This window comes from Planctellipticum variicoloris, from assembly GCF_030622045.1.
GTDB lineage: Bacteria > Planctomycetota > Planctomycetia > Planctomycetales > Planctomycetaceae > Planctellipticum > Planctellipticum variicoloris.
In genome coordinates this window covers 634385-1095757 of record NZ_CP130886.1, presented here as the reverse complement: position 1 = coordinate 1095757, position 461373 = coordinate 634385, and the positions used below count along the sequence as shown (strand labels likewise).

Annotated in this window: 363 protein-coding genes, 3 tRNA genes and 1 pseudogene (2 of these 367 only partly in view); 163 read left to right on the top strand and 204 right to left on the bottom strand. The window is 63.5% G+C overall.

What is annotated here, in order from left to right:
* The 3 genes in view from SH412_RS04285 to SH412_RS04275 are tightly spaced (at most 28 nt apart) and all read left to right on the top strand, a layout consistent with a single transcriptional unit that may run on beyond the window.
* Nucleotides 1-661, top strand: partial view of a serine/threonine protein kinase gene (locus SH412_RS04285; protein ID WP_336522279.1) — the final stretch only. Its footprint begins 1169 nt before the window's first position; only the last 661 of its 1830 coding nucleotides appear in the window; its start codon lies beyond the left edge, outside the window; its stop codon occupies nucleotides 659-661.
* The gene (locus tag SH412_RS04280) at nucleotides 662-2101 is read left to right on the top strand and encodes a hypothetical protein (protein WP_336522278.1); all 1440 of its coding nucleotides are present in this window, start codon (nucleotides 662-664) and stop codon (nucleotides 2099-2101) included.
* 28 nt (nucleotides 2102-2129) lie between these two features.
* Nucleotides 2130-2762, top strand: coding sequence for an RNA polymerase sigma factor (locus SH412_RS04275; RefSeq protein ID WP_336522277.1), 633 nt, complete (start codon nucleotides 2130-2132; stop codon nucleotides 2760-2762).
* A 113-nt stretch (nucleotides 2763-2875) separates the two neighbouring features.
* Here SH412_RS04275 and SH412_RS04270 read toward each other — a convergent pair whose 3' ends face one another.
* The 10 genes from SH412_RS04270 to SH412_RS04225 form a co-directional block, all read right to left on the bottom strand.
* Nucleotides 2876-3832 (bottom strand): ornithine cyclodeaminase family protein, encoded by a 957-nt coding sequence (locus SH412_RS04270; protein WP_336522276.1) that lies wholly within the window; start codon nucleotides 3830-3832, stop codon nucleotides 2876-2878.
* Between the two features lie 116 nt (nucleotides 3833-3948).
* Complete coding sequence (eno, locus tag SH412_RS04265) at nucleotides 3949-5334, bottom strand: phosphopyruvate hydratase (protein ID WP_336522275.1); 1386 nt, start codon at nucleotides 5332-5334, stop codon at nucleotides 3949-3951.
* A 310-nt stretch (nucleotides 5335-5644) separates the two neighbouring features.
* Nucleotides 5645-7384 (bottom strand): ATP-binding protein, encoded by a 1740-nt coding sequence (locus SH412_RS04260; protein WP_336522274.1) that lies wholly within the window; start codon nucleotides 7382-7384, stop codon nucleotides 5645-5647.
* A 192-nt stretch (nucleotides 7385-7576) separates the two neighbouring features.
* Entirely contained in the window at nucleotides 7577-8449 is an 873-nt protein-coding gene (locus tag SH412_RS04255) for a hypothetical protein (RefSeq protein WP_336522273.1), read from the bottom strand.
* 223 nt (nucleotides 8450-8672) lie between these two features.
* Complete coding sequence (locus SH412_RS04250; protein ID WP_336522272.1) at nucleotides 8673-9248, bottom strand: PEP-CTERM sorting domain-containing protein; 576 nt, start codon at nucleotides 9246-9248, stop codon at nucleotides 8673-8675.
* A 541-nt stretch (nucleotides 9249-9789) separates the two neighbouring features.
* A complete protein-coding gene (locus SH412_RS04245) occupies nucleotides 9790-10212 on the bottom strand; it encodes a secondary thiamine-phosphate synthase enzyme YjbQ (RefSeq protein WP_336522271.1) in 423 nt (140 codons plus the stop codon).
* Between the two features lie 271 nt (nucleotides 10213-10483).
* A complete protein-coding gene (locus SH412_RS04240; RefSeq protein WP_336522270.1) occupies nucleotides 10484-10936 on the bottom strand; it encodes a hypothetical protein in 453 nt (150 codons plus the stop codon).
* A 182-nt stretch (nucleotides 10937-11118) separates the two neighbouring features.
* On the bottom strand, nucleotides 11119-12039 hold the full coding sequence (locus SH412_RS04235; protein ID WP_336522269.1) for a DUF1559 domain-containing protein: 921 nt from the start codon (nucleotides 12037-12039) through the stop codon (nucleotides 11119-11121).
* A gap of 154 nt (nucleotides 12040-12193) precedes the next feature.
* A complete protein-coding gene (locus SH412_RS04230; protein WP_336522268.1) occupies nucleotides 12194-12820 on the bottom strand; it encodes a GntR family transcriptional regulator in 627 nt (208 codons plus the stop codon).
* 573 nt (nucleotides 12821-13393) lie between these two features.
* Nucleotides 13394-13906 carry an FHA domain-containing protein gene (locus SH412_RS04225; RefSeq protein ID WP_336522267.1) on the bottom strand — a complete coding sequence of 171 codons (513 nt, stop codon included), beginning with the start codon at nucleotides 13904-13906 and terminating at the stop codon, nucleotides 13394-13396.
* A gap of 259 nt (nucleotides 13907-14165) precedes the next feature.
* Here SH412_RS04225 and SH412_RS04220 point away from each other — a divergent pair, with 259 nt between their 5' ends.
* Nucleotides 14166-14804: a gamma carbonic anhydrase family protein gene (locus tag SH412_RS04220; protein ID WP_336522266.1), complete on the top strand. Its 639-nt coding sequence runs from the start codon at nucleotides 14166-14168 to the stop codon at nucleotides 14802-14804.
* A 101-nt stretch (nucleotides 14805-14905) separates the two neighbouring features.
* Here the strand turns inward: SH412_RS04220 and SH412_RS04215 are convergent, their stop codons facing one another.
* From SH412_RS04215 to SH412_RS04200, 4 genes are all read right to left on the bottom strand, one after another.
* Nucleotides 14906-19315: an inverse autotransporter beta domain-containing protein gene (locus SH412_RS04215; RefSeq protein WP_336522265.1), complete on the bottom strand. Its 4410-nt coding sequence runs from the start codon at nucleotides 19313-19315 to the stop codon at nucleotides 14906-14908.
* Between the two features lie 401 nt (nucleotides 19316-19716).
* Nucleotides 19717-23196 carry a PVC-type heme-binding CxxCH protein gene (locus tag SH412_RS04210; protein WP_336522264.1) on the bottom strand — a complete coding sequence of 1160 codons (3480 nt, stop codon included), beginning with the start codon at nucleotides 23194-23196 and terminating at the stop codon, nucleotides 19717-19719.
* A 340-nt stretch (nucleotides 23197-23536) separates the two neighbouring features.
* On the bottom strand, nucleotides 23537-25006 hold the full coding sequence (locus tag SH412_RS04205) for a purple acid phosphatase family protein (RefSeq protein WP_336522263.1): 1470 nt from the start codon (nucleotides 25004-25006) through the stop codon (nucleotides 23537-23539).
* Between the two features lie 20 nt (nucleotides 25007-25026).
* A complete protein-coding gene (locus SH412_RS04200; RefSeq protein ID WP_336522262.1) occupies nucleotides 25027-25974 on the bottom strand; it encodes a MerR family transcriptional regulator in 948 nt (315 codons plus the stop codon).
* A 240-nt stretch (nucleotides 25975-26214) separates the two neighbouring features.
* Between SH412_RS04200 and SH412_RS04195 the strand changes: the two genes are divergently transcribed.
* The 3 genes from SH412_RS04195 (at nucleotide 26215) to SH412_RS04185 (ending at nucleotide 29122) form a co-directional block, all read left to right on the top strand.
* Nucleotides 26215-27228 carry a sigma-70 family RNA polymerase sigma factor gene (locus tag SH412_RS04195; RefSeq protein WP_336522261.1) on the top strand — a complete coding sequence of 338 codons (1014 nt, stop codon included), beginning with the start codon at nucleotides 26215-26217 and terminating at the stop codon, nucleotides 27226-27228.
* Between the two features lie 64 nt (nucleotides 27229-27292).
* Nucleotides 27293-27619 carry a VOC family protein gene (locus SH412_RS04190; RefSeq protein ID WP_336522260.1) on the top strand — a complete coding sequence of 109 codons (327 nt, stop codon included), beginning with the start codon at nucleotides 27293-27295 and terminating at the stop codon, nucleotides 27617-27619.
* A 30-nt stretch (nucleotides 27620-27649) separates the two neighbouring features.
* Nucleotides 27650-29122, top strand: coding sequence for a cryptochrome/DNA photolyase family protein (locus SH412_RS04185; RefSeq protein ID WP_336522259.1), 1473 nt, complete (start codon nucleotides 27650-27652; stop codon nucleotides 29120-29122).
* Nucleotides 29123-29194: 72 nt separating this feature from the next.
* On the opposite strand, the gene SH412_RS04180 is transcribed toward SH412_RS04185, so the two are convergent.
* The 4 genes from SH412_RS04180 to SH412_RS04165 form a co-directional block, all read right to left on the bottom strand.
* Nucleotides 29195-29389, bottom strand: a complete 195-nt coding sequence (locus tag SH412_RS04180) for a hypothetical protein (RefSeq protein WP_336522258.1) — start codon at nucleotides 29387-29389, stop codon at nucleotides 29195-29197.
* Between the two features lie 198 nt (nucleotides 29390-29587).
* A complete protein-coding gene (locus SH412_RS04175) occupies nucleotides 29588-29998 on the bottom strand; it encodes a fluoride efflux transporter FluC (protein ID WP_336522257.1) in 411 nt (136 codons plus the stop codon).
* Nucleotides 29999-30034: 36 nt separating this feature from the next.
* Nucleotides 30035-31243 carry a PQQ-like beta-propeller repeat protein gene (locus SH412_RS04170; RefSeq protein WP_336522256.1) on the bottom strand — a complete coding sequence of 403 codons (1209 nt, stop codon included), beginning with the start codon at nucleotides 31241-31243 and terminating at the stop codon, nucleotides 30035-30037.
* An 86-nt stretch (nucleotides 31244-31329) separates the two neighbouring features.
* Nucleotides 31330-32478 carry a hypothetical protein gene (locus SH412_RS04165; RefSeq protein WP_336522255.1) on the bottom strand — a complete coding sequence of 383 codons (1149 nt, stop codon included), beginning with the start codon at nucleotides 32476-32478 and terminating at the stop codon, nucleotides 31330-31332.
* 382 nt (nucleotides 32479-32860) lie between these two features.
* Between SH412_RS04165 and SH412_RS04160 the strand changes: the two genes are divergently transcribed.
* Nucleotides 32861-33199 (top strand): HesB/IscA family protein, encoded by a 339-nt coding sequence (locus tag SH412_RS04160; protein ID WP_336522254.1) that lies wholly within the window; start codon nucleotides 32861-32863, stop codon nucleotides 33197-33199.
* A gap of 261 nt (nucleotides 33200-33460) precedes the next feature.
* On the top strand, nucleotides 33461-34243 hold the full coding sequence (locus SH412_RS04155) for an SDR family NAD(P)-dependent oxidoreductase (protein ID WP_336522253.1): 783 nt from the start codon (nucleotides 33461-33463) through the stop codon (nucleotides 34241-34243).
* 100 nt (nucleotides 34244-34343) lie between these two features.
* Here SH412_RS04155 and SH412_RS04150 read toward each other — a convergent pair whose 3' ends face one another.
* The 7 genes from SH412_RS04150 to serC form a co-directional block, all read right to left on the bottom strand.
* Nucleotides 34344-34841, bottom strand: coding sequence for a hypothetical protein (locus SH412_RS04150; RefSeq protein WP_336522252.1), 498 nt, complete (start codon nucleotides 34839-34841; stop codon nucleotides 34344-34346).
* A gap of 300 nt (nucleotides 34842-35141) precedes the next feature.
* Nucleotides 35142-36134 (bottom strand): DUF1559 domain-containing protein, encoded by a 993-nt coding sequence (locus SH412_RS04145; RefSeq protein ID WP_336522251.1) that lies wholly within the window; start codon nucleotides 36132-36134, stop codon nucleotides 35142-35144.
* Nucleotides 36135-36692: 558 nt separating this feature from the next.
* Nucleotides 36693-37559, bottom strand: coding sequence for a hypothetical protein (locus SH412_RS04140; protein WP_336522250.1), 867 nt, complete (start codon nucleotides 37557-37559; stop codon nucleotides 36693-36695).
* Between the two features lie 219 nt (nucleotides 37560-37778).
* Complete coding sequence (locus SH412_RS04135; protein WP_336522249.1) at nucleotides 37779-39011, bottom strand: multiheme c-type cytochrome; 1233 nt, start codon at nucleotides 39009-39011, stop codon at nucleotides 37779-37781.
* A gap of 451 nt (nucleotides 39012-39462) precedes the next feature.
* Complete coding sequence (locus tag SH412_RS04130) at nucleotides 39463-40410, bottom strand: DMT family transporter (protein WP_336522248.1); 948 nt, start codon at nucleotides 40408-40410, stop codon at nucleotides 39463-39465.
* 341 nt (nucleotides 40411-40751) lie between these two features.
* Nucleotides 40752-41510, bottom strand: coding sequence for a phosphorylase family protein (locus SH412_RS04125; RefSeq protein WP_336522247.1), 759 nt, complete (start codon nucleotides 41508-41510; stop codon nucleotides 40752-40754).
* 129 nt (nucleotides 41511-41639) lie between these two features.
* Nucleotides 41640-42722: a 3-phosphoserine/phosphohydroxythreonine transaminase gene (gene serC / locus SH412_RS04120; protein ID WP_336522246.1), complete on the bottom strand. Its 1083-nt coding sequence runs from the start codon at nucleotides 42720-42722 to the stop codon at nucleotides 41640-41642.
* A gap of 370 nt (nucleotides 42723-43092) precedes the next feature.
* Here serC and SH412_RS04115 point away from each other — a divergent pair, with 370 nt between their 5' ends.
* Entirely contained in the window at nucleotides 43093-43779 is a 687-nt protein-coding gene (locus tag SH412_RS04115) for a TIGR04282 family arsenosugar biosynthesis glycosyltransferase (RefSeq protein ID WP_336522245.1), read from the top strand.
* A gap of 38 nt (nucleotides 43780-43817) precedes the next feature.
* Here the strand turns inward: SH412_RS04115 and SH412_RS04110 are convergent, their stop codons facing one another.
* On the bottom strand, nucleotides 43818-44063 hold the full coding sequence (locus SH412_RS04110) for a DNA gyrase inhibitor YacG (protein ID WP_336522244.1): 246 nt from the start codon (nucleotides 44061-44063) through the stop codon (nucleotides 43818-43820).
* A 208-nt stretch (nucleotides 44064-44271) separates the two neighbouring features.
* Here SH412_RS04110 and SH412_RS04105 point away from each other — a divergent pair, with 208 nt between their 5' ends.
* Nucleotides 44272-45567 (top strand): hypothetical protein, encoded by a 1296-nt coding sequence (locus SH412_RS04105; protein ID WP_336522243.1) that lies wholly within the window; start codon nucleotides 44272-44274, stop codon nucleotides 45565-45567.
* Nucleotides 45568-46228: 661 nt separating this feature from the next.
* Nucleotides 46229-46816: an SAM-dependent methyltransferase gene (locus SH412_RS04100; RefSeq protein WP_336522242.1), complete on the top strand. Its 588-nt coding sequence runs from the start codon at nucleotides 46229-46231 to the stop codon at nucleotides 46814-46816.
* A gap of 229 nt (nucleotides 46817-47045) precedes the next feature.
* On the opposite strand, the gene SH412_RS04095 is transcribed toward SH412_RS04100, so the two are convergent.
* From SH412_RS04095 to SH412_RS04070, 7 genes and pseudogenes are all read right to left on the bottom strand, one after another.
* Nucleotides 47046-47678 (bottom strand): DUF4268 domain-containing protein, encoded by a 633-nt coding sequence (locus SH412_RS04095; RefSeq protein WP_336522241.1) that lies wholly within the window; start codon nucleotides 47676-47678, stop codon nucleotides 47046-47048.
* Nucleotides 47679-47742: 64 nt separating this feature from the next.
* Complete coding sequence (locus SH412_RS04090; RefSeq protein ID WP_419555840.1) at nucleotides 47743-48645, bottom strand: protein NO VEIN domain-containing protein; 903 nt, start codon at nucleotides 48643-48645, stop codon at nucleotides 47743-47745.
* Between the two features lie 9 nt (nucleotides 48646-48654).
* Nucleotides 48655-48921 (bottom strand): annotated as a pseudogene (locus tag SH412_RS28525) (4Fe-4S dicluster domain-containing protein); the annotation flags it as partial.
* 120 nt (nucleotides 48922-49041) lie between these two features.
* On the bottom strand, nucleotides 49042-51381 hold the full coding sequence (locus SH412_RS04085; RefSeq protein WP_336522239.1) for an ABC transporter permease subunit/CPBP intramembrane protease: 2340 nt from the start codon (nucleotides 51379-51381) through the stop codon (nucleotides 49042-49044).
* 58 nt (nucleotides 51382-51439) lie between these two features.
* The gene (locus SH412_RS04080; RefSeq protein WP_336522238.1) at nucleotides 51440-52204 is read right to left on the bottom strand and encodes an ABC transporter ATP-binding protein; all 765 of its coding nucleotides are present in this window, start codon (nucleotides 52202-52204) and stop codon (nucleotides 51440-51442) included.
* 162 nt (nucleotides 52205-52366) lie between these two features.
* Nucleotides 52367-53533, bottom strand: coding sequence for a cyclic dehypoxanthinyl futalosine synthase (gene mqnC, locus SH412_RS04075; protein WP_336522237.1), 1167 nt, complete (start codon nucleotides 53531-53533; stop codon nucleotides 52367-52369).
* Nucleotides 53502-54332 carry a menaquinone biosynthetic enzyme MqnA/MqnD family protein gene (locus tag SH412_RS04070; RefSeq protein WP_336522236.1) on the bottom strand — a complete coding sequence of 277 codons (831 nt, stop codon included), beginning with the start codon at nucleotides 54330-54332 and terminating at the stop codon, nucleotides 53502-53504. The genes mqnC and SH412_RS04070 overlap by 32 nt, the downstream gene beginning before the upstream one ends.
* A 194-nt stretch (nucleotides 54333-54526) precedes the next feature.
* Between SH412_RS04070 and SH412_RS04065 the strand changes: the two genes are divergently transcribed.
* Nucleotides 54527-55840, top strand: coding sequence for a homoserine dehydrogenase (locus SH412_RS04065; protein WP_336522235.1), 1314 nt, complete (start codon nucleotides 54527-54529; stop codon nucleotides 55838-55840).
* Nucleotides 55841-56235: 395 nt separating this feature from the next.
* On the opposite strand, the gene SH412_RS04060 is transcribed toward SH412_RS04065, so the two are convergent.
* A complete protein-coding gene (locus SH412_RS04060) occupies nucleotides 56236-56667 on the bottom strand; it encodes a hypothetical protein (RefSeq protein WP_336522234.1) in 432 nt (143 codons plus the stop codon).
* 63 nt (nucleotides 56668-56730) lie between these two features.
* Nucleotides 56731-57660 (bottom strand): glycosyltransferase family 2 protein, encoded by a 930-nt coding sequence (locus SH412_RS04055; protein WP_336522233.1) that lies wholly within the window; start codon nucleotides 57658-57660, stop codon nucleotides 56731-56733.
* Nucleotides 57661-58243: 583 nt separating this feature from the next.
* On the opposite strand from SH412_RS04055, the gene SH412_RS04050 reads away from it, so the two are divergent.
* Together SH412_RS04050 and SH412_RS04045 are read left to right on the top strand one after the other, a co-directional pair.
* Complete coding sequence (locus SH412_RS04050; RefSeq protein ID WP_336522232.1) at nucleotides 58244-58804, top strand: LptE family protein; 561 nt, start codon at nucleotides 58244-58246, stop codon at nucleotides 58802-58804.
* Between the two features lie 247 nt (nucleotides 58805-59051).
* Complete coding sequence (locus SH412_RS04045) at nucleotides 59052-60650, top strand: tetratricopeptide repeat protein (protein ID WP_336522231.1); 1599 nt, start codon at nucleotides 59052-59054, stop codon at nucleotides 60648-60650.
* A 37-nt stretch (nucleotides 60651-60687) separates the two neighbouring features.
* On the opposite strand, the gene SH412_RS04040 is transcribed toward SH412_RS04045, so the two are convergent.
* The 3 genes from SH412_RS04040 to SH412_RS04030 form a co-directional block, all read right to left on the bottom strand.
* Nucleotides 60688-61332 carry an HD domain-containing protein gene (locus SH412_RS04040; RefSeq protein ID WP_336522230.1) on the bottom strand — a complete coding sequence of 215 codons (645 nt, stop codon included), beginning with the start codon at nucleotides 61330-61332 and terminating at the stop codon, nucleotides 60688-60690.
* Nucleotides 61333-61364: 32 nt separating this feature from the next.
* Nucleotides 61365-63782 carry a redoxin domain-containing protein gene (locus tag SH412_RS04035; protein ID WP_336522229.1) on the bottom strand — a complete coding sequence of 806 codons (2418 nt, stop codon included), beginning with the start codon at nucleotides 63780-63782 and terminating at the stop codon, nucleotides 61365-61367.
* Nucleotides 63783-63898: 116 nt separating this feature from the next.
* The gene (locus SH412_RS04030) at nucleotides 63899-65164 is read right to left on the bottom strand and encodes a TlpA family protein disulfide reductase (RefSeq protein WP_336522228.1); all 1266 of its coding nucleotides are present in this window, start codon (nucleotides 65162-65164) and stop codon (nucleotides 63899-63901) included.
* Nucleotides 65165-66004: 840 nt separating this feature from the next.
* Between SH412_RS04030 and SH412_RS04025 the strand changes: the two genes are divergently transcribed.
* The 3 genes from SH412_RS04025 to SH412_RS04015 all read left to right on the top strand — a co-directional run bounded on the left by SH412_RS04025 (nucleotide 66005) and on the right by SH412_RS04015 (nucleotide 68411).
* Nucleotides 66005-67324, top strand: a complete 1320-nt coding sequence (locus tag SH412_RS04025; protein ID WP_336522227.1) for a GspE/PulE family protein — start codon at nucleotides 66005-66007, stop codon at nucleotides 67322-67324.
* A 515-nt stretch (nucleotides 67325-67839) separates the two neighbouring features.
* Nucleotides 67840-68064, top strand: a complete 225-nt coding sequence (locus SH412_RS04020; protein ID WP_336522226.1) for a Sec-independent protein translocase subunit TatA/TatB — start codon at nucleotides 67840-67842, stop codon at nucleotides 68062-68064.
* Between the two features lie 71 nt (nucleotides 68065-68135).
* Nucleotides 68136-68411 (top strand): Sec-independent protein translocase subunit TatA/TatB, encoded by a 276-nt coding sequence (locus SH412_RS04015; protein WP_336522225.1) that lies wholly within the window; start codon nucleotides 68136-68138, stop codon nucleotides 68409-68411.
* Between the two features lie 210 nt (nucleotides 68412-68621).
* Here SH412_RS04015 and SH412_RS04010 read toward each other — a convergent pair whose 3' ends face one another.
* The 6 genes from SH412_RS04010 to efp form a co-directional block, all read right to left on the bottom strand.
* Nucleotides 68622-70232: a hypothetical protein gene (locus tag SH412_RS04010; RefSeq protein WP_336522224.1), complete on the bottom strand. Its 1611-nt coding sequence runs from the start codon at nucleotides 70230-70232 to the stop codon at nucleotides 68622-68624.
* Between the two features lie 323 nt (nucleotides 70233-70555).
* Entirely contained in the window at nucleotides 70556-71209 is a 654-nt protein-coding gene (locus SH412_RS04005) for a bifunctional 4-hydroxy-2-oxoglutarate aldolase/2-dehydro-3-deoxy-phosphogluconate aldolase (RefSeq protein WP_336522223.1), read from the bottom strand.
* Nucleotides 71210-71265: 56 nt separating this feature from the next.
* On the bottom strand, nucleotides 71266-71538 hold the full coding sequence (locus SH412_RS04000) for a hypothetical protein (protein WP_336522222.1): 273 nt from the start codon (nucleotides 71536-71538) through the stop codon (nucleotides 71266-71268).
* A 455-nt stretch (nucleotides 71539-71993) separates the two neighbouring features.
* Nucleotides 71994-73526 (bottom strand): tRNA (N6-isopentenyl adenosine(37)-C2)-methylthiotransferase MiaB, encoded by a 1533-nt coding sequence (miaB, locus tag SH412_RS03995; RefSeq protein WP_336522221.1) that lies wholly within the window; start codon nucleotides 73524-73526, stop codon nucleotides 71994-71996.
* A 115-nt stretch (nucleotides 73527-73641) separates the two neighbouring features.
* The gene (locus SH412_RS03990; protein ID WP_336522220.1) at nucleotides 73642-73857 is read right to left on the bottom strand and encodes a hypothetical protein; all 216 of its coding nucleotides are present in this window, start codon (nucleotides 73855-73857) and stop codon (nucleotides 73642-73644) included.
* A 51-nt stretch (nucleotides 73858-73908) separates the two neighbouring features.
* The gene (efp, locus tag SH412_RS03985; RefSeq protein WP_336522219.1) at nucleotides 73909-74478 is read right to left on the bottom strand and encodes an elongation factor P; all 570 of its coding nucleotides are present in this window, start codon (nucleotides 74476-74478) and stop codon (nucleotides 73909-73911) included.
* A gap of 288 nt (nucleotides 74479-74766) precedes the next feature.
* Here efp and epmB point away from each other — a divergent pair, with 288 nt between their 5' ends.
* Nucleotides 74767-75780, top strand: a complete 1014-nt coding sequence (gene epmB / locus SH412_RS03980) for an EF-P beta-lysylation protein EpmB (protein ID WP_336522218.1) — start codon at nucleotides 74767-74769, stop codon at nucleotides 75778-75780.
* A 114-nt stretch (nucleotides 75781-75894) separates the two neighbouring features.
* Here epmB and SH412_RS03975 read toward each other — a convergent pair whose 3' ends face one another.
* From SH412_RS03975 to groL (SH412_RS03925), 11 genes are all read right to left on the bottom strand, one after another.
* A complete protein-coding gene (locus SH412_RS03975) occupies nucleotides 75895-76971 on the bottom strand; it encodes a tRNA dihydrouridine synthase (RefSeq protein WP_336522217.1) in 1077 nt (358 codons plus the stop codon).
* A gap of 72 nt (nucleotides 76972-77043) precedes the next feature.
* The gene (locus SH412_RS03970) at nucleotides 77044-77394 is read right to left on the bottom strand and encodes a response regulator transcription factor (protein WP_336522216.1); all 351 of its coding nucleotides are present in this window, start codon (nucleotides 77392-77394) and stop codon (nucleotides 77044-77046) included.
* Nucleotides 77395-77806: 412 nt separating this feature from the next.
* The gene (locus SH412_RS03965; RefSeq protein ID WP_336522215.1) at nucleotides 77807-78748 is read right to left on the bottom strand and encodes a hypothetical protein; all 942 of its coding nucleotides are present in this window, start codon (nucleotides 78746-78748) and stop codon (nucleotides 77807-77809) included.
* A gap of 240 nt (nucleotides 78749-78988) precedes the next feature.
* Nucleotides 78989-79159, bottom strand: a complete 171-nt coding sequence (locus SH412_RS03960) for a hypothetical protein (RefSeq protein ID WP_336522214.1) — start codon at nucleotides 79157-79159, stop codon at nucleotides 78989-78991.
* Between the two features lie 430 nt (nucleotides 79160-79589).
* Nucleotides 79590-80462, bottom strand: coding sequence for a hypothetical protein (locus tag SH412_RS03955; protein WP_336522213.1), 873 nt, complete (start codon nucleotides 80460-80462; stop codon nucleotides 79590-79592).
* Between the two features lie 298 nt (nucleotides 80463-80760).
* Nucleotides 80761-81069, bottom strand: coding sequence for an FmdB family zinc ribbon protein (locus SH412_RS03950; protein WP_336522212.1), 309 nt, complete (start codon nucleotides 81067-81069; stop codon nucleotides 80761-80763).
* Nucleotides 81070-81245: 176 nt separating this feature from the next.
* Nucleotides 81246-81761, bottom strand: a complete 516-nt coding sequence (gene grpE, locus SH412_RS03945) for a nucleotide exchange factor GrpE (RefSeq protein WP_336522211.1) — start codon at nucleotides 81759-81761, stop codon at nucleotides 81246-81248.
* Between the two features lie 42 nt (nucleotides 81762-81803).
* Nucleotides 81804-82961 carry a molecular chaperone DnaJ gene (gene dnaJ, locus SH412_RS03940; RefSeq protein ID WP_336522210.1) on the bottom strand — a complete coding sequence of 386 codons (1158 nt, stop codon included), beginning with the start codon at nucleotides 82959-82961 and terminating at the stop codon, nucleotides 81804-81806.
* Nucleotides 82962-83260: 299 nt separating this feature from the next.
* Nucleotides 83261-84877, bottom strand: a complete 1617-nt coding sequence (groL, locus tag SH412_RS03935) for a chaperonin GroEL (RefSeq protein ID WP_336522209.1) — start codon at nucleotides 84875-84877, stop codon at nucleotides 83261-83263.
* A 144-nt stretch (nucleotides 84878-85021) separates the two neighbouring features.
* Nucleotides 85022-85321 carry a co-chaperone GroES gene (gene groES, locus SH412_RS03930; RefSeq protein WP_419555768.1) on the bottom strand — a complete coding sequence of 100 codons (300 nt, stop codon included), beginning with the start codon at nucleotides 85319-85321 and terminating at the stop codon, nucleotides 85022-85024.
* A gap of 127 nt (nucleotides 85322-85448) precedes the next feature.
* Complete coding sequence (groL, locus tag SH412_RS03925; protein ID WP_336522207.1) at nucleotides 85449-87146, bottom strand: chaperonin GroEL; 1698 nt, start codon at nucleotides 87144-87146, stop codon at nucleotides 85449-85451.
* 631 nt (nucleotides 87147-87777) lie between these two features.
* Here groL (SH412_RS03925) and SH412_RS03920 point away from each other — a divergent pair.
* Entirely contained in the window at nucleotides 87778-88374 is a 597-nt protein-coding gene (locus SH412_RS03920) for a putative metallopeptidase (RefSeq protein ID WP_336522206.1), read from the top strand.
* Between the two features lie 319 nt (nucleotides 88375-88693).
* Here SH412_RS03920 and SH412_RS03915 read toward each other — a convergent pair whose 3' ends face one another.
* The 7 genes from SH412_RS03915 to SH412_RS03885 form a co-directional block, all read right to left on the bottom strand.
* Nucleotides 88694-89851, bottom strand: coding sequence for an aminotransferase class V-fold PLP-dependent enzyme (locus tag SH412_RS03915; RefSeq protein WP_336522205.1), 1158 nt, complete (start codon nucleotides 89849-89851; stop codon nucleotides 88694-88696).
* Between the two features lie 175 nt (nucleotides 89852-90026).
* Nucleotides 90027-91022: a GTP 3',8-cyclase MoaA gene (gene moaA, locus SH412_RS03910; RefSeq protein WP_336522204.1), complete on the bottom strand. Its 996-nt coding sequence runs from the start codon at nucleotides 91020-91022 to the stop codon at nucleotides 90027-90029.
* The gene (locus tag SH412_RS03905) at nucleotides 91019-91462 is read right to left on the bottom strand and encodes a molybdenum cofactor biosynthesis protein MoaE (RefSeq protein ID WP_336522203.1); all 444 of its coding nucleotides are present in this window, start codon (nucleotides 91460-91462) and stop codon (nucleotides 91019-91021) included. Before SH412_RS03905 ends, moaA begins: the two co-directional genes overlap by 4 nt.
* A 239-nt stretch (nucleotides 91463-91701) precedes the next feature.
* Nucleotides 91702-91941 (bottom strand): MoaD/ThiS family protein, encoded by a 240-nt coding sequence (locus tag SH412_RS03900; RefSeq protein ID WP_336522202.1) that lies wholly within the window; start codon nucleotides 91939-91941, stop codon nucleotides 91702-91704.
* Between the two features lie 2 nt (nucleotides 91942-91943).
* A complete protein-coding gene (locus tag SH412_RS03895) occupies nucleotides 91944-94898 on the bottom strand; it encodes an FAD-binding oxidoreductase (RefSeq protein ID WP_336522201.1) in 2955 nt (984 codons plus the stop codon).
* A 370-nt stretch (nucleotides 94899-95268) separates the two neighbouring features.
* On the bottom strand, nucleotides 95269-96837 hold the full coding sequence (locus SH412_RS03890) for a COG1361 family protein (protein ID WP_336522200.1): 1569 nt from the start codon (nucleotides 96835-96837) through the stop codon (nucleotides 95269-95271).
* A 253-nt stretch (nucleotides 96838-97090) separates the two neighbouring features.
* Nucleotides 97091-98290 carry a NupC/NupG family nucleoside CNT transporter gene (locus SH412_RS03885; protein WP_336522199.1) on the bottom strand — a complete coding sequence of 400 codons (1200 nt, stop codon included), beginning with the start codon at nucleotides 98288-98290 and terminating at the stop codon, nucleotides 97091-97093.
* Between the two features lie 387 nt (nucleotides 98291-98677).
* Here SH412_RS03885 and SH412_RS03880 point away from each other — a divergent pair, with 387 nt between their 5' ends.
* Complete coding sequence (locus SH412_RS03880; RefSeq protein WP_336522198.1) at nucleotides 98678-99745, top strand: PA0069 family radical SAM protein; 1068 nt, start codon at nucleotides 98678-98680, stop codon at nucleotides 99743-99745.
* Between the two features lie 98 nt (nucleotides 99746-99843).
* Here SH412_RS03880 and SH412_RS03875 read toward each other — a convergent pair whose 3' ends face one another.
* From SH412_RS03875 to metG, 3 genes are all read right to left on the bottom strand, one after another.
* Nucleotides 99844-100425 carry a DJ-1/PfpI family protein gene (locus tag SH412_RS03875; RefSeq protein WP_336522197.1) on the bottom strand — a complete coding sequence of 194 codons (582 nt, stop codon included), beginning with the start codon at nucleotides 100423-100425 and terminating at the stop codon, nucleotides 99844-99846.
* Nucleotides 100426-100607: 182 nt separating this feature from the next.
* Nucleotides 100608-101420 (bottom strand): hypothetical protein, encoded by an 813-nt coding sequence (locus tag SH412_RS03870; RefSeq protein WP_336522196.1) that lies wholly within the window; start codon nucleotides 101418-101420, stop codon nucleotides 100608-100610.
* Nucleotides 101421-102021: 601 nt separating this feature from the next.
* A complete protein-coding gene (gene metG, locus SH412_RS03865) occupies nucleotides 102022-104076 on the bottom strand; it encodes a methionine--tRNA ligase (RefSeq protein ID WP_336522195.1) in 2055 nt (684 codons plus the stop codon).
* Between the two features lie 456 nt (nucleotides 104077-104532).
* On the opposite strand from metG, the gene serA reads away from it, so the two are divergent.
* The 5 genes from serA (at nucleotide 104533) to SH412_RS03840 (ending at nucleotide 110817) form a co-directional block, all read left to right on the top strand.
* Nucleotides 104533-106164: a phosphoglycerate dehydrogenase gene (gene serA / locus SH412_RS03860; RefSeq protein ID WP_336522194.1), complete on the top strand. Its 1632-nt coding sequence runs from the start codon at nucleotides 104533-104535 to the stop codon at nucleotides 106162-106164.
* Nucleotides 106165-106437: 273 nt separating this feature from the next.
* Nucleotides 106438-107586, top strand: a complete 1149-nt coding sequence (gene hemW, locus SH412_RS03855) for a radical SAM family heme chaperone HemW (RefSeq protein ID WP_336522193.1) — start codon at nucleotides 106438-106440, stop codon at nucleotides 107584-107586.
* A 514-nt stretch (nucleotides 107587-108100) separates the two neighbouring features.
* Nucleotides 108101-108370: a hypothetical protein gene (locus SH412_RS03850; protein WP_336522192.1), complete on the top strand. Its 270-nt coding sequence runs from the start codon at nucleotides 108101-108103 to the stop codon at nucleotides 108368-108370.
* Between the two features lie 45 nt (nucleotides 108371-108415).
* Complete coding sequence (locus SH412_RS03845; RefSeq protein WP_336519468.1) at nucleotides 108416-109849, top strand: IS1380 family transposase; 1434 nt, start codon at nucleotides 108416-108418, stop codon at nucleotides 109847-109849.
* A 251-nt stretch (nucleotides 109850-110100) separates the two neighbouring features.
* The gene (locus SH412_RS03840) at nucleotides 110101-110817 is read left to right on the top strand and encodes a DUF1559 domain-containing protein (protein ID WP_336522191.1); all 717 of its coding nucleotides are present in this window, start codon (nucleotides 110101-110103) and stop codon (nucleotides 110815-110817) included.
* 279 nt (nucleotides 110818-111096) lie between these two features.
* Here SH412_RS03840 and SH412_RS03835 read toward each other — a convergent pair whose 3' ends face one another.
* A complete protein-coding gene (locus SH412_RS03835; protein WP_336522190.1) occupies nucleotides 111097-113364 on the bottom strand; it encodes a transglutaminase family protein in 2268 nt (755 codons plus the stop codon).
* Between the two features lie 563 nt (nucleotides 113365-113927).
* On the opposite strand from SH412_RS03835, the gene SH412_RS03830 reads away from it, so the two are divergent.
* The 4 genes from SH412_RS03830 (at nucleotide 113928) to SH412_RS03815 (ending at nucleotide 119311) form a co-directional block, all read left to right on the top strand.
* A complete protein-coding gene (locus tag SH412_RS03830) occupies nucleotides 113928-114770 on the top strand; it encodes a leucine-rich repeat domain-containing protein (RefSeq protein ID WP_336522189.1) in 843 nt (280 codons plus the stop codon).
* Nucleotides 114771-115060: 290 nt separating this feature from the next.
* Entirely contained in the window at nucleotides 115061-116059 is a 999-nt protein-coding gene (locus SH412_RS03825; RefSeq protein WP_336522188.1) for a hypothetical protein, read from the top strand.
* A 24-nt stretch (nucleotides 116060-116083) separates the two neighbouring features.
* Nucleotides 116084-116839: a hypothetical protein gene (locus SH412_RS03820; RefSeq protein ID WP_336522187.1), complete on the top strand. Its 756-nt coding sequence runs from the start codon at nucleotides 116084-116086 to the stop codon at nucleotides 116837-116839.
* Nucleotides 116840-116842: 3 nt separating this feature from the next.
* Nucleotides 116843-119311, top strand: coding sequence for a CehA/McbA family metallohydrolase (locus tag SH412_RS03815; protein ID WP_336522186.1), 2469 nt, complete (start codon nucleotides 116843-116845; stop codon nucleotides 119309-119311).
* 113 nt (nucleotides 119312-119424) lie between these two features.
* Here SH412_RS03815 and SH412_RS03810 read toward each other — a convergent pair whose 3' ends face one another.
* The 3 genes from SH412_RS03810 to bshB1 form a co-directional block, all read right to left on the bottom strand.
* Nucleotides 119425-120693, bottom strand: a complete 1269-nt coding sequence (locus SH412_RS03810; protein ID WP_336522185.1) for a transposase — start codon at nucleotides 120691-120693, stop codon at nucleotides 119425-119427.
* Nucleotides 120694-121077: 384 nt separating this feature from the next.
* Complete coding sequence (locus SH412_RS03805; protein WP_336522184.1) at nucleotides 121078-122754, bottom strand: formylmethanofuran dehydrogenase subunit A; 1677 nt, start codon at nucleotides 122752-122754, stop codon at nucleotides 121078-121080.
* A complete protein-coding gene (gene bshB1, locus SH412_RS03800) occupies nucleotides 122751-123458 on the bottom strand; it encodes a bacillithiol biosynthesis deacetylase BshB1 (RefSeq protein WP_336522183.1) in 708 nt (235 codons plus the stop codon). The genes SH412_RS03805 and bshB1 overlap by 4 nt, the downstream gene beginning before the upstream one ends.
* A gap of 198 nt (nucleotides 123459-123656) precedes the next feature.
* On the opposite strand from bshB1, the gene SH412_RS03795 reads away from it, so the two are divergent.
* The gene (locus SH412_RS03795; RefSeq protein ID WP_336522182.1) at nucleotides 123657-124313 is read left to right on the top strand and encodes a 3-keto-disaccharide hydrolase; all 657 of its coding nucleotides are present in this window, start codon (nucleotides 123657-123659) and stop codon (nucleotides 124311-124313) included.
* Nucleotides 124314-124327: 14 nt separating this feature from the next.
* Here SH412_RS03795 and cobA read toward each other — a convergent pair whose 3' ends face one another.
* The 3 genes from cobA to SH412_RS03780 form a co-directional block, all read right to left on the bottom strand.
* The gene (cobA, locus tag SH412_RS03790) at nucleotides 124328-125929 is read right to left on the bottom strand and encodes a uroporphyrinogen-III C-methyltransferase (RefSeq protein ID WP_336522181.1); all 1602 of its coding nucleotides are present in this window, start codon (nucleotides 125927-125929) and stop codon (nucleotides 124328-124330) included.
* A gap of 114 nt (nucleotides 125930-126043) precedes the next feature.
* On the bottom strand, nucleotides 126044-127060 hold the full coding sequence (locus SH412_RS03785) for a zinc-dependent alcohol dehydrogenase family protein (protein WP_336522180.1): 1017 nt from the start codon (nucleotides 127058-127060) through the stop codon (nucleotides 126044-126046).
* Between the two features lie 104 nt (nucleotides 127061-127164).
* Nucleotides 127165-128103, bottom strand: coding sequence for a hypothetical protein (locus SH412_RS03780; protein WP_336522179.1), 939 nt, complete (start codon nucleotides 128101-128103; stop codon nucleotides 127165-127167).
* Nucleotides 128104-128528: 425 nt separating this feature from the next.
* Here SH412_RS03780 and SH412_RS03775 point away from each other — a divergent pair, with 425 nt between their 5' ends.
* A complete protein-coding gene (locus SH412_RS03775; protein ID WP_336522178.1) occupies nucleotides 128529-129578 on the top strand; it encodes a phosphotransferase family protein in 1050 nt (349 codons plus the stop codon).
* A 31-nt stretch (nucleotides 129579-129609) separates the two neighbouring features.
* Entirely contained in the window at nucleotides 129610-130068 is a 459-nt protein-coding gene (locus tag SH412_RS03770; RefSeq protein WP_336522177.1) for a NanQ anomerase/TabA/YiaL family protein, read from the top strand.
* Nucleotides 130069-130150: 82 nt separating this feature from the next.
* On the opposite strand, the gene SH412_RS03765 is transcribed toward SH412_RS03770, so the two are convergent.
* The 5 genes from SH412_RS03765 to SH412_RS03745 form a co-directional block, all read right to left on the bottom strand.
* Nucleotides 130151-131611, bottom strand: a complete 1461-nt coding sequence (locus SH412_RS03765) for a Gfo/Idh/MocA family protein (protein WP_336522176.1) — start codon at nucleotides 131609-131611, stop codon at nucleotides 130151-130153.
* 425 nt (nucleotides 131612-132036) lie between these two features.
* The gene (locus SH412_RS03760) at nucleotides 132037-132264 is read right to left on the bottom strand and encodes a hypothetical protein (RefSeq protein WP_336522175.1); all 228 of its coding nucleotides are present in this window, start codon (nucleotides 132262-132264) and stop codon (nucleotides 132037-132039) included.
* A gap of 316 nt (nucleotides 132265-132580) precedes the next feature.
* A complete protein-coding gene (locus SH412_RS03755) occupies nucleotides 132581-133789 on the bottom strand; it encodes an EF-hand domain-containing protein (RefSeq protein WP_336522174.1) in 1209 nt (402 codons plus the stop codon).
* A 204-nt stretch (nucleotides 133790-133993) separates the two neighbouring features.
* Nucleotides 133994-135706 (bottom strand): DUF3352 domain-containing protein, encoded by a 1713-nt coding sequence (locus SH412_RS03750; RefSeq protein WP_336522173.1) that lies wholly within the window; start codon nucleotides 135704-135706, stop codon nucleotides 133994-133996.
* 225 nt (nucleotides 135707-135931) lie between these two features.
* The gene (locus SH412_RS03745; RefSeq protein ID WP_336522172.1) at nucleotides 135932-137731 is read right to left on the bottom strand and encodes a hypothetical protein; all 1800 of its coding nucleotides are present in this window, start codon (nucleotides 137729-137731) and stop codon (nucleotides 135932-135934) included.
* A 253-nt stretch (nucleotides 137732-137984) separates the two neighbouring features.
* Between SH412_RS03745 and SH412_RS03740 the strand changes: the two genes are divergently transcribed.
* A complete protein-coding gene (locus SH412_RS03740; protein WP_336522171.1) occupies nucleotides 137985-140204 on the top strand; it encodes a DUF1549 and DUF1553 domain-containing protein in 2220 nt (739 codons plus the stop codon).
* Between the two features lie 233 nt (nucleotides 140205-140437).
* Entirely contained in the window at nucleotides 140438-141811 is a 1374-nt protein-coding gene (locus tag SH412_RS03735; RefSeq protein ID WP_336522170.1) for a DUF1501 domain-containing protein, read from the top strand.
* Between the two features lie 217 nt (nucleotides 141812-142028).
* Here SH412_RS03735 and pyrH read toward each other — a convergent pair whose 3' ends face one another.
* The 3 genes from pyrH to rpsB form a co-directional block, all read right to left on the bottom strand.
* Complete coding sequence (pyrH, locus tag SH412_RS03730) at nucleotides 142029-142769, bottom strand: UMP kinase (RefSeq protein WP_336522169.1); 741 nt, start codon at nucleotides 142767-142769, stop codon at nucleotides 142029-142031.
* Between the two features lie 141 nt (nucleotides 142770-142910).
* A complete protein-coding gene (tsf, locus tag SH412_RS03725) occupies nucleotides 142911-143741 on the bottom strand; it encodes a translation elongation factor Ts (protein WP_336522168.1) in 831 nt (276 codons plus the stop codon).
* Between the two features lie 130 nt (nucleotides 143742-143871).
* Entirely contained in the window at nucleotides 143872-144618 is a 747-nt protein-coding gene (gene rpsB, locus SH412_RS03720) for a 30S ribosomal protein S2 (RefSeq protein ID WP_336522167.1), read from the bottom strand.
* Nucleotides 144619-145120: 502 nt separating this feature from the next.
* Here rpsB and SH412_RS03715 point away from each other — a divergent pair.
* Nucleotides 145121-146497, top strand: a complete 1377-nt coding sequence (locus SH412_RS03715) for a helix-turn-helix domain-containing protein (protein ID WP_336522166.1) — start codon at nucleotides 145121-145123, stop codon at nucleotides 146495-146497.
* Here the strand turns inward: SH412_RS03715 and SH412_RS03710 are convergent.
* From SH412_RS03710 to SH412_RS03700, 3 genes are all read right to left on the bottom strand, one after another.
* Complete coding sequence (locus tag SH412_RS03710) at nucleotides 146494-147663, bottom strand: formylglycine-generating enzyme family protein (protein WP_336522165.1); 1170 nt, start codon at nucleotides 147661-147663, stop codon at nucleotides 146494-146496. The genes SH412_RS03715 and SH412_RS03710 overlap by 4 nt on opposite strands.
* 102 nt (nucleotides 147664-147765) lie before the next feature.
* Nucleotides 147766-150987, bottom strand: a complete 3222-nt coding sequence (locus SH412_RS03705) for an efflux RND transporter permease subunit (protein WP_336522164.1) — start codon at nucleotides 150985-150987, stop codon at nucleotides 147766-147768.
* A 51-nt stretch (nucleotides 150988-151038) separates the two neighbouring features.
* Nucleotides 151039-152241 (bottom strand): efflux RND transporter periplasmic adaptor subunit, encoded by a 1203-nt coding sequence (locus SH412_RS03700; RefSeq protein WP_336522163.1) that lies wholly within the window; start codon nucleotides 152239-152241, stop codon nucleotides 151039-151041.
* A 349-nt stretch (nucleotides 152242-152590) separates the two neighbouring features.
* Here SH412_RS03700 and SH412_RS03695 point away from each other — a divergent pair, with 349 nt between their 5' ends.
* On the top strand, nucleotides 152591-153196 hold the full coding sequence (locus SH412_RS03695) for a hypothetical protein (protein ID WP_336522162.1): 606 nt from the start codon (nucleotides 152591-152593) through the stop codon (nucleotides 153194-153196).
* A 46-nt stretch (nucleotides 153197-153242) separates the two neighbouring features.
* Here the strand turns inward: SH412_RS03695 and SH412_RS03690 are convergent, their stop codons facing one another.
* A complete protein-coding gene (locus tag SH412_RS03690) occupies nucleotides 153243-154232 on the bottom strand; it encodes a glycosyltransferase family 2 protein (RefSeq protein ID WP_336522161.1) in 990 nt (329 codons plus the stop codon).
* 1215 nt (nucleotides 154233-155447) lie between these two features.
* Between SH412_RS03690 and SH412_RS03685 the strand changes: the two genes are divergently transcribed.
* The 8 genes from SH412_RS03685 to SH412_RS03650 all read left to right on the top strand — a co-directional run bounded on the left by SH412_RS03685 (nucleotide 155448) and on the right by SH412_RS03650 (nucleotide 166457).
* Nucleotides 155448-155840 carry a hypothetical protein gene (locus SH412_RS03685; RefSeq protein WP_336522160.1) on the top strand — a complete coding sequence of 131 codons (393 nt, stop codon included), beginning with the start codon at nucleotides 155448-155450 and terminating at the stop codon, nucleotides 155838-155840.
* 86 nt (nucleotides 155841-155926) lie between these two features.
* Entirely contained in the window at nucleotides 155927-156760 is an 834-nt protein-coding gene (locus SH412_RS03680; RefSeq protein WP_336522159.1) for a DUF1559 family PulG-like putative transporter, read from the top strand.
* 30 nt (nucleotides 156761-156790) lie between these two features.
* A complete protein-coding gene (locus tag SH412_RS03675; RefSeq protein WP_336522158.1) occupies nucleotides 156791-157321 on the top strand; it encodes a hypothetical protein in 531 nt (176 codons plus the stop codon).
* A gap of 229 nt (nucleotides 157322-157550) precedes the next feature.
* The gene (locus SH412_RS03670) at nucleotides 157551-161777 is read left to right on the top strand and encodes a PAS domain S-box protein (protein WP_336522157.1); all 4227 of its coding nucleotides are present in this window, start codon (nucleotides 157551-157553) and stop codon (nucleotides 161775-161777) included.
* A gap of 331 nt (nucleotides 161778-162108) precedes the next feature.
* On the top strand, nucleotides 162109-162522 hold the full coding sequence (locus SH412_RS03665; RefSeq protein WP_336522156.1) for a response regulator: 414 nt from the start codon (nucleotides 162109-162111) through the stop codon (nucleotides 162520-162522).
* Between the two features lie 114 nt (nucleotides 162523-162636).
* A complete protein-coding gene (locus SH412_RS03660; protein ID WP_336522155.1) occupies nucleotides 162637-163557 on the top strand; it encodes a 1-phosphofructokinase family hexose kinase in 921 nt (306 codons plus the stop codon).
* A gap of 100 nt (nucleotides 163558-163657) precedes the next feature.
* Entirely contained in the window at nucleotides 163658-165496 is a 1839-nt protein-coding gene (locus SH412_RS03655) for a cytochrome c peroxidase (RefSeq protein ID WP_336522154.1), read from the top strand.
* A 31-nt stretch (nucleotides 165497-165527) separates the two neighbouring features.
* Nucleotides 165528-166457 (top strand): cysteine hydrolase family protein, encoded by a 930-nt coding sequence (locus tag SH412_RS03650; protein WP_336522153.1) that lies wholly within the window; start codon nucleotides 165528-165530, stop codon nucleotides 166455-166457.
* Here the strand turns inward: SH412_RS03650 and SH412_RS03645 are convergent.
* Complete coding sequence (locus SH412_RS03645) at nucleotides 166442-167389, bottom strand: ribose-phosphate diphosphokinase (protein ID WP_419555839.1); 948 nt, start codon at nucleotides 167387-167389, stop codon at nucleotides 166442-166444. The genes SH412_RS03650 and SH412_RS03645 overlap by 16 nt on opposite strands.
* A gap of 368 nt (nucleotides 167390-167757) precedes the next feature.
* Here SH412_RS03645 and SH412_RS03640 point away from each other — a divergent pair, with 368 nt between their 5' ends.
* Nucleotides 167758-168825, top strand: coding sequence for a mannose-1-phosphate guanylyltransferase (locus SH412_RS03640; protein WP_336522151.1), 1068 nt, complete (start codon nucleotides 167758-167760; stop codon nucleotides 168823-168825).
* 41 nt (nucleotides 168826-168866) lie between these two features.
* Nucleotides 168867-169892 carry a type I phosphomannose isomerase catalytic subunit gene (locus SH412_RS03635; protein ID WP_336522150.1) on the top strand — a complete coding sequence of 342 codons (1026 nt, stop codon included), beginning with the start codon at nucleotides 168867-168869 and terminating at the stop codon, nucleotides 169890-169892.
* 34 nt (nucleotides 169893-169926) lie between these two features.
* Here SH412_RS03635 and folE read toward each other — a convergent pair whose 3' ends face one another.
* Both folE and SH412_RS03625 read right to left on the bottom strand, forming a co-directional pair.
* On the bottom strand, nucleotides 169927-170571 hold the full coding sequence (folE, locus tag SH412_RS03630) for a GTP cyclohydrolase I FolE (RefSeq protein WP_336522149.1): 645 nt from the start codon (nucleotides 170569-170571) through the stop codon (nucleotides 169927-169929).
* 148 nt (nucleotides 170572-170719) lie between these two features.
* Entirely contained in the window at nucleotides 170720-172114 is a 1395-nt protein-coding gene (locus SH412_RS03625; protein WP_336522148.1) for an MBL fold metallo-hydrolase, read from the bottom strand.
* 200 nt (nucleotides 172115-172314) lie between these two features.
* On the opposite strand from SH412_RS03625, the gene uvrB reads away from it, so the two are divergent.
* The gene (gene uvrB / locus SH412_RS03620) at nucleotides 172315-174381 is read left to right on the top strand and encodes an excinuclease ABC subunit UvrB (protein WP_336522147.1); all 2067 of its coding nucleotides are present in this window, start codon (nucleotides 172315-172317) and stop codon (nucleotides 174379-174381) included.
* A gap of 52 nt (nucleotides 174382-174433) precedes the next feature.
* On the opposite strand, the gene SH412_RS03615 is transcribed toward uvrB, so the two are convergent.
* A complete protein-coding gene (locus SH412_RS03615) occupies nucleotides 174434-174718 on the bottom strand; it encodes a hypothetical protein (RefSeq protein WP_336522146.1) in 285 nt (94 codons plus the stop codon).
* A 404-nt stretch (nucleotides 174719-175122) separates the two neighbouring features.
* On the opposite strand from SH412_RS03615, the gene SH412_RS03610 reads away from it, so the two are divergent.
* The 4 genes from SH412_RS03610 (at nucleotide 175123) to SH412_RS03595 (ending at nucleotide 178540) form a co-directional block, all read left to right on the top strand.
* Nucleotides 175123-175527, top strand: coding sequence for a BlaI/MecI/CopY family transcriptional regulator (locus SH412_RS03610; protein ID WP_336522145.1), 405 nt, complete (start codon nucleotides 175123-175125; stop codon nucleotides 175525-175527).
* Between the two features lie 89 nt (nucleotides 175528-175616).
* Complete coding sequence (locus SH412_RS03605) at nucleotides 175617-176537, top strand: hypothetical protein (RefSeq protein ID WP_336522144.1); 921 nt, start codon at nucleotides 175617-175619, stop codon at nucleotides 176535-176537.
* Nucleotides 176538-176713: 176 nt separating this feature from the next.
* Entirely contained in the window at nucleotides 176714-177946 is a 1233-nt protein-coding gene (locus tag SH412_RS03600; protein WP_336522143.1) for an acyltransferase family protein, read from the top strand.
* Nucleotides 177947-177991: 45 nt separating this feature from the next.
* A complete protein-coding gene (locus SH412_RS03595) occupies nucleotides 177992-178540 on the top strand; it encodes a GNAT family N-acetyltransferase (protein WP_336522142.1) in 549 nt (182 codons plus the stop codon).
* Between the two features lie 12 nt (nucleotides 178541-178552).
* Here SH412_RS03595 and SH412_RS03590 read toward each other — a convergent pair whose 3' ends face one another.
* Complete coding sequence (locus SH412_RS03590; RefSeq protein ID WP_336522141.1) at nucleotides 178553-179050, bottom strand: DUF420 domain-containing protein; 498 nt, start codon at nucleotides 179048-179050, stop codon at nucleotides 178553-178555.
* A gap of 183 nt (nucleotides 179051-179233) precedes the next feature.
* Here SH412_RS03590 and SH412_RS03585 point away from each other — a divergent pair, with 183 nt between their 5' ends.
* The gene (locus tag SH412_RS03585; RefSeq protein ID WP_336522140.1) at nucleotides 179234-180004 is read left to right on the top strand and encodes a tetratricopeptide repeat protein; all 771 of its coding nucleotides are present in this window, start codon (nucleotides 179234-179236) and stop codon (nucleotides 180002-180004) included.
* A 95-nt stretch (nucleotides 180005-180099) separates the two neighbouring features.
* Nucleotides 180100-180651 (top strand): SRPBCC family protein, encoded by a 552-nt coding sequence (locus tag SH412_RS03580; protein WP_336522139.1) that lies wholly within the window; start codon nucleotides 180100-180102, stop codon nucleotides 180649-180651.
* On the opposite strand, the gene SH412_RS03575 is transcribed toward SH412_RS03580, so the two are convergent.
* From SH412_RS03575 to SH412_RS03565, 3 genes are all read right to left on the bottom strand, one after another.
* Nucleotides 180638-180922 carry a YbeD family protein gene (locus SH412_RS03575; protein WP_336522138.1) on the bottom strand — a complete coding sequence of 95 codons (285 nt, stop codon included), beginning with the start codon at nucleotides 180920-180922 and terminating at the stop codon, nucleotides 180638-180640. The genes SH412_RS03580 and SH412_RS03575 overlap by 14 nt on opposite strands.
* Nucleotides 180923-180967: 45 nt before the next feature.
* On the bottom strand, nucleotides 180968-181699 hold the full coding sequence (locus SH412_RS03570) for a glycosyltransferase family 2 protein (protein WP_336522137.1): 732 nt from the start codon (nucleotides 181697-181699) through the stop codon (nucleotides 180968-180970).
* Nucleotides 181700-181901: 202 nt separating this feature from the next.
* A complete protein-coding gene (locus tag SH412_RS03565) occupies nucleotides 181902-183641 on the bottom strand; it encodes a GGDEF domain-containing protein (RefSeq protein ID WP_336522136.1) in 1740 nt (579 codons plus the stop codon).
* A 319-nt stretch (nucleotides 183642-183960) separates the two neighbouring features.
* On the opposite strand from SH412_RS03565, the gene SH412_RS03560 reads away from it, so the two are divergent.
* The 3 genes from SH412_RS03560 (at nucleotide 183961) to SH412_RS03550 (ending at nucleotide 185935) form a co-directional block, all read left to right on the top strand.
* Nucleotides 183961-184650 carry a 3-keto-disaccharide hydrolase gene (locus tag SH412_RS03560; RefSeq protein ID WP_336522135.1) on the top strand — a complete coding sequence of 230 codons (690 nt, stop codon included), beginning with the start codon at nucleotides 183961-183963 and terminating at the stop codon, nucleotides 184648-184650.
* Nucleotides 184651-185021: 371 nt separating this feature from the next.
* A complete protein-coding gene (locus SH412_RS03555) occupies nucleotides 185022-185723 on the top strand; it encodes a hypothetical protein (RefSeq protein WP_336522134.1) in 702 nt (233 codons plus the stop codon).
* A 138-nt stretch (nucleotides 185724-185861) separates the two neighbouring features.
* Nucleotides 185862-185935: transfer RNA gene (locus SH412_RS03550), tRNA-His, on the top strand.
* 97 nt (nucleotides 185936-186032) lie between these two features.
* Here SH412_RS03550 and SH412_RS03545 read toward each other — a convergent pair.
* Entirely contained in the window at nucleotides 186033-186902 is an 870-nt protein-coding gene (locus tag SH412_RS03545) for a hypothetical protein (protein WP_336522133.1), read from the bottom strand.
* A gap of 232 nt (nucleotides 186903-187134) precedes the next feature.
* On the opposite strand from SH412_RS03545, the gene SH412_RS03540 reads away from it, so the two are divergent.
* Entirely contained in the window at nucleotides 187135-189174 is a 2040-nt protein-coding gene (locus tag SH412_RS03540) for an ABC transporter ATP-binding protein (RefSeq protein ID WP_336522132.1), read from the top strand.
* 75 nt (nucleotides 189175-189249) lie between these two features.
* Nucleotides 189250-190629 (top strand): outer membrane protein assembly factor BamB family protein, encoded by a 1380-nt coding sequence (locus SH412_RS03535; protein ID WP_336522131.1) that lies wholly within the window; start codon nucleotides 189250-189252, stop codon nucleotides 190627-190629.
* 50 nt (nucleotides 190630-190679) lie between these two features.
* Here the strand turns inward: SH412_RS03535 and SH412_RS03530 are convergent, their stop codons facing one another.
* The 4 genes from SH412_RS03530 to SH412_RS03515 all read right to left on the bottom strand — a co-directional run bounded on the left by SH412_RS03530 (nucleotide 190680) and on the right by SH412_RS03515 (nucleotide 195749).
* Nucleotides 190680-191117, bottom strand: a complete 438-nt coding sequence (locus SH412_RS03530) for a GNAT family acetyltransferase (protein WP_336524189.1) — start codon at nucleotides 191115-191117, stop codon at nucleotides 190680-190682.
* A 92-nt stretch (nucleotides 191118-191209) separates the two neighbouring features.
* Complete coding sequence (locus SH412_RS03525; protein ID WP_336522130.1) at nucleotides 191210-192739, bottom strand: hypothetical protein; 1530 nt, start codon at nucleotides 192737-192739, stop codon at nucleotides 191210-191212.
* Nucleotides 192740-193318: 579 nt separating this feature from the next.
* Nucleotides 193319-194194 (bottom strand): bifunctional methylenetetrahydrofolate dehydrogenase/methenyltetrahydrofolate cyclohydrolase FolD, encoded by an 876-nt coding sequence (gene folD, locus SH412_RS03520; RefSeq protein ID WP_336522129.1) that lies wholly within the window; start codon nucleotides 194192-194194, stop codon nucleotides 193319-193321.
* Between the two features lie 286 nt (nucleotides 194195-194480).
* Entirely contained in the window at nucleotides 194481-195749 is a 1269-nt protein-coding gene (locus tag SH412_RS03515; protein ID WP_336522128.1) for a sulfatase family protein, read from the bottom strand.
* Nucleotides 195750-196351: 602 nt separating this feature from the next.
* Here SH412_RS03515 and SH412_RS03510 point away from each other — a divergent pair.
* The 3 genes from SH412_RS03510 (at nucleotide 196352) to SH412_RS03500 (ending at nucleotide 198469) form a co-directional block, all read left to right on the top strand.
* The gene (locus SH412_RS03510) at nucleotides 196352-196714 is read left to right on the top strand and encodes a hypothetical protein (RefSeq protein WP_336522127.1); all 363 of its coding nucleotides are present in this window, start codon (nucleotides 196352-196354) and stop codon (nucleotides 196712-196714) included.
* 90 nt (nucleotides 196715-196804) lie between these two features.
* A complete protein-coding gene (locus SH412_RS03505; protein ID WP_336522126.1) occupies nucleotides 196805-197299 on the top strand; it encodes an EVE domain-containing protein in 495 nt (164 codons plus the stop codon).
* A gap of 96 nt (nucleotides 197300-197395) precedes the next feature.
* Nucleotides 197396-198469, top strand: a complete 1074-nt coding sequence (locus tag SH412_RS03500; protein ID WP_336522125.1) for a lysylphosphatidylglycerol synthase transmembrane domain-containing protein — start codon at nucleotides 197396-197398, stop codon at nucleotides 198467-198469.
* Here SH412_RS03500 and SH412_RS03495 read toward each other — a convergent pair.
* The 5 genes from SH412_RS03495 to SH412_RS03475 all read right to left on the bottom strand — a co-directional run bounded on the left by SH412_RS03495 (nucleotide 198430) and on the right by SH412_RS03475 (nucleotide 205663).
* The gene (locus SH412_RS03495; RefSeq protein ID WP_336522124.1) at nucleotides 198430-199446 is read right to left on the bottom strand and encodes an endonuclease V; all 1017 of its coding nucleotides are present in this window, start codon (nucleotides 199444-199446) and stop codon (nucleotides 198430-198432) included. The two genes, SH412_RS03500 and SH412_RS03495, sit on opposite strands and share 40 nt — an antisense overlap.
* 75 nt (nucleotides 199447-199521) lie before the next feature.
* A complete protein-coding gene (gene mgtE, locus SH412_RS03490; RefSeq protein ID WP_336522123.1) occupies nucleotides 199522-200883 on the bottom strand; it encodes a magnesium transporter in 1362 nt (453 codons plus the stop codon).
* 172 nt (nucleotides 200884-201055) lie between these two features.
* Entirely contained in the window at nucleotides 201056-201601 is a 546-nt protein-coding gene (gene rpsI, locus SH412_RS03485) for a 30S ribosomal protein S9 (protein ID WP_419555767.1), read from the bottom strand.
* Between the two features lie 68 nt (nucleotides 201602-201669).
* Nucleotides 201670-202167, bottom strand: coding sequence for a 50S ribosomal protein L13 (rplM, locus tag SH412_RS03480; protein WP_336522122.1), 498 nt, complete (start codon nucleotides 202165-202167; stop codon nucleotides 201670-201672).
* Between the two features lie 970 nt (nucleotides 202168-203137).
* The gene (locus SH412_RS03475; RefSeq protein ID WP_336522121.1) at nucleotides 203138-205663 is read right to left on the bottom strand and encodes an ATP-dependent Clp protease ATP-binding subunit; all 2526 of its coding nucleotides are present in this window, start codon (nucleotides 205661-205663) and stop codon (nucleotides 203138-203140) included.
* A gap of 752 nt (nucleotides 205664-206415) precedes the next feature.
* Between SH412_RS03475 and SH412_RS03470 the strand changes: the two genes are divergently transcribed.
* The 4 genes from SH412_RS03470 to SH412_RS03455 all read left to right on the top strand — a co-directional run bounded on the left by SH412_RS03470 (nucleotide 206416) and on the right by SH412_RS03455 (nucleotide 210088).
* Nucleotides 206416-207222, top strand: a complete 807-nt coding sequence (locus SH412_RS03470; protein ID WP_336522120.1) for an alpha/beta fold hydrolase — start codon at nucleotides 206416-206418, stop codon at nucleotides 207220-207222.
* 52 nt (nucleotides 207223-207274) lie between these two features.
* A complete protein-coding gene (locus SH412_RS03465) occupies nucleotides 207275-208657 on the top strand; it encodes an alkaline phosphatase family protein (protein ID WP_336522119.1) in 1383 nt (460 codons plus the stop codon).
* A 269-nt stretch (nucleotides 208658-208926) separates the two neighbouring features.
* Nucleotides 208927-209460 carry a hypothetical protein gene (locus SH412_RS03460; RefSeq protein WP_336522118.1) on the top strand — a complete coding sequence of 178 codons (534 nt, stop codon included), beginning with the start codon at nucleotides 208927-208929 and terminating at the stop codon, nucleotides 209458-209460.
* Nucleotides 209461-209875: 415 nt separating this feature from the next.
* On the top strand, nucleotides 209876-210088 hold the full coding sequence (locus SH412_RS03455; RefSeq protein ID WP_336522117.1) for a carbon storage regulator: 213 nt from the start codon (nucleotides 209876-209878) through the stop codon (nucleotides 210086-210088).
* Between the two features lie 74 nt (nucleotides 210089-210162).
* Here the strand turns inward: SH412_RS03455 and SH412_RS03450 are convergent, their stop codons facing one another.
* Nucleotides 210163-211587 carry a DUF1501 domain-containing protein gene (locus tag SH412_RS03450; RefSeq protein WP_336522116.1) on the bottom strand — a complete coding sequence of 475 codons (1425 nt, stop codon included), beginning with the start codon at nucleotides 211585-211587 and terminating at the stop codon, nucleotides 210163-210165.
* 317 nt (nucleotides 211588-211904) lie between these two features.
* Between SH412_RS03450 and SH412_RS03445 the strand changes: the two genes are divergently transcribed.
* The gene (locus SH412_RS03445; protein ID WP_336522115.1) at nucleotides 211905-213428 is read left to right on the top strand and encodes a Do family serine endopeptidase; all 1524 of its coding nucleotides are present in this window, start codon (nucleotides 211905-211907) and stop codon (nucleotides 213426-213428) included.
* Between the two features lie 77 nt (nucleotides 213429-213505).
* Here the strand turns inward: SH412_RS03445 and SH412_RS28520 are convergent, their stop codons facing one another.
* The 4 genes from SH412_RS28520 to SH412_RS03430 all read right to left on the bottom strand — a co-directional run bounded on the left by SH412_RS28520 (nucleotide 213506) and on the right by SH412_RS03430 (nucleotide 215974).
* The gene (locus tag SH412_RS28520) at nucleotides 213506-213808 is read right to left on the bottom strand and encodes a DUF6968 family protein (protein ID WP_419555766.1); all 303 of its coding nucleotides are present in this window, start codon (nucleotides 213806-213808) and stop codon (nucleotides 213506-213508) included.
* A gap of 577 nt (nucleotides 213809-214385) precedes the next feature.
* The gene (locus SH412_RS03440) at nucleotides 214386-214730 is read right to left on the bottom strand and encodes a VanZ family protein (RefSeq protein ID WP_336522114.1); all 345 of its coding nucleotides are present in this window, start codon (nucleotides 214728-214730) and stop codon (nucleotides 214386-214388) included.
* 242 nt (nucleotides 214731-214972) lie between these two features.
* Nucleotides 214973-215464 (bottom strand): DUF4240 domain-containing protein, encoded by a 492-nt coding sequence (locus tag SH412_RS03435; RefSeq protein WP_336522113.1) that lies wholly within the window; start codon nucleotides 215462-215464, stop codon nucleotides 214973-214975.
* A 153-nt stretch (nucleotides 215465-215617) separates the two neighbouring features.
* On the bottom strand, nucleotides 215618-215974 hold the full coding sequence (locus SH412_RS03430) for a hypothetical protein (RefSeq protein ID WP_336522112.1): 357 nt from the start codon (nucleotides 215972-215974) through the stop codon (nucleotides 215618-215620).
* Nucleotides 215975-216262: 288 nt separating this feature from the next.
* Here SH412_RS03430 and speA point away from each other — a divergent pair, with 288 nt between their 5' ends.
* Nucleotides 216263-218176, top strand: a complete 1914-nt coding sequence (speA, locus tag SH412_RS03425) for a biosynthetic arginine decarboxylase (protein WP_336522111.1) — start codon at nucleotides 216263-216265, stop codon at nucleotides 218174-218176.
* A 15-nt stretch (nucleotides 218177-218191) separates the two neighbouring features.
* On the opposite strand, the gene SH412_RS03420 is transcribed toward speA, so the two are convergent.
* Nucleotides 218192-221281, bottom strand: coding sequence for an efflux RND transporter permease subunit (locus SH412_RS03420; protein WP_336522110.1), 3090 nt, complete (start codon nucleotides 221279-221281; stop codon nucleotides 218192-218194).
* A gap of 138 nt (nucleotides 221282-221419) precedes the next feature.
* On the bottom strand, nucleotides 221420-222817 hold the full coding sequence (locus tag SH412_RS03415; protein WP_336522109.1) for an efflux RND transporter periplasmic adaptor subunit: 1398 nt from the start codon (nucleotides 222815-222817) through the stop codon (nucleotides 221420-221422).
* A 320-nt stretch (nucleotides 222818-223137) separates the two neighbouring features.
* Between SH412_RS03415 and SH412_RS03410 the strand changes: the two genes are divergently transcribed.
* The 7 genes from SH412_RS03410 (at nucleotide 223138) to SH412_RS03380 (ending at nucleotide 229598) form a co-directional block, all read left to right on the top strand.
* Nucleotides 223138-223476: a tRNA-binding protein gene (locus tag SH412_RS03410; RefSeq protein ID WP_336522108.1), complete on the top strand. Its 339-nt coding sequence runs from the start codon at nucleotides 223138-223140 to the stop codon at nucleotides 223474-223476.
* 329 nt (nucleotides 223477-223805) lie between these two features.
* Nucleotides 223806-224063: a hypothetical protein gene (locus SH412_RS03405; protein ID WP_336522107.1), complete on the top strand. Its 258-nt coding sequence runs from the start codon at nucleotides 223806-223808 to the stop codon at nucleotides 224061-224063.
* Nucleotides 224064-224119: 56 nt separating this feature from the next.
* A complete protein-coding gene (locus tag SH412_RS03400) occupies nucleotides 224120-225046 on the top strand; it encodes a DUF1559 domain-containing protein (protein WP_336522106.1) in 927 nt (308 codons plus the stop codon).
* A gap of 40 nt (nucleotides 225047-225086) precedes the next feature.
* On the top strand, nucleotides 225087-225542 hold the full coding sequence (locus SH412_RS03395; RefSeq protein WP_336522105.1) for a carboxypeptidase regulatory-like domain-containing protein: 456 nt from the start codon (nucleotides 225087-225089) through the stop codon (nucleotides 225540-225542).
* 89 nt (nucleotides 225543-225631) lie between these two features.
* On the top strand, nucleotides 225632-226756 hold the full coding sequence (locus SH412_RS03390) for an ABC transporter substrate-binding protein (RefSeq protein ID WP_336522104.1): 1125 nt from the start codon (nucleotides 225632-225634) through the stop codon (nucleotides 226754-226756).
* Nucleotides 226753-228771, top strand: a complete 2019-nt coding sequence (locus SH412_RS03385; RefSeq protein ID WP_336522103.1) for an iron ABC transporter permease — start codon at nucleotides 226753-226755, stop codon at nucleotides 228769-228771. Before SH412_RS03390 ends, SH412_RS03385 begins: the two co-directional genes overlap by 4 nt.
* A gap of 14 nt (nucleotides 228772-228785) precedes the next feature.
* Nucleotides 228786-229598: an ABC transporter ATP-binding protein gene (locus SH412_RS03380; protein WP_336522102.1), complete on the top strand. Its 813-nt coding sequence runs from the start codon at nucleotides 228786-228788 to the stop codon at nucleotides 229596-229598.
* On the opposite strand, the gene SH412_RS03375 is transcribed toward SH412_RS03380, so the two are convergent.
* From SH412_RS03375 to SH412_RS03360, 4 genes are all read right to left on the bottom strand, one after another.
* The gene (locus SH412_RS03375; protein WP_336522101.1) at nucleotides 229588-230313 is read right to left on the bottom strand and encodes a phosphatase PAP2 family protein; all 726 of its coding nucleotides are present in this window, start codon (nucleotides 230311-230313) and stop codon (nucleotides 229588-229590) included. The genes SH412_RS03380 and SH412_RS03375 overlap by 11 nt on opposite strands.
* Before the next feature lie 16 nt (nucleotides 230314-230329).
* Nucleotides 230330-233608 carry a spermine/spermidine synthase domain-containing protein gene (locus SH412_RS03370; protein WP_336522100.1) on the bottom strand — a complete coding sequence of 1093 codons (3279 nt, stop codon included), beginning with the start codon at nucleotides 233606-233608 and terminating at the stop codon, nucleotides 230330-230332.
* 204 nt (nucleotides 233609-233812) lie between these two features.
* On the bottom strand, nucleotides 233813-234661 hold the full coding sequence (locus SH412_RS03365) for a hypothetical protein (RefSeq protein ID WP_336522099.1): 849 nt from the start codon (nucleotides 234659-234661) through the stop codon (nucleotides 233813-233815).
* Between the two features lie 135 nt (nucleotides 234662-234796).
* Nucleotides 234797-236239 (bottom strand): hypothetical protein, encoded by a 1443-nt coding sequence (locus SH412_RS03360; RefSeq protein ID WP_336522098.1) that lies wholly within the window; start codon nucleotides 236237-236239, stop codon nucleotides 234797-234799.
* A gap of 291 nt (nucleotides 236240-236530) precedes the next feature.
* Here SH412_RS03360 and SH412_RS03355 point away from each other — a divergent pair, with 291 nt between their 5' ends.
* From SH412_RS03355 to SH412_RS03320, 8 genes are all read left to right on the top strand, one after another.
* The gene (locus tag SH412_RS03355) at nucleotides 236531-237526 is read left to right on the top strand and encodes a WD40 repeat domain-containing protein (RefSeq protein WP_336522097.1); all 996 of its coding nucleotides are present in this window, start codon (nucleotides 236531-236533) and stop codon (nucleotides 237524-237526) included.
* Between the two features lie 207 nt (nucleotides 237527-237733).
* Nucleotides 237734-238276, top strand: a complete 543-nt coding sequence (locus SH412_RS03350) for a peroxiredoxin (protein ID WP_336522096.1) — start codon at nucleotides 237734-237736, stop codon at nucleotides 238274-238276.
* Nucleotides 238277-238602: 326 nt separating this feature from the next.
* On the top strand, nucleotides 238603-240837 hold the full coding sequence (locus SH412_RS03345; RefSeq protein ID WP_336522095.1) for an NfeD family protein: 2235 nt from the start codon (nucleotides 238603-238605) through the stop codon (nucleotides 240835-240837).
* 616 nt (nucleotides 240838-241453) lie between these two features.
* Nucleotides 241454-242521: a BON domain-containing protein gene (locus tag SH412_RS03340; protein ID WP_336522094.1), complete on the top strand. Its 1068-nt coding sequence runs from the start codon at nucleotides 241454-241456 to the stop codon at nucleotides 242519-242521.
* A 453-nt stretch (nucleotides 242522-242974) separates the two neighbouring features.
* On the top strand, nucleotides 242975-243568 hold the full coding sequence (locus SH412_RS03335; protein ID WP_336522093.1) for a hypothetical protein: 594 nt from the start codon (nucleotides 242975-242977) through the stop codon (nucleotides 243566-243568).
* A 282-nt stretch (nucleotides 243569-243850) separates the two neighbouring features.
* A complete protein-coding gene (locus SH412_RS03330) occupies nucleotides 243851-244246 on the top strand; it encodes a CoA-binding protein (RefSeq protein WP_336522092.1) in 396 nt (131 codons plus the stop codon).
* 46 nt (nucleotides 244247-244292) lie between these two features.
* Nucleotides 244293-245579: a 3-phosphoshikimate 1-carboxyvinyltransferase gene (aroA, locus tag SH412_RS03325; protein WP_336522091.1), complete on the top strand. Its 1287-nt coding sequence runs from the start codon at nucleotides 244293-244295 to the stop codon at nucleotides 245577-245579.
* A 98-nt stretch (nucleotides 245580-245677) separates the two neighbouring features.
* Nucleotides 245678-247069, top strand: a complete 1392-nt coding sequence (locus SH412_RS03320) for a transcription antitermination factor NusB (protein WP_336522090.1) — start codon at nucleotides 245678-245680, stop codon at nucleotides 247067-247069.
* A gap of 12 nt (nucleotides 247070-247081) precedes the next feature.
* Here the strand turns inward: SH412_RS03320 and SH412_RS03315 are convergent, their stop codons facing one another.
* From SH412_RS03315 to SH412_RS03300, 4 genes are all read right to left on the bottom strand, one after another.
* On the bottom strand, nucleotides 247082-247975 hold the full coding sequence (locus SH412_RS03315; RefSeq protein ID WP_336522089.1) for a hypothetical protein: 894 nt from the start codon (nucleotides 247973-247975) through the stop codon (nucleotides 247082-247084).
* Nucleotides 247976-248318: 343 nt separating this feature from the next.
* Nucleotides 248319-248450 carry a hypothetical protein gene (locus tag SH412_RS03310; protein WP_336522088.1) on the bottom strand — a complete coding sequence of 44 codons (132 nt, stop codon included), beginning with the start codon at nucleotides 248448-248450 and terminating at the stop codon, nucleotides 248319-248321.
* A gap of 223 nt (nucleotides 248451-248673) precedes the next feature.
* Nucleotides 248674-252060 carry a WD40 repeat domain-containing serine/threonine protein kinase gene (locus tag SH412_RS03305; RefSeq protein WP_336522087.1) on the bottom strand — a complete coding sequence of 1129 codons (3387 nt, stop codon included), beginning with the start codon at nucleotides 252058-252060 and terminating at the stop codon, nucleotides 248674-248676.
* A 171-nt stretch (nucleotides 252061-252231) separates the two neighbouring features.
* Nucleotides 252232-253071: an RNA polymerase sigma factor gene (locus SH412_RS03300; RefSeq protein ID WP_336522086.1), complete on the bottom strand. Its 840-nt coding sequence runs from the start codon at nucleotides 253069-253071 to the stop codon at nucleotides 252232-252234.
* Between the two features lie 145 nt (nucleotides 253072-253216).
* Here SH412_RS03300 and SH412_RS03295 point away from each other — a divergent pair, with 145 nt between their 5' ends.
* A complete protein-coding gene (locus SH412_RS03295) occupies nucleotides 253217-253852 on the top strand; it encodes a response regulator transcription factor (protein WP_336522085.1) in 636 nt (211 codons plus the stop codon).
* Nucleotides 253853-253867: 15 nt separating this feature from the next.
* Here the strand turns inward: SH412_RS03295 and SH412_RS03290 are convergent, their stop codons facing one another.
* Complete coding sequence (locus tag SH412_RS03290; protein WP_336522084.1) at nucleotides 253868-254848, bottom strand: DUF1207 domain-containing protein; 981 nt, start codon at nucleotides 254846-254848, stop codon at nucleotides 253868-253870.
* A gap of 225 nt (nucleotides 254849-255073) precedes the next feature.
* On the opposite strand from SH412_RS03290, the gene SH412_RS03285 reads away from it, so the two are divergent.
* Both SH412_RS03285 and SH412_RS03280 read left to right on the top strand, forming a co-directional pair.
* Nucleotides 255074-255562: a hypothetical protein gene (locus SH412_RS03285; protein WP_336522083.1), complete on the top strand. Its 489-nt coding sequence runs from the start codon at nucleotides 255074-255076 to the stop codon at nucleotides 255560-255562.
* 110 nt (nucleotides 255563-255672) lie between these two features.
* On the top strand, nucleotides 255673-256482 hold the full coding sequence (locus SH412_RS03280; protein WP_336522082.1) for a hypothetical protein: 810 nt from the start codon (nucleotides 255673-255675) through the stop codon (nucleotides 256480-256482).
* A 25-nt stretch (nucleotides 256483-256507) separates the two neighbouring features.
* On the opposite strand, the gene SH412_RS03275 is transcribed toward SH412_RS03280, so the two are convergent.
* Together SH412_RS03275 and frr are read right to left on the bottom strand one after the other, a co-directional pair.
* The gene (locus tag SH412_RS03275) at nucleotides 256508-257392 is read right to left on the bottom strand and encodes a MotA/TolQ/ExbB proton channel family protein (RefSeq protein ID WP_336522081.1); all 885 of its coding nucleotides are present in this window, start codon (nucleotides 257390-257392) and stop codon (nucleotides 256508-256510) included.
* A 258-nt stretch (nucleotides 257393-257650) separates the two neighbouring features.
* Nucleotides 257651-258211 (bottom strand): ribosome recycling factor, encoded by a 561-nt coding sequence (gene frr, locus SH412_RS03270; RefSeq protein ID WP_336522080.1) that lies wholly within the window; start codon nucleotides 258209-258211, stop codon nucleotides 257651-257653.
* Nucleotides 258212-258470: 259 nt separating this feature from the next.
* On the opposite strand from frr, the gene SH412_RS03265 reads away from it, so the two are divergent.
* The 3 genes from SH412_RS03265 to SH412_RS03255 all read left to right on the top strand — a co-directional run bounded on the left by SH412_RS03265 (nucleotide 258471) and on the right by SH412_RS03255 (nucleotide 262404).
* Nucleotides 258471-259838, top strand: a complete 1368-nt coding sequence (locus SH412_RS03265; protein WP_336522079.1) for a DNA-directed RNA polymerase subunit alpha C-terminal domain-containing protein — start codon at nucleotides 258471-258473, stop codon at nucleotides 259836-259838.
* Nucleotides 259839-260087: 249 nt separating this feature from the next.
* Nucleotides 260088-260927 (top strand): MBL fold metallo-hydrolase, encoded by an 840-nt coding sequence (locus tag SH412_RS03260; RefSeq protein ID WP_336522078.1) that lies wholly within the window; start codon nucleotides 260088-260090, stop codon nucleotides 260925-260927.
* A gap of 91 nt (nucleotides 260928-261018) precedes the next feature.
* Complete coding sequence (locus tag SH412_RS03255; RefSeq protein ID WP_336522077.1) at nucleotides 261019-262404, top strand: RtcB family protein; 1386 nt, start codon at nucleotides 261019-261021, stop codon at nucleotides 262402-262404.
* A 77-nt stretch (nucleotides 262405-262481) separates the two neighbouring features.
* Here the strand turns inward: SH412_RS03255 and rpsD are convergent, their stop codons facing one another.
* From rpsD to map, 11 genes are all read right to left on the bottom strand, one after another.
* Nucleotides 262482-263096 carry a 30S ribosomal protein S4 gene (rpsD, locus tag SH412_RS03250; protein WP_336522076.1) on the bottom strand — a complete coding sequence of 205 codons (615 nt, stop codon included), beginning with the start codon at nucleotides 263094-263096 and terminating at the stop codon, nucleotides 262482-262484.
* A gap of 265 nt (nucleotides 263097-263361) precedes the next feature.
* On the bottom strand, nucleotides 263362-264258 hold the full coding sequence (locus SH412_RS03245) for a lipopolysaccharide kinase InaA family protein (protein ID WP_336522075.1): 897 nt from the start codon (nucleotides 264256-264258) through the stop codon (nucleotides 263362-263364).
* A gap of 37 nt (nucleotides 264259-264295) precedes the next feature.
* On the bottom strand, nucleotides 264296-266347 hold the full coding sequence (locus tag SH412_RS03240) for a coiled-coil domain-containing protein (RefSeq protein WP_336522074.1): 2052 nt from the start codon (nucleotides 266345-266347) through the stop codon (nucleotides 264296-264298).
* Between the two features lie 108 nt (nucleotides 266348-266455).
* Entirely contained in the window at nucleotides 266456-266782 is a 327-nt protein-coding gene (gene trxA / locus SH412_RS03235; protein ID WP_336522073.1) for a thioredoxin, read from the bottom strand.
* 229 nt (nucleotides 266783-267011) lie between these two features.
* Nucleotides 267012-267761 (bottom strand): 7-carboxy-7-deazaguanine synthase QueE, encoded by a 750-nt coding sequence (locus tag SH412_RS03230; protein WP_336522072.1) that lies wholly within the window; start codon nucleotides 267759-267761, stop codon nucleotides 267012-267014.
* 1 nt (nucleotide 267762) lies between these two features.
* Complete coding sequence (gene queC, locus SH412_RS03225; RefSeq protein WP_336522071.1) at nucleotides 267763-268464, bottom strand: 7-cyano-7-deazaguanine synthase QueC; 702 nt, start codon at nucleotides 268462-268464, stop codon at nucleotides 267763-267765.
* Nucleotides 268465-268536: 72 nt separating this feature from the next.
* The gene (locus SH412_RS03220) at nucleotides 268537-269115 is read right to left on the bottom strand and encodes a hypothetical protein (protein ID WP_336522070.1); all 579 of its coding nucleotides are present in this window, start codon (nucleotides 269113-269115) and stop codon (nucleotides 268537-268539) included.
* Between the two features lie 221 nt (nucleotides 269116-269336).
* Nucleotides 269337-269513 (bottom strand): hypothetical protein, encoded by a 177-nt coding sequence (locus tag SH412_RS03215; protein WP_336522069.1) that lies wholly within the window; start codon nucleotides 269511-269513, stop codon nucleotides 269337-269339.
* Nucleotides 269514-269743: 230 nt separating this feature from the next.
* Nucleotides 269744-270487: a hypothetical protein gene (locus SH412_RS03210; RefSeq protein ID WP_336522068.1), complete on the bottom strand. Its 744-nt coding sequence runs from the start codon at nucleotides 270485-270487 to the stop codon at nucleotides 269744-269746.
* A gap of 175 nt (nucleotides 270488-270662) precedes the next feature.
* A complete protein-coding gene (locus tag SH412_RS03205; protein ID WP_336522067.1) occupies nucleotides 270663-271679 on the bottom strand; it encodes a DUF3891 family protein in 1017 nt (338 codons plus the stop codon).
* Nucleotides 271680-271782: 103 nt separating this feature from the next.
* A complete protein-coding gene (gene map, locus SH412_RS03200; protein ID WP_419555838.1) occupies nucleotides 271783-272601 on the bottom strand; it encodes a type I methionyl aminopeptidase in 819 nt (272 codons plus the stop codon).
* A 236-nt stretch (nucleotides 272602-272837) separates the two neighbouring features.
* On the opposite strand from map, the gene SH412_RS03195 reads away from it, so the two are divergent.
* Nucleotides 272838-273275 carry a response regulator transcription factor gene (locus SH412_RS03195; protein ID WP_336522065.1) on the top strand — a complete coding sequence of 146 codons (438 nt, stop codon included), beginning with the start codon at nucleotides 272838-272840 and terminating at the stop codon, nucleotides 273273-273275.
* 10 nt (nucleotides 273276-273285) lie between these two features.
* Here the strand turns inward: SH412_RS03195 and SH412_RS03190 are convergent, their stop codons facing one another.
* Nucleotides 273286-273546 (bottom strand): hypothetical protein, encoded by a 261-nt coding sequence (locus tag SH412_RS03190; RefSeq protein ID WP_336522064.1) that lies wholly within the window; start codon nucleotides 273544-273546, stop codon nucleotides 273286-273288.
* A 186-nt stretch (nucleotides 273547-273732) separates the two neighbouring features.
* Complete coding sequence (locus SH412_RS03185) at nucleotides 273733-274665, bottom strand: phosphatase domain-containing putative toxin (RefSeq protein WP_336522063.1); 933 nt, start codon at nucleotides 274663-274665, stop codon at nucleotides 273733-273735.
* Nucleotides 274666-274858: 193 nt separating this feature from the next.
* Between SH412_RS03185 and SH412_RS03180 the strand changes: the two genes are divergently transcribed.
* A complete protein-coding gene (locus SH412_RS03180) occupies nucleotides 274859-276154 on the top strand; it encodes a rhomboid family intramembrane serine protease (protein WP_336522062.1) in 1296 nt (431 codons plus the stop codon).
* Nucleotide 276155: 1 nt separating this feature from the next.
* Here the strand turns inward: SH412_RS03180 and mutS are convergent, their stop codons facing one another.
* The 6 genes from mutS to SH412_RS03150 all read right to left on the bottom strand — a co-directional run bounded on the left by mutS (nucleotide 276156) and on the right by SH412_RS03150 (nucleotide 286740).
* Nucleotides 276156-278768, bottom strand: coding sequence for a DNA mismatch repair protein MutS (gene mutS, locus SH412_RS03175; RefSeq protein WP_336522061.1), 2613 nt, complete (start codon nucleotides 278766-278768; stop codon nucleotides 276156-276158).
* 118 nt (nucleotides 278769-278886) lie between these two features.
* Nucleotides 278887-279903: a ribose-phosphate diphosphokinase gene (locus SH412_RS03170; protein WP_336522060.1), complete on the bottom strand. Its 1017-nt coding sequence runs from the start codon at nucleotides 279901-279903 to the stop codon at nucleotides 278887-278889.
* Nucleotides 279904-280097: 194 nt separating this feature from the next.
* Nucleotides 280098-281681 carry an aldehyde dehydrogenase (NADP(+)) gene (locus SH412_RS03165; RefSeq protein ID WP_336522059.1) on the bottom strand — a complete coding sequence of 528 codons (1584 nt, stop codon included), beginning with the start codon at nucleotides 281679-281681 and terminating at the stop codon, nucleotides 280098-280100.
* A gap of 294 nt (nucleotides 281682-281975) precedes the next feature.
* Entirely contained in the window at nucleotides 281976-284033 is a 2058-nt protein-coding gene (ligA, locus tag SH412_RS03160) for an NAD-dependent DNA ligase LigA (RefSeq protein WP_336522058.1), read from the bottom strand.
* A gap of 180 nt (nucleotides 284034-284213) precedes the next feature.
* Nucleotides 284214-286286, bottom strand: a complete 2073-nt coding sequence (locus tag SH412_RS03155; RefSeq protein ID WP_336522057.1) for a TolC family protein — start codon at nucleotides 286284-286286, stop codon at nucleotides 284214-284216.
* Between the two features lie 151 nt (nucleotides 286287-286437).
* Complete coding sequence (locus tag SH412_RS03150) at nucleotides 286438-286740, bottom strand: DUF962 domain-containing protein (RefSeq protein ID WP_336522056.1); 303 nt, start codon at nucleotides 286738-286740, stop codon at nucleotides 286438-286440.
* A gap of 401 nt (nucleotides 286741-287141) precedes the next feature.
* Here SH412_RS03150 and SH412_RS03145 point away from each other — a divergent pair, with 401 nt between their 5' ends.
* The 5 genes from SH412_RS03145 to SH412_RS03125 all read left to right on the top strand — a co-directional run bounded on the left by SH412_RS03145 (nucleotide 287142) and on the right by SH412_RS03125 (nucleotide 293151).
* Complete coding sequence (locus SH412_RS03145; RefSeq protein ID WP_336522055.1) at nucleotides 287142-288680, top strand: MraY family glycosyltransferase; 1539 nt, start codon at nucleotides 287142-287144, stop codon at nucleotides 288678-288680.
* 196 nt (nucleotides 288681-288876) lie between these two features.
* On the top strand, nucleotides 288877-289260 hold the full coding sequence (locus SH412_RS03140) for a response regulator (RefSeq protein WP_336522054.1): 384 nt from the start codon (nucleotides 288877-288879) through the stop codon (nucleotides 289258-289260).
* Nucleotides 289251-289877 carry a hypothetical protein gene (locus tag SH412_RS03135; RefSeq protein ID WP_336522053.1) on the top strand — a complete coding sequence of 209 codons (627 nt, stop codon included), beginning with the start codon at nucleotides 289251-289253 and terminating at the stop codon, nucleotides 289875-289877. Before SH412_RS03140 ends, SH412_RS03135 begins: the two co-directional genes overlap by 10 nt.
* 75 nt (nucleotides 289878-289952) lie before the next feature.
* Nucleotides 289953-291911: an ATP-binding protein gene (locus tag SH412_RS03130; RefSeq protein ID WP_336522052.1), complete on the top strand. Its 1959-nt coding sequence runs from the start codon at nucleotides 289953-289955 to the stop codon at nucleotides 291909-291911.
* Between the two features lie 112 nt (nucleotides 291912-292023).
* On the top strand, nucleotides 292024-293151 hold the full coding sequence (locus SH412_RS03125) for an FtsW/RodA/SpoVE family cell cycle protein (RefSeq protein WP_336522051.1): 1128 nt from the start codon (nucleotides 292024-292026) through the stop codon (nucleotides 293149-293151).
* A gap of 139 nt (nucleotides 293152-293290) precedes the next feature.
* Here the strand turns inward: SH412_RS03125 and SH412_RS03120 are convergent, their stop codons facing one another.
* The gene (locus SH412_RS03120; RefSeq protein ID WP_336522050.1) at nucleotides 293291-294193 is read right to left on the bottom strand and encodes a hypothetical protein; all 903 of its coding nucleotides are present in this window, start codon (nucleotides 294191-294193) and stop codon (nucleotides 293291-293293) included.
* Nucleotides 294190-295419: a lipopolysaccharide kinase InaA family protein gene (locus SH412_RS03115; protein WP_336522049.1), complete on the bottom strand. Its 1230-nt coding sequence runs from the start codon at nucleotides 295417-295419 to the stop codon at nucleotides 294190-294192. Before SH412_RS03115 ends, SH412_RS03120 begins: the two co-directional genes overlap by 4 nt.
* 616 nt (nucleotides 295420-296035) lie before the next feature.
* Between SH412_RS03115 and SH412_RS03110 the strand changes: the two genes are divergently transcribed.
* From SH412_RS03110 to SH412_RS03060, 11 genes are all read left to right on the top strand, one after another.
* Nucleotides 296036-297730, top strand: coding sequence for a GspE/PulE family protein (locus tag SH412_RS03110; protein ID WP_336522048.1), 1695 nt, complete (start codon nucleotides 296036-296038; stop codon nucleotides 297728-297730).
* 511 nt (nucleotides 297731-298241) lie between these two features.
* Nucleotides 298242-299363, top strand: coding sequence for a type IV pilus twitching motility protein PilT (locus SH412_RS03105; protein ID WP_336522047.1), 1122 nt, complete (start codon nucleotides 298242-298244; stop codon nucleotides 299361-299363).
* A 104-nt stretch (nucleotides 299364-299467) separates the two neighbouring features.
* On the top strand, nucleotides 299468-301177 hold the full coding sequence (locus tag SH412_RS03100; RefSeq protein WP_336522046.1) for a GspE/PulE family protein: 1710 nt from the start codon (nucleotides 299468-299470) through the stop codon (nucleotides 301175-301177).
* A 102-nt stretch (nucleotides 301178-301279) separates the two neighbouring features.
* Nucleotides 301280-302557: a type II secretion system F family protein gene (locus SH412_RS03095; protein WP_336522045.1), complete on the top strand. Its 1278-nt coding sequence runs from the start codon at nucleotides 301280-301282 to the stop codon at nucleotides 302555-302557.
* 95 nt (nucleotides 302558-302652) lie between these two features.
* Entirely contained in the window at nucleotides 302653-303693 is a 1041-nt protein-coding gene (locus SH412_RS03090) for a prepilin-type N-terminal cleavage/methylation domain-containing protein (protein ID WP_336522044.1), read from the top strand.
* A 26-nt stretch (nucleotides 303694-303719) separates the two neighbouring features.
* Complete coding sequence (locus SH412_RS03085) at nucleotides 303720-304781, top strand: type II secretion system protein (protein WP_336522043.1); 1062 nt, start codon at nucleotides 303720-303722, stop codon at nucleotides 304779-304781.
* Between the two features lie 10 nt (nucleotides 304782-304791).
* Nucleotides 304792-305898 (top strand): hypothetical protein, encoded by a 1107-nt coding sequence (locus tag SH412_RS03080; RefSeq protein ID WP_336522042.1) that lies wholly within the window; start codon nucleotides 304792-304794, stop codon nucleotides 305896-305898.
* Entirely contained in the window at nucleotides 305895-307493 is a 1599-nt protein-coding gene (locus tag SH412_RS03075; RefSeq protein ID WP_336522041.1) for a type IV pilus modification PilV family protein, read from the top strand. Before SH412_RS03080 ends, SH412_RS03075 begins: the two co-directional genes overlap by 4 nt.
* A 1-nt stretch (nucleotide 307494) precedes the next feature.
* Nucleotides 307495-309243 carry a type II secretion system protein gene (locus SH412_RS03070; protein WP_336522040.1) on the top strand — a complete coding sequence of 583 codons (1749 nt, stop codon included), beginning with the start codon at nucleotides 307495-307497 and terminating at the stop codon, nucleotides 309241-309243.
* Between the two features lie 97 nt (nucleotides 309244-309340).
* Entirely contained in the window at nucleotides 309341-314101 is a 4761-nt protein-coding gene (locus SH412_RS03065) for a hypothetical protein (RefSeq protein WP_336522039.1), read from the top strand.
* Between the two features lie 504 nt (nucleotides 314102-314605).
* Nucleotides 314606-315769 (top strand): DUF1559 family PulG-like putative transporter, encoded by a 1164-nt coding sequence (locus SH412_RS03060; protein ID WP_336522038.1) that lies wholly within the window; start codon nucleotides 314606-314608, stop codon nucleotides 315767-315769.
* A gap of 311 nt (nucleotides 315770-316080) precedes the next feature.
* Here the strand turns inward: SH412_RS03060 and SH412_RS03055 are convergent, their stop codons facing one another.
* The 5 genes from SH412_RS03055 to SH412_RS03035 form a co-directional block, all read right to left on the bottom strand.
* Entirely contained in the window at nucleotides 316081-320277 is a 4197-nt protein-coding gene (locus SH412_RS03055) for an outer membrane protein assembly factor BamB family protein (RefSeq protein WP_336522037.1), read from the bottom strand.
* On the bottom strand, nucleotides 320271-320828 hold the full coding sequence (locus tag SH412_RS03050) for an RNA polymerase sigma factor (RefSeq protein WP_336522036.1): 558 nt from the start codon (nucleotides 320826-320828) through the stop codon (nucleotides 320271-320273). Before SH412_RS03050 ends, SH412_RS03055 begins: the two co-directional genes overlap by 7 nt.
* A 64-nt stretch (nucleotides 320829-320892) precedes the next feature.
* Entirely contained in the window at nucleotides 320893-321606 is a 714-nt protein-coding gene (locus tag SH412_RS03045; RefSeq protein WP_336522035.1) for a potassium channel family protein, read from the bottom strand.
* 53 nt (nucleotides 321607-321659) lie between these two features.
* Nucleotides 321660-323288, bottom strand: coding sequence for an outer membrane protein assembly factor BamB family protein (locus SH412_RS03040; RefSeq protein WP_336522034.1), 1629 nt, complete (start codon nucleotides 323286-323288; stop codon nucleotides 321660-321662).
* An 84-nt stretch (nucleotides 323289-323372) separates the two neighbouring features.
* Nucleotides 323373-324680 (bottom strand): metal-dependent hydrolase family protein, encoded by a 1308-nt coding sequence (locus tag SH412_RS03035; RefSeq protein WP_336522033.1) that lies wholly within the window; start codon nucleotides 324678-324680, stop codon nucleotides 323373-323375.
* 208 nt (nucleotides 324681-324888) lie between these two features.
* Between SH412_RS03035 and SH412_RS03030 the strand changes: the two genes are divergently transcribed.
* A complete protein-coding gene (locus tag SH412_RS03030; protein WP_336522032.1) occupies nucleotides 324889-325491 on the top strand; it encodes a hypothetical protein in 603 nt (200 codons plus the stop codon).
* Nucleotides 325492-325629: 138 nt separating this feature from the next.
* Nucleotides 325630-327183 carry a hypothetical protein gene (locus SH412_RS03025; RefSeq protein WP_336522031.1) on the top strand — a complete coding sequence of 518 codons (1554 nt, stop codon included), beginning with the start codon at nucleotides 325630-325632 and terminating at the stop codon, nucleotides 327181-327183.
* Nucleotides 327184-327216: 33 nt separating this feature from the next.
* Here SH412_RS03025 and SH412_RS03020 read toward each other — a convergent pair whose 3' ends face one another.
* Nucleotides 327217-327798, bottom strand: a complete 582-nt coding sequence (locus SH412_RS03020; protein WP_336522030.1) for a DUF1802 family protein — start codon at nucleotides 327796-327798, stop codon at nucleotides 327217-327219.
* A gap of 195 nt (nucleotides 327799-327993) precedes the next feature.
* Between SH412_RS03020 and SH412_RS03015 the strand changes: the two genes are divergently transcribed.
* The 5 genes from SH412_RS03015 (at nucleotide 327994) to SH412_RS02995 (ending at nucleotide 331837) form a co-directional block, all read left to right on the top strand.
* Complete coding sequence (locus tag SH412_RS03015; protein ID WP_336522029.1) at nucleotides 327994-328992, top strand: GDP-mannose 4,6-dehydratase; 999 nt, start codon at nucleotides 327994-327996, stop codon at nucleotides 328990-328992.
* Between the two features lie 92 nt (nucleotides 328993-329084).
* The gene (locus tag SH412_RS03010) at nucleotides 329085-329684 is read left to right on the top strand and encodes an anthranilate synthase component II (protein ID WP_336522028.1); all 600 of its coding nucleotides are present in this window, start codon (nucleotides 329085-329087) and stop codon (nucleotides 329682-329684) included.
* 37 nt (nucleotides 329685-329721) lie between these two features.
* The gene (locus SH412_RS03005) at nucleotides 329722-330000 is read left to right on the top strand and encodes a hypothetical protein (protein ID WP_336522027.1); all 279 of its coding nucleotides are present in this window, start codon (nucleotides 329722-329724) and stop codon (nucleotides 329998-330000) included.
* Between the two features lie 447 nt (nucleotides 330001-330447).
* The gene (locus SH412_RS03000) at nucleotides 330448-331395 is read left to right on the top strand and encodes a DUF1559 domain-containing protein (RefSeq protein ID WP_336522026.1); all 948 of its coding nucleotides are present in this window, start codon (nucleotides 330448-330450) and stop codon (nucleotides 331393-331395) included.
* Between the two features lie 4 nt (nucleotides 331396-331399).
* Nucleotides 331400-331837 (top strand): hypothetical protein, encoded by a 438-nt coding sequence (locus SH412_RS02995; RefSeq protein WP_336522025.1) that lies wholly within the window; start codon nucleotides 331400-331402, stop codon nucleotides 331835-331837.
* A gap of 40 nt (nucleotides 331838-331877) precedes the next feature.
* Here the strand turns inward: SH412_RS02995 and eutC are convergent, their stop codons facing one another.
* Genes eutC through eat form a run of 3 tightly spaced genes read right to left on the bottom strand, consistent with a single transcriptional unit; the run spans nucleotide 331878 to nucleotide 335490 of the window.
* On the bottom strand, nucleotides 331878-332672 hold the full coding sequence (gene eutC / locus SH412_RS02990; protein ID WP_336522024.1) for an ethanolamine ammonia-lyase subunit EutC: 795 nt from the start codon (nucleotides 332670-332672) through the stop codon (nucleotides 331878-331880).
* A gap of 2 nt (nucleotides 332673-332674) precedes the next feature.
* Nucleotides 332675-334057, bottom strand: a complete 1383-nt coding sequence (locus tag SH412_RS02985; RefSeq protein WP_336522023.1) for an ethanolamine ammonia-lyase subunit EutB — start codon at nucleotides 334055-334057, stop codon at nucleotides 332675-332677.
* A gap of 2 nt (nucleotides 334058-334059) precedes the next feature.
* Nucleotides 334060-335490, bottom strand: a complete 1431-nt coding sequence (gene eat, locus SH412_RS02980; RefSeq protein ID WP_336522022.1) for an ethanolamine permease — start codon at nucleotides 335488-335490, stop codon at nucleotides 334060-334062.
* Nucleotides 335491-335800: 310 nt separating this feature from the next.
* Between eat and SH412_RS02975 the strand changes: the two genes are divergently transcribed.
* The 14 genes from SH412_RS02975 to SH412_RS02910 all read left to right on the top strand — a co-directional run bounded on the left by SH412_RS02975 (nucleotide 335801) and on the right by SH412_RS02910 (nucleotide 351355).
* Nucleotides 335801-336991 carry a M20 family metallopeptidase gene (locus tag SH412_RS02975; RefSeq protein WP_336522021.1) on the top strand — a complete coding sequence of 397 codons (1191 nt, stop codon included), beginning with the start codon at nucleotides 335801-335803 and terminating at the stop codon, nucleotides 336989-336991.
* Between the two features lie 134 nt (nucleotides 336992-337125).
* Nucleotides 337126-338118 carry a DNA polymerase III subunit delta gene (gene holA / locus SH412_RS02970; RefSeq protein WP_336522020.1) on the top strand — a complete coding sequence of 331 codons (993 nt, stop codon included), beginning with the start codon at nucleotides 337126-337128 and terminating at the stop codon, nucleotides 338116-338118.
* A gap of 74 nt (nucleotides 338119-338192) precedes the next feature.
* Nucleotides 338193-338792 (top strand): nicotinate-nucleotide adenylyltransferase, encoded by a 600-nt coding sequence (gene nadD / locus SH412_RS02965; RefSeq protein WP_336522019.1) that lies wholly within the window; start codon nucleotides 338193-338195, stop codon nucleotides 338790-338792.
* A gap of 62 nt (nucleotides 338793-338854) precedes the next feature.
* A complete protein-coding gene (locus tag SH412_RS02960; RefSeq protein ID WP_336522018.1) occupies nucleotides 338855-340120 on the top strand; it encodes a YkgJ family cysteine cluster protein in 1266 nt (421 codons plus the stop codon).
* Between the two features lie 269 nt (nucleotides 340121-340389).
* On the top strand, nucleotides 340390-340947 hold the full coding sequence (locus SH412_RS02955; RefSeq protein ID WP_336522017.1) for a QcrA and Rieske domain-containing protein: 558 nt from the start codon (nucleotides 340390-340392) through the stop codon (nucleotides 340945-340947).
* Complete coding sequence (locus SH412_RS02950; RefSeq protein WP_336522016.1) at nucleotides 340944-342845, top strand: cytochrome b N-terminal domain-containing protein; 1902 nt, start codon at nucleotides 340944-340946, stop codon at nucleotides 342843-342845. The genes SH412_RS02955 and SH412_RS02950 overlap by 4 nt, the downstream gene beginning before the upstream one ends.
* 194 nt (nucleotides 342846-343039) lie before the next feature.
* A complete protein-coding gene (locus SH412_RS02945; protein ID WP_336522015.1) occupies nucleotides 343040-344911 on the top strand; it encodes an ABC transporter ATP-binding protein in 1872 nt (623 codons plus the stop codon).
* A 650-nt stretch (nucleotides 344912-345561) separates the two neighbouring features.
* Nucleotides 345562-345894 (top strand): Flp family type IVb pilin, encoded by a 333-nt coding sequence (locus SH412_RS02940; RefSeq protein ID WP_336522014.1) that lies wholly within the window; start codon nucleotides 345562-345564, stop codon nucleotides 345892-345894.
* 167 nt (nucleotides 345895-346061) lie between these two features.
* Nucleotides 346062-346412, top strand: coding sequence for a hypothetical protein (locus SH412_RS02935; protein ID WP_336522013.1), 351 nt, complete (start codon nucleotides 346062-346064; stop codon nucleotides 346410-346412).
* Between the two features lie 44 nt (nucleotides 346413-346456).
* Complete coding sequence (locus SH412_RS02930; protein WP_336522012.1) at nucleotides 346457-346744, top strand: hypothetical protein; 288 nt, start codon at nucleotides 346457-346459, stop codon at nucleotides 346742-346744.
* A gap of 68 nt (nucleotides 346745-346812) precedes the next feature.
* On the top strand, nucleotides 346813-347802 hold the full coding sequence (gene cpaB, locus SH412_RS02925) for a Flp pilus assembly protein CpaB (protein ID WP_336522011.1): 990 nt from the start codon (nucleotides 346813-346815) through the stop codon (nucleotides 347800-347802).
* A 163-nt stretch (nucleotides 347803-347965) separates the two neighbouring features.
* Entirely contained in the window at nucleotides 347966-349312 is a 1347-nt protein-coding gene (locus SH412_RS02920; RefSeq protein WP_336522010.1) for a CpaF family protein, read from the top strand.
* A 56-nt stretch (nucleotides 349313-349368) separates the two neighbouring features.
* The gene (locus tag SH412_RS02915; protein WP_336522009.1) at nucleotides 349369-350310 is read left to right on the top strand and encodes a type II secretion system F family protein; all 942 of its coding nucleotides are present in this window, start codon (nucleotides 349369-349371) and stop codon (nucleotides 350308-350310) included.
* Between the two features lie 61 nt (nucleotides 350311-350371).
* On the top strand, nucleotides 350372-351355 hold the full coding sequence (locus SH412_RS02910) for a type II secretion system F family protein (protein WP_336522008.1): 984 nt from the start codon (nucleotides 350372-350374) through the stop codon (nucleotides 351353-351355).
* Between the two features lie 48 nt (nucleotides 351356-351403).
* On the opposite strand, the gene SH412_RS02905 is transcribed toward SH412_RS02910, so the two are convergent.
* Both SH412_RS02905 and SH412_RS02900 read right to left on the bottom strand, forming a co-directional pair.
* Nucleotides 351404-352813, bottom strand: coding sequence for a sigma-54-dependent transcriptional regulator (locus tag SH412_RS02905; protein WP_336522007.1), 1410 nt, complete (start codon nucleotides 352811-352813; stop codon nucleotides 351404-351406).
* Nucleotides 352814-353139: 326 nt separating this feature from the next.
* A complete protein-coding gene (locus tag SH412_RS02900) occupies nucleotides 353140-354915 on the bottom strand; it encodes an ArnT family glycosyltransferase (protein ID WP_336522006.1) in 1776 nt (591 codons plus the stop codon).
* A gap of 218 nt (nucleotides 354916-355133) precedes the next feature.
* On the opposite strand from SH412_RS02900, the gene plsY reads away from it, so the two are divergent.
* Nucleotides 355134-355808, top strand: a complete 675-nt coding sequence (gene plsY / locus SH412_RS02895; protein ID WP_336522005.1) for a glycerol-3-phosphate 1-O-acyltransferase PlsY — start codon at nucleotides 355134-355136, stop codon at nucleotides 355806-355808.
* Between the two features lie 14 nt (nucleotides 355809-355822).
* Here the strand turns inward: plsY and SH412_RS02890 are convergent, their stop codons facing one another.
* The 5 genes from SH412_RS02890 to SH412_RS02870 all read right to left on the bottom strand — a co-directional run bounded on the left by SH412_RS02890 (nucleotide 355823) and on the right by SH412_RS02870 (nucleotide 364152).
* Complete coding sequence (locus tag SH412_RS02890; protein WP_336522004.1) at nucleotides 355823-357124, bottom strand: phenylacetate--CoA ligase family protein; 1302 nt, start codon at nucleotides 357122-357124, stop codon at nucleotides 355823-355825.
* Nucleotides 357125-357205: 81 nt separating this feature from the next.
* A complete protein-coding gene (locus SH412_RS02885) occupies nucleotides 357206-358555 on the bottom strand; it encodes an ABC transporter permease (RefSeq protein ID WP_336522003.1) in 1350 nt (449 codons plus the stop codon).
* Between the two features lie 33 nt (nucleotides 358556-358588).
* Nucleotides 358589-359302, bottom strand: coding sequence for an ABC transporter ATP-binding protein (locus SH412_RS02880; RefSeq protein WP_336524187.1), 714 nt, complete (start codon nucleotides 359300-359302; stop codon nucleotides 358589-358591).
* A 76-nt stretch (nucleotides 359303-359378) separates the two neighbouring features.
* Nucleotides 359379-361349: an efflux RND transporter periplasmic adaptor subunit gene (locus SH412_RS02875; RefSeq protein WP_336522002.1), complete on the bottom strand. Its 1971-nt coding sequence runs from the start codon at nucleotides 361347-361349 to the stop codon at nucleotides 359379-359381.
* Entirely contained in the window at nucleotides 361231-364152 is a 2922-nt protein-coding gene (locus tag SH412_RS02870; RefSeq protein WP_336522001.1) for a TolC family protein, read from the bottom strand. The genes SH412_RS02875 and SH412_RS02870 overlap by 119 nt, the downstream gene beginning before the upstream one ends.
* 752 nt (nucleotides 364153-364904) lie before the next feature.
* Here SH412_RS02870 and SH412_RS02865 point away from each other — a divergent pair.
* The 3 genes from SH412_RS02865 to SH412_RS02855 all read left to right on the top strand — a co-directional run bounded on the left by SH412_RS02865 (nucleotide 364905) and on the right by SH412_RS02855 (nucleotide 366387).
* Nucleotides 364905-365114, top strand: a complete 210-nt coding sequence (locus SH412_RS02865) for a hypothetical protein (RefSeq protein ID WP_336522000.1) — start codon at nucleotides 364905-364907, stop codon at nucleotides 365112-365114.
* A 143-nt stretch (nucleotides 365115-365257) separates the two neighbouring features.
* Nucleotides 365258-365845, top strand: a complete 588-nt coding sequence (hisB, locus tag SH412_RS02860; RefSeq protein ID WP_336521999.1) for an imidazoleglycerol-phosphate dehydratase HisB — start codon at nucleotides 365258-365260, stop codon at nucleotides 365843-365845.
* Between the two features lie 254 nt (nucleotides 365846-366099).
* Complete coding sequence (locus SH412_RS02855) at nucleotides 366100-366387, top strand: hypothetical protein (RefSeq protein ID WP_336521998.1); 288 nt, start codon at nucleotides 366100-366102, stop codon at nucleotides 366385-366387.
* Nucleotides 366388-366954: 567 nt separating this feature from the next.
* On the opposite strand, the gene SH412_RS02850 is transcribed toward SH412_RS02855, so the two are convergent.
* On the bottom strand, nucleotides 366955-368517 hold the full coding sequence (locus tag SH412_RS02850; RefSeq protein WP_336521997.1) for a lipase/acyltransferase domain-containing protein: 1563 nt from the start codon (nucleotides 368515-368517) through the stop codon (nucleotides 366955-366957).
* A gap of 433 nt (nucleotides 368518-368950) precedes the next feature.
* On the opposite strand from SH412_RS02850, the gene SH412_RS02845 reads away from it, so the two are divergent.
* The gene (locus SH412_RS02845; RefSeq protein ID WP_336521996.1) at nucleotides 368951-369778 is read left to right on the top strand and encodes a formylmethanofuran dehydrogenase subunit C; all 828 of its coding nucleotides are present in this window, start codon (nucleotides 368951-368953) and stop codon (nucleotides 369776-369778) included.
* Nucleotides 369779-369986: 208 nt separating this feature from the next.
* Here the strand turns inward: SH412_RS02845 and SH412_RS02840 are convergent, their stop codons facing one another.
* The 3 genes from SH412_RS02840 to SH412_RS02830 form a co-directional block, all read right to left on the bottom strand.
* Nucleotides 369987-371090 (bottom strand): ABC transporter permease, encoded by a 1104-nt coding sequence (locus SH412_RS02840; protein WP_336521995.1) that lies wholly within the window; start codon nucleotides 371088-371090, stop codon nucleotides 369987-369989.
* Nucleotides 371091-372581, bottom strand: a complete 1491-nt coding sequence (locus SH412_RS02835) for a sugar ABC transporter ATP-binding protein (protein ID WP_336521994.1) — start codon at nucleotides 372579-372581, stop codon at nucleotides 371091-371093.
* A 141-nt stretch (nucleotides 372582-372722) separates the two neighbouring features.
* Complete coding sequence (locus SH412_RS02830; RefSeq protein WP_336521993.1) at nucleotides 372723-373715, bottom strand: ABC transporter substrate-binding protein; 993 nt, start codon at nucleotides 373713-373715, stop codon at nucleotides 372723-372725.
* A 314-nt stretch (nucleotides 373716-374029) separates the two neighbouring features.
* Between SH412_RS02830 and SH412_RS02825 the strand changes: the two genes are divergently transcribed.
* Nucleotides 374030-376228: a M28 family peptidase gene (locus SH412_RS02825; RefSeq protein ID WP_336521992.1), complete on the top strand. Its 2199-nt coding sequence runs from the start codon at nucleotides 374030-374032 to the stop codon at nucleotides 376226-376228.
* Nucleotides 376229-376415: 187 nt separating this feature from the next.
* On the opposite strand, the gene SH412_RS02820 is transcribed toward SH412_RS02825, so the two are convergent.
* The 3 genes from SH412_RS02820 to SH412_RS02810 are packed head-to-tail and all read right to left on the bottom strand — an operon-like array spanning nucleotide 376416 to nucleotide 380531.
* Entirely contained in the window at nucleotides 376416-378263 is a 1848-nt protein-coding gene (locus SH412_RS02820) for a DUF4129 domain-containing protein (protein WP_336521991.1), read from the bottom strand.
* Nucleotides 378264-378267: 4 nt separating this feature from the next.
* Nucleotides 378268-379575, bottom strand: a complete 1308-nt coding sequence (locus SH412_RS02815) for a DUF58 domain-containing protein (RefSeq protein WP_336521990.1) — start codon at nucleotides 379573-379575, stop codon at nucleotides 378268-378270.
* Nucleotides 379572-380531 (bottom strand): AAA family ATPase, encoded by a 960-nt coding sequence (locus SH412_RS02810; RefSeq protein WP_336521989.1) that lies wholly within the window; start codon nucleotides 380529-380531, stop codon nucleotides 379572-379574. The genes SH412_RS02815 and SH412_RS02810 overlap by 4 nt, the downstream gene beginning before the upstream one ends.
* Nucleotides 380532-380906: 375 nt before the next feature.
* Here SH412_RS02810 and SH412_RS02805 point away from each other — a divergent pair, with 375 nt between their 5' ends.
* Entirely contained in the window at nucleotides 380907-381833 is a 927-nt protein-coding gene (locus SH412_RS02805; protein ID WP_336521988.1) for an alpha/beta hydrolase, read from the top strand.
* Nucleotides 381834-381953: 120 nt separating this feature from the next.
* Complete coding sequence (locus SH412_RS02800; protein WP_336521987.1) at nucleotides 381954-384128, top strand: serine/threonine protein kinase; 2175 nt, start codon at nucleotides 381954-381956, stop codon at nucleotides 384126-384128.
* Nucleotides 384129-384134: 6 nt separating this feature from the next.
* Here the strand turns inward: SH412_RS02800 and SH412_RS02795 are convergent, their stop codons facing one another.
* Nucleotides 384135-385289 (bottom strand): right-handed parallel beta-helix repeat-containing protein, encoded by a 1155-nt coding sequence (locus SH412_RS02795; protein WP_336521986.1) that lies wholly within the window; start codon nucleotides 385287-385289, stop codon nucleotides 384135-384137.
* Nucleotides 385290-385482: 193 nt separating this feature from the next.
* Nucleotides 385483-386820 (bottom strand): tetratricopeptide repeat protein, encoded by a 1338-nt coding sequence (locus tag SH412_RS02790; protein WP_336521985.1) that lies wholly within the window; start codon nucleotides 386818-386820, stop codon nucleotides 385483-385485.
* 351 nt (nucleotides 386821-387171) lie between these two features.
* Between SH412_RS02790 and SH412_RS02785 the strand changes: the two genes are divergently transcribed.
* The 4 genes from SH412_RS02785 to SH412_RS02770 all read left to right on the top strand — a co-directional run bounded on the left by SH412_RS02785 (nucleotide 387172) and on the right by SH412_RS02770 (nucleotide 393794).
* A complete protein-coding gene (locus SH412_RS02785) occupies nucleotides 387172-389904 on the top strand; it encodes a PSD1 and planctomycete cytochrome C domain-containing protein (RefSeq protein WP_336521984.1) in 2733 nt (910 codons plus the stop codon).
* Between the two features lie 178 nt (nucleotides 389905-390082).
* Complete coding sequence (locus tag SH412_RS02780) at nucleotides 390083-391570, top strand: DUF1501 domain-containing protein (RefSeq protein WP_336521983.1); 1488 nt, start codon at nucleotides 390083-390085, stop codon at nucleotides 391568-391570.
* A gap of 305 nt (nucleotides 391571-391875) precedes the next feature.
* Nucleotides 391876-393588 (top strand): Nramp family divalent metal transporter, encoded by a 1713-nt coding sequence (locus SH412_RS02775; protein ID WP_336521982.1) that lies wholly within the window; start codon nucleotides 391876-391878, stop codon nucleotides 393586-393588.
* Between the two features lie 133 nt (nucleotides 393589-393721).
* A tRNA-Ala gene (locus SH412_RS02770) sits at nucleotides 393722-393794 on the top strand.
* A 178-nt stretch (nucleotides 393795-393972) separates the two neighbouring features.
* On the opposite strand, the gene SH412_RS02765 is transcribed toward SH412_RS02770, so the two are convergent.
* Genes SH412_RS02765 through SH412_RS02755 form a run of 3 tightly spaced genes read right to left on the bottom strand, consistent with a single transcriptional unit; the run spans nucleotide 393973 to nucleotide 396458 of the window.
* Nucleotides 393973-394281 (bottom strand): hypothetical protein, encoded by a 309-nt coding sequence (locus SH412_RS02765; protein WP_336521981.1) that lies wholly within the window; start codon nucleotides 394279-394281, stop codon nucleotides 393973-393975.
* 19 nt (nucleotides 394282-394300) lie between these two features.
* Entirely contained in the window at nucleotides 394301-395512 is a 1212-nt protein-coding gene (locus SH412_RS02760) for an aminotransferase class V-fold PLP-dependent enzyme (RefSeq protein ID WP_336521980.1), read from the bottom strand.
* The gene (locus SH412_RS02755; protein ID WP_336521979.1) at nucleotides 395502-396458 is read right to left on the bottom strand and encodes a phosphotriesterase family protein; all 957 of its coding nucleotides are present in this window, start codon (nucleotides 396456-396458) and stop codon (nucleotides 395502-395504) included. Before SH412_RS02755 ends, SH412_RS02760 begins: the two co-directional genes overlap by 11 nt.
* A 352-nt stretch (nucleotides 396459-396810) precedes the next feature.
* On the opposite strand from SH412_RS02755, the gene SH412_RS02750 reads away from it, so the two are divergent.
* Nucleotides 396811-398208, top strand: a complete 1398-nt coding sequence (locus SH412_RS02750; protein ID WP_336521978.1) for a DUF1501 domain-containing protein — start codon at nucleotides 396811-396813, stop codon at nucleotides 398206-398208.
* 151 nt (nucleotides 398209-398359) lie between these two features.
* On the opposite strand, the gene SH412_RS02745 is transcribed toward SH412_RS02750, so the two are convergent.
* The 5 genes from SH412_RS02745 to SH412_RS02725 form a co-directional block, all read right to left on the bottom strand.
* Nucleotides 398360-398659, bottom strand: coding sequence for a hypothetical protein (locus SH412_RS02745; protein WP_336521977.1), 300 nt, complete (start codon nucleotides 398657-398659; stop codon nucleotides 398360-398362).
* Complete coding sequence (locus SH412_RS02740; protein WP_336521976.1) at nucleotides 398656-398835, bottom strand: hypothetical protein; 180 nt, start codon at nucleotides 398833-398835, stop codon at nucleotides 398656-398658. Before SH412_RS02740 ends, SH412_RS02745 begins: the two co-directional genes overlap by 4 nt.
* Before the next feature lie 188 nt (nucleotides 398836-399023).
* Complete coding sequence (locus SH412_RS02735; RefSeq protein ID WP_336521975.1) at nucleotides 399024-399683, bottom strand: hypothetical protein; 660 nt, start codon at nucleotides 399681-399683, stop codon at nucleotides 399024-399026.
* 194 nt (nucleotides 399684-399877) lie between these two features.
* Nucleotides 399878-400177 (bottom strand): hypothetical protein, encoded by a 300-nt coding sequence (locus tag SH412_RS02730; protein WP_336521974.1) that lies wholly within the window; start codon nucleotides 400175-400177, stop codon nucleotides 399878-399880.
* 16 nt (nucleotides 400178-400193) lie between these two features.
* Nucleotides 400194-400652, bottom strand: a complete 459-nt coding sequence (locus SH412_RS02725; protein ID WP_336521973.1) for a hypothetical protein — start codon at nucleotides 400650-400652, stop codon at nucleotides 400194-400196.
* A 267-nt stretch (nucleotides 400653-400919) separates the two neighbouring features.
* On the opposite strand from SH412_RS02725, the gene SH412_RS02720 reads away from it, so the two are divergent.
* From SH412_RS02720 to SH412_RS02700, 5 genes are all read left to right on the top strand, one after another.
* Nucleotides 400920-402206 (top strand): LPXTG cell wall anchor domain-containing protein, encoded by a 1287-nt coding sequence (locus tag SH412_RS02720; protein WP_336521972.1) that lies wholly within the window; start codon nucleotides 400920-400922, stop codon nucleotides 402204-402206.
* Between the two features lie 204 nt (nucleotides 402207-402410).
* Nucleotides 402411-402737, top strand: a complete 327-nt coding sequence (locus SH412_RS02715; protein ID WP_336521971.1) for a PilZ domain-containing protein — start codon at nucleotides 402411-402413, stop codon at nucleotides 402735-402737.
* Nucleotides 402738-403192: 455 nt separating this feature from the next.
* Entirely contained in the window at nucleotides 403193-404662 is a 1470-nt protein-coding gene (locus tag SH412_RS02710) for an SDR family oxidoreductase (RefSeq protein ID WP_336521970.1), read from the top strand.
* A gap of 188 nt (nucleotides 404663-404850) precedes the next feature.
* A complete protein-coding gene (locus tag SH412_RS02705; protein WP_336521969.1) occupies nucleotides 404851-405687 on the top strand; it encodes a class I SAM-dependent methyltransferase in 837 nt (278 codons plus the stop codon).
* A 154-nt stretch (nucleotides 405688-405841) separates the two neighbouring features.
* Complete coding sequence (locus SH412_RS02700; protein WP_336521968.1) at nucleotides 405842-406264, top strand: secondary thiamine-phosphate synthase enzyme YjbQ; 423 nt, start codon at nucleotides 405842-405844, stop codon at nucleotides 406262-406264.
* Nucleotides 406265-406392: 128 nt separating this feature from the next.
* Here SH412_RS02700 and SH412_RS02695 read toward each other — a convergent pair whose 3' ends face one another.
* The 8 genes from SH412_RS02695 to SH412_RS02660 form a co-directional block, all read right to left on the bottom strand.
* On the bottom strand, nucleotides 406393-407703 hold the full coding sequence (locus tag SH412_RS02695; protein WP_336521967.1) for a glycoside hydrolase family 15 protein: 1311 nt from the start codon (nucleotides 407701-407703) through the stop codon (nucleotides 406393-406395).
* 331 nt (nucleotides 407704-408034) lie between these two features.
* Nucleotides 408035-408751 carry a 3-keto-disaccharide hydrolase gene (locus SH412_RS02690; protein ID WP_336521966.1) on the bottom strand — a complete coding sequence of 239 codons (717 nt, stop codon included), beginning with the start codon at nucleotides 408749-408751 and terminating at the stop codon, nucleotides 408035-408037.
* A 1374-nt stretch (nucleotides 408752-410125) separates the two neighbouring features.
* Nucleotides 410126-411376, bottom strand: a complete 1251-nt coding sequence (locus SH412_RS02685) for a hypothetical protein (RefSeq protein WP_336518718.1) — start codon at nucleotides 411374-411376, stop codon at nucleotides 410126-410128.
* 88 nt (nucleotides 411377-411464) lie between these two features.
* Nucleotides 411465-411719: a hypothetical protein gene (locus tag SH412_RS02680; protein ID WP_336518717.1), complete on the bottom strand. Its 255-nt coding sequence runs from the start codon at nucleotides 411717-411719 to the stop codon at nucleotides 411465-411467.
* Between the two features lie 153 nt (nucleotides 411720-411872).
* A complete protein-coding gene (locus SH412_RS02675) occupies nucleotides 411873-413219 on the bottom strand; it encodes a hemolysin family protein (RefSeq protein ID WP_336521965.1) in 1347 nt (448 codons plus the stop codon).
* A gap of 183 nt (nucleotides 413220-413402) precedes the next feature.
* Entirely contained in the window at nucleotides 413403-416666 is a 3264-nt protein-coding gene (locus SH412_RS02670; protein WP_336521964.1) for a flagellin N-terminal helical domain-containing protein, read from the bottom strand.
* A gap of 520 nt (nucleotides 416667-417186) precedes the next feature.
* Complete coding sequence (gene csrA, locus SH412_RS02665) at nucleotides 417187-417402, bottom strand: carbon storage regulator CsrA (protein ID WP_336521963.1); 216 nt, start codon at nucleotides 417400-417402, stop codon at nucleotides 417187-417189.
* 583 nt (nucleotides 417403-417985) lie between these two features.
* Complete coding sequence (locus SH412_RS02660; RefSeq protein WP_336521962.1) at nucleotides 417986-418918, bottom strand: sugar nucleotide-binding protein; 933 nt, start codon at nucleotides 418916-418918, stop codon at nucleotides 417986-417988.
* Between the two features lie 214 nt (nucleotides 418919-419132).
* On the opposite strand from SH412_RS02660, the gene SH412_RS02655 reads away from it, so the two are divergent.
* Nucleotides 419133-420512, top strand: a complete 1380-nt coding sequence (locus SH412_RS02655) for a phenylacetate--CoA ligase family protein (protein WP_336521961.1) — start codon at nucleotides 419133-419135, stop codon at nucleotides 420510-420512.
* Between the two features lie 326 nt (nucleotides 420513-420838).
* Here the strand turns inward: SH412_RS02655 and SH412_RS02650 are convergent, their stop codons facing one another.
* The 3 genes from SH412_RS02650 to SH412_RS02640 are packed head-to-tail and all read right to left on the bottom strand — an operon-like array spanning nucleotide 420839 to nucleotide 424356.
* Entirely contained in the window at nucleotides 420839-421780 is a 942-nt protein-coding gene (locus SH412_RS02650) for a glycosyltransferase family 2 protein (protein ID WP_336521960.1), read from the bottom strand.
* Between the two features lie 39 nt (nucleotides 421781-421819).
* Nucleotides 421820-423097, bottom strand: a complete 1278-nt coding sequence (locus SH412_RS02645; protein WP_336521959.1) for a hypothetical protein — start codon at nucleotides 423095-423097, stop codon at nucleotides 421820-421822.
* Entirely contained in the window at nucleotides 423094-424356 is a 1263-nt protein-coding gene (locus SH412_RS02640; RefSeq protein WP_336521958.1) for an O-antigen ligase family protein, read from the bottom strand. Before SH412_RS02640 ends, SH412_RS02645 begins: the two co-directional genes overlap by 4 nt.
* A 377-nt stretch (nucleotides 424357-424733) precedes the next feature.
* On the opposite strand from SH412_RS02640, the gene SH412_RS02635 reads away from it, so the two are divergent.
* Complete coding sequence (locus SH412_RS02635; RefSeq protein WP_336521957.1) at nucleotides 424734-425534, top strand: FkbM family methyltransferase; 801 nt, start codon at nucleotides 424734-424736, stop codon at nucleotides 425532-425534.
* 89 nt (nucleotides 425535-425623) lie between these two features.
* Here SH412_RS02635 and SH412_RS02630 read toward each other — a convergent pair whose 3' ends face one another.
* The 10 genes from SH412_RS02630 to SH412_RS02585 form a co-directional block, all read right to left on the bottom strand.
* Nucleotides 425624-427090 carry a proton-conducting transporter transmembrane domain-containing protein gene (locus tag SH412_RS02630; protein WP_336521956.1) on the bottom strand — a complete coding sequence of 489 codons (1467 nt, stop codon included), beginning with the start codon at nucleotides 427088-427090 and terminating at the stop codon, nucleotides 425624-425626.
* The gene (locus SH412_RS02625; protein WP_336521955.1) at nucleotides 427087-428487 is read right to left on the bottom strand and encodes a proton-conducting transporter transmembrane domain-containing protein; all 1401 of its coding nucleotides are present in this window, start codon (nucleotides 428485-428487) and stop codon (nucleotides 427087-427089) included. Before SH412_RS02625 ends, SH412_RS02630 begins: the two co-directional genes overlap by 4 nt.
* A 53-nt stretch (nucleotides 428488-428540) precedes the next feature.
* Complete coding sequence (locus tag SH412_RS02620; protein WP_336521954.1) at nucleotides 428541-431657, bottom strand: DUF2309 domain-containing protein; 3117 nt, start codon at nucleotides 431655-431657, stop codon at nucleotides 428541-428543.
* Nucleotides 431658-432187: 530 nt separating this feature from the next.
* Nucleotides 432188-432260 (bottom strand) — tRNA-Val (locus SH412_RS02615).
* 199 nt (nucleotides 432261-432459) lie between these two features.
* Nucleotides 432460-432948: a ComEA family DNA-binding protein gene (locus tag SH412_RS02610; protein WP_336521953.1), complete on the bottom strand. Its 489-nt coding sequence runs from the start codon at nucleotides 432946-432948 to the stop codon at nucleotides 432460-432462.
* A gap of 103 nt (nucleotides 432949-433051) precedes the next feature.
* Nucleotides 433052-434032 carry a hypothetical protein gene (locus tag SH412_RS02605; protein WP_336521952.1) on the bottom strand — a complete coding sequence of 327 codons (981 nt, stop codon included), beginning with the start codon at nucleotides 434030-434032 and terminating at the stop codon, nucleotides 433052-433054.
* A gap of 274 nt (nucleotides 434033-434306) precedes the next feature.
* Nucleotides 434307-435122, bottom strand: a complete 816-nt coding sequence (locus tag SH412_RS02600) for a hypothetical protein (protein WP_336521951.1) — start codon at nucleotides 435120-435122, stop codon at nucleotides 434307-434309.
* A 105-nt stretch (nucleotides 435123-435227) separates the two neighbouring features.
* Complete coding sequence (locus SH412_RS02595; protein ID WP_336521950.1) at nucleotides 435228-436091, bottom strand: FkbM family methyltransferase; 864 nt, start codon at nucleotides 436089-436091, stop codon at nucleotides 435228-435230.
* Nucleotides 436092-436354: 263 nt separating this feature from the next.
* The gene (locus tag SH412_RS02590) at nucleotides 436355-437308 is read right to left on the bottom strand and encodes a S1C family serine protease (RefSeq protein WP_336521949.1); all 954 of its coding nucleotides are present in this window, start codon (nucleotides 437306-437308) and stop codon (nucleotides 436355-436357) included.
* Between the two features lie 55 nt (nucleotides 437309-437363).
* Entirely contained in the window at nucleotides 437364-438452 is a 1089-nt protein-coding gene (locus SH412_RS02585) for a hypothetical protein (protein ID WP_336521948.1), read from the bottom strand.
* A 660-nt stretch (nucleotides 438453-439112) separates the two neighbouring features.
* Here SH412_RS02585 and SH412_RS02580 point away from each other — a divergent pair.
* Together SH412_RS02580 and scpB are read left to right on the top strand one after the other, a co-directional pair.
* Nucleotides 439113-439664: a hypothetical protein gene (locus tag SH412_RS02580; protein ID WP_336521947.1), complete on the top strand. Its 552-nt coding sequence runs from the start codon at nucleotides 439113-439115 to the stop codon at nucleotides 439662-439664.
* 173 nt (nucleotides 439665-439837) lie between these two features.
* A complete protein-coding gene (scpB, locus tag SH412_RS02575; RefSeq protein WP_336521946.1) occupies nucleotides 439838-440674 on the top strand; it encodes an SMC-Scp complex subunit ScpB in 837 nt (278 codons plus the stop codon).
* 335 nt (nucleotides 440675-441009) lie between these two features.
* Here the strand turns inward: scpB and SH412_RS02570 are convergent, their stop codons facing one another.
* The gene (locus SH412_RS02570) at nucleotides 441010-441645 is read right to left on the bottom strand and encodes a hypothetical protein (protein WP_336521945.1); all 636 of its coding nucleotides are present in this window, start codon (nucleotides 441643-441645) and stop codon (nucleotides 441010-441012) included.
* A gap of 361 nt (nucleotides 441646-442006) precedes the next feature.
* On the opposite strand from SH412_RS02570, the gene SH412_RS02565 reads away from it, so the two are divergent.
* A complete protein-coding gene (locus tag SH412_RS02565; RefSeq protein WP_336521944.1) occupies nucleotides 442007-442735 on the top strand; it encodes an alpha/beta hydrolase in 729 nt (242 codons plus the stop codon).
* A 24-nt stretch (nucleotides 442736-442759) separates the two neighbouring features.
* On the opposite strand, the gene SH412_RS02560 is transcribed toward SH412_RS02565, so the two are convergent.
* The 3 genes from SH412_RS02560 to eboE form a co-directional block, all read right to left on the bottom strand.
* On the bottom strand, nucleotides 442760-442897 hold the full coding sequence (locus tag SH412_RS02560) for a hypothetical protein (protein WP_336521943.1): 138 nt from the start codon (nucleotides 442895-442897) through the stop codon (nucleotides 442760-442762).
* Between the two features lie 205 nt (nucleotides 442898-443102).
* Complete coding sequence (locus SH412_RS02555; protein WP_336521942.1) at nucleotides 443103-443540, bottom strand: hypothetical protein; 438 nt, start codon at nucleotides 443538-443540, stop codon at nucleotides 443103-443105.
* A gap of 107 nt (nucleotides 443541-443647) precedes the next feature.
* Complete coding sequence (eboE, locus tag SH412_RS02550) at nucleotides 443648-444823, bottom strand: metabolite traffic protein EboE (RefSeq protein WP_336521941.1); 1176 nt, start codon at nucleotides 444821-444823, stop codon at nucleotides 443648-443650.
* Nucleotides 444824-445158: 335 nt separating this feature from the next.
* On the opposite strand from eboE, the gene SH412_RS02545 reads away from it, so the two are divergent.
* The 4 genes from SH412_RS02545 (at nucleotide 445159) to SH412_RS02530 (ending at nucleotide 448182) form a co-directional block, all read left to right on the top strand.
* The gene (locus SH412_RS02545) at nucleotides 445159-445803 is read left to right on the top strand and encodes an RNA polymerase sigma factor (RefSeq protein ID WP_336521940.1); all 645 of its coding nucleotides are present in this window, start codon (nucleotides 445159-445161) and stop codon (nucleotides 445801-445803) included.
* Nucleotides 445804-445892: 89 nt separating this feature from the next.
* Nucleotides 445893-446405: an anti-sigma factor family protein gene (locus SH412_RS02540; protein WP_336521939.1), complete on the top strand. Its 513-nt coding sequence runs from the start codon at nucleotides 445893-445895 to the stop codon at nucleotides 446403-446405.
* A complete protein-coding gene (locus tag SH412_RS02535) occupies nucleotides 446402-447502 on the top strand; it encodes a hypothetical protein (RefSeq protein WP_336521938.1) in 1101 nt (366 codons plus the stop codon). Before SH412_RS02540 ends, SH412_RS02535 begins: the two co-directional genes overlap by 4 nt.
* Complete coding sequence (locus SH412_RS02530) at nucleotides 447499-448182, top strand: NAD(P)H-hydrate epimerase (protein ID WP_336521937.1); 684 nt, start codon at nucleotides 447499-447501, stop codon at nucleotides 448180-448182. The genes SH412_RS02535 and SH412_RS02530 overlap by 4 nt, the downstream gene beginning before the upstream one ends.
* Nucleotides 448183-448194: 12 nt before the next feature.
* Here the strand turns inward: SH412_RS02530 and SH412_RS02525 are convergent, their stop codons facing one another.
* Nucleotides 448195-449019 carry an SPFH domain-containing protein gene (locus SH412_RS02525; RefSeq protein WP_336521936.1) on the bottom strand — a complete coding sequence of 275 codons (825 nt, stop codon included), beginning with the start codon at nucleotides 449017-449019 and terminating at the stop codon, nucleotides 448195-448197.
* Between the two features lie 252 nt (nucleotides 449020-449271).
* Between SH412_RS02525 and SH412_RS02520 the strand changes: the two genes are divergently transcribed.
* From SH412_RS02520 to SH412_RS02505, 4 genes are all read left to right on the top strand, one after another.
* Nucleotides 449272-450639, top strand: coding sequence for a neutral/alkaline non-lysosomal ceramidase N-terminal domain-containing protein (locus SH412_RS02520; protein WP_336521935.1), 1368 nt, complete (start codon nucleotides 449272-449274; stop codon nucleotides 450637-450639).
* Nucleotides 450640-450896: 257 nt separating this feature from the next.
* Nucleotides 450897-451451, top strand: a complete 555-nt coding sequence (locus tag SH412_RS02515; protein WP_336521934.1) for a hypothetical protein — start codon at nucleotides 450897-450899, stop codon at nucleotides 451449-451451.
* Between the two features lie 135 nt (nucleotides 451452-451586).
* Nucleotides 451587-451970 (top strand): diacylglycerol kinase family protein, encoded by a 384-nt coding sequence (locus SH412_RS02510; RefSeq protein ID WP_336521933.1) that lies wholly within the window; start codon nucleotides 451587-451589, stop codon nucleotides 451968-451970.
* A gap of 71 nt (nucleotides 451971-452041) precedes the next feature.
* Complete coding sequence (locus SH412_RS02505) at nucleotides 452042-452947, top strand: cation diffusion facilitator family transporter (RefSeq protein WP_336521932.1); 906 nt, start codon at nucleotides 452042-452044, stop codon at nucleotides 452945-452947.
* A gap of 105 nt (nucleotides 452948-453052) precedes the next feature.
* On the opposite strand, the gene wrbA is transcribed toward SH412_RS02505, so the two are convergent.
* The 4 genes from wrbA to SH412_RS02485 all read right to left on the bottom strand — a co-directional run bounded on the left by wrbA (nucleotide 453053) and on the right by SH412_RS02485 (nucleotide 456302).
* Nucleotides 453053-453673 (bottom strand): NAD(P)H:quinone oxidoreductase, encoded by a 621-nt coding sequence (wrbA, locus tag SH412_RS02500; RefSeq protein WP_336521931.1) that lies wholly within the window; start codon nucleotides 453671-453673, stop codon nucleotides 453053-453055.
* A gap of 202 nt (nucleotides 453674-453875) precedes the next feature.
* Nucleotides 453876-455228, bottom strand: coding sequence for a hypothetical protein (locus tag SH412_RS02495; protein ID WP_336521930.1), 1353 nt, complete (start codon nucleotides 455226-455228; stop codon nucleotides 453876-453878).
* Nucleotides 455229-455590: 362 nt separating this feature from the next.
* A complete protein-coding gene (locus SH412_RS02490; RefSeq protein WP_336521929.1) occupies nucleotides 455591-455974 on the bottom strand; it encodes a DUF2784 domain-containing protein in 384 nt (127 codons plus the stop codon).
* A 121-nt stretch (nucleotides 455975-456095) separates the two neighbouring features.
* Nucleotides 456096-456302 (bottom strand): carbon storage regulator, encoded by a 207-nt coding sequence (locus SH412_RS02485; RefSeq protein ID WP_336521928.1) that lies wholly within the window; start codon nucleotides 456300-456302, stop codon nucleotides 456096-456098.
* Nucleotides 456303-456944: 642 nt separating this feature from the next.
* Between SH412_RS02485 and SH412_RS02480 the strand changes: the two genes are divergently transcribed.
* The 4 genes from SH412_RS02480 to SH412_RS02465 all read left to right on the top strand — a co-directional run.
* Entirely contained in the window at nucleotides 456945-458021 is a 1077-nt protein-coding gene (locus tag SH412_RS02480) for a Gfo/Idh/MocA family protein (protein WP_336521927.1), read from the top strand.
* Nucleotides 458022-458235: 214 nt separating this feature from the next.
* Nucleotides 458236-459945 (top strand): S26 family signal peptidase, encoded by a 1710-nt coding sequence (locus tag SH412_RS02475; protein WP_336521926.1) that lies wholly within the window; start codon nucleotides 458236-458238, stop codon nucleotides 459943-459945.
* Between the two features lie 461 nt (nucleotides 459946-460406).
* The gene (locus tag SH412_RS02470) at nucleotides 460407-460790 is read left to right on the top strand and encodes a hypothetical protein (RefSeq protein ID WP_336521925.1); all 384 of its coding nucleotides are present in this window, start codon (nucleotides 460407-460409) and stop codon (nucleotides 460788-460790) included.
* Between the two features lie 123 nt (nucleotides 460791-460913).
* Nucleotides 460914-461373: the 5' portion of a hypothetical protein gene (locus SH412_RS02465; RefSeq protein WP_336521924.1), read on the top strand. Its footprint extends 29 nt past the window's final position; 460 of the gene's 489 nt are visible here — the first part of the coding sequence; it begins with the start codon at nucleotides 460914-460916; its stop codon lies off the right edge, out of view.

Here is a 461373-nt window from a genome sequence, read left to right as displayed (position 1 = left end):
AACGGCCCCGGTCCCAATGGCTCCCGGCCAGTCGGCTTATACCTGGCTGATCGCCGCCGTCGGCGGCCTGGCCGTCTGCAGCGCCGCGAACTGGGGCATTCACCTGCTGCATGGCACTCCGCTGACGCCGACGCCCGAAGGGCTCGGCTTGTTCGTCGGCGTGACGATCCTGGGCGCGTGGCTGCTGACGACAACGGCTCAGTTCGCCCGTTCACGGGGCTGGAAGATCGCCGAACGCCGGTGGTTATTCCTGGCGGCCGGCGCCCTGCTGGGCGGAATCGCCTGGCAGCTCGACCAGATGCTGCTGTTTGACTTCACCGACAATCAGGTCAACCGACACGGGATCTCATACATCGGTTCAATTCCACTTCGTCAGATGCTCGGCGGACAGCCGACGGCGGCGTCTTACACGGCCTGTTTCATGCTCCTGGCATGGTGGGGAGGCTGGCTGACGCTGACCGATCCCAGCCGTACCTCCGGCTTCCGCGTCGGGCCGCTGATCTGGACCGGCATTCTGGCATTTGTGATCGGGCAGGTCCTCTCCTTCCCGCCGGAGTTTCTGGCCGCCTGGGGTGTGACGCTGTCGGCGACCGTGCAACTGGCTTCGTTGCAGTTCTGGGGGCCATCGCAGTCCCGGACCACCCAGACGCTGGAGGGATAAATGATCATCGCCGTTTGGGGTCTGCTGTTCCTGGGTCTGCTGCTGGTCGGCCTCCTGCTGGCGGGCGGCCTGATTCTCACCGCTCTCCTGCGGCCATCATCGCACTCCGGCGGCCATAACTTCGGCGGCTGGCGGGCGGGAATGGGGCTCGGCGCAGGCACGGCCGTCGGGTTGGTGCTGCTGTTCTTTCTGCTGTTTGCCGCTCGATGGGAGGGGCTGCCCAGGGCCGAAGTCGCGACGCCCGCAACCGAAGCGCGCAGCCTGCCGCCGATGGCTGTCCCGGCGCCTGAAGCCCCCGTCCTCCCGATCGCCTGGCAGCCGGCGCCGCCGCTGCCGGTGCACATCACCATGCATTCGGGCGTGGCGTTGATGCCCGTCGTCCTGATCGCAGGAATGGGTCTGGTCCTGATCCTCGGGTTCGTTGTTGCCATCGCGGCGCGAACGCGATCCGCCGGTCCGCATCGAAGCCATTGGGGACCATTGCTCGGCGCAGGATTCTTGCTGCTAATCGCCGCCGCGGCCGCGATGTGGTTCGTCGCAATTCCTGTCCGGGTTGCAAACAGTTCGCCCACGGGCGCCCCGACCTGGGCCAGGCTCGTGTTGTTGGCCGGCATCGTGATCGTGCCGCTGGTCGTGGCCGGAGCGGGAGCAATCCTGTTCCGCGCACTTCGCCCCGCGAACAGACGAAACGAGACCGCCAGTTCGTTCGCCCCATCGACGAGCACCGTCTCCGCCTGGCGGCTCGGCCTCAACGGACTGGCGCTGGCCATCGTGCCGGCGGCCGCGGTCTGGGGCGGCAGTCTCGTCGCCCTGCAGGCGACGCCCCACGAAGCCGTCGAAGCCCTTGGGACCACGGTGCTGGGCATTCCCTCCGCCGCCGAGCAGGCGCGGCAGGCGTCCCTGGTCGGCAAAGAACGTCTCCCCACGCCGACCGACGCTCGCTCGGCGACCGCCGACACGCTGCCGGAATGGATTCAGGCTCCCGAGGTTCATTCCGGCTCCCGCCAACGGCGGATCCTCGCCAGCCGGCTCTATACGTCGGTGGCCGAGGCCGAACGGGAACTGCTCGCAGAAACGTCGAATCTCGTCCGCGACGACCTGCGGCAGCACGTGCCGCTGGCGCGTCAGGCGACTTTGACCGACGTCTCCGGCGACACGCTGCGAACGCTGGTGGTCACCAACCAGCACACTCAGACCGAGGAAAAGGACTTCGGGACCTTCGCGGCCCCCATGCAGCGGGTCTGGTGGGAAGTGCAGTTCGACGACCAGACCCGCGACAACTTCCTGCCGTCCGTCCGGCACGAAATCGCCCGCGGCCGTCTGCTTGTCGGCGTCTGGACTCTGGCGCTCGCCACACTGATCGTCGGCTGTTATCTGGCGCTCATCCAGTCGCGACAATTGACTTCTCCGGACCTCCCTGCGAGCCTGATGACCGCCTGAGAAATGCTGTTTGCGCGGTCGAGGTCGCATGGCTCCCGTCGATGACGAAACGCTGCTGCAGGAGGTCCGCGCCCGTCGACCCGACGCCTGGGAACGGCTCATCGCCGCCTACCAGGGCCGCCTGCTCGCCTTCGCCGAGCAGCGACTGGGGGACCGGGCCGCCGCGGAAGACGTCGTCCAGGAGACGTTCCTCGGCTTTCTGCTGGCCTTGCCGAACTACCGAGATGCGACGCCCCTCGAATCGTTTCTGTTCTCGATCGCCGCCCACAAGCTGACCGATCAGCTCCGGCGGCGCGGGCGACGCCCCTGGCTGACGCTGGCCTCCTCCGATTCCAACAGCGGCATCGACCCGGCCGGTCCGCAGCGTCGTGCGTCGAGCCTGGTCCGCAGCGCCGAACGCAAGACCGTCGAGGAACGCGTTCTCGGAGACTGCCTGAAGCAGCTCGTCCAGAGCTGGATCAGTCGGGGAGAGTTCGAACGCCTGATGTGCGCCGAACTCCTGTTCGTCCGCGGCCAGTCCAATCAGGAAGTCGCCCGATCTCTGTCGATCAGCGAACAGGCCGTCGCCAATCACAAGTCGTTCGTCGTCCAGAAACTCAAAGCCGCCGCCACTGCCGCCCGCCTGCGCGACGTCGACTGGCAGCAGCTCAACGCCGAGTAGGGCCCCCCCGCCTGCCAAAAGGTGCCGTCGACAACATCGAGAAACAGGGCATGACAGGGGGCGCAGCCACCGCCTTCTCTGCGAAGCCCGAAGCCCGATACCCGAAGCCCGCCTCAAAACGGCAACGCCTGCCCAACCTTCTCGTCCCGCGCCCGCTGCAGCAGCCGGACCGCCAGCGCCACATCTTCCAGCGCAATCCCGACCGACTTGAACAGCGTGATATCCGGCGGATGCGCCCGCCCGGTCTCGCGACCGGCCAGAACGTCGTGCAGCTCATGCACCCGGCTCCACTCCAGCACCCCCGCCTCCAGCGCCGGCACGAAATCGCCCGCTTCGAGCTGACACGCTTCCACGCTGTCGCAGGCAATATGGTCGGCCCGGCGAATCACCGTCGTATCGATCTCCGCCTTCCCCAGCCAGTTGCTCCCGACGGCGTTGATATGCGTCCCTTCATCGATGGCCCGACCGTCAAACACCGGCGTCTTGCTCGTCGTCGCGCAGACAATAATGTCCTTCTCCGCCGCACATTCTTCGGGGCTGTGAACGGCGACCGTCGGGACGCCGCAGAACTCCGTCATCTCTTCCGCAAAAGCCTTCCGGCGATCGCCGTCGCGGCCATAGACCTCGATCCGCTCGATCCGTCGAACGCAGCACATCGCCTTGAGCTGCGTCTTCGCCTGGAAACCGGTTCCGAAGCACCCGACCACCCGAGCGTCGGGCCGGGCCATACAGCGCGTGGCCACGCCGCTCGCCGCCCCAGTCCGGATCTGCCCGAGCTGATTGGCTTCAAACAGCGCCGCCGGCTCGCCGCTCTCCGCATCATAGAGCATCACGTGAAAGCGGGCGGACGTGCGGGTCGTCGTATAGGCCTTGAAGCCGACGTAACCGAGATACTCGGCCGCGGCGGACATGGAATGCAGCATGGTCCCCGCCGCGGAAACGCGCCGACGCGGCTGATGCGTCGCCCGACCGTCGCCCAGGGCCAGAAACGCCTGGCCGACGCACTCGATCGCCGACTCCATATCGGCCAGCCAGGCGACATCGTCTTCCGTCAGGTAAATTGCAGTCATCGCGATCTCCGGAGGGGATGGCCCCACAGCTTAGCCCGCCAGCCAGCGCGGCGGAAGACCGGCGATCGAGTGAAGCGCGTCGCACGGAACGCCGCAGTGAGCCTCGCCGTGTCGGCTCAGTCTGCACACTGCGGCGAACGACCGTCGGACTGCCAGCGGGCCAGAGCCGTCCGCTGCACAAACGCCGCCGGCCCGGCAAATCGTCCCCGACCGCCCAGCATCCGCTCCAGCCGCAGAAGCTGGTTATATTTCGCCAGCCGCTCGCTGCGGGCCACCGAACCGATCTTGATCTGGCCGGCCCCGGTCGCCGTGGCCAGGTCGGCAATGAACGGGTCTTCCGTCTCGCCGCTCCGGGCGGAAATCACCGGCGTATAACCGTTCTGCCACGCCAGAATCAGCGTGTCAAACGTCTCCGACAGCGTGCCGATCTGGTTCACCTTGATCAGAATGCTGTTGGCGGCGGCACGATCGATCCCTTCCCGCAGCCGCGCGCAGTTGGTCGTAAAGAGGTCGTCCCCAAGGATCTGCACCTGCGAGCCCAGCGCCGCCGTCAGCGCCGACCAGCCGTCCCAGTCGTCTTCGGCCAGGCCGTCTTCAATGCTGAGAATCGGATACTGCCGGACCCAGCTCGCCAGCAGGTCGATCATCGCGTCGGAGCTGCGCGGCGATTGCGGATCGTCCCGCAGATGGTACTTCCCGTCGCGATAGAACTGGGTCGACGCCACATCGAGCCCCAGCATGAAATCCCGCCCCGGTCGGAGCCCGGCGCGCTCGGCCGCCATCGTCACCAGCTCGATCGCTTCTTCGTTGGAGCGGAGCCGGGGACCGTAGCCTCCCTCATCGCCGACCAGCACCCCTTCGTAGTCCCGCGCCTGCAGCAGGCTTCCCAGTTCGAAATAGGTCTCCACAATCTGGTCGAGAGCCTGCGAATAACTCGTCGCCCCCACGGGAATCAGCAGAAAATCCTGCAGATCCAGGTTGCCGCCGGCATGGGCGCCTCCGGAAATCATGTTGACCATCGGCAGCGGCAGCACATCGGGTTCGAACAGACCGCCGGCCGCATGCGGGACCGTCGTCGGAGCCGATTTCAGCCAGAGATCGGCCAGTCGCTGAACCACCGACTGCTTGAGGGCCGCAGCGGCCGCGCGGACCGTCGCCAGCGAAACCGCCAGGATGGCATTCGCTCCCAGTCGGGACTTGTCCGGCGTCCCGTCGAGCTGGCGCAGCCGCCAGTCGAGCCCCTGCTGGTCAAGCGCATCGCCCCCATTGAGAGCCGCATTGATCTCCGTCCGAATCTGCCCCACTGCCGTACGGACGCCAAGTCCGCGCAACCGACGGCCGCCGTCGCGCAGCTCGTGGGCTTCGCTCCGCCCGGTGCTGGCCCCGCTCGGAACGCTGGCCCGTCCTTCGAAATCCCCCTCGCAAACCACGCTGGCTTCAACCGTCGGACGCCCGCGGCTGTCGAGCACTTCGAGAGCATCGATCCGAGTAATCTTCAACATCGTCCGCCGTGATCCATCCTGCGTTCCGTGAACATGCTCGCCGCCTCTTGAGCCGTACGACGGACGTCCTCGTCCGTCGTATTCAGACTCGCCGCAGGCTGCCGAAGATGAGGTCGACGGACGTGGACGTCCGTCGTACAGAAGTTCTTGCCTGACCACTCGACCCTTAATCTCCTCGTCATTCGTGGTCGTTTCTTCTCAGGTTCTGACTCCGCGTCCTCCGTGCCTCCGCGGTGAGTTCTTCTCTACTGATCTTCTGACGACCGGCGGGCTGCCGAGCATCGCCTGTTTCGGATTTCGTGCTTACCCGTCATGCCATCGTCCGCCCGCTCAGCGGGCTGTGATCGTCGTCGTTGCGCGGCCAGGTCAGCGTGAAAGTCGTCCCTTCCTCGAGCCGGCTCTCGACCGTGATCTCACCGCCGTGCTCCCGCAGAATCTTCTGGCTCACCGGCAGCCCCAGTCCCGTCCCCCGAGCCCCCTTCGTCGATTCGAAGATGTTGAAGATCCGCAGCCGCTGTTCCTCGGGAATCCCCGGCCCATTGTCGGTCACCCGCACCCACAGGAAATCCGAGTTCGGGTCATAGCCCGTCGCGATCCGGACCATCGCGTGGTCGGCCCCTTCCGCCGCGTCGATCGCGTTGATCACGATGTTCAGGACCGCCCGGTGGATCCCCTCGGGATCGAACGTGCTGTCGGGGAGGTCGCCCGCGGGCTCCCAGTGAAGTTCCACGTGCGATTCGCCGGCCCGGACCTGCAGCAGCTCGACGATCTCCCGCACCGTATCGTTCAATTGCACCCGCTGGAGCGCCGGCTTCCGGTCCTTGCTGAACGTCAGCATGTCCATCACCAGATGATAGATCTTGTTCTGGTTCTTCTCGACGATCGTCCAGCCCTTGCGGACCAGATCCTCGTTGTGGTCCTTCAATCCCAGATCGATCAGGTAGCTCCCGCCCCGAACCCCCTGCAGGATGTTCTTGATGTGGTGGCTCAGCGTGGCGATCGTCTGCCCCATCGCCGCCAGCCGCTCGGCTTTCACAATCGCGTTCTGGTAGCGGTTGTTCTCCACCGCCAGAGCCGCCTGCCGCCCGATCGCCACCAGCAGCCGGAGCTGATCCTCGCTGAACCGCTCCTGCCGGCCTTCGATCAGCACCCGATCGGCGGGAGTCGTGATATCCACATAAATCACCCCCATCAGTTCCGACCGCCCCTGCAGCGGCACGCACATCGCCTCGCGAATCCCCGACTGCACGATGCTGTTGCCGGCGTCGAACCGCGTATCGTGCTGCGCATCCGTGCTGCGGACGCCCTGCCGGCTCCGCACCACGTAATCGACGATCGTCCGCGAAACCGGCATGCGGGAACCATGCTCCCCCGCCTGCCGATAACTCACCGCCTGCGGGCGGATTTCGCCGTTGAACGCATCCGTCAGCAGCACGCAGCCCCGGTCGGCCCCCACCGCCTCAATCGTCAGGTCCAGCACCCGCTGCAGAAGCTGCTCCAGCGAAACCGACGGCCGGACCGACTCCTCCGCAATCTGATACAGCGCCCGCAGATTGACCACCGACTGCGCCGCCGCCGTCACCGACCCGAAACCGCCCGGCCGGCTGGAGTCGTCCGACACCTTGCTGACGATGTTCGAACGGTCGGCCGGATCGTGCTGATTCAGCAGTTTCACCCGGTCCAGATTCGGCGGCGCCGCCGCGGCCCCTTCCTGGCTGAACAGGAGCACGGTCCGGCCAATCTGAATCTGATCGCCATTGGCCAGCGGTCGCGAGCGAATCGCCGACCCGTTCACAAAACTCCCGTTGGAGCTGTTCCGGTCGGTCAGAACGTACCCGTCGCCGACGCGGTGAATCGAGGCGTGAATCCGGGAGACTTCGGTGTCGAGCACCCGGATTTCGTTCTGCAGCCCCCGCCCCAGCGCGTACGGCCGGTCCCCCAGCTCATAGCGGGCTCCCTGTTCGACGCCTTGAATGACAAGCAGCGTGGCCTTGGGCACAGCAACCCCCGGCGAAAACGCCCGGTCCCCGACGCCGACGAAGCCGCGCAACCCGCGCAGACCGCTCCCGACGCCCCGGCGGGCATCATACCAAGTGCGGGAGAGGGAGGAGAGCGAGTCGCATTTCGCCAATTCCTCAGGCCAACCGGGTCACACAACGCAGGATCCGCTCCGCGGACCGTTTTGGCGGACTTCAGCCCCGGACGGAGCGAAAGAAATGTCGGCGCTGCAATTTGCAGCCAATCAATCCCGTCGCCACTCGCCCCGCTCTGGAAACCCCTCCCAGCGATGGGCGGCATCCGGCTGTGGCCAAGTGCCGGTTTCAATGCAGCCAATGACGTCCGCGGCCTCGGCCGACAGGGGCCACCAGTAGCCGGGGGCCAGCATGTGGTCGGTCGCGGCGATTCCCCGCAGCCGCGGCAGTGCGCAGTGAAAATCTGTATGCACCGTTGGCGGATTCCAGTCCCCGCGCGACGTCAACGCACCAATCACGTACATGCTCCCGAAGCGGACGTCGAGATCCTCCTCGTCCAGACCACGCAGCGCCGCCGCCCGGCACCGCCGATACAGCGTCGTCCGCCTGTCTGCGATGCCCGTCTGGCTCATCAGCCGGTCAGCCGCATTGCCGCGCAGCCAGCCCGGCAAATCCGTCCGTTCGTAAGTCTTCAGCAAAATCTCGGCAATTCGACGATCGTCGCACGCCAGGCAGGCGATGGTGATGGCGTCAAGCCACGTGACATCCGGTGCAGACGCCGCCAGCTCTCGCTGCCCCGCTTCTACCAGCGCTTCGGTGATCGGCCGCGACTCATGGAAATATGACAGAACCTGGGCCACGACCAGTCGGAGTCGAGGCCGGTCCATCAGATCGATCAGCACCGGGATCGCCCGACGAATCTTCAGGAGCCCCACGAATTCAATCGCCGACCTCTGCAGACCACGCGGCAAACGAGGCAACTCCGCAATGAGATCGGCGACCGTGACGACGCCGCATTTCTCCAGCCGGCGAAGCGCCTGTTCCTGCTCTCGCTGGACGGAGGCGTAAGGCTTCCAGTTCCTGGCGGCCTCTTGTTTGAGGGATCGCGCGTAGAGGACGGCGAGCGAGGCGGAGGGGTTCATTCGGTTGCCGTTTTCAGTCATCACACGACAGGTGACATGCTCGCAGTCCCGGGCAAACATGTTTTTGGCCGTTCCCCCTTCGTTCCCCGGCCAACGTTACAGCACATGCCCGGCAGATTCCGAATGAAAATGCCGTGATCGACGGTAGCCAGCCCCCCCCCAATGAAAGCGGGCGACCATGAGGCCGCCCGCTCGCAAAACCAGAAGACTGTCCGAAGGCTTGTCATGCCACCTGCGGCTTCTCAAGGCGACGACGACGCCACGCCCCGACTGCCATACCGATTCCGGCAAAGCCGGCCAAAGCCAGTGACGTCGGTTCCGGAACGACTGGAGATGCAGTTCGCAATTCGGCATTGTCAAAGGCGAGTGCGGTGAACTCGTTGTAGTCGAACCACCCGTAGCGGTTACCGCCGACGTCCCCGATCGAATCAGCGGTATTCAACGTCCACGTTTTCACCAGCGCATGTGAAGAGTCGTAGATGCTCATATCGACAGATAGGACGCCGCCGTTATCGTAGAAATGTTCTTCGAACGTGTACCAGCCCGTCGTGGTGATGGCAATCGGGTCTCTGGCGGGGTTCTTCGCGTACGCGCTACCCGGCTGGCTGTTGGTACTGGCGCTGATGACAAACCGATTTGTGCCGGCCCCGGGCCCGGTCGCGTCGTTATAGAATCCCGCATTGAAAATGAAGTCGCGAAGGAATGTTCCCATGCTGTTGTTGATGGCAGAATCAAAGTCGAACCGTGTGTCATTGACCCACCCGCCGCCGACATCCAGGTAAATGTCGATTGCAGTCAAATACTCCTGAAATGCAGTCGGGACTGCGTCTCCGGCACCGAAATTGTAACCACCCCACCTGGTAAACGTATCACTCGTCGTCCCCGTCGTCGCATGAAAGCCCCCCGACGCCGACGTCACGCCGCCCGTTCCACTCGCGACTCGCGTCGCACTTGCCCACCCCGTAGTGTCCACCTCAAACCCATTCGAATACAGGAACGCAGCCTGTCCTGACGACACAGCAGACATCACTGTGAACAATGCCACACACATTCTTAGAATTCGCACTGTCGCTTCCCTCTCAATAAACCTCAAGCCAATTCTCGGCAAACCGGCTTTCTGGTCGCACGATGCCGCAAACAGCCGACATCCCCAGATTGAGCAGCATTGCGTTCAGGCCAGACCGACGACAAGTTTCAGGCAAGAGATTCTGTTGAAAATGTAAGCAACTCTCATTACAAAGGCGCCGAGCGCTTCCAAATGGAAACGCCCGGCGGTTTAGTGTCGTCTTTTACAGAGACGCCGAGAACTCAAAACGCAGTCCGGCCAGACAACCATCCCCTCACTCCCCGATCACCTTCACCAGCACCCGCTTCGACCGCCGACCGTCGAACTCCCCGTAGAAAATCTGCTCCCACGGCCCGAAATCGAGCTTCCCCTCCGTGATCGCCACGACCACTTCCCGCCCCATGATCTGCCGCTTCATGTGAGCGTCGGCATTGTCCTCCCCCGTCCGGTTGTGCTGATACCGGGCCGGCGAAGCATCGAACGGGGCCAGTTCCTCCAGCCAGCGTTTGTAATCCGCATGCAGCCCCGGCTCGTCGTCGTTGATAAACACCGACGCCGTAATGTGCATCGCATTCACCAGCACTAGCCCCTCCTGCACCCCGCTCTCCTGCACAAGCCGGCGGACTTCCTCCGTAATGTTGAGGAAGCCCATCCGCTCGGGAAGCTGGAACGTCAGGTGGCGGGTCAGGCTTTTCATGAGGGCGGCCGTCGAGGGTTGAGCGTCGATACGACGCCAACAGCCTGACACGGGTCGGCCTCAAACTCAACGCCCGGACTTCTCGGCCGCTGCGCACGGGCCGCGTTCCGCGGTTCGTGCCGGACGTCGACCGGGACCCGGTCGACTCGCAGGCAATGGGAACAAGCGAGCCCGCCCCGCAACCGCTCTGGAAGCCGCTGCGGGATCTCCCGTTGAGAGACGCCGGGCCGATGCAACTCCCATCGTTGCGGCCGGCCCGCAGTTCGTCGAACTACTTGCTGGAATGCAGATCGAACGACAGCGAGTTCTCGCCCGCCTTGATCGTCTCTTTCAGCTCCGAATTCACGTTGTACTGCGGCGGGATATACATCACCACCTTGGCCTCGCTGCTCGCGGCCGATGGGCCTTCGCTCACGCCGGCGATGCCGTTCGCCACCGGCTTGCCGTTCTGGCGCGTGGCCCGGATCTCGACCCGGTTCTGACCGACCACCGCCCCGCTCTCTTTCGGCAGCAGAAACTCGCCATCGCGGATCTCGCCGCCGCTCGACGGGCCTTCCGTCCCATCCACCGGCAGAAACGCAATCGTTCCCGACTCCACCGGAGCCCCGTCAAACGCGACGGTCCCTTTCACAATCGCTCGCTCGGGTCCCGACGGTCCGCCGCAACCTGCGGCCAGCAGGATCACCAGTGAAGAAGCCAACCAGGCCGACGGGCAGCGAACCATGACGGAAAATCCTTGCGACACGAAAGTAAAAAGGGAAACGCAGTGACGACGTAGTTCGCCGTCACCCCGGAACGATCGCGGAAAGACCGCATCGCGAAAGCAAACGCAGCTCACGGTCACCGGAGCGCTGCGCGGAAGTCCCGCAGCGCCCCGCACAAAACTCGGACGGCGCGATAATCGTTTTAGAACTCGCCGAGCGTCAGGCCGTCGTCCGGAATCGCCAGATTCTGCCAGGTCGTCAGGTTCAGATTCTCGCTGATGAAACGGACCGAACCGTCCGCCAGCAGCGAATGCACGCCGCCCGTGTGCAGGCTGCGCGCCGTATACAACATCTGCTTGTCGTTGAACGCGGAATACGTGCCGACGCAGGGCGGATCCGAGTTCGCGGCGCAGAACGCCGTCCGCAACTGGTCCGCAATCTTCGCGTTGGGCGAATAATTGTGGTGCGTGAACGGCCCCTCCGGATAAAACATCACGCCACGAAAATCGTTCGCCCCCTTCGCATACGTCCGCAATTCCGTAATCGCCACCGTGTTGCTCGTTCCATCGCGGATATCGGCGAAGCGAACTTTCGAATTGCCGTTGAACAGCCCCAGCGCCCCGCGCGGCGTCTGCGGATAGCCGGCCGGCGGAATCAGCGGGCCGATGCCGTTGTTGGCGCCATAGTTTCCCCGACCATAAACGCTGAGCGCCGGATCAGCCTCGGAATCGCTCGGACAGCGCATCGCGGGTATCGGATCGGAATACGCCCTGGCATTCGGCGAAGCAGGACTGATGCATCCGCCGCAGGCGTTGAAGTCGAACAGATTGTAACGGGGACCCTGATCGATTCCCGGCAGCAGAAACGCGATCCAGGTCGCTTCGTTCCGATGCAGCGCAGGCGTCTGCACGAAGCCCGGCGGCAGGACGCTGTGCGTGTCGTGATAATTGTGCAGCGCCAGCCCCAGTTGCTTGAGATTGTTCCGGCATTGCGTCCGCCGGGCCGCTTCACGCGCCTGCTGCACCGCAGGCAGCAGCAGCGCAATCAGAATGGCGATGATCGCAATCACCACCAGCAGCTCAATGAGCGTAAATCCATGCCTTCGAGGACGGAAAGAAATCATCTCTACCTCACTGTATCGAGAGCGCATAAGAACACGAACTCGCAAAATCGCGCCTCCGAGCCCCCGGAATGGCGGACCCGAACCGCGAAATCGCACACAATCCGCAAAAGAACTCACGAGAACCCGACGGCGCCGGGAGGCGCCGCGACAAAGGCTATTCGATCTTGGCTTTCAGCAGCCGCAGCGACTCGGCCAGCTTCCCGCTGCGGAAGCTGTCGAGTAAGGCTTTGTGTTCTTCATAGATGGACAGCAGATCGTCAGTCCGCCGCTGCATTCGTCGAAAGTGCGTCCGAATCTGCCCGACGATCGTGTCCCAGATCACCAGCAGCTCGGGCTGAGCCGCCCGCTCCAGCAGCGCCCGGTGAAAGGCCAGATCCAGTTCCGCCAGCGTGTGCAGATCGGCGGCCTCGCACGCACGTCGCATCTGCTCGACGATCGACTCCCACCGGCCGAAATCGCTCTCGGTCAGTTCGTCGAACACCTGCCGCAACGCATACGCTTCAATCGTCCGGCGGATCGGAATGATCAATTGCCGAATCTGACGGGGCGCCTCCGGAGCCACCGCCGCCCCCCGATTGGGACGCAGAACCAGCAGCCCCTGTACAGAAAGCTGCTTCACAGCTTCGCGCACCGGCCCGCGACCGACGCCGAATCGCGCCGCCAGCCCGGCCTCGGTTAACCGCAGCCCGGCGGCCATCCGCCCCGACAAAATATCATCGCGCAGCCGCAACGTGATCTGTCGCGAATGCCGGCCCGCCGGATTGGATTCGCTCCCAGGCACGCCTCAGGCCCCCTGTTGTCGCTGACAAGTACGATTCGCGGTTCGGAGTGGAACGGCGTTTTTGATGCGACCGCATCTCGGAAGTTGTACAAATGAGAGTGCGAGTCTAAGCCGCTGCCGACAGAGTGTCAACAAGTTATCGCATTCGGATGCATTGATTTGTCAACAACGCCGCCGGAGTTGTTGACATCCGCCCCAGCGGCCGGACCTCGTCAGAAATCAGAACTCTTCGGGAAGCTCATCCGCGCGCGGAGCCAAAACGTCCGGCGACGGACCAGGCGCTTCATGGAGCGGAGCCGTTGACGGTCGAGCCATGAGCGTCAAAAGTGACGCTCGAAGCCTGTCGCGAAACCGCCTCGAACCCAACCTTTCAGAGTCGGCTTCAGAAACGCAGTCCAGGCGGACCAAGCTACTCTGCAGCAGTCTCCCGGCCTCGCCTCACTTCGGCGTCGCGGAGCAACCTCCATTGCGAAGCCCGTCGCCTGGCGATTCGATGGCGGAAATCACCCACTCAACGCAGCCAGTTCTTCTCTGGTGACCCGCTATTCCCTGCCCGCTGCTCGCTATCCCGCCTCAGAACACGCTGTCACTGCTCAGTGGCACGATGTCGCTCGAATCGAGCTCCACATACGGCACGATCGGACCCGAATCCGCAATCGGCACGGCGTCGTCCGACTCGGGAATCGCCACCGGAATTTCCAGGCTGGGAGGGGCGGCGGGCTTCGGTCTGGGTCGCTTGTTCCCCGTCGGTCCCTTGACCGCTCCGCCCGCGGGCGATTTGCCCCCGCTCGGGACCGGCTGAGACTCGATCCGGAACCGGACGTCGCCAATGGTGACTTCGTCCCCCAGCCGCAGCCGCGTCTCGGCGGCGATCCGGCTGCCGTTCACGAACACGCCGTTCGTACTCCCCAGGTCGCGAATCAAAAACTGGGAATTCACCTGGGCGATGCAGCAATGGCGGCGCGAGACCTTCTTACTGCGCGTCAGCGTGACGTCGCAGTCCGACTGTCGTCCGATCAGGAGAATGGTCTTTTCCAGCGGAACCGCGGAGTGACCCGGGTCGAGTGGAACCAGAAACGCGGCCATCGGGAGTTTCCCTCAGCAGATCGCTGCCCGCATACTGTAAGTCACCGAAGCGTTTCAGCCAATGACCCTTTTCAGACTCCCCCCATCTTCCACAGAATCGAGGGCGAGCGTAAGTCGATTACGCCGACGAATCCACGAGAATCACCTCCCCGCAGCAATCCGCAGACCGCTCCCCGAGGTGCTTCCGCCACCGTCTTCATCGACGAAACCCCTGACCCGCCTTGATGTTTCGCAGAATCCACGACCCGCAGGACGAAAAATGCCCGATCAACCCCCGGAAATCCCCTTCCCCGACGCCGGAGTCGACTGGCAGGCGATCTGCGACACCCCCGTCATCGATTCTACGGCCTGGATCGCCCCCGGGGCAGTCCTGTACGGCCGGGTCCGCGTCGGTTCCCGCAGCTCCATCTGGTTCGGGTGCATCGTTCGCGGCGATCACGAGCGGATCGAAATCGGCGCCGACACCAATCTCCAGGACGGAGCCATCCTGCACGTCGATCCCGGCTATCCCTGCATCCTGGGAGACCGGGTCACGGTCGGGCACCGGGCCATTGTGCATGGCTCCGTCGTGGAAGACGGCGCCCTGATCGGCATCGCGGCGACGGTCCTCAGCCGCTGCGTCGTCGGTGCGGGGGCTCTAGTCGCGGCCGGAGCGGTGGTCCTCGAAGGCACGGTCATTCCCCCCGGCACGCTCTGGGCCGGCTGCCCCGCCCGGCAGATGCGGGAGCTGTCCCCCGACCAGCAGCTCCGGCTCGAGCGAAACTGGCAGCACTACGTCAACAACGCCATCGCCCACCGCGCCGCCCAAATCCACCAACCACCAACCACCAACCACCAACCACCAACCACCAACCACCAACCACCAACCACCAACCACCAACCACCAACCACCAACTGACAACTGACAACTGACAACTGACAACCCAACAAAACCCCCGCCGTCCGGAACTGTTCCGGACGGCGGGGCAGGAATTCGATCAGGCATTCAGACCGGCCGGTTTACGGCAGGAACGGGTTACCCGGGCTGGTGTTGAAGTTCCGTGGGAAGTTGTTGTTCGGGAAGGTGAGCGACGTCCCCGTCCGGATGTGGAAGTCGCCGTTGGCGAATTCGGTCGTCACAGAAGGCGTATTCGTGAAGGAGTTGCTCGCGTTGACGCTCGGCCCGCCGTCGAGTTGGAACAGTTGCACCGGCCTCAGGAAGTTTCCGCCCATCAGGAATTCGTTCGGATAGATGGCGCCGCGGGGGAAGACGTTCGGCACGGCGTTGATGTTGTCGCCCGTGTTATTAAAGAACCGCAAGTCCATCTGGGCCGTGTCATCCAGGTAAATGTCGTCCGGCGTCGGACTGCCGTTCGCCACCGACGGCGTCTTCGGGACGACGTTGCCAGTGGCCGCGTCGATCGCCAGGAACGATTCCGTCCGGAAATCCGATAGCAGGTTGCCGGTAAAGGTGTTGCCGTTGCCGGAACCGTTCGCCCCGCCGACGTCGACACCGAGGTAACTGTCGGTGCTGACCCGCAGGCGGACGCCGTCGCCGGTCGCATTGCTCTGGCCGTTAAACTGAATGGTGTTGTTGGTAATCGTCATCTGCGTATTCTGGTCGGTCGTCAGATTCATGAAGTCGCTGGTGAAAACGTCGGGAATCGCAGTCCCCGTGTTGCCGATCGATGCGGCGAAAGCGGACTGCAGGAACATCTGAGTTCCGTCGAACGGCGTCGCCACGGGCGAGGTCGGCTGCGGCAACAGGACCCGGACTTTGATGAAGTCGTTCAGCGTTCCGTCGCTGCCGAACCGCCGCTGCAGGCCGGCGTTGCCGTTGTAGAAGATTCCGTCCAGGCCGTTCTGAGCGATCAGGTTGCCGTCGAACACGAACACGTTCGGATCGAAGGCGTTCGCAAGACCAGCGGCGCCGGCCCGTCCCTCCAGATCGATGCTTACGCCGTTGAGCGTGTTGCGGACAATCGACGAGTTGACGATGTTCGCGTTGATCGTCAACCAGCCGCCGCCGTCGTAATTGTTGCCGTCGGCGCCAAAGTTCAGCCCGTTTCCGCCGTTGTCGGCGATCAGCGTGCCGGCGGACGAATTGATGTGCCCCTCGGCGTTGTCCCGCACGAACAGCTCCACGCCGTCGCCGACGTTGTGCTGAATCGTCGCCCCGATCAGGTTGACCGTACCGATGCCCGAATCGATGGCGCTGGTCCGAGTCGAGACCTCCATATGGATACCGTCGCCGCCGTTGCCATCGGCCGCCGTCGGACCGCCGATCGTGGCGTTCTGCACGGTGATCGTCCCCTGATCGGTGCCGAAGTCGAACTGATTATCGTCCTGAACGATCGAGTTGATGCCGTTGCCGGCGTTGGCGGTGATCGTCGTATTGACGCCGAGGACGTTGAGAACGCCGTTGGCTGCACCACTCTGGAATCCGCCGCCCACGATGGTGCCGACGTCGAACTGAATGCCGTCACCGCCGTTGTCGGCGATCAGCGTCTCGCCCAGGGTGCTCTGGATCGTCACGCGTTGTGTCGATCCGACGCCGACGTTATCAAACACATTGAAGTGCATGCCGTCCTGGCCGTTATCTGTCGCGAGTATGCCGTCGAAGACCGAGAATTCCGGAATCAGCGAGCTGCCAAAACTGGACCCGGCGAACGTCGTCGCGAGGACGCCGTTCTGCGTGTTGTTGGTGAATTCCGACAGGCTGACATTGGCAACCAGGGTGGCGTCGCCGGTTCCCTGGAAGTTCATGCCGTTCTGGCCGTTGGAGTCGAAGATCGACCGGGCGACAGTCAGCCGATTGGGAGAATTCAGCGGCAGCGGCTGGCTCGGATCGTTGATATTGCTGCCCGAGAAGCTGAACTCCAGACCGTCGCTGGTGTTCCCGGTGAATTCCGAATCCGCCACGACCGCGATCAGATTCGAAGCATCGATCCGATTGAAGTTCAGGCCGTCTCCCGCGTTGTTCCGGAATACGGTGTCTGAGACATCGAAGTTCAGCAGCGACCGCAGCCTGCTGGTCACCTGCACGCCGTTCTGGGCGTTCGATTCGAACACCGATGTACCGACGAAATTCGGATCCAGCGGGTCGGTCGCAATCGTGACGTTGAGTGTCGAATCGCCATCCGACAGGAAAGCAGCTCCGTTTGTATTCTGCTGACCAGTCGCGTTGGTGAACGAGACATTCACAACGGAGTCGTCGTCCGAAGTGACGGACAGGCCGTTCCCGCCATTGCCGCGGAAGATGTCCCGCGTGCTGGTGAAGTCGACCACGGCGTCATCAAACCCGTTGATCTGCAATCCGTCGCCGACATTGTTCTCGTACAGCGTGTCCTGAGTGCTGATCGTGACGGTTGGCGCCGCGGCGCCGCCGATGTCGACGGCGACACCAGCCGCAGTGTTGCTGCCGGTTGTATTGCCACGCAGATCCACATTCAGGGCCGCAGAATCGGTCCGGGTGATGTGGATTCCATTCTGGTTTCCGGTTGCCGTATTATCGGTGATCAAAAGATCAGAACTTGCAGTGCCGGAGACGTCGACTCTCAGTCCGTCGCCAGTGTTGTTCTGCAGCGTGTTGTTGCTGATCTGCCGGGGGCTGTCAGGATCGAGCGGGTCATTGAAGTTCAACGTGCCGCTGTCGGAAATCAGGTGAATGCCGGCTACGGTGTTGCCGCTGGCAGTGTTGCCGTCAATTAGCCCCGACAGGACAGATCCGTTGTCCGCGACCAGCCGGATTCCGTCCCGTCCGTTGTTGGAAGCGACGTTGTCGACGACGACGACATCCAGGTCCGCCGCGCCGTCGTTGATCACGGCGAGGCCGTCGACGTCGTTGCCGCTGAAGATGTTGTCGTTGAATGTGCTTTCCATCCCGGCGGCAAACGTGCCGGACAGGTTGGTCAGCAGGACGCCGTTGTCGCCTCCCTGAATCGTATTGCGATTGATCATCACGAAGCTGTTGTTCGTGCCGGAAATCCCGTTGAAGCCGGTGCTTCCGGTGATCGTGAACCCGGACACTTCGAGGCAGTTCGCTCCGTCGGCGAACACGACGACGTCGCCGGTGGGATTGGTCAGCACCGGGAGGTCGCCTGGAACATACCCGGCGAGCTGCATCGTTCCTTCGGGCGTCATGAAGGTGTGCTGCACGCTGGTGCTGAGCAGTCGCTGCCCCGTCAGCAGCGTGATGCCGGTATCGAGATTGGCCGAACTGCCGTCGAGCCTCGGATGGACGTAGATGATGTCAACGCTGGGTTTGTCGGCTTCGTTGGCGGTGTAACTCGCGATCGAGCTGTACGGGTTATCGACGGTGCCGTTTCCGTCGACGAGTTTGTTCGGATCGATGTGATCGACGAAGTACGGCAGCCCGTCCTTCGGATTGATCGCAATGATCTGATCGGTGTCGTAGATCGTATTGACAATTGCGCGGTAGTTTCTCTGCACGGGCTGGAACAGCCGGTCGTAGACTCGCAGCGGCCGGAGCCAGCGATTGGGAGTGCCATCCGGCAGCGTTGCCACGACCTGAATCTGGGTGTTGGTGCCGAAGGTGTGGTCGTCCGTAACCGTTACGCCAAGCGACAGATCCTCGTTCAACTGGGCCTGAATACGGCCGCTGACGCCGGTGAAGTCGGAGCTGTTGGCTCCCGTGAAGTAGTAGAAGCCGACGTAGCCGTTGAGGCCGTATCGCCCCAGCACCGGGAATGGGCCGCCGACTTCGGTATCGAAGCCGTGATAGGACTGTTCCCAGGTGGTGATCTGATTCAGCCAGATATTGTGTTCGATGAAGAAGCTGCTCGGGTAGGCGACGCCAAGGCTGTGCTTGTCCTGGCCGACCGGGATGTAGCCGTTGACGCGCCAGTCCCAGAAGCGTCCGAGCGATTCGAGGCTGATCCCGATCTGGTTGTACGACTCCACGTGACCGTTGTCGTAGTCGTACCAGACGGACGCACCGAAGACGCGGTCCAGGCCTTCTTCGTAGTGACGGAGGCCCACGCCGACATTGGCGCCCCCCTTCCCCTGATTCGTCACCAGAGCCCGGACGTCGGCGAAAATGAGGGAGTTCTCATCCGCGAGCGCCAGGGGAGCGAAGATACCCGCGTTGGTATATCCCTCGTTGTAGCCGTAGAGGTGTCCGCCGCGGACGTCGACCCGCCCGCGCATCCGGAAGACCCGGTCAACCTCGGTCATCCCGAAGTTCGGCGGCGGTCCGTACTGGGACGATGCGGCCCCGTAGGGAGACGCGTAGGGCGTCGCGTAGCCTTCCATGGCCGGATCGGCCTGTGGGGCTGAAGCCGCTGCCGAGGACGCATCGCTGCCGAGTCGGACTACCCCTTCCGCCGACTCGCTTTGCGCCCTGACTGTGCCTGCCAGCGCCGTGCTCATGACGAAGCTGAACAGACACCGCTTGATCGAGAGTTTCATCGGATGCTCCAGCGATCTGCCGAATGACCCCGTGTCGTTTGCTTGGAAGTCGCGCCGGTTTCTACGAACCGAGACTGCCGACTTTTCTGCTTATGCCGGTTGTCCTGTTTGTTCGGAAGATTCGGACTCCGAAGTTGAACGTTTCCTTCGCTACAACCTGCAGTTCAGGAAAAATCGCTACAGGTTCACAGGTTCGGCAAGACCTGCGATTCGCGACCGCCGACCGCCGACGCCAAGACCCGCGTGAATCTGGGAAAACTGGATTGAATGCGAGGACGCAGCGGCGCCCCATTCGGCGCAGTTCGCCCCATATCAAAAGGGAATGGGACGCGACAGAGCAAACTCCGTCGCGTCCCATTCCAGATTTCAACACACTGTTTCACGGTCGTGAAACGGAGGCGTCACTTTCCTGCCGCAAACTGAACCTGCGCGGACGAACCGGCGACATCCTGCAGTTCCACGCGCAGCGGCTTTGATCTCAGCCCCCGTTCCACGCAGAAGGTGAGCACGGATTCGCCAGCGGGCAGGTCGACGGTCAACGTCGCATTCGGAGTCAGCGGTTTGCCGTTCAACCAGATCTGCAGACCCTCGGCGCCGTTCAGCACCAGCCGCGTCTTCCCCGCCGTGGAGGTCAGCAGCCGGCAGCGGGCGAACGAAATCGATCGCGCCCCCTCGGCCAGCCGCTGCTGCATGTCGAACGCAGGCTGTTCCCCGATCGGCAGACCGCCGGAAACGGTCGTGCAGGCCGCGTTCCACGCGAGCCCCGTGTCGTCCGAGACCAATTGCGTATCACTGGTCCGGTAGAGCCGGGTGAAGGCTTCCGGGGTCGGCTGCAGCACTTCCCAGCGGCGGGCGACGCGGGCGTTTCCAACGGCGTACGGACCGACCTTGCCCAGTTCCGACAGGAACCGCACCAAGTCCACCAGTTCGGCCCTGGTCAGGCGATCGATCAGACCGGCCGGCATCAGGGACGTCCCGTTGGCCTGTTCGTCGATCGAGTTGAGCGGCACCGAGACTTCTTTATCTTCCGCGTCGCGCAGAATCAGGTCGGTGTCCGACTGCCGCACCTTCACGCCCGAGAAGACTTTGCCTTCGTCGGTCGTGACGACGATCGTGTTGTAGCCCTCTTTGACCTGCTTGTTCGGCTGCAGCATCGAATCGACGAGGTAGTCGTCCTGGGCGCTCGCTCCGATGCTGACCAGGTCCGGGCCGACCTTGCCCCCCGCTCCGCCGATGGCGTGGCACTTGAGGCAAGCGAGCTCGGTTCGACGGAACAGGGCCTCCCCCCGCGCCGGATCGCCCTTTTCTTTGACCTCGGCGACTAGAGCAGCCATTTCTTCTGCGGAGAGCACCTTCGGGCTGCCGGTCAGGCCAGCGGCCTTGTTCAGGGCTTCGACCAGTTCCGGCTGCGGTTTGCCACCGCCGGTGACCGTTCGCAGAGCGATCTTGGCGGCGTCTTCCGGCAGTTTCTGCCCGTTGAGTTTGCTGACGAGCTGTTCGACAGCCCCCTTCTGCTGCAGGAACGCCGTGACGACCCGCGCCTGCTCTTCGGCGCTGCGCGAGCGTGCGAGCCATTGAATCGCCAGTTCGGCGGCCTGGGCCGGAGCTTGCCCGGCCAGACTCATCACGGCCTCGGCCTGGACGCCCTCGGGCTGGTCGGGGTTGACCAGATCGACGAGCGCCGCGACGACAGCAGCATCGTTCAAGCCGGCAAGTCCGCGAATTGCCGCGCGGCGGACTGGTTCACCGGCGGTTGCGTCTCGCGCCAATTCTTTGAGGGGGGCGAGGAGACTTTTCAGCCCCCAGACACCGATGGTGGTTGCCGCAGCGGACTGTAGATCAGCGTTCTTGGTCTTGAGGAGCGCGGCGAGTCCGGAGAGGTCGCCGGCGGGCTGGACATTGCGTCGCCGGCGGGCTTCGGCGAGCGTCCGCAGGAGCGAGGCCGCTCGATCGGGGGCCGTTTCGGATTTCAAAGCGAGGTCAAACACGGTTCGCAGTTCCGCGGGTCCGCCGAGCGAAGCGGCGATGTCCAGTACCTCCGGCTCTTGAACGGAGGCCGTTTTACCAGCCTGCCACATCTGCAACAGGACAGGGACCGCCTCGGAGGCTTCGGCGGCTCGGATGGCGTACAGGATCCGGGCGGGATTGCCCCCATCCTGGAATTGTCCACCGAGAAGCCGCGGCAGCCACACCGACTTCTGTTCACGGACCGTCTGCCACAAGGCATATTCCAGAAACTGGTCCATCGGATGGTCGACGACGCGCAGCGCGACTTCGGCGGTGTCCGGTTCCGATCGTGTCGCCAGCGCCCGCACCGCTTCCATCCGGACCCTCTGATGCACATCGGCCACACCGCGTTCCAGCCACGGGCGGACGTTCGGCAGTCGGTTCTGCCAGTGGGGAACGACGCGCATGGCGGCCGCCCGCGCCCGGTGATCGGGCGACTCCAGCACTGCCGCCAGCAGTTCGGGCTGCACGACGTCGATGGACTGGTACATCCAGAGAGCTTCGAGGCGCAGATGCTCGAATTCAGGATCGTTGGGGTCGAGCGCCGCGGCCCACTTCGTCAGAGCCGGCAGGACTTCGTCGCGACCGCGTTCCTTCAGAACTCGCTTGGCATGCTGGCGCGTGTAAGTCTCCGGCGATTTCAACGATTCCAGCAACTGCCCTGTCGTCGCCTTGACGAGCTCCGGGCGTTTGACGAGCGGACGCCCCTTGGCCGTCACACGCCAGATTCGGCCATGAACGTGGTCGCGGCGCGGATCGCGGAAGTCGACTTCGCCGTGCTGGATGATCGGGTTGTACCAGTCGGCGATGTAGATGGCTCCGTCCGGCCCCTGCTTGACGTCGATCGGCCGGAACGCGACGTGCTTGGTCTGGATGAGATCGGGCTGCTGCCGGGCGGCGAATCCGGCCCCGTCTTCCTGCAGGACAAACCGGCAGACGCGGTGTCCGCGGAAGTCGTGCGTGATCAGGTTTCCCTGCCAGTCGTCCGGCAGGTGCCTCCCGTCGACCATTTCGAGGCCGCAGTACTTCGGGCTGCCTGGATTGAGTCCGTGCAGAACTCGGGCGACGCCGAATGCCGTCGGGTAAGCGGCTCCCGGCACCAGGTAGTTGATGCCTTCGCCGCCGGCGCCGTCGGTGACGAAGGACTGGCCCCAGCGATCGAAAGCGTGGCCCCAGGTATTGACCCATCCGCGTGCGAGAACGTCGAGCTGCAGCGTTTCCGGACGGAACTGCCAGATGCCCCCGGCATTCAGACGTCGGACTCCGTAGGGCGTCTCGACGTGGCTGTGGATGTAGATCGACTGGTTGAAGTAGAACAGTCCCTCTGGACCCCAGCGGAACGTGTGAATGATGTGGTGCGTGTCTTCAGTGCCGAAGCCCGAGAGGACGATGCGCGACTTGTCGGCTTTGCCGTCGCCGTCGGTATCGGTGAGATGCAGCAGCTCGGTGCTGTTGGCAACGTAGGCGCCGCCGTCGCCGGGCTCGACTCCAGTGGGGATCAGCAGTCCATCGGCGAAGACCGTCGTTTTGTCAGCCACGCCGTCGCCGTCGGCGTCTTCGAGGACCACGATCTTGTCGTTGGCTTTCTGCCCCGGGGCGATCTGGGGATAGACCTCCGAGGCGGCGATCCAGAGTCGTCCCTGGGGATCGAAATTGATCTGGATCGGCTTGTGGAGCAGCGGGTCGGCGGCAAACAGGTTGACTTCAAACCCCTCGGCCACCTCGAACGTGCGAAGTTCCTCGACCGGATCGGGGACGGGAATGTCTTTCAGTTCCCGCTGGGCGAAGGCGGCAGACGGCAGCACGAGAAATAGCGATGAGGCGATCAGGCGGGCGAACTGCCGTTGCGCGAAACGGCCGGGGAGCTGCATCATTGAGGAACTTTCGCTGTCGGACTCGGAGCTGTGATCGTCGGGGCGCAACGGCCCGGAAATGACGATCATGTTCCGCGAACACAAGCGGATCAAGTTCGCCGGGGCGAATCCAGATTCGAAAGATTTCGCGCAGAGATGCAGAGGCCGCAGAGAAGGCGGAAGACCGAAGATTTCACGCAAAGGCACAAAACGGAACGCAAAGACGCCAGGAAGAGAAGCGCTGAAGGAAGTCGAGAGACGAGAGTCCAGAGTCGAGAGCCAGAGAAGACCGGGAGGGCTGGATTCTCCGGCCTGGCGATCAGCGACAAGCGATACACGATCAGCCCCCTTTCCCGTCTGGCTACTCGCCATTCCCCGCTCGGGGGCGGAGACGCGCTGGAGTTGCGGGGATCTGCTCGATCAGCCGGTTCGGTCCATGGGACTGCTTTTCCAGAACGAAGCCGTCGTAGGGGAGTCCCGTGGCGGTGCGGGCTTCGTAGATCAACCGGCCGCCATCAATGGTGATGATCTGAAAGAGCTGAGTGTTCTCGGCGACACGTTCGAACTCCGTGCTGGCGGAATCCGGCAGTTCGTACATCTTCGGCCCGCTCACGGAGACGACGTAGACCGTTCCGGACGTCGGGCTCCGGGCAGTGACTCCTTCGGGAATGTTTTTCTCCGTCACCGGCTGTTCTCCGCCTGACACCAGGCCGGAGCGGGCATACGTGTGATCGTGCCCCTGGAGGACGAGATCGACCCGATGTCGGTCGAAGACCGGCTGCCACAAGTTGCGCAGCAGCGCGTTGCGTTCCAGCTCCGATTCGGTTCGGATGCCGGAAGCCGAGTAAATGGGGTGGTGAAACGTAATGATCGTCCAGCGCTGCGGACGTGTGGCGAGGACGTGCTCCAGCCAGGGGACCTGCTCCTGCTGGCGTTCGTTCGAGTTCAGCGAGATGAACCGGACCCCCTGATAGTCGAACGTGTAGACGGTCTCGGCCAGCTCCGCTGGACCGTTTTCCGGCAACGTGAACTGCGGGCGCCAGTGGGGCGTCAGTTCGAGTGTTTTGAACAGGCCGACTTTGTGGTACTCGTGGTTGCCGGGAGTCATCACGTTGGGGGTCATGGCATTCAGCCAGCCTCCCGCCTGGAACCATTCTCCCCACTGGGCATCTCCGTTGGGATCGTTGACGAGGTCGCCGGCGTGGAGCAGAAACCGGGCTTTGGGTGCGTTCGTGAAGGCTTCGCGGACGACTCGCGACCAGAGGGGCTTCAATTCAGTCTGCGCATCGCCGAAGTACAAAAACGTGAAGGGCTCGACGTTCGTCGAAGCGGTGCTGAAGTGAAACCATTCGGTCCAGTTCTGTCCGTCGCCCACGCGATAGGCGTAGCGGGTTCCGGGGGACAAGTCCTCAAAGACGACGGAGTGGAAGTGGGCCTCGTTGATCCGGCTTGTGAAGGGCTCCGTGCGCGCCGCGATCTGTCGAGCGGCGTCCTGGAACTCCCGGTTGTCGCCCGCCACGGCAATCTGGGCGACTCCCCGCGAAACAGAGAGGTCGGTTCGCCAGTTGACTGCTGCCGTCCGGGCGGGATCGCCTGCAAATGTCAGAATCACCCGGTCCGGAAGACGCGTTGGTCGATGCAGATCTTCGTCGGCGACTCTGGCAGGCTCGGAATCGGCCATCGCCGTTTCGGCGGAGGGGTGGGCCTGGGTGCTGGACCGATAGAGGCTGATTCCCGCGACAAGGACCAGCAGGCCAATTGCCAGCAGTCCAGCGATGAGTCGCGTTCGAAATGGCGAACGGCGGGGCGAGTCGTCCGGAGACCGATTCATGGGGACATCCTTGTCTTCCGTCACGACAATCCGTCCGGCAGTGCGATGGGTCGGGCACCTGCCGGTGCGCTGTGCTCCATAGACATTTTCGCGAGCCCGAGCGTTTCTCGCAATGCCCGGGACGTTGCGTCGAGGTGCCCCAGCGTATCGCAGAATGCGGTGAATCGCAGGCGGCTGCGAATTTCCTCGGAAAGCGCCTGACCGCCGACGACGAATGGGATCTTGAGTGCCGCCGCGGCGTTCGACAGGCGCGTGAAGCCCTCGAGGAAACGGTCCGCCGGCCCCAGGTGAGTCACGCTCAGCCAGAAGAGCTGCGGTCGAACATGCTCGATCGCCTGCACGAGCGTGTCGAAGGGCAGCCCGCTGCCCAGCGAATTGGCCCGCCATCCGCCGGCCCGGAGTATCAGTTCGACCATTGTCGTCGGGACGGAGTAAAAGTCGTCCGGTCCGGTTCCGCCGATGGCCGTCGGGGCGCCGGGGAGAGGCTCGGTCAGCAACAGGCGAAGCTCATGCAGAACGCGGATGACCGCCTCGCAGGCGCGGCGTTCCTGATAGACCGCGAGCGAGCCGCAATCCCATCGTGCGCCAATTTCGTGGAGCACTGGAGTGAGAAGGGCGTCGCAGAGTTCCAGAATGCTGCGTCCCGCAAGATAAAGGTCAAACAGAATCTGGCGCGATCGCAGGTCATCGCCCTCAATCAGTGCGGCGAGCAGGCGTTCGCGCGCCCGGTCGGCGGTGCGTTCTCCCTGGCCGCAGGCGGCGGGCAGCCCCAGGACGGTGGGATCGACGACGGCGAATTGCCTCGCCCGGAGGAAATCCAGCACCTGCGGAAGCTGCAGACGCCGATGGCCGCCGGCGGTCCGTCCCGTTTCCAGCAGTCCCTGATCGCACCAGCGCTTCACCGAAGATTCGCTGACCCCGATGGCGCGGGCAAGCTGCTTCGGAGACACGAATTCGGGGAGAGACACGGGAAGCCTCGTCGCAGGCTGCGATTTAAAGTGATTCATAACTCTCTGCGGAGTAAGACGTTAAGAAGTTCAGCCGCGGCTTTCAATGCCGCGGTTCCAGGGCCGGCCACCGGATTGGATGGCGAAATGAATGATTTGGACGAATTTCACTTGTGCTTTTGGTGGGCACTGCCGTATAACGCTCGTGCACGATTTGAACGAATCAATGGCCGCAGAGTCTCACTTTTCGGAGCTGTGCCGATGGTCGCTACCACTTCTCACTTTCGACGTCAGGCAGTGGTTTCGTTACCGAATGCCGCACGCGAGAGTCTGCCCGACGCGATGGCGGTTGAAGTCGAGCCGACAACCCGGAACCTGCGCGAACGGGCCGAACGACTGCTGGATCGCGAGATTCAGTTCATTCCCAGCGCGGAGTTCGGCCAGCTTGATGCGGAGGCCGTTCAGACGATCGATCTGGAGGAATCGCTCGACAGCGGCCGAAAGTCGACGACGGTTCCAGAGGGAATTCCCGCCTATCTGGCGTCTCTCTATCGGACGCCGCTGCTGACTCCGGTCCGCGAGCGGCAGCTCTTCCGGAAGTACAACTTTCTCAAATGGCTGGCGCGCCGGGAGCAGGCCTCGCTCAAAGCGAGCCGTCCGTCTCGAGCGAAGATTGAACGCATCGAGCAATTGCTGGCCGATGCGGCGCTGGTCCGGAATCAGATCGTGCAGGCGAATCTGCGGCTGGTCGTCGCCAACGCGCGAAAATACGCCGACGCGGAGCATGGCTTCGACGATCTGGTGAGCGACGGGAATCTGACGCTGGTACAGGCGGTGGAAAAGTTCGACTACAGTCGGGGGTTCCGGTTCAGCACCTACGCGACGCACGCGATCCGCCGGACGTTCTTCCGCCGGATGGATCGGCGGCAGAAGGAGCGGGCTCGGCTGACATTCGCCGCCCCCGAACTGATCCAGACCGCGCCGCAGCCGGAGCCGGACGCCGATCAGGCGGGGCCGGCGGATCTGGTGCTGTTCGAGGCGCTGGTTGAGCGGATGCGAGATCGCCTGAGCGAACGGGAGATAACAATTCTGAAGGCCCGCTACAGTCTGGAGACGGGCGAAGTCGCGCCGACGCTGCAGGTGCTGGCCCGGGAACTGGGGATCTGCAAAGAGCGGGTCCGGCAACTGCAGATCCGGGCGATCGGCAAGCTGCGGGAACTGGCGGGCGAGCTGCAGTCCTCAATGAATCTCGAACCGAGTATGCTGGAAGTGTAAGCGGCGCCGGGCGACTTGCCGCTGCGGTCGCCGGGGCCTTCGGCACCCTCGCAGGAGATCGATCATGGACTCGTCATCGTCGCTGGATTCGCTGCATCACATTGCGATCTCCGTGCAGAACATTGCCGAGGCGGCGGAGTGGTATCGCGAGACGTTCCGTTGCGAGATCACTTACCAGGACGCGACCTGGGCGATGCTGAAGTTTGGAAATGTCAGCCTGGCGCTGGTCCTGCCGGAGCAGCATCCGCCGCACATCGGATTCGTGACCCCTGCGGCGCACAAGTACGGCACATTGAAGCGGCACCGGGACGGCACGGAGTCGATCTACATCAGCGATCCGTCAGGCAACGTGGTTGAGCTGATGTCGCCCGAGTCGTGCGGTCAGGCCTGAACGGTCGGAGTCCGAGAGCGAGGTCTGTCGTTGAAATCGTCCGTTCCGGAGCTGCGACTCCGCCAGGCCAATCTGCGACAGACGCGATCGGACGGCGAATACGTCCTTTACTGGATGACGACGGCCCGACGGACGCACGGGAACTATGCGCTGCAGCGGGCGGTCGACTGGTGCGAGGCTCTGCAGAAGCCGCTGCTGGTGTTCGAGCCGATCGGCTGCCGCGGGCGCTGGAACTCCGACCGGTTTCATGCGTTTGTGCTGCAGGGAATGCGGGATCAGCAGGCGCGGCTCAAGGAGGTCGGTGCGGGGTATCTGCCGTCTGTTGAACGAATGCCCGGGGCGGCGCGAGTCATCTTCGATGAGCTGACGCGGCGAGCGTGCGTCGTCGTGGCGGACGACTTTCCCTGTTACTTTCTGCCGCAGATGCTGGAGGCCGGGGCGGCCCGTTGTCCGGTCCGCATGGAAGCGGTCGACGGGAATGGTCTGTTTCCGATGCGCGGGACGGACCAGGTGTTTCCGACGGCCTACGCGTTCCGTCGGTTCTTGCAGAAGAATCTGCCCGCGCACCTCGGCCAGTTCCCAAAGTTCGATCCATTCCGGGGGCGGGACCTGCCCCGATTCGCCGAATCCCTCTTGCCTCAGTCGATTCGAGAACTGTCGACCGTTGATGACTTGCTGCTGAGGGGCGATCCCGCCGCCTTGGCCGGCATTCCGATCGATCACTCGGTCGGTCCTGCGGCCTTTCCAGGAGGTGAAGCGGCCGGGCGAAAAGTCCTGCGGACGTTTCTGGAGTCACGACTGAATCGGTACGCGGAGCATCGAAACGATCCCGATCAGGAGGCGGCGAGCGGGTTGTCGCCCTATCTGCACTTCGGGCACATCGGCGCTCACGAGATTTTCGTGGCGATCACGCAGCGCGAGAACTGGACTCCCGAGCGTCTGGCAGCCAAAGCGTCGGGGAGCCGCGAGGGCTGGTGGATGATGAGTCCCGAGGCCGAATCGTTCCTGGACGAACTGATCACCTGGCGCGAGCTGGGTTTCAACATGTGCTCCCACCGCAGCGATTTCGACCAGTATGGATCGCTGCCCGAATGGGCGCGGCGGACATTGCAGGAGCACGCGGGCGATCCACGACCGTGGCGTTATTCGGCGGACGAACTGGAAGGAGCGGAAACTCACGACGAGTTGTGGAACGCCGCCCAGCGACAGCTCGTGCGAGAAGGTCGAATGCACAACTACCTGCGGATGCTGTGGGGGAAAAAGGTGCTCGAATGGTCGGCCTCGCCGGAAGAGGCGGTCGAGACGCTGATTCACCTCAACAACAAGTACGCCGTCGACGGTCGGAATCCGAACTCATACTCCGGGATCTTCTGGGTCTTCGGGCGCTACGATCGGGCCTGGGGGCCGGAACGTCCGATTTTCGGCAAAATCCGCTACATGAGTTCGGAGAACACCGCCCGGAAGCTCCCTGTAAAGGGCTACCTGGATCGCTACGGACCTTGAGCGAAGAGATGACGCGTCGTGCGGATTCCGGGGATGTTCGGCGGGAGGCAGTCAGCCAGGCATCGCGAAGCGTTATTCGCCAGACTTCGCAAGCTCGCGGGCCTCCGCCGAGCCAAGTTGGCTCCAGCAGCGAAAATTGGGAGTCTCGACGACCCGCCAGCCCTGCTGGTGCCGTTCAGTCAGAATCGGAGCGGTCACCTCGGCGGCAAGCGCCGGGGGAAGCCAGGCAGCCAGCACAACCCAGCAACAGACTTCGCCGACGCGCATTCCGTGTCCCCTCTCCAGTGCGAGAAGCCACGGAGAGGAAATCCTGTGCCGGCGACTGCGGCGGCGCCTTCGGCGATGCCGCAACCGATTGGCAAGAAGCACATTACGGCGAGACTGAAGGCCGGAATCGCGGACCTGATGCCAGCCGCGCGGGCGGCCTTGCTTCCAAATCGGGCAGGCCGATTCGGCGTCGAGTTCTCACGCCACAGAGCCGCGGATCGCGCGGGCGATCAGCTCGCCTGCAACCACGGCCGCCAATCCGAGCACCAGGTTCGCGGCCAGGTGGGCCACCCCCAGCCAGCGTTCCGAATGGGTCTGCGACATCGAAACCGTTTCCCAGGCCAGCGACGAAAACGTCGTCAGCCCTCCGAGGATTCCGGTCACCAGAAACATCCGGACCCTGTCGCTCAGCCAGGCCGGCGGCAGCCCTCCCAGCACGAGGCCGATCAGCAGGCTGCCGACGACATTGACCAGCAGCGTCGCCGCGCCGGGGTAGACCAGCAGCACCCGGTGGAGGGCGGCGCTGGTCAGAAACCGCAGGCTGGCGCCAATGGCTCCACCAGCAGCCACCGCTCCGACATTCAGCAGAAATCCGAGCGGAGGCTGCACAATCGCCGTCTCACATGGCAGGGATCGGGGACGGAATCACGGGGCGGCGATCTTCCAGAGGTGATTGTCGCTGCGTGTATAGATCGCTCCGTTGGCGACCGCGGGGGTGCAGAGAATCGTCTCGCCCAGATCGCCCTTGCCGACGACTTCCCCTTTCTCGCCCGCAATGCTGACCACCTGACCGAGCCCGCGTTCATTGAACAGGTAGAGATTGTCGCCCGCCGCGACGGGGGTCGCGCTGAAGGGGCCTTCGACCCGGGTCTGCCACGCGACTTCGCCATTCTCGAGGCTGGCGCAGATCAGCACGCCGGCGGAATTGATGACAAAGATTTTATCGCGATAAACCGTAGGGCTGCCGGTGCCGGGGCGAAGTTTTTCACCCCGCCAGAGCTGTTCGACGCTGGCGCTGTCGACGGGCGGGCGGATGGCCGTAATCCCGTTCGAAGGGATGTAGACCAACCCGTGATGGACCACGGATGAAGGAATCGTGCTCGCGCCGTCGGTGTACTGCCAGACGACCTCGCCGGTCAGCGGTTTGACAGCGGCCAGCCCGGCGGAGGACTGGAGCAGCGCCAGGTCATCAGCTCGCGTCTTGCCGGGCAGCACCACCGGGGACGTCCAGTTGGCTTTTTTGGGACGGGGCGACGTCCAGCGCGATTCGCCGGTCTCGACATTCAGCCCGGTCGCCAGCGAATCGCTGTCGTTTTCGAACTGCACGACCAGCGTGTCGCCGACGACGATCGGCGATGACGACATGCCGAGGCTGTTGCTGGCGTTCGGATGATCCCAGGTCAGCGCCCGAAACCATTGCAGGTTCCCGTCGAGGTCGAGGCAGATCACGTCGTTGCTGGAGTAGAATGCGAAAACGCGTTGGCCGTCGCTGGCCGGCGTCGGCGTGGCGTTGCTCATCTTCGGGTGGCCGGTCGACCGACCGAGCGCCCAGAACTGCCGCTCCCAGAGCAGATCGCCCGACTTGTCGTCGAAGCACAGCACGTGGAGCCGGTCCTGCAGGTAGCCGGTGCAGGCGGTGACGAAGACCTTGTCGCCGACGACAATTGGCGTCGACAGTCCGCGCCCCGGCAGCTCCCGCTTCCAGGCGATGTTTTCCCCGTTTTCCCACGACGTCGGCGGAGCCTTGCCGTCGGCAACGCCCGTCGTATCGCTGCCGCGGAACTGACGCCAGTCAGCGGCATTGGCGGCCGAGACCGCCAGAGTGAGACTCAAACCGAAGGCGAGAAATCGCATATCCGGGGCTCCTGCGCGAGCGGAGAGAAATCCGAAATTCGAAGCACGAAATCCGTAACAAATCCGAAATCTCAAACTCGAAACACTCACCTTTCGAGGAACGAAACTTTGTCGCCGGCAGGCAGAATCGCGGCTCCCGAGCTGTCGCTGACGCGAATCTGGAACTTCCAGTCCTGAGCCCAGTCCTCGGTCTGCTCGTTCTGGCAGACCTTCAACAGGATGACATTCCGGCCCGGCTTCAGGTGCACCTGCACCTTGTACTGGTCGAGCCGGGTCCCGCGGTGATATTCGTCGCGGGCAAACGCCAGTTCCCCGTTGACCCAGAGTTTCCAGGCGTTCGGCGTGCCGAGCCGCAGCTCGACCGTTTCCGCCTGGGGCGCGTTGAACTCGGTGGCGGCGTAGGAAACGGCTCCCTTGAACGGGGAGAGAGCTTTCGCGAGGTCGACCACGCCGTACTCGTCGGTCGTGGCGTGATCGGTCCAGGCGACATCTTTGTCTTCCTTGCCGACGTACTTCGCGTCGAACTTCAGTTCTTTCTCGGGGGGATAGACCGTATCAAATCCGACAAGCCCGACGTTGTTGAACGGAGCGATCAGCTTCCAGCGGGTCAGAAAGCCAAAGTGCTGCTGCAGATCGACATCGACCCCCAGTTCCTTCAGCGGCTTGACGATCGCCTTCACCTGATCGTCATCGGTAGCCCCCTGCAGAGCCTCCTGAAAACCCGCCTTCGCGGCCTCCTTTTCGTCGGCGGCCAGCTTGGCCTCGGCGGCTGTAATCAGTCGCTGGACGGCGTCGCGGCGGAACGCCGAGCCGGGATCCTTGAGCATGCCGGGGATCAGCCGGTCTTCCACCGCCGGATCGACTTTCCGCAGCCACTCGTAGGCCAGACGGCGGGCCGCAGCATCCTGTTTCGTATCACGGACGAACTGTTCCAGAGCATCCGCCGGGAGCTTGCCCCCCTGTTTCAACTCGCGATCGGCGATGGCCTCAAAGGCCCCGGCGAGCCAGTTCGCAGCCAGAGGATTGGCGCCGGTCATCGCCGTGAGAATGACCGGAAGTTCGGCGGGAGGGGCCTTGGACAATTCCTGGACCGCAGCGACCGCAGCTTTGTGGCCTTTGCCGGCATGGTCGACGGCCTTGATGGATGCAATCGCCCCAGCAACGTCGGCTCGGACTCCTGTCGCGGCGCAGGCCAGCACAAGGACGGCAGCCAGTCCCTCTCGGAAACGCATCATCGACAATTCCTTCCGGAAGTGCTCGAAATTCCCCACGGGAAGGCTGCGACCTCGGCGCGGCGGTCCTCCCGTTCACGGGGCAGCGTACGCCAGTCCCGGCGGACCTGCAAGCGCCTGTCCCGGTGAAGAGTTGATGAGGCCTGCTGGTGAGGCGTGCGGAAGCCGGTGAGCCGGCACTTCGAAAGATTGCCGGCGGGTGATTATTCGTAAGTATATATTCTTCAGATGTTTGCGCGCGACTGCGACGAACCTGGCAAATCATTTCTCTCAGGATCTGCTCCCCCTGTTGCAGAATCCCGGAGTTGCGTATAATTTCGACAGCCGAATCTGTGAATTGCGATCCGTGTCGGGTCCGCACGGCCTGTTGAGGAGATAGGAAGCAATGTCTGTCACACTGACCGAAAAAGCCGCCGGCGAGATCAAGCGCGTCATCGCCGAGCAGAATCTCACCGACGATATGGTGCTGCGGATCGGCGTTGCCAGCGGCGGATGCAGCGGGTTTTCCTACTCGCTGGGCTTTGACAGCAGCACCGGGATCGACGCCGCCAAGGATCACGTCGCCGAGCAGCACGGGATCAAGGTTGCGGTCGACAAGAAGAGCGCTCTGTACCTCGACGGGACGACCGTCGATTTCTACGACGGCCTCGAACGTCGCGGGTTTACTTTCAATAACCCGAATGCGGTCAAGTCCTGCGGTTGCGGCAGCAGCTTCTCCGCCTGATTCTGCCTCACGCAGAACCTGACGAAGTTCCCGAGCCCGACGGACGTAGTCCGTCGGGCTCGTTTCGTTGCTAGGCTGTCGAGGGTCGAGAGACAAGAGCCAGAAAACGAGACGCAACCGCCATCTTCGGTCTTGCCACTGACGACGGACCACTGACCACTGACCACTCTCTGCGTTGGCCGAATCGGTACGATTTGCGGTAGAGTACGGCGGCCGTAACAGACTCGCGTCGTTCACAAGAATTTCAGACAGGTGCAAAGCATGAAGTTTGCTGGCCGCAGCGCTCTGGTGACCGGTTCCTCCCGCGGGATCGGCAAGGCCGTCGCCCTGGAACTCGCCCGTGGCGGGGCCGATGTCGCCATCAACTATCACTCGCAGAAAGGCGAAGCCGAAGCGGTCGCTGCGGAAGTCGAAAGCCTCGGACGCAAGGCGCTCCTGCTGCAGGGGGACGTCTCCAGTCAGGAGCGGGTCGACGCGATGGTCGCCGAGACGGTCGCCGCCTTCGGCAAGCTCGACATGTTCGTCTCGAACGCGGTCTACAGCGATCGCGAACTGATGATCAAAGCGGATATGAAAGGCTTTCGGCGGACGATCGACGTGACGATGTGGGGGGCGTTCTACGGCGTGCGGGCGTCGTCGATCCAGATGGTCAAGCAGGGTCACGGCGGCAGCATCGTGGTGGTCAGCTCCCCGCATGCGACGATCCCCATCCCCACCGCGATGGCCTACAACATGTCGAAGGCGGCGATCGACCACATGGCGCGCACCGCGGCGATCGAACTGGCGCCGCACCGCATTCGCGTGAATGTCGTGCACCCCGGCTGGATCGACACGCCGGGCGAGCGGAAGTTCTTCAGCGAAGATCAGATCCAGCAGGGAGGCGCGGCCCTGCCGTGGGGGCGGCTGGGAACGCCGGAGGAAATCGGCAAGGCGGTCACGTACGTCCTGAGCGACGACGCAGATTATATGACCGGCAGCACGCTGCTGATCGACGGCGGCGTGAGCCTGCCCTGGTGGTCGAATCGGGGCGAAGGAAAGATGTAGGATTGGACGGAGATTGCATCGATAATTCACAGACGCCCCCCCGCAGTCGAGAAAGACTGCGAGGAGGCGTTGAAGTTTTCCAGAAGTCTGACAGCGTCGTTCAGCGAGTTTTTTTCGCTTTCAGGTCAAAGTCGAAGGAATTCGATTCGTTGTCGCGAACAGTGACGACGTTCCTTGCCCGGTCAGACGGCGGATTTGTCAGTTCGAGCGGCAGCGTTTCGGTCGCGCCGACATCCGTGGCATTCTTTCCCTCGGGGATCGGCGAACCATCTGGCATTGCGAATTTCGAGAACAGTACGGTGTACGCTCCCGGCTCGACGCCGCTGGCGTTCGACCGATGCATCAACTCGAACGTGCCATCGGCGAGCGTTGCACCGAAGCCGCCCGTTCCCGTCGTCTGATCGCGCGGCACGAAACTCACCGAGGCTCCGGCCAGCGGCTCGCCATTGAGCAGCACCTTGCCTTTGACGGGCACCAGCTTCGGAATGGGCTCTCCCGATCGACCGCAGCCGCCGACTGCAGTGGCAACCGCCAGCGTCCCCACAGTTCCAAGCAGACGTGCAAAGAGTGCACGCCGACTCGCTCCATAACTCACCATAGAGCCACCTTTTCCTCGAGAATTGCGGCCAGAACTTGACGGGCCCTGCGCCGCTGGAATTCCAAACCGGCAGGCAACCGGCCGCCGCTCGACGGGACGCCGCTGTCGTCATGTCGAGTGACGGTGCCGATGCCGGCGGTCGGCTCAATCACCGGCCACGATTGTGAGGCGCGCCGTCCTTACTCCGTGGATGGCACTCCGACCACTTCGAAGCCCCTCGCCCTGGCCCTCTCCCGCTAAAGACGGCGGGAGAGGGGACAAGACGAAAAGGCGGACTGTTTCAGAATCGATGCCGGTGATTTAGAACTCGCCGACCGTCTGTCCGTCGGAGATCGTCGCCAGGCGCTGTCGCGTTGTCGAATCGATGTTCTGGCTGATGAAACGGACGGCGCCGTCGCCGAGGACCACGTGGCAACCGCCGTCGTGGCGGCTGCCGGGCTCGCTGTGCTCTCCGTTGCGGCCGACCTGCGACTGCTGATTCGGCGGACTGCGCCATGCGCAGCAGATCCAGTTATTGATGCCGCGGGCGGCAGCGAAGTCGACGCCGTATCCGACGTGGGCCGAACAGGCCCAGCAGCCAGTCCGTCCGTCGTCGACTTCGAGCGTCGTTTCCGAAATGGCGACGGTATTGCTCATGCCGTCGGTGACGTCGCGGATCTGGGATCGCGAGTTGCAACCGAACAGTCGCTTGGCGGTGATTCCTTCGTTATCCCAGTTGCTGCCGGGAAACGACGCCCAGCCGACCACCTGGACGCTGAACTGATACGACGAACGGGCCGAATTGGCGACGCCGCAGCCATACGTGCCGTCCGCAATCGGCTCAATTCGGCTGCCGTTGTCGGACGGGCAGAGCAGCATGGGCAGAATGGTTTTGCTGAGATTCAGATTGGTATTGAGCGCCGGGTCGGTGCCGCCGGCGATGGTTCCGCCGCCGCCGCTGCGCGTCCCGGTGGCCCAACTGAAATTGAACTGGTTGTAGAGCGGGGCCTGATCGAAGAAGGGCAGCAGGTACACGAATCCCTTGTGATTCGTGATCGTTCCGCCAGACGGCACGCCTTCGCCGACATTGGCGACTGCGTACGGAAATACGCCGTGCGTGTCGTGATAGTTGTGCAGCGCCAGACCGAGCTGCTTGAAGTTGTTCTTGCACTGCGTCCGTCGCGCGGCTTCGCGAGCCTGCTGCACGGCCGGCAGCAGCAGGGCAATGAGGATGGCAATGATCGCGATCACGACCAGCAGCTCAATGAGCGTAAAACCGCTCCGTACACGTCGAACCGATGTTCTCGTCGTCATTCGTTACTCGCTCCGAAAAATGTCGAAAAAATTCCAGCGACTCACTTCAACCGCCAGCGACTTTGCGCCACGCTGGCGAACTTCTCATCATTTCTGCGCACTGCGTCAGCAGTTTCACCAGACCCGACTGCTCACACGTGAGAATCATTCCCGAGCAGACTCCGCTGATCCGGCTCGCAAAACAGCGCACTTTTCGCAGGCGGCCGATGACCCCTGCCCGAACATGCCGGCGTGACCGACGACCGACCGGCGCCACGACTCCCCTGCGCCGCGATTTCGTAATGACCTGCGGCCTTCAACGGCTTCAAATTGTGTCTGCCGACTCTTTGCAGAAGTCGCAGGTCGTCCCCGAAGTTCTCACTTCGCAAATCCGGTTCCACATCGACCGGCTTCGGTCACGCCCGCGGACCCGCGCGACAGGGAAACGCTCTCTTGTACGCGAAACGCGAGCACTCTTTCAGGTGAGCCTCAACCCCCGTCACTCATTGGCGGTTGAACACGTTGCGCGTGGTGCGTTGGGGACGAAGAAGCCATTGACGCGGCGTCCGTTCACCGGCGTCAGTCGCCGGCCGCGATCATCGGCTGTCGTTGCGGGCGGAGCGACCAGAGGCCGACCAGCGCCAGCAGGGCGAGGTCGGCGAAGAGGAGCGGCGCGAACAGCGGCGCGCCGTAGATCAGCTTTTCCCAGAGCGCGTCCATCGGGCTGGCGGCCAGCGCGCGAGCGTGGTACCAGCAGCCCAGCACGCCAACAGCGATCTGGGCCAGCATGATCTCGGCGCTCAGTCGGAGCCATCCGCGGGACTGGTCGACGAAGATGACCGTGGCCAGATTGGCGACCGCAATCGCCGCGGCGACGACCGGAATCCACTCGCGCCACTCGAAGAAACCGTTCTGGGCGTGGTCGGCGAGGCTGAGGATGAAGTTGCCGAGGAAGCCCCCCAGGGCGAGCAGCAGCACCCAGCGAGCCCAGTCCTGCGTTCGGGCGTCGAGCATCCGATTCAGCAGGAGCAGCAGGCCGACGCCGGTATAGGACAGCGGAGCGATGAACGGGGCCGTGTAGACCAGGCTTTCGATCGTGACCTCGTCGAAAAACCGGCTTTCGAGATGCCACAGCAGCCCGGCGACGCCGACAAGAACTGCACCGCCGCCGGTCGCGAGGCCGATCCAGCGCGCAACGCGTGCTCGCCCTGTAGCGGACGTCGAAGGACTGACGCCGCGCTGTAGCACCATCGCCACCAGCAGGGCCAGCGGGGCAATCAACGAGAACCCGACGGGAATCCACTCGGCGGAGTCTGCGAAGGCATTCATCGAGTGCGCGATGAAGACGTCGACGGCCAGGAACGCCAGATTGCTCCAGGCAAACAGCTCCACAGCCGCCAAGGGGGAGGCGAATGAGCGGAACCATTGCAGGAGAGAGTGTGGCATTGGGTCAGTGGTCAGTGGTCAGTGGTCAGTGGTGGAAGACGTGTGATCGACGTCGGGTGTTCGCTCTATTCTCCGGTCTCTTCAGCAATTCGATGCTTTGCGTCGTTGCGTTCCTCTTTGCGTCGTCGCGTGAAATCTTCTCGCTCTTCTCTGCGGCCTCCGCTCACTCTGCGTCTCTGCGAGAGATCTTTCACTTCCCGGATTTCCAGGGAGCAAAGACTACTTGGCGGCCTTCGCGCGAATCTCTTCCGCGAGGCGTTTCATTTCGGTCAGTTTGCTGACGAGCTCGTAGAACCCGTGCCATTGGACGAAGTCGGCGCCCCCCATGTAGGCGCCGTGCTTGGCGGTCCGGCCGCCGTAGTGCCACATGTCGAAGTGCACGTACTCGATCGGTTCGTCGAAGGGGGCGGGCGTGAGCAGCTTTTCCGTCCGCAGTTCTTGCATCAGGTCGTCCGCCTGTTTCACCAGCTCGTTGGTGGAGGCGACGACTTCCTCGGCCTCGGCGTAGAACTTCTCGATGTTCGGCGTCGTGTGGCACTTGAGGCAGGTTTCCTGCATCTGCGCCTTGCCGTGCTGGTATCCGGGCCGTTTCTCGCTGACGGCGGCGAACAGGAACATCGACAGCCGCTCGGTGGTGTCGTGGGTGACGTTCATCCCTTCCAACCCGCTCATGTGACAGGTGGCGCAGGTCGGGACCGGCATGTCCTTCGTCGTCAGGTGTTTCGGGTCCGCGTCGAGATGGAACCGCGGGCGCTGGGCGTTGAAGAGGACGCCGTGTTTGGACTCGTGATAGATTTCGAGCTGGGAATGATCCGGCCCCATATGGCACTGGCCGCAAGTTTCGGGGGTGCGGGCCAGTTCGACCGACGAGGCGTGCCGGGCGTGGCAGGCAGTACAGTTGCCGATGGAGCCGTCGGCGTTCGGCTTGCCGATCGAGTGGCACTGCTGGCAGCCGTTGTGAACGGCGGCGGGGCCTTCGATCTGCACGAGGGCGTTGGCGGGTCGTTTGACGGCGCCGGGGTGGAACGACTCGGAGAAGGCGACCTGCTCGACGGTGAAGTCGTCCGGGCCGGAGACGGCGGCCCAGGCGGGGGCGGCGTGTCGGCTCCGTTCGAACTGGCGGTATTCAGTGGCGTGGCAGCCCTTGCAGTTCGCGGCGGTGAGATGCTTCGCAATCACGAAGCCGCGGTGTTCAAGGGGCGTCTGGCCGTCGACGGGCCGGTGGCAATCGAGGCAGTTCACGTTTTTCGCCGCGTGGGCGCTCATCTCGAACTCGTGGACGACGGCGGAAGTTTCGCGGCGATGGCACTCGGCGCACTTGCCGGAGGCCCGGACGAAGCTGGCGGAGGGCTGGCCGAGCTCGCCGGCGGGTCGCTGGCGATGGAGCAGGAACGCGGCGACGAGCATCGCGGTGGCGATGACGATCAGCGAGAAGAGGCTTTGAAACCGCATGGGATCGATCTCGGAGGGGCGATCAGAAGCTGGTGGATAGCTGATACTGCGTTTGCGCGATTTGAGCAACCTCTATTGACGGGACTTTGCTGAAAGCGTTGTGATTCTGGTGGCCTCAAGAAGTGTCATCTCGGATGGGCTCCCATCATGTTGCGCCACCACCGACACATTCGCCGCGGGACTGAGATGTGGTTTCGCGCGGCCGTTCTTCACCGGAGAGATCAACGCGAGCTTTCATGCGTGGGGAGTTGCGACCAACTGGCGTGATCCGACGCTGGGGCTCGATACTTCGCCGGACGGATTTGGGAGTCCGTTTCGGGGTTCTGTGAATTTCGCGATGGCCAACGGTTCGGTCCGTTCGTTGAACAAGAGGATCGATCCGGCGGTTCTGAAATCGCTGGCGACGCCGGCGGGTGGGGAGAAAGTCGATCCGATGGACTTCTGAGGCGTCTCAGCTCTTCCGATTCACCAGATAGATCCCCGCCGCCACGGCGATTCCCGCCACCGCCAGCCAGAGCGTCATCCGGTCGCCGCGCAGCAGCATGCCGAGCAACATGCCGAAGAGCGGCGTGGCGAAGCTGAAGACGGCGATCTGGGAGGCGGAGTGCCGCTTCAGGATGTGAGCCTGGATGGCGAAGCAGAGTCCGCCGACGAAGATCCCCTGGTAGATCAGTCCCCACCAGGCGGAGGCCGGGACGTGGGTGAAGTCCGGGCGTTCGAAGAGCGCGGCCGTCACGGCGAACAGCGCGACCGCGACGACGTCGTGCCAGAAGATCAGCTCGGTGGCGCCGATCACCCGCAGGGCGACCTTGGTGTAGACGAATTTCACGCCGAGCAGAAACGCGCTGAAGAGCAGCATGACGTCGCCGGCCACCGAGGGGAGGTCGCGCTGCTGCGGACCGGCGTGGCCTTCGGCGGTCATCAGCAGCAGCCAGAAAACGCCGCCCCCCGCCACGGCGAGCCCCACCAGTTTGCGTGCGGTCAGGCGGTCGCCGCGGGTGACGAAGTGGTCGAGACCGACGACCCAGAACGGAAAGGTGTTGACGTAGAGCGAAGCGTGCGAAGAGCTGGTCCAGGCGGCGCCGAGCGTGAAGGTGCCGATCTGGGCGAATAGCAGGAAGCCGGCGATGAAGACCGGCCAGAACTGGCCGGCCTCCAGTTTGAACGAGACCCGTTCCCAGCGACACCAGACGACCATCACCAGCGTAGCCAGGACAAACCGCAGCCCGGAGACCGTGATCGGGGGGAGGGCGTCGGTGGCGTAGCGCGTGGCGACGGGATTGCCGCCCCAGAGGGCGACGGTGAGGAGCGTCAGCAGCAGCGCCGACAGCGTCAGCGGGTGCGGCGTGGTGTGCGACGGGGCGCAGATTTCCGGCGGGGCGGCCGGCGGCAGGGTCACGGGAGGAGAGTTAACCACGAATCACACGAATTGGCACGAAGGAAGAAGAAGAGACTAGCGGGCGGATCATGGCAGGCGAAGAGACGCCGAGCGTCCTGGAGAGGCGTTCCCAGGCGGAGCCTGGGAACGAGTCAATGAGGAAGGAGAAAGGCCTGAAATCCTGTGCAAAATGAGAAATGAAAAATGCAAAGTGCAAAACGGAAGATTGGGACAGAACATCACTGATCCAGCAACTTTATCTCAGTCTTGCCTCTACTCCGTGTTCTTCGTGCCTTCCGCGGTTCAATCTCTTGACATTCATTCGTGCCGATTCGTGTGATTCGTGGTTCAAACTCTTCGAATCAATGCTCGGCGGCGTAGAGCTGGGTGACGACGCCGTCGAGGAAGGAGGCAAGTTTGGTGCTGGCGGTCATGGCTCGTTCGCGGAGCTTCCACATGTCCTGCAGGCTGCCGGGACGCTTCCATAACGAGCCCAGCACGGCCCCCATGCGGACGGAGCCGGTCTTGCCGAGGATCGACAGGACCTCCGGGGGGAGGTCTTCTGTCAGGTCATCCGTCAGGACGCGGACGACCATGAATTTCGTTCCGAGCTCCTGACAGACGCGACCGACGGCGTGGCTTTCCATGTCGACGGCGATGGCGTGGGAATGCGCCGCCAGGTCGCTCTTCTCGACAACCGTCCGCACGATCTGGTTCACGGTGACGAACGTGCCCACAAACAGTCCGTGCATGGGATCGTTGTGCATGTTCAGGTCGATTTTCAGCGGCGGATGATCGGCTTCTACGACGCCGTCGGCGACGGCGATGTGGCCGACGCGCATTTCGGGGAGCAGTCCGCCGGCGAAGCCGATCGAGAGGACCCACTTCGGCGAGTGGGCTTCGATCAGGGCTCGGGTCGCGCGGGCGGCCCGGACCTGACCCGCTCCCGACTCCACGACCGCGATGCGGGCCTTGTCGTAGCGGCCCCCTTTGAACGTGAAGTCGCCGCCGGTGTAGCTCCGCACCCGGTCGCAGCGTTTGAGGAATTCGTCGACTTCGAGCGGCAAGGCGCAGACGAGGCCGATGTCGGCGTGAGCCAGGTCCTCGTCGGGAGCGGTCATCGGCAATCCTTCAATCGCTCAGGGGGCCGGGGCGTGACCAAAAGGAAGCCCCGGAGAGAATGAAAAACCGGGGCATCGCGAAGACGCTCCTGCCCCGGCCACCCGTTCTCATCGATTCCCGAAATCCTCTCAGGCGTTCTCGGCTTCGAACTTCTTGAGGAAGTCGATCAGCGCGTCGATCCCGGCCGGCGGGAACGCGTTGTAAATGCTGGCCCGCATGCCGCCGACGCTGCGGTGGCCCTTCAGGCCGTCGAAGCCGGCTTTCGTCGCCGCCGAGCAGAACTTGGCGTCGAGTTCTTCGTTGCCGGTGACGAACGTGACGTTCATCTGTGACCGACTGTCGGTGGCGGCCGTCGATTTGAAGAGCTTGCTCTGATCGAGGTAGGCGTAGAGCTTGCCGGCCTTGGCGGCGTTGCGTTCGCCGACGCCGGCCAGGCCGCCGTTGGCCTTGATCCACTTCAGCACCAGGCCCATGAGGTAGATCGCGAAGGTCGGCGGGGTGTTGTACATCGAGTCGTTTTTGGCGTGCGTGCGGTACTGCAGCATCGGCGGCAGGTCTTTCGCACCGCGCTCGACGAGGTCGTTGCGCATCAGCACCAGCGTGACGCCCGAAGGGCCGAGGTTCTTCTGGGCGCCGGCGTAGATCATGCCGTACTTTGTGACGTCGATCGGCCGCGAGAAGATGTCGCTGCTGGCGTCGCAGATCAGGTCCGTGCCGGCCGGAATCTCCGGCTCGGCGGCCCACTGCGTCCCGAAGATCGTGTTATTCGACGTGAAGTGGACGTACGCCGGCTTCTCGCTATAGCTGATCGCCTTGGGAATATACGAGTAGTTCTTGTCCTTGCTGGAGCAGGCGATGTGCGTTTTGCCGAAGCGTTTGGCTTCTTCGATCGCCTTCTCGGACCAGCTCCCGGTAACCAGGTAGTCCGCCGTCTGATCGGCGGTCAGGAAGTTCATCGGGATCGAAAAGAATTGCGTGGAGGCCCCCCCCTGGAGGAAGAGCACCTGGTAGTCGGAGGGAATTCCGCCGACTTCCCGGCAGAGCGCCACGGTTTCTTCGTAGACGGCAATGAAGGCCTTGCCGCGATGGGAGTGTTCGAGGATGCCGATGCCGGTGGAGCCCAGCGACAGGAGGTTTTCCTTCGCTTCTTCGAGTACGCTTTCCGGCAATACCGCCGGGCCCGCCGAGAAATTCCAGATCCGCTTGGTCATGTCACCCGTTCCCGAGAATCCGCCTCGCAATCCAATGTCTGCCATCCGAAATCGGATGACGCACAGCGAGAACGCGGATTCCGTCTGTCAATCGGTCACCTGCCGTGGACAATGTCCCCGGATGGCAGGTTCTCCCGAGGATTATCGATCCCCAGCCGCCCCCGTCAACGCCGGGGAGAAGACGGAAGAGGATTCACCACGGAGGCGCAGAGGACCCGGAGAAGCTGGGAAGAGTAGAGGAACCTCGGTTGAGTCTCGCTTTTCGCGGGGATGATGTCGATTCTCCGAGCGGGAACACCCAGGACCAGTTTTTTCGTAACATGCCTCCCTGCAGCAGGTTGTCGCGTGTTGATTCAGTGAGATTTCGCCCATGCGGACGCTGGGGCTGTTTGCCAAGTTTCCTGAACCGGGCCGGGTGAAGACTCGGCTGGCGGAATCGATTGGTCCCGTTGCGGCGGCGGAGCTGGCCGAGGCGATGACGGCCGACCTGCTGGATCGGTTCCGGCTGACGGCGGATCGTCGTTGGTTAGGATATTCGCCAGCGACGCCAGACGCCGAACGGCATTTTCGACAGGCCGCCGGCCCGGGCTGGGAGCTGTGGCCTCAGCCTGAAGGGGATCTGGGAAGCCGGATGCACGCTTTTTTTGCAACGGCCAATCCGGGGCCGGAGGATGGCGCCGTGCTGATCGGCTCCGACAGCCCGACGCTGCCGGAAGCAATTGTGGCGGAAGCGTTTACAAAGCTTCGCGATGCGGATTGCGTCCTCGGCCCGGCGACGGATGGCGGCTACTACTTAATCGGTTGCCGCGGTGCTCCGCCGGCAATCTTTACTCAGGTCAACTGGAGCCAACCCACAGTCCTGAGCCAGACCGTCGAGCGGGGAGCCGGGAGTGCGCTGCGACTCGCGGAACTGCCGCCGTGGTACGACATCGACACGCGGCAGGACCTGCAAATGCTCGCCGGCCATCTGCGGCTGAGCCAGGCGGCAGGAGGAAATGTTGCAGCCCCGAAGACGGCGCAGGTCCTCGAACGAATTCTGACGACCATGACGGATTGAGGCGACCCGGACCACACTACCCAGTCTTCGCAAAACGACTATCCCACAAAATCCTCGTCGTCGAACCCGGATTCCGAGGGTCGCGTCTGCAGACCTTCGCCGAGTTGCAGTTCTTCCAGAGTCTCCGGATCAAGGGGCTCTACAATGGCATATCGCCCTTCGGTCCAGCGAAAGAAGTCGATCTGCTGGCAGCGCTTGCTGCAGAATGGACTGAAGTGCGGCCCGGGCGCCGTGGCGGGAGGAACGACCCGGCGGCAAATTGGGCAGGTGGGGGAACGGATCATGAACGGGCCTTACAAATCTGCGGCGAGAGCGGATCTGCTGCAATTATCCGCAGTTTCTGCTTTTTGTCACGTGGCTGTCGCGTCGATGGAATCCTTGAGCCTGATAATTTGAGGTGTAGCGCCCTCGGTCCGTACGCATCCCGAGCGATTCCCCAACCGCCGGCGGTCCGAAAGGCGTCCCGTTGCGATTCTCTCCAGAGGGTCTGGGATGAAGACTGATCATCGAGTTCGCCAGCGTCTCTCGGCTCTGGCCTGCAGCCTGCTGCTTGCCGGGGCGACCTCGCTTCCATCGGCCCGAGCGCAGGATGCTGGCGTTCCCTCCGCGGAAGCGTTCGATCCGTTCAGCCCGGCGCGACCGCCGGCGCCGGCGCTTCCCGAAAGTTCCCGCGTGCCGGCTCCGGCCGCTCCGGTGCAGGAACCGGTCGTCCGTGCGCCGCGCGCCGTCACCCTGGCCACAGGTCGCGGCGAGCGGGTTTCGGCCACCCCCGTGCGACTGTCGGCCGAGCAACAGCGGACCGTGGAAGCCGCCGGTCGAGCCCTGCGACAACTGTCCGACCAGTCGCTCGATTCGTATCGGCGCGGGCTGCTGCCCTTGGAAGATTTCGCAGAAATGCAGAGTGCAACGGTATCTCTGGCGAAGTCCGTCAGCCGGTTGACCGGTCGCGACGGAGACCTCAGTGCGGCCCTCGAGCGACAGGCCCGTCAGACGGCTGTGGCTGCGACGGATCTGCGCGACATCCGGCAGCCGGGGGCCTGGAACTACGATGCCGACCGGACGCTGACCGAACTGCTGTCGCTGGATGCCCGTCGGAATCTGGCCGAACTTCGCGGCGACCGGACGGCGGCGGCAACCGCACTGAGACAGCGCAGCCAGTTGGCGCAGCGGAACTGGGAGCTCCGCAAAGAGTACCTGGCGGCCGGAATGTCCGACTTCTTCCAACTGGCCCAGGCCGCGGAACTGGCCACCGCAGGACCGTCGGACTCGTCCGGCAAGCCGACTGCCGAGACAATTGCCGGATGGGAGGCGTTCCGCCCCCAACTGGCCTCGGCGGTTCAAGGCGTCGAGCGGCTGGGGACTGCAGCAGCCACACTCAACGGGGGGGGCCTCGGACGCGCGGATCAGGTGGCGCTGGCCCGATTTTCTCTCGCTTCGCTGGACTGCCGACTGGCGGTCGCCCGCGAAGATGCCTCGGCGGCACGGTCCGCAATGCAGTCGGCGCTCGATTCGTCGCGCGAAGCTTTTTCGCTGCAGTCAGATTACCAGACGCGCGGAACGGCAACGATCTACGATCTCGCCCGGACCCTCCGGATGCGGTCGGACCTGCTGAATCAGCCGGGCATCCAGGCGGCCGAAACGCTCCAGCAAGAGTTGTCGGGAGATCTGCAATCGGTTGCCAGGCTGGCGGAGCAGACGGTTGATGATCGGGGACGACGGAGCGCGGACGTATCCTTTGTCCAGGCCGTCGTCACCCAGAACACCGTTCGCGGCTGGCTGAAGAACTGAGACCCGATCCAGCAAGCCCCGCGGACGGAGTTCAAGAGCACTGCTACCGTTTCCCTCGTTCCCCAACTCCGCCAGGAAACGCCCTCCCCCGACGCCCCCGCGTCCACTTCGCCATTATCTCGTTCCCAGGCTCAGCTTGGGAACGCACTCTTCAGACGCTCCGCGTCGCTTTCCGTCTTCTCTTCACTAGCCACCAGCCACTAGCCACTCCTGCCTTTACACCTTTCCGCGCAACAACCCCCCTATTTATGAAGGGGTCAAGGAAGTGCACTCGTGTCTGCGGACCTCCGCAGGCGTCCGGAACGACCCCTTCACCCGGGCCTGATCAGGGCCCAGCGACGGGCTTTCCGCAAGGAAAGTCCGAGGGGCGCACCCCGTGTGCGCACAGCCTCGACGTCGAGCTTTTCCCGTTCACCCGGCCGCAAGACCGGCGAACCTGATCAAGTGTTTGAACCGCCGGGACTTCCACCGGCCCTTCGAAACCGCCAGACGGACTCCGGCGGGGGAAGCGTAAAAAACTCCCCCCGCCGGAGCCGATCGCGGTCCGTACGGCGGACGTCCTCGTCCGCCGCGGACCACCCATCCTGTTGACAATCAATTCACTCCACGTATTCTCATCGCACAACGCAACGCAGCTCCTCGGGCGACAGGCAGCACCACCATGTGGGACGAACGATATTCTCAATCCGGCTATGTCTACGGCACCGAGCCGAACGAGTTTCTCGCCGAGGCCGCCGCGCGGATTCCGCTCGGCCCCGTCCTGTCCCTCGGCGAGGGCGAAGGCCGCAACGCGGCGTACCTCGCCAGTCTCGGTCATCGGGTGACCGCGGTCGACCAGTCGGAAGTCGGGCTCGCCAAGGCGCAACGGCTGGCCGCCGAGCGGGGGCTGACGATCGAAACCCTGCCCGCCGACCTGGCGGACTTCCCCATCCAGCCGGGCGCCTGGTCCGGCATCGTCTCCATCTTCTGCCACCTCCCCCGGCGGATCCGGGTTCCGCTCTACGCGGCGGCGGTCCGAGGGCTGCAGCCGGGCGGAGTCTTTGTGCTGGAGGCCTACACGCCGCAGCAGATCGGCCGCGGAACCGGCGGCCCGCAGGACCCGGACATGCTGGTCTCGCTGGCCGACCTGACCGCAGAACTCGCCGGCCTGGACTTCCTCCACGCCCGCGAGCTGGAGCGGGAGGTTCGTGAGGGAGAGTACCACACGGGGGTGGCTTCAGTCGTGCAGGTGATCGGGTTGCGGGGGTGAACCCAGACGCCGAACAGGGGACGTCAAAGGGTGGCTCAAGTTGGTCGTCTGCAACCTACCTGAGCAGCGCAGCCGTCGGAAGTTTTCTCGCAGGCGGCAAATGCGAAAGCGATTGATCGTCGATCCCGCTCCAAACCTCTCATCGATACGCGATACCGATGGGACGCAGACGACCAGTCGGTACCACCCGCCGGATTGAGCCGCACTGCGCTGATCTCAGTGAGCGGCATCAGCGGGCCTCCCGTTGGGCGTTCCTATTGTGAGACAGATCGACGACTCCACCAGTACAGTAGCGGTCCAGATACGGAGCCATCGCCGCATCGAACCGGATCATCGCGGCAATCATCGCCGCTTGAACTTCCTCCCATTGAGCTTCGTCGCCCAGTTCATCACGATCCACCTGCATGACAATCGTCGGTTGCTTGCTGAGATCATCTCCCTTCCACTCCAGCGGCCGACGACTGCTTGCCTCGATCTTCACGCGACTCGCCAGCAGCTCGTCGAAGATCTCTCGGCAACTGGGATCGCCTTTACGCTCCAGGTAGATTTGGACTCGGCAATTCCCCTCAAGAACAATGAAATTCAACCAGGTTCCGTGGCTGCTCGTCTCGTAACGGTTGCGTTTGCGAACCCATGTTCGCTGCTCCAGCGACGGGTCGGCAGTCAGTTTCTTGTGCAATCCCTCGTAGAACCGGCGAAACAGGTCGTCCCGTTCGTCGACAACAACAGGTTCATCTCGCTTCGCCATCAGCAGGCCTCCTGAGGGGCGCAGCCGTTGGAAGTTGACTGGCAGGCCGCGGTCACACTTGTGGGCGATCGCCTGCCCGACTTCAAATGTCGCATCGGCGCGCGACACCAACATGTCTCACAAATCCAATCGGCGCCACCCGCCGAACCGGGATGATTTATTTCCCGGATTAACACACCTATTTATATTGCACAACCAGTAACATACCATCTGCCTGCAGCCTATATCTGTATTGATTCGCAGTCAATTCACCGTGCTCATCAACGACCCAAGGGTCTTGAAGAAACACGTCGCCGCCGACAGCGACTCTCGCAATCGCGTCATCTACTAGTTGAATACCGTGCACGACGAACAAAACCATTTGGCTCCTATTCTGCCGTGCAAACTCGACTTCGTTCTTTGTCAGAATTACTTCGCCAAGCTGTCCCACAGTTCCTTTAACCTCGACGAATTTGAATTCGCTCTCTCGAGTGCATCGGAGGTCGAAAGGCTTGCCAACCACTTCGACCACGAATCCTTGCTCCTCGAAATGCTCCTTTGCCCAGCCGACCGCGTACGACTCGATCAGTTTGCGATCCTCCGGCGACGCTTGGAACCCCTGTTGCGTCGGCGTTGATGGGGCCTGTTTCCCTCCGTCATCGCTTGGCACAACGAGTTGCAAATCTCTGCAACTGCGTCCCAGTTCTTCCAATTCCCTGACGAAATCCGGATGAATCTGCTGCATTCCGAGGCTGAAATTGCTTTGGCTCTTCAGAAACCCTGCAATCCACGGCTGATCGTTCAGGCACACGGGTTTAGGAAACGCGAATCCGACGTCACCGCAGATAACAAACGGGAAATCACCATCGTCCATCGCCTCAATTTCATCAGCTTCATACCAGCCATATGCCAGGTAACGTCGAGGCGAACTCTGTCCGCTCACGCACCAGATCTTTCCACCAAGGAATTGTTCCGGTGACTTCTTGGTCGACCAGTTCCAGCGCTCCCCAGGAACAAAGCGTTCGCCATTGAATTCGTGGCCGATTTTCTCTGTGTTGTGATATGCAATAAAGTGCTTGCCTTCTCCAGCGAATTCGTACATCGGCCCACCGATCGACTCTTGCGTTTCCGTAATGCGCGGGCACTGCTCGACCATTTCGGCATTCAGTGCCGAGTAGTCCTTCCATTCTTCAGGAAGACTTTCATGGTGGAAGATTGCTTGAGGCGGACATTCCGGAACGCATACCTCGCAGTCGATGCATTCGTCGGGATGGATGAACAGCATCGACTCCCCCTCGTAGAAACAATCGACCGGGCAGACGACTACGCAATCCGTGTACTTGCAGTTGAAGCACGGCTCGGCGACGACGTGAGTCATGGCGGTCCTTATCGGCAGAGGATGTCCACTGGGATAGGTGTATCGTACCGCAATCGCGCAACGGCGGTCCACCACAATATGGGGCCGAGTCAATCAGCGATCATCCCCCCTCCCCTCCGGCTACTCCCTGCTCGCTAATCGCTCCCCGCGCACCGGAATCTTCCCCGGCGAAGGCTGCCTCCACCACCAGACGATCAGCGCCGTTCCCGCCGCCAGGCACGTCAGGACCAGCAGGGGCTGGTAGACCAGACTCCCCTCCTCGACCTTCCAGACGTAGTCCCAGCCCCCCCCCGCCGGGAGCTGCGCACCGTAGCGGTTCCGCACGACCTCCAGCCCGTTGAACACGAAGTGAAACGCGATGCCCGGAACCAGGCTCCGGCTGCGGATGCACATCAGCCCCAGCACCAGCCCCAGCAGAGAGGCGTTGAAAACCTGCTGCGGGATCAGATGCATCACGCCGAACGCCAGGCTGCTGAACACCATCGCAATATAGATCCGGCCGCCGCGGCAGAAGCCGCTCAGAATGAAGCCCCGGAACGCGATCTCCTCGCAGAGGGCCGGCGCCCCGGCGAAGGCCAGCAGCACCAGCCACAACGGCTGACTGTCGTCCGTCATGCTCCCGAGCGCCTCGACGACTGCCGGCGGCAACGGCGGGAAGAACCCCTGAATCAGTCCCGCCAGAGTCAGAACGACCGGGTGCAGCACCACCGGCAGCGCCAGCGCGGCCGCCAGTTCGATCGATCTCGGCCAGCGCAGCCGGAACGTCGCCCGAATGCTGCTGGTCAGCATGACCCCCATCATCAGGGCCGGCGTCGCGATGATGACGAGCTGCTGGATCATCAGCAGTTGCATCATCGCCGTCGAACGGCTGGCGGCGGTCACTCCCTGCAGCGGGGCCTGCATGAACTTCATCGCGGCGAACTGCAGCAGCATGATGGCGATAAAGCAGAACATCCCCTCGGCAAACGACGGCGTCAGCTCTTTATCGCGAAACAGATGCACGATCCAGAGCCGGAGATCGAACCGCTCGGCCTCGCGGAACAGCACATCTTCACGCCCGAACTGGTCGATCGCCCACCAGAGGGCCAGGGCGGCGTAGCCGACCGAGGAGATCAGCACGGGAATCGCAAACAGCGACAGCTCGCCGATGTTCCCCGAACTGCGCAGCAGTTCCTTCAGCAGCAGCGACGGCCCCATAACCGGCATCACGCTGTAGAACGGCTCCAGCTCGACCCCCGGCGACAGGCAGAACACGGTGAGACCCATCGTCACCATCAGCACCGGCGTCAGATAGTACTGCCCTTCCTTGTTGCTGCGGGCGAAGGTCGCCAGCGCCAGGCAAAGTGCGCTGAAGAGCGCCGCGAGGGGGAGCAGCATCACGAGAACCCAGGCGATGCTGCTCACCGGGGGCAGGGACAGGTCCCCCAGGCGGGAGGCGACACCCCGGCCGGTACCGGCGAGCGAGACCATATATTTGCCGGTCCCGCCGAGGCTGAGCAGATTCAGGACCGCCGTCGAGATGCTGAAGAGGAGCACCGTCAGGAATTTTCCCAGCACGATCTCGGTGCGCGAAGCGGGACTGATCAGCAGCGTCTCCATCGTGCCGCGTTCTTTTTCGCCGGCGACGACGTCAATCGCGGGGTAAAACGCTCCCGTCAGCGCCATGATGACCAGGAGGGCCGGGAAGAGCTTGCTCCAGACATTGGCGGAGAGCTGCACCTGATCGGCGAGGTCCAGGACGTCGGCGTCGACCGGACTGGGAAGGTTTTCCGGGAGCCCTCCCGCCTTCAGCTCGCTGCGGAGCACGCGCTTTTCCCAGCTTCGCAGCGCGTCGCTGACGCGGGTATAGGCAATCTGCGACTTCTCGTCGGCGCTGTTGTAGACGACCAGCGGACGCGGAAACTCATCGGAAGTCAGCTCGCGATTCTCAAGCTGCCGGCGGCGTTGCTCCAGATGCTGCTGGAAGCCGGGCGGAAAGACGACCAGCACCTGCATCCCGCTGGCGCCGAGCGCGTCGTTCAGGTGCTGCTCGCGAATCTCCGGCGGCAGAGTCCCCTGTTTCCGGAGCTCGGGCAGCTCGTGCGTGCGAAGCTTGAGCAACCGGTCCGCCAGCGTCCGGGCGGTCTTGAGGAGCGTTGCCCGATCTGAGTCGGAGTCTTTAATCGGCGGCTGATCGTCCACGACGGCCAGTTTGTCGGCGTCGTCGGCCGTCCGGAACAGATCGCGCACGAAGTGCCCGTCTTCGAGCAGCAAAGGCCCCGAGGGCGGCAGTTCGGCGGTCCCCAGCACGACGACGGTCCGGGGCTGCTCGGAGAAGAGCAGCATCATCTGCACCATGCCGATGCCGAGGATCGGATACAGCAGCAACGGCAGCACAGCCACCATGAACAGCGTCCGCCGGTCGCGGAGCTGATCCAGGACCTCTCGCTGAAAGACGATCAGGACGTTGATCCAGTTCATGCGGCGGCGCTATCAGAGGGCATGTGTTCTCAATCGCAAAACGCTACGGGTCGACCCTTCAGAGATGCAGACTGGCGGCAGCGGCCTGATCGTGGCGATCGACCAGCGCGAAGAACAGCTCTTCCAGGTCGTTGCGCTGATGCTGCTCGCGCAGTTCGTCGAGCGAGCCGATCGCGAGGATCCGGCCCTTGTAGATGATGGCGATCCGGTGACAGAGCTTCTCGACTTCCCGCATGATGTGCGTCGAGTAGATGATGCATTTCCCCTGGTCGCGCAACGCGCGGATTTCGTCGATCACTTTGCGGGCGACCAGCACGTCGAGGCCGTTGGTCGGCTCGTCGAAGATCATGACCGGCGGGTCGTGGACGATGGTCCGCGCGATGGAAACCTTCTGCTTCATGCCGGTCGACATTTTGGACCCGAGCATGTCGCGGATTTCGGTCATCTGCAGCCGCTCGAACAGGTGCGTAATCCGCTCCTGCAACCGGTCCTCGGGGATACCGTAAAGGCGGCCGAAATACTCCACCGTCTCCCAGGCGGACAGCCGGTCGTAGATGCCGGTGTTGCCGGACATGAAACCGATCTGGCCGCGGACCTCCGCCGGGTGGGTGGCCACATCGTAGCCCGCGACGATCGCCGTCCCGGAGGTCGGCTTGAGGACTGTGCTCAGGATCCGCATGCAGGTGGTCTTGCCGGCGCCGTTCGGGCCGAGGAGGCCGAAGATTTCGCCCGGTTTGACCTCGAAGCTCACGTTGTCGAGAGCGGTGACGCCCCCCTGCCGCAGGTCCGCGAAACGCTTCGTCAGTCGTTCGACGGTGATCATGCGCGGGGCAGGCCGTTAAGGATGAAGCGTGCTGGCTCCGAATCTCGGTCTCGCAACCAGAGGATCGACCCGGTCGCGGTCGGTGCATACCGGGCGTTCTCAAGTCTAGCATCCGGACCGCGTTCCGTCCGGTCGCGCGGGCCGGTCAAACGGGCCAATCGGTCAATTCAGCACCGGCAGGAGGGTCCTGCTGGCGCGAGGCGCAAGATCCTGCGGATCGGTCTCGTCGATGTATTCGTAGAAGACGTTCCGCTGCCGGGGAATATATCCCGCATCCCGAATCAGACTGCGGATCATTTCCAGGGTCAGATGGTAAACGGTACCCGCCTGGGCAACGACGTTTTCCTCGATCATCAGGCTCCCCATGTCGTTCGCGCCGAACATGAGGGCCAGACCGCCGATTTTGTCTCCCTGCGTGACCCAGGAAGACTGGATATTGGGGACATTGTCGAGGTAGAGGCGGGAAATGGCCTGCGTCTTCAGATACTCGAATGCGCCGGCCTCTGGAGTTTTCGACATGTCGACGCCGCCGGCCCGGTCGCCGCCGAACCAGGGGGCGTGTTCCGGGGCCTGGAACGTCCAGCAGATGAAGGCGGTGAAGCCGCCGGTTTCGTCCTGGAGCTGGCGGATCCGGTCGAGGTGTTCGACGCGGTCTTCGAGCGTCTCCACGTGACCGAACATCATGGTGCCGCTGGACTTGCCGCCCAGTTCGTGCCAGACGCGATGGACGTTCAACCAGTCGTCCGTGAGGACCTTGCCTCGGGTGATTTCTTTCCGGACACGGTCCACCAGAATCTCGCCGCCTCCTCCCGGCAAACTTCCCAGACCGGCCGCTTTGAGCCGTTCCAGGACTTCGCGGAGCGGGAGCTTGCTGACTTTGGCGAAATGGAACAGCTCCGGCGGGCTGAAACCGTGAATGTTGACCTGAGGATAGGCCTGCTTGATGGCCCGCAGGAGGTCTTCGTACCACGACAGCGGTAGCGTCGGGTGGAGGCCCCCCTGCATCAGGATCTGGTCGCCCCCCAGGCCGACGGTTTCCTCGATCTTGTGCAGGATTTCTTCGGTCGAGAGGACGTACGCCTCTTCGTGCTTCAGCGGGCGATAGAACGCGCAGAAGTCGCAGACCGCCGCGCAGACGTTCGAGTAATTGATGTTCCGGTCGATGTTGTACGTGCGATACGGCTCGGGATGCAGCCGACGGGTGACCTGATCCGCGGCGTGGCCGATCGCCGTCAGATCGTGGGACCGGAGGAGCGTGAGGCATTCGTCGGTGCTGATGCGTTCGCCGTCGACGGCTTTAGCGAGGACTCGGGCAACTTCGGCAGACAAGGTCGACTCCTGACGGCGCAAGTCCCAACCGGGACGCATACTGATAAAAGAGTTGCAGGCCCTTCCGCTCCGGCTCGCCGAGCACGAAGTGCAGGTTTTCCCGCAGGTATTGAATCGTAGTCGGCAGGCTGAGTCCCAGCAACGGAGCCTCCCGGCGGGCGATGGCTTCCAGCCGCTCGACCCCCAGATCGCGGGCCCGCGACAGGGCCTCTTCCACCGGCCCCAGATCGCAGTCGGCCCGGGTGACCCACATTGCAAAGACAAACGGCAAACCGGTCCAGCGATTCCACTCCTCCCCCAGATCCCACGTGTCGCGGAATTGCTCTTCCGGCGAGGAAATCGCCCGGTCGCCGATGATCACCAGGGCGTCGGCGGGACTCTCCAGGACCGGTCGATTGAGCGGCAACGGGAGGAGTTCCGGCCGGACGCCAAAGCGTTCGGCCAGGAGGACGCGGGCCAGCGTGGCGCTGGTGCGGGACCCTTCGTCGAGCGCCAGCGTGCGGATTTCGTTCCAGGGAACGCGGGTATAGAGTTTGACGCTCAGCACCGGCCCGCGAGCCGCCACGCAGGCGTCGGACACGACTTCATACCGGCCGTCGCCCCGGAAATACTCGATTGAGGGAATCAGAGCGACGTCGAGCCGGCCGCTGGTCAGGTCGTCCGCCAGCCGGCTGGGGTAGTCCAGCCGGAGATCGGCCCCGGCCGCGAGCTCGGCGAGGCCCTCCACGAGCGGTTTCGAGTTTAGATACGTCACCGCACCGATCTGCAAGCGCCGGGGCTCGCCGAACGTGACGGTCATGATCTTTCTCCGAGTGCCGGGGAACTCCTTGCGAACGTTCGCAGAGCGTTCCCCTCCGTTGCCAAGCTGTCTGCGGGCCGACTAGGATGCGACGTCCCGCCGTCCGCTGCAAGCGGACAACCGCAGACTGGCGATCCGCTTAACACGTTCGGCCCCGCTTCGCATCCGGGCCGACTTGCACTTTGAGAACACGTATGTCCGCTGAACCGCTGCAGTTGGGTTTGATTGGCGTCGGCAACGTCGGGACCGGCGTGGCGAAGATTCTGCTGAATCATCCCGACCGGATTACGCGGCGGAGCGGCCGACCGGTGGTAATCCGGCGGGCCGTCGTGCGCGATCTGAGCAAGCCGCGGGATCTGGCGTTGCCGGCCGGCGTGCTGACGGACGATGTCCAGGCGGTGATTCGCGATCCCGAAATCAAGGTCGCCGTTGAGCTGATGGGGGGGATTCACCCGGCCCGCGAAGTCGTCCTGGAGCTGCTGAAGGCCGGCAAGGACGTCGTGACCGCGAACAAGGCGCTGCTCTGCGAGCATGGCGACGAGATTTTTCAGTTGGCGCGGGAACTCGGCCGGACGGTCGCCTTTGAGGCCGCAGTGGCGGGGGGGATTCCGATCATCGCGGCGGTCGGGCAGTCGATGGCGGCGAACCAGATCGTCGGCATCCAGGCGATTCTGAACGGCACCAGCAATTACATCCTCTCTGAAATGCTGCTGCGGGGTCAGACGTATGCGGACGCTCTGCGCGGAGCGCAGGAACTGGGCTATGCGGAAGCCGACCCGGCGCTGGACGTGAACGGGACGGACGCCGCGCAGAAGCTGGGGATCCTGGCCCAGCTCTCCTTCGGCACGAAGGTGCCGCTGTCGGAGTTCCACTGTTCGGGGATCGACAAGCTGGAGCAGGCCGATATCGAATACGCGGGGGACCTGGGCTATACGATCAAGCTGCTGGCGTCGGCCCGGCTGGTGGAGGGGCGGCTGGAGTTGAGCGTCCGTCCGACGCTGATCCGCCGGGACAGGGCGCTGGCGATGACGCACGGCCCGTTCAACGCGATTCTGCTCGATGGCGACGTCGTGGGGAGCGTGTGGTATTCGGGACGCGGGGCGGGACAGGATCCGACCGCCTCGGCAGTGACGGCGGACATCATCGACATGGCGATCGGGCGGGCGCAGCTCACGTTTTCGCGGCTCGACCTGTGGGGCGAGAGCGCCGGCTTCCCGATCGCGCCGCTCGAAGAGACTGCGAGCCGGTTCTATCTGCGGCTGGCGGTGGATGACCGTCCCCACGTGATGGCGGACATCACGGATATTCTGGGCCGGAACAACATCAGCCTGGCGAGCGTCATTCAGCGGGAAGCGCCGGAGGTGGAAGGGGACAGCCCGACGCCGGTCGTGCCGCTGGTGATCATGACGCACCGGACGAAGACGGGTCAGTTACAGGCGGCGGAAGCGGCGCTGCACAAGCTGGGTTCGGTGAAGTACCCGTGGACGGTGCTGGCGGTGGCGGATTAGAGCGGGGGAGGCTGGAAGAAGTGGCTAGTGGATAGTGGCTGGGTGGTTCGTGAGGAGAAGAAGTGGGCTTGGGTGGCACGTCCCAGAGTCTGCGATGGGCGTGTCTTTGTCCGGCATGCCTGGTATCAACATGGCGACGGTGTGTTGTGGTCGCTCGAATTCCAGCGGTGTCGGAGCGAAGCGCTCCTCAACCCCTGGCGACCCTCTTTGACCCCTGACGGGGTCACGGAGGTGTTGGTGGGGGATGAATGGCGCTCAGGCTCAGGCGGTATGGCAGCGCTACACGAGGGTGTGATCAAGCTCTGCCGCCGGTAAATTCCCGTCGCATTGCGACGTCGCGGAATTGTCGAGTTATGTAACGAATTCGCTTCTTAGTATCGCCCGAGGACGCTCTCCTAGTCAAAGACCATTCTCGCTGACTTCGGCGGCAACTGGCACATCGACTTCTGCTCATACTCGAACAATGCCCGTTGAGGATCACGCTGAAACGCCCGTTTCATATCCAGCACCATCTCCGCCCGCTCGAACTCCTTGTCAACTCCCCATATTTGCGACCAAGACAAAAACGCGTGCCTGCTTGGCACCCACTGCATCATGATCAGTGCCGGACGGTATTCGTTTCCCACCGGAATAGACCACTCGCTTCTTGTTACTGCCATACGCTCTATGCAATACACTGCCGGCGTGCACACGGTATATGCACACATCGCCAACGCCGCCCCAATGCCAACTAATATCATCCGCCAGTGCAGCTTCTGTAATACTCTCACACCTGGCAGCGTTGATTGAAGCGAGGCTCTCACGCCGACGAACTCTGAAATGCGCATATACTCGATCCTTCTCGCGTGCCAGGATCCACTCTGGTTGGAAGCTTCCCCGACCGCGCTGGCTCAGCCCCGTGCAAGTTCACGAGGGAAAGAGCCTGTCCCCGGCCAGCAGGCGCGGACGAGCCGGCCGAGCTGTTTCAGGTTCAGCAGATCCTGACCTCGCTGGCGGAGGACCTTCAGGTAGCAGGCCCGCGCGGTCTTCCGGTCGCCTCCCTGCAGGGCGGCGCGGGCCAGGCTCAGCAGCCAGCGCGAGGCAAATACCGGGCGCAGTTTTAACGCCGTCGCCGGCAGAACGCCGGGCTGGAACAGGGCGTCGACGGTCTTTGTGCCGTTCTGCAGGTGCCGGGAGTAGTCACGCCGCGCGCGGGCGGCGTGGTCGAACATTTCGACGACGACGGCGGGAAATGACCAGCAGGGAAACCAGGCCAGCAATTGACCGAAGAAAACGACGTCTTCGCCGTTGGTGACGCCGGAGGGAAAGCGGATGTCGCCGAGGGCGTCCCGTCGGACGGCGGCCATGCCGCTGGCGATCGTGAAATCGCGGCAGACGTAGCGGCGGAAGTTTTCGGTCGGGGTCGTCATGCGCGGCAATGAGCGTTTCGGAACCGGGATGCCGTCGATCCCGATGCTGCGATAGCCCCCCAGCAGCGTCACCGCCTCCGGGTGTTCGATCGCGGCCTGGTGAAAGTGTTCCAGGGCGCCGTCGGCGAGCCGGTCGTCGGCGTCGAGGAAGAGGATATAGCGGCCGCGAGCGCGTTCGATTCCCGCATTGCGGGCGACGGCGACTCCGGCATTCGGCTGGCGGACGTACGTGATTTTTGCGGCGAGCCGGGCGGCGACCGCCGGGGTGTCGTCCGTGGAACCGTCGTCGACGACCACGATCTCGCGCGTGGGGCCGGTCTGCGCGTGGACCGAGTCGACGGCGCGTTCGAGGTAGGCCCCGTAATTATAGGTCGGGATGACAACGGTGAAATCGGGAACGGTTTCGGTCACGACGCCGGCTCCAGTGTGCTTCCCGCCGAAAACAGCGGCCGGTTTATAGATCCGTGAAACGTTTGCGGCAAGAGGCGATCTTGGTGGCGAGGCGGGATTGAGAGGGGGCCGTTGTCAATCGAGCGCCTGCCCGCGAAATTCCCGTACGATGGACGTCCACGTCCGCCGTGTTTCATCCGCGAATCACCGCATCGAAGAGGTCGACGGACGTGGACGCCCGTCGTACATCGGAGGGACGTTCGCCGAACCTCGGTCTGACAGTGTGAGCCCGTGAGAAACAACGCCCGCCAATGTCGAACGGCCCTGGCTGGAGCGGCGAAGTGGCAAACTGGTGAGTCGAGGCGTGCGGCCCCGTTTCCTTCGCCCCGCCGGGGCTCCCTGAATCTTGGTTCGGGACCGAACCACGGGTTGCGCGTCGGGTGGCTTCGCCACCGCGCCGCTCCACCCGTGGCTATATTCCTGCGCCCCGCCGGGGCGAAGGGCGAGAAAGCTGATCTTGCTCCGGGGGAGTGGTCGCAGGTATGGTTCCGCGTCCGGAAGTCGGGCTGAAAAGGCAGGTTCCGTGGCGGGGAAGAGCGACGAGTTGAATCGAAGGACCTGCGGCGGCGCTGGCGACGGCGTATCGCGGCGGTCGTGGCTGCGCGGCGCGATCGCCGGCGGACTGGGGCTGCTGCTGCCCGGCTGCGGCTATATGGTCGGTCAATCGTACAGCCCCGAACTGCGGACGGTCAGCGTCCCGATCTTCGAGAATACCGGGTATCGCCGGGGGATTGAGTTTCAGCTCACCGAAGCGGTGCAGAAGGAAATCACCCGGCGGACGCCGTATCGTCTGGCCAGGGGACCGGAAGCCGACACGCGGCTGTCGGGCAAAATCGTCGACGTCCGCAAGGATGTGCTGGGGGAAACGTCTCAGGACGATCCGCGCGAGCTGCAGCTCACTTATCTGGTGCGGGTGAGCTGGGAGGATCTGCGAAACGGCCAAATTCTGGCCCAGCAGGAAGTTCCCATCGCTCCGGCCGACATTCCGCTGATCGGCCAGGCCGAAATGGCCCCGGAAGTCGGTCAGTCGCTTGCGACGGCGACGCAGGAAGCCGTCGACCGCCTCGCCCGGCGGATTGTCGACATGATGGAAGTCCCCTGGTAGCGCCCGATGGCCGGCTCTTGAGCCCCGGTTTCACGTTTCCGGGGAAGTCACCCCAGCGTCCCCGAGTCGGGCGGCCCGGCCGGCAGGAAGTGCCGATTCCGGGGCAGAAAATCGGACCTCGCCGATCGCAGAGTCCTCGATCCGGGAATCCGCCATTGACCTTGGCGAACACCGCAAGGTACACGATGCACCCCGAGTCTCGACACGGAGTCGACGCTCGCCGTTTCACGCCGCCTGACGGACTGCCATGCTCAGCCGGACTCGCCACTTTCGATCGTCGGTCGCCCGTCACGGCGTGGCGCTGGCGATCTGCTGGTTGTTGTCCGGCGCCGCGGGGTGTGCGTTGCCGTGGGAGAAAAAACTCCTGCTGGACGACAAGCTGCCGAACATCGACTCGGTCCAGGGACCGGGCGAGCGGGGACTGCGGAACTTTCTTCGCGGCAAGCAGGACGACCCGAACGCCGATCTGTCGCAGCCGCTGATCGGGACCGACGAATACAACGCGGCGAATGAGCTGTACGAAGCGGGGCAGTTTGAGGAAGCCGAAGGGGCCTTCAAGAAGCTCTCCAAAGGGAAGAAGTTCAAGCACAGCGACATCCGAGAAGACGCCCTGTTCATGTGGGGCGAGTCGGCGTTCGAGCAGCAGAAGTTCTCCAAGTCGCACGACGCTTATGCCGAGCTGCTGCGGGACTACCCCAGCACGCGGCATCTCGACACGGTTTCTCAGCGGCTGTTCAAGATTGCAATGATCTGGCTCGATCACCCGCAGGTCGCGCAGATGAGCGAGATTCAACAGGTCAACCTGGAAGAGCCCCGTCAGAAGCTGCCGGCCGAACAGCCGCCCGAGAAATCCGCGACCCCCGTTTTCATTCCGAATCTGACCGACAAGACGCGTCCGCTGTTCGATACCGAAGGGAACGCCGTCGCCGCCCTGCGGGCGATCTGGCTGCACGACACGACCGGACCGCTGGCCGACGACGCCCTGATGCTGGCGGCCAGCCATTACGCCCGGCGGGGGAATTTCCTGGAGGCCGACCACCTGTTCTCGACGCTTCGGGAGCAGTATCCGACCAGCCCGCATCTGCAGCAGGCGTTCGAGCTCGGCTCGCACGTGAAGCTGATGTCGTACCAGGGGCCGGCGTACGACGTGAAGTCGCTGGAAGAAGCCGAGCAGCTCAAGGAAGCGACGCTGCGGCTCTATGGCGACACGGGCGACAAAGAACGGCTGAAAGAAGAACTGGCGAAAATCGAAGACCAGAAGGCGCTGCAGCTCTGGGACACGGCACAGTTCTATCTGAAAAAGAATCGCAAGACCTCGGCCTCGGTCTATCTACACCTGCTGGTGGATCGTTACGGGAAGACGCGGCTGGCAGAGCCGGCCCGCAAGCAGCTTGCCGAACTGGGGCCCGAATATGCGTCGGGCCGGCCGCTGCTGAATCCGCTGCCGCCGGAGAAGTCGCCGTCCCGCCTCAGCAAGGAAGGCCGGGAAGCCGCGTCCCGCTGGTGGTGGGGTGCGGAGGAAGAGCCGCCGGCCGGCGGTGCGCCACGAACTTCGCCGACGGAGACGCCGGCCGAAGACGAACCGGAAGTCGATCCGTACGATCCCTCGGTCGTCGAGAAAGAGGGAACGCCGCCGCGGAGCTTGTTCCGTCGCTCAACGCCGAAGGATTCTGAAAGCGCTGGCGACGTCGAGGCCGCCGGTAGCGGGGACGGCAAGCCCCGATCGCGCTGGTCGCCGCCGCGGCTGCTGCCGTTCGGCGGGGACCAGGCCAAGCCGCTGCCGGAGAGTGCGGATGCGGAAGAGGCCGAAGTCGAGGAAGCCCCGGCGGGCAAGGTCAGCTTCTGAGGGAGTCCCGGGTGACGATGCTGAGGCGGCGTTCTCCTCAGGCGTCTCCGCTCCACTCCGCGAGAAATCGCTGGAGGAAGGTCTCCAGGAATTCGTGGCGCGAGGCGGCGAGCCGTTTCCCCGCGGCCGTCTGCATGCGATCCCGCAGGAGCAGCAGCTTCTCGGAGAAATGATTCAGCGTGGGACCGCCTTTGCTCTTGTAGGCGGCGAACGTGGCGTGCAGTTCCGGCGGGATGTCGGGATCGTACATCGGTCGTCCGAACTTGCCGCCGAAGGCAAAGGCCCGTCCGACTCCGATAGCGCCGATGGCGTCCAGCCGGTCGGCGTCCTGCACGCAGCGTCCCTCGATCGACGGCATGTCGGTATTCACGCCGGCCCCTTTGAACGAGAGCTGATCGATGATCCCGCAGACATGGACGACGAGGTCTTCGGCCGCGTGATGCGTCATCAGCCATTCGCGAGCGATGCGCGAGCCGGCTTTCTCGTCGCCGTTGTGGAACTTCCAGTCCCCGACGTCGTGCAGCAGGGCGGCCAGTTCGGTGACGAACGGATCGGCCCCTTCGTCCTGCGCCAGCCGCAGGGCCATCCGGCGGACGCGGTCGATGTGCCACCAGTCGTGGCCGGAGCTGTCGCCGGCGTGATGGGCTTTCACCCAGGCGGCGGTCTGTTCGAGCAGGCTCATGAGTTCCAATTCGGTTGAGGAGCGGCCTGCGCTCAGCCGCCGGCGGCTTCTGTTTTCGAAGCGGGCGTCGTCGGGCGGGGGTTGATGAAATCGAGGGCGCTCGCGGGATGGTGCGGATCGTAGGCCGGCTCCGGCGCGATGACCAGCGTTCCGGGTTGGAGTTGCCGGCGGGCCTCATTCAGCACGAAGTCGGGGTCCATGAAGGGCTCGTGCCCGATATCCCACCAGCGCAGGCGTCCGTCGGCGTCGATCAGGAACGTCCCGTGCAGGGGCTTCCGTTCGAAGTCGTCGAAGGCCCGGTACGCCTTGAAGATCTGCAGGCCTGCGTCGGAGACGATCTCAAACGGGAACTTCCCTCCCGAATAGCGCTCGTGCGATTTTTTGAGGTTCGCGGGCGAATCCGAGCTGATCGCGACGAGGGAAATTCCGGCGTCCGTGAAGTCTTTGGTCTTCGGACCGAATTTCTGCAATTGCTCGGCGCAATGCAGGCAGCCGAAGCCCAGGTAAAAGATCACCACCACCGGTTTGCCGCGATAGCTGGCCAGCGCGTGAACTTTCCCGTCGCCGTCGACGAGTTGCCAGTCCGGCACGGAAGGGGGGGACCAGTGGGCCGGCCCCAGGCTGTCGAGCGCGGGGCGCTCGCCGATGTCCGCGAGGAGCTCGCCCGCCATGCGCCAGTCCGTGCCGAAGCCCAGTTCGCCGGCGATGGGGGCCAGGCGGGCGAAGACGGGGGCCGCCAGATCGATCCGACCGGAGTCCTTGCGAAGCGTTTCGAACTCTTTCTTTGCGTCTTCGCGCTGGCCCTGCCGCCAGAGCATTTGAACCAGCGCGGCCAGCGGTCGGGCCTCGCGCTCGTGTGAATTCACATGGTTTCTGAGCTTCTTGAGGGCCTCGTCTTTCTCGCCGGCCAGCTCCTGGATCTCGGCGAGGAACACGTCGTCCATGCCGGCGGCCTTCTTGAACGCCGCCAGCGCTTCCTTCGCCTGGCCTTCGGCGAGCAATTCATGGCCCTGGAATTCATCGAGAGAGCGTTCGATGATGCGAATCTTCTCATCCCACGGGCGGCGGGCCGACTTGGTCGCTTCCTCGACCTGCTTGTCATCCTTCTTCTCGGTTCGAGCGCGGGCCTCGGCTTTTGCGCCGGCGACTTCCTGTTCGTCCCGGAATCGGCCGAGTCGCTGTTCGAGAATGGTCCGCTGGGCACGGGCATCGTCCCTGCGACCGAGCCGGTAGTACGCCCGTCCGAGATGACGCAGACGCTTGACCTGCTCGGCGTCCAGATCGGTCGGCGGCAGGTACTGAGTCTGACTGTCGGCGATCAGGAGCTCCCACAGCTCGTAGTCGCTGTACGTCTGAAAGAGCCGGGTCCGTCCGTACTGGGCGCTGTCCTGCGACGAATATTTGTTGTGCTTCGGGTGATGGGGCAGCTCCAGCAGGTTGCGAGACAGGGCGGCCGCCTCGGTCACTCGCCCGGCGTTGAGCAGGTTGCGGACCATCCACTCGTTGTTGTGGGCGTAGTTGTGGATTTCGTCGGGGAGGATGCGGTCGCGGATCATGTAGGCGTGATCGACGCGGGCCGAGGCTTCCTGCTGCCAGATGGCGTCGTTGTACCGCTTCAGCTTCGAGAAAATGTGTCCCGGCATGTGCCACAGGTGGGCGATGCCGGGCCCCGCCTGCCCCCCCCGTGCCGCCGAGGCCAGCGCCTGCTCGGCGTGGTCGTAGTCCCACAGGTGAATCACGTAGTGGTGACACGGATGCATCGGGTTGACCGCGAAGACCTCTTTCAGCAGCGCGTTGACAGCCACCTGGCTGGCGATGGGGACTTCGGACCGGCTTTCCCACAGGCCGCAGGCCAGAAAGGCTTTGGCCTCAATGTCGTCCGGATGCTGCAGGACGATGTTGTCCATCGCCTTCAGATAAGCCGTCAGGCGGTCCTTCTTGCTCCGCTCGTCCTTGCCGTCCCGCTTGTAACGCGTATCGAGGGCTTCGATATAGAGTCGTTCGCGCGGCGACGCCTTATCCTTGCGGCTGATCGCTTCCGTCAGAAACTTTCGTCCGCGGGTCTCATTGTTGATATTCGCCAGGGCCATGCCCCAGTAGGCGATGGCGCAATCGGGATCGAGAGCCGCCGCCTGCCGGAAGGATCGTTCGGCTTCGAAGTACCAGAAGCCGTGGAGCTGGCCGATTCCCTGGTCGACGAACTTCTGAGCGTCCGGAACCTTCGTCGTGACGGGGAACGAAACGTTGCCGGTGCCCCCCATCAGATAGGCGGCCTGCCGCGGGCCTTCGTTGAAGGCTTCGCCGTGGTAGGAGTGCCCGGCGGCCAGTTCGTTAGCGGGAGTCGCAGCGCTGGCGGCCTCCTGGCCGAAGGTTGGCGACGACGGGGAAGTCAGCATCAACCAGCCCGTCAGCAGGCTGGCGACGGATTTCAGCAGCACGACGTTGCGCATGGAAACGACTCTTTTCTGCGGGCGTCTCCACGCCAGATTCCGGACGACGTCAATGCGTCCGACGATTCGAAAACAACGGCAGATACGGCTCTCCCGCCGCTTCGACCAACCTCTGGCTACGGCTTCTTGAAGACCCCGAACTTCTTCAGGACGGGGGCGTCGACTTCGGCCGGCCCGAGGAGTTTCTCAAGCTGTGCGGCCAGTTCCGGTCCGCGGGCCGCCATCGAGATCACTTTACCGTCTTCATTCACCAGAATCGCCGCCGGAATCCCCCGGATGCCGTAACGGACGGCCAGGGGATGTTTCCAGCCGCGGGCCGCCGGATCGGGTTCAATCAGGGTCGTCCAGGGAATCTGCTCCCTTTCGAGGAAGGCCTCCAGCCTGGGGCGGTCTTCATCGAGACTGACGCCGACCACCTCGAACCCCTTGTCATGGTAGAGCTGGTAGAGCCGCTGGACGTTGGGCAGTTCTTCAAGGCAGGGGCCGCACCAGGTCGCCCAGAAATCGACCAGGACCACCTTGCCGCGATAGGCGTTCCAGTCGAGCGGTTTGCCGGACAACGTCGTTCCACCGAGCTCCATGAACTTCCCGGGCAATTGCAGGCCGCGCGCATAGCCCTTCAGCGAGACCGACAATCCGTTCAGCTCCGGATCCTCGGACTTGGAAAGCAGCTCGGACAGCTTTTCGTAGCATTCGCTCGCCGACGCCCCCTTCCCGGCCTCTTCCAGCGTCTGCCCCAGGGCGTACGCCGTGCCGACGGATTCGCGACTGAACTGACTCGCCGCGACCGCCTCGAGCACTTCGGCGATGAGCGCCTGCCGCTGATCGTCCGGAAGCGTGGGAGAAGCGCCGATTCTGATCGCCAGCAGAATCTCGCGGGCCTTGGCGGCGACTCCCTTCCGCGGATCCCGGGTCAAGTCCTTCGCGGCCTTCAGCGTCGCTTCGAGCGCTCCATTGCGGCCGAGCCGAACCAGCATCACGAGCGACTGCATCTTCAATTCGACCGCCTCGACGGCGGTCTTTTCGTCGGCGTCCTGATGGGACAGCAACTTGTCGCTGGCGGCGATTGTCGCCTGCTGGACCCTCGTCACGTGGTGAATCAGTTCTTCCCGATTCTTGAACTTCGGACGCAGTTCCTGGATCTCTTCAATGAACCGCAGAATTTCTTCGGGCGACCCTTCCGGAACGGCGTACGGGTCCGCCGCTTTGGCCTCCTGGGGTTCTCCAGCCTCGGTAGCTGCGGCCGAGGCCGACTTCTTAACAGCCGGCGGCAGGGAGTCCTGCCCGGCGAGGGATGACAGGCTGAGGGTCAGGATCGAAGTGGAAAGTGCCGCATAGCCCATCCGGCGCAGCATCACCGAGATTCTGGAACAGGAAATCATGCTCGTCGGCTCCGCCGAAGGTGACTGGTGGTTTTCCCAATGGGCCAACCGGAAACTGCAGTGTAACCGACAACTCATCAATCGTGCCAGATGTGACGACGGGGATCTGCCGTCAGTCGTGCCGTCGGCCGTTGGTGGTCCGTAGATGTTGACGCCAGGAAGAGGCTTCCCCGGTCGCAGCGCCTGCCCGCGAAATCCCCGTACGATGGACGTCCACGTCCGTTGTGATCGCCAGCGACGTGACTTGGCCGACGAGGCCGACGAACGTGGACGTCCGTCGGACATCGGAGACTTCTTCGCTGGACCTCGGTCTGACGCCGAGGAAAACTCCCCGGTCGCGGACTTCCCGCCGCCATCGATCGACTGCACCTCTTCCCTGGAGCCCCGTACAGGCCGAAGGAGACTTTACCGTGAGGTTCGACGACGGATCTGACATTCCGGCGCTCACTGTGGGGCGGTGGTGCGCGGAGGGCGTCTGGTCCCACGGGTTGCACTCCGTCCGCTTGACGGCGGACTCCGATTCACCCGTGGCGGCAGCCCGTCGCCCGCTTCGGGGCTCAAGACGCCGGATTTTTGGCGACCAATGAACGGCTGCAGCGCATCGTCCCACGCAGGTTTCGTGAGCTTGCGAAGCATCGTCGTTGAGGGATTCAGACTCCGGATCCTGCGCGCAGGGCGAACGCTTCGCCGCCGGGACGCTGAATTCCGGGATTTTCGCCCTTGCTTCCTCAGAATTTGATCCAGTATGGATAGATTGCCGGGTCGCGACTTTTCCTGTCTGCGTTGACCTGGCTGACGTCTTCTTCTCGTCCATTTCCAGTCTCCTGCGGGCCAGATTCCATGACCATCGCCGATGAACTCGGACTTGCCGACGATCTCAACGAGAACGATCCCGTCGACGTCACGGTGGGCAAGATCATCCGCCACGTCTCGGCGGTCCGCGGCAGCGATCTCTTTTTCGAATCCGACGAGCATGTCATCCAGGTCGCCTGCCGCCAGATGGGGGTCGTACAGTCGATTCGACCCTTCACGCTGGATTACGGCCGGCGGATGCTGGCTTACGTGAAGACGATGGCCGACATCGACCTGTCCGAGCGTCAGCGCCCCTGCGAAGGCCGGTGGCTCCTGCGTCGCGACGGGCAGTCGACGATCGACCTCCGCGTCAACTGCATCCCGACCATCTTCGGCGACGACATCACGATGCGGCTGCTCGACCGCGATGTCGGCCTGATGTCGCTCGATCACTTCGAGTTCCAGCCGCGGGAATACGACCTGCTGGTCAGCGTCCTGCGGAGGCCGAGCGGGCTGCTGCTCGTGACCGGTCCGACCGGCAGCGGCAAGACGACGACCATGTACGGCTGCCTGCAGTTTCTCAACGACGGCAGCCGCAAAATCAATACGCTCGAAGACCCCGTCGAATACGTGGTGAAGGGGATCCGCCAGTCCCAGGTAAATCCCAAGTTCGGCGTCGATTTTCCCGAACTGCTGGCGGCCTGTCTGCGGCAGTCTCCGGATGTGATCATGATCGGCGAGATTCGCGATCCCAAGACGGCCCTGACGGCGGTCCGCGCGGCCAACAGCGGCCATCTGGTCCTGGCGACCATGCACTCGCCCGTCGCCGTGAAGGCCATTCGCGCGATGGTGACGTTCGGCGTTCATCCGCAGAATTTTGCCGAGTCGCTGATCGGCATCATTTCGCAGCGACTGGTCCGCAAACTTTGCCAGCGCTGCCGGCAAAGAATCGACCTGCCGGAGAACGACGCGTTTCTCGACGACGTCCGCCCCCTCCTGCCGCACGACTGGACCCCGGTGCTGTATGAGCCGGGACGTTGCGAGGAATGTCACAACGTCGGCTTCACCAAGCCGATCTGCGTTCCCGAAATCCTGCCGTTCGATACCGAGCTGCGACGCATGGTGGCGGATTGCCGACCGCTCGTGGAGCTCGACCGAGCGGCGCACGGTTCCGGCATGGTGACGTTCCGCCAGGCGGCGATGACCCGCGTGGCGCTCGGCCAGACGACGCTGCAGGAGGTGATGCGCGTGGTTCCATTCGACGATCTGCGCGAGCTGGAGCGGGAAGAATGGGAGGAGCCGCTGCGAAGCGCCATTCGATCGGCGAGTCACAGCGACGGCAATGGTCAGCCGACGGCGGCGCTATGACGGTCGTGCCGCCAAATCAGGGGAGCTGATTGTGGGGCGATTGGGTGGCCGGGGTCGAGTCTTTGAGCCCCCAGATTCTTGCCACCTCGCCGGGGGCGGCCCAAAGCGACCGACCCCAGCCACCCCATTCAGGTCTCGTCTGCACAAGGCATGACAGTAGCGGTCGTAAGCGGTCGTAGAATCGATCACATCCCCGGACCGGAGTTGACGTCGGGCTCGGACGACTTAGAATGACTGCAGCATTCCGCCGCTCCTGCCGGCCTGCACTCCCTGCGGGTCATCGAGCGGCAACACGGCCAGCCGTGCTGCAGGCCGGTGACGATCCCGCCGACAGGCCTCGTAAACCCTTCCGGTGATTCCGGTTGTGTTGACTGCGCCCCTCGTCCGAGCTCCCACCTTCGGGTTTCCCGATTCCACGCCTGACGGCGCTGCTCCCCCGTGGCATAATTGATGTTATGACCCGCCGGTGGTTATTTCCCCCTTCGACGCGGCCTGCCGCGCCGGGAGCTGTCACGATGTCTGCTCTGTTTTCTCCGTTCAATCCTGTCCTGGCGTTCGGGATGCCTGGCCCCTTCGAAATGATCATCGTCGGCCTGGTGATCCTGCTGCTGTTCGGCTCGCGATTGCCATCGGTCATGAAGTCGCTCGGGAGCAGCATCAGCGAGTTCAAAAAGGGAACGCGGGAGGCCGAGCTGGAAGATCATTCCGAACCCAAAGACGAGACTTCCAAGAAGTCCTGAAACTTTCCGGACGAGGGGCCGGTTGCGCCTCTCTCCGTCTTTCGAACCATTCCACTCCAGGAGACATTGCCATGTTCGGCATGCCCGGTCCGTTCGAGATGATGATTGTCGGGATTGTGGCCCTGCTGCTGTTCGGCAAGCGGCTTCCAGAAGTCGCCCGCAGCCTCGGCAAGGGGATTGTCGAATTCAAGAAGGGAGTCCGCGGCATCGAAGACGATGTCGACCGCGGGACGTACAGCTCCTCGAACTACAATACCGACTCCAGCGCCAATCGCCCGGCGCCGCAGGACGAGACCGTCGAAACGACGGCTCCCAAGTTCGAGCCGCCGAAGTCGGCCCCGGTTTAGGTTGCTCTGGGAAATTGGTAATGGAGCACAGACAGGAATGTCTGTACCACCAGGGTCAGGAATCGCGGGTGGCACGCCCTGAGTCTTCGAAGGGCGTGTCTTGAAAAGACGCCCACGCCCATCTCAAAGCCTCTGGGCGTGCCACCCAATTCGGGCGTGAAGGGATCTTCAACGCCTCCCGGCATCGACTTGAGCTTGCCTGCGGAGCGTTCAGTTGGCCCGCGGCGTTGGTGCGACCACGTCGACGATCCGCGCCCGTGGGCGGGACAGGTCGATCACGACGGCCTGCGGCGTTTCCGCCCGCGATGCGTTGCCCGCTTCATCTTCGACGACCAGCCGCACGAAGATCGGCGACGTGATCCCCGACGCGACCGACCACTCGTACTCCGAGCTGTCCGGCCGTCCTTCGGCGATCGGCAGCCAGGGGCCCGTCGACGACGTGGCATAATAGAGCGACACTGGAGCCGTCGAAGGATGCGCCTCCGTGCCCGTCCGCCACTGGATCACCAGTTGACCGGCTTGCGCCCCCAGGCCGGGCTGGACCGTGAACTGTTCGATCGCCGGCGGAGTCTGGTCGACGGCGACGACGATCGCCGGGGCATCGCCCGACGCAGGGGGTTCGACGCCCAGACCCGCGCCGCTGCGAACGCGAATCGCGAAGCCGTAGTCTCCGTCGCGCGGCACATCGACCTCGAACGGACTGGTCCGGTCGGCGTCTTCGCCGTAACGCCACCACTTGCGGCCGCCGTCTTCCGTCACATACAGCTCGACGGCGCCGACGCCGGACGGTCCGACGTCATCGCAGGCGTAGCCGATGTTGAACTTGCGGGTGTTGATCACCTTCGTCAGCCCCGGGGATCGCCGGGGTGAGGCGTCCGCCGCACTCAGCGGATCGGATTCCCAGCGGTCGCGGGCGACTTCAGGGCGGAGGCCCGGCCAGTCGGAAACTAGCGGCGTCATGACCGGCTTTCCGCTCGTCGTGGAAGGGGGAACAGCCCCTTCCCGTATTCCTCGGCCGGTCGGAAGCGAGGCGTATTGCTTCGGCGGGGCGGGTTCGTTGTCGAGCCGGACTCGTCCCGGCCCATCGTTCGACGTGGTCTGTCCCAGATTCTGATTCGGCGGCGCGTCTCCTTCGGCGATCGGAGCGCGCACGCCGGGCGGCGTTCGACGAATTGCCTCGCCGGTCGCATCGACGGTCAACTGCTTCTGCGTGGTCCCGGAGTTCCCGGCGAGATCGGCGATGGTTCCGCGCACGGCGACCACACCCGATTCCGGGACGGCCCACGAAGTCTGACCGCTGCCCCGGGGAATGATGCTGACCTGCTGCCAGTTCGGCGTACCGGGCTGGATGAACTCCAGCCGGAGTGAAGTCGGATCGAGGTTCGGGTCGTCGGACTTCCAGCGGAGCTGGACTTTCCCGCCGCCGAGGGATTCGAGCGTCAGATCAAGTTCGGGTTGCCGGGTATCGACCACGACCATCAGGCCCGGCTCAAAGGTTCGCCCCGCAGGGTGGAGCTGCCCGGTCCCGTCGAGTGTTTTGACGGAGAACCAGTACTCGCCGTCGGCAGGAGCCTGAAAGTCAAATCGCCCGGTCTGGGGAGCGATGACCTGCCCCATTTCCCAGTTCGCCCCCTGGTCCCGCGAGACGTAGAGCTGGAGCTCGCGGGCGTTCATCTTCTGCATCGCCGCGGCGTCGAATTTGAACGGAATGCGGAAGCGGGACTTATTGGTGACGACGGGCTTGCCGGCGGCCGCGGCCGAATCGGCCAGCACCCCGCAGCATGCGGCGATCATCCCCAGGGAAATCCAGCAACCTCTCATGGACGCTCCCCCGGCTGTCCGGCGGTTCCGGAGCACCGTGTGGCCCGACAGACGTCGCGACGAGCGCGAAGTCTCAGCCGAAACCTGTTCCGGCTGTCTGTCGCTATCGGCGACGGGGGAGTGCGCGATGACCCGTTTCCCGGCGGCGTACGCCGAAGCTCATGAGCCGGGCCAGTCGGGAAGACTGGAGAAACTCTGCGGCGCAAGTGCGCACGTTGTAGCGATTGCGCCGCTGTCCGCCGCAGGTCTCACAGCCCGAGATTTCGAACGGAGCCGCACAAGTCGCAGCCGTTTCACGATGCTCACAACCGCACGAAACGGACCTACTTCGCGGCCGGCTGATACGCCTTGAACCGCTCGACGTACTGCTCGGCGAGCGAGCGGATCCGGGCGAAGTCCCCCTTTTCGACCGCGTCCTTTTCGACCAGCGAGCTGCCAAGCCCCACGGCGCACGCCCCGGCCTTCAGGAAGTCGTGCATCGTCTCCAGGTTGACGCCCCCGGTCGGCATCAGCCGGACCTGCGGCAGCGGCCCCTTGATCGCTTTCAAGTACGGCGGACCGCCGATCTCGGCCGGGAACACCTTCACGACGTCGGCGCCAGCTTCCCACGCCGTGAGGATCTCCGTCGGAGTATAGGCGCCGGACATGCAGAGCTTGTCGTAGCGGTTCGCCATCCGGATCACCTCCAGATTGACGGTCGGCGAGACGAGGAACTGCGCGCCGGCCAGGAACGCCGTCCGGGCGGTCTCAGGATCGAGCACCGTGCCGGCTCCGAGCAGGATTTTTTTGCCAAGATCCTTGTGGACCGCCTGCAGGACTTCGACCGCGTTCGGAACGGTGAAGGTCACTTCGATCACGTCGATCCCCCCCTCGTACAGGGCGCGGGCGACGTTCACGAGCTGCTCGCCAGAACTGGCGCGAATGATGGCGACCATCCCGGTGTTCAGGACTCGCTGCAGATCGGCATGGCGGCTCATGCGAAAGACTTTCGGCGGGGGGCATGTGGGAGAGAAAAGACTGGCAGAGATCGAATTTAACCGGCAGCGGCGACCTTTTCCGCGAATTCCAGGGCAAGTTGATCGATGATCGCCCGGAACGCGTCGAGGTCATAGCTGTCGAGCTGCTGATACTGGCTCCGCGTCAGGACCTCCTTGTTACGGATCGCGCCGCGGGCGGTGACCTCAAGAATCCGGGCCGCCGAGTAAGGGCGGATCAGCAGTTCCAGATGGCTGTATTGCCGGGTCAGCGGCCGACCATACAGCTCGTCGCGGCTGATTTTTGCGCCCCAGCCGTCGACGGACATCACCGACGAGTAGTCGAAGCTGGGAAAATGATCGACCAGCCGCTTGAGGCAAGTCTCGATATATTCGGACAGCTCCAGCCGGAGCCGGCTGTGCAGCGAGCGGTATTCTTCTTCGGTCAGAGCCTGGCGCGCTTGCGCGACAAACCTTCCGCGGCCCGCTGCTGCTGGCCGCGATGGATCGCCCGCTGAAGTCGCTCGTCGAAGTCCATACGGTCAATCTCTTCTGGCGGACACGGGTGACCAGCGGAAACTCGCTGTCTTGACGCCGCCAATTCTAGCGCCATCACGAAGCCCCCGCAATCAGGCCGACCGGCCGGCACCTGTGCCGACTCAGAGCTGGGCTAGTCGTCGATGCCGCATTCGGCGGCGATGGTTGAAGGCGCGCCGAGAAGACCGGGGCTTCGCGAGGACGCTCCAGCCACCGGCCACCCACGCTCTGGAACCACCAGGGTTCGCGGTTACGCGAGGATCGGCAGCAGCGAGTTTGACCCGTGCTGAATCTGACGGGTCTCGATCGAGCCCAGCAGCGTCGTGGGCGAGCAGTCCTCGATCTGAATCCGCGCCAGCGTCCCAGCGAGCCGCGGATTGCCGTCGAACACGACGATCCGGTCGCACATGGTCCGACCCGTGAGCTGAATCTGCGGTCGATCGGGCTCGGCGACGACCGGCAGCTCCAGGCTGGTCAGCTCCGTGGGCGTGGCGACATTGTCGGGAATCGGCGGCACCCAGCCCTCCAGGGCAAACTCCGATTTCAGCGCCGCCTTGCTCGGTCCTTCGACCAGAATCTCCACCGTCCGGCCGATGAAGCGCGCGTTGTCCTCGGCGCTGATCTGGTTCTGCAGCGTCAGCAGTTCCGCGTTCCGCCGGCGCTTGACCTCTTCGGGGACGTCGTCGGGGAGCAGGTCATAAGCCTTCGTCCCCGGCCGCGGACTGTACTTGAAAATAAAGCTGTTCTTGAAGCGGAACTCGCGGATGGAGTCCAGGCTCTTCTGATGAGCCTCTTCCGTCTCGCCGCAGAAACCCACGATGAAGTCGCTGGAGACGGCGGCGTCCGGGAGGATATCGTTGATCCGGCCCATCATTTCGCGGTAGTGCTCGACGGTGTAGCCCCGCTTCATCCGCTTCAGCATCTCGTCGCAACCCGACTGCAGCGGCACGTGCAGATAGTGGCTGCATTTCGGCAGATCGCGGAGAGTCTGCAGCAGCTCGGTCGTCATGTCCTTCGGGTAGTTCGTGACAAACTTCAGCCGCAGGATGCCGGGGATCTCATGGATCGCTGCCAGCAGGTCGGACAGCCGGTGGACGCGGCCCTCTTCGGTGAACTTGTAGCTGTTGACCGTCTGGCCGAGCAGCGTGATTTCCTTAACCCCCTGCTCGGCGAGAATCCGCGACTCGTGAACGATGTCGCGCGGCGAACGGCTCTGCTCGGGGCCGCGGGTCGTCGGCACCACGCAGTATGTGCAGAACTTGTCGCAACCGATCATGATCCGGACGAACGCCTGGTACGGCGACGGACGCATCTGCGGTTCGCGGAGCGGGTCGTAGCTCAGAAAACTGCCGGCGACTTCAGTCCGGGTGCCGTCGCGACGGTCCAGGCTGACCGCCAGCGCCCGCCCCCGCTGTTCGCGGGCCTCGGCCACCATCCGCGGCACCTCGGCGAGCTGCCCGGTTCCGACAACCATGTCCACGTGCGGCGCTCGGCGGAAGATCAGCTCCTGATCTTTCTGGGCCATGCAGCCCATCACGCCGATCACCTGCTGCGGCCGCTGCTGCTTGCTGAACTTCAGCCGACCCAGGGCGCTGTAAATCTTGTGTTCCGCATGCTCCCGGACGCTGCAGGTGTTGAACAGAACCGTATCGGCCTCGCCGACGTCGCCGGTCAGCTCGTACCCCTGCTTGCGCAACGCCGCCACGACCAGCTCGCTGTCCAGCATATTCATCTGGCAGCCGACGGTTTCGATGTAGAGCTTGCAGTTATGGGGCGTCGTCATATTCGGATGGCCTGGAACAATGGCTCGTCATGGGAACTCGGAGCCCGCATTTCCCGAAACAACAGAGGCCGCGTTCCCTCGAAACAGAGTGTCTGCAGCTCGGCAGGGTTCGACGTCATTTGGACTTCTGATAGCGATTCGCCTTCTTCGCCGCGGCGGCCGCCACCTCGGCCAGCGCCGCCGCTTCCGCCGCCTCCGCCTCGCGGCGGGCGATTTCGCGATCCATCAGCGTTTTCAGCGTATAACGGTGATGGGCGAGCATCAGAGCCAGCAGACCCTGAACCGCCAGCACCGCAGCGCCGCCGTAAATCGCGATGGTCCACCAGGACATGCCGGCCATCCCTGCGGAACGTCCGCTGACGGAGCACGCCGTGCGACGGGACTATTCCCGCACGCGCTCGATGTACTCGCCCGTTTGTGTGTTGATCTTGACCATGTCGCCGGTGTCGACGAAGGCGGGAACCTGGATTTCCGCCCCGCAGTCGACTTTGGCGGTTTTCGTGATGTTCGACGACGTATTGCCGCGGACCGCCGGCTCGGTGTAGACAATCTTCATGGTGACCGACGGCGGCAGCGTGACCCCGATCGGCGTGTCGTTCCAGTACAGCAGTTCACAGACCATGCCGTCCTGCAGGAAGACCGCCTGGTCGCCGGCGATTTCGGGCGAGATTGAGTGCTGCTCGAACGTCTGCTGCTCCATGAAGACGAAGCCCGACGAGTCCTTGTAGAGGAACTGGGCGTCGTTGCGACGGATGTCGGCCCCTTCGAGGCTGTCACCGCTCTTGTAAGTCCGGTCGAGGATCGTCCCCTTGATCAGGTTCCGCATGCGGCAACGATAGAGGGCCTGGCCTTTGCCGGGCTTGACGAAGTCGACGACCAGCATGTCGAACGGATCGCCTTCGAGAATAACCTTGGTGCCCTTCTTGAAGTCGCTGGTGCTGATTTGAGCCATTGGTCTTTTTCTTTGGTTTCGATACCGTACGAAGCCGGTCGGAACTGCTCTGCGGCAGCGGTCGATGGCAGAATTCGGACACCAACACCATCGTCGATGCCAACACCGGGAGCGGTCCGTCCACGGGTTTTCCGCAGAATACCAGATGGCGAGACGTCTGGGAATGCTGGCCGTTTTCGGCGCAACCGTCTGGGAATACGCCGGTTAGATCACGACGGCCGGTCCGCGGAACCAGTCCCGGACATCGGTTTTCTGAAGATTCCCGCCAATTCTCCAAGGACAGCCCCCGTGACCGGTCTCCCGCAGCCGCTGCTCCCCGTTCGCCAACGGACCGGCTGGAGTGCGTCGCTGGCACAGGCGATCCGGAATTCCGCCGACCTCCTCGCGGCCCTGGGGCTGCCTCGCGAGATCCACGAGCAGTCCCCGTCGGGCGAGGCCGAGTTTCCCGTCCTCGTTCCGCAAAGCTACCTGGCACGCATGCGCCCCGGCGATCCGCTCGACCCCCTGCTCCGCCAGGTTCTGCCATTGGCCGAGGAAGGGGTCGACGTGCCCGGCTTCCTGCCCGATGCCGTCGGCGATGAATCCTCCCGTAAAGCCCCGGGACTGCTGCACAAGTATCGCGGCCGGGCGCTGCTGGTGACGACCGGCGCCTGCGCGGTCCATTGCCGGTATTGCTTCCGACGCCATTATCCCTACCAGCAGGAACCCCGCCGGCTCGAAGACTGGGAGCCGGCGTTCGAAGCTCTCGCCGCGGACGAATCGATTCACGAAGTCCTGCTCAGCGGCGGCGACCCCCTGATGCTGACCGACGCGCGACTGGCCTCCCTGATCGAGCGGTTGGAGCAGATCCCGCATCTCCGGCGGCTCCGGCTCCACAGCCGCCTGCCGATCGTCCTGCCGGATCGCGTCTCGGAAGAATTGCTGCAGCTTCTGTCGTCGACGCGACTGACCACGGTGATGGTCGTGCACGCCAACCACCCGCAGGAAATTCAGCTCGATTGTGCGGACGCCTTGAGCCGCCTGGTCAGACACGGAATTCCCACGCTCAATCAGGCCGTGCTGCTAAGGGGCATTAACGATGAAGAAGATGTGCTTGCGGAACTGTGCGAGCGACTGATCGACCTGGGCGTCCTCCCCTACTACCTGCACCAGCTCGATCGCGTTGCGGGAGCGGCTCATTTTGAAGTCCCCGTCGAGCAGGGTCGCGAGCTGGTCGCCGCTCTCCGCCGACGTCTGCCCGGATACGCCGTCCCGCAATATGTCGTGGAGATTGCCGGCGAAGCGCACAAGACGCCGCTGTAAGACGATCTGACCGACTCAAGATCGGGTGGCGCGCCCAGAGTCTTCGAAGGGCGTGACTTCATCTGTTCAAGACCACGCCCTTCGAAGACTCTGGGCGTGCCACCCGAAAGCCTCTCACCAACGCTCGACCGGCCCGTTCGGCACCTTGACCAAGGCCGTCGCGACCGGGCTGCGTCGTTCGCCATGCCGCTGGCCGATTTCCGCCAGAATCTCGCCAAACTCCGTCATCGATTGAAACATCCGCAGCCGCAGTTCCAGGTCTTCGGGGATACCCAGCCGGGCCCCGTACCAGGCGGCAAACTTGCGGAACAGCGTGCAGCTCCGCTCTGCATGCTGCTCCCACATCAGTTCAAAGTGCCGTTGCAGAAAGCCGGTCTGCTCGTCGGTCGTCGGCTCGCGGACCGGTCGGCCGGCTTCCAGGTCGGACAGTTTCCGGAAGATCCAGGGATCGAGCATCGCCCCCCGTCCGATGGCGACGGCGTCGCACCCCGTCTCCCGGCGCATCTGCAGTGCATCGTCGGGCGAGCGGACATCGCCATTGGCGACAACCGGAATCGCCTGCACCGCGTCCGCCACAGCCTGGATCCCTTCGCGGTCGACTTCGCCGCTGAAGCCTTGCGCCCGGGTCCGGCCGTGGATCGTGACCGCCGCAATTCCGGCGGCCTCAAACCGGGCGGCCAGATAGGGGGCCGAGATCGAATCTCGATCCCAGCCCAGCCGCATCTTGACTGTGACGGGAATCGCCACTGAGCCGACGACCGTTTCAACGAGCCGGCAGGCATTGTCGGCATCGCACAGCAGCCGGGCGCCGCCGCCCATCCCGTTGACCTTGGCCATCGGGCAACCCATGTTGAGGTCGATGGCCTCGTAGCCCCGATCCTGCAGCCACCGAGCGGCCGCCACCATGTGCTCGGTCACGCCGCTGAAGATCTGCACGGTCAGCGGGCGGTCGCTCGCATCGGTGGCGATCAGCTCCAGCGACTGTCGCTTCTGCTCGACGAGCTGCGTGGCATGCACCAGGTCGGTGGTCGCCAGCCCCAGGCCACCCAGTTCCCGCAGCGCGCGGCGGAAGGCCAGGTGCGTGTACCCGGCGAGCGGGGCCAGAAAGTACCGCGTCGCCAGCAGGCGACCGCCGACAGAAATCGGACCGCCGACGGGATCGGAAACGGCTGAGGCAACTTCGGCGGGCATCGGCAGGTTTTCGGAGGTTGGGGAATTCGAGGATCGCACAAGCATCCTACGCCCCGGAACCCCGACCGCAACCTACGCCTGCTCGACCGGCGTCGCCAGCAGCCCTTCGATGGCGCTGATCAGCTCCGGAAACTGGAACGGTTTCTCCAGAAACAGATCGTTCGAGCGTCCCATTGTCACGCGGTGCGAGCCGATCAGGATCCGACCGCCGGACGCTTTGGTTCCGTCAATCCGCGAGTTCCGCGGCTGATCGTCCAGGTCGATCACGACCACATGCGGGGGAGCTTCGGGTTGGGTCGACGGTGCCGCGGCAGTCTGGCGGGACCAGTCGACGCGGGCGCCGCGGGGTTCGAGGACCGCCTTCAGCACGGCCTCCGTATCCGGTTGACCGTCAATCACCAGCACTCGAGGAGAAGTCGACACGCGGAATCCTTCCGTCACGCTCGTCCGACCGGTTCCGCGGTCCCTCGCCATCCTTGGCTCAGTCGCAGGGTCGGTGCGCGGGCGGGACTGTAGTCGGAAGACTCGAACGTGTCAAAACGAGTTGGCGGACATCACTGCAGCGTGGAACGACGGGTTGTGAAACAGAAGGTTTCACGATGCGCGGCGCGTGAAACGCCGACGATGGAACGCGTCCCTGCACCAGCAACAAAGTGGGTGGCCGGGGCTGGAGCGTCTTCGCGAAGCCCCGGAATTCCAGCAAGTAGGGCCGGTTCCGCCGGCCGCGTTTCCCAATGGGAAGAGTACAAAGTGGCCGGTGGGACCGGCCCAGTTTCACTCCGGGCAGACGGATGTCGGCTTGACTCTCCGCCAGAGACTCGCCATTCGAGTCGCGTCACTGGTCGCTTGCTTCGACCAGCTTCCGCAGGGCGTCGATGCAGGCGCGCTGATGTTCGGCATTGCCAGCAAACGCCGGCCCCCAGACTTTTGCAAACGGACGCTCGACCCGTAGTTTCTTCGCGTCAGCGACCGCTTCCCGGCCCTGAGCCGTTGAGACAAGGGAGTTTGCTTCACCATCCCACCACGCCAGAAAAGTCATCTTCTGGAAAGTTGGCGGCCTCTTCGTCCCCGTTAACGCGGGGAGATCCTTCGCCGATCCACAACCAAGTCGCTCCAGGCGTTGTACATACAGGTTGAGCAACAACAAGCGAGGTTGCAGTGGCCCCACCTCGAACATCTCTCTCTCAGGCAGCTTCAAGTCTCGATCCACCCGGATTTCAGCAGCCGGAGGGGAGGTCGCTTCGATCCACTGGTCGGCTCTCGCCAGAAAGTCCTCGCGGCAGCAGAACTCGGCACAAAGGAACAATGCGGCGGAAGTGGCGTAAACGGGCTCGGGGATCGGTGCAAGCGACTTCCTGCAATTGTCTTCATACTCGGCCAGCTTCTCGTCAAACAGCAGCCCCGCTTTCACACCTGCTTCAGACGTCGGTAAACCGTCGAGAATCAGATACAGATTCTTGACCCGCAAATCGTGCATAATATTGGTCAACGAGCCGCAAACCTCGGGGCTCGCCCCGTCAAACGCCGGTGATGTCGTTTCTTCGTACCCGTTGCGCTGACTGAGAACCGCCGACACGGCGTCGAAGTTCATCGCTTGCAAGTCGCGGAGCTGCTTCTGACGCGAGGAAATACTCTCGGTCGCCGCAACCGCTGCCACTTGAGCCAACTTGGCGTCATCAGCGGCAATGACCTCGCTGCATGGCTGCCAGAACACAATCGCGGCGGTAATGAACGCCAGTCGCCAGCCGCTCTGCGTCGCACCGGGAATACCGGGCATTGTCGGGTTCCCTCCCAATCCAAAGGCACATTTTCTGTGCCAGCGACACGGAATCGTCGACAGCCGGCGACTGGAACATGGTCTTCGTGTTCGAGACTAACGTACATAGATCTCGGCGAGGCCGGCAAGACGACTTTGATGCAGCAGGGCTGTTCGCGATGCCCAGAAATGCTGCATTTTCGGGGCTGCAATACGACCGAGATCCGGTCAGGCGAACGCGAGTATCTGCCATAGCGTCTATCACGAACCCGCCGGACTCTCTTCGGCCAGCTCGCGAAACCGCCGGATCGTCCGTTCGAAGGCTTCGCGGGCCGCCTCGCGTTCGGCGGGGGTAATGGCCCGCTCCCGGTTCTGCCAGAGACTTGGGAAGCCACGCCGATGAATGCCAGCGAGTCCATCGTGGCGCAGCAACTGGTTCCCCGGACGCAAAGAGGCGGCTGCTTGCCTGCAGATGGGGGCCACGATTCGGGCCCCTTGTTTGATCGTGCCTGGAAATACGGCTATCAGATGCTCGTCCCCTGTGAGAACGCACGGGCCGGCCACGGACATCGACGGCAAAGCGTCCCGAGACTGCGCAGCATCGCCTTGTTCCAATCTCAATTCGGACAGGGTTTGCCGGCACTCCGAATTCGCGTCGAGCAGGCGTTCGGAACCTGACGACTTTCGCCGGCGGACCGGCCCCCTTGCCAAGCTGGGTTCACCGTTCGCATCGGGTCCGCACTTGGGGCTGGGCTAAACTTTTCATTAATGCGACTCGGCGTCGACGGCTTAATCGGCAAGCACTTGCGACGTAAATACAAAGTGTTGGTAAGCATCTGAGCGATGCCCCACCCCCAGGCGCCTACTCCTCCCCCGTAAACCGCCGATACAACGCCGCCGCCTCGACGCTCTGGCGTTCGAGGTCCTTGAGATCTTTCGCCGTATACTCTTCCGGTTTCGGCCGCCCGTCCGCACTCCGCGTGATCGTCATCACGATCCCTGCTTCCGCATTCTCGACGATCTGCAGCTCGGCCCCCCGGAAATAACCCCGGATCGTCCGATCAACGCCCCCCGCCGCAAATCCTCGGTTGATGAAGAGCTGCTGCATCTGCGGCGGAACGCCCCCCGCCCGGATCTGAATCGGGCCCGCCCCTCCCCCTGCCTGCTTCTCCTGGAACTCCTTGCCGGCCGCAGCGTCCAGTTTTTTCAAGGCGTCGAGCGACGGGGCCTCGTGTTCGACAATCTCGACGCCGTCGGACTTGCGGGTGACGACTCGCAGACGCAGTTCGCTGCCGCGACGTTCTTCGAGCGTCGTCTCCTTCGGCCCCGCCGTGATGACGGTCTTGCGCCGCCCGTTGCTTTCGGTTCTCGACGTCGAAACGACATTGGCCAGTCCCGCGGCGACTTTCACATCCACGCCGCCGGCGCTGTCGAGCAACTTCGCAGCTTCTGCGAAATCCAGCTTCAAGGCCGAAAGATCCGCCGCCTTGATCTCCTTCTCGGTCGTCGCACCGCCGGATACGACGATCCATCGGCCGCTCAGCGCGCCGTCCCTGTCCTTCCGGAGCGTCAGCGTCCGCTTCGTGGCGGGAGCCTCAGCCGGCTCGGCCTGCCCGGCAGGTGCATCGGGCGGTTCCGGGGGCGGAACCTTCGGACCTGCGTCTTCCGCCGGAGACTCGGAAGCTCCGATCACTCCCAGCAGCGCAGCAACCAGCAGTCCACGAACCAGCAACATGGCAGTCACCCTCACGGGAGGCAGTCCCCGGAACAATTTCACCGGCCGCCATCAGTCTACCGTGGCCAGGCGTCTCAATGGAGTCGAATCCTGGGAGGAGTCTGGTGCTGGTTTTTGGTCGTTTGTCGTTTGTCGTTCGTCAGTTGCCAGTTGCCAGTTGCCAGTTGCGGTGACTCTTCTCTGGCTCTCGACTCCCGTCTTTGCCTGAATTCATTTCACTTCAGACTTCTCTGCGGCCTCTGCTCACTCGGCGCCTCTGCGAGAGATCTTCTTCTCTTCTCTTCTCGCATCGCATCGCTCACTCGCCCGACTTGCCGCCCGAGGACTTCGAGCCGCCGTCGGACTTGCCGGAACTGCCGGAATCGCTTTTCGGCGCGGAGTCGCCCGAGGGCTTGTCCGAGCTCGCCCCCTTCTTGTAGTTCTCGCTGCGGTAGTCGGTGATGTAGAACCCCGACCCCTTGAACAGCAGCCCCGCTCCGGCGCCGATCAGCCGGCGGGCCTTCTTCTTGCCGCACGCCGGGCACTTCTTCGTCGCCTCGGCCGACATCGGCTGAAACTCTTCCCAGCCATGCTGGCAGGCGTCGCATGTATAGTCGTACGTAGGCATGATGGCCTCTCGATTATGAAATAAACAGGGTCGAAAAGCGCCAAATCTCAAACACCAGGCTCCCAATGCAGCGTACCGCCATTGAATCGCCAGAGTCTGCACATGAAACACATCCGCGATTCCAGTGTTCCCGGTTCTCCTGCTTTAGAACTTGGCGTTTGGCGTTTGAAACTTGTTCACGGCTGCGGTTGCGACGCCACAATGACCTTGCTCGGCCGCACCACGCGGTCGTGCAGCAGATAGCCCTTCTCGACGTCCTGCAGCACAGTCATCGGCGGATGATCGGCCGACGGCATCTGCGTGATGGCTTCGTGGATGTGCGGATCGAACTCCAGACCGACGGCCGCGATCGCCTGCACGCCGAACTGCCCCAGCGACGACTCGAACTGCTTCTGCACCATCTTCACGCCGGTAATCAGGTCGTCGGCGTTCTTCGAAGTCTCCGCAGCAGCCAGCGTCCGGTCGAGCCCGTCCAGTCCCGGCAGCAGCGCCTTCAGCAGCGGCAGCGCCAGGTACTTGCGATCCTCTTCCATCTCGCGCTGGATCCGCCGGCGGAAGTTGTCGAGATCCGCCATCGCCCGCGCCCATTTGTCCTTGTACTCGTCCCGCTCGGCCAGCGCCTGCTGAAGTTGAACGTCGAGCGACTCGCCTTCGGTCGCGGCTTCATCATTCGGAGGGGGAGCTTCAGTCATGAGTCATTACCTCTGATCGCGCGTGGTGCGCGGAAAACGGATTCAGTCAGCCGACGCCTCTTCCTGGCCGGTGAAATATTCCTTCACCTGCTCGAAGAACGATTTGCGATGCGGGCTGACATGCTTGTTGTCCAGCTCCGCCATCTCGCGGAGCAGCTTTTCCTGCTGCTTGTTGAGCTTCTTCGGAACCTCGATGGTCACGTCCACCAGCAGGTCCCCCCGGGCCCCGCCATGCGGATCGGGCATCCCCAGGCCCCGCAGTCGGATCGTTTCCCCGGGCTGCGTCCCGGCCAGAATCTTCAGCCGGTGTTTACCGGTCAGCGTGGGAATATCGAACTCGGTCCCAAGCGCCGCCTGAGAATACGTCAGCGGCACGCGGCAGCCCAGATCGCGGCCGAGCCGCTCGAACATCTTGTGCGCTTTGACGCGGATCTCGACGTACAGATCGCCCGCCGGTCCGCCGTTCTCGCCCGGCTCCCCTTCGCCCCGCAGGCAGAGCTGCATGTCGTTGTCGACGCCCGCGGGCACGCGGACTTCCAGCTTGGCCCGCTCGGCTTTGACCTTGCTCCCCTGACACTCTTCGCACTTCTCGCGAATGATCTGCCCCGCACCGCGACAGGCCGGACACGTGGTCTGCACGCGGAAGAACCCCTGCGACTGCACAACCTGGCCGCGCCCGCCGCAGTAGTCGCAGTTGACCGGGCTGGTGCCGGGCTTGGCCCCCGATCCGCCGCAGGTCACGCAGGAGACGTGCCGCAGGATTTCGAGTTCGCGCGTGCAGCCGACGGCCGCCTCAGCCAGCTCGATCGTGATCGACGTCTTCAGGCTGTCGCCGCGCCGCGCCCGCGGGCCGCCTCCCCCCCGTCGCGACTTCTGCCCGCCGAACATATCGCCGAAGCCGAACAGATCGCCGAACGCGTCGAAGATGTCGTTGACGTCCTGGAAGCCCGCTCCCCCCCCGCCGCCAGCCCCCTGCACGCCGGCATGGCCGAACTTGTCGTAGCGGGCTTTCTTCTCGGGAGTGCTGAGGACATCGAAGGCCTCGGCGGCCTCCTTGAACTTGGCGATGGCCTCTTCGTCCCCGGGATTACGGTCGGGGTGATGCTTCCCGGCGAGCTTCCGGTACGCCCGCTTGATCTCATCAGCGGACGCCGTCTTCTCGACGCCGAGGATTTCGTAATAGCAGATTTTGGTAGGCATGAGCCGGGTATCGGATATCGGGATTCGGGTATCGCAGAATTTCAGGCTGCCGCGTCAGTCTGCGCGCTGCACGCCCTCAAACACCGCCGCGACTTGCCAGTCCGACATTTTGCGATCTGCATTTTGCATTTTTCATTTTGCAATGACTTCTCTTCCGTCTTCTCTGCGGCCTCTGCCAGCCCTGACTCTCCGCAAGAGGCCTTCTTCTCCCCGGCGGTCACCCGGTTGGAAGAAGAGCCCGGCCTCCATTGAGGACCGGGCTCTTCTCCGGCGATCCACGATCCGCGACAGACAGTCAGTTACCTGACGGCCCCTTCAACGGACTTCTTCTTGCCGCCGGCCGGCTCGTCGGTGCGGGTCACGCAGACCTGCGTCGTGAGCATCAGACCGGCGATCGACGAAGCATTCAGCAGCGCGTTCTTGACGACCTTGGCCGGATCGATCACACCGGCCTTGTACATGTCCGTGTACTTGCCGGCATTGGCGTCGTAGCCCTGGTTGGTCGGCAGGTTGCGGACTTCGTCCACCACCACCGCGCCGTCTCCGCCGCCGTTATCGACGATCTGCCGCAGCGGGGCTTCCAGAGCCTTCGCCACGATGTGCACGCCGATCTTCTCGTCCCCCTTGGCCTTCACTTCGCTGACCGCAGCGATGGCCCGCAGCAGGGCCACGCCGCCGCCCGGGAGGATCCCTTCTTCCACCGCAGCGCGGGTGGCGTGCAGGGCGTCTTCCATCCGGGCCTTGGTCTGCTTCATTTCAGCTTCGGTCGCGGCGCCGACGGAGATGATCGCCACTCCGCCGGTCAGCTTCGCCAGCCGCTCCTGGAACTTCTCGCGATCGTACTCGCTCTCGGTCCCTTCGATCTGCTTGCGCACCTGATCGACGCGGGCCTTGATGTGAGCCGGGTCGCCGGCCCCTTCGATGATCGTGCAGTCTTCCTTGCCGACTTCAACCCGCTTGGCGCGGCCGAGGTGCGACAGTTCCACCGCTTCCAGCGTAATCCCCAGGTCTTCGCTGATCAGCGTGCCGCCCGTCAGGACGGCCATGTCGCCCATCATCGCCTTGCGGCGGTCGCCGAAGCCCGGCGCCTTGACGGCGCAGATCTGCAGCACGCCGCGGAGCCGGTTGACGACGAGCGCCGTCAGGGCTTCCCCTTCCAGGTCCTCGGCGACGACCAGCAGCGGCTTGCCGCGCTGAGCGACCTTCTCCAGCAGCGGCACGAATTCCCGCAGGCTGGAGATCTTCTTCTCGTGCAGAAGGATGTAGCAATCCTCCAGGATGCACTTCATCTCTTCCGGATGCGTGACGAAGTACGGGGAAACGAACCCCTTGTCGAACTGCATCCCTTCGGCGAGTTCGAGGGTCGTCGAGTTCCCCTTCCCTTCCTCGACGGTGATCACCCCGTCGCGGCCGACCTTCTCCATCGCGTCCGCGATCAGATCGCCGATCGTGCGGTCGTTGTTGGCGGAGATGGCGCCGATCTGGGCGATCTCCTGCTTCGACGAAACCGGCTTGGCCATCTTCTCGATGAACGCGATCGCGGCTTCGACCGCCTTGTCGATCCCCTTGCGGACGACGGTGGGGTTGGCCCCCAGCGTCAGGCTCCGGAGACCTTCGTTGTAAATCGCCCGGGCCAGGACCGTGGCGGTCGTCGTGCCGTCGCCGGCGACGTCGCTGGTCTTGCTGGCGACTTCGTTCACCAGCTTGGCGCCCATGTTCTCGAACGGATCGTCGAGTTCGACTTCCTTCGAGACCGTGACGCCGTCCTTCGTAACCACCGGGTTGCCGAAGCTCTTGTCGATGATCACGTTGCGGCCGGTCGGCCCCATCGTGATCGCGACCGCCTTGGTCAGGGTATCCACGCCGCGCAGCAGCTTCAGGCGGGCGCGGTCGTCAAACAGCAGTTGCTTCGCCATCTCTGAAAAATCCTTGTGGACGGGTGTTCGGAGAACGCTGAAAGCCGAGAGCTGAAAGCGGAGAGCCGAAGAAGAGTCGAGTTCCAGATCGCGACAAAACCGGCAATCTGGCTTTCAGCTCCTCGCTTTCCGCTTTCCGCTCCCTTAGCCCAGCACTTTGGCCAGGATGTCCGATTCCCGCAGGATCTTGACGTCCTTGCCGTTCACTTCGATTTCCGTCCCGCCGTACTTGGCGAACAGAACTTCGTCGCCGATCACCAGCGAAATCGGGTGACGCTCGCCGTTGTCCAGCAGCCGGCCCGGGCCGACCGCAACAACCTTGCCGCGCTGCGGCTTCTCCTTGGCGGCGTCCGGCAGGACGATCCCCCCCGCGGTCTTCTCTTCAGCGGTCAGCGGCTCGACAACAACGCGATCATCCAGAGGTTTCAGCGACATACTCTTCATCTCCTGAGTCTCAGCGACTGCCCGTCGCAGTCTGCACTTGTGGTCCGATTGTGGGAATCAAAAAACTGTCGGGCGACCAGCCGGAGGAGTTTTGCAACATCCTCCGGCGTGCACCCGGAGGTTCGAACTAGAACCCGCCCATGCCACCCATCCCGCCCATGCCCGGCATTCCCATGCCGCCCATCCCGCCCATGCCACCCATATCGTGGTGGTCGTCGTGATGGTGATCGTCGCCGCTCTCTTCTTTCGGAGCATCGACGACGATGGCGTCGGTGGTCAGCAGCAGGCAGGCGACGCTGGCGGCGTTCTGCAGCGCGGAGCGGACGACCTTCGCAGGATCGACCACGCCGAACTCGAACATGTCGCCATAACGCTCGTTGAGCGCGTCGTAGCCGTGGCTCTTGTCCTTCGACTTGCGGACGTGGTGAGCCACCACGGAGCCGTCGAGACCGGCGTTCTCGGCAATCGTCCGCAGCGGCATGTCGAGCACGTTGCGGATCAGCTCGACGCCGAACTTCTCGTCCCCGTCCAGCTTCAGCTTCTCAAGGCCGACCGCCGCTCGCAGCAGAGTCACTCCGCCGCCGGGCACGACCCCTTCTTCCAGGGCCGCACGGGTGGCGGCCAGGGCGTCGTCGAGCAGGTCCTTGCGTTCCTTCATCTCGGTTTCGGTGTGGGCGCCGACGTTGATCTGCGCCACGCCCCCCGCCAGCTTGGCGAGCCGTTCCTGCAGCTTCTCGCGGTCGTATTCGCTGTCGGTCTTCGTGATTTCCTTGCGGATCATCTCGGCCCGACCGGCGATCGCTTCCTTCTTGCCGCCCCCCTGGACGACGGTCGTATTCTCGCCGTCGATCCGAACCTTCCGGGCCGTCCCCAGATCGCTCAGCTCGACGTTTTCGAGCTTGACGCCCAGGTCCTTGAAGATGGCCTTGCCGCCGGTGAGGATCGCAATGTCCTCGAGCATCGCCTTGCGGCGATCGCCGTAGCCGGGAGCCTTGACCGCGCACACCTTGATGATCCCGCGCAGCTTGTTGACGACCAGGGTCGCCAGGGCTTCCCCTTCGATGTCTTCGGCGATAATCAGCAGGTTGATGCCCGACTTGGAGACCTTCTCCAGCAGCGGCACCAGCACCTTGGCGGAGCTGATCTTCTCTTCGTAAATCAGAATGCGGGCGTTGTCGAGTTCGACAACCTGGTGATCCTGATCGGTCACGAAGTGCGGCGACAGGTAACCGCGCTCGAACTGCATCCCTTCGACCAGCTCGACTTCCGTGCTGACCTGGCGGCCTTCTTCGACGGTGATCACCCCGTCCTTGCCCACCTTCAGCAGCGCGTCGGCCAGAATCCGGCCGATTTCCTTGTCGTTGTTGCCGGCGATCGCGGCGACGGTCTCGACGGCCTTCCGGTCGTCCGACTTCACCGGCTTGGCCAGCTTCTTGATCTCCGCCGTCACGGCGTCGACCGCCTTCTGCACGCCGCGGCCCAGGGCCATGGCGTCCACGCCTGAGGCGATGAACCGCAGACCCTCGCGGAAGATGGCTTCCGCCAGCACGGTCGCGGTGGTGGTGCCGTCGCCGGCCACGTCGCTGGTCTTGGAGGCAGCCTCCTTGACGAGCTGCACGCCCATATTTTCGTATTTGTCTTCCAGCTCGATGTCCTGAGCGACGGTCACGCCGTCCTTGGTCACCTTCGGCGACCCCCAGCCCTTATCGAGCACAGCGTTGCGGCCGCGCGGGCCCAACGTGCTCTTGACGGCTCGCGACAGCTTGGAGACCCCCTCCAGCAGACTCTTCCGCGCGTCCTCGTCAAAACTGATCAGCTTTGCCACAGCTTCTCCTCAACCAGCAAGTGCCTCTGTCGGCTCGTCCAAACGACGCCTGTAAGAACCGCGGACTCCGATCAGGCTGCCGCTGTGTTGGTCACAACGCGACAGCCTGCCCACCGGGACTCGGACCTTCCGCGGGAAACCGGTTCTTGGCGAACATTCCGCCCGAGAAGCAAACAGCATGCCCGCGCAATCCGGAAATCAAAGTCCCTGATTCCAAAGGGTTTGCGACGCTCAGTCGAGACCGGAAATCCACGCCGGCTGCCAACTTGGCAGCGCCCGTTTCACCGGCCCCCCGTTGTGACAGCCCGCGACCGTGCGGAATCTGCCACCCCGGCAGACTGGGGGAACGAATCGGGCCTCGGGCTTCGGGCTTCGGGCTTCGCAGAAATGATCTCCTGCAGATTCTGGGCGGAAGGGCGCGCATGAAACGGCTTTATGCCGCCTGGGAAACGATGCGGACGGAACGTGGAGCCTCGAAACCACGCCCCGAGTCGCGTGCAGCCTCTGCGAAGCCCGATACCCGAAGCCCGAAGCCCGACTCCCCCCCCCTCATCTTGATCACTTTGCCCGATTTTGCGAAACTCCTCCGCGGGCTGGGATCTGCCTTGCGGTTCCGGGAAGGGACTCTCCGGTGTCAGAAACTGCGGCGACCTTTGACTTTACGAGCTCCATGCGGAGCCTCTGTGAAGACATCGCCGCCCGGGTCCCCGACTTTCAGCACCTCCGCATGGAACAGGTCGCGGTCACTTTCGCCCAGGCCCGCCATTCCGCCCTCCACGGCCTGCAGGCCAAACTGACCCCCATGCGGTTCGAAAACGGCGGCCTTGTCACTCGCCGCGGCCGCCGCCAATGGACCGTCCGCCGCCTCTTCGCCGGCGAACACGAGATTCTCTACATCCTCACGTTCTATCTCCCCCGGTTCCTCGATCAGCCGCTGCGGGAGAAGCTCATTACCGTCTTCCACGAGCTGTACCACATCAGCCCGCGGTTCGACGGCGACATCCGCCGGCTCGACGGCCGCTACCACGTCCACAGCCACAGCCAGCGCGAATACGACCGGCAGATGGGCGAGCTCTCCGAGCGATATCTTGCAACTCGTCCCCCGGAGCACCTCTGGGGGTTCCTCCGCGAAGACTTCCGCAAACTCGTCGCCCGCCACGGCCGAGTCGTCGGCGTCCGCCTGCCGATCCCGCGGCTGGTCCCGCTGCCAAACAGCCGCAGCGCGTAAGTTGAGCCTTCGGCGAAGAAGCGAATTCGGGGGGCACGCCCAGAGTCCTCGATGGGCGTGGAAACGAAAACGAAGACACGCCCATCTCAAAGCCTCTGGGCGTGCCACCCCACGGCTCTTCCCAGTTTCAGAGTTGGGTGAGTCGAGTCCGCGAGGCCCAGCTCTTTTTTAACGAGTTACGGTGAGCCTCGAAGACTCGACTCACCCGACATCTTGCCCGAATGGAACTTGAGAAGAGTCGTGCGTGACACCCCGACTCATCTTCCCATTTTGCACTTTGCATTTTTCACTTTTCATTTTGCACTGATCTCTTCCCCCGCTACACCGCCCCCGCCAGCTCCCGCATCCCCTCCACCGCGGCGTCAATGTGGTCCGTCGTATTGAACGGCCCGATGCTGAACCGGAGCGTTCCTCCGGTCGCTGCGGTGCCGAGCGCCGCATGAATCCGCGGCGCGCAGTGAAAACCGGCCCGCGTCTGCACGCCGAAGTGCTCGTCCAGCAGCGCCGCCAGGGTCTGCGGTTCGTATCCGTCGACCGTGACGCTGACGACTCCCGTCCGTGGAGCCTCCGCAGCCGGGCCATGGACTTTCACCTCCGGAATCCCGGCCAGTCCCTCCAGCAGCCGACCCGTCAGTTCGCGTTCGTGACGGGCGACCGTCTCGATTCCGGTCGTCCGCAGCCACTCCAGCGCCGCACCCAGCCCCAGCAGCCCCGGCGCGTTGTGATTTCCCGATTCGAATCGGTCGGGGAGCGTCTCCGGCTGCTCTTCCTTCTCGCTCTGCGTTCCCGTGCCCCCCAGCCGGTAATCGTCGATCTGCTCCTCCGCCGCAGGCCCCAGCCAGACCAGCCCGGTTCCCAACGGCCCCAGCAGTCCCTTGTGCCCTGAGCAGCAGAGCACATCCACCGGGAGCGCCCCCAGGTCGATCGGCCACTGCCCCGCCGACTGGGCCGCATCCAGCACCATCAGCGCCCCGGCCGATCGCGCAGTTTGTCCGATCTCCTCGATCGGCTGCACGGATCCCGTCACGTTCGACGCATGGGTGACGCACACCAGTCGCGTCGGCGCCTGGCAGGCCTCGCGGATGCCCTCGACGGAAACCAGTCCCGTTGGATCGCAGGGGACGACGGTCAGGCGGATGCCGCGCCGTTCTGACAACCATCGCAGCGGTCGCAGCACCGAGTTATGCTCGGCGGCGGTCGTCACCACATGATCGCCCGGCCGGATCAGTCCCTGCAGCGCCAGGTTCAGGCTGTCGGTGCCGTTGAACGTGAAGACGATCCGCCGGGGATCGCCGGCCCCCAGCAACTCGGCCGCCAGTTGCCGGCAGCGATCGACCCGCCGCTGAACCTCGATCGCCTCCAGATACGCCCCCCGACCGACCGGAGCCCCCAGCTCCCGCTGATACTGGCCCACCGCCGTGTAGACCTCGGGAGGCTTCGGAAACGTCGTCGCCGCATTGTCGAGATAGATCCGCATAAATCTTCAATGTGGTGAGCTGAGCCTGCGCGTTTCAACACAAATGTCCTCGTTCCCAGGCTCCGCCTGGGAACGCCTCCCCGCGAGGCTCCGCCTCGCGTCTTCATTTGCTGTTTTGTGTTTGGAACTTTTCCGGATTTCGTGCTTCGAAATCTCGGATTTTCACCCTGCCGTCTCAACCGCCAATCGAGTACATCGGCCGCTCCGGCTGCACGAACCGGGCCGTGTTGATCTCGTGCCCCTCTTTCTTCGCCGACACGGACTGCCGGACAAGTGCCGCGATCTCGTCATCCGGCGCTCCCTCGCGCAGCAGTCCGCGCAAGTCCGTTTCTTCCAGGCTGAACAGACAGTTGCGCAGCTTGCCGTCCGCGGTGATCCGGATCCGGTTACAGCTCAGGCAGAACGGCTGGCTCACCGAGGCGATAAAGCCGATCCGTCCGATGCCGTCCGCAAATTCATAGTCCGTCGCCGGCGCCCGCGTATCCCGCGGCGGAAGAGCCACCAGCGGCTGAATCTCCGCCGACAGTTGATCGACGATTTCCTGAGCGAACAGCACCTTCTCCCGCTCCCACGCGGCATCGGCATCCAGCGGCATGTACTCGATAAACCGCACCTCGACCCCCGTCTCGCGGGCAAAGTGGCCGAAGGGCACAACCTGATCTTCGGTCATGCCGCGCACGGAAACTGCGTTGATCTTGATCGGATCGAATCCCGCCCGCTTCGCGGCGTGAATCCCCTCGATCACCTTCTCATAGCCGTCGCGTCGCGTGAACTCCTTGAATCGCACCGGATCGAGAGCGTCCAGGCTGACATTGATCCGTCGCAGCCCGGCCGCGAAGAGCGCCTCCGCCTGATCGGCGAGCAGCAGCCCGTTGGTGGTCAGGCCGATATCCTGAATTCCCGGGACCGCCGCCAGCCGCCGGACCAGTTCGTCCAGGTTACGGCGGACCAGCGGCTCCCCGCCCGTCAGCCGCAACTTCGTGATTCCCAGAGTCACCGCGATCCGCGCGAACCGTTCGAGTTCTTCGAAGGTGAGCAGGTCGCGACGATCCATGAACGTGACGTTTTCCGCCGGCATGCAATAGAAGCAGCGGATGTTGCAACGATCGGTCACGCTGATCCGCAAATTGTCGTGCACGCGCCCGAACGAATCGATCAGGGGAGCGTTCATCGTGCGGTCTCCGGCATCGGTGTGGCTGAACCCGCGGGATGCACCCACTCGGTCTGCCCGTCCGCCCAGTTTTCTTTCTTCCAGATCGGCACGCGAACTTTTAGTTCGTCGATCAGAAACTGCCCGGCTTCGAACGCATCCCGCCGATGCGGACAGCTCACCGCCACCGCCACGCTGACATCCCCCAGTTCCAGCCGTCCCAGCCGGTGGGAAATGGCGCATTCCACCACCGGCCAGCGGTCGCGAGCCTCGGCCTCCAGCTCTGCGAGCTGGCTGCGGGCCATGTCCGGATAGGCGTCGTAGTCGAGCGCAACGGTCTGACGTCCCTGCGTAAACTCCCGCACGGTCCCCAGAAACAGGATCACCGCCCCCGCCCGCGGCGATCTCACCCGCTCGGTGAGCTGCTGGTAGTCAATTTCCGCGTTGGTCAGTTCAATCATCACAACAGCTCGATATCTCGGCCAGACGGCAGTCCTTCGACCGGTTCCACCACTCCACAGTTGTACGCGGTCCTGTCCACGGAACCAACCGCGGCCAGCGAATATCGGCAATAGCGAACAGGGAGCAGCGAACAGCCAGAGCAGAACACCACGCCCCCTCGATTCTCTTCTTCTGGCGACCCGCGATCAGCCCTCTTCCTCTGGCTATTCGCTATTCCCTGCTCGCTACTCCCTAATTGCTACCCCCCGCTCACCGGCGGAAAGCAGGCCACGTCCGACTTCGCGCCGATTACCGTCTCCGGCCCTGCATACCGCCGATCGACGGCGATCAGCAGCGAACTCTGAATCGTCTCCAGAGCCGGACAGGCGACGCCCAGGTCTCGCCGCAACTGCTGAACAGTAAAAGGGTTCCGCAGCGACACCATCAGTCGGGCGGTCCCCGCCAGATCCGCCGCCCGCGCGAACAACTGCACCGGCACCGTCAGGAAATCACGCGCCGGTTGTTCGACGGCTGCAGCGCCCGCTTCAACTCCGGCATCAGTCCGTACGCCAGCGCCAGCAACTTCAGCGGGTGCACCGTCGGACGCGTCGTCCGCTGCTCCATCTGCATTTTGCACGCGCTGCATTCGGTCATCCCCACGCCAAAGCGATCTGTGGCCATTCGTTCGATTAAATCGTGACCGATGGCCAGAGACTCCGCAAGGTTGGCCGTCGAGAGCCCGAACACTCCTGCCATTCCCGAACACCCATGCTCGATCCGGGAAATCTCCAGACCGGGAATCAGATCGCACAAGTCCGCGAGCGGCTCTCCCGCCCCCAGCGCCTTCAAATGGCACGGCGTGTGGTACGCGGCATTCATCGACAGCTCTGAGAAATTCCGTCGCAGATTCCCCTGTTGGTCAATCTGTCGCAGAAACTCCCCCGCCTCGATCACCTGCCCGGCCACGAGGCCGGCTTCGCCGTCGTTGAGAATCCGCGGGTAGTCCTGCCGCAGGCAGACCGCAGCCGTCGGCTCCGTGCAGACGATCGGGCAACCCTCGCGGGCAAACTCCACCAGCGTCCTAATGTTGTGCTCCGCCAGCGGTCGGGCCGCTTCGATGTCTCCCGCGGAAATCAACGCCATTCCCGACGGTCGCTGCCCCGGCGGCACATGCACCCGCAGTCCCTGGTGCTCCACGATCCGGCAGAAGGCTTCCGCCAGATCCGGATCGTGGTAGTTGGCGTAGTGGTCGACAAAATAGATCACCGGTCGCGGCGCTGCGAACGACGCCGGCGGCATCAGCCATTTCCTGCGGGCTGTCTGCAAAAACGGCCGGCGGGCAAAACGCGGAAGTTTGCGCTGGCGGGCGATCTGCACCGACTTCTCCAGCAGCCAGCGCCCCAGTCGCGTCTGCAGGAGCAGATTGATCGCCGGGGAGACCCGGCAGCCGAAATTCCCCCACGTATGCAGCCGCGACAGAAACCAGTCGATGCGCGACAGCCCGTGGGCGGCCACCCGTTGAGCCTTCGCTTCCAGCATCAGGTGCGGCACGTTGACGTTCGCCGGGCATTCCAGCTCGCACTGCTTGCAGTTGAAACACGATCGCGTCAACCGCTCCATCTCCGGCTGATCGAGCACCGTCGCCGGCAGCGTCCCGTCCGCCAGCCACCGCATGACATTCGCCTTCGCCCGCGGCGATCGCTCTTCGTCCGGTTCGGTCCGGAAGAACGGACACATCCGCCCTTCCGGCCCTTGCGTCCTGCATGCGCCGCAGCCATTGCAGCGCGCCGCCTGCTCCTTGAGTTCGACAGGCGACCATTCGAGCTGAACCTGGTGCAGCGGCAACTGCGGCTCCTCCGCCGGACGGAAATGACGCACCGTCAAGTGGGGATCGTCGCTGATCACCTTACCGGGGTTGAGCAGGTTCTCGGGATCGAACAGCCGCTTGATCTGCTCGAAAACGCGATACAGCGGACCGTACTGCGACCGCAGAAACGCCGTTCGCGCCAGCCCCAGTCCATGCTCCCCGCTGAGCGATCCCCCCAGCGCCAGCGCCGCCTCATAAAGGTCACGCGCCAGTTCCTCCAGCTTCGAAGCACTCGCCGGCGTCGGATTCGCCAGAAACGGACGCAAATGGACCTGCCCGGCCGCCGCATGCGCGTAGAGCGACGCCACCGCCTGGTGCCGGTGCAACACCCGCTGAGCCCGATGCAGAAACTCCTGCAGCGACTCCGGGGGGACGGCGATGTCTTCCACAAACGGCAGCGGCCGCGTTTCCCCGCGCAGCCGGTTCAGCAACGGCACAACCCGATGAGCAATGCCCCACAATCGCTCGACCTCCCGGTCGCCCACCGCCCGCCAGACCAGTTGCCCGGGCGCCGCAATTTCCTGCTGCGCCGCAACCAGCCGCTCCAGGCGGCGCAACACATCCTCCTCGTTTCCGCCGGTCTGTTCGACAATCAGCGCCGCCTCCGTCGACGGTGGAACCGTCCGGGCCAGTTGCTCGTCGATTTCGCACGCCAGCGTCAGAATCCGCCGATCCAGCAGATCGCAGGCGCTCGGCTCTTCGCGAACCAGATGCCGCACCGCCTCCGCCGCGCTGTCGACGGAAGGATACAGCAGCAGAATCACCCCCCGACAGGCCGGCAGCGGCGACGTATGCAGCGTCGCCGCGGTGATCAGCCCCAGCGTCCCTTCCGATCCCACCAGCAGCCGCGGCAGATTGATCGTTCCATCGGAGAGCACGCCGCGCAGAAAGTACCCGCTCCGATTTCGAAACTGCCGCGCAGGCTGCCGTTCCTGGATCATCTCCGCATTGGCCGCCAGCAGATGCGACAGCCGCGACAGCAGCCACCCGCGCACGGCCTCCGGACGGTTTTCAAACTCTTCGTTCAGCTCCGTCAGCCCCCCAGGGACGGACTCGACCCCCGCCTCGAATCTCACCCCCGACGCCAGCACGACTTCCAGACTCTGCACGTGATCGCGCGTCGAACCGACGCGAATCGAATGCGAACCGGCGGCGTCGACCCCCAGCATCCCGCCGATCGTCGTGACCGCGGAACCCGAAGGGTCCGGCGGAAAGTACCGCCCCAGCGGACGCAGCCGTTCATTGAGCCCCTCCAGCACCACTCCCGGCTGCACGCGCACCGTCTGCTCGCCGAACGACAGCACCTCGTGCATATGACGCGAGAAATCGACGATCAGCCCCCGCCCCAGCGACTCCCCCGCCAGGCCGGAACCCGCCCCGCGCGCAAACAACGGCAGCCGCTCCTCGCGGGCGTACTTCACCAGCACCGCCAGGTCGTCGGCGTCCTGCGGACAGCACACCGCCTGCGGCGTCACCTGATACAGGCTCGCGTCGCTCGCATAGATCGCCCGACCGAGCGGATCGTCGCGAATCTCGCCGCGAAAGAGGCCCGCCAGGTCTTCACAGATGCCAAGCTCGGGAGTTTCCAAACGCGAAGCCTCTCCGAACGGAGACCGGAATCCACGGACCAGCAAGACCCGCCGACAAACCTTCCACAGCTAGGACCCATCGACTGGAACACTCCAGCATATCGCGACCGCTCGCAGAGAGCGAGATGGCCGCTATGGCCGTCCACGGTCCACGACGCCCTCGACGCTCCGCTTTTCGAACGAACCCGCCGCCCTCGCCCTCGCGCTTGCCGATTTCGCCAGCATCGGCATGGCCATCGGAGCCCGGCAACGCCGTCAGCAACAGGCCCGCACCGCATCGTCCGCCCTCCGACACCAACAATACAAGCGGGCGACCAACAGGCCGCCCGCTTCTGTTTCCGACTCAAAGCTCAACCCTCAACGCCGCCGCTCACGGCGCCACATTCACCGGCTCCGTCAGATCGATAATCTGCCGGCTCCCCGCATGTCGGGCGTAAGCCCTCAGCGTATGAACGCCCGGCTTGCTCGCCCGCAGCACGTACTGGTAGCGGGCCGTCTCGCCCGACACCAGCATCGCCACCGGGGCCACGTTCACCCGGCCCTCGCGGACTTCGAATGGCAGCGCGATCTGCCGGCTGCCGACGACCACCTCCAGACCCTCGAACTGCATCCCCGTCGGCAACTGCAGCGTGGCGCGGATGTCGGTCAGCGGCTGCAGACCGCCGTTGCGGGCCGTCACGTTCACCAGGAATGTTTCCCCCTGCCGCACCGGGTCCGACTCGTCCGACAGGTTCACCTGCAGATCTGCGACCGCGGGATCGATCCGCAGGCAGACTTCGCGCTCTTCGGACAGCACCTCTTCGCTGGAGAGGAACACGTTCACGCACGCCTCCGACGTCGCAATCTTGCAATCGAACTCCGCCTGGATCTCGATGCTCTCGCCGGGACGCAGATCGCCGACGGTCCATTCGATTTCTCCTTCCGACCGGCGACCGCCGAGCGTCAGCTCCTTGACCGTCAACGGCGAGTCGAACCGCATCCGCACCTTCACGCTCTCCAGCGGCTGACTGGTGAGGTTGGCCACGCGAACGTTGAATTCGGCCCGCTGACCGACCGACCGGCGGTTGGGTCCCACGACCTGCAGTTCCACCTGGCGGGGGACGAAATCGATCGAGGCGACCCGACTGGCGACTTCGGTGTTCCCGAACCGGGCGGTCAGGCGAATTGTCTGCCGTCCGAGGGCGTCGCTGCGCGGCTGGAATTTCAGCTCGGTCGCCTCGCCAGGGATCAGCCGCCGAACAGGCGAAACGGTGGAGCGTTCGACGGTCCCCGGCAGCGAGACCCCCTCCGGCACGTCGCAGGAGATCGAGAGGGTTTCGACCATCTTCTGGCCGACATTCTTCACGACTACACGGATCGGAGCAGCGCTCCCCTGCGGCGCCTGTTGCGGCGCCTGGACGTCGAGGACGATCCAGCCGGCGCCGGTTCCCCCCGACGACGGTCGAACGGTCATCAGACCGGCCGACGGATCGAGCAGACGCGGCAGCAACCTCGGGCCGGCGGGGGGCTGCGAGATTTCCGGCAAAGGAATCGGATCGAGCGGCTGACGGTTGTTCTCGATCGTCTCGGGCGCGGCCGGGGTGCTCGGAGCAAATGTTGGCGGCGGATTGTTCGAACCCGGCGCGGACTGCCCGGGGTACGGAAAAAGCTGGGGCCCCGGCGCGCGCTCCTGCGTCGCGGGCGGTGCGACCGGAGTCGGCGTTTGCGGCTGGAAAAACGTGCCGACGCCGTTCGAAGGCTGCGGCTGCTGGTTGGGATATCTCCGTTCCTGGGCCCGGTTCGGGGGATAGCCGATGGCGGGAGTGTAGTTGGTCTGGCGATTCATCAGATTGCAGCCGACCGACGCGAGCAGGACGACCGCGGCCGCCACACTCCAGCGCAGGGCTCCGCCGGACCGGCGGGCGGCTGTGCGATGCTGGTGCGTGCGCTGGTAATTCATCCGTCCGTTCCCTCTCTCGTCTCCCGCCGGCCAGGCCGACGCTGCGTCTGAAAATTGCGCAGAGCCACCACTCCGCAGTCCGGGTGACTCAACCACGTGCAACGCTACCCGCGCCGACGGGCGGGATGAGAGATTTCCGCCGGAAACGCCCGGAATGCGCCGGGAACTGTGCGGCTCGAACCGCAGACGCAGATCGGCAAAACTCGGCCGATGACACCGACCCTGCGGCGCGGGCAAAGTCTGCGGGCGGCCTTCAAATCAGGAGGCCCGCAATGCAGGCGGTCATGAAGCAGGCGAGATTGCCCCCCAGCATCGCCCGCCAGCCGAGCGTCGCAAAGTCGGCCCGGCGGGAAGGAGCCAGCAATGACAGCCCGCCGATCTGCACGCCGACGGATCCGAGGTTTGCAAATCCGCACAGCGCATAGACGGCGATGACCTTCGAGCGCGGGCCGAGGTCCTGCATCGTCGCCAGCCGGTCATAGGCGAGAAACTCGTTCGCCACAGTCTTGAGCCCCAGCAGTTCGCCGACTTTGCGTTCATCCCCCGGATCGACCCCCATCGCCCAGGCCAGGGGACTGAAGACCCAGCCGAACACATCTGCCAGCGTCCACGGGGACCCGAAGACTCCCGTCGCCGACGTCAGCGCCAGATCGACGACCGCCACCAGCGCCAGAAACGCAATCACCATCGCCGTGATGTTCAGCGCCAGCCGCAGCCCGTCGGCCGCCCCGGTGGTCAATGCATCAAAGGCGTTGATCGTGTCGGGTTTCACCGCAGCCCCGAGCGTGTTGCGAGTCACCGGTTCGTCGACTTCGGGCTGGAGAATCTTGGCAATCACGACGGCGGCTGGTGCAGAGATCACCGAGGCCGTGAGGAGATGGCCGGCGTCGATTCCCATGCCGATGAAGGCGGCCATCACGCCGCCCGCCACGGTGGCGAAGCCGGCGACCATCAGCGTCATGATTTCGGAACGCGTCATGCGGGCAAGGTAAGGCTGAATGATCAGCGGCGCCTCAGTCTGCCCGGTAAAAATGTTCGCGGCGGCGACCAGGCTCTCCGCCCCCGACGTCCCCAGCGTCCGCTGCATGAACCAGCCGAGTACGCCGACGACGAACTGCAGAATCCGGAAGTGGTAGAGCAGTCCCATCAGGGCGCCGAAAGAGATGATTGTGGCGCCGATCTTGAATGCGAAGTAGTGGTCCCGAAAGTTGGGGCCGAAGGCGAACTCCGCGCCATCGTCGGTGCAGGCGAGCAGCAGCTCGAAGATCGTCCGCACGCGATTGATGACATCCAGTCCCAGGGACGTCTTCAGCAGCGACCAGGCAATGGCGAACTGGACCAGAACGCCAATCGTCACCAGCCGCCAGTCGACGCGCCAGCGATGGGCGCTCAGCAGCCAGGCGAGGCCGATCATCAGCACCAGGCCGAATCCGCTGGTCAATTGCCCGGTCATGGCAGAGATCCCCGTAAGCCGAGTCGCGTTCCGCCGGCACAGCGCGACCGGGCGAAAGCAGTCTGCCCGAAGCCCGTCTGACTTTCCACAGGCGGCCGGATATACTTCGGATCAAGGGACTTGAAGAAACGAAGAGGATTCACCGCAGAGACGCGGAGGACGCGGAGAAGAAATCCCGGAAAGTGAAAAGTGAGTAGTGATGAGTGAGTAGTGCAAAATGGAAGAAATGTCGCTGACTCGCGAATTGCATTCTCCTTCACTTTGCACTTATCACGACTCAATACTCACTTTTCACTTTCCGGACTCATCTCTTGCATTTCTCCGCGTCCTCCGCGTCTCCGCGGTGAAACTTCTTCTCTGCAGCCGGACAGCCAGGATTGCTGAATCATGTGGGACGCACGGACGGGACGAGGGGCAAATGTCGATCCGGCGAATCGCTTCGCGCGGTACCGGACCGACGTCAGCGATCTGGAAGATCCCCCCGATCCGGACGAAGAAGCCCGCGCCGTGCCGACCGAGTTCATCCCGGACGCCTCCCGGTCGATCGTCTCTGAAAATACCAGCCCGGACATTCCCTTCCGCTACGGTGTGAACCCCTATCGCGGCTGCGAACACGGATGCAGCTACTGCTACGCCCGACCGTATCACGAATATCTGGGGCTCAATGCCGGCATCGATTTCGAAGCGAAGATCTTCGTCAAACACCGGGCGCCGGAACTCCTGACCGAATGGCTCGCACGGGACGGCTGGACGCCGGAACTGATCGCCTTCTCCGGCGTGACCGACTGCTACCAGCCCGCCGAAAAGCGCTTCGAACTGACCCGGCGATGTCTGGAGGTGGTCCTCGACGCCCGCTTGCCGGTGGGGATCATCACCAAGAACGCGATGATCCTCCGGGATCTGGATCTGCTGGCCGAGATGGCCGAACGCCGACTGGTCCATGTGGCGATCAGCCTGACGACCCTCGACGAACAATTGGGGCGCCAGCTCGAACCGCGAACCAGCCGGCCGGCGGCCCGGCTCCGCGCAATTCGCGAACTGAGCGCCGCCGGAATCCCCGTGCGCGTGATGACCGCCCCGGTCATTCCGGGACTTAACGATGCAGAACTGCCGGCGCTGCTGGCCGCGGCGGCGGAAGCCGGGGCGCACGCGGCCGGGTATACGATTCTGCGGCTGCCGCTGGCAGTCAAGCCGATCTTCCTCGACTGGCTGCAGCGATATGCCCCGTCAAAGAAGTCTCGCGTAGAATCGTGGCTGCGGGAGCTGCGCGGCGGCGAATTGAACACCTCGAACTTCGGCGAGCGAATGCGGGGCTCGGGATTGATCGCCGATCAGATCGCGCAGACATACAAAGTCTTCTGCCGCAAGCACGGCCTCGATCGCAAACTGCCGGAACTGGACTTCTCACAGTTCACGCCGCCAATCCCCAAAGGCGGCCAGTTGCGACTCTTCTGAACGATCCACGATCGCGTTCGCCATCGGCGGAGCAGCCGGCGCGGCCCAGTCTCTTCTCTCTTCACTAACCACAATCCACTAACCACTAGCCACTCTCTTCAGCTCCTGATCTCGCCACCCAGCGCCCCGACCAGCTCCCGCAGCCAGGCGGGATGGGCGGGCCAGGCGGGGGCCGTGATCAGGTTCCCTTCGACATAGGCCTGATCGACCGGCGTAGCGACGTACTGCCCGCCGGCCAGCGTGATCTCGGGGCCGCAGGCGGCATAGGCGGTGCAGCGACGCCCCTTCAGGACGCCCGCCGCAGAGAGAATCTGCACGCCGTGGCAGATGGCCGCCACCGGCTTCCCGGCGGCAAAAAAGTCGCGGACGAGCTGCAGCACGTTCTCGTTCAGCCGCAGATACTCGGGGGCGCGTCCGCCGGGCAGGACCAGCCCCGCATAGTCGGCGGCCTTGATCGTGGCAAAGTCGGCGTTGAGCGTGAAATTATGCCCGGGCTTCTCGCTGTAGGTCTGATCCCCTTCGAAGTCGTGGATCGCAGTCCGGATCTGATCGCCCGCCTGCTTGCCCGGACAGACGGCGTGGACCGTGTACCCGACGAGCTGCAGGGCCTGAAACGGGACCATGATCTCATAGTCTTCGACGAAATCGCCGGCGAGCAGAAGGAGAGACTTGGAAGACATACAGTGGGAGACCTTTCCGAAACGAACCGCGAGGAACGTCGAAGACATGCGGCCGACGGCTCGCCCGCCAACCCATCCTCACGGTATCGACGGCGCCTTGAAAACGCCAACGCCCTGCAACACGGCGTCAGTTCGACGCACTGCGGCAGGGTTTGAGGAGAAGTCCGATTCGATGACGAGGTTTAGCGAACGAGCGGCTTGATGCTCGTAATCCGGTAGACCGGCTTGCCGCGCGAATCCTTCATCTGTGGATCAACGAATCCTTCGAGTCGGACCGCCGTCTCGTTCCGCATCCCGGCGAATCTTGCAGGATCGGCCGCCAGCGTCAGGTCCCCGCCAAACCGATCCTGCGCCGATGGCGACAGGCTGTAGAGAATGCTCCAGGTCTGGTCGATGTCGTCGTACGCCACAATTCCCTGCAGCCAGGTGTACTTCGCGGCGTCGTGCCCGAACTGCACATCGTCCGGCGCCCGGCCGCCAACCTGCGCGACCTGCTCGACCGGCATGGGCATCGGCAGGGCGGAGGGGTTGCCGGGGAGCGGTCCCGCGGCAACCGTCGGCGAACCCATCGGCAGCGCGCTGGAGGGCTTGAACGGGCTGTCATCAAATCCGTCGCTGGCGGGAGGGCGATTGGAGGTGTTGGGATCGACGCCAAAGTCGCCCGCATCCGGCCGCGGAACCGGCTTGTCGGCCCCGTTCCCTGGATAGGCCGGCGCGTTGCTGCCGCCATCGGGGCGGAAGGTTGGCGGAGCGTTCACGCCGCTGCCGCTGCCGCTGCCGGGGGCGATGGGCGTCGGCGAAATGCCGTTGGAGTTCTGCGGAATATACGTCCCGCCCGGCGCGGGATAGCCGCCGCTCGGGTACTGCTGGTAGGGCGCGCCGTACATGGATCCCGGCGCCCCATAGGGCTGAGCGCCGTAGTAGTACGGAGAGGAGTAACAGCCGGACAACAGCAGCGCGAGCCCGCCGGTGAGTCTCCAGAGCCTGCCACGCATGGACCGGTCCTCGCGAACGGAAGCAGAGCCGGGCAGAACAGATTCCACCCCGCCAGACCGGTCCGCGGACATTCCGCGCCCCGGCCGAAGGCGGGCCGAATTGTAGGAATCTGCCGGAGTCTGTCCAGATCACCTGCAGCTTCTGCCGGTCGACGCCGTTTCACGGCGTTTCACGCAGGATTGGGCTCGATCAGACCGCAGCTCCGGGTGGCACGGGTGGCCTTCAGCCACCCGTGCCACCCGAGTTTTGCCACGAAGTGATATCGGCAATTGAAGATTGGCGAGGGCTTTCGACGGCCATGCTCGCGCGATTCTGGCGAACATCTTCACCGAATCTCACACGATTGCTACGGAGTAACCGAGAAGTCCTGCCGATGATCGTGCCGCCTGACTCTGGTGCACCAGGTCGAAGAGCACTGGTGGCTGAAGGCCACCAGTGCCACCCGGCGGCTAGTGCTTTGTCAGGGCCACGTTTTCGGATGCTTCAGGAGAGCGAGTTGCGAAGAGCCAGAGGAAGTCGCATTGGTTTCGCCTTTTTCTGGCGATTCGCTATCCCCTACTCGCTATTCGCTCAATCCGTAGTCCAAGCGTGACAAAAGCACTAGTGCACCCGCATGCCCGGCTTGGCGCCGTCATCGGGCTCAAGGACGTAGATCTCTTTCCCGCCGGCGCCGGCCGCCAAAACCATCCCCTCGCTGACGCCGAACCGCATCTTCCGCGGGGCCAGGTTGGCGCAGAGAATCACCAGCTTGCCGACGAGGGCCTCCGGTGCATAGGCGCTCTTGATCCCCGCGAAGACGTTCCGGCGGACGTCGCCGCCGAGGCTCAGCGTGAGCTGCAGCAGCTTGTCGGCCCCTTCGACGTGCTTGGCTTCGAGGACGCGGGCGACCCGCAGGTCGACCTTCACGAAGTCGTCGATCGTGCAGTGCGCTTCGACGAGCGGCTCGTTGGCGAGGGCTTCCGGGCCATCCTGGTACTGCGCGGCCGGGGCGGCTTCCGCGGTCGTTTCCGGAGCGGAGACGGCAGGCTGTCCTTCTTCAATCATGGCTTGTACCTGTGCGGGATCGACCCGCTTCATCAAATGTTCGAACTTGCTGACGGGCGTACCGACCAGCGGCCGACGCACGTCTTCCCAACCGTCCAACGGACAATTCAACAGCTTCGCCGCCTGGGCCGCGAGCCGCGGCTGCACCGGCGCGAGGTAGATCACAATCTGGCGGAACAGATTCAGCGAAACCGTGCAGACCTGCTGCAGTTCCGCCGCCCGTTCGGGATCCTTCTTCAGCGTCCAGGGGGCGTGATCTTCGACGTAGCGGTTCGCCTGGTCGGCGAGCGCCATAATCTGCCGCATCGCCGCACTGAATTCGCACGCCTCGTACGCCGCGGCGATGGCATCCGCCTCGGCCGCCGCCTGAGCGAACAGGCCGCCGTCGTCCGGATACTCCGCCGACAGCCCGGTGGCTTCGACAAACTTCGCCGTCCGGCTGGCCAGGTTCACGACCTTGCCCACCAGATCCGAATTCACCTTGGCGACGAACTCTTCCAGGTTGAGGTCGAGGTCATCCAGCCCGTTCCCGAGCTTGCTGGCGTAGTAGTAGCGCAGAGCCGCCGGGTCGAGATGCTTCAAATACGTCGAAGCCATCACGAAGGTGCCCTTACTTTTGGACATCTTCTCGCCGTCGACCGTCAGGAAGCCGTGAATGTGGACTCTCTCGGGAAGATTGATTCCCGCCGTCTTGAGCATCGCCGGCCAGAACAGCGTATGGAAGTACGTGATGTCCTTGCCGATGAAGTGGTGGATTTCGACGTCGGGGTTCTTCCACCAGTCTTCCCACCGCTCGCCGCGTGCCGCGCACCAGTCGGCCGTGGACCCGATGTACCCGATCGGCGCGTCGAACCAGACGTACCAGTAGTCGCCGGGGCTGTCCGGAATCTCGAACCCGAAGTACGGGGCCGGCCGCGAAACGTCCCAGTCACGGAGCGGTTTGCCGAGGAAGTGCCCCTTCAGGTAGTTGGCGACTTCCTCCTGCAGGTGCTTTCCGCTTTGCGTCCACTCGGTCAGGAACTCGTGCAGACGTTCGATCTGGACGAAGAGGTGCTTCGCCGTCCGGATTTCCGGCGTGGCTCCTGACAGCGTGCTGACCGGGTTGATCAGGTCGGTCGGACTGTAGGTCGAGCCGCACTTGTCGCAACTGTCGCCATACTGGTCGGGGGCCTGGCAGTTGGGACACGTCCCCTTCACAAACCGGTCGGCGAGGAATGTCTGAGCTGAGGGATCGTAAAGCTGGGTCACTTCCTGTTCGACGATCAGGCCGGCCTGACGGAGTGCCCCCCAGATTTCGTGGCAGACGGCCCGGTTGGAATCGCTGTGGGTGCTGCCGTAGTTGTCGAAGGCGACGTCGAACCCGGCGAAGTCCCGCAGGTGGGCCGCGCTCATATCGGCGATCACTGCGGTCTCCGGCCGGCCTTCCTGCCGGGCCCGGATCATGATCGCCGTGCCGTGCGTGTCGTCGGCACAGACGTACGTGCAGGTGTTCCCCCGCAGCTTCTGGAAGCGGACCCAGATATCGGTCTGGATATACTCGACCAGATGACCTAAGTGGATATGCCCGTTGGCATAAGGCAACGCGGACGTCACCAGAATGCGACGCGTCATGAATTCTCCTCCGGACAATCCGTCCGGCCTGTGCAGGTGCGGCAGCAGCGTAAAGGACGGACTCCCCAATGTCCACGCTGGTTCACGGTTGCGTAAATGCGAGGAGGTTTTGAGGGTGGCTGGAGCCTGCCCCCTTGGGCCGCCCCCAGTGATCGTGGAGCAGAGTCGGCAGACGGGCGGCTCGCAGACTCGACCCCAGCCACTCGCCATCAGCAACACGCATCAACGGCTGGTGTTGTGACCGTAATTGCTGCGGGCGTCAAAGGTTTTGCGCTCCGCCAGCGGGAAACCCTTCCCGCGACTGAGAATCCTGCCCAAGTCGTAACGGGGACCACCCTTGGCGCGGCGAACCGGACCCGTATCCTATGGGTCAGGAAATCATCAGGAGGGCGCCGACCTGTTCGCGCCCTCCGTGTCGTTTTGCCGCCGCCTCAACTTCTGCCAGCGAGTTTGTCCATGCATCGCGTGCTGATTACCGACAGCCTCTCGAAAGCCGGTCTCGAGATCCTCAAGAACACCCCCGGCATCGAGGTCGACGAACGCAAGGGACTCACTCCCGAGCAGGTCCGCGAAGCCCTCAAAGACGCCGACGGCATCATCATCCGCAGCGGCACCAGGCTGACGCCGGAACTGCTCAAGGATCAGCCGCGGCTGAAAGCGATCGTCCGGGCCGGCGTCGGCGTCGACAACATTGACCTTCCCGCCGCCACCCGCGAAGGAATCGTCGTCATGAACACCCCGGCGGGGAACACCATCTCCACCGCCGAGCACGCCTTCGCCATGATGATGTCCCTCGCCCGCAACATTCCCCCCGCCTGCGCGACCCTCAAGGGGGGCAAGTGGGATAAGAAGAGCTACACCGGGACGCAGCTCGCCGGCAAGGTGCTGGGGATCATCGGCCTGGGCCGGATCGGCGTTTCGGTCGCTCGCCGGGCGCTGGCCTTCGAAATGAAGGTGGTCGGCTATGACCCGTTCATGTCCCCCGAGCGGGCCAAGGAGCTGGGGATCGAGCTGCAGGCGAGTCTGGACGACATGCTGCCGCAGATCGACTTCCTGACGCTCCACACGCACTTCACGCCCGAAACGGCGAACATGATCAACGCCGCCCGCCTCGCCCAGATGAAGAAGGGCGTGCGGATCGTCAACTGCGCCCGCGGCGGCATCGTCAACGAACAGGAACTCGCCGACGCCATCGAATCCGGCCACGTCGCCGGCGCGGCGTTCGACGTCTTCGTGCAGGAGCCCCCCAAGGACTTCCGCCTCATCAATCTGCCGCAAGTCGTCTGCACGCCGCACCTGGGGGCTTCGACCGACGAAGCCCAGGAGCTGGTGGCCCTCGAAGCGGCCGAGATCATGTCCGGCTTCCTGACCCGCAACGAAGTCCGTCACGCGGTCAACATGGCCCCGGTCTCCGGGGCCGAGATGGCCGACAACCAGATTTACCTGGACCTCGGCCTCCGCCTGGGGCTCCTGATGGCGCAGGTCACGAAGGGGACCGGCATCCGGAGCGTCAAGCTGATGTTCCGCGGCGAAGCGGCGAACAAGAAGACCAAGCTGATCGGCTCCAGCTTTGCCGCCGGGCTGCTGATGGACGCTGTCGACGGGGTTAACATCGTCAACGCCGAGATGCTCGCCAAGGAACGGGGGATCGAGATCACCGAGTCTCTTTCGACCGAAGTCGGCGATTTTTCCTCGCTGGTCTCGGCGACGGTGGTGACCGATCAGGGCGAGTTCACCGCGGCCGGCACGGTGTTCGGCAAACAGTTCCTGCGTCTGGTACGGTTCGACAAGTTCCACCTCGACGCCTACCTCGACGGCCTGCTGCTGGCCTACCGCCACATCGACAAGCCGGGCGTGATCGGTTTCATCGGTTCGGTCTGCGGCAAGAACAATGTGAATATCGCCCACATGGCGCTGGGTCGGGAAAAGGCGGAACCGGGCGGGGACGCCCTCGCGGTGCTGAATCTGGACAACGAGCCGTCGGCCGACGTCCTCAAGGAAATGGCGGAAAACGGGGCCGTCACCAGCGTGCAGCTCATTCGGCTGCCGAAGGCTGGCGAGCCGCTCCCCTGGCTCGGCGGCAAATAGGGCCGGGCCGTCTTGCAGGGCAGGCTCCCGCCTGCCGGATTGTGCTGGCAGCCACAAATCTGCGGGTGGCCGGGGCTGGACCGAAGGGAAGCCCCGGTCCCGCGACACCGGGGCATCGCGAAGACGCTCCTGCCCCGGCCACCCGTTGTCCTGCGCAGGGAATCACAGGTCGGCAGGCGGGAGCCACGACCCGTCGCGTTTTGGACGAAGTCGACGGACGAGGACGTCCGTCGTACGGTGGCGGCCGGCACAGCCGGCCCTACGGGGGAGCGTATGTCCGACTTCCGTTCCCTCTATGTGCATGTTCCGTTCTGTCGGCATCGGTGCGGTTACTGCGACTTTACGCTGATCGCCGGGCGGGATGACCTGATCGGCGATTACCTCAAGGGGCTGGCGCGCGAGCTGGATCTGCTGGGGCATGTCCCCGTCCGCGAAGACGAACGCCCCGAGCTCGACACCCTGTTCTTCGGCGGCGGCACGCCGACGCATCTGCCGCCGAAGGAGCTGACCCGGCTGTTCCAGATCGTCCTGAGCCGATTTCGCCTGGCGGAGGGGGCCGAGGTTTGCGTCGAAGCCAACCCGCGCGATCTGACCGACGAACGGCTGGACGTCCTCCGGCGGTCGGGCATGAATCGCCTGAGTCTGGGCGGCCAGTCGTTCGATGCCCGCGCCCTAGCCCTCCTCGAACGGGACCACGCTCCCGAGGAGCTGGCGGAAATCGTCCGCCGGATCACGCCGGGCTGGGAGAACGTGTCGCTCGATCTGATCTTCGGCGTTCCCGGCCAGTCGCTGGAGTCGTGGGAGGAGACGCTGCAGCGGGCGACGTCGCTGGGGGTGTCGCACGTCTCGACCTACGGACTGACGTTCGAAGCGAACACCGCCTTCGAAACCCGCCGGCGGCGCGGCGAGCTGGAGCCGGTCGACGAAGAGCTCGAACGGGCGATGTACGACGTCGCGATGGAGACACTCGAAGCGGCGGGTTACGCCCAGTACGAAATTTCCAGCTTCGCGAAACCCGGATTTGCCTGCCGGCACAACCAGATTTACTGGTCGGGGGACAGTTATGAAGCGGTCGGGCCGGGAGCGGCGCGTTATCTGGAGGGGGCCCGCGAGACAAACATCCGCAGCGTGCTGGGCTGGCTGGCCCGGCTGGAGCGGGGGGAATCGCCGGTCGCGGAAGCGGAAGAGCTCGCTCCCGAAGCCCGCGCCCGCGAGCTGATTTTTCTCAATCTCCGCCGGGTCCGCGGCATCGACCGGACCGATTTTCGCGAGAGAACGGGCTTCTCGCTTGACCGCCTGGCGGGCCCGGCGATCCTGCATCACACGCAGGCCGGCAACCTGGAAGACGACGGCCAGACGATCCGGCTGACGCGCGCGGGACGGTTTCTGGCGGATCATGTGATGGCGGATTTTTTGGGGTAGCGGAAAGCTCAAGGCGGAGAGCGGAAAGCCGGAGGAGAAGCGGAGCGGCTCTTCGTAGGGTGGGCTGTGCCCACCATCTTCGAGAGGATTTCAGCCCCGGGAGGGGCGTCGGGCTGTAGCCACGGGTGGAGCGCAGCCCGTGGGAGAAGTCGCGACATCTTCAAGAGCCCCGAACGGGCAAAAGAGTCGTGGCCATCGCACGATTGCTTCGTTTGCGCTTCCGTCGCCCCTCCGGGGCTCGGCGTCGGGGTGTGACCGAGACCACGGGTTTCGCTCCGTCTGCCTGATGGCAGACTGCGCTTCACCCGTGGCTACAGCCTGGCGCCCCTTCGGGGCTCAGAGGCTCACGACGATTGACGCCCGTGGACACCAATTCCCGACTTCCCCCTTTGCAGGGTGGACCCTGCCCATCAACTTCGCCGGGGCCGGTTTTCGCGCAGACTTCCGGCTGTTCCGCGCGATACTGTACAGGCTGGCGTTTCTGCCGTAGAGCATGGTGACCGGAACTGACATCATGGAACAGGGATTTCCACCCGTCGATACGGAATCCGCGAACTGGATCGTGCTGATCCTGCTGGTACTGGTCTGTGCTGGCTATGCGATTCAGTGGCGGTGGAAACTGCGGAAGGTCCGGCCGTTTCTGCTGAGCTTCTGGTCGCTGGTGTTGATTGTCGCCTGGATTGGCGATGGCGGATTTCAAACCGCTGAGTACGTCCCACGCTGGGCGCCAACTCTAACCCGAATTATTCACGGCGCTCCAATGCAAAGGCCTCCCGCGGCGTAGAAGGTGTTGTCAGATCAGCACTTCAACGCCACAAGGAGGCCGGGCATGAGTTTACAGGGTGTGCTGCCGTTTGTCCTCGATTTCCTCCCCCGAAAACCGATCGAAATCGAAGTCTCCCGGGCGCAGCTCACCGGCGACGCCGGGCTCTTGCCGATCCGCCAGTTCGATGAGGCGATTTGTCTGACGCAGCGCTTCGCCGACGCGCTGACCGACGCCCGAACCGGGGATGTCCGGCATTCGAATCGGTCGCTGGTCCGGCAGCGGATCTACGGCATCCTGGCCGACTACGAGGACCAGAACGACCACGATGCGCTGCGCAGCGACCCCGCCTTCAAGCTGGTCTGCGATCGCCAGCCGGACGGGCGCGATCTGGCCAGCCAGCCGACGCTCTCGCGGTTCGAAAACGCCGTCACGATCGCCGACCTCAAACGTCTGCGGGACGTCCTGTGCGATCAGTTCCTCGACGCCTTCGCCGCGCCCCCGTCCCGCATCACGCTCGACATCGACGCCTTCGACGATCCCGCACACGGCCGGCAGCAGTTGATCGCCTTTCACGGCTACTACGAGCAGTACCAGTACCTGCCGATCGCCATCACCTGCGCCGAGACGGACACGGTCGCGCTGGTCGGGCTGCGTCACGGCACCTGCGCGGCGTTCCTCGGAGCGGACGACGACCTGCGGTATCTCGCCCGCCGCATCCGCGAGCGATTCCCGGACGTGGAGATCGTCGTCCGCGGCGACAGCGGCTTCGGCGTGCCGCTGATGTACGACGTCTGCGCCGAACTGGGGCTGACGCACACCTTCGGCTTGGCGATGAATGCCCGCCTGAAAGCCGCCAGCGACGCCCTGCTGGCGCAGGCCCAGCAGCAGTTCGACGAGACCGGCGAAAAGCAGCGGCTGTTCCTGGCGCTGGAGTACCAGGCCGATGCGTGGCCGCAGCCGCGGCAGGTCGTCGTCAAGTGCGAAGTCCACGAACAGGGGACCAACCGCCGGGCCGTGTCGACCAACCGGCCCGGCTGGACCGTCAACCCGGCGGCCGTTTACGACGAGTACGCCGAGCGGGGCGAGAGCGAGAACCGGAACAAGGAGCTGAAGCGGGAGCTGGCGGCGGATCGGCTCAGCGATCACCGCTTCCTCGCAAACTTCTTCCGGCTGCACCTGCACACAGCGGCGTTGAACCTGCTCGTGCGTCTGCGGCGGGCGACCGCGCGCCCGCTCCCCACGATCGATCCGAGCGGAGAGATCCCGGTGGAAGCGTTCGCCGACCGGCAGCGGCGAGGCTGGTTCAATCGTCGTCGTCGCGAGGATCCGCTGGGCGAGGGGTTCGCTACGACATGGCGTCAGCATCTGATCAAGGCGGCGGCGGAGATTACGGTCAGCGCCCGCCGGGTGGTCGTGAAGTTGAGCGCGAGCTGGCCGTATGCGGAAGAGTACCGCCGGATCTCGCAGGCGGTGCTGGCTTGGCCGCGCACCTCCTGACTGGCCTCCTCCGTCGCGCCGCCACGGACCCGACATCACCATTCAACGTCCCCGGGGAGGGGGGCCTTCCGCGCACCGCCCGGCGCAGATCACCGTTCAACGGCCACTTGCTCTCAGACCGCTGCGACGAACCGGGTGATGAATAATGCGGGCTAATTGTACCGCTGATCTTTGTCGCTGCGGGTGCGCTGTCGCTCGCATGGCTGGACGTTCGGCAGCGTCCGGCGGGTGACAGGTTGCGGGGCTCACTTGTGTGTTCGATCGCCATCGGGCTGGCGGTGTTGTTTCTGACCCGCAGCCATCTCGCCGTTTCCACACCGGTCTGGGTTGCGCGAAGAGTCCAGTGTCGGAACAATCTCAAGCATATTGGTCTGGCGCTCCATAACTACTCAGAGACTTATGACGGCTTTCCCGCGACTGCTGGCGGCGACCCGCCGATGAGCTGGCGGGTGGCGATCCTGCCGTACGTCGATCAAGGACCGCTGTTCAAAGCCTATGATCCCGCGCGGCGCTGGGATGAAGCCCCCAATACTGATGTCCTGACGACGAGGGTCTATCCAATGCTCTGCCCGGCCGTCGAGCGCCAGCACGATGAGGCCGGACGGTATTTCGCGTCCTACGTGGCGCCGATCGGTCCAGAGACGGTCCTGAGAAGAACGGAATCACTCCAGTTCGCAGAGATCACTGACGGAACTTCCAGCACGCTGATGGTCGTCGAAGCCTGCGGGCTCGAGATCCCGTGGACAGAGCCGCGCGACTTCGATGTGACGCGGGGACCGATCGGGATTGATCTGAAGGGGCACGGCAGGACCGATTCGCCGGGGCTGATGTCGGGTTATCATACGGGGGGCGTGCACGTACTTTTCGGCGATGGGGCGGTCCGGTTCCTTTCGCAGAAGACCGATCCGGCGGTCCTCAATGCTCTGCTGACCGCCGATGGCGGGGACGATCCGGGGGAGGATTGGTGAGGGGGCGGGGATGTCGAATGTCGAATTGGTCGCGACCTCAAGTGGCGCAGCCACAGCGGGCCGTTGGGGTGGGTCGTGGGTAGTGGAGAGGGAGAAGAGGACGCGGAGCGTCTGAAGAGGCATTCCCAGGCGGAGCCTGGGAACGAGATAAGACGGCCCGGGCGCGCCCGGGCCTACGCGGCGGACGAGGACGTCCACCGTACGTACCGCGATCGGCGATTCGCGATCAGCCGCTCTTGTCCGGCTGTTAGTGGCTCGCGATTCCCTGTTCGCTGCTCGTTACTCGCTCGTTCCCTCCGCCCTTGAAAGCGCGCGGGCGAGGTCTTCGATGGCGGCGGCGCTGACATTTTCCAGCGGGTGCTGCAGGAGCCAGTTGACGTCCTGGCGGGATTGCGCCAGCCGCTGGGTCTGGTAGGCCAGCACCGCCCGGAAGAAGCGGTCCTGTTCGGAATCGGGCGAGATCGCCAGGACCGCATCCGTGTAGCGATACATCCGCTCGGAGTTTTCCTCCTCCCGGGCGGTGTTGAACAGGTTGCGCAGCATCCGGATCAGGATCGCTTTCGGGGGCATGGCTTCGAGGTATCGGTCTTCCCACGGAGCGCCGGAGTATTCCCGCACGCGCTGGATCGCTTCGTCGCGCGACAGCAGCTTGCCCCGTTCGAAGACGTCGATGAGCTGCTGCGGATCGTTCGCCGGTTCGTGGCGGACGACGAAGTGGCCGGGCAGGCCGACGCCGACGACGGGCAGGTTCAGCCGGCGGGCCAGTTCCATGTAGAGGACCGCCAGCGTGATCGGCATGCCTTCGCGGTCGTCGATCACCTCGTTGAGGTAGCTGTTCGAGCGGTTGTGGTAGTCCATCCGGCTGCCGTGGTAGCCCTGCTCGGCGAACAGGTAGCGGTTGAGGCCTGCCAGGCGTTCGGGGGCCGGGGTGGCGTCGGACCAGTCGCGGCCGATCCTGGCGGCCATGCGGTCGACCGACTGCACGTAGTCATCGACGTCGAGCTCCGGGTTGTCGAGCCGGGCGATGAGGAGCGCCGCCCGCAGCAGATCCAGTTTGCCCGGTTCCGCTTCGACGATCCGCGAGATCTCGTTCAGAGTCTGCTGATGATGGACGTCGGTGGCCAGCCGGCGGAGTTTCTCCGCCCGCTGTTCGAGCCGCTCGGCCTCGTCCTGGAGCAGGATCAGGCTGGTGGCGGGTTCGTTTGCGAGGCGCTGGACGACTTTCATGCCCTGCTGCCGGTCGCCGTCGAGCCATTCGGTCATGGCGGTCTGCACGCGCCCGGCGACTTCGCCGGTCGGGTGGCTCAGCGGGATTTCGGCGGCGATGCGAAAGCCTTTGAACTCGGCTTCGGTCTGGCGGAACTTGCAGAGGCCGGCCCGTCCGCGGGTGAAGGCGGCGTCGGCCGATTCGATCACCAGGTGATCGTTGACGTAACAGGCGATCCGGCCCTGTTCGAGACGGACTTTGAGCGTGTTCCAGCCGGCCTTCTTCAGGTGGGGCGAGCGGATTTGCTGCAGGACGGTCCAGGCGTAGACGTCGGGACCGTCGAAGCGCGAGAGCCGGAGCTCGCCGTTGCTGGGATAGAATCCGTAGTGCCGGTCGCCGCCGTCACTCAGAAAGACCAGTCCTGCCGCTCCTTCAGCGGGCTCATAGCGGACCGTGACGGCGACTTCGTACGGCAGTTCCGGAGTCGGCTCGGTCGACAGGCACATGGCCCGGGCTCCGATTCCTGCGCCGCGGCCTTCGCCGACAATCCGTCCGGCCCGCTGCCGCCAGCGCCCGCCGGGCAGGACGGTCCAGTCTACGGGATCGAGGACGCCGATGGTCAGCCAGCGATCCATCGGGATGGGGTTGGGCTGCTTCAGAAGGGGCAGGATCGCTTTGGACGGAACGGCGAAGCCGAGGTTGTCGGTCTGCTGGGATTTGAGGGTCAGGAGTCCGTGGACGCGGCCGTCCATGTCGAGCAGCGGACCGCCACTGTTGCCACGTTCGATGGGGATGGCGAGCTGGAGCATTTCGCGGCCGTCGACGTCACGGCGACCGGAGAGGACGCCGCTGACGACGCTGCGTTCCAGCCCGAGCGGGTTGCCGATGGCCACGACCTGCTGGCCGTCGACGAGTGAGTCGGAGTTGCCGAGGGGGAGGGCGGGGAGGCCGGCGGCGTCGATCTGCAGGATGGCCAGGTCCTGATCGCGTTCGGTGGCGTAGATGGCTTTGACTTCGAGCTGCCGGCCGTCGTGCAGGCGGACGAGGATTGGACGGGCTTCGCCGATCACGTGCAGATTGGTGGCGACCAGGCCGGCCTCGTCGATGATCACCCCGGAGCCGAGTCCCTGGCGGTCGCCGTCGCGGCCCTGGAATTCGATGACCACGACCGACTTACGGGCTTCGGCGGCCAGCTCCGCGACGCTGCGAAAGGTGGTGTTGCGATTGGCGGGGAGCAGAGCCGAGGCGGGGGGTGGATCGGCGGCGGTTGCTCCGAGCATCAGGCCGGTGGTCAGCCATCCGGTGGCGATCACCACGACAGTCCAGTCCGCTCGACGCATGCCGGCTCCTTTCGACGAACCAATGCCGCTTCGCTGAAAATCCGAAATTCGAAACTCGAAATCCGAAACGAGTCTGGACACCGAGAAATTCAGAACGCGGCCTGTGAAGACAAGTTCATCGTAGTCGGAAGGGGGGTGGATGGCAAAACCGGATTTTGTCAGGGAGGGGGAGGTTGGGTCGCCGTTTTCCCTGTCAGCCGTCATTCCTCCGCCCCTCCCGGGGCGGTTCCACACGGAGGGCGTTGTCGCCCACGGGTTGCACTCCGTCCGCCTGACGGCGGACTTCGTTTCACCCGTGGCTACAGCCCGTCGCCCCGTTCGGGGCTCAAGACATTACAGCGCGAAGTCGAAGTCCGACGCGCGCTGGACCTTTGACCGCCCATCAAAGAGTGTTCTCGGCGGTGGGAGATTTCGGGAGGAACGGGGCCTCCGACGCATGTTGCGACTTTGATTCGTTGTCTTGTGACCGGGGTTGCCGCCGGGGTAGAGTAGGGTGACTCATTCGGGGAGGCATCGATCGTGGTGCGCCTGCCCGTGCCGGGACTACTGAGAGGATCGACGTCATGCTGCGCTGGGGTTGGACGGGACTGCTGCTGGGTTTGGTGGCCACATGGACGGCGACGACGCAGGCCGCGGACGTGGAGTTCCCGGACGAGAAGCTGGATACGGTGATTCGCGAGATCCTCAAGAAGAAGTCGATCGACAAGACGGACAAGGCGAAGAAGATCGCCGAGGAAGATCTGGTCAACATTTACTTCCTCGAAGCCCCGAACAAGGGGATCGCGAACCTGGCGGGCCTGGAGAAGTGCCGGAACCTGGCGCAGGTCCGGTTGACCGGCAATCAGATCAAGGACGTCGCGCCGCTGCAGGAATGCGTCAACATTCAGTCGCTGGACCTGGCGAAGAACCAGATCGGGGACATCGGCCCGCTGGCCAAGCTGACGAAGCTGCAGTACCTGCAGCTCGAAGACAACCAGATCAAGAGCCTCGACGCGGTTGCATCGCTGAAGGCGCTCAATGCGCTGTACGTGAGCCGGAACCAGATCGAATCGCTGGCCCCGGTGGCCGAGCTGCCGAAGCTCGCCGCGGTCTACGCCGAGAAGAACAAGGTCTCGGACGTTTCGCCGCTGAAGACGGTGAAGTGGCTGGAGCGGATCGACTTGAAGGACAACCAGGTGAAGGATATCGCGCCGCTGTCGAGCCTGACCGAGCTGCGCTGGACGTTCCTGGAACGGAACCAGATCGCCGACATCGCCCCGCTGGTCGAGATGGCGAAGAAGGACGCCGCCGGGGACAAGCGGTTCGCTCCGTACTGGAATCTCTACCTCACCGGGAACCCGCTGAGCGACGCCTCGAAGGGGCAGGTCGAGGAGCTGAAGAAGATCGGCGTGAGGGTGCATAATTGAGGAAGAAGTGGTTAGTGGCTGGTGGTTAGTGGCTAGTGAAGAGAAGGCCGTAGGGCACGCTTCCGCGTGCCGGATGGCGGGTACGATTTTCGTTGATTCTCTTCGATCCCAGGCTTTGCCTGGGATCGCTGCGTTTACGAGGCTTCGCCTCGTGGCTTCGGTTACCGCGAGAAATGGCCGTGGTTCCCGCGGTCCCCTGTAGCCGATGGCGAAGCCGGCGGGGTAGACTGCATTCCTCTTGAGTTCCCGGTGGTCATGGCCACGGCAGGCTTCGGCGGAGGAATGGATTCATGGTGCGGTGGATGGCGGCGGCGTGTCTGGCGATGGCGGCTGCGAACGTGCAGGCCGAGATCAAAGTCACCGAGACCGAGGATGAGATCCGGATCGAGACGGACGCTCTCGAAGCGGCGATCCGGAAGCGGGGGTACGTCACCGGAGTCTACCGGCAGACGTTTCTCGACAAGAAAACGGGCGAGCGGGATCTGGGATACGGGCTGGACATCGCCGACTGGATCATGGAGCCGGGCAGCGACGAGGCCTATCGCGACAAGCTGGAGCACGAGCTGATTTACCGGTTCGGCAATCCGTATCACGGCAACACGCCCAAGCGGACCATCGAAGGGCCGCAGATCTGCACGCAGGCCGGGAAGCTGGAGCCCGAGGTGGTGCGGGGGCCGGATTTTGTGGCGATCCGGCAGTCCTTCCGCTATCGGACCGCGGCGCCCGGCAAGAAGACGGGTTCGAAGTGGACTCAGGTGATGGTCTTTCCGCAGAATGCGCGGTACTTCATCTCGATGCAGCGGATCGACGCGGTCAACAGCAGCGACGCGATGTTCCTGCGGGTCGATATGCCGGGGCATATTCAGCACAAGCAGGGGGATTCGTTTTCGGAAATCTACCTGAGTTATCTGGGGACGATTCCGTCGCGCGAGTTCGTCAAGAACTTTGCTCCCGACCAGCGGTTCGGCTACGTGCGCGGCAAAGCGGTTCCGGAGCGGTTCATCCGGGCGTATCACATTCGGGATGCGAAGACTGGCGAGGAAGGGCCGTGGCTGGCGGGGATGACGCTCGATCCGGATGTCGTCTCGGAAGCGTGGTGTCACCAGCGGGGCTATGTCTGCATGATCGAGGAGTTTGGCGGCCGGCCGATCAAAGCGGGCGAATCATTCAGCGCGGCGTTCATCGTGGGGTACTTCGACAGCGTCGCAGAGATGCAACGGGTTTACGATCAGTACAAAGGGGCCAGGGAGCTCACGGTCGACGCCGGGGGCTGGAAGCTGACGAAGTAGCGTTTCCTGCAGGGGACCTGGAGCGTGTCGTCAATCGAGCACGAATGGACGTCCGGCCGCCGCCCGCCTCTCGCTGTTGAGGGGATGGAGGAGTTCGCCGGCGAGCCGGACGACGAATTCGCCGATGCCGATGCCGATGCCGACGAGCCGCCGCTGGAGACGCTTCGCGAGCTGCAGTCTCCGGCGGCGAAGGTTTCGATTGAAGCCGTGCTGGGATTGCTGGCGGCGTTCTTTATCGGGTTCATCGCGCCCCTGGCGGCGTTTGCCGCGGTGATCGGCATGCGTCTGGGGTTTGTGGTTGGCCTGCTGACCATCGGTGGAGCGGGCTGGCTGGCGATCCTGGTGGCCCGGCTGGCGAGCGCGGCGCTGGAGGGAGATCACCAGCGCACGTTTTCGCTGTCGAACCGACCGGCGACGGTGAAGGAGTCGCGCCCGCGGCTGTATATCCCGCTGGCGCTGGCCATGGCGGTGCGCGTGCCGCGGTTCACTCCGCCCCTGAACGTGCTGGTCAGCGGCTGGTGGCTGGTGCATTTCGGGGCGGCGGCGGGGCTGGGGCACCTGGCGGCGCTGAAGATCACTCGCGAATTTCAGCTCGGGCAATTGCTGCTGGCGGTGCCGTGCAGCATTGCGGTCCACTTTGCGTTTCTGTTTGCGGCGAATCTGTATCTGGTGCTGTCGATGGCCGCGGCGTGCAAGTCGCCGCTGGTGTGGCTGTTTGTGTGGCGGTATCGCTTTCTGATCGACCTGCTGCTGGCCCTGGCCCTGTTGATGTGGCGGTAATTGATGCCTGGAAGTCTGCGAGTCGTCGTTGTGGGACTGCTGTTTCTCGGGACGGCCTCAGCCCGAGAAATCTCCTTGCGTGATGTCGACGCTCAGCCTCTGGGATCGCAGATTCGCCGACTGATCGAGACGTTCGAGTCTCTGGGAACGCCCTTCGACGATGCTGTCATCGAGGAACTGCGGATGGCAATGCGCGAGGGAAATGCCTCGCGACTGCAGACCATCCTGGATCCACACGTTGCGGCGGTCGGCACCGTCGTAGCGTCCGGTCCGGCTCTGCGCGCGGAGAACCACGCTGTTTCGCTTCAGCAGCATGGATACGTGCCGGTTCTGATCAAGGTGCTCAATCCTGCGGAATCGACCGGCCGCTGGGAAGTCCAGAGTCCGCAGGCTGGTCTGGCGTTTCGGGGGCAGGCGGACCTGTCGATGGTGCGTCAGCAGCAGGAGCAGTTCAAGGATGACAAGCAGACGCCGGACGTCGCCGGGCGCTTTCTGCATCTCGAACCGTATGGACAACCGCCGCAGATCCGGAACTTGAGCGGGCTGGCCGTCGAGTACGTCGTCCTGCTGATGGCCGCGGACACTCCGGGACGGCATCCCATCGTGCTTCGTTGGGGCGTCGCCGATGACGACGGCCAGGTTCGGCGATGGGCTGAAACCGAGCTGACCGTCAATGTTCAGCCGGCGCATGTCGTTCGGCTGCAGGTGCGGGATGAACGGAATCTGCCGAGCACCGCCCGGCTGACCATTCGCGACGCCCGGGGGCGGGTCTATCCGCCGCAGGCGCGGCGGGTGGCGCCCGATCTGTTTTTCGAGCCGCAGATCTATCGTCACGACGGCGAAACCGTCCTGCTGCCGCCCGGCCAATACGTCGTCGAGAGCGGTCGTGGTCCGGAGTACGTCCGGCAGTCGCAGGAGTTGGCGGTCCCTGCAGACGGGGAGGCACAATGGTCGTTCGCGCTGGTCCGCTGGGTCGATCCGGCCGCCGCGGGCTTCTTCGGCGGCGACCATCACATTCATGCGGCGGGGTGTTCGCATTACACGTCGCCGACCGAGGGGGTTACGCCGGCCGATATGTTTCGGCAGGTGAAGGGCGAGGGGCTCAACGTCGGCTGCGTGCTGACGTGGGGGCCGTGCTTCGACGTGCAGCGGCGGTTCTTCGGGCCGGTCGTGCACGGTCTCAGCGAGCCGCAGACGGTTCTCAAGTACGACCTGGAAATCAGCGGCTTCGGTTCGCAGGCGCTGGGGCACGTCTGCCTGCTGAATCTCCAGAACCAGGAGTATCCCGGCTCCGACGGCACCGCGACGAAGGGCTGGCCCACCTGGACGACACCCGTCATGCGCTGGGCCAAGGAGCAGGGTGGGGTGACCGGCTACGCCCACTCCGCCAGCGGCCTGGCGATTAACCCGGCCAACGAGGCCCAGCGGCTGGTTCGCGTCCGCGACCGGAATGGCGACCAGTCGCTGTCAGTCGAGGAAGCCTCGGTCGGCGTGCTGTCCGAGGACGTCGCGAAGGTCGATGCTGATGGCGACGGTCGATTGAGCGTTGCCGAACTGGAACGGAGTCTGACGCGGGCGTCTCTCGAGTTGCCGAATTATGCGATTCCCGAAATGAACGGCGTCGGTGCGATGGAGATCTGCGTTGCGGCGTCGGAGGGTGTCTGCGATTTCATCAGCGCGATGGATACGGAACGGATCCAGGAATGGAACACGTGGTATCACCTGCTCAATTGCGGTTTTCCGCTCAAAGTCAGCGGCGAGACCGACTTCCCCTGCATGAGCAGCCTGCAGGTCGGGCAGGGGCGGGTCTACGTGCATCTGGGCGCCGCCGAGCGGATCGACTTCGCCGACTGGTGCCGCGGGCTGGCGGAAGGCCGGTCGTATGTGTCCGACGGCTATGCACATGCCCTGCAGTTCCACGTTGGCGGTCAGTCGCCGGGGCCCGAGCCGGTTCGGTTGAATGAACCGGGAACCATTCCTGTTCGAGCAACGGTCACCTTCGCGGCGGAAACGCCAATTGGCGTGGCGCACGGCACGAGCGAAGCCTCCGCCGGCCGGCGCGTCGCCGGCGACACGCGGATCCTGCACGCGGCGCGGGAGAACGGGATGGTCCGCGGCGGACAACGGACGGTCGATCTGGTGGTCAACGGCGTGGCGCGGAAGTCGTGGGAAGTCCCTGCGGATGGTCGGTCGCACGACCTGGCGTTCGAACTGCCGATCGACGGGAGCTGCTGGGTGGCCCTGCGGTCGTTTCCCCAACTGCACACCAATCCGGTGACGGTGCTTGTCAAAGACGAACCGGTCCGGGCCTCGCGGCGGAGCGCCCAATGGTGTGCGGAGATGACCGAAGTCCTCTGGCAGAACCGGGAGCGGGCCATCGCGCCGGCCGAACGCGAGGCCGCCCGCGAAGCCTTCGAACGGACGATCCGACGGTTTCGGGGGCTGGCGGAGGAGAGTCCGGGTGGTTCGTAGAATTGGGGAAGACGCTCCAGCCCCGGCCACCAGCCGTTTTGACCCCGGAGCGGGTCGCAGATCCGGATGACCTCGAACCAGTTCGACCCCTGCGGGGCAGAGCTTCCAAGGTGTTATGTTTTGGCATTCGTCCGGGCGAGGACTCTGAACGTCGAGACATGTCCGCCGTTGTGGTCGCTGTCGCGGTCCGGTGGCGGCTTCTGCGGGCCGCGTTTGGATCTGGGATCGCGAGAGAGGTCGAGTTTGCGGGCCAGTTCCAGCCGTTGTTCCGCGAACTGAGCGATGCTCATGCTCGTAAAGACGTTCCAGTGCGGAGCCGGGATCTGGACCATCATACCGTCGCAGGTCTTTTGAATTTCCGGGGACAGATCGTAAGGCGACACTTCTTCGTCGATGGTATTGACGCCATGGACGGCTCGCAGCGATTCCTTGAGCTTCGACACTGCGTTGGTGATCATCAGCGCGATGCAGAAGGCGAACAGCGCCGCCCTGGGATCGCTCAGCGAGTTGATCTCGCAGGCCAGCGTCGGCTGCATCTCCAGGAACACGAATTCGATGGTCCAGCGGCCGGCGTACAGGTCGGCGATTTTCCCGGCCGAGGTTTCGCCGGAGGTCATGTTCGTGAGAATGTGCAGTTCCCGGTCTCCGTCGCGTGTCGGCTCGTGGAGGTTGACCGTGATGCGGCGGACCGTGCGCGTCTGGCCTCGATTGTCGGTGATCTCCAGCGGTTGCTCGAAGACCGGTTGTCCGCGGCTGTCCTTGCCGCATTTCCGCAGCGAACCGGCGGCCCGGCCCTTCAAGCTGCCATGCTGCCGGATGACGAATCTCGCCTGAACGTCCCAGATCCCGCACAGGAAGTTGATCGTGCAGAAGTGGCGGTCCGCGATCCACACATCCTTCGGCGGAACGGTGGCCAGCACTTCAGGCAACAACGTCCGTTCGGACGCATGGCCGTCCTCGTTGAGAAACACGTCGCACACCAGTCGTCGTCGTTGCTCCCGGACGACCAGCGCGCGGCCGGGAAGCGGCGCATCCCACATGGTGCGGAGTTCGCCGATGCGGCGCCGGGTTGCGGAGAACAGGCTGCCGTCCAGCACTTTCACGTTCCGCTTCGCCACCCAGGCCCGCGGGCGCGTCTGGAGCGCCGCGAGCGCATCCGCCGCTTCGCGATACGCGGCGAGCACCGTCGGTTCGACCTGCAGCACCACCTGGGCCATCACCTCGACCACGGACGAGAACAACAAGTCCCGTTCGTACTGACGCTGTGCATGTTCACGAAAGATCGCATCGATGGTCTTGGCCGCCAACATGCGTTCCAGCGTCGCTCGCACCATCACACAAAATGGCCGCTGCTCCACAAACGCCCGAAAGTCCGAATCCAACAACCTCCTTGCCGCCTCCGCCAGTGCCGCTTCCATTGTCACCGGGGAAACTCAGAACGAATCCGGACACTTTGGAAGCCCTGCCTACCAGCAGCGTGTCGGTGCGTCGCAGCGGGCCGCGTTCCGGGGGTGTCAGAGCAAAGCTCCTCAACCCCCGGCTACACACTGCGCCCCCTCCGGGGTCGCAGATCGGGCACACCTCTTCAGCTCTTCGCCCACAGCTCACCAACGAATTGCATTTACGTCGTAAGCCCAATCACATTCATGGGTTTGTCATCCAAGGCGAGATTCTGGTCAGTGGTTACGACCTGAGATCGCCCACACAACCGTCATATTCGAAAGCCATGACTACCTCTGACGTTGTAGCCTGAATGCCATTTGTTGTTACGCACTGGGCGATGGAGACGACGCGTCCACCTCAAGCAACTCGTTGGGTCCGAGTTCGTGATCCTGGACCGGGTAATTGGCGAACTGGACGGTGGAGTAGTCGGCGAACCATCTGGCGATGTGCGGTTCGATGTCGTGGTCGTAGGCTGACTCGACGTGCAGGGTCCGGCCGGGGGGATCGTCGCGGAGTTCGCCGTCGTCGAGAACGACTTCGCCGGACTTGATCACATACCGCGGCAGCTCGAACATCCGCTGGCGGTCATCCTGGGGCGAATAAACTGTGACGTCGGCGTCGGCGCCGATTCCCAGGTGTCCTTTGCGGTCCAGTCCCAGCATCCGGGCCGGGGCGGCCCGGGTGATGATGGCGATCTCGTTCAGCGTGTATTCGCGGGCGAGGTCGGCGAGCGTGCAATGCGTCCGGAGCTTTTCCGGCAGCGTTGCCAGAAAATCCTGTCGCAGGCCGCGGTCCATCAGCAGCGCGATGATTTCGGGGTAGGCGAGGAAGCTGGCGCCGTTGGGGTGGTCGGTGCTCATCGCAATCCGCCAGGGGTCGTCGACCAGCAGATACCACTCCAGCCCGATCGCCCACTGCAGGGCGTGGACGAAGCTCTTCTGCTTGTACTGGATCGGGACGATGCCGCAGCCGGATTCGAGTTCGAGGTCGCCGCTGAACCATTTGCCCCCGGTGACGCGGTGCAGGTAGTAGCCGAGGGGCCCGTCGCCGGTCATGGACGTGGTCTTGCCGAACATCACCTGGCCGACGTCGACCGACAGATTCGGGTGGGCGTTCACATAGGCGGCGAGTTCCGGGACTTTCGAGCAGAAGGTCGCCTGCTCCGCGGCGTCGCCGCCGTAGCTGTGGAACTGAATGTGTGTCAGATGCCCGCGCCGGCCTTCGAGGGCCTGCATGGTTTCGAGCGTCGTGGACCAGTTCCCGGGCAGGCCAAGGTTATTGCCGTGAATGTGGACCGGGTGGGGCAGCTTCAGTTCGTCGCAGGCGGTGGCGAGCTCCCGCAGAATGGCGCGGGGGGTGATACCGAAGCCGGCGACGTCGTCATCGACCGATGAGACGTTGAGCCGGCCCGACTTCCAGTTCTCGACGCCCCCCGGATTGACGATCTTGATGCCGTAGCCGCGGGCGGATTTCAGCAGCCAGGCCATGTAGGCCTTCAGCAGGGCCGGTTCTTTGTCCGCGATCTGCCGCATCGCGAAATGATTGTTCCCCATCAGGACCAGGAAGCCCTTGTCGAGGAGCGGGATATCCTGAAACTCTTCGTGGACGTGGCGGGCGGCGAGCGGGGGAATGGCGGCATCGAACGCCGTGGTGTAGCCCATGCCGGTATAGAGGTAGCCCGTGGCGAAGGTGCTGGGCATGCTGCCGATGGTCCCCGAGCGAAACCGGCCGCGACGGGGAAAGACTTCGCCATTCCGGCGGTCTTCGGGGAGCATCTTGCGGGCCGAGTTGACCTTGGGGCCGGCGATGTGGCAGTGCATATCGACGCCGCCCGGCATGACGACCAGGCCACGGGCATCGATGGTGCGATCGGCCCGGCGGGCAGCGTCCGCGGGCGTTGCTACGATCCGGCCGTCTTCGATCCAGAGATCGCGGACTTCGCCGTCGATCCCGTGGCGCGGGTCGTAGAGATTTCCTCCCTGGAGACAGAGCAGCGTCATGGCTTCCCCACGAGCGAGCGGAGGCCATCCAGCGGCAACTGTTCGCGGCTGCCGAGCGGTTCTCCGAAGGCGGCGCCGATCGACCAGCCCCAGTAGCGGGCGCGGTCGCGGATGTCGTCCAGCGGGGTGGGGAATGTCTGCGGGCGGCCGGCGAAGAACTGGCTTTCGTAGCAGCGGATGGCGGCCATTTTCTCTTCGATGACGTCGCTGATATCGATCACGCAGGCGGGCTGGGGGTGAATCCGCAGGTGGATGCTCCAGTAATAGAGAATCCGGGGCGGGTGCCAGGGCTCGCCGGGCATGTCGGTCCGGGAGAGCTTTGACCAGAAGCGGGCCGCGTCGATCAGTTGCGTGGCCACGACGTGGTCGGGATGGGCGTCTTCCCAGTAGGGGGCCAGCAGCAGCTTCGGGCGGGTCTGTCGGAAGACCGTCGCCAGCGCCCGGCGAGCTTCCAGCGTGTGCTCCAATGAGCGGTTGGGAAGGCCCAGGTTGTGACGCCAGTCGAGGCCGAGGATCTCCGTCGAGGCGGCCGTCTCGCGGGCGCGAATTTCCGGGGAACCGAACGGCGTCGGTTCCCCGTCGGTGAGTTCGACGACCCCCACGCGCAGTCCCTGCCGTCGCGAGACGAGGATGGTTCCGCCGACGCTGATTTCCGCGTCGTCGGGGTGCGGGGCGATGACCAGGACGTCCAGCGGTTCGATCATGTCGGTCTCGGGGAATCGCAGTGGGAATTTGTGCTTACACCATAACCGACGTACGCGGGGAGATCACCCGTCGCAGCGTTCCTTCGAACCGGAACCCCATGCTTGACACCGGGTTGGCCCCGGCGGACGATCAGCGGGCGTTCGCTGACAATTGCGAGAATCGCGTTTGCGTCAGAACTTTTTTCCGGGAGTTTCACCATGTTGCGTTCGTGGACGAAGTCGTTGGCCCTGCTGGCCGCCGTCGGCCTGTTTTCGACAACGGCGACTGCCGCCGAGCCGGGCTTTACGGCCCTGTTCAACGGGAAAGACCTGAAGGGCTGGACGCAGAAGAACGGGACGGCGACGTACCGGGTCGAGGACGACTGCGTGGTGGGTAAGACCAGCGAAGGGAGCCCGAACTCGTTCCTTTGCACCGACAAGGAATACGGCGACTTCGAACTGCGGTTCGAGGTGAAGGTCGATAACGAACTGAATTCCGGCGTGCAGATCCGTTCAGCCAGCAAGGCCGATTTCAAGGACGGTCGCGTGCACGGACCGCAGGTGGAGATTGCGATCGACGGGACCGCGGGATTTATCTACGGGGAAGGCCTGGAAACCGGCTGGCTGACCGAAGACCGGTCGAACCCGGCGGCGATGGCCGCCTTCAAGAAGGGCGAGTGGAACAAGTACGTGGTGAAGTGCGACGGGAAGTCGATCAAGACCTGGGTGAATGGCGTTCCGGTTGCGGACCACATCGAAGACAAGACGGGACAGTCGAAGGGCTTCATCGGACTGCAGGTCCACGGCATCGCCAAGGGGACCGGCCCGTACGAAGTCCGCTGGCGGAACATCGAACTGAAGGATCTCTCGAAGTAAGTCAAACGACGAACCTACGTCGACCTCACATCGCCGGTGCGGACTCCGGAATCCAGGAGTCCGCGACCGGCGTTGGCGTTTCGTGGGGCCTGAGCAATGGTCTGCAGCAGGCCGTCCCAGGTGAATTCGCTGGCGACGACGTCAACCGGCAGGCCGGCTGCGCGGGCGGCCTCGGCCGTCACGGGGCTGATAGCGGCGATCCGCGTGGGGTCGCCCAATCGGACTTTGCTGGCAGGAGTCAGCAGCCGGGAGAAGTTGCGGGCGATCGAGGGACTGGAGATGGCGACCCAGTCGACGGACCCGCTTTCGAACGCCGCTCGGTCGGCGTCGCTGAGCTGATCGACGTCGTGATTCTCGTAGGCGACGACGGATTCGAAGCGGGCGCCGGCGTTCGTGAGGACTGTGGGAAGGACATCCCGGCCGCGGTTGGCTCGCACCCAGAGGACCTGCTTGCCGGCGACGAGTGGCGACAGGGCCGCGGCCAGGGCTTCGCCGCGGTATTCGGCCGGGATCAGATCGGCCCGGAGACCAAACTGCTCCAGCGCGGCAGCGGTCGCCGGCCCGATCGCAGCGAGACGCGCCTGGCCGAGACGACGGACGTCGCCTCCCAGCTCCCACAGTCGACGGAAGAGCGCCTGCACGCCGTTGACGCTGGTGAAGACGAGCCAGTCGAACTCGGCGAGACGATCCAGCATGGCATCGACGGCGGACCAGTCGGAGGGGGGGGTGATCTCGATCATCGGGATGACCAGGGGTTGGCCGCCTCGTTCGACAATCTGATCGACGACGGAATCGGCCTGCTCCTCCGGACGAAGAATCGCGATCGTCTGTCCGCGGAGCGGACGCTGTTCGAACCATTCGGCGTGGTCGCGGACCTGGACGCATTCGCCGACGATCAGCAGGGAGGGAGGATGAAGACCTGCGTCCCCCGCACGTTGCGGCAGATCGGCGAGCGTTCCGACGACCGTCTGCTGGAACGGCGTCGTCGCCTTGCAGACGACGGCTGCGGGAATGGTTGCCGGTTTGCCGGCGTCGATCAGGCTTTCGCAAATCGCAGCCAGGCGGTGCAGCCCCATGTAGAAGACGAGGGTGCCGGGAAAGCCTGCGAGGATCTGGTAATCCAGTGCGCTGGCCGGCTTGGTGGGATCTTCGTGTCCGGTGATGAAGGCCACTGCGGAAGCGTGATCGCGGTGGGTCAGCGAGATCCCCGAATAGACGGCGGCGCCTGTCGCGGCGGTGATGCCGGGAACGACTTCGAATGGAACACCGGCAGCGGATAGTGCGGCGGCCTCTTCGCTGCCGCGTCCGAAGACGAACGGGTCGCCCCCCTTGAGCCGGACGACGGTCTTGCCGGCGAGAGCCGCGTCGACGAGCCGCTGGTTGATTTCTTCCTGATCGATCCGGCGGCCGTGCGGCCCGGTGGCGCGGGACGTTCGCTCGGCTTTCGCGTGCGTGTGTCGGAGCAGGAGCGGATTGACGAGGCCGTCGTAGAGAATGAGGTCCGCCCGGCGCAGGCATTCCAGGCCGCGGAGGGTCAACAGACCGGGATCGCCCGGCCCGCCCCCGACAAGATAGACACGTCCGACGCCATGGTCGCTGATATTCGCTGGAGTCATCGCCGCAGGTCGCTGAAGGAACTCAATAGCCTGTCCGAAAGGGGAGCATGTCAGCCGCCGCCGACTTGCACAACCGCAGCCGCAGATCTTACGGCAAGCCGAAGTCGGGACGCACTACGAACCGGAAAGTCGCAGCAGGACTTTGCCGCGCCGTCCAGGTTCTTCGGCGGCGCGCAAGGCGTCGTGAATCCGCTGCAGCGGGAACGAGTCGCCAACTTCAGCGCCAAGAACACCCGATTGAATCAGGCGGCCGAGCGTTCGAATCAGTCGCAGTCGGGAGGGAAAACCGATGCGAGCCATCGCATTGGAGAGCCAGAAGCCTTCGATGGACGCCCCCGGGGTCATCAAGTCCCGCGGCGAAATCTGCATCGGTTCCGGCGACAGCGCGCCATAGAGCAGCAGTCGGCCGCCACGCCCCAGGCAGGGGACGACGGCTGAGGCGGTCGCGCCGCCGACCGGATCAATGGCAAAGGCAACTCCGTCCGTGGTATGGCGGAACACTTCGTCACGAAGCGTATCGCGGGCGTCGATGGCGCTGTCGAAGACGATCACGCGGGAGTCTTCCGGGAGGTCGTCGCGTCGCAATTGCTCGGCCTGATCTTCGCGTCGAACGACGTTGAGCGTCCGAAAACCGGTCTCGCGTCCCAGGCGGATGATCATTCGGCCAACGGCGGAGGCTGCGGCCGTCTGGAGGAGCCAGGCTCCGCGCGGGATGGCGAGCACGGAGCGCGTCATCAGCCAGGCCGTGGCGGGATTGACGAAGAACATGGCTCCCTGCTCGACCGACAGGGTGCGAGGGAGGGGAATGACCTGGCGGGAGGAGGCGTTCAACTGCTCCGCCCAGGCGCCCCCTGTCGGGCAGATCACCGCCACGCGCTGGCCGACGAGCCAGCGGCCGTAGAGACCCGCCGCGGCCTTGCGGACGATGCCGACCCCTTCGTAGCCGGGGACTGCCGGGAGATCGGGGCGTCTCCCGTAACTGCCGCGCAAGGTCATCAGATCCGAGGGATTGACGGGACTGGCGAGCATTTCGACCAGCACCTGCCCGGCCTGAAGTTCACCCGAGGCTCTGTCACGGACGGCCACGGCCTGGGCTGGTTCTGCGAACGACTCCTGAACGACGGCCAGCATTCGAGAGCCTTCCAGTTGGCTTCCGGCAGGGTTCGAGAATGCAATCGCCGGAGTCGGGCGACCGACTCCGGCGAGCGTGATTCTTCAATTCCGCGTCAGCGAATTCAGTTCGCTTCCGCCACGCGGCCAGAACGGATCGTTTCGGGTTTCGCAGGCAGGCCCTTCGCACGCGCTTCGGCCCGTTCCTTCGCAATGCTCAGGAGCTGCTGGGCGGCCATGAGCTGACGGGTCGAGAAGACGGGCTCCGGCGGCAGACCGCCGAGCCGCTGATTGGATTCCATGGCGAGATCCTGCCAGCTCAGCTTGTCCTTGAGATGCCAGGCGGCCGCCTGGGCGACCTGGCTGTCGACCTTGCCTGTGCCGACAAGGGTGAGGACTTCGTAGAGAATCGGATCGTCATTGACTTTTTCGACGGGGATCAGCGTGTACTCGCTGCGGACGCTCGGTTCCGGCTTGCCATGTTCGAGGCAGACCGACTGGATCGGAATGGAGACGACCTTTTCAGGAGGAATGGAGAAGAAGCCGCCACCGCCCATACCGCCCATGCCGCCACCGCCCATACCGCCCATGCCGCCACCGCCCATGCCGCCCATGCCGCCACCGCCCATGCCGCCGCCCATCATCTGCTGGCCGCCGCCCATGCCGCCCATGCCGCCGCCCATGCCACCCATACCGCCGCCCATGCCGCCCATGCCGCCGCCCATACCACCCATGCCGCCGCCAAACTGGGCGTTCTTCACGGGGACGCCAATAACGGCATCCGGGAGCTTGATCGTCAGGGGCTTATCCGTCTTGTTCTCGAACAGGACGTTCCCTTTCCGGGCGTTCTGCGGAATCAAGCGGGCAGAAACCTGGCCGGCCTCGATCGCTGCAAACAGCTCGACTTCTTCGGCCGCCGGGTCGAAAGTCGTCTTCGTGACCACGGGCTTGCGGGCGATCTTCTTTGCGGCAACCGCCGTCTCGGACGTCAGGACGCTGCCGCCCATGACCACAGCGGCACTACAGACCGCGACGAGCAGACCGGGGAAACGACGGCGGACCATGAGAGACCCTTTCGGTGAATCAGCCGGACTCGATTGATCCGGAGACTGGCAGCACCAGCAGGCCGGAGGGCGACCCTTCGAATTGCTGCCGGGATTTTCGTATTCACATCTTAAATCGAATGTTCTGGAGCGGGCAATCAAAAGTTGCCCGGTCGCCCGCGATTTCCCGTTCCTCCGGGGTGGACAGGCGGCATCCCTGATTTCGACCGCTGCCGGTCGCCTTCATGTCCTTTCAGGGGATCGACCCGCAGCGGTCTTCAAATCCATTGCGGTCCAATCCGGTGTTGCCGCCGCGACAACCGCTCAACTCCCGCAGGCATAGGCATCATCCCTGTAACAAGTTACGATCATTGTGCAACAGGCCGTCCGGTCGGGAAGACTGGGGAAATGTTGCGGATTCGCGGCGGGCAGGAGGGGAAGACTGCATGTGGGAAATCACCGCAGATACGGCGGCCGACTACCTGCGGAGAATGCAGCGAATACCGGCTGAAGGGGCTGTAGCAATTCTGCCCCTTGCGTGGGGTGTCTCGAATTGCGTGCTGCGGGTCGAACCGGAATTGGCGCCGCCGTTCGTGCTGAAGCAGAGCCGGAGCCGCTTGCGGACCGTCGATCCCTGGTTCAGCCGGCTCGACCGGATTTTCCGCGAGGCGGAAGTTCTGCGCTGGCTTTCGGCCCGCCTGCCCCCCGGCGTCGTTCCGCAGCCGCTTTTCGAGGACCGCGAGAACTTTGTGCTGGCGATGGAGGCGATCCGCCCGGATCACGTGGTCTGGAAACAGCTCCTGCTGGAAGGGCAGGTGGATCTCGAACTGGCCCGGCAACTCGGGGACCTGCTCGGGACGATTCATGCGGAATCGGCGGCGATCCGGGACGAACTGGCCGGCTGGCGGGATCGCGAGGTCTTCGAGGAGCTGAGGATCGAACCGTTCTACCGGCGGCTGATCACCCGGCATCCGGAGGTTGCGCCCGCGCTGGAGCGATTGATTGCCGAGACGTTTGACTGCGCGATCTGCCTGGTCCATGCCGACTTCAGCCCGAAGAACATTCTGATTCATCCGGACGGGTTTTCGCTGGTTGACTTCGAGACGGCACACCTCGGCGATCCGGCGTTTGACCTGGGCTTTTTTCTCAGTCACCTGTTGCTGAAAGCCGTGTATCACCATCCCGATTCCGGGCCGCTGCTGAACGTCGCCAGAGCCGCCCTCGAAGGCTGGCGGCAGCGCGTGCGCGGCACTGAGCTGACCGCACCGGAACTGTCGGCGCGGGGAGCCGCCCACACGGCGGCCTGCCTGCTGGCGCGAATCGACGGCGCCAGCCCGGTCGACTACCTGGTCAACGATGAGCCGCGGAAGGAATTCGTCCGGCAACACGCCATTTCCCGACTGCGTGTGGAACCGCGGGAGTCACCGGAGCGGGAAACTGAAGAACTGGCCGGGGCGTTGACTCGCGTTGAGTTTCCGCCGAGATCGGCCGGTTGATCGCAGATCACTCACTCGAACAGGAACTTTCATGATTCTCGACGATCTGACGCACGCGGACCGCTACCGGATGCTGTCGCCCGGGATTGCGAAGGCCTTTGACTATCTGCGGACTTTTCGCCCGGAAGAGGTCGCTTCCGGCAAGTACGAGCTGGAGGGGGACCGGCTGATCGCCAACGTGGCGCGGTATCAGACGCGGCTGCCCGAGCAGGCGATCTGGGAGTCGCACCGGAAATACATCGACGTCCAATACATTGCCAGTGGCGCGGAGCGGGTCGGCTACGTGCCGCTGGAACACGCTCCCGAGATCACCCTGCCTTACAGCGCCGAACGGGACGTGATCATCTACGCGCCGGGGGAGGACACGATCGCATTCCGTCAGGGACAGTTTGCGATTTTCTTTCCGGAAGATATTCATGCCCCGAATCTGGCGGTGGGAACGCCGGCGGAGGTCTGCAAGGTGGTGCTGAAGGTGGCGGTGGAGTGGTGACGCCAGGTCGCTTCATGCAATACGCCCCCGTCGCGAGCGACGGGGGCGTGCGTGAAATCTCGTTCTCGGCCGAAGCTGGGGCCTACAGATCCTTGGTCTCGGGCACCACGAACGGGGCGCGGTATTCGCGGGTCAGGTACTTGTTGGCTTCGGCGGCGAGTTCGCCGCTGAAGACTTCCTGACCGGCGAGCGTCAGTTTGGGACCGAAGGCGATTTTCGTCGTGCCGGGGTCGACCTTATTGTCCTTCAGGTGGGACTGGAAGCGGTCGAAGGTTTCGAGCGCGACTTCGTCGCCCTGCAGTTTCTGACCGATTTCGGCAGCGCTGATCGGGCTGCCGAGGCGGTAGGAAATGTTGCCGACGTGGCAGAGGGCGCTCGACAGGTGCCCTTCGAGGATGTCGGCGTTCAAGTCCGTGTAGTCCCGGCTGCGGACGGCCGCGACGAAGTTCGCAAAGTGGTTGCTGTCTCCCCCCTTGGCGATCTCTTTGAGCTTCTTGCCGTCCTTGTCGAACACGACGCCGCCGTTGTAGGTGGGGCTGACGACGTAGCCGTTGGAGCCTTCGAAGATCACTCCGACCTTCGACCCCTTGTAGTCGTCGGTCTTCAGGCCGCGGACTTCAAAGATGAGCCGCTTGCCCGAACCGAACTGGTGCAGGCAGATCTGGGTATTGGCAGTTTCGCCGGCGTCTTCGTAGCCGAATCGGCCGCCGAGACTGAAGACGGATTCGCCGAGATCCATTTCGCCCAGGCCCCAGCGGGCGATATCCATCTGGTGAATCCCCTGGTTGCCGAGATCGCCGTTGCCGTAGTCCCACTGCCAGTGCCAGTCGTAGTGGAGCTTGGGGCGGGTGAGCGGCTTGACTTCGGCGGGGCCGGACCAGAGGTCGTAATTGACGCTGGCGGGGACGTCGTAGTTGCCGCGGGGACCGATCGACGGGCGAGGTTTGTAGCAGAGGCCGCGGGCCAGCTTGACCTCGCCGACTTCGCCATTGTGAATCAGCTCGATAATTTCCCGCATGCCGGGGTTCGAGCGGCTCTGGGTCCCGGTCTGGCAGATTTTCTTGTACTTGCGGGCGGCTTCGACGATGCGGCGGCCTTCCGTGACGTTGTGGCTGACCGGCTTTTCGACGTAGACGTCTTTGCCGGCCTGAATCGCCCAGATGGCGGACAGGGCGTGCCAGTGGTTCGGCGTGGCGATGCTGACGATGTCGAGCGCCTTGTCTTCGAAGGCCTTCCGCATGTCGAGATAGACGGTTGGGCGCTTGCCGAACCGCTTCTCGATCTCGTCCGCCTTCTTGTTGCCGACGACTTCGTCGCAGTCGACGATGGCGGCGATCTGGCAGTCTTTGCGATCTCCGAACCCGGAAATATGGGCTCCGCCGCGGCCATTCACGCCGACGACGCAGACCTGAAGAATGTCGTTCGCTCCGACCTTCGGGGAATCTTGTGCGGCGGCAGGGGTTTCGCGGTGGGCGGCCATGGCTGCGGCGGCGGCCGCAAACATGGAGTTTTCCAGAAACTGGCGGCGTGACTGACCGGACATAGTGATCGTCCCTCGGCAAGCAGGATCGTGGCGGAAGGTGCACCGCTTCGGGGGATTCCGCGAGAGAGTCCATCGAGGCGCAACACACGAGTCTAGGCGCGGTTCGCGCCATGCCGCAAGTGTCTGCCGGGGAGCGGTTGAGCGTTGAGCGTTCAGCGTTGAGGGGCGGAGAGGGGAGAACCGGCATCCGGCAGCGTGCGAAACAGTCGCGCAAGACTGTCCGGAGAGCGGAATTCGCGCGATTGAACTCTGCCAGACCGCGATGGCGGAGTGGCGAAAGCGAGTCCGCCTCTGATGTCAGGCGGACGTCCGCGTCCGTCTTGTTGAGCGCCGTTGCGGGGCCGGCGAAGACGCCGACGGACGAGGACGTCCGTCGTACGGGATTCTCTCTCGCAACAATGGCGGACCGGTCGGCGCAACCGGCCCTACAGGGGGCTTTGGGCTCGAAGGACCGGCGGCGCATGGCCTGCTTCGGCGCTGGCGATGTCGATGGCCGTCGATGAATTCAAGCTGCCGAATTCCGGGTCGAAGGACGGGGCCGGGCCGCTGTTGAGCTTGCGAAGCCGGTGCGGCTGCAGTTCGTGCAGGAGCGAGCAGCCGGTCGCATTGCTGACCAGCAGCGCCATGAGGATGAGGGTTCGCAAAGGGGGCATGGTGCGTCTCCTCGTTTGAGCCTGATGGAATGTGGAGCGCGGCGGATGGGACTGCCAATCCGGACAATCCCGCATCGCTAAGGATCGGTCAAGCGGAACCCCGCGTCCTCAGGGCCGCGCGTGGTCCGCAGATCGAAGATTCCATCGCAGACCGGCAAGACCGGCCGGTCTGGTCCGCGGCGGCTGTTGCGTCAGGCCGGCAATCGGCCGGATCGCGAAATGCGAACGCCCCGGCGACTGGACGCCGGGGCGTTCGGGCGATTTTCCCTGCGGGGGGGAAGGAAAACAGGGGGGAACCGGTGAATCTGGACAGGATCTATTCCGGCTTCTTCTCGGGCTGTCCTTCGGCGGGGGGGCGACCGCCGGGTCGGCCCTGGCGGAATGAACTTGCCAATTCTTCCCGATCCACGAACCCATCGCTGTTGCGGTCCAGTTGGTCGAAATTTTTCTGCATGCGTTCCGGGGCTTCGTCCTTCGACAGCTTGCCGTCGCCGTCCTTGTCGAGGCGGGCGAAGAACTGACCATCCGGACGTCCCGCCTGCGGAGTTCCCGGGCGGTCTCCCTCGGGACGTCGGCCTTCCATCTCCGGGCGACCGGCGGCGGGACGCCGTCCTCCGAGCGCCGTTCCGGGTCCCATGCCTTCCGGCGGCGGCCCCATCAGCTCACGCGGTTCGAGCTGACCGTCGCCGTTCTCGTCGAGATCGGCGAACAGGTCGGGGGCTTTGGCGAATTCGGACTTTGAGAGACGGCCGTCACCGTCGGCGTCGAGTTTCTGCAGGAATCGCGGGGCGCGGAACGGTCCCATGCCGGGGCGACCGCCGGGTTGTCCGTCGGCGGTCCGGGGGCGATTCCCTTCGACGGGAGGCCCCTGCATGGCGCCGCGGAAAGCGGCGGCGAATTCTTCGCGAGTCAGTTCGTCCTTGCCGGCCTGATCGAAGATGCGGGCCATCCGCTCGCGGGCATCTGCGGGAAGTTCGTCGCGCGAGACCTTGCCGTCGCCGTTCTTGTCGAGCTGGCCGAAGAGCTGACCCGGTTCGGGGCGTTGTCCGCCGGAGAATCGGCCGAGGTCTTCGAGCGAGAGTTCGTCTTTGCCGAGCCGGTCAAACAGCGGCATCAGACGCTCTCTGGCGACGTCGGGGACTTCGCTCCGGGAAATCTTGCCGTCGCCATTGCGGTCCATCTGTTTCAGGCGTTCGCGAATCTCCTCGGGATTCGGGCGTCCACCTCCGGGGCCGCCTGGACCGCCGAGACTTCCGCCGGAGGGAGCGTCCGGCTGATGGGCCGCTTCGAATTCTTCGACGGTGAGCTGGCCGTCTTCATTCTTGTCGCCAGCCCGCTGAACGCGCTCGAACAGGCGGCGGTGTTCCTGGGGAATCTCGTCGGCGACAAGTTTGCCGTCGGCGTTCTTGTCGAGCTGTTTGAAAAGATCGGCCGGTTTGGGAAGTGCGTCCTGTGCGGCGGCCAGACCGGCCGGCCCGATTGCTGCGGCCAGAGCCGCCCCCCAAAGCCAGTGTTCACGCTGCATGATGTTGCGTCCCGTAAATCATCCGCCGGGCTCGAAGCCGCGGACTTGTCCTGTAGAAACCGTAGTCGCCACAGGAGATTGAACACGTCGCCGGCAGAAAAGTTTCGCCCGCAGACGAAGCGAGGCCCCACAGTCGATGACTGCGGGGCCTCGCGAGGATTGTCCAAGTCCATTGCCGGCGTCGAAGCGGCGGCCTCAGGCTGGTCAGTCTTTCAGGGTGAAGCCGACCTGCAGGGCCCCGTTCTCGTCCGGAACGACGTACGAAACTGAGGGGCGCAGGTATTTCTGGATGACTTCGAACTCAGGCAGCTTGCTCATGTCGAGACCGCCGGCGGATTCCGCGTCCATCGCCCTCAACTGCTCGTACCCGGCCTGAAGCTGAGCATCCTGCTTCTGGTAGCTCAGGATGGAAACCTTGCCGGGAATGTGCTTCGCCAGCTTCTTGTATCCCGCCGAGTCGGCCAGCGAACTTGCGCCGCTCTTGCCCCGGATGACATTCTCCACGCTGCTCGGCTCGGTGCCGACGACGAGGGTGTCGCCAGTGACGGTGACGACAAGGGACTTTTCGGCCCCGCCGGCATCGAAGGCCATTTCGTAGACCGTGGCGCCCTCGAATTCGCGGATCTTGCCGTCGAATCCGTCAGTCTTGGCGGCCTTGGCGAGGAGCTTCTTAACCTTGTCTTCGTTTTTGAGGCCCAGAGCGACAATGAAGTCCTGGCTCGGCTCGTCGGCGGACGCAGGAGCGTTGCCGACGATGTGAATCAGGCCGGAGAGCTGTTCGATGATGTCTTTCTTGATGTGGATCTGCGGGCCTTCTTCGTCTTCGGCAAATCCATCAATGATCCGTTCGAAGGCGCCGGGGCCCTGGAACGAGTCGAGCAGGGTTTCGACGGCCGAGTAGGCTTCGGCGGCATCCCAGTTAAAACCGCTGTACATCACCGCGTCGGCCGGCACCCAGGCGGGGGGAGACATGGCGGTGGCGGGGAACTGGAACACGTTCATCAGTCCGCTGGTGGGCTGCTCGGCGTAGATGAAGGATTTCGTCATGCCGTCGTAGTCATCGACGGCGAAGTAGCTGGCGCCCCCCATCCCCTTGAGCTTGTCGATCCCCAGGATGGGCAGAAAGCCCATGACCATGGCCGCCTGCGGGTTCTGGACCTGGATCATCGTGACGGCGGACTGCACGAGGCCGATGGGATCGAAATACCAGACGAAGGCGGGATCGGCGTCGCCGGCTTCCACCTTTTCGCTGATATAGGAGTAGACGTCGGTGTTGGCCAGCGAATCTTGCTTCGAACCGGACATCCGGTCGAGGACCTGCTGGAGGGCGGCGACGTCCGTCGCCACGCCGAGATAGCTGTCGTGCGAAAAGTAGGCGACGTGCTTGATCGGGTTGTTCGGATCGTTGTTCGGGATCTTGTAGATGTTGACTTCGACGTCGCCAATCATCTGGGTCGAGTGCTCGCAGCCCTGTTCTACGGCGGCGGCATGTCCCTGCTCGAGGAGTTTGTCGATCTCGTCGCCATGTTCGCCGTAATCGAACAGCATCACGCCGGCCAGCTTGCCGGGTTTGGGAGCAACGACGGCAAAGGTCACTTCGCCCTGAGGCAGATCCGCCAGATCGGCGAGCGACAGTCCGAGCTTTTCGCTGACGGCGTTGGAAGCCTCGTCGAGCTTGCCGCGAACTTCTTCGATGAACGGCTGCAGGGCGGGATCGGCGAGCAGTTTGCCGAGCAGCGAGTCAGCCCCCTGCGCCTTCAATTCCGGCACGTCCGGAACCGAGATCATGAGCATCGTCTGCGGCGGCAGGAGCTGCTCGACGACCGGATCTTCTTCGCCGCGGACGGGCTGCATCGCCGTGCACAGGGCGAATCCGAGGCTCAGCAGCGCGGCCGGGCCGAATTTCAACATCTTCATACCTCGATCCAATCCTTTCCGACGATCGGCGAAAACCGCCCCCGTCCCCCGACAGTGTCGGACTGCAGAAGGAGCTGCACCGTTACTCAACGGAGCGCTGAACGGCTCGATATCTTGTCGATTTCAAACTGGAGACACAATCCCATTACGGGTGTGTACCCGCGCTGATTCCGCGAGGTTTCGCGAGGAAACGCACTTCGAAGCGTCGCGGATCAAATGCAGGCGTCAGCGGGGAGGTCTTCCGCCAGCCACGCGGTACTCCACGGCCACATTCTCGATCTGATCTCCGGCGACGACCTGATAGTTCGCCCCCTCTTCCAGTTCGTGGGCCGATTCCTTCTCGACGCCGGCTTCCCGCCAGCGGTGAGTGACCTGGAGACGGCTCGCCGGCTGGGTTTCGCGCGGAATGCAATGCGCCACGATGCGGTATGCATTGAGCGCGGGCCGGCCTTCCAACTGCAGATAAACGGTTTCCGCCGGCTGGTCCAACCGGACGTCGCTCAGAAACTGATAATGCCAGTGGTTGTGGTCGCCGGGCAGACGCGGCAGGTCCTGGGCCACGAATCCGGCAGGGCGATCGGTCGCGAGTCCGAGCCGTGCGGTCTGGTTCTCGTCCGAATCCGCCGAGAGACTGGCGGCCACCGACAGCCAGGCAATCTGTGTTCCCGGCCGGGCCGGGATGCGCAGGCTGAAGGGGCCGACGGCGCGGCGCTGGCTGTCGGCGGGATTCAATTCGCGCGGCGGACGGATGGCGTATTTCAAGAACTCATTCTCGTCCGGGCCATTCGCTTCGACCACCAGCGGCAGGGATTCCAGGCCATCGTGGTCCCGAGTCTTCAGCGAGAAGGCGTTTTCACCCGGTCGGATCGCCGGCAGCGCGCCGGGCGCCAGTTGCACCCACGTCGACACACGGAACGATTTCACGACCGCTTGGCCCGGTTTGCCCTTAAGGTTCAACCGGAGCAGATAGCCCGATCTGCCGGCGACTTCCTTGGTCAGGTCGAGCTTCGCGGGAAATTCTTTGGTTTCGAGCGAGATCCAGGTGGCGCCGGCATCGGGAGACCAGGCGGCGGTCAGCCCGGCGCCGTCGACTTCGACGACCGACGCCTCGCGGTCATCCTTGGGATCGGCAATGTCGCCCAGTTCCGGGACAATGACAAACGGCGTTTCGACGGCGAACACGACGAAACCGTCGCCGGCGGAGTCGAGGGTCAGCCCGGCGTCGGTGATTTTCAGATTGCGTGACGTCAGAACGCCGTCCACGAAGTCGGCGGCGTCCCCCTGCAACTGGGGTTCGTAGACGAACAGGCCGTTGCCGCGGCGGACAGCCGTCCTGTCGTCGTCCAGGATCTTGGGGCCGGCGGGCGGCTGCAGTAGACGGGCTTTCTGAGACTTATCCTTGAGCCATGCGGGATCCAGTCGCCAGCGGTCCCCCTGCGGATTGAACCAGGCGGTGAAGGTCTCTCCGCGGCGAAGGACGAGATCGCGCGTATATTGTGCAACGCCTTGGGAATAGCGGGGCTGGAGATCGGGGGCCACGATAAACTCCCCGCCCCCGGGAACAAACAGGCGACTGCCGGTGCCGGTCGGAATCGCAGCGGCCCAGCGATCAGTCCGGGGATCGAACAGGACCTGCGCCCGTCCGGGGCCGCTGACATCCCACAGGGCGGCGACTGCGGCGCTCAGCGCTTCCGGCGATGCGGCGCCATAGACGTTCCAGAGTTGCAGCGGATCGCGGATCAGGTGATGTTCGGAACGAGGATCGGTCCCTGCGAACGGAGACTCCGCGGTGACCTGCAACCCGTTTGCCGGGTCAAACAGAAATTTCCCGATGGCCTCGGCTCGTTCTTCGGCCGGCAGGTCCTTCCAGGCGGCGTGCGTGAGAAAGGTGATCGCGCTCTGCGGATCGGGCTGTCCGACGGCGACGACCCGCGGCGCGTAAACCCTGGCCAGCGCCGGAACCGGATTCGCCGTCATCAGGAGTGCCGTCGCCAGCAGGCTGCAGAGTCCGCGATGCTTGGTCACAGGGGGCGTCCCTCGTTGAAGTTTCACGAAACAAACGACGTGGCTACCGGTCTCACAATCCTCCGGAGCGTCAGAGGTGACAATACCATCACGGCGGATTCGCCGACCACGCCTTTCGCAGGTCAAGTTCCCGGAATAGAATACCGCATCGACCGATATTGATGGATGGCCCTGCCGGACCGCCAGTTTCGCCAGCCGAAGAGATCTGACGCCGATGCTGCCAACTTCCCTGCCATCGAACTGGGCTTGCAGCATGTCCCGACTGTCGGGGCTGCTGGCGGTGGTCATCGGCATGGGCGGGGCGGACATCAGTCTGGCAGGGGCGCCAATCAGCTTTCGCAACGACGTGATGGCGGTGCTGTCGAAGTCCGGGTGCAATCTCGGGACGTGTCACGGGAACGCACGGGGGAAGGGGGGCTTCCAGATCTCCCTGCGCGGTCAGGATCCGGCGGGAGACTTTCAGGTCCTGACTCGGGACTGGCAGGCGCGGCGGACGAATACTTCCGCCCCCGACGCGAGTCTGGTGCTGTTGAAGGCCACGATGCAGGTGGCCCACGAAGGGGGCCGACGGTTTGCGGTGGATTCTCCCGAGTATCGAGTGCTCCGGGACTGGATCGCCGCGGGCCTGCCGGCCGACGCTGCGGGGACGCGCCGACTGACGTCGCTGATTGTGGAACCCGCCGAGCTGATTCTGACCGGACCGGACTGGAAGTCGGCGGTCCAGGTGACCGCCCAGTACTCGGACGGCGCGGTCGAAGACGTGACTTCGAAAGCCGTTTATGAAGTGGCGCAGCCGGTGATTGAGGTTTCGGCGGACGGTGAAGTCCGCGGCTGGGCGCGGGGGGAAACGACGCTGCTGGTCCGGCTGCTGCAGACCCAGACTCCCGTCCGCGTATTGCTGCTGCCGGAGGGAGATGCCTCGGAATGGACAGGCCCGGAGCCTGCCAACGTAATCGACGAGCAGGTGTTCGCAAAATTGCGGCAGGTGCGAATTCAACCGTCGGAACTGAGCGACGACGCGACGTTTCTGCGGCGCGTCTCGCTGGACCTGATCGGCCTGCCTCCCTCGGCTGAAGCCGCCCGAAAGTTTGTCGCGGACACGTCGCCGGACAAACGGAGCCGCGTGATTGACGAGCTGATCGAACGTCCGGAATTTGCAGACTGGTGGGCGCTCCGCTGGGCCGACATGCTGCGGATTGAGGAGAAGACGCTCGACCGCAAAGGGGCGCAGGTTTTTCACGGCTGGCTGCGCGACGGTTTTGCGACGAACAAGCCGCTCGATGCGATGGTCCGGGAGCTGATTGCTTCCCGCGGCAGCACATACTCCGAGCCGACGGCTAATTTCTATCGGGCGATGCGTGATCCTTTCGAGCGGTCGGAGGGTGTGGCTCAATTGTTTCTGGGCATCCGCCTGCAGTGCGCGAAGTGCCACAATCATCCGTTCGACCAATGGACCCAGGACGATTACTACAGTTGGTCGAACTTGTTCGCCCGCGTGGACTACAAAGTCCTGGAGAACCGTCGACGGGATACCAATGACAAGCATGAGTTCGACGGCGAGCAGATCGTCTTTATGAAGTCCGCAGGGGAGGTCGCCGATCCTCGAACGGGCCGGCCTCGTCCGCCGCAGTTCCTGTCGAAGTCGGCAGAGCCCGTCGCGGGGGATGCCGATCGGCTGCTGGAGCTCGCCGACTGGTTGACGTCGGCGGACAATCCGCGGTTTGCGGAGATGCTGGCCAACCGGACCTGGCAGCAGATTCTGGGGCGGGGCATTGTCGATCCTGTGGATGACTTCCGGGCCACCAATCCGCCGTCGAATCCGGCTCTGCTGGCGGCCCTGGCGCAGGAGCTGCGGTCCAGCGGCTACGACTTCCGGCGCCTGGTCCGGCTCATCGCCAATTCGCAGACCTACCAGTTCTCAGCCGTCCCCAACGCCTCCAACCGGGACGACGAGCTGAATTTTTCGCGGGCGCAAGTCCGACGGTACTCGGCGGAGCAGCTTCTGGACTCGGTCTCGTCGACGCTGGACGTCCCGCTGGAATTCGCCGGCTACCCGGCAGGGATGCGTGCGCAGCAGCTCTGCGGCGTGCATGCCGTCCGATTGCGCGAGCAACGCCCCACCCGTGAAGACAGCTTTCTGACGCTGTTCGGCAAACCGCCGCGGTTGCAGTCGTGCGACTGCGAGCGGACCGACGAGACCACGCTCAATCAGACCTTTGAGCTGATCAGCGGGGAACTGCTCAACCGGTGGCTCGGCCGCGACGACAACCGTCTGGGTCGGCTGGCGAAGTCGTCCGCGTCGACCGACGAACTGATCCGCTCGCTTTACTGGACGGCGCTGACCCGCGAACCGGCTCCGGAGGAACTTGGGGCCGCGAAGGCGGCTCTGGACGGCGCGGCCAATCGACGCTCGGCCCTGGAAGACCTGACGTGGGGGCTGCTGAATTCGCACGAGTTTCTGCTGCGGCATTAGCAGGCGTGACAACCACGAATTGCACGAATGGACGCGAATGAAGACGAAGAGTGGGAGCCACGAAAGACGCAGGGGTCACTTCGTTTGAACGTGGCGTTTGTGACTTCTGCTCGCTCGCCCGCTGTCCGAGATGGAAGTGGGCCGGGGTGAGGGGGTTTCTGCTTTCGTTGGAAGTCCGATGGCCGTTGTGCATCGTTGCTGATAGACCGCCAGAACGTAAACGAGAAACTGCCATGCTGCCGACTGATATCGCCCGCTGGACTCGGCGTTCCGCCCTGCAGATTGGCGGGGCGGGGATGCTGGGACTCACGCTCCCCAAACTGATGCAGGCGGAGGAGATCGGTTCACAACATTCCGGGCCGGCGAAGTCGGTGATTTTTCTGTATCAGTTCGGCGGACCGAGCCATCTCGATACGTTCGATCCCAAACCCGATGCACCGCAGGGCATCCGCAGTCAGTACGGGGTGATGGAGACCAGCGCTCCCGGCATCACCATCTGCGACCGACTGCCGCAGATGGCGAAGGTGATGCACAAGGTGACGCTGCTGCGCAGCGTGTACCACACGATGAAGAATCACAATTCCGCGTCGTACTATGCTCTGACGGGGTACGCGCCGCCCGTCGACGACATCCGCTTGCGCGATACGCTGGAGCTGGCCCCGGCGTACGGCTCTGTGGTCGACCGCCTTGCTCCCGTGCAGGACGATCTGCCGTCGTTCGTAGCTTATCCGTACGTCATTCGCGACGGCGAGATCACGCCCGGGCAGCATGCCAGTTTCCTGGGGAAGGCCCATGACCCGCTGCTGGTGAAGACCGATCCGAATGCGCCGGACTTTGCATTGCCGGAGCTGAGCCTGCCGCGATCCGTGACCGCCGGCCGGCTGCAGCAGCGAACCGAGATGCAGCGGCTGATCAATCGCCAAGCCGGGTTGCTCGACTACGCCGCCGCCGCTCGCGGCCTGGACGACTATTACACGCGGGCGATCGGCATGCTGAATTCGCCGCGCGTCCGGCAGGCGTTCGACTTATCCTCAGAACCGGCCGCGGTTCGGGATCGTTACGGGCGGACGACGTACGGGCAAAGTTGTCTGTTGGCCCGCCGGCTCGTCGAGACGGGCGTGAAGTTCGTGAATGTCTACTACGCCGACAGCATCGGCGGACGGCGGCTGGAAGACGGCTGGGATACGCACGGTTTCGACAACACCCGCATGTATCCAATTCTGGAGAAGTATCATCTGCCGCTGCTGGACCAGACGCTGCCGACGCTGATCGAAGACCTCGACGAGCGCGGGCTGCTGGATTCGACGCTGATTGTCTGGATGGGGGAGTTCGGGAGAACGCCGAAGCTGAATGCCAACATCAGCCGGGACCACTGGCCGCAGTGCTATACGGTGCTGCTGGCGGGGGGCGGGGTGAAGCGGGGCTACGTCCATGGGGCGTCAGATCGGGAAGCGGCCTATCCGGATCGAGATCCGGTCCTGCTCGACGACCTGGCGGCGACGATGTATACGGCGCTCGGAATCGACTCCCACACCGAAGTCCGTAACCGGCTCGACCGGCCGCAGCCGATTTCGGCGGGGAAGCCGGTCTGGGACGTGTTCGGCTGAACTCGCGGAATTACGGCGAAGTGAGCGGGAGAGATCCGGAAAGTGAACAGTGAGTATTGAGTAGTGATGAGTGCAAAATGAAGAACCGGTAGGATGGAATTCCATCCCGCACTTTGCGATGGGCACTATTCACGACTCACAGTTCACTCTCTTCCTCCGATCAAACACCGCTTCGTAAGCGCGAGGCGGCTTCCCGGAAGTTGGCCGCTGAGGAAGGCTACCCGACGCGGGTTCCCATCCGTTCGCCGGCGATCGCGCGTTCGATGTTGCCGGGCTTCTGGTAGTTCAGCACGACGATGGGGATGCCGTGCTCCATGCAGTGGTGCATGGCCTGCATGTCCATGACCTGGAGCCCCTGGCGGATAACGTCCTGGTAGGTAATCTCCGAATACCGCATCGCGTGCGGATTCTTGAGGGGGTCTTCCGAATAGATGCCGTCGACGCGAGTCGCCTTGACGACGACATCGGCGTCGATTTCGCGGGCTCGCAGCGCCGCCGCAGTGTCGGTCGTCACGAATGGGCTGCCCGTTCCGGCCGCCAGGATGACGACCCGGCCCTTCTCCAGATGGCGGATGCAGCGGCGGCGGATGAACGGCTCGGCGACCCCTTCCATGCGGATCGCACTCTGCAGCCGGGTGGCGACGCCGAAACTCTCCAGGGCGTCCTGCAGCGCCAGTCCGTTGATGACTGTGGCGAGCATGCCCATGTAGTGGGCCGTCGAAGGAATCACGATGGAGTTTGAGGCGGAGAACTCCTTGCCGCGGAGGATGTTGCCGCCGCCGCAGACGATCGCAAGCTGGACCCCGGTCGCCACGACCCGCTTGATCTGCTCGCAGATGATCGAGACTTCCGACAGGCTGATTCCCGATTCGCCCGGACGACAGAAGCTCTCGCCGCTCAATTTGAGCAGAACTCGCTTGTAGACGGGTGCTCCGGCGGGCATCGAGGCGTCAGGCATGTTTCAACTCGCTTCGTGCAAGGCCGTCGAGCAGGTCAGAATCTCTCGGCCTGGTCCGGGAAATGATTCAGGGGGCGACATCGCCCCCTGAACCGATCATCTGTCAAACGGAATCGTCCACGATGGCGTCCGCAACGCTTCTCAATTGCCGAGAACCCAGCGAATGAAGCCCTTGGCCTTGAGGCCTTTTTCGGCAAGCGCCTGGCTGACGGTCTTGCTGTCATCCTTCGCGAAGAGCTGGTGGACGAGCACGCCCTGCTCGGCAAAGAACGTCTTCATGCGGCCGTCGACAATCTTCTCGACAATGTTCGCCGGCTTGCCGGAGGCGGTTGCTTCCTGCGTCAGCCGATCGCGCTCCGCCGTGACCGTTTCGGCCGGAAGCTCTTCCGGATGGGTTGCTTGCGGACGGAGAGCGGCGACGTGCATGGCGACGTCGCGAAGCACGGCGTCGGCCTTGCCTTCGCCCTGCGCCAGAACGCCGGTCTTGCCGTCGTGATGTGCGTATCCGCCGACCGGTCCGGCGACCTTCAGAATCCGCGCCAGCAGCATCTTCTCGCGAATCTTGTTCTGCACGTCTTCGAGAAGCTGGGCCAGCGTTTTTCCGGGGACGTCCGGAGCCGCCTGGGCGAGCAGCTCGGCGGGGGTCGCGGCGCCGGGACCGTTGAGGAGCTGCTTGACGCATTGATCGGCGAGCAGGACAAAGTCGTCGGCTTTCGCAACCGGGGCCGACTCGCACTGCAGCTCAATCATAGCGCCGGCGCTGCCGTCGTCGGCGACGAGCACGCGGATCAGGCCCTCGGACGTAGCGTTTTCCGCCCGCTTGATGGAGACCTTCTTGCCCCATTCCTTGAGCAGCGAAATTGCCTTGTCCTGGTCGCCGCCGGCCTCGGTCAGAGCCCGCTTGCAATCCATCATGGGCAGGTCGGTCAGATCGCGCAGCGCCTTGACTGTCGCAGCCGAGATCTCGGCCATGAGTCCATCTCCTCGTCGATGTCGTCAAAGAAAGCCGCCGCGGCCGTTATCCCGGTCGCGGCAGCGTGAGTCGTTCAAAGTTGACGCCCCGTTCCTCGGACACGGAGCGTCCGGCAGGGTTCGGCGCTCCCTAGGACAAGGACGGAACGGCCTTGTGCTCGATCTCCTGATCCTTGCCGGAGGCATCCTGCGGCAGGGCGCTGCGACCTTCCTGAATCGCTTCCGTCAGGTGCTTGAGCACCAGTTGAATCGAGCGAATGCTGTCGTCGTTTCCGGGGATCGGCAGATCGATATCGTCCGGATTGCAGTCGGTATCGAGCAGGCCGATGACCTTGATGCCCATCAGGCGGGCTTCGTGGACGGCGTTGTGCTCTTTCCGCGGATCGACGATCACCATCGCTTCCGGAAGGCGGTTCATTTCCCGCAGCCCGTTCAGGTTCCGGAGCATCTTCCGATGCTCACGGATCAGCGAGGACTGCCGCTTCTTCGAGTACGTCTCAATCTCGCCCGAATTGAAGATCCGATCGAGTTCTTCCAGACGCTTCATCCGATTGCGGATCGTCCGGAAGTTGGTGAAGATCCCGCCGAGCCAGCGATAATCGACGTACGGCATGCCGCAGGCGGTCGAGAATTCCTTGATGCTGTCGGAGGCCTGCTTTTTGGTGCCGACGAACAGCACGAGGCTCCCTTGCGAGGCGACCTTCTGCAGGTAGCGTTTGGCTCTCAGGAGACCGCGAACGGTTTCCTTGATATCGATGATGTGGATCAGATTCCGACGACCGTAGATATACGGGCGCATCCGCGGATTCCACCGGCTGGTCCGGTGTCCGTAATGAATTCCCGCTTCCAGAAAGTCTTTCACCACGATCTCGGACACGTCGACGCTCCCATGGCCTGATGCAGTGCAGGCCGATCCTCTCGATGGATTCCTGGCGGATGGCAGAACCTCGCCACTTTCGGAACGCAGGAGGATAACGTTCCGCCGGGCAGTCGTCAAACGTTGGCCGATTTCGTCGTGACGGGGAGGATCAGATTGAACGGCGGCTCCGACAGCCAAGGCGCCGCCGCCCGTTTCACGGGAGGCCCGGGACCAGATGAACGGGACGGGAGGACTTGGCGCAACGCGATATTGAATCAGAGGTTAGCACTGATTGTTGATTTTGCGAACGCGATGCCAAAAAACCACTGGCGTCCTCACTTTTCACGGCGTAGTCTTGCAGAAGCAGGCGTTGCACGGTCGCGTGATCGAGAATTCCCGTCGATGGCCAGAACTCCTGTGATGACAAACTGTTACGGATCGTGCGACGCGCGGTTCGATGTTGTGAAACGGCTGATCTCCGACCGAACTGGCCGGTATTCCGGCAGGGACTTCGACCACTATGGCACGCAAATTTCTTTCCGCTGAAGAAGTCATGTCGCTCTACGGAGTTTCTCCGGAAGGTCTGCAGAGCCTCGTCGCGAATGGAGATCTGCGCCAGTTGATGGATCGGGGGACCGCCAAGTTCCGCCGGGAAGACGTGGAACAACTGGCTTCCGAGGGGAAGTTCTCCGGCGCCGGTGACCGGCAGACGCTGGATTCGTCGATTCTGACGGACGAATCGTCGCACGGGCTGACGCTGGGAGGCGACGATCTGCAATTCCTGGACGTCGACATTGATGAGGACGCGCTGTCCGAGCAGCCGACGATGATCAGCAAGTCGTCTCCCCTGGAAGGCGGATCGGGAAGCGGCCCGGAGCTGCAGAGCTTCGCCACGCCCGCCTCCAGCGGCGACAACGCGATTCTGGAACCGGCCGAGGGGGATCGCAGCGACAGCGACATTCTGGTTCAAGGATCGGAGTCATCGACGAGCTTCGTCGGTTCGGGGAGCATGCTGGATTTCGGCTCCAGCACGGAAATGGCTCCGCCGCAGGAAACGGGCGTGACCGAGGAAGAGGACGACAGCCTGACCCTCGCCACGGACGAAAGTACGCTTCACAGCGGATCGAGCAGCATTTTCGAGGGGGGCGAGTCGTCGGTGATGGCAGCGCCAGGTTCGGAGAGCGGGTTGTCGCTGTCCAGCACGGTCGGCCCCACCCTCGACCCCGGCGAGAGCGGAATTTCGCTGACGAAGGACGACAGCGGATTGTCGCTGACGGCCGGGGACAGCGGAATTTCCATGTCCCCCGGGGACAGCGGCATCGCCCTGGATCACTCGTCGAAGACGGAATACGAACTGGCGCCGTCGCCATCGAGCGAGATTCTGCTCGGCGATGAACTGCACAGCGAGCAGACGCTGGAGCTCGAACTCAACGATGAGGACGAGGACGTGATGGGCTTCCTGCAGCCCCCCAGCGGCAAGTCGGCTCCGGCGAAATCGGGGTCCCTGTCGGATCAGTTTGCCACCGGCAGCGATTCGGTCCAGGACCTGGACATCGTGGATGAACTCGACGGAGCGTCGGGAAGCAGCGCCGAACTGATTGAAGCGATTTCGGACGACGACGGCGTCGACGAGCTGGAAGAAGTGTTCGAAGCCAGCGACGAATCGTTTGGCGAAGCCGAGACCTTCGACGACGAATTCGCTCCGGTCGCGGCCAAGTCGCGCGGTCCCCGCGAACCATCCTGGGGGATCGGTTCCGTAGTCGGTCTGGCGGCTGCGTCGTTGATCCTGGCGGTCAACGGCTGGATGGCCTATGAAGGGGTCGCCACGATGTGGACCGGAGACGAGACGTCCGGGATTGCGTCATCGATCATCAGCAGCATCGCAGGGCTTTACTAATCGACCTTCGATGGTGACGCGTGCGCGGTGCGTTGCTGAGCGGGAGCCTTGCGGTACTGGTCGAGCTGTCGCGGACTGAGTACGGTGCGGAATCCGCAGTGGAACGTGCCGGTCGTCAGGTCTCCTTTCATGCGAGCCGCCACGCGGTAGCCGATGCAGTAGTTGTCGCTGCACATGAACGACCCGCCGCGCTGGACCCGTTTGGGAATCGTCGGCTCCAGGGGATCAACGCTGGAAACGGGGCCGACGGGATTGCGATCAGGGCTGTTCCGGTAGTAGTCCGGTCGGTACCAGTCGCTGCACCACTCCCAGACATTGCCGGAAAGGTCATAGAGGCCGTACGCGTTGGGGGGAAAGGTCTTGACGGGCGAGCTCTCGCGGAATCCGTCGTCAGCCCGGTTTTCGAGGGGAAATTCTCCCTGCCAGATATTGCCGGCCCACTTTCCTGCGGGCTGCAGATCGTTCCCCCACGGGTACTCGCCGTCTTTCAATCCGCCTCGGGCGGCATATTCCCACTCTGCTTCCGTCGGGAGTCGCTTGCCCGCCCAGCGGCAATAGGCAATTGCGTCGTCCCAGGCGACGTGAACGACCGGGTGATCCATGCGAGCATCAATGCTGGAATCCGGACCTTCGGGATGACGCCAACTGGCTCCTTTGATGTAAGTCCAGACCTGGTAGGGCCAGAGCGGATGATCTTTTCGGAGGGTCTTCGGGTCGAACTTCGAGTTGAAGCAGATCGCCCCCGGGACCAGGTTCTCGGCGGGGATGTCCGCCGGATTGATTCCGGCCTGACTGGCGACTTCGTTCCGGTCCGGGGCCTTCTCGGCGACGGTGACGTAGCCGGTGGCATTGACGAACGCCTCAAACTGGCGGTTCGTCAACTCGGTCTCGTCCATCCAGAATCCATCCAGAGTGACCTCGTGGGCCGGAAACTCGTCGGGGAACTTCGGATTGTCGCTCCCCATCAGGAATGTCCCCCCCGGAATCCAGCACATGCCGGGGGGCGCTGGTTCGGGCTCTTCGACGATCAGCTCGTCGGAGGGCTCGCTGATTGCGGCTGCTGACGGCGGGGCCGTCACCGTCGGGGGGAGACTTCCGTGTTCCGACTGGCTGCATCCGAGGCAGACCAGTCCCGCCCCCAGAATGGCGGCTGAGCGAATATTCATGGCGACACCTCAACGAAAGACGGCCGTTGCCGAGGGGGGGGCGGCGTTCCTTTCAGGCTACACCGCACGGCCAGTCCGCTCCACGGTTCCGCCCGAAGCCGACTATGCGGGTGTAGCCGGTCGTTCCGGTGGCAGAGTCGCCGGCTTGGCGCACCATTCGCGTCGTACGACCAGGAGTCCGAAGTCATCGAGGATCGAGTAGATCACCGGAATGGCCAGGAGGGTCAGCAGGAGCGACAGAGTCTGCCCGCCGACGGCGACGACCGCGATTGACCGTCGTTCTTCCGCCCCCGGCCCCGTCGCCAGCAACAGCGGCAGCAGGCCGGCGACGAACGAGATGACGGTCATCAGAATGGGTCGAAGCCGGTCGCGGTTCGCCTGCAGGATCGCCTCGGTCCGCTCCATTCCCTTGTCCTGCCGCAGGTGGTTCGTGTGATCGATCTGCAGAATCGAAGCTTTCTTCACGACGCCGAACAGCACCAGGATGCCGAGGGCCGAGTACAGATTGAGCGATTCGCCGCCGATGTAAAGACTCCAGAGTCCGAATGGCACGGCCAGCGGGAGCGACAGCAGAATCGTGATCGGATGCACGAGATGCTCGTACTGGGCCGCCAGGACGATGTACATGAAGACGAACGACAGGACGATGGTCCAGCCGAAGTCCTGGAGAGTTCGTTCGAGCTCGCGTCCGCGTCCCATGACGCGGGTGCCGAATCCCGCCGGCAGTCCCAGTTCGGCAGTCGCCGCCTGGACGGCCGAGATGCGATCGCCGAGAGAATAGCCCTGCTGGATGTTGGCCCGGACGGCGACCATCCGCTGGCGATCCAGGCGGTCGATCCGAGCCTGGGCTTCCCCGTACTCGAATTCCACGACGTTGTCGATGCGGGTCAGCGCCGTCCCTTCAGCGGTGGCGCCGGCCGAGACCGCGCCGCCGGCGCCGCGGACAAATAATTGAGAAATGGCCTGCGGATCTTTGCGGTCGAGGCCGACGAGTCGCAATTCGACGTCAAAGGCGTCGTCGACGGATATGTCGCGATAGCGGGAGACCCGATCGTCGCCGCCGACGGCGATTCGCAGCGTATCGGCAATTTCGCGAACGTCGACGCCCAGCGACGCCGCCCGTTCGCGGTCGATATGCACCCGCCATTCGGGTTTGTCGAGCCGCAGAGTGGTGTCGACGTCGACGATCCCGGGGATCTCGACGACTTTTTCCCGCAGTTTTTCGGAGAACTCGGCGAGCTGTTGAATATTGGCCGCGGTCAGCGAGAAGTCGATGTCGACCGGCGCTCCCTGGCGGAGCGAGGTCAGGTTGCGAACCGAGACGCGGCAGTCCTTCAGATCGCGGAGCCGGCTGCGGATTTCCTGCATCTTGGACTGCTGGGTGAAGTTGCCTTCCCAGGCGGCTCCCGGATTCCCTTTCAGCAGCCCGGCCCACAATCGCCCGAAGGAGAATGTCCGACCTTCGATGTCGGACAGGCGAACGTAGCATTCCCCGCGGTTAACGCCGCCGAACCCGCGCGTCCCCACAGTTGCCAGGACGTGCTGGACGCCGTCGATCGACTGGATCTGACCTTCGACGAACTGCATGGTGGCGTCCATTGCGCTCAACGTGGCCCCTTCTTTGGCCTGTACGCCGACTTCGAACTCGGATTCGTCCACGTTGGTCGGAATATAGTCCTGGCTGACCATCTGGTAGAGCGGCCAGTTGAGACCGATGACGCCGATGCAGAGCAACAGGACCAGCCACCGGAATTTCAGGGACCACCGGAGCAGCCACATGTAACTGCCTTCCATCATTCCGTACAGGCCGCGGCGGGAAGATGGGGAGTGCGACGGATCGCGGTCCGTGCTGCGCAGCAGCCGGCTGCACATCATGGGCGTCAGCGTGAAGCTGACGAGCATCGAAACCAGGATCGCCACCGTCGCTGTAATGCCGAACTGAAACAGCATTCTCCCGGTGACGCTCGACAGGAACGAGACCGGGAGAAAAACGATGACCAGCGAGATCGTCGTCGTCAGCACCGCCATACCGATTTCGCGCGTTCCGTGAATGGCGGCATCCCGCGGCGACATCTGATGCTCTTCAAGAAATCGGAAAACATTCTCCAGGACGACGATGGCGTCGTCGATCACCACGCCGACCATCAGCACCAGTGCGAGCATGGTGACGTTGTTGAGCGTGAAATCGAACGCCCGCATGAAGGCGAAAGTGGCGATGACCGAGGCGGGAATCGCCACGGCCGCAATCAGCGTCGACCGCCACGAGCCCATGAAGAACAGGACGACGATGCTCGCCAGCAGACTGCCGGAGATCAGATGGCCCTGAATTTCGTGGAGGGCGGCGACGATGTACCGGGACTGATCTTGAATGACGGAGACTTCGACCTCTTTCGGCAGAAGCTCCCGGCAGCGCGGCAGCCGCTGCTTGATCCCCTCGATCACTTCGACCGTGTTCGTCCCGGATTGCCGCTGAACCTGCAGTACGACGGCGGGCTGACCGTCGAGCCGGGCCAGCGTCCGGACTTCTTTCTGGCCGTCCTCCACCGTCCCCAGGTCGCCGAGCGTGATCCGCCGGCCGCCGACGGTTTCGACCACAATCTCGTCGAAATCGCGGGCTTTTTCGACGCGACCGAGCGTGCGGAGATTGAGTTCGCGGAGCCCCGCGTCGACCCGGCCGCCGGGAACTTCGGCGTTCTGTCGCGCGAGCGCGTCCCGGACCTGCATGATCGACAGTCCGTAGGCGGCGAGCCGCTGCGAGTCGACATTCACCTGCACGGCGCGTTCGGCGGCGCCGACGATCGTCACCTGCCCGACTCCCGGCGCGGATTCGATGACGTTCTTGACGAAACGATCCGCCAACAGATACAGCTCGCGGCTGTCGCGTTGACCGGAGACCGCCAGCGTCAGAATGGGCGAGGAGTCGGTGTCCTGTTTGCGGACGATCGGGGGATCAATTTCGGGGGGGAGACGATTGAGGACGCTGCCAACAGCATCTCGCACATCCTGAACCGCGGCGTCCAGCTCGCGGTTCAGCGTGAAGGTGACGATGACAATTGCGCTCCCTTCGGAGGAAATCGAACGCAATTCGTCGATGCCCGCGACCGTCGCAATTGCGTCTTCGAGGATTTGCGTGACTTCCGATTCCACTTCCTCGGGCGAAGCGCCGGGATAGACCGCCCGCACGTACATGGTCGGCAGATCCATGTTCGGAAAGCGGTCGACGCCAAGCTGGGGGTAGGCCGCGATGCCCGACACAACCAGCGCCATGATAATCATGATGGCGAGCACCGGGCGTTTGACGCAGACTTCGGCCAGCCACTGCATGATTCACTCTCCTGTCGCGGCTCAGCGGAGCCCATCCTGAGTCTGACGGATTTACTCGCTACGGACTGGCGTTGCGTCGGTCTCCTCGACATCGCCGCCCGCGGGGCCGGCATTTGCGGAGTCGTTCCGGATGGCCTGCAGCTTCTGGGGAAGGTCCAGGGTGACTCGTTTCCCGACATCGACTTTGCCTGCTCGAGCTGTGCCCGCCTGCACGACAATTTCGTCGCCCGACTTGATGCCATCCAGAATCTCGACCAGCGTTCCCTGCAATTGACCGGTCCGGACGGCGACTTCCGAGACCTCGCCATCGACCAGCTTCCAGACGCGTTCGACCCCGGCAAACTCGGTGATGGAAGATCGCGGGACCGCCAGGACAGGCGATTCCGGATTGACGACCACATCGGCAATTGCGAACAGCCCCGCCCGCAGGCGGTTGTCGGGATTGGGCAGATCTGCTTCAAAGGTCAGCGAACGGGTCTGCTGATCGAGCTCGGGACTGATGCGGGAAATCCGCCCGACCCGCGGCTGCGCTTCTCCCTCCAGTTGAACTTCCACGGACTGACCAACCTGCAACTGCAGGGCGAACCGCTCCGGCACCTGCCCGCGAAAACGGACCGGGTCAATCCGTACGAGCGTGGCGACGGGTTGCCCCACGGCGACATAGGTTCCCGGCGCAGCGTGCCGCTGCTGAATCAAACCATCGAACGGCGCGGTCACCGTGGCGTCCGCGAGCTGCTGGCGGGCGAAGTCCAGCTCCGCCCGACGGAGTGCGATTGTCGCGAGCCGCTCCTCAACGGCGTTGAGCGAAGAGGCATAGCGAGCATCCGCGACGTCGACAGCGGCCTGAAGCTGATCGGTTTCCGCCTGCGTAATTGCTCCCTGCTGGCGAAGCTGCAGGGCCCGCTGCAGTTGCCCCCGGGCATCTTCCAGCATCGCCTTTTCCTGACGGACCGGCGGAGAGTTTTCCTTGTTGAGCTTGTCCGTGGAGTCGGTCGGCTTCAGGCCGACCGCCGCGCAGGCCTGGGCCAGTGTCGCTTCGGCTTGTGCCACGCGGGTTTCCAGATCGCTCTGGTCCATCCGAGCCAGCGTGCTCCCCGATTTGACGGAATCGCCCAGTTCAATGTGAGACTCGGCAATACGCCCGGGAACTTTGGCGCCGACCACGGAGTATTCGTCCGCCGCCAGGCTGCCCTGGGCCCGGACGGTCCGCCGCCACGGCTGCACTGCGACTTCGAGGACGTCAACCTTCGGCAAAGGACCGCTGGCAGCCTTTGGCTGCGCAGGCTCCTTGGGGCCGGGTGTATGTCCGCATCCCGACACCGCCCATGTCACGACAATGCTTAGCGCAGCGAAGGATACGGGCCGCAGGCGAGACCGTCGTGCAGGTGGGTGCAGCATGGAGTGAGCTTCAGCGGAGGGAAAAAGCCGGCAGGTCGCGGAAACACGCGCAGGTCAACCTTTATCAGACTCGCTGGCGGTCCGACCTGTCAATTCCGAACCGGCAATCGGAACTCGATTCGGCGGCTGGAGAGTGTCGGGCGCGCCGTGTTACGATGCCCGCGTCAGGTTTCAGAATCACATTGACGAGTGGAGTTCGTGTTTCATGATGGTGCAGCGGCGACAACTGATCTGCGGGGTGATTGCAACCGTTCTGGCGGGATGCGGCGACGGTCGCCCGGCGGTCGATCCGCCAGTCCCGACAGCATCTTCAGCGCCAGCAGCCGGTCGAGCGGGCGAAGCTTCTGAGAAAGTTTTATCGGCGCCGCAGGAGCGCCGGTTCGGCGGGATTCGAATGACGGTGCCGGCCGGCTGGGAAGAAGTGCCGCTGAAGAGCGACATGCTGCTGGCCGAATACAAACTCGAGGGAGACGCGGGTCCCGGACGGCTGACGCTGTCGACGGCGGGGGGCGGGGTCGAGGCCAATATTTCCCGGTGGCGTGGACAGTTCACTCCCGGCGAGGGCGATCCGTCCCCTGCGGAAAGTTCGGTGACGGTCGATGGTCACGAGGCCGCCGTTGTGGAACTGTTCGGCAGTTTTCAGGACGGCTTCGGCGGCGGCGGAGTCAAGCCGGGCTGGGCCATGCTGGGCGTGGTGCTGCCGCTCAAGCAGGCCAACTTCTTCTGCAAGCTGACCGGACCGCGGGCCACGATCGAGGCCCAAAAAGAAGCGGTGCTGGAGTTCGTGAAATCGGCGAAGTTTGAGGACTGAAGAGTCGGGCTTCGGGCTTCGGGCTTTGCAGTGAAATGCGAAGTCCTTACGCGGCGCGGCGGTCGCCGGCGCTCAGCGGCAGCGCTGCCGGGGCTTCGACGTTCCAAGTCCGGCGGATGGCGTAGTTGGGCATGCCGCGGACTTCGAAGAAGATCCGGCTGCACATTTCGCCGAGCATCCCCATGAAGAAAAACTGCACGCCCAGCATGGCGGAGAGGCAGGTCAGCAGCAGCAGCGGATTGCCGGTCATGTCCACGCCGCTGGCGAGCTTCATCCAGAGAGTCCCGACACCGGCCAGCGACGCAACCAGGCCGCAGACCAGTCCGATCATGCCGAAGAGCTTCATCGGGCTGACGACGTACTGAATCAGGTACTTCACCGTCATCAGATCGAGGATCACCCGGGTGGTGCGGGAAATGCCGTACTTCGACTGGCCGAAACGGCGCGGGTGATGATTGGTGACGACTTCGACGCAGCGGGCTCCGCGCCAGTGGGCGAGGATGGGGATGAAGCGGTGCATCTCGCCGTAGAGCTGCAGTTCCTGGGCGATCTCGGTCCGAACCGCTTTCAGCGTGCAACCGAGGTCGTGAACCGGAAATCCGGTGACCTTCGAGATGATCCAGTTGGCGACCTTCGACGGAAGCTTGCGATTGATGAACGTGTCCTGACGGTTTTTCCGCCAGCCGTGGACGAGGTCGTAACCCTCGTCGATCTTATCGAGCATCATCGGGATGTCGGTCGGATCATTCTGGAGATCGCCGTCGAGCAGGACGGTGACTTCGTACGAAGCGGCCTGAATCCCGGCCTGCATGGCGGCAGTCTGGCCGTAATTCCGGCGGAATTCGAGGACTTTGACGCAGGGATCGGCCTGGGCCAGCCGTTCCAGGGCGGCGTTTGAGCCATCCTTCGAACCGTCATTGACCAGAATCAGTTCATACGGGCGCCCCAACTGCTGCATGACGTCGGAGACGGCGCGATGCAGCAGGGGAATATTCTCGACTTCGTTGTAGATCGGCACGACCACCGAAACGGACATCGCAGCATCCCTGCAGAGCATGACTGGCGAGCGGACCGCAGATTCCCTCCCCGGACTCCGCTCGGGCTGCGGAGTCTCCCAGATCGCCGGAACGAGGTAAATAGCTTTTGGACGGAGAGTTGCGGTGGCAGCGGAGGGCGCATGGCGGTCAGGCCGCGATGCTTTTTCGAGGGAATTGGCGCGATCGCACGGCTGGCGCCGACTTAGCACAGCATCCTCCGACAGACCTCGAAGCTGTCCCTGGCGACTGGATGACTGCACGTCCGATCTGGCCAGAAGCCACCAAAACATCGCGGACCTCCCAGTTTTCCGATTCCTCCGATTATGCAGCCACAGACCGCATGGTTAATAAGGCTGGCAGGCGACAGGGGGGGGCTACGGAATTCCTGCCGGATCTTGCCGGCCGCCTCTGAGCTGCCCGGCATCGGACAGCAGAGTCGAGCGAGAACATTGAGGGCGACGAAAATGTTTCAGCGCCACAAGTTTCTGATGATCGTCGGCCCGGGGGGCTCTGCTGGCGGCCAACGCGGCGTTCGGCAAGATCGTCATCGAAAACGTACCCGCTCTGTTTCCGGGAATTGACCAGTACGCAATGTTGACAGGAAGTCAGCCGGCGACGGGGGTGCTGAAACTGACTAACAACACCAGAACTCACCGAATCGTGATTGTCGGTCGTGCAAAGGTGGGAAATCTCTCGGGACGTTGCCAGAAATTCCAGGATGTCGGGGTGTCGGGACTCCCCCTCCAGATTCTTTCAGACATTTACTGCGTCGCCAGGAACGGATGCGCGGTCGACACCGGAGTTGCCACGAGTTACCGGATGGATGTCTGAAGCGAGATTCCGAGGACGCGGGATCGATTTCCGGGTGGAACGTCTCTCACGGCGGGGCGAGCGTAAAGCCTTTCAAGTCAATACTTGCGCTCTCGCGGCTCATGAATGCAGTGAACGTTTCGAGACGTTATGACTCATGGGATGCACTGTCTACGTGCCAGCAATGCGCATCGTTCACAGAGCCATACTAAACGCAATTTGCCCGCCACTCCCATTTTAGTGATTCTACCGATTGTGGTGAATCTGCCGCGTTGTAGGATGCGAGGCAGACAAGATGGCTTGTGGTTAGCGGGGAGTGCAACGGAATTGCCCCGCAGGTCACCGCCAGGCTGTTCGGTGTCGAGCAGTCAAGTCCCGTTGGTTTCAGGGAAAGGGCCAAAGACATGTTGCAGAACTGGAAAGTCGCCGCAGCGATCGTGGCAGTGCTGACCGTGGGGGCTGCCGTCGCGGAGGCAAAGATCTACTGCGAGTCCTACTGGATCGAATTGCCGGGAGTCGATCGGTACGGAAATTTGAGCTGGTGCGGGCACCTGACCGGGGGCGGGATCGTCAAGACGTGTTACAACACAAGAACGCGTTGCATGACTGCCACGGTTCGCGGGCAGGTCACGAATGAATCGTGCCGCGCCCAGTGTTACACGGACATTGTGGACGCTTACCAGACGATGAATTCCTATAGCGGCTGCATCGTCAAGTCCAGGTACTTTGTGACCAGGGGGGGGAGCGCCACGGGCTGCGCTTCGTTGAAAAACTGCATGTCCGGGCCGCCGGCATAGCCTGCTGTCGCGTCATGATTGGACAGACGCGGAGGATCGGCGACAAACGCCGCCGATCCTCCGTTTTCAGTCAGAAAGGCGGTCCAATGGCAGCCCGGAAGCGGCCCGGATTCACATTGATTGAATTGCTCGCCGTGATGGCGATCGTCGCGGTGCTGGCGGGGCTGCTGGTCCCCGCGGTTCAGCAGGCGCGGGAAGCGGCCCGACGGTCACAGTGTCAGAACCAATTGCGGCAGCTTGGCCTGGCGCTGCACAACTACCACGACGCACACCGTGTCCTGCCGCCCGGCGCCCTGGTGATCGGCCCTTCGTTTCGGACGTTTTCCGGCTGGGGCTGGGGGGCGATGATCCTGCCGCAGCTCGATCAGTCGTCGCTGTATGCCCGGATCGATTTTAACCTGGGAACAGCGGTCGGCTCCAACCGGGCGGTGATCTCGTCACAAGTGTCGGTCTGGCGCTGTCCGTCGGACTCGCAGCCCGACCTGGTGACGGTATCGATTCCAGGTCACGCGGACACAGCGATTGCTACCGGCAATGCGGTCGGCAGCCAGGGAGTGCTGTCGGCGCTGTCGAGCGTGAAATTTGCCGAGATCACAGACGGGCTTTCGCAGACTTTGCTGCTGGGTGAGCGGATTCATATCCCTTCCGTCGCCGGCAGTCTGACAGTCACGTCTTCGTGGTGCGGCTTCATTGCGGAATCAGACCATTATATCTTCGCCTCATCACCGTACGTCGAAGCCTCCGGGCTCTGGCCGATCAATCGCTCGCTAACCTCCCCGAGCAGCTTCAGCAGTCGCCATGCCGGCGGGGCGAACTTCTGTTTTGCCGACGGTTCGGCGCGGCTTCTCAGCGAATCCATCGACATGCGCGTGCTGGAAGCGCTGGGGACGCCCGGCGGAGGCGAGACAGTCGAATTCTGAGGCCAGTTCGTCCGCTTCGGGCGGCGGCCAATGCGACGTGAGACCCTGCCGATGAGCGACCTTTTGAGATTGCAGCGAATTCTGGCATTGGCCGGCCTGTGTACATTCCTCGGTTGCGGAGCCGCGTCGCAGGTCGACGAGGCGGCCCGGTTTGACCGCCAGGTCGAGACGGAATGGAAGGTGAAGTGGCCGTGGGTCGACGCGCTGCCGTTCTTTGATCGCGGCGGTCGGTACATGGATCTGGACACGGAAGACACAGCAGCCGCGAAGTTCGACCGACCGCACGTGGCGCCATTGCTGAAGGCGCTCGGCGAGGAGTTTGAACTGCACTGGCACGCGATGGTCCAGCCAGAGCAGCGGGATCTGGCGCTCGCGATTCTGGCCGAATTGCCGTCCGATCCGACGTTGCCGGATCGAATCCAGGCCGCGATCGAGCGTCATCAGCAGGCATTTCCGGGGGCAATCCTGGTTCAGCGGGGACATCGCTGGTTGTCGCTGGACTTTCTGACTCCCGAGCAAGAAGCATTTCTGGAAGAGAAAGACGCCCCCCCTTCCAATTGACGCGAATCGGGGAGATCAGGGCTGCGGCGGACTGCAGCAGCGGGTCCAGCAATGCACCGCCACTGCGCAGGCAGCAGATGAGCGCTGGCAAACCCGAATCTTCTCAACGCGTTACAGGAGAAAGACTTCGGAGCGGAATCGGGCTGTTATTTGCTCAAGTGGAGGATTTGCCGAGGACGATAGCCAGAGTGGAAGACAATTGGTCTCATCGGCTTTCGCGGCGCCAATCGTGTTAAATCCCGGCCGACCTGTGCAGAATCCGGCCGAACCGGCGGAAGTCTTCGTCAACGACGCGCCGTCATCCGTTCCCGGCAAGCCTCCTGTCAAACCGGATAGCCCGATCTCCTTTCGCTGGCAGGTGTTGCGTCTGGGATGCCTGGTCGCGGCGGCAGAGCTTGTCGCACATGGAGCCCTCCTGATCTTCGGCCTGCCCGTGGCGGGATGGTGGATCAGCCTGCTCGATGCCGCGATTCTGGCGGCACTTTCAGGCCCGCTGCTGGCTCAAGCTCTGGCGAGACAACCGAGCCATTCTGCGGGTCGAGCACTCAACTTTCGCGTGCCCGACGACCCGGCGTCCGGGCTCCGCTGGGTCACGCTGACGGGCCTCGGGCTTGTGGTTGCGCTCGGCATCGCGATGTCCATTTCCGAGCAGAAGGCTGCGGATTCGACAGCGTCCTACGGACAGCTCATCAATCTGACAGGTCGGCAGCGAATGCTGAGCCAGCGGACGGCCCGTTTTGCCGCGAGCCCATCGTTGCAGACTTCCGCCGACGTCGATCGCCGAATCCAGAATCTCTTTGCGACGCTGAAGGATCTCCGCGAGAACTTTGATCTGCTTGCGAGACTGGTTCACGTGGAGACCGTTGAGAATTCAGCGCAGATTCGCCGGACGCTGCGGTTACTGCCGGCAATGAACGAACAATACGACAACCTCGTGGGCGAGATCCGTGCGTATCTGGACGCAGAGTTCGATCCCGAACGGACTGCCGAGTCGGCTGCGCTGGTTCAAGCGGCCGACGCCTACCTGACGACCAGCCATGAAATGGTCCTCTCGCTTCAGAGCGACTTTGAGGAGTTCCTTGCGAAAGAGAATCGACGTCGACTGGCGATGGGGTTCCTCATGCTGGGGACCATTTCGGCCATCTACCTCCTGCTGATCGATCCTGCGATTCGGCACCTGCGAACTCAGCATCGCGCGGTGCACGCGAGAGCTGCAGAGCTGCACCGTCTGGCTCTCGTGGCGCAAATGACGACGGACGCCGTCTTGATTGCGGATGACAGTACGCGGATCGTGTGGGCAAATGCGGGCTGGTTGCGGATCAGCGGCACAGACATTCTGGAGATCGAAGAACTGCCGCTGCTGGATGTCCTGAGCAGTCACCAGGGCGATCCTGCAGGGCTGTCAGGAATCCGCGGGGCGATCGAGCGGGGTACAGGCGGCCGGAGTGAGCTGCGGATGCAATCGGCCGCAGGAGAAGTACACTGGGTCGAGGCCGAGATTCAGCCGCTCCACGGGCCAGGAGGATCTCTCAGCGGCTTCATCGTCATGCTGAGCGATATTACCCGCCTGAAATCGAATCGGACCCAGCTCATCGAGCAGGTTCGACAGCTTGAAGAGTCCGAGGAATCGGCCAACCTGGGACATTGGTCGTGGGAGATCCCGACCGGGAAGATGTTCTGGTCCCGCCAGGTCTACCGGATTCACGGGCGGGACGAATCGAACGGGCCGCCGGACAACTCAGACGTGTATGCGCTTTATGACGACGATTCCTCGGTGCGACTTCGCGAAGCCGTGGACCGGGCGCTCGCCAGCGGTCAAGACTACGATCTGACCCTGAAGACCAGTGATTTGGGCGAACGCTATCTCGGCGTCCGCGGGCATGCCCGCCGGGATGCCGAAGGGCGAATCTGCGGACTGCACGGGACGGTTCGCGACGTGACGGTGCAGGTGCAGGCCGATCGTGCGCGGGCCGAGAGTGAAGAACGATACCGCCAACTCGCCGACAGCATACCGACGATGACCTGGCTGTCGGGGCCCGACAAAGGCTGCACGGATTTCAACAGCGCGTGGCTGCTGTTCCGCGGCCGACCCATGAAAGAGGAACTGGGAGACGGGTGGGCGGAAGGGCTCCATCCTGAGGACAGGGATCGGTGTCTGACCACTTACCGGTCGGCCTTCGACTCCCGGCTGCCGTATGCCGCGACGTACCGCCTGCGGCGACACGACGGTCTGTATCGCTGGATAGAAGCCCGCGGCGTGGCCCGCTATTCCGCATCGGGAGAGTTTCTGGGCTACGCGGGCGGCTGCGTCGACATCACGGCTCTCAAAGAATCCCAGCAGCAACTGAGGGAGAGCGAGCAACTTCTGGAACAGACCGGAGAAGCGGCGGGCGTCGGGGGCTGGGAACTGGATCTGGCGACTCAAGAGGTTCACTGGACCGCTCAGACCTGCCGGATTCACGAAGTCCCGGTCGGGTATCGCCCGATGCTGGACGAAGCGATTTCGTTCTATGCTCCTGCGGCTCGGCCGATCATTCGGAACGCAGTCGAACAGGCGATTGCTTCGGGCGAATCGTGGGATCTTGAGTTGCCGCTCGTGACTGCCACCGGGCGACCGATCTGGGTTCGGGCCGTCGGTCAGGTCGAGTTCGTCGATGGTCGGCCCGTGCGACTGTACGGAGCGTTTCAGGACATTACTCGACGAAAAACGGCCGAGTCCGAGGCGGTCCGTTCGTCAGCGCTGATCCAAGGAGTGCTGGACGCCGCCGCCGAGTTTTCGATCATTGCCGTGGATCCCCAGGGACTGATTACAATCTTCAACCGGGGAGCTGAACGACTGCTCGGGTACAGCGCCCAGGAGATGATCGGAGTTCATACTCCGGACATCATTCATGTCAGAGAAGAAGCGGAAGCGCGTGGCGAGGAACTCTCGCGGGAGCTGGGCATCTCCGTCGAAGGATTTCGCATCTTCGTCGAGATGGCGGAACGAACCGGCAGCGAACAGCGAGAATGGACTTACGTTCGCAAGGATGGTTCTCGATTTCCAGTCTCGCTGACGGTCAACGTCGTCCTCACCAGTCTGGGGGAAGTCGTCGGGTATCTGGGAATCGCTCAGGACATCAGCGCCCGGAAGCAGGCCGAGGAACTGCAGGGGGCCGCCAACCGGCGACTCGAGGAGGCTAACCGGCGCGCCGAGGAAATGGCGATCAAGGCGAAGGAATCCAGTCGGCTCAAGAGCGAGTTTCTGGCGAACATGAGCCACGAAATCCGCACGCCGATGACGGCGATCCTCGGATATACCGATCTGCTGGCAGACGAAGTCGATGCGCCGCTGGAACGGGCGGAGCGGCTGGATTACATCACGACGATCCGTCGCAATGGCGAGCATCTGCTGGCGTTGATCAACGACATTCTCGACGTGTCGAAGATCGAAGCCGGCAAGATGACGATCGAACAAGTCCCCGCACAACCATCGCGGCTCCTGGAAGACGTCCGGGAACTGATGCTGGTCAAGGCGCAGGCCAAGGGCATCCGACTCGACGTGCGCTGCCAGGACGGTCTGCCGGCGACAATCATGTCCGATCCGGTGCGTCTGAAGCAGATTCTCGTGAATCTGGTCAGCAACGCGATCAAGTTCACGGAGCTCGGTCGCGTAACCGTGACGGCAGGCTACGATCCCGATGGGCCACACGGCCCGATGATTCGATTCGACGTCGAAGACACGGGGATCGGAATGACGGCCGAGCAGTTGAAGCTGCTGTTCGAAGCCTTTCAACAGGGAGACTCGACGACGACGCGGAGATTCGGCGGCACCGGGCTCGGATTGCGGATCAGCCGACGGCTGGCCGAGCTGCTGAAGGGGGACATCAGCGTCCGCAGTCGGCCCGGCGCAGGCAGCGTCTTCACGGTGCAAATCGCCGCCCGGTTGCCGCGGGAAACGACCGTTCCCGTTCCCGCCGAGCAACCGTCAGTGCATCAGACCTCTTTACCTGTGGCGAAGTGTCGGCCGCAGCCGCTGGCCGGCGTTCGAGTTCTGTTTGCCGAGGATGGCCCGGACAACCAGCGGTTGATTTCGTTTCTGCTGCGGAAGGCCGGCGCCGAGGTCCGGCTGTTCGAGACCGGCCGGTGTGCACTGGAGTCTCTGACCGTCGACGGGAGCGTCGACGGGGCGCTGATGGCGGTCCCGGGCGTCGACCTCATCTTGACAGACATGATGATGCCGGAAATGGATGGCTATGAGCTCACACGGCGATTGCGGGCGAAGGGATGCACCTTGCCGATTGTCGCGCTGACAGCCAACGCCATGGGGGGAGACGGTCAGCGGTGCCTGGCTGCAGGCTGCGATGCCTACGCCAGCAAACCGATCGAGCAGGCAAGTCTGATTGAATTGCTGAATTCGGCCCTGGAGTCACGCGCGGGGAGCGCCACGCTCACCCTCGTGCGCCCCGGAGACTGAGTCGCCCCGGCCATACGACATCTCAACGTCTGCACAAAGTTGATGCTGGCGTTTGCAGTTCCTCGAAGCTCCGCGCCCCAGCTCCCCCTGACCGGAAACTCTGCGCGTCGCATGGTAAAGTTGCGATATCCGGCGAGGTGCAAACGGAATTCAACTGTCTCCATTCCAACTTCCGTGCCAGAGTGGATCGAAGACTTTCGAGTTCCAATGATACGATGGCACTCTTGTCTGCGTCCCGCAGACGACCATCTTCCGCGAAACCCATCTGATCGATGGACCGATCGACGCCCGGCCTGATTGAACGACGTCGCTCCATCTGCGAGATTCCACCGTGCAGATTTCGGATCTCGGACCATCCCCGGAATGGGGCCGCATTCTGGTCGCGGAGGACAGTCCGATGATCGCGCAGATGATGCGCCGTTCGCTCCTGACCCGCTGTGCCCTGGTGGACGTCGTTGTCGACGGGCGTGCCGCCGTCAGGGCGGCTCTGGAAGGCTGCCTCTACAATCGCCCCTATGCGGTCGTGCTGATGGATATGCACATGCCTGTGATGAACGGCGCCTCCGCGATCCGGGCCTTGCGGCAGGCCGAGTACCGCGGAGTGATCATTGCGGTGACTGCCGGCGACGACGAAATGCATCTTCGACAGGCGCTCGACGCCGGCGCGGACGATTTTGTGATCAAGCCCGTCGAATGGAGCGAACTGTACGCGAAGATGCGCCGGTTGACGGGGGCAGGAGCCTGACGATTCGCGACGCCAGTCTGTCGTGACCGGGATCTGCTATAGTGCGGCAGTTCGTTCGACGCGCGAACGGTCCGTTCATCCTGCCGCAATTGACAGCAGATCGGAAGATTCCTCGTGATACTTTCTGTCGGTTTGACGCCCGCCTGGCAGCAGATTCTGCAGTTCGACCGGCTGGTCGTCGGTGAGGTCAACCGGGCTCGCGCGACCGCGGCGTGCGCCTCGGGAAAAGTCCTCAATGTGGCGGCGGCGGCCCACAGCCTCGGGGCCGCGGCCAGTCTCTGGTGCCCGATCGGCGGGGCCACCGGCCGGCAGATTGCGGCCGAATTCCGGAAACTGGAGATCCCGTCCCGCTGGCTCGACGTGGCAACGCCGACACGCGTCTGCACGACGCTGCTCGACGCTGCGACCGGGACGACGACCGAACTGGTCGAGAATGCCGGCGCGTTAAGCAAGACCGAACTCGATCGCTACGCCGACGAGCTCCCCGAGCTGGCCGCCAAGTCGTCACTGGCGGTCCTGACCGGGTCGCTGCCCGAGCGAACTCCGGCGGGGTACTACCGGCGGCTGATGCAGTCGGTGGCATGCCCTGTCATTCTGGACGTTCGCGGGCAGGATCTCCTGGATTGCCTGCCGTTGAAACCGTTGCTGGTGAAACCCAATCGCGACGAACTGAGCTGGACCGTCGGTCGGACACTCGCAACCGAAAGCGAAATCCTGGCGGCCATGCGCGAGTTGCGCGACCGCGGAGCCCAGTGGGTCGTCATCAGTCGGGGAGCCGACAGTCTGCTCGCCTCGGGTCCAGACGGAGACTTTCGATTGCGGCCGCCGCAGGTCGAATCCGTGAACCCGATCGGTTGCGGCGACAGCCTGGCCGCCGGGATTGCCGTGGGCGTCACAGAAGGGATGCCTGTGGTCGACGCGACCCGACTGGGAGTCGCCGCCGCCGTGGAGAATGCATTGGAACTGCTCCCGGCCAGAATGTCCCGCGCTGCGACCGATCGCCGTCTGGCGCAAATTGAGATCCAGTGTCTGTGAGCAGATTCACTGACACTCGCGGGGAACTCTCGTATAAACTGATTCCGATCATGGGCGGTCGTCTCTGCCCGTGAGTTTCGATGACACGGAGAGCTTTCGTATGCACGCGCGAGGATGGATCACGTGCGGAGTGGCGCTGGCCGTCATGGCGGTCTGGAGCTGGTGTCGGGCCGAGACGCCACAGACTCAGGCCACAGCTCCCAATGCGTCCGCCGACCAACCTCATCGGTCGCCGGTCGCAGTGGCGCTGACCGACGACGGGCGGCTGGCGCTCAGCGCCAACAGCACATCGGGGTCGGTCTCGCTGGTCGATGTCAGCCAGGGAAAGCTGCTGCAGGAACTGACGGTCGGCGCCGGTCCTGCGGACGTCGTCTGGATTAACTCTGGTCTTGCCGCCGTGAGCCTGAAAGATGCCGACTCGCTGGCTTTCGTACGACGGACCGAGGAAGTACTGACACTCGAACGAGTCGTCGCCATTGGCGATGAGCCGCGCGGCATGGTCGTCCATCGCGCTGACGGCCAGGCTCTCAGGCTGTTCGTGACGCTTTCGACAAGCGACCAGATTGCCGTCGTGAATCCCGCAACCGGTCTGGTCGAAGCCACCTGGGAGACCGGCGGAGTGCCGCGGACGCTGGCGATTTCGCCCAATGGTCGCTGGCTGGCGAGCTGCTGCAATTCCCCGGCGGAGATTCTGGTCCATGATACGCAGTCGGGCGAACTGATCAGCCGGCGCAAAGTCTTCGATGTCGCCTTTAACTTGGGGACGCCGGTGGTGACGCCGGACAATTCGCTGTTGCTCCTGCCGCACGCGGTGAATCGCGGATTTCCGGTCACGACGCGAAATATTGAAATCGGCTGGGTCATCGATAACCGATTGACGAAGTTTCCTATGCCGGACGGCGAAGTTGGCGATCAGAAGCAGATGGGCCTCGACGTCCATGCGGCGGCGGTTGGAGATGCCCATGCCGCGGTGCTGTCGCCCGACGGCAAGTGGGTCGCCGTTTCCTGCGGCGGCAGCCACGAACTGCTGATGTTGCAGCTCGACGCCATTCCGTGGCCGGGGGGCGATCCCGGAGACTTCCTGCCGCGGGAACTCGAACGGAACCGGCAGGCGTTCGGTCGCATCCCGCTCGGCGGTCGTCCGCTGGGGCTGCAGTTCTCGGGAACATCGACCGTCGTCGTGGCAAACGCCCTGAAAAACTCGCTACAGGTCGTGGATCTCGCCGGCCGGAAAGTCGTCCGCGAAATTCCGCTCGGCGGACCGGCGGAACTCAGCCTGGCGCGGCGCGGCGAACAGCTCTTCTACGATGCGGACCGCTCGCACAATAGCTGGTATAGCTGTCACACTTGCCACACCGAGGGACACACGTCACAGCAGAAGTTCGACACCAGGAACGACGGTGGATACGGTGCTCCCAAGCTGACTCCGACCCTGCGCGCGGTGACTGCGACCGGTCCGTGGACATGGCACGGCTGGCAGACGGACTTGTCGGACGCCATGCGCCGTTCGCTGAAGGAATCGATGAGCACCCAGAAAGAAATTACGGCCGCCGACACGGCCGCGCTGCTGGCCTATCTGGAGACGCTCGAACCCGCCCCGAATCCCCATCGGACGTCCGCCGGAGACCTGACGGAGTCCGCCCGTCGTGGTCTGGCGGTTTTTGAAGGGAAGGGGGGCTGTGCAGACTGCCACGCCGGCGACCACCTGACCAGCGACAAGGTCTATACGGTGGGGCTGGCGGAGCCGCGGGACCGGATGCGCGAGTTCAATCCGCCGACGTTGCGCGGGCTCTATACTCGTCGACGATTCCTGCACGACGGACGGGCGAAGTCGCTCGAAGAAGTGCTGAGCGAACATCACCGCCCGGAGGACATCGCGGGTGAAGCTCTCTCGGAACAGGAACTGGCCGACCTGCTGTCCTATCTGCGGTCGCTGTAACAGCATTGTTCCACGAACGAGGATTTCCCGAATGCTGCGTCGGATGCTCTGCCTTGCGCTGACTGTTTCCAGCGGACTGGCGTCTCAACTGGAGTCGCCAGCTCGGCTGCAGGCGCAGGACGCCCCTGCGGTACGGCCGGTCGTCCCGGGAAAATTCCTGGTCCAGACGCGTCGCCGCGTCGAAGAGCCGCCGGGCAGCGGGCGGATTGAACGCGTCGAGACGCCGCAGGAATGGAAAGCGTCTGAGACGGTTCTCGTGATCTGCGACATGTGGAACGACCACTATTGCAAGCTGTCGGCGCAGCGCGTGGGCGAGATGGTCCCGAGGATGAATGCGGTACTGACGGCCGCCCGCAACCACGGGGCGATGATCATTCATTCGCCGAGCGGCACCCTCGATTTTTACGAGGGAACGCCGTATCGCAATCGCATGAAGCTGACGCCGAAAGTCGAGCCGCCCTTTCCGCTGCAAGGCTGGTGTCACCGCGACGAGGGGATTGAGCCGGAACTGCCGGTCGATGTCTCCAAGTCCCCCTGCGACGACCCGGTCGTCGGCGCCGCCGTACGGGTTTTCAGCCGGCAGCACGCCGGGTTGGATATCATCGGGTTCGACGGCATCAGCGACTCGGGCGACGAGATCTACAGTTTCTGCGCGACGCATGGAATCAAGAACATCGTGATGATGGGCGTGCACACCAACATGTGTGTGCTGGGCCGGCCCTTCGGGATTCGCCAACTGACGCGGCTGAAGCTCAACGTAGTCCTGGCGCGCGATCTGACCGACGCGATGTACGATCCCCGGCAGCCGCCGTTCGTCAGCCATGCCCGCGGCACCGAAATGGTCATTGAGCACATCGAGCGCTACTGGTGCCCGTCGATCTCCAGCGAAGACCTGAGGCAGGTCATTGCGGGCTCGGCCGACTCGCTCAAACCCGCGCCTGCCGGTCAGTCGAACAAGTAGCTGACCGATTCGTTGCGGTGGATCCGGCGGATCGCTTCACCGAGCAGCGGAGCGACAGAGACCTGCCGGATGTTGGGCAATTGCTGAGCCGGGCTGAGCGGCAGGCTGTTGGTGACGACGATTTCTTCGATGCCGGCTTCGCGAAGCCGGGCCGGGGCGTTCCCACACAGCACGGCATGCGTGGCGCCGACATAAATCTTGGACGCTCCATAGTTTCGGACGACGTTCACGGCGCCGACCATCGAGCCGGCGGTCGTGATCATGTCGTCGAAAATGACCGCCACTTTGCCTTCGATCGGTCCGCCGATGAGGTTCTCCTGGCGGGTTTCCAGCGCGTTCGCCCGGCGTTTGTCGACGATCGCCAGGCTTCCGCCCAGGTGATCGAGGTGCTGCAGCGAACGCTTGATGCTCCCTTCGTCCGGGCTGACGACGACGAGCTGATCTTTGGAAAGATTCAGCGAGCGGAAGTAGTCGTCGATGATCGGCGAGGCGTACAGGTGGTCGACCGGGCAGTCGAAGAACCCCTGAATCTGGGCCGCGTGCAGATCCATCGCCAGCACCCGGTCGGCCCCCGCCTTGGTGATCAGGTTGGCCACCAGTTTGGCGGTAATGGGCACCCGCCCCATGTCCTTGCGGTCCTGGCGGGCGTAACCAAAGTAGGGAATCACCGTCGTAATGCGTGCGGCGCTGGCGCGTCGGCACGTGTCAATGAGAATCAGCAGTTCCATCAGGTTGTTGTTGACGGAGGGACCGGTCGGCTGGATGAGAAAGACGTCCCGTCCGCGGACGTTCTGATCGAGCCGGCACGAGATTTCGCCGTCCGGAAAGTCCGACAGGTCGACTGCGCCGAGCGTAATTCCAAGGTAGGACGCGATTTCCGTCGCTAGCTGAGGGTTTGCCCGGCCGCTGAGAAGGCAGAGCTCGTCGTACATCGGCATGGCGAAGAAATGTCCGGGCAGGAGGGGCGGTCGGCAGGTGTCGGAGAGCCGGACAGTCGAGTTCCTTCCCGCCGCGGCGGAGGCATTTCACCGCCGCCGTGCGCACCTTGTCAAGCGCGGGCGATCAAGCGGCCATCGCCCGGCAGCCGTTCTGTGAGCAAGAGAACCCGGTTTTTCGGCAGAATCGGCATGTCAGCCATTTCCGAAAGTCACGTTCCTGAGCGGCAGTGTCCGCTCAGGCGATCCGGTCGGGACGCAACCTGAGTGAATTTCCGGATTTCGACGCCAAATTGCCTTCCCGGAGGTTCTCCGCCCGGCTAACTGTACCGGTCGAGGGTGAAAACATTCGGGAGACTGGCACGATGCTGCATGCAGTGATTATGGCGGGCGGGTCGGGAACGCGGTTCTGGCCCCAAAGCCGAAAACAACGCCCGAAGCAGCTTTTGCCATTGGCGGGTTCGGAGTCCCTAATTCAACAGACGGCGGCCCGCTGCCAGCCGTGGATTCCCCCCGAACGGATCTGGGTCGTGACGAACGCCCGCCAGATCGAGGCGACGCGGGAACAGCTTCCTCAAGTGCCGCCGGGAAATTTTCTGGTCGAGCCATGCGGTCGGAACACGGCCCCGTGCGTGGGAATGGCGGCGATCCGGCTGCTGCAGGCCGATCCCGAAGCGGAGATGCTGGTCCTGCCGGCGGACCACGTGATTCAGCCGGACGAAATCTTTCAGGCCGCCTGTCAACGAGCGGCCTCCGTGCTGGTTCAACATCCGGAAGGGCTGATCCTGTTCGGAGTGCGACCGACGTACCCGGCCACGGGATTCGGCTATATCGAGCGGGGGCAACCTCTGGCGGACCGTGCCGACGCAATTTACGAAGTGGCGCGATTCCGCGAGAAGCCGGATGCTCCCACCGCGGCGGAATACCTGGCCAGCGGACGGTTCTACTGGAATTGCGGAATTTTTGTCTGGAGGGCGGCTCGGATTCTGCAGGCGCTGGCCGAGTACGAACCGGAGCTGAGCGCCGGACTGCAGCAATTGACTGACGCAGCAGACTGGTCGGCGGCCGTCGAACAAGTCTTTCCGACGCTGAAGTCAATTTCGATCGACTACGCCGTCTTGGAGCGCGCCCGGCATGTCTTCGTCCTTGAAGCGCCGTTTGGCTGGGATGACGTCGGGAGCTGGCTGGCGGTCGCCCGACTTCGCGGTGCGGATGACGCCGGCAACACGATCGACGGCCCCTGGTCGGGAGTGTCGACCAAGGATTGCATCGTGCGGACGACGCCGGATCACCTGGTTGCAACGATCGGCGTTGAAGACCTCGTCATTGTCCATACCTCCGACGCGACCCTCGTAGCACGCAAATCCGACGAGGACGGCCTCCGAAAACTGGTCAGTCAACTCGAACAGGAAGGTCGGGGAAACCTGCTGTAGTAGCTTGAGATGAGCGAATCTTCTCTTGCCGAGGCGACGGTGTGTTTCCATTGACGTTCGAACCGCTGCTCAAACGCCGCCGGTGGGGTGGTCGCCGACTGGGCGATCTGCTCGGCAAAGCCATCGGCGACGGGAACGATTGGGCCGAGAGCTGGGAGATCGCCGATTGCGGCGACGACCAGAGCGTCGTGTCGGCTGGCGAATGCGCGGGAGCGCGTCTAAGCGACCTGGTGGCTCGTGCCGGCGCGGATCTACTGGGGCGACAGAACTTATCGCAGTTTCCGCTGCTGGTGAAATTCCTGGACGCGGCTGACCGACTCTCGCTTCAGGTCCACCCCAACGATGTTCAAGCCAGCTTCTTCTTTCCCGGACAGCTCGGCAAGACCGAGGCCTGGGTGATTCTTGCCGCCGATCCGGGGGCCAGAGTCTATGCGGGGTTGCGAGCCGGGGTCGATCGACTCCAGCTCGGCTCGGCTCTGCAGGAAGGCCGAATTGAACACTGCCTGCACAGCTACGAGGTCCGGCCCGGCGACTGCATTTTCATTCCAGCCGGAACGGTCCACGCCATCGGCGAAGGGATCGTACTGGCGGAAGTCCAGCAGTCGAGTGACATTACATTTCGTCTCGACGACTGGGGCCGGTTGGGGAGCGACGGGAAACCCCGCGAAATGCATGTCGCGGAATCGTTGATCGTCACCAATTTCCAACGCGGGCCGGTGAACCCCGTCGTACCAGTTCCAATCTCCGACGACTACGAAGCCTTCCGTCACGAGCAGTTGGTGAACTGCGCGCAGTTCGTCCTGAACCGGTACATCGCCGAGCGGCCGTTCTCGATCTCGCCGAACGGATCGTGCCACGGCCTGATTGGCCTGGGCGGAACGGCGACCGTCTGGGCTGATGGCTACGAAGGCCTGATTTCCGCCGGGAAGACGATGCTGATTCCGGCGGATTGCCCGTCGCTGACGGTCGAGCCACACGACCAGCTCACGCTGCTGGATGCTTATCTGCCGGCATTGTGCGGAGAGTTCGATCCAGAATCGACTTATGCAGCGCTCGCAACCAGGTAGGTCCCGCGACGACCAGTCTCGACAGCGGATCGGCTCAGTTCGACTGTTTATGAATCAGCGACATGACTTCGGCCCGGCTGGACTGATTCGTCTTGAACAGCCCGCGGACGGCGCTGGTGATAGTCAGGCTGCCCGGCTTCCGGATGCCGCGAATCGTCATGCAGGAGTGCGCCGCCTCCACCACGACAATCACTCCCTTGGGATCCAGTTCCCGCTGCAGCATATCGGCGATCTGGTGCGTCATCCGCTCCTGGACTTGCGGTCGATGGGACACTTCATCGACGACGCGGGCGAGCTTGCTCAATCCGACGACCTGGCCCCGCGGCAGATAGCCGACGTGAGCGACTCCGATAAACGGGAGCAGGTGGTGCTCGCACATGCTGTTGAAGGCAATATCCCGGACCAGCACCAGTTCGTCGTACTGTTCGGTGAACACCCGCTTGAGATGCCGGCTCGGATCTAGGTGCAGGCCGGCGAATAATTCGGCGTACATCCGCGCCACGCGAGCGGGAGTTTCCAGCAGCCCGTCGCGATTCGGATCCTCGCCGACCGCGGCCAGGATTTCCCGCACAGCCCGTTCAATTCGAGGCAGGTCGACGGGAGTCGCCGGTCGCTCTACCGCCGTTTCGTCCGCCTCGCAATCAGATTCCGGCGAATTGACACACTGATGCTGGCTCATGGCTCGACTTTCCGATCCGGCAATTAGAGTCGACGATTTCGACCGGCGCGCGGAGACGCGGCGGGCGCTGGGACGGGGTATCGTAGGCGCGCCCCCGGAACGGGTCAAACCGGGACGGCGTTGAATCCGGAACCGGCGCCCCAAACATTCAGACTTCGTACGTCTTGTAAAGCTCTGGAATGATCGGCGGTTCGTCGCACACGTCGGCCAGCAGCGATGCAACCCCCTGTGCGCCGGCCGCTTCGCCGTGAACGATAAACGCCTGCCCCACACCCCTGTCGGCCGCAAGCCCCTCGAACCACCATTTGAAGTCGTGGGCGTCCGCGTGGGCCGACAGCCCGTTGAGCACCTTCACTTCCGCCCGCAGCGGAACATCGTGGTCGAAGATCCGCAGGAAAGGACGTTTTTCGACAATCCGCCGGCCCAGCGTATGCTCGGCCTGATATCCGATCATCAACAGCGTGTTGCGGTCGTCCGCCGCCGCGTGCTTCAGGTGATGGACCACTCGCCCGCTCTCGCACATGCCGCTGGCGGCGATCACGACGAACGGCTCCTTCATATGGTTGAGCGACTGGCTTTCCTGCCCGGTCGCGACGAACCGCACGCCGGGGAATGAAAAGGGATCCTTGTCGTGCTGCAGAACTCGCTGCAGCTCCCCGTCCAGAACATTCATGTGCCGCCGATAGACGCTGGTGATTTTCGTCGACAGCGGGCTGTCGACATAGACCGGAATCTTCGGCAGCCGACCGGCGTTGGAGAGTTGATTGAGAAAGTACAGCAGCGTCTGCGTCCGCCCCAGACTGAACGCGGGAATCACGACTCGTCCGCCCCGTTTCGCCGTCCGCTCGACGATCTGCACGAGCTCCTGTTTGAGATCCTCGGCAGGCGGATGCATCCGATTCCCGTAGGTGGATTCGGTGATCAGCACGTCGCAGCCGGGCACGCGCTGGGGATCGCGGAGCAGAGGCACGCCGCGTCGCCCCAGATCCCCCGTGAACACCACTCGCCGCCACACGGCACGCTCGCGAATCTCCATCTCGGTGATCGCCGAGCCGAGAATGTGCCCCGCGTCCATGAAGCGGATCCGAAAGTCCGGGGCGAGGTCGTGCCATTCGCCGTAATCGAGCGTCTCCATGTGCTTCAGCGCCATCCGCACATGTTCTTCTTCATACAACGGTTCGATCGGGGGATGGTCGGGACCGAGGTGCCGACCGAGGTATTTGGCGTCTTCCTGCTGAATGTGAATGCTGTCTTCGAGCATCACGGCGGCGACATCTGCGGTCGCCGCCGTGCAGAACACCGGCCCGCGATAGCCGGCCTTGAAGAGCCCCGGCAGATTGCCGCAATGGTCGGTGTGGGCGTGCGACAGGATCATCCCGTCGAGCGCAGGCGGATTGCAGCGGAAGGTCTCATTCTTGCGGCGGGATTCGCCGCGGTGCCCCTGGAACATGCCGCAGTCCAGCAGGACACGCAGCTTATCTGTCTCCAGCAGATGCTGGCTGCCGGTAACTTCGCCCGCGGCGCCGAGAAACGTGATCTTCATCCGGGTGTCCTGTCAGTCGGAAAGTGGACGGCAAGCATCGCCGTCGCCATCCATCATGCAGACCGCGGGAACTGGTGTCAGCCCGACGCGGCGGGAAATCCTGGAGCGATGAACGAGATCGTGTCAGTTCACCGGTGCGTCCGGATCGAACTCGATAGAATTCTGAGGATTCTTCGGAACGGCCGAACCCCAGGTGAACTATGCCGGAATTTCAGCTCGCCAGCCCCTACGCCCCCGCGGGCGACCAGCCCAAGGCCATTCAGGCCCTCGTGCGCGGTTTGCGCGAAGGCAAGCGCGACCAGGTCCTGCTGGGCGTGACCGGCTCCGGAAAAACGTTCACGATGGCGAACGTGATCCAGCAGCTCCAGCGGCCAGCGCTGGTGCTCTCACACAACAAGACGCTGGCGGCGCAGCTTTACGCCGAGTTCCGCGAGTTTTTTCCGCACAACGCGGTTTCGTACTTCGTGAGTTACTACGACTACTACCAGCCGGAGGCGTACATCCCGCAGCGGGATATCTACATTGAAAAGGACTCCTCGATCAACGAAGAGATCGACCGGCTGCGATTGCTGGCCACCAGCGCGCTGGTCAGTCGGCGCGATGTCGTCGTCGTCGCGAGCGTGAGCTGCATCTACGGCCTGGGGTCCCCCAAGGACTACCTGGAAATGATGATTCCCCTGCGGGTCGGGGAAAGCATCGACCGGGACGAGCTGTTGCGGAAGCTCTGCGACATTCATTACAGCCGAAACGACGTAACGCCCCAGCGGGCGAACTTCCGCGTCAGGGGCGACGTCGTCGAAATCTGGCCGGCTTACGAAGAGTGCGCCTACCGGATCGAGCTGTGGGGCGACGAGATCGAGAAGCTGACGCTCATCAATTGCGTCACCGGCGCAGACGTGAAACAGCTCGACGAAGTCTACATCTACCCGGCCAAGCACTATGTCCTGCCAGAAGAGCGCGTCGCCGCGGCATGCGCAGAGATCGAACGGGAACTGGCCGAACAGCTCGAGAAGTTCCGGAGGGAAGGCAAGCTGCTGGAAGCGCAGCGGCTCAATGCGCGGACAAGGCACGACCTGGAGCTCCTGCGGGAGGCAGGCTTCTGCCCGGGAATCGAAAACTACAGCCGGGCGCTCTCGGGACGGGCGCCCGGCGAACCGCCCTACACGCTGATCGACTTTTTCCCGAAAGATTACCTGCTGTTTGTCGACGAATCCCATGTGACGGTGCCGCAGATCCGGGCCATGTTCAACGGCGACCACGCCCGCAAGACGACGCTGGTCGAACACGGTTTCCGACTCCCTCTCGCGCTCGACAACCGGCCTCTGAAGTTCGACGAGTGGAATCAGCGCCGCCACCAGACGATCCTGGTCTCTGCAACCCCCAGCGACTGGGAGCTCGAACAGACCGGCGGCGAAATCGTCGAGCAGGTGATCCGACCGACCGGCCTGGTCGATCCGTTGATTCACATTCATCCGGCCCGCGGTCAGGTGGCCCATCTGCTGGAGCAGGTGCGGCTGCGCGCCGGCCGCGGGGAACGCGTCCTGATCACCGCCCTGACCAAGCGATTGTCAGAAGATCTGACGAAATACTTCCAGGAGGAAGGCGTTCGCTGCGCATGGCTTCACTCGGAGCTCGATGCCTTTGAACGCGTCGAAGTCCTCCGCCAGCTTCGCGAGGGGAAGCACGACGTCCTGGTCGGCGTGAATCTCCTGCGGGAAGGACTCGACCTGCCGGAAGTCTCGCTGGTGGCCATTCTCGACGCGGACAAAGAAGGCTTCCTGCGCAGCGAAACCAGCTTGATTCAGACCATCGGCCGCTCGGCACGAAACGCCAATGCGGAAGTCATCCTTTATGCCGATTCCGTGACTCAGAGCATGCAGCGGGCGATCGACGAGACGAATCGCCGACGGGCGCTGCAACTTGCGTACAATGCGCAATATGGCATTACACCCGAGACGATCAAGAAGGCCATCCGCCGGGGAATCGAGGAAGAGGTGGAAGCCCGGCGGATTGTGCAGGAAGCCGCTGGAGCCGCCGACGAGTCGCAGTTTGTGACGCAAGAGTACCTCGGCGAACTGGAAGCGGAAATGTTGACCGCCGCCGAGAACCTGGAGTTCGAACGAGCCGCGAAACTGCGGGACCGGATTCTGGAACTGAAGAAGCAGGTTGGACAGATGGTTCAGCTCAAAGAGTCGCCCGGCTTTGCCGATGCGAAGCCCGCGCGACGGAAAGCCAAAGGGGGCAAGGGCCGACGGGGCTCCAAATAACCCAGAACATTCCACTGACCGATTCAGGTGTCGTCGGCTGGCGAGATCCCGCTCAGGACAGAATCCACCAGTTGATGTAGGCGTTGATGACGTCTCGAAACGGCGGGCAAAACTCGGCCAGGACCGCCAGCGGGCCGTAAAAGACGAACACCCATTCGGATCCGCCCGCGAAAGCGGCCTCCCACCAGTACCAGTAGAGGGGGCCGATTGAGAGCGCGTAGAGCAGGAAGTAGAAGGCGGACCAGCCGGCCTGGTACAGACACCAGCGGCGCCAGGTTCGCCCGGACCGCGCGACCGGCGACGGACAGGTCGGTGATCGGGGATGCTCGGAAGACATTGAGAAGGTTCGCTTCCTGGTCAAGTCTGCAGATCGAAACGCCACGGCGTTTCCAACGTCGAAGACGAGGAGGACTACGGCATAAACTTTCGAACAATGGGAATCACAAGGAGAAAACCGCCCGTCGCTGTCACGGCACAAAGCGAACAGTTCTCACAATAGAATTTCAATGCTGCGCTTCTTGCGCAAGACACGGCTTCTGTGAGGAAAATCACCTTTCCGCGCTTTGCAGCACCCCGTACGGGCATTACTTTAAGTTGATGCAAGAGGCAGTTCGCTCCTGCCATCATGCCAGCCATGACCACCGGACGCTATCCATTCCTGACATTGTCAGCGGGTGGATCCTCTTTGCATGTCCTGCCACGCGTCAGCCTGCCTCGCAGGCGCATTAGCCGAGCAGCAACATGCCCCGGAATACTCAGGATGTGACCCCCGCGGAACTGGCGATCTTGCGCGAGCTCTGGGCTCGCAAAGAAGCCACCGTGCGAGAGTTGACGGAAACGATTTACCCGGCGCAGACGATCTCGGACTTCGCCACCGTGCAGAAACTTCTGAAGCGCCTGGAACAGAAGGCCTGTGTCGTGCGCCGCGAAGGGACCTGGCCCCACGTCTTCGTGCCGATTCTGGATCGCGAAGGACTCATCGACCGACGGCTGCAGAAGGCCGCCAACGAACTGTGCAACGGGGACCTGCCGACGCTCCTGGCGCAGTACATTCGGAAACCCGTGATCGGCGATTCCGAACAGGCCGCTTCACGCGAGGGTGTCTGCGAGAACGACCCCCATCCCCCGAACTCGGCGATCTGCTGAGACGCAGTGCGCTTCGCGATCCGGAAATGGACTTGAGCCCGAGCAGGGCTTTGCCGGAGAATCAGCGGTCCAGGAGGACAAGGACCGCCATGCAACCCAGCGCGCCTTCCAACGCCGAAGCAGAACGACCGGACATCGATCCGCTCGATCGAGTGTTTGCGGCCCCCATGTGGGGACTGTCGCTGGCCTCGCTGGTCCTCTTTGGCGGCCTGTTGCACTTCTACGGACATGATCGGGGCGAGTACGCTGCCATTCTGCTGGGCTGCATCATCGGCTCCTGCATCATCTATCCGGTCTACTGGGCCGAGCTGCTGATTCGCTGGCAGGCCGGGCAGACGCGATTGAGGCAGTTCGTCTGGTGCTGCCTGCTCCCGCCCTTAAGGCTGGGAGTCCGCGATGTCGCTTCCGGACAGCGACTGTGGCTCCCCGCCTGGGGCTGGGTCCAGGCGGGACGGGCTCTGGAGCAGCGTTTGAAGTCGGCGATCGGGTTGCCGATCCTGTTGCTGTCGGTGCTCGTCCTGCCGCTGCTGGCCATCGAGCATCTGTTTGCGAACCAGATCGCCGGGAATCTCCAGTTCCACGCCGCCATGCAGGCCGCCTGGGGCCTGATCTGGCTGACTTTCGCATTGGAATTCCTCGTGATGGTGTCGGCGACGGACCGCAAGCTCGACTACTGCCGCCAACACTGGGTCGACCTGGCGATCATTCTATTACCGTTGCTGGCATTCGTCCGTGCCCTCCGACTGGGCAGTCTGCTGCGCGTGCAGCAGATGACGAAGGCCTACCGATTCAAAGGGGCGATGACCCGCGGCTGGCGCGCTTTGCTGGTGCTGGAGGCGATCCAGCGGTTGATCGCCGGCCCGCCAAACCGCCGCCTGGAGAAGCTCCGGACCGCACTGGATCTCAAGGAAGCGGAACTGCGGCAGCTCCGGGCCGAAATCCATGAACTGGAACAGAAACTGGCGATCGCCGACACCGGCGGAACCGCCGCCGAGCGCGGCGCGGCCTAGCGGATTGCAGATCAGTTCCGACCAGTCCGAAAAGTTTGTGTCACCCGCGCCGTGCGCATCGCACGCAACTGCAGCAGGCAAACTGGCCGCCGGAGCTGATTGCCCGTTGTTTCTCCAGCCTGCGCAAGCTCACAATACCGGCTTCTGCCGGTTTCCCCCGCTGGAGGTCCCGCCCGATGCCGCCGCTCCCTGCCGCCAAGACTGCGCCTGCCGGTAAACCCGCCGACGACCGCCTGGCCTCGCTCGACGCCTACCGCGGTTTCGTCATGATCTGCCTGGCCGCCAATGGCTTCGGCATCGCGGCGGCCGCCAGAAACTTTCCGCTGACGATGAGCGCCGAGTTTCAGCGCCTGGCATTCTACTTCGAGCACGTCCCGTGGGTCGGGTGCTCCTTCTGGGACCTGATCCAGCCGTCGTTCATGTTCATGGTCGGCGTCTCGATGGCGTACTCCTACGCCAAACGCAAGAAACAGGGACACTCGTGGGGCGGAATGGCGCTGCATGCGGGGGCCCGCTCCATCGTGCTGATCCTGCTCGGAATCGCGCTCAGCTCCAACGGCACGTCAAGCACCAACTTCACCTTCGTCAATGTCCTGACGCAGATCGGCCTCGGATACTTCTTCCTGTTCCTCCTCTGGGATCGACCGCGCTGGGTCCAGGTGATCGTCAGCGTCGTGATCCTCTGCGGATACTGGAGCTGGTTTGCGATGACGCCGCTGCCTCCTCCGGACTTCAATCTGGCGACGGTCGGCGTCGAACCTGGCTGGCAGCGGCTGCCGGGCTTCAATGCGCACTGGGAAAAGGGGACCAACCCGGCGGCGAACTTCGACGTCTGGCTCCTGAACCGCTTCCGGCAGCCGGACGGCAAGCCGTTCGAATTCAACAAGGGAGGCTACGCGACGCTGAACTTCATTCCGTCGCTGGTGACGATGCTGCTCGGGCTGATGACTGGCGAGATCATTCGCACGACGCCCGGCCGGCTGCGCGTACTCGGCGTGTTGATCGCCGGCGGCCTGCTGCTGCTGGGCGCAGGCTGGGGGCTCGGCGTGCTCGGAGTCTGCCCGGTGGTGAAGCGGATCTGGACGCCGAGCTGGGTCCTTTACAGCGCCGGCTGGACGCTGTTACTGCTGTCGCTGTTCTACGCGGTCATGGACGGTCTGGGCTGGAAGTGGCTGGGGTACCCGCTGATTGTGGCGGGGGCCAATTCGATTTTGCTGTATGTGATGGGCCAGACGCTCAGCGGCTGGACGTCCCAAACGCTGACCAGACATTTCGGAACGGGACTGTTCGAACTCTACGGCCTCGTCGGATCGCAATATGCCCCGATCGTGCAGTCCTGCAGCGTCCTGCTGGTTTTCTGGCTGTTCGTGTTCTGGCTCTACCGGCAGCGGATTTTTGTGAGGATTTGAACTGGGAAGAAACCAGAATCAGGATGCAGGGACAGGAGCCGGATCGTGACTTGTCATGTGGAAATCCGTCGCGCCGAACTGAGCGACCTGGAGGCGATTACTGCGATTTACAATGAGGCGATCGAAACATTGACTGCAACATTCGATACCGAACCCAAGGATCTGAAGGAACGTCGCGCGTGGATGGAGCAGCACGATGAGCGGCATCCCGTCCTGGTTGCGTGCATGAACGGGACCGTCGTCGCCTGGTCATCACTCAGTCGATGGTCGGAGCGGCAAGCCTATGTGGACACGGTGGAAACAACGACCTACGTCCGAACCGGGTATCGTGGACATGGAATCGGACGTTCGCTGAAGGAGGCGGTCCTCCAAACCGCGAAATCTCTGGGCTTTCATACCGTAATCGCCCGAGTGGCCGAAGAAAGCCTGGCAAGCCTGCACCTCAACGAAAGCATGGGCTTCAGGAGAGTTGGCACGCTCAAGCAAGTGGGGCGAAAATTTGGTCGACTGCTGGATGTCCATCTCCTGCAGTTGATGCTGGACGATTTTCCCAATGAACCGCCAGAAATATCGAGCAACCCGACGTCATCGTGAACCGGTGACACCTCACCACTTCGTCACGAAGGCGAACCAGTAGAAGATCAGTCCCGTCACGGATGTCAGCGTAATATCCACCGTCGACAGCCAGCCGAGGATCTTGTGCAGACCGCTGTGCGGGCCGGGTGTCGGCGGATTCGGGAACCTCCGCAGCGCCAGGAAAATCGTCGTCGCCCACAGAAACGGCGTGCTGATTGCGAAAATCAGGTGAACGCGGAGCAGCATGCGAACGGTGCCGAGCTGCTCGGGAGTCAGCGGCGGTTCGTGTTTGGCGACGACGTTCTCCCAGCCTCCCTGAATGAAGTGCAGGTCGAATTCAAACGCCCCCACGGCGAACAGCAGCACGACTCCCAGGAGAAGCTGCAGGTTCTTATGCCGCGAGAACTGCCGTCGCACCTTGACCGAATAGAGACTGAACAGCAGGATGGGGACGATCAGGACCAGGGCCACGACGACGAAGTCGAGCATGAATGAGGCTTTGTAGCCCAGAAATCCGTTCTGAAACACGAACATCCTCCCAGCAATGGTCGAAATGGCCTGGCGAGCGGAGTCGGTCGCGCCTCAAACCCATTCCGCCGGTGAGCTTTGTGGAGATTGCGGGCCATGATGTCAATGTCAGTCTGGCGGAATGGCTCAGAGCGGAAAGCGATAAGCTGAACGCGGAAAGCCAGATCCGAGGAGTACGACGGGATGAGAATTCGACTTGGGACGGCATATGGCGGAGTTCTGGCTGCTCTGCTGGCGCTGGGGGCCGTCGACGCAGAGGACGCGCCGATTTCTGCAGACCAGAAGGCCAGAGAGGTCGCGCGGTGGCAGGAGACTGTCGATGCGATGACGAAACGGATCGCAGCCGACGCGAAGGGGAGCGACGCCTACTCCCGCCGGGGGGACGCCCGGTTCTTTCTCGGCCAGTTTGCCGGAGCTGTGCAGGACTACGAAGAAATGGTCCGGCTCGATCCGGAACTGGATGCCTCTCACTGGCGGCTGGGGATTGCGTACTACTATGCCGGCAAGGCGGAGTCCGCCGCGGCCCAGTTCGGCAAGTACCACGCCTTCGACCAGGTCGACCGCGAGAACGGGATCTGGCGGTATCTGTCCCAATATAAAGCACATGGCAAAGATGCTGCCCGCAAGGAGCTGCTGAAGTACGAGAAAGACGATCGCGAGCCGTTCCCCGCGGTCTACAAACTGTTCGCCGGGGAAATCACCCCCAGGCAGATCCTCGACGGAATTGCCGCCGCGAAGCTGGATGACGCCGAGCGAGAAAAGCGGCTGTTCTACGCGGAACTGTATATCGGCCTGAATGCCGCGGCCGAAGGCGATCCGGAAGAAGCCCGACGGCATCTGCGAGCAGCGGTCGCAAACACATGGGGGCCGCGTGCCGGTTACGGTCCGGCGTGGATGTGGCAAGTTGGTCGGTTGCAGTGGGAGCAACTGGAACGCGAGGCGAACGCGAAGTAAACGCGAGTCGAGAGCCGGACAGGCAACTGCTGCGAGTGGCCGTCCCGTCGTTCCTGCCTATAACTCCCTCAAATTCCAATTGTGGGAGAGACGTGATGGCCGTGAGTCTGGGGCGACATCCGGTGACTCCGGGAATATTTCTGTTGCGGGCGGAGATCTGGCTTCCGCGACGGCGCGAGGACGTTTTTGACTTCTTCGCGGACGCGTTCAATCTGGAGGCGATCACGCCGCCCTTGTTGCATTTTCATGTGGAAACACCGCCGCCCATTGCGATGCATGTCGGGGCGCTGATCGATTACCGGCTGCGCCTGCACGGATTTCCCATTCGCTGGCGAACCGAGATCACCGGCTGGGAGCCGCCGCTGCAATTCGTCGACGAGCAGGTTCAGGGGCCGTATCGGCTCTGGCGGCATCGGCATTCATTCGTCGAGCGGAACGGGGGGACGCTGATGACGGACGAGGTGGAGTATGCGGTGCCTGGCGGAACGCTCGTGCATGCACTGGCCGTGAAGGGAGACGTCGCGCGGATTTTCGAGTTTCGCGAACAGAAGATGCGAGAGCTGTTCTTCGCGGCCGGAGAAACCGCGGAGACTCTGCAGCCGGCTGAATCGCGGCAGACTCGTCGAGCCCGACTTACATCAGCATGACCAGCCCGGGGACAGTCCGGATGCAGGCGTAGACGGCGAGGACTTGTTCGGCGGTCTCAATCCACGGTTCAATCGTCACCGAGACGTGCCGGCCGCCCGCCGTGTGCTTGAGCGAAAACGGCGAGTCAAAATCGTGATCCAGCTCGGCCCGCACCACGGCCACAACCTGCTCGGCAAAGCTGCCGTCAGTCCGACCGATGGCCTTGAACAGAAAACGGCAGGGGAACTCGTGCGTAGCGAGCAGCAGTTCCAGAGCAGCAGGCTGATCCACGACAGGCAAATCCCGAGGCAGGCGGGGCGGAGACGGCTTCGTCAATTATACCGACGAAGTCAACTTTCTCACAAAGAGGGGGGACCGCGACAGCCCCAGTTTCTTCAGCCCGTACAGCGCCATGACGCCCAGCGTCGCCAGACCGTAAGTCACGCTGCGGCGGAAATTGATGCTGCTCGCCTCATCGAAATAGCGGACGGGAACGGGGATGTCGCCGAGCTTGAATCCGAAATAGACCGACTGCGCCAGAAACTGCGTGTCGAAAACGAAGTCGTTCGAGTTCTGTTCGTAGGGAATCGTCTCCAGGACCTCGCGGCGGTAGGCCCGAAAGCCGCTGTGGAAGTCCCCCAGATTTTGTCCCAGGGCGACGTTCTCGATGAATGTCAGGCAACGGTTCGCAAGATACTTGTACAGGGGCATCCCCCCGTCCAGGACCTCGCGCCGGGTGCGGATTCGTGATCCCATGACGAAGTCGCAGATGCCGAGTCGGATGATTTCGATTGCAACGGGGATCACCCGGCTGTCGTACTGGTAGTCCGGGTGAATCATCACGACGTAGTCGGCGCCGGCCTCGAGCGCCAGGCGATAACAGGTCTTCTGGTTGCCGCCGTAGCCCAGATTTTTCTCATGCCGGACGACGGTCAAACCAAGCCGCTCCGCCACCTCCACGGTATTGTCGCGACTGCAGTCGTCGACGACGATGACCTGGTCGACGGAGCCCGGCGGAATATCGGCGATGGTCCGTTCGAGCGTGAGCGCCGCATTGTAGGCGGGCATGACGGCGATGACTTTTCCGCGGGGTCGGGGCGCGGCAGCAGCAACAGGGAAGTCCGACATTATGGAAAGACAGCATCCGGAGAATGGCCGTGGGGAACACGCGGCCGGCCCCGCAACGGCCGGCCACAGCATCGTGCCATATCCATCGGCGCTGCGTCCACCCAGCGGCTCGCCGAGTTGCTGCCGGAGTCCGGGAACCGATTCAGCCCAGAATCCCCGATCCGGACTCGACCAGCGGCGACTGAATTGCGGCGCAAACCCGGTTTCGCCCGCGTGCTTTCGCCTGGTACAGCGCCGTGTCGGCGGCTTCCAGCAGATCCGGCGCATTCAGTGCGTGGAGCGGGCAACTGGCCACCCCGATGCTGACCGTGACATGGATCGAGCGGTTCTCGTGGCGGAAGTCAGTTTTTTCGATCGCCTCGCGGATCTGCTCGGCGACTCTTAAAGCGCCCTGCATCGTAAATGACGGGAGAATCAGCGCCATTTCTTCGCCGCCGTAGCGGGCGAGCAGCACCCGGTCGCCGGAGCGGATCCGGGCAACGCGATCCTTCAGGACGCGAGCCGTGATCCGCAAGACTTCGTCCCCCCCCTGATGACCGTAGTCGTCGTTGACCTTCTTGAATCGATCGAGATCAAGGAGCAGCAGGCAGCACCCTTCAACCTGCTGAGCATGGACGGCCTCCACTTCCCGCAGCAACTGGCGATCGAACTCGCGGCGATTGGCGAGCTCTGTCAAACCATCCTCGCGCGCCTGGCGTTCGAACTCCTGCGCCTCCAGTCCGCGATTCATCACCGTCGTAAAAACATCGACGGCGTTTTCGAGAAGCGACTGCAGATGCGCGGCGAATGGAGTGTTCCTCGATCGCGTCAGGCACAGCACCCCGGGTGTGCGGTCGTCAATGATGATCGGAATCGTCAGGGCCGATCCGATCAGACTGTCGACGTGGAACCGCTTGAGCTGCGCCGAATCAAAGGACGACTGCTGCTGCGCCCTGAAACCCGCCCAGGCGATGGCCTCTTCATGTCGCCGCCAGACCGGTTCGGCGCCGGCGGAAAGGGGCTGGCCGATTCTGGCCGCGGGAGCGAGTCCGGAACCGTGCCTGTCCGAAATCAGGAACACGATGCCGCGATCGGCCTCGACGAGCTGCACCACGCGTTCGAGAAACTCCTGCATAACGCGAATGGGATCGGCCTGCAGAGCATCGAGCACTCCGCGCAGTTCCAGCAGGACCTGCGTGAACTGAAGCTGGGCCGACTGGTGATGGTGGCGAATGTGCTGATGGAGCGAGCCGGAAAGGCTGGCAGCGATTCGGGCTAGCAGTTCCAGTTGCTGACGCGGCACCCCGCACACGGGCAACAGACGGCTCGTCATCAGAATCGCGTGCATCTGATCGCCCGCACCGACACCGACAAGCGCCAGGCTCTCAATTTTGCGACGGTCCGCCACGGACAGACTTGCCATCAGACGCGTGGACGTCAGTCGCGATCCGTCGATCAGAATTGGCGGTCCGTTGCGAAGCGAGGCGACGAATTCGGGATCGAGTTGCAGGTTGCGAACCGACTCCTCGCAGAGCCCCCGCGGCATCACACGAAGTTCCGCGGACGGTCCCAGTTGGATGACAGCGGCCAGTCCTTCCTGCACGTTCGGAATAAATCGCCGCAGGAGCAATTCGCTGGCTTTCTCGAAGTCCGGCTGGCCAAGCATTTCCCGCAGCAACTGAATCTCAGTTCGCGTGACTGAGCGTTCGCGTCCGAGCTGGCGACACTCAAGTTCCACAAGACTCAATTCCTCGCGGAGCGATTTCATCAGCTCGCGCGTGCCGTCGAGAAGGTAGATGTGGTGGAGATAGTAGAGCAGGCAGACCGCGGCCAGCGCTGAAATCGCACCTCCTGAGGCGGCTGACTGTGAGAATTGAAGTAACGAAATCCAGAGCCCGCTCATTGTTTCGCAGCCCGCGAGAGTCGCGCATTCCTTGCAGTCGTCATCTCTTGAAAGCTAGCTCATGTTCGGCAAGGACTGGACAATTCGCTGCGGGAAATCTCGGCCGACTTTCATCAAACCTGCCGTGCGCCACGATTTCCAATCGTATGGACTCTGCGGTCTGAATACGGAATTCGGCCCTCGGGCATTGGTGAACGCGGGCGCCCGGTGGGATGGAAGCGGTTGCAACGACGGGGACCAGCCCGGACAATCCCGTTTCCAATTCCGAAAGTCACCTTCGCCCGGCCGCGGTTGCCGGCTGATTTCGAAAGGATGTGCGATGATGCGGTCTGGCTGGTTGCTGCTGACGGGATGCCTCGGGATCGGTTTCGCGGTAGCGCATGGCGCGCCGCCGGAAGCGAATCCGGAAACGGGGGTGAAGTGGCGAGCACTGTTCGACGGAAAAACCCTGAAAAACTGGAAGCCAACAAACTTCGGCGGGGAGGGAGAAGTCACGGTCGAAGAGGGCCAGATCCTGATGCAGCAGGGTTCCGACCTCTCCGGAATCACATGGACCGGCGGCGAACTTCCCCGATCGAACTACGAGATCTCGCTGGAAGCGCAGCGGGTTGACGGCGGCGACTTCTTCTGCGGGCTGACGGTTCCCGTCAAGGACTCGCCATGCAGTCTGATCGTCGGAGGATGGGGAGGCGGCGTCGTCGGTCTGTCGAGTCTGAATGGCCTGGACGCCTCGGAGAACGAAACCACGAGCTACCGGGCGTTCAAGAAGAAGGAGTGGTACAAGATCCGGCTGCGGGTGACGGACACGCATATCCAGGCATGGATCGGCGATGATCGAGTCGTGAACGCGGACATTCGCGGGAAAACCATCTCCATCCGCCCGGAGGTCGAGCTGTCAAAGCCTCTGGGGATATCGAGTTACGCCACTGTCGCCGCGTTGCGGGAGATCCGCATCCGCGATCTGACGGCCGCCGAAATCGCGGAAGACCCGACCGCCAAGAAGAAGTAGCGGCCACTCTGCCTGGGGGAGAGTTGCAAGCATCAGACACGGGGGCTTCCGACGTTGCCAAAACACCACACGGGGCATCTCCCCGGGTATTCACCGTTCTGAACGCCTCGACGTAATGAATTTCCCCAAAACGAGTTACAGCCCGAGGCACGACACCCGGCATTTCATTTGCATTCCCGATTCGAAAGTCAGACATTCAGACACGAGACTCCGCCGGGATTGTGATGCCACCTCAAGAATCCTCTCCGCCAATTCGCTGGGCGCTGCCGCGCCTAGCGGATCTCGCGTTTGTCGCGTCATTGGCCGGTCCGACAATGGCCCGAACATCGGGCTGGCCGTCGACGCGCGGGCTGGAGAGTTACTGGGAGTGCATGCGCCAACTGCGTCTGGGCTGGCAGCAGCGCCTCCCCGATCCCAAAGCGAAGGCCGCACTTCCCTGCGACGTACTGGCAGAGATTCTCGTCGCCGAACTGCCGATCCGAGTCTGGTCCACCATCCTGCTCTGCGGGCGCGACGCAACGCACCGCGACGACCTGTCGCAGATTGTGAAACACGCATTCGACAGCCTGGAACCGATCCGGCGCCAGATTTATCGTCTGCTCCTGAATTACAACCCGGAGCCGGAAGATCGATCGTATCGCGCGATTGACGGACTTCGTCGTCGCTGTGATCGCTGGATCGATCTGCTGGCAGGCCCGGCCGCCCTTTCGGCGGATGTCTGGGACTTTGTGTCCGATCCGCGTCGAGCCAGGGACTTTGGCGAAGAGGCGCTCGGCGACGACGAGTCGCCGACGTCTGCCGCGGTGGAAAAGCTGGCGACGGCCGGGTTGCGAATGGCTTTTATGGCCGAACTCCCCGGCGGCGGACATTGCGTTTGCGACTTCGAACCGCTGGCGCGGGCCATTCAAGCCGAATTGCCGCCGCATCTGGCTGCAGAAATCGACCTGTTGAGCCCGTTCGGTTCCGCCGGATCGTGGACCGCGAGCACCGACCTCCCGCCCCCCAACGCCCCGGACAAGTCTGCATTTCAGGACCAGCTCTCCCGCCTGCGGAACCGGCCCGCGAACTCTTGAGCGGCTTCGCGTGTCCTTTGAATTGGATCGGGATCGGGTCTGATCTCCCGTTCGGAGAGAGAATTCAGCAGGTAAACTTGCCCGACGGCAGAGACTTGCAACCCGCCGCCCGATGGCGTATTTTGCGTCCGTTCGATGGTGGCTATAGCTCAGCTGGTTAGAGCACCAGATTGTGGATCTGGGGGTCGCCGGTTCAAGTCCGGTTAGCCACCCTGCGAGTCAATGCGGACGCCCTGTACCAACCGGTCGGGGCGTTTTCCGTTGAAATCGTCGTAAGCCTGACGTTCAGCCTGTTTCAGCACGGTGCCATCAGTCCGATGCGACAGGCGCATCGCACGCCGTAACATCTGATTCAGAATGGTTTTCCGGCGATCTCTGTCGTCCAAAGTGCGGCCCCTGCAGATCGTGCGGGCCGTGGGCGAACTCCATCCGGAGCAGCCGGTCGCCCAGTTGCTCGATTCGCAGAACGACCTCGCGCTGCGTCTGCTCCATCCCGCCTGAAACCAGCATGATCACCCCCAGAAACAGCAGCATCTGCCCGAAGATCGTCAGCAGCCAGCCGCTCGGAGCATAGACTTCCGGCCCGCCGAAGTAGGCCCACAGGACGAGGGCCGTGCCGCAGGTGCTGAGGCCGACTCCCCCGTAAGCGCAGAGCTGGCCGCTGAGAATCGTCCAGTTCGGGCTGGAACGGGATGGAGTGGCGACTGGCAAAGCCAGTGCTTGCTGAATCGAACCGCCCTTGCTGGAGACATTTGCGCGACGCCGCCGCCGTCTCCGGGCAAGATGCGGCGCCCCGACGGCCGCAGAACTGCCGGCGTCCGAAGGAGGCGGCAATTCGGCAGGCGGGAGCGGAGCGGGCAGCGGTTGCCCCGCGTGCGATTTATCAATGCGCCAGTTCACGGCAGCGTCTCCAGGAGGCGAAGGATCACCGGACTCCGCATTCGCCGCAGGAGTTGTTGCCGTCGGCGCAGCGGAAGTCCCGCCGGCAGATTCGGCCTTCCAGCGGGCCAGGAGTTCCCGGGCTTCGTGCTGGATCTCTGCCGAACGGCGATGGACCGTTCCAGGACGGGCCAGCCCGTTTGCCAGACCGAGCTCGGTCGAACAGCGGGCGCACAGGAGCCGGCGGTTGTCGGTCGACAATTCCGCGGCGACGTCGGCCCGACAGCGAGGGCAAAACATCCTTGTGTTCCGCGAAGATCACACCGGCAAGGGCTGAAATGAGGACCGGATTCCCCATTTGGGATCGCGGAGGTTATCCGAAGGACGTGAATCAGAGCAAGACGGGATCGTACCGGCTCCAAGCTCGTCTGGACGGAGACGACGATTTGGACTGTAATCCGCATCCCCCGGGAGGGAGATGTCGGCGGACTGGAGTCGACCGTTCCTCAGGGTGGCAGGGATGCCGTGAGCTGTGACGACCTGGGGCCGACTGACTGGATTCGTGCGACCGTACTGGCGGCCTTTGACGGGGTCTCTGGTTTTCGGGCTGATCGTCGCTGCCTTGTGGAGCATTGAGCTGCTGCTCACATTTCCGGTCGTGAAGGTCTTTCTGCAGGAACAGTCTCTCCCGGAATACGTGCGACAGGAAGTCGCCAAAGCCGAGGAAGAAGTCGCGGCTCTCAAACAGAAGCTGACTCCGCTCGACTCGCTCCTCGCGGACCTGCCGGAGGATGGAACTGAGGGGCGATTTGAACAGCGCGAGAGGGCGCTGAACGATCAGGCCCGGGAACAGCGCCGGCTGAATCAGGCGTCTTATCGGCTCTGGACCTTGAGCTGGGTCGAGGCCGAGGTCGTCCCCAGACTTCCGTCCGACCAGTTCGCACTGCTGGTCGGGCTGTTCGGCCTGCTGCTCGTCATAACGGCCCTGAAAGGGGCCTGCAGCTTCGCCCAGGACGTGCTGGTGGCCAGCGTCTCTGAGCGAACCGTGATTGATTTGCGGGAAACTCTGTTCCGGCAGACGCTGAAACTGGATCCGCAGTCCGTCACGGCGCAGGGAGTTCCGCAGATCGTATCGTCCATGACCTATGACCTGCAGACCGTCGCCGCCGGCCTCTCCGATGTCGGGGGAAAAATCGTCCGGGAACCGCTCAAGGCCGTGAGTTGTCTCGGGGCCGCGTTCTTTCTGAACTGGCAGTTGACGCTGCTGTCACTCGTGTTTCTGCCGATCGCAGGCCTGATGTACCGACGGCTGGGGCAGAGTTTGCGCCATGCGGCTCAGCGGACCCTCAGCAGCATGGGGCAGATCTACAAGTCTCTGGAAGAGACCTTCACGAACATGAAGGTCGTGATCGCGTACGATGCCGCGGGGGCGATGCGGCGACGCTTCCACCGTCAGAATCGAGAATTCTATCGGCAGGCGCTCCGCATCGTGCGGATCGACGCCTTGTGCAACCCGGCCACGGAAATGCTGGGACAGACCGCAGTTTGCCTGGTGCTGCTGCCGTGCGCCTATCTTGTCCTGAACCATGCGACGTCGATCTGGGGCATCCGGCTGTCGGGGCGCCAGCTCGATTTCTCGGACCTGTCGGTCATGTACGCCCTGATGGCGGGAATGCTGGACCCGGTTCGGAAATTCTCCAAGTTCTACACGACGATCAAGCAGACGGGGACGGCCGCAGAGGTCGTTTTTCAGAGAATGGATCGCGAATCGCTGCTGCGGACGGCCGCAGAACCGGTGTGGCTGGGGCCGCTGTCGGCCGGCATTGAACTGGAAGGCGTCCGCTTTTCGTATCACCGCGAAACCGACGGCGCTCCCCGCCAGCACGCACTCGATGGCGTTGACCTGCGGATCGCCGCCGGGGAAACCATTGCCATCGTCGGCCCGAACGGATGCGGAAAATCGACGCTGGCAAGCCTGCTGGCCCGATTCGCAGATCCCGACGAGGGCGTTGTCCGATTCGATGGAATCGACCTTCGCGAGGTGCGCATTCGCGACATTCGCGGTCAATTGGCGCTCGTCTCGCAGGACGCCGTCCTGTTTGACGGTTCGCTCCTGGAAAACATCCGCTACGGCCGTCCCGACGCCACCGATGTTGAAGTCCGCGAGGCGGCGCAACGGGCGCACGTGCTCGAGTTCACGGAAACTCTGCCGGCGGGGCTTCAGACGATCATCGGCGAAGGGGGCCGAAACTTCTCGGGCGGCCAGCGGCAGCGGATTACGCTGGCCCGCGCACTATTGAGAGATCCTCAACTGCTGATTCTGGATGAGCCGACGTCCGCAGTCGATGCGCACAGCGAGCGACTGATTCAGCAGTCCCTGCGGGAATTCTGCCGCCAACGGACGGTCGTGCTGATCACGCACAGCCTGAACCAGACGCTGCTCGACTTCATCGATCGCATCGTCGTCATGGACCGCGGTCGCGTCATCGCCGCCGGTCAGCATGCAGATCTGATTGCGGCCTGCCCCCTCTATGCACGCCTGTTTGCGGGTCCTCAACGGGCCGCCGCGTAATTCGACAACTTCATTCGCCAAATGTTCCGAACCCAGGCGCCGCTCGTGCGCCGATCTGTCGAAGGTGTGAGAATCGTGAGGAGTCGCTGGACGAGATGGGGGCTGTCGAGCGGGGGCGCAGTCCTCCTCGCCCTTCTCGGACTCTGGCTGTCGACGGGTGTCGGTGAAGTTCATCGGGCTCACCTGCCGGTGAATTTCCGCCTGGCGGATCCAGTTCCCGGAGAGGAAGACTGGCCCTGGTGGCGCGGCCCGCGGCAGAATGGTTTTGTCGATCAATCGCAGCCGCCGGTTCGCTGGTCTCAGAGCGCCAATGTCGGCTGGCAGGCCCGGATTTCCGGAAGCGGGCATTCCTCTCCCATTGTCTGGGACGGGCGAGTCTACGTTGCAGCCGCGGACGAAAAGCAGGATTCACTGCTGCTCGAATGCTTCGATCGCGACAGCGGGCGGCCGCTGTGGACATCGACCGTTCAGCGGGGCGGTTTCCCGCCGAACGGTGCAAGAGGCTCTCCCCCGTTCTCGACGCCAGCCTGCGATGGCGAGCGAATGTTTCTGGCGTCCGATCAGGCCGGCAAGTTGACAGTCACCGCCGTCGATCTCACGGGGAAACTCCTCTGGCAGCGTGAGGCGGGACCGTATTCCTCGACATGGGGTTACATGGCTTCTCCCGTCGTCAGCGGCTCGCTGGTCATTGTTTCGGGCGATCAGCGCGGGGCGCCCGCGGACCGGTTGCGCGGCGCCAGTTTCCTCGCGGCCCTCCATCGCCAGACCGGCGAAATCATCTGGCGGATCCTCCGACCTGCTGGAGACAGCTACGGTACGCCGATCGTCGCAAGAATTGCCGGCCGGGAGCAGCTTGTCCTGCCGGGGCGCCGCGGAGTCACCGCATATAATCCGGCCGACGGAGCCATGCTCTGGACCTGTCGCTGGACTGCCGACCGACCTGTCGGCAGCGTGGCGTTCGATGAGGACTGCGTGTACGCCTCAATCCGATACCCGAACGAGCAGATCGTCTGCATCCGGGCCGACGGGTCCGGAGATGTTACCGCGTCGCATGTCATCTGGCGGGAACGGCGATCCGCCAGCGACCTCCCGTCTCCGCTCGTCTGCGACAGCGATCTGCTGATCCTCGCGGACGACGGTGTGCTGACCTGCCTGGAGAAAGCCACCGGCAAAGCCCGTTGGAAAAAGCGACTGCAGGGTCGGTTCTCCGCTTCCCCGGTCGCAATGGGAAAGTATCTCTACTGCGTGAACGAGGCGGGAATCGTCTCGGTCGTCGATCGGACGTCCCGCGGTGAACTGATCGCCGAGAACCAGGTCGGTCAGGGCTGCTTCGCTTCCCCCGCAATTTCCGGAAACCGCCTGCTGTTCCGCACGGCTCAAGGGCTGCTGCTGGTGCAGCCCCCCCCGTCGGCCCCGTATGTCGATGCGCCGAAGCCGGAGCGTCGCCGATTCTGAAGCTGGACCACCTTGGCCGGTCCAGCTCAGTTGGCGATTCCCCCCCGGCGCTACGATTGTGAGTACAGCCGCTTCCCCATGCTGACGATCGGTTCGACCATAAAACCCAACCTTTCGTAGAACCCAATCACCTGCGTGTTTGTGGCACGAACCTGAAGATTCACCTTCAGGCACCCGCGGGACTTCAAGTCGGCTTCCAGACGCCGCAGCAGCGCGGCCCCGATGCCGCATCGACGATGCCCGGCATCGACCGCCACCGAATAGATCCACCCCCGGTGACCGTCGTAGCCCCCCATGACAGTGCCGACAACCGAACCCGCAAGATCGGCCACAAGAAACAGATCGCGTTCGACGGCGATTTTCTGTCGAATGGAAGTGGAGGGATCATTGTGCGGGGCCGAGTCGGGGAGAACGGCGTTCCAGAGGGCAATCACAGCCTGCATGTCTGCATCGTCGTAAGGTCGAATTTGAATGTCGTCAAGCGGCATCGTCACGACTGACCCTTTCTCAAAACGACAACGCCCGCGGAAGCAGGCTCCCGCGGGCGTTGTCAGTAATCTCGCACTCACGGAGCCAGGGGCTACTGCACCAGCATGGTCCGGAGCTGGAACAGGGCGGGGGTCAGGCGGGTGGAAATCCGTCCGAGTTCGCGGCGATCCTCGGTCGTGCATTTCACCAGATAGTTGTAGACCGTCCGCCAGTTGTCGTACAGGTCTTCGCTGTCACGGCTGATTTCGACGATCGACGCGTTCGAATACAGTTTCCGTTGCAGGTCCGCGGAGCCGCGCGCAAGATTCTCGACTTCGCGGAGGCAATCCGAAGCGAATGGAGGCCGCTCGGTCTGCAGCCAGCGTCGCACCACGCGATCGAGATCGTCCGTCATGTTGGCGACGTCGGCCGCCAGCTCGATCGCCTGCGAACGATCGAACTCGTGCGACTGGATCTGCAGCACCTGACGCAGCGTATCGATCGTCTGTTCGATCTGCTGCAGCACGGCCAGCGCCGCAGTGCTCTTCACGCCGCGGAAGGTCTGCGAGAAAGACTGCTCGGCCTCTTCGATGTAACGGAACGCGTCGACCAGATCCTGGTCGCGACTCTGTCCGCCAACCGGATTGCTGACGGTGTCGATGAAGTGTTCGCAAACGCCGTAGAACTGATCGGCGGTGGCGAGGGCCCGCTCGGAGTTCGGCAGGTGAATCAGCAGCGACAGCGGGGTGCGCTGGAAGAATTCGTCAATGTCCTTCCGCAGCACGCCGGTCAGGTACAGAAGCTGCTGCTTGTCGCCTTGTGGCGGCAGCAGGAGCAGGGAGTGGATCTCGTTGTCCGTCAGCGTGATTCGCCGGAGACTGCGGTCGAAAATCCGATTCCCCGTCGCCTGAAGCTGCTGCGCCAGCGGATACCACTGCTGCTGGAATCGCTGATACTCCGCGGCGAGCTGCTGCTGGTCCAGGTCGTTCCGGAGGATCAGGTCCGAAAACCGGTCGAGCGAACTGCGGACGCGGCTGACCCCCATCAGCAGAGCACTCGCATTCTGCGTACGCCCCATCTCGTAGCCGATATCCTCATAGAGGGTCCTGAAATCGGCCGCGAGCGTCGTGACCCGCTGCTGCAACTGCCGGCTGTCAACCTGCGGCGTGATTTTGAGGATGCCGGCGATCTGCCCGGCGAGATCTTCGATCGAGGAGAGGCTGGCCAGCGTGTCCCGGCTCAGATCCCGTGTCCGGCCCAGCTTGTAGCCCAGTTCGCGCCAGCCGGCGTCCAACGCCCGAAAATCCTCGTCGACCAGTCGCTGGTCGGAGACCTGCTGGATCTTCTGGGCCAGCACCTGCACGCGGGCGTTCAGCTTGAGGGCATCCGACGAAAGCAGGCGGAGGCCGGGATTGAGGCGGGCGTCGTCGTCCAGGAACCGCACCAGGCGGGACCCTTCGCTCGCCGCCGCCTTCACCAATGGGCGCAGCTTCAGCATTTCGGGAGTGACGCGACTTGCGTCATAGAGCGGTCCCATCCGCTGCATGTCGTACTGCAGCCGGTCGTCAAACCGCTGCTCTTCCGCGCGGTACAACGAGTCGGAGAAGCCGTCCATCATCTGTCGACGATCTTCCGTCGACATCGAGACCGGACGCGTTCGAGATCCTTGCGCCAGGGCCGACGCGTCATCCCGGACGATTCCACATGTCCCTGCCAGCAGGAGAGCCAGAAAACGCGTCCCCCTGCCAGAGATCAAAGTAGGCACGGTGTCTGCGTGCCGGCGCCAGAACTGCCCCATAATACCGAATCCTTTCTCAACGATGTTCGACTCCAATCCTCCGTGGCCTGCGCCGATCACGCAGGTTGAGCATCGCGCGGGAGACTAGCAATTTCTGCCGGTTCCGCCTAGAGCGTTTTGCAGCAACTTTGCAGTTTGTGGAGTGCACGACGCACTTCGCGCGCGGGCGTTCATCGGGTGCACCTTGTGTCGGGGACGTCGACGCCGTTCGTCGGCGGAAGTCTTTTGATGAGCGAGAGTTCCCGTTTAAGGAGGCCAGGGATGGCGTTCGCGAAGCGGTCGATCCGCCCGGAACTGCAGGAGCGGTTGCGGGAGGCGGCGGGGGAATTGCGGGAGTTGTTGTACGGTCCGGCGGCGTGCCCGGAATGGGGCACGAAGTTTCGGGAGTTCGAAGCCGATGGCCTGTCGGTCGGGCACTCGGGGCTATTTCGCTGCTCCACCCGTCTGCAGCCGGGCTGCCGTCAGCGTGTTCTGCATCAGCATCGCAATTGTCATCGGGCCGACGCCCCCCGGAACCGGAGTGATCGCCGAGGCGACTTCGCGGACGTCGTCGAAATCGACGTCCCCCACCAGCCGGTCGCCGACGCGGTTGATCCCTACGTCGATCACCACCGCCCCCAGCTTGACCATGTCCGCCGTCACGAAATTCGGCCGGCCGATCGCCGCCACGATGATGTCCGCCGTCCGCACGATCGACGGCAGATGCCGCGTCCGGCTGTGGCAGATGGTGACCGTGGCATTGGCGGTTTCCCCCTTCTGCACCAGAATCATTCCCATCGGCTTGCCGACAATCTCGCTCCGGCCGATCACCACCACGTGGGCGCCGTCGACTTCCACTCCTGACTCTCGCAGCAGCACCTGCACGCCCGCCGGCGTACAGGGCAAGAACCGCGGCCGGCCCTGCACGATCAGACCGACGTTTTCCGGATGAAAGGCGTCGACATCCTTCAAGGGATGAACGGAATCCAGAATGACCTGTTCGTCAATCTGCTCCGGCAACGGAAGTTGCACAAGAATGCCGTGCACCGCCGGGTCCCCATTCAACCGGCTGACCAGCTCCAGCAGTTCCGCCTGGCTCGTCGTCGCGGGGAGCGTGTGCTGCTGGTTCCGAAATCCCACTTTCTCGCAGGCTACATGCTTGTTGCGCACATAGACGGCGCTCGCCGGGTCTTCACCGACCAGCACGGTCGCCAGTTGCGGCACGACGCCCGTTGCCGCGATGAACTCGGCCGTCTCGGCAGCCACCCGCAGACGCGTCTTCGCGGCAATCGCCTTCCCATCAATCAGTTGCGCTGTCATTCAAGGTCTTCTTGCAGGAGTGATTGTCCCGCGGGTCGTATTAATCGGTGGTCACAGTCCGGCACCATCCGAGTGGCCGGCGGCTGGAGCGTCTTCGCGAAGCCCCGGTCTTCGCTTCTAATCGGTTGCCTCGCGTCATCGCTGGTAAAGCGAGCTGGAGCTGGCATCCGCCGGTTTCCTTTTCGTGAGCTCCGCGTTTCTCGTGGTTCAAACTCTTCGCTGTGATTCGCGTGCATTCGTGAGATTCGTGGTTGTCCTCTCCGGACCCCTTGCCGTTCTCTCAAATTTACTCGCGCGCGTTCCACCACTGATCGATGTCCGCCGTCAGTTTGCGAACCCGCTCCGGCTGCGCCGCCGCCAGATCGTGATCCTCCGTCGGATCGGCCGACAGATCGTACAGTTCCGGACGAGCGCCGGCCGCTGTCGGTAGAATCAGCTTCCATTGATCCTGAATCGTCCAGCGATACAGCAAGCTCGCCGCGGGCCGGTCGATCTCGGCGACGTCGTGGTCGAAAACTTCGCCGAAGAGCTGATTTCGGGGCGACTTCCCCCCCGCCTGAATGATCGGCAGGAGATTCAGGCCGGGCAGCTCCGCGGGAACCTCGGCCCCTGCGGCCGCCAGAATCGTCGGCGCGAGATCAATCGATGACGCCAGAGTGTCATACTTCCCCGGCGGAATGCGCCCCGGCCAGCGGAGGATGATCGGCGATCGAATCCCCCCCTCGTACGGAGAGCGTTTGCTGCGCGGAGCGTAGACTTGTTTCTGCGTGTCCTGAATCCAGCCGTTGTCGGTGACGAATACGACCAGCGTGTTGTCCGACAGTTGCTTCCGGTCCAGGTAAGCCAGCAGTTCGCCGATCGTTTCGTCGAACCATTCGCACATGGCGTGATAGCGGGCGACTGTGATCGGCTTGTCGGCGCCGCGGTACTTCGCCAGCAGGCGTTCCGGCGGATTGTGAGGCGTGTGGGGCATCATCGGCGCATACCAGACGAAGAATGGCTGGTCTTTGTGCCCGTCGATGAAGTCATAGACCGGCTGGAGGGTCTCGCGGCCGATTCTGAGCCCCACATCGCCGTGCCGTCCGCCGCGGGCCGGGTCGCCGTGCGTCATGGCTTCCGTGAAGCCGCCGAGGGCGGGAGCCCCTTCCCACCACTTGCCGGTCTGCAGACTCACGTAGCCCCGTTTCGCCAGCAGCTTCGGGATGGTCGGCTCGCGCTGAATGTGCTGCAGCATCGCTTCACGGGGAGTTCCCTTCGGAGGATCGTTCCCGCTGATTTTATGCTGATGGGGATAGCGCCCGGTGATCAGCGTCGCTAGGCTCGGCCGACACAAGCTGGAAGGGACATAGCTCCGGGAGAAAACCGCCCCCTGAGCGGCCAGCGCATCCAGATGGGGCGTCCGGATTTCCGGATGCCCCATGAATCCAAAATCCCCCCACGCCTGATCGTCTCCGAGCAGCAGCAGGACGTTCGGCGGGGTTTCGGCGGCTGTGCAGGCGCTTGTCAGGGCCGTCAAGCTGACGCCAAGCAGGAAAATCCGGAAGAGTGGGAACATCGGAGCCTTTCCGATCATCGGGGTCGGTCAAGTGCGGTGGGAACTGACTTTAGCCCCCTGACAGCCACTTCGCAAAGCCGGGGTGCGGGGGCCAGCGAACGGGCCTGCGTGCGAGGCTCTCTGAAACTGACGGAGATCCTGTTGTCATTTTCACAACAGTCTGCGACAGACCGATCTCACGACTTCTCTGCAAAAGCTTCGTAAATCCCCTAGGCTGAACCGTCGGCCCGCGGACATGGCTTCAGAAATCCAGTTTGGAGAATTCCCAGGCAGCGGATCGCCATTTGCTGAGTCTGGAGTCCTCGGAAGCACATGTGTGCTGGCTCACGGCTTGCGGCCCGATGGCCAGACGTGCTTCCGGAACGTCCGCTTTGCCGACGAATCTCTCTCAAAGTCGAATCTTCACAGGAACTTTCGACTTACATTGACCGACGTTGATCGGAGTTGACACTGCACTGCGGGCCTCAGTCTAATGAGCACCTCGGTAGACGGTGTCGTACGGCGTCGGGGGAGTTCGCCTCGTCGGTGAGACTGGATGATTGACGACTGAAACTCGGGCCGCACCGTCGTCTGGCAGCAGATGGTCTTGGAGGAACTTCGGAATGCAGAAGAATTTGACGTGGGTGGCTTGCGGACTGTCGCTGGCCGGAGTGTTGATGGTTGTCGCCTCGGGCGACGCCCAGGCCCGCCCGAACTACCTGGGCGAGTTCAAGAAGAGCTACGAGAAACTCGAAGCCGAAGCCGACAAGGTCAAGTGTGGCATTTGTCACTACGGCGAGAGCAAGAAGAATAAGAACGACTACGGCGACGCCATGGGCAAGGCCCTCGACGCCAAGAACGTCAAGGACGCCGAAGTCATCAAGAAGGCGCTGAAGAAGGTCGAAGGCGAAAAGAGCAAGACCGAAGGCAAGACCTTCGGCGACCTGCTCAAGGAAGGCAAGCTCCCGGGCAAGGCTCCGGAATAACTCCGACCTGCCGGAGATGGGTTTGAACCGCGAGGCCGCCGATTGTTTTCGGCGGCCTCGCTTCGTTGATTGCCCCACCAAGGATCGCCCATGCCGCCCCGCGCTGCCTCAACCCGGCGTTACTGGCTCTTCAAGTCCGAACCGTCGGCGTTTTCGATCGACCACCTGGAGGCCGCGGCGGGCCAGACCGCCCCCTGGGATGGCGTCCGGAATTACCAGGCGCGGAACTTCCTGCGGGACGACGTGCAGGTCGGCGACCGGGTCTTGTTCTACTACAGCCGCGAAGAACCGCTGGGAATTTTCGGCACGATGACCGTGGTCAGGGCGGGCTATCCGGATTTCACACAATTCGATCCGACGAGCAAATACTACGATCCAGGCTCCAAGACGGATGCACCCCGCTGGATCATGGTCGACGTGAAGCTCCTCAAGCGATTTCCGGAACCGGTGACGCGCGAGCAACTGGCGGCCGATTCCGCCACGAGCGGAATGCTGGTGATGAAGCGGGGGATGCGGCTGTCGATTCAGCCGGTCACCCCCGAGGAGTGGTCTGCCGTGCACCGGCTCGCCGGCGTCAAGCCGTAACCCGGCTTCCCGACGATCCGCGGAATGCAATACTCTTCGCCCTCGTGCCGCCGTGGGCCGTCGGGAACGAGAACGCTTTCGCCGAGGATTGAGACTGTGTCGGGATCGCACACTCCGCTGCATCGCCACAAAGGGGTCCACCTGGCCCTGGGGATCCTCGTCTCCGCCGCCTGCCTCTGGTGGGCCGCTCGGGACATCCTCAAGGAAAAGGACGCCCTGTCGAAGCTGGGGGGGGCCTTCGCCGACGCCAACTACATCACGGCGATCCCCATTCTCCTGGCCTGGGTCGCGTTCTACTGGCTGAAAGCCTGGCGCTGGCGGCTGCTCCTCCGGCCGGTCGGCGACTATCGCATCCGCCGCGACCTGCTCCCCCCGACCATGATCGGCTTCGCCTTCAACAACCTGCTGCCGGCTCACCTCGGAGACCTGGTTCGAGTCTTCATCTTCTCTCGCCAGTCGAAGGCGCCGCAGACCGCCGTCCTGTCGACCGTCGTGCTGGAACGCGTCTTCGACATCGTGGCCATCCTGCTGATACTCGGCGTCGGGCTGATCTTCGTGCATGGGCTGGACCCCTCGATCCGTCAGTCGGCGGTGGTTTTCGGAGTTGCGGCCGGCTGCTGCGTTCTCGGCGGACTGGCGTTCGTCCTCTGGACGCGGCCGTTCGTGCGACTTTTCGAAGCCGCCATGGAGTGGATTCCCTTTCTTCCCGCCGGGCTGAAGAAGAAGATCGCCGGGATGCTCGAAAGCGGAGCTGAGGGGCTCGCGTCGCTGAAAGACGTCCGGCTGCTGGCGGGGATTCTCGCGACGTCCCAGGCGCAATGGCTCCTCAACGGACTGACGGTCCATCTCGCTCTGTGGAGCTTCGGGATCAACGTCGACCCGCTCGTCTCCTGCATCGTCCTGGGGGTCACCGCGTTCGGCGTGACGGTGCCCTCTTCGCCGGGCTATTTCGGCGTGATTCAGCTTTGCTTCATGGCAGTTCTGAAGTTCTTTACAAAAGATGAAACCGCAGTCTTTGCAGCGTCGATCTACTACCACATGATCCAGTACATCCCGGTCACGCTGATCGGCCTGTGGTACTTCAACACGACCGGCCTGAAAATCGCCGACGTCGAAGCGACCGTCGAAAATCAGTCCGCGGATGTCGTCGTTGAAGCCCCCCCGGCGTAGCCGCCCGCCTGGCGGCTCAGAATCCTCGCCGTGGCCCGGCTGATGCCGTCGGCGGCGCGAATCAGGCCCGGCTGACCGCTGTCGTCGAGCGACTCCTCCACCAGTTCGACCGCCTGCTCCAGCGACAGTCCGTGGCCGACTGAGACGTACAGCGGCGTTTTGCGCCCGGGTGGCTGCAACCGTGCCCCGAGGCGTTCGCCATCCTGTTGGAGCCAGGTGACGATCTCATCCCGGGCCGCTTCCGCCTTTCCGTACAGGTGGTGCTTCGTGACGCCAATCGTCGGAAGTCCCGTGAGAGCGCCCAGGGCCGTTGCAATCCCCGCCCGTCGCGGGTGCAGGACGCCGCTGCCGTCGACCAGCAGCACATCCGCGGCCAGCCCCTCTCGTTCAGCGGCACGGACCAGTTCCAGCAGCACCGGCAACTCCCGAAAGGTCAGGTAGCCGGTGATGTAAGGAAACGTCACCAGAGAAGAAATCGTCAACTCAACCTGCTGCCGGGGAGCGTTCCGGGGAGACTGTACCCAGGCGGCGACCGCCAGGTCGGGAGTAGCATAGGAGATGTCCAGTCCTGCAAGCGTCGCAGGCCGCTGTCGCAGAGGGGACCGCTCCACATGCTGCGCCGATTCCCGCTGCCAGTCGCTCAGCAGAGCCAGCGGGCGGGGTCCGGAAAACTCCGTGAATCGCGGGACGTCCCGGGCGACTCCGGCCGCGTCTCCCGCAACTCCTTCGGCGGCCAGGAGCTTTCGCTGCAACTTCTGCCGGGCGGAGTCACGCCCCGGCCAGCAGTTGGTTCGCAGGATCACGCGTTGCCAGGGAAGATCCGCCGGAGATTCCGCCAGCACGGTGGCCACCCAGCGGGCTGCGGCAACGTCCCCGAGTCCTTTTGCCAGGTCGCCGAACGTCGTTACCGTGCCGCACGGAATCTGCCGGGCCAGGTCCGCCAGACTCTGTCGCAGATCGGGAATCTCCGGAAGCACTGCTCGTAGATTCGTTTGAGATCTGGCGTCTGTGCTTCGGGGCGCTTTCGAATTTCGGATTTCGCGCTTCAATCGTTATCCCGCCAGAATACGGTCCAGCACCAGCGAGGCGATCGTGTAGTAGATCACCACTCCCAGCATATCGCTCAGAGCCGCGATCAGGGGATTTGACATGATCGCGGGATCCATCCCGATGTGTTTGAAGACCAGCGGCAGCATCGACCCGGTCAACGTCCCCATTGTGACGACCATGCCGATCGTCGCCGCCACCACGGCGGATTCCATGACGGTCTGGCCGAAGATCCAGTGGATCGAGACAAAGGAAAACAGCGCCAGGCAGCTCCCCAGCATCAATCCCGTCAAGAACTCGCGGCGGGCCAGTTGAAACCGGGCGTGCCGGTCCATCACCGCGACGGCAATCGCGCGAATGACCAGCGTGGCCGACTGCGATCCCGTGTTGCCGCCGCTGGCCAGGACGAGCGGCAGGAACAGCGCCAGGAACTTGTGGCTTTCCGTCACGCCGTCGAACAGGTCCTGGATGCCGGCGGTCAGCAGCGCAAAGAACGCCAGCAGCATCAGCCAGATGCCGCGCTTCCAGGCGATTTCGAGCAGCGGCGTATCGAAGTAGCTGTGTTCGAGGGGCTGGATGGCCGACTGACGATAGGCGTCTTCGTCGGCCTCCTCCTGCACGACGTCGAGCACGTCGTCGTGGGTGATCATGCCGACGAGCCGGTTCTGGTCGTCGACGACCGGCAGGGCCAGCAGGTCGAACCGCGCGAGCTGCCGGGCCGCCTCGACCTTGTCGTCTTCGACGTGCACCACGACGGGGTTGCGACGCATCAGGTCGACCAGGACCACCGTCGGCCGGGACAGAATCAACTGCCGCAACGTGATCACGCCGTCGAGCCGGCGTTTTTCGTCGAGCACGTAGACGTAGTAAATCGTTTCGCGATTGGGCGCCTGCTGGCGCAGCCGGTCGAGGGCTTCCCGGACGGTGATGTCTTCCGGGAGCGACGCATACTCGGTCGTCATGATCGAGCCGGCGGAACCCTCGGGGTACGACAGCAGTCGCCGGATGTCGTCCCGTTCGGCCTGGGCCACGAGAGGCAGCAGCGCCTCGACCTGCTCTTCGGGCATATTCTCCAGGAGGTCGACGCGATCGTCCGGGGCCATCGCCTCGATCAACCGGGACAGTTCCTTCTTGTCGACGGACTCGACCAGATCCATCTGCTGGTGCGGAACGATGAACTCGAAGATTTCGGCCCGGCGGTGAACGTCGCACGCGTTCAGAACGCGCCAGACCTCGTCCGGTTCCATACCGTCCAGCACCTCGGCCACCACGACCGGGTACAGGACGTTGCAGAATTCACAGAGGCCCAGCTCGTCGTTCTCCTGAAGCATCAGCTTCAGGTCCGGTTGCAGCAGCGGGTTATACATCCGACGCTTCTCCCGGGGACGCCGTCAGCGGCATACGGCGAGGCGCGGTTTCAGGCCGCTGCCAGGCCGTGCTGGAGCTAAGGAAAAAGCCCCGTACGGAAAACTCCGACGGGGCTTGGATATTCGCATCCTCTCGACAGCAGGCGGCGCCGGCTGTGATCGAGTCGGAAAATCAGCGCTTCGAGAACTGGAAGCTGCGACGGGCCTTCTTGAAGCCGTACTTCTTACGCTCGACCATACGGCTGTCGCGAGTCAGGAACGACCCTTCGCTCAGCGTCGCATGCAGGCTGGGGTTCAGAGCCTCCAGCGCACGGGCAATGCCCAGAACAATCGCGCCGGCCTGGCCGGTCGTCCCGCCACCATGCACCCGCACCCAGACGTCGACCTGGCCGAGCTTGTCGGTCGCCCGCAGCGGCGCCTCCACCGTCAGGCGGTCGCGCTCGATGCAGAAGAACTCGCCCATCTGCCGGCCGTTGACTTCGAACTTACCGTTGCCCGGGCGCAGCCGCACGCGGGCGACCGCCGTCTTGCGGCGGCCGGTTCCCATCGCCACGCCGAAACGGTCCAGCTTGCCGCGCTGAATGACGGGAGCCGGTGCGGGAGCATCCGCAGCCAGCGGCTGATCGGTGCCGGAAAACGTCAGCTCCGAAGCGGCGGTGGCCGTGACTTCCGGAGAGGCCGGAGTCGCTTCCGGAGAAGTTGTGATCTCGTCGCTCATGACATCGCTCGTCGGAGAAATTACGGTGACTGGAAACCAATATTCAGCCAGGCGGACCGCGTCAGGGGCTATTCGCGGACGGCGGGCATCAGGTGGGCGGGCATCGGCTGCGGCTGCTGGGCCTGATGCGGGTGCGCCGTGCCGGAGTACAGCTTCAGCTTGTCCAGCATGTGCCGGGCCAGCGCGTTCTTAGGCATCATCCGCTTGACGGCCTTGAGCAGAATGTCCTCAGGACGCTTCTCCCAGAGCTTGATGGCGGTAATCTCGCGACCACCACCCGCCCAGCCGGTGTACCACTTGTACTTTTTCTTGGCCATTTTGTCCGTGAAAGCCGGGTGATCCTTGTGGACCATCGGGCTGCCGGAGAAACGGACCTTATCCGCGTTGATCACGACGATGTAATCGCCGGTGTCAACGTGAGGCGTGTATTCGGGCTTGTGCTTGCCCATCAGGACGGTTGCGAGCTTAGTCGCCAGACGACCGACGATCTGATCTTCGGCGTCCACCACGAACCACTGCGGCTTGATATTGGCCGGCTTCACGAAGCTGGTCTGCTGGGATGTCACTGCAACGACCTTCTGTCTGACTCTCAACACCCCAACTTGCTGTCACGAAAGCACTTCGTGCGAACGCCAGGGCGGTACTACCCGAATGCGGCATCACGGCCGAGACACGTGCACGGAGCGCAACGTGGGCCGAATGCGAATCGGAGAGGATATCGACTCCGCCCGGACCGTTCAACAGCGCGACGGAAATTCTTCGCCGACCTGAGCGACGGGGACGGAAATCGAGAGGGATGAGGAAGGAGAGTGGGTCGTGGATGGTGGATCGTGAGGAGAGGGGGTGGGATGGGAGAGTTGGTCTGTTGGGGATGCCGCAATTCGGCAGGCGGGGGCCCGCCCTAAGCAAAAGGGCGTCCACCGTACGTACCGCGATCGGCTCCGGCGGGGGAGTTTTTTACGTTCTCCCCGCCGGAGTCCGTCTGGCGGTGATGTTGCACCGGTGGAAGTCCCGGCGTTTCAAACACTTGATCAGGTTCGCCGGACTTGCGGCCGGGTGAACGGGAAAAGCTCGACGTCGAGGCTGTGCGCACACGGGGTGCGCCCCTCGGGCTCTCCTTGCGGAAAGCCCGTCGCTGGGCCCTGATCAGGCCCGGTTTGACGGGAATCGTCCGGAACGCCGGCAGCGGACTGCCGACGCGCATGCTCCTATGTCCCCGTCATCTATAGCGGGTTTGTTGCGCGGAATTCACATAAGAGGTGGTTGGTGGGTAGTGGATGGTGGATGGGGAGGAAGACGAAGGGGTGGCGAGTGAGGAGTGGCGCGTGGCGAGTGCGGAGAAGCCGGGAAGAAGAAGAGGACGCGGAGCGTCTGAAGAGTGCGTTCCCAGGCGGAGTCTGGGAACGAGGTTTGTTTGCCAACAACAAACAACAGAGAGCTAATCACAAATCGCAAAGAACCAATCACCAAATACGGAAAGCCCCGCGGCCGAAATCGGCCGCGGGGCTCATTGCTTCAAGACTTCAGCAATCGGCGTCAGACAGGCGTTTCTTCGGCGCCGGCGGCTGCCAGCACCGGTTCCGCGTCGGTCTGCGACGGTTCGAACTCCAGGCGTTTCTGGTCGCCGACTTCCTTCACCGTGACGGTGATGGTGTTGGAGCCCTGGAAGACGCCGCGGAGGAGTTCTTCCGAGAGGGGGTCTTCCACCCAGGTTTCGACGGCGCGACGCAGAGGTCGGGCGCCGAACTCGGTGGCGTTCCCCTTCTCGATGATGAACGCCTTGGCCTCGTCGGTGAGGACGAGATGGAGGCCTTTTTCCTGCAGGCGTTCGCGAACTTTGGACAGCTCGATTTCGACGATCGCCTTCAGGTTTTCTTCGTTCAGCGGGCGGAACACGACCATCTCGTCGAGCCGGCCGAGAAATTCCGGCTTGAACTCGTTTTCGATGTCGTGCATCAGGTCCTGCTTCATCCGGTCGTAGCTGCGTTCTTCGTCGCGGGCGCCGAAGCCGAAATTCGCTCCGAACGAAATCGTCTTGGCTCCCACGTTGGTCGTCATGATGATGACCGTGTTCTTGAAGTCCACCTTGCGGCCGAAGCTGTCGGTCAGGTGGCCTTCTTCCATGATCTGCAGCAGCATGTTGAAGACGTCCGGGTGGGCCTTCTCGATTTCGTCGAGCAGGACCACGGCGTACGGGCGGCGACGGATCTTTTCCGTAAGCTGGCCGCCTTCTTCGTAGCCGACATAGCCGGGGGGAGCCCCGATCAGCCGGCTGACGTTGTGCTTCTCCATGTACTCGGACATGTCGATCTGGATCAGCGCGTCCTGGTTGCCGAACATGAACTCGGCCAGCGTCTTGGCGGTCAGCGTCTTACCCACGCCGGTCGGACCGGCGAAGAGGAACACGCCCGTCGGTCGCTTCGGATCTTTCAATCCGCTGCGGCTGCGGCGAACGGCCTTGGCCACCTGACGAATCGCTTCGTCCTGACTGACGACGCGCTTGTGCAGCTCTTTTTCCATTTCGAGCAGGCGCACCGCGTCTTCGCTCGACAGCCGCATCAGCGGAATGCCGGTCATGCGGGAGACGACTTCGGAGATGACTTCGGCGTCAACGACGCCGTCGGTCTCCTTGGATTTCTCGCGCCAGTCGTGGGTGAGGTTTTCCTTTTTCTTTTTCAGTTTGTCCGCCTGATCGCGGAGCGAAGCGGCTTTTTCGAAGTCCTGGTTCGCGACGGCTTCTTCCTTCGCCTGATTCAGCCGTTCGATTTCTTCTTCCAGGTCCTTCAGGTCGGGCGGACGGACCATGGACTTGAGACGGACCCGAGCCCCGGCCTCGTCGATGACGTCGATGGCCTTATCGGGGAGGCAGCGGGCCGTGATGTAGCGGTTCGACAGCTCGACGGCCTTGGCGAGGGCGTCGTCGGTGATCTGCACGCGGTGGTGCGATTCGTAGCGGTCGCGAAGTCCCTTGAGGATTTCGATGGTCTGTTCGGCGCTGGGCGGTTCGACGTCGACCCGCTGGAAGCGGCGTTCGAGGGCGCCGTCCTTTTCGATGTACTTGCGGTACTCGTCGAGGGTGGTGGCGCCGATGCACTGCAGCTCGCCGCGGCTGAGGGCCGGTTTGAGGACGTTGGAGGCGTCGATCGCCCCTTCCGCACCGCCGGCGCCCACGAGGGTGTGGAGCTCGTCGATGAAGAGGATGGTGTTCTTGGCCCGTTTGACTTCGTTCATCACGGCCTTGATGCGTTCTTCGAACTGGCCGCGATACTTGGTGCCGGCGACCATCATGGCGAGGTCGAGGACCACCACGCGTTTGTCGCGGAGGGGTTCGGGGACGTCGCCGTTGATAACCATCTGGGCGAAGCCCTCGACGATTGCGGTCTTGCCGACGCCGGCTTCACCGAGCAGGACCGGGTTATTTTTCTGCCGGCGGGAGAGAATCGTGATGACGCGTTCGATTTCTTTTTCGCGTCCGATGACCGGGTCGAGCTTGCCCTGGCGGGCGAGTTCGGTGAGGTCGCGGCCGAAGCTGTCGAGCGCGGGGGTCTTGCTCTTGCTCGACTTGCCCGAGGAGGCGCCGGCCTGGGCTCCGCCCCGTTCGGGGGTGGTTTCGGCGCCTTCTGTGCCGTGGCCGAGGAGGTTCAGAACCTCTTCGCGGACGTCTTCCAGCTTGAGGCCCAGGTTCATCAGGACCTGAGCGGCGACCCCTTCCTGTTCGCGGATCAGGCCGAGCAGCAGATGCTCGGTTCCGACGTAGTTATGGTTGAGGTTCCGCGCCTCTTCCATCGCGTATTCGATGACTTTCTTGGCCCGGGGCGTCTGGGGAAGTTTCCCCATCGTGACCATGTCCGGGCCGGACTGGACGACCTTTTCCACTTCCAGGCGGATTTTGCGGAGGTCGACGTCCAGGTGTTTCAGGACGTTGGCGGCGACGCCGGAACCCTCTTTCACCAGGCCGAGCAGGATGTGCTCGGTCCCGATGTATTCGTGGTTGAAGCGTTGCGCCTCCTGGTTGGCCAGTTGCATGACCTTGCGGGCGCGGTCGGTAAATCGCTCGTACATCTCGCAGCCTCCTTCGAGGTTTCTTCGTTCAGGCGGCTCGACGTCCTGTCGAACACTCAAGACCAGATCGGCCCTGTCGCCGATCTGATCCTCCGCCGGACACCGGGACAGTCCCGGGTTCCGGTCGGACGGGATTCCGCTGCCCTGTCATCCCGATCGAGGAGCACTTGGAGTTTCGACACGGACTGGAATCCGGTGTTCGCAGCCACCTGCAATTCCTGCCGTCCCGCCACTCGCCGCCGTCCTCGCCTCTATCAAATTTCCGGAATCCTAGGTCACACCCACCGTTCCGGCACTCGAAACCCGAGCCCGGTGACTTGCTTCCATCGGGAACGCCCGGTTCGCATTCCAGATCTGTCCGTCGTCGCTGCCCGCGCGATGCCTGCCGCCCCTACAACTGTCGCAAGCGTGTCAATTTGTCGCGCCAGATGCTTCAGATCGAAAAGGTTGCACAACACCGATTGGCAGTCTGACGTGAGCCTTCCCCGCGGGCCTGCCAGAACGGCGGGCAATCGTCGGCGAAGGGCTCGCCAGCGGTTGTCGTAAGTTCAAACCTGACAGCGGGATCGGCCATGAATCGGATCCTGTGAGCACGCTTCGAATTCTAGTGCCCGACTTCCAAAGAGGCAAGGAGCGTGCCAACGATGAAAAACCTGGTGCGCGATTGGAAGTCTTCCCGGGGTCGCGGCGCTATACTGGCTCCGAGATCCGTTCGACGTGACTGACCGCCAGACATTTCCGGAGGAGCTTCCGTGGCGACTGCTCAAATTGCCGACCTCTCAGTCTTCTACATTGATCAGGGGGAGGGGGCTCCGGTCATCTTCCTGCATGGCATGCCGCTCGACCATCGGATGTGGCGGCATCAGGCTGCTGCCCTCGCTGGCCGCTGTCGCGTCCTGATCCCGGATCTGCGGGGTTTCGGCCGGACGGGCGGCGCCAGTGACAAAACGACGATGGACCAGTTGGCGGACGATGTGCTGGCATTGCTTGACGTGCTGCAGATCACGGAGCCAGCGACGATTTGCGGGCTGTCGATGGGGGGGTATCTTTCGCTGTTGCTGGCGAAGAAGGCTCCGGAGCGGTTACGGGCGCTGATCCTCTGTGATTGCCGCAGCCAGGCCGACGTCCCCGAAGCTGCTGCCAACCGGCTGACGTTGGCGGACCGGGTGCTGACTGATGGGCCGCGGGTGATCGCCGAATCGATGCTGCCGCGACTGTTTGGCAGCCGGACGAACGAGCAGAATCCGATGGCGGTCGATCAGGTTCGCGACGTGATCCTGGCCGGTTCCCCGCGCGGGATCGCAGCGGCGCAGCGGGGGATGGCAGAGCGTCCGGACCTGACCGCTTCGCTCGGCACGATTGCGGTTCCGACGCTCGTGATCTGCGGCGAGGAGGACGCGATTTCGCCGCTGGCCGAGATGCAGTTCCTGGCCGGGCAGATTCCGGGGGCGGAGTTCGTGCCGGTCCCGGGAGCCGGACACATGGCTCCGCTGGAACAGCCGGACGCGGTGAATGCCGCTGTGACGTCGTTTCTGGAGCGACACGGGATTGCATCCTGAGGGTCGCGTCGTTGCGTGAAATTTTTTCGACTCGCCCCAAGAGCCACTCTGCATGCGTCCTCTGCTGATTCTCGACGTCGTCGGTCTGACTTACGACATGCTGGGGCCGGACACGCCTCATCTTTCCCGCCTGGCGGCGGAGGGATTCGCTCGGCCGCTGACCGGCATTCTGCCGGGGGTGACGTGCTCCGCGCAGGCGACGATGCTGACGGGCACGCTGCCGCGCGAGCACGGAATTGTGGCCAACGGCTGGTACTTCCGCGATCTGGCGGAAGTGATGTTCTGGCGGCAGTCGAACCGGTTGATCCAGGGGGAGCGGCTCTACGAAGCCGGCAAGAAACGGGATCCCGGCTACACGACCGCCAAGATGTTCTGGTGGTACAACATGTATGCGCCGGTCGAGTACTCGATGACTCCCCGGCCGAGCTACCCGGCCGACGGCCGGAAGATTTTTGATTCCTACAGTCAGCCGCCGGGGCTGCGCGACGAGCTGCAATCCAAGCTGGGCGTGTTTCCGCTGCCCCGATTCTGGGGGCCGATTGCGGACATCGTCAGCTCGCGCTGGATCGCCGACGCCAGCCTGGAGGTGATGCGGCGATATCGCCCGAGTCTGAACCTCGTCTATCTGCCGCATCTGGACTACAACCTGCAGCGTCTCGGTCCGGATGATCCGCGGATTCGCGAGGACATCCGGCAGGTGGATGCCGAGGCGGGCAAGCTGATCGAGGCCGCGCGAGAACTCGACATGGAGGTCCTCGTCGTCTCGGAGTACGCCATTACGGCTGTCTCGCAGCCGGTTCCGATTAATCGCGTGCTGCGGGAAGCGGGCTATCTCGTGGCCCGTCGGGAGCCGCTGGGCTGGGAAACACTCGACTGCGGGGCGTGCCGGGCGTTTGCGGTGAGCGACCATCAGTTGGCTCATGTCTACGTCCGGCATCCGGAAGATGTCGCCGCGGTGAAAACCTTGCTGGAGAAGACTCCAGGAATCGAACGGGTTCTTGATCGCGCGGAGCAGGGGGAGTTCGGACTCGATCACGAACGTTCGGGGGAATTGATTGCGATCAGTGCACCCGGCGCGTGGTTCACGTATTACTTCTGGCTCGATGATCGCGTTGCTCCGGATTATGCCCGGACGATCGACATTCACCGCAAACCGGGATACGACCCGGTCGAGCTGTTCGTTGACCCGCAGCTTCGGTTTCCGAAACTCCGAATGGCCCGACGGCTGGCCCAGAAATTCCTTGGGTTCCGCTACTACATGGACGTCATCGGTCTGGATGCCGGAATCATCAAGGGCTCGCACGGCCGACTGCCGACCCTTGGGCGGGAAGCGGCCGAATCGCCGGTCCTGATTTCCTCAAGTCGGCAGATTGAGGCCGATCGGCTGGGGCTTGTGGACGTCAAGCGGCTGGCCCTGGAGCTCCAGTTCTCCTGACAGTTTCGCCCGGTTCGAGCGTTCCGAAGTCGGACCGTTCTGCGCGAAAACCGTTTGGCCGGGAGAACTGGTCGGGCGTCCTGTTTTTTGCGGTAAGAGATTCTGTAGAAATCGTTTACGACGAATTCTCCTGGATTTGCCAGATGGATTTTCTGCCAGTTTTTTGCGCAGAAATGCCCGATAAAGCAGTTGCTAAGACGCTTTCCGGACGTTTATATTTGCAATATCCGATGCTTTTGCATCGCCGCTTTCCTCGCAGGATCGACGGAATGCCCATCCACCGTTGTCGGACCCGCATCAGCCGCATCTCTCCTCAGGAGGCGGCGTTCACGGAGGGTCCTTACTCCTGCGCGTTCTGGCGGGAGTGCCGGTCAGCGGTCGACTTTCCCCAGCTTGCTCGCAGCGTCCATCTGGCGGCGTGGGCCGATGCCCAGGAGCACAAGTGGACCACGAGCGGCGAGCATTGTTTCGACCGGGGGGCTCAGGCGATCAGCGAATGGTACGAGAAGCACCATGCCTGGTTCTGCCGGCATCTGCTGCTGGAGCATGTAACCGGGGTCCAGCATTGGCAGGAGTTTGGAGAGGAATCCTACGGGATCCTCGAACCGCAGATTGACGGGGACGACCCCATCACGGGGCGCGTGCTGGACAAGGTTTTTCGGGGTGCGGAAGCCTTCAATCTGACCTGGTGGAAGCTGGAGGCGGGGCTCTCGCCTGCGGAGTGCGAGCAGGTGACCCGAGTGCTGGCGCAGATCGATATTAATCGGGCCCGCGTTGAGCCGATTCGCTACGACGGATTCTGAAGCTCTGCGGATGGCCCGGAGGCGTGATTGCGAGCCCTCTCGCGCCCATCGGCACCCGAAGAAATCGAACGACGCCGGTCAGACAGTCCCGATCCGCTGATGAATGCGTTCGGCGGGGCCGGTGATTTCGTCGTTGAAGGGCGGCGTCTCCGTTCTTCAGATCGCGACGCCGGGTGGGTGTCAATTGTCGCGGCCCTCGCGAAATCCCCCCGAGACACCCCAAATTTCCTGTTTTTCGTCTCGCGTTCAAGAATTCGTAAAAATGACACTTTTTTTGTGATCCTACTCACGCCCGGAATGCGTCTGATGCGTAAGAATACTGTGTGGAGCACAGGATCGGGCCAGAGGGTTCGGTCGTAGCGACCTCGCCGGAACAGTGGATTCCGGTCCAGTCAGCAAACCGAGGAGAGCAGGGATGTTAGTTCTGACACGGAAAAGCGGAGAGGAGCTGGTGATCGGGGACGGGATCGTCGTCTCGGTCCTGAGTGTCCAGGGAGGGCGCGTTCAGATCGGGATTGCGGCTCCGAAATCGGTCCGGATCCGCCGCCTCGAAGCCGAACCTAAGCTGCCGGAACAGAAATCGGACTCGGAGATTTACGTCTGCGCGTCGTCGGGTCAGGCCGAATAGGTGCGAATCCTGGCCAGCGGCGAAATCTCGTTGGCTCAACGTGCGTTTGCAGGGCGAAGCGGCGCTGACCCAGTTCAGGTCAGGCCGCGAATGGGTTCGCCGAAGTAGACGGGATGCGGCCGCCCGAGTTCATCCTCCCAGGCGACCGTATCCGGCAGGCCCAGTGCGGAGTAGATCGTCGCGGCCAGATTTTCTGGCGTTTGTGGCGAATCTGCGGCGTAGCCACCCATGCTGTCGGTCGCCCCGATGACGCGGCCGCCGGCGATGCCGCCCCCCGCCAGCCAGACGGATTGGACGGCGCCCCAGTGATCGCGGCCCGGCAACTTGTAATGCTGCGGCAGGCCGAAGACTTTCGGCGTCCGGCCGAACTCACCGGCCATCACGATCAGCGTGTCGTCGAGCCGGCCGCTGGCGGACAGGTCGTCCAGGAGGGCGGAGACGGCCCGATCCATGGGGGGGAGGAGGAGGTTCTTCAAGTTCGGGAAGGCATTCCCGTGCGTATCCCACGTTTCGTTGTTGCCGAGATTGACCTGCACCAGATTGACCCCGGCCTCCACCAGCCGCCGGGCCATCAGCAACGACCAGCCGAACGAGTTTCGCCCGTAACGATCCTGGATTTCGGGTTCTGCGGCCGTTACGTCGAACGCCGAGCGGATCGACTTGTCGGTGAGGAGCGAAATCGCGGCTTGTCGATGTCGATCGAATTCCTCGGTCTGCGCCGCACGATCCAAGGACTTGCGCTGGCCGTCGATCGACGCCAGCAGATCCATTCGCTTCAGCATGCGCCCCGTCGGCAAGTGCTCGGGCATTTCCAGGCTGGGGGCCTGAAACTTCAGTCCGGCGACGTGTTTGGTTCCGTTCTGGTGATCGAATTCAAACTCCGGAAACGCGCCATAGGACTGGCCGTTAAACGGTGCGGCGTCGATGAACCACGGCTCGCGATTGGGCCCCATTTCGCCGGCAAATTGGCCGGGGATGACGCGTCCGGTCCGATGAATCATCCGCTCGGGGAGCACGACTGCGGGGGGGAGGTTGTTCCGAGGGCGGGTGGTTGCACCGGCGATCGCCGCGATGGACGGCCAGTCCTGCGGCGTCGGCTTGCTGGCGTTGAATGTCGGCGGCAGCAGCGTCCGCCCGGTCAGCATGACCATATGGCCCTGGGAATGTTCGTTATAGGGGTGGGTCAGCGATCGGACGAGAGACCAGTGTTTGCTGCGGGCCGCCAGCATGGGCAGATGTTCGCAGATCTGAATCCCCGGTGTCTGCGTGGCGATCGGAGCGAACTCGCCACGGACGTTGTCGGGGGCGTCGGGTTTCGGATCGAAGCTGTCGTGCTGGCCGATGCCGCCCGACAGGAAGATGAAGATCACCGATTTTCCGGCGGCGGTGAGTTTCGCTCCCGCGCCGGCGGCAGCCGCGGCGCGGAGGGGCTGCAGGTGGTTTGCTCCCAGTCCCAGGAGCGAGATGGCTCCCGCCTGGACGGCAAATCGTCGGCTCATGGCCGGATGACACCACCGAGCACCGGTCATTGGGACCCCCATCTTTGCAGCGGACAACGCATCAACAGTTGTTAAAGTATCGTCTTCGGGAGAGCCGGGCAATCGTTTTCGTCGAGCGGCGGCCGGGTTGCCGAAGCTTCTGTTCAGAAACGGCCTCCCTTTCCGATTTTTCAGACGTCGACCGACAAAGGTTGCAGGCCGGCTCCAACAATTGCCTCAAGTCGGACGTAACACTTGGTGTGACCTGCCCTACGCGGTCGCGGCGATTCGCCGTGCTTCCCGCACTGTCCAATTGATGCGAAGACAGGAGCTTCCCCATGCCTCATCTGCCGAATCTCAAACAACCCGGCTTCCGCCAGACGGTGGCGGCCATGCTCGCAGGCGGCGCTTTGGTCGCCGTCGGAATGACCTGGAAACCCGAGCAGACTGCGCATGCAGTTCCGCCGCACGCCGCGGCCGACGAACTGTCCGCGGCGTTTCGGGCCGTGGCCGCCGAGGCCGTGCCCAGCGTGGTCTCGATCGAAACGCGGACCAAGGCCCGCCGGGTCGATTTCCAGGGACGGGGCGGAACTCCGTTCGACGACGAGAACAATCCGCTGCGTCAGTTCTTTGGCGATGATCCGCGCTTCCGCGAAATGTTCCGGCAGCCGCAGCAGCGGATGATGCCCGAGCAGCAGGGGATGGGCTCCGGGTTCATCATTGATGCGTCGGGCGTGATCATGACGAACAGTCACGTCGTCAACGGCGCCGACGAAGTCCTGGTCCGTCTGTCGGACGGCCGGGAGTTCATCGGTGAAGATATCAAGACCGATCCGCGCACGGACGTGGCGATCATCCGCATCTCCGGCGCCACAAACCTCAAGCCGATCCGCCTCGGCGACAGCCATGCGACCGAAGTCGGCGACTGGGTGATGGCCGTCGGCAATCCGTTCGGCCTCGAGCTGAGCGTGACTTCGGGGATCATCAGCGGCAAAGGTCGCGGTCGCAATATCGCGGAGCGTGAAGAGTTTCTGCAGACCGACGCCGCGATCAATCCCGGCAACAGCGGCGGTCCGCTGCTGAATCTGCACGGCGAGGTGATCGGCATCAATACGGCGATCGCGTCGCGTTCGGGGGGATACGACGGAATCGGCTTTGCCATTCCGATTCACCTGGCGCAGTGGGTCGGCGATCAGCTTGCCAAGGACGGAAAGGTGAAGCGGGCCTACCTGGGGGTCGTCATCTCGCAGGTGAATGCGGATGTCGCGAAACAGGCCAAGGTCAACGTGCGCGAAGGCGCCTTTGTCCGCGAAGTCCGCAACGACGGCCCTGCCGACAAGGCGGGCGTCGAACCGGGGGACGTGATCCTGACGCTGGACGGTAAGAAGGTGACCGACACGCACAACCTGCAGGGAATCGTCGAACGGCTGGAGATCGGCAAGAAGTATCCGCTGGTCGTCTCGCGTGACGGCAAGCCGCAGACGCTGTCGGTATCGGTCGAAGAGATGCCGGGCGAGTACACCCTCGCGTCCCGCGAAGGGGGCGAGGAGCACGCGCCGAAGGTCGATGCGGTGGAGAGCCTGGGCATTACCGTGACTCCGCTGACGCCGCAGCTTGCGGGGCAGCTCGGCGTGCAGATCGCCGAAGGCCTGGTGGTGACGGAAGTGGATGAAAGCGGGCTGGCGGCGCGGGCGGGAGTCAGCGTCGGCGACGTGATCGACCGAGTGGGAAGCACGCCGGTCAAGACGCTGGACGATCTTCAGTCCGCAGTGAAGGCGGAGGACCTGAAGCAGGGCCTGGTGCTGCACCTGCGGTCGAAGGAAGGCAAGCGCATTGCGATTCTGAAGGGGAACCGCGACTGAGCGATTTCCGGAGAGCGTCTCACCCTGACCGGACCGCCGGCCGCGCGACTTGTTCGCGCGACCGGCGGTCTGCGTTTCTATTGCATCACGGACCGAACCAAATCTCCCTCGTCACCAGGTGACGTCCAGTATACGGTGATGCCATGTTCCTGAAGGGTCTTGATTTCCCGGCAAATGAAATTCAGTGACAGGAGCAATGCCTGCACTCCATCATCGCCGTAAATTATGATCGGTGATTTGAACAGGAACGGCGCCGTCAGAGTGCATCCCCAGCACCGTCGATCCGGGTCAATATCGGGCCAACCGATCGAGACCGTGACTGGGCGCTCAACTCCCGCCTGTCGTAGCGTAAGGCGTCGGGTCAGCGGCTGCGTGCTCATCCGGCAATCCAGTTGTGGGGCGAGGCCATTGCAAGTTCAGTTCGACGTTGGTCTCTGACGATGCTGCCGCAATCCGATGATCCCGATTGCGAGAATCGGTACTGCCGCTGCACCGCCGGTCCACATCGGACACCATGCTTTGGCACGTCCCTGCGCGAGTTCGACGGGCGAAACTTCGGCAGAGACTCTCCCAACGGCCTGCAGCGCCAGCATCGAAGCACCGACGCCGATGAAAGCGGGCAATGCTGCGGAGGCCAGCAATCCCCGAAACCATCCCGTTGACCGTGGCTGCGACAGCCCGTAGAGCCCCAGGATCGTGAGACAACCCCCGATTGTGAGACTTGCGACGCCGAGCAGGCCCAGATCGCGCAGCAGGAATTGAAACAGCAAGATGCGATTCCCCGTTGATGCTGATGCTACCGGTCGACCGATCACACAAGTCGGGTGATCACGAATCGACCTTACTGGACGTTTCCGAGTCTGGCAATGGATTCCGGGGGGGGCGGCGGACCTGCCACCATGCGGCGGTGAGCACTCCGAGGCTGTTAATTGCCACGTCGGTCCAGGTTCCGCCTCGCTACGGCACGAATGTCTGATGGTATTCGTCGGAAACGGCGAACAGGATCGCGATCAGTGCGGCAATGCCGATCGTCCAGGAGCGATCCACTTTCCAGATTCGACGAAGAACAGCCTGGAGCAGGACGAAGACGACGGCGAATTCGAACGCATGCCAGCCTTTGACGATGACGAACCAACTTAAGCCCCAGAACATCACGAACGCAGTGAGCGAGTCTTCGTCGGGCAGGACGTGGGCCGCGATCCAGGCGAAGAAGTCGTGCGGCAGAATGACCGTGCAATACGATGCGAAGATCAGGCCGCACCAGACCAATGCTGCGAGGGCTGAGGAATGCGCGCGAGCCACCCCTGACGCACCCACTGGCGAGAGTTTTGAATCGTCCGGCAAGTGAATCCTCGGCTGACTGGTTTGACGGGCTCTGCTTGAGAACCGGCTTGTCCGAGGCTCCGCCTTGCGTACGCTTGCCGTCTGGAGAACTGGGAGAAGACGACGCAGAGCGTCGGAAGAGGCGTTCCCAGGCGGAGCCTGGGAACGAGGTTCAGCCTGCGACGGCCGGCCGCATTCCGGCGTGCCGCTCCGGGCGGATTTCAATCCAATCCCGGCCAGCAGGCCACATTGGAGCAGGTTTCGCGCGAGATGCCGGTCGCCGGGAGGTGGCCGAACTTTTCTTCGTAGAGGTGCCACGACAGGTAGCACATTTCTTCACACTCCAGATCGCTCATGGCGCGTGCGGGGTCCGCGTTGACCGCGTCGTAATATGCTTTTCCGGCAGCCACGATGAAGCCGCGGCCATACAGAAAACCGTCGTCCGAGCCGCCGACGTGTTCGTGAATGTCCTGCCGGTCGATCTCGTGAAGCTTCTGCTCCAGGATCCGGTCGAAGCCGGCCAGTTCTTCCGCGGGCAGTTCATCCAGCACGTCGGCCAGGGCCGGGACGACATCTTCATCCATCGCGGCGACGAGGTCTTCCGCCGCAATGTCCGACAGCCGGCCGTCGAGCAAATCCCGCCTGGCCTTCGCCCGCCCTTCGACGGTTTTCCAGGCGTCTTCAATCAGCGACCAGAAACGCGACGCGTCCATGGGTGGGCCTTCCCGCGGCAAAGAATCGTCGAGACGCTGTTCAGCAGCACTCCTAAAGTAGCGTCGAAGCCGTCGCGATCAACCCCCTTGTAGAAACCCCAGTGGCGCTCGGCGAAATCCGATGCGGAGCTGCAATTCTGGGCCCTTGAACGCTCACTCAGGTCGGGGCCGGCGGGCTCGCTGGTTCAGCCAGCGATTGGACAGCACCCCCGCCCAGGGGATGAGAGCCGCGAGGATGGCGATCTGTTCGATGGCCGTTACGCGTCCATGAGCCCGTCCGATTCGACGGCATTGCGCGAAGACGAATGTGGCGTGGCCGAGCAGCAGGCCGATGTGAATCGCGACGAAGAGGGCGACCAGCATCACGAAACTTGTCGGCGGTTCGGCGGCTTGAGGCGGGCTTCCGGCCGGGGCCAGCACCAGCGGGGCAATGACCGCCCACTCCAGGGTCACCAGCACACTATAGGCGAACGGATACCAGGTCAGGAATCGTAACCAGCCGGCAGGCATGACAGCGACTTCAACGGTCAGGGGAATGGCTCTCGACAGAGGATCGTAACGGATCGGGGGCCGTGACGGGAAATGTCTCTGCCAGCATTTCGCGTACGATGGACGTCCTCGTCCGTCGATTTCAGATGCGGCGCCACCATCCGGAAAAGAACCGACGGACGAGGACGTCCGTCGTACGGCAGTTCCGCGGCCTCCGCATGTCCCCATGAAATCGTGCTGACTTGACCTGCATCTCTGCGCCCGCGACAGTCTGTTCGGATATTGACGATCTTCAGGGAGCGAACCGTCATGCAAGACGAACAACTGCAGCGAGTCCAGGCGGCGTATGGCGTTGAGAACTGGTCGGCCGGCTATTTTGAAGTCGGTCCTGAAGGGACGATCCTCGTGCGGCCGGCCCGAGGCGACAGCCGCTCGGTCGACCTCAAGAAGATCATCGACGAGCTGATCCGCGACCGCAAAGTGCAGACTCCTTTGCTGCTGCGGTTTCCGCAGATTCTCACCAACCAGCTCCGCATCCTTGCTCACTCCTACCAGCGGGCGATGACGGAGTACGGCTTCCAGGGGACGCACTTTCCGGTCTTCCCGATGAAGGTGAATCCCCGGCGGGAGGTGATCGAGGAGTTCCTCCGCGACAGCGCCCGCTGCCGGGTCGGGCTGGAATGCGGATCGAAGGCCGAGCTGTACGCCGCGGTCGCGCAGACGCAGGCTGAAGAATCGCTGCTGATCTGCAATGGATTCAAGGACGCCGAGTTCATCGAGCTGGCGCTGCTGGCCGTCCAGTCGGGCAAGCGGGTGGTGGTGGTCGTTGAAAAACTGAGCGAGCTGCGCCTGATCATTCAATACGCGGAGCAGACGGGGGTCGTCCCCTGGATCGGCCTGCGGGCCAAGCTGTATTCTCGCGGCAGCGGCAAATGGGCGGCATCGGGCGGGGATGCGGCCAAATTCGGACTGACGACGTCGGAGATTCTCGACTGCGTGCGACTGTTGAAGGCACACCGGCTGGAAGGGCAGCTCAAGCTGCTCCACTCGCACATCGGCTCGCAGATTACTGACATCAAACGGGTCAAGAACGCCATCAAGGAGGCGGCTCGCGTTTACGCGAAACTGCGGCTGATGGGGTCCACGATCGAATACATGGACATCGGCGGCGGCCTGGGGGTCGACTACGACGGCTCCAAGACCCGCTCCGAGTCGTCGATGAACTATGGCGTGCAGGAGTTCGCCAACGACGTGATCTACACGATCAAGGCCGTCTGCGACGAAGAGGGAGTGCCGCACCCGAATGTCGTCACGGAAAGCGGCCGGATGATGACGGCCTATCACGCGGTCTGCATCACGTCGATCCGGGACGAGATCGAAACATTTGCCGAAGATGTGCCGGAGGTGCAGATCGACGCCGACGACCCGCAGGTCATCAGCGAGCTGAAGGAGCTGTGCGACCACATCACCGGGAAGAACTACGTCGAATACTACCACGACGCTCAGGAGCACAAGGACAGCCTGCATACGCAGTTCAATCTGGGGCTGATCAGCCTCGAAGACCGGGCCAAGGGGGAGGTGCTGTTCTGGGAAATCTGCGCAAGGGCGCTGCACCATTCCGAGGACGAGCGGTTTCCGGCCGAGGAGTTCGCAGACCTCAAGAAGATTCTCGCGGCGAAGTATCTCTGCAATTTTTCACTGTTCCGCTCGGCCCCGGACAGTTGGGCGATTCGTCAACTCTTCCCGATTGTCCCGATCCATCGACTCAACGAACCGATGACGGACTACGCCACGCTGGTCGACGTGACGTGCGATTCAGACGGCAAGATCGATCACTTCATTGATCTGCGGGACGACAAGGAAACGCTGGAAATCCACAAATGGGAGCCGGGGCAGGCCTACTTCCTGGGGATTTTTCTGGTGGGGGCTTACCAGGAGGTGATGGGGAGTTTTCACAATCTGTTCGGTCTGCCGGACGAGGCCCACATCGCCATCGACGATGCGGGGCGTTATCACGTCACGAAGATCATCGCGGGCAGTCGGATTGCGGACATGGTCAGTTTCGCCCGGTACGACAAGGGGCAGCTTCAGGATCTTTATCGCCAGCATCTCGACGCCCGTGTGGAAGCGGGCCGTCTGACACGTGAGGCCGCCGATGCGCTGGCGGAGGAATATGTCAAAGCTGCGCAGGGAGTGACGTATCTGAGCCGGACGGGGTTGTAGGCGGGGGAAAGAACGTCAGAACGGCAGCGGCGTCGGCGCCTTCGTCGGCCGGAGCACCAGCCGGTAGAGTGCCGGCAGCACAAACAGCGTAAACAGAGTGCTGGAGATCACGCCGCCGATGACGACCGTGGCCAGCGGTCGCTGAACCTCGGCCCCGGTCCCTTCGCTGACGGCCATCGGCACGAAGCCCAGGCTCGCGACCAGCGCCGTCATGATGATCGTCCGCAGACAGGAGTGGGCCGTATGGGCGAGGGCGGCTGCGGGGTCGGGATCGACCGCGAGGCGCTCCCGCAGCGCCGACGCCAGGACCATCCCGTTGAGGACCGACACGCCCGAGAGGGTGATGAAGCCGACCGCCGAGGAAATCGAAAGGGGCATTTCCCGAGCCAGCAGGAACCAGACGCCGCCGACGCAGGCAAACGGCACGCTGACGAACAGCAGCAGCGCATCGGTCACATTTCGGTACGTCAGATAGAGCAGCACGAGGATCAGCCCGAGAGCCAGCGGCACGACGATCGTCAGCCGGGCCTGGGCCCGCTGCATGTTTTCGAACTGGCCGCCCCATTCGAGGCGGAACTGATCCGGCGGCAGGTCGACTTTCTCGGCAATCTGCTTCTGGGCATCGGCCACAAAGCTGCCGACGTCGCGACCGCGGACGTTGCTCTGGACGACGATCCGGCGGCGGCTCCATTCCCGCGTCACCAGCTTCGGTCCGGAGATCAACTCAATGTCCGCCAGTCGGGAGAGCGGGAGCCGTTCGCCGCCCGGGGCCTGGAGCTGCACCTGCTTGAGGGCGTCCGGGCCGTCTCGCAGATTGTCGGGCAGCCGGACGACGATCGGGAACCGCAACTGTCCCTCGACGATCTGTCCGACGGCTTTGCCGCCGACGGATTCGACAACATCGAGCACATCGGCGGCGGCGATGCCGTAGCGGGCGATTTCGTCCTGGCGGATGGCGATTCGCAGAATCGGCTGGCCGTTGATCTGTTCCGCCGAGACGTCGGCCGCTCCCGGGATTCCCTTCAGGACCGTCTGCAGTTCGTTGGCTTTCTGGACGAGGGCGTCGAGGTCCTGGCCAAAGACTTTGAGGGCGATGTCGGCCCGCACGCCGGACACCATTTCGTTGATGCGCTGTTCGATCGGTTGCGTGAACCAGACGATCTGCCCCGGATATTCGTCAACAAACTGGGCCATCACTTCGACCAGCCCGGCCTGGGTCCGGGCGCGGGTCCATCCGCTGCGCGGTTTGAGGGCGATAAACATATCGGTCGCCTCGACGGCTCCCGCATCGGTGGCCACTTCGGGCGTACCGACCCGGCTCCAGACGTGAGAGACTTCGTCGGGAAACTGCTGGAGGATCAACTTTTCCATCTGCGTGTTGACTGCGGCCGAGGCTTCGAGGCTCGTTCCCGGCGCCCGCAGAATTCCCAGGACCAGGTCTCCCTCGGAGAGCCGGGGGACGAACTCCGAGCCCATCCGGGAGGCGCTGTAGCCGGTTGCGATCAGGATCGCGAGGGCGAGGCCGATCACCAGCCAGCGCGCCTGCAGGGCCATCGCCAGAAACGGCCGGTAGATCCATTGGGCGAGCCGGACCAGCCAGACGTCCTTTTCTTCGACTTTTTTCGGCAGCAGCCAGCTCGCCAGGACTGGCGTGACGGTCAGCGAGACGATCAGCGAACCGATCAGAATGAAGATCACCGTCCACGCCATCGGACGGAACATTTTGCCTTCCACCCCTTCCAGCGAGAGGATGGGGATATAGACGATCATGATGATGAGCTGGCCGAAGCAGGCCGGCTTGCGGACTTCGGCGGTGGCTTCGCGGATCAGTCGCAGGCGTTCCGGCCCCGACACTTCGCCGTGATGTCCCAGTTTGCGGATGATGCTTTCGATGACGACGACGGAGCTGTCGACGACGATGCCGAAGTCGATGGCGCCGAGGCTCAGCAGCGAAGCCGCGATCATCGCCTGGTTCATGCCGCAGAAGCCGAACATCATCGACAGCGGAATCGCCGTGGCCGCGATCAGCCCGGCCCGCAGGCTTCCCAGGAGGAGGTACAGGATCACGACAACCAGAAACGCGCCTTCCAGCAGGTTGGTGCGGACGGTGGCGATGACCTGGTCGACCAGCCGGGTGCGGTCGTAGACCACCTCGGCCTGGATGCCCTCGGGCAGCTCGGACTGCAGTGCGGCAAACTTTTCCCGCATGCGAGTGGTGACCGAGTAGCTGTTCTCGCCCATCAGCATGAAGCCGAGGCCCAGGACGACTTCGCCTTTGCCGTTGGCGGTGACGACGCCGCGTCGCTGTTCGTGTCCGATGGTGACTTCCGCCACGTCTTTGACACGGACCGGGACGCCGTCCTGGGCTTTCAGGACGATGTCGCCGATCTGTTCGGTGTTGACGGTCCGGCCGACGCCGTGGACCAGGATTGCGTCGCCTCCCGCGAGGATGCTGCCGCCGCCGACGTTGAGGTTGTTCCGCGGAATCGCCTGGACCACCTGGTCGAGCGTGAGGTCATACTTCTGCAGGCGACCGGGGTCGATCCGGATCTGGTACTGCTTGTTCATCCCGCCCCAGGCGTTGACCTCGGCGATGCCGGCCACCGTCCGCAGTTCCGGCTTGAGGGTCCAGTCCTGATAGGTTTTGATATCCGTCAGACTCTGACCGTCGGGGATCAGCAGGTAGTGGAAGACTTCGCCCAGCCCGGTCGAAACGGGACCCATCTCCGGTTTGGGGAGTCCCGGCGGGAGATCCACCGTCTGCAGGCGTTCGTTGATGAGCTGGCGGGCGAAGAAGATGTCGGTGCCGTCCTTGAACGTCACGATGACGACCGACAGACCGAACTGGGAAACCGACCGCAAGGATTCCAGGCCCGGCAGGCCTCCCATCGACAGTTCGATGGGAAAGGTGATCTGACGTTCGATCTCGTCGGCCACGAGGCCCGGGGCCAGGGAGTTGATCTGCACCTGGATCGGCGTGGTGTCGGGGAAGGCATCCACTCGCAGTTGGCCGGCAGACCAGTAGCCGGCTGCGCAGACGGCGATGGCGCAGGCCGCGACAGCGCCGCGGCGTTGCAGGGCCCATTCGATTAATGCGACCAGCATTCGCCGGCGTCCTCTTGTCACGGCGCGGGGCGAGAACGGCCGCCGGCTCGGGGAATTCGTTCCGGAACGGGTCGGGTCGACGGACCGGGTCCGGCAGCGTTCCGACGTCTGATCTATCGACCGGCCGGGATGCGGCAATCAGTTGGCAGTCGTTTCCATCCGGGAGAACACCAGTGCCGACTTTAACGCGTGGCTGCCGCCGTTTACGACTCGGGCAGCGGTCGGCAGGTCTCCGTGAACTTCGGTAAAATCGTTACTGGTGATTCCGAGCGTCACCGGGACGCAGTCAAAGGAATGATCGTTGACCTGCACAAAGAGGACGTGCTGATCGCCGTCCCATTGCACGCAGCTCCTAGGCACGACGCGCGCCGCCATGTTTTCCACCAGCGAGATTCGTCCTGTTCCGAACGTCTGCGCCCGAAGCAGTCGGCCGCGTGGCTCCCCGGTGATCGGATCGGTGACGAGAGGGTTGTCGACATCGGCGCGGACTTTGAGCGTGCGGGTTTCCTTGTCGACTTCGGTGCTGATCCAGGTGATCCGGCTCTCGATCGGTTGCGGGAGGCCCAGGACTTCGAAACGAAGCGCCTGCCCGACCGCGACGCGTCCGGCGCTCTCTTTGCCCAGATCGAGCGTGAGCCACATTCTGCGGGTGTCGGCGATTTCAAACGTCGCCTGCATCGGGTCGACCACTTCGCCGACGACCACGGAATGACCGATGATGACTCCGTCGAAGGGGGCGAACAACGGGAGCAGATTGGAGGTGATTCGTTCCGGATTGAGTTCGGCGATCAGATCGGGTGGAACTCCGAGCGTGCGGATCTTCAGCATCCGCTGCGTGTCGTTGAGGGGGATAAAATCGTCTACGGTCAGCTCGAAACCCAGATTGACGAGGGCTTGCTCGCAGTTCAGCAGGCGAATTCTTGCTTCGCGAAGGGCGGCCTGAGCCTCGCGAATCTGTCGGCCGGTCACTGCGTCTTTGACGCGTTCCAGGTTGGAGGCCAGCTCGGCGCGGACTTCCATCGTCACGAGGCCGTTCAGGAACTCGGCCTTGAGCCGGCCGACTTCTTCCGATTCCACGAGCGCCAGAATCTCCCGCTTGCGGACCTCCTGGCCGTGGTGTTTCAGGACTCTCCAGACGGTTCCCTGGACGCGTGTTGATAACTGGGCTACGTAGCGTTCGTCGTAGGCGACTTCGCCGTTGGCGGCGACGCGTTCGGTGAGGGCGCGGTCTTCGATGCTGGCCAGAGTAACGCCGGCGCGGGCGATGGCGTCGGAGGTGGGGAAGGAGATGCGGAACTTGCCGTCGGGGGTCCGGTGCGAGATGGGGCGTTCGCCGTATTCTTCGGTCAACGACTTCTTACGAACCGCCCCGTCGTCCGGATGGGACGGGCCGGCATGCGCGTGCGCGCCGTCGTTCCAGTGAAACGTCCAGTGGCTGGAGTGGCCGGCATATCCGACGGAGGACAAACCGAGGACCGTCAAGAGCGCGGCCAGACGCTGTCGCAGCGTCGCGACCGTATTCGCAGTCAGTTTCATGGCCCGAAAACCCTGTCAAACCGGGATCGCAGACATCTTGAACCGTTGATGTCGTCCACGATCACCGGAACTCTAGCTCACAAATTGCCTGAGGAGCGCAATCGGGCCGAGGGGGCCAATGACGCCCAGCGACGGACCACGGCGGGGCGGGCGTGCCATAAGTCTTGTGTGCATAGATTGTTGCGGATGATCGCCGGCGTAGCGGTCAGCCGTTCCGTCTCGGAGACCGTCGGTCTGGCGCGCCGGCCAATGGAGCCGACGAACTCCGCGGTCGATTTGTGTGTCCGACGGCAGTTCTGCCACCCGCCGGGAGCAACCGCATGTCCACCATCGACTGGCATCAATTCGAGCAGGTCGAGCTTCGCGTCGGCACGATTGTCGAGGTGGCGGACTTTCCAGAGGCTCGCAAGCCGGCTTACCGGATCAGAGTCGACTTCGGGCCGGAGATTGGCGTTCGGCAGACCAGTGCGCAGGTGACTGCGCTGTACTCGAAGGAGGCCCTGCTCGGCCGGCAGATCCTGGGTGTGCTGAACTTCCCGCCGAAGCAGATCGGTCCGGTGCGGTCGGAATTCCTGCTGACGGGCTTTTATCGCGCCGACGGCGCGGTGGTCCTCGCCGTTCCGGATCAACCGGTGCCGAACGGGGTGAAGCTGGGGTGAGGGTGCCATTGGCGATCCGTGCCCAGGCAGCCCGTCTGTGGCGGTGAGGGTTTCGCCGCGCCGGCGAAGCTTTCTTCGTCGCGGCTCAAGACACGCCATGCTGCAGCGTCATCGCCGTGGCCGGTCCGCCGGCTCCTGCGACGACGCGTCTCCTGGCCGTCGGCGGCCAGAACATTCCGGCAGTTCGCGATTTTTCGCGACTGGACCAACTGCGGCAGGGGTGATGCCGTCCGCGTAATGAGCGCGGAGAACATCGCACCGGCACGGCTGTTGCGTATGGCAGATTCGCCAGGAGGCATGTTGCTCGCACGGCGGTTGAGAGGGTGGAGATGGGATTCCGCGGAACGGCGGCCGGTCTGCTGATGGGATCGATTCTCGCGTCGTCCGGTTGTGCCCAGGTTGAAACTCCGGAAGTCGCCGTCACGACTTCCGTCGGTCGTCCGGGCATGTGCGCTCATTGCGGCAAGTCGCTGGCCGAAGTTCAGCCGGGCAATTTGATTGTGGTGGACAATGTGGAGTTCCTGACCTGCAACCCCGAATGCGCCGCCGGGGTGATCCGCCGAATTGCCGAGCGAGGCGAGCCATGAGGGGCCGCGCCGCGGCAGCATCCCGATCGATTCCAACTTCCTCGTCCGAGAGTTCCATGTCCTCACCTGATCGTCGCGCATTTACGCTGATCGAGCTGCTGGTCGTGATTGCGATCATCGCCATTCTGATTGGCCTGCTCCTGCCTGCGGTGCAGCAGGCGCGCGAAGCGGCGCGGCGGACGCAGTGCCGGAACAATCTCAAGCAGATCGGCCTGGCGATCCATAACTACGAGAGCGTCTACAACGGCATTCCGCCGAACGGTACGAATCCCGTCGGCGCCCGTCACGGGTGGAACTTTCGGCTGTTGCCGTATCTGGAGCAGCCCGCCCTGGCCGAGATGTACCGCGACGAAGGGGAATGGTTCGATCCGAGCAATCAGCCGGTCTACAGCCGGCAGTTAGCGGTGTTTCAGTGCCCTTCGGCGCCCAATCCGCGGACGTCGACCGGGGCGACGACCAACGGTCAGAACTGGACCGACGCAGCCTGCACCGACTATTCCTCGTCCGACGGAGTCGACAGTTCGGCGGTCGTCGGACTGGGGGTTCCGGCGACGCTCAACCGGGGAGGGCTGTTCAGCAATGACAAGCCGATTCGTTTCGCCGAGTGCACCGACGGGCTTACCAACACGATCATGATCGTCGAAGACGCCGGGCGACCGGAGTTCTGGGTGCGCGGGAAGCGACTGGGAACGATCGGCTCGACGGCCCCGACTTCGGTGAATCAGTCGGCCTATGGCGTCTGGGCAGGGCGGGATAATAAGACCCAGATCCACGGGCACACGATGGACGGACTGGCCTTCCCGGGGCCGTGCGCCGTCAACTGCACCAACTGGCGCGGCATTTACGCATTTCACTCGCAGATGGCGAACATCTGCTTTGGCGACGGTTCGGTGCGCTCGCTCGGCGAGGGGCTCAATGTGTATACGCTGATCGATCTGACGACTCGCGCCGGCGGCGAAGTGGTGACGATCAACGACTACTGATCGCTCCCATTCCGTTCCACATCGCACGCTTGGGGACTTCATGACAAATTGCTTTCGAGAGCTCGGTCGCACTCTCGTTTTTCTGACGCCCCTGGTCGCCGGTTGCGGTTCGAACGGTCCCGACCTGAAGCCGGTGTACCCGGTGACCGGGTCGGTCTTTGTCGACGGCGAGGCCGCGAAGGGGGCGGTCGTGATGTTTCACCCGCTGCCCATTCAGACGGGGCGGTTCGACATGATCCGTTCTCGCGGCACCGTGAATGAGAACGGCAGATTTCAGCTCACGACCTACCAGACGGATGACGGCGCACCGGAGGGAGAGTATGCGGTGACGATTTACTGGCCCGGAAAACGAACCGGTAAGCCTGATCCGAACGATGAAAACTCCGACCTGCCTCCCGATCGGCTGGGGCTGCGCTACAACGATCCGGCAACGTCGAAGATTCGAGTCCAGGTTACGGGGCCGGAGACCTCGCTGGAATCCTTCGAACTCGACTGACGTGACGGTCGGGGCGTCCGGCCGTCGACGTCGCGGGGGCGCTGCTCCTGTCGAGTCTTGCAGGCGAAGTCACCAGAAATTGCGATTGAATGCCACGACATCGTTCCCTTGAGTTCGTCCGGATGGAGAGGCTCCTGCACGCCAGACGCGTCGGGCTTGCGGGGAGCGCCGTGATGTGTTCGGCGGCTCTGATCTATCTTGCGACTGCGACCGCCGGCTCTGCCGTTGACGCGGCGGTCATCCGAATTCCTCGGGCGAACGGCGCAGAGGCCGGCCTCCCCGGTACGGGAAGTCATCCGGTTGAGGTTGTTGAAGAAGGTCCCGGATACCGCGTCATTCGCCATGCCGCCGGAACGACCCGCGTACCGGCCAGCCCTCAGCGAGTTTGCGCCTTATCCGCCGCCGACGAGCTGCTGGCGATCGGATTGAAGCCGGTGGCGCATTCCATCAATGACGGCAATTTTCCGGACTACCTGGCGGAGCCGCTGGCGGATGTGCCGTGGATCCCGAACGTCTACGGAGCACACTTGCCGAATCTGGAAGCGGTGGTCCGTGTCCGGCCCGACCTGATCATCACGCGGAACACCAGCCGCCAGACGTATCTGCAGTTGTCGCAGATCGCTCCCGTGGTCGTGTTGCTCGACCATCTCGTGAACTACCGTCAGCGATTGCTCGACGTGGGCGTGGTCGTCGGGCGACGTCGGCAGGCGGAAGCCCGACTGGCCTGGTACAACGCCAAGGTCAGCGCGGCCAACGCCGTCCTGCATCCGATCGTCGGTTCCCGGACGATGGCGATGATGGCCGTTCGACCGCGCATTTACCGCCTGTTTGGAGATCAGAATCACGTCAGTCCGCTGCTCTACGGCGACCTGCAGATGAAACGACCCGATCTGGTCCGCAACCGCACGTGGAGTTCGACGATCTCACCGGAGCAATTGCTCCGGTTTGATGCGGACTACCTGCTGGTCGCGGTTTCGGGGAACGGGGAAGGGCGTCGAACCTACGATGTCCTCCGCAAGAGTTTTGTATGGAGTCGCGTGCCGGCGATCAGGAACGAGTGCACGCTGGCGGTTCCGAAGTGGCGGCACTGGAGCGACTCCGGCATTCTGGGACGTGCGCGCGGAATCGACGACGTCCTCCGGCTGGTCTCCGCCGAATCGATCGCAACTGTCAATGCGCAGGCTGATGCGGCGCGGAACGAGTCCCTGCCGTGAAGCACTGGCGCGACCGACTCGTTCTGCCCGGTGCTGTCGGACTGGTTGCGGCGATCTTCGCGGCGTCGCTGCTGGTCGGGCCGACGGAGATCCCGCTGGAAACCGTGTTCCGCGTCCTTCGCGGGCAGGGCGTGAACAGCGATTCGCATCTGATTTTGCGAGATATCCGCCTGCCGCGCTCGTTGCTGACGCTCATGGTCGGCGCCAGCCTGGCCGTTGCCGGAGCGGTGATGCAGGGGGTGACTCGCAATCCGCTGGCCGGTCCGTCGATCATGGGACTCAGCGGCGGCGCGGCGCTGGCTTCGCTCATCTCGCTCATCGCCTGGCCGGCACTGAGCTACAACGGTTCGATCGTTGCGACGTTTGTCGGCGCGGCCGTCGGCTATGGCTGCGTTCTCGGCGTCGCCGCGCTGACTCCCGGGGGATTCTCGCCGGTCCGGATCGCGCTCGCGGGGGCGGTCGTTTCGGCGTTGTTTTCGGCGGTCACGCAAGGGCTGGTGATCGCTTACGGCATGTCGAGCACTATGCTCTACAGGACCATCGGCGGAATCACCAACGTGACCTGGGATCAGGTCGTCGCCGTCGCGCCGTGCTGCGTCGCGGGGCTCGCGGGGGCCTGGTGGCTGGCGCCGGGGATTACCATTTTGAGCCTGGGCGACGACGTCGCACGGAATCTCGGGCTGCGTTCGTTTCAGATTCGCGTGGCGTCGACGGTGCTGGTGCTGCTGCTGACGGGTTCCGCGGTTGCGGTCGCCGGTCCAGTCGGATTTGTCGGACTGATGACGCCGCACGTCTGCCGGCTTGCGGTCGGGGCCGATCAGCGTCGGCTGCTGCCGCTGAGTCTCGTCGCCGGCGCGGGGCTGACGACGCTTGCCGACCTGATTGCGCGCACGATCCTGGGGGCGCGCGGCGAGCTGCCGTTGGGAATCGTGACGTCGATGCTTGGCGCTCCCTGCTTCCTGTGGCTGATTCGGAGTCGCCGTCACCAGCGGCTCGACGTCGAAGTCCCGCGGCAGGTTCCGCCACGGGAGTGCTGGCGTCCCCGGGTCGTCCTGCCTCTGGCGGCGGGCCTCCTGTGCGCGATTTTTCTCATCGCACTGCACCACGGGAAGGCGGAGTTCCCGCTGGACGCGACGGCCCGCGTGCTCGTGGGGCAGGGTCGCCCCGAAGAACAACTGGTGCTGTGGTCCATTCGGATTCCGCGATTGATTTTCGCGGTCCTGATCGGAGTCGGCGTCGCCGTCGCCGGGACGATTCTGCAGGCTGTTCTCCGGAACGATCTGGCGGAACCGGGAATCCTCGGCGTGTCATCGGGCGCCAGCCTGGCGATCGTTGTCCTGCTGGCGGTCTGCGGGCATTCCGCGCTCGGTTCGCTCTTTCTGGTGCCGCTGGCCGGGATCTGCGGCGCTCTGGGAATCACCGGACTGGTGTATCTTCTTTGCCGCGGCGGTCAGCAATCATCGCCGAAGCTGCTGCTCACCGGCGTCGCGCTCAGTTCGATCGCCAGCTCAATGACGCTGCTCCTGTCTCTGCAGCTCAGTTCCGAGATCCATGCTTTCGTCGTTGCGTTCGGTGCGGGAAGCATGAACGCGGCGGGATGGAACTCGATCGCGATGCTGGCGGCGATTCTCGTCCTGCTGGTCCCGCTGGCGTGGAGTTTTTCGCCCACATTGAACGTCCTGCGACTGGGAGACCAGGCCGCGATGTCGCTGGGGGTCGCTCTGCCGGGGTGGTCGCTGGGACTGCTGAGCCTGGCGGTGGCGATCTGCGCTTCGTGCCTTGCGGTGGCCGGCGACATGATCTTTCTGGGGATGATCGCGCCCCACATCGCGCGGAGGCTGGTCGGGACCGATCATGCGGCCGTGATTCCGCTGGCGGGGCTGGTCGGCGCTACGCTGGTCATTCTCGCGGACATGATCGGCGGCAGCATCCTCCCGAACTCCGAGATCCCGGCGGGGGTGTTCGTTTCAGCGCTCGGGGCTCCCTATTTCCTCTACCTGCTGACACGTCCCTGAGAAATGGTCCCCGCATGAGCACGCTCACCTCTCACGAACTGACGGTCGGCTACGATCGGGAAATCATCATCCCCGAATTGACGGTCCATCTGCCGACCGGGAAGTTCACTGCGATTGTCGGACCCAATGGCTGCGGCAAGTCGACGCTCCTGAAAGCGCTGGCCAGGCTGATGCGACCGCAGGCAGGAGTGGTTTGCCTGGATGCCGCCGATATTCGGGAGATTCCCTCGCGCAAACTGGCGCAGCGACTCAGCATCCTGCTCCAGACGTCGACGGCCCCCGACGCTTTGACGGTTCGGGAGCTCGTCTCGTACGGGAGGTATCCTCACGGCCGGTGGCTCGGAACGCGGCATCCGGATGACGCCGATGTCCTGAAGTGGGCGATGAGCGTCACCGGCATCGACCAACTGTCCGATCGACCGGTCAATTCGCTGTCCGGCGGCCAGCAGCAGCGGGCCTGGATCGCCATGACGCTCGCTCAGGGGGCCGAGGTGCTGCTGCTGGACGAGCCGACGAATCATCTGGACATGTCACATCAGCTTGAGATTATGGAGCTGCTGCTGCGGCTCAACGAGCAGGAGCAGAAGACGGTCGTCATGGTCCTGCACGATCTCAACCTGGCAGCGCGCTACGCCGGGCAGATGATCGTCATGCACGAAGGGGTGATTCTCGTGCAGGGCTCCCCTGACGAAGTCCTGACTGCGGAGACGCTGCGAACAGCGTTTGGCGTCGATGCTCAGATCACGCGCGACCCGCGGTCCGGCCGCCCCTACTGTGTGACGTACCCGCTGGCGGGCGCCGAAATGCTGAGACAGGTCAATCGCTGAACGCCGCGGCGCCGGCAGCATTGCGAGTCTCCGGCCGAATACTCTCCGTCCGCCGGGCTCCGGCGAGACAGGCCTGCGCCACGATCCAGCCCAGGGCCGCTCCGTAGCAGACGTCGCTCGGAAAGTGGGCCTGGCTTCGCACTCGCTGCAGGGCCACCAGCGTTGCCAGCAAACCGAAGTACCAGCGCCCTTGCGGATACATCGCCACCAGAAAACACGACAGGCCGAATGCCGTCGTCGTATGGGCCGATGGGAAACTCTGCCCGCCGCGGTGACCGTTGAGGATTGGCAGCCAGCTTGTGAACGTGTCCCACACGGCCATGTCGCTCAGCACGACGTCGGGCGAGAAGTCGCGCGGGCGCGTCCGGCTGACAAGCAATTTGCCGAGATTCGCCAGCAGCCCCGCCCCCAGCGACGCGCCGGCCAGCCAGGGGATCAGCCGGCGTCGCCGGTGATCGAGGGACCACACGCCCAGCAACGCCAGCGCTGCGCCCACCCCGTGGCCCCAGGGCTCGGTGTTCTCGATCGCTTCTTCGAGAAAGCGCGGGAAACTCGGACCGCGGAAGTAGGTCGCCACGGGCAGGTCGATTGTCAGACAGGCCAGCCCCAGGACCATGAACAACACAGGGACGGCCCACGGCGAGCCGGGCGAGACCAGTTCAATGCGATCCGATGGGAAAACCGTCGGATCCGTGTGTTTGTTCGTCGTCGACACGCCACCCGACTCCGCTTCAATTCGCCTGCGGCAGGTTGGGGGAGGGCTCCTCGGCCGAGGGGGCACTTTTCAATTCGGCGTCCCGTTCCTCGCCCGCCTTCCGCAGCAGTTCCTGCGTCTTCATCCGGTTGATCCCGTGTTCTTCCGCCAGTCGCGTCCGATAGGCGCGCAGCGGCCGGACGACGATCTGATCGAGCGCCGTTCGCCGGGCGTCCCAGTCCGCGGTCGTTAACCCCGCCGCGGGCGCCAGGTCGCGCAGGACTTCCAGGGATCGTTCCGCGAGGACGACGTCCGTATCGAGTTCGACCACCTGCATCCGATAGGAGCGGGCCGGCATCGACGCCCGGATGTCCCAGCGTCCTCGCAGGAGCTGGACCAGATAGTTGAGCTGATCGAAACGGGCGGCAGGGGCCGTGACGGCGTCGGGTTGCTCGATCAGCAGCTTCAGGCACTCGGCGACATTCCGCACCGATCCATCCGGGGAAGGACTGTGATTGACGACGTGCAGTTTCAAGGCCAGTTCGCGAACGGGCTGGTCTCCCCGCCGGGCGTAGAGTTCAGCGGCTTCGTAGTGCGCGCACAGACTGACCAGGGGGTCGTAGGGCGAGAAGAAGTCTGCCACGGCGGCAATGCTCTGCAATTCGGGTTTCGCCTGCTGAGCGGCTTCGCCCAGGCTGACCAGGTATGCCTTTCGCTGCAGATCTTCCGCGTGCAGCGTTTTGCCGTCGCTGATGCCCGCGGCGACATCGATGGCCGCCCGCGGCCGATTCTTGAGCTGGTCGCGCAACGTCTTGCGATACTCCCACCAGAACGTGTCGGGGTTTTCCGCGACAAGCTTCGCGAGCTTCTGGACTTCGCCGATTCGACGGACGACGTCGGCGCATTCGCCGAATTGCCCCATCCAGTCCAGCAGACGGGCGGCGCGGGTCAGCCGGGCGGGCGACGGCGGATCCACCTGCCCCGGATCCTGCCACGCCAGGTACTGCGGCTCCGATTTCCGCGGCTTGAGCAGCAATGCGTGGACTTCCTGAGCCTTGTTGCCCCAGCGCATGACTTCGCCGGCGGCGGTCCAGGCCAGCCAGCCGTTCGTGGCGGTATTGTTTCCCGGCCCGTGGTCGGCGACAGCTTCGCGCAAGGCTGGTCCGTCGACAGCCGGCAGACTGGCGAGCATCGACCAGTCCCAGCCGCACCAGCCGAGCACGCGCACCACCTGCGGCGCTTCCATCCGTTCCCGCAGCGACTCACGAATCAGTCCTGCGGGGCTGTTTGTCGCCACCAGCAGGTATTCCCCCGGCACCGGCTCGAACAGCACGACTTCGCGAAACGCCTGTTGCATGGCTCCGGCGATCGCCTGCAGCGGTCGCGGTCCGTAGTCGATCCCTTCCAGCCGCTGGCAGAAGACGCCTTCCGCCTGCAGGCACTTTGCCACGTGCCGGTAGTGTTCCCGCGTGAAACTGGCGGTCCCGCCGTTGGCCATGGAAGCCGGGGGACAGGAGAGGATGACGTCGTAGTCGCCGCTCCGCTGTGTGACGAACAGTTCGGGCGCCGCCGTTGTCCAGCGAAACCGGTCGTCGGCCTCCGGATGGAAGCCGGTCAGTTCGGCCCATGCTCCGCGCGACAGGCTTTCCAGTGCGGGATCGCCTTCGACGCAGGTCAGTTCCGTCAGCGGAAATTCGAGGCAGGTTCGCAGCACCGTTCGCGACGTCCCCCCGAGGACCAGCACGCGCTGCGGCTGGCCGGCCAGGACCAGCGGGTAGGCGGCCTGCAGGACTTCGGGGGCGTAGTGGGGGTGCAGTTCGGGAGCGGCGGACATCATGCCGCGCGGCATTCCCGATTCCCGCAGATGAACCTGCACGCCGCGCGTTCTCCAGAGCGTCCACGGCCCGTTCTGACCTTCAATTGCCGTCAGAAGTCGCTGATCGTCGAGCCACGGCAGCCAGCGGCTGTCCCAGCCGGAACGCTGAGCGACCATGACGGTTGTCGAGTAGAGGAGCCGCGCTGTCCGTCCCGGTACGTGCCAGCCGCTGATCAGCGGAGTTGCCAGGGCCAGAGTGAACGCCAGCGGCGCGAGCCACCGCTTCCAGAGAAACGCCATGGCGGGCTGTTCCAGCCACAATTCAACAGCCCCCAGCAGCAGTAGGATTGCAGCGCCGACCGCCGCCAGATTTGCCAGGCCGATCTGCGACCACAGCAGGGCGGGAACGGCCCAGCCGCAGAGGACGACAGCCAGCAGTAAACCCGCCAGCAGGAGCGACGGGCGCAGATCCGCGGCCGATGTCATGCGCCAGAGCGTTCCGAGGGAAATTCCCAGCGGGAGGAGCATGCAGGTCAGAAACAGCGCCCGCGTCGGCAGCAGGAACGCGGGAGTCGTGAACGTCGCACTGCACCACAGGCAGAAACCGATCTGCGTCGATTCGGTTGCCAGCACGACCGCGACCCACGCAGCCGCCAGGACCGCCGCGCCTCCGGCGCCCAGCCTGCTGGCCAATTGCCGACCGAGGACCAGTCCCAGCACCAGTCCGCTGGCAACGCCTGCCGTCCAGTAGAGTCCGGTCGGCATCAGTTCGCCGACCCAGCGACACACGACGGCCGCGGCGAGGGCGACGGCGCCGATTTCCAGGATTCGAACCGCGGACCACGGGGCGGCAGCCGACCGCGGATCAATCAGTTCGGCAGCACTTTCGGAGAGAATCAGCCGCCCGGAGGCGTGCCAGAGTCCGCAGGCCAGACACAGCGCGCCCCACAGCCAGCCGGTCCATTCGCCGCCCAATGCAGGGGCCAGGCCGAATGTGGTCAGCCACAAACCGGCCACCAGGCTCGCGGTGATCAGGAGCTCCGTTGAGATGCGCCGGCCGACGGTGTTCGAGGTCTGACAAAGTCGAATGGCCGCCGCCGTCCAGAAGGCGACTGGCAGGAGTCCCTGGAGCAGGGCGGCGGCGAGGGCGAGGCCCCAGCCGATGTCCCAGCGGGCGACGCCGATCAGGAGCGTTTCCGCGGTAGTTCCGACCCAGAGGGGGTGAATGACGCCCCAGAGGCCGCACGCGACGAGCCAGCCGCCGAGCGAGGTTCCGGACTGCCGGGCCAGTCCGCCGCCGATGAGCAGGCCCAGCGCTGCGACCAGCGCCAGCGTGACGACGACGGGGAGGCTGACGCCCCAGAGGGCGACGTACTGCTGCCAGCCGACGAGGATCAACCCGCCGAGGCTCAGCCCGGCGGCCAGTTGAAATCCGGTCCCGGTTTGTTGCTTTACGAGCGGCGCCACACGTTCGATGGCCCGCAATCCCCAGGTCTGCATGGCGTCCCTGCCTGACTCGCTGGCGTCGTTTCCCGGATTATCGGAAGTCAGAAGTGCAGAGCCTGTCGAGCCTTACGCCCGTCACCGTTCTGCAGATCACCCCCGCCCCGCGGCCGTCCGGAGACTCCGTCCCCGTCCGTCCGCTGCCATGTCTTACCGGAAAGCGTGAAACCGGGGAAGAGGGGTTTCACATTCGGCGGCCGGCTACTTCAGGGCTGTAGCGCCGTCATTTGTTGCGGGGATGTCGGTCCCGGGGCGACGAACGGTGACCAGGTAGAACATGCCGCTGCCGTCAAATTGCAGAATTCCGAGGAACGACTGACCGACGCGGGTCTCGGCGATCATCGTCTGGCAGGGGAATTTGCCTTCGACGGCTTCGTTAACAGGCGCATCAATTCTCAACCGAACGTGTTCGCCATCGGGATCGGCAACGGCTGTCACCGACATTGAAACGGGATACGTTCCCAGAGTTGATTTGACTCCCGACCGCAAACGGAGAGTCGGTTGGCTGATTGCTATCGCCTTTGTCTGGCCAATCAGTTCCCGCGCTCGCTCGACGTCCGCTGGCGACAGACCGGGACCTGCCGAAAACTGACTGTGAATGAGTTTCACAAGTTCCTCGGCGGCCAACTGGGACTTTGGATCGGATTGACTGCCCTCCGTGAACATCGTGGATGTCAATTCCAGCGACGGCCGTGCGTCCCGGCGTAATTCCTCAAAGAGGTTCTCAATTTCCGCATGTTCCTCCGGAGTTCGACGAACGACCAGGCTGAGCGTCTCCGGTCGAGCGACAATCGCCCCCTGTTCGGAAGGAACTACCGTCTCAATCAGTCTGGCGAGTTGTTCGAGCGACGCGAGCGTTTCCGGATGTTCGCGATTCAGGCTCTCCTCGTGGCGATGACCGAGAGCCGGGGGCGCGGCGCGTACCGCTTCGTCGGCCACCAGATCCGCAACGTTGTAGACACGAATTCTCGGCCCCGCGACCGGCTCGTCCGCAAACGACGGAGAAACGCCCAGAACCAGAACCGCGACCAACCAGAATTGCCGCATCATGATTGTCCTCCGTGATGAATTGTGAAACTGGCTGAAGCGAGTGTACAGGCCGGGTTTCATCTCCGGAAGATGACGTTCAAACTTGCAGCAGCGTCTGCACGCCGGCAAGGCGTCCTTGGGTCACGGCATTTTCCCTCACTTTAAGGCCTTGAGCGAGCCTGTGAATCGCTCCCAGAGGTCTCTCGGCTCGTCTCCTTCGCCCCACACCAGTTCCAGTTTCACCTGGCAGTCCATCGTGTAGACCAGGAATTCGTGGACTTGCAGTCCCTTTTCGTTATTTGTGTAAGTCTCGAAGGCGGGGTAACCCTGCCAGGTGGTTTCAGTCCGTTCGAACCGGGCCGGTTTGACCAGTTTGACGTAGCTTGCACGAAAATCGTCAGAGTGCTTACGGGCGAAAGCCGGCAGCGCAGTGCGGTCGCGAATTTCCCCGGCATTCCAGCGCATCACGCCGAACGTCAAATAGGTTGGCGAATTCGGGTTTCCCATCCGCCAGATAAACTTCTCGATTGTTCTTCCCAATTCCCGGACGATCCGGCCCGGAGTGCCCGGCGCCTGAACTTCGAACAGCCGACTCTCGTCCTGACAGGCCGTCCACGGGATCGCTTGCGGATCTCTCACGATCGGTGGCGCGGGATCAGCGCCGGAGCGAGGAACTGCGGTGACGCTGGGCACGATGGCGTTCGGGACAGGTGATGAACTGGCAGGCTTGAACTGAAAAGAATTGAAGACCCGCTGTTGCACGGCGGAAAAGTCTGCATTTCCCGTTTGTGCCAGGCGGATCAAGATGAACTGGCTGCCGGTCCAGACCATCTGTTGCCATCCGACTATCCGTCCGCCTGCAGCGAACGACGTCTTGCGAGCCGCCATGCCCTGCACGAGCTGGTCGTCCTGGATCTGGATCGTCGTCCCCGGATGGGTTTGCAGGAACTGCTGCTCAAACTGGTCGAAGATCTGTTTGTGCTCTTCGTAGTCCCGCACGTTCTTCGCGCCAAAACCGGTCACGACGTGAACCATCCCGCCGTTGGCCTCGGCCTTATGAATGCGAAACTCCTCCAGCGGCAACGCGCTCCAGGACTGATCGACGTTCTCGACGTCCGGAACGCCGGGAAGGTCGATCACCATCAGTCCTCGATTCATCGTGAACGGCAACCAGCGCAACTGCTCGACGGGGACGACTGGCAAGGCAGCGGCCGGCGCGGATTGAGGCCCCGCCGTTGGATTCGGCTGCTGAGCGACCGATGGCGCGGGAGCGCCGAACCGCCCCCACGCCATCAGAAACAGCACGATCCCGAGCACGCCCAGCAAGGACGTCAACACCGCGGTCCTGATGATCAACGACGACTGCGAACGTCCCCCTTTGCGTCCTTTCTTCTTCGCTCCGCCAATCGCTTTGACACGCCGCGGAGCGGACTCTTCCGGCACATCCTCGAAGTCGTCGAAACTCTCCTCGTCGTCGGAGGCCGCCCGGGGAATGGCGAGCACCCCGCCGCATCCCGGACATTTGACCTTCTTTCCAGCAAACTCGTCCTTGACCTTGATCTCCTTGCCACAGAGTTCGCAGGAGACGGAGATGCTCATGAGCGACTTTCTAGCGATGGGATGACTGATGCCGCGACGGTCCCGTACAGAACCGGCCGGAAAGACCGGGAGAATTGCGGCGTCAGTGTACGCGGGTCTGCCACGGGCCGCGAGCGAATACCGTAGGAAATTCCGGGGTGATTCTTCGGACACGGAACCGGCTGTGGACCGATGGAAATTCCGGCCGGGATGGCTCGCAGGAATTTCCGGATAAACTCTCAGCTTCTCCCGCGACGGCCTCGCGGTATGATCAACCGGTTAGAGCCTGCCCGCCCCGCCCGAGACTCGCCCATGCCTGCCGATCCCGCTCAGACGCATGTCGCCGTCACCTACGACCACACGGCGCCGCTGGTTGCCTGCCGGTTCGATCCGGCCGGGCGCTATGTTTTTGCGGGAGCCCAGGACAACAAAGTGCTGCGGTGGGATCTCGCGTCGGGGGCCAAGGTCGAACTGGCCGCCCATGACAGTTGGGTTTTCAGCTTCGCCTTTTCGAAAGACGCCGCCACGCTGATCACGGCGGGCTATGACGGTCGGCTGATCTGGTGGGCGACCGCCGCCGACCAGCCGGTCCCCGTCCGGACGATTGACGCCCATCGCGGCTGGATTCGGGCCGTCGTCACCAGTCCCGACGGTCAGTTTCTGGCGACCTGCGGCGACGACCTGCTCGTCAAGCTCTGGCGACTGGAAGACGGCACGCTGGTCCGCGAGTTCCCCGGTCATCTGCGTTACGTGTTTAATGTCGCTTTTCATCCGGACGGCAAGCACCTGGTGTCAAGCGACCTCGTCGCCCGCTTCATCCAGTGGGAACTGGAGACCGGCAAGCTCGTCCGCGAATTCCCGATCGCCGCCCTCACGAAGTACGACGAAGGATTCCGGGCCGACTACGGCGGCGCCCATGACATGAGTTTTTCGCTCGACGGCAAGCGTCTGCTGGCCTCGGGAATCACCAACGTGACCAACGCCTTCGCCGGCGTCGGCAATCCGATCGTTGTCGAGATCGACTGGGAGACTGGCAAGGAGGCGATCACGCACCTCACGAAGGCCAAACTCAACGGCGTCGCCTGGGGCTCGCTGTATCATCCCGACGGCTTCATCGCCGCGGCGATCGGCGGCCAGGCGGGGGGACATCTGTTTTTCTGGAAGCCCGATGCGGCGGACGAGTTCCACTCCCTGAGTCTCGGCAGCCCGGCCCGCGACCTGTCGCTCCACCCGGACGGCCTGCGCCTGGCGACGCCGCACCACGACTCGAAGCTGCGGATCAGCCTGATGGGGCCGAAGCAGAGTTAGGGAATAGCGAATAGGGAGTAGCGAATAGCCAGAAAAGCAGGCTGATCGTGAATCGCCTCTGGCTCTCGACTCTGGACTCTCGACTCTCGACTTCCCGGGACTCTCGTCTCCTGACGGTTGCCTGGCTATACTTCTTCCGCTGGCGTGAAACGGTCGGTTTCCCGCACAAACCACTCCGCAGACACTTTTTGACAAGGACTTCGATCCATGGCAGCCCGCGTCGGTCAGTTGGCCCCGGATTTCTCTGTGCAGGCATACGATCGCACCAAGAACGATACCGCACAGCAGTTCAAGCAGGTGAATCTGTCGGACTACGCCGGCCAGTGGGTCTGCCTCTACTTCTATCCGCTCGACTTCACGTTCGTCTGTCCGACGGAGATCGTGTCGTTCAACGACGCCCTGGGCGAATTCGGCGGCCGCAATTGCGCGCTGCTGACCGCCAGCACCGACAGCGCCTTCTGCCACAAGGGCTGGTGCGACAGCCACCCTGGACTGGCGCAGATGAAGCACCTGATGCTCGCCGACACGACGCACGCTCTTTCGAAGGCGTACGGCGTGCTGAAGGAAGACATGGGAGTCGCTTACCGCGGCACGTTCCTGATCGATCCGAAGGGGATTCTCCGCTGGGCTTCGATCAACGATCTGCCGGTCGGCCGGAGCATCGAAGAAGTCCTCCGCGTCCTCGACGCCCTGCAGACCGACAAGCTGGTCCCCTGCGGCTGGAAAAAAGGGGAGAAGACGCTGAATTAGTCGATGGTCTATCGTCTATGGTTGATGGTCAGAACGGGGGGACGGGAGTCGGTCTCGAATGCCGCCCGGCGGAGCTGAGAGACCTTCCCCATTACTCAACGATCGACGCTCAACCCTCAACGAATTCCCAAACGACCCGCGTTCCCGTGAACGCGGGTCGTTTGCTTTGTGTCGTGATGATCCGGGGAGCCGGGCCGTGCGTTCTTCCCCGAGTCGGCGACGCGCAGTTTGACGGAGTTTTCCGCGGCCTCCTATAATCTGGTAGTCTGAACAAACGCGACCGGTCGCGTCGCCGAGTTGACGTTCCTGCCAGGGGAATCGTACTGATGCGTTCTGTCCGACTCACGAGCCCCGGAACCGTCTCGGAACTCTGCCTGGCGTGGCTCGCCGTGGTGGCCTTGTTCGTTTCGAGAGTTTCGGCCCAGGAAGCAGCTCCCGCCGATCCGCCCGTCCCCCCCGCGGGGCCGATCGGCCAGTTTGTCACGGTTTCCAGCCCGATCGACGATACGGTCTACGCCCGGGTCTCCGCCGCCGCTCTCGACCTCAAGTCGCAGGCTGCGCGGGAGAACCGCAAGGGGATACTGGTCCTGCAGATCGAGCCCGGCACCAGTCCGTTCCACCAGGTGCAGGGATTGACGAAGTTCCTGACGTCCGCTGCGGTCGCCGGGCTGACCACGGTGGCCTGGGTGCCGCAGACCGTGACTGGTCCGAATGTGCTGGTGGCCCTGGCCTGCCGCGAAATCGTGATGCATCCGGATGCCGAGCTGGGGGACATTTCGCGCGGCAAGCCCCTCGATCCCGAGGACGAACAGACCGCCCTGGCGCTCGGCGCCAAACGAAATAATCCCAAGGTCAGCACGGCGTTGATCCAGGGGATGCTCGATCCCCAGGAACAGCTCTGGCGGGTCCAGGTGGAACGAGCCGACGGACAGTCCGAGACCCGGATTGCAACGGTCGACGAACTGGAGACGCTCCGCAAAACCAACGTGACGCTCAACAACCCGGAGATCATCAAGGAGCGGGGAGTTACGGGAGTCTTCAAGGGCTCGACCAGCCGAGCGCTGAACATGCTGGTCTCGCAGACCGCCGAGAACCGGGCCGCGGTTTCCGAACTGTACCGACTTCCCCGCGAGGCCATGCGGGAGAATCTGGCGCAGGGCGACGGTCGCAAAGTCCGGCTGATTCGGGTCGAAGGAACGATCGATCCCCTGCTCGAATCGTTTCTCGAGCGCCAGGTGCGGCGAGCCATCGCCCAGGGGGCAAAGATCCTGATTCTTGAGATCGATTCGCCCGGCGGTCAGCTCCTGGCCAGCCTGAATCTGGCCAATCTGCTGGCCGATCTGAATCCGCAGGAAGTTCGCACGGTTGCCTATGTCCCCAAAATGGCGCTCAGCGGAGCGGCGATCATCGCGCTGGGGTGCGACGAGATCGTCATGCACCCCGACGCCCGCTTCGGCGACGCCGGGCCGATTGAAATGAAAGCCGGCGGGCAGTTTGAGCGTGTCCCGGAAAAGCTGCTGAGTCCGCTCCGAGTCAGTCTGCGGCATCTGGCGGAGAAGAAAGGGCGGGCTCCGGCCCTGGCCGAGGCGATGGCGTTTCGGACGCTGAAGGTCTTCGAAGTCACCAACCGGGAAACGGGTCGGATTTCGTACATGAGCGAGGAGGATCTGCACAATTCGAACGGCGAGTGGATCCAGGGGCCGCAATTGCGGGAAACGAACGGGGAGCTCCTGCTGACGGTCGACGGCAAGCGGGCGCACGAATTGAAGCTGGCCGAACGGCCGGTCGCGGACTTTCAGGAGCTGCGCAGCCGACTGGGAATCCCCCCCGATACCCGGATTGCGCCGCTGCAGCAGACCTGGGTGGATAATACAGTCTTCCTGCTGAATACGACGGGGATGAAAGTCCTCCTGCTGGTCCTGGGGGTGGCGTTGCTGTACGTCGAACTCCACTTCATGACCGGCATCCTGGGGCTGTCGTCGGTCCTCTGCTTCGTCCTCTTCTTCTGGTCGTCGGTTCTCGGCGGGACGGCCGGCTGGCTGGAGATCACGCTGTTCGTCTTTGGAATCTCCTGCCTGGCGCTGGAAGTTTTCGTGATTCCCGGATTCGGCGTGTTCGGCGTGACCGGCATCCTGTCGATGCTCGTTTCGCTGGTCATGGCTCTGCAGACGTTCGGCAACTTCGAGCCGGGCGCCGATCTCGACTCGCTCCTCAAGAGTATCGGGACCGTCCTTGGCGCCTTCCTGGGAGTCGGCATTCTGGGTGTTGCGCTGGCCCGGGTGCTGCCCCATACCCCGCTGTACGATCAGATGACGCTCGGCCCGCCCGGAGTCGACGACACCACTCCGCGGCTGAGGCGGGAGAATGATCCTTCCGAACTGGCGGCAGGTCTGGTCGGTCGCCGCGGTCGGAGCCTGACCATGCTGCGCCCCTCCGGAAAGGCGGAAATTGGGGGACAGGTCTACGACGTCCAGAGCGACGGCCAGTTCATCGCGGCCGAAGCGACGATTGAAGTCGTCTCGGCCCAGGGCGTACGGGTGATCGTTCGCGAAGTCGTGTAGGGCGGGCTCTGCCGGCCGCCAGAACGGTTCCTTGTCCGGGACGGGACGGGATTGCGCGGCCAGTGCAACGCCTGAACCGGGGCGCCGCCGACTCCGGCACCGGCCGCGCGATAATCTCCGCGATTCGTGAAACGGCTCGGTCTGTGGAACGCGCCTGTTTCACAGCCGGCGCGGCATGCATGTGGCCGGAGGGGGCGGAGGTTCTCGCTTCAATCGTCGTGCGCGTTCGGCCTTCGTCTTCGGTCCGGAAGGCCGACAACACTCCTTCCCGTTCGACATTCGAAACCGTTCTTTGCCACGGTGGGGCGAGCCGGGGACTCCTCCTGCCGCGACAACCGTTACCGCGGGTTTTTCCGAAATCCTCGGAATAGTCTGCGTAATCGGACGGACTCCGACCGATGAATTAGGACAGCGAGGTGTCAGCGCGCCTCGCGGACGGTGGGTTTATTCACCGTCGACCGCAGGGACGCAACGGAGAATCCCCACACAGATGTCGGGGAGAGTTTCCTGAGCCTTCCCGGCAGTTCCCGATGCCATTCTCGGGGGCGCCGGGCGCCGGCGCTTTGCCGGGCCTTAGCGGATTGGGTCAGCGAGGGAAACGGAAGGAGTGCATTCCATGCGCAAGTACGGAAAGTGGGCATTGACGCTGGGCCTGCTGGCGGCGATGCCCGGTCTGACCTTCGCCGCGGGCGAGGCTGCGAGCCCACGGTCCGCCGGCCAGTCGGGCGCCGCCAGCCCGAACCAGGCGAAGGCCGAGGAGATCGCCAAGGCCCTGAAAGCCGCCGGCGTCAAAGGCAAAGGTATCGAACTCGAATTTCAGAACGGCGTGGTCCTGATCAAGGGCCAGGTCAGCGATGCCGGCATGCGATCGACCGCAGAACGCACGATCAAGCGCGTTCCGGGCGTCAGCAACGTCAGCAATCAATTGACGGTCGGAACTTCGACCGCTGCGGCTGCGACGCGTTCTGCGGAACGGCTTGGCGGAGTCGTCCAGGCTGGCGGAACCGAGCGTGCCGGCGATCGTCGCGGCCAGATCCAGAAGGTCAATTACGGCATGGACAACCAGGCTGTCGCCGAGCAGATCGGCGGGGCTCTGGGTGCGGCCGGACTGGAAGGCTACGACATCGAAGTCCGCTTCTCGAACGGCGTCTGCACGCTGGCGGGCGAAGTCGATTCGCCGGCTCAGGCCGCGCAGGCCCAGCAACTGGTCAGCCAGGTTCCGGGGGTGGAACAAGTTTCCAACCGGCTTCGCGTCCCGGGCATGCGTCCCGGAATGCAGCCGGGCATGCCCGGACAGCCGCCGGCCGGTCCTTACGGTTACCCGGCCATGCCGACCGGCTATCAGGGACCGGGCGGAGCGCCGATGCCGATGGGACCGGGCGTGCCGGCTCCTCCCGGCTACGGTCATCCGGGCGCCGGCGCCTCCCAGACGATGTACAACCAGCCGAGTCTGCCGGAGCATGCCTGGCCGGCCTACGCCCAGTATCCCAACTACGCGGCAGTCAACTATCCGTCGCAGTACAGCGCGAGCGCGTTCCCGTACATGGGACCGTTCTACCCGTACCCGCAGGTCCCGATGGGCTGGCGCGACGCCACCCTCCGCTGGGACGACGGTCAGTGGAATCTGCAGTTCAATCAGCGGACCGACAAGTGGTGGTGGTTTATGAGCCCCAAGAACTGGTAGTCCGTACTCCACCGTCTGGCAGGTCCGTCTGAGAAGGATGGGCCTGTCCCGGTCTGCTCGCACAGGACCCGATCCGAAGTGGGCTGGCCGTGGTTGGCGGAGGCCCGAGGGCGCCGCCGGTACGGCCGGTTGCAAGCTGAATGGCGCAACGCCCCGGAGTCATCGCTCCGGGGCGTTTTCATTCCAGGCGGCTTGAGGGCGATTTCGAGGCGTGCGGCGGAACTGCCGCCCGCGGCTCGACTTGGAGAATCCCCTGAGCCGGGCGGCGAATCTGGAAGAATCGTTAAAAGCGTCAGAATCCCGCAAGTTTCCCGCAGTCGCCGAACGATAAAGAGATTGTCGGTCGATAGTCCCCGCGAGTGATGTTTCTCCACGGGCCGGACTCGACCATCCCTTCCAAGCAGACGGTGTGATGCAGGCGGGGGTTTTTCCCGCTGATTCCGGAGAGGCAAGATGAAGAAGCCAGGATCGTTGCTGAAGCGAGTCTCGCTGCTGATGGGCATCGGCCTGCTGACCGCCAGCAACAGCGGCTGCGTCCTGCTCGGAGACTTCCTCAAGATGGCATTCATCGGTTCGGCCTTCTTCGGGACGACCCCCGCCATTCCAGTCAGCCCGTACTACAGCGAGCTGATCGAAGATACGTACAAGAAAGAGGAACGGTACGACAAAGTGCCGATTCTCGATCCGGTCGAAGGGGAGCACGCCCCCCTCTTCTGCCAGGATCCTCCGTCGCCCGACGAGGTCATGATGGCCATGCCGAACGAAACGTCCGGCGGCTGGTCCTTCCTCGCCGAAACCAACCGGAACAACGTGCGGATCGTCGTCGAGCCCATCGTCGACCGCATGGACGACTGCCGGTTCTACCCGATGGTCGGCCCGGCCCGACTCCACCACTGCCACTACAAGTGCACGGTCTACTACGACAAGGTCATCCGCTCGGACTGGCCGGTGCCGTTCCATCACAAGGACGAATCGATTCAGGTCGTCTACATCGACCACGACCACCTGATTCGCTGTGCCGGACCGCAGTCGACCGGATTCCAGTAACGAGTCGGCTCGATCCGAGAATTCACGCCAAGCCCGATCGGCACCTGCCGGTCGGGCTTGGTGCATTTCCCGCCGGCTCAGTCCTGGTAATCATTGGTTGGCTTGTCGAGCAGCGAATCAACCGACGGTCGCCGAATCCTTTGGCAGACTTCTCCGGATCTCTCCCCCGCCGTAGAATCTCGCGTTGGACCCTTTTTCGGGCGGAACCGACAGAATTTCGCACCAACGCGGTAGAGCCGGAGCCGTCAATCGATCGATCGGCCTGGAGGCAGGAGCAGAGAAGTGACTGAAACGCCACAGCCGACCGTCGCCGTGGTCGGAGCGAGCCAGAATCGCGCCAAATACGGCAACAAGTCGGTCAGGGCTCACCTGCGGCAGGGTTATCGAGTCTTTCCGATCAACCCGAGCGCCGCGACCATCGAGGGGCAGCAGGTCTGGCCCAGCGTGAACGACGTTCCCGTCGAGCGTCTCGATCGGATCACGGTCTACGTTCCGCCGGAGATCGGGATCACGCTGCTGGAACAGTTCGCCGCCAAACAGCCGTCGGAAATCTGGCTCAACCCCGGCAGCGAGAGCGAGGCGTTGCTGCAGCGGGCGGAAGAACTGGGACTGCCGGTCATCAATGCCTGCAGCATCGTCGACCTGGGGGCAAGTCCGTCGGAATTTGGAGATCGCTAGTGGTAGTCGCCGTGCAAAAGTGCTTCATCGATTGCGAGTGTCGAGCGTGAACGCAGAGAAATCTATCGAGATTCTGCCGATCCTCCACCCGGTGACTGGCGAAATCCGACCGCCGGGATCGAAAAGCCTGACCAACCGCGCGCTGGTCGTCGCGGCCCTGGCGGACGGTCCGTCGCACCTGACCGGCGTTCTCGACAGTCGCGATACGCAGGTCATGCTCGACAGCTTGAAGCGGCTCGGGTTGCACGTGCTCGCCGACTCTGGAGCATGTACCGTCGAAATCGTGGGCTGTCGCGGAAAAATCCCGGCCGGCGAAGCAAATCTGTGGCTGGAGAACAGCGGGACCAGCATCCGCTTTCTGACGGCAATGTGCGCCCTCGGCCACGGAATCTACCGTCTCGACGGCAACGATCGGATGCGACAGCGGCCGATCGACGACCTGCTGGAAACGCTGGCACAGCTCGGCGTCAAAGTTCGATCGGAACTGGGCACGAATTCGCCGCCGGTCGTGGTGACCTCGCAGGGGCTGGAAGGGGGCGTCGCGACCGTTTCCGCGGAGAAGTCGAGCCAGTTTCTCAGTGCCGCCCTCATGGCCGCCCCCTGCGCCCGCAGCCCGTTGGAGCTTCGTCTGACCGGGCCGATGGTGTCGGAACCCTATATCGAGATGACTCTGGGGGTCATGCGGCAGTTCGGCGTGACAGTCGACGTCCAGCCCGGATCGTACCGGATTCGCCCTCAGACCTATCGCGGCGGACACTACGACATCGAACCGGACGCCTCGGCGGCGAGTTATTTTTTTGGACTGGCGGCGATCACCGGCGGACGGATCACCGTTCTCGGGCTCTCGCGCGACGCTCTGCAGGGAGACGTCCATTTTGTCGACGCTCTCGAACAGATGGGCTGCGACGTGGAATGGGGCGTCGACCGGATTACCGTCCAGGGGCGGCCGCTGCGGGGCATCGACATCGATATGAATGCCATCAGCGACACGGCCCAGACTCTGGCCGCGGTCGCCCCGTTTGCCGATGGTCCGACCACGATCCGGAACATTGCCCACGTGCGCCATAAGGAAACCGACCGGATTACTGCGGTCGTCACTGAACTGCAGCGGCTGGGCATCCGGGCCGACGAGCACGCCGACGGCATGACGATTTATCCCGGTCCCGTCTCCCCCGGCGAGGTCCACACTTACGACGATCACCGGATGGCGATGAGCTTTTCGCTGATCGGCCTGCGGGCGCCAGGCATCCGGATTCTCGATCCAGGCTGCACCGCAAAGACTTACCCCGACTACTTCCGGGACCTGAACCGGCTGTGCGACCCGTTTCGGTGAAACGCACCCTGCGCGACTCTTCCACCAACACCAGCACGACTCGCCGCGTGGCAGCAGCAGACTGCAGCGAATGGTCTGCGACCTGAGGACGCCACGAAATGCCTGAAGAGTTCTCCGCTCCGCGCCGGTTCGGGCTCGCCGCCGGCAGCGCACGCGAACTGGCTTACCAGGTCCTGCGGGACAGTCGCGAATCGGGCCAGTGGCCCAGCGAGCTCCTCGACGAGCGGCTGGACGCCGCGGGATTGACGGCTCAGGACCGCGGATTGACGCGGGAGCTGGTCTTCGGCGTCGTTCGCCGGGAGGATACGCTCGATGCGCTGCTGCGAAAACTGGTCAAGCGGCCGCGCGAGGCGATGGAGGAGGAGCTGTGGCTGCTGCTGCAGCTCGGCGTCTACCAGATCGCCCTCATGCCCGGCATGGCGCACCACGCCGCGGTCCACGAAACGGTCGAGCTGGCCCGCCGGGCCGGCCGCGTCCGCTGGACGGGCTTCGTCAACGGCGTCCTCCGTGGCGCAACGCGACTTGTCACCAACGAGCCTGTGACCGAACCGGGGCCGGATGCGCTGCCCGTGGGCGCGGGCTTTCTCCGGCTAAATGAGCCCGTCTTCGCCGATCCGGCGACAGAACCGGCAGCATACCTGGCCGCCGCCGCCAGTTTCCCCGAGTGGCTGATTGCGCGCTGGCTGAAATTCGCCGACTGGCGGCAGGTACTCGGCTGGACGCAATGGTTCAATCAGCCTCCCACATTGACGGCCCGAGTGAACGGACTGCGCACCACGCGCGATGAGCTCCTGGCCGCGTGGCAGGCTGCCGGGATGCAGGTCCGCCCCGGTCCGCACCCGTCGTCGATTCTGGTCGACAGCGGCCCTCGCGTCGAAGAATGGCCCGGCTTTGCCGAGGGCTGGTTCACCGTGCAGGATCTGGCGGCGATGGCCGCCGCGACCCGGCTGGCCCCCGAGCCGGGGCAGGATGTCTGGGACGTCTGCGCTGCACCGGGCGCCAAGAGTTGCCACCTGGCAGAGTTAATGCAGAATCACGGAACTCTGATCGCCTCCGACCTGCAGGCTCGCCGGCTCAACCGGATCGACGAAAACTCCCGTCGGCTGGGGTTGTCGATCATCCGTTCAATGCTGGTGTCCGCGGGCGGCCACGACCTGCCACGGGGACCGTTTCACCGGGTCCTCGTCGACGTTCCCTGCGGCAACACCGGGGTACTGGGAAAGCGGCCGGAAGCCCGCTGGCGGATTACGCCCGAAGGGATCGCGGACCTGACCATGATCCAGCGCCGGCTGCTCGCCGACGCCCTCGCCCGGACCAATGTCGGCGGGCGAGTCCTGTACTCGACGTGCAGCATCGATCCCGAGGAAAACACCGCGGTCGTCCACTCGACCATCGACCACAACCCAAGGTTTCGGCTGATCGAGGAAGTAACCCTCTGGCCGGGGCAGCCCGCGGACGGCGCCTACCAGGCGCTCATCGAGCGGGTCTGAACGATCCCGATCCTACTTCGACTCCGTCTTCGCACCCGCCGCCGCCTGCTGCACGGCCGCGGGACTATCGGTCAATTCCAGCCGATAATCGCCAATGGCGCTGACTTGCGACCCGGGGCCCAGCGGATTGACGACGTTGCGATCGACCGTATTGTGCTGCGAAACGATCAGCCCGCGCGACATGTCGAACACGATGTCCGACGTGATCAGTCGCTGCATGAGCTGCATTTCCATCTGCGGATCGTTCAGGACGCCCTTCGGGCCGACGCGCATTTTGATGTGAGCCAGATTCCCGTCGACCGAAACCAGCGTGTATTCCCGCATCAGCGAGAAATTCTGCTGCAGCGTCTTGCCGACGGTCACCGGCGTGTCGAACGATTCCTTCCACTTTCCGCCAATCGGCACCGGCTCTTCCGGAAAGACGACCAGGAAGTTACTCGCTTCCGCAGCGCCGGGAATGTCCGTCACCAGAGGTGTCAGTTTGACCAGTTCACCGCGTGACGTGACTTCTGTCCGCGCCAGCGGCTTGCCGGTGCTGGCCAGGACGGCCTGAAACTTGGGATCCGGACTGTCCCCGGGATTGGCGGTATCGAAGTTGACGGCAGGGTGCTCGCCGAACTTCAGTTCCATGCTGACTCGCTCGTTGAGCGTCTCCAGGACCGCCTGACCCCGTTCGTCGGCAGTGATGACGCGATAGTGCTTCCAGGTGACCGCTTTATTCGCGTGCTTCTCGACGTTGGCGTTGTACTTCGCCTCGATCTGCATCTTGTCCGTGATCTTCAGATGAATGAACATTCCCGGACGGAACTTGTAGCGGAGCAGATAGCCGTCGTCGGCGTTGGCAGGAGCCGCGCACAGCAGGAGGGCGAAGACGGCCAGAGTCGAGTGTCCGAGAATCCGCAGCATTCGGGCGTTCCTTCGCCGGTCGCGAGCTTGACCAGACCGCCGTCCCGGGCGGTCGGGCGGGAAACCTAGCACACCCCCAGTTCCGTGGGGAGCCCAGTTTTGTGAAACAGGGGCTATCGTTCCAAGACATCGGCCTCCCACGGCGTAGAAGGTATTGTCAGATCAGCACTTCAACGCCACAAGGAGGCCGGAGGTGAGTTGACAGGGTTTGCTGCCGTTTGCCCTCGATTTCCTCCCCCGAAAACTGATCGAATCGAGGTCTCTCGGACGCAGCTCACCGGCGAGGCTGGTTCAATCGTCGTCGCGCGGATCCGCTGGGCGAGGGGTTCGCCACGCCATGGCGTCAGCGACTGATCAAGGCGGCGGAGATCACGGTCAGCGCCCGCCGGGTGGCGGTCCGGTTGAGCGTAAGCTGGCCGTCTGCGGACGCGTACCGCCGGATTTCGCAGGCGGTGCTGGCCTGGCCGCGCACCACCTGACGCCTTCTCCCGTCGCGCGGCCACGGACCCGCCATCATCATTCGACGTTCCCGGGGAGGGGGGCGTTCTGCGCGCCGCCCGGCGCAGATCGCCGTTCGACCGCCGCTTGCTCTCAGGCCGAGCCGATGTCGGAACGACGAGTTGATTGATGAATCATGCGGGTTAGCGCGTTTTGCAGCAACTTTGCAGTTTTGCTCGTCGCAATGCCGGGACCGGCGATCAGCGGCGGACAGGAAGTCTCAGCGGGAGCGCGGTCAGGGTTCCTTCGCCGTCCCGAATCAGCAACGACTCTGAAATCGCGTGAAACTCCAGGCCGGTGCAAGTGTCGCCGGGAAGATTCAGCTCCAGATCACATAACTGGTCTCCGGTTTCCAGCCGCCAGAATTTGATTAACCCGCTGCTGTCTCCGCTGATCACGGTTTTCCCATCCGGCGAGAACTCAACTGCGTTCACTTCGCGCCGATGACCTGTCAGCCGAGTCAGCAACTTTCCAGATTCGACGTCCCAGATCCAGATGGCCCGGTCGGAACAGGCCGCCGCCAGATACCGCCCATCGCGTGAAAACCGCAGGTCTTTGATGGACTGCGAAGGCGAGCCGTCCGACCAGCGGGTCAGCCGAGTCGCAGGATCGAGAACCACCACCTGATGGCCGACGCTGACCGCCAGCAAACCCGATTGAGATGACATCGCCGAATCGCTCAGGTTCTCGTCGAAGGCCATCTCCGCCTGCTCGTTTCCGGTCGCCAGTTCGACGAACTGCAGCCGATTCCACGAGTGTCGCCGGAGAACAGCCAGCGTTTCCCGGGGATCGACATGAATGCCGTCCACGGAGGCATCATGAGAGGAAAATGGCCAGACCTGCGATGGCTGCAAAGTTTCCGAATCGCGGATCACCAGCCAGTTCGCTCCGCGTCCCTGCTTAACCTCAACGGTCACCGGGCGACCTCTTGGAGTCACGGCCAGTTCATCGAAGAAGCTGGCGTCCGGGATTGGCTGCTGCAATGCTGCGCCAGGCCTCGCGGGACGCATCCGTTCGTCGAGTTCCCCCAATCCCGATTCGGAATAAAAGATCGTCCGAGTTCCAACCGGCAGACTGTGGACTCCGTCGACTTCGGCGGAAGCTCGGAACGTGCCGCGTGCAGCCGTGAGCGCCGTAACCGGCGTCGACCTGACGTGTCCATCCGCGCCGGCCGAAATCAGTTCGGTCCCGTCGGCGGTCAATTGGAGGTCAAAGATCCGATCCGAGTGCGCTCGGACGAGGCTGGCGACTCCGTCGGCAGTTCGACTGACCGCAGGGTTGTCGGCAATCTGGCGGAACATTTCGGGATCATCCGGGACAGAATGAATGACTCCCTGTCGGTCGGCAGCGTAGAATGTCCGAGCGTCCGGACCTCCGATCAGGCAGTCGATCACGTCGAGCAGTTGGACTTCGGCAAGCTTCTTCCGGCTGCCGATCTCATACAAACCGACGCGACGGTCGCTCATCGTCGCAACCAGTCGTCGGCCGTCTCCGGAAATCGTAAAGCCTTTCAGATTTTCGCTGCTCAGATCCCAGTCCGACTCCAGCCGCCCTGACGGCAGTTCCCAGATCGCGGCCTGGTCGTCCAGCCCCAGCGAGAAGATTCGGCGGCGGTCCGGGAACAGGCACATCCCGTTGAGCGCCCGGCGGTGCGCATCGATCACCCGACCCGCGGAGCCAGTTCGCAGATCCCAGCACCGGAGTTTACCGTCGGTTCCAGACGAGATCAGCAGATTCTCCTCGGGAATCGCGATGATATTGTGCGCCTGTTCGGGAGCATGGCCCTCCAGACGAATCAGCCGACGGCCAGTCGCAACGTCCCACTGGCAAAGCGAGCCGTCGTCGCCGGTAGTCCAGAGAATGCGATCGTGGTCGGAAAACACGAGGTCATTGCACTCGCGCTGCTCCGTGAACCATTCGTTCACAATTGCGCCCGAATGGAAATCGACCAGGCGCACAACCGCGTCCTTTCCGGTCACGGCCAGACGGTTTCCCGAGCCTGCCAGGCAGACCGAATAGACGGCGGACGGCAGACGGGTGATTTCTCGATACGGACTGTCCTGACGGGACCTGAGCCAGGCCCACTCCAGGCTGCGAAAGGACTGAAACTCAGGCTGGTCCAGTTGGCCGACGATCAGCGTCAGCTCCGGAAGATCACGGTCTCGCCAGGCGTTGGAGGCGCGGCGCACCTGAGCGATATAGAGCTTTTCAAGTGCCTCGATCTTTTGTGTGTCGGAAACCGCGCGCAGCTCGTCAGCCCGGCGAACCGCTTCCCGCTGCAGTTGTACTGCAGCTTCCAGATTCTGATTCAACGTGTTGAGCTGGCGATTGGCCACGGCCAGAACGATTGCGACTGCAGTCAAAGCCACGAAATTCGCGGCGACCACGGTCGTCGCCGTCGGATGGCGACGGATCCACCGGATCAGTTGTTCCGGCATGGAAGGGCAGCGGGCGACGACGGTTTCGCCGGCAAGGAATCTCGACAGATCTGCGGCAAGTTCGCGGGCCGTGAGATAGCGATCCTGTGGGCGCTTCTCCAGACACTTCAGACAGATCGCCTGCAGGTCGGCGGGGATCTCAGGCCTCAGACGGCGCGGTTCCATGGGGAACTCGCTGCCGATTCTCTGCAACAGATCCGCCGGGCTGGTTCCGAGAATGGGGAGACGCCCCGTCAGGGCCTCATACAAAATGACTCCGAGCGGATAAATGTCGCATCCGAAGCCGAGACGCCTGCCCCCTCCGGCGGCCTGTTCTGGCGACATATAAGGCAGCGAGCCGATGACGCTCCCTTCGACGGTTGTCGGACCGGCCTCTTCCGACAGGCGGGCCAGTCCGAAATCTGTGATCCGCGGCACAAACGGCAGTTCGTCCTGACTTCGTGAAGAGTCGAGCAGCACATTCGCAGGTTTCAGATCGCGATGGAGAATTCCCTGCGAGTGTGCGACTTCCACCCCGAAAGCGAGCTCGCGCACTAACGCCGCCGCAAGTCGACAAGCGATTGAATGCTGAGAGGTGCGCCGCTCAGCAAGCCACGCCGCAAGCGACTGCCCTTCGACAAATTCCGACGCCAGGAAACAGACCTCGGCATCGATCTGCGCCTCGAAAATCGGGACGATATTGGGGTGGCTCAAACGGGCCGCCGCCCGGGCCTCCACGGCGAAGCGTTGGCGGATTCCTTCCTGCACAAACAGCGGCCAATGCGGGACTTTCAGCGCGACCAACCGGTGGAGGCTCCGATCCCAGGCGCGAAAGACCGTCCCGCAGCCGCCGATGCCGACGGTCTCACGAATTTCAAACCGTTGCTCAAGTTCCCGCCATCGCGGAATTAGACCTGTCGATCCCGATCCGTCGACCGGCCTGCCGGCAGAACTCGGGCCGAGACCGATATTTGTATCCGAAGTCACAAGCACCGGTGGCGGCGGCGTCAAAAACAGACTTGGTTCACTTCCCGGGGTCGACCCAAGGATCGGCAAGTCGGCGGTGGAGGGGAGCCATTCCAGTTTGCCAGACCAGGCATCGCGGTGAGTGGCCTCCTCAGCGCGGCGCTGGCAGTGCCGGCAATGGTCGAGATGCAGGCTGCAGGCCATTTCCTCTTCTGGGGCAATTTGGCCTGCCAGAAATCGCCGAAGGACGTCCTCCGTCGGACACTCCGCGGAAGAGTCGTCCGCCGGAATTCCCGTTTCCGCTGAGGGCATCCTGGACGCCTTCCTCGCTAGTTTCTGGCTGCGAAGGGCAATTCCCATCGCTACCGCCAGGACTCAACTCGAGAGAATTGCCGAATCTTCCGCCAGAACTGCGATCTCGCGTTTCAGACGGTCCAGGATGCGGTACTTCGTCCGATAGACCCAACTTGCCGATTTGCAGATGTCGGCGGCAACCTCCAAGCAAGGCTCGTCGGCCTGCCAGACGCGGCAGAACGCCGTCCATTCCTCAGCGGTGAACTCGGGACAGATTCGATTCAGACTGGCATCGAGCACCGCCGCGTTAAAATCCGCCAGCCACGATTGACAGCTCGGCTCGGCCAGTTGTTCGCAGTCCTGCAGCGACCCTGCCGAAGTCCGGCACGACTGCCGCCGCTGCTTCCAGATCGCGCGAATCGCAATCGTTGCCAGCCAGGACCGGAACAGTCCGCGATCAGGCTGCTGCTGGAAGTTCGAAATCTGACGACTGACTGCAAACAGCACCTGTTGCGAAATGTCCTCGGCATCCGCCTGCTGAAGCCCGCGTCGGCGGCAATAGCAGACCAGAACGTCGGCATATCGACTGGAGAACTGGCGCCACGCGGCGGAATCCTGTTGGTTGTGCAGCGCATTTAACAGAGATGCGACGGTGGTCGGAAACTGCTCGTGCCCGCTCATCAACGTTGGCTCATGCCCTGCGTTTTCGAGAAATTCAGACATCGTAAGGCGCCCACAAATCGTTCTATCGCCGCTGTCTTGTTCAAGTCCCAGTGACTGACAATCAACCACCGCACGCGATGGGATTAACGCCCCGGAACACGCGAACACGTCGGACGACGAACGGCTCTCCATATCTTTTTTTACAAAGCTGAAAGCGTCAGTCGACGGGAATTCCGCACAAAGTTGCCCGAATCTCATCGTTTTCTGAAAAAAATGACATTCGGCCGGCAGTTAGAGAGTGACAAGGTCGCTTTCCGCATTCCGAGGGTCCCGGATGATGATCGCCGCAAGCCGTTCTCACGCATTACGTTCTGACGCGGCGGCAGCGCCGCAAGTGTTCTCCGTGCAGCCAGTCATCTTTCTGATTGACGGCGATCGAGAGCTGCGGGCCTGGCTGGCTGGGCTGGTCGGCAGCGTCGGCGGACAGGTTTCAGGCTTCGACCGTCTCGCCCAGTTTCTAGCCGAAGTCGGGCAGAATGAGCGCGGCTGCGTGGCGATGGACATGCCGCGCGGCGAAGCCGGCGCATCCATGAAGATGCTCCGCCAACGCGGTTACCGTCAGCCAGTGCTGGCGCTCGCCGAAGATGGAACCATTGCCGACGCCGTTGCAGCCATCAAGGCGGGCGCCGACGATTTTCTGCTGAAACCCCCCAACGCGCAGGTCATGCTTGAGGCGTTGCAGTCGGCTTGGCGGAGCGAGTTGGAACGTGCCGAACGAAGCCGTCAGATCGAGCAGTGGCGGGACCGGTTCGCCTGTCTGTCGCCGCGCGAGCACGAAGTCCTGCGCTGTATTATCAAGGGGCAGATCAGCAAGGAAATCGGTTTTGAGCTGGGGATTTCGTCGCGGACGGTGGATGCCCACCGCTCGGCGATTCTCCGTAAGCTCGGAGGCGCACGGATTTCCGAACTGGTCGCCATGTATATGCTGATCGACACGGAATCGTCAGCGGCCTCGCTGGCTTTGCCGGCCCAGTCCTGATCGTTTCGAAGATCGCTAATAGTCGTAGCGAATCCCCGCCCCGATCAGTTGCTGGTGGTCGTTCAGAAAGACGTACTGGGAATTCGGGCCGTTGAAGTATTGCATTCCCGCCCGAAAGACGTGATCGCTCTCGCGACCGCGCCACTGCCAGCCGGCCATGACGTTGATGGAGCCGTTCCAGTCGACCGTCTCCCGAAATTGGGCGTTGACCGCCAGATAGGGCTCCCCGCGGATTCCTGTCGGCCGGTTCGAACTCCATTCGAAACCTGTCTGGAACTCCCACGGTTTATCGCCGCCCGTGCCATAGAACGACCAGCCGACCTCCGCGTACAGTCGTAGCGGATCGATCGGGAACCAGCCGCCGCCAAGCACAAACGCGTCGCGGCTGTAGTTATTCCGCACGTAGCCAGGATTCTTGATCAGGTACTCGTCCCCCACGTGCGAACTGATGTGATAGTAGGCGAGTTTGGCCTGGAACGGCCCTTCGCGGTAGGTCAGGGGGACGCCCGCTCGAAAGTCGACCGACATGACGTCCCGTTCTTCCTGAGGCTGCATTCGCAGCAGCGCGGCTCCTTCGACGTCGATCTGAAAGCCCTCGGGCTGAATGCCTCGCGCTGTCCCGAAACGCGCCAGACCAACTCGCCCGCCCAGCGCACTGTCCCACAGCGTTTCTCCGCCGGTCTCGTGCAGAAACGCTGTCGACATCCGCGGTTCTTTTTCGCCCGCGATATACGACTTATACAGCAACCCCTCGGGGAGCAGGTGCCATCCCCAGGGCTCGTCGGGAAAATCCTGCGGACGAAAGTCCTCGCGGACCGAGTCCAGCCACGAGCCGCGGACGGAGTCGTCCGTGAGTAGCTCCGGGTGTGTGACGAACGTCCCGCCCACCCCGTCGCCGACCAGAAACGGATCGTCCTGACCGGGGAGACTGGCTGCACTGGAGACCGTCACCCAGGCGGCCAGATACGCGGCCACCAGCCGCCATCGCATGACCATGAAAATCGCCTTCTCGACCCGACTTCGTTTTCGATCGGACTCGCGGCGTGAGGCGCGGGGCCGATGCGAACCGCGAGGTTGTAGCAGTCCTGTTCCAGCTCGAATAGACCGAACACGCGACCGCGGGTTCGCCTCGCGTTTCACGCTGGCGATTCCTCTTGCTGCTGGCGTCTTGAGAACCTACAACACGGCCCGCCATGAAACTGGATTCCACCGGCGGGGGCCATGGACTACCACCTCAAACCACTTGGAAAGACCTGCGCAGGGACCGGCCGTCCGCTGACGCCGGGCTCGGTCTGCCACTCCGTGGTCGTGGAGAAGGATGGCGAACTGCTGCGGCTCGACTTTTCTGAAGAAGGCTGGCAGGGGCCGCCGCCGGAGGTCATCGGCCACTGGACGTCGACGGTTCCGGCCGATCCAACCGCTGGTCAGGCTCGCCTGGATCCCGAACCGCTGATGCGGTACTTCGAACAGCTCAGCGAAGAAGCCAGTCCGGTTCACGACAGGCTGCGTTATGTGCTGGCGATCCTGTTGCTGAAATATCGCAAACTGAGGCTCGACGACGCACGCGGAGAGGACGGGGAAGAAATTCTCGTTCTCGCCGGTCTCCACGGCGAAGGGTCGTTCGAGGTGCCCAACCTCCGGCTCCCCGCCCCCGAAACACAGCAATTGCAGCAGGAGCTGCGGACTCACCTGGCGGCGGAGTGGAGCTGATGCACGCGTGCCCAGGGAGCGATGACGCCGGCGTTTCACGGATCAGCCGGCGCGCGGCCCTCCGCTCAGCCGCCGCGATGGGCCTCGTGTTTCTACCAGGATGCACGTCGATGCGCTCGTGGCTGCGCGGACCGGCAGACCCGTTCGCCAGCCAGCCCTGCGTACTCCCGCCCGACGCCACCGTCGAACAAGTCGTCGCCCACCTGAATCAGAACGTCGATCGCCTGCAGTCCTGGCGCGCCCACGGAGTCGGAATCCGAGTCAAAGGGATTCCGTTTCCTCTCAACGGAGACCTGGCCGTTCAGAAGGGGCGACGCCTTCGGCTGATGGTCAATTCGATCGGCGGCACCGAAGTCGACCTGGGCTCCAACGAACATCTCTTCTGGTTCTGGGCTAAGCAGAACAAACAGCCCCACGTGTATTACGCCAGGCACGAAGACGCCGATCTGGCGGTCCGGCAGCTCAACCTGCCGTTCGAACCGCAGTGGCTGATGGAAGCCTTCGGACTGTCGCCGTACGATTTTCAGCAATTGCGGCTGCAGCCCGGGATGCAACCGGGAACCGTGCAGCTTGTGTCGGACCACGTCCTGAACAACGGCTGGCAGGTCCGCCAGATCGTTGTCGTGGATCTCTGCCGCGGACTCGTCCGGGAACACACGCTGTGGGATTCTGCCCGCAACGGAAAAATCATCGCCTCCGCCCGGCTGGGGGAACACTTCATCGACCCGCAGACCGGGGTGGTGCTGCCGCGCCGGATCGAGCTCGACTGGCCGCAGGCCGAGATGAGCCTTGCCATGGAATTCGGCGCGATTCAGGTTAATCCGCCGGCGCTTCCCGAACAGCTCTGGGAAATGCCGGTCCTGCCGCAGACTCAGGCGGTCAATCTCGGGCGTTCAGCGCGGGCGTCGCTCGATGACTGATGACGGTCGAAAACTCAGCAGCCGGTTAGACGGCCCGGCGTGATTCCGTCGATTTCGCGGGCGTGGCGGCGGCCGCTCGACCGCGAGCCTGCTCAGCCAGCCCTTCGGCCGAGATCTGGTCGACGAGCTGCTGAGCATAACCGTCCATCTCGATGACCAGAGCGTCGACCCGGCCCGCCAGATACATATACATGATCATTGCCGGAATGGCGATCAGCAGCCCGACCGCCGTTGTCAGCAGGGCGAGGCCGATCCCCGCCGCCAAGTCCTGCGTCTTTCCCATCGCATTCCGCGCGGCGATATTGTTAAACGAGTCGATCATACCGACCACGGTCCCGAGCAGCCCGACCAGCGGAGCCACGGTCGAGGCGCCATTCAGCACGCGCAAGTGCTTCCGGAGCTGGCTCAACTGGCGTTCGCCGCCGTCAATAATCGCCTGCTCGACTTCCACGCTGGGTTTGCCCCACTTGCGAATGCCGTGGGCGAAGATCGAGGCGATCGGGCTGCGGTTTTCTTCACACAATCCGGCCGCCGAACGGGAATCGAGTTTGCCCTGTTCCAGGTGCTCGAAGAACCGGAATACGAAGGGACGGGGAATCACCCGACCGCGGCGCAGCACGACCAGCCGTTCGATCGAGAACCAGACCACGACGATCGACATCAGGCCCAGCGGCCAGGCGAATGCTCCGAGCGCATAGAGGACCTCGATCGGTTCGCGCGGGATGATTGTTTCGGGTCTGGCTGGCTCCTCGCCCGCCGCCGGCTTCGCGCCTGGAGCGGCTCCCGCGGGGAGACGATCCTGCGAACGGGCTGCCATCGACCAGGTCGCCGCCAGGAGCAGCGTGCAGATGAGGAGCCGGAACGAATGCCAGGGACGATTCGAGGAGAGGCGTGTTCGGATACGTGTCACGACGTCTGTCCCTGAAAATCGCGAGACACCGAACCGGACCAACCTGGCGCCGGAACACCGCAGAATTGTAGCGAGAACCGGCAGAGCCGGCAGAGCAGTTCACGGCGGGAATTCGAGGACTCCGAGCCAAATCTGTCGGCCGAGCCGAATACTAAGGTCTCGAAAACCTGGACGAGCGGCAACTTCTCGATCGAGGTGCAGAAAATGCGAAGGCTGGAGAAACTCCTGCGACTCAACGCCCGAGAGTGTCCGGGAGCCCTACTGCTCCATGATGTCTTTTTCCTTCGCCTCGGCAAGAGCATTGACCTTACCCTCATATTGCTTGGTCAGCTCTTGAATCGCGTCCTTGGTCGCTTCGTGCAGATCTTCGCTCATCAGCTTGTCCTTGAGCGCCTGATCCGCGTGCTTGTTGGCATCGCGGCGAATGTTTCGAATCGAGACCCGCGCATCTTCGGCCAAGTCCTTCACCCGCGAGACGAGCTGCCGACGGCGTTCCGTCGAGAGGGGGGGGATGTTCAGTCGAATCACTCGACCATCCGAATTCGGAGCCAGTCCCACATCGCTCGACTGAATCGCCTTCGCAATGTCGTTCAGAATCCCCGCGTCGAAGGGGCGAATCAGGATCTGCTGCGGTTCGGGAACGCTGACGGTGGCGATCTGCTTGAGCGGCGTCGGCGAACCGTAGTAGTCAACCCGGATGGAATCCACGAGCCCGGACGTCGCCCGTCCGGTCCGCAAACCGGTCAACTGGTCGTGGACAACCCGTGCAGCCTTGTCCATGCGTTCTTCGGCGTCCAGTAGAATCTCATCCTGGTCCATCGTGCCCTCACTGAATCTGGCGAGTCGTTTCGTCCCGGCGAATTGGCACCATATCTCATTCCATCGCTTCCGCAAAGCAAGAGCAGAAGCAGGGAAGCTCTGCGGCGGCCGAGTGACGCCGGTTTTTTTGTACACATCCGCCACAGCTTGATTGATTGCAGCCACAACCTAATTTGATAAGATGCTGGTTTCGCGACCGACGAGTACAACCTCGAATTCCCGATTTTTCTGACAGATATCTGGTAAGGAAGGATCACGCGTGTCCGTAGACAAGGCAAAGCCGGCCGTCAAAGCGCCGGAACCGGTCAACGTGAAGGAAATGCTGCAGAACCGCGGACCGATGGTGGCGGACGAACTGGCTCAGTTCCGCCGCGCCATTGCTGCCGACCAGGTCATGCAGACGCGAATCGAGATCGACGCCCTGCTGCGCGAAGTCGAAGCGGGCGAAACCCAGTCGGGCGCGATCGTGCGGGCAGGCGTGGGTGCTTACCTGCTGGCTCAGCACGCGATCGCCAACCGCATCCTCTCCGGGGTCACTGGCGACGCGGTTGGCAGCTACGTGCACGGCCTGACGCTGCTGGCGCTCGATAAACCGGCGGAGGCCGCCGAAAAGTTCGCCGCCGCCGCCAAGGCCGGCTTTGACTCTGTCGAAGCCACGCTGAAGCGGGCGGGCGCGATCCGGCTGCAGGGACGCGTTGACGAAGCCGAACAGGTCGTCCGCTCCACCGGCACGGAAGGCGCCCGGCGGGCCGAATACTCGTATCAGATGGGCTGTATTCTCGCCGACCGCGGCGATACGTACGGGGCCATCGAGTACTTCGAACGCGCCGTCGACATGGATCCCCACCACGCCCAGGCGCTCTTCCGCCTGGCCGGCGAGAACGCACTCTACGGCAACGACTCCGAAGCAATCCGTCTGTACGAGCAGTCCCTGAGCAAAGCGCCGTACCATCTGGGCGCCCTGCTCAATCTCGGCCTGCTCTACGAAGACCGGGGCAATTATCCCGCGGCAGCCTTCTGTTTCCGCCGCATTCTCAGCTTCGATCCCGAGCATGCGCGAGCCCGCATGTACATGAAGGACATTGAAGCGACGAGCGACATGTTCTACGACGACGACGTCGCCCGGAATGAAGCTCGCCTGGAACAGCTCCTCAGCCGGCCGGTCACGGATTTCGAGCTGTCGGTTCGCAGCCGCAATTGCCTGGCAAGCATGAACATCATGACTTTGGGCGACCTGACGCGGACCACCGAGAACGACCTGTTGCAGGGCAAGAATTTCGGCGAGACCTCCCTGGTCGAAATTCGCGAACTCATGGCCCAGCATGGGCTGACTGTCGGCCAGAACCTGCAGGCCGTCGCCAAACCCGCCCATGCCCCCGGACTGCCGGTCGGCCTGCCGCTGGAGCTCTCCCCGCAGGAACAGCAGCTTCTCAGCTCGGCCGTGTCCGATCTGCAGCTTTCGGTTCGCGCCCGCAAATGCATGGCCCGACTGCAGATCGCGTCGCTTGGCGAGCTGATCCAGCGATCGCCCGACGATCTGCTCTCGACCAAGAACTTCGGCGTGACCTCGCTGAACGAAATCCGTCAGCAGCTCGCCGAACGCGGGCTGAAGCTCCGCAACGACTGACGGACGCAGGCCCTCAGTGAATCCGGCAGGCCCGTTTTCCCGCAGTTCCATCGCGAGAAAACGGGCCTGCGGCGTTTGCATCCGGTACATGCAGCCCGCCGCGGCGATCGCTGCGGTGCAGCGATCGCCGCCATTCAGTATGATTCCCCGTGCTGCGAACCATCCGCAGCGGTACCCTGTCCGGAAACTGGTCATCCCTGGTGACAGGCCAGTTTCCCGTCGCTTCTCTTTCCGGCCCATCGACTTCACATGCTGGAAAATCTCCCGGTTCGAACTCTGCATTTCGACGGCCTGACGATCGAAGGCTACTCACGCGCGGCCGTGCAAAGCTACTGGCGGATTCCCGAGCTGAAACTGGGGTTCGATCTCGGCGGCAGCCCCTGGGACTTCATCGGCACCAGCACGATTTTCATTACGCACGCCCACCTCGACCACATGGCGGCGCTGCCGGTCTACGTGGCCCGGCGGCGAATGATGAAGATGGAGCCACCGACAATCTATGTCCCGGCGGAGAACGTCGAAAACGTCGATCGGATGCTGAAGATCTGGCAGCGGCTCGATCGCGGACGCATGGTCTGCAACCTCATCGGCGTCAACCCCGGCGATGAGATTGAACTTTCTCGCGAACATGTCGTCACCACTTTCCGCACCAGGCATACCGTCCCCTCCGTCGGCTACGTCGTCTGGTCGCGGCGGCGAAAGCTGAAGCCCGAGTATCAGGGACTCTCTGGCGACCAGATCCGCGATATCCGACTGTCCGGAACGGAAGTCACCGCCGAACAACGGACTCCGATCGTTTGCTACACCGGCGACACATCGCCGGACGGGCTCGACGACTATCCGCCGGTCTACGAGGCCCGGCTGCTGATTACCGAGCTGACGTTTTTCCGCCCCGAGCATCGGAAGGAAAAGATCCACAAGTTCGGGCATACTCATCTGGACGACCTGATCGAGCGCAAAGATCGGTTCCGGAACGAGCTGATCATCGCCATGCACTTCTCAACGCGCTATCCGACGCACCAGATCGAAAAGGCGGTCACGAAGCGACTGCCGCCGGAACTGCGCGACCGGATGTTGCTCTGGCTGTAGGCCGCGCAGGATCCATCGCGCGAACCTGACCAGACGTCAGGCTGTCTTCGGACGGAATCTGAGGAGAGTTTCGCAAGGCGAGAGATCCGAGATGAACACGACGCAACTGCGAAAGCTGGGAGTCCCCGACGACTGCGTGAACGCCGCCATCCAGGGGATTCAGGGGGCAATCGGACAGGGCGGCTGCAAAGGGCGTGAGGTCAAGGACCTGATCCGTCAGGTCCTCGACAGTCCCGCCGAGTTCCGGGAAAACCCTTGGTTCGGCGGCCTGGCAGCGGCGCTCATCGAGTCGCAGGACGATCTCCGTCCCGCCCCGATCGGCTACCGCACCTGGGGGACGGAGATCGACCCTGCCGCGCATCATCAGATGCGGCAGGCCTGCTCGATTCCGATGGCGCGCGGGGCGGCCCTGATGCCCGACGCCCATGTCGGCTACGGACTGCCGATCGGCGGTGTGCTGGCCCTGGAGAACGCGGTCGCTCCCTACGCCGTCGGAGTCGACATCGCCTGCCGCATGAAGCTGTCCGTGCTGGATCTGGCTCCCGAAACGCTCGACAAGGGCTTCGAACGCTACCGCGTTGCGATTGAAAAGGGAACGCGATTCGGGATCGGTTCCGAGCACGAGACGCCCCAGGATCACGCGGTCCTCGACCAGGACTGGACGGTCACCCGGATCACCCGCGAGCACCGGGACAAGGCCCGCCGGCAGCTCGGAACTTCGGGGTCGGGAAACCACTTTGTCGAGTTCGGCGTCCTGACGCTGGAAGAACCTTCCGAAGATCTGAACCTGCCCGCCGGTCAATATGTGGCGCTGCTCAGCCATAGCGGCAGCCGGGGCCCCGGAGCCGCAGTCTGTAATGTCTACAGTTCGTTGGCCCAGAGCCAGTTGCCGCGCAAGTACGCCGACCTCGGCCGCCTGGCGTGGCTCGACCTCAATTCTGAAGCGGGCCAGGAATACTGGGCGGCGATGAATCTGATGGGAGACTTCGCCGCGGCGAACCACGACGTGATCCACCGATTGGTTTCGCATCTGCTCGGCGCTCACGTCGTCGCCGGCGTAGAGAACCACCACAATTTCGCCTGGAAAGAGATCCATGACGGTCGGGAAGTCATCGTCCACCGCAAAGGGGCCACTCCGGCTGGCCGGGGTGTCCTGGGAGTCATTCCGGGCTCGATGGCCGATCCGGCGTTCATCGTGCGCGGCAAAGGCCAGCCGGAAAGCTTGAACTCCGCATCCCACGGCGCCGGGCGCCGGATGAGCCGCACGCAAGCTCGCGACAAGTACAACTTCCGGGCGGTGCAGAAGGACCTTGATGCCAAAGGGATTCGCGTGATTTCGGCCGGAGCCGACGAGGTCCCCTACGTTTACAAGAACATTCTGGACGTGATGGCGGCTCAGGCGGACCTTGTCGAAACGGTCGGCCGCTTCGATCCGAAGATCGTCAAAATGAGTCACGATGGACGCGCCGAAGATTGAGTCGCCGCCAATAAAAAACGCGAGGCGAATTCCTGCGGAACTCGCCTCGCGGTGTGATCTTCAATTCTTCGGGCGGCTTAGCGCGCCATGTGGGCCACGACGGCGCCGATGTCGACCGGCAGACTGCAGTCGCTGGCGGTCGGCAGGGCGACCACGCGAGCCTCCAGCCCCTTGACGTCGAATTGAATCCAGTCGGGCGTATGGCGGCTGCCGCTGCTCCCGTCGACCAGATCGCGGTACATCGTCTTCAAGTTCGGACGGTTCCGCAGCGTGATCACGTCGCCGGGATTCACAAAAATCGAGGGTTTGTCGATCGTCTTGCCGTTGAGCTGGAAGTGGCGGTGGACCACACCCTGGCGAGCCTGCAGACGGGTGGCGGTGAATCCGGCCCGACGGACCACGTTGTCCAGGCGGCGTTCGCACATCGCCAGGAGGTGATCGCCGGTGTTGCCCTTCTCGGCGCGGGCCATATCGAAGTATCGACGCAACTGCGCTTCGCGCAACCCGTAGTAGTACTTGATCTTCTGCTTGTCGGCGAGGGCCATGCCGAACACCGACACCTTGCGCCGGCGCTGAGCCATGCCGGGAGGATTCTGACGCTTCTCCAGCGCCCTCACCGCACCAGCATTCTCAAACACCATCGCGCCCAAACGGCGATTGATTCGTCCCTTGGGACCCGTATATCGACCCATGCCCTCGCTCCTGCGGCCGGTCTTCCGACCGCGCTGTTCCAGTCCTGCGAATAAACAGAGTCGGGCATGATGGCAGCTTGGTCGGCAGACGTCAACCGTCTCAGCCCACTCTGTGTCGACGGAGGCTGCCGGGAAGTTCGGAACGCCTCCGGAAACTGTGTTCCAAGACCCCAACCGACCGGAAAGAGCACAGAGCACCCGTCCCGGAAGGCCCGCTGGATAATCTGCAACCCGTTACGCGAACAGAGATTGCGCGCACAGGAAGTTACAGGCCATGCCGGGCGGTGTGCCGGCCAATCCGGTCGGCTTTCCGATCAACCGCTGCCATCAGGCGCCGATCTGCTCGCGTGACGCGCCTTCCCAGGTATTCTCGCAGGAACCTCAGTCGATCTGCCCGCGACGCCTGCGGGCTGGAGTAATGGAGTTGCGACAAGTCCTTGATAACCCAGCGAAGCGACAGTTGTCGGTGCCGGCGGACGCGTCCCAGATCGATGACCGAGATCTCCTCCGGCCGATCCGGAGTCAGCAGCAGGTGGCACAGGTAGAGATCCTGATGGTGCAGCCCCGCCTGGTGCATTCGCCGGACCAGCCGAGCCAGCCGAGTCAGCCACTCACGTCGGCGGCGTGGATCCCGACTCTCGGCATCGCAGGCTCGATTCTCCGACCAGTGATCGAGTCGAATATGGGGCTCGATCGCCGTCGCGACTGTGAAGGACTTTCCATCGGCTTCGCCCAGCGCCACTGGCAACGGGGCTGGGATGCCCAGCTCGCAAAACCAGAGCATGGCCTGCCACTCGGCCCTGGCGCCCAGAACTGGCCAGGTCAGCCGCAGCCAGGCCTTGAGCCATTCCTGCCAGCGGGGCGGCCCGTGTCGCTTGAGATAAAACCCGTGCTCGATACCGCCGTCGCTCAGCGTGAATCGTCCGGTCACGCGCTCGCCAACCTGCCTGGCCACCGATTCGATAGGGTGGGTGCCGATTGCATCAAACGTCGTCAGCCCGCACCGTTCCAGCAGCGGGGCGAAGTCCGCATTCACCAGCAGCCGACCGTCGTCCCAGGCCAGTATATTCGGGCCAACGACACCGGGGGCATCGCCGGGCTGATAGATCTTCAGCATGGGCGGCAGGACTGCATCGGTTGTGCTGGTCAGCGGTGAAGTCATCGGGGAAACCGGACTGCCCTTCCAGAATCACCGGACCTCAGGCGTCGCGCTGAGCTCGTTCGTCCGTCCACCGCCAGTGCGGAGCGGGCGACCGCCCGGCGGACGCCTCCGGCTCACTCACTTCGAAAACACGCTGCCGGTCCAGTTCCGCCGGCGTGGCGTGTTCCAGCGAAATGTCGTCCGGCGCCAGACGGTGACGATCGGTCAGCTCCGTCAACAGACGACGAATGACCGCTTCCGCCTCCAGCTTCTCCTGGAGCCATTTCTCGCGTGCCTGCTTCCAGGCCAGATCCGACAGATTCAGTTCCGTCGACTGTCGGCGGACCAGCTCTTCCTTCTGACGAAGCTGCTCGTCCCGCTCGCTGATCCAGTTGGTCAAGGTCTGGCGTTCGTCCTGGAACTCAACCCGCAGCCGCTCGAATCGCGCTTGAGTCTCCAGCAGGTCGCGCCGCTGATCGATCAGATCGTCATGCAACTGGCGGTAGTACTGCTGCAGATCGGCTCGGGCGCCTTCGACGGCCGCCCGAGCGGGCTCGTCGCCGGCCGGCTGAACGAGTTTGACCCAGGCGTCTTCGACCGCCAGCCGCAATTCAAGCGTCGCCCGGTGAGTCTCTTCGAGTTCACTCCGCAGCTTCTCCAGCCGCAGTCGACGCAATTCAATATTCTCGGACTGCAGCGTCAGAGTCTCTTCGCGCCGCTTCAACTCCGCCTGCTGAATCCGCCGTTCCTCTTCCCACGCCACCCGTTCGCTCTCGTATTCCAGACGTTCCTGATGCGTCTCGCTGGAGATCGCTTCACGCTGGCGGGAGATTGCGTCGCGTTCACGGGCGATGGACTTCTCCCGCTCTTCGAGGGCCAGTCGGTAGAGGTCGAGCTGCTGAATCCGGCGCAGGTTCTGGCGATCGAGCTCCTCCCAGCGCTGCATTTCGAGCTGCCGTTCCCGGCGGAATTCGAGCTGATCCCGCTCCAGATCATTGCGGGACTTCTCCAGGTGCTCCTGCTGGAAGCGGATCCGGCTCTCCAGGAGCTGGCGCTCCTTCTGCAGTTCGGCCCACTGGCTCTGACGAAGCGTCTCCCATTCACCGCGAGCGACTTCAATCGCTTCCAGTTCGGTCTGGCGAAGTGCAACCAGCTCCTTCTCGGTCAGCTCGTGCGCAGTCTGCTGCTCCTGCTCCCAGGCATGCCGCAACGCGGCGAGCTCCTGATCCCAGCGGGCCAGAAGTTGTTCGTACTCCCGGCGGAGGGACTCCCCTTCGGACTGCAACCGCTGCGCCGTGGCTTCGCGCTCTGCGACCGTACTCTCTCGCGTCTGCAGGCTGGCTTCACGCTCGGTCCGGCTGGTTTCCCACGCGGCCTGTTCAGCTTCGAAGGCGTTGCGGTGGCCTTCCCACTCTGCCGTCAAGGACTTCCACAAGTCCTCCCGTTCGGTCCGCAGCCGCTCCTCGACATGCTCAAGGGCCTGTCGCTGCTGCCCGAGCAACTCGTCCGCCAGTTCCTGCAGTCGCGCCTGTTCGGCGGCAATCACAGACTTCTGCTTCGCCAGTTCCGCCCGTTCCTGCGCCAATTCGGAGTCGATCTCTCGACGCAATTCCGCCCGCTGCTGGTCGATCTCTCTCTTGGCCGATTCCAGGACGTCGAGCTGAGACTCCAGCGACTGGAGCTCCTCGTCCAGCGAACTCATCCGGCGGGCCAGTCCAGTCTCGTTCGCCAGGAGCGCCGCCTGCCGTTCCTCAAACTCGGTCTGCTGCGAGACGATATGGCGTTCGAAATCGGCCTGGTCGCGTTCGAGTCGGGTCTGCCAGTCGACAAGTTCCCGCTCGCGGGTCTCCATTTCGGTCCAGCGATCCTGCAGTTGCATCGCCATTTGACCGGCTTGAAGCAACAACTGGGCGGAATCGAAGAAATTCGAAGATGATCGCGGCCCCTCGGCCGCTCCGGCCGGCGCCGCCGTGCTCGGAACCGGATGCGCTGCATCGATCCGGACGCTCGTGCTCCCGACTTTCAGCGTTGCAACCGGTTCGGCAGGCGCGGTCGGTCGCTCGATCAGATGCGGTGTCGTTACGGCAGCCGTCCCCGTGCGATCATCCATGGCGGGAATCCTTTCCCAGTCGCGGCCTCAGCGGACCCTGCGGAACATGTCATTGTTCCTGTCGCAGGCCGTTTCCATCCTGGAAACGGCCGCACGCCAGATTTGCTGCTACAGATGGCTCTGAATCGAGGATTCGAGCTTGGCTTTCTGCTGCATCCCGATCAGCTTGTCGACGATCTGCCCATCCTTGAAGACCAGGACCGTGGGAATCCCGCTGATCCCGTACTCCGAAGCGATATCCGGATGATCGTCCGTATTCAGCTTGCCGACACGGATTTTCCCGGCGTATTGAGTCGCCAGTTCGTCGATCGTCGGAGCCAGCATCCGGCAAGGGCCGCACCAGGGCGCCCAGAAATCCACCATCACCACCTGCGGACTCTCCAGAACTTCCTTCGGGAAGTTCTGGGTTGTGAATTCCAACACGTTGCCAGCCATCAGGCGACTCCTCTCGCTGCCATCCTGCGACGAACCTCCCGGACAATCCGGCCAGAGCTTCGTCGCAAGTCTCGAATTATTGGGGAAATGCCGCAAAAGGTCAACGTGGCCTCTCCGTCGGCGCCGCCGATTTAGACGGCACAACTTCAAACCAGCGACGGCCTTCCGCGCGACACGCACGCTGCCGGAATGTCAGAGCCCCGCCCGGATCGCGAGGTTCGGCAACCACTCAAGTCCCTCGCACGTTCCCGAACAGCTCAATGTGACGCCGCGGGCAGTACCGATATCCGAGTCGCTCGGCTGCAGGGACCAGCCAGGCCTCCCGCAACGCCAGGTCTTTCTCCGTAACCCCTTGCGGCATCAGCCATACCTGCTCGGAGCGAACCTCCGGATAACCGGCCAGCACGCCCGTCAACTCCTCGAGATCCGCCGGCGTGTCGATCACGTACTTGAGCTGCGTGTCGTATTCGCCGAGCAGTCGCCGGAGCACATCCGGTCGATCGCGATCCCGTTCGTGACGATTTGCCCAGCGACCGGCGTCGCGTGGCCCTGAGTGGGATAATTTCGGGCTGACCGACATCAGGTGGGCGGCAACGGGTCGATAGACCGTTCCCGCAGTCTCAACGGTGACGATAAAGCCTTCGCTCCGCAGACACTCCGACAGCGGCACGATCCCCGGCTGCAGCAACGGTTCGCCCCCGGTGAGGACGACGTGCGGACAGTCGAACTGGCGGATTTCCCGCAGGATCTCGCCAACCGCGCGGTGGCGCCCCTCCGGTTGCCACGACGTATAGGGCGTATCGCAGAACCAGCAGCGCAGGTTGCAGCCCGTCGTTCGGACGAAGACGGAAGGCGTCCCGGCGAACCGTCCCTCTCCCTGAATGGAATGGAAAATCTCGGCAATGCGCACCGCAACCTCAACCGGGGCTGGTTCCAGCACCACCCGGGGGGAAGCCGGAGAAAGGAGGGACAAACTCATGCTACGGTGCGTAGGGGGCAGGATCGGGAATTCCAGCGTCGGCAAAGCCCTTCAGCCGGAGCCGGCACGAGTCGCAATGCCCGCACGCCCGCCCCGCCGGGTCTGGATCATAACAACTGTGGGTCAGCCCGTAATCCACGCCGTGACTGAGGCCCAGCCGGATGATCTCCCCTTTGGTCAGGGAAATCAGCGGCGCATGGACTCGCCAGCAGGCAGTTCCTTCGACTCCCGACTTCGTCGCCAGGTTCGCAAGCTGCTCAAATGCCGCGATAAATTCTGGCCGGCAATCGGGGTAGCCGCTGTAGTCGACCGCATTGACCCCGATAAACAGGTCCGACGCCCCCAGAACCTCCGCCCAGCCCAGCGCCACCGACAGGAAAATGGTGTTCCTGGCCGGGACATAGGTAATCGGGATCCCTTCCGACATCTCTGCATCGCCCCGATCCTTCGGAACCGCGATTTCGTCGGTCAGCGCCGACCCGCCAAAGGCCCGCAGATCGAGCGGAACGGTAATGTGCCGCTCGACGCGATGCGCCGCAGCCACGCGGGCGGCCGCTTCCAGTTCAAACCGATGCCGCTGACCGTAGTCAAAAGACAGCGCATAGCACTGGAAACCCTGCTGGCGGGCAAGGGCCAGCACGGTGGCGGAATCGAGTCCGCCGCTGACCAGGACCACGGCGGGGCGGGATGTCGCGAGAGTCATTTTCAAAGTTCCGTTTCGGGCGTGCGAGCGTAACACGGCCCGAAACGGCAAACAATCGCGACGAGCAACCGGCTATGGCCAGTAGAACGGGTAGAAGAACGAATTCATCCCGTACTTGTTGTACTGCGACGGAACGTAACGCACTCTCGGCTGCTGCTGCTTGATGTCGATGGTTGTTCGATTAATGGTCATCGGCCGCAACTGACCGAACAGTAGTTCCATCGTGGTGTCATGCCGGTAAGTCGGATTGGCGTCGTACTGCGACCGCAGGAACGGGAGGGCGTTATAGATTTCCCGGTACTGCTGCGCCATCAGGACCGGGTCCCGCGAAACCGCGGGGGCTGGCACCGCGGGGGCATCCTTCTGAGCGGCAGGAGGGGCGTCGACAGGCGGAGCCTCGGCTGGTTGAGGCTGACTGAAGACCGCCGGAATAATCTGGACTGACGGATCGCTGGTCTGGGCGGACGCCGGCCGGATGACGGGATTCTGTCCCTCCGCCGAACCGCCCGGCACTCCGGCGGGGACGATCGTCACCGTCCATCCGTCGAACTCAAACACTTTCTCTGAGCGATCTTGCGCCATCGACGGGCTCGCCGCCAGGACCGCCAGAGAGAACGCCATTCCCGCCCACTTTCGCATCGTCGTCTGCATGTTTCCCCTCCCCGAATACCAGTCAAAGCCCTCCAGCCGCGGCCCACGCGGCGAAGGCTTCATCCGTTCCACGCTAAAGGGGCAGGGAGACCGCTGTCAAATTCGGAAAATGCAGAACATGCGGAATTTCAGGAATCCCTGGCATCGCCGTCAGAAAACGAAACAACCCGCCCTGAGAAGAGCGGGTTGCAACATGTCTGCAGCGGGCCTCAACCGAGGAACTACTCGGCGCGAGCGGCCAGAGACTGCTCGATGGCCTTCACCTGATTCCGGAACCGCTTGGCATGGAACAAGTGGAACGTCTTCTTCGGCTGGCTGCCCGCGACGGACGCCAGACGTTCGTACTTTTCCGCCAGGGCTTTTTTGACTTCGATTTTTTTGAGAATGCGGCTGGTCATGATCTCACCGGAGACGTAACAGGAACACGGAACCGCGAACATGTCCGCGGCAGAGAGTCGACGAATTCCGGCTCAAGGGTCGATCCGCCGGGCCACAGAGTGTAGCAGCCGGGCCACCCTTGCGGAAGCGAAGGCCTGCGGCAGTCAGCCCTGGTTGTCACCGACCGCCCCATCAACGCCGCAACACATTCGCTCACAAAACCTTGCGTCATTTGCAGTGGAATTGCGGGTCAGTCCGGCGGCTTGATTTCCCGGACCCGCAAGGAGCTCACCCGCACCGGGAGCGCTCCGTACTGAGTATCGTAGGTCCCGAGAATCAGTTGCCCTTTACCGTAGTTATCGACGTCGATGCCATCGGCCAGGCGCGCCGACCCGACTCGGAGCGACAGCTTTTTCGCCTTGACCGACAGGGCCAGCGGCTGCACGCCCTTCCATTCCAGGCGGTTGATTTCGCGGTGAGATTCTTCGATCGCCTTGTTTCCGCGAATCTCGCAGAACTGCCAAGGGCTGCCGCTGGTCTTCATCGTCACGTTGTAGACGAGGTAGCCATGTCCGTCGGCGAAACCGAGCAGCCAGAACCATCCTCCCAGCCCCTCGGCGTTCACCAGGCCTTCCAGCTCGAAATCTTCGACCTCGCCCAGCAGGATCGCCGCGTTGAGCCCTTCTGTCCGCATCAGGGCCGCGTCCTGAACCCCGAACCGTCCGTTGATGGCGAAGTTCCCCAGCAGAAACGGATGGCCGGGACTGGGGCCGACGAGGTTCAATTCCGGCAGGTTCTTCAGCCCGCTCTTTTCGTCGAGCGGATGGACGCCGCGGCGGGGCGCCTTACTGGCCAGATGCAGCACTTGCCATTTGATGGGGGCCTTACTGGCCTTCGGCTGAGCCAGAACATCGCTCGCGCGGCTGGCGAGCATGGCGGCAGCCCACAAAACTGTGCAGGTCATGCAATGCCACCACGTCCCGAATCGGTTCATGACGGAAACTCCGCGACGGGCCAGACAGAAAAACCGCCCCTGTTCTGAACACGCTTTTTACGCCGTTCAGTACAGTGTTCGCAAGAGTTCAGTTTGGAATTTTAAATGCTGACATGACGTGCGAGCCCAGACTCCGTATTGAACAACCCCGACGGTCATGTCGGTTCGCTTGGGCTTAGCTTGGAATCACCGTCCAGCACTGCAATTGCCGCCCGCTCGCGTGAACGGCGGCGTCCCACGATTCGGCGGAATCCTCCGCCGACTTCGGAATTCTCAGCGCGCCGACCTCGAATGTTGTCGGCAGGGGACTGAGCACTGCGGGGGCAAGGCCGAAGGATTCACCTTCAATTCTCAACACCAGTCGCGGCCAGCCGGGAACCGCGACTTCCAGCCGGAATGGCGACGTCTGCCGACACAGTTCCAGACTGAGCCGATCGAAAAGCTGCACCGCACGGAAGCCGATCTCTGCAAGCTCCGCGAACTCCTCCGGCGACACGAGGCCCGAGCATGCGGTTTCTGCCGCTTCGTACCAGCGCCGGTGGTCGGCGCGAAACACGCGAGCCGCGGCGACCTGGACGAAATCGTCGGCGTGGCGGGCTTCCGCCAGTTCGGCCAACACATCGAAGTGGCTGCTGACCCACAGCGCGGCGAGACTCGCCCGCGGTCGATGCCACGGATTCAGGGCCAGACGGAAATCCTCCCGCAGGGCAATCCCCGCGGCGCACATCGCGTCAACGACCTCGCGCAGGCCGGCTTCAGGAACCGGCGGCCCCACCTGCTCGATATATCTGGCCGCCAGTTCCTCCCAAGTCAGCGGCGAGGATGCTGCCGACAGGGCGCACCAGACCCATTCGTACAGACGCCGGTCGATGCGACGGTCGAACCATTCCGCGGGCTGCGTGGCCAGGGCATGCACCCGACGAACGGAATCCCGCCAGATCGCAGTCGCCTCGGGTAGGGAGTATTCGTCGAAGTTGCGGACCCGCCGGCGATCAGAATCCCACACAGGTCGGGCGTCTCGTTCGAACCAGCCGTCATCGTGGTGGCGGATGGCGTCGACCACATCGGCCCAGACGATTCCACCGGGCAGAGCAGGGGGCTTCGCAACAGCCGCCGCCAGATCCGCCGCCAGTCGCGCATGGTCACCCTGCGTGATCAGCAGCCAGTCATCGCCAGCGTTGCGGACGAGCATGGAGGAGCCTGAAGGCGGAGAGTCGAGAGCGGAAAGCCAGACAGATTTCAAATTGCCAGGCGACCATCCTTCTGGCTCTCCGCTATCCGCTTCAAGCTTTCCGCTAAAATGTGTGCCCCGGCTGCGGGCCGAGCTTGGTGGTCGTCAGGATCTCGGGACCGGTTTCCGTAATCAGCACGGTGTGCTCGAACTGGGCCGAGAGGGACAGGTCCAGCGTCCGAACCGTCCAGTTGTCCCGGCTGTCGACGAACGTCCGCCAGGTACCCGCGTTGAGCATCGGCTCGATCGTGAAGCACATGCCAGGCTCCAGCACGACCTGCGACTGGCCCCGCTGCGGGACATAGTGGGGAACGCCCGGTTCCTGGTGAAACTCGCGGCCGATCCCGTGCCCCTGGTACTCCTGCACGACCTCGACGCGATGCGTCCGGGCGAACCGCTCGATCGCCCGACCGACGTCGACCAGTTTGGCGAAGGGCTGCGCGGCGGCGATGCCGACGTACAGCGAGTCGAACGTCACCTGCACCAGCCGGCGGGCCTCGCCGGCGACCTGGCCCACCAGAAAGGTTTCCGACGAGTCGCCGTACCAGCCGTCGACGATCGAAGTCAGGTCGACATTGACGATGTCCCCCTCGCGAAGCGGGGTGTTGTCGGGAATTCCGTGGCAGACGACCTCGTTCACGCTGGTGCAGATCGTCTTGGGGTAGCCCTTGTACCCTAGGCAGGCCGGGCGATTGCCGTGTCCGACGGTAAATTCATAGGCCAGCTTGTCGAGCTGGTCTGTCGTCGTGCCGGGCAGGACGAACGGGCGGAGATAGTCCATCAGGTCGGCATTGAACCGGCTTGCCGCCCGGAGTCCTTCGCGTTCTTCCGCAGTGAGATACAGGGGACAGCGGCGGCGGGCTTTGCGGCGCAGCGCGTTCATCATGTTCACAGCACATCCCCTGGCGGCCGGGAGCCGGAAACCCTGCCGTTTCAGACGCAAAACAAAACTTCCTTGGCCGGAATTCCGACCTTGGACCGAGTGCAGTTTGGTCCTCCGTCGGGCGAATCGCAAGTCCACATCTCGGGCGGAAACCGGAGAGGCCGCTTGAGAATCGCCCCCCCCGCTCCTACTATGCAGGAGTCGGAAGCATTCCAGATGTTCGTGACAGGCGCGTTATGTCCACCGGATCGGCCGAAAAGACCATTCTGATCATCGACGACGACCGCGAAATCGCCGGGACGCTGCAGAGCGTTCTGCAGAACGCCGGTTATCGCGTCGTCATGGCCAGCAACGGCGTCGATGGCCAGCGACAGATCGAAACGGCAAAGCCGGACTTGGTCATCACCGACATGATGATGCCCCGCATGGGTGGTTTTCCGGTGCTGGAGTTCCTGCGCACACTCGAAAAGCCCCCCTTCGTGATCATGATCACGGCCAATGAAGGAGGTCGGCATAAAGCGTACGCTGAAATGCTGGGCGTTTCCGACTACCTGCGCAAGCCGTTTCCGATGGAAACGCTGCTCGAATCGGTACGCCGAATCCTTGCGGGCGAGCAGGCTCCCGAACCGAAGGCCGGCCCCGTCAAACGAGTCACCCGCAAGAAGAGTACCTGAACCAGGGCCGCTACTCGACGCCAAGACTCCTGTTGATCTGCTGCGCCTCATCCGACCAGAGCAGTTTGTCGATCGGATCGCGATTCTTCTCCACCCGGCGATTCCCGCGAGCTTCTTTGCCGACGTCAGCCCACTTGTCTTCCTCGCCGGCGTCGGGCTCCCACTGCTTGTCGCGACTGAAGACCGACCGGCCTCCGAACGTCGAACAGCCGACGTTTCCGACGGCAAGCGTAGCCATGCAGAGCATCAGGACAAGTTGCGGCCTGACCATTTCCAGGACTCCGGAGCGCAGCTTCGCCGGCCCGGCGATGGCCCGGAGCGAAACATTGCGAGCGAATTGAGGGGAGACAGGGGATGGCGGGCTTATGGCAGATTCCGTTCGGACTGTCGAGATGAGTTTTAGCCGGTTTTCAAAGACTGTTTCCTCATTTCGCAGTCGCGACGGCGTCCGATCTGATCACTTCCGATCGCGATGAACCGCGTGGCACTGGTTGCAGCTCTGCTCCAGCCGGGCCGCCAGTTGATTGACGTCTTCCGTGGAGATCGCCGCGTTCGGCTTTTCCAGGCTCTCCCGTTCCCGGCGGATCTGGGTCGTCGCCGTCGTGAACGCAGGCTTCAAGCCTGGCGCGTCACCTTCGACCAGCCGACCAGCCTCCGTCACCAGCTCCTCGAGCTCGACGACGGAAGCCAGCAGTGCCCGCCGATCGGCTCCCTGCGCAGCTCCCTCCTTTGCGGCGGCTTTCAAACGGTCCCAGGCACCGTCGATGGCGCCCATCTGCTCGGCCATCGCCGAGACCGCCACCTTCTCGGGAAACTCGGCCGACAGCTTGCGAAGCGCCTCATCGGTCGGCGGTCTGGCCGCCGCGACAGATGCGTACAGTCCGGCATAACGGGCCGCGGTTCCCATCACTTTCAGTGAATCGGCGGCCCTGGCGGCCGTCAACGTCGGATCGGTCGCCCGGCAAAGCGATATCACCGCCGCCGGTCCGCGATGCTTGCCGTGGTGGCAATGGATATAAACCGGTCCAGGAAACGTGAGCCGGGCTTTGACGAGTTTCCGCTGCTGCTCGACCGGAACGCTGTCATAGCCGATCGGCAGGTGGACGTAGCGCATTCCGTATTTGCGAGCCAGGTCCAGCTCCGGGGCGGCGCCGTCGACCGAGATAACCGTCTTCACTCCCAGCTTCGCCAGTTCGGCAAACCCCGCTTCGGTCGGCTGCCCGCCGCTATAGAGATCCGGGCGGACTCGAAAAACATTCTCCAGCCCCTCGACCTGCATCCTTTCCAGGAGGAACGGCGGCGATTCTTGCGCTCCAGCGAAAACCTGCCCACCGATCACCAGCCCCAGGGCCGCGAGGATCCCTGTCATCTCTCTGCGAAACCAACGCATTCGCTCACTCCCGGACGGCGCTGTCCCCAGGAACTTCTCAAAACCACACTACCAGCTCACAGGGCGTTCGACGAACGCTCGCCATCAAAATCTGTCGATTTCGCAAGCGACAGCGTTCGGCTCAAACCGTAGACACGGCGACTGCTTCACCCTTTTTGATCCCTCCCGATGGAATCCGCGTTCCCGACGTGTTATGGCATCTCCGACTGCGCGGCCGATCAGCGCCCGGCCGCCGCCGCACGTCCGGACCGCCGTCATGCTGATCCCCTACAACACCGACGCCCCGATCTACCACTGGCCGGCCGGCACGGTCGGGCTGATCGCGGCCAATTTTCTCTCGCTGGTCGCCGTCGGCACTGGCTGGTGGCCGCATCCCGACGAATACACGCTCTGGTACGGGGGGGGAATTCATCCGCTTCAGTGGCTCACGAGCATGTTCCTGCATGCCGGCGTATTCCATCTGGTCGGCAACATGGTGTTCTTGTGGAGTTTCGGCCTGGTCGTCGAAGGCAAACTTGGCTGGCGACGTTTCGTCCCGCTCTACCTCGGCCTCGGTATCCTCCAAAGCGCCCTCGAGCAAATCGCTCTGCTGCATCACACGGTCCCCGAAGGAGAGTTCGCCGGGTCGCTGGGCGCCTCGGCCGCCATCTACGGACTCATGGCCGTCGCCGTCGTCTGGGCGCCCCGCAACGACCTTGAGTGTCTGATTCCCGCGTTCGGCCTGTTTGGCGCCGGCATGATCGGTTCGTTCGAAGTTCCGATCTACGTCTTCGCAGGCTTCTACATCGGCTGGGACCTGCTGATGGCCGCTCTCGACGGCTTCGTGGTCGGGACCGAACTGCTGCATCTCAGTGGTGCGGTCCTCGGATTTCTCGTCGGCACGGTCTTCGTCCGCGCCGGCTGGGTCGAGTGCGAGAACTGGGATCTCTACTCGGTCCTGACCGGCCGGCACATTCGCCTGATGGACGAGTTCGCAGACCATGCCGGGGACAGAGCTCCGCAGCGGCGCAGGCGCAAGCAGCCCCCCGATCCGGAAGCCGATGCCAAAGAGACCGTCGACGCCGGCCCGCAGCAGAAACTGCTGGCGAAGATTCGCAAACAACTTCGGACTCGCCAGTCGTTCGCGGCTCTGCAGACCTACGAACGGCTGCGGCAATTGAACGAATCTCCCGATCTGCCCGAAGACCTTCTGCTCGCCTTGACCGACGCCGCCTGGCGGACTTCGCACTGGCGACTCGCGGTCCCGCTGATGGAAGCCTGCATCGCCCTCGCGCCGCAGAAATCGAAACGGATCCGCGTGCTGCTGGCGGAGATTCTCGTCCAGCACCACGAACGACCGCAACATGCGCTGCGAATCCTCGAACCACTGCAGGGGCAGACTCTCCCGCCGCCGCTGGAAAAATCCCGTCAAGCCATCGTCGCCCGCTGTCAGCGTCTGATCGACGACGGAATCGTCGAACTGCAGGGGAAAGCCTGGGATTCGAAGTAGCTCAGCCGGGCGCTCCGGCGCCCAGCTTGTCCCGCAGGCGATGCAGTTCCTGGAGCGCTTCGTTCGGCGACAGACCTTCGAGATTCATCTTCCGCAGCTCATCAAGGATCGGGTGATCCTCGGCAAACAACGACAACTGCAGCTCGCGTTTGCGCTGCGTCTTGCGGGGGGGAATCTTCGTCTTCCCCTGCTCGTCCAGGTGGTCGTTCTCCAGCCGGTCGAGAATCACCTGCGCCCGTTCCAGCACGACAGGAGGTACGCCGGCCAGCCGGGCGACGTGAATCCCGTAGCTCTTGTCGGCCGAACCCGGCACGATCTTGTGCAGGAAGACGACTTCGCCGCTGTGCTCCCGGACCGCCACATTCCAGTTGCTTGCCTCCTTGAGCGAGCTGGTGAGCTGCGTCAGTTCGTGGTAGTGCGTGGCGAACATCGTGCGGCTGCCGACGACGTCGTGCAGATACTCCGTCACCGACCAGGCCAGCGAGATTCCGTCGTAGGTGCTCGTGCCGCGCCCGATTTCGTCCAGGATCACCACGCTGCGAGCCGTCGCGGCGTTCAGAATCCGAGCCGTTTCGGTCATCTCGACCATAAACGTACTCTGCCCCTTGCCCAGTTCATCGCTGGCGCCGACGCGAGCGAAGACGCGGTCCGCAATGCCGACGCGGGCCGACGCGGCCGGCACGAACGAACCGATCTGGGCCAGAATCGAGATCAGCGCCGCCTGGCGGATGTAGGTGCTCTTTCCTGCCATGTTCGGCCCGGTGATGATCATCACTCGACCGTGCGGTTCGCCGAGCTGCACGTCGTTCGGGACGAATTCGCCCGATGGCTTCAGCCGGTCGAGGACCGGATGCCGACCTTCGCGGATTTCGAGGATCGGTTCATCCGCGATCTCGGGACGGCAGTAGCGGGCGCTCACGGCGAGCGTCGCCAGGCCGGCCAGAACATCCAGCTCCGCGAGAACCTCGGCGTTTTCGCGCAGCCGAGCGGCCTGGGAACCAACTCGCTCCCGCAACGCCCCGAACAGCTCTTGTTCGAGCTGAATCGACTGGCCTTCCGCCCGCAGCACCTTCTCCTCGTACTCTTTCAGCTCGGGGGTAATGAACCGTTCCTGGTTCTTCAGCGTCTGCTTCCGGATGTACTCCGGAGGAACTCGATCCGCCTGAGCGGAGGTCGTCTCCAGGTAATATCCGAAGACCCGGTTGAAGCCGACCTTCAGGTTGCCGATGCCTGTCCGCTGGATCTCCTGAGCCTGATAACGGGCGATCCATTCCTTGCCGCCCCGCGCCAGATCCCGCCACTCGTCGAGCTGGGGATGGTAGCCCTCGCGAATCATGCCGCCGTCGGTGGTCAGCAGCGGCGGTTCGTCGACCAGGGCAGTTTCGATTTCGCCCCGCAGCTCGGCGCACAGGTCGAGCCGGCGTTCGAGCATCTCCAGCAAATTCGCCGAGCGGCCGACCAGGCGGGCCTTGAGCTTCGGCAGCAACGCCAGCGTCCGAGCCAGAAACGACAGATCGCGCGGCGAAGCCCGTCCGGTCGCCACCCGCGCGGTCAGACGCTGCAAATCGTACGCCTGCTTGAGCTGTTCCCGAATATCGCGGCAAAAAATTGCGTCGTCGACCAGTTCCTGAACCGCCGCCAGCCGGCGCTCGATCGATTGCCGATCGGTCAATGGATTGGACAGCCATTCCGCCAGCAGCCGGGCGCCCATCGGGGTCACGGTTTCATCAATAACCGCCAGCAGGCTTCCGTCTCGCGTTTCGCCGCGCAGCGTGCGAGTCAGCTCGAGCGAACGCCGGGTGGCTTCGTCGATCAGCAGGCTGGTTCCCCGGCGATACGGTTCCAGCCGTACGATATGGGCCAGGCTGCTTTTCTGGGTCTCGCGGACATATTCGAGCAGGGCTCCCGCCGCGGTGATGCCTGCGGTCTGGCCTTCGATGTCGAAGCCGGCGAGCGTCTGCGTATGAAACTGTTCGAGCAGCAATCGGCGGCAGGCATCGGCGGAGAAGCACCACGGCGCCCGTTCCGTCAGCAGCAGTCCGGACATCTGCCTGAGCGTCTGCACGACGGGGTGCTGCCGATGTTCTTCGCAGACAACGCATTCCGCAGGGTGAATGCGGGCGATCTCGTCGGCGACCTGCCCGGCGGGGACATCCGCCGTGAAGAACCGACCGCTCGACAGCTCCAGCCACGCCACCCCGCACTCATCGCGTCCCGGGGCGACGCACGCCAGGTAGTTCGAAACTTTGGGATCGAGCAGCGAGTCCTCGGTCAGCGTGCCGGGAGTCACGACGCGAGTGACTTCGCGTTTGACGAGCCCTTTCGCCTGTTTCGGGTCTTCGACCTGCTCGCAGATCGCCGCCCGGTGTCCGGCTCGAATCAGCTTCTGCAGATAGCCGTCGAGCGCGTGATATGGAAAGCCCGCCATTGCGACCGGATTCGGCGAGCCCTTGTCCCGACTGGTCAGCGTCAGCCCGAGCACCCGTGCGGCGACTTCGGCATCCTCGTAGAACAGCTCATAGAAATCGCCCATCCGGAACAGCAGCAGCGTTCCCGGATTCTGGGCTTTGACTTCCAGATACCGCTGCATCATCGGCGTGACGGGACGGTCCATTGAGTCGCGAGTCCGGAGTCGAGTGTCGAGAGCCAGAAAAGACCACAGACGCACAACCCAAGGTCGAGCGCGTCCGGCCTGGCTCTCGACTCTAGACGCTCGACTCTCGACTTGCCAATCACGCCGTCGTCGGTTTCGTATCAGGAAACAGCATGCTGACGCTCGTCCGGTCGTGGATCGAGCGGATGGCTTCGGCGAACAGCGGCGCCACCGAGACCACTTCCAGGTTCGGCGGCAGCGGATCGAATGACGATTCGATCGTGTCCGTGACGAACATTTTCTTGATCTCGCTCTCTGCGATCCGCGGGGCGGCCCCCTTGGACAGCACGCCGTGCGTCACCGCGGCATACACATCCCGCGCTCCGCGGAGTTTGAGGACGCGGGCCATTTCTATGAGAGACCGGCCGGTGATGGTCAGGTCGTCGACCAGCAGCACGTTCTTGTCTTTGACGTCTCCGATGACTTCGAGCACCTGCACAGTCTCGGAATGATCGGTGCGCTGCTTGTTGCCGATCACGACCGGTACGCCCAGCAGGTTCGCGTACGCCGCGGCGCCTTTGGCGAAACCGACGTCGGGACTGCAGACGACCAGATCCGGCACGTTTAACTTGCGAAAATGGTCACAGAGGACCGTCCGACCGTAAAGATGATCGACGGGAACGCGAAAAAAGCCCTGGATCTGCGGACTGTGCAGGTCCATCGTAAGAACGCGGTCGGCGCCCGACACTTCGATGGCGTCGGCACAGACACGCGCCCGGATCGAAACACGGGGTTCGTCTTTCTTGTCCCCCTGCGCATAGCTGAAGAAGGGGATCACCGCCGTCACGCTCTGGGCGCTGGCCCGCTTCAGGGCGTCGATCCAGAACAGCAGTTCCATGAAGTTGTCGTTGACGGGGTAGTGGCACCCCTGAATCACATATACGTCGCGCCCGCGCACGTTCTCCTTGACGCGGACGAAGACGTTCCCTTCACTGAAAACATGCGCCCGGCAGGGCGTCAGCGAGACTCCCAGCGCGTTTGCAATATTCTGGGCCAGCAGCGGGTTGGCGGACCCCGGCAGAATCGCCAGGTCGCCCTGCGGCGCCTGGAACGGGATCGCACGAGGCCCTGCCAGATCGGGCCGCAGAAAACTCATGGATCCTCACTCCCGCCAGTCGCCCGCTGCTGCACAATTCCCATCGCCGCCGCCCAATCGGGCGGGCAGTCCGTGAAGGGGCCTTCATCATAGCGGACGACGGGTCAGGCTCAAGGCTGCCTCCGAATCGTCGGAACCGTCAGAAGTTTTCGACTCCGGCGGCACAAACGGGCTCCAGTCTGAGCCCCGGAAAATCAGGCCCCGATGTCGCCTTGCGTCCAGACGCCGTCGACCAGACGCCACGGCTTCGACGCGGCGTTCTGCTCCTTGAGGCTCGCCGGCAGTCGATGCGGACGCACGCCGTCGTAACAATGCAGCATGCCGAACCGGCGCAGCGAGGCGGGAATTCCGACCGCCGTGAACCCGGGATGCCCGGTCGCCGGGAACGGTCCGCCATGATTCATCGCAGGCGAAACGGCAACGCCTGTCGGCATTTTGTCGTTCAACAATCGGCCGACTTTCTGCCGCAGGGCCGGAGCAAGCTGGTCGTACAACGCATCGTCAGAGCCGTCGTTGGCGGAGTAAATGCAGCCGGTCAGGTTGCCTTCCAGGTGCTCGGTGATCTCAACCAGTTGAGCTGCGTTCTCCGCAACCACAATCAACGACTCGTTGCCGAACGCCTCTGTCTGGAGATCTTCCGGCGAGGCCAGAAACTGGCTGCCAGTCACACGCAGCAGCGTGTTGTGATAACTGACGCCCGTTCCACCGCCCGCACCGCCGCCAGAAACAATCTCGGCCCCGGCCGCGACCAGCGTCTGAACGGCGTCGGACAGATTTCGCAGCACACCTTCACCAAGTAACGTTCCCACCGGAGCCGCCTGGAATTTGGCGCCGATCTGCGTGATCACCGCCTCCGTCTCGGCCCCGGCGACCATCGCGACGAGCCCCGGATTCGTGCAGAACTGCCCCGTCCCCATCAGGCAACTTCCGGCGAACTGCTCGACCAGCTCGGCAGACCGCTCACGCACGGCCCCCGGCAGGAAGTAGACGGGGTTGATGCTCGACAACTCCAGGTAAATCGGTTTTCCAACTGCATCCGCCGCCGACTTGAGCGTCAGGCCGGCCGAACGCGACCCCGTGTAACCGGACGCTCCCATCAGCCGATGCGATACAAGTTTGGCGCCATCGGCATGGCTCGTCCGGTAAATGAGCTGGATGAAGCCCTTCGGCAATCCGGCCTCGTCGGCCGCAGCCTGAGCCAGTTCGGCGAACAGCCGCGTCGTCCCCGGATGTGAAGAATGGGCCTTGGCGATCACCGGATTTCCGGCCGCAACGGCGGCGGCGAAGTCGCCGCCCGCCGCGCTGTTGAAGGCAAACGGAAAATTATTCGGCCCGAAAACGGCCACCGGTCCGATCGGCCCCAGCACCGAACGGATATTCGCGTTGGTATCGATGGTCGGCAGCGCCCACGAGCCTTCGCGCGCCGCGGCGGCCGCCTGGCGCAACTGATTGGTCGTGCGGGGAAGTTCGGCGTCCTGAAGGCGGGGCGTCACCGGCAGAGCCGTTTCGCGATGGGCAATCGCGACGAAATCCGATTTCCGCGACTCAATCCTGTCCGCGAAGATTTCCAGGAACCGGGCGAAATGCTCACCGCTGAGCGACCGGGCCGCTTTGGCCGCCGCATCCGCCGCGACGATCGCCTGCTCGATTTCCGCCCAGGGGCTGACGGGATACCGTTCCGGCAGCATCTCCCGAGTTTTCGGATTGAGCGCCTGAAACGTCTCAGTGCCGACAGAGGCCGCCCATTGACCATTGATGAGGACTGGCTGCACGGACATATCGACGATCCCGATCATTTGCGGAGTGCTGCTGCGGAGGATTGCTGACGCCATCTTCCCGATGACCGGGCCGCCGTTCAACCGACTCGTGGTTTTGTTGCCGGAAAATGGTGCTCTCCATGACCACAAACAGGCAGCCGTTGATTCGCTGGCGGGTGGCCGGGTCGGGGCCTTCGACGACCCCGTCATGCAAACTGGAACGGGAAGGCCCTTCCCTGTCCTTGATTTGCGTTCCGACAGCGCCGCGGCAAGACTGGCGCATCGCGATGAGGCTTCTGCTGGCGAACGCCGGACTCAATCCACTTTCAGTAATTCTACAAACTGATCCTCCGTCAGAACCTGAACGCCAAGTTCCTGTGCCTTAGTCAGCTTGCTCCCGGCGTCGTCGCCGGCGACGACGAAGGTCGTTTTCTTCGAGACGCTCCCCGCAGGTTTTCCACCGTGGTCGTGGATGAGTTGCTCGATTTCTTCCCGTTTGAATCGCGTCAATTTTCCGGTCACAACGACTGACTTGCCCGCCAGTTTCCCTGCGGCCCGCTGGGCCGCCTTTGCCCGGGCTTCTGTCGCCGAGCCCAGATTCAGCCCCAGCCCCCGCAGGTCCTCGACGACGGTTCGGCCGACTTCGCTGTGGAGCCAGTCGAAGAGCGATTTCGCAATAACCGGCCCGACCTCGTTGACAGCCGCGAGCTGCTCTTCCGTCGCCTCCGCCAGGGCATCGAGCGTTCCGAAGTATTCGGCGAGGATCTGCGCCGTACGAGTCCCGATGTGGCGAATGTTGAGCGCTGTCAACAGGCGCCACAGGGGCCGGCCCCTGGAAGCCTCCAGGCCGGCCAGCAGTCCGTCGATCAACTTCTGCTCTTCGGCGCCGGTCGCTTTCTTGCTCCCCGCTTTATAGAGCCGGCGAGCCACTTCGTCCCGATGTTCCCCAAGTCGGTACAGATCGCCGAACGACTTCACCAGCGCGGGTGGCTGCGTCAGTTTGGCAATCAATTCCGTCCCCAGCCCTTCAATATCCATTGCCGCACGCGACGCAAAATATCTGAGGCTCTCGCGGACCTGGGCCGGGCAGGCGGGATTCGGGCAGCGGATATAGACCCCTCCTTCATCCTGCACGACCTCCGTCTGACATTCGGGACATCGGATCGGGAACTCAAACGCGCGTTGAGTTCCGTCACGGCGGTGCTCCTCCACGCGAACCACGTGCGGAATAATCTTCCCGGCCTTTTCGACGACGACCCAGTCCCCGATCTGCACTCCCAATCGCTCGATCTCATCGCGGTTGTGCAGACTGGCACGGGAAACCGTCGTCCCGGCGATTTCCACGGGCGCCAGGTGCGCTACGGGTGTCAGCGTCCCGGTCTTGCCGACCTGGACCGAGATCTCTTCGACTCGAGTGATCGCTTCGTATTTCTCCCACTTGAACGCCACGACCCAGCGGGGACTCTTGCTGGTGGTTCCCATCTGTTCCCGCAACGCAAAATCGTTGACTTTGAGGACGATCCCGTCCACCTCGAAGTCCAGCGCATGGAGATTCTGCATCAGCTCCTGGGTGTACTCGCACGCCGTGGCGAAACTCGGGCGGACCGCGGTTCCCGGCACCATCGGCAGGCCCATCCTGCCGATGGCCTCCAGGAACTGCCAGTGCGTAGCGAACTCCGCCCCTTCCAGCAAACCGACGCTGTGGGCATAGAATCGCAATTTTCGGGCGGAACACTCCCGGGGATCCAGCAGCTTGATGGCGCCCGCCGTGGCATTGCGAGAGTTTTTCAACGGCTCTTCGCCCCGCCGTTCGTGCTCGGCGCGCAGATGGGCGAAGTCGCTGTTACTGATGAACGCCTCGCCGCGAACTTCCAGCACGCGCGGAAACGGCGATTCGAGCAGCAGCGGTACGCCCCCCATTGTGCGCGCATTGTGCGTCACATCGTCCCCGCGCCGGCCGTCTCCGCGCGTGACCGCCCGCAGCAGACGCCCCCCTTCGTAGATCAGCGACAGCGCCACGCCATCGACTTTATATTCCGCCAGCCATTCGACCGGGTCAGGGCCGATCTGTTTCACGACCCGCGCGCCGAACTCCGCCAGTTCCTCCTCGTTGTAAACATTATCGATCGAGAGCATCGGCACGCGGTGCTCGACCGTGACAAAGCCTTCAATCGGCTCTCCGCCTACCCGGCGCGTCGGACTCGCCTCGTCCGCAAACTCAGGGTGCTCGGCCTCCAGGGCTTCGAGCCGCTTGTAGAGCCGATCGTACTCGAGGTCGCTGATCTCCGGCCGCGACTCGACGTAGTACAACCGGTCGTGCCGACGGATCGCGTCCCGCAGTTTTACGATTTCGTGTTGCGCCGACTTGCTCATTTTCCGGCTCTCCGCAGGCGTCACTCGACGCTGATCTTCGCTCGCAAATCGTGACGAAATTCCAGGCGGAATGCGAACGATTCGCAGCCTCCAACGAGTCGAACAAAACTGAACGGCCGGCATCCCTTTGCAGAGATCCCGGCCGTTCCAGATTTGCCGCCGTGAAACCGTCGCCCGCGACTACTCGGGAATCGTATCGACCCCCGGGGCGGCCGGCGCCGGAACGGGAGGAGGATAAGCCGCCTCTGCCGGACCGGGAGGAACCGCGGGCGTCGGAGTTTGACTTCCGGCGTTTGCGGACGACGGCGACAGATCGGTCTTGGGGAACGGCACTGGTGAGGCAAAATCGGCCGGCTGCGACTCCAGCCACTCGTTCGGCCGGGCAAAGCTGCGAGCCCACGCCCGACGAAGCGCGTCGTCCTGAGCCCCTTCCGACCAAGGACCTTCTTCGAGCGAAATCCCGCTGTTTTCCAGAGTCGTGCCTTGCCGCAGATGCAGTTCGGCGATGGCCTGGTTGTAGCGGACCACGCTGGTCACAAACGCCACTTCAGCGGCCGTCCGGTTGGACTGAGTTCGAGTCAGCAGGTCGATATTCACTCGGCCGATATCCGCCAGATTGGCGCCGCCGATATCGTAGGCCAGCTTGATGTCTCGCAACTGCCGGTCCGCGGCGATCACGCGGTCGAAGTTGGTTTTCGCGACCATATAGGCAGCGTCAATCCGCTGCACGGCATCTGCCAGTTCGTGGCTGATATCCTGCTCCTGGGACGTCAACGCCGATTTCGCCTTGATCAACTGAAGTTCGATATTCCGCAACTGCGAACGTGCCTGTCGGAAACCGATCGGCATGGCGAACTGAAACCCGAGCGTCCAGCTCGACTGCTCACCCCGCGTCAGCGAGCCGTAGGCGCTGTTGTAGCCCGAAGTATCATACGACCACAGGTCGTTGCCGAACCCGTTCAACTGATAAGACGACACGAAGTTGAGCTGCGGATTGACGACGCTCTCCGCCGCCAGACGCTGCAGTTCGAGACTCTTGATCTGCCACTTCTGACGGCGCAGCTCCGGCCGCCGCATCAGCGACTCCAGCAGTGCGGAGTCCCAATTGACCACGTACTCCGCCTGCAGCGGTGAATCGCTCGGGCGAATCAGCCGGCCATCGTTGACCGGCAGCGCCAGCAGCCGCCGAAACTGATTCTCGGTGCTGTAGATGGTGGCCAGAGCGTTCTCGACCCGCGCTCGCGTCTCCAGGTAGTTCGCTCGCGCCAGCGACTCCGAAGCGCTCCCGCCGCCCGCCGACTGCGCCACTCGCTTGGCGTTAATCGTCGTCCAGACCTGCAGCACGCTGTCGCGATTGGCGACTTCGGCGTCGTATTGCCGATAGGTCAGATACAGCTCCCAGTACAGATCCTCGACGTCCTTGACCATCTGAATCACGGCCAGCTCGAAGTCCGCGAGCGAGATGTCGACGTTGATCCGGGAAATCGATACGCCCTGACTCACGCCGGTAATCGCTCCCAGACCTGATCGGACGGGGCCGGCGATGCGGTTGTAGTCCACACCCGCCCCCGCCCACAGGGGCTGGGTATAGCTGAATTGCGCAAACCCGTTGTAGGACGACGGGTAGAGCAGCGGAGCCGGAGTATTGGTGTTGAGGTAGTTCCAGTTGTGGTTCAGCGCGACCGTGCCGCCATTGGCGAACGTCTTCTGCAGCGCCGAAGCGAACGCCGCGGTGTCGTTCTCAAGCACGAACCCCGGATTGATAAACCCGCCGTTGTTCTGCACGTTCTGCGCGCTGCCGAACAGCAGCGACGTCGTGAACTGGGCGTCGAAGTCGGCGAGGGCGGCTTCCACGCCTCGATTGCCGAACAGGAAACCCGTTTCGCGCAAGGCCGGATCGTAGACCGACGGTGCATTCGTCGGGTTGCGAAGCAGGACCCCGCCATTCAGAAACTCGCCCCGCGACCGGATCATCTTATTGTTCGCAATCGCAATCAGGACCGCGTCCTGCAGCGACAGATCCCAATACGATTCGACCTCGGCGTCCTTCACCGTCCGTGGCGCCTGAGAATACGCCACTTCGGGAGGTGTCGGATCGTCGACATTGGGATACTCGATCTCCAGCGACTTCGTCTTATAGTACTGAAGGTCCGCATCACCCAGGTAATTCAGGTGCTCCACCCCGCGACACCCGGCAAAGGCGGCGGTGGCCAGCAGCGCGTGGATCCAGCGGATCGATCGCTCGAATCGCATTCCAACCCCCTTAATCACGTCGCCGAAGAGTCGACGACGCTGCAACCGGGGGGACGATCTGCTTCGGGACTAGCGCCATACAATGACGCCGTTCGAAACCACAAATCCCGCAGGACTCTCTCATCCCGCACAAGCCGCACACCCGGTAGAGTCAGTATCGGCCCTCATTCTTTCGCTCCTTGACGGAAACAGGCCGTGGAACAATGTCGACATAGGGAAATCCAAGCGCGCGTTTGAGAACGATCACTTCCCCGGCGTCGTTCCCCTCGACCGCATGACCGGCGAACTGCAGCGCGTATCCCGCCACGAACGTCCCGCAGCCCCAGATGACGTGCCCCTCCCACAACAGCACTGCCGTCGCCAGAAACGTCAACGGAACACCGACCAGATGCAGGACCTGATTGAGCGGATGCTGGTGGCGCAACAGATAGTTTTTCACGAACCTCGTCAGCATGACCAATCCTCGCCGCAGTTGAGTGTTTCACCGCACGACCGCTTCGGCCGACGCGACTTCCAAAACGGTCCGCCAGACCGTATCCATCGTCCGGTCGCGCCCCCCGGCAGGGTTTCACACCCGCCGCCTGGCGTGAAACGCCAAAGATCAGCCGGTCTTCGATGCGAATCGGCAGACTCTGCCCGTATTGAGATTGACCAGTGCGAATCGACCACTATACTCCGCCCCTCCAATCGCTGACCCATTGACGAAAACGGCAGCCCGAGGCCGGCTGCCACAGTTTCCGCGACTTGTCGTGCGGCGGATCGCTGCGTATTTCGCGCCGCAGGACTCCCATCTGTGACGCGACTGACTGGTGGAGGCACGGCCTCCCTGATCGCCCGCATCAAGGGCTGTTGCCGATGAATTTCGATGTCCGCTACGCCCTTCCGCTGTCAGCCTTCGCGCTGAGCGTCGCTTTCACCGCAGTGGCCCGCGTGCTGGCTTCGAGGTTGGGCTTCCTCGATCGCCCGGACGGCGGTCGCAAGAATCACCATCAGGCGATGCCGGTCCTGGGAGGAGTCTCTTTCTTTTCCAGCATGCTGCTGGTCCTCGGGCTTTCGCTGCTTCTCCCCAGCTCCTGGCTGGCAACCCCCGACAGCCGGCAAATGGTGATCAGCCTCCTCTCGTCCGGCGTCTGTTTCTGCGCACTGGGCGCCTGGGATGACCGCTGGCCGCTCAGACCGCGCACAAAACTGCTCGGCCAGATCCTCTGCTGCCTGCCGTTTGCGATGCTGGGACGAACGATCCCCGCGCTGACTATTCTCGGGATCAGCATCGATCTCGGCTGGTTTGCGATTCCCTTCACCGTCCTGTGGCTGACGACCTGCTCGAATATCGTGAACCTGATCGACGGCCTCGACGGCCTGGCTGCAACGATCGGCACGATCGTCATGCTGACGGTGGCGAGCCTGTTTCTTGCCGCGGGCGAAGCCGAGCATGGCGTCACCGCGCTGATCCTCGCGGGAAGCCTGGCGGGATTCCTCGTCCACAACTGGCCCCCCGCGCGAATCTTCATGGGCGACGCCGGCAGCCTGACCACCGGCTTTCTGGCGGGCGCGCTCGCGATCGAAGCCTCTTCCAAAACGGCGGCCGGGTTTACGCTCGCGATTCCGCTGGTCCTCATGAGCATCCCGCTCTTCGACACCACGATGGCCATCGTCCGTCGAAAACTCACCGGGCGCGGCATCGGCGTCGGCGACCGGGGGCACATTCACCACCGACTGCAGGATCGCGGCCTGACCCGTTCGCAAGCGCTCCTGGCCATTACCGGACTGAGCCTCCTCATGGCCACCGCGGCCACGCTGAGCGCCGTGCTTGAAAGTGAAACCGTCGGGCTGGCCATCTGCCTCGGCACGCTGGCCCTTCTTGTCGTCGGCAGAGTCTTCGGATATCACGAGACGATCCTGTTCTTCCGCTATCTCCAGGAAATTGGCGTTCTGCTGCTCGATACCTCCGGCGTCCTGCAGACGCGATTGCTCGTCGCCCGACTCGGAAACTCCGATCCGCAGCTTCATATGGATCTCTGGCAGGCAGTGGTCGATCGCGTGGAACGCATGGGAGGCGATTGCCTTCGGTTTCAGTGCCGGGACGCCTCCGGGCGACCTGTCGGCGAAGACCAGAACTGGACGACCGACTCGTCAGCGGATCCCGGCGAGGCCCGCTGGGGATTCCAGTTCTCGCTGCGCCGCGAAGACGGCTCACGCGCAACGCTCGCCGCCGAAGGGATGACGCAACCCCACTCCGGCGGCCCCCGCGTCGACGACCTTCACCGCCTGTTCGCCTCCGTCTGCGGGGAACTTTCCGCCGACCGCGATTCCAGTCTCCGGACTCCGGAATTCGCCCCAGGCGCGGACCAGTTCGCCCCCGCCGCTTCGGATGTCCGACGACGGGCCGCCTGAGCGCCCATGTAGCCGGTGATTCCGGCACAATCGACCTATCCGGCGGAAACTCTGCCCAGACCCGCAGATTCGTTGCATCGACCTCTCCCGACACCCGGCCTCCGAAGCGTTCCGGCATAATGTTGTGCAGAGCGTTCGCGGTCCCAAGCGTTGCCGCTGCGGCAGCCGGATCACGCGGATACGGGAGTCCGGTGACATGACCACGATTCTGATTGTCGACGACTCGAAGTTCAGCCGCGGTAGAGTTGCGTCGGCGCTGGCTCCGCTCGGACACCAGTTCGTCGAAGCCGACAATGGCGCAAGGGCGCTGGAGTGCATTCGCCAGCAGCTCCCGGATCTGCTCATCACAGACCTCCTGATGCCCGAGATCGACGGATTCGGTCTGCTGACCGCGTTGCAGCAGGAGGGCCTCCAGGTTCCCGTGATCGTAATCTCAGCCGACATTCAGACCACTTCTCGCGCCCGAGCGATCGAGCTCGGAGCGACCGATTTCATCAACAAGCCGTTTCAACCCTCCGACTTGCTCCAGTTGGCGTCCCGCGCACTCCGCGCCGCCGAGGAGCTCCCGATATGTCGTTGATTACTGCCCTGCGCGGACGATTCGACGCCAGTCAGCTCGACGTACTCTCAGAAATTGTCAACATCGGAGTCGGACGATCGGCGGCGTCCCTGAGCGAATTGATCGGCGCCCGCATCGAACTGCAAGCCCCGGAAGTCCGGCACTGCACGACGAAGGACCATCAGACGTGGCAAACCGCAGTGGCCCACGAATCTTCCACGCTGATCGTGCAATACTTCCGCGGTCCGGTCAGCGGCAAAGCCGGACTCCTGTTTGATGAGCGAAGCAGCCTGCTGCTGGCCCAGTTGCTCGCGAATCTCGATACCCCCCCCGACGATCTCGACATCGAAATGAGCGGCACGCTCCTCGAAGTCGGCAACATCGTGCTGAATGCAGTCCTGGGCTCGCTGTCGAACCAGATGCGCGCCGAACTCAGCTATTCCATCCCCATGATCGTCGCCGGTCGCGATATCGCAGATGACCAGGAAATCCTGACCGACGACGGAGACACCTCCGACCTGCTGCTCGCCGATATCGAGTTCGGCGTTGCGGAACACGCCATTCACGGCTCAATCGTCATCGCCTTTGCGCTGGGATCGGTTGAGGAGCTGCTCGCCTCGGTGGGAGAGTTACTGTAGACGGCGCCGGAGAACTCCGAGCGGAAGCTCTTGCAATCGCGTGATCGACGGAAACCGCTCTTCGAGGCGTATCTCGTGGCTCCAATCCTGTTCGCCTCCAGCCCGAGAGCCGACTCGTCCTCTCCAGGGCGTTCATCGACGGAAAACCTTCAGGTCCGCGATTTGCTGGACCATGTCCCCGTGGGGCTCTGTCTCATCGACGAAGCACTGACCGTCGTCGGCTGGAACAGAGCTCTCGTCGAATGGACCGGAATCTCCGAACGGGAGATCCGGGGCCGCCGGCTCAGCGACCGCCTGCCCCATCTCGCGGAACCGCGCTATCTCACCCGCATTCAGAACGTCCTTGAAACCGGAGCCCCCGCAGTCCTCTCCGCAGCACTTCACCGCCATTTCTTCCCGGCCCCGGCCTGCGTCGGCGCGCAGAACCGGACGATGGTGCAGGAAACACGCATCCAGCGAGTCTCGACCGAGCCCCGGCAAGCCCTCATCACCGTTCAAAACCTGACCACTGAGTACAATCAGCTTGAAGCGCTGCGCGCCGAACGGGCCGAACTCAAGCGAATCCGCGAAGAGCTCGTCGCGTCCAACAGTTCCCTCCAGCACAGCCTCCGGCTTCTCGAAGAGAACAACGATACCCTCCAGCGGGAAATTCAGATCAAGGCCGAGATCGAGGCCGAACTGCGGCGGCACTCAGCCGACCTGGAATCCAGCCGCCTCCGCGAACAGTGCCACGTCGTTCGTCTGGAGCAGGTCATTCGCGATCTGACGGAAGCCCGACAGGCCGCGGAATCGGCCGCGCGCGCAAAGAGCGAATTCCTCGCGAACATGAGCCACGAAATCCGAACGCCTCTGACGGCCATTCTCGGATTCGTCGATCTCTTGCGCGACGCCGAGTCACCGGCCGAAGAGCGCACGCAGGCGCTCGACACCGTCCATCGGAACGGCCAGCATCTCCTCGCCGTCATCAACGACGTTCTCGATCTTTCGAAGATCGATGCCGGCCAGCTCCAGGTCGAACGCATACCGGCTCGATTGCGGCAGATTGTCGAGGAAATCCGAACTCTGCTTGAGTCCAGAGCCACCTCGCGGGGCTTGCATCTGTCGGCCCGCTTCGACGACTCGCTCTCGGAAATCGTCGTCACCGACCCGGTCCGACTCCGACAGATTCTGATGAATCTTGTCGGCAACGCTATCAAATTCACCGAAACCGGGGGGGTCGACATTCTCGTCTCGGAATCCCGCAGACCCGATCTCGGCCCGTCAGCCACTCTGATCGAGATTCAGGTCCGCGACACGGGCATCGGCATCACTTCCGAGCAGTTGCAGCGCCTCTTCCAGGCCTTCGCGCAGGCCGATGCGTCGACGACCCGCCGCTACGGCGGAACCGGACTCGGCCTGATCATCTCCCGAAAGCTTGCACGAGCCCTTGGCGGAGATCTTACGGCCGAAAGCCGCCCCGGACATGGCAGCTCCTTCACGGTGACGATTCAGGCGGAAACGCTGACGCCATCGATTAACAGTGGGATTCCGCAACCGACGTCGCAGATCGCGTCGAGTTCTCCGAAAATCAATTCGGACATACGGGCTCCTCAAACGAAAACGCCGCAGGCTCGAGTTCCCGTGAATTCCGGCAGACTGGCGGGCCTGCATCTGCTCGTCGTCGACGATGCTCCCGACAATCGACGGCTCCTCGCTTACCATCTTTCAAAAGCCGGCGCCACTTTCGACGTCGCCGAGAACGGTCTGAAGGCCGTCGAGCGGATCCTTGACAGCCCCGCAGCGGCGCCGGTCGACGCCGTGTTCCTCGATATGCAGATGCCGATCATGGACGGTTACACCGCCGCCGCCATCCTGCGCGACCGCGGTTTCACCGCCCCCATCATCGCCATCACCGCCCACGCCATGGCCGGCGACCGCGAACGCTGCCTGGCCTGCGGTTGCACCAACTACCTCACAAAACCCGTCGACAAAGAATCGTTGCTCCGATCGGTCTCGTGCCTGGCCCGTGAAACGGCATTGCAGTCGGCTCCGTGAAACTCAACGATCGCGGACTCGCTGTTCACGATGGAGGCCAAACTCGCTAAAACCTCCGCCACAGGCGGGCAATGGATTGCCGGGCCGGTTGATCGCACGGAGGATTGCTTGCATGTCGCCGGATTCGCTCTGGAAACGCGTTCCGTGGACCCTGCTGATTTGCACGACCGGTCTGGTGCTGCTCGGACTGAGCGGAATTGCCCGTGCTGACGAGCTCTCGACCGGGACCGACCGGTTTCCGCGCCAGGTTCTCTGGGCGACGCTCGCAGTTCCACTCCTCGTCGTCGCTGCTGCAGTCCCCTACCGATCCTTCAAACCATCGAGCTACCTTCTCTTCGCCGCCACGCTGCCGCTGCTGATCGTCGTCTTCTTCATGCCGCCTCGCAACGGCGCCCGGAGCTGGATCCCCTTGGGGTTCTTCGATCTCCAGCCCTCGGAACTCGCCAAACTGGCGTTCATCCTGGCGCTGGCTCACTACCTGATGTATCGCGACCACTACCGGCGCCTGCCGGGATTAATTCCCCCCTTTCTCGTCACGCTGGTCCCGCTGGCTCTGATTCTCAAGGAGCCCGATCTCGGTTCAGCCATGCTGTTCATCCCGGTCCTGTTCGCCATGCTCTTCGCCGCCGGCGCCCGCCTCCGGCACCTGACGCTCGTCGTCGCACTCGGCATCGCCATGCTCCCGGTCTTCTGGCTCGGCATGAACGCCGAACAAAAGTCCCGCATCACCAGCCTGTTCGCGCAGACTGAAGGCGGCCCGGCTCCCCGTGGCGACGGCTACCATCAGCACCAGTCCAAACTCATGCTCGCCCTCGGCGGAGCGTGGGGCAGCGAAGTCGCCGGCATGGCCGTCGACGACCCAGGCGCCTACCATCTCCCCGCCGGCCAGACCGACTTCGTCTTCTGCCTCGTTGGCGAACGCTGGGGACTCGGCGGCTGCCTCCTCACGCTGCTGCTCTACGCAGTCCTCTTCGCCCGCGGGCTGGCCATCGCGGCCGCGACCCGCGAACCCTTCGGGCGCCTTGTCGCGGTGGGAATCGTCGCCCTGCTGGCCTCGCAGACAGTGATCAACACCGGCATGACCGTCGGCCTGATGCCAATCACCGGAATCACCCTCCCCCTGATGAGCTACGGCGGCTCCAGCCTGCTCTCGACCGCCGTCGCCCTGGGACTGCTCATCAACGTCGGCCTCCGACCGGGCTACGAAGTCACGCCGGATCCATTCCGGTTCGCCGACTGAGTTCGTGCGGGACGCCAGTCGATCAGATCGCAATCTTCGCATTCGACCGGCAATCACCAGACTGCCGCTGCAAACCTTCGCCAGTTGCTGCGGGCTCGATCGGCAGGTCTCATCAGGCCTGCAACTCCGACCAGCCGATCTATCGCAGTTCCGCGGGCCGACCGGCGACCGGCGACATCGGCGAGCCAAGCGCCGCCGCGTAAGACTGGAATCGCTGGTCGATCGTCGGAATCGACCGCCGCAGTCGAACCGACAGTGCCTCGGGGTTCGGATTCTCCCGCAGCTCATTCAGATAATCCAGCAACAGCGTCCGCGTTTCCGGACTGGCATGCAGCAGAAAATGGACCCAGGCCCACGACTCCTGGTAATCCCACTTCTGCATCTGAGAAACCGTGTCGAGGCTTTCCAGGCGATCGATGTCCGGCTTCCAGCCCTCGGAAACGGCTTTGGCGATTCCCGCGGCATATTCGCCATTCCAGCCGGGCTGCTCGGTCACTTCGAAATATTCCGCCAGCCCCTCGTCGAGCCAGAGCGGCACGTTCTTGAGAGACGCATGCAGTATTCCGTGCGTGTACTCGTGACGCAGATCCTCCTGAATCTTCTCTCCCCAGAATGCATAAACCGCCAGCTCTTTGGCCGTTCCTACAAAATAGGCCCGCCGCGGGGGCAACTGGGGATACGCCGACTGCAGATATTGAGCGTATCGGGTCTCGTCGCTGAAGAGATAGATCACCACCTGCTGCGTCTGCTGCGGCAGGTCCAGCGTCGTGGCCACTTCCTTCTGCAGCTCTTCCAGTTCCGCGATCAGCGGATGATTCTTCGGCAGCCGGTGGTCGCTCATCAGCCGCAGTTCGTCGCTCTGGGCCGCCATCCGCTTTGGCAGCGACGGGTTCGCGCTCGGACCGCGACAGCCGACCAGCAGCACACAGAGCCAGGCGACAGCGCAAAACTTCCGCGGCCAGTGACCGGTCGCCCGATCCCGTGTACTTGATTCCGCAGCTCGCTTGCACTGCTCTGCCATCGCCGTCAGTTCGGTCCTCATGCCGCCCGCGCCATCGAACGCGGCGGAACATCCATCACCGCGGCTTCCGCCAACCACGCCAGCCCGCACGGGCTCAATCTCAACAGCCCGTCCTCGATTTCACCATACTTGTCGCACCACTCCGAAGATGCCGCAAATCCCTGCTGCCGCAGCTCGACCAGCAGTCGCTCGACATCGGATCTCCCGGCGCGGCAGACGATGTCGGCGGCGTTTGGCTCGACAAACGCGATCCAACCGGATTGATTTGATGCCGATGTGATCAACACCAGCGGTTCGGCCGCCCGGATTCCTCGCCGCAGCAGGGCGTGCCCCAGTTCCCAGACGCATCTCGCCCTGGAAAACTCCATCCATCGCCAGCCAACCGGAGACTCCGCAGCCGGATCGCTCGCCGCAGCGGCCAGACGCTCCAGCAATGGGCTTCCCAGCGACGACAGGCCGCGAACCTCAATCCATTCGTTCCGGACAATCGCGACTCTCCGATTGCCGCGCGACCACTTCCGATCCGCCTTCTCCCACGCCGCGCGGGAGTACGCGATCGACTGCGCCGCCAGCTTGCGAATTGTTCGTCGATAGCGTTTCCGATTTTGACCAGGTGAAATCAGCAGGGCCTCATGCAGGTAGCTTCGCGCCAGACGCATCTGGTCCGAGCGTGAAGCCGCCAAGCAGAACGCATGCCGGAGCTGAGACAGGTCCCGCCACCGCTGCGCCTCCGAAATCCCCCCCATGCACGGTTCAATCGCCGCAACGTCCACCAGCGTCAACTGAGGCATCGACCCGTCGTCGCCGCCGGGCGCCCAGAGCAGATTCCCGGCATGCAGGTCTCGATGACAAAAACCGGCGGCATGGAGTCGAACGAGCAACCGGATCAGAGCCCGTGTCAGGCCGGCCCGTTCTTCGCGAGACAGCCATGGAGCATCCGGCCGTCGTTCCGGAGGGGCCAGCTCGTCCAGCGATCGCCCCGGAACATCCGCGGTCAGCAGCCAGGAGCGGCTTCCGAGCAGACCGGCCGGACTTCCAACTGCCAGCGGCGGGGTCACCGGCAGACCGGCCTCCGCCAGAAGCTGCAGTTTCCGGAATTCACGTTCTGCAGGCCGCCCTTGCAACTGGCCGCGCAGCCAGCCCGTCCAGGAGCGACTGTGCGACAACTTCAAATAGCACGGAATCTCTCCCAGCCTTAGCCGCCAGGTGGTCCGGTGCAGCCCCCGCTTCGCGACGCTGTCTAGCAATTCGGGATTCGGCTCGCCGTCGACAAGCCAATCCCGGAAGCCGTTGCGGAACTTGATGGAGACTCCAGGAGGCAGACGCCAGCACCAGCCCGCGTCCCGGACCGTCGTCCAAGGACCATCGACCGCAACAGATCGGCGTGGCCGCGACGAGGGAATCCCGGGCGGGGAGGGGGCGAGCGGCGTCATCCTGATCCGCAATTCGCGAGGGTTTCGAACCGCCAGCGGTTCACAGGCACGATGAAACGGAGCTCCGTTCTCCATTCCCCCATGCACGTTTCACGTCGAAGCAGTGATGGTCCCAGATTTCGACGGCAGCAGCAAGATGAGAATCGCCGCGACCTCCCGGTCGTCGACCGCTTAACACGCCCCGTTCAACCGACCCGGCGGCTTCACAATCCTTGATCAGCGAACCGGTTACGCCGGGCAGGCGCTTGACAGCCCCGTTCAGCCCTCCCACAATTCAATCGACTCCCATCCCTCGAAATCGGCCTCAGTCTCGTTCCCACGCTGATCCTCCCGCAGGCCGCGTTTCACAACCGACAAACTGGAAACAGGTTATGCGATTCGCGCCGGTCCGGCGCGCGGTCGCCTCCCACAGGCTGGAAGGTTCGTTCCCATGGCCGAAGACTATCTGCTCAAGCTCATCAGAAAAGGCACCATCAGTGCCGACCAGCTCGCGGAAGCGGAAGCCATTGCTAAAAAACAGCGCATCGGCGTGGACGACGCGCTGATTCGCCTCGGCTATCTGACTGCATCGGAAGTCAGTCAGTTGCAGGCGTCGCAGTTTGGCTACGAGATGGTCAACCTCGACAACATCGAGATTCCAACCTCCGTCATCGCCTTGATTCCGGAGTCGGTCGCCCGGGAAAGCTCGGTCATCCCCATCGGACTGCGAGACGAGCGAATTCAGGTTGCAATGGCGAATGCCAACGATCTGGAAGTCCTTGACAAGCTTCGCTTTGTGCTCAATCGCGACATCGATCCGGTCGTCGCGTCCAAAGAATCGATCAACAACGCCATCAGCCGGCACTACAGCCAGCACGAAACCGAGTCGGTGGACTCGATGATTTCGGAGTTTACCGAGACAGCCATTGACTTTACGGAAACCGAAGGCCCCGATGCGAAGGCCATTGAAGAAGAAGAGGCCGCCCCGATCGTTCGCCTGGTCAACATGATCATCACCGAAGCGGTGAAACTGCGCGCCAGCGACATTCACGTCGAACCTTTCGAAGACCGGGTCCGGGTCCGGTATCGGATCGACGGGTCCCTTGTCGAACGCGACAGCCCTCCTAAACGACTGCTCGCCTCGATCGTCTCCCGTATGAAGATCATGGCCCGCATGGACATTTCGGAGAAACGCCGCCCCCAGGACGGTCGAATTAAGACCCGCATCTCCGGAAAAGACTACGACCTGCGCGTCAGTATTCTCCCGACCGCCTTCGGCCAGGGGGTCGTGCTCCGGATCCTGGACCGCGACAACATTAAAGTCGGCATCCGGAGCCTCGGCTTCGGCGAAGACAACTACCGCCGATTTCAGAACATCATCCGCCGTCCGAACGGCATCTTCCTGGTCACCGGCCCGACAGGGAGCGGCAAGACGACAACTTTGTACAGCGCCCTGGGGGAGATCAACCGCCCCGATCGCAAGATCATCACCGCCGAGGACCCGGTTGAGTACTACCTGCCCGGCATCAATCAGGTGGAGGTGAAGGCCGATATCGGACTCGACTTCGCCCGGATCATCCGGGCCATGCTGCGTCAGGCGCCGAACGTGATCCTCGTCGGGGAAATCCGGGATACCGAGACCGGAGAAATGGCGATTCAGGCTTCTTTGACGGGACACTTGGTTTTCAGTACGCTCCACACGAACGATGCGCCCAGTTCCATTACACGGCTGATCGACATGGGGGTCGAGCCCTTCCTCGTCGCGTCGTCCGTCATGGCGATCATGGCCCAGCGACTGGTGCGAGTCGTATGTCCCAAGTGCAAGGAAGAATACTCCCCCGACCCGAGCGAATTGCAACACTTTGAAATCGCGCCCGATCAGCTTGCGACGGCGAAGTTTGCCCGCGGCCGCGGCTGCAACAACTGCCAGCACACCGGGTATCGCGGCCGGAACGCGGTCTTCGAACTGATGCTGATGAACTCCACGTTGCGGGAGATGACATTTAAGTCAGAACCGGCGCAGGCCCTGCGTCGGCAGGCGCGGCTGTTCGGCATGAAGACGCTGGTCGAAGACGCCGTCGACCGGGCCATGCTCGGAAAGACGACACTTGCCGAAGCCTTCAAGCTCGCCAAGGGGGGGCACTGACCGATTTACCGGATGCGGTCGCCTGCGTGGCCGGGGCTGTCTGTGTGATCGAATCTGCGACACCCGCTGACCGATCCGACCGCAGCAGAATCGAACACTTTTGAATTGGCGATCTCCAGCCCGGCCTTCTGATCGAAGAGGAGGCCGCGGTGCGAGGAGAGCGAGCTGGGCCTGCCACATTTCCTGTCAAATTCCACAAATCTGAGACCTGTGAAACGGAGACACGAATAATCGACGGTCAGGCAGATCGGGACGTCGCCTCGGCGAGGCACTTCGAACGGGATTCTCCCATCGAACCGATCCAGTCCAACCTTTCCGATTCGAGTCATTCAGGCAGTCGTCCGACGTCGGGCCGCTGCCGTGTTTCCTTTTCGCTTTCGCAGTAGAGTTTCGACTCTGGAACCGCTTCACGTCCGGGGACTGCCTGGGCGGGGTGCGGTTGCTGTCGGACGGGGAATGTTCTCGCCCGGGGAATCGCCGAAACTCACCACGACTCGCGGAGCGGAGTGCTATGGCAACGCTGCAGATCGACAAGATGCTGGAGACGGTCGTTCGCGAAAAAGTGAGCGATCTGCATATCACCGTCGGACAACCTCCGGTCGTCCGGTCCGGCGGGCGCATGATTCGTCTCGAAACCAAGTCTCTGCTGCCCGAAGATACGGTCGGGCTGATGAAAAGCATCACCCCCGAACGAAATCAGCAGGAGCTGCAGGAAGTCGGCGGGACCGACTTCGGGTTTGCGTTTGGCGACAAGGCCCGGTTCCGCGTGGCGGTGTTCAAGCAGCGCGGCAACGTCGGAATGGTTCTCCGGCGAATCCCGAACGAGTTTCTGACGTTCGAACAGCTCGGCCTGCCCCCGATTATTCGGGACCTGATCCTGCGTCCTCGCGGACTGTTTCTGGTGACCGGGCCGACCGGCTCCGGCAAGACAACCAGTCTTGCGAGCATGATCAACTACCTCAACGAGAACGTCGACCACCACATCATCACGCTCGAAGATCCGATCGAGTACTACCACAACCACAAGAAATCGACGATCAATCAGCGCGAGATCGGCGTCGACGTGCCGGATTTTCCGGAAGCTCTCCGACGCGCCCTGCGAATGGATCCGGACTGCATCCTGGTCGGCGAAATGCGCGATCTCGCGACCATTTCTTCCGCGATTACCGCCGCCGAAACAGGCCACGTGGTGTTCGGCACGCTGCATACCACCGGCGCCCAGGGAACCGTCGACCGGATCATCGACGTGTTTCCGACCAGCCAGCAGGAGCAGATCCGGACGCAGTTGTCCGTGGCCATCATCGCCATCCTGTCGCAGGCGCTCCTGCCGCGGAAGCCCAAGGGGCTGGTCGCCGCCTACGAGCTGCTGGTGGTGACGCCGGCCATCGCCAACCTGATCCGCGAGGCGAAGACCTACCGCATCAACTCGTCGATTCAGACCGGCAAGAAATACGGGATGCAACTGCTCGACGACGCCCTGTTCGGGCTGTGGAAAAACGGGCTCTGCGAAGAAGACGACATCGTCGTCCGGTCGAACAATCCCGGCGAATTGAAGGCGCGGCTGGCCCGTGCGAAGAAGGGGCTGTTCGACGACGACGAGGAAGAGGAAGAAGACGAAGAGGGAGAAGAATGATCGCCCGGCGACTTCGACCGGCGGGCGAAACTCAGCGATCGAGCGGACTTCAATTTCAAAGTTCCCGTCCCGCGTTCTGCGGGCGGTCCAGGGAATAGCGATTCATGGCTCAACGACGGCTCGGACAGATTCTGGTCGACCTCGGTTACATCAACGAGGACCAGCTCTGGGATATCCTGGAGGAGCAGAAACGCAGCTCCGGTGAAATCATCGGGCAGGTGGCGATCCGCATGGGACTCGTCACGGACGCTCAGGTGACCGAGGCCCTTGCCGAGCAGTGGGGGATGGCGGTCGTCAATCTGACCGAGACGACGATCCCTTCGAAAGTGCTGGAACTGGTTCCGCAGACGATGGCGGATCTTTACAAGGTCATGCCGATTTCGCTGAAGGACAATGTCCTGACGGTGGCGATGGCCGACCCGCAGAACGTCGGAGCGCTCGACGATCTGCGGAACTTCCTGGGCCTGGAAGTCCGTGGCGCGGTGTCGAATCAGAAAGACGTCGAGGCCGCGATCGCGCGGTACTACGCCGACAAAACCGACAGCGTCGAAGACATTATCGGCCAGCTCGAGGAGGAGTACGGCGACGACGGTTCCGCATCGCGGGGCTTCGACCTCGCAGAGGAACTCGACGCCGCCGACTCGGCCCCCATCCGCAAACTGCTGAATATGATTCTGCTGCTGGCGATCAAGGATCAGGCCAGCGACATTCACTTCGAGCCGTTCGAAGACGAGTTCAAGGTCCGCATCAAGGCGGACGGCATGCTTTACGAGATGGTTCCGCCCCCCCGGCACCTGGCCAACGCCATCGTGACCCGCATCAAGGTCATGGCGGAGCTGGACATCGCCGAACGCCGGCTGCCGCAGGACGGTCGGATCGAATTGAGCGTCGGAGGCAACAAGGTCGACCTGCGGGTCAGCACGCTGCCGACGATGTGCGGCGAGTCGGTGGTCATGCGGGTGCTGGATAAGACCGTCGTGCAGCTCGATCTCAACAAGATCGGGATGGACGCCGGGACGCTGTCCAAGCTCCGGACGATCATTCGCCGGCCGAACGGGATCGTGCTGGTGACGGGGCCGACGGGGAGCGGCAAGACGACGACGCTGTACTCGGCTCTCAACGAGCTCAACGACATCGAAACCAAGATCATCACCAGCGAAGATCCGATCGAGTACAACATCGACGGACTGGTGCAGGTGCCGATCAATCACGAAATCAACGTGACGTTCGCCAACGTGCTGCGGGCGATTCTGCGGCACGATCCCGACACGATTCTGGTGGGAGAGATCCGCGACTTCGAGACGGCCCAGATCGCCGTTCAGAGCGCGCTGACGGGGCACCTGGTCTTCAGCACGTTGCACACCAACGACGCCCCGACGGCGATCACCCGGCTGAAAGATATGGGCATCGAGTCGTTCCTGATCACCGCGTCGCTCGAAGCGGTGCTGGCTCAGCGGCTCGTCCGCAAGATCTGCACGGAGTGCCGGACGCAGTTTGATCCCAGCGACGAGCTGCTGATGGAACTGCAGCTCCCCGTGGCGCAGGCGCGCAAGTACCGGTTCTACTACGGCAAGGGTTGCCAACGCTGCAACAACTCGGGCTATAAGGGCCGGACCGGCATCCACGAGCTGATCGACGTGACGGACGACATTCGAGACCTGATTACCAACAACGCCAACGTCGACGAGATGCGCAATTTCTGCCGCAGCCAGGGGATGGTCACGCTGCGGGAGTCGGGACTCAAGCTGATCTTCGACGGCAACACGACGATCGACGAAGTCGTCCGGGAAACCGTCATGGACGATTCCGACTAACCGTCTCGCCTGTGCGCGGGTCTCGACAACCCAATTCGACCGACCAAATTCGACCACCGACCAGTTCGACTACCGAAATCGGGCCATTCGCGGAGCTCTGTCATGGCGACTTTCCAATACGAGGCGATGGATAACACCGGCCTCGAGATCAAGGAATCGATCGAGGCCAACTCCGAACAGGAAGCGACGCAGAAGATCCGCGAGAAGGGCTTCTACGTCACCAAGATCGTCGAGAAGGGCCGGGCCAAGGAAAAAGACAAGAAGAAGACGAAGGGGGACGCCAAGACGGCCGCTGACGGCCGGCGCAAACCCAAGAAGCGGAAGAAGGGGGGCTTCTCGCTCGGCGGAGTGAGCGGCAAGAAGCTGTGCACGTTCACGCGGCAGCTTTCGACGCTGCAGGACGCGGGGCTGCCGATTCTGCGAAGCCTCCGGATTCTGGAAGGTCAGGCCAAGCCGGGCCCGCTGAAGACTTCGCTGTCGAACGTGATCGAAGACATCGAATCGGGGAGCACGCTGTCCGAGGCGATGGCGAAGAATCCCAAGGCGTTCGACAACCTGTACGTCAACATGGTGAAGGCGGGTGAAGCCGGCGGTGCGCTGGAAGTCATTCTGCAGCGCCTGGCGGAGTTCAAGGAACGGGCTCAGTCGCTGAAGCGCAAAGTCCAGGGGGCCATGATTTATCCGTGCGCGGTCATCACCGTCGCCACGCTGATCGTGGGCTTCATCATGTATTACATCATTCCGAAGTTCAAAAAGATCTTCGAGGATTTTAATACGGAGCTGCCGGAGATCACGGTCGTGCTGATCGGCACCAGCGACGCCGTCGTGAATTACTGGTACCTCGGCCCGGCGATCCCGTTCGGACTGTGGCTGATGGTCAAGATCATCAAAAAGAACAAGACCGGAGCGTATATCTGCGACTGGGTTGCGCTCCGGATACCGCTACTGGGAATCATCTTCCGAAAAGCGATCGTCGCTCGAACGTCGCGAACGCTGGGAACGCTGATCGCTTCCGGCGTGCCGATTCTGGAAGCGCTGGCGATTACCCGCGACACCGCCGGCAACGCGATTTTCTACAAGGCCTACGACCATATTTCGGCGGCGATCCGCGAAGGGGAATCGATGGCGATTCCGCTGAAGGAAACGCGCACCGTCGACGACATGGTCGTCAACATGGTCGACGTGGGCGAAGAAACCGGTGCGCTCGACACCATGCTTTATAAAGTGGCCGACGTCTACGACGAAGAAGTCTCGATCCTGGTGGAAGGCCTCGTGAACCTGCTGGAACCGCTGATGGTGGTGATCCTGGGGTTGATCGTCGGCTTCATCGTGATCGCGTTGTTCATGCCGCTGATCAAGCTGCTCAACGATCTTTCGTAGAAGTTGAAGAAGTGGCTAGTGGCTGGTGGTGAGTGGCTGGTGAAGAGAAGACAGACACGGGTTACGCTGGGTTCAGGCGTCGGACGGAGGGGATCATGCAGGCAATCACCGTAGAGAACCGCGGGCGGGGTCAGGGGCTCCGGGCCGGCTTCACGCTCATCGAACTGCTGGTGGTGATTCTGATCATCGCCATCCTGCTGGGACTGCTGCTGCCCGCTCTGCAGGGGGTGAAAACCCGGGCTCAGATTGTCCGGGTGCGGACTGAAATCTCTGCGATCGAGTCTGCGATCGCCTCGTTCGGACAGGAGTTCGGCGGCATCGAAGTGCCGGGCGAGATCACCCTGTGGTCGCACCCGAACGAATGGAACGCCCCGGCGGGGCAGCGTGACCGCGCGATCATTCGCAAGATGTTTCCGCAGTTCAATTTCAATACCTGCGGCGGAGCGGCGTGGATTGATTCATCAGACCCAGCAAACCCGGTCGGGCCGGATCTGCACTTGAACGGCGCCGAGTGCCTGGTGTTCTTTCTCGGGGGGGTGCCGGACGTCAAATCACAAGCCGCCACCGTCCCGACCGATGTCACTCTGAACGGTTTTTCGAAGAACCCCACGACGCCGTTCGACAATACCGCCAGCAACCGGATCGGACCGTTCTTCACCTTCGATTCGTCGCGGTTCGTGAACAACGACGGCGATCGGGTCGTCGAGTACGTCGATCCGCTCCCCTCTCAGAAGAGTCCCTATCTCTACTTCAGTTCGAACGGCGGGCAGGGGTATCGGACGCTGCTGGGTTCCGGCACAAACTGGTGCAATACCGACAACTGGGATGATCCCACTGTGGCCGACACCGCCACGGACTGGTTGAACGATCGACGCTGGATGAAGTTCTGCTACTACAGCGCTTTCAATACGACCGGCGCCACGGCCGCCGAGCAGAAGAAGCTGAGCACGCCGTTCGCCAAGACCAAATACCAGATCATTTCGCCCGGTTACGGCGGCGTGAAGGCTTCGACGCCCCGCGAGGCGTATGGCGTTGGAAAGCAGTTCAACCCGTCATCCACCTCGGCGACGGTTTCGGAGTTCGACGACGACAACATCACCAACTTCCACAACGGCGGCACGCTGAGCGGTCGCTAGCGAGCCCTGCGGGAGGAGGATTCTTCATGAAACGATCATCGACGCGCGCAGCGCGATCCTCGAAGCGTCCAGGCTTTACGCTGCTGGAGCTGCTGGTTGTGATCGGCCTGATTCTGTTCATGATGACCGTGCTGGTGATGACGATCGGCAACGCCATCGGCTCAGCCAAAGAGAACGCGACACGGGCGACGCTGTTGAAGATCGACGGCCTGCTCCAGCAGCGCATTGATGCGTTCTATACCAATCTCGAACAGGCCGCCAAGCGGGGCGAGATTGCCGCCGACGCGGAGGGCCGAACTCGGATCGGCAAGAGCTTCGCTTCGTACCTGTCGAACAATGCGCTGATCGATCTTCCGTCCAACCTGCGGCCGATGCTGGTTCGCAAGTACCGGTTCAGGCTCGCCTTCCCGCAGACCGGCGATTCGTCGGGAACGCTGGAGGCGGACTCTCCGGGACTGGTCCTGCCCGGGAAAGCATTCGCCGGGAATCTGCCCGACAAGTACGAGAGCTCGGAGTACCTTTACTACATGCTCGTCCAATCGGATTTCTTCGGTGTTCCGCCGGTTGATGACGGAGAGTTCAGTTCCACCGAAGTTGGCGACCTGGATAACGATGGTCGCCCGGAGTTCCTGGATGCCTGGGGAAATCCCCTGCGGTTCTACCGCTGGTCAACGCGAATCATTCGCCCGCGGGGACTGTCCTTCGCTCCCGATCAGACGGTAACGCAACTCCTGGTCGGCGGCGTGCCGGCATCACCGACCGCTTCGGGCGATACTTCGCCCCTGACGCTGGATCCCGACGATCAGCTCTCGGCCTTCGGACGAATGCAGTTGTCGCGGAACAACGACCCCGCGCAGATTGCCGCCGACTTCGAACGGGCGTTTCATACCCTGCAGTCCTACCACTGTCCGCTCGTCATTTCCGCCGGTCGGGATGGAAAGCTGGGTCTGCTGGAACCGTACGACCGCAGCGGGACGTACGGCTATCTGGGCCAGCCCGAGGCGAACGTGCCTGGCACCCCGGCGTATGTCCTGATGCTGGATCGCGTCAGCGACAACATCACCACTCGTAACGTCAAGACGCGGTGAGGCAGCGACTATGATCCGCGAACGTACAATTCCCGCACGACGGACTCCCGGCATCGGCCGCACCGCATTCACGCTGGTGGAATTGCTGGTCGTCCTGGTCGTGATGCTGCTGCTGGTGGCGATGACGGCTTCTGCCGTCAACGTGGGATATTCCCGCGATCGCGTCCGCGGGGCGGCCCGGCAGATTCAATCGTACCTGATGGGCGCCAGGGATCTGGCGATTTACGCCAAGGCGCCGCGCGGCGTTCGCTTCCTGGCCGACCCGACAAATCCCCGACAGGTCAGCAGCATGGTGCTGGTGCAGCCGACCGAACCGTGGAATGGACGGGTCCAGATCCTGCCCAATGACAACAGCCTGGCCTGGAACTCCTCCACGAACGGGCTGCTGCGCGTGCGGCTCAACGACACGAACCGTTCCCCCAACTGGATCGAGTTGCGCGATCTCGGACTGTTGCAGGTCGGCGCCCGGATTCGAATTCCCGGGAACGATCGCGGCACGTGGTATGTCGTCGGCAGCCTGGATCTGCCGGCGTCGATGCCGACGTCCGATCCGCAGGATCTGATTCTCACCACCGCCTACCGTCAGCCGCCGCCGCAGGCGTCTCCGGCGACTATTTCCGAGACCGCGGAGATTGAGCTCCCGCCGTCGATCGTCCCGGGGAAGCAGCCGGTCCAGTTCAGCAAGGGGGCCGTGATCGATCTCGACCGTTGCGGCGTCGACACCGGCGCCTCGAACATTGTCTACCAGCTCGGCACGAAGCTGCCGCTCGGCTGGAAGATCCCCAATAGTGCAACGCCCCCCACCGCCTTTCGCTACATCAGCACGATGGATGTGATGTTTTCCCCGCAGGGAGCGATCACGGGGCTGGCGGCGTCCAAGGGGATCATTCACCTCTACATCACCGAACAGGCGGCAGCTGATCTGGGATTGCCGGCGTATTACGACCCGGAGATCCCCGCCACCTGGCCGGGGACTCCCCCGAGCGCTCCGTTCGAGAGCGTGCCTGATAAGAACGCAGTCAGCATTTTCACGAGGACCGGCGGAGTCATTGCGAGCCCGATCTTTCCCGCCGATCCCTTTCGATACGCCGAGCGCGGGGAGGTTGCCGGGAGATGAATCCACTCCGCCAGACTTTATCGAGAACTGCAGGCCGTCCCGGCGTGACGCTCAGCGAAGTGCTGGTGTCGCTGCTGGTGATGAGCATCGGCGTCATTTCGCTGGCGACGCTGTTTCCGATCGCCACCCTGCGAATGATCCAGGCGACGCAGCTCACACAATCGACGCAACTGCGCTACAACGCGGAAGCACTGACGCATGCGCAGCCGGCTCTGCTCAACGGCGCTCCGGCGTGGCAGGCAAGCACCATCTATAACGTCGGCGATGTCGTCATCCCGTCGGTGAAATCCACGCAATACTACGTCTGCTCATCGTCTTCCAGTTCGAATGCCTCCGGTCTGCGCGAACCGCAGTGGCGCACCAACATCGGTGCGACGACGACCGATAACGATGTCGAATGGACGACTCGGCAATGCCGGGTCTATATGATCGATCCGCTGGGCTGGGAAGAGCGCAGCGAAGAGATGAGCGGTCTGGGGCTGGCTCCGCAGCCCTTCGGCGTCGACTATCGCAATACGTTCGGCCGGGTGGCGCCGAACTCGATCTGGCCTCCCGCCTGGCGGCCGGCGCTGGTGGCGGAATCGCCTTACCGCATGGTCCGATTCCGGGGAACGGCCCCGCATAACTTCAGCCGTCCCGTGGTCGAATCGACGCCGGCCCTGCAGGCCGCTCGTCGTCGGCTGGCCCGGTTGGCCGGGATGTCGCTCGACAGTTTTCAGCTTCAGGCGGAATCGACCGACCTCGACACGGCGGCGTTCACCACCGACGGACAAGGGCGCCTGACGGGAATCGCCATGCGCGATCTGCCGGCGGGGCTCAGCGAGACGATTCTGCCGGCCGATCTGGCCTCCGGCGCTGTCGAAGGGCGCGTCACGCTGTTTGATACGACGGGCCGGTTCAGCGAAGTCCGCCAGATTCAGGCGTTTGACGACAGCAACCCGAACCAGCAGCGGATCGTGTTTGGCGATCCGGCCACGGGGCAAGCTGCGCCGCTGGACTGGAATAAGCCGCCGTTTTACGTCACGGCCCTGGGGACGCCGGTCATCGGCCGGGTGGTGATCGAGACGCGCGAGCAGCGATTCAGTTGGATGCTGGCCTGCCGAATTTCGGGAGGTACCACGTACGCCAGCGTGGTCTGCTTCTTCAAGCGGGGCTTCGGCGCGAGCGACGAGTTGATCCACCCGGCGCACTTTGCGAATCGGCTGCCGGGAGGGGACGGAATCTGGGGCAATTTCGACGACATCCTCAACAATAACCGCGTGGTCGTGCAGACCAATCCCGCCGCGATCGACCCGCCCTTTCTGAAACGCGGCGGCTATGTCTGCGACGCCCAGAACAATCGCTGGTATCGCATTACCAGTTACGAAGAAGTCACGGACGCGCTGCAGGCTCAGCAGAACATGGACGGGAACTTTCCCAACGCCCAGCTTGCGGCAGCGCCCGGTGCGATTCTGACGCTGGAGACTCCGATCCTGGAAAACTCCGGTTACTACGTCAAGGGTGCAAACCCGGTCGGTCCCGGGGGCGTGATGCTGATGCCGGGGGTGATCGACGTGTATCCGCTCGATCCTTCGCTGCCGTGGGAGGAGAATTAACATGCGTTCGGCCAGGAATGCCCGTCGCGGCTTCACGCTCGTCGAGATGCTCGTGGCGGTGACGCTCGTGCTGTTGATGATGTCGATGTTCGCCCAGATCTTTCAGATTGCGGGGGGAGCGATCACGAAGCAGCGGGGGATCGCGGAGAACGACCAGCGGACCCGCACGTTTCAGAACATTCTGAAGGCGGATCTCGACAAGCGGACGTTCCGCCTGGTGATGCCGTGGGCAGCCGGCGAAGATGCCAATCAGGCCGAGGCGTCCGCCACGGATCGCGAGGGGTATCTGTATATTTCCGAGAACGATCCGCTGTCGGATATCGACGATCTGCTGCAGTTCACGACAAACGTGCGGATCGTGACGAAGAACCGGAATTCCGATCCGTATGTCGGCAAGGCGACGCAGATCGCCAATCTGTACAACTACCCGAATCAGCCGGAGGCGGATGATGCGCGTCCCGACGCGAACGGGGCCGGGCAGTCGTCGGCGGCGGAGATTTCGTACTTCCTGCGCGGTGGCAACCTGTATCGCCGGGTGCTGCTGATCCGCGAGCCGCTGAAGCTGGCGAATTCGACGGACCAGCCGACGTATGGGACGCGGGATGCCTTTGACTGGAACGATACGTCGGGGCCGCCGAATACGTATCCACGGACGGGAGGAGCGACCGGTTCCGGCTCCACGTTCTGGAACGACTTTGACTACTCAGCATATTTCACAAATGGGTATGCGCACTTCCACGGCCTTTCGGACCTTACGAATTCCTCCAGCCAAGCGTTTTCGCTGGGTAAGCCCCAATTCCGGTTCGGGCATCATCCGTTGACAGCGCACTCGCGGGAGTGGTCGAGCAACAATTACTTCCTGGGTCGGTATACACACGAAGAGACGTCGGTTTCGACGTTCAACTATCCGCAGGCGCTGGTGGGACTGGCGACCGATCCGATGAGCCCGGCGGCGGTTGTGAATATCGACGAGACGCCGGACGTCTTGCCGTATCGCGTGGTCAGCGGGTTCGCCAACGGGCCGCGGCGGGGGGAGGACCTGATCTTGGCGAACGTGCATATGTTCGACGTGAAGGTCTGGGACGGGAGCGCCAATTTTGGGGTCGGTCGGTTTGTGGACATCGGATACCACCGCGGCCCAAATCTCCCGACGAATCCCGACTATAATGGCGACTATACGTTTCAGAAGAATGTGAACTCGGACTACGGTTCGGACCTGAATACGGGGGCTGACGCCGATCACGACGGCAACAACTTCGAGAACCGGGTCTTCGATACTTGGCACCCTGACATAAAGAACGTGGATTTTAATAACGATGGCTCGTACTCGGCCGCGGCGGAGATTCCTCCGTACCGGCGCGTGCTGCATACGCCGGTCCTGCCGGGGGCGACGTATGCCGATTACGAGAACTGGGTGGCGGCGCCCGATACGGTCACCCCTTCGCGGTACTCCGTCGGATCGCTGGTGTTTCCGCAGGTCGGGTATGGGGCGCTGGAATCCCAGCGGCTGTACTACGTCTGCGTCGCATCAGATCCTACGATTACGGGGTCAGCGACCGACCTGAATCACGGTACGTCCGCTCCGACGTGGCCGCGGACGGCGGGCGGGCGGGTGCTCGACGGCGATCTGGTGTGGGAAGCGGTCGACAACTGGAAACCTCTGCGGGCTCTGCAGATTACCGTGCGATTTTTTGATGTCACCAGCAACCAGATGCGACAGAACACGTTTGTCCATTCGCTGGTGGATTAAGTCCAGAACTGTCTCGACGAACTGCACCGCCGCGCGTCGGCTCCGACGCGGGGGGCGGGCAGCGTTCCCGCAGAACTGCCTCACAGGAAACGTCATCATGGCCAGCCGCACGCGATCTTGCTCCCGTCGATCGGCGCAGCTTCGCCGGTCCCGCTCGAAGGCCACCGGTCGCCCGTCGCCCCGTCGGGGCTCCACGCTGCTGATCGTGATGGTGCTGATGGGGATGCTGATGCTGCTGGGGGTGTTGTTCTACACCTTCGCGGCCCAGGAGCGTGCGAGCGCCGAGTATTACTCGGACGGGGCCAAGGCGGACTTGCCGGCGGCGGACGTCGACGCGCTCATGAACTTCGCGCTGGAGCAGCTCATCGTCGGGGCCAACCCGAAGTACAAGAACAGCGCCCTGTGGGGCGGCCGGCATTCGCTGATTCCGAACATGCTGGGGAACGACGTCCATCCGTTTAACGGTCTGGGGGTGCGCGTCGTTCGCGATGGCTCGGGAAACCTGGGAGTCGATCTCAACAACGACGGCGCCGCGGACGCCGGCAACGTCACCGACGTTTACGGCCAGACTGTCGCGACGAACGCGTCGGGCAGCAGCCAGGCGGCGGACCTGCTGGACTTCGTCGACATGCCTGCGGCCCATCAAGGATTCGAACGACCGCTCAGCCAGTTCCCGGCTCCGGATGTCGACTATACGTATCCCGATATCAACAACGTCTTCCTGTCGTACGACGGCTACGATCCCGAACACGGCTATCGGGTGATCATCCCCTCATTCCACCGGCCACAACTCTTGCGGAACGGCGGTTCCGCGGTCACAAACTGGAACACCAGCGCGTCGATGGCGCGACGGGTCATGCGGGCGCACCCCAGCCACAACTACGTCCCCAAGTCGGGGCAGTCCGGGGGGGCGACAACCAGCCGCTATTTGTCTGGGGCGGGCGGGTTCCCCTTTACGCCGCCGGACAGTCAGCAGTACCCGGCCACGACGTTTTATCAGGGGATCTGGGATCCGGCGGGGACTCACGACGCCACAAATAACGCCGACCGTCGACCGGAGTTCGACGTCGACAACGATGGCGACGGGGTTTACGAAGGGGTCTGGCTGGATCTCGATTTTCCGCCGCAGGAGCAGCCGGACGGCTCGCTCTATATTCCGATGGTCTCGTTCACGGTCAAAGATCAGGACGCGCTGTTCAATCTCAACGTGCACGGCAACCTGGCGCGGGTCTGGGCCAACCAGGTGCAACTGCAGTCCCCCTTCCAGTACACGCCTAACCCCAACAATCCGAACGACGTCTTCATTTCCAAGTCCAACCTGGGACTGACGCCGTCGGAGATCAACCCGCTGTGGGGCCTGAATCGCGATCCGAGCGCTTCGGGAGAGTCGGCGTATCCGAACGCCGCCGACGATTTCTTCAATCATGCGGGTCCGACGGACTGGCGGGAGATCGCCAATCGGGAGTGGGCGTATCTGATGCTGGGGCGATTTCAGACGACGCCGTCGCTGACGCCGGGGCGCTTCGGCGAAGAGAATGTGCTGTATCGGGCGATCGATTCGGGGACGGGCCTGCCGAACTCGGCGAGCGCTCTGAAGTTTGGCGGGTTTCCGGGGCCGGGCCAGGCCCAGATCGACGACAACGGCAATCGGCAGGGAGACTGGGGCGGATCATCGACCGGCCAGGTGCTGCCGCCGTTCGTCCATCCGCTCGATTTCCTGGGGATCGGCACGCTGGCCGATACGACCGCGATGACTTATTCCGCGAAGGTTCCGCGCATCCCGGCTCCGGTAACGAACAGCGCCCGCTGGCCGGCTTACACCGGATATTCTGCGTCCGGATCGGTCCCAATCGGCTATTTGAGCGCGACCGGCGGGATCTATGACTTTGTGCCGGACACGCTCTTCAACGATCTGCAGGAAACGGTTTACGACCAGTCGGAGCGCCGGGATGAGGACAATCTGTTTGGCCCGGATGAAACGCGGGCTTTGAATCTGTCGACCGACGATTTCGCCAACGCAGTCGGCGGCGAAACGCGTCTGACGACGCTGGCGCCTTACAACATCGCCCCGGCGTCTACCAACTACGGAAGCGGCCGCTCCAGCCAGCATGCGCGGCAGAAGTTCACGACCGAGAGCTGGGACCGGAAGAATTTTTCGTGGGTCTATGATCGTGCCCGGTCGTGGGAGTATACGGCCGATGCCGACCAGGATGGCAAGATGGAGTTTCCGCCGCGATTCGGGGTCAATCCGTATGTCACCGCACTTCCGTCGGACCCGTTTCGACCGGTGCTCCGTACGCTCCTCGAAATGGAATACGGCGACCGAGCCGGGGGGCGTCGCCAGCTCCGATTCAGCGTGAATCATCTGTTGACGGATACCAACGGCAACCCCAATCCCGTCATCAGCGCCGTGCCTCCGAAGCTGCAGCTCGATCAACGACCGCTGACGCCCCATCCCAACTCGGCGTCGCTGACGGCCGCCCCGATTCCGACGCCGATGGCCGGCAGCAACAGCTATCCGTCGAATGGGAATTTCAACGGCAACCTTCAGCTTCAGGAATACTGGGCCAGACGCGACCGGCAACTGATGGCCCGCGACATTTACGTAATGCTGTATGCGTTTGGCGGGCTGGAGGGTTCGACGTCCGACACCAACCTCAACAACCCCGTCAACGGACCGATTTACTCCCCCGCGCAGTGCCGCCAGATGGCGCAATTTGCGGTCAATCTGGTCGATTCGCTGGATCGAGACAACGTGTTGACCCGGTTCGAATACGACATCGATCTCTCGACGGGCTGGGCGCTCGACGACGACCCGTACCAGGTTGATGCATCCGGCGATCGCGCCGAAGTCTGGGGCGTCGAAAGGATGGACGTCACTCTGAGCGAAGCGCTGGCCGTCCTGACGCCTGGTCCAGCGGCGATGGACTATGGGTTTACGCAATGGCGCGACGATCAGCCGCAGCCCTACTTCATGTACGTGGAGCTGCGAAATCCGGGACCGTTCAACGTCAACTTCAATTCCGGCGCCTGGCAGATCGAAGTGGTCCCTCACAGCGCCATGGGAGCACCGCTTTCTAACGATCCCAATATCCGTCGGCTGCGGCTGCTGCAGGGCAATATTCCAGCGGGGGAACGTTTCCTGATCGGCTCAGCATCCGTGAGCCCTGGCGGAACCCCCCCGAGCAGCATCATGAAAGTCAATCCGAACCACTCCACGTCGCCGCTGACAACTCCGGCACAGTTCGATATGACTCCCAGCACGTGGATCGCCCCGTCGCAAGGGCGCCCGCTAGATCTCGACCTGCTCGATCCACCCGTTGGAGCCCCCAAGGTGAAGGACGGTACAGGAACGGATGCCTCGACCAACGCCCTGCTCGATTCCGTGACTCCGAATATCGCGATCAACAATCAGCTCGACGTGCGGCTTTGCCGTCGGGCTTATCCCGACCGTCCGGCGCCAACGCCGGGAGTTGCGGTCGAGGAACAGGACAATCCGTGGGTCTATGTCGATTCGCTCTCCATCCCTGAGGTCAAAGAGTTGACGTTCGCGGCAGGCGAATCCGACTCGCAGATCCAGCAGAAGCTGAGGGACAATACAAAGAGCTTCGAGCGTCGCGAGCCGTTTGCGGGCAGCGCCGGCGAAAGTCTTTACGATCCTGCGGCCATCAATGCCAACGTGTCGCCCTACGACACTTATGTCGTCAATACGCTTGGAGCCGACAACTGCCGATTCGTCGCCGCGGCGGGTCCTTGGCGCTGGCAGCATCATTTCGACCGCGACTTCGCGTCGCTGTCGGAAATCCTCATGCTGCCGGTCGGGAACGGGAGCGACCCCACTTACAACATGGAAGTGGCTCCGGCAATTCGCGGCAGCGTCGCCCATGCGCGAAGCATCGGCAATGGATTCTCGACTCTGGTCGATCAGGTGACGAACAACCGCGTCGGCAGCGCCGCGGCAAAGTTCCTGGTTCCTCGCGATCCGGCGACTCCGACGAATGAATTGAACCACTGGCACCGCGTGCTGGAGTTGCTCGAAGTTCCGTCGCGCACTCACACGGGCATCGCCGGCTTCCGCGATCCGCTGGACTATCCGCGCGTGCCGGGGAAGATCAATCCGAACATGCTGCGGCATCCCGAAGTGCTGGCGGGATTGATCGACGACCCGTCGATCATTCAACTCGACATGTCGGCCCCCAGAACTCCGCCGGTTATGGATCAGGCGGGGGATGTTCGCGCGAATTACTGGCAGAACCTGCTGATGTCGCGGGATGGCAAGCGAGTCAGCGGGGCGGCCCCGTCTCCCGATCCGGTGACCGGACTGTATGTTCCCGGGACCGCGGACTCTACGCCGTTCCGTTCGTCGTCGTACGTGGATGCCTCGGCGAACCCGGATCTCGAGTCCAACATCCTGCGTCCCTGGACGCAGGATCCATCGGGGGCGTCGGCCGACGCCCGCCGGTTCTTTGAGCTCGGATCGACGACCCAGCACAACAATTCCAATATGGGGCTGTCTCCATCGGCTCAGCCGGTGAATCAACAGCCGGTGGAACCGGCGTTGCGGGACCGGATTACCGGCAAGATCCTCAATAACACGACGACCCGCAGCAACGTGTTCGTGGTGTTCGTGTCGATCAAGAAGTTCAAGGCCTTCGACAACGGTTCGGGGGTGATCCAGATCGGGGAAGCGGTCCGTTCAACCGGGAATGCGATCGACGACGCCCAGCCGGAATACCGCGGGTATTTCGTAGTGGACCGCTCGCAGCCGGAACGGGGCTACGATCCCTCGACGGGCACGTTTAACTTCAAAGATTTCATCCTGTTCCGTCAGATCATTCAGAATCTGGAGGAGAACTAGCGCCGGGCTGCGGCTTGAGCGAATAGGGAATAGCCAGAAAGGGGCGATTCCTATGCGACTTCACTCTCTGGCTATTCCCGACTCGCTACTCCCTATTCGCTCTCCTGGAGCCCCCGGAAACGTGGCCGTGACAAAGCCTCGCGTCCCCGGATCAAGAAGCGGTCTGGTCAGGGCCTCGGGCAATGTGAGCCGGGAGGCGACGGGATTGGCGGTGTAGAATCGATGAAATTGTGCGTTTGAGTGTTGAATCCGTGTCCCGAATTGCGTTTCCAGAGAAGACAGCCGCAAAAAAACTGGCATAATGGAGGAGTTGTCAATGGCCTGAAACTCTGTTCTCCGTCGCGATCTGCGGGCCAAACGCGATCTCACAAACCAGACCAGTCCGACGAAATTCCCTGTCGAAGTTGTCCGTTCCCTTCGTTTTCTGCAGACGCCGGCAAGTGGCGGGCGTCTGATGTGCCTTCAGTCGATCGTCAGTCCCCTTTTTGCTGTGGAGAGAAACCCATGATCGCCCGACCCCGACCTTCCGCCCGGGCCGCCCAGAAGCGGCGCGGCTTCACGCTGATCGAGCTGCTGGTGGTGATTTCGATCATCGCCGTGCTGATGTCGCTGATTCTGCCCGCCGTGCAGAACGCCCGCCGGGCCGCCCGCCGGCTGGAATGCCAGAACAACGTCAAGCAGATGGTGCTGGCGATTCACAATGTGGCGACGGGGAACGGCGACAAGCTGCCGCGGCTGGTCGACACGATTCAGCTCGACAATCCGACCGGCGGGATCACGCAGTACGTCCATTCGTGGCCGGTGTCGATCCTGCCCGCGCTGGACAACGCCGCGCTGTACCGGACGTTCCGCAGCGTGCCGACGGCTCTGGTCGCCGACCTGGACGCCAGCGGCGGGGCCGACCTGACGACGGAGCAGCGGATCTGGATCAAGGCCTTCACCTGCCCTGACGACCAGAACAATCACCAGAAGTCGCTGGGTCTGTCGTACGTGGCCAACGCCGGCTACATTGCGACGTCGTACTTCACCGACAATCAGCAAGACGCCTACCGCGTGGACTATAACGGCAACGGGACGATTGGCGATCCCCAGGACGCATCGATCGCCTATGCCACCGGCGTGTTCTGGCGGCCGGCCCAGATGTTCGTCGGCACCGCTCCGAATGCGACCGCAACGGCGGCGATGAACGGCGACACCTTCCGCGCCAGTCTGGATTACATCTCGCAGAGCGACGGGACGACATCCACCATCATGATCGGCGAAAACATCACCGCGGGAGTGACAACCACCTTTACGTATTCCGGCAATCCCGAGCAGAACACGGGATGGGCGTCTCCCAACGTGCAGCGGACGGGATTCGGCTGGATCATCGATCCCGTTGTTGCGGCCGGCCAGGGAACGAATACCGGCGCGGCACTGTCGCCGACAGGATCGCCCGCGAACTGGGGCGGCTCCGGAACCACGCTGTCCCGGATCAACTCGAACCTTGCCTCGACGAGCATTCAGCCGCGGTTGAGTTCGAACCATGCCGGTTCGCTGAACGTGGGGATGTGCGACGGCAGCGTGCGGTCGCTCAGCGAAAACATGGACCAGTACGTCTATGCCCGCCTGCTCACGCCGGACGGCCGCCGCTACGGCCAGCAGATCGTGAACCAGGCCGACTACTAAGCGAAACGCAGCGAAAGACTGATGATCGAGCGCGGGCCGGTTTTTGACCGGCTCGCGTTTTTTTGTGTTGTCAGTGGTCTGTTGCCCGTGGTCAGTGGTTGGGAAGACACGCGGACTCGCGCGTGGGGATTCGTCTTCCTGTCGGCGGATTTCGTTCTTGCCCGCGGCTTTTGCCCGTCCCCCTTCGCGGTTGAGAGGCTCTGGGCTGGAACGGGAAGAGCGACGCGGAGCGTCTGAAGAGGCGTTCCCAGGCGGAGCCTGGGAACGAGGAAAAAGCATCTCCTCTCTGGCTGCTCGCTATTCCCTGCTCGCTACTCGCTCTTCTGCGGGATCAGTTCCGTCAGGACTCGGCGGCCTTCTTTCCAGTTCAGGCCGGCGCTGCACCAGAGTCGTTCGCCGGTCATCCACCAGGGGCCGAGGCAGCCGGCTTCGCTGGCCAGTTCGATCAGCGGGCTCTCGGCGATTTTGTGACCGTCCTGCGGATCGAGCCAGACCAGCACCGGAACCAGGAGCTTCCGGTCGGCCTGTGCGAAGACGACGAGCAGCACCGAGTCGTCCGAGCAGGCGGCGAACTCTCCCTGCTGCCACCAGACGATTTCTCCCGTCTCCGTCGACAGCGCGACCAGACCGCCCACTTCGCGGACCAGGACCACTTTGTCGAGGACGGCGGCGAGGCCGGTGACGTCGGGGGAGCTCTGCTGCCAGAGGGTCCGGCCGGAGTCGGCGCTGAGACAGCGGACCGCTTTTACGCCGGGCTGTGCGACATAGACGCGACCATCCCGAACCACGGGGGGCGATTCGTAGAAGTCTTTGGGCCGGACATCGGCCTGGGCTGGCAGCCAGAGCGGGCGATCGAGCCATTCGACGTCGAAGACGGGCGAAATGCTGGCGGTGACGCCGCCGACCGTCAGGATGATCGACCGTTCGTCGCGGATCCAGGCGGCCGGGGGTTTACCCTCCCAGGCATCTCTCAGGCGGAAGAGGAGGCGTTGTTCCTGGACGGCGCCCGTGTCGGGGCTGATGGCGGTCGCCAGAATCTGCAGCGATTCGTCTTCGGTCCGATCCGCGACGAGGACCAGCAGCCGGTCATGCCAGGGGATCGGGTCGGTCAGCACGTGGAGCCCCGGTCGCTGTTGCCAGACGACTTGCCCGTCCCCCGCTCGCAGCCGGGTCAATTCGACGCCCGCTTTCGTCTGCCGACGGACAAACAGAGCGTCGCCTGCAGCGGCGACCGCCATCGGCTGATTCGGGAAATCGTGAGCCTCGCCCTGTCCGCTCCCCAGCGACACCGACCAGATCGGCTGATCGGCGCCGGTGACATAGGCGGAGACCTGGACCCGATTGCTGACGAAGGTTCGCGGTCCGTCGACCGTGACCGCGAGCTGCCGCCCGAACGGGTCGACGTCGCGCAGATCGAACTTCCCGGCGTGCTGTCCGGGGGATCCGTCGAACTGGTGCCGGGGAATCGCGCGATACTGGCCCGGCGAAGGCATTTCGGGGGGGGCGATGGAGGTCCAGGGGATCTGAATGCCGTTGGCCCGCGCAGCGCGAATGCTTTCGACCAGCGCACCGAACTCATCGGCAGTGACCGTGCGATTCCCGAGGGTCAGTTCCCTTTGCGGGGCGGCGGGGGGATAGAGGGGCGCCACTTCGCCACGCAGCGCTGAGAGAAGTTCGAGCCGGGCCAGCGCCGCGGTGCGAAAGGTCTCGAACGGGAGCCGACTGGACCGGGCGTACCAGTCTTCGGCCGCGAAGAGGTTGCCGGCCGCCAGTTGCTGATCTCCCAGCCACAGCAGAGCTTCGCCGGCGATTTCGGTCCCGGCGAACTGGAGGGCGGCCAGGCGAATGGCGGCAGAGTCGCCGGCATCGACCGCCTGCCGCATGCGAAACCGACCGGCATCGGCGTGGTCCCGTCGCAATTGTTCGGCAAATTCGGGATGCCGCAGCAATGAGTCTTCCAGGAGCACGGGGACGGAGACCGCCAGGCCGGGCTGCTGCGAGAAGGGAAGCAACCCGTCGGCGGCGTCGGTGCGCAGGGACATGGCAACGCGGCAGGCATCGGCGATCTGTCCCGCTTCGAGAGCGGCGGACAGTTCGGCGGCAAAGTTGTAGGCTTCTTTATTGACCTGCGGCTGATAGGGGTGCCGCCAGAGCGCGGGGATGACCGCCGCCGATTCGGCGTCGCCCAGTTCGGTGGACGCGACGTAGGCGGCCCAGCGGGCGAGTCGCTCGACGGTCTCGCCGGGTTCGCGCAGTCGGGCGTCGGGGTGGGGCTCCAGGCGACTGAACCGCCACCGCCGGCTGCAATTCAGGGTCCGCGCCGGCCAGCCCTCGTCGGCGGCGTAGCACTCCTGCAAGAGCTCCCGGCGGGCCAGATCGTCCCAGGCGTCGCGGGCTTTGGAGCGGGTCCAGACCGGGGCCCGGAGCCAGGCGGAGCGGATATGCTCGGTCACGCCGGGGCGTTTGCGAGTCAGCTCCGCATTGCCGACTTTGACGTAGAGAGACTGGAGCCGCTTCGCGGCGGCCTCTTCCCACCAGTCGAACAGCAGGGCGGACTCGGAGAACAGGGACGCCCAGTCGCGATCGGCCAGTTCGATGCTGCCGGGCAGGATCTGCTCGAACAAATCCAGCCGGAACTCGCGGTTGGTGATGAACGGCAGAGAGGCGAGGGAGGCGGCGGGGAGCCAGGCTTCAACGGTGGTGTCGGCTGGACGTGACTCTTCGACGCGCTTGATCCACTTGGCGCGATCGCCGGCGCCGGACCAGTCGACGGTACGGGCGGCGACGAGCAGGCTGGGGTCGATCAAATCGGACAGGCCGGTCAGTTCGCGAACCTGCAGAGAGCGCCAGGCGAGGATCCGCGGCTCCGGGCCGGGAAGGCTGATGAGGCCGACGGTCCGGATGGTTCCGCGGAAATCGCGCAGGGGATTCTCGACGATGTTGCCCCAGTGCAGGCCGTCGTCGCTGACCAGAATCGAAGCGACGCCGGCTCCGCCGACGAGTCGAATCCACGAGCCGGCGGCGACGGTAGGGGTGGCGAAGTGATCGCGGTCGTATTCGGCATCGTCGCGACGTTCGCCGGGACGGAGAAATCCGCAGGTCAGTCGCTGGTTTTTGCGGTTTCTGAAGAGTCCGAGAGTCGAAATGGGCTTTCCTTCGGCGTCGCCCAGATACACACCGGTGCCGGGCGAAGCCTCGTCGAGCTGCAGGACAATGTCAAAGAAGCCGGTTTGCGGCAGTTCCCGCCAGCAGGTGGCTTCACGGTCGGGTCGGCCGGCGGTCCAGCGGGTGACGTCGGCGGCCGGGCGCTCCCACTGGACGGCGAGGTCGTCGGCTCGCTGCCAGGGCCAGTCGGCGGCGGGTGAGCCGGCCCAGAGGGGGGGCGGAGATTTGATCTCGGGGAGCGTCAGGGGGGTGGCCTTCTGCAGCGAGATGCCGCGCAGGCGGAAGTGGCCTTCGAGGTAGATTTCGTCCGGCGCTTCGGGGGTCAGGACCGACAGCAGGACGAGATCGCCGCGGGAGAGGATCAGGCGACCGTCCTGCCAGCGCAGGTCGAAGGTTCCGGGAGTGCTGCGAAAGAAGGCGGCGTTGTCGGTCGTCAGCAGGGCTTCATAGTCGGCGGGCCGGGGAATGACGGTTTCGCGCCGGGTGCGAAAGGCGGCCCAGTGGTGGGGGTCGCGTTTGGTGTAGTAGCGGAGGGTCCGTCCGTTGGGTCCGCGCCAGCAGTGGATGGAGAGGTCTTCGATGTCGAAGGCGGTGAGCCGCAGGACGGTGTCTGCGGACCAGGGGGCTTTCAGGCGGGCGAGCCCCTGCAGCCGGGTGATGGAGCGGCCGCCGACCTGCTCGCCGAAGAGCTGCAAGCGTTCGCCTTCGACTTCCGCCAGCCAGCGCCGCGCCTGCGATTCGGTGAGTCCGCCGTGACCGATGTCGTCATAGCCGCCGGAACCGACAGGTTCCGCGGCGTTGTAGCGGGGGGCCTCCGGGAGGAGTTCGGTCGCCCAGGGGTCGGCTTCCGGTTCCTGGATGCGGACGACCAGCGGGGCGTGGTTCTCGGGAGCCAGGGCGCTGACGGCGGGTGCCGGCGGCAGCGCGGGTGGGACGACGGCCTCGGTCACTTCCGTCGGCGCTTCGGGAACGACCGATTCCGGTTCTGGCGCGGCCTGATTCTGCAGAGGCTGCTCCGCAATCTGCCACTGCGGCTGGTGCAGCAGTCGGAAGGCGAAGGCTCCGATCAGTGCGGCCAGGGCGCAGAGGCCGACCAGGAACCAGAGCGGGGAGGTCCGCTTTTTGCCGGTGACTGCGGCACGCTGCAGAATGGATTCCACGGAGACCGGCGTCGGTCCCAGGCCCGCGGCGAGCTGCGACTCCAGGGCCAGATGAGCCTGAAGGGCGTCGCGGATCTCGGCGGATTCCGTCCAGCGCTGGCGCAGGAATTCCAGCTCGGCGGCGGGCCATTCGTCCGCCGTCCGTTCTTCGATTCGCTGGATCAGTTCCTGGTCCGTTAGCATCGGTCCGATTTCCGCATTCTGACGTGCAGGCAGTCCCGGAGCGCCTGGCGGGCTCTGTGCATCAGCAACTTCACCGCTCCTTCGCTCCGATGCAGGTGCTCGCCAATTTCGATCAGTTTCCGTTCATCGCGATAGCGCAGCTCGATCGCCTGGCGCGCGCTCGGTCCCAAACCGCTCAGGCAGCCCGGCAGATGGAGCAGGGCGTCTTCGTCGGCCGACGATTCGAACGGCAGGATCGACTCCAGCTCCAGGCAGAGCTCGGTCCAGGCGACTTCTTTGCGGCGTTTGACGCTCCGGACGTGCTCGCGCAGCAGGTTGCGGGCGATTCCGAGAAGCCACGGCCGGATGAGAGCCGTGGAATCGAACCGGGCTTGCGCCTGGTAGAACCGCAGGAAAACCTCCTGGGTCATATCTTCGGCGTCGGTCGGCTGCGTGAGCCGGGCTCTCAAGTAGCCGAAGATCGCGCGCTGGTGCTGGTCAATAATCTGCCCGAACGCGGCACGGTCGCCGCGGCGAAGTTGTTCGATCAATTGCTGATCGGGCAGATCCAAAGGGTCGGGCCTTCGGGGAGCAGCGGGGCGCGGAACGACCATTCCATTATGGAGTCCTGCAGGGTCAGTTGCCATGCTGTTCCGGCGGCGGAGGAGACTCCAGCGCGCCGACCAGCCGGGCGACGAATGCAGCCAGATACAACTGTCCGGCAAGGACTTCGGCGACGACCAGCGACCTGGCGAAGCGGCTGAGCGGGACGTAGTCGCCGTAGCCGACGGTCGTCAGCGAGATGAGACTGAAGTACATCAGCTCGCCGATGTCCTGCTCAATAGACGCCGGCGTGTCCACAACCGCGGGCTGTCCGCCGGTAATGATGGCATTGGGATCCAGCGATTCCAGCGCGGCAAACACGAAGCCGAAGATGTAGGCAATCAGCAGATAGCCGCAGATGGCGCCGATAACCGTTTGAGAGGTAATGCGGTGGGGCCGAATCACCCGCACGAGGACGATCCCCTCCAGTAACGAAAAGTAAATGACGAGACTGACGTGTGACAGAAACAGCAGCCAGAAATACTCGTCTCCGAAAGTGTGTGCGGCCCAGCGCAGCGGCAGGCAGATCACCAGCAGACCGCCGACAACGAGTCGCAGCAGATGATCCCTGGCGACGGCGCGGAGTCCCGTCAGCAGGATGGCCGAGGCAAGGATGCTTGTCGTAATGGGCCAGTAGTCCGCGAGCGATGACAGAATCGCGGTCGCGCAAAGAGCGACAAGGAGCGGCGTATAGATGATTTTCGGCGGCGCGGGAGGGGCGGAGGCGGACGGGGCGTCATTCGACACGGGAAGAGTCTCGCTGGCAGGAGGTCTGGATCGTCAGTCCGCGGTGATCCGACTTACGGCGCCTTATCCCCGATACACAAGAGGCTATCGGTCGTGCGAATGTAGAGCCGACCGTCGAGAACTGCGGGGGTGGCCAGGACCGATTCCTCAAGCGCGTGCTCGGCGATCGCCTCGAACGTGTCGCTGGCCCGGAAGAGGGTCGCCCGGCCTTCTTCGCTGATCACCAGCAGTTCTTCGCCGATGACGAGCGGAGACATCGAAAACCGTCCGCGAAGTCGGTGCTGCCAGATCATCGCGCCGGTGGCGGCGTCGAGGCAGTTCAGGATTCCGGTATCATTGACGAGATACAGCCGGCCGTCGCGCCAAACAGGGGTGGGGACGTGCGGACCGCCCCGTTCGTTGCGCCAGACGACGTGGGACTCGGTGATATCTCCGTTCCCGCCCGGTCGGATGGCGAAGATCGGTCCGTTGCGGCCCGACGACGAATACAGGAGTCCGCCGCCGGAAACGATCATCGGGATGGCCTCTTCCGAGGAACCGTTGACCCGCCAGAGCTCTTCCCCGGTGGCGGGATCGTAGCCGTGAACGACATGGACGCCGTTGTAGATCAGTTCGTCGCGGGAGCCGACGCGGAGCAGGACCGGACTGGACCAGCCGGGCTGGTTCTTCCGCTCATGCTGCCAGCGTTTCTCGCCGGTTCGCTTGTCGTAGGCGGCGAAGAGCGAGGTCCCCTTCGTCTGGTCCTGGACGACGATGACCAGGTCGCCATACAGCACGGGAGTGGTCCCGGGGCCGTGCATCGTCGGGAACAGGCCGAGATCGGTCTGCCAGAGCGGCTTCCCGTCGATGTCGCAGCAGACGAGGCCGCTGTTGCCAAGAAAGGCGATCACGCGTTCGCCGTCGGTCGCGACGGTCGAGGACGCGAACGTGTTCTTCCAGTAGAGCGTTTCCACTTCTTTCGGCTGCGGTGCGGTGTACTTCCAGAGCAGGCGCCCGTCGCGGCGGTCAAAGGCGAGCAGGAACCGTTCGGGACTCTCTTTGGCGGATTCCGGGCGCGGACCCTCGGAGGTGACGAAAATACGGTCGCCCCAGACGACCGGGGCGCTGTTCCCGCGGCCCGGCAGCGAAACTTTCCAGAGTGTGTCCCAGGTTTTCGGCAATGCAGAATGAAGGACGTGTCCTTGCTGAGTCGGTCCGCGCAAGGCGGCCCATTGTTCATCCGCGCCGGGGGCGGGCAGGATCGGTTCGATGGCCAGCGTCGGCTGATTCCCGGCCGTCCCGCGCCGATCGGCGCTCTCCAGCGCCTTGAGCAGCAGTTCGGGATTCACAAACGGCGGCTTCTGCTTCTTCGCCGCGTAAGCCTCGGTCATGAGCTGCAGGAACTTGTCGGCAACGTCTTTGCGGCGGGTGTAGGCCGCCTTCAGATCGGGATTGGCGAGAACCGCTTCGACGCCGCCGTGCTGCTTGGCAAACAGGTGATAGTTGTCCGCCGTCGCCACCCGCTGCCATTCCGCCCGGAGGTCGGTGGGAATCATCGTGGCGAGGACGGCGTGATAGTCCTGGCTGGTGAGATCCTGCTCCAGCGATTTGAGGGCAAGGCTGAATTCGTAGAGTTCGGCGGCGCGGAGCGATGTACACAAGCACAGCAACAGACAGGCAATTTTCAGTGACGCCGACGGCATGCTGGGGACTTTCCAGGAAAACTACAGCGGAACTCAAAGATGCGGCACAATTGGCCGATGGCCGGCTGCCGGATCGGAGAGCGTTCAGGGCTGTTTGTAAACGACGCCCTCTTTCATCACAAAGACCACATTTCGCAGCGTGCCAATTTCGGCCAGAGGATCGCCGTTGACCGCGATGATATCGGCGAGCTTCTGTGGTTCGATGGTTCCCAGTCGATCTTCGGCTTTCAACAGGCGGGCGGCTTCGAGGGTGGCCGACTGAATCGCCTGCATCGGCGGCATCCCCCCCTCGACCATCAGCTCAAATTCGTGTGCGTTCTCGCCATGCGGAGAAACGCCGGAATCGGTCCCGAACGCGATCTTCACACCCGCCGCCTGCCCCCGCTTGAACGTGTCCCGCATGAGAGGTCCGATCGCGGCTGCTTTCGGACGAACGAGATCCGGAAAGTAGCCGGGCTCTTCCGCCTTCATGGCAACCCATTCTCCCGCCATGTTGGTCGGAACCCAGTAGGTGCCGTGTTCCTTCATCAGGGCGATCAATTCGTCGGTCATGAAGGTGCCGTGCTCAATCGAATCGACGCCAGCGAGAATCGCCCGGCGAATACCCTCGGCGCCGTGAGCATGAACTGCGACTGTCATGCCGTAGTCCTTCGCGGTCTGCACGACAGCTCGCAGTTCCTCTTCCGTGAACTGGGGATTCTGACCGCTGGCGGCCAGACTCAGCACACCGCCGGTGGCCGTCAACTTGATCAGATCGGCCCCGTCTTTGTAGCGCTGGCGGACAGCCTTGCGGGCGTCGTCTGGACCGTTAATGACCCCCTCGAGCGGCCCGGCATCCCGACGATAGTCGCCCCGCAGGGCATTCGTCGGATCGGCATGTCCGCCGGTGGTCGCCAGCGATTTTCCCGAAGTGAAGATCCGCGGCCCGGGAATCCAGCCCCTTTCAATCGCCTTGCGGAGCGCGATCGAGTTGACGCCGTTATCTCCCAGGTCGCGGACTGTGGTGAAACCAGCCATCAGCGTCGTTCGGGCATAGACGGTGGAACGGAGGGCGTAGTCAGCCTGCTCCATAAAGAAGCGTTCGGTGTAGGAATCCTTTGAGTGCTGAGCCTGCAGGTGTGTATGCATGTCCATCAGACCGGGGAGGACGGTTCCCTCGGTCAGTCGGATCAGGCGGTCCCCCTCACCGGGTTCCACGTAACCCGCAGTGACGCCGGTGATGCGGCCGGCTTCGATCGTAATCGAGACCTCGCGTCGCGGCTCCGGACTGCGACCGTCGATCAGTCGGCCGGCATGAATGATCGTGGCGGCTTCGGCAGATGACGCCGAGATCATCAGCGCAAACAGCAGTGACGAGTTCCAGACCACAACCGGCCCTTTCTGAAGTGGCATCCACCAGTTTCACCTGCCCGGGGGCAGGCGTTCGACCGCAGGATCGATGAGCGACCGCGTGTATTGGACCGCTCGGAGTTGTCCGGGGCAATGGCGGAACCGTCTCAAGAGCAGGCCGACCGCAGGGAATCGTGTTGCCGCCGCCGTTGATCCGAACTACAAACCCAGAGTCGTTAGCGTTCCGTCAGTTTCGCCTGGACAGTTTGCGATGACTTCATTGCTGGACTTTGCTGCCACATTGCTTCTGCTCGTTCCGACAGTGGCCCTGGCTCAGTCCGAGTCGCCCCCGCAAATGGGAGCGGATCTGAAGCTGGTCGACCAATTCCAGCAGACGCACCAGATCACCGACCACGTCGGTGAGGTGGTGGTGCTGGTCTTCGGCGACCGCCACGCCACGAAGGAGTGCCGGAAACTCGGGGAAGGACTGCATGTGCTGTTTCACCCCGCCGCAGCGAATCTCCCTGAGAACGAAGGGCACCTGGCACCGGTCCGACCGCTGAGGGGCCTTACGGCAGAGAATCCGGGACCGAACGTCCGGGTCATTCCGGTCGCCTGCACAGGACCAGTTCCGAAACCCATCCGAACGGTCCTGCAAAAGCAGTTTGCGAAAGGTTCTCCGCACGTGCCGGTCTGGCTGGACTTTGACAACTCATTGCGGGGGACGTTCGGACTGAAGGAAGGAGAGCCGAACATTGCCATTTTCGACTCTCGCGGATCATTCCGTAAGCTTGAGACCGGTTCGTTCGACGATTCTCGGCTGCGGGAACTTGCCGCAGTGATTGAAGGACTGAGGCAAGAGGCTGCGCGTTGAGTTCCGCTGTCGGCTCATCCCACGCAGAATGCCGAGGCCGGCAAAAAGTTCTGGTTTGCCGCGACTTTTCAGAGTACCTTCATGGGCGCGCCCTGAGCTCGAATCGAGTTCGGTTCCGTCCCCTGAAGGATGCACATCATGTCGCACAACAACCGTCGGGCATTTCTCGCGGATGTCGGCAACGCCATGCTGGCCGCCGGGATCGGGACTCACTTGGCCGCGGAACTGGGGGCCTCGACCGCGTGGGCTGATGAGGATGTCGACCGGCTGACGTTTGGCTCGAACGAGTCGCTCGTCGCGCAGATGCAGGAGACGCCTCCCGAAAAGCTGCTGCCGCAACTGGTACAGCAGTTGAATTCCGGGACGTCGCTCACCGAACTGCTGGGAGCAGGAGCGCTGGCCAACGCCCGCAGCTTTGGCGGGCAGGATTACATCGGCTTTCACACGTTCATGGCCCTCTGCCCGGCGGGGGAAATGGCCCGCGAGCTGCCGGAGCGCGAGGCGGCCCTCCCGGTACTGAAGGTACTGTACCGGAATGCGGGCCGCATGCAGGCAACCGGCGGGCGCGAGCATGAAGTGCTGCACCCGGTCAGCCCGTCGGAGGGACCTCACGACAACGAAAAGCTGCATGCCGCCGAGCGCGCGGGGGATATGGAGGGGTCCGAACGGATCTTCGCCGCCATGATGCAGGAGGGCGCACTGAACGCCTACAACCAGCTTCAACCGCTCGTCGAGGACGAAGAAGACGTCCACCGGGTGGTGCTGGCCTGGCGGGCCTGGGACACGCTGGACCTGACCGGTCCCGAGCACGCCCATACGCTGCTGCGACAATCGGTCCGGTACTGCGTCGACGTCGAGAAGCGTCGCAAGGAACGGGGCTGGGGGACGTCTGCGATCCGCGACATTCTCCCGAAACTGCTCGACCAGTATCACTTGATCGGCCGGCCGCTCGGGACTCGCATGGCCGATGATGCCTGGATCGCGTCCTTCAGCGAGACGATCTACTCGGGCACACGCTCCGAGGCGGCCGAAGCCGCAGCGGCGGCGCTGGCGGAAGGCTTTTCCGCCGCGGCCATTGGAGAAGCGATTTCGCTGGCGGCGACGAAGCTGGTGCTGTTCGACCCGGGCCGGGAAGAGAAGTATGCCTCCGCTGAAAAGCCCCCCGGTTGCGTGCATGGGGATTCGGTCGGCGTTCACGCCTCCGATGCGGCGAGCGCCTGGCGCAGTATCGCGGCGGTCTGCAATCCGCGGAACGCAGTCGCCAGCCTGATTGTGGCGGCCAGCCACACCGCAGGGCAGGGGAGCCGGCAACCGAAAGAGCCGAACGACAAGGGCGTGGATCTGGCCGGCCTGTCGGGGCTGGAACCGGCCAGGCTGCTGGGCGAACTGGACACGGCGATTCGCACGAACGATCAGGCGCGGGCCTGTGCGATCGTCCGGTGTTACGGCGCCAACGACGCAGCCGCCCGGCCGTTGCTCGATAAATTGCTGCAGCACAGCGTTCGCGCCGATGGAGCGCTGCATGCCGAGAAATACTATCGAACGGCCTCTACCGAATTCGCCAGAACGCGACCGGCGTTCCGCTGGCAGCATTTGACGGCGCTGGCCCGCGTCGTCGCGAGCGAGTCGGGACACACGGCGCCGGGCATGGACGAATCGCGGAGACTGCTGGGTCTGACTGCCGAGACGTAACGCAGCCTTCCCCGGACGACTGTGAAACCTCAATCAGGCCAACCGGACATCGGCGAGGGCCATGTTGATGTGCTGGACCGCGGCGCCGTGGTCGGAATCGCTGAGGACCGGTGTCAGCCCGGTCGTCGGCAGTTCCTGCGGCAGATCGACCCAGCTCCGGCAGCCGCCGAAGTGGGGGGAGTCGGGAATTAACAGCGGTTCGGGCAGGCGGTAGACACGGACGACCAGCGCGAACAGGCCGGGATGTTTGTAGTGGAATCGCTGGTCGACGGTCTCGTCGGACCAGTGATGCAAGCCGGCGAGTCGCGGTAGTTGATCAACAGCGGTCAATTCCAGCACCTGCTCGACGCAGGCGTAGTTTGCCAGCCGGAGCTGACCCGCGGGAGGGGTCTGCCGCCGGGCGATCTCGAGCCAGGGGGCGCCGTTCGGCGAAAGCTGGACGGGTTCCTGATGGAACTGCGTCGGGAAGAGCCAGAATTCGCCGTGGTCGACGCGGAAGCCGGCCCGTCCTTCGTGGATGCCTCCTTTGCGGAGGATCAGGCTCTGCGCCCCGGCGTCGAGGGCGGCGCAGATCGCGGCCCATTCCTTGAAGGCCCAGCGGTTGTCAGTAAGCATGATTTGGCTCGGTGGAATGTCGAATGCCGAAGGCGGAATGCCGGAAACCGACGGCCCACGTTAAAAACGATGATGTACCGTCATTGGTGAAAGTCCAACCTGCTCTTGCGGGTGAGCGTCGAAGAGGATTCTGGTAAACTTCGTACCGTTCGACGGACCGATTGACGGACTTGCTGTGAAAGGCAGTGCCCCCTCATGCCGCGCGCGTTGATTACCGGAATCACCGGACAGGATGGATCGTACCTCGCCGAACTGCTGCTGTCGCTCGGGTACGAAGTGCATGGACTCGTCCGCCGGGTGGCGCTCGAAGACGCCCGGCATCGATTGAGCCGGCTGGAGGGAATCCGGGACCGGATCACTTTGCACTCGGGGAGTCTGGAGAGCTTTGCCAGCCTGTACCGGGCGGTGCAGATTATCCAGCCGGACGAGGTGTATCACCTGGCGGCTCAAAGCTTTGTGTCCTATTCGTTCGAAGACTCGTTCTCGACGTTCCGCTCAAATATCGACGGGACGCACTTCGTCCTGGAGTCGGTCCGGCAGGCGGCGCCGCACTGCAAAGTCTACTTCGCCGGTTCGAGCGAGATGTTCGGCAACGCGCCGGAGACGCCCCAGAACGAACAGACCCGGTTCTGCCCCCGTTCGCCGTACGGCATCAGCAAGCTGACCGGCTACGAGCTGTCGCGGAATTACCGCGAGGCGTACGGGATGTTCGTCTGCTCGGGGATTCTGTTCAATCACGAGTCCCCCCGGCGGGGCTACGAGTTCGTGACGCGCAAAATCACGTCGCACGTGGCGCGGATCAAGCAGGGGCAGATCCGCGATCTGCCCCTGGGGAATCTGGAGGCCCGGCGAGACTGGGGATTCGCGGGGGATTTCGTCCGGGCGATGCACATGATGTTGCAGCAGCCGACGCCGCAGGATTATGTGGTCGCCACCGGTCAGTCGCACACCGTGCAGGAATTCTGCGAACTTGCGTTCTCCCATGTGGGTCTGAACTGGGAAAACCACGTCATCGTCGATCCGAACTTCTATCGCCCGGCCGAGGTCTTCGAACTGACGGGGGACTCGACGAAGGCCCGACGGGAACTGGGCTGGCAGCCGGACGTCGACTTCGCCGGGCTGGTGCGAATGATGGTGGATGCGGACATGGAGGACGGGCTTCGGGCTTCGGGTTTCGGGCTTCGCAGAGAATAGAGGGCGATGGCCTCTTCTCTGGCTCTCGACACTAGACTCTCGTCTCTCGACTTCCCCCTTTCCTCCCTCGACTCTGGACACTCGACTCTCCCATGATCTTCATGCTCGATAACTACGACTCGTTCACCTACAACCTCGTGCAGCGGTTCGGGGAGATCGATTCCCGGCTGGAGGTGCGGGTCGAGCGGAACAACCAGATCACGGTCGACGAGATCGCCGCGCTCCAGCCGCAGGCGATCGTCGTTTCGCCGGGGCCGTGTACGCCGCACGAGGCGGGAATTTCGATGGAACTGATCCGCAGGCTGGGGCCCACGATCCCGACATTGGGGGTCTGCCTGGGGCACCAGTCGCTGGCGGAGGTGTACGGGGCGAAAGTCGTGCGGGCCGAGCGGCTGATGCACGGCAAGGTCTCCGAGATCCACCACACGAATCAGGGGGTGTTTGCGGGGCTCCCGAATCCGTTCATCGCGACGCGATACCACAGCCTGGTGGTGCCGGAAGAGACGGTGCCGCCCGATCTGCAGGTCACCGCCTGGGTGGACTATCCGGGGCATCCGAGGGAAGTGATGGGGCTGCAGCACCGGGATTTTCCGGTCCACGGCGTGCAGTTTCACCCCGAGAGTTTTCTGACGGCTGAGAATGGGATTCAGTTGCTGCGGAATTTTCTGGGGATTGCGGGGGTGTTGCCGTAGCTGGCGGGGTGTCGAGCCCCTGTCGCGTGAGGGAAAAATGGCGGCGGTCGAGTGGATCGAGGGTTTCCAGTCGACGGTGGGGGGCGAGCCACATACCGGTTGGCTCCCACTGAACGCTGCAGTGCCGTTGCCGACTCCCGTTCGCAGCGTCGAGCTGGACCTGACGATCGAGGCCGATGGCGACGGTTTTCTGCTCATCTTTGAATCACGCGACGGGACCGTTCGCGGTGATTCGTGGCACAGCACGGTTGCCGACGCGCGCGACGCAGCGAAACGGTACTTCGGCGTTTCCACCGAAGCGTGGAGCAGGACCTGATTGGGCCGGCCCCGGGCTTCGGCGCAGAACCACCGCGTTCGCAATGCTGATGGGGTACCGGCAAGCATCGATTGTCGATCCCGCGCGTTTGCACCATTCACCCCTGAGCGGGCTGGCGGCCTGCGAGGGGGCCAACCGATTCTGACGATCGGGGCGGATCGCATTCCTTGCGATTCTTCGCGTGAGATCCGGAGAGCAAGCACACGGGACGATTTGAAACTGCGATTGTCAAGGTTTGTCGAAAAAGCCTTGACAGTTTGTCCCGCGCCGTGCACTATGCGATCAACACCTGACAGATCATCTGACAATCCGATGAAGTCGCCGGTCTGGCATCCCCTCTTTCCTTCGACATCGACCAATTTCGTCTTCACATCCTCCCCGGACAGTTCCGGGGCAGATTCTGCCGGCAGTTCTTACTTTTTTCCCCTGGGTGAAACGAGCCACATCATGAGAGTCTCAACTCGTCGGACTGGATTCACACTGATTGAATTGCTGGTGGTGATCGCCATCATCGCAATCCTGATCGCCCTCCTCCTCCCCGCCGTCCAGCAGGCGCGCGAAGCCGCCCGCCGGACGCAGTGCAAGAACAATCTGAAGCAGCTCGGACTGGCGCTCCACAACTACCACGACACCTTCAATCGCTTCCCGCCCGGGACCATCAGCCGGTCGGGAAGTCGATTTGGCGGCCCGGAATGGCCGTACTTCCTGCATTTCCTGCTCCCGAACATGGACCAGACGGCTGTTTACAACGAGTTGTCCAACGACTGGGGACGCCCCGCCCCCTGGATTAACGCTGCGGCCTGGCCGGCCACGCTTCGGGGGGCCCTGGGAGCGCTGCAGTGCCCCAGCGACGGACTGGGGGGCGCCGTCAAGTTGTCGGGCGGAAGCGTGCCGCTGCCGTCGAGCAACTACCTGGGGTTCTTTTCCGGAGTCAACGACGGACAGACCAACCTTGATGCCCTGCCCACCCGAACCGTCTTTGGCGTGAACCGGGGAGCCGGATTCCGCGACATTATGGACGGATCGAGCAACACGATGCTGGTCGCGGAGTACCTCACCGGGACGTCCGACGACTGGCGCGGCTGGTTCTACACGAACCGCGCCGGCGCACAATATCTGCACGCCACCAATCCGCCGAACAGCAAGGCCCCGGACAATCTGCTGGCCTATCCCGCCGCCTGCACCACCACCACCAATCTGCCGCTGATGAATCTGCCCTGCGTTCCCGACGGCAATACCGACAACAACTTCGCCACCTCCCGCAGCCGGCATGTCGGCGGCTCGCACGTCCTGCTGGGCGACGGGGCAATTCGCTTCGTGAGCGAAAACATCTCGCTGACGACGTGGCAGAACCTGGCGTGGATGGCCGATGGCAATGTTCTCGGGGAGTTCTAGAGTCATGCCGTTTACAATTCGACAACTGACCCTGCTGATCGTCATCGGCGGGACCGCTGCCGTAAATGCGGGCTGCGGCAACTCGGGTCCGCCGCGCGTTGCCGTCAGCGGCATCGTCACCCTGGACGGCCGCCCCATCGAGCAGGGAGCCATTTCTTTCGTTCCGGCCGCAGACTCGAAACAGCCGAGCGCCGGAGCAGAAATCTCGTCCGGGGAATACAGCATCCCCGCCACCAGCGGACCATCGGCTGGTAAGTACCGCGTCGAAATCCGGTGGTCCCGGCCGACCGGGAAACAGGTCGAACTAGGATCACCCGCCCCGCCGGGAACCCTGGTGGACGAAGTGAAGGAGGCGATTCCCGCCAAGTACAACAGCCAGTCGACGCTGGTGGAGGAGCTCGAACCGGGGGAAAACTCGCTTCACTTCGACCTGACGTCATAACGACGCGGGCCTGCCCAAGCAGCCGGAAACGATGACGCAATCAGCTCGAACCGCCGCCAATCCTGGCGGCGGTTTCGTTGTTCAACAGCGCCAGCCCGCGATCGTCCTTGAGTTGCACGCCGCTCAGACGCCTGGTCCGCGAGGCGGACAGGAGATAGTGCAGCGTGTCTGCCGCCTGAGGAATCGGCAGGCCGGCGGGACGGATGTTTGAGACGCAGTTGCGCTCGGCGTCGGTTCGGCCCGGTCGCGGATTGTGGGCGAAGTAGGCTCCGAGACTGTCGGCGGTTCCCAATCCCGGGCGTTCGCCGAGGAGCACCAGCGAGATCCGCGCGCCGAGAATTTCTCCAACTTCATCGGACACCGCCACCCGGCCGTGACGGACAATGACCAGCGGGGCAATCCGCCAGCCCTCCGAAGCGAGACGCGGCAGGAGTTCCTGCAGCAGTGCCGGGGCTTGAGCGATGACAGCAGGGGCGGACAGGCCATCGGAGAGTGTCACCGCCAGATCGAAACCGTCAGCGGGTCGCACGACCTGCCGTAGAGCCTCCCGGCTGGCCGCATCGAGCCGACGGCCCAGGTCCGGACGACGGAGAAATTCGGCCCGATCGACGGCGTCGGTCGCCAGGCGAAGCACCTCGAAGCCCAGAGGCCGCAGAGCACCGGCGAGCCGGTGGTCGTCAAACGGAGCATGGACGGCGTCGCGAGCCTGGGCATGTGCCTGCCCGAACGCCAGGAGTTCGCGCGTCGGGAGACTCCCGCCCGTCCGGCCGAGGGCGATCCGGGCGGCGGTGAGCCGCCGCAGAGACTGCCAGGCGTCAAAGGGCGTCTCGGGCATGATCAGGCTCCTGCCGACTGCAGGAGGCGATGCCGGGGTTCGAGAGGACACAGCCGCCCATCCACGTCGAGAATACCCGCCTGTCGCAGCCAGGCCTCGAACTCAGGAGCCGGGCGGAGTCCCAGGACCTGCCGCAGATAATGACTGTCGTGGAACGAAGTCGACTGGTAATTGAGCATGATGTCGTCCGCGCCGGGGACGCCCATGATGTAATTGCAGCCGGCCAGGCCCAGCAGTGACAGGAGCGTGTCCATGTCGTCCTGGTCGGCCTCGGCGTGGTTCGTGTAGCAGATGTCGCAGCCCATTGGGACGCCGAGCAGCTTGCCGCAGAAGTGATCTTCGAGCCCGGCCCGGATGATCTGCTTGCCGTCGTAGAGGTACTCGGGACCGATGAATCCGACGACGGTGTTGACCAGCAGCGGCTGGTAGCGGCGGGCGACGGCGTAGGCGCGGGCTTCGAGGGTCTGCTGGTCGACGCCGTGATGGGCGCCGGCCGACAAGCACGAGCCCTGGCCGGTTTCGAAGTACATCACGTTTTCGCCGACCGTGCCTCGCTTCAGTTCGAGCGCCATCGCGCGTGCTTCATCGAGCAGAGCCAGATCGATGCCGAAGCTGCGGTTAGCGGCCTCGGTCCCGGCGATCGACTGAAAGACGAGGTCGACGGGCGCGCCGTGCTGGATGGCCTGCATGGTGGTGGTGACGTGCGAGAGAATGCAGGACTGTGTGGGGATGTTGTGGCCGGTGATCCACTCGTCGACGAGTTTCCAGAGGAGGATCGTGTTGCCGACGTTGTCGGTCGCGGGATTAATGCCGATCACGGCGTCGCCGCAGCCGTAGCAGAGTCCGTCGAGGATCGAGGCCGCGATGCCGCGCGGGTCGTCCGTGGGATGGTTGGGCTGCAACCGGACGGCGAGTCGGCCGGGCAGCCCCAGCGTATTGCGGAAGCGAGTGACGACCCGGCACTTGCTGGCGACGAGGACGAGGTCCTGGTTGCGCATCAGCTTGCTGACGGCGGCGACCATTTCAGGCGTGAGGCCCGGAGCGAGGCGGCCAAGTACGTCGGGCGTGGTTTCATAGCGCAGCAGCCAGTCGCGGAATTCGCCGACGGTCAGGCTGCGGACGGGGGCGAAGGCCTCGGCGTCGTGCGAATCGCAGATCCAGCGGGTGACTTCGTCGTCTTCGTAGGGGATCACCGGCTCGGCCAGGAGTTCGTCTAAACGAATGTCCGCGAGGACCATCCGCGCGGCGACCCGTTCTTCGTCGCAGGCCGCGGCGAGGCCGGCGAGCTCGTCCCCCGAGCGACGCGGGCTGGCTTTGGCGAGGACCTGCCGCAGGTCGTCGAAGACCCACGTGCGCGATCCCAGCGTGCAACGGTAGCGGGCCATGATCAGGCGGTCTCGACAAGTTCGACGGCGGCTTCGTTTGCGGCGACGTCCGGTTGCCAGTGGACGACGATGCCATAATACGCCGCCGCGACGAGGGCTGCGAAGGCATACCAGAGGGTGACGGACAGCAGCGGCTCGGCGAAGGAAAGATTCTGCCAGAGCATGGCGGCGAGGCAGACCGCGGCGATGGCTTGCGCGGTCCGCGGGAAGATGGGATACCAGGGCGTGCGGAACGGGCGGGGGAGATCGGGTTCGCGGGTTCGCAGTCGAACCAGCGCTTCCATCGAAAGGACGTAGAGCGTGACGGCCCCCATTGCGGCCAGCGTGATCAGTCGGCCGGTGTCGAGAAACAGGATCGACGCGGCTCCAATGGCAAGATTGAGCAGCAGGGCGTTGGCGGGAGCGTGCGTGCGGGGGTGGACTTTGCCGATCCGGCGGGGCAGAAACCCGGCCCGGCCCATTTCGAACAGCGCCCGGCTGGCGATCAGGATGATCCCGTTGAGGCTGGAGATCAACCCCAGCGCCCCGACGCCGATCAGCAAATGGTAGAGCGTGTGATTCGACGAAAAAACCTGGCCCAGCGCCAACGGCAAGGGGCTGTCGGACATCGGCGCCCCCTCGCGCGGGACCAGACCGGCGGTGGTCTGAACGAGATCGCCCGGTGACCAGACGATCTGTTCCCAGCCGCCGACGCCCACGGCGCAGACCAGAACGCAACTTGCCAGAACCACCAACGTCGCGAGGGCCGAGCCGAAGCCGATGGCAACATCGCGCTGGGGATTGCGAGCTTCCTCGGCGGCGTTCGCGACCCCTTCGATGGCCAGATAGAACCAGATCGCAAACGGCAACGCGCCGATGATGCCCCAGACGCCGTTCGGCAGACCGTTCGCGGCGAATCGCTCCAGGCTGACATGCGGGGCGGCAGCGCCGGTGAAGAGCAGAATTTCGCCGACCGCAAACAGTGTCACGATCAGTTCGAAGGCCGCCGCCTGCTGGACGCCCCAGAGGTTGAGGGCCGTGAAGGCCACAAACGCGACCAAGGCCACCATCCGCGGATCGGTGCCGGGACGCCAGGTGGCGGCATACGCGCCGATGGCCATGGCAATCGCCGGCGGGGCGAAAATGAACTCGACGACCTGTGCGACGCCGGTGAAATATCCGCCGCAGCGTCCGAGGCCGCGGACGCCGTAGACGAAGCCGCCGCCGGCTCTGGGAATGGCGCAGGCGAGTTCCACGTAGCTCAGGACGAAGGTGATGTACATCGTCGTCACGATGACGAAGGCGATGAGCATGCCGAGCGAGCCCCCCAGCGGGAGACCCAGATTCCAGCCGAAGTACTCCCCGGAGATCACATAACCGACACCCAGCCCCCAGAGGCTGAGCGGTCCGAGCGTGCGTTTGAGCTGGGGCGGAGCGGCCGTAGCGGCGGACATGCGCAAGTCCGGTTGGGGGGCATGAAGTGCGAGAGATCCCCGGCTGCAGGCAGAACGTGTGGCGCGCCAGACTACTCGGTGTGAGCCGTGCGAGGCAATGCAGGGAAATTCGAGAGACCAGAGACGAGAGCCAGCGAAGACCGTCGGAGTCCTCCCGCCACTGACCACGGACCACGGACCAAATTCCGCGCTCGCTGGTTTGACGGAGTCGGGGCCAGTGTCGACACTCCACATCCGAAGCCTCCGCGCGCGATGGTCGGTTCCGTCGTGCGTCGGCCGGGGCTGCGTTTCTGCCGACGACAGGATTGCAATGGATCCGCTGCCGCTCCTCAAGGATCTGGTCGCCATTCCCAGCGTCAACCCGATGGGACGGGACGTGACAGGGCCCGAGTACCTGGAAACTCGGGTGACGGCGTACCTGGTCGACGTCCTCACCAAAGCGGATGTGGCCTGGGAGCGGGTCGAAACGGCTCCCGGCCGGGCGAACGTCCTGGCCCGCCTCGACGCCGAATCGGCCGATGCTCCGACGCTGCTGCTGGATGCCCACCAGGATACGGTCCCCACTGACGGGATGGTGATTCCGCCGTTCGATCCGGTCGAGCGGGACGGCAAGCTGTTCGGACGCGGGACCTGCGACGTCAAAGGGGGGATGGCCGCCATGCTGGCGGCGTTCCTCCGGCTGTGCAAAGACCGTCCTTCGGGCCGGCCGCATGTCGTCCTGTCGCTGACCTGCGACGAAGAGGCCACCAGCCTGGGGATCAACCACCTCGTCGACGCCTGGCTCGGCCGGAAGCCGGCGTACAAGCTCTGTCCGCAGAAGCCGACCGCCGCGATCGTCGCGGAACCGACGCTGCTCGACATTGTCGTCGCCCATCGCGGAGCCTACCGCTGGAAGCTGCGGACGGAAGGGGTGGCGTGCCACAGTTCCCGGCCGATGGACGGCGTAAACGCCATCTACCGGATGGGGAAGCTCCTGGGGGTGCTCGAAGAGTTCGCGGCGTGGCTGCCGGGCTCCCGACCGGCCCATCCCTTGTGCGGACCGGCGACATTTTCCGTCGGCCTGATCGCCGGAGGAAGCAGCGTCAATGTGGTGCCGGACGGGTGCGCCATCGACATCGACCGTCGCGTGCTGCCGGGCGAAGACCGGACGGGGCTGATCGAGGAGGTGACGAACTTCCTGAAGGCACGGACGGACATCCCTTTTTCGAACGATCCGCCGTTCGTGAACAGCCCGCCGCTGTCGGATGATCTGAACGGCGCTCTGGCCGAGGCCCTGATGAAATCAATCGTTCCGGTGGTTGGCCCCAAGGCCAAGATCGGCGTGCCGTACGGGACGCACGCGTCCCGCGTGGCGCTGGCGCAGGTTCCGGCCGTTGTCTTTGGGCCGGGAGATATCGCCCAGGCGCATACGAAGGACGAGTGGATCGAGATCGAGCAGCTCCGGCAGGGGGCCGAGGTGTACTACCAGTTCTGCGCCGACGGGGCGGAGCGGCTGCGGTAATTGCTCCGACGGTTCAAAGGCGGAGTGAGTCGAGTCTTCGAGGCTCACCACGACTTCTGCACGTGATGGTGAGCCTCGAAGACTCGACTCACCCTACTTCGACTCGGTAGTCTGGCTGCAAGGAGTATCGAGACATGCATGGGACGGAGTTCCTGCGGCAGCCCCCGGCGGAGATTCCGGCCATCGTGGTGCTGTCCGGCGGGCAGCGGCATCTGAAGACGAACGTCCTGCAGCAACTGCGGACAGCGGCGATCGGGGACGACGAGTCGTCGCTGAGCCGGTTTACAGGCAAAGACGTCGATCTGCAGACGATTACCGACGAGTTGCGGACTGTCTCGATGTGGGGCGACCGCCGGCTGGTGCAGATCGACGACGCGGAGGACTTCGTCACGAAGAACCGCGCGGGTCTGGAGAAGTACGCCGAGAAGCCGTCGAAGAAGGCGGTGCTGGTTCTGGACGTGAAGTCGTGGCCGAAGAACACCCGGCTGGCGAAACAGCTCGCGAAGACGAACAGCGAGATCGAGTGCAGCAAGCTGGAGGGGGCGGCCCTGATCAAGTGGCTGCAGGAGACGGCCCGCACGACTTATGGCAAAACGCTGGCCCGCGAGGCGGGGCCGCTGCTGATCGAGCTGGTGGGGGAAGATCTGGGGCTGTTCGACCAGGAATTGTCGAAGCTGGCGTCTTACATCGGCGAGCGGGAGAAGATCGAAGAGGCCGACGTCCGGACGCTGGTCGGCGGCTGGCGGACTGAGACGACGTGGGCGATGACCGACGCCGCTCGCGACGGGGATCTGAATGCGGCGTTCGCGGCTCTTGGGCAGTTGCTGACCGCGGGTGAAGCGGCTCCTAAGCTGGTGGGGGGCATCAATTACGTCTTCCGGAAGTATGCCCACGGCACGGAAAATTCCCGGCGAATGCCGCTCGACGAGGGGCTCCGGGCGGCGGGCGTCTTTCCGCGGGATGTGGGGATTGTGACCGGCTACCTCAAGCGGATCGGCCGGGCGAAGGCCGAGCGGATTCTGGGCCGGCTGCTGGCCACCGACAGCGGGCTCAAAGGGGGGAGCCGGTTGCCGGACCGGATGCAGCTCGAGTTGCTGCTCCTGCAGTTGTCGGGACGCGGAGATTGACAGGACGAAGCGGAGCATCGGAAGTGTGCGTTCCCGGGCAGAGCCTGGAGACGAGGAAATAAGGTATCGTTCTCGTGGCGCGAATTGGCATCTATGGCGGAACGTTCGATCCGATTCACATCGGCCATCTGATTCTGGCCGAGCAGTGCCGGGAGCAGTGCGAACTCGACGAAGTCTGGTTCGTGCCGGCGGCGCAGTCGCCGTTCAAGTCGCCCGCGGAGCAAACGCCGGCGGAACAACGATATGGACTCATTTCCGTGGCAATCGCGGTCCACCCTGACTTCCGGGTGTCGCGGTGTGAAATCGATCGTAGCGGTCCTTCATGGACGGTCGACACGCTGGAGATTCTGCATGCCGAGAACCCGGGGCGGGAGCTGTTTCTGCTGATGGGAGCCGATTCGCTCGAGAGTTTTCCACAGTGGCGTCAACCCGAACGGATTGCTGAACTGGCAACGATTGTCGGCGTGAATCGCGGCGACCGGCCATTGCCGGAGCTGTCGCCGCTGGGGAAGCTGGCCGAACGGGTGCGGATCGTGAAGATGCCCGGAATCGACATTTCCGCCACGGACATTCGGGAGCGAGTCCGGACGGGCCGCTCGATCCGATATCTCGTGCCGGCGGCGGTGGAGCGACGGATTATTTTTGAGGGGATCTATCGCGCCACTGCAGACTGAGATGGCGAAACGCGCAGACAGGACTTTCTGTGCCACCTGGACGACACCTTGCCGGCGGACCAATGCGCCTCGAACTTCCCACGCTGCAGAACTGGAGCTGTCACAATTGTGCCGGTTGCTGCAGACAGCACCTGATCGAAGTGACCGAGGAAGAGCGGCAGCGGATCGTATCGCAGGACTGGACGCCGGCGGACGGGGTCCCCGCCGATCGGCCGGTGCTGGTCTGGCATGCCGGACCGCCCTGGAAGAAACGCTACCGGCTGGGGCATCGATCGGATGGCGGGTGCGTCTTTCTGAACGAACAGGGCCTGTGCCGGATTCATGCAAAGTTCGGTGAAGCGGCCAAGCCGCTCCCTTGCCGGATCTATCCATACGCCTTCCACCCGGCGGGGGGACGTCTCGCAGTGAGTCTGCGGTTCAGTTGCCCTTCTGTGACTGCCAATCGGGGCGCTGCGGTCGCGGCGCAGCGCCCGGAATTGACCGAACTGGCGACGCTGGCCGTTCCCCAAGGGGCTGAGAATCTGCCGGCGCCGCGACTGACGCGAAGCGAGCAGGTTGGTTGGGACGACTTTCAACAGTTCGTGACGGCGCTGGACGAGTCATTTGCCGATCCGACGGCTCCGTTGCAATTGCGTCTGCTGCGAATTCTGACGTGGACCGGAATTGTCGAGCAGTCGCACTTCGCGACGGTCCAGGGGCAGCAACTGCAGGAATTCCTGGGAATCATTCGACAGGCCGCGGCGGTCGAACATGCACGGTTTCCAATGGCTGTGGAGCCCTCGCGCGTCGCCAGGCTGGACTTCCGGATCCTGGCCGCGGCCTACACCCGGAAGGATACGGTCGATCAATTGAACTCGGGCTGGGGGGGACGCTACCGGCTGTTGCGGGCGATTTTGCGGTTTCTCCGCGGAACGGGAGAGCTGCCGGCCATGCAGGAGGACTTGCCCGCAGTCCGCTTCGAGGCGCTTGAGGGGCCGATGGGCCGGCTGACTCCAGGAGTGGAGGAACTGTTCGAGCGGTATTTCCGGGTGAAGACCCAGGGACTGCACTTCTGCGGTCGCGGCTTTTACGACGCACCGTTTACGGAAGGGGTGGCGAGTCTGGTTTTGATGTTCCCCATCACGCTCTGGCTGGCCCGCTGGGTGGCGGCGGGGAAGGGGCGTACTCAACCCAGCGACGACGATGTGAATCTCGCACTGAATCTTGCGGATCACAATCACGGATTCTCGGGACTGCTCGGCCAGGGGCACATGCAAACCCGTGTCCGACGACTGGCTCAGACAGGCGGGCTGGCGTCGCTGTGCACGTGGTATGCACGCCCGACGTAGGGGCTCCCGCCTGCCGAACTGCCAACTCGCTTCGAAAATACTGGACTGCCCGCTCCCCGCCGGAACGTCTGAAGTGCTGTATCTCGTGTGACAGTCATTGGTTCCGCAACGATCAATTCCGTGAAATCGCGACTTGAGCTTGCTGCAGGACGGATTGGCGAGCTAAGCTTGATATCAACGTGCTGACATGCCTGCCTGCGACGATCCGCTCGCCGGGTCACCCGCCATTGACGCCTGCCCCGAACTGATGCTCTCCGGAGAGACTGACCATGTCTGATCCGCTGGATGCCGCGGAGGCCACTCCGCGTCGCGGCTTCCTCAAGTCGTTGGCCACGCTGGCCATCGTGGGAACCGCCGTTCTGTCTCCGTTCGCCGCCGGACTGGCGTTCTTCCTGGATCCGCTGCTGAAGCGACGCGAGCCGTTCCGCGGCGCTGAGAACGGTTTTCTGTACGTCGCGAATGTCTCGCAGCTCCCGGCTTCGGGAGAACCGGTCCATTTTGCGCTGCGGGCCGATCGTGTGGATGCTTGGAACATCTTTCGAAATCGGACTATTGGATCTGTTTATCTGAGACTGATGGGGCCGGGGATCGTGCTGGCGCTGAACGACATCTGCCCGCATCTCGGCTGCAAGATCGAGCTCAAGCCTGCGGACAAAACCTTCCTCTGCCCGTGTCACGGAGCGCATTTCAAGCTCGACGGCGAACAGATCACCCACATCGCTCCGCGCAGTATGGACACCCTGCTCGTCGACGTACGCAAAGATGGCGGCGTCTGGGTGAAGTATCAGGAATTCGAGGGCGGCAAGACCCAGAAGGTGGAACTGTGATCAACAAGCTGTCCGCCTGGTTCGATGAACGCACCGGCTGGTGCACCGCGTGGGGCCGGTTTCTGGAGTATTCGATCCCGGGCGGGCCGCGCTGGCGCTACACCTGGGGCGCCATGCTCGCCTTCACCTTCTTCCTGGAGGCGGTGACCGGCCTGCTGCTCTGGGCTGCCTACAGCCCCGGCACGCAGACCGCCTGGGAAAGCACGTTCTTCATTCAGCACGAACTGACGCTCGGCTGGCTGATCCGCGGCGTGCACCACTACGCCGCCCACACGCTCATGGTCCTGCTGGGACTCCACTTCCTCCAGCTCATTGTGTACCGGGTTTATCTGCAGCCGCGGGAAGTCAACTTCTGGGTCGGCCTGGCGATGCTGCAAGTCGTGATGCTGATCTTCCTGACGGGCTTTCTGCTGCCGTGGGACCAGTACGGATATCACGGTTCTGTCGCCCGCAACAAGATCCTGGGAACCGCTCCTTTCGTCGGACAGCCTGCGCTGACCGTGGCGCAGGGTGGCAAGATCATGGGCAATCAGACCCTGACCCGGTTCTTCGCGCTGCACGCGGGACTCCTGCCGGCGATTGCGATCGGGTTGCTCGTCGTCTACTCCAGGCTCGTGTTCCGGCACGGTCTGGCGGTCGGCGAGAAGACCAGATCCGAGCCGGCCGTCCGCTACTGGCCGGATCAGGCTCTGCGAGACGGCTTGGCCTGCCTCGGAGTTCTGGCAATCGTGGTCGGGCTGACGGCCTGGGTTGGCGCCCCCTTGTGGGGCCCCGCCAACAACGTCGACTCCTTCGGTGCAGCCCGTCCCGAGTGGGAATTCTTGTTTCTGTTCCGCTTCCTGAAGATGGAGTTCATCCAGAAGCACGGCGTGGAGGTGGGGGCCGTCTACATCCCGACGCTGATCGCGGGCGTGATTGTGCTGATGCCGTTCATCGGCCGCAGCCGGGCGGGACACATTTTCAATCTGTCGTTCCTGGGCGTGCTGCTGGCGGGAATGGGCTACCTCTCCTTCATCGCGGTGAAAGAAGACGCGGCTGATCTGGAATACCAGGCGGCGTATCACGAGGCCGAGCGGGAGGGCCACCGGGCGGTCGAACTGGCGTCGGCGCTGGGAATTCCCGGCGGCGGGGCGATGGAGTTGGTGCAGCACGATCCGCTGTTCATGGGGCCGAAGCTGTTCGCCAGGCGGTGCGCGAATTGCCATCGCCTGGACGGCAAGAACGGCCTGGGGGCCGACGTTTGGAAAGTGACTTTCAACCCGGATCATTCCAAGAACTTTGCCGTGGATCCGGCGACGGCGGCGGATCTGGGAGGGTTCGGCTCGCGCGAATGGATGTTGAAAGTCCTGACCGACTACGACGCGACGTTTGAACCGCTCAAGAACGCCACGCACAACGGAAAGAACGTGGGCGAGCGTTTCCTGACCGGAGACATGGCGAGCTGGTGCAAAGACAACGCAGAAGTCCTCAAGCAGCCCGCAAACGCCGCCAGTGTCAAAGCCCTGGTTGAATTTCTGGCAGCCCAGAGCGGCCGGAAGGACCTGCAGCCCTATGACGCGGCGCTCGTCGCCGCCGGGCGTGAAGTCTTTGCGTCCGCGACTCTGGCGTCCGGATCGTTGTCGTCGGCATGCATCGATTGCCACGGTATGCATGTGGCCGGCGAAGAAACGGCCCTGAGCGAGAATTCCGGAGCCGGAGCCCCCACGCTGACCGGCTATGGCGGTCGGAAGTGGCTGATCGACTTCCTGAAGCAGCCGGGGCACGCCGACTTCTATGGTGACAACAACGCCATGCCGAGCTTCGAGCAATCGATGTCGCCGCAGGAGATCGAACTGCTCGTCGACTGGATGCTCGGCGACTATTACCGTCCAGAGGCCTCGCCGTCGAAGGCGGAGTAGTCGGGGCCCGAGAGTGGCCTCCGCGACGATGCCGTTTATTCCGCCGACTTCCCAAGCGGACGGATCCTGCATTCTTCCGGCATCGATCGCGAAGGGGCGGTTCCTGTCCGCCCGCATTGCGCCAATCCCTCACGGCAGCTTGACTCCCTGCGGACGTTCGACGATTCTGCGTGCTCACTCGGCACGGAGGACGTATGAGCGACATTGCGCCGCTGTTAGAGATCGACGGACTCAAGACCTGCTTTCGCACGGACGGGAGCGTCGTCAAAGCCGTTGACGGTCTGGCGCTGAAGATTCGCCCCGGACAGACGCTAGGCCTGGTGGGCGAGTCCGGGTCGGGCAAGTCAGTCACGTCGCTGTCGATCATGCGGTTGCTGCCGGACGTCGGCGCGTCGATCGAAGGGGGCAGCATCTCCTTTCTCGGACGAAATCTCGTCCAGTTGCCGATCGCCGAGATGCGCAAACTCCGCGGCCGCGACATCAGCATGATCTTCCAGGAGCCTGGGACGTCGCTGAACCCGGTCTATCGCGTCGGCTGGCAGGTCATGGAAGCCATCCGGCTGCACCAGAAGGTCTCGGTCGAAGAAGCTCGCGCACGGGCGATCGAACTGTTTCGGGAAGTCGGCATTCCCGAGGCCGACCGGCGGATCGACAGCTTCCCGCACGAAATGTCCGGCGGGCAGAAGCAGCGGGTCATGATCGCGATGGCCCTGAGCTGCAATCCGAAGCTGCTGATTGCGGATGAACCGACGACCGCCCTCGACGTGACAATTCAGGCCCAGATTCTCGACCTGATCCGCCGACTGCGGGATGAACGGGGCATGGCCGTGCTGTTCATCACGCACGACCTGGGGGTCATCGCGGAAATCGCGGACGAAGTGGCGGTGATGTACCGCGGAAAACTGGTCGAGTACAAACCGGTCGTGGAGCTGTTCCGAAATCCGGAACATCCCTACACCCGCGGATTGCTCGCGTGCCGACCGCGACTGGAAGCGACCCGCCGCCGATTGCCAACCGTTGCGGACTACATGGAAAGCTCGACCGGACCGGATGGCGAACTGCTGATCGTCGAAAAAACCCTCGGTCCCGAACGGCTGGCAGAAATCGAAGGCCGGGGGCGAGGCCGACTGCTCCACCCGGAGTCGGAACTGAAAGCAGGCGGCATCGAGTGGAAGCCGGCAGACGATCCGGCCGGGACCGCGTTGGTTCCCGAAGGGACGCCGCCGCTGCTCGACGTCCGCGATCTGCAGGTGTATTACCCGATCCGCAAGGGGTTTTTCCGACATGTGGCCGGTTTTGTGAAGGCTGTCGACGGGATCTCGTTCAAAGTCTACAAGGGCCAGACCCTCGGGCTGGTCGGCGAATCGGGCTGCGGCAAGACGACCACCGGCCGGGCTCTGATGCGGCTGACGGCGATCACCGGCGGAGACGTGACATTCGACGGACTCCGCTGGAGCTCGTTGCGAGGGAGGGAACTGCGGTCCCATCGCCGTCGGATGCAGATCGTGTTTCAAGATCCTTACAGTTCGCTGAATCCCCGCATGACCGTCGAAACCATGCTGACGGAAGCGATGGCGGTCCATCGGCTCGGTGCGTCGGCCCGCGACCGACGGGATCGGGCCGCCTCACTGCTGCACGAAGTCGGGCTCCTCTCCGAGCATCTGGACCGTTATCCCCACGAATTCAGCGGCGGGCAGCGCCAGCGCCTCTGCATCGCACGGTCGCTGGCCGTCGAGCCCGAGTTTCTGATCTGTGACGAATCGGTCTCGGCCCTGGACGTCTCCGTGCAGGCTCAGGTGCTCAATCTGTTAAAGGACCTGCAGGAAGAGCGAGGATTGACGTATATCTTCATCAGCCACGATCTGGGCGTGGTGAAGTTCATGTCGGACATGATGGCCGTGATGAACGCCGGGAAGATCGTCGAGTTTGGCCCCTCCGACCGGATCTACGCGAATCCGGCGAACGAGTACACGCGCCAGTTGATCGCGTCGATTCCGCAGGCCTCGCTCGCCGCGATTGAGCGCCGGCAGTCGGACCGGGTGGAAATGGCCGTCCGGAGACGCTGATTGCGGGATCCGGGTTTACAGAATGGCTCGCTGGCTGACCGCGGTAATCGCCATGTAAACGACCGGAATCAATCACGATTCGTCGTATCGGCCCGAAAGCCCGCCCGAGCCTCATGCTGCCGCCTGACAACGTGTTCGGGAACTGAAACACGGCCCCTGGCGCACTGTCGATTCTTCTCAACACAAAAACGAAACAAACTCCGGGTCAGCAGGCTCGTTCGCGATGGTGCAAATCATCCGGAGATCGCAGGGCCGATTGCAGCGGTTGTGCGAATTCCGCCGACCGGCAGGAAGTCCGCTCAGATCTCGCAGAAATGCCCAACCGCTGATCTGATCATCGTTTGCGACTTTACGCCAGATTGAGGTCGCCACGCGAAAGCCTGCCGGTCATGCCAGGGGCCGCTTCGCGGCATCGCGTAACATTCAGTCGGGCAGGACTGCGATTCCGCCCATCCCTGTTGATGGAATGCACCACCGGACCGGCCCGGCGCTCCTTCGAATTTCCCGTCATTCCGGGAGTGCTGGCATGACCGTTGCTAATTGACACCAGCACCTGTCGGCCGGCAGGTCAGTCTGGCGCCGCTCGGAATTCGCGATCTGCAGTTGGGCGTCTTCAGTTTTCAGGTTTCCAGTTCTGGAAGGTTCACCACATGTCTCTGTTCGCTCGTTTCATGAAGGAAGAGGCCGGTTTCGTGGTCTCGTCCGAGCTCGTTCTGATCGCCACCATCGTCGTCATCGGCCTCATCGCCGGTCTGACCACCCTGCGTGACCAGGTCCTGCAGGAAATCGCCGACGTCGCCGACGCGATCTCGGAAGTTAACCAGTCCTACAGCTACTCCGGCGTCACCAGCCACACCGGCAGCACCGCCGGCTCGGTCTTCGTCGATACCGAAGACTTCTGCGACGTCGACGGCAACAGCAACCTCGGAGCCGGCGTCGCCGCTCAGTGCATCACCCTGACGATTCCCGCCACCGCCGAATAATTTCGGGGAGGCTCGTCGCGACGACGACTCGCCGCGACGGCACGGGTCTGATCCGGCAGCAGCCGCGTCTTCTGATGCGGCTGCTGTCTTGTCAATTGCGGCGGCTCAGGCGTTGACTTTCTGAAACACGTTCGCCCACGCCGTTGAATTCACGGGACGGAATCGCCATGAAAACGCTGATTCGAAACTTCTGCGAGTGCGAAAATGGCTCCGTCGCCTCTGCGGAGCTGGTTCTGGTCGCGACCATTGTCTGCATTGGATTAATCGCGGGTTTGACGACCTGGCGGGACCAGGTGACGCTCGAACTGGCCGATTCCGCAGACGCGATTTCCGAACTCGACCACTCTTACAACTATTCCGGCATCACGATTGCTGGAGTGGGGTTTATCGCCGGCTCCAGCATGGTGGACGCCGCGGACTTCTGCGAAGCCGGCGGCGCCGAAGGGGGCCAGGCCGACCAGAACGGGCCGGCCGGAACCCAATGCGTCGTCCTGACCGTCCCGGCGAGCGCCGAATAGTTCGAAGACCAGTTCGCCAGTCGGCATCTTTCAAGGATTTCAGGATGAGCGTTCTGCACCGATCGGTTCGGCAGTGGCTGGCGGAAACGTCCGGAGGCGTCGACGCCGCCAGCTTCATCCTGCTGGCCACGATCACCGCGCTCGGCATCCTGTGCGGGGCCGCGACGTTCCGCGATCAGCTCGTGCAGGAATTCGGCGATATCGCCGTCGACCTGGAACAGCTCGATCAGTCGTATTCGATCACGATCGGGACGGTGACATCGTCCTTTGTGGATACGGTTCCCGGAAACAGCCAGCCAGTGACTCTGGGTGTGGATGCGACCGGGGAGTAACCGTCGTTCGGCGAGGCAGCAGAACGACGGCGGACAATTTCATCATTTTAAGAAGAAGAGGCTGAACTGTGGCTCGACTCAGTCCAGGCACGCTGGCGGTAACGGTGTTCGCAATTCTCCTCGGCCTGGCCGGCGCGTTCGTCGTCCGGCAGCAGCTTCAGAAGCCAGAAGCGCTGGCCCTGATGCCGACGACCGCGCCGAAGATCCAGAAGGTTCTCATCCCCATCGCCGCTGGCGAGATCGCCGCCGGCCACCAGATGGCGATGAACGACATCATGGTGCGGTCGCTGACCCCCGAAGAATTCGCCAAAAGCGAGTATCGAAACAAGGCATACATGCCGAATTCGACGCAGATCATCGGCCGCACGCTCCGCCAGTCGATCAAGCCCGGCGACGTCTTTTCGCCGGAAATGTTCTACTCGGATGGCCACGGACCGGGAATCGCCGATCTGCTCAAGCCGGGATACCGTGCCGTGACGGTTCCGGTCGAGAACATCGGCGCAGTGATGGGCTTCGCCCGGCCGGGATCGTTCGTGGACGTGCTGTTCCGCTCGGAAGCTTCGGGCAAGCGTCCGGAAATCACGTTGACGCTGCTCGACATGATCGAAGTCCTCGCGATCGACAAAACGATCGAACCGGGCCGCATCGTCACCCTCGGACAGAACAACACGAACATGGGAACGGTCACGCTGGCAGTGACTCCCCCCCAGGCCAAAGCCCTGAAAGTGATCGAAGGCCGCGGCCAGCTCAGCCTGTCGCTGCGGAACCCGGACGATCCGGCGAACATCATCCCGGTCAGCAAGACCAACCAGCGGCTGGTGCTGAATGACATCCTCGGGTTGCCGGATGATGCCGAACCGCATCAGATGGAAGTCTACAAGGGGGGCCAGAAGTCCGTGGTGGTCTTCGAAAACTCGACCCGTACCGATGTGCGGGACGAAATTCTCCCAGGCTTCATCAGCACCCCGGTTGCGGGCAACCCGGATGCTCAAGGAATCGAGCCGGTCAGCGTCCAGCGGGTGATTTCGATCCCCGACAGCCGCGCAGGCGGCTCGTGATTCGCCAGTCCGGCGGAATCGGTTGAGATGATTATAACGACCGGCGGTGCATCAACGGGTGATGGGCCGCCGGTCTTCGTTTCCAGCGACTGCCGGACGGTCCGCAGTTTGCTGAATCGTGCTGACATCAACGTCTCCGTCAGTCTCGTAAGGATGCTTCTGCATGTCTCCCATGAGCTCTCGCACGCTGCAGGTCTCCCCGGAAACGGAAGGCGCCAACATCGACCCGGACGAACTCAAGTTCCAGCGGTTGAAGGTCGCCATCCACGAGAAACTGGTGGACTCGCTCGACCTGTCGATGCTCGCCCAGGTCCGCCAGGATCAGCTCGAACGGGAAGTCCGGCTGGTCGCCGAGGACATCGTCCGGGAAGAAGCCCCGCAACTGACCGGGCCGATGCGCGAGCGAATGCTCGACGAGCTTTATGACGAAGTCTTCGGACTCGGCCCGCTGGAAGCGCTGATGCGCGACGACCGCGTGTGCGACATCCTGGTCAACAAGCCTTACGAAGTGTATGTCGAACGATACGGCCGGCTCGAACCGTCGAACGTCATCTTCGCCGATGACGCCCACCTGCTGCGGATCATCCAGCGGGTCGTCTCGCGCGTCGGTCGCCGGATCGATGAAGTCAGCCCGATGGTCGACGCCCGCCTGCCCGACGGCAGCCGCGTCAACGCCGTCATTCCGCCCCTGGCTCTGGATGGCGCCACCCTCTCGATTCGCCGGTTCGGCGCCCGACCGCTCGGGGTCGAAGACCTGGTCGACAATCAGACCATCGTGCGCGACATGACCGAGTTCCTCGCGGCGGCCGTCGAGGCGCGGATCAGCCTGCTGATCTCCGGCGGCACGGGCTCCGGCAAGACGACGCTGCTGAACGCTCTGGCCCAGTACATCCCCGCGGACGAACGGCTGATCACCATCGAGGACTCCGCCGAACTGAAATTGAAGCACAAACATGTCGTGCGGATGGAAACGCGCCCGCCCAATACGGAAGGAACCGGCGAAATCACCCAGCGCTCGCTGGTTCGCAACAGCCTGCGAATGCGCCCCGACCGAATCGTTGTCGGGGAAATCCGCGGCGCGGAAGCGCTCGACATGCTCCAGGCGATGAATACCGGTCACGAAGGCTCGCTGACAACCATTCACGCCAACGATACTCGCGATGCGCTCGCCCGACTGGAACTGATGGTCGCGATGGCGGGCTACGAACTCCCCATTCCCGTCGTCCGTCAGTACATCGCCACCGGCATCGGACTGGTCGTCCACCTGGCCCGGCTCAAAGGGGGACCGCGACGCGTGATGCGCGTTTCCGAGATCGTCGGCATCCGCGACGGCGGACTCCTCGTCGAAGACATCTTCGGCTACGAACAGACCGGCGTGAACGATCTGGGCGTCGCCCAGGGCGAGTTCTTCGTCACCGGCTATCGCCCGGCCTGTCTCGGACGGCTGCGGGCCGCGGGCGTCCGGCTGCCGGACGAAATGTTCGACAAGCGCCGCATTCCCGTCCGCTGATCGCCGGACCGAACACTGCCAAAACTTCTGACCGTTTCACTGCGGAATGATCTGACATGCTGAGTCTTCCGGTCATCGTACTCCTGGTCTTTGTGGGAATCGTGGCGATCATTGTGGCCGCCGCGATGGTGGTTCGCGATCTGATGCTGTCGGGAGACGCCGGCGGCGGCGTTTCGCTGCGACCCCGGCCGATCCGGATCCGACGGTCCCTCGACGTCTTCGATCAGCCTCCCGCCCGATCGTTGCTGGGAAAGATCGATCAAGGCTTCGACCGGCTCGTGCTGGAAGCCACCGATGCTCTCAGCCCGATCTCGGCCGCGCTGCTGATGATCGCCATCGGTCTGGCCGCCGGCGGTGGAGTCTGGATCGCGTTCGATCAGCCGCTCGGGGGGCTGGCCGCCGGGATGCTTGGAATGTTCGTCCCGCTGCTGATTCTGATTCGGAATCGCGGTCAGCGAATCCACGCGATCCGTATGCAATTGCCCGCCGTGCTCGATATGTTCGCCCGCGCTGTCCGCGCCGGCGAAAGCGTCGATCAGGCCGTCAAACTGATTGGCGAAGAAGCCGGCGGCGTCCTCGGCCGCGAGTTTCAACGCTGCTCCCGTCAGCTCGAACTCGGCCGCTCCTTCAACAGCGTCATGAAACATCTGGCGTCCCGCATCCGGCTGGTGGAGTTCCGCATTCTCACGACCACGCTGGTCGTCCAGCGACAGGCGGGCGGCAGTCTGCCCGACACGCTCGAACGGATGGGCTCAGTCATCCGCGACCGCACCTCCGCCTGGCGGCAGATGCGCGCCGCCACCGGAGCCGGCCGCGCATCGGCCCTGCTGATCGCCGCCGTCTGCCCGATCGCCTATCTGTCGTTGATGGTCCTGCAGCCGCAGCACCTGGAGGTGCTCTACTCCGACCCGCTGGGACGTTCGATGCTCGTCGTTGCCATCGTGCTCGAACTGATCGGCATCCTCTGGGTCACAGCCCTGCTGCGTCCCGAAAACTGAGCCGTCATTCGCGTCCCGACAACGAAATCTCAGCCGCGCTCGCATCCTGGAAGGATTGATTGTGACACCCGAATTCCTGCTCGATCTGCTGACTGCCGGTGTTTTCGTCGCCGTGGCCGCCATTGCCTTCGCCCTGGGCAGCGGGTTCGTCAACGCCCGCCAGAAAACGCGAGATCTCACCGAGCTCGGCGAACGCATCAGCGGCCGGAAAGCCAGCGCCTGGACCCGAGCCCTCGCGGGCATGCTGCCGCAGCTCGGTGCGGAGGTCGAGTCGATCGACCAGGACCTGAAACGAGCCGGCTACTACGGCCAGAACGCTCTGATCGACTACCTGGCGACACGTAATTCGCTGACAGTCGGTTCGCTGCTGATCGGCGGCGGACTGGCGGTGGCCGCCGATCCCGCCACCAGCCTGCCGGAAATCATCGGCGGTGCGACCCTGGTGATCGCGCTGCTGGGGTATGCACTCCCGCGCATGATGCTTTCCATCCAGGCCCGTCGGCGCGTCGACCGCATTCAGAAAGGTTTGCCCGACGCGCTCGACGTCGTGCGAATGTGCCTGACCGGCGGGCTCCCGCTGCGGGAAGCCCTCGATCGAGTGTCGCGCGAGATCGAATTCTTCCACCCGGATATCGCCGTCGAGCTGGAAGTCATCCGCCGTCAGGCCGACGCCGATACGATGCCCCGTGCGCTGCGGCAGTTTGCCCGGCGGATCAACACACCGGATGTCAACGCGCTGGCCGCCCTGGTCACCCAGACCGAACGAACCGGAACCCACGTGGCGACCGCCGTCACCGAATACGCCGACAGCGTCCGCCGGGCATGGCGACAGCGCGCCGAAGAGCAGGCCGGCAAAACCAGCATCAAGCTGTTGTTTCCGGTCGTCTTCTGTCTGGCGCCCCCCATCTTCGTGTTGCTGATGGGGCCGCCGATCGTGAAGCTGCGGAACTTCGCCATCGAAGGACATCGCCCGGGCGGCATCCTGGATGCTTCGAGCAATGTGGCCGCGGCCCGTTCCACAGACAACTCGAACAATCAGCCGTAACCGCGTCAGCGATTCGCCAGCACGGCACGGCCGACGCGCAGCCGTCGCTCAGGAACGGGACTCTTCCTTCGCCGTATCGAGCATGCCGTACTTGCGCATCTTCTTGTAGAGACCGACCCGGCTGATTCCCAGCGCTCGCGCCGTGGCGGCCCGCTTGTGCTTGTGGGCGGCGAGCGCCTGTTCGAGAATCTCCCGCTCGCTCGTCGCCACGCGATCGGCCAGCGTCCAGGCATCCGCCGGCCGGCTGTTCACAACCTCCACCGGCTGAAACTGCGACCGCACAACCACGTGGGCCAGATCGTTCACCGTCAGCCGTCCCCCTTCACAGAACAACACCGCCCGCCGGATGTGATTCTTCAGCTCGCGGACATTGCCCGGCCAGCCGTAAGCGCGCAGAGCATCCAGGAAGTCGGTCTGAATGACGTCGATCGCCACGCCATACTCGCGGCAGCATTCCTCCACGAACTGCAGCGCCAGCGGCACGATGTCGAGGGCTCGATCGCGCAGCGGCGGCAGACGGAATTCCAGCACGTTCAGCCGATAATACAGGTCCGACCGGAACCGCTGCGACTGGGTCAGCGTCTCCAGATCGACGTTCGCGGCGACAATCAATCGCGCCTGCGAACTCCTGGGCTCGGCGGAGCCGACCATCTCGTATTCGCCGGTCTCGATCACCTTGAGCAGCTTCGCCTGTTCGTTGGGTCCGAGGGAATCGATTTCGTCGAGCAGCAGCGTCCCCCGTCCCGCCGCTTCGAACCGCCCGATCTTGTTGCGGTCGGCGCCGGTGAAGGCGCCTCGGGCATGGCCGAACAGCTCGCTTTCGATCAGATCCTTCGGGAGCGACCCGCAGGCGAGATGCATGAAGGGGTGCCCGACCCTTGTCGAAAGCTGGTGGATGAACTGGGCCAAAGTGGTCTTCCCAGTTCCGGTTTCCCCCACCAGCAGCAATGTCACGTCGTGAGCCGCAATCCGACGAACCTGCTCCAGCACCGGTTTGAGCGCAGGCTCATAGGTCGCGATTTCCACGTCGCCCGCAACCATGGAGAATCGGAAGGGAATCCGTCGAGCCGGAGGACGGCCGCCGGCCGATTGCAAATTCGCGACCGACGGCAGCGGTCCGCTGCCGCAAGGCGGCCAGTCCAGATGGCCAACTCCGAGAAGATCAATCAGACCTGCGACATGGCGCGGCAGCAGCCGTTCGCCGAGCGTAAACAGAGTCAGCGGCTTCCCCGGCCGGCGCGCCAGACCTTCGAGCACGTCACCAGTCTCCGGACTGACGTCACCGCCGCGCGTATCGACAAACAGGATCAGCGGTTCCGGCTGATCGAGCAGATCGGCAACCGTTGTGGAATTCGGACAAACCCAGAACTGCCAGTCAAGATTGTGACCTTGCGTCCACGTCCGCAGGTCGTTCAAGAGACTCGCGTCCGATGTCAGACAGTATGCCTGAATTGCCATTCTGAAGTGTCCTCAGGGAGCTGGCCCGGTCACCAGAGCGACACAACTTAAGATGCAACCTGTTTTAGAATAAAAGGTTACAGACAAGTGCTGCCGTCCGGACCTGCTAAGCGAGGTTAGCAGTCACCCGATCCAATGTACCCACAAGGCAACCGCTGTAAACGATGAATTGCAACGAATGCGCAGAAAACGAAGATTGCGACGATTGCAACGCCTACGCAGTTTACGAGGAAATGCTCCCGGATGCGCCGCGATTGAGTTTCGCATTCGATCGATCGCCGCAAGTCGCGCAGTTTTCGAATCGATCGACCGCAGGCATCGTCGATTCAGAATCGGCGAGTCAGTTGCGGACGCGGCGCGTACTGGATGGCCTGAGCCGGAGAAATCTCAATGTGATCGGCGGCCAGTCGCTCCAGGTCCGCGCGGTACGTCAGGCGATACAGGCTCAGACGTTCTGTCCCGTCGACGTCGCCCGAAGTCGACTCGCTCTGTGACAGCAACTCCACATCCCCGAATCCACGGAGCGCAGCTTCCTCGCCCGCCTGAGTCAGAACCAGAATCTCCGGTTCCGCAATGTCTCGGTCGGCGAGGAAACTCACATTGTGCAACGGCCGGGCCGAGTCGCTCTGGTAGAACAGTTTCAGGAACGCCTGCAGCGGTCGCCGGCCCCCCATATCGACGAGCAGCGGCAACCCGGACTCGGCGGAGCGGGCGCGAACACTCTTGAGAAACGCCGCATCGAAGCGGTGGCGATCGAAGTACTGCCCCGAATAAACGTGGCCGAACGAGTAAGCCAGCCACAATCCGCCGAAGATGATCGCCCCGGAACGCCAGGGGCGGCGATCCACAAACCCGAAGGCCAACGCAAAGACAAGCACCGGGATCACGGGCAGCAGAACCCAAGGCAGCCAGGCCGGGCCGGCGATCCGATCGCGGAGCAGCAGGAGCGCAATGACTGCCGGCGTGGCGATCGAAAGCAAGCTCGAAGCCGGGTGGCGGAAAAACAGCGGCCATCCCGGAATCTCGGCCTTCAATCGCCGGATTCCAAGTGCGGCCAGAATGGCCCACGGCGCCATTGCATGCAGTAGATAGTGGTGGTGCTTGCCGCCCGGGATTGAAAACACCGCCGGGACCAGCAGCGCCCAGCCCCAGAGGAATCGTTCGGGGGAAGCCGTTTGCGACCAGGCGCTGCGCCACGTCGCGCGAATCATCCACGGCGCCACGAAGGTCCAGGGAGCGATCATCCAGAGCAGATTGACCGGGTAGTACCACCACGGCTGATTGATCAGGGTGTATTCCCCGCTGAGCCGCCCCCCAAGGTCCTTGAACCAGACGTCAACCGCGTCGGGAAACCGCTGCAGGACGGCCGCCGGCCAGGCAAACATGATGAGCGCAAACAGCAGTCCGCCCCAGATCCAGAAATACTTGCGCAGGCGTGCCGGTTCCCGGCTGAGCAGGAGATAACCGGCCATCGGAATGCCGGCCATCGCAGGTCCGAAAATCAGCCCCTTCGCCAGATTGGTCGCGCCGAGTGCCGCAAAAAACGCGACCATCCACCAGGAACGGCCGCCGAACGCCAGACTCAACGCTCCGCGACCCTCCAGACGCTCGGTCGGCTGGCCGAATTCCAGCCGGACAAAGAATGCGATGGCCGCCGTGACCAGCGCACACAGGAAAATTTCGTCTTCAGCCAGCCACGCGTAGCGGGTGAACTGAAACGTCGTCGCCTGCACAAAGCCCGCCAGCAGCCCGATGCCCCGTCCGAACCAGACAGACGCCATCCAGGCGACGAGACAGATGATGACGACGCCTGCGAGGGTCGGCCCAAGCCGGACAATCGATTCGGTATCGCAGCGGCCGAACGCGGTCGCGATCGACACCGTGATCCACTGCGGCAGCGGAGGACTCTCCAGCCAGGGCTCGCCCCCCTTCTTGGGGACCAGGAGGTCGCCGTCGGCGAGCATCTCCCGGGCGCTTTGCGGGAGCACCGATTCGTGCAGCGTCAGCGGTCGACCGCTGACCGTCGCAATGCCGAACAGCAGCAACCCAAACGCTGCCAGCAGCAGATAATCGCGTTTCCGCAGTTGAGACAAGGCTTCCATACCGCTTCCCCCTTCCCTGGAGCCGACCGCAGGCAGTCCCGCGGCCGGTGCGTACGCCGATCCCCCCGGACCGGGTCGCATTGCGGCACATGTAAGCCTCCCGGAGAATTCTGTCAACCGGGATTGCGATCCGGCGCTGGCTGGCCGACCATCGGGGAACCCGTCACAATTCCCTCCGCACCGCTGTTTGAAACGCCCGCTGCAGGAATTCTCCCCCGATGTCCTCGCTCGCCGTTTCCGTCACGCTGCTGGCGGGTTACTTCGCCGGTTCGATTCCGTTCGGCCTCCTCCTGGCCCGGGCGCTGAAGGGGGTCGACCTGCGGACTGTCGGCAGCGGCAACATCGGCGCCACCAACGCCAGCCGGGCCCTCGGCACGAAGTGGGGACTGGTCGTCCTGGTGCTGGACGCCTTGAAAGGCGGGCTCCCCGCAATCCTGCTGCCGCGGCTCTGGACCGGCGACGACGTATCGCTGCAGCAGTTGACGGCGGTCGCGGGTCTGGGCGCTGTGCTGGGCCACATGTATTCCTGCTGGCTCGGCTTCAGCGGCGGAAAAGGGGTGGCGACTTCAATCGGAGTGCTGCTGGCGGTTTCTCCGTGGGGCGCCCTGACGACGTTCGCGATGTTCGTCGTCGTCTTCGCGGCGACGCGATTTGTCTCGCTGGGGTCCGTCCTGGGGGCGATCGCATTTTCCGTGCACCAAATGATCGCGTTGCAGCCCGCTCCCTTTGGTCCGGAAACCTGGCCCGTCGGTGCATTCAGCCTCATCGTGCCGGCGCTCGTGATCTGGAAGCACCGCAGTAACCTGCACCGGCTGTTCAAGGGCCAGGAACCGCGCTTCGGCCGCAGCCGATCGAAAGCACCGACCAGCGTCGAACCGGGGGCCGCTTCGTGATGGGCCGTCCGCCCCTACTCCCGCACGAGCCGCCGGGCCTTCATCTCGAACCGCGGCAGCGTTCCCGGCGCCACGACTCGGACTTCGGGGTGGAAGTTGAGGCGATCCTTGGTGAGGTGGACGAGCTGCTCCGCCAGCCCTGGGTGACGTTCCGCGGGGATGTCCGGCAGCGGCTCGATCTCCAGCCGGACGTGAGTCATGGCCCGGTGCGAGGTCACCACAATCCGGAATTCGTCGATCTCCGGCAGCGTCCGTACCAGTTGCTCGATGCTCGCCGGAAAGACGTTGTTGCCCCGAATGATGAGCATATCGTCGGCGCGCCCGACAACCCCGCCGGCGAGACGGAGCAGGCACCGACCTGACGGATGCGGCTCGACGATCGGCTGCACGAGGTCGCCGGTGCGGTAACGCAGCAGCGGTGAGCCGGTCCGTCCCAGGTTGGTCATCACCAGCTCGCCAAACTGGCCGGGCGGGGCCGGCTGGTCACTGTCAATCTGCAGGACTTCGGCGATGCATTCGGTTTCGAGGACCGTCAGCACGGCGGGATCGTCGTCGGCTTCGGTGGCGAGCGGCCCCAGTTCGGTCATGCCCCAGTGGTCGAAAACGCGCGACCCCCAGGCCTCTTCGATCCGACGGCGGGTCTCGGGCAAGGAACCGCCGGGTTCGCCGGCGACGAGAATCGCCCGGACGGAACCGCGCGGGAGATCCATCCCCTGCTGCCGGGCAACTTCCGCCAGCCGCAGAGCGTATGTGGGAGTACAGCCGACAATCGTCACCCGGTTCTCGGCGATCAATCGCAGCCGGGCTTCGCTGCTCATCCCCCCGGCGGCGATGCAGAGATTGCCGAGCTGCGCCGCCCCTTCGAAACCGGCCCAGAAGCCGAGAAACGGGCCGAAGGAAAACGGAAAGCAGAGTCGATCATCCGGACGGAGTCCGAGCAGCCGATAGTTCTGCCGCCAGCAGTCCAGCATCCACTGCCACGACGCCGCCGTATCGAGCCAGCGCATTGGCTGCCCGGTCGTCGTGCCCGATGTCTGATGCAGCCGGGAATACCGCCCGACGGGTTCGGTCAGAATCGTCCCGTAGGGCGGATGTTCCGCCTGGTCAGCAGCCAGGTCGGCCTTACGGATGGACGGCAGACGGCCGAGATCGTCGAGCGAACGCAAAGTCTCGGCGGACAGCCCCGCGGCCTGGCAGCGGGACTGCCAGAACCGGTTTGTCGGCAGCATCTTCTGCAGCAGCGTCCGCAGTTGCTGCGTCTGCCACTGCGTCAGGTCCGCGCGCGATCGGCTGAGCTGCTCGAAATCCAATTCCATCCGTCGGCTTTCTGCTGCTGGGCCGACGGAGTTGCCGGCATGGTCTACAGCTTAGCGGATTCGCCGACACGGCCCCAGCGACTACTCGTGGCGGAGGGCTTCGATGGGGTCCAGCCGGGCGGCCGACTGGGCCGGATAGAGGCCGAACACGATGCCGATACCGACCGAAATGCCAAACGCGACCGGCAGGCTCCACCAGGCGATCTGCGGCTGCATTTCAGCGAACATGCGGGCCATCGGGGCCTCTCCCGAGGACTTGTCCAGGATGAAGTTTTCGACGATCCACTGAATTCCTGTGAATGAAATCGGCGTCAACAGACCCAGCAGAACGCCAATCAGGCCGCCCGCCCCCGAGAGGACGATCGTTTCCGTCAGAAATTGTTCGATGATGTCCCGCTGGCGAGCGCCGAGCGCCCGACGGATTCCGATCTCGCGAGTCCGCTCGGTGACGGTGGCGAGCATGATGTTCATGATGCCGATGCCGCCGACGACGAGGCTGATGGCGGCGATCGAACCGAGCACAATATTAAAAATCTGCCGGATCTGGTCCGCCTGGCGGAGCAGTTCGAGCGGAACGATGATGTCGAAGTCTCGCTTGCTGCCGTGCGTCTTCTGCAGCGACTCGCGGACAACTTCCGAGGTCGGCAGCACGTCCTTATCAGTTTTCACTTTCAGAGTGATCTGATTGAGCTGGACTTCCTCGGCGGACATGCTGCCGCTCATTCGCGTGAAAATGCGGTCCCCGATGCGAACGCGGAACGTCTGCAGGGGAATGTAGATGTCCTTGTTGAAGTCCTGCCCCGACATGCTCCCGCCGACCGCCGCGGAGGCGGTCCGCTGGCGGGTGACGCCGATGATCCGGAAGCGGAAACTTTTGACGTTGACGGTCTTGCCCAGCGGATCTTCGAACGGGAAAAGCGTCGATGCGACCTCGCTGGCGATCACGCAGACGTTGCCCATCTCGTACTCGTCCTGATCGGTCAGAAATCGACCTCGCACAAGTTGGAGGCGGTTCATGTCCGCGTACTCGGTGGTGCAGCCGACCAGGCGGGCGTTGATCATCTTCTGCAGGTATCGCGACTCGGCGATAATTTCGCGGATCGGGACGGCGCCCATCAGATTCGGCACGGTTTCGGTCAGGAGCCGGTAGTCGGAACGGAGCAGTCCGTATTGCAGGCCGAAGCTGCGTCCTCCGCCCCCGGAGCTCTGCTGGGAATCGTCGGGAGGCTTGACGCTGACGACGATGATGTTCGTGGCGCCGAGTTCGAGCACCTGCCGCTGGGCCTGCGCGCTGGCCCCTTCGCCGATCGCCAGCATCGCAATCACCGAGAAGACGCCGAAGACGATGCCCAGCATGGTCAGTCCCGACCGCAGCTTATGCAGCAGCAGGCTTTTCATGGCCAGGCGGATCGTGCGGAGATAGTTCGCCATGCGGAGTGTCTGTCGCTCGAAAAGTGGTGCGAACTACTTGGAGTCTGCTTCGTCGCCAAAGAAGCCCTCGCTGGCGATGACGCCGTCCTTCATCACAATCTGCCGTCGGGCGCGTCGAGCGACGGAGGTCTCGTGCGTCACCATGATAATTGTACGCCCTTCGCGATTGAGCTGCGTCAGCAGGTCCATGATTTCCTTCTCGGTCGCCGAGTCGAGGTTCCCCGTCGGCTCGTCGGCGAGAATGATTTCCGGATTGTTAATCAGCGCGCGGGCGATGGCGACGCGTTGCTGCTGACCGCCGGAGAGCTGGAACGGGCGATGATCGAGCCGGTCGCCCAGGCCGACTCGCTCGGCCAGATCGAGGCAGCGTTTGACTTCGTCGGGGCCGATTTTTTTGTGTCCCGCGCGATAATACAACGGAACCTGCACGTTCTCCATCACGGTATACTGCGGGATCAGATTGTACGACTGAAAAATGAAGCCGATCAGCCGGTTACGGATATCCGACAGAGCGTCGTCGTTCATCAGGCTGACGTCGTTCCCCGCCAGAATGTATTTGCCGTCGCTGGGACGATCGAGCGCCCCGAGCACGTTGAGCATCGTACTCTTGCCGCTGCCGGACGACCCCATGATGGCGACGAAGTCGCCGGTCGGTATATCGAGCGTCACGCCCCGCAGCGCGCGGACGACGTGTTCGCCGAGGTGGTAGTTCTTGACAAGATCAACCAGTTGGGCTGCGAAAGACATGCCGGAGGGACCACCGAAGAGTACGTCGTCATAGAAGGGGGCGACCGTCTCGCCCGGACTCGGCGAAGTCCGTGGTTCAACCGCCGGCCCCGCCGCCGCCCGCGTTGCCGGGGGGACGTGCGCCACCTTGTCCTCCGCCGCCGGGACCTGCACCGCCTGCGGCCCGGAATCGCGCTGCCGCCGCGGACATTTCTTCCGCAGTGATGCCGCCGTCGCCATCGGCATCGAAGGTCGCGAACCGCGGCTTCATCCGCTCGTCGGCTTCGTCTTCGGTGATCTTGCCGTCGCCGTTGGCGTCCATCTGCTTGAAGCGGGCCAGCGGATCGACCCGCGCGCCCCCTTCCGAGGGGCCGCCGCCCGGGCCGCGTCCGGGGCCTCCCGGACCGTCGGAGCCGCCAGCGCCAGGAGGTCCGCCTGCGCCGGGCGGTCGACCTCCCGATCCCGGCGCCCCCGCAGGAACCGCCGACGGCGCCCCAATGGGCTGAGGATTTTTGGCGGCCTCTTCGGCCTGTTCTTTCACCAGTTGCGTTTCCAGTTCCACCAGTTCGGCGGCAAACTGCGACCGCGGATTCATCACGACCACATCGTTCTCATCGAGTCCGCTGAGGACTTCGATCGTCCGGTCGTTCGTCTGCCCCACTTTGACTTCGCGCCGCTCGACGCGTTTGTCCTTGACGACAAAGGCGAATTGTCGCGAAGCGACCGAAACGATCGACTGAACCGGCGTCTGCAGCACGTTGTCGCGCTGTTCCACCAGGATCTCGACGCCTGCTGTCAGGCCGGGACGCAGTCGATTCCCTTTTTCCGCGGTATCGAGCAGGCGGACGATCGCCTCGTATTCCTTCACGTCCCGATTGAAGAAGTTCGTCGAGCTGGGGACGGACGAGACCGTATCGAGCTCGCCCTGGAACACCTTGTCGGGGACTGCGTCGATTTTGACCGTCACGGGAAGTCCCGCCCGGATCAGGCTGATGCGCGACTCGTGAACCCGGGCGTTGACTTTCATCTTGTCGAGGTCGGGCAGGTTGATGATCGCCTGCCGCTCGCGAACCATCGCCCCTTCTTCGATCTGAATCGAGTCACTGCGCCCGTCAGTCTTGTTGGCATAGATGACCTGACCGTCCTGCGGGGCGCGGAGAATGCAGAATTCAATCTGCTGGCGCAGCCGTTCGAGTTTCGACGTCTCGACTTTGAGAGTCAGATCCTTGGCCGCCAGCTCCGATTCGGTCTGGGCCAGCGTCGCCAGCGCTTTGCGTTCCGTTCGCTCCAGCTCCCGGGCGAACTCTTTGGCGTTCGCTTCGAGTTCTTTGATCTGTCTCTTGTAGGTGAACTCGCTCAGAACTCGCAGCTTCTCTTCGGCCACCGAGACGGCCAGTTCGGCCTTGCGAACGGCGATGCGGCTGGCTTCCAGATCGTTCTGGGTCTTGTAGCCCTTCCGCGTCAGTCGCTCGTTGTAATCAAACTCTTCTTTGGCGCGCGTCAGATCTTCGCGGGCCAGCTCGACAGCGCCTTCCATTTCCTTGCGCTGTTGCTCGTAGTCCCCCTGCAGGTACTTGTCCTTGTCCAGAATCGCCAGGTCAACTTTGAGTTTCGCCGCGGCGATGTCGCTGTCGTTCTGCGTCTTCTGGATCTCGACGTTTTCCTTCGCCTGGTCGTAGAGCGACTGCGCGGCCGTGAAACTGATCTGCTGCTGGACCTCTTTGTCCTTCAGGGCCGACGAATCCAATTCGCAGACGATGTCCCCTTCTTTGACATGCGTCCCTTCCGGGACGATGCTGATAATCGCCGTCGACCCTTCGACTTTGGACGCGAGCACGGCGTTCCGCATGCTGTCGAGCGTGCCGCGTTCGGTGACGGTGACCTGGAACGGTCCCCGACGGACGACTTCCGTCGACAGATTCGCCAGCGACGAACGCCCCGCGAACCACTCACTCCTGGCGATCACCGGCCAGGCGAACCAGCCCGCGATCGCCGCCGCCGCCAGCCCCATCGCCAGCCAGGGCAGGATCTTCCCCGCTCTCCGACTCCCGGAGGAGGGGGGCGACATCTTCAAGCAGGCGGACCAGCCACTCCGGTTCGGGCGGCAGGCGGAAAGCGGCAGAGTCCGGGGACGGCGGGAGTTCATTGGCGGGCTCGCTGGCGGAGGGATTCGGACGATCGGCGAGTTCCTGGTAGACGGGGTCCACCCAGAGTCCGCGCTCGTCAATCTGCATGATACCCATATCTTGGTAAATGTTAATGCGATTCAGCTCATGCTGGATCCAGATTTGAATCAGACTGTTCTGGGCGTTCAACACGTTCCCGAGGTTCGTCGTCAATTGCAGACCGGCGTTGCTGTTGGCGGCGCCGCCCGCCCCGGGTCGAACCGGCGCCGCGGTGGCTTCAATCGCCGAATCGAGCGACATTCCCGAGAACCGCAGATTCTGGCGAGTTGTCTCGAAATTCGGTCGCAACACGGCCAGTGCACGCCATTCGTTGCGGACGTCCCGCTTGATCGAGTCTTCCAACTGCATGTACGCCCGGCGAGCTCTCTGATAATTCACAATCGCCGCCCGGAAATTATTCCGCTGCAGCACCTGGTCCAGCGGCGCGGAAAACTGCAATCCCGCCTGGAAGCTGCTCTGGTCGCCGCGGAAGGCGAACGGTTTGTTGCCGGGTTCGGTCCCGATTTCTCCCTCAGCCACCACGTTGAGCACCGATTGCAGCCGGTTGGCGGTGATTTCCAGTTGCCGGCGGGCGTCCATCACGTTCCCCCGGGCATTCATCAGTTCCAGCCGATTCTCCATCGCCAGTTCGACCACCTGTTCGATCGACATTTCAAACTTGGGAAGCTCGATTAATTCGGCGCGAAGACCGGTCTGGATGACCTTCAGACTCTGCAACGACTGCAAAAGATCTTCCCGCAGTTCCCGCAGGCGAGTTACTGCGTCGACCGGAGCAATCCGACCTTCCTCGATCCGGAGAGACGTATCCTCGAAACCTTCCTTTAACTGGTTGTACTTCTTGACAGCGTCCCGGAACATGAACTGATCGCGTTCCAGATTGGTCCGGACCAGCAGTTTTTGCGCTTCGTCGTCCAGCAGCGACAACCTTCGGTCCAGATTCTCCTCAGTCCTGCGGAAGTCGTTGCGGATGATCTCGAAGCCGTTCTGCTCCACTTCCTGAACCAGTTCTCGGACCCGGGGAATCAGCCGCCGGACCTGCTGCGAAAAGTCCTCCGCGGAATCGAGCCGGAGTTCGGACACCTGATTGACAAACCCCAGCAGGCGGGTTTCGGTGTCGGTCAATCTCGGATCAATCAGCTCGAACGGACGCAGGAGCGACGTGTCGATGGTCATTTGCATATCGGGGGGGAGCCCGAGCGTGAATTTGAACTGATCCTGCTGGGAGGCCAGGGTCTGTTCAAGCGAACGGAGTCCGGTTTCCAGCGATGCCAGGCGAGTGAGCAACTGCGCCAGGTCGTTGGGAATCGTTCCGGACCGGACCCGGGCGGCCAGATCGAGCGCCACCTGCTGAAATGCGGGATCGTCGCTCAGCGACAGCAGTCGCGTCCGGTCCTCGTCCGACATCAGTCCGCGCCACGACAGGCTGGGGGGGGGCGGCTTCTCGACATCCAGTTTCGACTGCAAATCCCGCGGGATATTCAGGTTCACCAGAATACGACTCAGCTCGGGATTGTCCGAAACGACGGGCTTGGAGGAATCGTCCGGCGTCGCAGGATCATCGGGCCTGGGCTGACCTCGCTGTTCCACCCGCCGAATCAGCTCCTGCGCAGCCGCCTGGAACAGCGGTTGATCGCTCAAGTTCAGCAGGCTCTCCCGCTCTTCGGGAGTCATGATCTGCGATCGCCAGCCCAGGCTGGGTTTGCGTTCGGATTTGCTGACGATCAGCTTCTCTTTAAAATCCGGCGGAACCTCGAACCCCTCGGGCAACTGATCGATCGGCTCCTCGGGAGCGATGCGGTAGATTTCGCGGGAGCGCTCGATCTGCACCACCAGCGCGCGAATATTCTCTCGCTGATTCTGAATCTGCTGAGTGACGAACAACTGCCCGTAGAATCCGCTGGCCTGATTCGGAACGACGACGCTGGCGAAGAAGGTCTGCCGGAATCGCGCCAGGTTTCGAATGTCGTACAGCACCTGACGCTCCTGTTGCGTCAGACCTTCGAGCTGAATCTTGCGTCCCGCTCCGCGCAGCAGCGGCTGCGTCAGCGAAAATGCCAGCACCGACGAGGAGCTCGATTTCCCGCCGGAGAACAGCCACAGAGTATTGTTCGCCAGTTCGGCGACCCATTGACCGCCCGTCGGGAGCACCTGGCTGATGCCGAACCGACTGTTCGGTGCGCTCAGGCCATCGGCGACCCCTGGCTGATCGAAGAGAGTCACCGTGGACGACGGGGTGTTGCCGGCGGCCCCGAGATAACGGACGTTATACTGGAACTGCTGATACGTCAGCGCCAGGGCCGACAGGTACGCATTCTCGATCGCCGTCTGGTATTCGCGGCTGTGGATATACGACAGCTCGACCGCCTGCGGCAGGGTCAGATTCAGAATGGTCGGGATCGGCTCCGGGCTCAGTTCTTCTTCTTTTTCCCAGCTCGCCTGCACGATCTTCGGCGAGAACCCGATATTTTCCAACCACTGGGGGTTTTCCACCGACAGGAGCTGGCCGTACTTGTGCCAGCTCTTATAGCCGGCCATGCCGTCGACCATGTGCATGTATTCGTGGGCCGCGGGATCGTCCGGGGGGAGCGGCGGTTTCGTCAGGTCGTACGGATCGTAGAAGCGGCTGCGCGAGTCGGCGTCGACCGTGACGCGCGGCAGATCCCAGCGGGGATCGCGGGTCTTCATCAGAAGCTGGTTGTAGGTGTCAAAGTCCGCCTGAGAACGCCAGAAGTTCCGCGAGCAACCGGGCAGGACCGAAACTGCAAGCAGCGCAAAAACTGCCGCCCGTGCAATTCGACAACGAGCACGGCGTCCGCGGAATCCGCAATGAACCGGCAGGGGGCGCTCAGGACCGCCATCGCTCGCGCGGTGACACGTCTTCTGTGTCGCGGGCGAGCATTGATCGGGCGAAGGGGCTGGGTGTCGCATCCTGGTCGAAACTCCGCGGCGAAACGCGAGCGAACCGTCTTCACACGAAAACGGGTCTCGATGGAAGTTTCGTCCGAGGAGCGGACAGCGCTGCAGGAATTTCCGGCATAATCCGCAAAGCTTTCCAGATGCGTGTCAATCCGTGTAGAATCCCGGCACCCCAAATTCCGAGACGCCGGCCGGTTCACAGTTGAAGCGGTGGCAGAAACCGGCAAGAATCGCCGGTGAGGAAATCTGAGCCGGACGCAGCACTCAGAACGGTTGGGCCGGGCACGACGATCGGCCCCGAAGTTGCAAAGAGAGATCGTGATGCGGATCGATCTCTCCGCAGACTGCATCGCTCCACAGGATGTTGGCGTGCAGATCCCCCGGCTGGGAGCCAGGGTTCGAGAAGGCCGCCGCAAGGCGGAAGCTTCCCGGCATCACACGGCGACATGAACCTGAAATGATGGACGGCGGCCGCCGGGTCGCAGGAATGTCCTTCGTTCCCAGATGCGGACTTTCGATCGATGAACTCACTCAAGCACGTGGAATTGTCGGATCGTCAGCGGGAACTGCTGCTCCGCGGCCTGCGGTTCGTCCGCAGCAGCCGGATGCTGGAGTTTCGCGAGTCGAGCGATCTGAACGACGATCAACGGAGAGAGGAATTGCAACAAATTCGTCAGTTGTCTGACCTGTTGCAAAATCCGTCCGCCTCGAATCAGCCGGCGCACGTCTAACCCCCTGCCGGCAACGCTGCTGAACGCGAACCGTTTCCCGCCCCGAGGTCTCCGACCTGCGGGGCGTTTTCGCTGGATCGACCCGGAAAACTGAGCGAATCCCCCCGAATCGCGGCCTTGCCGCCGCAGGAACCTCTCGACCCATGGCGCGCATCGGCCAAATCTCGCGACAGACCGCGGAAACCCAGATCGAACTTGAATTGAACCTCGACGGCGCGGGGACTGCCGCCGTTTCGACGGGAGTCGGGTTTCTGGATCACATGCTGACTCTGCTGGCGAAGCATGCGTTGTTCGATCTGACGGTCTCCGCGAAAGGGGACCTGCACATCGACGCCCACCATACGACCGAGGACGTGGGGATCTGCCTGGGCAAGGCGCTGGCTCAGGCCGTTGGCGACAAGCGTGGGCTCACCCGCTACGGCAGCATGACCCTGCCGATGGAAGAGACTCTGGTCACGAGCGCGCTCGACCTGAGCGGCCGGGTCAAATTTGTCTACCGGGTCGAGTTCCCGACGGAAAAGATCGGCGAATTCGATACCGAGCTGGTCGAGGAATTCTGGCAGGCCGTCGCCGCGAATGCGGCCATGAATCTGCACCTCGTGCTGCATCACGGAACGAACAGCCACCATATTTCGGAGGGGCTGTTCAAGGCCACTGCCCGGGCCTTGCGACAAGCCGTCACAATCGATCCCCGCCAGCCCGGAATTCCGTCTTCCAAGGGCGCGCTTTAGGGGCGAGTCGCCGCAGTGAAGGGACGGCCGGGGCTGGAGCGTTTCAACGCAGCCCCGGATTTGGCGCTCCTGCCCGTGATGATGGCCGGATTTTTCGGCAAGCTGACCGGCCTGTGCCGATTGTAGGGAAATTTCCTGTGGAGGCAGGGGGTCGCCGGTCGATAGTTCCCGACAAGCGAACACCGTCCGCGCGGCCCGGCGACTCCGGTCCAGTTGAGCGTCGGCCGGACAGGGACCACCCAAGGAGGGAACTGATGAAGCAGGCAATTCTGGCTGTTTTGACGGCCGTGGCAGTCTGGGGAATGGGCGGCAACGCAGCGGTGGCCGCAGAGCAGGGCCAGCCCACCGATTGGGGCCGCTTCTACCATTACCCGTACGTCTATTACCCGCACAATTACCAGCCGCCGCAGCAGTACAATCACATGTACCACCGGTATCCGCAGGAGCGTCAGATTCCTGTTTACAACAAGAACTGGCACAACTTCTACCCGACGAAGCAGCAGTACCACATGGGGCACCACTTCATCCTGGACGTGTTCTAAACCGACGCGTGAGGATCCCGCCTGGCCGTCAGGCTGCTCCTGAATCCATGAAGACGCCGTGGGCAACCTGCCGGTTGCCTGCGGCGTTTTTCATTTTCCGGCCCGTCGAAACCGGTTGAAGTTGCAGGATTTACACACCCTGACGATTGTAGCGATTACAACGGGAGGTCCCTGCGGGCCTCGCAGGCCGGCCGGGACAACCAGGGTGAATTTTACGCAAAGCGATTCACAACAATATCTTACAGAAAACCACCAAAGTGGGGTCCACCAGAATCTGCGGATTGGCACGGGGACTGCATAAGGGTGGGAACAGAGTGAAAGTGATCCCGCAATCACCGGATTTGGCCAGGCTGGTCCCCGTCGAATCCGACTCACACCTTTGAATGCGACCAATTTCCCACCGGCCCGAGGGAGACGGGCCTCTACCCGCCCACAACCCACCTCACAACTCTTGCCTCACACAGGCCGAGACGCTTTCCCGCAGCGTCTCGGCCTCCTTCCTTTGATGGGGGCCGTTTTGCCTTCAAACCGGCAGATGCCAGACGGTGCGCCGTCCGCGACAGTGTTTCAGCGGTTGCGCGGGGCTTCCAGCAACAGGTAGAGGACGTTGTCCGTGAAGGCGGGGTCGGCCGTCAGGCCCAGGTGATCCGTGAACAGGAAGTTGACGCTGGACCATGCCACGGGCGAAACCAGCCGGGGCGTCCAGGTTGATCTCTGGCTGAGTCGCTCGTCCATCAGAGCGCTGGATCGCGTCACAGTCCCGTCTCCGGGCGACTCCTCCGTGACGGTCAGCTTGCCCGCGGCATCGACTGTGAAACGGGCCAACGTGGGGTGCGCATCCCCGGCAATCAGGTGGAGCGTGACTCCCGGCGGAGGGGTCGCCGGTTCGTCCAGAGCCGCGTGAAACAGCTCCGCCTGGCGCAGACACTTCGTGAGATGTTCGTCGGCCAGTTGCTGGCGGACCGAGGCGTCCCGGACTTCCGGGAGGAGCTGTTCGAGAACCCGAGATTGATCCGGCGAGGCAAGGCCCCACTTCAGCTTGCGCCACACGGCGGGATCGAACAGATCCACAGCGGCTCCGGTGGTCGCATCAACCACCGGCTGGTGCCGGGTCCGGGGCAGGAGCTGGTAGACCGCGGGCATCGTCCCCAGCAGAGCGGGTTCGTACTTGGGGAGAAACTTGGCGTATTGCACGCCCTCGGCCAGTTGTTTCACGGCGGACCCTGCGCCGGCGCTGGGCGTTCCGATGATCACCAGACGCTCTACCAGTTCAGCTCCCTTCCACGTGATCGAAGGCGGCGTCCCTTCGAGGGGCAACTGGGCCGGTCCGTACATGAGGTGATACCGCGCGATCAGGCCACCCATCGAGTGGGCTACGATGTCAAATCTGACCGGGTGGGAAAGCGACCCGTGCTTGCGAATCTCCTGTTCTTCAAGGAGCTTGCGCTTTTCCAGCAGGAATGCGTGCAGCCGTGCGGCGTTTTCTGCGTTGTCCCGCCGCCAGTCGTAGCCGAATTCGAAGCAGTTGTGAGTTCCGTCGTCGTACTCGACCGGCCCGGTGTGGCCGTTCGGGTCGCGATATCCGCCGACGCCCAAGGCCTTCAGAATGTCGCCGTAAGCGGAGACATGGAGCGATTGCCCGAAGGCTTTCACGGCCAGCTCGCTGAGGACGCCGTCTTCGCGAACATCGTCCGAAAGCGTTGAGAGCGGCCGACCGGCGGCCATCGGCAGTCCCAGAGCCTGCACCGAAGCGGCGGTTCCGGGGATGGGACCGGACGATCCGAACTCGCCCCAGGCCACCTCGCCGGTGCGATCGTCTACCAGCCGGGAACCGAGGATGCCGGGGATGACGACGATTGGGTTGCGGTCGCGATCGTCGGCCCGGGCGGTCCGGTTGTAGAGCGAGCCGAGGTCGGGGCCGCCCGTGCCGCGGACTTCGTTCGAAACGAGCCGCACGGAGTCGGCCGCCTTGCGGACGGAATCTACGGCGCGCGTCAGCGATTCCCCGGCGGATTGCGATGGGGTCTCGTGATCGCCATCCAGCTTGCAGCCGGCGGCCAGCAGGGCGAAAACGACGACGATCCAACGGCGTACGGGGGGCGTCCGCCGCCGGCATAACGTGTGCGACACGTTTTCTCTCCTGAAATCGGCCTGAGATGAGCGGCGGATTTTAGGAACGGCACGGCCATGCGCGAAGAGGGGTCGTGAACGCCTCCCCACCGGCCGATTCTGCCGGTTTCTCGACGCCCCGCTGGCCATCTGGCACAATCCACCCGGCCTCAGTTCGCTGTCCGTGCCGTGAAGAAGTCGGACTGAGGCAACCACGAATGACACGAATCCGGAGGAGAGGATTGAAACCACTGAGGACACGAAGGTCACGGAGAACGAAGAGTTTCGAAAATGACGACTGACGGCGTTGTCGCCTGGTCCTGGCTCTTAGCCATTCTTTCAGTACTCCTTCCGTGATTTCCGTGTCCTCCGTGGTTGCTTTCCTGACTTCATTCGTGCCGATTCGTGTCATTCGTGGTGAGTTCTTCCCTCCGCCCAGAACGGAACGACCTGCATGCCGCTGGTTCTGACCACCCGTCAGCCGCTGGATCTCTCTGTGGAGGTCGAGTCGCTGCATCCGCTCTCGCTCAGAGAACTGTCGATGACAGCGATCGCCTGGTTAACCGTCGCGCAGGGCAACCGGTCCATTCCCGTGGGCGAGCTGTTCGACGTCGAGCGGACCGGGGGCGATGACGAAGAAATCGTTTTCGCAGGCGATACCGGCCGCCTGAAGCGGATCGGCGAGAAGCTGGCCGGCGGTCGGATTGTCGTCGACGGCTCGGCCGGCATGCATGCCGGCGCGATGATGACCGGCGGAGAAGTCTTCGTCCGCGGCGATGCCGCCGACTGGGCGGGGGCCGAGATGCGAGGCGGGACGCTGAGAATTGCGGGGAACGTCGGCGCCTGCCTCGGCGGCGGCTACCGCGGCTCGCGTAAAGGGATGCGCGGCGGAGAGATTTTTGTCGGCGGCGACGCCGGGGACGAAGTCGGTACGGTGTTGCGACGGGGACTGATCGCGGTCGCCGGGAACGTCGGCCACGCCTGCGGCTTCGGCATGCTTGCCGGTTCGATCGTCGTTTTCGGCCGCACCGCCGCGCAACTGGGCGCCGGCATGAAGCGCGGCACGATCGTCTGCCTGAACCCCGCCGAACCGCCGGATCTGTTGCCGACATTCCGGCGTGCGTGCGACTATCAGCCGACGATTCTCCGCGGCCTGCTGAAGTACCTGGGGGGCCAGGGCCTGCCAGTAGTCCGCGAACAGATTGAGGGGACATTCCGCCGCCATTGCGGCGATCTGCTGGAACTGGGAAAAGGGGAAGTCCTCAGCCTGATCCCCGCCTGACCGGCGGCGGCCACCCAATGCCCGTGCGTCGCGTCGTTGCTTCGGGGGCCGACCCGTGCTGCGAAATCTTCGCAGGGAACCGAAACCGGAAACCTTCGAAGCACACTTAATCCCGCATCGGCCGCCCGCGGCTCTGGCGATCCCGCGTTCCAATCCTGCGGCAGCCTGTCAGCGATTCTTCGGATACCGCGTGGTTGCCGGTGCGGTCTCAAGATGTCTGGCCGCGCCGTTGCCGCCACTGGTCCAGGCTGACCGCGGCGATGATGACTGCGCCGATGATGATGTCCTGTACGTCGTTGCTCAGTTCGAGCTGGGTGCAGCCGCTGGAGATGACGGACATCATCGCTGCGCCTGCCAGCGTTCCGAGGACCGAGCCCCGTCCGCCGCTGAGGCTGCCGCCGCCGATGACGACCGCCGCGATTACCTTCAATTCCAGCCCCAGACCCGACGTCGGGTTGCCGCTGGAGAGCCGAGAGAACTGGTAGATTCCGGCCAATCCGACAAACAGTCCGCAAACTGCGTACACGGCAATCCGATTCAGCGGGACATTGACGCCGCACAGTCGGGCCGTGGCTTCGTTCGAACCGAGCGCGTAGACGTACCGGCCGAAGATCGAGTATCGGAGCAGGGCGGCCACGGAGAGCGCAAGCAGCAGACCGCACCACAATCCGGCGGGGTGCCGCAGATAGTCGTACCAGCCGTCGATGGCGGAATTTCCCGTCAGTTCCGTCGGCCACAGGGCCGCATTCCGAGTGCTCAGCAAGGCCAGCAGCGCGGGCGGGACCTGAGTTTCGGGATTGGGACGGACCGTCTGTGAGTTGCTGGCATACGTCGCCAGGAGCTTGGCGGCGCCCAGGAAAATGGTCATCGTCCCCAGGGTCACGATGAAGGGGACGACGCGCAGCAGACTGACCAGCAAGCCGTTCACGACACCCAGGAGCGTTCCGGCGAGCAGCGTGAGGAGCAGGGCCGGAACAGCCGGCATCCCGTTCAGGAGGGCTGCCGCCAGGACGGTGGCGCAGAGGGCAATCCCCGTCCCGACCGACAGATCAATGCCACCAGCAATGATCACGACAGTCATGCCGAGGGCGCAGATGCCGACCACGCTGCTGTTGACCAGCATCGTCCGGATATTGTCGGAGGAGGTGAAGACCGATCGGCCGGACATCGCGCTCTCGGCCAGCGCAAAGCCGGTGAAGACGAGCACCAGGGCCAGCAGCGGGCCGAGTTCGCTGATCCAGCGGCGCAGCAGTCGCCCCCGTCCGTCTTTCGGCCCCGATTCCGTCTGAGACAGACCCGCCGGCGCGATCATCTACTCTCCCTCTCCACTGACGGCGACATTCATGATTGACTCTTCAGTCCACTCGCCGGTTGGACGGACTTCCCGCAGACGTCCCCGGCTCATCACGCCGATCCGGTCGCAGACTGCCAGCAGCTCGGTCAGGTACGAGCTGACAAAGAGGACCGTCTTACCGGAGGCGGCCAGTTCGCCCATCAGCCGATAGATCTCCGACTTGGTTCCCACATCGATCCCGCGCGTCGGCTCGTCAAGCAGCAGAATCTCGGCTCCCTGATGCAGCACGCGGGCGATCGCCACTTTCTGCTGATTGCCGCCCGACAGCTCGCCGATCATCTGTTCCTGGTCCCTGCATTTGACCTGCAGCCGCCGCAGCCAGTGGGAGACGGCTTCCCGCCGTCGGCTCAGATTCAACCAGCCGGCGCTGGCATAGGGGGACAGCCGGCTGAGCGTCAGATTGTCGGCGATCGACTGCCCCTGCGCCAGCCCCTCCCGCTTGCGGTCCTCGGAGACCATTCCCAGACCGGCCTGCATCCGGCTCCGGGGCGAAGCCGCCGGCGTCAGCGCCGCGACCTGCACGCGGCCCGATCGAACGGCGTCGAGTCCGAACAGGCAGCGGATCAGTTCAGTCCGCCCCGCTCCGACGAGGCCCGCCAGGCCGAAGATCTCTCCCCGTTTCAATTCCAGTCGTACATCCCGCGGGGACCGCCGGCCGGAGAGGTCTTTCACCTGCAGAACAGTGTCACCGGCCGTGTGAGGCACGCTGGGGAACAGCTCCTCGACCGTACGCCCCACCATCAGCGAGACGATCTGCTCTTCCGTCACTCCTGCCAGATCGCCGGAACCGACGGATTCTCCGTCCCTCAAAACGGCATAGTCATCACACAGTTCCCGGACTTCTTCGAGAAAGTGGCTGATATAAACGATTCCCCGCCCCTGCTCCTTCAGTCGCCGAACGACTTCGAACAGCCGCCGCACGTCGCGCTGCGGAAGCGAACTGGTCGGCTCGTCGAAAACGATCACCTTGGCGTCGAGCACCAGAGCCCGGGCGATTTCCACAAGCTGCTGGGCCGCCACGGAGAGTTCGCCGACGGGGGTCTCCGGCCGGAGGTCGGGATGTCCCAGCCAGTCGAGCGCCTCGCGGACCCGCGGTCGCTGTACCGACCGCCGCAGTAGACAGCCAAACCGGCGGGCCTCCTGCCCGAGCATGATGTTGTCCTCGACCGACAGATGCGGGGCGAGGTTCAGCTCCTGGTAGATCATCGCGACCCCGGCCCGCCGGGCGCCCAGCGGCCCGGACGGTGCATAGGGCCGGCCGTCGAGCTGCATCACTCCCGAATCGGGCGGATGCGCCCCGCTGAGGATTTTCATCAGCGTGCTTTTGCCCGCCCCGTTCTCGCCAATGAGCGCCAGCACCCGCCCGGGCAGTACGGAGAGCGACACGTTCCGCAGGGCCTGCGTCCCGCCGAAGCGTTTCGAAACACCGGTCATCTGAAGGAGGGACATGGGCAGGCCGTGGAGCTGGAGACGTGAGGCTACTCGTTGAGCGTTGAGAGTTGAGAGTTGAGAGTTGAGAGTTGAGAAATACGCAAGACCGCAGAATTTGACTCTGTCCCTCAACGCTCGATGCTCGACGCTCAACACCCGTCAGTGCTGCTCCGGTTTGAGCAGTTTCGTCATCTGCTCGTCGTGCATGTTCTCCGGCGTGGCGACGTACTCGCCGGTGCTGATCCGCTTCTCGACCTTTTCGCCGCGAAGGTGCTTGACCATCGCCATTACAGAATCGTAGCCCATCGTGACGGGGTCCTGCAGGACGATCCCGTCGACCTTCTTCGCTTCCAGCCCGGCGATCAGCGGGGCGTTTGGGTCGAAGGCAACAAACTTGACCTTGGTCGCCAGATCGAGATTCTCCAAGGCTTTCAGAACGCCGGTTGCGTTGGGCTCGCAGACCGCGAAGATCCCATTCACTTCGTCCTTGTACTTGCGCAGAATCTGGTCGGCGTTGGCCAGCGATTGTTCGGGTTTGGTCCCCGCATACTGGTCCGACGAAAGGACCTTGATGTCCGGATAATCCTTCGAAAGAGTTTCCAGGAAGCCCTCTTCTCGCTGCTCGGTGCTCTCGCTCCCTTTGTTGTATCGAAGCATGATGACGTTGCCCTGCTTGCCCAGAACTTCCGCCAGGCGGTGCGCGGCAAGTTCTCCCCCTTTGCGATTGTCGGTCGCCACGTAGGAGACGATCGCGTCCTCTTTCGCAAGCCCGCTGTCGAAGACCACGACCGGGATCTTCTTTTCGACGGATTCCTCAACATATGGCACCAGGGCCGCGGCATCGAGCGGCGCCAGGCAGATGCCGTCGACTTTCTGAACGATGAATTCCTGCACCAGGCTGATCTGGCTTTCGCGATCGTCCTCGGTCGCGGGGCCTTTCCAGAGGATTTCCACGCCCCCCAGTTCCTTCGCCGCCTTCTCGGCGCCGGCGTGGACCGACCGCCAGAATTCGTGAGTGGTTCCTTTGGGAATCATTGCGATCCGGAGCGTTTTCGTTCCGCCGTCGGCCGTGCCGGCGGGGGTTGCACCGCCGCCGCCGGAACAGCCTGCGGCCAGAATCACGGCACACGCCAGCACCAGACATCGCTTCATGGAAGAGGCTCCCGGAATGATCATCAATGGAAGAGACCGGAGAAGTCATCGCAAAGACATGCGAGACTGCCGATGGAAGCCCTATCGTAGCGTTCGAGCGGACTCGTCGCCAAACCATGCTGGAACATCCGCAGCTTCCGCGTCCGACCCCGGATTTCCGCCGGGTTGTTCAGGCTCCCGATCATCCTGTTTCGGAATCTTTGCACCTTGCGGTTCGGCGCCGCACGAACACGAGAAAACTCCCTCTGCCACAGAAAAACCCCGGTTTACAACGGTCGCCGGAGGGGATTAGCCTGAAAAGCTGGACTGCCCCGGTGACTCGTGCAGATGGTGTGAACGTGCAGACGACAATCTCCAAACTCCCGCTGGTGGAATCCGCCGCCGACCGCTTCCAGCGCCGGCTGACGCTGCTCGGACTGCTGGTCGCTTTGCCGTGCGCCGTGATCGTCGGCTGGATCGCCGCCGATCCGCTGCCGGGCGAATCCACGCGGAACGCGTCGACGCCACAAAGACCGGCTCCCGTGAATATCGTCCGTGCGGCTGCCCCCGCTCCCGTTCCCGTGACTGCCGAGAAGCCGGTTGTCGCCGCTCATCCGCTGAAGCCCGCAACCGGTTACGAACCGCTGGCCATCGATATCGCAGACGCCGCCGTCGAAGCCCGGCTCAGTGAAGATGTGGCCTATCTGTCCCACGACGATCGCCAGGGACGCGGGGTCGGCACCGAGGGGCTCGATCAGGCGGCTGAGTATATTGCGAGCGCCTTCGGCCAGGCCGGACTCCGCACGGATCTCTACGACGGGCAGCCCTACCACGAGTTTATGCTGACGCCGAAACTGGGGCTGGGTTCCACCAACGAACTCAAGATCTCCGGACCGGACGGCAACGAGACGGCCTGGAGCGTCGGCCGCGAATTCACGCCCCTCTCGCTGAGCGGTTCGGCCAATTTCAACGTGCCGCTGGTCTTCGTCGGCTACGGCATCACCGCTCCGCCGCTCGAATACGACGACTATCACGAGCTCGACGTGCAGGGCAAAGCCGTCATCATCCTTCGGCATGAGCCGCAGCAGAGCGACCCGGACAGCAAGTTCGAGGGCCTGCAGCATACTCAGTACGCATTCTTCGCCCAGAAGGTCAGCAATGCCGCCGACCACGGTGCGGCCGCCGTGATCCTGGTGACCGACGCCCACGAAATCGAAACCCGCAGACTCGAACATCGCGGAAGCGAACCGGACGAGAACGCCATCGATCCCCTGCTGCAGTTTCAGGTCGGCACGAGTCTGGGCCGACGGCGCATCCCCGTGGTCCATTGCCGCCGGTCGGCCGTTGAGCCGCTGGTCGAGTTGGCGCTTGGCGAATCCCTGGAGAGCCTTGAGAAGCAGATCGACGAAAGCGGCCAGGCCCAGAGTCGACCGCTGACCGGATGGAACCTGCAGGGCGCCGTCTCAGTGATCCCCAAAGGTCGGACCTTGAAAAACGTCATTGCGGCCCTGCCTGGGACTGACCCGGCCGATGGTGAAGTTGTAGTCGTCGGTGCTCACTACGATCATCTGGGCCTGGGGGGCTGGGGTTCGCTCTCTTCGGAAGGGGGCAAGGCAATTCACAACGGGGCGGATGACAACGCGTCGGGAACCGCAGTCCTGATGGAAATCGCCCGTCTGCTGGCGGCCCGTCCGGAACCGCTCCGCCGGCATGTGCTGTTTATGGCGTTCACGGCCGAGGAAATGGGACTGATCGGCAGCAAGCGCTACGTGCAGAATCCACTCGTCCCGCTGCAGCAGACCGTCGCGATGGTCAATCTCGACATGGTCGGGCGGCTGCGCAAGGACGAACTGACGATGTACGGCACCGGCACGGCCCGCCAGTTTTCCGAGATGGTCGATCGCCTGGGCGCAGCCTACGACCTCAAGCTCCGGCATCGACCGAGCGGTTACGGCCCGAGCGACCACGCGTCGTTCTACGAACGCGGAGTCCCGGTGCTGCACCTGTTTACCGGCTTTCATCCGCAGTATCACCGCCCGGACGATGACTTCGAGACGCTCAACATCCCCGGCATGGGCAAACTGGCCCGGTATACGGCCGACATCGTCGCCGAGATCGCCACCGCCGAAGAACGACCGCAGCCGTCGGCGTCGGGCGACGTTTCCGAGTCCCTGGCGCAGCTCGCACCGATCGAGCGTGCCGGAGCCCAGCCAGCCGACGCCGGTCGACCGGCGAATGTCAGTCGTTCGCTGACCGGCGCGCCTCCCAAGGCCTATCTCGGTGTGGTGATCGACCGGACCTACAACGAGGCGGGTTACGGGATCGCTCGGGTCATCAAGGGCGGCCCCGCCGAGCGGGCCGGTCTGCGGGCCGGCGACGTCGTGCTGCGATTCGGCCCGAAAGAAGTGCTGCAGCCGAAGGATCTGATCGACGAGATCAGCCGCTCCCGGGCCGGCGCCCCCACCAGCCTGACGATCCGCCGGGGCTCGCTGGAATTCGACGCAACGGTGATCTTGGCGGAGGTGCGGCGGTAGGGGCGTGAGCCCCGTGAAGAAAAAGTTTCACGCAAAGGCGCGGAGAGGGACGCAAAGACGCCGAGAAGTGAAATGTCGAATGGCCTGGTGTCGTCGAGAGCGACTCCTGAGCCCCGGAAGGCGTGGATAGAGTCAATAGCCCTGGACGCGAACCCCGGGGCGGGGGGTTTCTCCTGAGGGCGTGTTGTCACCCCGCCCCCTGCATCCGCCGCCACAACCGCTCCAGCACCTGCATGCTCTCCCGGCCCGGCTCTTTCCGGGCATAGACCACGCGCGCGTAAAGCTGGACCGTCTGCCCGACGTCCTTCGCCAGCGCGGGAACGTGCCGGCCCAGTTCGTCGGCGAATTCCAGCGGCGTCTGGTCCGGGGATCGCTCGACCGCCTGCTCGCGCGACCAGGCCTCCAATGCTTCGTATGTGTAGAGCGTGAGCTGGGCCGGCGTCATCCGCCGGTCCGCGCCGCTGAAGAACGGATTTTCGAATGAGGCAAACGGCCGGGGAGGAACGGCGGATTCCGCGTTCTCTCCAGCTTCCCCTTCGGCAGCGCCGGTCTTCCAGCCCCACAGCGAATTCCACAGGTTGAGCAGTTCCGCCCACGGCCGGCGGACGAAGGCGAGCATCGCCTGCCGGTTGCGGTACGCGACGATGAGCACCGCAATCGCCATCGCCGCGTAGATCAGCCAGCGGAACCACGAGGCGAACCAGCCGAGCCAGTTGGACGACGGCGGAGTCGGCGGAGTCTGCGGCTGCGGGGCCTGCGGCTGTTGAGCGGGCTGATTCCGGCCTTTCCCGCCGTTCTGCTGAGCCTGCTCCTGCTGATTCGGTTGTTTCGGCTGTCCAGGCTGGGCCTGAGGCTGCCCCTGTTGCGGAGCTTTCTGCTGTCCTTGTTGCTGCTGCCCCGACTGCTGCGATTGTTGTTTCCCCTGGCCGCTGGATTTGCCGGAACCGCCGTCCTGCGGAGGTTTCCCCGGCTGATTCTCAGACTTTCCGGACGCTGCATGCTCGTCGCGTTTGCCGTCGGTCTGCTGATCTTTGCCCTGCGGCTCTGCTTGTCGATCGGCGGGCTTGCCCCCTTCGCCGGGTTTCTGGGCCTGAGGATCCTGCTGGCCAATCCGGCGGCCTTCCCCTTCGCCGCGGTCTTTGCCGAGCATCGCGTACTGCGAGGCTTCGCGGACTTTGGCGTCCAATTTGTCGACCAGGCCGGTGACGGAGTATTCCCCCTGCGGTCGCGGGAGCAGCAGCGCCAGCAGCAGGAGTACCAGCGCCAGACCGGCCCCCATGCCCAGCCAGGCGCGGGTCATCGCGGCGGGCATCTGCAGCTTACGTTGTCGGAGGTAACGCCGCAGCCCGAGAAAACTGGTGGTCAGCAGCAACCCCAGGGCCGAGGCCACGTAGACCGCCAGAAGCTGAAAGCCCCACGACCGGCGCCCGGCGTCCGCCGCCGGGATGAAGAGCTGCCCGATGCCGAACAACGGCAACGCCGCCAGCGAGAAGTAGATGACCCACAAGCCCGGGGCATGGGCGCGCTTCGGGCGATCTTCGGATACCGTTTCCGAATCTTCGTCCGGTTGTGCGACCTTCGATGGCAAAGCTCCGTTCTGGTTCGATCGGTCGGCCGACTCCTGATCGAGCCCGGCTGCCTGCAGCAGACCTTCGCCCGAGGCGTCTTCGCTGTCATCGATCAGCGTGCAGTCCCAGGTGAGTTTCCAGGAGCACCAGGAGATCACCGCCAGCAGCAGGCCGGCAATGACGACGGAATCCAGAAATCGCAGACAGAACAGTCCCGCCGCGGCGGCCAGGACGCCGCCAAACAGGCCGGCGTATTCCGGACTCTGCTCGATGCCGATCCGCGCCACGAGGACAGCGCCGAAGACGAACCAGAACAGCACCCACTGCATCCGCTCCCGGTGCTCGCCGGCGTAGCTGGCTTCCAGCAGAAAGAATGAGAGGCTCCCCACGAGCAGCATGATCAGCGCCGGGCTGATGGCGATGACCACGTAATCGGCGAGCGTTTTCTCGCGGCGCACTTTCGCCATGACGTCACCTCACCCACTGTTCGCCGCAGAGACTGGAGATCTCCACTTCGTTGCCGATGCTGCGGATGCTGACCCCTTCGGCCATCAGCCGGCCGGCCCCTTCGTTCGTACGGTCATCGTTGGGCAAAGTCAGGACCGCAGTCACCGCGAAGCCGGAACGACGCAGGTTGCCGAGCGCAATCGCCGTCTCGGGGGGGACCTCCGACAGGATCGCCACGACGGTCGCGTCGCGCGGCATCCGGCTGGCGACTTCCTGCGTGAACTGCGGGAAGGTCAGACCGTCGGTCAGCTCGACGCGGGCCAGCGTCTCCAGAATCCGCTGGAGCTGTTCGGCTCCCCGGCGGGTTTCCACGACGACCGGGCGGAGACGGTCGTTCTGATCGAGCATGCCGGTCGAGTCCTTGGCCATCGCGCGGGTCCGGAACTCGTGGCGCGCCCCTTCCTGGCGGATCCGGTCGGCAGCGTCGCGGCCGTTGGTCATCAGGCCAAACTGCTGTCCGAGCTGATACACGGCGTTCGCGAGCGACGCAGCCGTCGTCACCGCCAGATCGGAACGATGCGGCTCTCCACGTGCCGGGTAGCTGTCGCGATGGAAGTCGAGCAGCAGCGTCATGCCGGCCACGCACGACGGTTCGTAGACCTTTGAGTGCAGAGCCCCAGTCCGGGCGGTGGCCCGCCAGTGGATGCGGTTGAGGGAATCGCCCGCCCGGTACTCGCGGACGCCGGCGATGCGCGTCGGATCTTCGAACAGGCGATACGTCAGACGGACTTCGCCGATTGGCCGGCGGGAGGCGATGTTGTAGCCCTCAATGGCGACCACGCGGGGATAGACGAGCACGTAGTGCGGCTCCGATTCGACGCGGAACCGGCGATGCAGCCCGAACAGGTCGCCGCTCTCCAGCAGCAGCGGTCCGAGCTGATAATAGCCCCGGCGGTTGAACGTCACCTGGTACAGCAGGCGTTTCTCGCCGCCCGCTGAAAATTGGAGAATTCCAACCCGCTTGCCCTCCAGCGTGATCCGCGGAGGTCGCTCGGCGAGGGCGTCGCGCGGGACGGAATCTTCCACGAGCAGCCAGGGAATTGGCCAGCGCCCGGAGTTTTTCAGCGTGACAATGACCGCGACCGTCTCGCCGATCCGGGCCGTCAGGCGGCTGCATTCGCGGGTGACGACGACGTTCTGAATCCACTCGCGGGCCAGATACCGGCTGACGACGAGCACGCCCAGAAGGACGTACATCGCGTAGACCAGCAGCCCGAGCTGGAACACCATGCCGACGATCAGCAGCAGGATGGCCCCGAGGATCCATCTCATGAGGCGCCTGCCGTGGAAGAGACGGTGGGAATGGAGGTCTCTTCCAGGATCTCGGTGACCACGCTGGCGGCGGTGATCTTCCGCAGGCGGCTTTCGGGGCGGACGATCAGGCGGTGTGACAGGACCGCCTGGGCGACTCGCTTCACGTCGTCGGGCAGGACGAAATCGTGGTCGCGGATTGCGGCCCGCGCCTGGGCGGCCCGGTAGAGCGCCATCGAGGCCCGGGGACTGCCGCCGAGGGCAATGTCCGGATGCTCCCGCGTATTGCGAATGAGCTGCACGATGTAGTCCCGGACCTTGGGATCGACGTAGACTTCGCGGACGGCCTGCTGGCAGGCGATCATCTCGGCGGCGGAAACGACTGCATCGAGGCGATCAATCGGATGCTCCTTGCGCAGCAACTCCAGCATCCGCCGTTCCTCCTCTTCCTCGGGATAGCCGAGGGACAGCCGAACGAGAAAGCGGTCGAGCTGCGCCTCGGGGAGCGGGAACGTCCCTTCGTGGTCGACGGGGTTCTGGGTCGCGATGACCAGGAAGGGGCGTTCGAGTTCGTAGGTGACGCCGTCGACGGTCACCCGGCGTTCGGCCATCGCTTCGAGCAGGGCCGCCTGGGTGCGGGGCGTGGTGCGGTTGATTTCGTCGGCCAGAACGGTCTGGGCAAAGAGGGGACCGGCGCGGAATTCGAACTCGGTCGTCTTCGGGTTGAAGATCGAGGCGCCGGTGATGTCGGTCGGAAGCAGGTCGGGGGTGCACTGGACCCGCTTGAAAGAACAGCCGACGCTGGCGGCGAGCGCCCGCGCGAGCATCGTCTTGGCGACGCCGGGGACGTCTTCGAGCAGAATGTGACCTTCGCAGAGCCAGGCGGTCAGGGCAAGCAGCACCTCCTGCCGCTTGCCGATGACGACCTTTTCGACGTTGGCCACGATCTTCTTGGCCGTCAGATTCACCTGCGTCATGCGAAGCGTCCTCGGCGGTGGCACGGCCGAACCCTCGGCTCAGCCACCCTGCGTCCTGGGGTAATCGATTGACTGGTAACGAGTTGCGATCTTGACCGAGCGCTGCAAGGGACTGGGAATGCGCCTGAATTCGGCGCAGCAGCGATCCGTTCGACGGGAGTGTCGATGCCCGATGTACGCCGCTGCGGGCGGAAACGCTGGACGGAATTCCGCCGGGCGATTCGACAGCGTCTTCGAGGTTCGTAGCCGGTGCTCTCTAAACCGCGATATAAACGGGCTGCAGAACTCGTCAACGAAAGTCCGCGGTGACAGCGGTTGGAGGCGGACGAATCCCGGCGATTGTCTGCGTGACACGCTACCGGCATGGGTAACACGATGATCTGGCTGAAACGACTGCTGCTCTGGGGCGGGATCTCGCTCACGACCCTCGCGATTGCGGTCGGGGGCATCTACTGGTGGTGGTTCCTGGCGCCCTCCGAGCGGACGGCCAATATCGTCTACGGACACCGGGGCGATGCCGAGTTACTGATGGATGTCTTCCAGCCGCCGCATCCGAATGGGGCCGCAGTCGTCCTGATGGTCAGCGGCGGCTGGAAATCCGGCCCGGAAGGGGTGCAGCCGTTCCTGTTTGCACCGTTTCTCCGGCGGGGCTATACGATTTTCGCGGCCCAGCACATTTCGCAGCCGAAGTGTCTCATCGGCGACATCGTCGAGGATATGCACCGGGCCATTCGATTCATCCGACACAACCGGGCCAAGTACGGAATCGACGAAAACCGTATCGGCGTCGTAGGAGGAAGCTCGGGCGGCCACCTGTCGCTGATGCTCGCCACCCGCGGCGGCCCCGGACCGGTGGACGCCCCCGATCCCATTGATCGCGAGTCGAGCGCCGTGCAATGCGTCGCCTGTTTTTACCCGGTGACCGATCTGCTGAATCTCGGCGCGTCCACAGAGAATCCCGGCGACGGCGGTCCTCCGAAGAGCTTCAAGAAAGGCTTCGGACCGCGTGCCGAAACTGTCGACGAATGGAAAGTTCTCGGCCGCGACCTCTCCCCCATCGATCACATCACGCTGGCGCTGCCCCCGATTCTGATCGTCCACGGCGACGCCGACACGCTCGTGCCTCTCGACCAGTCGGAGCGATTCGCCGCGAAAGCCGCGGCGATCGGTCGGACGGTCCGGCTCGAAGTCCGTCCCGGAAAAAAGCATGGCTGGCCGACAATGATCCTGGACCTGCCTCGTTTCGCCGACTGGTTCGACCAGCATCTCCCCGCATCGACTTCGGAACAAGGCGCCCGCTGACCGACGGGGTGCTGCTGGCAAAACCGCGTTCGGCCTGCCACGATACCTCAGGCGGACAACACTGATTGCAAGTTCCGCCCGACCTGAGCCGGTTCAGCCCGCTCCCGCAACGGATCTTTGATGAACTCTCAGCCTGCTCCTGGGACATCCCGCGTTTCCCGAACGTCCTCCGCCCGAAGCGTCGTCCGGACGCTGGCGCGGACCAATGTGCTCTTGCTCAAACAGCTCTGGATCTGGCCGATCATCGCCGGCGTCCTGCTGGGCGCCATCGGGCTGGTCATGCGGAATGCCGTTGAGAAGACGCTGCAGGAAGATCTGCGCGCCGATCTCCAGGCGATTCTTGAAACCGACGTCACGGCGCTGCGCGTCTGGTTGAAGTCGCAGGAGCAGGTTGCCGCTGGCGTTGCACGCGATGTGCAATTGCGTGAGCAGGTCCGGGCGCTCATCAGTCTCGCCGAGCAACCCGAGTCTTCGAAGAACGTTTTGACGGCGTCCGCAGAGCTGCCGCGGTTGCGGGCGGAACTGGAACCCGTGCTGGAAGGGCACGGGATGAACGGCTTCATTGTCCTGAATCGGGAACGCAAGGTCATTGCCTGCGAACGCGACGACGCCGTCGGATTGACCACGACGGACGAGGAGTCGAAGGCCACGGTCGAAAGCGTCCTGGCGGGAAAGACGGGAGTCTCGCGCCCGATGAAAAGTCGCATCATCCTGCCCGATCGCCACGGGCAGATGCGGGCCGGCGTTCCCACGATGTTTGCCTTTGCACCCGTCAAAGCCGACGACGGCACGGTCATCGCTGCCCTCGGACTGAGACTGCGCCCCGACGACGAATTCAGCCAGATCCTGCAGGTGGCGCGGGCCGGGACCACCGGCGAAACCTACGCGTTCGACCGCAACGGCCTGTTGCTGTCGGAGAGTCGCTTTGACGAGCAGCTCCGTGAAATCGGTCTGCTGACAGAAGACGCCGACTCGGTCCTGAACGTGTCCTTGCGCAATCCGGGCGTCGACCTTGTCGCCGGCGAACGCACAAAGACTCCCCGGTCCGAACAACCGCTGACGGCCCTGGCGGCCGGCGCCATCGAAGGCGCCAGCGGGAACAATACCGTCGGTTATCGCGACTACCGCGGCGTGCAGTCTGTGGGCGCCTGGACATGGCTGGATGATTACGAATTCGGAGTCGGCACCGAAATCGACGCCGACGATGCGTTTCGCGCGATGCGCATTATCCGCACCACGTTCTGGAGCATGTTCGCGATGCTGGGGGCCGCTTCCGCCGCCATCTTCGGATTCTCAATCGTCAACGCGCGATTGAACCGCGAGGCCCGCCGGGCGGCCCTCGACGCCAAGCAGCTCGGTCAGTACACGCTCGACGAAAAACTCGGCGAAGGAGGCATGGGCGTGGTCTACCACGGTCATCACGCTCTGCTGCTCCGGCCAACCGCCATCAAATTCCTGCATCCCGAAAAGACGAACGACCAGACCGTCGCCCGCTTCGAACGGGAGGTCAAGCTCACCAGTCAGCTCGTCCATCCCAACACAATCGCGGTCTACGACTACGGCCGGACGCCCGAAGGAATCTTCTACTATGCCATGGAGTATCTCGACGGACTGAACCTCGAAGATCTGATCAAACAGTACGGCCCGCAGTCGGACGGGCGGACGGCCCACATTCTCCGGCAGATCTGCGGCTCGCTCGCCGAAGCGCACGGCATCGGGCTGATTCACCGCGACATTAAACCCGCGAACATCATGCTCTCCCTGCGCGGCGGCGTGCCGGACTTCGTCAAAGTCCTCGACTTCGGCCTCGTCAAGGCACTCGATGCCCAGCAGCAGTCCAATCTCACCTCAGCCGGCGGCATGACGGGAACGCCCCTGTATCTGTCTCCCGAAGCGATCAGAACTCCCGAGGACGTCGACGCCCGCAGCGACATCTACGCCATCGGAGCGGTGGGCTACTTTCTGCTGACCGGCCGGCCCGTCTTCGAGGGGGCGAATGTCCTCGAAATCGTCCGCCAGCATGCGGAAACCCCGCCTGTCCCACCGTCCGAGCAGTGCGGCCGGCCAGTCAATCCGGAGCTCGAACGCGTGCTGCTTCGTTGTCTCGCCAAGCAGCCCGGCGACCGGCCACAGACGGCTCAGGAGCTCGACGAACTGCTGCAAGCCTCCTGCGGCGGACTCTGGGTGCGGGCCGACGCCCTCCACTGGTGGCAGGACCTCAAAAACCGGTCGTCGGCTCAGGGCCTCGTTTCGACTGGCTGGGACGCGGGCGCGACGATCGTCGCGGGGAGGTAGCAGCCGCTACTGGCCGTCCCCAAGCTTCAGCTCGCAGTCCTTCGTCGCGGTGACGTGAGGGTCTTTGCCGTAGACTCCATCCTGCTCGGCGACCGGCAGGCTGTCCGGCCGGCTGCGAGCCGGCTGATCTTCGCAGTACCAGGTATTGCGGGCGAACTGAAACGTCTGGGCCGCAGTGCCGCCGCCGACGTTGATGGCCGTCCGCCACTCCTTCGTGTTCCACACGATCACGTTGTCGAAGATCTTGCCATTCCGGCAGGGAGTGAACTCCGGCCCGGTGCGCTCCTGAAGGATCCGGAAGGCCCACATGCGCGGCTGATACACGATGTTGCGTTCGACGACCGCGCCGTCGATGTTGACGAACGCAATGCCCGCCCCGCAACGGCAGAAGTAACAGTCGCGGACCGTCACATCTTTCGCCTCGAACGCCTGCAAACTGGGACGAAAGAACTGGTTGCCGGTGGAGCCGCCGATCTGCAGGCCCCGTTCGCGGATGTCGCGGAAACGGCACCGCTCAACCAGAATGTCGCGGCTGCCTCCCTTGGCCTGCAGGCCAAGTTGCGAAGTCCCCAGTCCGTCGAACGTACAGCCGGTGATCTCGCCGTTCCGGCATCCGACCATGTCGATCCCCTGTCCGCCGCCCCCCCAGCCCTCCAGCTTGCAGTCCGTCACGCGGAAGTGCTGCAGCCCGGAGAGCTTGATTCCGTCCTCGTTTCCCCCGGCCCCCACCTTGCGAACGACGACGCGGATCAGATCAATTTCCGTCGCGGGCCGATCCAGCTTGCCGCCATCGTCAAGACTCAACCCGTTCTGCGTTCCCCCTTCCAGAATCAGATCCTGCAGCGTCACGTAGTGCGATGAGGAAAGCTGCAGGCCAACCTGGCCGCCCCGAATCACCGGAGCCGTGGCGGCGCTGGCCCCCCGGATGCGAATCGGCTGTTCCTTCGTCCCGACGACGGTGAAATACATCGGCCCGGGATAGACCCCTTTGGCGATGACGATGTCATCGCCCGGACGGGCATTTGCCACGGCCGGTTTCAACTGCGAGGCGGCGCGCACCTGAACCGTGCGACTAAAAGTTGGCTCGTCGGCGGCGTGAACGAATGTTGGACACAGGCCTGCGACGAGCACGAACACGATCGGGCGACTGAGCAGCGACATGGACAACTCCTGATTCGGCAACTGCCACGGGCAGGACAATGTGCCAACACGATTGTGGCGGACGACAGTACCGAATGCAGCACCAATCCAATCCGAAAAATACTCCGCCTGCCAGTTGGACGCCCCATCAATGGAACGGCCCGTGGGGTGACCACGGGCCGTACAGGAGCAGAGTTGACGGCGTCCCGCCGCCTCAGAAAGGATTGATCTCGGGCAGTTCCACCGTGTCCAGCTCCATCTCCGTGTGAGCCGGATCGGGGTTGGCGCCCAGTGATGGACCACTCGCCGGCGGAACTGCCATGCCCGGCGGCGCATAGGCCGCCTCTTCCGGAGCGAACGACAATGTCGGCGCTGGAATCGCAACCGGCGACGGAGCCGTCGGCGTCCAGGGTGTCGACTGCTGACTGACTGACGGCTGCGGTTGCGAGACGAACTGGGGCGGCTGCAGCACCACCTGCGGCCCCGCGGCAGCCCCGGCCACCGGGTCCGGGGTAGGAGCGACCGTGGTTGTCATCGGGTATTGGCCTTGCGGGACGGGTCCGCTGGTCATCACCGGGCCGGAGATCATTTGGCCGTTGACGATCTGCCCCTGCATGGCCATCGCGCCGGGATCCATGGTAATCATACCGCCGGGAGCGTACGCGGTGGTCACCGGGAGATGGCCGGCCATCGTCGTCTCGGCGTACGGAGATCCATAGGTCGGCAGCGCATAGGCGGTCTGCACCGCGTCGGAGTTCCGGTGACGGCGGATGTCGCGCGGCCTCGGATTGGCATGCGGCGTTTCGAGCGACATCGCCAGTTGCGGATCGTGGGCCAGGGGACTGCCGGGGAAGGCTTCCTGTGAGCGTCGACGACTTGCCATGTGTCGTTGACGGGGGTCGCCGGCCAGCGACGTCAGGCGAGATTCCACCTGGGGCTGCCGACGATTCACCTTCAGTGATTCTTCGTAGTAGGCGATCGCCTGCTGGTCCTGCCCCTGATCCTGGCGGAGCTGACCCATGTGCGCAAGAGCGATCGGGTGATTCCGGCGGATCTGCAGAGCCTGCTGCAGGTGCTCCTCAGCCCCGGCGGGATTGCCGAGCTGACGATCCATCCAGGCCATTTCAATATGCGCCTCAGGCAGGTACGGCTGCGTGTCGACCCACGACTGCAGCAGATCGACGGCCTCCGGCTGGCGTCCCGACTCGGTCAGCAATACCGCCAGCGAGTGATATGTCTGCTGGTGCATCGGGTCGATCGTCAGGTTGTGGCGCAGAACTTCCTCGGCCTCCGCCGACTCGCCCTGCAGTCGCATCGCCATCGCCAGATTGTGGCGATAGTCGGGATTGTGGGGATTTGCCTGAATCGCCCGGGCGAACTCGTGCCGGGCCATGGCGTAATTCCCCTTGGCGTAGTATCCCGCGCCGGAGTTGTTCATCACCCAGCCGGAGGAATGCCGGCAGCCCGTGAGGGCCAGCAGGGCGAGGACCGCCAGCCGGCCGATCGAGCGCCACGACGAGCGGGTAAGTGTGAAACGGAACTGGCTCTGCATGGCTCCGCAGGCTCCTCATATGTCCGGAGAATTCCGGGCTTCGCCGCAATCTGTTGGAAATTCCGACAGTTTGCGGACGGCATTGCTGTTGGAGTTTTCGACTTCAGTGAGAAAGGGAGTGCGAGACCATATTTGCCGGAAAATTCCGAGTCCAGAGGGAACGACCGGCGGGAACTGCAGCTTTGACAATTCCAGAGGCGTTCCGCGCGGAGTCCGGCAGGTTCTGCCGCGCCGACATCCGCTCGGACGCCGACAGATCGACAACGGTTGATGACAACCGTCGCGGTGCGCGGTAATCTCAGCTTCCCTGCCCGTCCCACCCTGAACCGGCCAGCCCCGGAGCCCCGCCCCATGCGCCATCGTCGCCCCAGCCAGAATTTCAGTCGCCGAATCGCCATGCCGTGGCTCCTCGTCGCGGTCGCTGTCGGGTTCTCGGCTCCTCGACTGGCGGCGGACGAACCGACAATCGACTATCTGAAGGACGTCAAACCCCTGCTGCAGCGGCGCTGCGTCGCCTGTCATGGAGCCCTCCGCCAGGAGGGGGGGCTGCGGCTGGATGCCGTGCAGTTCCTGCGCAAAGGTGGCGACACGGGGCCGGGCGTGAACCCCGGAATGGTCGACGGCAGTCTGCTGATCGCCGCAGTCCTCGGCCTGGGGGACGTTTCACGGATGCCGGCGGAAGCCGAACCCCTGCCGACAGAAGAAATCGAGATTCTCAAACGCTGGGTCGCCGCAGGAGCCGTCGCCGCAGACGAAGAAGCCCCCCCCGATCCGCGTCAGCACTGGTCGTTCCAGCCGCCGCGACCGCAGACTCCTCCCGCCAGCCGTGATGGAAACTCGATCGACGCGTACCTGGGTGCGAAGCTCGCGGAACATGGGCTCCAGCCCGTCGGACCGGCCCCGAAGGCCGTGCTGCTGCGACGGGTTCATCTGGATCTGGTCGGATTGCCGCCGAGTCCGGACGACGTCGCCGCATTTCTCTCAGACGAGAGCCCCGACGCCCTCGAACGAGTCGTCGATCGACTTCTGGACAGTCCAGAGTACGGCGAGCGCTGGGGCCGGCACTGGATGGATGTCTGGCGCTACAGCGACTGGTACGGCTACCAGGCCGAGCTGCGCAACAGCGCCCGGCACATCTGGCGCTGGCGGGACTGGATCGTCGAGTCCCTCAACGACGACAAACCGTACGACCGCATGATCCAGGAGATGCTGGCCGCCGATGAGCTCGACCCGCTGAACGAAGACTCGCTGCGGGCGACCGGTTTCCTGGCGCGAAACTACTACGTCTTCAACCGCGACGTCTGGCTGGACAGCGCCGTGGAACATACCGGCAAGGCATTTCTGGGGCTGACGCTGAACTGCGCCAAGTGCCATTTCCACATGTACGATCCGATCCCGCAGCAGGCCTATTACGAATTCCGGGCAATCTTCGAGCCGTACAAAGTGCGGACCGATCGTCTGCCGGGACAGCCAAACGTCACGCTCGGGGGCCTGACGCGGGTCTACGATGCCGACCTGACGACTCCCACGTATCTCTATGTCCGCGGCAACGACAAGTACCCGGTGAAAGAGAAGCCGCTGTCTCCCGCGGTCCCCGAATTTCTGCTGGGGCGTCCGCTGGCCGTCGAACCGGTCACGCTCCCAAACGAAGCCTGGTTCCCGGGCTTGAAGGACTTTATACAGCGAGAAGCGCAGACTTCCGCCGAAACGGCGCTGGCACAGGCCCGGCAGCAGATTGCCCCGGCCGAGCAGCAGCTTCAGTCCGCAACTGCAGCGGCCCTGCCGTTTGTGAATCTGCCCGCGGACGCCTCAGCCCCCGGCGGCTCCGCCCCTGCGGGACGGGCCGCTGTCGAAGCCTGGGAAACCGCGAAGCTGCAACAGGCCGCCGCAGCGAAGGCGGTGACCGCCGCGGAAGCCCAACTGGCCGCACTCGTCGCCCGGCGGGACGCCGATCTGGCACGGTTCGCGCCTGCTCGGGCCAGGCCGCTGGAGGAACTGGCAACGGCCGCCGCAACGGCCGAACGCCAGGCGGGACTGCGGCAGGCCGAAGCGGATGTTGCGAAGAGCGAGCAGGCCGCACTGATCCAGGAACTCGCCTGGCGCAACGCCAGGGAGAAGCAGGCCGAGAAGGAAAAGGCCTACAAACAGGCGGTCGCGGCGCTCGATGCCGCCCGCAAGAAGCTCGGGGAGGCCCAGCAGGCCGCTCACAAGGCCGACGACAAGTACACCCCGCTCGCCGAGTCCTACCCGCCGACCAGTTCCGGCCGTCGACTGGCGCTCGCCCGCTGGATCACCGACCCGGCGAATCCCCTCACCGCCCGCGTCGCCGTCAATCACATCTGGCTGCGTCACTTCGGCGAGCCGCTGGTCGGCTCGGTCTTTGACTTCGGCCACAACGGGCAGAATCCGACCCATCCGGAACTGCTCGACTGGCTGGCGGTGGAATTCCAGCGGCATGGCTGGAGCATGAAGTGGCTGCACCGCCAGCTCGTCACGAGCGATGCTTACCAGCGGCATTCGTCCCTCGCAGGCGCTCCGTCTGCGAATCTCGAACGCGACCCGGACAATCGCTGGTACTGGCGGATGACGCCGCAACGGCTCGAAGCGGAAGTCATTCGCGACAACGTCCTGGCGACGGCCGGTCAGCTCGATCGTCGCATGGGAGGCGAAGAACTCGCCGCGGACAAAGGGCTGACCACGAACCGCCGGAGTCTTTACTACCGCCACGCCCCGGAGAAGTCGATGGAGTTCCTGTCGATCTTCGACTCGGCCAGCCCCGGCGAATGCTACCGCCGCAACACGAGCATCGTCCCGCAGCAGGCGCTGGCGCTGGTCAACAGCGAGCTGTCGCTGACGCAGGCCAAGACCCTCGCGGCGGACATTGCCAGCCGGACCGGCGAAGATCCGACGGAATTCGTCCGTCGCGCATTCGTCTCCGTCCTCGGGCGGGAACCGACCTCCGAAGAACTGGCCACGAGCCGGGGATTTCTGCAGTCGGCTGCAGACCCATCCAAGCTGCAACGGCTGCGCGGTCAGCTCGTGCATGTTCTGATGAACCACAACGACTTTGTGACGGCTCGATAGACGATAAATCCGAAACTCGAAGTACGAAATCCGAAACAAACTCAAACGTCCAAAACCAATCAAAAAAAACAGTGCCGGGTGGCACGCCCTGAGTCTTCGAAGGGCGTGCCTTCAGCAATTGAATTCCACGCCCATCGCCAAGTCTCTGGGCGTGCCACCCGATCTGGAGCGGAGTTCCATGAAAAAATTCCCGCAATTCGCAGGTCGCTCGCCCCGCCGTGGCTTTCTCGCCGACGTCGGCATGGGCTTTACTGGGCTGGCGCTCGGCTCCCTGCTGCAGCAGGACCGAGTCGGGCAAGCTTCAGAGACCGGTAAGTACGAACTTCCCGACGGCCGGCCCCACTTCAAGCCCCGGGCGAAGAGCGTCATCTGGCTGTTCATGGTCGGCGGCACCAGCCACGTCGAATCGTTCGACCCCAAGCCGGTCCTGACAGAGTATGCCAACAAGGAAATCGGCGAGACCTCCTACAAGGATTGTCTCGTCTCGCCGGCGCTGAAGGACAATCTCCGCGTCGTCGTCCCCAACGACGCCAACGGCCACGTTCGCAGCAAGCTCTATCCCCTGCAGGTCGGTTACAGGAAGCACGGCGACAGCGGCCTTGAAATCAGCGACTGGTGGCCCCACGTCGCCGCGCACGCCGACGACCTCGCCATCGTCCGCTCCATGTGGACCACCGATAACAACCACGGCGCCCAGCTCCAGTTCCATACCGGCCGCCACAACCTCGACGGCGTCTTCCCGACCGTCGGGAGCTGGGTCCATTACGGGCTCGGGACGCTCAACGAGAATCTGCCGCAGTTCATGGTCATGGGCACCCCCATCGCCGACTGCTGCGGCGGACACGCCGCCCACGGCAGCCATTACCTCGGCCCCGAACACTCGGGCGTGCAGCTCAACGTCGACCCGAACAATCCCCTCCCCTTCGCCGCCCGCCCCAAAGATCTGGCGGCGAAAGAGCAGGCGGCCGAGTTCGACCTGCTCCGTCGTCTGAACGGCCTGGCCGAGATCGAATACCCCGACGATCCCGCCATGCTGGCCCGCATCCGCAGCTACGAGCTCGCCTTCCGCATGCAGACCTCCGTCCCCGACCTCATGCAGTTCGAAGCCGAGACTCAGGCCACGCAGGAAGCCTACGGCCTCAACGATCCCACGACCAAAGAATTCGGTCGGCAGTGCCTGGCGGCACGCCGGATGGTCGAACGCGGCGTGCGCTTCATCCAGATCTTCCACGGCAGCAACGGCGGAGCCGGCGCCTGGGATGCTCACGGCAACCTCAAGAACGGCCACTCCAAACTCTGCCAGCAGGTCGACCAGCCGATCGGAGCCCTCCTGGGCGACTTGAAACAGCGCGGCCTGCTCGAAGACACCATCGTCGTCTGGGGAACCGAGTTCGGCCGGACCCCTGGCGCCCAGGGGAGTGACGGCCGGGATCATCACCCGTTCGGTTTCTCCGTCTGGCTCGCCGGCGGCGGCATCAAGGGAGGCCTCGCCCACGGCCAGACCGACCCCATCGGCTTCCACGCTGTCGAAGACCGCCACTACGTCACCGACCTCCACGCCACCGTCCTGCACCAGCTCGGCCTCGACTCCCATCGCCTCGAAGTCCCCGGCCGCAAAAGACTCGAAATCGATCACGGCAAGCCGATCGAGGCGATCATCGCGTAGGCGGTTCAGTCGAGAGACGAGAATCCAGAGCCAGAGAAAATGCCCTCCGAAGCAGGGCCGGGCGCGCCCGGCCGTCTGTGGACACATCCCTTGTCCGCGGCCATTGCGTTCCCCTCTGCGTCTCTACGAGACATCTTATTTTCTCGTCAGAATTCCGTCTCTTCGGATCGCATCAGTTCTCCCGTTTTTCGCCGTCCGCTTCACGAGAGAACAGATAAAGAGACTCGCATCTGGTCCGGTCTGCGAATACCATCGGGCGTTCCTTTGCAACACGATTTTCACAACTCCCGCAGATTGGCCGCTTCATGGAACCCAGCGACCGCCCGCTGACCGATTCGCCAGCCGGTTTTGTTCCGCCGCATCCTGGTTCGAAACAGATGCCCCGCTGGGATGGCGGCGAACTGCCGACTGCCCCGATTTTCACCGGACGCAATCTGGCCATGATGCTCGGCCCCGGCCTCGTGCTCGGAGCGTCGGCGATCGGCGGCGGCGAATGGCTCACCGGTCCCCTGGTGACCGCCCGCTTCGGCGGCAGCCTCCTCTGGCTCTGCACGCTGAGCATTCTCGGCCAGGTGATCTATAACATCGAGATCAGCCGGTACGCCCTCTATTCGGGCGAACCCATCTTCACCGGAAAATTCCGGACATTCCCCGGCCCGATGGTCTGGGTTCTCGTGTATCTGCTCCTCGACCTGGGCTCCGTGCTCCCTTATCTCGCGTCGAACGCGGCGGTCCCCGCCGCGGCCATGCTCCTCAAACGCATCCCCGATCCCAGTTCGACCGCCGAAACCTGGAACCTGCTCGGAACCGGACTCACCGATCGCGGGCTGTTGAAAGTCCTGTCGTGCGCGATCTTCGCATCCGTCTTCATTCCCTTGAGCGTCGGCGGCAAGGTTTATAACTCCATGAAGGTCGTCATGACCTTCAAGCTCATCACCGTGATGGGCTTCCTCGCCTTCCTGGCAATCTTCTTCTCCTCGTGGGACACCTGGACCGAGATTTTCTCCGGCTTCATCAAGTTCGGAAATGTCCCCGTCATCCCGCCGGAAGCCGGCGGAAAAGCGATCGACAATGTCTTCCTCGCAGCCCGCGAAGGCCGCATCAATTCGCTCTTCTTTGGCACGGGTCCCGGCGTCTTCGATCTGTCCGTCGTCGGCATCCTCGCCTCGATGGCGGCAATCTCCGGCAATGGCGGTCTGACCAACACCCCCATCAGCAACTACACCCGCGATCAGGGCTGGGGCATGGGCCGGCACGTCGGCGCCATTCCCAGCATCGTCGGCGGTCACGCGATCAAGCTGTCGCACGTGGGCATGGTCTTCCCCGTCAACGCCGAGTCCCTCCACCGCTGGAAAGGCTGGATGAAGCACGTCGCCCGGGAACAATGGTATCTGTGGATGCCCGCCTGCTTCCTGGGAATCGCCCTGCCCAGCATGCTCTCCGTGCAATTTCTGCCGCGCGGCACAATCCTCACCAACAACTGGCTGGCTGCGGGCATGACCGCCGACGGCGTCTCGGAGGCTGTTGGTGGAAGGCTTGGCTCCAGCTTTGGCGACACGTTCTGGTACCTGACGCTGTTCTGCGGACTGCTGGTCCTCGGCACGAGCATGGCCAGCACGGCCGACGGCGTCCTCCGCCGCTGGGTTGACGTCTTCTGGACCGCGGTCCCCTGGCTGCGCAAATGGGACACGCGACACATCGGCCGGCTCTACTTCGGGGTCCTCTGCATCTACCTGGTTTTCGGCTTTGTCATGCTGACGGTCGTGCCGGGCGACCGGCTCCTCGTGATCGGAACTGGCATTCTGTACAACTACGCCCTCGGTTTCAGTTGCTTCCACGTGGTGGTGATCAACTCGATCCTGCTGCCGAAAGAGCTCCGTCCCGGCTGGGGCCGTCGGATCTGCCTGGTGCTGGCGGGTGTCTTTTTCTCGACAATTGCGGTGATTTCCACCACGCAGCAGGTACCGGATCTCATCAAGGAATTCCAGGCCCTGCAGCAGGCCGAGGTCGCCAAATAGGGATCGGGCCTGCCGGGACCGGGGGCGGGTTCCGCAAAGAACTTTCTGACTTTTCATCCGGAGAATCGCCCCCTACAATGCGAACCATCGCAGGGTCGGGCGGTGTCCGGAGCTGTGATATGTTTCGCGAACCGGGGCGGTAGCTCAGTTGGGAGAGCGCTGCGTTCGCAATGCAGAGGTCGAGGGTTCGACTCCCTTCCGCTCCACTCGAAAAGCCTTGTCTGCAAGCCCTGCAGACAAGGCTTTTTCGCTTGGTTTGCAGGGGTTTGCGTCGCCGGCCGATCCGCGTTTCGGCGCGTCCGCCAGATCGGCCTCAAGATTGCCCGCTGCCTGTGTTGCGGCATCCGCGTGCAGGGCCGGCATTTCCTGGATTGTGTCGAGCGATCATTCGGTCAGTTCGCGACCGCTGGAATCGTCCATCCCCGTCGGACGGACCATGTCGGAAGAACCGTTCGCATCGCTGAGACTCACGGTCGGCGACTTTCCGACAAGGCCCCTCTGCTCCTGAGAGAACGACACGAGCTGCGCGAAGCGGTTGTACGCCTGCTGCACCTGGCCGTAGATAGCCACGCTGTCAACGGCAGCAGTGTCGTACCTGGTCATGTTGACCGGCACCCCCCGGACTTCGTACGTCTCCCCCAGCCGACGGACCGCTCCGTCGACGCCGGTTCCTGTGAATTCAGGCCCCGACAAGAGCGGGCCTTTGTGGGGATCATGCGGAGGACCGCGCGCGATGGGCAGAGACCACCTGCAGAATCGCCGCGACAATTTCCTCCGCATCGGTCGACCGCAGGCATTGCGGATAAACGATGGCGCGATCCGGCGACTGTTCATCTTCGGCGAGGATGACCTTCTGCGGGCGGCTGCAGAGCGCAAGTTGCAAGTTGCGGACGGTCAGCCCGGCGGGGCCTGTACCCGATTCAATCTGCAGATTGGGGTAGGGCTGGCCATTGAGCCCCCGCTCCATCCGCGTGAGACGCAATTCGGTCAGATCGCGCAGTCCGTCGTAGATCTGGTCGATCGCCGCCCGCCAGGCCCCCTGCTCGGCTTGATGGTCCCGCTCGGCATAGCGCTGGAGCGCAGCCATGACGCCGACGATCGCCTCTTTGCTGACTTTCATCGAACGGCCGATGCCGTGCCTGGGCGGTCGCTCGATCCAGCCGCTGGCCACCCAGTGCTGGAGCGACCAGGTTCCCGCCCGCACATCCATATCCACCATCTGGACCCAGGCGCTGCGGATCAGGTCCTCGCGGCCGCAGAGAATTCCCGATGCCTGCGGACCGCCGAGATGCTTCCCGCCGCTGTACGCCACGAGATCCGCCCCGCGGCGACTGAAGGAGGTGAGATTCTCCATGGGCGGCAGGGCGCAGGCGGCGTCGACGATCAGGGGCAGGTCATGCCGGTGCGCCAGAGCGGCCAGTTCCGCAATGTCGGGACGCTCCTCGACCTGCAGCCAGACGTAGCCGATGGCCGCCGTCTTCGGGGTGATCGCCCGCTCGATCTGCCGCAGTGCGTCGACCGCCCGATAGTCGATCAGCACCAGCTTTGCGCCGGCGAGCCGCAGAGAATGGTCGTAGTCGAACGGCCCCGGCCTGGGAAAAATGATCTCGCTGCGAGCACATCCGGAGACATCCGGCAGTTGATCCATGATCTCGGGACGATTTCCGGCGAGGCACGCGGCCGCGGCCAGCGACAGCGCCGCACCAGCTCCGCAGGTCACAATGCCCGCTTCGGCGCCGGTGGAATGCTGAATCAATCGGCTCGCCGCCGTCAGCAGATCGTCGATTTCGAAGTACTGCGAGCTGGCGGCGCTCATGGCCGCGACGACGTCGGGATGCGGGCAACTGCCGCTCACGCGAGTCGCATAGCCGACGCAATTGATGATCGGTCGGAGACCGCTGCGCTCGATAAACTCAGACGGCATTGCGACAGCTCCGCGAAAAGGCCCGGGCCGGGTTGACGACCATGATCTGATGAATCTGCTCGTCCGTGACCCCTCGCTCGCGCAGCATCGGCACGAACACCTCCAGCAGATACCCGTAGCCTTTTCCGCCCGTGTACTTGAGGTGATTCAACATGCAGATGTCTTCCGAAAGCAGAACCCGGTCGACGAAGCCTTCCTTGACCAGCGCGGCGGCGTTATCGGCGCGGACGTACTCCGGTTGATAATCCAGATAGCCGATGTTGTCGATCTCCAGGTAAACGCCCTTCGCGGCGATTGGCAGGAGATGATGCACGCCGACCCGGTCGCCGAGGTGACCGATAATCACGCGCGACAGATCCGCCCCGAACTCCTCCAGCATGGCGATCTGCTCCATGGCCAGCGTCCCCCAGCGGGTCGTGTGCGTCGTAATTGCAACATCCGTCCGCGCCTGCGCGAGCGCCGCCGCGCGGAAGACGCGCTCCTCGGCCGGCTTGACGTGATGCCGTCCCGTGCCGATCTCGCCGATGAACCCCGCCCGGATGCCGGTCTCTCCCACGCCAATCTCGATCTCCTTCACGAGCACGTCGGCCAGTTCGCGGCTGGTCTTCTCCTCGACGATCGGCGGATAGCCGAAATCGCGATACCAGCCGCAGCCCATGAGGATGTTGATTCCCGTGCGTCGAGCAAAGCGCACAAGCCGTTCCGGATCGCGACCGATCTCGTCCAGGGTGACGTCGCAGATGGTCTGCCCGCCCCGGCTGGTAAACTCTTCGATTTCCCGGGCCATCACGTCTTCATCGTCAATGACGAGCTGGTATCCGTAACTGGCGTAATGATCCATCGCATCGAGAAACAGATGCTCGTGCGTGTACGTCACGCCCAGCTCCTCGGGTCGCATCGCGCCGAGAACGGTGATGACTTCCCGAGCATTGCCGTCGTCGCTCATTGCCTGCGTTCCTGCCAGGGTCTCAACCGAGCCGCCAGACAGCAGCATTCGAGGCCGCACAGTATAGCCGGAACTTGAATTGTGGCGTGATTCCGTCTTACGAGATTCACTTTCGACGCAGTGTCATTGTCGACGCATTCGAGTCGTTGCGACTTTCCATGCCACACGACGCAAAGGCTCATCGGAGGCAGGATCGGGTCTCAAGGGTCCGTACGTTTCGCGACCAGAACATCCGGCCAGTCCAATGATGCAGTGCTTACCTCAGGGCGCAGCGACCGATCAGTATTTGATTTACGGATTCTGTGGTAGACTCAGGCCGCGGGTCATCCTGGAATTTCAAGGGCCAGACGAGATGCTCCACCGTCGTGACGCCATGCTTCGATTGGGGTCGGCCGCAGGCGGTGCGTTCTCGCTGACGCAATTGATGGCGATGGAGCAGTCGATGGTTGCTCCGGCCAGAAAATCGGCCCGGTCCTGCATCTTCCTGTTCATGTGGGGCGGTCAGCCGCAGCAGGACATGTGGGACATCAAGCCCGAGGCGTCCGCAGGCGTCCGCAGTCCGTTTCAGCCCATTGCGACATCCGCTCCGGGGATCACGCTCAGCGATCAGATGCCGCAGATCGCCAGACACGCCGACAAGCTCGCGATCGTCCGTTCGCTGACACACACCGCGACCGATCACGGCGTCTCGGTCTATCACGCGATGACCGGTCGGGCGATGGTTCCCCCGCGGACGTTTCCTGCAAACGCCCGGCAGCGCACCGACTTTCCGTCGATCGGCTCGATGTTTTCGTATCTGGGTGACCAATCGCCGCTGCCTGCCAGCTTCTCGATTCCGCGGCCCGTCGCGCACGACGGAGTGTACTACGCCGGGACTCATTCCGGTTTCCTGGGTTCGCCTCACGATCCCGTCGAACTGGGGCAGGTCTACAATCATGTGCAGGTCGGACCGCGTTCCGATGCTCCGACCATTCCGTTAGCGTTGCCCGACGATGTTTCCATGGCCCGGCTGCAGGCGCGGCGCGGGCTGCGTGACCTGCTGGATTCGGCGGATCGCGCCATGCAGAAGTCGGGGGAAACCCGGGCCTTCGACAGCGTCTACGAAACCGCCTACCGGCTGCTGCACTCGGCGGCCGTCAAGAACGCCTTGAACCTTGAGCTGGAGCCTGCCGCAGTTCGCGACCGCTACGGCCGCAACGAATATGGCGAGAGTTTTCTCACCGCGCGGCGGCTCGTCGAAGCCGGCATCCGACTGGTGACCGTCAACTGGATGTTTATCACGCCCGCCGCCAAGGTTTACAACGTGTGGGATGCGCATGGCGGACTCAACGATCTGGAGCACGGCCAAACCGGTTACGGCATGCTGAAAGCGGACTATTGCCTGCCGGCGTTCGACCAGGCGTTCTCGGCGTTGCTGGAAGACCTCGCTCAACGCGGCCTCCTGGACGAGACGCTCGTCGCCTGCGCCGGGGAATTCGGCCGCACCCCGAAGATCAACGGCAACAACGGACGCGACCACTGGCCGTTCTGCTACTCGGCGGTCCTCGCCGGCGGCGGCATTCGCGGCGGAACGGTGTACGGCGCGAGCGACAGTCAGGCGGCGTACGTCAAGGACAACGCGGCGACCCCCGGAGATTACCTGGCCACGATCTGCCAGGCCTGCGGCCTCGATCCGTCCCGCGAGATCCACGACCTCGAAGGCCGCCCCTACACGATCTGCGACGGCGAGCCGATCTCGGCGTTGCTCTGAAAGGCATTCCGTCCGTCGAAACGGATGGAGCGAAATCACCAGCATCGCTGCTGCAACAATCCGTCTTTTCGTCTCTTCATCCTCCTGTCCCCTCTCCCGCTGTCTTCAGCGGGAGAGGGCCAAGGTGAGGGTCTTCAAACCTGTCAGAGTATTATCCACGGAGAACAGACAACGCCTCACAATCGCAGCCCATGATTCCGTCGTCCGCAAACCCGATGACACATCCCCAGCCGAGCAGCGCGAAGTTGCGGGCCAGGTCGCGGGTCTGCGAGAGGAGCTTCCGCCGCTTCTGCACCGGCAGCTCGTCGTCCTCGCTGCGAGTGACGCCGGATGGGGCGCGGCGTTTCCCCTCGCCCGTGTCGACGGCGTCATAGCCGAACGCCTGCCTCGCCTGACGCAGGCCGGCGTCGAACAGCCCAGCGGCACTCTGCCAGAGACCGGACGCGTTCATGGTCCCTCCATCGTGAGGGACCGGATGAACGGCCGTTTGCCGGTTTCGCGGGCGGCCTGCGCCTTCCATCGCTGGTACTGCTGCTGCAAGTCGGCGTAACTAACGGTCTGGCCGCCGAACGTGACGGTCTGGACGCCGACGTTCTCACGCAGCAGCGTTTCGAGCTGAGCCGCCACCTCGACGGCGAATGCGGGCCTCGCGACCTTCCTGCAGGCAAGGGACGCGATTCAGGTTCGTGCTGGTAGACGAGGCCGGGAAGGGCTGTTCGGGGTGGGGAACGGAGAAAATAGCCGAGGTTCGGCTATTTCATCAACGAATGTCTCCGCACGGCGCACGGAACGGGCACTATTCACTCTTGTCCGCGTTAGACATCTCCGCTGCCCATATCTGCGTTTGGATCAACGAGTTCGCCGTCAGCGATAATTAACTGTCCAGACGACACTCGTTCGGCGATCTCCTCTAAAATGCGGTTGATACTCAAGTACAAGTCTTTGATCTTCGAATTGCATTCATTCTCTTCAATTGTCCCAAACCTAACGAAATCACAGGCCAAGTTCATGTTCAGGCATCGAGTGATCAACTCAGTAAGATCGGCCAAACGAATATGCGGCAAGAAGTTCGAAAGTACGTCGTACATTGCGTCGAAAACGACTCGCCGGTTGTATTCTTCGGGAAACAAGGACAGTGCCTGAACGCTTCGATTGGCTATCTGGCACACTTGTTGATCGAGTTCTCGTTGAGTGATGTCTGCTCGGTCGGCCAGCTCATTTCTCGATGCCTCATCAAGTAGTTGCAACGCCTCGAAGGTTGACGCGAACATACGATCTGAGAGTGCGAAGAAGCGTCTGCTGCAGACGCTTTGGTCTTCGTCTTCTGCAAGTGCCGCCATCCCCCACATCAATGCAACTTCCGCGAGGTGGCACGTCGTCGCGTGTTTGAAGTCTGGCAGATTCTGGAGAACGCACGACAATCGGTGAATGTTCTCCTGAAGTTGTGCCTTTGCACGCTGGCGCGAGTCAGACATTAAAATCACTCTCTGAAAGTTGTCGTGAGAGTCAAGGAAGGGCCGCCCCGCAATCGTCGGGGTACCATTACTGCCGAGACGTAGCGATTTGTCATCGACTTGCTACGCCTCCGTCTTGGTCGGCGACCAGACGAACGCAGCTCAAGAAACTAGCACTTAATTGAGCGAGCCGCCAGTACTTGCCGGCGATTCGCTCACCGGCTCGGGGGCACCCGGTTTTCCCGCGTCACGTCAATTCGCATCTGCCCACAGCCTGCACACCGCACGCGCCGCCGGACGATGTGCGTAAAAGCCTTTCCCCCGGAGTCGACTCCCGCGAACTCCAAGTCGTTTCGATCGAGGTACGGCTCTCGTTCGGTCGATCCGCAGGCGTTGCAGCGGGACGGAACCGCAACGGCCGTTTCCCGCACATTCGGACTCCCCGGCGGCCGCCCGATCGGCTTCTTCTCGGTCTGCGGCTCGGTCGTCGGCCTGACGTTCTTGGGCTTGGTCATGGGAAAGCATCCTTGCTCAGTGGTACGACACCCGCGGGGCCTTCTTTTTCGTCGTGTCCCGCTTTTCGACGTAGGCGAGTTTGCAGCCCAGCTCGAAGCAGCCCAGGGCAGCCATCTTGGTCGCGTCGAGCCAGTGGTTGTCCGGGTGGTCGGGCTTGGGCGTCCAGATGCGGTGCGTCTGGCCGGTCTTCTTGTCCATCCAGTCGGTCGACGACTCCGCGGTGATGTGATCGGCGAAGCAGCGGTGCGTCTCCGAGTTCTCCCCCTGGAACAGGGTCCACGCCCCCCGGCTCCCCATCGACGTCAGGAACCCGTTGATCGTGCGGGTGATCCAGGCGTTCGAAATCATCTGCCCCACACGGACCGGCCATTTCCCCTGCGGCGGCACGTGGTAGTCGACGCCGGGCCGCGTGCCGGGAGCCAGTCGACGGCCGAAGTCTTCCAGTTTGGTCTCAATCACCGAACTCGAACGCAATGAATTCTCGTCAGGACAGACATTCCTGTCTGTCTCCAATTCTTCAACACGCCCCCAGCCACCCGTCCTCCGCAAACCGCGGCCTCACCCACCCCAAAGTCCAAAGAATGCTGAAATCTCCGTAACACATTTTGTGTATTGATGTTACGCCGCACTTTCCAGATCCCGGCTCATGCTCCCCCAATCCGCCTGCCGATCTCTTCTCGAAACACCTGCGCCCTGGCTTCAGCAGGGCAGCCCGTCAGGGATGATGGAGTGAAGGACCGAGTGGCAGACCGAACCGGATTCCGGCGGTCGACGATGGGTCTGTTGATCGCAGCCGGCATCTCCGGCTTGTTCTGCGGGTGCGCACACGCCTCCCGACAGTCCCTCAACTCCTTCTGGAACTCGGTCACCCCCCGTCAGTGGTCGGCCAAGCCCGCCGAAGTCCCCCCCGAACCGCGCGTTTCCGCCAACATCCCCGACGCGGAACCTCTTTCCAGTCAAGAAGTTCCGAATCAACTCCCCGCAACCGCTCCAATCGAAGAACCCTCGCGAAACTGGAACCTCTTTGTCACCCGCCCGCGCCCGACCCCGGCGGCCCCGCCAGACCCAGGCGCCGACCCAGACCCCACGGCGGAACCCGATTCGACCGCCGTCGCCGCCGGCGACGTGAAACCCGAATCCACCCTCGCAATGCTCAACCCCCCCAGTCTCCAGCGGCTCCGCAACGCTCTCACGCTCGGCTTTGAGGGGAAGCCGGATCCAGCGGCAGAGGCACGCCCGGGGCAGGACCAGGTCCGGCTGCGCGTCGACAGCCTCCTCTCCCGCAGCCGGTCGCTCGCAGAGGAGGGCGAGCTCCACCAGGCCAGTCACCTGGCCCAGCTCGCCCGACAGATGGCCGAAGAATCGCAATTGGAATTCGCCCCCGACGCCCAGCGGCCCGTCGATGTCATCGCCTTCCTGGCTCAGCAGCAGACCACAGCCCCCTCCGCAGAACCCGAAATCGTCAAAACCTCCCACACCGGCCAGGCGACAGTTCCTGAAGGTCTGGCTCCCGACGCAACAGCCTCCAAAACCCCCGACGCTTCGCCCCCCCCCGCGCTCATCGCCGCCAACGCCGTCATGCGGGCCAATCAGGGCACCTTCACCTCGGACGCCCAGCCGCAACGGGAACCTGCACAAGTTGCTACCGGTTCCTCCGCGCCGGCGGAACCGCTGCCGGCCGAGCCCGGAGTCGAGCTCATCGCCCGCGTCGAACCGGTCCGGCAGGTCCCTCGCGACCTCGCCGGCGTCGCCGCCGTTCGAGAACGATTTCGAGCCCAGGAAACCGACAGCGCTCGCAGCTCCGGGACGCATACCGAACGCCCCGCGGCGATCGCTGCCCCAGGTCCGACCGGAAAAATCGGCAAACCGATTTCGATGTCCTGGACCTGGCCGTCCCTGATGGAAACCGGAACACGCCCCGACGCTTCAACCGGTCCAGTCACCGCGATTCTCATCGGTGTGCTCGGCCTTCTGGCGCTCGCAGCCGGCGGGTGGATCTTCGCCAGCCGCCGCCGTCGATCGGCATAGCCCGGCGAGTCAACCGCTTCGGGCGGCCAAGTCCCGCGCAGCGTCGCCGGAATTCCGCCCCGCCGCAGCCGAACCCGACTCTCGCCCGAAAAACATAACGTAGAGTCGTACTGAGATTTCGGGCGCAGCGCACGAACGATCCGGCGGAAGACTCTCTGAAGGCTTGATGCAATGGCGACGGACGACCCTTGGAGCCGGCCTACCATGCACGATCTGCGGTCGGTGCTGGAAAGTCTGGAAAAAAACGACTACACCAATCAACGGACGTTCGAACGGATTGAACTGTCCGTTCCGGCCGAAATCCGGACCCAGCGCGGCAACACCATCTCCGCCATGACCCGCGAAATCAGCCGGCACGGCATCGGCCTGTTTCACAAAGGCGCCGTCTCCCTCGGAGAAGTCACCGTCAAACTCGCCAGCGAAACCCGCGAGTACACCTACCAGGTCGCCATCGAATGGTGCTCCCCCTGCGATAACGGCATGTTCTTCAGTGGCGGCCGGTTCATGGGTCGGCCGGAAGCCGGAGCCTGAAAGACTCGTCCCGGAACGGACCCTAAGTCCTTAAATCACAATCTATTCCACCACGGGGAGCGTCCGATTCCGGACCGCTCCCCGTCTTCGTTTCCAGAGCCCCCTTCGCCGCCGACCCAACCCTGCCGGGGATTCCCCGCAATTCCCCGCGGCAAGGCGCAGCCATGGCCCGCCTTGAGCTTTTCCGCCGGAGCCTGCTCGCGCCCTCCGCCAACAGCGGTCGCACCCTCTGTAGCGGGAGAAACACCTGCATGGATCGTCGATGTCCTGCCGATTGGGAATTGTCGTCTGCCTAGCCAAAACCTGCCACGCGTTCCCGCCAGACTGACCCCGCCCCGCCCAGCAGTCGATTGAAATTCGGTCCCCACCGGAATTACAGTTGTAGGGTTCCGATCCGCTGAATCCGGGATCTTCTGGTCCGGCGCTCGGCCTCCACAGTTTGAAGTCGGAGATTTATGAGCTACCACCTGCTGACAGGCGCCACAGGACTCCTGGGCAATTACCTGATGCGGAACCTCCTGCTCGCCGGCGTGCCGGTCGCAGTCCTCGTCCGCCCGGGCCGACGCCAGACGGCGCGCCAACGCGTCGAACTCCTCCTCGCCGAATGGGAAGACGTCCTCGGCCAACCCCTGCCACGTCCCGTCGTGCTCGAAGGCGACATCAGCCAGCCCGATCTCGGGCTGGACGCCGTCAGCCTGCGCTGGGCCGCCGAATACTGCACCGCCGTCATCCACAACGCCGCCAGCCTGACCTTCCACGCCACCAGCCGCGAAGGCGAACCGTTCCGCTCGAACATCGAAGGAACCCGCAACGTCCTCGAGTTCTGCCGCGGCACCCGCATCCGCAAGTTCCATCACGTCTCGACCGCCTACGTCGCCGGACTCCGCACCGGCCGAGTCCTCGAAACCGAACAGGACGTCGGCCAGAAATTCTCCAACGACTACGAAGAATCCAAACTCGCCGCCGAACAGATGGTCCGCGAGGCCGACTTCATCGACACGCCGACCGTCTTCCGCCCCGCCATCATCATCGGCGATTCCAAGACCGGCGTGACGACGACCTATCACGGCTTCTACGCCGCCCTCCAGCTCGTCCACACCATCGTCAAATCCCAGCCGATCAACGAGTCGGGCTACGTCATGGGCCAGACCGCCCGCCTGGCCCTCACCGGACAGGAAACGAAACACCTCGTCCCCGTCGACTGGGTCGCCGACTTCATGCTGCACGTCCTGCAGAACCCCGAACTCCACGGCAAAACCTACCACCTGACGCCCAAGCATCCCGTCACGACCCGCACCATCCGCGACGTCCTCGAAGACTCGAACCGCTTCTTCGGCGCCCACTTCGTCGGCGCCGCTCGACCGGAAAACCTCTCCGACGCCGAAGCCGTGTTCTACGACCACATTCGCGTCTACGACTCCTACTGGCGCATGGACCCCGAGTTCGATCGGACCAACACCGAAGCCGCCGCTCCCCACATGCCTTGCCCGCACGTCAATTACGACATGCTCCTCCGCCTCTCCCAGATCGTCATCGCCGCCGGCTTCCCCACCCCCAGCAAAAAGCCCGTCGATATCGAGCACGACGTCCAGACCTACCTGCAGCCCTGGACCGAAGCCGGCAGCCGCCTCACCGCCCGCGCAGGCGGCAAACGCCAGTTGGCCCTCGACGTCTACGGCCCCGGCGGCGGACAGTGGCAGCTCATCGTCCGCGACGGACAGATCGTCGGGGCCGAAGTCGGCATCCACGACGAAGCCGCAGCAACCTGCCGCATCGAAAGCCGCGATCTGATCACGCTGTTCCAGGGCCAGACCAGCCTCTCCCAGTTAATCGGCGGCGGCCAGCTCGAACTCCTCGGCGACGACGCCGAGACCGACGAATGCGTCGATGTCATGGAGCAACTCGTCGGCCTGCCAGTCAACTGAACCGTCAGTCGCAAGCCGTTTTCAAATTCGGATTCTCCAGTCGCGAAGTATTTGAAGAATGAACCCTTCGGCGGCAACGCCGAAGGGTCTCAACTTCTGACCGTCCCGGTCGATTTCGCTGTTGAGAAAGCACGCCGCGCAGCTCTGATCAGAACTTTCGCCCAGAACCCGCAGCGCGGACTGACGCGATGAAGTACCTCGAACCCATCGACTATCAGACGCCCGAGTTCGGCGATCTCTACGACGAACTTCCCCTGTGGTCCGCCCCGTTCGGCCTGATGCTGCTCGAACATGTCGCATTGCGGCCCGCCATCACGATTCTCGACGTCGGCGCCGGCACCGGCTTCATGACGATCGAACTGGCGCAGCGCTGCGGCCCCGACGCACTGGTGATCGCCGTCGACCCCTGGGCAGCCGCCATGCAGCGGCTGACACGCAAGCTGAACCACCTGGGCATCCAAAATGTTCGGACGCTCGTGCAGAGCGCAGCCGAGATCGATCTGCCGGACGCCTCAGTCGACCTCATCGTCTCGAATCTCGGGATCAATAACTTCGATCACCCCGAGGCGACGCTGCAGACCTGCTTTCGTCTCGCGAAACCGGCAGCCAGTCTGTTCCTGACGACCAACCTCGTCGGCCACATGAGCGAATTCTACGACGCCTACCGCAGCGTACTTCTGGAACTCGGCCTCTCCAGTCAGCTCGCCGCGCTCGACGCCCATATCAGCCACCGCGCCACGGTCGATTCAGTCACGAAACGGCTGGATCGAGCAGGCTTCAAAGTCGTCAACGTCGTCACCAGCTCGTTTCGGGAACGATTCGTCGACGGTTCCGCGCTGCTCCGCCATAACTTCATTCGCCTGGCCTTCATCCCCGCCTGGAAATCCATCGCTCCGCAAGAAGCGGTCGAGGCGACATTTACAGCACTGGAACATCGACTGAACGCGCTGGCCGCAACAGCCGGAGAGCTGTCGCTGACCATCCCCGCAGCCTGCATCCAGGCCGTCAAGCCGGCAGCAATGTAATGCGCACGGCGACGCGCCGGTTCCACCAAAGTCCGAAATCTCGCTCCCGCTCACTCGCGCCGGCCCGCATCATTTCAATCGTTGCCTGCGAATCGCAACAGCAGTCAGTCGAGACCATCTCGATTCGCAGGCTTGGCTCAATCGGAGAAAACACATGGCCTGGCGCCAGCATCAGATCACCCTCCCGGCCGTCCGCCGAGGCTGCCATCTCGTCACGTCGCAGGTCCTGGCCGGCATCCCGGAACTTTCCCAGATCCGCATCGGCCTGCTCCACGTCTTCATTCTGCACACGTCGGCCTCGCTGACCATCAACGAAAACGCCGACCCCGACGTGCGCATCGACATGGAAACCGCTCTCAACCACCTGGCGCCGGAAAACCTCCCCTACGTCCATACGCTGGAAGGCCCCGACGACATGCCGGCTCACGTGAAGTCTTCGCTCATGGGCCCCTCGGTCCTGATCCCCGTCAAGGACGGACGACTTGTCCTCGGCGCCTGGCAAGGCATCTACCTCTGCGAACACCGCAACCACGGCGGCCCCCGCCAACTGGTCCTGACGCTGCAGGGAGAGGAATGACGCGCTCGTAGGGCGATTCGAAGTCAGTCGATTCCGTACGACGGACGTCCTCGTCCGTCGGTGAGAGGCGATGTGGCGGTTATTGAAGAGTCGACGGACGAGGACGTCCATCGTACAGAGCTTCAGCCTCACGCCCCCGCCGCCAGCTCCGCCCAATGCAGCGCCAGCCGCAAATTCGCCTGCGTCCACAGCAGCGGCGTAATGTCGTTCGGCACGTACGCGCCCTTCTCGCAGTAGTACGACTCCGGACAGCGATACCCCCCGAACCGGCTGTCGATGTCCGTCAACTGACGCAGCGAACGGTTGAGATACACCGTCTGCAGCCTCCGATCCGCCGGATCGCGGTGCTTCATATACCGCAGTCCGTAAATCACCGAGACGATCGGATCGAAAATGCACCACTGCGCCTCGCCTCCCGGCTGCAGCAGGCGATCGCGTTCGCCAAGATTGTCGCTGAAATCCGCCGTCCGCGCGTCCGCCGACAGCAACTGCTTGTAATCCGCGCACCAGTACGAATCGCCGAGATACCGCCGGATGCCGTACTCTCCCAGCAGATGCGTCGTCACATCCTCGACGATCGCCTCCGCCATCGGACCGTCCAGCAGCTTGAGTGGATAAATCAGAAAGAGCAGGGCGGCGTCATAGCGCCGGTGCTTCGCCGGATCGTCCTGCACGCACTCCGCCGGAAGAATGCGGTCCAGCGCGTTCCCGCCCGCTTCCAGCAGTTCCGCCAGCTCGTTCCCGTCGAGTGAGGATCCCGTCTGCTGCAGCGCCGGCCCCGCCACCGGATGCTGCAGCAGCCGGGCATATTCCACCAGGCCGGCGACGACCACGCCGATGCTCGACGCCGACACCTTGCGGACCTCTTCCCAGTGCCCGCTGTCCTCGTCTTCCCAGTAGCGGATGGCCCGAAAGTACTGCGGAAAATCGGCCAGCAGACTCCACTCCGCCGCGGTCGGCAGCAACCGTCCCGCCACCACCAGCCGGGAAAACATCCACAAAAAATACCCCAGCGCGTCGTTCTGGGCGTGCGCCCATTTCTCGTCGACTTCCGCCAGTCGCACGCCGTCGAAGCGGATGTGCGGGCGCTGCATCGGTTCGCCGTGATCGATCTCCCCGGCGATGATGCCGCGGATTCGCGGTTGCTGCGTCAGCAGAAATCCGGCCAGATTCCGCATCGCCCCGACAGCGACGTCGACCTCGCCGATCACAAAGTGGGCATGAGCGATCTGCACCGCATCGCGAACCCACACGTGCTGGTAGCCGGTCACCGAAAACTCGGCCGCCTCCGAAGCCGACGCCGAGAACAGCCCGGTCGGAAGCGTCGGAAAACGAAACGTCCCTTCCGCTTCGAGCCGCATTCGAATCCGACGAATGTCGTCCGCCGAATACTCGTCCTGCAGCTCTCGCGCCAGCGGCCCGCGCGGAAACGCGTCCATGTGCCCTCCCGTAGAGCCGGCTGCGCCGGCCATCCGACAACCTCATCAACCTCGTTCCCAGGCTCCGCCTGGGAATGCCTCTTTGGACGCTCCGCGTCCTCTTCATCTTCATCGCCCATTCACAGCAGCAGACGAGCCAGTTCGCGTTCCCAACCGGAGACTGGGCACCAGCGTTTTCGTATCGTCTGCCTCGTTCCCAGGCTCCGCCTGGGAATGCCTCTTTGGACGCTCCGCGTCCTCTTCATCTTCATCGCTCATTCACCGCAGCAGACGAGCCAGGGCCTCGAAAGAGAGCGTTCCCAGGCAGAGCCTGGGAACGAGAGCATTTGCACTACGGCAGCTCGCGAACCTTCAGCGCCCGAAACTCCACCGGCGACCCCTCCGACTCCAGGCACAGATACCCGGAGCGCGGATTGCACTCGGTCCCCCCCGAAACCTCTTCCCCATTCACCCACAGCCGGACTTCACCGTTGATCGCGCGGATGTAGTAGTGATTCCACTCGCCGACCCCCTTGCTGAGCTGCTTCGTCGGAAAGCTGCGTTTGCCGTCCGGAGCCACGGGCGGGAAGGGAGTCATCGTCGCTTTGCCCGTCGGGAACACGTCCCCGTGCGTCGTGAACCAGTCGGCCTTCTTGCCCGTCTGCTTCTCGTACTTCTCCGTGTAGCCATGATCGAGCACCTGCACTTCGATCCCCTGCGGCAGCCGGCCTTTCGGCAAATCGGTCAGCGACTCTTCCGACGCCCACAGAAACACCCCCGAGTTCCCCCCCGACTTCAAGTGCCGCCACTGCACCGAAATTTCGAGGTTCGTCACCGGCTTCTGCGAGCGGATCACCCCCACCGGCTGACCGCTGCAGTGCGCCACGCCATCTTTCCAGCTCCACGTGTCGTCGTCGCAGTTCACATTGACGAAGTCGGCCTCGCCCAGCGACCGCCAGCCCGGCCCCGTCCCGTCGAGAAATGCGCGCGGCGAAGGATCGTCCGCCCGGCAGGGTGCGACGACGAGCAGCAGAGCCAGGCAGATTCCGGACCAGGTACGCAGCAGCATCGCGACAGTCTCCCCGGAGAGCGAATGGAACGGTTCAACGAAAAACCGGCAGGCGAAGTGAGAACGCAGGCCGCATTCTACCGCCCGGCAATCCCGATCACGAGCGCCCGCGCAATCTCGGGCCACTGGGCCACTGGCGGCACGCCCGCGAAGTGCTCCTGGGTGACGGAGACGACGATCCCAAATTCAACCCTGACAAATCTCGCCCCGGACGGACACCGCGAACCCCGCAGCCCCCCTCGTGATCTCGTTCCCAGGCTCCGCCTGGGAACGCACTCTTCAGACGCTCCGCGTCCTCTTCATCTCATTCTTCTCACTCATCACGCACAACTCTTCACTCCCCACCTCTTCCATCTTCTCTTCACTAGCCACCAGCCACTAACCACTAGCCACTCCTGCCTTTACAACTTTCCGCGCAACAAACCCCCTATTTATGAAGGGGTCAAGGAAGTGCACTCGTGTCTGCGGACCTCCGCAGGCGTCCGGAACGACCCCTTCAACCGGGCCTGATCAGGGCCCAGCGACGGGCTTTCCGAAAGGAAAGTCCGAGGGGCGCACCCCGTGTGCGCACAGCCTCGACGTCGAGCTTTTCCCGTTCACCCGGCCGCAAGACCGGCGAACCTGATCAACGTGTTTGAGCTGCCGGGACCTCCACCGGCGCAACATCACCGCCAGACGGACTCCGGCGGGGGAAGCGTAAAACACTCCCCCCGCCGGAGCCGATCGCGGTACGTACGGTGGACGTCCTCGTCCGCCGCGGCAGGGCAGGCTCCCGCCTGCCGAAATGTGGCATCCACTCCCATTCCGGTACGCAGGAGCCTGCCCTGCAACCTCACTGCCGCCCCATCCACGTCTCCACCACCTCGCTCACAGAATCGCCCGCTGCACCCCTCGGCCGTCCCCTCCTCCGCCGGGATCGGGGATGACGACTCGAACTGGCGCGTCCTGGAATCGACGATCTGAAAGAAGATGCTGACTTTCTGAGTGATCTCGCCAACGCGAAATCACCGGCATCGATTCTGAAACAGCCTGTCTTTTCGCCTTGTCCCCTCTCCCGCTGTCTTCAGTGGGAGAGGGGACAAGGTGAGGGTCTTCGGAAGTGGTCGGAGTGCCATCCACGGAGAAAGGACGACGCGCCTCACATTCGTAGCCAGTGATCTAGCGAAAGATAGATCGGCGGACACGACATGACACAGGTTTGCCGACTGCGGCCAATCTGCCCGGCAAAAATGCAAGCGGTTCACACGACAACCCTCGGCTCGCCCCCCTGCCGCTCCGCGATCCCGGCAGCCATCGATTGGCAAATGGGGCTGCCCTCGATCAATCGTTACATATCAAATCCCCGCTAGGCGGAGCCTGGGCTGCGCGAAATCGTCAATTGTTGGCGGTCCCGGTTGATCCGGCTTTTGTTCCTGGAAGGACGGGGAGGGCCTGGCGGCGCTGGGCTGTCAGCGACTTGCCTAAGTGGTCGTCGATCCACGCGAGCAGGTCGCGATGCCGCACGGCGTTCAGGGCTTCGCAGATCTTTTCCTCGCTGATCCGCACGACCGACGCGGCCATCCCCAGAATCAGTTTCGTAAAGCCGCCGCGGCTGTGCTGGCCCTGCAAACGCTTGCCCTTGCCGATCAGCGATTCCAGCACTTCGCTGCTGGCCGGCAGACTCTGTCCGGGGAGCACGCCGCTCGACTGCTCGCTCACGAACTCCACCAGCCGCGCCGCCGCACGCTCACCGGCAGGCGTTCGGGCCACCGTCTCCAGTTGCCGGCGCAGCGTCTCGCCGGCGGCGGCGTGGTAGCCCGCCACGCGCAGGAACTCCAGCATGTGGTCCTTGACCGCCTGCAAGTCGTTCCAGTCCACGAGCGCCTCCCGGAAGTCGCGGATCCAGCCGAACTTCTCCTCGAGCCGCGTCAGGTCGAGACCCGCGGGACGTTCGGCCGCGGGCGTGTCGATCAGCCGCAGCATGCGGGCGCCCCAGCCGATCAGCGGCCCCAAGTTCAAGTAACGCCCTTTGACTTTCTGCGTGGGGGGAGCAAGGTGTCCGAGTTCCGTCTGCTTCACCCGTGGCTGCGTCTGCCCGCAGTGTTTGACGAACGCGATCCACCGCGGATCGGCGAGCAGTTCGTGCTTGAGCACGATCGCCGTCTTGTGGGCGATGTCGTGCAGCACCTGCGTCGTCGGGTGCTGTTCGCGGAAACGCTGAGCGCCGCCGAGAAGATCCGAACCCTCGTCGCTGAGGATGGCGGCCGGCACGCCGACCAGCCCGGCCGCAGCCGCGAGCTGCCGCTGGACGATCTCGCCGCTGGATTTTTCGACCGGCTGCAGCGCCAGCAGCGTCAGATCCTGGTGCGTCAGCGGCGCCGTCAGCGCTTTCCACGCCGACAATCGCAGCCCCGCGATGACCAGACACTTCCGCGACCCCAGTTGCAGCGTGTGGTCGACGAGGAACACCCAGTCGGCGGCGAATTCCTTGGGCCGCCGCAACTCGTGCAGTCCCAGCCGCAGCAGCCACGCTTCCGCAGTATTGGCCGCAGGAGCCCCCCGGAACTGGGGCAGGCTGTCCCGCAGCAGTTCGACCACCGCCCGGCAGCCGCGAAAGCTGACCGCTCCGGCCAGACAGAACTGCAACGTCAGGCCGATGGCCGCTGCCGAATACGCATGATGGGCCGGTCGGACGGCGTCCGGGAGGGGGCCAGGGGCTGCGTCGGCGACCCGGTCAGCGCCCGGATTTTAAGGCGGCGATCTCACGTTCCAGGTCCGCCGCGCGGCGTTCGGCCGCGGCGGCCCGCGTGCGCCACATCGCGCGGCTCTTCTCGACGGCGCGGGTCTGGTTCTGCAGGAGCTTGCAGGTTCGCTTCCACTGGCCGGACTTCGCCTTCCACCGATTGCGACTCCGCTCGAAGAACCGCACCAACTTGCCCGCCGGCGACGAATACCGGGCGACGGCTGTTTCGCTGGTTTCGCAGGTCATGACGTTCCTCCTTGAACAAAAAGCCCAGTGGAACAAAAACGCGACGATTCGCCGAGGCCAATTGCCCCTGAAAACGACGGATTTCGCGCAGCCCAGGCGGAGCCTCTCATCCGCGGATTCCAGGCGGAGCTTGGGAACCAGTCACGCAGCCGCTCACTGTCCGCCCCCAGCCCCCTCGCCCTCGCCGCCGCCCGACTGCCGCATCACCAGCACACGGTCGATTCGCGGACCATCCATGTCCACGATCTCCAGCCTGAGCAGGCTCCACTCGACAATGTCTCCCACCTTCGGAGGCCGCTTCAACAGTCCCAGCATCAGGCCCGAAACGGTCCCGACCCCCCGTGGCGGAGGTTCCGACCAGCGGACAATCTCCAGCGCAGCCTGCATCACGTGCAGCGGAGTCAGCCCGTCGACGAGCAGACTCCCGTCCTCGCGCGTGACGACCAGTTGCTCGTGGTCCTGCCGGTGTTCGTCGTGAATATTCCCGACCAGCATCTCCAGCACGTCTTCGAGCGTCACCATCCCCTGCGTGCCGCCATACTCGTCCAGCACGATCGCGAGCTGCGTCCGCTGTTCCTGAAACAGCTCCAGCAGCCGGCTGATCGAAACCGTCTTCGGCACGAACAGCGGCGGCCGGACCAGCTTGTGGATGTTGATCGGATGTCCCAGATACTGCTGCAGGAACACGTCTTTGATATAGATGAAGCCGATGATGTGATCGATGTCCCCTTCGCACACGGGGACTCGCGAAAATCCCGACATCGCCATCGCCCCGACCACCTCGGCGGGGGGCGTATCCACGTCGATCGCGTCGATCTCGACCCGCGGCTTCAGAATCTCGGCGACCGTCCGGTCCCCCAGCCGCAGCGCTTCGGATGCGACCCGGTGTTCGGTCTCTTCAAGTTCGCCGGCGAGCGACCCGGCGTCCATCAGATGCTGAATGTCTTCAATCGAGACCTTGTTCTCGCGGACCGTCCCCTGTCCCAGCAGCCGCAGCACCAGCCGCGTCACCACCTGCAGCACCCAGATCGCGGGCCGCGACACTCGCTGCAGCAGCGCCATCGGCCAGGCGACGATCCGCGCCAGAAACTCCGCGTTCTGCAGCGCAATCCGTTTGGGAACCAGCTCCCCCAGGATCAGCGAAAAGAACGCAATTCCGATCGCCACGCCGGTCAGCGCGACGCCGTGGCTGTTCTCCTGCAGCCACGCGATCGGAAACGTCTCGAACCAGCTCGCCAGCCCCCCTTCGAGGCGGGCGCCGCCGAAGGCCGCGGCGAATGTGCTGACGAGGGTGATGCCGACTTGCACGGTGGGAAGAAAGCGATCGGCGTCGGCGGCGAGCGCCAGCGCCAGTCGACTGCCGGAATCCCCCGCGTCGGCCCGTTTCTTGAGCCGCCCGCGCCGGGCTGTGAGAATCGCAATTTCCGCTGACGCAAAAAAGCCGTTCAGCAGAATCAGCAGCAGGATGATCAGCAGTTCCCAGATGGCGGAACCGTTCACTGTGGACTCCGAAGAGAGAACATGAGCACGACGGATTATGGCCGCCTCGGCGCGCGATGGCCAGCGCGAACCCGATGAATCTCCCTGCACATGTCCGCAATCCGTCAAAGGCAGCAGGCGTCGCGAGAAAGATTCTCGCGACGCCTGCCATTCGAAATCAGACGGGTGTCACCCGATCGGGGACTATCGCAGGAGCGCGAGCACCTGCTGGGGCACCTGGTTGGCGATCGCGAGCACCGAAATGCCGGCCTGCTTGAGCACCTGGGCCTTCTGCATATTGGCGGTTTCGGTCGCGAAGTCGGTATCGACGATCTGGCTGCGGGCGGCGGAAATGTTCTCCAGCGCCACACCCAGGGTCGAAACGTTCGTGTCGATCACGTTCTTCTGGATGGCCCCCAGACGGCCGCGAAGGGTCGAGACCCGGTTCAGAGCCTGATCGACAATGTCGACCAGTTCCGCCCCCTGGACGTTGGGGCCGACGTCGAGCAGGCTCTTCCCGCCGCCGGTCCCAAGTTCGTACAGCTTGCCGGCGACGCCGCCGAGACGGGCCGTGTTGATCGCGTCGATCCCCACGCCGACCTGGCCGGCCGCAGACACTTCCTGACCGATCTGGAACAGGGCGCCGCCACCGGTGATGCTGAGGTCGGCCGTCTCGTCGACCACGTTGCTGCTTTCCTTGAAGCTCAGCGTCACGTCGAGCGAAGCGGTCTTGATCGAGGCGTTCAGGCCTTCGCCCTGAGCGTCCTGACCGTTGATCCGCACGCTGATATCCGCACCGATGTCCCGTTTCGCCACGGTCACGTCGTCGTCCAGCGTCGTCTCGAACGAACCATTGAGGACGTTGAGTTCTACATACGCCGCCGTGCCGTACGTCGTGCTTTTCAAGACGACGATGTCGTCCCCGGTCGACTGCGTCAGGGCATCGGCCGCGCGGGCGGCGACCAGGCCGGTCCCGTCGCCGCTGGCTTCGCCGCTGATCAGCAATCGGGCAGCAACCGCTTCGGCGCCCGAATTGTTGTTCAGGAAGTCCGCGATATCGGCGGCGGTCGAAGTGACGTTGCCGTTCGCGTCGGTCGCCAGGTTGAACGTCACGACATTGTCGCCGTTCACATCCACAGAGTTCGTAATGCTCAGCGTCTGGCTGTTGCCGCCGTTTACGAACGCCACCTTGACGTCGTTCGTCGGCGAACCGGTCCGGACGTCCGTGAAGGTCACGTCGTTGTTGGCGCCGTCGTCGCCGCCGGTCAGGGCGATCGGCGACTTGGCCTGCACGAGTCCGGTGCCGTCGCCGGACGCCTCGACGGTCACCAGCGTGCGGGCCTCGACCGCCGCGGCGCTGTTGTCGTTGGCCAGGAAGGCCGCGATGTCGGCCGTCGTGGAGGTGATCGTCCCGTTGGCGTCGGTGGCGACGTTGAACGTGACGGTCTTGTTGCCGTTCGCGTCGGCAGTCACCCCGATGCTCAACGCCTGGTTGGCGCCGCCATTGACGAACTGCACCGAAGTGGTCGTCGCGAACTCGCCCACCGAGTCGGTGGCCCGGGCGTCCGTGAAGACGAGATCGTTGTTCGCGCCGTTGACGCCGGCCGACAAGTCCTGGCTGCTCGCCGCACTGACGACCCCCGTGCCGTCGCCGGAGTACTGCGTCAGGAAGTTGTCGGCGATGTTCGGATCGCTGCTGGCTTCGATCGCCGCCTTGATCTGCGCCGCCGTGGACGTCACGTTGCCGTTCGCGTCGGTCGCCAGGTTGACGGTCAGGGTTCCGCCGTCGCCGTTGGCGACGAAGCCCAGCGTCAACGCCTGGTCGTTGCCGCCATTGGCGAAGACGACGCTGAGGTTGTTGGTGAAGACGGCGTTCGCCCCGGTCGCACGACCGTCGGTGAATGTCAGTTGGGCGTTGGTGACGTCGGACAGCGCCTGGGCCGAAGCCGCCTGCACGCGGGCCAGACCGGTTCCGGAATAGGCTCCGGAGATCTCGGCTCGAGCAGCGACCGCTCCGACGCTCAGGTCGGTATTGATGAAGTCCGCGATATCCTTGGCCGTCGAGGTGACGTTGCCGTTGGCGTCCGTCGCCAGGTTGACGCTGACCGTCTTATTGCCGAAGACGTCGGTATTCACGGCGACCGACAGCGCCTGGCTGGCGCCCGAGTTGATCAGCTCCGTCGAAATGTCATACGTCCCCCACGCGCTGGGAGACCGGGCATCGGTGAATACGAGATCGTTATTCGCCGTATCCTGGGCGTTCGCCAGGGTCAGCGGGGCGGCCGCGGCAATCGTGTCTGCGGCAACGCTGGCCGGCGTGCCGCCGGGCGCCGTTGTCACTGCGGCGCTGACAAGCGCCGCAGCCCCTGCGTGGGCCGTTATGGCGTCGATGATATTCTGCGACGTCGAAGTCGAGTCGCCGTTCGCATCGCTCTTCAGATCCACGGTGACGGTGTAGTCGCCGTTCGCGTCGAGCGTCACGTCGGAAATAGTCGTCGCCGCAGTGTTATTACCGCTGACAACGAGCGAGACCTTGACGCTGCCGCTGCTGCCCGCCGCGCGAGCGTCCGAGAACGTCAGCAGGGCATTGGCGTTATCGCCGACGACTTGAGCGAAGGCCGGCTGCGCCGCGCTGTTGACGTTGATCGTGCCCGCGGTCACCGCCTGCAGCGTGCCGGGGGTCGAATTGTCGACGGCGGCGGTGGCGGCCGTGGCGTTGTTGACCGTCAGCGAGCCGGGGGCCGTGTTGACGATGGACGCGGTGACGCCGGTGACGTCGCTGACGTTGTTGACGGCGTCGCGGATATTGGCCGTCGTGCTGCTGGCGCCGAGGAACAGCACCTGGCTCCCCTTCGCCCCCGACACTTCGATCGTCGTCGCCGAACCCAGCGTCCCGCCCGCGTAGCGAAGTTCGGCCTTCTCGGCGGCGGCGGTCACGGTGGAATTCACGGCGATCGTGGGGTTCGCCCCGAACACGGCCTCGTTGATCTGGACGTCGCTGAACTTGGCGGCGTCGACGGCCGTGGAATCGAACTTGAAGCCCTTGCTGCCGTCGATCAGCTTGTCGCCGGCGAACGTGGTGTTGCCGGAGATGCGGTTGATGGCCTGCAGGGCGGCGTCGATCTGCGACTGGTTGGCCTTGATTTCGTCCTGCGACAGGGCGCCGGTGTTCAAGCCTTCCTGGACCAGTCCGCGGATCTGATTGAGCAGTCCGCCGATTTCGCCGAGCGCCGAGTCGGCGGTCGAAATCACGTTGTTGGCCCGGTTGCTGTTCTTGATCGACTGGTCGATGGTGGTGATCTGCAAGCGGAGGTTTTCGCTGGCGATCAGGCCGGACGGATTGTCCTTGCCGTTGTTGATCTGCAGACCGGTCGACAGGCGCGTCAGCGACGTGCTGAGCAGATTGTCGGACTTGGTCAGGTTATTCAGGCCGCGCAGGGCCTGAATATTCGTGTTGATTCTCGTCATTCCGCATCACCTTTCTGATGATCCGCATGTCGCGTGAGGCCGGTCGGGATTCCGTGGGGGACAATCACGGCTGGCTCTGATCCCGTCCGCGCCGATATCGCTTCCTCCGCAAACCAGAGACTCCGTATTGAAACCGCGCTCTGGCCGCGGAGCTTGGGACCTGTCGACAGGCCCGTCGGCTGTGTGCTGATTGGTCGAGTGGAATCGGGAGCTGGGCAAGCCGGCGGCGTCCGCGTTCGCAATCCGGCGCGTCTCGATCCCGGGATCGACTCGTCATCTACACATCGACCATAGATCAAGGACTCTCGCGGCGTTGCCGGAATGCAACGGTGGAAAAAAAGAACTGGGTCCGGTTATTGCGCATGCCCCGCCCTTGCGGGCTTGCAGGGACATGACGCGGCAACCGGACCCGGTCTGTGGTGCGGACTTAGGTCGTCCCGGCGACGGGGACGCGGGGAGCATTTCTCCAAGGTCGGCGGGAGCCGGCGCGAGAGGCGTCGGCCAAGGCGCCTGGCAAACTCTACTGGGCGGCCGCTTCGGTCTTGAGCGTCGCGGCATCGCGGTCGCGAGAGTTTTCGCGTTGAATCGCTTCATAGACTTCCTGCCGGTGGACAGGGATTTCGGTCGGCGCTTCAATGCCGAGTCGCACCTTATCGCCGCGGATGTCCACCACGGTAATTTTGATGTTGTCTCCGATGAAGATGCTCTCGTCGCGCTGACGGGATAGAACGAGCATCGCTTGGTCTCCTTCCATTGGTAAACCGCCGCAGGCTTCCGTCCGCGGCAGGGGATTTTCGGGGATACGGGATTTCGAGTCGGGAATCAGAACTGTGCGGAACTGATGCGATTGCACAGTCCGGCGACCCGCATGCAGCCGAGACTTCCGGGGGGAAGCCGCGATTTCAGCCCTGCTGACGTGTCTGCGAAACTCCGGGTGGGTTCACCGAAGGGTTTCCGTCGTCAGGACCTGCGGGTCGTACGGACGATGCATCGAACACCCTATGAATCGTCACGCGGAATCATAAGTTGCAGTCTTGCAACGCGGTTTTGCGCGTGAGACTCGAATTGTCGCGCAAAGCCGGAGGGTCCTGCGGAGGTTGCCTGGCGATCCCGATGCACGGAGTCTGCGGCCTCAAACGACCGTAGCGCCTGTGCGGACCGACCGGCCGCGCAGCGACGATCCCCGACAAAGTTCGCCACCAGGTCCGAACTTTGTGAAGATCACGCAATCCGCGAACGAGGAGGGGGAAAACAGACGGCCCGCGAGATCGTCTGAATCTCGCAGGCCGCCTCGAATTCCATGGCTCAACGCCCCGTCGTCAGGCGACGCGGCTCGGACGCCCGGCGGCGTTCTGGAGCAATGCGCGATAGCCGGATTCCTGCTGCTGATACAGCCGCCGGAGCCCTTCGGTCAGCAACGGCAGACCCGCTCCGAGCTCGCGTCGCAGCTTGCGGGTCTGGAGCGAAGTCTCCCCGCCGCCGAAGCCCTGAACTCGACTGGCCGGCGATTCCGTGGTAACGAACTGCGGTTGCGGCAGCCCGAACTGGACGGCCAGTTTCCGAAGAAACGTCACCGGATTGATCCGCTCGGCGCCGGCAAGGTGGTAGACGCCTGCCAGGCCTTCCGCCCAGATCCGGATCAGGAGTTCGGGAATGTCCGAAGCCAGAATGGGGGAGGCATGCCGAAAGCAGTCCACGGGGAGCGGATGTCCGGTCGTCAACCGGTCGACCATGCGCTCCAGCCATCCCCCTCGATCGCCGGGGGTCCAACCGAAGGCATGCGTCCGCAGAATCAGCGTCTGAGGCGACTGCTCCAGGGCATAGTCTTCCAGTTGGCGCAGCACGACGGCCTCCGGCGACGGACACCAGCTCTGGCTGGTTTCAGGATGGAACATCCAGGGCCCGGTGAAGACGGCGTCGGACGAAATCAGGGTTAGCGGAAGATTCTCGACGGCGGCGGCCTCAATCCAGTTTCGCGTCTGCTGCGCTCCGGCGGCCGATGGTCGCAGCGATTCGTCCCAGCAGGACGCGGCGCCGGGGCCGCAGACCACGAGGCGCGACGGCCGCAACCGCTGCAGCAGCCGGCGAACGGCTTCTGTCGACTGGTCCGAGCAGACCTCGACGCTGCAGCCGGGGAGGGTGATCGCCGGGCCGGAAGTGACAATTCCCGCAACTGACGCATGCGACCGCAGTTCCGCGAGCAGGTTTGCGCCCACGACAGAATCTACGCCCGCGATCACCGTTGTTTGCACGCTTCGCCTCCCTGCGTCGAGTGTGTGAATGGAAGCTGCTCGACGGACTTGATCCGGAGCGGCTTCGGAATGGCGGGGAGTATAGATTTCGCGGAGAGCGGCCGCCAAGAGCAATTCCGGGGCCATGTTTCACAGATTGACAGACTCGGCGAGGTCGATATTATCCGCCGGTTGTTCGCTACTTCGCGCCACTGCCAGACGGACGGATCCACCGATGCCAGACTCACTGTGGGAATCTGCGTACTATCGTCTGCCGGTGTTTCTGCAGAATGCGATCTTCTCCGCCTATGGTTTCAAGCTGGCTCGAAGTCGGTACAGCCGGCACTTCTACGCGGAGCTGGAGCGGCTGAAGCGAACGGAGTGGTGGTCTGCGGCGGAGATCGCAGACCATCAGAATCGCATGGTGGCGTCGATTGTCCGACACGCTTATGAGACCGTTCCGTTTTATCGGCGTTGGTATGACGAGCACGGAGTCGACATCCGCCGGATCGCCACTGTCGATGATCTGCAACGGCTCCCGATCCTGACGAAACAGCTCGTCAAGGACCATCAGGCAGAGCTGGTCTCAACGGCATTCCCCCGCCGCTCGCTGATTCTTCAGACCACGAGCGGTACGACGGGAACCCCGCTGACGATCATGCGGACGTCGGATGGCATCGCACAGCAGTGGGCGATCTGGTGGCGGCATAAGGCTCGTTTCGGCCTGACGAATCTGGATCGGCATTTGTGTTTCGGCGTGCGAGTTCCGGTTCGCCACGATCAAAACCGACCGCCCTATTGGCGGACGGACTACGTGAATCGCCGCGTCTACCTGAGCGCATATCACGTCTCGCGGCAGACCGTCCAAGATGTCGCGAATTACTTGAACCGTGAGACTTTTCAATTCTTTACAGGCTATCCGTCGGCGATGTACGCACTGGCGAATCTGATGGAAGACGCCGGCCTGCGGCTTTACAACCGTCCGAAACACATCGTGTGCGGATCCGACGCGCTGCTACCCAGGCAGGAGGCGGTCATCAGTCGCGTGTTTGGTGCTCCGGTGACAGATCAGTACGGCGTCACCGAGTATGCGGGAAATATGTCCAAGTGCGAACTGGGCAGATACCATGTCGACGTCGAAGTCTGCCATGTAGGGACGCAAGTGGAGCCCGACGCCGGCCATCAGAAGCTGCTGCTGACCGGTTGGGGAAATCCGGCGATGCCCTTTATCCGCTACGAGATCGGCGATTACGGCACGCGTCTGGAGGGACCGTGCGCATGCGGGCGCCAGTCGCCGTGCTTCGTGAGTATTGATGGGCGAACTTACGACTGCGTCGTGACGCCAGATGGCCGCAGAATCAGCGGAATGGCAAAGGTGATGGAGTACGCAACCCACGTGCGGGAAATGCAGATCTATCAAAACTCGAGGCAGTCCGTTGAGTTTCGCATTGTCCCCCTGCAAGGCTATGGCGAAGCCGACCGCGATGCTTTGGCCCGCGAATTCCGACATCGAGCCGGACACGAAATTGAGCTCCGCTTTGTGGAGGTGGAACACGTGGACCGCTCCCGGTCCGGCAAGCAGCGGGCGGTCATCTCCGAGATCCCGGGGGAATAGACCTGGACCGGCCGAAAGGGTCTTGAAGATTGTTCAATACTCAATTGCGCGGCGGCTCACGACGCCCGGCAGCCAGCGACACTGATGCGACAGCGGTGGGCGACGAATCAGAGTCGGTCGAATGACAACAACGCTGATCGCGGCGAGTCGTCGTTGTCCGTGAGCGATAATCCTGTGGGATCGACAGTTGGATTGGCCGACAGTTCCCGCCGTGCGAATGCTCCGGCGGGCTGATTACAACCGATTGTCGACCGGACCTTCTGAGTGCCGGTCAAGTGCGGTTGGCGCCCGACGTCCGCCGGTCAGCGTCCGGCGCACTGGATGAACTAAGCGGCCCGCGCGGGCGGATCCGAGGCGGATCGATCATCGCATTGCCGCTGGAAGGCGCTTTGAGCAATCAGGGGATGAGCGGCTCCGCGCGGAGGCCAGTCGACCTCCGGCAACTGCCCGGTCAACCGGGTTTCCAGCAGCTTCAGGCCGATCCAGTACACGAAAGCCGATCGCAGGAACCAGAAGCGAAACCCCATCCGGCCATCCAGGAACCCGAGTCGGAAGACATAGTGCAACATGAAATGGATCAGCGGCCACATCGGCAGACGGAGTGACAGGCAGCGAACCCACATCCGCAGTTCTTCGGGAGTGCCGAACAGGCGCGGCGTGACTCCTCCAGTCACGTTGCCCTGGAATCGACAGGCCGCCTCCATGGAGGAATAGCGATTGTGTTTGCTCAACCAGAGCGTGAGGGATTTATAGTCGTGATGTTCGAGCTGCGCATTCAGAAAGACCGTCTTGCCCTGAACGATGGCGTGTTCGTTGACTTCGCGATCCTCAAACGTTGCTGCGCCGGTGCGCCAGAGGCGAAGGTGGTGGTGTCGCGAGACTCCTCCCCAGTTGATCGGCTTGCCAAGGAACATCATTTTCCAGCGGACATAAGCCCCCTGGTTTTCCGACGGACCATCAAGGAGCCTGGAGGAGATTTCGTCACGGAGGACGGACGTCAATCGTTCATCAGCGTCGAGCTTCATCGTCCACTCGCCGGTCAAGGGGAGCGTTCGCAGAGCCCACTTCCACTGATCCGAGTAGTTCTTGAAAGTATGCTGCACGACCTTCACTCCGCTCTCGGATCGCGACAGAGCAATGTCGACAGTTCGATCCGTGGAGTACGAGTCCACAACAAAGATTTCGTCCGCCCAGCCTGCCACGGAATCGATGGCGGTTCCGATATTTCGTTCTTCATTGAACGTCAGAATGATGACGCTGATGGACACGGGAGACTCCGACTGCGTAGAGATAGAAATTGAGCTGGATCACTGCGGCGGAGGGGACGGTTCCAACCGAGCCCCGCTTCTCACAAGTTCGTACGAGCGGCTGCTGCGGGACTGAGCTTCGATCGCAGGCCGGCCGACAGCGCCGCAGATGTTCACCGTTGCGGTTCCCCTGGCGAGCAGGGCCAGGCTGACTGCGATCTGCACAATCGCGCCTCCGGCGAACGCGAGGCGGGGATCGAGGAAGATCGTGCCGACCGCGAATGCCGTGAGACATCCGAGCGTGGCCCACAAAGTGATTCTCGCCCTCCCGGTCGAGTAGAGGTACGACGATAGCGGCTGGATCAACAGAAAGAACGGCATTGCGAGAAAGATCGCTCCGTCCATCGGAGAAAAGGATCTCTCCTGGAGTAGTCTGGCGAGCAGTTCATCCGACCAGAGAAACAGACCGCCGCACAGGCCACACATAATTGCAAACGAAATCGTCAACACTATTCGCGCAGATCGCCGCCCGGACGCGTCGGCAGACGTCAATGTCGACTGCAGGATCTGCGGCGAGATCGGAACGAGAAAGTTCAGAGCCCCTGCGACTCCAATAGAGAGTCGAAACCCAGCCACGCGTGCCGGTGAGTATAGAATGCCCGCGAGGAGCACCGTGCCGGTATTCAAAAGCAGCACTGAGATCCTAGGCGCAACAGCCGCTATGTAATCGGAGCGACTGCCGGCCGGAACTGCGGCGAGAAGAGACCGAAATTCGCGCCGCAGATTCTGCGAGCTCCACAGGACCGCGAGAACTGCAAGCTGACTGACGATCAGACTCAGAAGAAAGGCCCCGCTTCCGTACCCGCGCAGCAACCACAACATCACCGGCTGGGCGATTCCCGAGGCCACGTAGGTCTGCATCAGCACTCGATGTTCTTTCAAGGCATAGCCGAGACCGATCAGCCAGGTATTCCATGTTGCGAGGGCCAGAAACGCTGCTGCAAGAGCGCCGCAAGCCGCCGGATTGAATGTCGAGTCCGGTGGGACGTACCAGAGCGCAAACAGAAACGCCGCCATCGCTCCCAAGACCGCCGCTCCCGTTACGTCATTGCGAACGCGAGCGAGTTTGCAGCGTCCGTCCGACGCGCCCAACTGAGCGATGGCGAGCGTCATGACGACGGGTTCGCAAAAACCCTGCACGAGATAGGGAATGGCCATGACCGTCGCGGCGACGCCGAACTCCGCGGTTCCGATCCAGCGCGGCGCCACGAATGTCGTAAACACGGTCAGTCCGGCGCACCACCGGATCACCAGGCCGCTGAACAGCGCGCGTTTCATTTCCGGGGGCGCCCCTGCAGCTTTTCGGAGACGCAGACGATCGCTACCAGGAGCCCCAGCACGACGTTGAACTGGACCAGTCGAAACGCAGCCTGGCATGTTGTGTATATCAACAGACAGGCCGCAGTTGACATGGCAGAAAACTGGATATCGTGGACCGGGTCATGTCGATGAAGCGATTTCAGGGCGCGGCAGATCGGCACGAGGACGAACAGCGAATAGGCCAGCAGGCCGGGCACGCCCAGATCCATCAGCATGTACAAGACAACGTTGTGAATATATCCAGCGGATTCGCGTTCGATCTCGAGGTCGGCCGCATTCAGATTGCTATGCACAACTTCAACGGGGACCTGATGCCCCAGGCCGTTGCCCCAAATTGGAGACTTCAGGAACGCGCCCCACGCATACTGGATCTCTCCTCCCCGTGCGCCCATGTCGCTGGCGTTGATCGCAATCTCAAACCGAATCCAGATCTTGCTCCACAGCGCCAGCACGGTGTCACCTGCGAACACTGCGGCCAGAAACGCCGCGAATGCTGCCGCCAGGACGACTCGCATGAGCACGATTGACCCGGATCGGTAGAGATATGCGAGCGTGACCAGGGCGCAGAGAATCAGGTGACTGCGGTACGCGCATGTGACAACGAGTACGGCAAAGAGTCCGAGCAGGGGCCAGCGGAAGCGGGAGAAGCGCGGTGAGGGGTTGGTCAGCGCCACCAGATAGCCAATCAGTCCGAACGGTATCAGCGTGTCGGCGGACGCGTAAGTCAGACGCCCCAGTTGACCGGTCATCACGTCGATCAGCGCCGGACCGCACACGACGAGGATTTTCGCCGCCCAGATGCAGGCCGCCAACTGAATTCCGTCAAGTGCGTCCTGCAGATCATCGAGCGAGCCAAAGCCCTGAAGACATGTATAAGAGGTTAAGAATAAAAAGGGGATCAAGCCGCGGAGCCAGACGGCGAATTCCGTCCCTTGGCCGGTCGCCGTGATCAGTGAGATCAGCGAGAGAAAATAGAACGCGGCCAGGAGATACGTGCTGGCCGGCGTCGTTCGGTACCTCGGTCGGGTGCGAAGATTCTTCAGGATCAGGACGCCGAACGACAGCCCGAACACGATCGAGACAGGACTATCCAGGGTAGGAATCAGCGGCAACAGCGCCAGCAGAATCAGCGTCGTCCACTGCCATTTCTCTCGAATCCCCCAGCGCCGCGGACTCGTAGCGCCGGCGGTACGGATGACAGGGCGACGACGGACCACGGGCGCCGGCGCGCCAGTCGGCGGTGCAAGGACCGCTCGACGTGCCGGGAGCAACAGTGGTTGAGAACGATTCAAGGCCCGCCTTCCAATGCTGCCCGAGGCTTGCTGCCGAGCATTGCGATTCCGGATCGGCAACCGTTTCCGCCGGCCTGAGTCCTGGCAAGTCTCCATCGCGATCGCGGCACGGCGCAGACACCGGCAGAATCGGCCGGACCATAATTCAGGTCGACACGGGGGGCAAGACCAGTTTCACGGCGCCCCGCCCGGCGAGTTCACGTCCCGGCCAAACACGGATTGACGCCTCGTTCGCACGTCTGATACACGGGTGAAAGTCGCCGGCCCTGCCGCAAGTTCTGGTCCCGCCAAGGAAAGCTCTGATGCTTCGGAAGTTTGCCGAGCTGATCAACCGCGAAGTCGTCATTCGGCGAACTCTCCCGCAGCGAGTCGGCGGCGGGGCCATTTTCGTATCTCCCGATTCAGCGCTGTCGTACTGGAAGCGCGATCTGGAAACGACGTTCTCGTCGCTGTTCGACTGGGTCGAGGCCGCAGTCTCGGAAGGAGACGTGGTGTGGGACATCGGCGCCAACGTGGGAGCGTTCGCCTTCGCCGCTGCTGGAAAGGCCGGACAGACCGGGCGAGTTCTAGCGGTCGAACCGGATGTTTTCCTGGTCGGGCTGCTGCAGCGAACCGCAAGGCTGGAACTGCCTTTGCGGGCTCCCGTCGAAGTGTTGCCGCTGGCAACGGGCGCCGAAATCGACGTTGCCCGATTCTGCATTGCAGAGCGGGGGAGGAGCAGCAACCATCTGAAGAGTTCTGCGGGAGGCGCAGAGACCGGCGGCGTCCGCTTCGAATCCCTGGTTCCGATGGTTACGCTCGACTGGCTGGCTCAGCGATTCCCGGCGCCAAACGTTCTAAAAATTGACGTGGAAGGAGCGGAAGTCGACGTCCTCCGAGGCGGCCTTGAGCTCCTGAAGACCGCAAGCCCCACAGTGGTGTGCGAAGTCTTCGCAGATCACATCGAGGCCGTCACTCAACTGCTGAAGTCGTGCGGATACCACTTCTTCGACGCAGACAATCTGGCGGACGGCGAGATCTCGTGCGCATCATACAATACGCTGGCAGTACGTGATGTTTCGTCGGTCCATGCGGCTCAAGCGAATCGCCGCCGAGCTGCGTGAGACACCAGACGTCCCGTACCTTCTTCGCAGCGACTTCCGGTCAAAGTCATCGGGAACCCCGTTTCGGAGCGACCTTACTGCCCGGCGTCTCAATGGGCGAGCGGGGTCGAGTTCCGCGGATCGGCCGCTTCGTGCTCCTGATGCACGCCTTCGTGCGGCGTTCCGGACCGGTTGTAGCGGTGGTCCAGAATGTGAACTGCCGCGTGGTGGCGCGAGGCGACTCCCGGCTGGGGGAAGATGCCGCCTCCCAGGATCAGCGCCGCGAGGCTCAGCACCGCAAACCTTTCGCGACTGCCGATCTTCAGCGGCACGGACGATGTGTAAGAAGTCCCCGTGAACAGTTTGAAGTAGGCCTGGACGAAGGCGATTCCGTTCAGCGCGGCGGCGAGGACGACGGCCATGCCGATGAAGGGATAGGCGGCGACGGCGCCGTCGATCAGCAGTTCGGTGCCGACGAACCCGAAGGTTCCGGGGAAGCCGACGCTGGCCAGACCCGTCAGAATGAAGAAGACCGCCAGGGCGGGCGCGTGTTCGTAGAGTCCTTGATACTCCGCCAGCGACAGGCGGCCGCGACGGGCCTCCAGGGCGCGCAGCGTGAGGCCGAAGCCCCCCAGCGAGAGGCTGACGGAGAGCCAGACGCTGAGGCCGCCGGCGAGTCCGAGGCTGGTCGCCGCCTCCAGCCCGACGAGGACCTGCGCGGAGTGGCTGAGGAACAGGTAGGTGTAGAACCGGCGGGCTTCGCGCTGGATCAGCGCCATGCCGGAACAGTAGACCGCGGTGAAGATGGCGATGAGGCCCATGGAGCGGAGGATCCAGTCGGGGGCGACTGGCAGGACGAGTCGGACGGTGGCGTAGGCGCCGACGAGGGGCGTGGCGTAGAGCAGCGCGGTTCCGAAGGTGGCGTGTTCGAAGAGATCGGTCATCCAGCAGTGAAACGGGGCCATGCCGTTCCGGATCAGCATGGCGAGCAACAGCGGCAGGAGAGCCATCAGGGAATGCTCTCGGGACGTGGCCCCTTCGGACTCGATGAAGTGCCAGCCGAGCATCAGCAGCCCCACGAACAGGGCCATATGCAGCGCGTAGACCGTCGTGGGCTTGCCGCGCCATCTCAGTTCGAAGTAGGGGGGGATGGCCGCCAGCGCCAGCAGCACGATCAGCAGGCGGGGTTCGGACGTGCTGAAGGTGGCCAGCGCGATCGACTCGGACACCAGGGTCCAGGCGAAGCTGAACCGTTTGAGTTTGGTGCTGAGCGTCGCCAGGATCGTCAGAAAGTAGAGCAGAGCCACCAGCGGAAGGAGCGGAGCGCTGAATTCGTCGATGACCAGGTAGCGGGCGCCGCAGATCTGCGAAACGAGATCCCAGCGGTCATTGGCCACCTCGGCGTGGAGCGTGAAGAAGTCCTGCCACGCCCCGATGCTGCAGATGGCCGCCAGCCCGGAGAACAGCACGCTCGTCTGGCGGGCCTGAATCGGATTGCGCATCCGAAACACAGCCAGCGCCCCTGCGAGCGGCAATAAGATCGCGGCTTCCAGCCAGGCGAAATGGAGATGATTCACAGGGTCTCCTCAATCGGGCCGATGGCGCCCGGCTGTACGCGATCCGATTCCCGGGAGCTGCCGCCGGACAGTCCGTCCGTCCAGAGTCGTTCCATCCGGTCGCACCAGCGAAACACGCGCAGGACGGGTTCGACGACGTAGTCGGTCAGAATGGCGTCCAGGTAGCCGCGTTCGAGCGCGAAGCGATAGAGCCAGTCCCGGCCGCGATCGGGGAGCAGCAGGATCCAGGTGCTGGCCAGCCGCGGCAGGCGGCTGCCCATCGCGTTTTCCATGTTCCGGTAGTCCTGCAGAATCATCGGAGCCCGGACGAACTGCAGCGTCCGCAGGCAGGCATGTCCGATGATGTGCGCCAGCGCGAGGTACCGCAGCCCGCAGCCGATTTCGACGACGATGATGCCGACCTGGGTCAGCGAGGCGAACGACAGGGCGCTCTTGATATCGGTCTGCACGCGGGCTGTCACCGACGCAAAGACGACCGTCACCAGGCCGACGCAGATCACCGCCACCCGCAGCCCGATCGACAGATCCAGCAGCGGGCTGAAGCGCAGGAGGAGGAAGGCGCCCAGATGCACCGAAAGTGCTCCGTAGAACACGGCGCTGGACGGGGTGGGACCTTCCATCGCCCGCGGCAACCAGCCCGAAAACGGGACGAGCGCGGACTTTCCCGCGGCCGCCAGCAGCAGCAGCAAGCCGATAAACAGCGCTTCGTTGCTGGTGAGCCCCGCCTGCCCGTAGGGCCAGCCCTGGCCGGCGAGGAGCGAAAAGTCTCCCTCGCCGCGCAGGTGATGGAGCGCCACCGCGGCGATCAGCAGCGCCGCATCCGAAACGCGATAGACGCACCAGACCCGCAATCCGTTCCGGACCGGCGCCGGGCGTTCGTGGTAGTAGGCGACCAGCAGCGTGGAAGAAAGTCCCACGAGTTCCCACCCGGTGAAGAGCGTTTCAATCGTCCCCGCCAGCGAAGCGACCACCATTCCGAGCAGAAAGAAGGCGTACAGCACGAAAAACCGGTTGAAGCCCGCCTCGCGGTGCAGATACTTGGTCCCGAAGGCGCCGATGGTGCCGCAAAGCACGAACGTCAGAATGACGAACGGGACCGACAGGCGGTCGAAGACGAATTTGAATTCAAAATGGTAGTGAGAATGTCCATGTTCGATCGCCACCCAGTTCCCCGGCTCGATCGGCACGTACCGCGCGCCGGTCGACAGCATCCACGCCAGCATCGCCAGGCTGGCGACCAGCCCGATCCAGCTCGCCAGTTGCACGCAGCGGCCGGTCGTCCGCTCCTGCAGCGGTCGATCGAACAGCGACGACAGACCGAGCACCAGGACCAGCAGCAATGGCGTCGCGACGACCACCAGGCCCAGGAGAACTGGAATCAGCGGCTGATCGAGCATGAAAGACATTCCGGAGCGTTACAGGCGGGGAGACCGGCGGAGGAGAGGCGAGTTCAGACTGGCGGGGAAGGAACGATTTCTGCGAATTCGAGATGGTCGCGCCAGCCGCGGTACCAGTCGACCGACGAAGTCACCTGCGGCAGCTCCGTCGTGGTCGGCCGGTAGGGCTCGTACTTCCCGCGATTGTAAACGTGAATCTGAGACGAGTCGGGATTGAGAATCGCAAGCTGGACCCATTCGTTCCGCACGAGCTGATCGATGCTCGGATTCCGCTCCATGATTTTTGTCATCCGCTCCGGCGTCGTCTCAACGACGATCAGCAGTCGCATCGGCTCATGGATTTCGACCCCCTGCCAGGGGAGTCCGGTGCGCAGGTCGCTCGCCGCCCCGTCCATCACCCCCAGCAGCGAGGTGACGTTGTGGGGGAGCTTGCTGCCGGAGCCCCATCCGGGCGAATCCGTTCGCGAGAAGTGATACTGGAGAATGATCCCGGAGCAGACCGGGAACACCGGGAGCAGAACGCGGGTCAGCGTCGAGGATTCGGCGTCGTCCTGCTCGGGGTTGTAGGACGCCAGAAACGCCCGGCGATCCAGAAACAGTCCGCGGGTCCGTTCCCGCCGCCCGACGATGCACATCGTCAAAGACTGATGCCCCAGTTCGGGGCGCGGCTGGGCGAGGTCTTCCGCGCGGGACTCCACATGGCGGCGCGCCTCGGCGAACGAAAGCGACAGCGGTGCGGACTGAAATCTCCGGCAGCGCTCGTGGGCGTTGCGGTCGAGGGTCTGTTCAATGATTTCGCGGATCTCATCGAATTCGGCGCGGTGCCGCTCCGGCATCCGTTCGAGATCGAAATAGATGACGGAATCGTTGCAGGTGTCGTGCAGGCTGCCGACGAAGACCGTCTCCGGCGGAATGTCGATGCCGCGATCGCGCAGCTTTTCCCGGACTCGGCGATCGTTGAGCATCTGGGCGACTGCCCGGGCGTTTGGTCCGCCGGCCCAGCCGCCGCAGGCGCCGCAATCGTACGCCGCCTTGTGGGGATTATTGACGCTGTCCGATCCGTGCCCCATGACGATGACGGTCCGCGCGAACGAGACGGTCAATCCGATGTCCCGCAGCAGTCGCTCGGACATGTTCGCCATTTCATCGAGGTTGTACCCGACGTGCCCGTTTTCGGGGCCGGGCGTCGGATCGGTCCGTTCGAGCTGCAGTCGCGTCGTCGTGGGAGGCTGGACCAGCCGGCGGGCCGATTGCCGCAAGCGGGCCACCATGCGAGGAAACAGGACGCGGGCGACGAGCGGAATCGAAGCCAGCGGTCCCAGCGCCGCCGTCAGCAGCGCTCCACCCGCAAAGGTCCGCGTGCCCTGGTGCAGTTGATGGGTGGCGGTGCCGAGCAGACGTCGCGTTTTGACCTGCCGCGCGTAGTTCCCGTCGGCGGCGTCGACGGCTTCTTCGGAGACCCAGTTCTGCGGGCGCATGACGATCGGGCACAGAGGGACGAAATGGGCGTCGGCGACGCCCCGGTAGTACATCGGCGCCATGAAGAATCCCGCGACGCCAAAGGTTTCGACGTCGGGTGCAAGTTCTTCCAGATGCCTGCGAAACGACTCCTCGCGATCGTCCAGGCATGAAATCGTCTGAAACCGCAAACCGGACGAACGTCGTAGACCGCCGGCCGAGTGCACTGAAATCGCGTCGAGAGTCCGCAGCCGGTAGCGCCGTTCGTAGGCCCGGCTGAACAGTCGGCGGCGCTCCATGCTGGAGAATTTTTCAATCTCCGGAACCAGCCGCGCCCATTCCGACTTGCTCAGCGACTGCAGATGCTTCGGCTTCCAGTCGAGCAACTGAGCGAGCTGGAAGACTTGAAAGGCGCGCTGATCGAGACTGACCGGTTCGTGGCGGGGAATCCGCTCGTGAGCGGCATCGCTCACCTCGCTGAGCGGTCCCCGAAAATTGAGATGCTTGCCGGCCGCGTAGGCCAGCGCAATCCGCTCCAGGATCAGCCGGACCGCCAGAAACTCGACCAGCGTCCCCGGAGGGGCCGGAATCGCCACCCGGTCGGGTCGCGTTTCCACCTGGTGAATCATCCCGGCCCAGCCGCGCAGCGCGAGCAGCGTGCTGGTAATGAAGGGCGCCCATTCCGGTTCGGGGACGCCGAGCAGCTTGAGAGACTCGGCAATCGACTCCAGAGGGCTGAGCCCGGCCGCTTTGATCCGCTGCAACTCGGCGGGAAGCGATTCGCGCCACCGATCCGGCGGCCCGCCCCCCTGGCCGTACATGGCCACGAACGCGCGGAAGAATCCGTCGTCCCGGTGCGGCATTGGCCAGTTGGAAATTCCCTGATCGAGAAATCCGGCGCAGAACTTGATCAACACCTCGTGAACCAGCAGATCCGTATCGAATCCGGTGGCTTCCAGCAGCAGGTCCCGCGGACGGGAGCGCCAGGCTGACGGCTCGAAGTGACCTCGCACGCCATGCACGCCGCCACGGCAGATCCGCAGCAACGCCTGCAGCGTGAAGGCTTCCCAGGTTTCGTCGCTCCACAGCTCAATGGACGACCCGCCGAACCGCTGTATCAGCTCAAGGATTGCGCGGGGGAACTGGCGGTCATGCGGATCGGGAGCATGGTCCGGCTGCAGCGCCACGCGCAGGTCGCGCATGACCCAGCGTCGCGTGTCGTCGATCATTTCCTGGCGGGACTGCAGGGAGACTTCTCGCCGAAAATACGCCAGGGCGTCGGTCTGTCCGATGAACCAGCGGAGTTCCGCCGCCGGGGCGGTCTGCAGGCCGTAGCGCAGCATCGCCAGACGGAGATCGAAGCGGGATTCGTCGTCGAACACGTGCTGATCGGCGTCCGATCCGAGATCCTGTCGCAGGACGGCTTCGAGATCCTCGACACGAATCCGGCCCCTCAAGAGCGCTTCGCGGTAGCGTTGCTCGGGCAAGTAAGGCTGGCAGTCGAACAACCGGGCGCCGTGCTGCACACCCTCGTCAAAGGGAAGATTTTCCAGCGCCTGCAGCGTGTTCAAAGCCACGAAGACTGTGATCGGCCCCTGAATGGGGAGCAGATTTGCGGCGTAGCCGATGACGTGCTCAAGGTGAGACGCCTGGAGCGTCGCCCGGTCGGATGGAGTGGGTTTCGCCGGGCGCGGCTCGGTCACTGTACTCATCAAGGTCTCCGTCGCAGGACAGGACAAAGACTCGGAACATGCGTCGAACGTAAACTCTCGGAGCGCGTTCGGGACGGCGAGCCAGCAGAGAAACGCGGCCGTGCAGATTCACCGGGGGGGACGCACAGATCCGAATAGCGACGCCAGCCCCTGACTGAAACCGCAAGCGTGCGGCAGTCAATCGATGCCAGCCAGAGATCCCCCTTGTCGCAGCAGATAACGCGTCATCCACAGGAACGACAGACCATCGCCATTCGTACACCCGCGTTCCCGTCCGACGGGAAACTTTGAAACCGCTACAAAGTCCGAGTAGCAGAAGAGCAGGCACGACCGCGATAACCGCCATCGTATCCCGGAAAATTCATGTGGAACAGACACGACACTTACGAGCTTGTTATGGTTCGTAAAAACGGACAACAAGATCCAATAAATCTGCCGGGCGCGGAGGCTCAGCGAGGTCAAAGGTCGCGTGCGGCACCCGTCAACAAAAAATCCCTCCCGGTTGAAGCGGGAGGGATTTTGGTCGGGAGTGGGCGGTACAGGATTCGAACCTGTGACTTCCACCGTGTGAAGATGGCACTCTAGCCACTGAGTTAACCGCCCGTCCAGCGTCTCAACACGCCGGGACGTTATAGAGTTACCCGCTCCGGCAGGAGCCTGCAAGTGTGGACCCCGACTCCTCATGGGAGGGGCTCCTATTTCGTCCGGCGGCGAGTCCTGGTCGATGACCGCCATTTGCTGCAACTCGTTGCCGGTCTGTCTGATACGCTCCTTCCGCCGCGACCGGTCTCCGGAAGACACGTCATTGCGGAGCCGGGTTCGCAGCAACGGGGTCGGAGTCCAGACGGAGGAACGGACGGATCTGCGCCAGCGTCTTCGGACCGACGCCCCGCACGCGGGAGACATCCTCGACGCTGCGAAACGGTCCTCGCTCATCGCGGTCATCGACAATCCTGTGCGCCAGAGCCTCGCCGATGTCAGGGAGCTGCAGCCACTCCACCCAGGTGGCCGAGTTGATTTCGACGGAGTAGTGCCACTCGCGGGGATGCAGGCTGGCGACCTCAATGGTCGGAGTTCCCCAGCGGTCCCTGATTGCCAGATGCGCGGCCAGCAGCAGGATCGCCAGCCCCCCGCATCCACCAAGAAACCAGCGATCGCCTTGCGAAAGTCCCCAGCAGACAGCGCCGACGGGCGACTTCTCCGGAGTCGTCTGCGGTGGCAGAGCGACTTCCGTCGACTTCGCGGGAGGCGGGGCGACGACGTCTGGCAATGCCGGGGCGACGGTGTTCACGAGGGGCCACCAGTAAACGCAACAGAACGACGTGATCGCACGTCCCTGATGCTACCGGCCGATCGGACCCGTGAAAAGATGGAACCGTCAGGAACCGACCGCGTCAGTCGTTGATGCGAACTCGGCCCTTGCCGTCGACAGGCAGAATGGCGCTCCGAGGAGCAGGCGCCAGGCCACTTTCGCGCGGCGTTGCATCGCGGCGCTGCTCGACCAGCGGCGGCTGAATCGCCTTGTACCTGGCGAGACTCGGCTTGAAGGGATCTTTGCCCATCAAGTCTTCGACGACCTTCCGGATGCTCGAATCGTTCGGCTTAAGGCCATCGAACCAGTAACGGGTTTCCCGGTTCCCCGAGGGGTCCAGCAACCGGACAGCCTTTGGAAGGAAGGTCGTCTTGTCGAGCAGGATTCTCGCTTCGGAATAATTCGCCTGATCGTCCGGGCGGAGGGGTTTGGCAAGAATCAGAGCCGTTGCGGCCTCATTGCTGAGAAGTTCCATATCGAAGCGTTGCTGCGCCTCGTTCGCCTTCAGCCCGAACAGAAAGGGCAGCGGTCCGTTGATAATATTTTGTCCCTGCAGGTCCGGAGGGAGCGGAAAGACTTCGTACTCGCGGGCTTCGTCGTTGATCGTCAGCACTTCTTTCCCGGTGCAGATCCAGCGCTCCGCCCGATCCGCTGCCAGCGCATAGGGAACTCCCTCTTTGCTCTTTGCTTTGGACTTCTCGTTCGCCTCGAGCTTCGTCGGTTGGAGGTCGATCCGGCCCTTATCCGGTGAGACGTAGTAAAAGTGTCCGACCGATCGTTTTTCGACCTGAAAGACATGGTCAAAAACCTGTCTCTGGTGTGTTCCGCGAAGTTCCCGGATCTTCTCCGAGCTTTCACCCCAGTTGTCGAGCAGGATTCGAAGCTGCGGGTCCATCGGCTGCCGCTTGACGGGGACGGTATTCAACTGCGGGAGAGGACGTTCCTGTCGCACCGGCTGTTGAGGCACGCCGCCGTTTCCGCGCGGCCGGGGCTGTTGAGCGGGGAGCGCGCTGATCGAGATCCCGCACAGCAGGATGGCAAGGGAGAATCGGAATGCCGTCATGGCGGAGTAGATCCTCTGAAGTGACCGAAAGCGGCCCGCATGCTCCTGCCGTCGGGACGGCAGTCGTCGTTCGGAAACTCGACCAATCCTCCGATGTCGTCGGATCGGCAAAATGGCGGCGGATTCTAGTCATCGAGGCGGTTCACCTCCAGACCGGTTTGGCGGGAAATTCCCCTCCCGAACGAGCGGACGGGATCGTCGACCGACCGCGAAGCGACTCCGGCAGAAACGGCCGAAACGCGATCGCACTTCAGAGCGGCGCCTCACCGCAGCGTCACTTATGAATGATCGCCGCCGTGGTGTCGAATTCCCAGCTCCGGAACTTCGAATGGAGCGGATGCCCGGTGAGCCAGTCCTCGGGACAGAACCGGTCGTGAATGGCCTTGTTGAACAGGCTCATGTCGGTCCCGCTCAGGTCCGGCGCCCTGGCCGCGGTCTCTTCCAGAAACGCGTCGAGCACTTCGACGACACGCTCCCGCCGCCCCCCCAGAATCCCTGGATTCAGCAGCGGTCGATCCGGATGGAGCACCCGGCCGAACTGACGATCCATCTCCTGGCGGATGAACCGGCTCTGCTGGATGGTTTGCGGTTCGGATCCGATTGCAAATCGGCCGGCCCCCGCAGTCCGCAGGAACTCGAAGGGATTTCGGCGGAACGCCACATCGGAGACATCGGTGATCAGCACGAACTCGTCGTCCAGCCGGTCGAGATGCTGGCGGATGAGCCGGTGTCGCTCGTGGTAGAGCGGCCAGTCCTGCGGCTCAACGCGGACGAAGTTCACCAGGGGCGAAGCCTGTGTTTCGACGAACTCATCGGGGAGCGAGTCGTGCAGGATGGTTCCTCGCAGCCCGACGCGATGCATCGAGCTCCACCACGGCCGGATGTACTGGGCAAAGTCTCCCAGCGTCCGCTGCGGACGGAGCGGATCGGGTTTTCCGCCGAGCACCACGGTGATGACTCGCCCGCCCCAGTCCCCTCCCGGTTCCCCCGCAACCTGCGCCAGCCGGTCCAGGAGCAGACGTTCCTCGGCGCATCGACGTTCCCGTCGTCGCGATCTGCGCCATGTCCGCATCCAGTTCAGGAGCTGCATTGTTAAGAACCTGACTGCCCTTCCGGGTTTCCAAACTGCGGGACTCAAGGTTTCACGAGGAAAGCCGCTCTATGCTCCGATCCAGTCACTCGGGACCCAGGCACCTCACGCCGCGCGACTCACGACGGCCGCCGACCTGCTCCGAGGCAGCGCCAGAACATTGCAGTGCGATCGGGTGGTCATCCGGGTCGACAGCGGCTGTTCGTCAACACCCCAGTCGTGAATCACGCCCACGACCTCATAGTCGGCGTCTTCCAGGATCTGTCCGATCGAATCAACCTGCGAGGACGTGTGCAGACCGGTCTCGAACACCACCGTCGGGCGGTGCCGCTGCAGCGTGGCGCGCGCACCGGCCAGCACTTCGAACTCGTGTCCTTCCACATCAATTTTCAGCAGGGAAACCGGCAGCGCGTTGGACGCGAGGAGGCTGTCGAGGGGGAGGGCCTCAACCTGGCAGCCGCCGTCCTCGGAAATGCAGAATTGCGTATGATCCGCGCGGTCGACGGCGAGCCGGAGCGTCCCCGCAGCCTGCGAACAGGCATAGCGGGCCAGTTGCACGTTGTCGATCGCGTTCAACTGCAGCAACCGTGTGAGATACCCGTGAAGCGCCGGGTTCGGTTCGACCGCATAGACGCAGCCCTGGCTGCCGACGCGATCCGACATTACCAGCGACAGATAGCCCAGATTGGCGCCGACATCGACCGCCGCGGTGCCGGGCTTCGCATAGCGACGGATAATCCATTCCAGCGACGAGTCAAAACTCCCCTGGACCTGGACGCGCCGGGTCGTCGCTTCGGACGAGTCGACGGGAATCAGGAAGTCGTTGTCCGTGCGGATCAGTTCCTGAACGACGTTGCGCCGGAGAAATCCCTTCACGGAGCGACGAGCCCACGGCAGCAGAGCGCCCCACATGGGGTAACGCTGCCGGAAGCGATTATAGGCTCGCAGTTGCTCAGCGGCTCGATGCACGGCCGGGCTCCATCCATGGAACGGCACAATCCAGGAGGCGAATCCTCGCAGATTCGCTCAAACAGGAAAACCCCAAACCGCATCACAGTCAGGACATATGGGAACGCACCAGTTTCGGGACGTTGCCTGCCGGGGCTGAGGAATGAAGCCCGTCGACTCGCACAGAGGCTGGGGGGACTCGCGTCGAACCGGAGGAGCAGACTCGATTCGCGATTCCTGATGGAATCCCCGGCGACCGCGACGCGGACAACCCGACTGGTCGATCAGGGCGAATTGCCGGGGTTTTTACGACGGGGGGCATCGAGGTAGCGGAATCCCGAATTCGGATTGTTCCGGTCGAAGGCGAACGCCTCGTGGTTGTCGAGGAAGAGCTTGAGGTAGGCCCCCGGGATGGCGAATCCGAGCCCTTCCGCCATCAACAGCTTCATGTTCGTCACGCCGATCACCTCGCCGCGCGCGTTGAACAGCGGCCCGCCGCTATTGCCGGGGTTGATCTCGGCCGTGGTCTGAATGAAGACCATCCCTTTGAAATTGCGGTTCGTGGTCCCGATGATCCCCTGTGAGACCGAACGCTCCAGCCCGAGCGGATTTCCGATCGCAAAGACTTCGTCACCCTGATGCAGATCGTCTTTCTGCGACAGGTACACCGGCTTGAACGGAATGTCCTTCTGCACGGGAATCTGCAGCAGCGCCAGGTCGAAAAACGGATTCAGAGCGACGATTTTGACGTCGTCGATCCGTCGGCGGCTGAACTCTCCATCCGCCGTCCGGAGAAAGACCGTGGCCGCGATGCGGGTTTCCTTTTCAATCACGTGGTAGTTCGTGACGCAGTAGCCGTTCTCGTTGACAATAAACCCCGATCCCAGTCCACCGGGAGTCTGCACGAGCACCACCCCTGCACCGAACTGCTCGGCGAGCTCCTTGATGCTCTTCCGCGGCAGTGTGGCGGTCTTGTACAGGGAATGCTTCTCGACCTGCAGCGGCTGATTGGCGGAGCCGGCGGACGCCGACCGCTGACGGATCTGGTTCAGCGGCACCTTGACGACTTCGACGCCGATATCGACGTAGATCGCGTCGGCCTGTTCCTTGAGGACATCCCCTTCCAGCTTCTGCCCGGACTTGAGCTCGATGACGTCCGCGCGCAGCGACGGTTGTGCGGTCGACGCCGCAGCGATGAGCATGGAAGCCAGGAGGCCGGACAGACGTCGTCGATTCATCAGAGACACTCCCATGCGGTCGCGGGGCAGTCGACGCTTCGAAATCGGCGCGGGTTCAGCCGCCGGTGGCGTAACCGGCGTGGCAGTCGTTGCAGGCTTTCAGAAGCCGGTTGAGCCCCGACTGAAATTTCTCGTAGGTCTGATCTTTCGCCGCACCGTGGACTTCCTGGGCGCCTCCGACCAGATCTTTGGCGAACGTCTGATAGTCTTCTTCGTCAGCGGACTCATAGCCGGGAAGTGCGCACGCCGTTCCGAACGCGGCGATCAGCGCGGCTTCATGGAGAATTTTCTCCTGCTCGCTCTTCAGTTTGCTGTCCGTGTTGATGTTGGCGCGCAGATACTCGGACGCCCGTTCAATCCGTTTCATCAAGCCCTTCCGGTGGGCGATTTCATGAAACGTGCGGTCGGCTGGGGGCGTCCCGGCGTCGGCCGGAACATTGCCGCTGAGCGAAGCGACCAGTCGCTCGTTGGCGGCCTGGACCTTTTCGTACGATTCCCGACCCAGCGAATTCGCCCCGCTCGCCGCGTCCCAGATCTGGCGACCGTATTCCTCGACCAGGGGGGCGTTCTTCTTCCAGGTCGCTTCGTCGGGGGTCTCCGACAGAATCCGCGCCAGGCCGGCGATCACGGCACCGTCGACAGCGATATCTTTGACGCCGGCATTGTAGGTTCCCAGATTCTGCAGCGACGAATTCAGATGGTTTCGGACCGTCTTGATTTCATGCTGGATATCGTCGCCGGTCAGCAGGGCGGCCCAATCGTGCTTCCCGCCCGTGGCAGTCGGAGCAGCCGCGGCAGGCGCCGGTTCGGTCGGCGACTTCATGTCAGGCGCCGTCGGCCCGGCCGCGACCTTCGTCGAATCGGCGACGACTTGCAGCGGGTCGTCGAAGAAGACGTCGTAGGGGATGTCTCCGACGAATTTGCGACCGCCATTGGCCGGCTCAACTTTCGGAGGGGGAGTGCTGTCGGCCGGATCTCTCGTCGCAGCGGCGGGAGCGCTCGGAGCGGCTGCCGGTGCTGGAGCCGGTTTGGCGTCGGCGACGGGGGGAGGCGCCGTCCCGCCGCAGCCAGCCAGGCTGACCAGGAGTGCGCTGCCGAGGGATGCGAGCAATCTGCGGGACGTTCCAATGCTGACAGCCGCCATTCCGCGATCCCGATTCGCAAGGAGATGTCTCTCAGCCGAGCGCGTCTGCCGTCGAACTGAGGCCAAATTTGTTTCCAGCCGCTCTGCCACCAGCTCCGGCGTGCGGTTCAACGAATTATGTCCCAACAACGACGGCCAATCAATCTCATCTCCACAAACTGCAAATGGTTATGACGTTCAATTCCGGGTTCGGAGTGGACGATGCCGGCCTTCGGACGGTCGGGTTCCAGACCGAATCTGAACGAACGGCGCAGTTTGTGGCGAATAGGGGTAATGAACCGTCTTTGAGAAGCGTGGCGGATTCCATCGATGATGCTTTTTTGAAACGGGCAGATGGTGGAATTGGAACGTTGAGTCACGGCAACGTGGAGCCTTGGGGATTCCAGGGAGAATTTGCGGGCGATTGCTTGCCTCCCTACAGTTTTCCCAGTAAGCCTCTAGGGCAGCGGTTGAGGAAAACCGCTCCACGAACCGGCAGTTTCTGCCGAACCTCGACGCGATCTGGCCGACTACTCCTGCAGGCACAACGCTTGCGGCAAATCGGCTGAAGTCCGGGTGTGGGGTTTCGGCTGTGTGTCACAATCTGGGTCATGGGTACGGGGACGGGCGACTTTCAGCGGAGAAAGGGGCCTCGTTCCGGTCAGGGAAGGAGCAAATTCGATGGTGAAGCAAATTGCAATGTGGACGCTCTGCGTGATGACGGTGGCTTCGGCCGCAGTCGCCGCCGAGGGTCCGGCGCTCCGCGGTTACTCGCGCAGCCTGGGATTCGGCGGACCGGCTCTGCTCGGGCAGGCGTCACCGACGCCGATCCCGTCGATTCCGGGGGCGCTGGACCCGGTTCCAATGCCGGCGCCGCTCGGCAGCGGTTATGCTCCGCAGGAGCTGCCGCCGGGACACGCGTATCCGACGTATGAAGACGTGCCGAATTCGGTCATGGGTCCCGTGGCCCTGTACGAGAACGTGCGTTATCGCGATCTGCGCAAGATCCACCCGTGCGCCATTCCGATGGTGGTTCAGGTGGCCGATCCTTGCAAGGATCCCTGCAACACGTGCGGACCGCAATGCGTGAACGTGCAGATCTGCGTTCCGCCGTGCGAATGCCCGAAGATCAAGTGCCGCCGCCAGGGCGACAAGGTGATCTACGACTTCGGGCGCTACGAAGTCGCCATTACGTCGGTTCGGGGCATGGTCATCGTCAACTACAACAACTGATGCACGCAGGCCGCGTGGCCAATGCACCTCAGGAGCCGGTCGGAAGCCATTCCGACCGGCTCTTTGCGTTTTTATCGAGCCAGCGTCGCATCCTGTCAGACGACTCCGTCTTGACCGTTTCCGACAAGCGCCCGATAGTCCCGTTCATCGGCAGCACGGGGAGGAGGAGCGGCATGACGGAAAACGAAGACGATCTTCCCGACGAAATCTCGGCGGAGTCGACCGGGCTGCCGTTCGCCGCGTTCGAAGACAGCGATACGGAGGCCGACTGGTCCGGCGACGACCTGGAAGCGGCCTATCGCAAGGCGCTGGAAACGCTGGAATTCGCCGAGGCGACGATCCCGACCCCGCCGGCGGCCCCTGAGGACGGCGTAGACAACAGTCCGGTCGCTGCACCTCAGGAAGGCGTTTCTGCAGGCGCTCAGCAGCTCGCCAGAGAGTTGACCGAACGGGCTTCCCCCCCGCCTGCGGCCGCCGTTGCCGAACCGACCGTCACCCCCGAGCAGATTATCGAAGCTTGCCTGTTTGTCGGAGGTCAGCCGCTGACGGCGAAGCGGCTGCTGTCGGTGCTGCGGACCGATGCGGAAGTGGCGATGGTCGAGCGGCTCATCGACTCCCTGAACCGCCGGTACGCCGCGGAGAATCGCCCTTACGAAGTCCGTCTGGTCGAAGGGGGCTATCGCCTCACGCTGCACGAGGACTATGACCGGATCCGGGCCAAGGTCTACGGGCAGGGTCCCAAAGAGGTCCGTCTGTCGCAGGAAGTCCTCGAAATCCTGGCCGTCGTCGCCTATCACCAGCCGATCAGCCAGAAAGAGATCGAGGATCTTGGTCGGCCGCAGTGCGGGCCGGTGCTAAGACAGCTCCTCCGCCGGGAGCTGATCGCCGTCAAACGTCATCCCGACCGCCCCAAAGACGTGCCGTACGTGACGACGGCGCGTTTTCTGTCGCTGTTCGGAATCGGCAGCCTGGACGATCTCCCGCGCCCCGAACAACTCCTCTACAAATAACCGGCCCGGCCGGCCGGCACGGCCGGTTTGTGCCGACTCAGAGATGGGTTGGGCGTGGATGCCGTGAACGGCGGCGAGTGGGTTCGTGCGGGAAAGAGACCGCAACCGCGAATCACACGAATCGACACAAATGAATCTGAAGATCAGGGCTTACGAGTATCACGGGCAAGTTCGCTGAGGGATCGGGGCCATATAATTACCGACGTTTCTACGGCTGAAGCCAGAACATGATCTTGTTCTGGTATCTCTCCGATTGAATTGCTCCCAATCGCATTCGTGCGAATTCGTGTCATTCGTGGTTTCCTCTGACGACCAATTCCATGCAGGCACAATGGCTACCGCCATTGCGGGTGGCGTGAGTCGCTCAGTCCCCAGGGGACTGGCGGCACGACCGGCGTGCGACGCGGGCGGTCCCAGCCGCCGTGATCCCAGAGGATGGTCCGTTCCCAGGCGGAGAGAGCGCAACTGAAGTCTGCGGCGGCCGTATCGACGTCAGCCAGGGCGTTTTGCAGCCGGGCGATGTCGCGGGGATTGAGGGCGGCCGGCGGACGGTAGGTCGGCGTCGCCTGGTAGATGTAGCCGTTGCCGATGGTGACCTGCACGGCGGCGCTTTTCTGATAGCTGGCCTGGTGGGCCTGCAGGACCGTTCGCGCGGGGAGCTGGGCGACGAGCTGGTCGAGATTGGCGACGGCGGCATCCAGTTCCATCAGGTTCTGCCGGATCTGGGTCTGTGAAGCGGGATGGCCGAGATGATTCCGAATCGACTCCGCCCGCTGCTCGATCCGCTCGGTCGCCTGACAGAGTTGCGGATAGAGCGGGGAAGCGCGGAAATCGCGATCGACGATGGCATGCAACTGCCGGGCGTTGCGGACCAGGATCGTCGTCGACGGGGGCGAGGCCGCCCAGGCGAGCGACGGTCCGCTGAGCAGAGTGGCGGCGAGGATGACCAGCGATTGACGGATGGGAGACATCATTTCCTCCGGAACGTCGTGCGAAAGAACCCGCGGAGGCAGGACAACGGACGACCGCTGTCCCGCCCGGAAACCACGCGACAATTCCAAGTCATTACACATCGCGTGCCACAGAAGGAGGCTCGATGTGAGCCGAATTGCAATCGCAGTGACGGCAAGACCTTGCGCCGACCGCAGGGTCTCAGTGGCAGCCGGCGACAACTGCCGGACGGTGCGGTCGCAATGAGCGGCGATGTCATCGGGATGACGACGATTCCAGCGTCCGGATTTCAGGATCGGCAAGGTCCGCCGGGCTGGCGAAACGCCGCCGGTTCGGGGATTCTGCAGATCGTTTGAATTCTCCCGGAACATTGAGGTCGTGATGCCGCAGCGCAGTGTGAAAGTTGGTTCGCTGAAATGTGTGGTGGTCGATCAGCTCCCGCCGGGGCAGACGCCCGACCGGGTCGTTGTGCTCTGCCACGGTTTCGGTGCGCCGGGGACGGACCTGGTCGGGCTGGGGCCGGCGGTGCTGGGGGCCTCTCCGGAGCTGGCGGCGCGGGTGCAGTTTCTGTTTCCCGCCGCACCGCTGGACATGTCCGAGATGGGTCTGCCGGGAGGTCGCGCCTGGTGGGAGCTCAACGTGATGGCCCTGCAGCAACTGGTGGCCACGGGACGGGGAGACTCGCTCCGGAAAACGGTGCCGCCGGGGCTGGATGTCGCCAGCGCCGCTCTGACGGAAACGCTGCAGATCTGGAGCGAAACGTCGGGAGTGTCGCTGTCGCAGTTTGTGCTGGGAGGTTTTTCGCAGGGGGCGATGGTCAGCACCGATGTGGCGCTGCGGCTGCCGGTGTCCCCGGCGGGCCTGACGCTGTTAAGCGGGACGCTGCTGTGTGAAGACGAGTGGAAGCGGCTGGCAGCGGAGCGGGCCGGTCTGCCGGTCTTCATCAGCCACGGCAGCTACGATCCGGTGCTGCCGATCAGCGGGGCGGAGGCGCTGCGGGATCTGTTCAGCGACGCCGGCTGCCGGGTGACCTACACGCCGTTTCCAGGAAGCCACGAGATCCCGGAAGAGGTGCTGGTGGCGTGGTTGGAGTTTCTGGCGGGGTGCTGAAGATCGAGCGAGGAAACGTGGGAATCAGAAAGTCGCGATCTCGTCCGGCTGCACCTGCAGCCCGCGGGCCAGGCATTCCAGCGTTGCTGCAGCCAAAGGATCGGACTTCGGAGACAGGAGCAGTTCCGTCGCCCGTTCCCGGGCGATTGTCGAGGGCGTCATGTTCCACGGGTTGCACTCCGTCCGCCGGTCGGCGGACTCCGTTTCACCCGTGGCTACAGCCCGACGCCCACTTCGGGGCTCAAGATGTCGCCTCTCGACGCCAGAGGTCGGGTGACCGGACTTCCGAGCATCGACATCGAATCGGGACGCGCTCATCGAAGGCGGCCGGGCGCGCGCGGCCCTACGGTCTGCGAGTCGATTCGCCTTACGGCGTCGGATTCGCGCCCTCGACCGGCGCGTCGACCACGACGAGCTGGTGGTTTTCGACGTCGTACTGGTACTGCTTGCCGCCCGGCAGGACCGGCAGCTTGATATTGTTGGGAATGATGATCTCTTTCATGAACTCGTCCAGGCTCGCCGGGTACTTGTCGTTGGTGGCATGGTACAGGTTCACGGCGTGGGCGATGTGCGTCTTGCTGATCTGCTCCAGCATCGGGCCATAGGCGCTGACCGGGGCGGTGATCGGGTCGGTCGCGCGGATCTTGCTGTCGCTGACTTGCGCCCCGGCTTCCGGCTTGAACTCGCCGATGTTCTGCGTCGTCTTGCCGATGATGGAGTTCGGATCTTTCTGGGCCTGCTTGTCCAGCGATTCCATGCAGCCCGCGGCGGACAACAGCAGCAGCAAACTGGCGATACGCTTCATCGGATCGGCTCCCGGAGGATCGCACGGGCGATCCGTTGGATTCTTGACGGTCGGTTTTCACAGCGCCCGACAGCATACCACGACCAACTGCGGTCGAGTCCAGCGAATCACCGTGCGGCGATTTCGGCCAGCAGCGCCCGAGTCGCGGTCAGTTCGCGGGCGAAGCCTTCGGCGAGCTGCGGCCGACCTCCGTCCGGCAGGACTTCCCACGTGTAGGTTTCGACTTCCAGGTGCGGAGCGTCGTCCCAGTCGCGAATTGTCTCCAGGGCCTGGCGCAGTTCGGGGCGGGTGGTCCGGAGGGGGCCGAGCGCTTCGGAGTCGACCGGGACGTGGAAATGAATTCTCCATGCGGTGGCGTTGGCAAATTCGGCCGGCGGGGCGGAGGCGAGATCGGCGTCGAGATCCGTCGCCGAGATCCGGCCGCCGTCGGGGAGCAGGGCGAACGTCTGGTGCAGGTAACGGGGTTCGACATAACGGGCCAGCGCGGCCCGGCCTTCCGCATTGCGGCCAGGATCGTCCAGGTGGATCGCGCAGGAGATGTGGAGTTTATTGATGCGGATGCCTGCGGAACGGAGCTGGCGGAGCGAGGCGGGAACATCTTCGAATTCGACGGCCTGATGGCAGACGTCGTAGCACAGCCCCAGGAAATTGCGGGCCAGCGGTTCGATTCCCTGAGTTGCAGCAGCGGCAAAGAGTTTTTCGAAGAAGGCGATCGCTTCCGGCGTGGTTTCGAGGACGCAGAGGGGTTCGGGTTCGATCGCCAGGCGAATCGTGCGGCCGGTGGTCTGGCGCAGCCGGTCGAGGGCGACGGTCAGGTTCAGCAGCCGTTCGATACACGTCTCGATGAATCCGGGACGATCAGCGAGGGCTTTGAAGCCCAGCGGCACCGTGGAAATGCTCCCGTCGGTCTCCGGCGGCAGGAGCTGAGCCAGGACTTCTGCGCAATGCAGGGTGTATCCCTCCCGGCGGGGATCGGTCCAGTCGGGGAGATAGACCTGCTCTTTGACGCGGTCGCTGTGGAAATCGCCGTAGGGAAAGGCGTTGAGCGTGTGGCAGGTCAGGCCGCGACGAGTGAGCCCGTCGCGGAACTGGGCGACTGCGTCGGGGGTGGACTGCAATTCCCGGATGATCGGCTGGGCCAGCCAGAGCCCGGCGGCCAGGGGATGACCGAATCGCCGCTGGATGTCGACGGTGTAGCGGTCGAGACCATCTTCCACCTCGGCGAGAGTGCGGCCGGGATGGACGTTCGTGCAATAGCTGAGGGGGAGGGGGGAGAATGGCATTGCGGCGGGCTTCGGGATTCGGGATTCGGGCTTCGCAGAGCAAATGGCCGCTGGAAGGTCGCGAGCAGGGATGACCGGACATTTCCTGATACCACGGGATGTTGAGCCTCGCAATTCGCTTCACCGATCTTTTCTGCGAAGCCCGAGGCCCGATTCCCGAAGCCCGAGCTTTGGGGCAGACGCTGGAGGTCGGTGAGAATATACTTGTTGGAACGTCGATATCGTTTTGCCGGAAAGGCTTTGCTGCCTGGCAGAAACTTTCCGGCGGTCCTGGTGTTTGGTCTGTCATACGGGCGAACCGCGGTTCGCCCGCAAACGAAATTCAGGTTGCCTCAGTGGCGTCTTCGACGAGCGTGCCCGTCGCCAAGGAAGACTCCGGGTATCTCCACGACCCGGAAGTCCAGTTGATGCTGCGCGCCCGTGAGGACGATGACGAGGCGTTTTCTCAACTCGTGAAGGCGTATCAGGACCGGCTGGTCAACATTTTTTCCCACCACCTGCAGAGTCAGGAGCAGGCCGAAGACCTGGCGCAGGAAGTCTTTTTGCGAATTTATCGTTCGCGTCACGGTTACGTTCCGACCGCGCGGTTTTCGACCTGGATTTTCCGGATCGCGAACAATCTGGCGAGCAATTCCCGCCGGGACCGGGGCCGCAAGCGCGAAGTGGCGTTTGCGGGGGGCGAGTCGAGCATGATGGGGGTTCGGCCGGAAGAATCGCTGGTTCAGGAAAAGTCGGCGCTGATGCCGACGCGACAGCTCGACAAGATTGAGATGCAGGCGGTCGTGCACGAGGCGCTGCTGGGACTGAACGAGCGCCAGCGAATGGCGGTGCTGCTGCACAAGTTCGAAGATATGAGCTACCAGGACATCGGGGACGCGATGGAGATGACGCCGGCCGCGGTGAAGTCGCTGTTGTCCCGCGCCCGGGAGAACCTGCGGCAGGTGCTGGACGCCTACATCCAGATTCACAAGTCCGCTTGAGTTGAGGCCGGCCGGAAAATCCGGCGAACGTGGAGTGAGACGGCCTGCAAAGGCCGTAACCTGAAGGCTTCAGAACGACAATTGACGGTGTGATGGACAAAGCCCCGCGACTGACTGCCGAGCACCGAGACGACCTGGTCGCCTACCTGGATGGCGAGCTGGATGAGTCGCGGTCCGGACAGATCGATCAGGTGCTGGCCCGGAGCGAAGTCGCCCGGCACGAGGTCGAAGCACTGGCGCGGACGTGGGAACTGCTGGACGTGCTCCCGCGAGTCGCCGCCCCGACTGACTTTGCCGAAACGACCATGTCCACTCTCAAGGTGGCCGAAACTCGCACGCCGATCACCGACCAGCCGTGGTTCGAGTACGTCCGGCGAGGTCGAGTGGTGGCGGTCTGGGCGATTGCGATTCTGCTTTCGGCCGCCATCGGGTTTCAGATCACGAGCCGGTGGGTGCCGAATCCGCACGAGGAAGTGCTCCGCGATCTTCCGCTGCTGGAGAAGCTGCATCAGTATCAGGACGTCAAGGACGTGGAGTTTCTGCAGCAGTTGAAGAAGATTAACGCGTTCGCGGAGCCCGTCGGTCAGGGAGGCTCCCCATGAGCCGTCCATTGACGTTCGTCGTCATGGGGATGCTCGGGGTCGTCTGGCTGTTCGCCGGTCGGCCAGCCGCGGCCGGCGACGACGTGAATCTTGCGGAACGCGCGAACCGGGTCAAGCAGATGACTGCGGAGGATCGCGCGCGGCTGCAGAAGAACATCGAAACCTTCCGGCAGTTGACTGCGGAAGAACAGGCGGCCTATCGCCATCTGAGTGCGACGGTGGAGAGCGATCCCGGCTTGAAGCAGTTGATGGCGACCTATACGGCCTGGCTGCAGACGCTCACGCCGGGTCAGCGGGAAGAACTGCGGCTGGAGCAGGACATCAACAAGCGGCGGGATCTGGTCGAGAAGTTCCGGAAGGAGCAGGTCGAAAAGGAAGAGATGCCCCTCCCGGAGCTGGAGTCCGGCAGTCGCAATCCGTGGCAGGTGCCGACTCTGGAAACTTCCGAGCTGCTGACCGTTCTGGAGCTCGTCAAGAGTGCTCTGCCGGAAGACCGACAGGCGCGACTGCCGGAGGCTGGAGACGACATCGGCAAGCTGGAGCGAGCCTGGGCGATCGCAGGGAATCTGTGGCGTCCGCCGATCGACGCCGGCGCGATCGTGCTCCCCTTCGATAAGATGCTCGAAGCCGTGGAAACGCCGGCAGTGCGGGATTTTTTGTCGACGCCCGACCGTCAGCGGATGCTCTGGGGCGCCTGGGCGGGGGTCATCGGCCGGTCGCTGTTTCACGAGACGCACCGGGAGATCGAGAAACGGACTCCCGATGACGCCACGCTGGTGAAGTATTTTTCCGACCTGGAACCCTCCCAGCGCTTCGAACTCAATCAGCTCACGCGCGACGAATGGCGGCGGGAGATGATCCGGGCCTATTTCAAGAAGCATCCCGACCCCGATTTTGAGCGACTGATGCTACTGCGACCGGGGCGACGCCCCGGCGATCGCAGTTCAGGCTCCGACGGACGCGGCCCCGGATTCCCGCCGCGCAATGGCGACGGCGGCGGGCCGCAGCGGCCGGGCGAACGCATCCGCAGTTTTCTCGACAACGGTCCCCCGGGCGGACCGCGACCGCCGGGACCGCCGCCGGGCGATGCGAAGTGACGCCCGCCTTGTCGCGGGCGCAGGTCCGGGAAGTCGATCGACGGGCCATCGAAGAGTACGGCCTGCCGGGCCTGGTGCTGATGGAGAACGCCGGGGCCGGGGCGGCGCTCTGGCTGGAGCAGCTCGGCATTCGCGGTCGGGTGGCGATCTGTTGCGGCAAGGGGAACAACGCCGGGGATGGCTTTGTCATCGCGCGGCACCTGGAAAACCGCGGCCATCGCGTGGACGTTCTGCTGTGCGTCGCGCCGGAAGAGCTGACCGGCGACGCGGCGGTTAATCTGCACGTGCTGCAGCGGGCGGGGACGCCGTTGCGCGTCCTGACGGGAGATCGCGGTCGTCCGCAGGACTGGACGGCGGCCCTGGTGGGATCGGACTGGATCGTCGACGCTCTGCTGGGGACGGGATTGCAGGGGCCGGTCCGGCCGCCGTTTTCAACCGTGATCGACGCGATCAACGGCTGCGGGTTGAAGACGTTTGCCGTGGATCTGCCGAGCGGACTGGACTGCGATACCGGTCTGCCGCTGGGAACGGCGGTGCGGGCGCGCTATACGGCGACGTTCGTCGCCCGGAAGCGAGGCTTCGATGTCCCCGCTGCGGCGGAATATGTGGGGCGCGTCGAGGTGATTGATATCGGCGCGCCGCGCAAGCTGGTGCGGGAGATCGCCACGCAGAGGTCGTGAAGCGAGTGGCCGTCATTCGCCGCTCTTGGTGCTGATGACCGGCTGAGCTTCGGATTCGCTGCAGAGGACGATCAGCAGGTTGCTGACGAGGCTGGCTTTGCGGTCGGTGTCGAGTTCGACGATCTGCTTCTCGCCGAGTTCGCGGAGGGCCATTTCAACCATGCTGACGGCGCCGTGAACGATTTTCTGGCGGGCGGCGATGATCGCTTCGGCCTGCTGCCGCCTGAGCATGACGCCGGCGATTTCCGGAGCGTAGGCCAGGTGGGTCAGACGGGTTTCGTCGATGACGACGCCGGCCCGTGCGAGGCGTTCGGTCAGTTCCTGCTTGAGCGTCCCGGAGACCTCGTCGACGCCGCTGCGGAGCGTGATCTCGTGCTCTTCGCCGTGGTCGTAGGCGTAGCTGTTGGCGAGGTGCCGCAGCGCTGTTTCGCTCTGGACCTGGACGTAGTGCTCGTAGTTTTCGACGTCGAAGATGGCTTCGGCGGTGTTGGAAACGTGCCAGACGACGACGGTGGCGATTTCGATCGGATTCCCCTGCTTGTCGTTGACCTTGAGCTTCGTCCCTTCGAAGTTGCGGATGCGGAGCGAGATCTTGCGTTTGGTGTAGAAGGGGTTGGCCCAGTAGAAGCCGGCTTCGCGGACGGTGCCGATGTACGGGCCGAACAGGCTGAGAACGCAGGCTTCGTTCGGGGCGAGGGTGAAGTGACCGGTGAGGGAGATGACGGCGCCGATGGCGATCAGGACGCCGGTCACCGCGACAAACGGTGACTCCAGCAATGCGCCGCCAACGACGCACAATCCTCCCGCGACGAGTGCGACCAGGTTGATGGTCAGCATCTGCCAACCGTCGGATGGTAGAGTCGATCGTTCCTGAGTCATGGCAGAACCTTTACGAGAACGGCGTGCGGCTGCACCAGTCTAACGGACGGGCGCGTCGTTCGGTTCACGCGGACATCGTCGGGGCATGCATTTCGTCCAGAGGGTGATGCGTCGCGTGAAAATCCTGCTGCATTCCGGAATCCGGTCGGCTACAGTGCCATTCCGTGCCCGCTCACCGCCCGTCACCCCGCCCCGCCAAGGAGATCGTATATGCTCAGGACCGCGGCCTGCCTCGCATTGAGTTCCCTCCTACTGGGAGCGCCGGTCATCGTGCGTGCGGAAGACGCCATCTGGAAGGCCGGCGTCGCCAGTACGAAGATTACGCCCGAGCAGTCGCTCTGGATGGCGGGGTATGCGTCGCGGACGAAACCGTCGGAGGGGGTGGCGCAGGACTTGTTTGCCAAGGCGCTGGCAATCAGCGACGCCAACGATCGGAAAGTCGTATTTCTGACGCTCGACCTGATCGGCGTGCCGCGGACGATGCGGGAGACGCTGGCGGCGAAACTGCACCAGAAGCACGGGCTGCCGGCCGAATCGCTGCTGATGAACGCCTCGCATACGCACTGCGGGCCGGAGCTGCGCGGCAGCCGGATTACGGTCAATCCCGGCGACGATGCGAAGGCCCTCAATGCGGCCTATGCGGTCGAACTCGAACAGAAACTGTTTGAAACGGTCGAGCGGGCGCTGGCAAATCTGACGCCATCGAAGCTGGGCTATTCCCACGCCCGTTGCGGCTTCGCGATGAATCGCCGGCTGCCGAGTCCGAAGGGCTATCAGAACAGCCCGTATCCCGAAGGTCCCGTGGACCACAACGTGCCGATCATCCGGGTGGAGTCGCCCGACGGTCAACTGCGGGCGGTGCTGTTTGGCTACGCGTGCCACAACACGACGCTGGGCTTCTACGAGTTCTGCGGCGATTATGCAGGCTATGCCCAGGAGTATCTGCAGGAGGCCCATCCGGACGTCACGGCCCTGTTCATGCTGGGCTGCGGCGGCGATCAGAATCCGTATCCGCGCGGCAAGCTGGAACTGGCCCAGCAGCACGGGCGGTCGCTGGCGAACGCTGTGGAAACGGCGCTGCTGCCGACGCCGACGCCGCTGACCGGGACGCTGGCGACGGCGCTGGAGACTGTCGTGCTGGAGTTCGCGCCGCCGGCGAGCCGGGAAGAACTGGACGTGCAGGCGAAGTCGGCCAACAAGTATGAAGCGAGTCACGCGAAGCGACTGATTGAGCAACTGGAGACGCGCGGGAAAATCGACGTCGAGTACCCGTATCTGATTCACGGCGTGCGGCTGGGGAACGAGCTGACGCTCGTGGCGCTCAGCGGCGAAGTGGTTGTGGATTACTCGTTGCGGCTGCAGCGGGAGTGGTCGAAGCCGGGGTCGGCGTTGTGGGTGGCAGGCTATTCCAACGACGTGTTCGGCTACGTGCCGAGCCGGCGGGTGCTGAATGAAGGGGGCTACGAAGCGGGCGGGGCGATGCTCTACACGGGGTTCCCGGGGCCGTTCGCCCCCGATGTCGAGGAACGGATTGTGGGGGGCGTGCATCGCGCGTGGGAGCGTCTGGCGCAGCCGTGATGTCGTTTCGCAACCTGCCTCAACTGCGCGTTCTCACTCTGTTCGCAGTCCGGTCCAAACTCTGTGAGCTCGCAAAGCAGCCACTTGCGAAATTCGGCGCGGTCTGTGAGACTCTTCACAAACGGTCGTCTTGCTGGACGGCTATAATCGGTTGCGTCGGCAGCCAGGGTTGGCGGCCATTCAAGACACAGTTGCAGACCGGACGTCGTGTCGGCGTCGAAGAGTGTCTGCGGTTTCGATTTGCGGAGGAGGCATCGATGAAGCGTTTTCTCGCATCGTTGGCAGCAGCGGTTGTGATGACGGCCGGGCTGGCAGTTTCGGCTGGCGAAGTGACTTCGGGTCTCGACAAGGGCGCCAGCGTCCCGCCGTTCTACGTCTACGACGTGACCGGCCCGCAGAAGGGGAGCGAACTGTGCTACCGTTGCCGTTACGGCAACCAGCCGGTGGTCAGCATCTTCGCGAAGGAAATGAATGACGAAGTCGCCGCCCTGGCGAAGGAACTCGACGGCGTGGTCGCCAAGCACCGCGACGAGCGGATGGCCGGCTTCGTGGTTCTGATGAGTGACAAGCCGGAAGCGGCTCGTACGACGCTGGCGGACGCCGCCAAGAAGAACAAGATCGAGCAGCTTCCGCTGACGACGTTCGACGGCACCGCCGGCCCGGACGGCTACAAGATCAATCCGAAGGCCGACGTCACGGTCATGATGTGGGTCGAAGGCAAGGTCACGAGCAGCCACGCCTTCAACAAGGGCGAGCTGACCAAGGACGCCATCAGCAAGGTGGTCAAGGCCAGCGACGCGCTGGTGAAGTAGTTTTCGCGAGTTGACCGGGCTGCTGTCCGGCGTTTCTCGACGAGATCATGCGTATGAAGCCCAGGTCGAAATGACCTGGGCTTCTGCGTTGGCGGACCGGTCGTCAATTCCTCGTTTGCAGTGAAGCAGGCCGCAGTGAAGCAGCCCCCTTTTCTCCGCAGCTTGCGACACGCCATGACCGGACTGGCGGAAGCCGTCCGGTCGCAGCGCAACGCAAAGATCCAGCTCGCCATCGGAGTCCTGGCCGTGATCGCCGCGGCGGTCGTCGGGTTCGACGCCGTACGCTGGGCGATTCTGATCCTGACGATCGGGCTGGTCCTCGCATCCGAGATTATGAATACCGCGGTCGAAGCCGCCGTGGATCTGACGACCGCCGAAGTCCACCCGCTGGCGCGTCAGGCGAAAGATGCGGCGGCGGGGGCGGTGCTGTGTGCGGCGGTGACGGCAATTCTGGTGGGAGCGTGTCTGTTTGGACCGCCGTTGTGGACCTCGCTGATAAGAACAGGGATTGTTCCCTGAGGACCACGGCAGCGGGAAACTGCCGCGTCCGAGGCGTGTCGACGGTTCCGTCAGTCCCGAGAAAGATCTGCGTGATTCCCGAGACCTCCAGTCCGACGCCGCTCTATCGCGATGCGATCCGCGCCGCGCTGCTCGGACTGATCGTCAATCTGGCGCTCGGCGTGACGAAACTTGCGGGGGGTATTCTCGGGAATTCCTTCGCCCTCATTTCGGATGCGGTGAACTCGCTGGGCGATTCGGTGACTTCGGTGATCACGCTGGCGGCGCTGTGGTATGCGCAGCGGCCGGCCGATGTCGAGCATCCCTACGGGCATACGCGCGCCGAGACGATTGCGGCGTCGCAGGTCGCGCTGCTGATTCTGCTGTCGGCGCTCTTTCTGGGATGGGAGGCGCTCAGCCGGCTGACCTTGCCGCACGAGTTGCCTCCCGTGTGGACGCTGTGGATCGCGGGGGCGAACGCGGTGATCAAGGAAGGGCTGTACCGCTACAACCGGCGCGTCGGCCTCCGCACGGGCTCCATGGCGATCGTGGCCAATGCCTGGGACCACCGGAGCGATGCGTTGTGCTCGCTGGCGGTGCTGATCGGGCTGGGACTGGTTCGCTGGGGGGGAGCCGCTTACATCGGGGCGGACGAAGTCGCCGCTCTCGTGGTTGTGCTCGCGATCCTCTGGGCGGGCGGGCGGCTGCTCCGGTCGAGCGTGCGCGAGCTGCTCGACCCGCAGGCGGACGCCGGGCTGGTCGATCAGGTCCGGGCTGCTGCGGAAGCCGTTCCCGGCGTCCGGGCTGTTGAAAAGCTCCGGGTGCGGAAGACGGGGATGGAGTACCTGGTCGATATACACATCGAGGTCGACGCCACGCTGACCGTGGAGGAAGGGCACCGGATCGGCCATCTGGTGAAGGACCGGCTGGTGCAAGGGTTCATGTCGATTCGCGACGTGCTGGTGCACCTGGAGCCGTTTCCGCATCGGCATGGGTGAGAGGCGTTGAGACCGCCAGGTTTTCGAAGGATTCCGGGGCATCGCGAAGACGCTCCTGCCCCGGCCACCCTTCACCTGCTGGCTTCGTCAAAGTCTTGAGACGCGTCACTTCGCGGCCAGCTTCGCCGCGATCTGGGCGATGTGCTTTCCCTGGAAACGGGCGATCGCCAGTTCGTTGGCGGTCGGCGTCCGCTCGCCGCGCGGGCCGGCGATCGTCGAAGCGCCATAGGGACTGCCGCCGGTCACTTCGTTGAGTTCGGAGAGTTCTTTCGCCGCGTAAGGGACGCCCGCCACGACCATGCCCTGGTGATAGAAGAACGTCTGGAGGTGGACGAGCGTGGTTTCCTGGCCTCCGTGCTGGCTGGCGGTCGAGGTGAAGGCGCTCCCCACCTTGCCGATCAGCGCCCCCTTGGCCCACAGCCCGCCGGTGGCGTCGAGGAAGGCCTGCATCTGCGCGGTGGAGGCCCCGAAGCGCGTCGGAGTCCCGAGAATGATCGCATCGGCGTCGGCCAGCACGTGCGGATCGGCGACCGGGATATGGGCAAACGACTTCTTCGCGGCGGTTGCGCCCATCTTCTCCAGGATTTCGGCAGGCAATGTTTCCGGGACCTGGGCGAGGAGGACCTCGGCCCCGCTGACTTCCCGCGCCCCTTCAGCAATCGCCTCGGCGAGCTGATAGACGTGGGTGTAGAGACTGTGAAAGACGATCTGGACTTTGACAGACATTGTTCTGCTCCGCGGAAAGCACGAGATGAAATTGGATCGCCGCTGTCAGCCGCCGGAACGGTCGACTGACACATGGTAGACCATTCGAGCTGCAGACCAAGGGGGCCAAACCGGGAGTCGATCGGTGAAGACACCGGGGCGTCGCGAAGACGTTCCTGCCCCGGCCACCCGAGCGATTGCGGTACTGGGCCTGTCGGTTTCTCTACTCCTTCGCCGGTTCCCAGCTCAATCCGTTCCCGGAAACCGTGACGTCCGTCCCGCCCCCCAGGCCGAGATTCAGCATCTCGAACTCGATCTCGACGCCCCCCTTCTTGAGGGACATCGAGCCGACGTTTTCCTCGGCGACGGTGAAGTCCTTGTCTTCCTTCCAACCCTGGCCGGTCAGCTCCTTGCGATAGAACTCGATCAGCGCCTTCACCGGCTGTCGGCTGGAGAAACGGACTTCTTTCGCGTCGGCGTCGTATTCGGCTTCGCCGACCCCTTTGGGGAGGGGAACTTTGCGAGCGGCGAGCACAGCTTTCGACTTTGAGTCCGCCGCCGGTTTGGTCGATTTCGGCTTGCTCATTTCCGCAATCCGCTCCGCCGAAATCAACTCGATCTTGAAGTCCGACTGCGGCGCATCCTTCGGCTTCAGTTCGATGATCAGCACGCTCTTGTCGCTGCCGTCGCAGAACCAGGTGGCCTTGGCGTCCTCGGACTTGTTGGCGTCGCGCCACTTCCAGCCCAGCTCCGTCAGCGCCATTTTGTAGAATCCGGCCAGCTCGGCGGGCTTCAGGTCCGTTTTGCAGGCCAGATAGGGGCGGTTCGTGTCAAACTCCAGCTTCTCGGCGTCGTCCGGCGCAGGGAGTTCGTGGACCAGCAGCGTCGTGGCGTATTGCACGGTCGTCTGACCGCCTTGAGCCGGGGCGACGGCGACATAGGCGCTCAGATTGAAACCCTTCTGGAAGAAAGTGAGCTGCACCTGGTCCGGATTGTCCGCCAGCGCGGTAAACGGCGGCACATACTGTCGCCAGCCGCGGGTTTTCAATTCCTTGCGGACCTGCTCGGCGACTTCGGCAACCTTGGCGGGAGTGACATGAATGGTGGAGGCCGGGGAGCCGTAGAGGACTTTTGACTTCGGGGGGGCGGGGAGCTTGCGGGTGTCGATATTGCCCAGGTTGAGCAGCGTGACGGAAACTGTTCCCGGTTTCGAGGCGTCCGGAAAGAGTGACAGCGAGAGCTGATACCCCTGCTTCAGAAACATGCCTTGAGCGTAGTCGTCGGTGACCAGCTTGCCGCCCGGCTCGGTGCTGACTTTCCAGCCGAGTTTTCCGAGCGCGGCCTCATAGAAGTCGAAGGCGGGCGCCACTTTGGACGGAGCGGCGTATCGAATCACGGTCGCCGCCGATTCCGCCGGCTTGTCGGCGTCCTTCAGCAAGGGGAGCTTGCGCAGGTCGATGACCTTGACGACTTCGGTGAGCGACGCAGGCGGAGGGTCGGCGGCTTGTAGCAGTCCGACCCAGCCGGAGGTCGCCAGGATGCCTGACAAACAGAATGCCTGCCACCAGTAACGCATAGTCAACCTGCTCCAGAAATCATTGGCACCTTCAAACTCAGGAGAGCGGCGCGAGGCGGCGCTCCCGGACTCCATTGCGGCATGATAACGCTCCCGATGGCGAAATGCCGCGGATGTCGCGTCTCGCGCACGGCCCTTTCCAAGTTCCGTCTGGGCAAGCGGTAGGGTGAGTCGAGTCTTCGAGGCTCACCATAACTCGTTATCGCAGAGGTGAGCCTCGCGGACTCGACTCACCCTACACTGAAATTGGGAAGAGCTGTGATGTCTCGCGCTGAGCGGGGAGAGCTTGCCGAAGGGTGGCTGGCGTCGGAGTCCGGAACGCCCCGGTCATCGTGGCACAAGTCGGCAAGCGGAAGCCTGTCCTACGGCTTCGTCTGTATTCGATGCCGCCAGTCGCGGATCCAGACGACCGTGGTTGCGACCAGGATTGCGACGAAGATGCTGACGGCCAGCAGGTCGGCGGATGGCCGGGTCAGGGAAGCTCCGCAGAGCTTGCCGACGAGCAGTTGTACGTACGAAGACTCGGGGTCGACGTAGCCGAGTTGTCGACGGATCTGGAAGTGCCAGTCGGTGCAGACGCAATAGCCCCAGCCGTAGAACGCTCCCAGGACGATCCACGAGAACGCCGTCAGTCCGAAGGTGACCAGGTGCAGCGTGCGCGTCCGCCGCCAGGCCCAGCCGACCATGTTGAAGCCGATCAGCAGGGTATGGACCGCGAAGAAGAGCTGGTCGAGAAGCGACAACATGGCGGCGAAAGCCTGCTCGATCGGACTGGCCGGGGTCAAAAAACAAACCGCCCGGCCCCGCGGCAAGGCGAGGTCGGGCGGCGTAATGAATCGTTTAATTCGTGCCTGCCGGGAACGACCGTTACATCGGGTCGAGCGAGGCGTGCCCGGAGAGGTCGTGGTCGTCGATCTGCCCGGCCGGAGCACACAGCTCCTCGCGGACGATGTTCATGTCACGCGGGGCGTCGATCCCGAGCCTGACGGTGTTCGGTCCGATCCTCACGATCGTCACCGTCACGTTGTCGCCAATCAGGATCTTCTCACCCGGCTTGCGAGACAGCACCAACATAGCCCACACCCCTTTCCTGGTCCTTGAACACGTCCCTGGTCTCCGACCACCACCGGACCCGTTTTCGAAAGAGGCTCGCCATGTTCCCTGGAGAGCTTCCTGCAAAATGGACAACCAATCCGGCCGTACAGCCGGGAGTGTCATCAACCCGATGGCGTGGTCACAAAGATTACAGCCCGCCTGAATCCAATTCCAGCAGAAAACCGAAAATCGGAGAAAGCCGCGCAGAGCGTAACGCCAGGAGCAATGTTCAGTGCCAGAAAAACACTGAACACCGTCAAAACGCCATTTTGGCAGCCCGAATTCGCCGCAAACGCTCGATCCACATGTAGCCCGACCCGGAAGTGACGCAAATCAGAGACAGCAACCGGCAGAAACTGCCGGCCACGCTGCCGTCGCCTCAATGTGGTGCCCAAAAAACAGGCAGCCCCAAAACTGTTCGTCGAGCGACACTGACGGGAGAAGCTCCGCGGCGTCAGCAAGAGCGACCTGGAGCTCGTCCGGTACGTCGCTGGCGGCGGGACCGACGGGCCGCCTTGCAATTCGCCGGGACCGCCGTGATTCTGTCGGTCGCGGTCCGCCGGTTATTGGAGAGCGGTCGGTCCGCGGCGGCACACCCCATCGCGCAGAACGAGGACGCTCATGGTTCGCATCGGCATTGTCGGCATCGGTTTCATGGGCTGGACCCACTTTGCAGGCGCCACGAAGATTACGGAAGCCGGCAAGATCGCCGGCTCCAAGTTGAAGGGGGGGGCCGTCACCGCCATCTGCGCGCGCAGTCCGGAAAAGTTGGCCGGCGACTGGTCGTCGATCCAGGGCAACTTCGGACCGCGGGGGCCGAAGCTCGACCTGGCGAAGATCAGCGCCTACGACCAGTACGAAGAGATGATTCTCGATCCAGACCTCGACGTGATCGACGTCTGCCTGCCGAACGACCAGCACGAAAAGGTCGTCCTGGCGGCCCTCGCCGCCGGCAAGCACGTTCTCGTCGAAAAGCCGATCGCGGTCGACCCGAAAGCTGCAGACCGGATGGTGGCTGCGGCGAAAAAGGCGGGCAAGCTGCTGATGGTCGCCCACGTGCTGCCGTTCTTTCCCGAGTTTCAGTACGCCCGCGATCTGGTCGCGTCCGGCAAGTACGGCAAGCTGCGGGCCGCCCACTTCCGCCGCGTGATCGCGCCGCCCAAGTGGTCGGGAGACATGAGCGACTTCCGCAAGCTCGGCGGCTGGGGGATCGATCTGCACATCCACGACAACCACTTCATCAGCCTGCTCTGCGGAAAGCCGAATCAGGTCTTTTCCCGGGGTCTGCTCGAAGAAGGCTTCGTGAACCACGTGCACACAAACTATCTGTTCGACGATCCGGGCCTGGCGGTCTCGGCGGTCAGCGGCGGCATCGCCGCCGACGGGCTGGCCTTCGCCCACGGCTTCGAGCTGTACCTGGAAAAGGCGACGCTGCAGTACTCCGCCGGAACGCTCGGCGGCGAATGGTGTCCCGACCGCCCGCTGACGCTGATCACCGGGGGCAAGGTCACGCAGCCGAAGCTCAAGGGAAGCGCCGAGTGGTGCGCCGCCTTCACGGCCGAACTGCAGACGGTGGTTAACGCGGTCAAGACGGGTGAAGTCCCGGCCCAGATGTCCGGCGAACTGGCCCGCGACGCGCTGAAGGTCTGCTACGCCGAGGCCCGCAGCATCGAGAGCGGCAAGCCGGTGAAGCCGTAACGAGTCAGTCGAGAATTTCACCGTGGAGCTCCGCGGTCAATCCCCGTCCCGAACTCTCTTCGCAACGTCTTTTGCCACCCGGACTTCCCGCGAAACCCCCGCTGCTATTCTCCCTGCCTGCGGGATGGCCTAGAATCGGGCGCTGGTCGGCGATCCGCCTGGATCGCCGTTCCCCCGTCGGGCGGAGCCCGTCTTCTTGCACGGTTGCAGTTTCATGTGGTCAGCTCCGCAGCAGGTCGATCCCGCCGGGGGCTCCGGCTCGCCGGAGGTCGCGCGGGGCGGCGTTGATGACCGGCGCAGCCTGGCCCGATCGCTCTCCGAGTCCGTGATCAGTCTCATCCTCGCCGTCATGCTGTTCCGCACGTTCGCGGCGGAAGGCTATATGATCTCGACCGGATCGATGGCCCCGACTCTCCTGGGTTATCACAAGCAGGTCGCCTGCCCGACGTGCGGCTTCGCGTTTCCCTTCGGCGTGGCTTACGACACCGATCCGACCGGCGAGGCGGAACAGCTCGAACGACGGCGTTCGGTCGCGGTCTGCCCCAACTGCGGGCAGGAGCACATCCACCTGGAGAAGGTCCCCCGCAATCACGGCGATCAACTCCTGGTCTGCAAACCGTCCTATGAATACCGGCCGCCGCTGCGCTGGGAGATCTGCGTATTTCGCAACCCGGCGAACCCGCAGGAAGCCTACGTGAAACGGGTGGTCGGCCTGCCGGGCGAACGCGTGCAGATTCTGCGCGGCGACGTCTTCATCGACGGCGAAATTGCCCGCAAGGATTACGCGCGGCAGGTCTCGATGCGGATTCCCGTCCACGATCACAACTCCCGAGCCTTGCGCGACCCGCTCGCGCGAGAACGCTGGTTCGTCGTCCCGCACGCGGATGAGCACGACTCCGTCCCCCAGTGGCTCGCCGATGGAGCGGCCTATCGGCTGCAATCCGGCCTGGCCGCCGGCGTCGATGCGGAAACCTTTTCGTGGGTGCAGTACCGCCACTGGGTGCGGGCTCGCGGGCGACACGCCAGCCGGGTGCCCCTGGCCGCCTGGCCGCAGGATGTCGACCCTCCCGATCCGGCGGGCGGCGGCCGGCTGAACTGGAACGCCGAGACCGGTCAACTGGCGTACGAAGGCGCTCTTTCGGAAGCCCTCCGCGATCAGCTCCTGGCTCATACCGAAGACGCCCTCTTTCGCCAGGCCGTCCGGGCTCTGTACGACATCTCTCACGAGGCGCCGATCACCGACCAGTACGGCTACAACCCCCCCGAAGAGAATGCCGGCGCCGTGCCCCTCCGCGACGTGATGCTGTCGCTGCGGCTCGATGTCGAATACGGTCACGGCGAGTTCGTCGTCGAACTGACCGACGGAATGCAGACGTTTTCATACGTCCTCGACTTTCAGCATCGCGAATGCCGCATGCACCGCAACGGCAGCAACGAGCCCACCCAGACCGGACCGTTGCCGGCGGGAGTCGCCGGCCGGCCGGTGATCGTCGAGGCGTCGCTGATCGATCGGCAGGCGCTGCTGGCGATCGACGGGCAGGTCGTGCTCCCCCCGTTCGAGTTCGAAGTCCCCGCTCAACTGAGCGAGGCCCCCCGCTCGGCGGTCCGGTTTGGCGGACGGGCGCTCGATGCCGTCGTCGACGAATTGATGGTCTATCGCGACGTCTACTACACGGCGGATCGGGCGCTTCACGGCGTCGAGACCCCGTATCGGCTGCCGTGGGATTCTTACTTCATGCTGGGCGACAACAGCCCGGTTTCGCACGACAGCCGGCGCTGGGGCGACGGCGCCGTCCCGCGGAGCCTGCTGATCGGGCGGCCGTTCATGGTTCACCTCCCCTCGCGGCCCGCCTATCTGAAGATCGGCCCCTGGGAAACCCAGTTGCGACTGCCGGACTTCAGCCGGATGAAGCTCATTCGGTAGGCGGTGAAGAGCGGAGGATTTCACAGGGAGACGCGGAGAAGAGAAGTCGGGAATTGGCGAAACGGAAGCGAGGAAGCTTCCGACGTCGCACCTCCTCAAATCTCACGAATTCTCCGTCTTCCGTTCGACATTCCGCCTGCGTCATTCGACATTTCCGCTTCTGCCCTCCGCGTCCTCCCTGTCAAACTTTCTCCTGGTCCGCCTGCCGGGCGATCCGGCAGAATCGCTACTGCGGGCGCGTTGTGGTCGGCCGGCAGAACAGGTGCGGACGAAACAACCGCCCGGCGGATTGCGACGTCGGGCGGATCGGCAGGAATTGCCTGTGACGGACGTGCGGAACGGGCCGATTCTGAATGCCGCAGCGTCGCTGCAATCCCGTTTCGCTCTCCGACCGGCCTGGCAGGCATTCCCGGTGAAACGCCGTGAAACGTCGCCAACGGTCCTCTCAGGCATAGCCCGCCATGTTCCGGTTTTCCTGGCGCACTGCCGCAGCCGCGTTCCTGTTGCTCCCCGTGTCCAGCGGCTGTCTGGCGACCCGGGCGTACCTGACCGAATACGAGCCGTATGACGCCCGCGAGGATGCCGAAGTCGCCTCCGCGCCGCCGCATTCCGTCGATCCCGGATATCCCGTTCCATCCCCTTCCCCGCCGCGGTTGATGCCCGTCCCGGGATCCGCGCCGCTGTCTCCTCCCCCGGTGCCTCCTTCCGAAGACATCCCCGAACCGCCCGGCGTCGGCTTCCCCCCCAGCCCCAATCGAACGATCAGTTGGAGCAAGCCGTCGACCTGGTTCCGCTCGATCCACTTCGCCCGCGGCTCGAAGGAGCCGGCGGAAACTCAACCGTAAGATCCTGAATTCGTCACCCACGACCGGCGGGAGCCGGGCGGCGCGAGCGCTGCCCGGCTCCCGCACGTTTTCGGGCAACACAAGCCGTCCAGTCTCTCGACGCAAGCCCCGTCGGCTGCGAACATGAATGCAGACGCCATCCCGGCGCAGGACTGGATTGCCCCCGGAATGAACAAAGCCTTCGTCCGCGAACCCGATGAGACCGTCAGCCGCTGCCCTGCCTGCGAAGGGCCGGGCGTCGTGGTACGGACGACGACGCTGGACGCCTGGGTTCCGGGAGAGCTGCGCCGGAGATTCACCGACTCGGCCTGCTTCTGTGGCGATCCCGACTGCGACGTCGTCTATTTCGACGACCTCGGGGGATCGGTGACCCGCCCGGAGCTGCAGCGTCCCGTTCCGGGCAAAGATCTGGACGCTCCGCTGTGCGCCTGCTTCGGATTGACCCGGGAAGACATCGACGACGACATCGCCGAGGGGGGCGTCATTCGGACGCGGACCGCCGTGCAGCGGGCAAATTCTCCCGAGGCGCGCTGCGGTGCGCTGTCCCCCTGCGGTCAGAGCTGCGCTCCCGCCGTGCAGGCGT

What these genes read in the sequence shown, in the direction of transcription:
- SH412_RS04280 (WP_336522278.1), top strand. Translation starts at nt 662, where the DNA reads ATGATCATCGCCGTTTGGGGTCTGCTGTTCCTGGGTCTGCTGCTGGTC.
- SH412_RS04275 (WP_336522277.1), top strand. Translation starts at nt 2,130, where the DNA reads ATGGCTCCCGTCGATGACGAAACGCTGCTGCAGGAGGTCCGCGCCCGT.
- SH412_RS04270 (WP_336522276.1), bottom strand. Translation starts at nt 3,832, where the DNA reads ATGACTGCAATTTACCTGACGGAAGACGATGTCGCCTGGCTGGCCGAT.
- eno (WP_336522275.1), bottom strand. Translation starts at nt 5,334, where the DNA reads ATGTTGAAGATTACTCGGATCGATGCTCTCGAAGTGCTCGACAGCCGC.
- SH412_RS04255 (WP_336522273.1), bottom strand. Translation starts at nt 8,449, where the DNA reads ATGAACCCCTCCGCCTCGCTCGCCGTCCTCTACGCGCGATCCCTCAAA.
- SH412_RS04245 (WP_336522271.1), bottom strand. Translation starts at nt 10,212, where the DNA reads ATGAAAAGCCTGACCCGCCACCTGACGTTCCAGCTTCCCGAGCGGATG.
- SH412_RS04240 (WP_336522270.1), bottom strand. Translation starts at nt 10,936, where the DNA reads ATGGTTCGCTGCCCGTCGGCCTGGTTGGCTTCTTCACTGGTGATCCTG.
- SH412_RS04235 (WP_336522269.1), bottom strand. Translation starts at nt 12,039, where the DNA reads ATGATTTCTTTCCGTCCTCGAAGGCATGGATTTACGCTCATTGAGCTG.
- SH412_RS04225 (WP_336522267.1), bottom strand. Translation starts at nt 13,906, where the DNA reads ATGGCCGCGTTTCTGGTTCCACTCGACCCGGGTCACTCCGCGGTTCCG.
- SH412_RS04220 (WP_336522266.1), top strand. Translation starts at nt 14,166, where the DNA reads ATGCCCGATCAACCCCCGGAAATCCCCTTCCCCGACGCCGGAGTCGAC.
- SH412_RS04215 (WP_336522265.1), bottom strand. Translation starts at nt 19,315, where the DNA reads ATGAAACTCTCGATCAAGCGGTGTCTGTTCAGCTTCGTCATGAGCACG.
- SH412_RS04210 (WP_336522264.1), bottom strand. Translation starts at nt 23,196, where the DNA reads ATGATGCAGCTCCCCGGCCGTTTCGCGCAACGGCAGTTCGCCCGCCTG.
- SH412_RS04205 (WP_336522263.1), bottom strand. Translation starts at nt 25,006, where the DNA reads ATGAATCGGTCTCCGGACGACTCGCCCCGCCGTTCGCCATTTCGAACG.
- SH412_RS04195 (WP_336522261.1), top strand. Translation starts at nt 26,215, where the DNA reads ATGGTCGCTACCACTTCTCACTTTCGACGTCAGGCAGTGGTTTCGTTA.
- SH412_RS04190 (WP_336522260.1), top strand. Translation starts at nt 27,293, where the DNA reads ATGGACTCGTCATCGTCGCTGGATTCGCTGCATCACATTGCGATCTCC.
- SH412_RS04180 (WP_336522258.1), bottom strand. Translation starts at nt 29,389, where the DNA reads ATGCGCGTCGGCGAAGTCTGTTGCTGGGTTGTGCTGGCTGCCTGGCTT.
- SH412_RS04170 (WP_336522256.1), bottom strand. Translation starts at nt 31,243, where the DNA reads ATGCGATTTCTCGCCTTCGGTTTGAGTCTCACTCTGGCGGTCTCGGCC.
- SH412_RS04165 (WP_336522255.1), bottom strand. Translation starts at nt 32,478, where the DNA reads ATGATGCGTTTCCGAGAGGGACTGGCTGCCGTCCTTGTGCTGGCCTGC.
- SH412_RS04160 (WP_336522254.1), top strand. Translation starts at nt 32,861, where the DNA reads ATGTCTGTCACACTGACCGAAAAAGCCGCCGGCGAGATCAAGCGCGTC.
- SH412_RS04155 (WP_336522253.1), top strand. Translation starts at nt 33,461, where the DNA reads ATGAAGTTTGCTGGCCGCAGCGCTCTGGTGACCGGTTCCTCCCGCGGG.
- SH412_RS04150 (WP_336522252.1), bottom strand. Translation starts at nt 34,841, where the DNA reads ATGGTGAGTTATGGAGCGAGTCGGCGTGCACTCTTTGCACGTCTGCTT.
- SH412_RS04145 (WP_336522251.1), bottom strand. Translation starts at nt 36,134, where the DNA reads ATGACGACGAGAACATCGGTTCGACGTGTACGGAGCGGTTTTACGCTC.
- SH412_RS04140 (WP_336522250.1), bottom strand. Translation starts at nt 37,559, where the DNA reads ATGCCACACTCTCTCCTGCAATGGTTCCGCTCATTCGCCTCCCCCTTG.
- SH412_RS04135 (WP_336522249.1), bottom strand. Translation starts at nt 39,011, where the DNA reads ATGCGGTTTCAAAGCCTCTTCTCGCTGATCGTCATCGCCACCGCGATG.
- SH412_RS04125 (WP_336522247.1), bottom strand. Translation starts at nt 41,510, where the DNA reads ATGACCGCTCCCGACGAGGACCTGGCTCACGCCGACATCGGCCTCGTC.
- serC (WP_336522246.1), bottom strand. Translation starts at nt 42,722, where the DNA reads ATGACCAAGCGGATCTGGAATTTCTCGGCGGGCCCGGCGGTATTGCCG.
- SH412_RS04115 (WP_336522245.1), top strand. Translation starts at nt 43,093, where the DNA reads ATGCGGACGCTGGGGCTGTTTGCCAAGTTTCCTGAACCGGGCCGGGTG.
- SH412_RS04110 (WP_336522244.1), bottom strand. Translation starts at nt 44,063, where the DNA reads ATGATCCGTTCCCCCACCTGCCCAATTTGCCGCCGGGTCGTTCCTCCC.
- SH412_RS04105 (WP_336522243.1), top strand. Translation starts at nt 44,272, where the DNA reads ATGAAGACTGATCATCGAGTTCGCCAGCGTCTCTCGGCTCTGGCCTGC.
- SH412_RS04100 (WP_336522242.1), top strand. Translation starts at nt 46,229, where the DNA reads ATGTGGGACGAACGATATTCTCAATCCGGCTATGTCTACGGCACCGAG.
- SH412_RS04095 (WP_336522241.1), bottom strand. Translation starts at nt 47,678, where the DNA reads ATGTTGGTGTCGCGCGCCGATGCGACATTTGAAGTCGGGCAGGCGATC.
- SH412_RS04090 (WP_419555840.1), bottom strand. Translation starts at nt 48,645, where the DNA reads ATGTACGAATTCGCTGGAGAAGGCAAGCACTTTATTGCATATCACAAC.
- SH412_RS04085 (WP_336522239.1), bottom strand. Translation starts at nt 51,381, where the DNA reads ATGAACTGGATCAACGTCCTGATCGTCTTTCAGCGAGAGGTCCTGGAT.
- SH412_RS04080 (WP_336522238.1), bottom strand. Translation starts at nt 52,204, where the DNA reads ATGATCACCGTCGAACGACTGACGAAGCGTTTCGCGGACCTGCGGCAG.
- SH412_RS04070 (WP_336522236.1), bottom strand. Translation starts at nt 54,332, where the DNA reads ATGACCGTCACGTTCGGCGAGCCCCGGCGCTTGCAGATCGGTGCGGTG.
- SH412_RS04065 (WP_336522235.1), top strand. Translation starts at nt 54,527, where the DNA reads ATGTCCGCTGAACCGCTGCAGTTGGGTTTGATTGGCGTCGGCAACGTC.
- SH412_RS04060 (WP_336522234.1), bottom strand. Translation starts at nt 56,667, where the DNA reads ATGCGCATTTCAGAGTTCGTCGGCGTGAGAGCCTCGCTTCAATCAACG.
- SH412_RS04045 (WP_336522231.1), top strand. Translation starts at nt 59,052, where the DNA reads ATGCTCAGCCGGACTCGCCACTTTCGATCGTCGGTCGCCCGTCACGGC.
- SH412_RS04040 (WP_336522230.1), bottom strand. Translation starts at nt 61,332, where the DNA reads ATGAGCCTGCTCGAACAGACCGCCGCCTGGGTGAAAGCCCATCACGCC.
- SH412_RS04035 (WP_336522229.1), bottom strand. Translation starts at nt 63,782, where the DNA reads ATGCGCAACGTCGTGCTGCTGAAATCCGTCGCCAGCCTGCTGACGGGC.
- SH412_RS04030 (WP_336522228.1), bottom strand. Translation starts at nt 65,164, where the DNA reads ATGATTTCCTGTTCCAGAATCTCGGTGATGCTGCGCCGGATGGGCTAT.
- SH412_RS04025 (WP_336522227.1), top strand. Translation starts at nt 66,005, where the DNA reads ATGACCATCGCCGATGAACTCGGACTTGCCGACGATCTCAACGAGAAC.
- SH412_RS04020 (WP_336522226.1), top strand. Translation starts at nt 67,840, where the DNA reads ATGTCTGCTCTGTTTTCTCCGTTCAATCCTGTCCTGGCGTTCGGGATG.
- SH412_RS04015 (WP_336522225.1), top strand. Translation starts at nt 68,136, where the DNA reads ATGTTCGGCATGCCCGGTCCGTTCGAGATGATGATTGTCGGGATTGTG.
- SH412_RS04010 (WP_336522224.1), bottom strand. Translation starts at nt 70,232, where the DNA reads ATGAGAGGTTGCTGGATTTCCCTGGGGATGATCGCCGCATGCTGCGGG.
- SH412_RS04005 (WP_336522223.1), bottom strand. Translation starts at nt 71,209, where the DNA reads ATGAGCCGCCATGCCGATCTGCAGCGAGTCCTGAACACCGGGATGGTC.
- miaB (WP_336522221.1), bottom strand. Translation starts at nt 73,526, where the DNA reads ATGACGACGCCCCATAACTGCAAGCTCTACATCGAAACCGTCGGCTGC.
- SH412_RS03990 (WP_336522220.1), bottom strand. Translation starts at nt 73,857, where the DNA reads ATGTCCTGGTGGACCATCGCGATTTACGGCGGCGCTGCGGTGCTGGCG.
- efp (WP_336522219.1), bottom strand. Translation starts at nt 74,478, where the DNA reads ATGGCTCAAATCAGCACCAGCGACTTCAAGAAGGGCACCAAGGTTATT.
- SH412_RS03975 (WP_336522217.1), bottom strand. Translation starts at nt 76,971, where the DNA reads ATGCCCGCCGAAGTTGCCTCAGCCGTTTCCGATCCCGTCGGCGGTCCG.
- SH412_RS03965 (WP_336522215.1), bottom strand. Translation starts at nt 78,748, where the DNA reads ATGCCCGGTATTCCCGGTGCGACGCAGAGCGGCTGGCGACTGGCGTTC.
- SH412_RS03955 (WP_336522213.1), bottom strand. Translation starts at nt 80,462, where the DNA reads ATGTTGCTGGTTCGTGGACTGCTGGTTGCTGCGCTGCTGGGAGTGATC.
- SH412_RS03950 (WP_336522212.1), bottom strand. Translation starts at nt 81,069, where the DNA reads ATGCCTACGTACGACTATACATGCGACGCCTGCCAGCATGGCTGGGAA.
- grpE (WP_336522211.1), bottom strand. Translation starts at nt 81,761, where the DNA reads ATGACTGAAGCTCCCCCTCCGAATGATGAAGCCGCGACCGAAGGCGAG.
- dnaJ (WP_336522210.1), bottom strand. Translation starts at nt 82,961, where the DNA reads ATGCCTACCAAAATCTGCTATTACGAAATCCTCGGCGTCGAGAAGACG.
- groL (WP_336522209.1), bottom strand. Translation starts at nt 84,877, where the DNA reads ATGGCGAAGCAACTGCTGTTTGACGACCGCGCCCGCCTGAAGCTGCTG.
- groES (WP_419555768.1), bottom strand. Translation starts at nt 85,321, where the DNA reads ATGAAGAGTATGTCGCTGAAACCTCTGGATGATCGCGTTGTTGTCGAG.
- SH412_RS03915 (WP_336522205.1), bottom strand. Translation starts at nt 89,851, where the DNA reads ATGCGGATCTATCTCGACAATGCGGCGACGACGTTTCCGAAGCCTCCC.
- moaA (WP_336522204.1), bottom strand. Translation starts at nt 91,022, where the DNA reads ATGAACGCTCCCCTGATCGATTCGTTCGGGCGCGTGCACGACAATTTG.
- SH412_RS03905 (WP_336522203.1), bottom strand. Translation starts at nt 91,462, where the DNA reads ATGATTGAACTGACCAACGCGGAAATTGACTACCAGCAGCTCACCGAG.
- SH412_RS03890 (WP_336522200.1), bottom strand. Translation starts at nt 96,837, where the DNA reads ATGAATTACCAGCGCACGCACCAGCATCGCACAGCCGCCCGCCGGTCC.
- SH412_RS03885 (WP_336522199.1), bottom strand. Translation starts at nt 98,290, where the DNA reads ATGACCGGGCAATTGACCAGCGGATTCGGCCTGGTGCTGATGATCGGC.
- SH412_RS03880 (WP_336522198.1), top strand. Translation starts at nt 98,678, where the DNA reads ATGTGGGACGCACGGACGGGACGAGGGGCAAATGTCGATCCGGCGAAT.
- SH412_RS03875 (WP_336522197.1), bottom strand. Translation starts at nt 100,425, where the DNA reads ATGTCTTCCAAGTCTCTCCTTCTGCTCGCCGGCGATTTCGTCGAAGAC.
- SH412_RS03870 (WP_336522196.1), bottom strand. Translation starts at nt 101,420, where the DNA reads ATGCGTGGCAGGCTCTGGAGACTCACCGGCGGGCTCGCGCTGCTGTTG.
- metG (WP_336522195.1), bottom strand. Translation starts at nt 104,076, where the DNA reads ATGACGCGTCGCATTCTGGTGACGTCCGCGTTGCCTTATGCCAACGGG.
- serA (WP_336522194.1), top strand. Translation starts at nt 104,533, where the DNA reads ATGCATCGCGTGCTGATTACCGACAGCCTCTCGAAAGCCGGTCTCGAG.
- hemW (WP_336522193.1), top strand. Translation starts at nt 106,438, where the DNA reads ATGTCCGACTTCCGTTCCCTCTATGTGCATGTTCCGTTCTGTCGGCAT.
- SH412_RS03850 (WP_336522192.1), top strand. Translation starts at nt 108,101, where the DNA reads ATGGAACAGGGATTTCCACCCGTCGATACGGAATCCGCGAACTGGATC.
- SH412_RS03845 (WP_336519468.1), top strand. Translation starts at nt 108,416, where the DNA reads ATGAGTTTACAGGGTGTGCTGCCGTTTGTCCTCGATTTCCTCCCCCGA.
- SH412_RS03835 (WP_336522190.1), bottom strand. Translation starts at nt 113,364, where the DNA reads ATGCGTCGAGCGGACTGGACTGTCGTGGTGATCGCCACCGGATGGCTG.
- SH412_RS03830 (WP_336522189.1), top strand. Translation starts at nt 113,928, where the DNA reads ATGCTGCGCTGGGGTTGGACGGGACTGCTGCTGGGTTTGGTGGCCACA.
- SH412_RS03825 (WP_336522188.1), top strand. Translation starts at nt 115,061, where the DNA reads ATGGTGCGGTGGATGGCGGCGGCGTGTCTGGCGATGGCGGCTGCGAAC.
- SH412_RS03815 (WP_336522186.1), top strand. Translation starts at nt 116,843, where the DNA reads ATGCCTGGAAGTCTGCGAGTCGTCGTTGTGGGACTGCTGTTTCTCGGG.
- SH412_RS03805 (WP_336522184.1), bottom strand. Translation starts at nt 122,754, where the DNA reads ATGACGCTGCTCTGTCTCCAGGGAGGAAATCTCTACGACCCGCGCCAC.
- bshB1 (WP_336522183.1), bottom strand. Translation starts at nt 123,458, where the DNA reads ATGATCGAACCGCTGGACGTCCTGGTCATCGCCCCGCACCCCGACGAC.
- SH412_RS03795 (WP_336522182.1), top strand. Translation starts at nt 123,657, where the DNA reads ATGTTGCGTTCGTGGACGAAGTCGTTGGCCCTGCTGGCCGCCGTCGGC.
- cobA (WP_336522181.1), bottom strand. Translation starts at nt 125,929, where the DNA reads ATGACTCCAGCGAATATCAGCGACCATGGCGTCGGACGTGTCTATCTT.
- SH412_RS03785 (WP_336522180.1), bottom strand. Translation starts at nt 127,060, where the DNA reads ATGCTGGCCGTCGTTCAGGAGTCGTTCGCAGAACCAGCCCAGGCCGTG.
- SH412_RS03780 (WP_336522179.1), bottom strand. Translation starts at nt 128,103, where the DNA reads ATGGTCCGCCGTCGTTTCCCCGGTCTGCTCGTCGCGGTCTGTAGTGCC.
- SH412_RS03775 (WP_336522178.1), top strand. Translation starts at nt 128,529, where the DNA reads ATGTGGGAAATCACCGCAGATACGGCGGCCGACTACCTGCGGAGAATG.
- SH412_RS03770 (WP_336522177.1), top strand. Translation starts at nt 129,610, where the DNA reads ATGATTCTCGACGATCTGACGCACGCGGACCGCTACCGGATGCTGTCG.
- SH412_RS03765 (WP_336522176.1), bottom strand. Translation starts at nt 131,611, where the DNA reads ATGTCCGGTCAGTCACGCCGCCAGTTTCTGGAAAACTCCATGTTTGCG.
- SH412_RS03760 (WP_336522175.1), bottom strand. Translation starts at nt 132,264, where the DNA reads ATGCCCCCTTTGCGAACCCTCATCCTCATGGCGCTGCTGGTCAGCAAT.
- SH412_RS03755 (WP_336522174.1), bottom strand. Translation starts at nt 133,789, where the DNA reads ATGCAGCGTGAACACTGGCTTTGGGGGGCGGCTCTGGCCGCAGCAATC.
- SH412_RS03750 (WP_336522173.1), bottom strand. Translation starts at nt 135,706, where the DNA reads ATGAAGATGTTGAAATTCGGCCCGGCCGCGCTGCTGAGCCTCGGATTC.
- SH412_RS03740 (WP_336522171.1), top strand. Translation starts at nt 137,985, where the DNA reads ATGTCCCGACTGTCGGGGCTGCTGGCGGTGGTCATCGGCATGGGCGGG.
- SH412_RS03735 (WP_336522170.1), top strand. Translation starts at nt 140,438, where the DNA reads ATGCTGCCGACTGATATCGCCCGCTGGACTCGGCGTTCCGCCCTGCAG.
- pyrH (WP_336522169.1), bottom strand. Translation starts at nt 142,769, where the DNA reads ATGCCTGACGCCTCGATGCCCGCCGGAGCACCCGTCTACAAGCGAGTT.
- tsf (WP_336522168.1), bottom strand. Translation starts at nt 143,741, where the DNA reads ATGGCCGAGATCTCGGCTGCGACAGTCAAGGCGCTGCGCGATCTGACC.
- SH412_RS03715 (WP_336522166.1), top strand. Translation starts at nt 145,121, where the DNA reads ATGGCACGCAAATTTCTTTCCGCTGAAGAAGTCATGTCGCTCTACGGA.
- SH412_RS03710 (WP_336522165.1), bottom strand. Translation starts at nt 147,663, where the DNA reads ATGAATATTCGCTCAGCCGCCATTCTGGGGGCGGGACTGGTCTGCCTC.
- SH412_RS03705 (WP_336522164.1), bottom strand. Translation starts at nt 150,987, where the DNA reads ATGCAGTGGCTGGCCGAAGTCTGCGTCAAACGCCCGGTGCTCGCCATC.
- SH412_RS03695 (WP_336522162.1), top strand. Translation starts at nt 152,591, where the DNA reads ATGATGGTGCAGCGGCGACAACTGATCTGCGGGGTGATTGCAACCGTT.
- SH412_RS03690 (WP_336522161.1), bottom strand. Translation starts at nt 154,232, where the DNA reads ATGTCCGTTTCGGTGGTCGTGCCGATCTACAACGAAGTCGAGAATATT.
- SH412_RS03685 (WP_336522160.1), top strand. Translation starts at nt 155,448, where the DNA reads ATGTTGCAGAACTGGAAAGTCGCCGCAGCGATCGTGGCAGTGCTGACC.
- SH412_RS03680 (WP_336522159.1), top strand. Translation starts at nt 155,927, where the DNA reads ATGGCAGCCCGGAAGCGGCCCGGATTCACATTGATTGAATTGCTCGCC.
- SH412_RS03675 (WP_336522158.1), top strand. Translation starts at nt 156,791, where the DNA reads ATGCGACGTGAGACCCTGCCGATGAGCGACCTTTTGAGATTGCAGCGA.
- SH412_RS03655 (WP_336522154.1), top strand. Translation starts at nt 163,658, where the DNA reads ATGCACGCGCGAGGATGGATCACGTGCGGAGTGGCGCTGGCCGTCATG.
- SH412_RS03650 (WP_336522153.1), top strand. Translation starts at nt 165,528, where the DNA reads ATGCTGCGTCGGATGCTCTGCCTTGCGCTGACTGTTTCCAGCGGACTG.
- SH412_RS03645 (WP_419555839.1), bottom strand. Translation starts at nt 167,389, where the DNA reads ATGTACGACGAGCTCTGCCTTCTCAGCGGCCGGGCAAACCCTCAGCTA.
- SH412_RS03640 (WP_336522151.1), top strand. Translation starts at nt 167,758, where the DNA reads ATGCTGCATGCAGTGATTATGGCGGGCGGGTCGGGAACGCGGTTCTGG.
- folE (WP_336522149.1), bottom strand. Translation starts at nt 170,571, where the DNA reads ATGAGCCAGCATCAGTGTGTCAATTCGCCGGAATCTGATTGCGAGGCG.
- SH412_RS03625 (WP_336522148.1), bottom strand. Translation starts at nt 172,114, where the DNA reads ATGAAGATCACGTTTCTCGGCGCCGCGGGCGAAGTTACCGGCAGCCAG.
- uvrB (WP_336522147.1), top strand. Translation starts at nt 172,315, where the DNA reads ATGCCGGAATTTCAGCTCGCCAGCCCCTACGCCCCCGCGGGCGACCAG.
- SH412_RS03615 (WP_336522146.1), bottom strand. Translation starts at nt 174,718, where the DNA reads ATGTCTTCCGAGCATCCCCGATCACCGACCTGTCCGTCGCCGGTCGCG.
- SH412_RS03610 (WP_336522145.1), top strand. Translation starts at nt 175,123, where the DNA reads ATGCCCCGGAATACTCAGGATGTGACCCCCGCGGAACTGGCGATCTTG.
- SH412_RS03605 (WP_336522144.1), top strand. Translation starts at nt 175,617, where the DNA reads ATGCAACCCAGCGCGCCTTCCAACGCCGAAGCAGAACGACCGGACATC.
- SH412_RS03600 (WP_336522143.1), top strand. Translation starts at nt 176,714, where the DNA reads ATGCCGCCGCTCCCTGCCGCCAAGACTGCGCCTGCCGGTAAACCCGCC.
- SH412_RS03585 (WP_336522140.1), top strand. Translation starts at nt 179,234, where the DNA reads ATGAGAATTCGACTTGGGACGGCATATGGCGGAGTTCTGGCTGCTCTG.
- SH412_RS03580 (WP_336522139.1), top strand. Translation starts at nt 180,100, where the DNA reads ATGGCCGTGAGTCTGGGGCGACATCCGGTGACTCCGGGAATATTTCTG.
- SH412_RS03570 (WP_336522137.1), bottom strand. Translation starts at nt 181,699, where the DNA reads ATGCCCGCCTACAATGCGGCGCTCACGCTCGAACGGACCATCGCCGAT.
- SH412_RS03565 (WP_336522136.1), bottom strand. Translation starts at nt 183,641, where the DNA reads ATGAGCGGGCTCTGGATTTCGTTACTTCAATTCTCACAGTCAGCCGCC.
- SH412_RS03560 (WP_336522135.1), top strand. Translation starts at nt 183,961, where the DNA reads ATGATGCGGTCTGGCTGGTTGCTGCTGACGGGATGCCTCGGGATCGGT.
- SH412_RS03555 (WP_336522134.1), top strand. Translation starts at nt 185,022, where the DNA reads ATGCGCCAACTGCGTCTGGGCTGGCAGCAGCGCCTCCCCGATCCCAAA.
- SH412_RS03545 (WP_336522133.1), bottom strand. Translation starts at nt 186,902, where the DNA reads ATGTTTTGCCCTCGCTGTCGGGCCGACGTCGCCGCGGAATTGTCGACC.
- SH412_RS03530 (WP_336524189.1), bottom strand. Translation starts at nt 191,117, where the DNA reads ATGCCGCTTGACGACATTCAAATTCGACCTTACGACGATGCAGACATG.
- SH412_RS03525 (WP_336522130.1), bottom strand. Translation starts at nt 192,739, where the DNA reads ATGTCGACGGAAGATCGTCGACAGATGATGGACGGCTTCTCCGACTCG.
- folD (WP_336522129.1), bottom strand. Translation starts at nt 194,194, where the DNA reads ATGACAGCGCAACTGATTGATGGGAAGGCGATTGCCGCGAAGACGCGT.
- SH412_RS03515 (WP_336522128.1), bottom strand. Translation starts at nt 195,749, where the DNA reads ATGTTCCCACTCTTCCGGATTTTCCTGCTTGGCGTCAGCTTGACGGCC.
- SH412_RS03510 (WP_336522127.1), top strand. Translation starts at nt 196,352, where the DNA reads ATGCAGAAGAATTTGACGTGGGTGGCTTGCGGACTGTCGCTGGCCGGA.
- SH412_RS03505 (WP_336522126.1), top strand. Translation starts at nt 196,805, where the DNA reads ATGCCGCCCCGCGCTGCCTCAACCCGGCGTTACTGGCTCTTCAAGTCC.
- mgtE (WP_336522123.1), bottom strand. Translation starts at nt 200,883, where the DNA reads ATGTATAACCCGCTGCTGCAACCGGACCTGAAGCTGATGCTTCAGGAG.
- rpsI (WP_419555767.1), bottom strand. Translation starts at nt 201,601, where the DNA reads ATGAGCGACGAGATCACAACTTCTCCGGAAGCGACTCCGGCCTCTCCG.
- SH412_RS03475 (WP_336522121.1), bottom strand. Translation starts at nt 205,663, where the DNA reads ATGTACGAGCGATTTACCGACCGCGCCCGCAAGGTCATGCAACTGGCC.
- SH412_RS03465 (WP_336522119.1), top strand. Translation starts at nt 207,275, where the DNA reads ATGCGTCCTCTGCTGATTCTCGACGTCGTCGGTCTGACTTACGACATG.
- SH412_RS03460 (WP_336522118.1), top strand. Translation starts at nt 208,927, where the DNA reads ATGCCCATCCACCGTTGTCGGACCCGCATCAGCCGCATCTCTCCTCAG.
- SH412_RS03455 (WP_336522117.1), top strand. Translation starts at nt 209,876, where the DNA reads ATGTTAGTTCTGACACGGAAAAGCGGAGAGGAGCTGGTGATCGGGGAC.
- SH412_RS03450 (WP_336522116.1), bottom strand. Translation starts at nt 211,587, where the DNA reads ATGAGCCGACGATTTGCCGTCCAGGCGGGAGCCATCTCGCTCCTGGGA.
- SH412_RS03445 (WP_336522115.1), top strand. Translation starts at nt 211,905, where the DNA reads ATGCCTCATCTGCCGAATCTCAAACAACCCGGCTTCCGCCAGACGGTG.
- SH412_RS28520 (WP_419555766.1), bottom strand. Translation starts at nt 213,808, where the DNA reads ATGAGCACGCAGCCGCTGACCCGACGCCTTACGCTACGACAGGCGGGA.
- SH412_RS03435 (WP_336522113.1), bottom strand. Translation starts at nt 215,464, where the DNA reads ATGGACGCGTCGCGTTTCTGGTCGCTGATTGAAGACGCCTGGAAAACC.
- SH412_RS03430 (WP_336522112.1), bottom strand. Translation starts at nt 215,974, where the DNA reads ATGCCTGCCGGCTGGTTACGATTCCTGACCTGGTATCCGTTCGCCTAT.
- speA (WP_336522111.1), top strand. Translation starts at nt 216,263, where the DNA reads ATGCAAGACGAACAACTGCAGCGAGTCCAGGCGGCGTATGGCGTTGAG.
- SH412_RS03420 (WP_336522110.1), bottom strand. Translation starts at nt 221,281, where the DNA reads ATGCTGGTCGCATTAATCGAATGGGCCCTGCAACGCCGCGGCGCTGTC.
- SH412_RS03415 (WP_336522109.1), bottom strand. Translation starts at nt 222,817, where the DNA reads ATGAAACTGACTGCGAATACGGTCGCGACGCTGCGACAGCGTCTGGCC.
- SH412_RS03410 (WP_336522108.1), top strand. Translation starts at nt 223,138, where the DNA reads ATGTCCACCATCGACTGGCATCAATTCGAGCAGGTCGAGCTTCGCGTC.
- SH412_RS03405 (WP_336522107.1), top strand. Translation starts at nt 223,806, where the DNA reads ATGGGATTCCGCGGAACGGCGGCCGGTCTGCTGATGGGATCGATTCTC.
- SH412_RS03400 (WP_336522106.1), top strand. Translation starts at nt 224,120, where the DNA reads ATGTCCTCACCTGATCGTCGCGCATTTACGCTGATCGAGCTGCTGGTC.
- SH412_RS03395 (WP_336522105.1), top strand. Translation starts at nt 225,087, where the DNA reads ATGACAAATTGCTTTCGAGAGCTCGGTCGCACTCTCGTTTTTCTGACG.
- SH412_RS03390 (WP_336522104.1), top strand. Translation starts at nt 225,632, where the DNA reads ATGCCACGACATCGTTCCCTTGAGTTCGTCCGGATGGAGAGGCTCCTG.
- SH412_RS03380 (WP_336522102.1), top strand. Translation starts at nt 228,786, where the DNA reads ATGAGCACGCTCACCTCTCACGAACTGACGGTCGGCTACGATCGGGAA.
- SH412_RS03370 (WP_336522100.1), bottom strand. Translation starts at nt 233,608, where the DNA reads ATGCAGACCTGGGGATTGCGGGCCATCGAACGTGTGGCGCCGCTCGTA.
- SH412_RS03365 (WP_336522099.1), bottom strand. Translation starts at nt 234,661, where the DNA reads ATGATGCGGCAATTCTGGTTGGTCGCGGTTCTGGTTCTGGGCGTTTCT.
- SH412_RS03360 (WP_336522098.1), bottom strand. Translation starts at nt 236,239, where the DNA reads ATGAGCATCTCCGTCTCCTGCGAACTCTGTGGCAAGGAGATCAAGGTC.
- SH412_RS03355 (WP_336522097.1), top strand. Translation starts at nt 236,531, where the DNA reads ATGCCTGCCGATCCCGCTCAGACGCATGTCGCCGTCACCTACGACCAC.
- SH412_RS03350 (WP_336522096.1), top strand. Translation starts at nt 237,734, where the DNA reads ATGGCAGCCCGCGTCGGTCAGTTGGCCCCGGATTTCTCTGTGCAGGCA.
- SH412_RS03345 (WP_336522095.1), top strand. Translation starts at nt 238,603, where the DNA reads ATGCGTTCTGTCCGACTCACGAGCCCCGGAACCGTCTCGGAACTCTGC.
- SH412_RS03340 (WP_336522094.1), top strand. Translation starts at nt 241,454, where the DNA reads ATGCGCAAGTACGGAAAGTGGGCATTGACGCTGGGCCTGCTGGCGGCG.
- SH412_RS03335 (WP_336522093.1), top strand. Translation starts at nt 242,975, where the DNA reads ATGAAGAAGCCAGGATCGTTGCTGAAGCGAGTCTCGCTGCTGATGGGC.
- SH412_RS03320 (WP_336522090.1), top strand. Translation starts at nt 245,678, where the DNA reads ATGCCTGAAGAGTTCTCCGCTCCGCGCCGGTTCGGGCTCGCCGCCGGC.
- SH412_RS03315 (WP_336522089.1), bottom strand. Translation starts at nt 247,975, where the DNA reads ATGCTGCGGATTCTCGGACACTCGACTCTGGCCGTCTTCGCCCTCCTG.
- SH412_RS03305 (WP_336522087.1), bottom strand. Translation starts at nt 252,060, where the DNA reads ATGGCCTGCAGCCTGCATCTCGACCATTGCCGGCACTGCCAGCGCCGC.
- SH412_RS03300 (WP_336522086.1), bottom strand. Translation starts at nt 253,071, where the DNA reads ATGAGATTCGGGCAACTTTGTGCGGAATTCCCGTCGACTGACGCTTTC.
- SH412_RS03290 (WP_336522084.1), bottom strand. Translation starts at nt 254,848, where the DNA reads ATGGTCATGCGATGGCGGCTGGTGGCCGCGTATCTGGCCGCCTGGGTG.
- SH412_RS03285 (WP_336522083.1), top strand. Translation starts at nt 255,074, where the DNA reads ATGGACTACCACCTCAAACCACTTGGAAAGACCTGCGCAGGGACCGGC.
- SH412_RS03280 (WP_336522082.1), top strand. Translation starts at nt 255,673, where the DNA reads ATGCGCTCGTGGCTGCGCGGACCGGCAGACCCGTTCGCCAGCCAGCCC.
- frr (WP_336522080.1), bottom strand. Translation starts at nt 258,211, where the DNA reads ATGGACCAGGATGAGATTCTACTGGACGCCGAAGAACGCATGGACAAG.
- SH412_RS03260 (WP_336522078.1), top strand. Translation starts at nt 260,088, where the DNA reads ATGCTGGAAAATCTCCCGGTTCGAACTCTGCATTTCGACGGCCTGACG.
- SH412_RS03255 (WP_336522077.1), top strand. Translation starts at nt 261,019, where the DNA reads ATGAACACGACGCAACTGCGAAAGCTGGGAGTCCCCGACGACTGCGTG.
- rpsD (WP_336522076.1), bottom strand. Translation starts at nt 263,096, where the DNA reads ATGGGTCGATATACGGGTCCCAAGGGACGAATCAATCGCCGTTTGGGC.
- SH412_RS03245 (WP_336522075.1), bottom strand. Translation starts at nt 264,258, where the DNA reads ATGACTTCACCGCTGACCAGCACAACCGATGCAGTCCTGCCGCCCATG.
- SH412_RS03240 (WP_336522074.1), bottom strand. Translation starts at nt 266,347, where the DNA reads ATGGATGATCGCACGGGGACGGCTGCCGTAACGACACCGCATCTGATC.
- trxA (WP_336522073.1), bottom strand. Translation starts at nt 266,782, where the DNA reads ATGGCTGGCAACGTGTTGGAATTCACAACCCAGAACTTCCCGAAGGAA.
- SH412_RS03230 (WP_336522072.1), bottom strand. Translation starts at nt 267,761, where the DNA reads ATGAGTTTGTCCCTCCTTTCTCCGGCTTCCCCCCGGGTGGTGCTGGAA.
- queC (WP_336522071.1), bottom strand. Translation starts at nt 268,464, where the DNA reads ATGACTCTCGCGACATCCCGCCCCGCCGTGGTCCTGGTCAGCGGCGGA.
- SH412_RS03220 (WP_336522070.1), bottom strand. Translation starts at nt 269,115, where the DNA reads ATGCAGACGACGATGCGAAAGTGGGCGGGAATGGCGTTCTCTCTGGCG.
- SH412_RS03215 (WP_336522069.1), bottom strand. Translation starts at nt 269,513, where the DNA reads ATGACCAGCCGCATTCTCAAAAAAATCGAAGTCAAAAAAGCCCTGGCG.
- SH412_RS03210 (WP_336522068.1), bottom strand. Translation starts at nt 270,487, where the DNA reads ATGAACCGATTCGGGACGTGGTGGCATTGCATGACCTGCACAGTTTTG.
- SH412_RS03205 (WP_336522067.1), bottom strand. Translation starts at nt 271,679, where the DNA reads ATGCTCGTCCGCAACGCTGGCGATGACTGGCTGCTGATCACGCAGGGT.
- map (WP_419555838.1), bottom strand. Translation starts at nt 272,601, where the DNA reads ATGAACGCGCTGCGCCGCAAAGCCCGCCGCCGCTGTCCCCTGTATCTC.
- SH412_RS03195 (WP_336522065.1), top strand. Translation starts at nt 272,838, where the DNA reads ATGTCCACCGGATCGGCCGAAAAGACCATTCTGATCATCGACGACGAC.
- SH412_RS03190 (WP_336522064.1), bottom strand. Translation starts at nt 273,546, where the DNA reads ATGGTCAGGCCGCAACTTGTCCTGATGCTCTGCATGGCTACGCTTGCC.
- SH412_RS03185 (WP_336522063.1), bottom strand. Translation starts at nt 274,665, where the DNA reads ATGCGTTGGTTTCGCAGAGAGATGACAGGGATCCTCGCGGCCCTGGGG.
- SH412_RS03180 (WP_336522062.1), top strand. Translation starts at nt 274,859, where the DNA reads ATGGCATCTCCGACTGCGCGGCCGATCAGCGCCCGGCCGCCGCCGCAC.
- mutS (WP_336522061.1), bottom strand. Translation starts at nt 278,768, where the DNA reads ATGGACCGTCCCGTCACGCCGATGATGCAGCGGTATCTGGAAGTCAAA.
- SH412_RS03170 (WP_336522060.1), bottom strand. Translation starts at nt 279,903, where the DNA reads ATGAGTTTTCTGCGGCCCGATCTGGCAGGGCCTCGTGCGATCCCGTTC.
- SH412_RS03165 (WP_336522059.1), bottom strand. Translation starts at nt 281,681, where the DNA reads ATGTCCGTGCAGCCAGTCCTCATCAATGGTCAATGGGCGGCCTCTGTC.
- ligA (WP_336522058.1), bottom strand. Translation starts at nt 284,033, where the DNA reads ATGAGCAAGTCGGCGCAACACGAAATCGTAAAACTGCGGGACGCGATC.
- SH412_RS03155 (WP_336522057.1), bottom strand. Translation starts at nt 286,286, where the DNA reads ATGCGATTCGAGCGATCGATCCGCTGGATCCACGCGCTGCTGGCCACC.
- SH412_RS03150 (WP_336522056.1), bottom strand. Translation starts at nt 286,740, where the DNA reads ATGCTGACGAGGTTCGTGAAAAACTATCTGTTGCGCCACCAGCATCCG.
- SH412_RS03145 (WP_336522055.1), top strand. Translation starts at nt 287,142, where the DNA reads ATGAATTTCGATGTCCGCTACGCCCTTCCGCTGTCAGCCTTCGCGCTG.
- SH412_RS03140 (WP_336522054.1), top strand. Translation starts at nt 288,877, where the DNA reads ATGACCACGATTCTGATTGTCGACGACTCGAAGTTCAGCCGCGGTAGA.
- SH412_RS03135 (WP_336522053.1), top strand. Translation starts at nt 289,251, where the DNA reads ATGTCGTTGATTACTGCCCTGCGCGGACGATTCGACGCCAGTCAGCTC.
- SH412_RS03125 (WP_336522051.1), top strand. Translation starts at nt 292,024, where the DNA reads ATGTCGCCGGATTCGCTCTGGAAACGCGTTCCGTGGACCCTGCTGATT.
- SH412_RS03120 (WP_336522050.1), bottom strand. Translation starts at nt 294,193, where the DNA reads ATGAGGACCGAACTGACGGCGATGGCAGAGCAGTGCAAGCGAGCTGCG.
- SH412_RS03110 (WP_336522048.1), top strand. Translation starts at nt 296,036, where the DNA reads ATGGCCGAAGACTATCTGCTCAAGCTCATCAGAAAAGGCACCATCAGT.
- SH412_RS03105 (WP_336522047.1), top strand. Translation starts at nt 298,242, where the DNA reads ATGGCAACGCTGCAGATCGACAAGATGCTGGAGACGGTCGTTCGCGAA.
- SH412_RS03100 (WP_336522046.1), top strand. Translation starts at nt 299,468, where the DNA reads ATGGCTCAACGACGGCTCGGACAGATTCTGGTCGACCTCGGTTACATC.
- SH412_RS03095 (WP_336522045.1), top strand. Translation starts at nt 301,280, where the DNA reads ATGGCGACTTTCCAATACGAGGCGATGGATAACACCGGCCTCGAGATC.
- SH412_RS03090 (WP_336522044.1), top strand. Translation starts at nt 302,653, where the DNA reads ATGCAGGCAATCACCGTAGAGAACCGCGGGCGGGGTCAGGGGCTCCGG.
- SH412_RS03085 (WP_336522043.1), top strand. Translation starts at nt 303,720, where the DNA reads ATGAAACGATCATCGACGCGCGCAGCGCGATCCTCGAAGCGTCCAGGC.
- SH412_RS03080 (WP_336522042.1), top strand. Translation starts at nt 304,792, where the DNA reads ATGATCCGCGAACGTACAATTCCCGCACGACGGACTCCCGGCATCGGC.
- SH412_RS03075 (WP_336522041.1), top strand. Translation starts at nt 305,895, where the DNA reads ATGAATCCACTCCGCCAGACTTTATCGAGAACTGCAGGCCGTCCCGGC.
- SH412_RS03070 (WP_336522040.1), top strand. Translation starts at nt 307,495, where the DNA reads ATGCGTTCGGCCAGGAATGCCCGTCGCGGCTTCACGCTCGTCGAGATG.
- SH412_RS03065 (WP_336522039.1), top strand. Translation starts at nt 309,341, where the DNA reads ATGGCCAGCCGCACGCGATCTTGCTCCCGTCGATCGGCGCAGCTTCGC.
- SH412_RS03060 (WP_336522038.1), top strand. Translation starts at nt 314,606, where the DNA reads ATGATCGCCCGACCCCGACCTTCCGCCCGGGCCGCCCAGAAGCGGCGC.
- SH412_RS03055 (WP_336522037.1), bottom strand. Translation starts at nt 320,277, where the DNA reads ATGCTAACGGACCAGGAACTGATCCAGCGAATCGAAGAACGGACGGCG.
- SH412_RS03040 (WP_336522034.1), bottom strand. Translation starts at nt 323,288, where the DNA reads ATGCCGTCGGCGTCACTGAAAATTGCCTGTCTGTTGCTGTGCTTGTGT.
- SH412_RS03035 (WP_336522033.1), bottom strand. Translation starts at nt 324,680, where the DNA reads ATGCCACTTCAGAAAGGGCCGGTTGTGGTCTGGAACTCGTCACTGCTG.
- SH412_RS03030 (WP_336522032.1), top strand. Translation starts at nt 324,889, where the DNA reads ATGACTTCATTGCTGGACTTTGCTGCCACATTGCTTCTGCTCGTTCCG.
- SH412_RS03025 (WP_336522031.1), top strand. Translation starts at nt 325,630, where the DNA reads ATGTCGCACAACAACCGTCGGGCATTTCTCGCGGATGTCGGCAACGCC.
- SH412_RS03020 (WP_336522030.1), bottom strand. Translation starts at nt 327,798, where the DNA reads ATGCTTACTGACAACCGCTGGGCCTTCAAGGAATGGGCCGCGATCTGC.
- SH412_RS03015 (WP_336522029.1), top strand. Translation starts at nt 327,994, where the DNA reads ATGCCGCGCGCGTTGATTACCGGAATCACCGGACAGGATGGATCGTAC.
- SH412_RS03010 (WP_336522028.1), top strand. Translation starts at nt 329,085, where the DNA reads ATGATCTTCATGCTCGATAACTACGACTCGTTCACCTACAACCTCGTG.
- SH412_RS03005 (WP_336522027.1), top strand. Translation starts at nt 329,722, where the DNA reads ATGGCGGCGGTCGAGTGGATCGAGGGTTTCCAGTCGACGGTGGGGGGC.
- SH412_RS03000 (WP_336522026.1), top strand. Translation starts at nt 330,448, where the DNA reads ATGAGAGTCTCAACTCGTCGGACTGGATTCACACTGATTGAATTGCTG.
- SH412_RS02995 (WP_336522025.1), top strand. Translation starts at nt 331,400, where the DNA reads ATGCCGTTTACAATTCGACAACTGACCCTGCTGATCGTCATCGGCGGG.
- eutC (WP_336522024.1), bottom strand. Translation starts at nt 332,672, where the DNA reads ATGCCCGAGACGCCCTTTGACGCCTGGCAGTCTCTGCGGCGGCTCACC.
- SH412_RS02985 (WP_336522023.1), bottom strand. Translation starts at nt 334,057, where the DNA reads ATGGCCCGCTACCGTTGCACGCTGGGATCGCGCACGTGGGTCTTCGAC.
- eat (WP_336522022.1), bottom strand. Translation starts at nt 335,490, where the DNA reads ATGTCCGCCGCTACGGCCGCTCCGCCCCAGCTCAAACGCACGCTCGGA.
- SH412_RS02975 (WP_336522021.1), top strand. Translation starts at nt 335,801, where the DNA reads ATGGATCCGCTGCCGCTCCTCAAGGATCTGGTCGCCATTCCCAGCGTC.
- holA (WP_336522020.1), top strand. Translation starts at nt 337,126, where the DNA reads ATGCATGGGACGGAGTTCCTGCGGCAGCCCCCGGCGGAGATTCCGGCC.
- SH412_RS02960 (WP_336522018.1), top strand. Translation starts at nt 338,855, where the DNA reads ATGCGCCTCGAACTTCCCACGCTGCAGAACTGGAGCTGTCACAATTGT.
- SH412_RS02955 (WP_336522017.1), top strand. Translation starts at nt 340,390, where the DNA reads ATGTCTGATCCGCTGGATGCCGCGGAGGCCACTCCGCGTCGCGGCTTC.
- SH412_RS02945 (WP_336522015.1), top strand. Translation starts at nt 343,040, where the DNA reads ATGAGCGACATTGCGCCGCTGTTAGAGATCGACGGACTCAAGACCTGC.
- SH412_RS02940 (WP_336522014.1), top strand. Translation starts at nt 345,562, where the DNA reads ATGTCTCTGTTCGCTCGTTTCATGAAGGAAGAGGCCGGTTTCGTGGTC.
- SH412_RS02935 (WP_336522013.1), top strand. Translation starts at nt 346,062, where the DNA reads ATGAAAACGCTGATTCGAAACTTCTGCGAGTGCGAAAATGGCTCCGTC.
- SH412_RS02930 (WP_336522012.1), top strand. Translation starts at nt 346,457, where the DNA reads ATGAGCGTTCTGCACCGATCGGTTCGGCAGTGGCTGGCGGAAACGTCC.
- SH412_RS02920 (WP_336522010.1), top strand. Translation starts at nt 347,966, where the DNA reads ATGTCTCCCATGAGCTCTCGCACGCTGCAGGTCTCCCCGGAAACGGAA.
- SH412_RS02915 (WP_336522009.1), top strand. Translation starts at nt 349,369, where the DNA reads ATGCTGAGTCTTCCGGTCATCGTACTCCTGGTCTTTGTGGGAATCGTG.
- SH412_RS02905 (WP_336522007.1), bottom strand. Translation starts at nt 352,813, where the DNA reads ATGGCAATTCAGGCATACTGTCTGACATCGGACGCGAGTCTCTTGAAC.
- SH412_RS02900 (WP_336522006.1), bottom strand. Translation starts at nt 354,915, where the DNA reads ATGGAAGCCTTGTCTCAACTGCGGAAACGCGATTATCTGCTGCTGGCA.
- plsY (WP_336522005.1), top strand. Translation starts at nt 355,134, where the DNA reads ATGTCCTCGCTCGCCGTTTCCGTCACGCTGCTGGCGGGTTACTTCGCC.
- SH412_RS02890 (WP_336522004.1), bottom strand. Translation starts at nt 357,124, where the DNA reads ATGGAATTGGATTTCGAGCAGCTCAGCCGATCGCGCGCGGACCTGACG.
- SH412_RS02885 (WP_336522003.1), bottom strand. Translation starts at nt 358,555, where the DNA reads ATGGCGAACTATCTCCGCACGATCCGCCTGGCCATGAAAAGCCTGCTG.
- SH412_RS02880 (WP_336524187.1), bottom strand. Translation starts at nt 359,302, where the DNA reads ATGTCTTTCGCAGCCCAACTGGTTGATCTTGTCAAGAACTACCACCTC.
- SH412_RS02875 (WP_336522002.1), bottom strand. Translation starts at nt 361,349, where the DNA reads ATGTCGCCCCCCTCCTCCGGGAGTCGGAGAGCGGGGAAGATCCTGCCC.
- SH412_RS02870 (WP_336522001.1), bottom strand. Translation starts at nt 364,152, where the DNA reads ATGAAGACCCGCGATCCCCGCTGGGATCTGCCGCGCGTCACGGTCGAC.
- SH412_RS02865 (WP_336522000.1), top strand. Translation starts at nt 364,905, where the DNA reads ATGAACTCACTCAAGCACGTGGAATTGTCGGATCGTCAGCGGGAACTG.
- hisB (WP_336521999.1), top strand. Translation starts at nt 365,258, where the DNA reads ATGGCGCGCATCGGCCAAATCTCGCGACAGACCGCGGAAACCCAGATC.
- SH412_RS02855 (WP_336521998.1), top strand. Translation starts at nt 366,100, where the DNA reads ATGAAGCAGGCAATTCTGGCTGTTTTGACGGCCGTGGCAGTCTGGGGA.
- SH412_RS02845 (WP_336521996.1), top strand. Translation starts at nt 368,951, where the DNA reads ATGCCGCTGGTTCTGACCACCCGTCAGCCGCTGGATCTCTCTGTGGAG.
- SH412_RS02840 (WP_336521995.1), bottom strand. Translation starts at nt 371,090, where the DNA reads ATGATCGCGCCGGCGGGTCTGTCTCAGACGGAATCGGGGCCGAAAGAC.
- SH412_RS02835 (WP_336521994.1), bottom strand. Translation starts at nt 372,581, where the DNA reads ATGTCCCTCCTTCAGATGACCGGTGTTTCGAAACGCTTCGGCGGGACG.
- SH412_RS02830 (WP_336521993.1), bottom strand. Translation starts at nt 373,715, where the DNA reads ATGAAGCGATGTCTGGTGCTGGCGTGTGCCGTGATTCTGGCCGCAGGC.
- SH412_RS02820 (WP_336521991.1), bottom strand. Translation starts at nt 378,263, where the DNA reads ATGGCGAAAGTGCGCCGCGAGAAAACGCTCGCCGATTACGTGGTCATC.
- SH412_RS02815 (WP_336521990.1), bottom strand. Translation starts at nt 379,575, where the DNA reads ATGAGATGGATCCTCGGGGCCATCCTGCTGCTGATCGTCGGCATGGTG.
- SH412_RS02810 (WP_336521989.1), bottom strand. Translation starts at nt 380,531, where the DNA reads ATGACGCAGGTGAATCTGACGGCCAAGAAGATCGTGGCCAACGTCGAA.
- SH412_RS02805 (WP_336521988.1), top strand. Translation starts at nt 380,907, where the DNA reads ATGATCTGGCTGAAACGACTGCTGCTCTGGGGCGGGATCTCGCTCACG.
- SH412_RS02800 (WP_336521987.1), top strand. Translation starts at nt 381,954, where the DNA reads ATGAACTCTCAGCCTGCTCCTGGGACATCCCGCGTTTCCCGAACGTCC.
- SH412_RS02795 (WP_336521986.1), bottom strand. Translation starts at nt 385,289, where the DNA reads ATGTCGCTGCTCAGTCGCCCGATCGTGTTCGTGCTCGTCGCAGGCCTG.
- SH412_RS02790 (WP_336521985.1), bottom strand. Translation starts at nt 386,820, where the DNA reads ATGCAGAGCCAGTTCCGTTTCACACTTACCCGCTCGTCGTGGCGCTCG.
- SH412_RS02785 (WP_336521984.1), top strand. Translation starts at nt 387,172, where the DNA reads ATGCGCCATCGTCGCCCCAGCCAGAATTTCAGTCGCCGAATCGCCATG.
- SH412_RS02780 (WP_336521983.1), top strand. Translation starts at nt 390,083, where the DNA reads ATGAAAAAATTCCCGCAATTCGCAGGTCGCTCGCCCCGCCGTGGCTTT.
- SH412_RS02775 (WP_336521982.1), top strand. Translation starts at nt 391,876, where the DNA reads ATGGAACCCAGCGACCGCCCGCTGACCGATTCGCCAGCCGGTTTTGTT.
- SH412_RS02760 (WP_336521980.1), bottom strand. Translation starts at nt 395,512, where the DNA reads ATGCCGTCTGAGTTTATCGAGCGCAGCGGTCTCCGACCGATCATCAAT.
- SH412_RS02755 (WP_336521979.1), bottom strand. Translation starts at nt 396,458, where the DNA reads ATGAGCGACGACGGCAATGCTCGGGAAGTCATCACCGTTCTCGGCGCG.
- SH412_RS02750 (WP_336521978.1), top strand. Translation starts at nt 396,811, where the DNA reads ATGCTCCACCGTCGTGACGCCATGCTTCGATTGGGGTCGGCCGCAGGC.
- SH412_RS02745 (WP_336521977.1), bottom strand. Translation starts at nt 398,659, where the DNA reads ATGAACGCGTCCGGTCTCTGGCAGAGTGCCGCTGGGCTGTTCGACGCC.
- SH412_RS02735 (WP_336521975.1), bottom strand. Translation starts at nt 399,683, where the DNA reads ATGTCTGACTCGCGCCAGCGTGCAAAGGCACAACTTCAGGAGAACATT.
- SH412_RS02730 (WP_336521974.1), bottom strand. Translation starts at nt 400,177, where the DNA reads ATGACCAAGCCCAAGAACGTCAGGCCGACGACCGAGCCGCAGACCGAG.
- SH412_RS02715 (WP_336521971.1), top strand. Translation starts at nt 402,411, where the DNA reads ATGCACGATCTGCGGTCGGTGCTGGAAAGTCTGGAAAAAAACGACTAC.
- SH412_RS02710 (WP_336521970.1), top strand. Translation starts at nt 403,193, where the DNA reads ATGAGCTACCACCTGCTGACAGGCGCCACAGGACTCCTGGGCAATTAC.
- SH412_RS02705 (WP_336521969.1), top strand. Translation starts at nt 404,851, where the DNA reads ATGAAGTACCTCGAACCCATCGACTATCAGACGCCCGAGTTCGGCGAT.
- SH412_RS02700 (WP_336521968.1), top strand. Translation starts at nt 405,842, where the DNA reads ATGGCCTGGCGCCAGCATCAGATCACCCTCCCGGCCGTCCGCCGAGGC.
- SH412_RS02695 (WP_336521967.1), bottom strand. Translation starts at nt 407,703, where the DNA reads ATGGACGCGTTTCCGCGCGGGCCGCTGGCGCGAGAGCTGCAGGACGAG.
- SH412_RS02690 (WP_336521966.1), bottom strand. Translation starts at nt 408,751, where the DNA reads ATGCTGCTGCGTACCTGGTCCGGAATCTGCCTGGCTCTGCTGCTCGTC.
- SH412_RS02680 (WP_336518717.1), bottom strand. Translation starts at nt 411,719, where the DNA reads ATGACCTGCGAAACCAGCGAAACAGCCGTCGCCCGGTATTCGTCGCCG.
- SH412_RS02670 (WP_336521964.1), bottom strand. Translation starts at nt 416,666, where the DNA reads ATGACGAGAATCAACACGAATATTCAGGCCCTGCGCGGCCTGAATAAC.
- csrA (WP_336521963.1), bottom strand. Translation starts at nt 417,402, where the DNA reads ATGCTCGTTCTATCCCGTCAGCGCGACGAGAGCATCTTCATCGGAGAC.
- SH412_RS02655 (WP_336521961.1), top strand. Translation starts at nt 419,133, where the DNA reads ATGCCAGACTCACTGTGGGAATCTGCGTACTATCGTCTGCCGGTGTTT.
- SH412_RS02645 (WP_336521959.1), bottom strand. Translation starts at nt 423,097, where the DNA reads ATGAAACGCGCGCTGTTCAGCGGCCTGGTGATCCGGTGGTGCGCCGGA.
- SH412_RS02635 (WP_336521957.1), top strand. Translation starts at nt 424,734, where the DNA reads ATGCTTCGGAAGTTTGCCGAGCTGATCAACCGCGAAGTCGTCATTCGG.
- SH412_RS02625 (WP_336521955.1), bottom strand. Translation starts at nt 428,487, where the DNA reads ATGCTCGATCAGCCGCTGATTCCAGTTCTCCTGGGCCTGGTGGTCGTC.
- SH412_RS02620 (WP_336521954.1), bottom strand. Translation starts at nt 431,657, where the DNA reads ATGAGTACAGTGACCGAGCCGCGCCCGGCGAAACCCACTCCATCCGAC.
- SH412_RS02605 (WP_336521952.1), bottom strand. Translation starts at nt 434,032, where the DNA reads ATGACGGCATTCCGATTCTCCCTTGCCATCCTGCTGTGCGGGATCTCG.
- SH412_RS02600 (WP_336521951.1), bottom strand. Translation starts at nt 435,122, where the DNA reads ATGCAGCTCCTGAACTGGATGCGGACATGGCGCAGATCGCGACGACGG.
- SH412_RS02590 (WP_336521949.1), bottom strand. Translation starts at nt 437,308, where the DNA reads ATGAATCGACGACGTCTGTCCGGCCTCCTGGCTTCCATGCTCATCGCT.
- SH412_RS02585 (WP_336521948.1), bottom strand. Translation starts at nt 438,452, where the DNA reads ATGGCGGCTGTCAGCATTGGAACGTCCCGCAGATTGCTCGCATCCCTC.
- SH412_RS02580 (WP_336521947.1), top strand. Translation starts at nt 439,113, where the DNA reads ATGGTGAAGCAAATTGCAATGTGGACGCTCTGCGTGATGACGGTGGCT.
- scpB (WP_336521946.1), top strand. Translation starts at nt 439,838, where the DNA reads ATGACGGAAAACGAAGACGATCTTCCCGACGAAATCTCGGCGGAGTCG.
- SH412_RS02570 (WP_336521945.1), bottom strand. Translation starts at nt 441,645, where the DNA reads ATGTCTCCCATCCGTCAATCGCTGGTCATCCTCGCCGCCACTCTGCTC.
- SH412_RS02565 (WP_336521944.1), top strand. Translation starts at nt 442,007, where the DNA reads ATGCCGCAGCGCAGTGTGAAAGTTGGTTCGCTGAAATGTGTGGTGGTC.
- SH412_RS02560 (WP_336521943.1), bottom strand. Translation starts at nt 442,897, where the DNA reads ATGACGCCCTCGACAATCGCCCGGGAACGGGCGACGGAACTGCTCCTG.
- SH412_RS02555 (WP_336521942.1), bottom strand. Translation starts at nt 443,540, where the DNA reads ATGAAGCGTATCGCCAGTTTGCTGCTGCTGTTGTCCGCCGCGGGCTGC.
- eboE (WP_336521941.1), bottom strand. Translation starts at nt 444,823, where the DNA reads ATGCCATTCTCCCCCCTCCCCCTCAGCTATTGCACGAACGTCCATCCC.
- SH412_RS02535 (WP_336521938.1), top strand. Translation starts at nt 446,402, where the DNA reads ATGAGCCGTCCATTGACGTTCGTCGTCATGGGGATGCTCGGGGTCGTC.
- SH412_RS02525 (WP_336521936.1), bottom strand. Translation starts at nt 449,019, where the DNA reads ATGCTGACCATCAACCTGGTCGCACTCGTCGCGGGAGGATTGTGCGTC.
- SH412_RS02520 (WP_336521935.1), top strand. Translation starts at nt 449,272, where the DNA reads ATGCTCAGGACCGCGGCCTGCCTCGCATTGAGTTCCCTCCTACTGGGA.
- SH412_RS02515 (WP_336521934.1), top strand. Translation starts at nt 450,897, where the DNA reads ATGAAGCGTTTTCTCGCATCGTTGGCAGCAGCGGTTGTGATGACGGCC.
- wrbA (WP_336521931.1), bottom strand. Translation starts at nt 453,673, where the DNA reads ATGTCTGTCAAAGTCCAGATCGTCTTTCACAGTCTCTACACCCACGTC.
- SH412_RS02495 (WP_336521930.1), bottom strand. Translation starts at nt 455,228, where the DNA reads ATGCGTTACTGGTGGCAGGCATTCTGTTTGTCAGGCATCCTGGCGACC.
- SH412_RS02490 (WP_336521929.1), bottom strand. Translation starts at nt 455,974, where the DNA reads ATGTTGTCGCTTCTCGACCAGCTCTTCTTCGCGGTCCATACCCTGCTG.
- SH412_RS02485 (WP_336521928.1), bottom strand. Translation starts at nt 456,302, where the DNA reads ATGTTGGTGCTGTCTCGCAAGCCGGGTGAGAAGATCCTGATTGGCGAC.
- SH412_RS02480 (WP_336521927.1), top strand. Translation starts at nt 456,945, where the DNA reads ATGGTTCGCATCGGCATTGTCGGCATCGGTTTCATGGGCTGGACCCAC.
- SH412_RS02475 (WP_336521926.1), top strand. Translation starts at nt 458,236, where the DNA reads ATGTGGTCAGCTCCGCAGCAGGTCGATCCCGCCGGGGGCTCCGGCTCG.
- SH412_RS02470 (WP_336521925.1), top strand. Translation starts at nt 460,407, where the DNA reads ATGTTCCGGTTTTCCTGGCGCACTGCCGCAGCCGCGTTCCTGTTGCTC.